At 68.7% G+C, this 445,413-nt stretch carries 408 protein-coding genes, 12 tRNA genes, 1 other RNA gene and 4 pseudogenes (2 of these 425 cut by a window edge); 212 read left to right on the forward strand and 213 right to left on the reverse strand.

Features of this window, described 5'->3' with window-relative positions; genetic code table 11:
* Together ACGHC0_RS08485 and ACGHC0_RS08490 are read right to left on the reverse strand one after the other, a co-directional pair.
* Window positions 1-1,460, reverse strand: the 5' portion of a protein-coding gene (locus ACGHC0_RS08485) for a GMC oxidoreductase (protein WP_368354798.1). Its footprint begins 100 nt before the window's first position; the window shows 1,460 of its 1,560 coding nt (coding positions 1-1,460); it begins with the start codon at window positions 1,458-1,460; its stop codon lies off the left edge, out of view.
* A 180-nt stretch (window positions 1,461-1,640) separates the two neighbouring features.
* On the reverse strand, window positions 1,641-2,597 hold the full coding sequence (locus tag ACGHC0_RS08490) for an HTH-type transcriptional regulator ArgP (RefSeq protein ID WP_415267936.1): 957 nt from the start codon (window positions 2,595-2,597) through the stop codon (window positions 1,641-1,643).
* Between the two features lie 70 nt (window positions 2,598-2,667).
* Between ACGHC0_RS08490 and ACGHC0_RS08495 the strand changes: the two genes are divergently transcribed.
* Window positions 2,668-3,330, forward strand: coding sequence for a LysE/ArgO family amino acid transporter (locus ACGHC0_RS08495; protein ID WP_415267937.1), 663 nt, complete (start codon window positions 2,668-2,670; stop codon window positions 3,328-3,330).
* A 67-nt stretch (window positions 3,331-3,397) separates the two neighbouring features.
* Here ACGHC0_RS08495 and ACGHC0_RS08500 read toward each other — a convergent pair whose 3' ends face one another.
* The 5 genes from ACGHC0_RS08500 to mfd form a co-directional block, all read right to left on the reverse strand.
* Window positions 3,398-4,186: a MetQ/NlpA family ABC transporter substrate-binding protein gene (locus ACGHC0_RS08500; protein WP_415267938.1), complete on the reverse strand. Its 789-nt coding sequence runs from the start codon at window positions 4,184-4,186 to the stop codon at window positions 3,398-3,400.
* A 153-nt stretch (window positions 4,187-4,339) separates the two neighbouring features.
* On the reverse strand, window positions 4,340-5,053 hold the full coding sequence (gene serB / locus ACGHC0_RS08505) for a phosphoserine phosphatase SerB (RefSeq protein WP_415267939.1): 714 nt from the start codon (window positions 5,051-5,053) through the stop codon (window positions 4,340-4,342).
* Window positions 5,054-5,199: 146 nt separating this feature from the next.
* Window positions 5,200-6,171 carry a helix-turn-helix domain-containing protein gene (locus ACGHC0_RS08510; protein ID WP_415267940.1) on the reverse strand — a complete coding sequence of 324 codons (972 nt, stop codon included), beginning with the start codon at window positions 6,169-6,171 and terminating at the stop codon, window positions 5,200-5,202.
* A gap of 190 nt (window positions 6,172-6,361) precedes the next feature.
* Window positions 6,362-7,045: a hypothetical protein gene (locus ACGHC0_RS08515; protein ID WP_415267941.1), complete on the reverse strand. Its 684-nt coding sequence runs from the start codon at window positions 7,043-7,045 to the stop codon at window positions 6,362-6,364.
* 80 nt (window positions 7,046-7,125) lie between these two features.
* Entirely contained in the window at window positions 7,126-10,617 is a 3,492-nt protein-coding gene (gene mfd, locus ACGHC0_RS08520; RefSeq protein ID WP_415267942.1) for a transcription-repair coupling factor, read from the reverse strand.
* A gap of 155 nt (window positions 10,618-10,772) precedes the next feature.
* On the opposite strand from mfd, the gene ispD reads away from it, so the two are divergent.
* Together ispD and ispF are read left to right on the forward strand one after the other, a co-directional pair.
* Entirely contained in the window at window positions 10,773-11,597 is an 825-nt protein-coding gene (gene ispD, locus ACGHC0_RS08525; protein WP_415267943.1) for a 2-C-methyl-D-erythritol 4-phosphate cytidylyltransferase, read from the forward strand.
* A 24-nt stretch (window positions 11,598-11,621) separates the two neighbouring features.
* Entirely contained in the window at window positions 11,622-12,119 is a 498-nt protein-coding gene (ispF, locus tag ACGHC0_RS08530; RefSeq protein ID WP_107172082.1) for a 2-C-methyl-D-erythritol 2,4-cyclodiphosphate synthase, read from the forward strand.
* Here ispF and ACGHC0_RS08535 read toward each other — a convergent pair.
* Window positions 12,100-13,617, reverse strand: a complete 1,518-nt coding sequence (locus ACGHC0_RS08535) for a sensor histidine kinase (protein WP_368354811.1) — start codon at window positions 13,615-13,617, stop codon at window positions 12,100-12,102. The two genes, ispF and ACGHC0_RS08535, sit on opposite strands and share 20 nt — an antisense overlap.
* Before the next feature lie 108 nt (window positions 13,618-13,725).
* Window positions 13,726-14,457: a two-component system response regulator OmpR gene (gene ompR, locus ACGHC0_RS08540; RefSeq protein WP_011794721.1), complete on the reverse strand. Its 732-nt coding sequence runs from the start codon at window positions 14,455-14,457 to the stop codon at window positions 13,726-13,728.
* Window positions 14,458-14,691: 234 nt separating this feature from the next.
* Here ompR and ACGHC0_RS08545 point away from each other — a divergent pair, with 234 nt between their 5' ends.
* Window positions 14,692-15,411, forward strand: a complete 720-nt coding sequence (locus tag ACGHC0_RS08545) for an SIMPL domain-containing protein (protein WP_368354812.1) — start codon at window positions 14,692-14,694, stop codon at window positions 15,409-15,411.
* A 64-nt stretch (window positions 15,412-15,475) separates the two neighbouring features.
* Here ACGHC0_RS08545 and ACGHC0_RS08550 read toward each other — a convergent pair whose 3' ends face one another.
* Complete coding sequence (locus tag ACGHC0_RS08550; protein ID WP_415267944.1) at window positions 15,476-16,261, reverse strand: 3-hydroxybutyrate dehydrogenase; 786 nt, start codon at window positions 16,259-16,261, stop codon at window positions 15,476-15,478.
* Window positions 16,262-16,331: 70 nt separating this feature from the next.
* Here ACGHC0_RS08550 and ACGHC0_RS08555 point away from each other — a divergent pair, with 70 nt between their 5' ends.
* From ACGHC0_RS08555 to ACGHC0_RS08565, 3 genes are all read left to right on the forward strand, one after another.
* Window positions 16,332-17,306, forward strand: a complete 975-nt coding sequence (locus ACGHC0_RS08555) for an alpha/beta fold hydrolase (RefSeq protein WP_415267945.1) — start codon at window positions 16,332-16,334, stop codon at window positions 17,304-17,306.
* Window positions 17,303-19,564, forward strand: a complete 2,262-nt coding sequence (locus tag ACGHC0_RS08560; protein ID WP_415267946.1) for a RelA/SpoT family protein — start codon at window positions 17,303-17,305, stop codon at window positions 19,562-19,564. The genes ACGHC0_RS08555 and ACGHC0_RS08560 overlap by 4 nt, the downstream gene beginning before the upstream one ends.
* Before the next feature lie 78 nt (window positions 19,565-19,642).
* Window positions 19,643-19,719, forward strand: a tRNA-Val gene (locus tag ACGHC0_RS08565).
* 150 nt (window positions 19,720-19,869) lie between these two features.
* Here ACGHC0_RS08565 and ACGHC0_RS08570 read toward each other — a convergent pair.
* The 3 genes from ACGHC0_RS08570 to ACGHC0_RS08580 all read right to left on the reverse strand — a co-directional run bounded on the left by ACGHC0_RS08570 (window position 19,870) and on the right by ACGHC0_RS08580 (window position 24,133).
* Window positions 19,870-20,988 carry a sensor domain-containing diguanylate cyclase gene (locus ACGHC0_RS08570; RefSeq protein ID WP_415267947.1) on the reverse strand — a complete coding sequence of 373 codons (1,119 nt, stop codon included), beginning with the start codon at window positions 20,986-20,988 and terminating at the stop codon, window positions 19,870-19,872.
* A gap of 1,414 nt (window positions 20,989-22,402) precedes the next feature.
* A complete protein-coding gene (locus ACGHC0_RS08575; protein ID WP_415267948.1) occupies window positions 22,403-23,131 on the reverse strand; it encodes a hypothetical protein in 729 nt (242 codons plus the stop codon).
* Window positions 23,132-23,596: 465 nt separating this feature from the next.
* The gene (locus tag ACGHC0_RS08580; protein WP_415267949.1) at window positions 23,597-24,133 is read right to left on the reverse strand and encodes a hypothetical protein; all 537 of its coding nucleotides are present in this window, start codon (window positions 24,131-24,133) and stop codon (window positions 23,597-23,599) included.
* Between the two features lie 188 nt (window positions 24,134-24,321).
* On the opposite strand from ACGHC0_RS08580, the gene ACGHC0_RS08585 reads away from it, so the two are divergent.
* Both ACGHC0_RS08585 and ACGHC0_RS08590 read left to right on the forward strand, forming a co-directional pair.
* Window positions 24,322-25,866: a methyl-accepting chemotaxis protein gene (locus ACGHC0_RS08585; protein ID WP_415267950.1), complete on the forward strand. Its 1,545-nt coding sequence runs from the start codon at window positions 24,322-24,324 to the stop codon at window positions 25,864-25,866.
* Window positions 25,867-26,068: 202 nt separating this feature from the next.
* A complete protein-coding gene (locus tag ACGHC0_RS08590; RefSeq protein ID WP_415267951.1) occupies window positions 26,069-27,772 on the forward strand; it encodes an IPTL-CTERM sorting domain-containing protein in 1,704 nt (567 codons plus the stop codon).
* Window positions 27,773-27,829: 57 nt separating this feature from the next.
* Here ACGHC0_RS08590 and ACGHC0_RS08595 read toward each other — a convergent pair whose 3' ends face one another.
* From ACGHC0_RS08595 to ACGHC0_RS08615, 5 genes are read right to left on the reverse strand one after another with little or no spacing between them, the layout of a single operon-like run.
* Window positions 27,830-28,318: a DUF6644 family protein gene (locus ACGHC0_RS08595; RefSeq protein ID WP_415267952.1), complete on the reverse strand. Its 489-nt coding sequence runs from the start codon at window positions 28,316-28,318 to the stop codon at window positions 27,830-27,832.
* A 33-nt stretch (window positions 28,319-28,351) separates the two neighbouring features.
* Window positions 28,352-28,843, reverse strand: a complete 492-nt coding sequence (locus tag ACGHC0_RS08600) for a DUF6644 family protein (RefSeq protein ID WP_415267953.1) — start codon at window positions 28,841-28,843, stop codon at window positions 28,352-28,354.
* 21 nt (window positions 28,844-28,864) lie between these two features.
* Window positions 28,865-30,370, reverse strand: a complete 1,506-nt coding sequence (locus ACGHC0_RS08605; RefSeq protein WP_415267954.1) for an alpha/beta hydrolase domain-containing protein — start codon at window positions 30,368-30,370, stop codon at window positions 28,865-28,867.
* A gap of 52 nt (window positions 30,371-30,422) precedes the next feature.
* Entirely contained in the window at window positions 30,423-31,190 is a 768-nt protein-coding gene (locus ACGHC0_RS08610) for a hypothetical protein (protein ID WP_415267955.1), read from the reverse strand.
* A 27-nt stretch (window positions 31,191-31,217) separates the two neighbouring features.
* On the reverse strand, window positions 31,218-31,604 hold the full coding sequence (locus tag ACGHC0_RS08615) for a DUF6152 family protein (RefSeq protein ID WP_415267956.1): 387 nt from the start codon (window positions 31,602-31,604) through the stop codon (window positions 31,218-31,220).
* A 206-nt stretch (window positions 31,605-31,810) separates the two neighbouring features.
* Between ACGHC0_RS08615 and ACGHC0_RS08620 the strand changes: the two genes are divergently transcribed.
* Both ACGHC0_RS08620 and ACGHC0_RS08625 read left to right on the forward strand, forming a co-directional pair.
* Complete coding sequence (locus tag ACGHC0_RS08620; RefSeq protein WP_415267957.1) at window positions 31,811-33,121, forward strand: hypothetical protein; 1,311 nt, start codon at window positions 31,811-31,813, stop codon at window positions 33,119-33,121.
* A gap of 10 nt (window positions 33,122-33,131) precedes the next feature.
* The gene (locus ACGHC0_RS08625) at window positions 33,132-34,424 is read left to right on the forward strand and encodes a helix-turn-helix domain-containing protein (protein WP_415267958.1); all 1,293 of its coding nucleotides are present in this window, start codon (window positions 33,132-33,134) and stop codon (window positions 34,422-34,424) included.
* 67 nt (window positions 34,425-34,491) lie between these two features.
* On the opposite strand, the gene ACGHC0_RS08630 is transcribed toward ACGHC0_RS08625, so the two are convergent.
* From ACGHC0_RS08630 to ACGHC0_RS08650, 5 genes are all read right to left on the reverse strand, one after another.
* Window positions 34,492-35,472, reverse strand: coding sequence for a sterol desaturase family protein (locus ACGHC0_RS08630; RefSeq protein ID WP_415267959.1), 981 nt, complete (start codon window positions 35,470-35,472; stop codon window positions 34,492-34,494).
* A gap of 393 nt (window positions 35,473-35,865) precedes the next feature.
* Window positions 35,866-36,345, reverse strand: coding sequence for an OsmC family protein (locus ACGHC0_RS08635; protein WP_415267960.1), 480 nt, complete (start codon window positions 36,343-36,345; stop codon window positions 35,866-35,868).
* Between the two features lie 85 nt (window positions 36,346-36,430).
* Window positions 36,431-37,813, reverse strand: a complete 1,383-nt coding sequence (locus ACGHC0_RS08640) for a tripartite tricarboxylate transporter permease (protein WP_368354832.1) — start codon at window positions 37,811-37,813, stop codon at window positions 36,431-36,433.
* 17 nt (window positions 37,814-37,830) lie between these two features.
* Window positions 37,831-38,268, reverse strand: coding sequence for a hypothetical protein (locus ACGHC0_RS08645; protein ID WP_415267961.1), 438 nt, complete (start codon window positions 38,266-38,268; stop codon window positions 37,831-37,833).
* Between the two features lie 81 nt (window positions 38,269-38,349).
* Entirely contained in the window at window positions 38,350-39,639 is a 1,290-nt protein-coding gene (locus ACGHC0_RS08650; RefSeq protein ID WP_415267962.1) for a hydroxymethylglutaryl-CoA reductase, degradative, read from the reverse strand.
* Between the two features lie 119 nt (window positions 39,640-39,758).
* Between ACGHC0_RS08650 and ACGHC0_RS08655 the strand changes: the two genes are divergently transcribed.
* On the forward strand, window positions 39,759-41,168 hold the full coding sequence (locus tag ACGHC0_RS08655) for a PLP-dependent aminotransferase family protein (RefSeq protein ID WP_415267963.1): 1,410 nt from the start codon (window positions 39,759-39,761) through the stop codon (window positions 41,166-41,168).
* Here ACGHC0_RS08655 and ACGHC0_RS08660 read toward each other — a convergent pair.
* The 6 genes from ACGHC0_RS08660 to ACGHC0_RS08685 form a co-directional block, all read right to left on the reverse strand.
* Window positions 41,165-42,445 (reverse strand): TRAP transporter large permease subunit, encoded by a 1,281-nt coding sequence (locus tag ACGHC0_RS08660; protein WP_415267964.1) that lies wholly within the window; start codon window positions 42,443-42,445, stop codon window positions 41,165-41,167. The genes ACGHC0_RS08655 and ACGHC0_RS08660 overlap by 4 nt on opposite strands.
* Complete coding sequence (locus ACGHC0_RS08665) at window positions 42,442-43,020, reverse strand: TRAP transporter small permease (protein ID WP_415267965.1); 579 nt, start codon at window positions 43,018-43,020, stop codon at window positions 42,442-42,444. The genes ACGHC0_RS08660 and ACGHC0_RS08665 overlap by 4 nt, the downstream gene beginning before the upstream one ends.
* A 51-nt stretch (window positions 43,021-43,071) precedes the next feature.
* Window positions 43,072-43,515: a type II 3-dehydroquinate dehydratase gene (locus tag ACGHC0_RS08670; protein WP_368354838.1), complete on the reverse strand. Its 444-nt coding sequence runs from the start codon at window positions 43,513-43,515 to the stop codon at window positions 43,072-43,074.
* A gap of 11 nt (window positions 43,516-43,526) precedes the next feature.
* Window positions 43,527-44,525, reverse strand: a complete 999-nt coding sequence (locus tag ACGHC0_RS08675; protein ID WP_415267966.1) for a TRAP transporter substrate-binding protein — start codon at window positions 44,523-44,525, stop codon at window positions 43,527-43,529.
* 120 nt (window positions 44,526-44,645) lie between these two features.
* On the reverse strand, window positions 44,646-46,808 hold the full coding sequence (locus ACGHC0_RS08680; protein WP_415267967.1) for a PQQ-binding-like beta-propeller repeat protein: 2,163 nt from the start codon (window positions 46,806-46,808) through the stop codon (window positions 44,646-44,648).
* A 35-nt stretch (window positions 46,809-46,843) separates the two neighbouring features.
* Window positions 46,844-47,821 carry a ThuA domain-containing protein gene (locus tag ACGHC0_RS08685; protein WP_368354841.1) on the reverse strand — a complete coding sequence of 326 codons (978 nt, stop codon included), beginning with the start codon at window positions 47,819-47,821 and terminating at the stop codon, window positions 46,844-46,846.
* Between the two features lie 222 nt (window positions 47,822-48,043).
* On the opposite strand from ACGHC0_RS08685, the gene ACGHC0_RS08690 reads away from it, so the two are divergent.
* On the forward strand, window positions 48,044-48,826 hold the full coding sequence (locus ACGHC0_RS08690) for an IclR family transcriptional regulator (protein ID WP_415267968.1): 783 nt from the start codon (window positions 48,044-48,046) through the stop codon (window positions 48,824-48,826).
* A 4-nt stretch (window positions 48,827-48,830) separates the two neighbouring features.
* On the opposite strand, the gene ACGHC0_RS08695 is transcribed toward ACGHC0_RS08690, so the two are convergent.
* From ACGHC0_RS08695 to ACGHC0_RS08710, 4 genes are all read right to left on the reverse strand, one after another.
* Window positions 48,831-49,322, reverse strand: coding sequence for a hypothetical protein (locus tag ACGHC0_RS08695; protein ID WP_415267969.1), 492 nt, complete (start codon window positions 49,320-49,322; stop codon window positions 48,831-48,833).
* Window positions 49,323-49,461: 139 nt separating this feature from the next.
* Window positions 49,462-49,641 (reverse strand): hypothetical protein, encoded by a 180-nt coding sequence (locus ACGHC0_RS08700; RefSeq protein ID WP_415267970.1) that lies wholly within the window; start codon window positions 49,639-49,641, stop codon window positions 49,462-49,464.
* Between the two features lie 14 nt (window positions 49,642-49,655).
* Window positions 49,656-50,237 (reverse strand): type 1 glutamine amidotransferase domain-containing protein, encoded by a 582-nt coding sequence (locus ACGHC0_RS08705; protein WP_415267971.1) that lies wholly within the window; start codon window positions 50,235-50,237, stop codon window positions 49,656-49,658.
* A gap of 111 nt (window positions 50,238-50,348) precedes the next feature.
* The gene (locus ACGHC0_RS08710; protein WP_415267972.1) at window positions 50,349-50,837 is read right to left on the reverse strand and encodes a surface-adhesin E family protein; all 489 of its coding nucleotides are present in this window, start codon (window positions 50,835-50,837) and stop codon (window positions 50,349-50,351) included.
* Between the two features lie 221 nt (window positions 50,838-51,058).
* Here ACGHC0_RS08710 and phaR point away from each other — a divergent pair, with 221 nt between their 5' ends.
* From phaR to ACGHC0_RS08725, 3 genes are all read left to right on the forward strand, one after another.
* Complete coding sequence (gene phaR / locus ACGHC0_RS08715; RefSeq protein WP_368354847.1) at window positions 51,059-51,598, forward strand: polyhydroxyalkanoate synthesis repressor PhaR; 540 nt, start codon at window positions 51,059-51,061, stop codon at window positions 51,596-51,598.
* Window positions 51,599-51,699: 101 nt separating this feature from the next.
* On the forward strand, window positions 51,700-52,653 hold the full coding sequence (locus tag ACGHC0_RS08720; RefSeq protein WP_415267973.1) for an NAD(P)-dependent oxidoreductase: 954 nt from the start codon (window positions 51,700-51,702) through the stop codon (window positions 52,651-52,653).
* Between the two features lie 22 nt (window positions 52,654-52,675).
* Entirely contained in the window at window positions 52,676-53,161 is a 486-nt protein-coding gene (locus ACGHC0_RS08725) for a RidA family protein (RefSeq protein ID WP_288469438.1), read from the forward strand.
* 123 nt (window positions 53,162-53,284) lie between these two features.
* Here ACGHC0_RS08725 and ACGHC0_RS08730 read toward each other — a convergent pair whose 3' ends face one another.
* From ACGHC0_RS08730 to ACGHC0_RS08755, 6 genes are all read right to left on the reverse strand, one after another.
* Window positions 53,285-54,307 (reverse strand): D-alanine--D-alanine ligase family protein, encoded by a 1,023-nt coding sequence (locus tag ACGHC0_RS08730; RefSeq protein WP_415267974.1) that lies wholly within the window; start codon window positions 54,305-54,307, stop codon window positions 53,285-53,287.
* A 10-nt stretch (window positions 54,308-54,317) separates the two neighbouring features.
* Window positions 54,318-55,460, reverse strand: a complete 1,143-nt coding sequence (locus ACGHC0_RS08735) for a PepSY-associated TM helix domain-containing protein (protein ID WP_415267975.1) — start codon at window positions 55,458-55,460, stop codon at window positions 54,318-54,320.
* A 26-nt stretch (window positions 55,461-55,486) separates the two neighbouring features.
* Complete coding sequence (locus ACGHC0_RS08740) at window positions 55,487-57,931, reverse strand: TonB-dependent siderophore receptor (protein WP_415267976.1); 2,445 nt, start codon at window positions 57,929-57,931, stop codon at window positions 55,487-55,489.
* A gap of 100 nt (window positions 57,932-58,031) precedes the next feature.
* Window positions 58,032-59,000, reverse strand: coding sequence for a FecR domain-containing protein (locus ACGHC0_RS08745; protein ID WP_415267977.1), 969 nt, complete (start codon window positions 58,998-59,000; stop codon window positions 58,032-58,034).
* On the reverse strand, window positions 58,997-59,527 hold the full coding sequence (locus ACGHC0_RS08750; RefSeq protein ID WP_368354853.1) for a sigma-70 family RNA polymerase sigma factor: 531 nt from the start codon (window positions 59,525-59,527) through the stop codon (window positions 58,997-58,999). Before ACGHC0_RS08750 ends, ACGHC0_RS08745 begins: the two co-directional genes overlap by 4 nt.
* A gap of 61 nt (window positions 59,528-59,588) precedes the next feature.
* Window positions 59,589-60,929: a PLP-dependent aminotransferase family protein gene (locus ACGHC0_RS08755; RefSeq protein WP_415267978.1), complete on the reverse strand. Its 1,341-nt coding sequence runs from the start codon at window positions 60,927-60,929 to the stop codon at window positions 59,589-59,591.
* Between the two features lie 97 nt (window positions 60,930-61,026).
* Here ACGHC0_RS08755 and ACGHC0_RS08760 point away from each other — a divergent pair, with 97 nt between their 5' ends.
* From ACGHC0_RS08760 to ACGHC0_RS08780, 5 genes are read left to right on the forward strand one after another with little or no spacing between them, the layout of a single operon-like run.
* The gene (locus ACGHC0_RS08760; RefSeq protein WP_415267979.1) at window positions 61,027-61,512 is read left to right on the forward strand and encodes a PaaI family thioesterase; all 486 of its coding nucleotides are present in this window, start codon (window positions 61,027-61,029) and stop codon (window positions 61,510-61,512) included.
* A gap of 2 nt (window positions 61,513-61,514) precedes the next feature.
* Window positions 61,515-62,345, forward strand: coding sequence for an isocitrate lyase/PEP mutase family protein (locus ACGHC0_RS08765; RefSeq protein ID WP_415267980.1), 831 nt, complete (start codon window positions 61,515-61,517; stop codon window positions 62,343-62,345).
* A gap of 56 nt (window positions 62,346-62,401) precedes the next feature.
* On the forward strand, window positions 62,402-63,211 hold the full coding sequence (gene blaOXA / locus ACGHC0_RS08770; RefSeq protein WP_415268393.1) for a class D beta-lactamase: 810 nt from the start codon (window positions 62,402-62,404) through the stop codon (window positions 63,209-63,211).
* 13 nt (window positions 63,212-63,224) lie between these two features.
* Window positions 63,225-64,151, forward strand: coding sequence for a polysaccharide deacetylase family protein (locus ACGHC0_RS08775; protein ID WP_415267981.1), 927 nt, complete (start codon window positions 63,225-63,227; stop codon window positions 64,149-64,151).
* 21 nt (window positions 64,152-64,172) lie between these two features.
* The gene (locus ACGHC0_RS08780) at window positions 64,173-64,685 is read left to right on the forward strand and encodes an AAA family ATPase (protein WP_288469462.1); all 513 of its coding nucleotides are present in this window, start codon (window positions 64,173-64,175) and stop codon (window positions 64,683-64,685) included.
* On the opposite strand, the gene ACGHC0_RS08785 is transcribed toward ACGHC0_RS08780, so the two are convergent.
* Window positions 64,673-65,062, reverse strand: a complete 390-nt coding sequence (locus ACGHC0_RS08785) for a cupin domain-containing protein (RefSeq protein WP_415267982.1) — start codon at window positions 65,060-65,062, stop codon at window positions 64,673-64,675. The two genes, ACGHC0_RS08780 and ACGHC0_RS08785, sit on opposite strands and share 13 nt — an antisense overlap.
* A 253-nt stretch (window positions 65,063-65,315) precedes the next feature.
* The gene (locus ACGHC0_RS08790; RefSeq protein WP_415267983.1) at window positions 65,316-65,708 is read right to left on the reverse strand and encodes a hypothetical protein; all 393 of its coding nucleotides are present in this window, start codon (window positions 65,706-65,708) and stop codon (window positions 65,316-65,318) included.
* On the opposite strand from ACGHC0_RS08790, the gene ACGHC0_RS08795 reads away from it, so the two are divergent.
* Complete coding sequence (locus ACGHC0_RS08795; protein ID WP_368354864.1) at window positions 65,698-66,423, forward strand: LysR substrate-binding domain-containing protein; 726 nt, start codon at window positions 65,698-65,700, stop codon at window positions 66,421-66,423. The two genes, ACGHC0_RS08790 and ACGHC0_RS08795, sit on opposite strands and share 11 nt — an antisense overlap.
* Window positions 66,424-66,570: 147 nt before the next feature.
* On the opposite strand, the gene rimO is transcribed toward ACGHC0_RS08795, so the two are convergent.
* The 4 genes from rimO to ACGHC0_RS08815 all read right to left on the reverse strand — a co-directional run bounded on the left by rimO (window position 66,571) and on the right by ACGHC0_RS08815 (window position 69,530).
* Entirely contained in the window at window positions 66,571-67,962 is a 1,392-nt protein-coding gene (gene rimO / locus ACGHC0_RS08800) for a 30S ribosomal protein S12 methylthiotransferase RimO (protein ID WP_368354865.1), read from the reverse strand.
* A gap of 83 nt (window positions 67,963-68,045) precedes the next feature.
* Entirely contained in the window at window positions 68,046-68,459 is a 414-nt protein-coding gene (locus tag ACGHC0_RS08805) for a PIN domain-containing protein (RefSeq protein WP_415267984.1), read from the reverse strand.
* A complete protein-coding gene (locus ACGHC0_RS08810) occupies window positions 68,446-68,679 on the reverse strand; it encodes an AbrB/MazE/SpoVT family DNA-binding domain-containing protein (RefSeq protein WP_271451386.1) in 234 nt (77 codons plus the stop codon). Before ACGHC0_RS08810 ends, ACGHC0_RS08805 begins: the two co-directional genes overlap by 14 nt.
* A 116-nt stretch (window positions 68,680-68,795) precedes the next feature.
* Window positions 68,796-69,530 carry a hypothetical protein gene (locus tag ACGHC0_RS08815; protein WP_415267985.1) on the reverse strand — a complete coding sequence of 245 codons (735 nt, stop codon included), beginning with the start codon at window positions 69,528-69,530 and terminating at the stop codon, window positions 68,796-68,798.
* A gap of 421 nt (window positions 69,531-69,951) precedes the next feature.
* Here ACGHC0_RS08815 and ACGHC0_RS08820 point away from each other — a divergent pair, with 421 nt between their 5' ends.
* From ACGHC0_RS08820 to ACGHC0_RS08830, 3 genes are all read left to right on the forward strand, one after another.
* Complete coding sequence (locus ACGHC0_RS08820; RefSeq protein WP_415267986.1) at window positions 69,952-70,182, forward strand: YdeI/OmpD-associated family protein; 231 nt, start codon at window positions 69,952-69,954, stop codon at window positions 70,180-70,182.
* 141 nt (window positions 70,183-70,323) lie between these two features.
* Entirely contained in the window at window positions 70,324-71,646 is a 1,323-nt protein-coding gene (locus ACGHC0_RS08825) for an Nramp family divalent metal transporter (RefSeq protein WP_415267987.1), read from the forward strand.
* Between the two features lie 133 nt (window positions 71,647-71,779).
* Window positions 71,780-73,069 carry an MFS transporter gene (locus tag ACGHC0_RS08830; RefSeq protein WP_013594111.1) on the forward strand — a complete coding sequence of 430 codons (1,290 nt, stop codon included), beginning with the start codon at window positions 71,780-71,782 and terminating at the stop codon, window positions 73,067-73,069.
* A 7-nt stretch (window positions 73,070-73,076) separates the two neighbouring features.
* On the opposite strand, the gene ACGHC0_RS08835 is transcribed toward ACGHC0_RS08830, so the two are convergent.
* On the reverse strand, window positions 73,077-73,616 hold the full coding sequence (locus ACGHC0_RS08835; RefSeq protein WP_368354870.1) for a hypothetical protein: 540 nt from the start codon (window positions 73,614-73,616) through the stop codon (window positions 73,077-73,079).
* Window positions 73,617-73,927: 311 nt separating this feature from the next.
* Here ACGHC0_RS08835 and ACGHC0_RS08840 point away from each other — a divergent pair, with 311 nt between their 5' ends.
* On the forward strand, window positions 73,928-74,878 hold the full coding sequence (locus ACGHC0_RS08840) for an NmrA family NAD(P)-binding protein (protein ID WP_368354871.1): 951 nt from the start codon (window positions 73,928-73,930) through the stop codon (window positions 74,876-74,878).
* On the forward strand, window positions 74,875-75,438 hold the full coding sequence (locus ACGHC0_RS08845; protein WP_415267988.1) for a hypothetical protein: 564 nt from the start codon (window positions 74,875-74,877) through the stop codon (window positions 75,436-75,438). The genes ACGHC0_RS08840 and ACGHC0_RS08845 overlap by 4 nt, the downstream gene beginning before the upstream one ends.
* 36 nt (window positions 75,439-75,474) lie before the next feature.
* Here ACGHC0_RS08845 and ACGHC0_RS08850 read toward each other — a convergent pair whose 3' ends face one another.
* Window positions 75,475-76,335 (reverse strand): DMT family transporter, encoded by an 861-nt coding sequence (locus ACGHC0_RS08850; RefSeq protein WP_415926605.1) that lies wholly within the window; start codon window positions 76,333-76,335, stop codon window positions 75,475-75,477.
* On the opposite strand from ACGHC0_RS08850, the gene ACGHC0_RS08855 reads away from it, so the two are divergent.
* On the forward strand, window positions 76,319-77,074 hold the full coding sequence (locus tag ACGHC0_RS08855; RefSeq protein WP_415267990.1) for a helix-turn-helix domain-containing protein: 756 nt from the start codon (window positions 76,319-76,321) through the stop codon (window positions 77,072-77,074). The genes ACGHC0_RS08850 and ACGHC0_RS08855 overlap by 17 nt on opposite strands.
* A 110-nt stretch (window positions 77,075-77,184) precedes the next feature.
* Here the strand turns inward: ACGHC0_RS08855 and efp are convergent, their stop codons facing one another.
* The 3 genes from efp to ACGHC0_RS08870 form a co-directional block, all read right to left on the reverse strand.
* Window positions 77,185-77,739 (reverse strand): elongation factor P, encoded by a 555-nt coding sequence (efp, locus tag ACGHC0_RS08860; RefSeq protein ID WP_013594116.1) that lies wholly within the window; start codon window positions 77,737-77,739, stop codon window positions 77,185-77,187.
* Between the two features lie 171 nt (window positions 77,740-77,910).
* On the reverse strand, window positions 77,911-79,011 hold the full coding sequence (earP, locus tag ACGHC0_RS08865; RefSeq protein WP_415267991.1) for an elongation factor P maturation arginine rhamnosyltransferase EarP: 1,101 nt from the start codon (window positions 79,009-79,011) through the stop codon (window positions 77,911-77,913).
* Window positions 79,008-79,913 carry a LysR family transcriptional regulator gene (locus ACGHC0_RS08870; protein WP_288536835.1) on the reverse strand — a complete coding sequence of 302 codons (906 nt, stop codon included), beginning with the start codon at window positions 79,911-79,913 and terminating at the stop codon, window positions 79,008-79,010. The genes earP and ACGHC0_RS08870 overlap by 4 nt, the downstream gene beginning before the upstream one ends.
* A 105-nt stretch (window positions 79,914-80,018) precedes the next feature.
* Between ACGHC0_RS08870 and ACGHC0_RS08875 the strand changes: the two genes are divergently transcribed.
* The 24 genes from ACGHC0_RS08875 (at window position 80,019) to ACGHC0_RS08990 (ending at window position 104,896) form a co-directional block, all read left to right on the forward strand.
* Window positions 80,019-81,257: a CaiB/BaiF CoA transferase family protein gene (locus ACGHC0_RS08875; protein WP_415267992.1), complete on the forward strand. Its 1,239-nt coding sequence runs from the start codon at window positions 80,019-80,021 to the stop codon at window positions 81,255-81,257.
* Window positions 81,254-82,234: a hydroxymethylglutaryl-CoA lyase gene (locus ACGHC0_RS08880; protein ID WP_415267993.1), complete on the forward strand. Its 981-nt coding sequence runs from the start codon at window positions 81,254-81,256 to the stop codon at window positions 82,232-82,234. The genes ACGHC0_RS08875 and ACGHC0_RS08880 overlap by 4 nt, the downstream gene beginning before the upstream one ends.
* 84 nt (window positions 82,235-82,318) lie before the next feature.
* The gene (locus ACGHC0_RS08885) at window positions 82,319-83,320 is read left to right on the forward strand and encodes a Bug family tripartite tricarboxylate transporter substrate binding protein (protein ID WP_415267994.1); all 1,002 of its coding nucleotides are present in this window, start codon (window positions 82,319-82,321) and stop codon (window positions 83,318-83,320) included.
* A gap of 51 nt (window positions 83,321-83,371) precedes the next feature.
* A complete protein-coding gene (locus tag ACGHC0_RS08890) occupies window positions 83,372-84,352 on the forward strand; it encodes a Bug family tripartite tricarboxylate transporter substrate binding protein (protein ID WP_415267995.1) in 981 nt (326 codons plus the stop codon).
* 193 nt (window positions 84,353-84,545) lie between these two features.
* A complete protein-coding gene (locus ACGHC0_RS08895; RefSeq protein WP_368354880.1) occupies window positions 84,546-85,511 on the forward strand; it encodes a MurR/RpiR family transcriptional regulator in 966 nt (321 codons plus the stop codon).
* A 76-nt stretch (window positions 85,512-85,587) separates the two neighbouring features.
* Window positions 85,588-86,577, forward strand: a complete 990-nt coding sequence (locus tag ACGHC0_RS08900; protein ID WP_368354881.1) for an isoaspartyl peptidase/L-asparaginase family protein — start codon at window positions 85,588-85,590, stop codon at window positions 86,575-86,577.
* A gap of 53 nt (window positions 86,578-86,630) precedes the next feature.
* Window positions 86,631-88,526, forward strand: a complete 1,896-nt coding sequence (locus ACGHC0_RS08905; protein WP_368354882.1) for a dipeptide ABC transporter ATP-binding protein — start codon at window positions 86,631-86,633, stop codon at window positions 88,524-88,526.
* 26 nt (window positions 88,527-88,552) lie between these two features.
* A complete protein-coding gene (gsiB, locus tag ACGHC0_RS08910) occupies window positions 88,553-90,103 on the forward strand; it encodes a glutathione ABC transporter substrate-binding protein GsiB (RefSeq protein WP_415267996.1) in 1,551 nt (516 codons plus the stop codon).
* 88 nt (window positions 90,104-90,191) lie between these two features.
* On the forward strand, window positions 90,192-91,112 hold the full coding sequence (gene gsiC, locus ACGHC0_RS08915; protein ID WP_415267997.1) for a glutathione ABC transporter permease GsiC: 921 nt from the start codon (window positions 90,192-90,194) through the stop codon (window positions 91,110-91,112).
* Between the two features lie 40 nt (window positions 91,113-91,152).
* Window positions 91,153-92,088: a glutathione ABC transporter permease GsiD gene (gene gsiD / locus ACGHC0_RS08920; protein WP_013594128.1), complete on the forward strand. Its 936-nt coding sequence runs from the start codon at window positions 91,153-91,155 to the stop codon at window positions 92,086-92,088.
* A complete protein-coding gene (locus ACGHC0_RS08925; protein ID WP_415267998.1) occupies window positions 92,085-93,152 on the forward strand; it encodes a P1 family peptidase in 1,068 nt (355 codons plus the stop codon). The genes gsiD and ACGHC0_RS08925 overlap by 4 nt, the downstream gene beginning before the upstream one ends.
* Window positions 93,153-93,212: 60 nt before the next feature.
* Window positions 93,213-94,031 carry a M55 family metallopeptidase gene (locus ACGHC0_RS08930; protein WP_368354886.1) on the forward strand — a complete coding sequence of 273 codons (819 nt, stop codon included), beginning with the start codon at window positions 93,213-93,215 and terminating at the stop codon, window positions 94,029-94,031.
* 272 nt (window positions 94,032-94,303) lie between these two features.
* On the forward strand, window positions 94,304-95,068 hold the full coding sequence (locus ACGHC0_RS08935; protein WP_415267999.1) for an aspartate/glutamate racemase family protein: 765 nt from the start codon (window positions 94,304-94,306) through the stop codon (window positions 95,066-95,068).
* 74 nt (window positions 95,069-95,142) lie between these two features.
* The gene (gene uvrC / locus ACGHC0_RS08940; RefSeq protein WP_415268000.1) at window positions 95,143-97,137 is read left to right on the forward strand and encodes an excinuclease ABC subunit UvrC; all 1,995 of its coding nucleotides are present in this window, start codon (window positions 95,143-95,145) and stop codon (window positions 97,135-97,137) included.
* Window positions 97,138-97,174: 37 nt separating this feature from the next.
* Window positions 97,175-97,741 carry a CDP-diacylglycerol--glycerol-3-phosphate 3-phosphatidyltransferase gene (gene pgsA, locus ACGHC0_RS08945; RefSeq protein ID WP_288475516.1) on the forward strand — a complete coding sequence of 189 codons (567 nt, stop codon included), beginning with the start codon at window positions 97,175-97,177 and terminating at the stop codon, window positions 97,739-97,741.
* Between the two features lie 308 nt (window positions 97,742-98,049).
* Entirely contained in the window at window positions 98,050-98,322 is a 273-nt protein-coding gene (locus tag ACGHC0_RS08950) for an HU family DNA-binding protein (RefSeq protein ID WP_011794801.1), read from the forward strand.
* An 18-nt stretch (window positions 98,323-98,340) separates the two neighbouring features.
* Window positions 98,341-98,416, forward strand: a tRNA-Val gene (locus ACGHC0_RS08955).
* Window positions 98,417-98,476: 60 nt separating this feature from the next.
* Window positions 98,477-100,405, forward strand: coding sequence for a SurA N-terminal domain-containing protein (locus ACGHC0_RS08960; RefSeq protein WP_415268001.1), 1,929 nt, complete (start codon window positions 98,477-98,479; stop codon window positions 100,403-100,405).
* 48 nt (window positions 100,406-100,453) lie between these two features.
* Window positions 100,454-100,529: transfer RNA gene (locus ACGHC0_RS08965), tRNA-His, on the forward strand.
* A 368-nt stretch (window positions 100,530-100,897) separates the two neighbouring features.
* The gene (locus ACGHC0_RS08970) at window positions 100,898-101,335 is read left to right on the forward strand and encodes a type II toxin-antitoxin system RelE/ParE family toxin (protein ID WP_415268002.1); all 438 of its coding nucleotides are present in this window, start codon (window positions 100,898-100,900) and stop codon (window positions 101,333-101,335) included.
* A complete protein-coding gene (locus ACGHC0_RS08975) occupies window positions 101,332-101,772 on the forward strand; it encodes a helix-turn-helix domain-containing protein (protein ID WP_368354892.1) in 441 nt (146 codons plus the stop codon). Before ACGHC0_RS08970 ends, ACGHC0_RS08975 begins: the two co-directional genes overlap by 4 nt.
* Window positions 101,773-102,395: 623 nt before the next feature.
* A complete protein-coding gene (locus ACGHC0_RS08980) occupies window positions 102,396-102,692 on the forward strand; it encodes a hypothetical protein (protein WP_368354894.1) in 297 nt (98 codons plus the stop codon).
* Between the two features lie 425 nt (window positions 102,693-103,117).
* Window positions 103,118-103,939, forward strand: a complete 822-nt coding sequence (locus tag ACGHC0_RS08985; protein ID WP_415268003.1) for a hypothetical protein — start codon at window positions 103,118-103,120, stop codon at window positions 103,937-103,939.
* A gap of 75 nt (window positions 103,940-104,014) precedes the next feature.
* The gene (locus ACGHC0_RS08990; protein ID WP_415268004.1) at window positions 104,015-104,896 is read left to right on the forward strand and encodes an HNH endonuclease; all 882 of its coding nucleotides are present in this window, start codon (window positions 104,015-104,017) and stop codon (window positions 104,894-104,896) included.
* A gap of 172 nt (window positions 104,897-105,068) precedes the next feature.
* Here the strand turns inward: ACGHC0_RS08990 and ACGHC0_RS08995 are convergent, their stop codons facing one another.
* From ACGHC0_RS08995 to ACGHC0_RS09035, 9 genes are all read right to left on the reverse strand, one after another.
* The gene (locus ACGHC0_RS08995; RefSeq protein ID WP_092834114.1) at window positions 105,069-105,473 is read right to left on the reverse strand and encodes a Fur family transcriptional regulator; all 405 of its coding nucleotides are present in this window, start codon (window positions 105,471-105,473) and stop codon (window positions 105,069-105,071) included.
* Window positions 105,474-105,636: 163 nt separating this feature from the next.
* A complete protein-coding gene (locus ACGHC0_RS09000) occupies window positions 105,637-106,569 on the reverse strand; it encodes a sugar kinase (protein WP_415268005.1) in 933 nt (310 codons plus the stop codon).
* An 11-nt stretch (window positions 106,570-106,580) separates the two neighbouring features.
* Entirely contained in the window at window positions 106,581-107,588 is a 1,008-nt protein-coding gene (locus ACGHC0_RS09005) for a threonine ammonia-lyase (RefSeq protein ID WP_415268006.1), read from the reverse strand.
* Entirely contained in the window at window positions 107,585-108,631 is a 1,047-nt protein-coding gene (locus tag ACGHC0_RS09010; RefSeq protein WP_415268007.1) for a succinylglutamate desuccinylase/aspartoacylase family protein, read from the reverse strand. The genes ACGHC0_RS09005 and ACGHC0_RS09010 overlap by 4 nt, the downstream gene beginning before the upstream one ends.
* 4 nt (window positions 108,632-108,635) lie before the next feature.
* Window positions 108,636-109,415: a transporter substrate-binding domain-containing protein gene (locus ACGHC0_RS09015; RefSeq protein ID WP_368354900.1), complete on the reverse strand. Its 780-nt coding sequence runs from the start codon at window positions 109,413-109,415 to the stop codon at window positions 108,636-108,638.
* Window positions 109,416-109,456: 41 nt separating this feature from the next.
* On the reverse strand, window positions 109,457-110,185 hold the full coding sequence (locus ACGHC0_RS09020; RefSeq protein WP_368354901.1) for an amino acid ABC transporter ATP-binding protein: 729 nt from the start codon (window positions 110,183-110,185) through the stop codon (window positions 109,457-109,459).
* A complete protein-coding gene (locus tag ACGHC0_RS09025) occupies window positions 110,166-110,822 on the reverse strand; it encodes an amino acid ABC transporter permease (protein ID WP_415268008.1) in 657 nt (218 codons plus the stop codon). Before ACGHC0_RS09025 ends, ACGHC0_RS09020 begins: the two co-directional genes overlap by 20 nt.
* Before the next feature lies 1 nt (window position 110,823).
* Window positions 110,824-111,489, reverse strand: a complete 666-nt coding sequence (locus ACGHC0_RS09030; protein ID WP_415268009.1) for an amino acid ABC transporter permease — start codon at window positions 111,487-111,489, stop codon at window positions 110,824-110,826.
* 15 nt (window positions 111,490-111,504) lie between these two features.
* Window positions 111,505-111,990 carry a RidA family protein gene (locus ACGHC0_RS09035; RefSeq protein ID WP_368354903.1) on the reverse strand — a complete coding sequence of 162 codons (486 nt, stop codon included), beginning with the start codon at window positions 111,988-111,990 and terminating at the stop codon, window positions 111,505-111,507.
* A gap of 164 nt (window positions 111,991-112,154) precedes the next feature.
* Between ACGHC0_RS09035 and ACGHC0_RS09040 the strand changes: the two genes are divergently transcribed.
* Entirely contained in the window at window positions 112,155-112,916 is a 762-nt protein-coding gene (locus ACGHC0_RS09040; protein WP_368354904.1) for a FadR/GntR family transcriptional regulator, read from the forward strand.
* Between the two features lie 58 nt (window positions 112,917-112,974).
* Here ACGHC0_RS09040 and pcaG read toward each other — a convergent pair whose 3' ends face one another.
* Window positions 112,975-113,583, reverse strand: coding sequence for a protocatechuate 3,4-dioxygenase subunit alpha (gene pcaG / locus ACGHC0_RS09045; RefSeq protein ID WP_415268010.1), 609 nt, complete (start codon window positions 113,581-113,583; stop codon window positions 112,975-112,977).
* Between the two features lie 22 nt (window positions 113,584-113,605).
* Window positions 113,606-114,340: a protocatechuate 3,4-dioxygenase subunit beta gene (gene pcaH / locus ACGHC0_RS09050; protein WP_415268011.1), complete on the reverse strand. Its 735-nt coding sequence runs from the start codon at window positions 114,338-114,340 to the stop codon at window positions 113,606-113,608.
* A 102-nt stretch (window positions 114,341-114,442) separates the two neighbouring features.
* Between pcaH and ACGHC0_RS09055 the strand changes: the two genes are divergently transcribed.
* Complete coding sequence (locus ACGHC0_RS09055; RefSeq protein WP_415268012.1) at window positions 114,443-115,420, forward strand: LysR substrate-binding domain-containing protein; 978 nt, start codon at window positions 114,443-114,445, stop codon at window positions 115,418-115,420.
* 25 nt (window positions 115,421-115,445) lie between these two features.
* Here ACGHC0_RS09055 and ACGHC0_RS09060 read toward each other — a convergent pair whose 3' ends face one another.
* The 4 genes from ACGHC0_RS09060 to ACGHC0_RS09075 are packed head-to-tail and all read right to left on the reverse strand — an operon-like array spanning window position 115,446 to window position 118,245.
* Window positions 115,446-115,913, reverse strand: a complete 468-nt coding sequence (locus tag ACGHC0_RS09060) for a carboxymuconolactone decarboxylase family protein (protein WP_368354908.1) — start codon at window positions 115,911-115,913, stop codon at window positions 115,446-115,448.
* A gap of 32 nt (window positions 115,914-115,945) precedes the next feature.
* Window positions 115,946-117,151 carry a lyase family protein gene (locus ACGHC0_RS09065; protein ID WP_368354909.1) on the reverse strand — a complete coding sequence of 402 codons (1,206 nt, stop codon included), beginning with the start codon at window positions 117,149-117,151 and terminating at the stop codon, window positions 115,946-115,948.
* Between the two features lie 51 nt (window positions 117,152-117,202).
* Window positions 117,203-117,988 (reverse strand): type I methionyl aminopeptidase, encoded by a 786-nt coding sequence (gene map / locus ACGHC0_RS09070; protein ID WP_415268013.1) that lies wholly within the window; start codon window positions 117,986-117,988, stop codon window positions 117,203-117,205.
* Window positions 117,988-118,245, reverse strand: a complete 258-nt coding sequence (locus ACGHC0_RS09075) for a ParD-like family protein (RefSeq protein WP_368354911.1) — start codon at window positions 118,243-118,245, stop codon at window positions 117,988-117,990. The genes map and ACGHC0_RS09075 overlap by 1 nt, the downstream gene beginning before the upstream one ends.
* A 268-nt stretch (window positions 118,246-118,513) precedes the next feature.
* Here ACGHC0_RS09075 and ACGHC0_RS09080 point away from each other — a divergent pair, with 268 nt between their 5' ends.
* The 12 genes from ACGHC0_RS09080 to ACGHC0_RS09135 are packed head-to-tail and all read left to right on the forward strand — an operon-like array spanning window position 118,514 to window position 130,687.
* Window positions 118,514-119,509, forward strand: coding sequence for a Bug family tripartite tricarboxylate transporter substrate binding protein (locus tag ACGHC0_RS09080; RefSeq protein WP_368354912.1), 996 nt, complete (start codon window positions 118,514-118,516; stop codon window positions 119,507-119,509).
* Window positions 119,510-119,554: 45 nt separating this feature from the next.
* Complete coding sequence (locus ACGHC0_RS09085; protein WP_415268014.1) at window positions 119,555-121,135, forward strand: acetolactate synthase large subunit; 1,581 nt, start codon at window positions 119,555-119,557, stop codon at window positions 121,133-121,135.
* Window positions 121,136-121,193: 58 nt separating this feature from the next.
* The gene (locus ACGHC0_RS09090; RefSeq protein WP_368354914.1) at window positions 121,194-121,988 is read left to right on the forward strand and encodes an SDR family NAD(P)-dependent oxidoreductase; all 795 of its coding nucleotides are present in this window, start codon (window positions 121,194-121,196) and stop codon (window positions 121,986-121,988) included.
* 23 nt (window positions 121,989-122,011) lie between these two features.
* On the forward strand, window positions 122,012-123,070 hold the full coding sequence (locus ACGHC0_RS09095) for a WD40/YVTN/BNR-like repeat-containing protein (RefSeq protein ID WP_415268015.1): 1,059 nt from the start codon (window positions 122,012-122,014) through the stop codon (window positions 123,068-123,070).
* Window positions 123,063-123,542 carry a VOC family protein gene (locus ACGHC0_RS09100; RefSeq protein WP_368354916.1) on the forward strand — a complete coding sequence of 160 codons (480 nt, stop codon included), beginning with the start codon at window positions 123,063-123,065 and terminating at the stop codon, window positions 123,540-123,542. The genes ACGHC0_RS09095 and ACGHC0_RS09100 overlap by 8 nt, the downstream gene beginning before the upstream one ends.
* Window positions 123,543-123,598: 56 nt before the next feature.
* Window positions 123,599-124,204, forward strand: a complete 606-nt coding sequence (locus ACGHC0_RS09105) for an amino acid synthesis family protein (RefSeq protein ID WP_368354917.1) — start codon at window positions 123,599-123,601, stop codon at window positions 124,202-124,204.
* 10 nt (window positions 124,205-124,214) lie between these two features.
* A complete protein-coding gene (locus ACGHC0_RS09110) occupies window positions 124,215-125,075 on the forward strand; it encodes an alpha/beta fold hydrolase (protein WP_415268016.1) in 861 nt (286 codons plus the stop codon).
* Between the two features lie 21 nt (window positions 125,076-125,096).
* Window positions 125,097-125,393, forward strand: a complete 297-nt coding sequence (locus ACGHC0_RS09115) for an NIPSNAP family protein (protein WP_368354919.1) — start codon at window positions 125,097-125,099, stop codon at window positions 125,391-125,393.
* 38 nt (window positions 125,394-125,431) lie between these two features.
* Complete coding sequence (locus ACGHC0_RS09120; RefSeq protein ID WP_415268017.1) at window positions 125,432-127,123, forward strand: bifunctional 3-(3-hydroxy-phenyl)propionate/3-hydroxycinnamic acid hydroxylase; 1,692 nt, start codon at window positions 125,432-125,434, stop codon at window positions 127,121-127,123.
* 11 nt (window positions 127,124-127,134) lie between these two features.
* Window positions 127,135-128,556 carry an NAD-dependent succinate-semialdehyde dehydrogenase gene (locus ACGHC0_RS09125; protein WP_415268394.1) on the forward strand — a complete coding sequence of 474 codons (1,422 nt, stop codon included), beginning with the start codon at window positions 127,135-127,137 and terminating at the stop codon, window positions 128,554-128,556.
* A gap of 23 nt (window positions 128,557-128,579) precedes the next feature.
* Window positions 128,580-130,028, forward strand: coding sequence for an NAD-dependent succinate-semialdehyde dehydrogenase (locus ACGHC0_RS09130; RefSeq protein WP_415268018.1), 1,449 nt, complete (start codon window positions 128,580-128,582; stop codon window positions 130,026-130,028).
* Window positions 130,029-130,072: 44 nt separating this feature from the next.
* Window positions 130,073-130,687, forward strand: a complete 615-nt coding sequence (locus tag ACGHC0_RS09135) for a nitroreductase family protein (protein ID WP_415268019.1) — start codon at window positions 130,073-130,075, stop codon at window positions 130,685-130,687.
* An 87-nt stretch (window positions 130,688-130,774) separates the two neighbouring features.
* On the opposite strand, the gene ACGHC0_RS09140 is transcribed toward ACGHC0_RS09135, so the two are convergent.
* The 6 genes from ACGHC0_RS09140 to ACGHC0_RS09165 all read right to left on the reverse strand — a co-directional run bounded on the left by ACGHC0_RS09140 (window position 130,775) and on the right by ACGHC0_RS09165 (window position 139,661).
* Window positions 130,775-131,779 (reverse strand): WD40/YVTN/BNR-like repeat-containing protein, encoded by a 1,005-nt coding sequence (locus tag ACGHC0_RS09140; RefSeq protein ID WP_415268020.1) that lies wholly within the window; start codon window positions 131,777-131,779, stop codon window positions 130,775-130,777.
* A 25-nt stretch (window positions 131,780-131,804) separates the two neighbouring features.
* On the reverse strand, window positions 131,805-134,150 hold the full coding sequence (locus ACGHC0_RS09145; protein WP_415268021.1) for an RND family transporter: 2,346 nt from the start codon (window positions 134,148-134,150) through the stop codon (window positions 131,805-131,807).
* 138 nt (window positions 134,151-134,288) lie between these two features.
* Window positions 134,289-135,941: a DUF1302 domain-containing protein gene (locus tag ACGHC0_RS09150; RefSeq protein WP_415268022.1), complete on the reverse strand. Its 1,653-nt coding sequence runs from the start codon at window positions 135,939-135,941 to the stop codon at window positions 134,289-134,291.
* A gap of 30 nt (window positions 135,942-135,971) precedes the next feature.
* Window positions 135,972-137,375, reverse strand: coding sequence for a DUF1329 domain-containing protein (locus tag ACGHC0_RS09155; protein WP_368354927.1), 1,404 nt, complete (start codon window positions 137,373-137,375; stop codon window positions 135,972-135,974).
* A gap of 109 nt (window positions 137,376-137,484) precedes the next feature.
* On the reverse strand, window positions 137,485-138,156 hold the full coding sequence (locus ACGHC0_RS09160) for a cytochrome b (RefSeq protein WP_368354928.1): 672 nt from the start codon (window positions 138,154-138,156) through the stop codon (window positions 137,485-137,487).
* Between the two features lie 47 nt (window positions 138,157-138,203).
* On the reverse strand, window positions 138,204-139,661 hold the full coding sequence (locus tag ACGHC0_RS09165) for an aldehyde dehydrogenase family protein (protein WP_405045338.1): 1,458 nt from the start codon (window positions 139,659-139,661) through the stop codon (window positions 138,204-138,206).
* 372 nt (window positions 139,662-140,033) lie between these two features.
* Between ACGHC0_RS09165 and ACGHC0_RS09170 the strand changes: the two genes are divergently transcribed.
* The 4 genes from ACGHC0_RS09170 to ACGHC0_RS09185 all read left to right on the forward strand — a co-directional run bounded on the left by ACGHC0_RS09170 (window position 140,034) and on the right by ACGHC0_RS09185 (window position 145,829).
* Window positions 140,034-141,005 (forward strand): helix-turn-helix domain-containing protein, encoded by a 972-nt coding sequence (locus ACGHC0_RS09170; RefSeq protein ID WP_368354930.1) that lies wholly within the window; start codon window positions 140,034-140,036, stop codon window positions 141,003-141,005.
* A gap of 268 nt (window positions 141,006-141,273) precedes the next feature.
* Window positions 141,274-142,746 (forward strand): APC family permease, encoded by a 1,473-nt coding sequence (locus ACGHC0_RS09175; RefSeq protein ID WP_415268023.1) that lies wholly within the window; start codon window positions 141,274-141,276, stop codon window positions 142,744-142,746.
* Between the two features lie 36 nt (window positions 142,747-142,782).
* Window positions 142,783-144,360 carry a methyl-accepting chemotaxis protein gene (locus tag ACGHC0_RS09180; RefSeq protein WP_415268024.1) on the forward strand — a complete coding sequence of 526 codons (1,578 nt, stop codon included), beginning with the start codon at window positions 142,783-142,785 and terminating at the stop codon, window positions 144,358-144,360.
* A gap of 98 nt (window positions 144,361-144,458) precedes the next feature.
* The gene (locus tag ACGHC0_RS09185; protein WP_368354933.1) at window positions 144,459-145,829 is read left to right on the forward strand and encodes an aspartate aminotransferase family protein; all 1,371 of its coding nucleotides are present in this window, start codon (window positions 144,459-144,461) and stop codon (window positions 145,827-145,829) included.
* 87 nt (window positions 145,830-145,916) lie between these two features.
* Here the strand turns inward: ACGHC0_RS09185 and ACGHC0_RS09190 are convergent, their stop codons facing one another.
* Complete coding sequence (locus ACGHC0_RS09190) at window positions 145,917-146,657, reverse strand: IclR family transcriptional regulator (RefSeq protein ID WP_368354934.1); 741 nt, start codon at window positions 146,655-146,657, stop codon at window positions 145,917-145,919.
* Window positions 146,658-147,056: 399 nt separating this feature from the next.
* Here ACGHC0_RS09190 and ACGHC0_RS09195 point away from each other — a divergent pair, with 399 nt between their 5' ends.
* Both ACGHC0_RS09195 and ACGHC0_RS09200 read left to right on the forward strand, forming a co-directional pair.
* On the forward strand, window positions 147,057-147,479 hold the full coding sequence (locus ACGHC0_RS09195) for a hypothetical protein (RefSeq protein WP_368354935.1): 423 nt from the start codon (window positions 147,057-147,059) through the stop codon (window positions 147,477-147,479).
* Between the two features lie 118 nt (window positions 147,480-147,597).
* Window positions 147,598-147,813: a hypothetical protein gene (locus tag ACGHC0_RS09200; protein WP_368354936.1), complete on the forward strand. Its 216-nt coding sequence runs from the start codon at window positions 147,598-147,600 to the stop codon at window positions 147,811-147,813.
* Between the two features lie 18 nt (window positions 147,814-147,831).
* On the opposite strand, the gene ACGHC0_RS09205 is transcribed toward ACGHC0_RS09200, so the two are convergent.
* Window positions 147,832-148,254: a hypothetical protein gene (locus ACGHC0_RS09205; protein WP_368354937.1), complete on the reverse strand. Its 423-nt coding sequence runs from the start codon at window positions 148,252-148,254 to the stop codon at window positions 147,832-147,834.
* 241 nt (window positions 148,255-148,495) lie between these two features.
* Window positions 148,496-148,572: transfer RNA gene (locus ACGHC0_RS09210), tRNA-Arg, on the reverse strand.
* Window positions 148,573-148,757: 185 nt separating this feature from the next.
* On the opposite strand from ACGHC0_RS09210, the gene ybaL reads away from it, so the two are divergent.
* Window positions 148,758-150,515, forward strand: a complete 1,758-nt coding sequence (gene ybaL / locus ACGHC0_RS09215; RefSeq protein WP_368354938.1) for a YbaL family putative K(+) efflux transporter — start codon at window positions 148,758-148,760, stop codon at window positions 150,513-150,515.
* Between the two features lie 55 nt (window positions 150,516-150,570).
* Here ybaL and ACGHC0_RS09220 read toward each other — a convergent pair whose 3' ends face one another.
* Window positions 150,571-152,427, reverse strand: a complete 1,857-nt coding sequence (locus ACGHC0_RS09220) for a M14 family metallocarboxypeptidase (RefSeq protein WP_415268025.1) — start codon at window positions 152,425-152,427, stop codon at window positions 150,571-150,573.
* 209 nt (window positions 152,428-152,636) lie between these two features.
* Window positions 152,637-154,442 (reverse strand): DEAD/DEAH box helicase, encoded by a 1,806-nt coding sequence (locus ACGHC0_RS09225; protein ID WP_415268026.1) that lies wholly within the window; start codon window positions 154,440-154,442, stop codon window positions 152,637-152,639.
* Window positions 154,443-154,808: 366 nt separating this feature from the next.
* On the opposite strand from ACGHC0_RS09225, the gene atpC reads away from it, so the two are divergent.
* From atpC to ACGHC0_RS09240, 3 genes are all read left to right on the forward strand, one after another.
* Window positions 154,809-155,264: an ATP synthase F1 subunit epsilon gene (gene atpC / locus ACGHC0_RS09230; protein WP_415268027.1), complete on the forward strand. Its 456-nt coding sequence runs from the start codon at window positions 154,809-154,811 to the stop codon at window positions 155,262-155,264.
* Window positions 155,265-155,403: 139 nt separating this feature from the next.
* Entirely contained in the window at window positions 155,404-157,065 is a 1,662-nt protein-coding gene (gene ettA, locus ACGHC0_RS09235; RefSeq protein WP_368354942.1) for an energy-dependent translational throttle protein EttA, read from the forward strand.
* Between the two features lie 83 nt (window positions 157,066-157,148).
* The gene (locus ACGHC0_RS09240) at window positions 157,149-159,545 is read left to right on the forward strand and encodes a DUF1631 family protein (RefSeq protein ID WP_415268028.1); all 2,397 of its coding nucleotides are present in this window, start codon (window positions 157,149-157,151) and stop codon (window positions 159,543-159,545) included.
* Between the two features lie 22 nt (window positions 159,546-159,567).
* On the opposite strand, the gene ACGHC0_RS09245 is transcribed toward ACGHC0_RS09240, so the two are convergent.
* The 14 genes and pseudogenes from ACGHC0_RS09245 to ACGHC0_RS09310 form a co-directional block, all read right to left on the reverse strand.
* A complete protein-coding gene (locus ACGHC0_RS09245) occupies window positions 159,568-159,891 on the reverse strand; it encodes a hypothetical protein (protein WP_368354944.1) in 324 nt (107 codons plus the stop codon).
* A gap of 57 nt (window positions 159,892-159,948) precedes the next feature.
* Entirely contained in the window at window positions 159,949-160,278 is a 330-nt protein-coding gene (locus tag ACGHC0_RS09250; RefSeq protein WP_415268029.1) for a hypothetical protein, read from the reverse strand.
* Between the two features lie 118 nt (window positions 160,279-160,396).
* On the reverse strand, window positions 160,397-161,764 hold the full coding sequence (locus ACGHC0_RS09255) for a TAXI family TRAP transporter solute-binding subunit (RefSeq protein WP_415268030.1): 1,368 nt from the start codon (window positions 161,762-161,764) through the stop codon (window positions 160,397-160,399).
* A complete protein-coding gene (locus ACGHC0_RS09260; protein WP_415268031.1) occupies window positions 161,761-162,807 on the reverse strand; it encodes a P1 family peptidase in 1,047 nt (348 codons plus the stop codon). The genes ACGHC0_RS09255 and ACGHC0_RS09260 overlap by 4 nt, the downstream gene beginning before the upstream one ends.
* 98 nt (window positions 162,808-162,905) lie before the next feature.
* A complete protein-coding gene (locus ACGHC0_RS09265) occupies window positions 162,906-163,160 on the reverse strand; it encodes a hypothetical protein (RefSeq protein ID WP_415268032.1) in 255 nt (84 codons plus the stop codon).
* A 251-nt stretch (window positions 163,161-163,411) separates the two neighbouring features.
* Entirely contained in the window at window positions 163,412-163,765 is a 354-nt protein-coding gene (locus tag ACGHC0_RS09270; RefSeq protein ID WP_368354949.1) for a cupin domain-containing protein, read from the reverse strand.
* A gap of 213 nt (window positions 163,766-163,978) precedes the next feature.
* Window positions 163,979-164,293, reverse strand: a complete 315-nt coding sequence (locus tag ACGHC0_RS09275) for a copper-binding protein (RefSeq protein WP_415268395.1) — start codon at window positions 164,291-164,293, stop codon at window positions 163,979-163,981.
* Window positions 164,279-164,779 (reverse strand): annotated as a pseudogene (locus tag ACGHC0_RS09280) (DUF411 domain-containing protein); the annotation flags it as partial. The pseudogene ACGHC0_RS09280 and the gene ACGHC0_RS09275, both read right to left, overlap by 15 nt.
* A gap of 91 nt (window positions 164,780-164,870) precedes the next feature.
* Window positions 164,871-166,316, reverse strand: a complete 1,446-nt coding sequence (locus ACGHC0_RS09285) for a multicopper oxidase family protein (RefSeq protein ID WP_415268033.1) — start codon at window positions 166,314-166,316, stop codon at window positions 164,871-164,873.
* 3 nt (window positions 166,317-166,319) lie between these two features.
* Window positions 166,320-167,804 (reverse strand): TolC family protein, encoded by a 1,485-nt coding sequence (locus ACGHC0_RS09290; protein ID WP_415268034.1) that lies wholly within the window; start codon window positions 167,802-167,804, stop codon window positions 166,320-166,322.
* The gene (locus ACGHC0_RS09295; RefSeq protein ID WP_415268035.1) at window positions 167,801-168,283 is read right to left on the reverse strand and encodes a hypothetical protein; all 483 of its coding nucleotides are present in this window, start codon (window positions 168,281-168,283) and stop codon (window positions 167,801-167,803) included. The genes ACGHC0_RS09290 and ACGHC0_RS09295 overlap by 4 nt, the downstream gene beginning before the upstream one ends.
* Before the next feature lie 110 nt (window positions 168,284-168,393).
* Window positions 168,394-168,819, reverse strand: coding sequence for a hypothetical protein (locus ACGHC0_RS09300; RefSeq protein ID WP_415268036.1), 426 nt, complete (start codon window positions 168,817-168,819; stop codon window positions 168,394-168,396).
* A 34-nt stretch (window positions 168,820-168,853) separates the two neighbouring features.
* Window positions 168,854-169,492, reverse strand: coding sequence for a YitT family protein (locus ACGHC0_RS09305; protein ID WP_368354954.1), 639 nt, complete (start codon window positions 169,490-169,492; stop codon window positions 168,854-168,856).
* Window positions 169,493-169,786: 294 nt separating this feature from the next.
* Complete coding sequence (locus ACGHC0_RS09310; RefSeq protein ID WP_415268037.1) at window positions 169,787-171,907, reverse strand: heavy metal translocating P-type ATPase; 2,121 nt, start codon at window positions 171,905-171,907, stop codon at window positions 169,787-169,789.
* A 94-nt stretch (window positions 171,908-172,001) separates the two neighbouring features.
* Here ACGHC0_RS09310 and ACGHC0_RS09315 point away from each other — a divergent pair, with 94 nt between their 5' ends.
* The 4 genes from ACGHC0_RS09315 to ACGHC0_RS09330 all read left to right on the forward strand — a co-directional run bounded on the left by ACGHC0_RS09315 (window position 172,002) and on the right by ACGHC0_RS09330 (window position 175,097).
* A complete protein-coding gene (locus ACGHC0_RS09315; RefSeq protein ID WP_415268038.1) occupies window positions 172,002-172,466 on the forward strand; it encodes a Cd(II)/Pb(II)-responsive transcriptional regulator in 465 nt (154 codons plus the stop codon).
* Window positions 172,467-172,541: 75 nt separating this feature from the next.
* Window positions 172,542-173,342, forward strand: a complete 801-nt coding sequence (locus ACGHC0_RS09320) for an MlaE family ABC transporter permease (protein WP_415268039.1) — start codon at window positions 172,542-172,544, stop codon at window positions 173,340-173,342.
* Window positions 173,343-173,367: 25 nt separating this feature from the next.
* Entirely contained in the window at window positions 173,368-174,387 is a 1,020-nt protein-coding gene (locus ACGHC0_RS09325; protein ID WP_415268040.1) for an MlaD family protein, read from the forward strand.
* Entirely contained in the window at window positions 174,384-175,097 is a 714-nt protein-coding gene (locus ACGHC0_RS09330; protein ID WP_415268041.1) for a hypothetical protein, read from the forward strand. The genes ACGHC0_RS09325 and ACGHC0_RS09330 overlap by 4 nt, the downstream gene beginning before the upstream one ends.
* 66 nt (window positions 175,098-175,163) lie before the next feature.
* Here the strand turns inward: ACGHC0_RS09330 and ACGHC0_RS09335 are convergent, their stop codons facing one another.
* The 3 genes from ACGHC0_RS09335 to ACGHC0_RS09345 all read right to left on the reverse strand — a co-directional run bounded on the left by ACGHC0_RS09335 (window position 175,164) and on the right by ACGHC0_RS09345 (window position 178,368).
* Window positions 175,164-175,349: a hypothetical protein gene (locus ACGHC0_RS09335; RefSeq protein WP_013594194.1), complete on the reverse strand. Its 186-nt coding sequence runs from the start codon at window positions 175,347-175,349 to the stop codon at window positions 175,164-175,166.
* 167 nt (window positions 175,350-175,516) lie between these two features.
* Complete coding sequence (locus ACGHC0_RS09340) at window positions 175,517-177,055, reverse strand: NAD(P)H-hydrate dehydratase (RefSeq protein ID WP_415268396.1); 1,539 nt, start codon at window positions 177,053-177,055, stop codon at window positions 175,517-175,519.
* A gap of 65 nt (window positions 177,056-177,120) precedes the next feature.
* On the reverse strand, window positions 177,121-178,368 hold the full coding sequence (locus ACGHC0_RS09345) for an FAD-dependent oxidoreductase (RefSeq protein ID WP_415268042.1): 1,248 nt from the start codon (window positions 178,366-178,368) through the stop codon (window positions 177,121-177,123).
* 311 nt (window positions 178,369-178,679) lie between these two features.
* Between ACGHC0_RS09345 and rpsB the strand changes: the two genes are divergently transcribed.
* The 16 genes from rpsB to ACGHC0_RS09425 all read left to right on the forward strand — a co-directional run bounded on the left by rpsB (window position 178,680) and on the right by ACGHC0_RS09425 (window position 193,840).
* Window positions 178,680-179,432: a 30S ribosomal protein S2 gene (gene rpsB, locus ACGHC0_RS09350; RefSeq protein WP_415268043.1), complete on the forward strand. Its 753-nt coding sequence runs from the start codon at window positions 178,680-178,682 to the stop codon at window positions 179,430-179,432.
* Between the two features lie 104 nt (window positions 179,433-179,536).
* The gene (gene tsf / locus ACGHC0_RS09355) at window positions 179,537-180,433 is read left to right on the forward strand and encodes a translation elongation factor Ts (RefSeq protein ID WP_011794954.1); all 897 of its coding nucleotides are present in this window, start codon (window positions 179,537-179,539) and stop codon (window positions 180,431-180,433) included.
* Window positions 180,434-180,483: 50 nt separating this feature from the next.
* The gene (pyrH, locus tag ACGHC0_RS09360) at window positions 180,484-181,206 is read left to right on the forward strand and encodes a UMP kinase (protein ID WP_368354962.1); all 723 of its coding nucleotides are present in this window, start codon (window positions 180,484-180,486) and stop codon (window positions 181,204-181,206) included.
* 70 nt (window positions 181,207-181,276) lie between these two features.
* Window positions 181,277-181,837, forward strand: coding sequence for a ribosome recycling factor (frr, locus tag ACGHC0_RS09365; protein WP_368354963.1), 561 nt, complete (start codon window positions 181,277-181,279; stop codon window positions 181,835-181,837).
* A 25-nt stretch (window positions 181,838-181,862) separates the two neighbouring features.
* A complete protein-coding gene (gene uppS / locus ACGHC0_RS09370) occupies window positions 181,863-182,606 on the forward strand; it encodes a polyprenyl diphosphate synthase (RefSeq protein ID WP_415268044.1) in 744 nt (247 codons plus the stop codon).
* Between the two features lie 10 nt (window positions 182,607-182,616).
* The gene (locus ACGHC0_RS09375) at window positions 182,617-183,471 is read left to right on the forward strand and encodes a phosphatidate cytidylyltransferase (RefSeq protein WP_415268045.1); all 855 of its coding nucleotides are present in this window, start codon (window positions 182,617-182,619) and stop codon (window positions 183,469-183,471) included.
* The gene (gene ispC, locus ACGHC0_RS09380) at window positions 183,468-184,646 is read left to right on the forward strand and encodes a 1-deoxy-D-xylulose-5-phosphate reductoisomerase (RefSeq protein ID WP_415268046.1); all 1,179 of its coding nucleotides are present in this window, start codon (window positions 183,468-183,470) and stop codon (window positions 184,644-184,646) included. The genes ACGHC0_RS09375 and ispC overlap by 4 nt, the downstream gene beginning before the upstream one ends.
* Window positions 184,647-184,679: 33 nt before the next feature.
* Window positions 184,680-186,047, forward strand: coding sequence for an RIP metalloprotease RseP (gene rseP, locus ACGHC0_RS09385; protein ID WP_415268047.1), 1,368 nt, complete (start codon window positions 184,680-184,682; stop codon window positions 186,045-186,047).
* Window positions 186,048-186,090: 43 nt separating this feature from the next.
* Entirely contained in the window at window positions 186,091-188,388 is a 2,298-nt protein-coding gene (gene bamA / locus ACGHC0_RS09390; RefSeq protein ID WP_368354967.1) for an outer membrane protein assembly factor BamA, read from the forward strand.
* Window positions 188,388-188,915: an OmpH family outer membrane protein gene (locus ACGHC0_RS09395; protein WP_013594206.1), complete on the forward strand. Its 528-nt coding sequence runs from the start codon at window positions 188,388-188,390 to the stop codon at window positions 188,913-188,915. The genes bamA and ACGHC0_RS09395 overlap by 1 nt, the downstream gene beginning before the upstream one ends.
* Before the next feature lie 39 nt (window positions 188,916-188,954).
* On the forward strand, window positions 188,955-189,956 hold the full coding sequence (lpxD, locus tag ACGHC0_RS09400; RefSeq protein ID WP_415268048.1) for a UDP-3-O-(3-hydroxymyristoyl)glucosamine N-acyltransferase: 1,002 nt from the start codon (window positions 188,955-188,957) through the stop codon (window positions 189,954-189,956).
* Window positions 189,953-190,393: a 3-hydroxyacyl-ACP dehydratase FabZ gene (fabZ, locus tag ACGHC0_RS09405; protein WP_368354969.1), complete on the forward strand. Its 441-nt coding sequence runs from the start codon at window positions 189,953-189,955 to the stop codon at window positions 190,391-190,393. The genes lpxD and fabZ overlap by 4 nt, the downstream gene beginning before the upstream one ends.
* Window positions 190,394-190,413: 20 nt before the next feature.
* Window positions 190,414-191,202 (forward strand): acyl-ACP--UDP-N-acetylglucosamine O-acyltransferase, encoded by a 789-nt coding sequence (gene lpxA / locus ACGHC0_RS09410; RefSeq protein WP_415268049.1) that lies wholly within the window; start codon window positions 190,414-190,416, stop codon window positions 191,200-191,202.
* 16 nt (window positions 191,203-191,218) lie between these two features.
* Entirely contained in the window at window positions 191,219-192,370 is a 1,152-nt protein-coding gene (lpxB, locus tag ACGHC0_RS09415; protein ID WP_415268050.1) for a lipid-A-disaccharide synthase, read from the forward strand.
* The gene (gene rnhB, locus ACGHC0_RS09420; protein ID WP_368354972.1) at window positions 192,339-193,061 is read left to right on the forward strand and encodes a ribonuclease HII; all 723 of its coding nucleotides are present in this window, start codon (window positions 192,339-192,341) and stop codon (window positions 193,059-193,061) included. The genes lpxB and rnhB overlap by 32 nt, the downstream gene beginning before the upstream one ends.
* Window positions 193,058-193,840, forward strand: a complete 783-nt coding sequence (locus tag ACGHC0_RS09425) for a TrmH family RNA methyltransferase (RefSeq protein WP_415268051.1) — start codon at window positions 193,058-193,060, stop codon at window positions 193,838-193,840. Before rnhB ends, ACGHC0_RS09425 begins: the two co-directional genes overlap by 4 nt.
* Before the next feature lie 34 nt (window positions 193,841-193,874).
* On the opposite strand, the gene ACGHC0_RS09430 is transcribed toward ACGHC0_RS09425, so the two are convergent.
* From ACGHC0_RS09430 to ACGHC0_RS09440, 3 genes are read right to left on the reverse strand one after another with little or no spacing between them, the layout of a single operon-like run.
* On the reverse strand, window positions 193,875-195,008 hold the full coding sequence (locus tag ACGHC0_RS09430; RefSeq protein WP_368354974.1) for a CaiB/BaiF CoA transferase family protein: 1,134 nt from the start codon (window positions 195,006-195,008) through the stop codon (window positions 193,875-193,877).
* Window positions 195,001-195,981: a Bug family tripartite tricarboxylate transporter substrate binding protein gene (locus ACGHC0_RS09435; RefSeq protein WP_415268052.1), complete on the reverse strand. Its 981-nt coding sequence runs from the start codon at window positions 195,979-195,981 to the stop codon at window positions 195,001-195,003. Before ACGHC0_RS09435 ends, ACGHC0_RS09430 begins: the two co-directional genes overlap by 8 nt.
* A 38-nt stretch (window positions 195,982-196,019) precedes the next feature.
* The gene (locus ACGHC0_RS09440; protein ID WP_368354976.1) at window positions 196,020-197,735 is read right to left on the reverse strand and encodes an acyl-CoA dehydrogenase family protein; all 1,716 of its coding nucleotides are present in this window, start codon (window positions 197,733-197,735) and stop codon (window positions 196,020-196,022) included.
* Between the two features lie 102 nt (window positions 197,736-197,837).
* On the opposite strand from ACGHC0_RS09440, the gene ACGHC0_RS09445 reads away from it, so the two are divergent.
* Entirely contained in the window at window positions 197,838-198,761 is a 924-nt protein-coding gene (locus tag ACGHC0_RS09445) for a LysR family transcriptional regulator (RefSeq protein ID WP_368354977.1), read from the forward strand.
* A 38-nt stretch (window positions 198,762-198,799) separates the two neighbouring features.
* Here ACGHC0_RS09445 and ACGHC0_RS09450 read toward each other — a convergent pair.
* The 5 genes from ACGHC0_RS09450 to ACGHC0_RS09470 form a co-directional block, all read right to left on the reverse strand.
* A tRNA-Thr gene (locus ACGHC0_RS09450) sits at window positions 198,800-198,875 on the reverse strand.
* Window positions 198,876-198,886: 11 nt separating this feature from the next.
* On the reverse strand, window positions 198,887-199,894 hold the full coding sequence (locus ACGHC0_RS09455; RefSeq protein ID WP_013594218.1) for a class 1 fructose-bisphosphatase: 1,008 nt from the start codon (window positions 199,892-199,894) through the stop codon (window positions 198,887-198,889).
* A 51-nt stretch (window positions 199,895-199,945) separates the two neighbouring features.
* Window positions 199,946-202,657, reverse strand: coding sequence for an aminopeptidase N (gene pepN, locus ACGHC0_RS09460; RefSeq protein WP_415268397.1), 2,712 nt, complete (start codon window positions 202,655-202,657; stop codon window positions 199,946-199,948).
* A gap of 27 nt (window positions 202,658-202,684) precedes the next feature.
* Window positions 202,685-203,789 (reverse strand): peptide chain release factor 2 gene (gene prfB, locus ACGHC0_RS09465; RefSeq protein WP_096912838.1). Its coding sequence is split into 2 segments (ribosomal slippage): window positions 202,685-203,707 and window positions 203,709-203,789, totalling 1,104 coding nucleotides; the frame shifts between segments, so codons are not numbered across the junction.
* Window positions 203,790-203,914: 125 nt separating this feature from the next.
* Window positions 203,915-204,844, reverse strand: a complete 930-nt coding sequence (locus ACGHC0_RS09470; protein WP_415268053.1) for an alpha/beta fold hydrolase — start codon at window positions 204,842-204,844, stop codon at window positions 203,915-203,917.
* Window positions 204,845-205,000: 156 nt separating this feature from the next.
* On the opposite strand from ACGHC0_RS09470, the gene ACGHC0_RS09475 reads away from it, so the two are divergent.
* From ACGHC0_RS09475 to plsY, 3 genes are read left to right on the forward strand one after another with little or no spacing between them, the layout of a single operon-like run.
* Window positions 205,001-206,062, forward strand: a complete 1,062-nt coding sequence (locus ACGHC0_RS09475; RefSeq protein WP_368354980.1) for an aldo/keto reductase — start codon at window positions 205,001-205,003, stop codon at window positions 206,060-206,062.
* On the forward strand, window positions 206,059-206,562 hold the full coding sequence (gene ybaK, locus ACGHC0_RS09480; RefSeq protein ID WP_415268054.1) for a Cys-tRNA(Pro) deacylase: 504 nt from the start codon (window positions 206,059-206,061) through the stop codon (window positions 206,560-206,562). The genes ACGHC0_RS09475 and ybaK overlap by 4 nt, the downstream gene beginning before the upstream one ends.
* A 55-nt stretch (window positions 206,563-206,617) precedes the next feature.
* A complete protein-coding gene (gene plsY, locus ACGHC0_RS09485) occupies window positions 206,618-207,250 on the forward strand; it encodes a glycerol-3-phosphate 1-O-acyltransferase PlsY (RefSeq protein WP_368354982.1) in 633 nt (210 codons plus the stop codon).
* On the opposite strand, the gene ACGHC0_RS09490 is transcribed toward plsY, so the two are convergent.
* The 3 genes from ACGHC0_RS09490 to ACGHC0_RS09500 form a co-directional block, all read right to left on the reverse strand.
* Window positions 207,251-208,300, reverse strand: coding sequence for an HD-GYP domain-containing protein (locus tag ACGHC0_RS09490; RefSeq protein WP_368354983.1), 1,050 nt, complete (start codon window positions 208,298-208,300; stop codon window positions 207,251-207,253).
* Between the two features lie 4 nt (window positions 208,301-208,304).
* Window positions 208,305-208,949, reverse strand: coding sequence for a retropepsin-like aspartic protease family protein (locus ACGHC0_RS09495; protein ID WP_368355613.1), 645 nt, complete (start codon window positions 208,947-208,949; stop codon window positions 208,305-208,307).
* A 74-nt stretch (window positions 208,950-209,023) separates the two neighbouring features.
* Window positions 209,024-209,509 (reverse strand): YajQ family cyclic di-GMP-binding protein, encoded by a 486-nt coding sequence (locus tag ACGHC0_RS09500; RefSeq protein WP_368354984.1) that lies wholly within the window; start codon window positions 209,507-209,509, stop codon window positions 209,024-209,026.
* A 67-nt stretch (window positions 209,510-209,576) separates the two neighbouring features.
* Here ACGHC0_RS09500 and murB point away from each other — a divergent pair, with 67 nt between their 5' ends.
* The gene (gene murB / locus ACGHC0_RS09505; protein WP_368354985.1) at window positions 209,577-210,650 is read left to right on the forward strand and encodes a UDP-N-acetylmuramate dehydrogenase; all 1,074 of its coding nucleotides are present in this window, start codon (window positions 209,577-209,579) and stop codon (window positions 210,648-210,650) included.
* Between the two features lie 31 nt (window positions 210,651-210,681).
* Here the strand turns inward: murB and ACGHC0_RS09510 are convergent, their stop codons facing one another.
* The gene (locus ACGHC0_RS09510; protein WP_415268055.1) at window positions 210,682-211,578 is read right to left on the reverse strand and encodes an MBL fold metallo-hydrolase; all 897 of its coding nucleotides are present in this window, start codon (window positions 211,576-211,578) and stop codon (window positions 210,682-210,684) included.
* Window positions 211,579-211,685: 107 nt separating this feature from the next.
* Between ACGHC0_RS09510 and ACGHC0_RS09515 the strand changes: the two genes are divergently transcribed.
* Window positions 211,686-212,576: a LysR family transcriptional regulator gene (locus ACGHC0_RS09515; RefSeq protein ID WP_415268056.1), complete on the forward strand. Its 891-nt coding sequence runs from the start codon at window positions 211,686-211,688 to the stop codon at window positions 212,574-212,576.
* Window positions 212,577-212,601: 25 nt separating this feature from the next.
* On the opposite strand, the gene ACGHC0_RS09520 is transcribed toward ACGHC0_RS09515, so the two are convergent.
* The 6 genes from ACGHC0_RS09520 to ACGHC0_RS09545 all read right to left on the reverse strand — a co-directional run bounded on the left by ACGHC0_RS09520 (window position 212,602) and on the right by ACGHC0_RS09545 (window position 217,282).
* Window positions 212,602-213,072: a carboxymuconolactone decarboxylase family protein gene (locus ACGHC0_RS09520; protein ID WP_368354988.1), complete on the reverse strand. Its 471-nt coding sequence runs from the start codon at window positions 213,070-213,072 to the stop codon at window positions 212,602-212,604.
* 96 nt (window positions 213,073-213,168) lie between these two features.
* Window positions 213,169-214,089 (reverse strand): RNA polymerase sigma factor SigJ, encoded by a 921-nt coding sequence (sigJ, locus tag ACGHC0_RS09525; protein ID WP_415268057.1) that lies wholly within the window; start codon window positions 214,087-214,089, stop codon window positions 213,169-213,171.
* 150 nt (window positions 214,090-214,239) lie between these two features.
* Window positions 214,240-215,583 carry an argininosuccinate synthase gene (gene argG, locus ACGHC0_RS09530; protein WP_107132630.1) on the reverse strand — a complete coding sequence of 448 codons (1,344 nt, stop codon included), beginning with the start codon at window positions 215,581-215,583 and terminating at the stop codon, window positions 214,240-214,242.
* A gap of 60 nt (window positions 215,584-215,643) precedes the next feature.
* The gene (locus ACGHC0_RS09535) at window positions 215,644-215,961 is read right to left on the reverse strand and encodes a pyrimidine/purine nucleoside phosphorylase (protein ID WP_368354989.1); all 318 of its coding nucleotides are present in this window, start codon (window positions 215,959-215,961) and stop codon (window positions 215,644-215,646) included.
* Between the two features lie 139 nt (window positions 215,962-216,100).
* A complete protein-coding gene (locus tag ACGHC0_RS09540) occupies window positions 216,101-216,751 on the reverse strand; it encodes a glycine zipper 2TM domain-containing protein (protein ID WP_368354990.1) in 651 nt (216 codons plus the stop codon).
* Between the two features lie 132 nt (window positions 216,752-216,883).
* Window positions 216,884-217,282 (reverse strand): ArsC family reductase, encoded by a 399-nt coding sequence (locus ACGHC0_RS09545; RefSeq protein ID WP_405045341.1) that lies wholly within the window; start codon window positions 217,280-217,282, stop codon window positions 216,884-216,886.
* Window positions 217,283-217,317: 35 nt separating this feature from the next.
* Here ACGHC0_RS09545 and folC point away from each other — a divergent pair, with 35 nt between their 5' ends.
* From folC to ACGHC0_RS09620, 15 genes are all read left to right on the forward strand, one after another.
* A complete protein-coding gene (gene folC, locus ACGHC0_RS09550; protein WP_368354992.1) occupies window positions 217,318-218,643 on the forward strand; it encodes a bifunctional tetrahydrofolate synthase/dihydrofolate synthase in 1,326 nt (441 codons plus the stop codon).
* Between the two features lie 32 nt (window positions 218,644-218,675).
* Window positions 218,676-219,581, forward strand: a complete 906-nt coding sequence (locus ACGHC0_RS09555; protein ID WP_415268058.1) for an SPOR domain-containing protein — start codon at window positions 218,676-218,678, stop codon at window positions 219,579-219,581.
* A gap of 21 nt (window positions 219,582-219,602) precedes the next feature.
* Complete coding sequence (locus ACGHC0_RS09560; protein WP_011794992.1) at window positions 219,603-220,091, forward strand: CvpA family protein; 489 nt, start codon at window positions 219,603-219,605, stop codon at window positions 220,089-220,091.
* A 100-nt stretch (window positions 220,092-220,191) separates the two neighbouring features.
* Window positions 220,192-221,697, forward strand: a complete 1,506-nt coding sequence (gene purF / locus ACGHC0_RS09565; RefSeq protein ID WP_368354994.1) for an amidophosphoribosyltransferase — start codon at window positions 220,192-220,194, stop codon at window positions 221,695-221,697.
* A gap of 15 nt (window positions 221,698-221,712) precedes the next feature.
* Window positions 221,713-222,948: an O-succinylhomoserine sulfhydrylase gene (locus ACGHC0_RS09570; RefSeq protein WP_368354995.1), complete on the forward strand. Its 1,236-nt coding sequence runs from the start codon at window positions 221,713-221,715 to the stop codon at window positions 222,946-222,948.
* Window positions 222,945-224,393, forward strand: a complete 1,449-nt coding sequence (gltX, locus tag ACGHC0_RS09575; protein ID WP_415268059.1) for a glutamate--tRNA ligase — start codon at window positions 222,945-222,947, stop codon at window positions 224,391-224,393. The genes ACGHC0_RS09570 and gltX overlap by 4 nt, the downstream gene beginning before the upstream one ends.
* Before the next feature lie 67 nt (window positions 224,394-224,460).
* A tRNA-Ala gene (locus ACGHC0_RS09580) sits at window positions 224,461-224,536 on the forward strand.
* A gap of 33 nt (window positions 224,537-224,569) precedes the next feature.
* Window positions 224,570-224,645, forward strand: a tRNA-Glu gene (locus tag ACGHC0_RS09585).
* A gap of 52 nt (window positions 224,646-224,697) precedes the next feature.
* A tRNA-Asp gene (locus tag ACGHC0_RS09590) sits at window positions 224,698-224,774 on the forward strand.
* Between the two features lie 74 nt (window positions 224,775-224,848).
* A tRNA-Ala gene (locus ACGHC0_RS09595) sits at window positions 224,849-224,924 on the forward strand.
* Window positions 224,925-224,957: 33 nt separating this feature from the next.
* Window positions 224,958-225,033: transfer RNA gene (locus ACGHC0_RS09600), tRNA-Glu, on the forward strand.
* A gap of 51 nt (window positions 225,034-225,084) precedes the next feature.
* Window positions 225,085-225,161 (forward strand) — tRNA-Asp (locus ACGHC0_RS09605).
* Between the two features lie 94 nt (window positions 225,162-225,255).
* Window positions 225,256-226,467, forward strand: coding sequence for a DUF1624 domain-containing protein (locus ACGHC0_RS09610; protein WP_405045342.1), 1,212 nt, complete (start codon window positions 225,256-225,258; stop codon window positions 226,465-226,467).
* 87 nt (window positions 226,468-226,554) lie between these two features.
* On the forward strand, window positions 226,555-227,775 hold the full coding sequence (locus tag ACGHC0_RS09615) for a multidrug effflux MFS transporter (protein ID WP_415268060.1): 1,221 nt from the start codon (window positions 226,555-226,557) through the stop codon (window positions 227,773-227,775).
* Window positions 227,772-229,277 (forward strand): MFS transporter, encoded by a 1,506-nt coding sequence (locus tag ACGHC0_RS09620; RefSeq protein WP_415268061.1) that lies wholly within the window; start codon window positions 227,772-227,774, stop codon window positions 229,275-229,277. Before ACGHC0_RS09615 ends, ACGHC0_RS09620 begins: the two co-directional genes overlap by 4 nt.
* Window positions 229,278-229,319: 42 nt before the next feature.
* On the opposite strand, the gene ACGHC0_RS09625 is transcribed toward ACGHC0_RS09620, so the two are convergent.
* Complete coding sequence (locus ACGHC0_RS09625; RefSeq protein WP_415268062.1) at window positions 229,320-230,525, reverse strand: DUF72 domain-containing protein; 1,206 nt, start codon at window positions 230,523-230,525, stop codon at window positions 229,320-229,322.
* A 49-nt stretch (window positions 230,526-230,574) separates the two neighbouring features.
* On the reverse strand, window positions 230,575-231,141 hold the full coding sequence (locus ACGHC0_RS09630) for a hypothetical protein (protein WP_415268063.1): 567 nt from the start codon (window positions 231,139-231,141) through the stop codon (window positions 230,575-230,577).
* Window positions 231,142-231,423: 282 nt separating this feature from the next.
* Between ACGHC0_RS09630 and ACGHC0_RS09635 the strand changes: the two genes are divergently transcribed.
* The 3 genes from ACGHC0_RS09635 to ACGHC0_RS09645 are packed head-to-tail and all read left to right on the forward strand — an operon-like array spanning window position 231,424 to window position 235,770.
* Window positions 231,424-233,790: a Tex family protein gene (locus tag ACGHC0_RS09635; RefSeq protein WP_415268064.1), complete on the forward strand. Its 2,367-nt coding sequence runs from the start codon at window positions 231,424-231,426 to the stop codon at window positions 233,788-233,790.
* A 49-nt stretch (window positions 233,791-233,839) separates the two neighbouring features.
* The gene (locus ACGHC0_RS09640; RefSeq protein WP_415268065.1) at window positions 233,840-234,667 is read left to right on the forward strand and encodes an HDOD domain-containing protein; all 828 of its coding nucleotides are present in this window, start codon (window positions 233,840-233,842) and stop codon (window positions 234,665-234,667) included.
* The gene (locus tag ACGHC0_RS09645; protein WP_415268066.1) at window positions 234,664-235,770 is read left to right on the forward strand and encodes a patatin-like phospholipase family protein; all 1,107 of its coding nucleotides are present in this window, start codon (window positions 234,664-234,666) and stop codon (window positions 235,768-235,770) included. The genes ACGHC0_RS09640 and ACGHC0_RS09645 overlap by 4 nt, the downstream gene beginning before the upstream one ends.
* Before the next feature lie 26 nt (window positions 235,771-235,796).
* Here the strand turns inward: ACGHC0_RS09645 and ACGHC0_RS09650 are convergent, their stop codons facing one another.
* Window positions 235,797-236,933 (reverse strand): iron-containing alcohol dehydrogenase, encoded by a 1,137-nt coding sequence (locus ACGHC0_RS09650; protein ID WP_415268067.1) that lies wholly within the window; start codon window positions 236,931-236,933, stop codon window positions 235,797-235,799.
* An 81-nt stretch (window positions 236,934-237,014) separates the two neighbouring features.
* Here ACGHC0_RS09650 and ACGHC0_RS09655 point away from each other — a divergent pair, with 81 nt between their 5' ends.
* The 3 genes from ACGHC0_RS09655 to ACGHC0_RS09665 all read left to right on the forward strand — a co-directional run bounded on the left by ACGHC0_RS09655 (window position 237,015) and on the right by ACGHC0_RS09665 (window position 239,889).
* On the forward strand, window positions 237,015-237,884 hold the full coding sequence (locus tag ACGHC0_RS09655; protein WP_415268068.1) for a 2-keto-4-pentenoate hydratase: 870 nt from the start codon (window positions 237,015-237,017) through the stop codon (window positions 237,882-237,884).
* Window positions 237,885-238,082: 198 nt separating this feature from the next.
* On the forward strand, window positions 238,083-239,039 hold the full coding sequence (locus ACGHC0_RS09660) for an alpha/beta hydrolase (protein WP_415268398.1): 957 nt from the start codon (window positions 238,083-238,085) through the stop codon (window positions 239,037-239,039).
* Complete coding sequence (locus ACGHC0_RS09665; protein WP_415268069.1) at window positions 239,026-239,889, forward strand: YbgC/FadM family acyl-CoA thioesterase; 864 nt, start codon at window positions 239,026-239,028, stop codon at window positions 239,887-239,889. Before ACGHC0_RS09660 ends, ACGHC0_RS09665 begins: the two co-directional genes overlap by 14 nt.
* Window positions 239,890-240,041: 152 nt before the next feature.
* On the opposite strand, the gene ACGHC0_RS09670 is transcribed toward ACGHC0_RS09665, so the two are convergent.
* Window positions 240,042-240,956, reverse strand: a complete 915-nt coding sequence (locus tag ACGHC0_RS09670; RefSeq protein ID WP_415268070.1) for a YgfZ/GcvT domain-containing protein — start codon at window positions 240,954-240,956, stop codon at window positions 240,042-240,044.
* Between the two features lie 47 nt (window positions 240,957-241,003).
* Between ACGHC0_RS09670 and mltG the strand changes: the two genes are divergently transcribed.
* The 6 genes from mltG to ACGHC0_RS09700 all read left to right on the forward strand — a co-directional run bounded on the left by mltG (window position 241,004) and on the right by ACGHC0_RS09700 (window position 245,786).
* Window positions 241,004-242,038, forward strand: coding sequence for an endolytic transglycosylase MltG (gene mltG, locus ACGHC0_RS09675; RefSeq protein ID WP_415268071.1), 1,035 nt, complete (start codon window positions 241,004-241,006; stop codon window positions 242,036-242,038).
* A 40-nt stretch (window positions 242,039-242,078) separates the two neighbouring features.
* The gene (tmk, locus tag ACGHC0_RS09680; RefSeq protein WP_415268072.1) at window positions 242,079-242,744 is read left to right on the forward strand and encodes a dTMP kinase; all 666 of its coding nucleotides are present in this window, start codon (window positions 242,079-242,081) and stop codon (window positions 242,742-242,744) included.
* Window positions 242,741-243,742 carry a DNA polymerase III subunit delta' gene (locus ACGHC0_RS09685; RefSeq protein ID WP_415268073.1) on the forward strand — a complete coding sequence of 334 codons (1,002 nt, stop codon included), beginning with the start codon at window positions 242,741-242,743 and terminating at the stop codon, window positions 243,740-243,742. The genes tmk and ACGHC0_RS09685 overlap by 4 nt, the downstream gene beginning before the upstream one ends.
* A 19-nt stretch (window positions 243,743-243,761) precedes the next feature.
* On the forward strand, window positions 243,762-244,121 hold the full coding sequence (locus tag ACGHC0_RS09690) for a PilZ domain-containing protein (protein WP_013594257.1): 360 nt from the start codon (window positions 243,762-243,764) through the stop codon (window positions 244,119-244,121).
* A gap of 163 nt (window positions 244,122-244,284) precedes the next feature.
* Window positions 244,285-245,094 (forward strand): TatD family hydrolase, encoded by an 810-nt coding sequence (locus ACGHC0_RS09695; protein WP_415268074.1) that lies wholly within the window; start codon window positions 244,285-244,287, stop codon window positions 245,092-245,094.
* A complete protein-coding gene (locus ACGHC0_RS09700) occupies window positions 245,091-245,786 on the forward strand; it encodes an ankyrin repeat domain-containing protein (RefSeq protein WP_368355013.1) in 696 nt (231 codons plus the stop codon). The genes ACGHC0_RS09695 and ACGHC0_RS09700 overlap by 4 nt, the downstream gene beginning before the upstream one ends.
* A gap of 25 nt (window positions 245,787-245,811) precedes the next feature.
* On the opposite strand, the gene msbA is transcribed toward ACGHC0_RS09700, so the two are convergent.
* Window positions 245,812-247,614 (reverse strand): lipid A export permease/ATP-binding protein MsbA, encoded by a 1,803-nt coding sequence (msbA, locus tag ACGHC0_RS09705; protein WP_415268075.1) that lies wholly within the window; start codon window positions 247,612-247,614, stop codon window positions 245,812-245,814.
* Window positions 247,615-247,750: 136 nt separating this feature from the next.
* On the opposite strand from msbA, the gene tolB reads away from it, so the two are divergent.
* The 6 genes from tolB (at window position 247,751) to ACGHC0_RS09735 (ending at window position 252,098) form a co-directional block, all read left to right on the forward strand.
* On the forward strand, window positions 247,751-249,067 hold the full coding sequence (gene tolB / locus ACGHC0_RS09710) for a Tol-Pal system beta propeller repeat protein TolB (RefSeq protein WP_368355015.1): 1,317 nt from the start codon (window positions 247,751-247,753) through the stop codon (window positions 249,065-249,067).
* Window positions 249,068-249,132: 65 nt separating this feature from the next.
* Complete coding sequence (gene pal, locus ACGHC0_RS09715; RefSeq protein ID WP_107132643.1) at window positions 249,133-249,678, forward strand: peptidoglycan-associated lipoprotein Pal; 546 nt, start codon at window positions 249,133-249,135, stop codon at window positions 249,676-249,678.
* On the forward strand, window positions 249,678-250,484 hold the full coding sequence (gene ybgF / locus ACGHC0_RS09720; RefSeq protein ID WP_368355017.1) for a tol-pal system protein YbgF: 807 nt from the start codon (window positions 249,678-249,680) through the stop codon (window positions 250,482-250,484). Before pal ends, ybgF begins: the two co-directional genes overlap by 1 nt.
* Entirely contained in the window at window positions 250,481-251,380 is a 900-nt protein-coding gene (locus ACGHC0_RS09725; RefSeq protein ID WP_415268076.1) for a ThiF family adenylyltransferase, read from the forward strand. The genes ybgF and ACGHC0_RS09725 overlap by 4 nt, the downstream gene beginning before the upstream one ends.
* Window positions 251,381-251,425: 45 nt before the next feature.
* Window positions 251,426-251,501 (forward strand) — tRNA-Lys (locus tag ACGHC0_RS09730).
* 162 nt (window positions 251,502-251,663) lie between these two features.
* Window positions 251,664-252,098, forward strand: coding sequence for a DUF1810 domain-containing protein (locus tag ACGHC0_RS09735; RefSeq protein ID WP_415268077.1), 435 nt, complete (start codon window positions 251,664-251,666; stop codon window positions 252,096-252,098).
* A gap of 86 nt (window positions 252,099-252,184) precedes the next feature.
* On the opposite strand, the gene ACGHC0_RS09740 is transcribed toward ACGHC0_RS09735, so the two are convergent.
* The 4 genes from ACGHC0_RS09740 to ACGHC0_RS09755 form a co-directional block, all read right to left on the reverse strand.
* On the reverse strand, window positions 252,185-253,324 hold the full coding sequence (locus tag ACGHC0_RS09740; RefSeq protein WP_415268399.1) for a branched-chain amino acid ABC transporter substrate-binding protein: 1,140 nt from the start codon (window positions 253,322-253,324) through the stop codon (window positions 252,185-252,187).
* 178 nt (window positions 253,325-253,502) lie between these two features.
* Window positions 253,503-254,441: a bifunctional Delta(1)-pyrroline-2-carboxylate/Delta(1)-piperideine-2-carboxylate reductase gene (gene lhpI, locus ACGHC0_RS09745; RefSeq protein WP_415268078.1), complete on the reverse strand. Its 939-nt coding sequence runs from the start codon at window positions 254,439-254,441 to the stop codon at window positions 253,503-253,505.
* 69 nt (window positions 254,442-254,510) lie between these two features.
* A complete protein-coding gene (locus tag ACGHC0_RS09750) occupies window positions 254,511-254,819 on the reverse strand; it encodes a hypothetical protein (RefSeq protein ID WP_019700497.1) in 309 nt (102 codons plus the stop codon).
* Between the two features lie 83 nt (window positions 254,820-254,902).
* Window positions 254,903-255,769: a DNA/RNA non-specific endonuclease gene (locus ACGHC0_RS09755; protein ID WP_405045343.1), complete on the reverse strand. Its 867-nt coding sequence runs from the start codon at window positions 255,767-255,769 to the stop codon at window positions 254,903-254,905.
* 161 nt (window positions 255,770-255,930) lie between these two features.
* Here ACGHC0_RS09755 and ACGHC0_RS09760 point away from each other — a divergent pair, with 161 nt between their 5' ends.
* The 4 genes from ACGHC0_RS09760 (at window position 255,931) to ACGHC0_RS09775 (ending at window position 258,786) form a co-directional block, all read left to right on the forward strand.
* Entirely contained in the window at window positions 255,931-256,224 is a 294-nt protein-coding gene (locus ACGHC0_RS09760) for a DUF2789 domain-containing protein (protein WP_368355023.1), read from the forward strand.
* A 211-nt stretch (window positions 256,225-256,435) separates the two neighbouring features.
* Window positions 256,436-257,392, forward strand: coding sequence for a phytanoyl-CoA dioxygenase family protein (locus tag ACGHC0_RS09765; RefSeq protein ID WP_368355024.1), 957 nt, complete (start codon window positions 256,436-256,438; stop codon window positions 257,390-257,392).
* A 118-nt stretch (window positions 257,393-257,510) separates the two neighbouring features.
* Entirely contained in the window at window positions 257,511-257,645 is a 135-nt protein-coding gene (locus ACGHC0_RS09770; RefSeq protein ID WP_368355025.1) for a hypothetical protein, read from the forward strand.
* 127 nt (window positions 257,646-257,772) lie between these two features.
* Window positions 257,773-258,786, forward strand: a complete 1,014-nt coding sequence (locus tag ACGHC0_RS09775) for an expansin EXLX1 family cellulose-binding protein (RefSeq protein ID WP_368355026.1) — start codon at window positions 257,773-257,775, stop codon at window positions 258,784-258,786.
* A 54-nt stretch (window positions 258,787-258,840) separates the two neighbouring features.
* Here ACGHC0_RS09775 and ACGHC0_RS09780 read toward each other — a convergent pair whose 3' ends face one another.
* A complete protein-coding gene (locus ACGHC0_RS09780) occupies window positions 258,841-260,433 on the reverse strand; it encodes a diguanylate cyclase (protein ID WP_368355027.1) in 1,593 nt (530 codons plus the stop codon).
* Window positions 260,434-260,471: 38 nt separating this feature from the next.
* Complete coding sequence (locus ACGHC0_RS09785; protein ID WP_368355028.1) at window positions 260,472-261,368, reverse strand: LysR family transcriptional regulator; 897 nt, start codon at window positions 261,366-261,368, stop codon at window positions 260,472-260,474.
* Between the two features lie 128 nt (window positions 261,369-261,496).
* Here ACGHC0_RS09785 and ACGHC0_RS09790 point away from each other — a divergent pair.
* The 13 genes and pseudogenes from ACGHC0_RS09790 to typA form a co-directional block, all read left to right on the forward strand.
* Window positions 261,497-262,540: pseudogene (locus ACGHC0_RS09790) on the forward strand (acyclic terpene utilization AtuA family protein); the annotation flags it as partial.
* 322 nt (window positions 262,541-262,862) lie between these two features.
* Window positions 262,863-263,255: a hypothetical protein gene (locus tag ACGHC0_RS09795; protein WP_368355030.1), complete on the forward strand. Its 393-nt coding sequence runs from the start codon at window positions 262,863-262,865 to the stop codon at window positions 263,253-263,255.
* 52 nt (window positions 263,256-263,307) lie between these two features.
* Window positions 263,308-264,300 (forward strand): Bug family tripartite tricarboxylate transporter substrate binding protein, encoded by a 993-nt coding sequence (locus ACGHC0_RS09800; protein WP_415268079.1) that lies wholly within the window; start codon window positions 263,308-263,310, stop codon window positions 264,298-264,300.
* 168 nt (window positions 264,301-264,468) lie between these two features.
* Window positions 264,469-266,628, forward strand: a complete 2,160-nt coding sequence (locus ACGHC0_RS09805) for an alpha/beta hydrolase domain-containing protein (RefSeq protein WP_415268080.1) — start codon at window positions 264,469-264,471, stop codon at window positions 266,626-266,628.
* Between the two features lie 155 nt (window positions 266,629-266,783).
* Window positions 266,784-267,656: a c-type cytochrome gene (locus ACGHC0_RS09810; protein WP_415268081.1), complete on the forward strand. Its 873-nt coding sequence runs from the start codon at window positions 266,784-266,786 to the stop codon at window positions 267,654-267,656.
* Window positions 267,653-268,975: a c-type cytochrome gene (locus tag ACGHC0_RS09815; RefSeq protein ID WP_415268082.1), complete on the forward strand. Its 1,323-nt coding sequence runs from the start codon at window positions 267,653-267,655 to the stop codon at window positions 268,973-268,975. Before ACGHC0_RS09810 ends, ACGHC0_RS09815 begins: the two co-directional genes overlap by 4 nt.
* A gap of 66 nt (window positions 268,976-269,041) precedes the next feature.
* Complete coding sequence (locus ACGHC0_RS09820; protein ID WP_415268083.1) at window positions 269,042-269,446, forward strand: thioredoxin family protein; 405 nt, start codon at window positions 269,042-269,044, stop codon at window positions 269,444-269,446.
* Between the two features lie 223 nt (window positions 269,447-269,669).
* Entirely contained in the window at window positions 269,670-270,278 is a 609-nt protein-coding gene (gene rimP, locus ACGHC0_RS09825) for a ribosome maturation factor RimP (RefSeq protein WP_368355036.1), read from the forward strand.
* 81 nt (window positions 270,279-270,359) lie between these two features.
* Window positions 270,360-271,844, forward strand: a complete 1,485-nt coding sequence (nusA, locus tag ACGHC0_RS09830; protein ID WP_368355037.1) for a transcription termination factor NusA — start codon at window positions 270,360-270,362, stop codon at window positions 271,842-271,844.
* A 24-nt stretch (window positions 271,845-271,868) separates the two neighbouring features.
* On the forward strand, window positions 271,869-274,700 hold the full coding sequence (infB, locus tag ACGHC0_RS09835; protein ID WP_415268084.1) for a translation initiation factor IF-2: 2,832 nt from the start codon (window positions 271,869-271,871) through the stop codon (window positions 274,698-274,700).
* Window positions 274,701-274,867: 167 nt separating this feature from the next.
* Window positions 274,868-275,245: a 30S ribosome-binding factor RbfA gene (gene rbfA, locus ACGHC0_RS09840; RefSeq protein ID WP_011796441.1), complete on the forward strand. Its 378-nt coding sequence runs from the start codon at window positions 274,868-274,870 to the stop codon at window positions 275,243-275,245.
* A complete protein-coding gene (truB, locus tag ACGHC0_RS09845; RefSeq protein WP_415268085.1) occupies window positions 275,242-276,237 on the forward strand; it encodes a tRNA pseudouridine(55) synthase TruB in 996 nt (331 codons plus the stop codon). Before rbfA ends, truB begins: the two co-directional genes overlap by 4 nt.
* Window positions 276,234-278,060, forward strand: coding sequence for a translational GTPase TypA (typA, locus tag ACGHC0_RS09850; RefSeq protein ID WP_368355040.1), 1,827 nt, complete (start codon window positions 276,234-276,236; stop codon window positions 278,058-278,060). Before truB ends, typA begins: the two co-directional genes overlap by 4 nt.
* A 148-nt stretch (window positions 278,061-278,208) precedes the next feature.
* Here typA and ACGHC0_RS09855 read toward each other — a convergent pair whose 3' ends face one another.
* Window positions 278,209-279,801, reverse strand: coding sequence for a TerC family protein (locus ACGHC0_RS09855; protein ID WP_415268086.1), 1,593 nt, complete (start codon window positions 279,799-279,801; stop codon window positions 278,209-278,211).
* Between the two features lie 243 nt (window positions 279,802-280,044).
* Here ACGHC0_RS09855 and ACGHC0_RS09860 point away from each other — a divergent pair, with 243 nt between their 5' ends.
* Complete coding sequence (locus ACGHC0_RS09860; RefSeq protein WP_415268087.1) at window positions 280,045-281,136, forward strand: enoyl-CoA hydratase/isomerase family protein; 1,092 nt, start codon at window positions 280,045-280,047, stop codon at window positions 281,134-281,136.
* A 1-nt stretch (window position 281,137) separates the two neighbouring features.
* On the opposite strand, the gene ACGHC0_RS09865 is transcribed toward ACGHC0_RS09860, so the two are convergent.
* The 4 genes from ACGHC0_RS09865 to smpB form a co-directional block, all read right to left on the reverse strand.
* Window positions 281,138-282,019, reverse strand: coding sequence for an anti-sigma factor family protein (locus ACGHC0_RS09865; protein ID WP_415268088.1), 882 nt, complete (start codon window positions 282,017-282,019; stop codon window positions 281,138-281,140).
* A 16-nt stretch (window positions 282,020-282,035) separates the two neighbouring features.
* Entirely contained in the window at window positions 282,036-282,536 is a 501-nt protein-coding gene (locus ACGHC0_RS09870; RefSeq protein WP_415268089.1) for an RNA polymerase sigma factor, read from the reverse strand.
* A gap of 21 nt (window positions 282,537-282,557) precedes the next feature.
* Window positions 282,558-282,947: a hypothetical protein gene (locus tag ACGHC0_RS09875; protein ID WP_368355045.1), complete on the reverse strand. Its 390-nt coding sequence runs from the start codon at window positions 282,945-282,947 to the stop codon at window positions 282,558-282,560.
* 105 nt (window positions 282,948-283,052) lie between these two features.
* Window positions 283,053-283,526: an SsrA-binding protein SmpB gene (gene smpB, locus ACGHC0_RS09880; protein WP_013594298.1), complete on the reverse strand. Its 474-nt coding sequence runs from the start codon at window positions 283,524-283,526 to the stop codon at window positions 283,053-283,055.
* Between the two features lie 123 nt (window positions 283,527-283,649).
* On the opposite strand from smpB, the gene ACGHC0_RS09885 reads away from it, so the two are divergent.
* Together ACGHC0_RS09885 and ACGHC0_RS09890 are read left to right on the forward strand one after the other, a co-directional pair.
* Window positions 283,650-284,090 (forward strand): type II toxin-antitoxin system RatA family toxin, encoded by a 441-nt coding sequence (locus tag ACGHC0_RS09885; protein WP_026431883.1) that lies wholly within the window; start codon window positions 283,650-283,652, stop codon window positions 284,088-284,090.
* Entirely contained in the window at window positions 284,083-284,436 is a 354-nt protein-coding gene (locus tag ACGHC0_RS09890) for an RnfH family protein (protein WP_415268090.1), read from the forward strand. Before ACGHC0_RS09885 ends, ACGHC0_RS09890 begins: the two co-directional genes overlap by 8 nt.
* A gap of 88 nt (window positions 284,437-284,524) precedes the next feature.
* On the opposite strand, the gene ACGHC0_RS09895 is transcribed toward ACGHC0_RS09890, so the two are convergent.
* Together ACGHC0_RS09895 and ACGHC0_RS09900 are read right to left on the reverse strand one after the other, a co-directional pair.
* Window positions 284,525-286,156: a hypothetical protein gene (locus ACGHC0_RS09895; protein WP_415268091.1), complete on the reverse strand. Its 1,632-nt coding sequence runs from the start codon at window positions 286,154-286,156 to the stop codon at window positions 284,525-284,527.
* Between the two features lie 359 nt (window positions 286,157-286,515).
* Window positions 286,516-287,028, reverse strand: coding sequence for a DUF4124 domain-containing protein (locus ACGHC0_RS09900; RefSeq protein ID WP_415268092.1), 513 nt, complete (start codon window positions 287,026-287,028; stop codon window positions 286,516-286,518).
* Between the two features lie 107 nt (window positions 287,029-287,135).
* Here ACGHC0_RS09900 and guaB point away from each other — a divergent pair, with 107 nt between their 5' ends.
* The 4 genes from guaB to guaA all read left to right on the forward strand — a co-directional run bounded on the left by guaB (window position 287,136) and on the right by guaA (window position 291,229).
* Window positions 287,136-288,605, forward strand: coding sequence for an IMP dehydrogenase (guaB, locus tag ACGHC0_RS09905; RefSeq protein ID WP_368355049.1), 1,470 nt, complete (start codon window positions 287,136-287,138; stop codon window positions 288,603-288,605).
* A gap of 262 nt (window positions 288,606-288,867) precedes the next feature.
* Window positions 288,868-289,131, forward strand: a complete 264-nt coding sequence (locus ACGHC0_RS09910; protein WP_415268093.1) for a type II toxin-antitoxin system Phd/YefM family antitoxin — start codon at window positions 288,868-288,870, stop codon at window positions 289,129-289,131.
* Window positions 289,128-289,565, forward strand: coding sequence for a type II toxin-antitoxin system VapC family toxin (locus tag ACGHC0_RS09915; protein WP_415268094.1), 438 nt, complete (start codon window positions 289,128-289,130; stop codon window positions 289,563-289,565). The genes ACGHC0_RS09910 and ACGHC0_RS09915 overlap by 4 nt, the downstream gene beginning before the upstream one ends.
* Before the next feature lie 38 nt (window positions 289,566-289,603).
* Complete coding sequence (guaA, locus tag ACGHC0_RS09920) at window positions 289,604-291,229, forward strand: glutamine-hydrolyzing GMP synthase (protein ID WP_368355052.1); 1,626 nt, start codon at window positions 289,604-289,606, stop codon at window positions 291,227-291,229.
* Window positions 291,230-291,571: 342 nt separating this feature from the next.
* Here guaA and ACGHC0_RS09925 read toward each other — a convergent pair whose 3' ends face one another.
* The 4 genes from ACGHC0_RS09925 to ACGHC0_RS09940 are packed head-to-tail and all read right to left on the reverse strand — an operon-like array spanning window position 291,572 to window position 298,500.
* Entirely contained in the window at window positions 291,572-293,326 is a 1,755-nt protein-coding gene (locus ACGHC0_RS09925; protein WP_415268095.1) for an ABC transporter ATP-binding protein, read from the reverse strand.
* Window positions 293,323-295,125, reverse strand: a complete 1,803-nt coding sequence (locus ACGHC0_RS09930; RefSeq protein WP_415268096.1) for an ABC transporter ATP-binding protein — start codon at window positions 295,123-295,125, stop codon at window positions 293,323-293,325. Before ACGHC0_RS09930 ends, ACGHC0_RS09925 begins: the two co-directional genes overlap by 4 nt.
* Entirely contained in the window at window positions 295,122-296,399 is a 1,278-nt protein-coding gene (locus ACGHC0_RS09935; protein WP_415268097.1) for a hypothetical protein, read from the reverse strand. The genes ACGHC0_RS09930 and ACGHC0_RS09935 overlap by 4 nt, the downstream gene beginning before the upstream one ends.
* Before the next feature lie 10 nt (window positions 296,400-296,409).
* The gene (locus ACGHC0_RS09940) at window positions 296,410-298,500 is read right to left on the reverse strand and encodes a TonB-dependent receptor (RefSeq protein WP_415268098.1); all 2,091 of its coding nucleotides are present in this window, start codon (window positions 298,498-298,500) and stop codon (window positions 296,410-296,412) included.
* Between the two features lie 97 nt (window positions 298,501-298,597).
* On the opposite strand from ACGHC0_RS09940, the gene ACGHC0_RS09945 reads away from it, so the two are divergent.
* Window positions 298,598-299,569 (forward strand): helix-turn-helix domain-containing protein, encoded by a 972-nt coding sequence (locus ACGHC0_RS09945; RefSeq protein ID WP_415268099.1) that lies wholly within the window; start codon window positions 298,598-298,600, stop codon window positions 299,567-299,569.
* Window positions 299,570-299,605: 36 nt separating this feature from the next.
* On the opposite strand, the pseudogene ACGHC0_RS09950 reads toward ACGHC0_RS09945, so the two are convergent.
* The 4 genes and pseudogenes from ACGHC0_RS09950 to ACGHC0_RS09965 form a co-directional block, all read right to left on the reverse strand.
* Window positions 299,606-299,761 (reverse strand): annotated as a pseudogene (locus tag ACGHC0_RS09950) (integrase core domain-containing protein); the annotation flags it as partial.
* Window positions 299,762-299,778: 17 nt separating this feature from the next.
* Entirely contained in the window at window positions 299,779-300,996 is a 1,218-nt protein-coding gene (locus ACGHC0_RS09955) for an FAD-dependent monooxygenase (RefSeq protein WP_415268100.1), read from the reverse strand.
* Window positions 300,993-302,261, reverse strand: coding sequence for an MFS transporter (locus ACGHC0_RS09960; protein ID WP_415268101.1), 1,269 nt, complete (start codon window positions 302,259-302,261; stop codon window positions 300,993-300,995). Before ACGHC0_RS09960 ends, ACGHC0_RS09955 begins: the two co-directional genes overlap by 4 nt.
* A gap of 15 nt (window positions 302,262-302,276) precedes the next feature.
* Window positions 302,277-304,415, reverse strand: a complete 2,139-nt coding sequence (locus ACGHC0_RS09965) for a TonB-dependent receptor (protein WP_415268102.1) — start codon at window positions 304,413-304,415, stop codon at window positions 302,277-302,279.
* Window positions 304,416-304,513: 98 nt separating this feature from the next.
* Between ACGHC0_RS09965 and ACGHC0_RS09970 the strand changes: the two genes are divergently transcribed.
* The gene (locus ACGHC0_RS09970; protein WP_415268103.1) at window positions 304,514-305,476 is read left to right on the forward strand and encodes a helix-turn-helix transcriptional regulator; all 963 of its coding nucleotides are present in this window, start codon (window positions 304,514-304,516) and stop codon (window positions 305,474-305,476) included.
* A 503-nt stretch (window positions 305,477-305,979) separates the two neighbouring features.
* On the opposite strand, the gene ACGHC0_RS09975 is transcribed toward ACGHC0_RS09970, so the two are convergent.
* From ACGHC0_RS09975 to ACGHC0_RS10035, 13 genes are all read right to left on the reverse strand, one after another.
* Complete coding sequence (locus tag ACGHC0_RS09975) at window positions 305,980-306,468, reverse strand: class I SAM-dependent methyltransferase (RefSeq protein WP_368355071.1); 489 nt, start codon at window positions 306,466-306,468, stop codon at window positions 305,980-305,982.
* A 180-nt stretch (window positions 306,469-306,648) separates the two neighbouring features.
* On the reverse strand, window positions 306,649-308,304 hold the full coding sequence (locus tag ACGHC0_RS09980) for a PepSY-associated TM helix domain-containing protein (RefSeq protein ID WP_415268104.1): 1,656 nt from the start codon (window positions 308,302-308,304) through the stop codon (window positions 306,649-306,651).
* A 7-nt stretch (window positions 308,305-308,311) separates the two neighbouring features.
* The gene (locus ACGHC0_RS09985) at window positions 308,312-308,605 is read right to left on the reverse strand and encodes a hypothetical protein (RefSeq protein ID WP_368355073.1); all 294 of its coding nucleotides are present in this window, start codon (window positions 308,603-308,605) and stop codon (window positions 308,312-308,314) included.
* Window positions 308,598-308,873 carry a hypothetical protein gene (locus ACGHC0_RS09990; RefSeq protein ID WP_368355074.1) on the reverse strand — a complete coding sequence of 92 codons (276 nt, stop codon included), beginning with the start codon at window positions 308,871-308,873 and terminating at the stop codon, window positions 308,598-308,600. Before ACGHC0_RS09990 ends, ACGHC0_RS09985 begins: the two co-directional genes overlap by 8 nt.
* A 71-nt stretch (window positions 308,874-308,944) precedes the next feature.
* A complete protein-coding gene (locus ACGHC0_RS09995) occupies window positions 308,945-311,353 on the reverse strand; it encodes a TonB-dependent siderophore receptor (protein ID WP_415268105.1) in 2,409 nt (802 codons plus the stop codon).
* Window positions 311,354-311,459: 106 nt separating this feature from the next.
* A complete protein-coding gene (locus ACGHC0_RS10000) occupies window positions 311,460-312,485 on the reverse strand; it encodes a FecR family protein (protein WP_415268106.1) in 1,026 nt (341 codons plus the stop codon).
* 137 nt (window positions 312,486-312,622) lie between these two features.
* Window positions 312,623-313,180 (reverse strand): RNA polymerase sigma factor, encoded by a 558-nt coding sequence (locus ACGHC0_RS10005; RefSeq protein WP_368355077.1) that lies wholly within the window; start codon window positions 313,178-313,180, stop codon window positions 312,623-312,625.
* Window positions 313,181-313,451: 271 nt separating this feature from the next.
* Window positions 313,452-314,921 carry an efflux transporter outer membrane subunit gene (locus ACGHC0_RS10010; RefSeq protein ID WP_415268107.1) on the reverse strand — a complete coding sequence of 490 codons (1,470 nt, stop codon included), beginning with the start codon at window positions 314,919-314,921 and terminating at the stop codon, window positions 313,452-313,454.
* The gene (locus ACGHC0_RS10015; RefSeq protein ID WP_415268108.1) at window positions 314,918-315,832 is read right to left on the reverse strand and encodes an efflux RND transporter periplasmic adaptor subunit; all 915 of its coding nucleotides are present in this window, start codon (window positions 315,830-315,832) and stop codon (window positions 314,918-314,920) included. The genes ACGHC0_RS10010 and ACGHC0_RS10015 overlap by 4 nt, the downstream gene beginning before the upstream one ends.
* A complete protein-coding gene (locus ACGHC0_RS10020) occupies window positions 315,829-316,044 on the reverse strand; it encodes a DUF1656 domain-containing protein (RefSeq protein WP_415268109.1) in 216 nt (71 codons plus the stop codon). Before ACGHC0_RS10020 ends, ACGHC0_RS10015 begins: the two co-directional genes overlap by 4 nt.
* Entirely contained in the window at window positions 316,041-318,227 is a 2,187-nt protein-coding gene (locus tag ACGHC0_RS10025) for an FUSC family protein (RefSeq protein ID WP_415926606.1), read from the reverse strand. The genes ACGHC0_RS10020 and ACGHC0_RS10025 overlap by 4 nt, the downstream gene beginning before the upstream one ends.
* Window position 318,228: 1 nt before the next feature.
* On the reverse strand, window positions 318,229-318,717 hold the full coding sequence (locus tag ACGHC0_RS10030) for a MarR family winged helix-turn-helix transcriptional regulator (RefSeq protein WP_368355082.1): 489 nt from the start codon (window positions 318,715-318,717) through the stop codon (window positions 318,229-318,231).
* A 138-nt stretch (window positions 318,718-318,855) separates the two neighbouring features.
* On the reverse strand, window positions 318,856-319,776 hold the full coding sequence (locus tag ACGHC0_RS10035) for a LysR family transcriptional regulator (RefSeq protein ID WP_415268110.1): 921 nt from the start codon (window positions 319,774-319,776) through the stop codon (window positions 318,856-318,858).
* A 120-nt stretch (window positions 319,777-319,896) separates the two neighbouring features.
* On the opposite strand from ACGHC0_RS10035, the gene ACGHC0_RS10040 reads away from it, so the two are divergent.
* Genes ACGHC0_RS10040 through ACGHC0_RS10050 form a run of 3 tightly spaced genes read left to right on the forward strand, consistent with a single transcriptional unit; the run spans window position 319,897 to window position 323,098 of the window.
* Window positions 319,897-321,090, forward strand: a complete 1,194-nt coding sequence (locus ACGHC0_RS10040; protein ID WP_415268111.1) for a serine hydrolase domain-containing protein — start codon at window positions 319,897-319,899, stop codon at window positions 321,088-321,090.
* Window positions 321,091-321,107: 17 nt separating this feature from the next.
* Window positions 321,108-321,770: an alcohol dehydrogenase catalytic domain-containing protein gene (locus ACGHC0_RS10045; protein ID WP_415268401.1), complete on the forward strand. Its 663-nt coding sequence runs from the start codon at window positions 321,108-321,110 to the stop codon at window positions 321,768-321,770.
* The gene (locus ACGHC0_RS10050; protein ID WP_415268112.1) at window positions 321,767-323,098 is read left to right on the forward strand and encodes an MFS transporter; all 1,332 of its coding nucleotides are present in this window, start codon (window positions 321,767-321,769) and stop codon (window positions 323,096-323,098) included. The genes ACGHC0_RS10045 and ACGHC0_RS10050 overlap by 4 nt, the downstream gene beginning before the upstream one ends.
* On the opposite strand, the gene ACGHC0_RS10055 is transcribed toward ACGHC0_RS10050, so the two are convergent.
* Genes ACGHC0_RS10055 through ACGHC0_RS10065 form a run of 3 tightly spaced genes read right to left on the reverse strand, consistent with a single transcriptional unit; the run spans window position 323,011 to window position 326,073 of the window.
* Window positions 323,011-323,412, reverse strand: a complete 402-nt coding sequence (locus ACGHC0_RS10055; protein WP_415268113.1) for a hypothetical protein — start codon at window positions 323,410-323,412, stop codon at window positions 323,011-323,013. The two genes, ACGHC0_RS10050 and ACGHC0_RS10055, sit on opposite strands and share 88 nt — an antisense overlap.
* On the reverse strand, window positions 323,399-323,860 hold the full coding sequence (locus tag ACGHC0_RS10060) for a hypothetical protein (RefSeq protein ID WP_368355087.1): 462 nt from the start codon (window positions 323,858-323,860) through the stop codon (window positions 323,399-323,401). Before ACGHC0_RS10060 ends, ACGHC0_RS10055 begins: the two co-directional genes overlap by 14 nt.
* 17 nt (window positions 323,861-323,877) lie before the next feature.
* Window positions 323,878-326,073, reverse strand: a complete 2,196-nt coding sequence (locus tag ACGHC0_RS10065; protein WP_415268114.1) for a TonB-dependent siderophore receptor — start codon at window positions 326,071-326,073, stop codon at window positions 323,878-323,880.
* Window positions 326,074-326,519: 446 nt separating this feature from the next.
* Between ACGHC0_RS10065 and ACGHC0_RS10070 the strand changes: the two genes are divergently transcribed.
* The 4 genes from ACGHC0_RS10070 to ACGHC0_RS10085 all read left to right on the forward strand — a co-directional run bounded on the left by ACGHC0_RS10070 (window position 326,520) and on the right by ACGHC0_RS10085 (window position 332,847).
* Window positions 326,520-327,665 carry an efflux RND transporter periplasmic adaptor subunit gene (locus tag ACGHC0_RS10070; RefSeq protein WP_415268115.1) on the forward strand — a complete coding sequence of 382 codons (1,146 nt, stop codon included), beginning with the start codon at window positions 326,520-326,522 and terminating at the stop codon, window positions 327,663-327,665.
* Window positions 327,666-327,676: 11 nt separating this feature from the next.
* Window positions 327,677-330,769, forward strand: coding sequence for an efflux RND transporter permease subunit (locus ACGHC0_RS10075; protein WP_415268116.1), 3,093 nt, complete (start codon window positions 327,677-327,679; stop codon window positions 330,767-330,769).
* A gap of 37 nt (window positions 330,770-330,806) precedes the next feature.
* On the forward strand, window positions 330,807-332,246 hold the full coding sequence (locus tag ACGHC0_RS10080; RefSeq protein ID WP_415268117.1) for an efflux transporter outer membrane subunit: 1,440 nt from the start codon (window positions 330,807-330,809) through the stop codon (window positions 332,244-332,246).
* A 145-nt stretch (window positions 332,247-332,391) separates the two neighbouring features.
* A complete protein-coding gene (locus ACGHC0_RS10085) occupies window positions 332,392-332,847 on the forward strand; it encodes a transcriptional repressor (RefSeq protein ID WP_415268402.1) in 456 nt (151 codons plus the stop codon).
* Here ACGHC0_RS10085 and ACGHC0_RS10090 read toward each other — a convergent pair.
* From ACGHC0_RS10090 to ACGHC0_RS10110, 5 genes are all read right to left on the reverse strand, one after another.
* Window positions 332,819-333,670 carry an AraC family transcriptional regulator gene (locus tag ACGHC0_RS10090; RefSeq protein WP_415268118.1) on the reverse strand — a complete coding sequence of 284 codons (852 nt, stop codon included), beginning with the start codon at window positions 333,668-333,670 and terminating at the stop codon, window positions 332,819-332,821. The two genes, ACGHC0_RS10085 and ACGHC0_RS10090, sit on opposite strands and share 29 nt — an antisense overlap.
* A 131-nt stretch (window positions 333,671-333,801) precedes the next feature.
* Window positions 333,802-334,455, reverse strand: a complete 654-nt coding sequence (gene nfsB, locus ACGHC0_RS10095; protein ID WP_368355094.1) for an oxygen-insensitive NAD(P)H nitroreductase — start codon at window positions 334,453-334,455, stop codon at window positions 333,802-333,804.
* A 51-nt stretch (window positions 334,456-334,506) separates the two neighbouring features.
* A complete protein-coding gene (locus ACGHC0_RS10100; RefSeq protein WP_415268119.1) occupies window positions 334,507-335,247 on the reverse strand; it encodes a DJ-1/PfpI family protein in 741 nt (246 codons plus the stop codon).
* Window positions 335,248-335,279: 32 nt separating this feature from the next.
* A complete protein-coding gene (locus tag ACGHC0_RS10105; protein WP_415268120.1) occupies window positions 335,280-336,293 on the reverse strand; it encodes a zinc-binding alcohol dehydrogenase family protein in 1,014 nt (337 codons plus the stop codon).
* Window positions 336,294-336,477: 184 nt separating this feature from the next.
* A complete protein-coding gene (locus ACGHC0_RS10110) occupies window positions 336,478-337,377 on the reverse strand; it encodes a LysR family transcriptional regulator (RefSeq protein ID WP_368355097.1) in 900 nt (299 codons plus the stop codon).
* Between the two features lie 140 nt (window positions 337,378-337,517).
* On the opposite strand from ACGHC0_RS10110, the gene ACGHC0_RS10115 reads away from it, so the two are divergent.
* Both ACGHC0_RS10115 and ACGHC0_RS10120 read left to right on the forward strand, forming a co-directional pair.
* Window positions 337,518-338,651: an L-dopachrome tautomerase-related protein gene (locus ACGHC0_RS10115; protein WP_368355098.1), complete on the forward strand. Its 1,134-nt coding sequence runs from the start codon at window positions 337,518-337,520 to the stop codon at window positions 338,649-338,651.
* An 86-nt stretch (window positions 338,652-338,737) separates the two neighbouring features.
* Window positions 338,738-339,040, forward strand: coding sequence for a hypothetical protein (locus tag ACGHC0_RS10120; protein ID WP_415268121.1), 303 nt, complete (start codon window positions 338,738-338,740; stop codon window positions 339,038-339,040).
* 11 nt (window positions 339,041-339,051) lie between these two features.
* Here ACGHC0_RS10120 and ACGHC0_RS10125 read toward each other — a convergent pair whose 3' ends face one another.
* Window positions 339,052-339,996: a LysR substrate-binding domain-containing protein gene (locus ACGHC0_RS10125; protein ID WP_415268122.1), complete on the reverse strand. Its 945-nt coding sequence runs from the start codon at window positions 339,994-339,996 to the stop codon at window positions 339,052-339,054.
* 104 nt (window positions 339,997-340,100) lie between these two features.
* Between ACGHC0_RS10125 and ACGHC0_RS10130 the strand changes: the two genes are divergently transcribed.
* Genes ACGHC0_RS10130 through ACGHC0_RS10140 form a run of 3 tightly spaced genes read left to right on the forward strand, consistent with a single transcriptional unit; the run spans window position 340,101 to window position 341,844 of the window.
* A complete protein-coding gene (locus tag ACGHC0_RS10130) occupies window positions 340,101-340,649 on the forward strand; it encodes a sugar ABC transporter (protein WP_368355100.1) in 549 nt (182 codons plus the stop codon).
* Window positions 340,650-340,661: 12 nt separating this feature from the next.
* A complete protein-coding gene (locus ACGHC0_RS10135) occupies window positions 340,662-340,988 on the forward strand; it encodes a hypothetical protein (protein ID WP_368355101.1) in 327 nt (108 codons plus the stop codon).
* A 16-nt stretch (window positions 340,989-341,004) separates the two neighbouring features.
* Window positions 341,005-341,844: an MBL fold metallo-hydrolase gene (locus ACGHC0_RS10140; protein WP_415268123.1), complete on the forward strand. Its 840-nt coding sequence runs from the start codon at window positions 341,005-341,007 to the stop codon at window positions 341,842-341,844.
* A 13-nt stretch (window positions 341,845-341,857) separates the two neighbouring features.
* On the opposite strand, the gene ACGHC0_RS10145 is transcribed toward ACGHC0_RS10140, so the two are convergent.
* On the reverse strand, window positions 341,858-342,103 hold the full coding sequence (locus ACGHC0_RS10145; RefSeq protein WP_415268124.1) for a winged helix-turn-helix transcriptional regulator: 246 nt from the start codon (window positions 342,101-342,103) through the stop codon (window positions 341,858-341,860).
* Window positions 342,104-342,201: 98 nt separating this feature from the next.
* Here ACGHC0_RS10145 and ACGHC0_RS10150 point away from each other — a divergent pair, with 98 nt between their 5' ends.
* Window positions 342,202-343,026 carry a helix-turn-helix domain-containing protein gene (locus ACGHC0_RS10150; RefSeq protein WP_368355104.1) on the forward strand — a complete coding sequence of 275 codons (825 nt, stop codon included), beginning with the start codon at window positions 342,202-342,204 and terminating at the stop codon, window positions 343,024-343,026.
* 81 nt (window positions 343,027-343,107) lie between these two features.
* Window positions 343,108-343,557 carry a VOC family protein gene (locus ACGHC0_RS10155; protein ID WP_368355105.1) on the forward strand — a complete coding sequence of 150 codons (450 nt, stop codon included), beginning with the start codon at window positions 343,108-343,110 and terminating at the stop codon, window positions 343,555-343,557.
* A 19-nt stretch (window positions 343,558-343,576) separates the two neighbouring features.
* On the opposite strand, the gene ACGHC0_RS10160 is transcribed toward ACGHC0_RS10155, so the two are convergent.
* On the reverse strand, window positions 343,577-344,770 hold the full coding sequence (locus ACGHC0_RS10160; protein WP_415268125.1) for an FAD-dependent monooxygenase: 1,194 nt from the start codon (window positions 344,768-344,770) through the stop codon (window positions 343,577-343,579).
* Between the two features lie 96 nt (window positions 344,771-344,866).
* Here ACGHC0_RS10160 and ACGHC0_RS10165 point away from each other — a divergent pair, with 96 nt between their 5' ends.
* The 5 genes from ACGHC0_RS10165 (at window position 344,867) to ACGHC0_RS10185 (ending at window position 353,947) form a co-directional block, all read left to right on the forward strand.
* Window positions 344,867-345,421 (forward strand): TetR family transcriptional regulator, encoded by a 555-nt coding sequence (locus tag ACGHC0_RS10165; RefSeq protein WP_368355107.1) that lies wholly within the window; start codon window positions 344,867-344,869, stop codon window positions 345,419-345,421.
* Window positions 345,422-345,552: 131 nt separating this feature from the next.
* Window positions 345,553-348,075, forward strand: coding sequence for a type VI secretion system Vgr family protein (locus tag ACGHC0_RS10170; protein WP_415268126.1), 2,523 nt, complete (start codon window positions 345,553-345,555; stop codon window positions 348,073-348,075).
* A gap of 31 nt (window positions 348,076-348,106) precedes the next feature.
* Entirely contained in the window at window positions 348,107-348,565 is a 459-nt protein-coding gene (locus ACGHC0_RS10175; protein ID WP_347130183.1) for a DUF1795 domain-containing protein, read from the forward strand.
* A gap of 44 nt (window positions 348,566-348,609) precedes the next feature.
* The gene (locus ACGHC0_RS10180) at window positions 348,610-353,451 is read left to right on the forward strand and encodes an RHS repeat-associated core domain-containing protein (protein ID WP_415268127.1); all 4,842 of its coding nucleotides are present in this window, start codon (window positions 348,610-348,612) and stop codon (window positions 353,449-353,451) included.
* Between the two features lies 1 nt (window position 353,452).
* On the forward strand, window positions 353,453-353,947 hold the full coding sequence (locus tag ACGHC0_RS10185) for a hypothetical protein (RefSeq protein WP_415268128.1): 495 nt from the start codon (window positions 353,453-353,455) through the stop codon (window positions 353,945-353,947).
* 162 nt (window positions 353,948-354,109) lie between these two features.
* On the opposite strand, the gene ACGHC0_RS10190 is transcribed toward ACGHC0_RS10185, so the two are convergent.
* On the reverse strand, window positions 354,110-354,502 hold the full coding sequence (locus ACGHC0_RS10190) for a hypothetical protein (RefSeq protein ID WP_415268129.1): 393 nt from the start codon (window positions 354,500-354,502) through the stop codon (window positions 354,110-354,112).
* A gap of 261 nt (window positions 354,503-354,763) precedes the next feature.
* Between ACGHC0_RS10190 and ACGHC0_RS10195 the strand changes: the two genes are divergently transcribed.
* Entirely contained in the window at window positions 354,764-355,084 is a 321-nt protein-coding gene (locus tag ACGHC0_RS10195) for a hypothetical protein (protein ID WP_415268130.1), read from the forward strand.
* Between the two features lie 320 nt (window positions 355,085-355,404).
* Here ACGHC0_RS10195 and ACGHC0_RS10200 read toward each other — a convergent pair whose 3' ends face one another.
* From ACGHC0_RS10200 to ACGHC0_RS10255, 12 genes are all read right to left on the reverse strand, one after another.
* Window positions 355,405-355,818: a class I SAM-dependent methyltransferase gene (locus ACGHC0_RS10200; protein WP_415268131.1), complete on the reverse strand. Its 414-nt coding sequence runs from the start codon at window positions 355,816-355,818 to the stop codon at window positions 355,405-355,407.
* A gap of 111 nt (window positions 355,819-355,929) precedes the next feature.
* Complete coding sequence (locus ACGHC0_RS10205) at window positions 355,930-356,838, reverse strand: NAD(P)/FAD-dependent oxidoreductase (RefSeq protein WP_415268132.1); 909 nt, start codon at window positions 356,836-356,838, stop codon at window positions 355,930-355,932.
* 2 nt (window positions 356,839-356,840) lie between these two features.
* Window positions 356,841-357,284, reverse strand: a complete 444-nt coding sequence (locus tag ACGHC0_RS10210) for an Rrf2 family transcriptional regulator (protein ID WP_415268133.1) — start codon at window positions 357,282-357,284, stop codon at window positions 356,841-356,843.
* Window positions 357,285-357,358: 74 nt separating this feature from the next.
* Window positions 357,359-358,375 carry a trypsin-like peptidase domain-containing protein gene (locus tag ACGHC0_RS10215; protein ID WP_415268134.1) on the reverse strand — a complete coding sequence of 339 codons (1,017 nt, stop codon included), beginning with the start codon at window positions 358,373-358,375 and terminating at the stop codon, window positions 357,359-357,361.
* A gap of 101 nt (window positions 358,376-358,476) precedes the next feature.
* Window positions 358,477-358,689, reverse strand: a complete 213-nt coding sequence (locus ACGHC0_RS10220; protein WP_368355114.1) for a cold-shock protein — start codon at window positions 358,687-358,689, stop codon at window positions 358,477-358,479.
* A 313-nt stretch (window positions 358,690-359,002) separates the two neighbouring features.
* Window positions 359,003-359,611 carry an NUDIX domain-containing protein gene (locus ACGHC0_RS10225; protein WP_415268135.1) on the reverse strand — a complete coding sequence of 203 codons (609 nt, stop codon included), beginning with the start codon at window positions 359,609-359,611 and terminating at the stop codon, window positions 359,003-359,005.
* Window positions 359,612-359,734: 123 nt separating this feature from the next.
* On the reverse strand, window positions 359,735-359,875 hold the full coding sequence (cydX, locus tag ACGHC0_RS10230) for a cytochrome bd-I oxidase subunit CydX (RefSeq protein ID WP_026433457.1): 141 nt from the start codon (window positions 359,873-359,875) through the stop codon (window positions 359,735-359,737).
* 65 nt (window positions 359,876-359,940) lie between these two features.
* A complete protein-coding gene (cydB, locus tag ACGHC0_RS10235; protein WP_415268136.1) occupies window positions 359,941-361,095 on the reverse strand; it encodes a cytochrome d ubiquinol oxidase subunit II in 1,155 nt (384 codons plus the stop codon).
* Window positions 361,092-362,717: a cytochrome ubiquinol oxidase subunit I gene (locus tag ACGHC0_RS10240; protein WP_415268137.1), complete on the reverse strand. Its 1,626-nt coding sequence runs from the start codon at window positions 362,715-362,717 to the stop codon at window positions 361,092-361,094. Before ACGHC0_RS10240 ends, cydB begins: the two co-directional genes overlap by 4 nt.
* Window positions 362,718-362,754: 37 nt before the next feature.
* Window positions 362,755-364,470: an amino acid ABC transporter ATP-binding/permease protein gene (locus tag ACGHC0_RS10245; RefSeq protein ID WP_415268138.1), complete on the reverse strand. Its 1,716-nt coding sequence runs from the start codon at window positions 364,468-364,470 to the stop codon at window positions 362,755-362,757.
* Window positions 364,467-366,200, reverse strand: coding sequence for a thiol reductant ABC exporter subunit CydD (gene cydD, locus ACGHC0_RS10250; RefSeq protein WP_415268139.1), 1,734 nt, complete (start codon window positions 366,198-366,200; stop codon window positions 364,467-364,469). The genes ACGHC0_RS10245 and cydD overlap by 4 nt, the downstream gene beginning before the upstream one ends.
* 102 nt (window positions 366,201-366,302) lie before the next feature.
* Window positions 366,303-366,683: a DUF2946 domain-containing protein gene (locus ACGHC0_RS10255; RefSeq protein ID WP_415268140.1), complete on the reverse strand. Its 381-nt coding sequence runs from the start codon at window positions 366,681-366,683 to the stop codon at window positions 366,303-366,305.
* Window positions 366,684-366,877: 194 nt separating this feature from the next.
* Here ACGHC0_RS10255 and ACGHC0_RS10260 point away from each other — a divergent pair, with 194 nt between their 5' ends.
* Window positions 366,878-367,432, forward strand: a complete 555-nt coding sequence (locus tag ACGHC0_RS10260; RefSeq protein ID WP_368355121.1) for a GbsR/MarR family transcriptional regulator — start codon at window positions 366,878-366,880, stop codon at window positions 367,430-367,432.
* Between the two features lie 6 nt (window positions 367,433-367,438).
* On the opposite strand, the gene ACGHC0_RS10265 is transcribed toward ACGHC0_RS10260, so the two are convergent.
* A complete protein-coding gene (locus ACGHC0_RS10265; RefSeq protein ID WP_415268141.1) occupies window positions 367,439-367,819 on the reverse strand; it encodes a hypothetical protein in 381 nt (126 codons plus the stop codon).
* Between the two features lie 439 nt (window positions 367,820-368,258).
* Between ACGHC0_RS10265 and ACGHC0_RS10270 the strand changes: the two genes are divergently transcribed.
* A complete protein-coding gene (locus tag ACGHC0_RS10270; protein ID WP_415268142.1) occupies window positions 368,259-370,127 on the forward strand; it encodes an amidohydrolase in 1,869 nt (622 codons plus the stop codon).
* Window positions 370,128-370,188: 61 nt separating this feature from the next.
* Here ACGHC0_RS10270 and ACGHC0_RS10275 read toward each other — a convergent pair whose 3' ends face one another.
* Complete coding sequence (locus ACGHC0_RS10275) at window positions 370,189-371,805, reverse strand: surface layer protein NpdA (RefSeq protein WP_415268143.1); 1,617 nt, start codon at window positions 371,803-371,805, stop codon at window positions 370,189-370,191.
* A gap of 341 nt (window positions 371,806-372,146) precedes the next feature.
* On the opposite strand from ACGHC0_RS10275, the gene ACGHC0_RS10280 reads away from it, so the two are divergent.
* The 3 genes from ACGHC0_RS10280 (at window position 372,147) to ACGHC0_RS10290 (ending at window position 374,452) form a co-directional block, all read left to right on the forward strand.
* Window positions 372,147-372,371 (forward strand): hypothetical protein, encoded by a 225-nt coding sequence (locus ACGHC0_RS10280; protein WP_415268144.1) that lies wholly within the window; start codon window positions 372,147-372,149, stop codon window positions 372,369-372,371.
* 136 nt (window positions 372,372-372,507) lie between these two features.
* Window positions 372,508-373,416 (forward strand): GGDEF domain-containing protein, encoded by a 909-nt coding sequence (locus ACGHC0_RS10285; protein ID WP_415268145.1) that lies wholly within the window; start codon window positions 372,508-372,510, stop codon window positions 373,414-373,416.
* Window positions 373,417-373,636: 220 nt separating this feature from the next.
* Complete coding sequence (locus ACGHC0_RS10290) at window positions 373,637-374,452, forward strand: IclR family transcriptional regulator (RefSeq protein WP_368355127.1); 816 nt, start codon at window positions 373,637-373,639, stop codon at window positions 374,450-374,452.
* A 21-nt stretch (window positions 374,453-374,473) separates the two neighbouring features.
* On the opposite strand, the gene ACGHC0_RS10295 is transcribed toward ACGHC0_RS10290, so the two are convergent.
* The 5 genes from ACGHC0_RS10295 to ACGHC0_RS10315 all read right to left on the reverse strand — a co-directional run bounded on the left by ACGHC0_RS10295 (window position 374,474) and on the right by ACGHC0_RS10315 (window position 379,781).
* On the reverse strand, window positions 374,474-375,466 hold the full coding sequence (locus ACGHC0_RS10295; protein ID WP_368355128.1) for a Bug family tripartite tricarboxylate transporter substrate binding protein: 993 nt from the start codon (window positions 375,464-375,466) through the stop codon (window positions 374,474-374,476).
* 23 nt (window positions 375,467-375,489) lie between these two features.
* Complete coding sequence (locus ACGHC0_RS10300) at window positions 375,490-376,062, reverse strand: tripartite tricarboxylate transporter substrate-binding protein (protein ID WP_415268146.1); 573 nt, start codon at window positions 376,060-376,062, stop codon at window positions 375,490-375,492.
* A 21-nt stretch (window positions 376,063-376,083) separates the two neighbouring features.
* Window positions 376,084-377,055 carry a Bug family tripartite tricarboxylate transporter substrate binding protein gene (locus ACGHC0_RS10305; RefSeq protein ID WP_415268147.1) on the reverse strand — a complete coding sequence of 324 codons (972 nt, stop codon included), beginning with the start codon at window positions 377,053-377,055 and terminating at the stop codon, window positions 376,084-376,086.
* Between the two features lie 49 nt (window positions 377,056-377,104).
* Complete coding sequence (locus ACGHC0_RS10310; protein WP_368355131.1) at window positions 377,105-377,740, reverse strand: glutathione binding-like protein; 636 nt, start codon at window positions 377,738-377,740, stop codon at window positions 377,105-377,107.
* A gap of 253 nt (window positions 377,741-377,993) precedes the next feature.
* Entirely contained in the window at window positions 377,994-379,781 is a 1,788-nt protein-coding gene (locus ACGHC0_RS10315) for a sigma 54-interacting transcriptional regulator (RefSeq protein WP_368355132.1), read from the reverse strand.
* A gap of 250 nt (window positions 379,782-380,031) precedes the next feature.
* Here ACGHC0_RS10315 and ACGHC0_RS10320 point away from each other — a divergent pair, with 250 nt between their 5' ends.
* The 7 genes from ACGHC0_RS10320 to ACGHC0_RS10350 all read left to right on the forward strand — a co-directional run bounded on the left by ACGHC0_RS10320 (window position 380,032) and on the right by ACGHC0_RS10350 (window position 388,403).
* Window positions 380,032-381,513, forward strand: a complete 1,482-nt coding sequence (locus tag ACGHC0_RS10320) for an aldehyde dehydrogenase family protein (protein WP_415268148.1) — start codon at window positions 380,032-380,034, stop codon at window positions 381,511-381,513.
* 31 nt (window positions 381,514-381,544) lie between these two features.
* The gene (locus ACGHC0_RS10325; RefSeq protein ID WP_368355134.1) at window positions 381,545-382,312 is read left to right on the forward strand and encodes a coniferyl-alcohol dehydrogenase; all 768 of its coding nucleotides are present in this window, start codon (window positions 381,545-381,547) and stop codon (window positions 382,310-382,312) included.
* Window positions 382,313-382,415: 103 nt separating this feature from the next.
* Window positions 382,416-384,629 (forward strand): TonB-dependent receptor, encoded by a 2,214-nt coding sequence (locus tag ACGHC0_RS10330; RefSeq protein ID WP_415268149.1) that lies wholly within the window; start codon window positions 382,416-382,418, stop codon window positions 384,627-384,629.
* Window positions 384,630-384,638: 9 nt separating this feature from the next.
* Window positions 384,639-385,418, forward strand: a complete 780-nt coding sequence (locus ACGHC0_RS10335) for an ABC transporter ATP-binding protein (RefSeq protein WP_415268150.1) — start codon at window positions 384,639-384,641, stop codon at window positions 385,416-385,418.
* Window positions 385,415-386,404 carry an ABC transporter substrate-binding protein gene (locus ACGHC0_RS10340; RefSeq protein ID WP_415268151.1) on the forward strand — a complete coding sequence of 330 codons (990 nt, stop codon included), beginning with the start codon at window positions 385,415-385,417 and terminating at the stop codon, window positions 386,402-386,404. The genes ACGHC0_RS10335 and ACGHC0_RS10340 overlap by 4 nt, the downstream gene beginning before the upstream one ends.
* On the forward strand, window positions 386,401-387,432 hold the full coding sequence (locus tag ACGHC0_RS10345; protein ID WP_415268152.1) for a FecCD family ABC transporter permease: 1,032 nt from the start codon (window positions 386,401-386,403) through the stop codon (window positions 387,430-387,432). The genes ACGHC0_RS10340 and ACGHC0_RS10345 overlap by 4 nt, the downstream gene beginning before the upstream one ends.
* A gap of 248 nt (window positions 387,433-387,680) precedes the next feature.
* Entirely contained in the window at window positions 387,681-388,403 is a 723-nt protein-coding gene (locus tag ACGHC0_RS10350) for a DUF2325 domain-containing protein (RefSeq protein WP_415268153.1), read from the forward strand.
* A 24-nt stretch (window positions 388,404-388,427) separates the two neighbouring features.
* On the opposite strand, the gene putA is transcribed toward ACGHC0_RS10350, so the two are convergent.
* Window positions 388,428-392,363 carry a trifunctional transcriptional regulator/proline dehydrogenase/L-glutamate gamma-semialdehyde dehydrogenase gene (gene putA / locus ACGHC0_RS10355; RefSeq protein ID WP_415268154.1) on the reverse strand — a complete coding sequence of 1,312 codons (3,936 nt, stop codon included), beginning with the start codon at window positions 392,361-392,363 and terminating at the stop codon, window positions 388,428-388,430.
* Between putA and ACGHC0_RS10360 the strand changes: the two genes are divergently transcribed.
* The 4 genes from ACGHC0_RS10360 to rlmD all read left to right on the forward strand — a co-directional run bounded on the left by ACGHC0_RS10360 (window position 392,290) and on the right by rlmD (window position 395,511).
* Window positions 392,290-392,784: an Lrp/AsnC ligand binding domain-containing protein gene (locus ACGHC0_RS10360; protein WP_208942330.1), complete on the forward strand. Its 495-nt coding sequence runs from the start codon at window positions 392,290-392,292 to the stop codon at window positions 392,782-392,784. The two genes, putA and ACGHC0_RS10360, sit on opposite strands and share 74 nt — an antisense overlap.
* 99 nt (window positions 392,785-392,883) lie before the next feature.
* Window positions 392,884-393,213 carry a hypothetical protein gene (locus ACGHC0_RS10365; RefSeq protein WP_368355141.1) on the forward strand — a complete coding sequence of 110 codons (330 nt, stop codon included), beginning with the start codon at window positions 392,884-392,886 and terminating at the stop codon, window positions 393,211-393,213.
* Window positions 393,214-393,266: 53 nt separating this feature from the next.
* Window positions 393,267-393,953, forward strand: coding sequence for a secreted signal peptide protein (locus tag ACGHC0_RS10370; RefSeq protein WP_415268155.1), 687 nt, complete (start codon window positions 393,267-393,269; stop codon window positions 393,951-393,953).
* 82 nt (window positions 393,954-394,035) lie between these two features.
* The gene (gene rlmD / locus ACGHC0_RS10375; RefSeq protein WP_415268156.1) at window positions 394,036-395,511 is read left to right on the forward strand and encodes a 23S rRNA (uracil(1939)-C(5))-methyltransferase RlmD; all 1,476 of its coding nucleotides are present in this window, start codon (window positions 394,036-394,038) and stop codon (window positions 395,509-395,511) included.
* Window positions 395,512-395,619: 108 nt separating this feature from the next.
* Here the strand turns inward: rlmD and ACGHC0_RS10380 are convergent, their stop codons facing one another.
* Window positions 395,620-396,033, reverse strand: coding sequence for a hypothetical protein (locus tag ACGHC0_RS10380; protein ID WP_415268157.1), 414 nt, complete (start codon window positions 396,031-396,033; stop codon window positions 395,620-395,622).
* Window positions 396,034-396,161: 128 nt separating this feature from the next.
* Window positions 396,162-396,854 (reverse strand): Bax inhibitor-1/YccA family protein, encoded by a 693-nt coding sequence (locus ACGHC0_RS10385; RefSeq protein ID WP_013594370.1) that lies wholly within the window; start codon window positions 396,852-396,854, stop codon window positions 396,162-396,164.
* Window positions 396,855-397,092: 238 nt separating this feature from the next.
* Between ACGHC0_RS10385 and ACGHC0_RS10390 the strand changes: the two genes are divergently transcribed.
* On the forward strand, window positions 397,093-397,500 hold the full coding sequence (locus ACGHC0_RS10390) for a GlcG/HbpS family heme-binding protein (protein ID WP_208942334.1): 408 nt from the start codon (window positions 397,093-397,095) through the stop codon (window positions 397,498-397,500).
* 189 nt (window positions 397,501-397,689) lie between these two features.
* Here the strand turns inward: ACGHC0_RS10390 and hemP are convergent, their stop codons facing one another.
* The 6 genes from hemP to ACGHC0_RS10420 form a co-directional block, all read right to left on the reverse strand.
* The gene (gene hemP / locus ACGHC0_RS10395; RefSeq protein WP_415268158.1) at window positions 397,690-397,908 is read right to left on the reverse strand and encodes a hemin uptake protein HemP; all 219 of its coding nucleotides are present in this window, start codon (window positions 397,906-397,908) and stop codon (window positions 397,690-397,692) included.
* A 96-nt stretch (window positions 397,909-398,004) separates the two neighbouring features.
* A complete protein-coding gene (locus ACGHC0_RS10400; protein ID WP_368355146.1) occupies window positions 398,005-398,412 on the reverse strand; it encodes an ExbD/TolR family protein in 408 nt (135 codons plus the stop codon).
* A 6-nt stretch (window positions 398,413-398,418) separates the two neighbouring features.
* On the reverse strand, window positions 398,419-399,135 hold the full coding sequence (locus ACGHC0_RS10405) for a MotA/TolQ/ExbB proton channel family protein (protein ID WP_368355147.1): 717 nt from the start codon (window positions 399,133-399,135) through the stop codon (window positions 398,419-398,421).
* 36 nt (window positions 399,136-399,171) lie between these two features.
* Window positions 399,172-399,870, reverse strand: coding sequence for an energy transducer TonB (locus tag ACGHC0_RS10410; protein ID WP_415268159.1), 699 nt, complete (start codon window positions 399,868-399,870; stop codon window positions 399,172-399,174).
* A gap of 123 nt (window positions 399,871-399,993) precedes the next feature.
* Window positions 399,994-400,269, reverse strand: coding sequence for a (2Fe-2S)-binding protein (locus ACGHC0_RS10415; protein ID WP_368355149.1), 276 nt, complete (start codon window positions 400,267-400,269; stop codon window positions 399,994-399,996).
* A 228-nt stretch (window positions 400,270-400,497) separates the two neighbouring features.
* Window positions 400,498-401,076 (reverse strand): phasin family protein, encoded by a 579-nt coding sequence (locus ACGHC0_RS10420; RefSeq protein WP_368355150.1) that lies wholly within the window; start codon window positions 401,074-401,076, stop codon window positions 400,498-400,500.
* Window positions 401,077-401,311: 235 nt separating this feature from the next.
* Here ACGHC0_RS10420 and ACGHC0_RS10425 point away from each other — a divergent pair, with 235 nt between their 5' ends.
* The gene (locus ACGHC0_RS10425) at window positions 401,312-401,797 is read left to right on the forward strand and encodes an acyl-CoA thioesterase (protein WP_415268160.1); all 486 of its coding nucleotides are present in this window, start codon (window positions 401,312-401,314) and stop codon (window positions 401,795-401,797) included.
* Between the two features lie 63 nt (window positions 401,798-401,860).
* On the opposite strand, the gene ggt is transcribed toward ACGHC0_RS10425, so the two are convergent.
* A complete protein-coding gene (gene ggt, locus ACGHC0_RS10430) occupies window positions 401,861-403,870 on the reverse strand; it encodes a gamma-glutamyltransferase (RefSeq protein WP_368355152.1) in 2,010 nt (669 codons plus the stop codon).
* Window positions 403,871-404,160: 290 nt separating this feature from the next.
* On the opposite strand from ggt, the gene pncB reads away from it, so the two are divergent.
* The 5 genes from pncB (at window position 404,161) to ACGHC0_RS10455 (ending at window position 410,480) form a co-directional block, all read left to right on the forward strand.
* Window positions 404,161-405,369, forward strand: coding sequence for a nicotinate phosphoribosyltransferase (gene pncB / locus ACGHC0_RS10435; RefSeq protein WP_368355153.1), 1,209 nt, complete (start codon window positions 404,161-404,163; stop codon window positions 405,367-405,369).
* An 85-nt stretch (window positions 405,370-405,454) separates the two neighbouring features.
* Window positions 405,455-406,435 carry a 2-hydroxyacid dehydrogenase gene (locus ACGHC0_RS10440; protein WP_415268161.1) on the forward strand — a complete coding sequence of 327 codons (981 nt, stop codon included), beginning with the start codon at window positions 405,455-405,457 and terminating at the stop codon, window positions 406,433-406,435.
* Between the two features lie 57 nt (window positions 406,436-406,492).
* Window positions 406,493-407,917 carry a DNA recombination protein RmuC gene (gene rmuC / locus ACGHC0_RS10445; protein ID WP_415268162.1) on the forward strand — a complete coding sequence of 475 codons (1,425 nt, stop codon included), beginning with the start codon at window positions 406,493-406,495 and terminating at the stop codon, window positions 407,915-407,917.
* Between the two features lies 1 nt (window position 407,918).
* Complete coding sequence (locus ACGHC0_RS10450; RefSeq protein ID WP_368355156.1) at window positions 407,919-409,085, forward strand: MFS transporter; 1,167 nt, start codon at window positions 407,919-407,921, stop codon at window positions 409,083-409,085.
* A 351-nt stretch (window positions 409,086-409,436) separates the two neighbouring features.
* Window positions 409,437-410,480, forward strand: coding sequence for a hypothetical protein (locus ACGHC0_RS10455; RefSeq protein ID WP_415268163.1), 1,044 nt, complete (start codon window positions 409,437-409,439; stop codon window positions 410,478-410,480).
* Window positions 410,481-410,525: 45 nt separating this feature from the next.
* Here the strand turns inward: ACGHC0_RS10455 and ACGHC0_RS10460 are convergent, their stop codons facing one another.
* The 6 genes from ACGHC0_RS10460 to ACGHC0_RS10485 form a co-directional block, all read right to left on the reverse strand.
* A complete protein-coding gene (locus tag ACGHC0_RS10460) occupies window positions 410,526-411,389 on the reverse strand; it encodes a TIGR00730 family Rossman fold protein (RefSeq protein ID WP_368355158.1) in 864 nt (287 codons plus the stop codon).
* Window positions 411,390-411,462: 73 nt separating this feature from the next.
* Complete coding sequence (gene crcB, locus ACGHC0_RS10465) at window positions 411,463-411,843, reverse strand: fluoride efflux transporter CrcB (protein ID WP_368355159.1); 381 nt, start codon at window positions 411,841-411,843, stop codon at window positions 411,463-411,465.
* 39 nt (window positions 411,844-411,882) lie between these two features.
* Window positions 411,883-413,196 (reverse strand): TRAP transporter large permease, encoded by a 1,314-nt coding sequence (locus ACGHC0_RS10470; protein WP_368355160.1) that lies wholly within the window; start codon window positions 413,194-413,196, stop codon window positions 411,883-411,885.
* A 57-nt stretch (window positions 413,197-413,253) separates the two neighbouring features.
* Window positions 413,254-413,787 (reverse strand): TRAP transporter small permease, encoded by a 534-nt coding sequence (locus ACGHC0_RS10475; protein WP_368355161.1) that lies wholly within the window; start codon window positions 413,785-413,787, stop codon window positions 413,254-413,256.
* A gap of 7 nt (window positions 413,788-413,794) precedes the next feature.
* On the reverse strand, window positions 413,795-414,796 hold the full coding sequence (locus ACGHC0_RS10480; RefSeq protein ID WP_415268164.1) for a TRAP transporter substrate-binding protein: 1,002 nt from the start codon (window positions 414,794-414,796) through the stop codon (window positions 413,795-413,797).
* Between the two features lie 202 nt (window positions 414,797-414,998).
* Entirely contained in the window at window positions 414,999-416,804 is a 1,806-nt protein-coding gene (locus tag ACGHC0_RS10485) for a peptidase M14 (protein WP_415268165.1), read from the reverse strand.
* 120 nt (window positions 416,805-416,924) lie between these two features.
* On the opposite strand from ACGHC0_RS10485, the gene ACGHC0_RS10490 reads away from it, so the two are divergent.
* The gene (locus ACGHC0_RS10490; RefSeq protein WP_415268166.1) at window positions 416,925-420,587 is read left to right on the forward strand and encodes a hydantoinase B/oxoprolinase family protein; all 3,663 of its coding nucleotides are present in this window, start codon (window positions 416,925-416,927) and stop codon (window positions 420,585-420,587) included.
* A 60-nt stretch (window positions 420,588-420,647) separates the two neighbouring features.
* Here ACGHC0_RS10490 and ACGHC0_RS10495 read toward each other — a convergent pair whose 3' ends face one another.
* The 15 genes from ACGHC0_RS10495 to gyrA form a co-directional block, all read right to left on the reverse strand.
* Window positions 420,648-421,022, reverse strand: coding sequence for a monovalent cation/H(+) antiporter subunit G (locus tag ACGHC0_RS10495; RefSeq protein WP_415268167.1), 375 nt, complete (start codon window positions 421,020-421,022; stop codon window positions 420,648-420,650).
* Window positions 421,019-421,309 carry a K+/H+ antiporter subunit F gene (locus ACGHC0_RS10500; protein WP_107172222.1) on the reverse strand — a complete coding sequence of 97 codons (291 nt, stop codon included), beginning with the start codon at window positions 421,307-421,309 and terminating at the stop codon, window positions 421,019-421,021. The genes ACGHC0_RS10495 and ACGHC0_RS10500 overlap by 4 nt, the downstream gene beginning before the upstream one ends.
* A complete protein-coding gene (locus ACGHC0_RS10505; RefSeq protein ID WP_415268168.1) occupies window positions 421,306-421,800 on the reverse strand; it encodes a Na+/H+ antiporter subunit E in 495 nt (164 codons plus the stop codon). Before ACGHC0_RS10505 ends, ACGHC0_RS10500 begins: the two co-directional genes overlap by 4 nt.
* A complete protein-coding gene (locus ACGHC0_RS10510; RefSeq protein WP_415268403.1) occupies window positions 421,797-423,560 on the reverse strand; it encodes a monovalent cation/H+ antiporter subunit D in 1,764 nt (587 codons plus the stop codon). The genes ACGHC0_RS10505 and ACGHC0_RS10510 overlap by 4 nt, the downstream gene beginning before the upstream one ends.
* 112 nt (window positions 423,561-423,672) lie before the next feature.
* Complete coding sequence (locus ACGHC0_RS10515; RefSeq protein ID WP_208908869.1) at window positions 423,673-424,038, reverse strand: Na+/H+ antiporter subunit C; 366 nt, start codon at window positions 424,036-424,038, stop codon at window positions 423,673-423,675.
* Window positions 424,038-427,058 (reverse strand): monovalent cation/H+ antiporter subunit A, encoded by a 3,021-nt coding sequence (locus ACGHC0_RS10520; RefSeq protein ID WP_415268169.1) that lies wholly within the window; start codon window positions 427,056-427,058, stop codon window positions 424,038-424,040. Before ACGHC0_RS10520 ends, ACGHC0_RS10515 begins: the two co-directional genes overlap by 1 nt.
* Before the next feature lie 111 nt (window positions 427,059-427,169).
* Window positions 427,170-428,327 carry a lipopolysaccharide assembly protein LapB gene (gene lapB, locus ACGHC0_RS10525; protein ID WP_415268170.1) on the reverse strand — a complete coding sequence of 386 codons (1,158 nt, stop codon included), beginning with the start codon at window positions 428,325-428,327 and terminating at the stop codon, window positions 427,170-427,172.
* Window positions 428,317-428,649: a LapA family protein gene (locus ACGHC0_RS10530; RefSeq protein ID WP_368355169.1), complete on the reverse strand. Its 333-nt coding sequence runs from the start codon at window positions 428,647-428,649 to the stop codon at window positions 428,317-428,319. The genes lapB and ACGHC0_RS10530 overlap by 11 nt, the downstream gene beginning before the upstream one ends.
* 82 nt (window positions 428,650-428,731) lie before the next feature.
* The gene (locus ACGHC0_RS10535; RefSeq protein WP_368355170.1) at window positions 428,732-429,061 is read right to left on the reverse strand and encodes an integration host factor subunit beta; all 330 of its coding nucleotides are present in this window, start codon (window positions 429,059-429,061) and stop codon (window positions 428,732-428,734) included.
* 185 nt (window positions 429,062-429,246) lie between these two features.
* Complete coding sequence (gene rpsA / locus ACGHC0_RS10540) at window positions 429,247-430,932, reverse strand: 30S ribosomal protein S1 (RefSeq protein WP_011796350.1); 1,686 nt, start codon at window positions 430,930-430,932, stop codon at window positions 429,247-429,249.
* A gap of 155 nt (window positions 430,933-431,087) precedes the next feature.
* Window positions 431,088-433,127 (reverse strand): bifunctional 3-phosphoshikimate 1-carboxyvinyltransferase/cytidylate kinase, encoded by a 2,040-nt coding sequence (locus tag ACGHC0_RS10545; protein WP_415268171.1) that lies wholly within the window; start codon window positions 433,125-433,127, stop codon window positions 431,088-431,090.
* 13 nt (window positions 433,128-433,140) lie between these two features.
* On the reverse strand, window positions 433,141-434,037 hold the full coding sequence (locus tag ACGHC0_RS10550; protein ID WP_415268172.1) for a prephenate dehydrogenase: 897 nt from the start codon (window positions 434,035-434,037) through the stop codon (window positions 433,141-433,143).
* Window positions 434,034-435,134 carry a prephenate dehydratase gene (pheA, locus tag ACGHC0_RS10555; protein WP_368355172.1) on the reverse strand — a complete coding sequence of 367 codons (1,101 nt, stop codon included), beginning with the start codon at window positions 435,132-435,134 and terminating at the stop codon, window positions 434,034-434,036. The genes ACGHC0_RS10550 and pheA overlap by 4 nt, the downstream gene beginning before the upstream one ends.
* Window positions 435,135-435,182: 48 nt before the next feature.
* Window positions 435,183-436,292 carry a 3-phosphoserine/phosphohydroxythreonine transaminase gene (gene serC, locus ACGHC0_RS10560; RefSeq protein WP_415268173.1) on the reverse strand — a complete coding sequence of 370 codons (1,110 nt, stop codon included), beginning with the start codon at window positions 436,290-436,292 and terminating at the stop codon, window positions 435,183-435,185.
* A 94-nt stretch (window positions 436,293-436,386) separates the two neighbouring features.
* Window positions 436,387-439,041, reverse strand: a complete 2,655-nt coding sequence (gene gyrA / locus ACGHC0_RS10565; RefSeq protein WP_368355174.1) for a DNA gyrase subunit A — start codon at window positions 439,039-439,041, stop codon at window positions 436,387-436,389.
* A 234-nt stretch (window positions 439,042-439,275) separates the two neighbouring features.
* Between gyrA and ompA the strand changes: the two genes are divergently transcribed.
* From ompA to ssrA, 4 genes are all read left to right on the forward strand, one after another.
* Window positions 439,276-439,935, forward strand: a complete 660-nt coding sequence (ompA, locus tag ACGHC0_RS10570; protein WP_013594407.1) for an outer membrane protein OmpA — start codon at window positions 439,276-439,278, stop codon at window positions 439,933-439,935.
* 82 nt (window positions 439,936-440,017) lie between these two features.
* Entirely contained in the window at window positions 440,018-440,734 is a 717-nt protein-coding gene (gene ubiG, locus ACGHC0_RS10575; RefSeq protein ID WP_368355175.1) for a bifunctional 2-polyprenyl-6-hydroxyphenol methylase/3-demethylubiquinol 3-O-methyltransferase UbiG, read from the forward strand.
* Window positions 440,734-441,417, forward strand: coding sequence for a phosphoglycolate phosphatase (gene gph, locus ACGHC0_RS10580; protein WP_415268174.1), 684 nt, complete (start codon window positions 440,734-440,736; stop codon window positions 441,415-441,417). Before ubiG ends, gph begins: the two co-directional genes overlap by 1 nt.
* A 12-nt stretch (window positions 441,418-441,429) precedes the next feature.
* Window positions 441,430-441,808: a transfer-messenger RNA gene (gene ssrA, locus ACGHC0_RS10585) on the forward strand.
* A 113-nt stretch (window positions 441,809-441,921) separates the two neighbouring features.
* Here ssrA and ACGHC0_RS10590 read toward each other — a convergent pair.
* A pseudogene (locus ACGHC0_RS10590) lies at window positions 441,922-442,140 on the reverse strand (integrase); the annotation flags it as partial.
* A 156-nt stretch (window positions 442,141-442,296) separates the two neighbouring features.
* On the opposite strand from ACGHC0_RS10590, the gene ACGHC0_RS10595 reads away from it, so the two are divergent.
* The 3 genes from ACGHC0_RS10595 to ACGHC0_RS10605 form a co-directional block, all read left to right on the forward strand.
* A complete protein-coding gene (locus ACGHC0_RS10595; RefSeq protein WP_415268175.1) occupies window positions 442,297-443,046 on the forward strand; it encodes a hypothetical protein in 750 nt (249 codons plus the stop codon).
* A gap of 1,182 nt (window positions 443,047-444,228) precedes the next feature.
* Window positions 444,229-444,966, forward strand: coding sequence for an SDR family oxidoreductase (locus ACGHC0_RS10600; protein ID WP_415268176.1), 738 nt, complete (start codon window positions 444,229-444,231; stop codon window positions 444,964-444,966).
* Between the two features lie 270 nt (window positions 444,967-445,236).
* Window positions 445,237-445,413, forward strand: the beginning of a protein-coding gene (locus tag ACGHC0_RS10605) for an SGNH/GDSL hydrolase family protein (protein WP_415268177.1). The gene runs 438 nt beyond the window's last position; only the first 177 of its 615 coding nucleotides appear in the window; it begins with the start codon at window positions 445,237-445,239; its stop codon lies off the right edge, out of view.

Genomic DNA, 445,413 nt, shown 5'->3' on the forward strand with positions numbered 1-445,413 from the left:
GTCACATAGAGGTTGTCCACCTCGTGGGCGCGGCAGTCGAGATCCAGCACCGAGGTCGCCGGGTCGGTGCCGAAGCGGCAGGTGCCGGCCTGGTGCGCGGTGCCGGAGAGCGGGATGTCCTTGCCGAGGTAGAGCGAGCGCTCCACCAGCACCGCGGGCCAGCCGATCGCGTCGAGCACCTGCTTGAGCTTGGCCTGCAGGCGCCTGAGCGCCTCCGCATTGGTCTCGCGCACGTCGAGGTGCACCTTGCCGTCCCGGTAGTACACGCGGTTCTCGGGGACCGGCAGGTCCTCGGCCTGCAGCCAGAAGTCCATCGAATGCCGGGCCATTTCCTCGAAGGGCATCTCGGGCAGGTGCTTCATCAGGCCGGGCAACGGTGCCTCCCCCTTGATCTGGTCCGCATGGCTGGTCGCGCACATCTGGATCAGCCCCAGCGGATGTTCCCAGTCGTCGCTGCCGAAGTAGAAGTCGCCGAGCGCGAGCGTCTTCTGGAAGACCGTTTCGTTGACCTCCTTCATCACCGCCATCACGATCGACATCTCGTGGCGCATGTAGTTGCGGCCGACCTGGTCCGAGCCATTGGCGAGGCCGTTCGGGTGGCGGTCGTTCGCCGACCGCAGCAGCAGCAGGGCGGACGACAGCGCGCCGCAGGCCACCACCACCGTGCCGGCGGTGTAGCGCTCTTCCCGGCCGCCGCGCTCGACCACCACCCCCTCCACCCGCCGGCCACTGGCATCCGTCTCCAGGCGCGAGGCATAGGCACCCGTCAGCAGCGTGACATTCGGGTGGTCGCGCAGCATCGGGTCGATGCACATCACCTGCGCGTCGGCCTTGCCATTGAGCAGGCAGGGAAAGCCGTCGAAGTACGAACAGCGCATGCAGGTGCTCGTCGGCGTGGCGAAGCCGTCGTCCTTCTGGTCGAGCAGAATGCCCAGCGGCAGGTGGAAGGGATGCAGGCCGATGCCGCGCAGCTTGTCGTTCAATTGCGCGATCTTGGGCTCGTGCCGCACCGGCGGGAAAGGGTAAGGCGTGGTGCCTGGATCGAGCGGGTCGTCCCCGCGCAGGCCGTGCACGTGGAACAGCGCCTCGGCCTCGTCGTACCAGGGCGCGAAGTCGGCATAGGCCAGCGGCCAGGCCGGCGAGATGCCGCCGTGGTGGCGCACTTCGCCGAAATCGCGCTCGCGCAGCCGCAGCAGCGCGGCACCGTACACCTTCGAATTGCCGCCCACGCAGTAGTGGAGCTGCGGGGCGAAACGGTGCCCGTCCCGGTCGATCCAGGATTCGCGCGCCTGGTAGCGCCCCTCCACGAACACGGCCTGCGCGCTCCAGTTGGCTTCCTCGCGCCGCAGGTAGTCGCCGCGTTCCAGGATCAGGATGCGCTTGCCGGTCGGCGCCAGCCGGTGCGCGAGGCTCGCGCCGCCGGGGCCGCTGCCGATGACGATCAGGTCGTAGTGGGACATCAGGCGGGTTCTTTCATCGCACCGGAAGGGGCTGTGCCTCGTGCGCGGGCACATCGAAGGGGCCGCATTCATGGTAGCCCGGCAGTGGGGCTGGAAATGTGCGCCGTGGCCCCGTTCCTGCCATGCGGTGCGCTTTTGCGGCGGGGTCCTACAGGCCGCTCCCGGCAGTGGTGGCGCCCGCTACTTCTTCCCCGGCCTGCGCGAAGCGCCCGCGCGCCGGGCGCCGCGGCCGGCGCCCAGCCAGTCGTGCGCGGCGGCCATGACGCACTGCGTGAGCCGCTCCAGCCCTGCCTGGGCCGAACGCGGGTGGGCCCAGTAGAGCGCCACGTCCATGCCGGTACCCGGCAGCATCTCCACCAGCGTGCCGTCCGCGAGCTGCCGCTCGATCAGCACCGTGGGGTGCATGCCCCAGCCGATGCCCATCTCGCAGCTGCGCAGGAAGCCCTGGTTGGACGGCAGGAAGTGGCGGGGCGGATGGCGGCGCGAGCCGAGCCCCTGGCGCTGCAGCCACTGGTCCTGCAGGCGGTCGTTGCGGCTGTACACCATCATCGGCGCCTGCGCGATGGTGTCCTGGGTCACCCCGCCCGTGTCCGGCCCGAAATGGCGGCGCACGAAGGCCGGGCTGGCCGCCGCCACGTAGTGCATGGAGCCCAGCGGCCAGGTGTTGCAGCCCGCGATGGCACCTGCGGTGGCCGTCACCGCGGCGATCACCTCGCCCTCGCGCAGCCGCTGCGCGGTGTGTTCCTGGTCGTCGATGCGAACGTCCAGCAGTTCGTTGCCGCCCTCGGCGAAAGCCGCCATCGCATCCATGAACCAGGTGGACAGCGAATCGTCGTTCACCGCCAGCTTGACCGTGGGTGCGGGGGCGTGGGCATCGGGCACCAGCGCGGGATGGGCCCGGCGCAGCTCGTTCTCCAGCAGGGCCACCTGTTCCAGGTGCAGGCACAGCCGGCGTCCGGCCTCGGTGCCCGTGCAGGGCGTGCCGCGCTGCACCAGCACCTGTCCCGCACGCTCTTCCAGCTGCTTGACGCGCTGCGAGACGGCCGAGGGCGTGACGTGCAGGCGCCGCGCCGCACGTTCGAAACTGCCCTCGCGCACCACGGCCGCAAGGGCCTCGAGTCCAGCGTAGTCCAGCATGAAGTAATGCTTAATGATGGTTAGAGTTTTTAAGTTTACATAATTTTTACACCCGCCCAGAATCGACCGCATGTGGGCACTTCTTCCTTCCTCTTCGCTGTTCTCCGGCGGGGCCGCGTCCGCCGCCTGGCTGGCCGGCTTCACGGTCTGCATGTCCCTGATCGTCTCCATCGGCGCGCAGAACGCGTACGTGCTGCGCCAGGCGGTCGCCGGGCGGCACGTGCGGGCCTGCGTGGCCCTGTGCGTGCTGGCCGACGCGGTGCTGATCGGCGCCGGCGTGGCCGGCATGGCGAAGCTGCTGGAGAGCGCCCCGGGCCTGGCGCGCGTGCTGACCCTGGGCGGCGCCGTATTCCTGCTGGCCTACGGGCTGTTCGCATGGCACCGCGCCCTGTTCGGCGCGGGCGCCAGCCTGCGCACCGACGGCGAGCGCACCCGCCAGGGGCTGCTGGGCGTGCTGGGCACCCTGGCCGCGATCACGCTGCTCAACCCGCATGTGTACCTGGACACCGTGGTGCTCGTGGGCTCCATCGGCGCCCGTCAGGAGGGCGGCCTCAAGTGGGTCTTCGTGGCCGGCGCGGCGTCGGCCAGCCTGCTGTGGTTCCTGATGCTCGCCTTCGCAGGGCGCCAGCTGCAGGGCGTGTTCGCCAAGCCGGTGGCCTGGCGCCTGCTGGACGGCCTCACGGGGGCGATCATGCTGACCCTGTCGTTCTGGCTCTGGCAGGGGCTGGAATGAAAAAGGGCGCCGCGGATGCGGCGCCCTGGTCGGGTTGCAGGCGCGCAGGGCGCCGGGGGCCGTGCGATCAGAACGCCGGCACGATCGCGCCCTGGTACTTGTCCTGGATGAACTTCTTCACCTCGGGCGTGTGCAGCGCCTTCACCAGCTTGGCGATCGCGGGATCGTTGGCGCGGTCGGAGCGGGCGGCGATCAGGTTGGCGTAGGGCGAATCGCTGCCTTCGATGAACAGCGCGTCCTTCGTCGGGTTCAGCTTGGCCTCGATCGCGTAGTTGGTGTTGATCAGGGCCAGGTCCACGTCCTGCAGCGCGCGGGGCAGCAGGGCGGCTTCCAGTTCGCGGAACTTGAGCTTCTTCGGGTTCCGGGCGATGTCGATCGGCGTGGCCGTGATGTTCTTCGGGTCCTTGAGCGTGATGAGGCCCTGCTTCTGCAGCAGGATCAGCGCGCGGCCCGCGTTCGACGGGTCATTGGGGATGGCGATGGTGGCGCCGTCCTTGAGCTCGCTCACGGACTTGATCTTCTTCGAATAGGCGCCGAAGGGCTCCACGTGGACCTTGCCGTCCGGCACTGCCACGATGCTGCTCTTGCGGTCCTTGTTGTAGCTGTCCAGGTAGGGCTGGTGCTGGAAGAAGTTGGCGTCGAGCTGCCTGTCTTCCACCGCGGCATTGGGCTGGATGTAATCGCTGAATTCCCGCACCTGCAGGTCCACGCCCTGGGCCTTGAGCTGCGGCTTCACGAAATTCAGGATCTCGGCGTGCGGCACGGCGGAGGCCGCCACCTTGAGGACGGTATCGGCCGCATGCGCGGAAACGGCGAGCGCGGCCAGGGCCAGGGCGGAGAGGGCTTTCTTCAGCATCGGAGCAAGGGCTTTCTTCGGTTGGTGGGGCGCCCCGGCCGCGCCGGGGCTGTCACCCATGGGCCCGGAGTCTAGGTAGTTTCCCGCAGGCCCACCACGTTTTTATTGTCATACCCATATAACGCGGCCGTTGCTTATGCGCGGCTGGCGGTTTCAGCGCAGGACTTCCAGCAGCCGGTCGAGGCCGCCCTCGTTGATCGCCACCCTGGCCTGCGCGCGCACGGCGGGCTTCGCATGGAAGGCCACGGACAGGCCCGCCACGCCCATCATGGGCAGGTCGTTGGCGCCGTCGCCCACCGCGATCGCCTGCGCAGGGTCGATGCCCATCAGCGAGGCCACTTCCAGCAGCGTGCGGCGCTTCTCGGCGCCGTCGCAGATGTCGCCCCAGGGCTGGTCCACCATGCGGCCCGTGAGGCGGCCGTCCTCGATCTCCAGCACGTTGGCGCGCGAGAGGTCGATGCCCAGTCCGGCGCGCACGCGGTCCGAGAAGAACGTGAACCCGCCGGAGACCAGCAGCGTGGTGAGGCCCGCGGCCTTGGCGGCGTCGATGAGTTCCTTCGCGCCGGGGTTGAAGCGCAGGCGCTCGCGGAAGACCTGCTCCATGTGCTCCACGCCCACGCCGCGCAGCAGCGCCACGCGCTGGCGCAGGCTTTCCTTGTAGTCGGTGATCAGGCCCTGCATGGCGGCTTCGGTGATCGCGGCCACCTCGGCCTTGCGCCCGGCGGCATCCGCGATCTCGTCCACGCACTCGATGTTGATCAGCGTGGAGTCCATGTCGAAGGCGATGAGCTGGTAGTCCGACAGGGACAGCGGGGGCTCGATGCCCTGCAGGACGAGGCCGGGGGCGAATTCGGTGGTATTTGTCATTGGTGGGGGTGTAAGACTGCGATCAGAGGCGCAATGGTATCGCTCGTGCTCTGCTGCGTAGCAGCATCTCCCAGGAAATTGGCGAGGCTAACTGCATGGATGCAAAAATCTATAATAGGGCAGAAAGCTCTTCGGGAAGCAGATCATCAAATGCGAAGGTCTAAACCATTTACTTGAAATTCGTGCGCTTCCATTCCTAGCTTTTTCATGATGGCCGGTAGCACTTGGTGAATTAACCTCATGCCACATAGCAGTTCGTTCATGTAAATATCAGGATGCAATCGGTGCGCATTGAAACCCAGGCTTTCCGCTTCAGCTTCATGCCCTAATTCACCATGTGAATCGTAAACCAAGTTCAGTAGTTCAGCCTTGAGAGGGATGCCTGCTCGAAAAGCTTTGTCCTTAACAATAGCAAGCCACTCTTCATAGTTTTTCGTTGTCTGGTACTTGAATTTCTGGAATTGCGGAACGAACTTGCTGTCGACCTCGATCTTCGTTGCTGCTAGTTCCATCAAGCATGACTCGATATTGCAGGCGTCTGTGTTGTACAACTCTAGAGAGTCGTCGTCAATCAAATAGCTGACATACGCCGCATAGAATCCATAAACATCATTGAGTGCACTGTAGATCTTGGTTATGAGCGCCGTGGTAGGGTTGTTGTCTAAGCGTGCCCAGATATCGTTTATGGCGACGATGTCATCCTCCTGGTCAGTGAATTCAAAATTTACATCCAATTCAATTGGAAATTTATTAGGAATATTGAAACCCATCTCCCGTAGGGTGTGGAAAGTATGCCAGCAGAGGTTTGGAGCTTCGTCGGAGAGTGGATATGTGTCGTATCCTGTTTCTGCACTGTCGTTGGCCGACTGCGCCAGAAATCGAATCAGTTTCTCCCATTTTTTTGCGTCTGCCAGCGACCCGGCCAAGAGAACAAATTCCGGATCAAGCTCATCCAAATCCAATAGCAGTTCAAATTTTTTCTGCATGTCTGAAGACATGTACTCGCCTTTTTTCCACTTGCTAATTTGCGCAGGCGACACCTGCAGTCGAGTCGCAAGATCTTTTTGAGTACATGACAACATATGCAGTGCGAGCTCTATCAGTGCAGAACTTCTCATCTTCAGTCCTTCCTGGGATTGTTGTACAGAGCGCATAGTGTAGCGTGGTTTACTAAATTGGAAAAAAATTTAGTAAATTTATGCCGCTGGGTCTTGCTTGGCATTGATCGGCTCTCGCAATGCCTAAGGTGGCACAGGTGGAGGGCTCGTTGTGAACGAGGGATGGGGCTGGCCCCTGCTTCAGTTCACCTCACTCTTTGAGACTTCGCAGGTACAGCCGGTCCGACCATGTCGCCAGCCACTCGGGCCGGAAGGCCACGAACACCGCGCAGAGCATGCCCGTCACCACCGCGTCGCCCCAGGCCATGAGCCAGCGGGCGACCATGGCGAGGCCCGGGTCCACGCCCGGCAGGCCGTGGCCGCTCCAGAGCGCGAGGCCGCCCGCCGCGAACATGCACAGGGCCGTGCCGAGGAAGGCGCGGCCCAGCACATAGATGAAGAGGTGCGTGCCGGCCAGCCGGCGCAGCAGCGCGCCCAGCAGCAGTGCGAAGGTGGCAGGTACCACGCCCTGCCAGGCTGCCAGGCCCAGCGCATCGCCCCATGACAGGGTGGGCGAGAGCAGGGCCGCCACGACCGCCACCGTGACCAGCACGGGCACGGCCAGCGGCCAGCCCACCATCAGCACGACGAGGCAGGCGCCCGACATCTGCAGCTGCAGCGGCATGGCATGCAGCGTGGGCAGTGCCCATATCCAGGGCAGGAACACCAGCGTGGCGAGCAGCGGCGTAAGCAGGGGCGACGCCTGCCGGCCGCCGGATGCGTCCTCGGCCCCCTCCGGTGCGCGGAAGGCGGGCCGGGCCGCCAGCAGGCGCCACGGCCGCGTGGCAGCCGCGGCGGCGAGGGCGATCAGGACGATGGCGGCTTCGAGGGGCATGGGGCATCCGTGGGCGGCTCCGGCAACGGCGCTTCCGGCGCCCCTGCGGTCCGCGGCGGCCATGCCCCGCGCAGTTGGCGTCAGGCCGGAGCGCCCTGCGTGGCCCCCAGGGGCTGGCCCAGGCTGCGCAGCACGTCGCGCACCATCTGCGCCCGGTCCTTCGCTTCCGGCAGTTCGCGCTCGATGCGCAGCTTTTCGTTGCCCGCGAGCTTGATGTGCCTATTCTTCTGGATCAGGTGGATGATCTGCATCGGGTCCACCGGCGGCTGGGGCCGGAACGTGATGTTCGTCACGCCCGGTGCCGCATCCACCTTGATCACCCCGTAGGGCTGCGACAGCACGCGCAGCCGGTGCACGTCGATCAGCGTCTGCGCCTGCGGCGGCAGCTTGCCGAAGCGGTCCACGATCTCTTCGAGCAGGGCGTCGATCTGGTCCGCGGTCTTCGCGGTGGCGAGCTTCTTGTAGAACGACAGCCGCAGGTGCACGTCGCCGCAGTAGTCGTCGGGCAGCAGGGCCGGTGCGTGCAGGTTGATGTCCGTGGTGACCGACAGCGGCGCGAGCAGGTCGGGTTCCTTGCCGGCCTTGAGCGACTTCACGGCCTCGGCCAGCATCTCGTTGTAGAGCTGGAAGCCCACCTCCAGCATGTTGCCGCTCTGGTTCTCGCCCAGCACCTCGCCCGCGCCGCGGATCTCCAGGTCGTGCATGGCGAGGTAGAAGCCCGAGCCCAGCTCCTCCATCTGCTGGATGGCGTCCAGCCGCTGCGCGGCCTGCTTGGTCAGGCCGTCCACGTCCGGCACCATCAGGTAGGCATAGGCCTGGTGGTGGCTGCGGCCCACGCGGCCGCGCAGCTGGTGCAATTGCGCCAGGCCGAACTTGTCGGCGCGGCTCATGATGATGGTGTTGGCCGTGGGCACGTCGATGCCGGTCTCGATGATGGTCGAGCACAGCAGGATGTTGTAGCGCTGCGCCACGAAGTCGCGCATCACCTTCTCCAGCTCGCGCTCGGGCATCTGGCCGTGCGCCACGGCGATGCGGGCCTCGGGCAATATCTCCTCGAGCTTCTGGCGCCGGTTCTCGATCGTCTCGACCTCGTTGTGCAGGAAGTAGCACTGGCCGCCGCGCTTCAGTTCGCGCAGCACCGCCTCGCGGATCACGCCCGTGCCCTCGTTGCGCACGAAGGTCTTGATCGCCAGGCGCCGCTGCGGCGCGGTGGCGATCACCGACAGGTCGCGCAGGCCTTCCAGCGCCATGCCCAGCGTGCGCGGGATGGGCGTGGCGGTGAGCGTGAGCACGTCCACCTCGGCACGCAGCTGCTTCATCTGCTCCTTGTGGCGCACCCCGAAACGGTGCTCCTCGTCGATGATGAGCAGGCCCAGGTTGTGGAACTTCGTCGATTCGGACAGCAGCTTGTGCGTGCCCACCACGATGTCCACCGTGCCGTCGCCGATGCCCTTGATGGCCGCGGTGATCTCCTTGCCCGAGCGGAAGCGCGAGACCTCCGCGATCTTCACAGGCCACTTGGAGAAACGGTCCACCAGCGTCTGGTAGTGCTGCTCGGCCAGCAGCGTGGTCGGCGCGAGGAACGCCACCTGCTTGCCGCCCGTGACCGCCACAAAGGCGGCGCGCAGGGCGACCTCGGTCTTGCCGAAGCCCACGTCGCCGCAGACCAGCCGGTCCATGGGGCGGGGCGAGATCATGTCCTGGATCACCGCGTGGATGGCGGCGTTCTGGTCGGCCGTTTCCTCGAACCCGAAATCGTTGGCGAACTGCTCGTAGTCCTGCGGGCTGTAGCGGAACGCATGGCCCTCGCGCGCCGCGCGGCGGGCGTAGATGTTGAGCAGCTCGGCGGCGGAATCGCGCACCTGCTCGGCAGCCTTGCGCTTGGCCTTCTCCCACTGGCCGCTGCCCAGCTTGTGCAGCGGCGCCTCGTCGGCGGACACGCCCGTGTAGCGGCTGATGAGCTGGAGCTGGCTCACCGGTACGTACAGCACGGCCTTGTCCGCGTATTCGAGGTGCAGGAACTCCTGCATCGCGGGCGTGCCGTCGGGGTTCTTCTGGCCCACGTCCATGTGGATCAGCCCGCGGTAGCGGCCGATGCCGTGCGCGCTGTGCACCACCGGGTCGCCCAGCGTGAGTTCCGAGAGGTCCTTGATCAGCGCCTCGACGTCGCTCACCTGCTCCTGCTTCTTGCGCCGGCGCGTGGTGGCGCCGGCCGCGAACAGTTCGGTCTCGGTGACGAAGTCGATGCCTTCCAGGGTCCAGGCGAAGCCCACTGCAAGCGCGGCGGTGGCGATGCCGACCTTCTCGTCGGCCTGGCCCTGGAACTCGGCCAGCGAATCGAAGGCGGGCGGGTTCAGCTGCGAGGCGCGCAGGAAGTCCAGCAGGCTCTCGCGCCGGCCGTCGCTCTCGGCCAGCAGCAGCACCCGGTGCTGCGTGTTGCGGATGTGGGCATGCAGGCGCGCCAGCGGATCCTCGGCGCCGCGCACCACGGCCAGGTCGCCCAGCTTCTGGAAGTTCGGGTTGTCGGCCACGTCCTCCACCCCCGGCCGCAGCGCGAGCTGCGCATGCGCGTTGGCGCGGGTGTAGAACTGCTCGATGCCCAGGAACAGCGATTCGGGCGGCAGTGCGGGCCGGTCGGGGTCGCCCTGCACCAGGCGGAAGCGCTCCTTCGTGTCCTGCCAGAAACGCTGGAAGGCCGGCTCCAGGTCGCCGTGCAATACCACCGTGGCGTCCTCTCCAAGATAGTCGAACACGGTGGCCGTCTCGTCGAAGAAGAGCGGCAGGTAGTACTCGATGCCGGCGGTGGCCACGCCGTTGCCCATGTCCTTGTAGATGCGGCTTTTCGTGGGGTCGCCCTCCAGCAGCTCGCGCCAGCGGCTGCGGAACTTGGCCCGGGCCGCGTCGTCCATGGGGAACTCGCGGCCGGGCAGCAGGCGCACTTCCGGCACCGGGTAGAGGCTGCGCTGCGTGTCCGGATCGAAGGTGCGGATGGAGTCGATCTCGTCGTCGAACAGGTCCACCCGGTAGGGCACGGGCGAGCCCATGGGAAACAGGTCGATCAGGCCGCCGCGCACCGCGTATTCGCCGGGGCTCACCACCTGCGAGACGTGGCTGTAGCCGGCCAGCGTGAGCTGGGCGCGGAACTTCGCCTCGTCCAGCTTCTGCTTCACCTTGAAGTGGAAGGTGTAGGCCGCCAGGAACGAGGGCGGCGCGACCCGGTAGAGCGCCGTGGTGGCGGGCACCAGCACCACGTCGGCGCCGGTGTCCTTGTCCTTCTGGCTGATGCGCCAGAGCGTGGCCAGGCGTTCGCTGATGAGGTCCTGGTGGGGCGAGAAGGTGTCGTAGGGCAGCGTTTCCCAGTCGGGGAACAGCGCGCAGCGCAGTTCCGGCGCGAAGAACGCCATCTCGTCGATCAGGCGCTGCGCGTCGGTGGCGTCGGCCGTGACGATGGCGATGGTGCGCCGGGCGGCCTTCTCGCGCTCCGCGACGCGCGCGAGCAGCAGGGCGTCCGCGCTGCCCACGGGGCGCGGCATGGTGAAACGTTTGCCGGGGATGAGTTTGGGGAGGTCCATGGGGAAGCGGGGACTGGCTGGGCGCACCGGAGCGCCGCGGGCCGTGCGCGGTGCGGCGCGGCCATGCAGGCATTCTAGGGCGGCGGCCATTCCGGCGGGGCGCCCGGGGCATGCCGGCCGGCCAGGGTGCGCCGCGCTCCTACAATGGCCGCCCCATGAGCGACCTGCTGCCGCCCCGACCGACCCTTTCGCCTCCGGCCACGCCGGGCCGTTTCTGGGCCCTGCTGCCCTGTGCGGGCACGGGCGCCCGCGCCGTGGCGCCGGGCGCCGCGGCCGGCGTGCCCAAGCAGTACCAGGCCGTGGCCGGGCTGCCGCTGGTGCTGCACACCCTGGCGGCATTCGCGGGCGTGCGGCGCCTGATGGGCACGCTGGTGGCCGTGGCGCCCGGCGACGCATTCTTCGACGCCCATCCTTCGGACCTGCATTTCGCCGTCGCCTGCGGCGGCGCCACACGCGCCGACACCGTGCTCGGAGGCCTGCGCGCGCTGCGCGAGCGCGGCGCGGAGGAGGGCGACTGGGTGCTGGTGCACGACGCGGCGCGCTGCCTGGTGACCACGGCGCAGATCGACGCGCTCATCGATGCCTGCGAGCACGACAGCGTGGGCGGCCTGCTGGCCCACAAGCTGGCCGACACGCTCAAGACGGCCAGCGAGGGCCCGGGCGGCGTGCGCGTCGCCTCCACGGTGGACCGCAGCGACAAATGGCTCGCCCAGACCCCGCAGATGTTCCGCCTGGGCACCCTCGAATCCGCGCTCGTGCGGTACGGCGCGCAGGCCACCGACGAGGCCAGCGCCATGGAGGCCATGGGCCTGCACCCGCGCCTCGTTCCGGGCGGCGCGCAGAACTTCAAGGTCACCTATCCGGACGACTTCGCGCTGGCCGAGGCCGTGCTGGCGCAGCGCCTGCTGCCGGCCACCCTGGAACGCTTCGGCGGGCCGCTCGCGCAGGGCGCGCCGCTGCCCGGCAAGACTTTCTTCTGACAGACACACAAGGCGGAACTGCCCATGACGCTTCCCCCATTCCGCATCGGCGAGGGCTGGGACATCCATGCCCTGGTGCCGGGCCGCCGCCTGGTGATCGGCGGCGTGGACATCCCCCACACCATGGGCCTGCTCGGGCATTCCGATGCCGACGTGCTGCTGCACGCCGTGACCGACGCGCTGCTGGGCGCCGCGGGGCTCGGCGACATCGGCAGCCATTTCCCGGACACGGACGAGCGCTTCAAGGGCGCCGATTCCATGGTCCTGCTGGTGGAGGCCGCACGGCGCGTGCGCGAGCGCGGCCACGAGATCGGCAACATCGACAGCACCGTGATCGCGCAGGCCCCGCGCCTCGCGCCGCACATCCCCGCCATGCGCGAAGGCATCGCCCGGTCGCTGGGCCTGCAGCCCGACCAGGTGAACGTGAAGGCCAAGACCGCCGAGCGCATGGGCCCCGTGGGGCAGGGCCTGGCCATGGAGGCGCGCGCGGCCGTGCTGCTGTTCAGGCCTTCGCCGGCTTGACGGGCTTGCCGCCCTTGGCGGCATCGGGTGGCAGCTGGCGCTTGATCTGCGGGCGCTGCAGCCGCTGCTTGGGGTCCTTGCCGGCCGGCAGCTGCGAGGCGCGCTGCAGCTGGATGTGCGCCACCAGGCCGCCGGAGCCGGAATTGGCCAGCGCGAAGATGCCGCCCATGCGCTGCACGGTCTTGTCCACGATGGCGAGGCCCAGGCCCGCGCCCGCGGCCGCCGTGCGCGCGGAGTTGCCGCGGAAGAAGGGCTTGGTCAGGTTGCTCAGCTGGTCGGGCGGCACGCCCGGGCCGTGGTCGCGCACCTTCACCAGCACCCATTTCTCGCGCCCCTTGGCGGCGATCTCCACCGAAGCCGTGCCGCTCTCGGGCGTCTTGCCGTAGCGGCGGGCGTTCTCCAGCAGGTTGGAGATCACGCGCGCCAGCTCCACCTCGTCGGCCAGCACGATCAGGTCTTCCGGCACGCTCATGGAGATCTGCAGTTCGCGGTGGTCCTGCACCGCATACACGCAGGAAGACACCACGCCGTGCAGGTTCACCGGCGTGAGCGTGACGTGGTCCGGCCGCGCGTAGTCCAGGAACTTGTCGATGGTGGCGTCGAGCTGCACGATGTCGGCCACCATGTGCTCGCGGGCCACGTCGTCGATCACGCTCATCTCGGTTTCCAGCCGCAGCCGCGCCAGCGGCGTGCGCAGGTCGTGCGAGATGCCGGCCAGCATCACCGCCCGGTCCTGTTCGAGCTTCGCGAGCTTCTGCGCCATGCGGTTGAAGCCGATGTTCACCTCGCGGATCTCGCTGGTCACCACCTCCTCGTCGAGCTGGCTGGCCGCGAAATCGCCGTCGCGCACGCGGTTGGCGGCGTAGGAGAGCTGCTTGAGCGGCCGGTTGATGAGCCGCGCGATGGCCGCCGCGCCCGCCAGCGACAGGGCACCCGCGGTAATGAGCCAGATCAGCCAGGTCTTGCCGCCCGCCGTGCTCAGGCGCGAGCGGTCCATCAGCAGCCAGTTGGGATCGCCGTTGATGGTGAAGCCCACCCACAGGCCGCTCTCGCCGTTCACGTTGCCGGCCACGATCGTGCCCGGACCGAGGCGCTCGGTGAGCTCTTCGGTCAGGCGCACGCCCAGGGCGGTGTCGTCCACGAGGTCGAAGCGGTCGCTGGGCTCGCGGGGCAGGATGCGCACGCCCTCCTGGTCCGCCATGGTCTTGATGAGCGAGACGCGGGCGATGGCGTCCGCATGCACCAGCGCGGCACGGCTCAGGTTCACGAGGGAGGCGATCTGCTGCGCGGTCTGCAGGGTGCGGGGCTCGAATTCGAGCGCGCGCAGCGTCTGCAGCCAGGCCAGGATGCTGCCCACCAGCAGCAGCGCGAGCAGGAAAAAAGTGCGCCAGAAAAGGTTCAGGCCGACGCGCGTGCGCTGGGACGCGCGCCGGTTCGGCGTCGTCTCCAGGGGCGCGGGGCTGGTGGCGTCCGCGGACGCATCATGGGAGGCGCTCATGTCAGGTCAGGAGAAGAGCCGGGCCGCTGCAGGCCGTGGAAGGGCCGCGGGCACCGGGCTGCACGTGGTGCCGGCCCGGTGCCCGCGCGCGGGGTTGTCGGCCGTGGATCAGCTCGCTCCATCCGGCACGAACACGTAGCCCACGCCCCAGACGGTCTGGATGTAGCGGGGGGCGGCGGCATCCACCTCGACCAGCTTGCGCAGGCGCGAGACCTGCACGTCCAGGCTGCGGTCGAAGGGCTCGAATTCGCGGCCGCGGGCCAGCAGGGCCAGTTTTTCGCGCGACAGCGGCTGGCGCGGGTGGCGCACCAGGGCCTTGAGCATGGCGAATTCGCCGGTGGTGAGGGGCAGTTCCTCGCCGTTCTTCTGCAGGGCGCGCGTGCCCAGGTCGAAGGTGAAGGGGCCGAAGGTCACGACCTCGTTGTCGCCCGAGGGGGCGCCCGGGGCCTCCTGCGGCGGGCGGCGGCGCAGCACGGCGTGGATGCGCGCCAGCAGTTCGCGGGGGTTGAAGGGCTTGCCCAGGTAGTCGTCGGCACCCACCTCCAGACCGACGATGCGGTCCACGTCCTCGCCCTTGGCGGTGAGCATGATGATCGGGGTGCGGTCGTTGGCCGCGCGCAGGCGGCGGCAGATGGAGAGCCCGTCTTCGCCGGGCATCATGAGATCCAGAACGATCAGTTCGACCGTCTCGCGCAGCAGGATGCGGTTGAGCGCCTTGCCGTCTTCCGCCACCATGACTTCGAAGCCTTCCTGGGTCAGATAGCGGCGCAGCAAATCACGGATGCGCGCGTCGTCGTCCACCACGAGGATCTTGTCGGTACGGTTGGTTGTAGAGGCCATGAGTTTCCTGGGTCCTATTTGTAACAGAGCCGATTCTGACCACCTTGCCGCCCGAAGTTCGCGTTTTTCCGGCAGGTCTGACCAAGTGTTACAAATTTTGCGGCGGCTATCAGCAGGGTTGTCCGGGCGACATCTCCAGGGGCCACCGCGTGCGTTACCGTGGACGGCCTGCCCGCATGCGCATGTCCGGCATGCAGGTTTTCACACGATTTTTTCCATACAGGGAGTCCCTTCATGAAATTCCTCGCCCCCCTGGCCGCCGCCTGCGCCATCGCTGCCGTGTCGGGCACGGCGTTTGCCCAGAACGTGGCCGCGCCGGCGCCCCAGAACGTGCTGCAGCTCGCCGCGAGCGGCTCGGTGGATGTCCAGCAGGATCTTCTGGTGCTGACCCTGGCTGCCACGCGCGAGGGCGCGGATGCCGCCACCGTGCAGACGCAACTGCGGCAGGCGCTGGATGCCGGCCTGGCCGAAGCCAAGCGCGCTGCGCAGCCCGAACAGATGGAGGTGCGCACCGGCCAGTTCGGCCTGTACCCGCGCTACGGCAAGGACGGCAAGATCACCGCCTGGCAGGGGCGTGCCGAACTGGTGCTGCAGGGGCGCGATTTCTCGCGCATCACCACCACCGCCGGCCGCATCCAGTCCATGCCCATCAGCCAGATCGCATTCGACCTGTCCAAGGAAGCCCGGGCGCGTGTCCAGGCGGAGGCCCAGACCCGGGCCATCGAGGAGTTCAAGAACCGTGCGGGCGAACTGGCCAAGGGCTTCGGCTTCTCGGGCTACTCGCTGCGTGAGGTCTCGGTCAACAGCGACGAGATGTCGCCCGGGCCGCGCCCGCCCCGCATGATGGCCATGCAGGCCAAGTCGTCCATGATGTCCGCCGACGAGTCCGTGCCGGTCGAGGCCGGCAAGACCCAGGTGGTGGTCCACGTCTCCGGGTCGGTGCAACTGCGCTGACCGGCGCTGACCGGCGCGCCCGTGCCCAGCGGCCTGGCGCGTGCCAGGGGAAGGCGGTCGCGGGCTACTGCGCCGCCCAGCCCCCGTCCATGTTCCAGGCCACGCCGCGCACATTGTTGGCGGCCGGCGAGCAGAAGAACACCGCCAGTTCGCCCAGTTCCTCGGGCGTGGTGAACTGCATCGAGGGCTCCTTCTCGCCCAGCAGCTGGCGCGTGGCCTCCTCGTTCGAGAGGCCGTGTTCGGCGGCCCTGGCGTCCACCTGCTTCTGCACCAGCGGCGTGAGCACCCAGCCCGGGCAGATGGCATTGCAGGTCACGCCCGTGGTGGCGTTCTCCAGCGCCGTCACCTTCGTGAGGCCCACGATGCCGTGCTTGGCGGCCACGTAGGCCGACTTCTGTGCCGATCCCACCAGGCCGTGCACCGAAGCCACGTTGACGATGCGCCCCCAGTTCGCGGCCTGCATGGCCGGCAGCGCGAGGCGCGTGGTGTGGAAGGCACTGCTCAGGTTGATGGCCAGGATCGCGTCCCACTTCTCCACCGGGAAATCCTCCACGCGAGCGACGTGCTGGATGCCGGCGTTGTCCACGAGGATGTCCACGCGGCCGAACTGGGCGGCGGCGTACTTCATCATGTCCTCGATCTCCGGCACGCTGCCCATGTCCGCGCCGTGGTAGGCCACCTGCGCCCCCGCGGCATGCCCGGCCGCCAGCACCTCCGACCTGGGGCCATCCACGTCGCCGAAGCCGTTCAGGACGATGTTCGCCCCTTCGCGCGCCAGGGCCTTGGCGATGCCCAGTCCGATGCCGCTGGTGGAACCCGTCACGAGCGCAGTCTTGCCAGTGAGAAGCATGCCGGTCTCTCCGAATGAATTAGGATGAACGAAGGGCCATTATCGAGCGGCCCAGAGACGATTGCCCCCCATGACAGAGCCTACGCTGAACTACGTACATTGCCCCGGTGCCGCGGCATCCCCCGGGGATGCATCCAGGGAGGGCGAGGGCGGGCACCGCATGGCGTACTGGGAGTGGAACGCCACGGGCGACCCTGCGCACCCCCACGTGGTCGTCTGCGTGCACGGCCTCACGCGGCAGGGCCGCGACTTCGACGTGCTGGCCCGCCGCCTCGCGCGGCATGCCCGCATCGTCTGCCCGGACGTGGCCGGGCGCGGACGCAGCGACTGGCTGGCCGATGCCGCGCACTACCAGATCCCCGTCTATGCGGCCGACATGCTCGCGCTGCTCGGCCACCTGCATGCCCGTGCGCCCGTGCGCGTGCTCGACTGGGTCGGCACCAGCATGGGCGGGCTCATCGGCATGGCCCTGTGCGGGCAGCCGGAGCTGCCGCTGCCCGCGCCGGTGCGCCGGCTGGTGCTCAACGACGTCGGCCCCACCCTGGAATGGGCGGCGCTGCAGCGCATCGGCCAGTACGTGGGCCGCGTGGTGGCGTTCCCCAGCGTGGCGGCCGCGGTCGAGGGGCTGCGTGTCGTGTCCACGGGGTTCGGCCCGCACACCGCAGAGGAGTGGCAGGCGCTGTCCGAACCCCTGCTGCGCCCGCAGCCGGACGGCTCCGTGCGCCTGCACTACGACCCGGCCATCGCCGAGAACTTCCGGCACCTCACGCCCGAGTCCGCGCGTGCCGGCGATGCCCAGCTGTGGCAGCTCTATGACGCGATCCGGGCGCAAACGCTGGTGCTGCGGGGGGCGGAATCCGACCTGCTGCTGCCCGGCACGGCGCAGGCCATGGCGCAGCGCGGTCCGCGCGCGCGGGTGGTCGAATGGGCCGGCGTGGGCCATGCGCCCACCCTCGTGGCCGCCGCCCAGGTCGATGTGGTCGAGCAGTTCCTGTTCGGCACGCCCGCCGCGGACAGCCAGGGCGCGCAGGAGGCCCGCCCATGAGAAGTGTCGCCGCGCCCCAGCAACCGCATGCCCTGGCCAGCCAGGAGGCCGTGCCCCAGCTCATCGCCGCGACCTCGCTGTCGCTGCCCGAGCAGGCCGGCGCCCTGGCGCGCGCCCGGGCGTTCGCCGAGCCGCTGCTCTCCGCCGAAACCCTGGAGACGGGCGAGAACACCTTCGCCCACGCGGAGGCCGTGGCAGCCATCCTCAAGGCCATCGGCAGTTCCGAGGCCATGCAGGCCGCCAGCTACCTCGTGCATGCCTGCTCGCACCTGAACAAGCCCGAGGAGGTCATCGCCAAGGCCTTCGGCCAGAACTTCGCCACGCTCGCCGTCGAAACCACCAAGCTCATGCGCGTGCAGGAGCAGGCGCGCGCGGCCCAGCTCGCCGGCCATGCGGTGGACGACCCCGTCACCCACACCGAGAACGTCCGCAAGATGCTGCTGGCCTTCTCGCGCGACCTGCGCGTGGTCATGCTGCGCCTGGCCTCGCGGCTGCAAACGCTGCGCTTCTACGCGGCCACCAAGCGGCCCGTGTCGCCCGCCATCGCCCGCGAGGCGCTGCAGGTCTTCGCGCCGCTCGCCAACCGCCTGGGCATCTGGCAGATGAAATGGGAGCTGGAGGACCTGTCCTTCCGCTTCCTGGAGCCCGACACCTACAAGCAGATCGCCCGCCTGCTCGACGAGAAGCGCGCCGAGCGCGAGGTGTACATGGAGCAACTGCGCGGCCGGCTCGAATCCGAACTGCGCGCGCGCAGCATCAGCGCCACCGTGCAGGGCCGGCCCAAGCACATCTACAGCATCGTCAAGAAGATGCGCGGCAAGTCGCTCGATTTCGACCAGGTGTTCGACATCCGCGCGCTGCGCGTGGTCGTGCCCACGGTGAAGGACTGCTATGCCGCGCTGTCGTGGGTGCATTCGCATTTCAAGCCGATCGACGCGGAGTTCGACGACTACATCGCCCGCCCCAAGCCCAACGGCTACCAGTCGCTGCACACCGTGGTGCGCGACGAGGCGGGCAAGGCCATCGAGATCCAGATCCGCACCCAGGCCATGCACGACCACGCCGAGCACGGCGTGGCCGCGCACTGGGCCTACAAGGAGGCCGGCACCAAGGGGTATGGCGGCGTGTCCGCCAGCAGCGAATACGACGCCAAGATCGCCGTGCTGCGGCAGCTGCTGGCCTGGGAGCGCGACATGGCCGGCGCGGTGCAGCACCGCGGCCTGTTCGAGGACCGCATCTACGTGCTGACGCCCAGTGCCGAGGTGGTGGAGCTGCCCCAGGGAGCCACTCCGGTGGACTTCGCCTACGCGGTGCACACCAGCGTGGGGCACCGCTGCCGCGGCGCACGCGTGGACGGATCCATGGTCCCGCTCAACACGCCGCTGCACAACGGCCAGACGGTGGAAATCACCACGGTGAAGGAGGGCCGGCCCTCGCGCGACTGGCTCAATCCCGAACTGGGCTACCTCACCAGCCACCGCGCCCGCGCCAAGGTGCGCGCGTGGTTCAATGCCCAGGCCACGCACGAGACCGTGGCCCGCGGCCGCGAGGCCGTGGAAAAGCTGCTGCAGCGCGAAGGCAAGACTGCGATCCGGCTGGAAGACCTGGCGGTGCAGTTGGGCTTCAAGACCGCCGATGCGCTCTTCGAAGTGGTGGGCAAGGACGAGTTCTCCCTGCGCACCATCGAGACCCTGCTGCGCCCGCCCGAGCCCGTGCTGCAGCCCGACGACTACCTGCTGCTCAAGAAGGCGCGCACGAACGAGAGCGCGCCCAAGGGCGGCGTGCTGGTGGTGGGCATCGACTCCCTCATGACCCAGCTGGCCAAGTGCTGCCGCCCCGCGCCGCCGGACCCGATCCGCGGCTTCGTCACGCGCGGCAAGGGCGTGAGCGTGCACCGCGCGGACTGCAGCAACTTCCGCGAGATGGCGGCCCGCAGCGCCGAGCGCGTGATCGACGTCGAATGGGGCAGCGCCGGTGGATCCGGCGGCGGGGCCCAGGGCAGCGGGCAGGGCGGCCATCCTGCCGCCCTCTACCCCGTGGACGTGGCCGTCGAGGCCGCCGACCGCCAGGGCCTGCTGCGCGACATCTCCGAAGTCTTCGCGCGCGAGAAGACCAACGTCATCGGTGTGCAGACCCAGTCGGTGAAGGGCACGGCGTGGATGACGTTCACCGTGGAGGTGTCGGACTCCGGGCGGCTGAACAAGGTGCTGTCGATCGTCGCCGCGGTGCAGGGCGTGCGCTCCGCGCGGCGGCGGTGAGGTGCGTGAAGCGAGAGTTCGCCACTTTGTCCGGCGACCGGTTTTTTGCTGCTATACTCTCGCTTCTCGAATACACACAGGCGCGTAGCTCAGCTGGTTAGAGCACCACCTTGACATGGTGGGGGTCGTTGGTTCGAGTCCAATCGCGCCTACCAATTTTTCCTCCTGAAGTGGACCAGACTTCAGAATCTCGGGGAACTGTTGGGGAACCCTTCAGGTTCCAGTCCCGATCAAGCCGCCTCCTTCAGGCGGCTTTTTCATTTCCGCCTGCATCTGCCCCATCTTCGCCTGAACCGCTCAGGCCTTCAGCGATTGCCTGCGGCACGGGCCTTTCCTTTGCGAATCAGCTTCTCGGCATAGGCCCCTTTATCGGCTCTGGCGAGCAAGTCGACCAGGCTGATGCCGCCGGGAGAGACTTCGTAGCCAAGGGAAACCCCGACCCTCACAGTCGCGGAGCTCAACTGGATGGGCTCGCACAGGGCGTGTTGCAGGCGGGTGCAGACGGAGCGGGCGGCATCAGCATCCGACACGCCCGTGAGAACCACGGCAAACTCGTCACCACCGACTCGTGCCACCAGGTCGTCATCCCGGCATTCGCGCAGCATGCGCTTCGCCGTCACTGTCAGGACTTCGTCGCCGGCCTGATGTCCATGGGTGTCGTTGACGGGCTTGAAGTCGTCCAGGTCAAACGCGATGACCGTCAGAGGTGAGTCCAGGAGTTTCGCGAACCGTTCTTCCAGCGCCCGGCGGTTCAGCAAGCCCGTCAGCGGGTCGCAGTCTGCCTCCTCCCTCAGCGTTTGGATCCGTGTGGTGCTGCGGCGGAAAAGGGCGGTGGCATAGGTAGCGCTCCAGACCAGAAAAACGATGAGCGCTGCGCCGCTGATGCACGCCCCCATGATCAACCGCCTGTACTCGCGTGCCCTCTCCTGTGTCCGGGCCTGCAGGAGGAGACGCTCCACGCCCTCCATCTCCGCCAGCTGCTGCCGCAGGAGTCTGGCCGAGTCCTGGGAAATTCGGGGCGCCAGGCTGGCGAGCAAAGCCTCAGGGCCATCGCGCTCTGCAATGACTGCAGTGCTGTTCATCCACCCCACCATCTCTGCCGTTTCCGCGCGCAACGCCAAAGCCCGGTCACTTTGCCCGGGGTTGTCTTGAACGAGCCCTTCTAGAAGTTCCGCAGTGCGGGCGGCGGTGCTGGCTGCTGCCCGGGCTCGCTCCAGATGAGGAGGGCCTGGAGAAATTGCATAGTCACGCAGTGCCAGACTGCCCCGGAGCAATTCGGTTCGTACCCTGTTTATTTGGTCCAGGACCTCATGGGTGTGTTCGACCCAGTCGCTCGCTTCGTTGAATCTGGTGGCTGTCCAGACCAGCACGGCTGCTGCCGCCACCCCCAGAGCCAGTGCCATCATCTGCACTACCACGAGCATTCGTGCGATGGGCCGAAGCAGTCGAGCGGCAGGTGGGGAATTCGTGGCTGATTGCATGGCGGCCAATGGGGCGCGCAATTGTAGTCAAGCTCTGCTGTTGCACACCAATTAAGAGTGTGCTTGAAGACGGCAACGAGATGCAGTTCTTTTGCTTGATCTTGGAGACGGATCCGAAAGTACAGCCATTCCCGTCCTTCATGGATGCGGACGGGAAGCTCTTTTCAGGTGAGGGCGAGTGAGGTAGTGTGGCTGGATGTGCCCATGTCGCTGATAGCCGGTGGCGATGATGAGGACGGCGAGTAGCAATACTGCCGGTCTGAGCAGGTCATTCGCCGGCTCGCACCAGCCAGTGGCTCATGGGCCGTCCATCCAGCCCTGAGAATCCATGTGGGCTATGGACTGGTCGAGCAAAGTCCTCTCGATCTCCAGCGAAGCTTGACGACCACCCTTGCGATGCGGCTCAATCCGCTGTACAGCTATAAGTCCCGGGGCGGTTGCTAGCGTGTGCTCGAGAGCGGCCCTCTCGGCTGACATTCCATCGTAGACCATGAACTTAGACACGAAGCGTGGACCGATCTTCATTGCGTGCGTGGTAGCGTGCCGTCTGTTAGCGTCTAACTTGAGCGCATGGAATGCCATATCTGTCGTCTAAGGGTGGTTCTGCCGCACCTGTTGCAGAAGCGTGCCTGGGCTTACATATACTTCGACATTAAAGCCGAGGTCAGCAATTGTGGAACATGCCCTCCTTTTCGTCGTTGAAGACACATTACAGATTTCCGGCCGGGGTTGTGTTCTGGTGCCAGGGCCGATTGCAGAGCCTGGCGGCCCTGTTGTTCGGGTCGGTGATCCCATCCGGCTGTTAAAGCCAGACGGTCAGTCCATCGACACCACAGTGCGAGGTGTGGAGATGGTTAATTGGCGACGCCGTCCTGCTGTGCTAACCGCACCAATTCTCCTTCCACTCGAAATCACAAAGCAGCAAGTGCCCCTCGGCACGCAGGTGCTCGCGATCAAGCAGCTACCCAACACTAGAGCTTCCTCGGCTTGCGAAGTGAAGTGTCACAAGCTTACTTATGATGAATACGAGCGGGCTCACGATGCTTACGGTCAATTTAAAGCACAAGGTAGTTCGACGCTGACGTGCCTGCGCTGTGGCACAGGGCACTTCCAATTTGTGGAAAACAACAATAGTGTGGAAATTCGCTGCTATACCCCTAACTGCCTGGTAGAAAGGATACGAGGCATCTAAGTCACCACAGTGCGGACGAGATGGGCGCGACAGACGCTAGCAAAACAACTGCCCCACGGCCCGCCAGCTGAATCGGAAACTGCAGCCGTGTCGAAGAGGACAAGCTTCCACTGGCAATTTCCGGTCCGGCCGATTGATGCTTGGATCGAGGGGGTGGCGTTATTCCTACAGAGATTTATTTTTTTCTTTGTTGTTTTCCTCGAAGCAGGCGTCCTCATTGGTAAAGGCATACTTCAAGGTGACGTAGCCTGCATCAGTGCTATCTGCTGTCACGTTCAATATGATGCTATCGAGATCGTTTGGCAAATCGAGTCCCTTAGGATATTTTTCTGTCTTCCTTCCCCAGGTTGTTGCAAGCACCCGATCCTTTTTTAATAGTCCCATCATCCAGTATTTTGGCTCCGTCCACAAGCTGCCATTTTTGATAAAATCATGGTCCCCAGTGGGTGTTCCATATTTTTCTATCAGCGCTGTTTTTAGGGTTTTGTGGGCCTTCCGTAGTTCGTCTCCGAATTGGCTGGTTTGCACGCTATTCCCCATCGCGGAAATTTTGCAGAGCCCGCTCGAGGCTGAGGTGACAAGGTAGTACTCTACAAAAGACTCATGAGGCTTCGGTGGTCTGGAGGTGAAATATACATTTGAAGCCGGCATTTTGATATCGGGGAGGGCGGCTCTCAGCTGATCACCAGACAAACCCATCTTTAGACCAAAAGGTCCATCCCAAGGGCCTTTATCTATTTTAAGTTCTGGGGTTTTTGCTGTCGGTGGGTTAGCCAAAGGGGCTGATGCAAGTGCCGATGCTTGGCTTTTCTGCGTGTTTGCAGAAGTCGAGCTTTCCTTGCTGCACGCTGCGAGCAGAAGAGAACTTAAAAATGTGATCGCTATTTTGTTCATTCCTCTCTCCTAAAGTTTTTACTGGTTACGGATAGCGCGCTTATCGTTTTTTCAGCAAGCTAGAGTACAGGTCGGGGCTGGTTGAAATTCCTGGATGTTTTAATGCGGGCATGGACGACAGAGAAATCATCTATGCGCTTGGCGGGCCATCGGCAGTTGCCAAGCTGTGCGAATGCACGCCCCAGGCTGTGGTGCAGTGGTCTGGGCGCAACCCCAACCCCAAGACTGGCGCTGAGCGGCACATCCGAAGGCGCGGCTGATGTTCCTGCGTGTCGTGCGGCCTGACGTCTTCGCGGCAGCAGAACGCACGAACGAGATTATCAAGAACGCTTGATGATCGCACAGCCCTGCGGCTTCTATGTGAGATCGCCATCATTCCTTCACTCACCGTTTCGTGGGCACTGGTTGCTACTACCCCCCAGGACCTCGCCCATCACCTCCGTCGTGGGCAGGACCGAACCCTGATCAGCGCTGGCGCCTGCGCCGTCTCAAAAGCCCGGCCGCAAACACGAGCGCTGACGTCCCTGCAATCCCGGCTGCGCCCATCCCTGGCACTCCGATGGTTGACGTGGGAGCGATCGGAGGGAAGAAGTCTGCGGAGATGTATCCCAGGATATCGATGGCTCCGCTGACCCAATGCCCGGTGAAGCAGGCCTGGCCGGCATTGCGGGTAAACGTGATGGAGCCTGGAGAACTGGCAATGGGGCCGCTCAACGAGCGCTTGTCGGCAGAGAGGGTCAGGTCGTAGGTGTCATTGGCAAGGCATCCGCCAGTGGTCGAAATGCCTTGCATGTGTACCCGTCCGGCCTGTGCCATGGCCTGGGTGCCGTTGGTGGTTTCGATGCCTTCGCAAGAGACCCCGGCCGGCGCAATCTGGGACCACCGGATGTTCAGCGACCCGGATACCTCCGCGCACTTGGCGGGATCGTAGGCAACCTGGGCCAGCGTGCTGGCCGTGAAGGCAAGGCCTGCGGCAAGCGCCGCGACGTGTTTGGCGTTCATGGCTTCTTCCCGGAAGCAGGGATTATGGCAAGGGCCGGTCACGGCATTCCGATCGTTTGCCAAGGTCGGGTTCCATTCTCCGGAAGCTGCCAAAACCTAACCCCACCATAGCCACACTCCATCACCAAGTCAGCATCCATTCAGGTGCGCGGTTTCCCAATAGGTACATCACCTCCCGGACCTGCGCCATGAACCTCGACAACCTCCGCATCGGCCTCAAGCTGGCCATCGCCTTTGCCCTCACCACCGCGTTGACCCTCGCCATGGGCCTGGCCGCCTGGACGCAGATGCGCGCCATCCAGGCCGGCGCCGAGGACCTCGCCACCAACTGGCTGCCGAGCGTGCAGGCGATCGGCAACGCCCGCACCGCGGCCAACCGCGTGCGCCGCACCGAGAGCGAACTGTTCCTGCCGGAGCCGAACGAGACCACGGCGAAGCGCCGCGAGGAACTGGCGCACCGCATGGTCCAGTTCGCGGAGTCCGAGCAGGTCTATGCCCCCCTCGTCACCCCGGGCGAGGAGCAGCGCCTGTTCGGCGAGTACCGCGCGGCACGCGATGCCTATGCGAAGGTGCAGGCCCGCCTGCTGGCACTGCCGCCCGATGCGCGGGCCGAAGCGACGCGGGTGTTCTTCGGGGAGTCGGAGCAGGCTTTCGATGCCATGGCCGGCGCCCTGGGCACGCTCGCCGATTTCAACCGGAAGTCCGCGGATATCGCCGAGCAGAATGTGCGCACCGTCTATGGCCGTGCCGTGTGGACGCTGGCGGGCCTCGTGGCGGCGGCGGTGGCCATCGCGGTGGCGTTGGCCTGGTGGATCACCCGCCTGATCACCCGGCCGATCCGCGAGGCCGTGGTGATTGCGCAGGGCGTGGCCTCCGGCGACCTGACCATGTCCATCGTGCCCCAGGGCCGCGACGAGGCGGCCCAGCTCATGCAGGCGCTGGCCGACATGCGCGAAAGCCTGTCGCAGGTGGTCGGCGGGGTGCGTGCCAATGCGGAAAGCGTGGCCACGGCCAGCGCGGAGATCGAGCAGGGCAATATCGACCTGTCCTCGCGCACGGAGGAGCAGGCCTCGGCCCTGGAGCAGACCGCGGCATCGATGGAGCAGCTCGGCTCCACCGTGCGCCAGAACTCCGACAACGCCCGGCAGGCCAGCGCCCTGGCGCAGGATGCCGCATCGGCCGCGGCACGCAGCGGCGAGGCGGTGGGCACGATGGTGGGCACCATGCGCTCCATCGACGAGGCTTCGCGGCGCATTGCCGACATCATCGGCCTGATCGACGGCATCGCCTTCCAGACCAACATCCTCGCGCTGAACGCGGCGGTGGAGGCCGCCCGGGCCGGAGAGCAGGGCCGCGGCTTCGCCGTGGTGGCGGGCGAGGTGCGCAGCCTGGCCCAGCGCAGCGCCGCGGCCGCCAAGGACATCAAGGAGCTGATCGCCACCAGCACCCACCGGGTGCAGGACGGCTCGCAGCAGGCGGAGCAGGCGGGCTCCGCGGTGCAGGCAGCGATGGACCTCATCCAGAAGGTCGCGTCCATCGTCTCGGAAATCAGCATCGCCACGCGCGAGCAGAGCGATGGGGTGGCGCAGGTCGGCGAAGCCGTCACGCAGATGGACCAGGCCACCCAGCAGAATGCCGCGCTGGTGGAGGAAAGCGCGGCGGCGGCCTCCAGCCTCAAGGCGCAGGCCGACCAGCTGGTGGGCGCGGTGTCGGTGTTCCGCCTGCCGGCCTGACGCTTTTTCGGACCAGTCCGTGGAAGGTATCGCAGCCTGGGGTTGAGGCGCTCGCGCAACGCCACCGCCTCCCAAAGGGTCTTGAAACGTCAATCATTGTCAATTGGCGATTACTGAAAGCTATCCGCCGTAAAAGCGTTCCACCGCGATGCATCGCATCCGCCATCGACGTCTTTTATTGCCATCTTTCAGAGAACGCCCAATGAACCAAGACCGCTTCCGCTCCCGTTTCCTCCACCCATCCTGGAAGCTCGCGCTCGCCGTCGTCTCCGCATCGGCCGCGTTCTGGAGCCCCGCGGTCTCCGCACAGACGCTCGGCATGTACCTCTCGGCTCCTGGCCAGCAGGACACGACGCGCACGGGTGCCACGGTCGAACGCTTTCTCGCTGCCGGTCCGATCGGTGCCTCGGGCACCTGGGCCATCGGCGACTACACGGCCACGTCGGGCAACCGCGCTGCAGCGTCGCAATTCGGTGGCGCTGGCGGCACGGGGCAGTACCTCTCGGTAGGGGCCGGCACGATCTCGGTCACGCTGACCGGCAACCGGCAGTACGTGGGCTTCTGGTGGTCCGCGGGGGACGCGACCAACATCATCCGGTTCTACGACACGGACAACAACCTGCTTGCCGAGTTCACCACGGCGTCGCTGGTCACCCTGCTGCAGGGACCCGGCAGCATCACGGCACTGGATGGGCAGCAGTATGCGAAGTCCGCGTACTACGGCAACCCGAACCCCAATTTCGCGGGCATGAACACCCTGGAGCCGTACGGCTACGTGAATCTGCTGCTGCAGGGCACGAGCGTGCGTTTCGGCCGCATCGAGATCCGGGGCACGAACTTCGAGCTGGACAACATCGCCATCGCCGACCCGGTGCCGGTCGATACGTCGTGGGTGGACTATGGCAGCCAGCCCGTGGCGCTGCCGCCGGGGGCCGTCGGGGCCTCCAACGACACCAGCGCCACGCAGATGGGCGAGCCGGTCTCCGGCAATGCCGCGGCGAACGACACGGCGCCGGCGGGCTCGCGCTGGACGAAGACCTCCGATCCGGCGAACGGCTCGGTCGTGATGAACGACGACGGAACCTATACCTACACGCCCGCACCGGGCTTCACCGGTGTCGATTCCTTCGACTACAAGGTGTGCAAGCCGGCGCCGGATACCGACCAATGCGCGAACGCCACGGTCCGGATCACCGTCGGGCTCGACGCCGTGGACGACAGGGCGAGCACCACGCCCAACACGCCCGTCAGCTCCAGCGTGCCGAACAACGACCTGTTCCCGCAGGGCGCCAGCTTCAACGTGTCTTCCTCACCCACGCGGGGCACGGTCACGATGGACCCGGCAACCGGCGCCTACACATACACGCCCAATGCCAACGTGACCGGCACCGACACCTTCCAGTACCGGCTGTGCCTGCCGGCACCCAACGCCACGCAGTGCGACACCGCCACGGTGACGATCACCGTGGACCCCAACACCGCGCCGGTGGCCTCCGCCGTCACGATCGGCGGAGCCCCGCAGCAGGGCGTGCCGCTGACCGGCACCTATACCTACGGCGATGCGCAGAACGATGCGGAGTCGGTCTCGACCTTCCGCTGGGTACGCAGCGCATCCGGTACGTCGCCCGCAGGCGGTTTCACCGTCGGGACCGGCAACACCTATACCCCGACCGCGTCGGACGCGGGCCAGTTCCTGTTCTTCTGCGTGACCCCGCAGGCGCAGACGGGCACCACCCCGGGGGCGGAGGTATGCACCGCGGCGTCCGCGAGCGCCGGTGGCCCCGCGTCTCCCGTGGCGGCGCCGTCGGCCGTGGCGGCCATCCCGACGCTGTCCGAGTGGGGCATGCTGTTCATGTCTTCGCTGCTGGCGCTGTTCGCGATCGGTACGATCCGGCGCCGCGGGTGAAGGCTCCTGCGCGGAACGGGTCCATTCCGGCGATCGGTGCGCTGCAGGATCGTGCCGTCACGTGAAGCCGATCCAGCGGCCGAGAAAGATCACCAGCGTCCACAGGACCAGGGAGCCGAAGCCTGCTGCACGGGCAGCACCGGGCGGCGGCTGCGCGGTGTCCCATTCGCCGATGCGGCGATAGGCTCCCAGGTGGAAGGCGCCCATGTTGAGACCCGCCAGCAGCAGCGCACCTATCTTCCACCAGAAGACGGTGTTTCCCCAGTACGTGACCGCGTTGGAGACGAACATGAGCAGGCCGGTGGTCAGGCAGACCGCAAAGGCGGCCCAGGTGTATGGCAGCAACTCCTGGATCAGGCGGAGCGCGCTGCGGCGATGGGCGGCGAAGCCCAGCAGCCTGAGATCCACGGCGGCGATCGTGCCGAACACCAGGGCAATGCCGATCACGTGCAGGGACTCCAGGGCGGGAAAGGCGGAGCCGGACTCCCTGATCATGGCCGCCAGAGGCGTTCCTTCGATGGCTTGCAGTGTCGATGGCATGTTCATGATGAAGGCCTGAAAGGTCTCGAGGATTGCGGTCTAGATCGTGTAGGCGATCCAGCGACCACAGAAGATCACGGCGCACCACCATGCGATCGACAGGCCGGCGACGAGTCTGGCGCAGAGGCCGCGGCGGAGGGGGGAAAGCGGTTCCTCGGTGCCGCGCAGCAAGGGCCGCCGCACGATGCAGGTCAGGGTGAAGATGCCGAGGACGAGGGCCATCTTCAGCCAGAACGTGGGGTTGACGAGCACGCGGCCGGGCTCGCCGATGGTCATGATCAGCCCCGTGGCGAGCAGGACGATGAGCGCGTTGCGCATCCATGGGGCGTAGCGGCGCAGGATGGCCCGTACGGGTTCGTCCGTGGCCAGCATGCCGGCCAGGCGCAGTTCGGAGATGACGGCGGCGCCGAACAGCACCGCGATGGCCAGTATGTGGATGCTCTGCACGGTGGGCACGATCCAGGGCAGGTCCCGGATCGCCGTGCTCGGCGGGGACTCGTGGAGCCAGGCGATGAAGCGATCGGATGACATGCGGTGGTCCTTGGACGGGGGCTAGAAATCGCCGGGCCTGGCGATCGGACGCAGGGCCTTCGCATCCTCCGGAAGGAGGTAGCCTTCCTGGACCGACAGTGCCTTGGCCGCGTCGAACTGCTGTTCGTAGTTCCTGAAGCTGCCATAGCGTTTGCGAAGCTCCTGCTTCGTGTAGGGCAGCTTGGTGTCGTAGATCAGGCCGCAGCCCGTTTCCTGGTCGGTGAGGTAGGCCGCGCTGGGCACATGAATCCAGGGCGGGCGCACGCCACCCTGCATGTTGCCCGTCGCATCGCGCGCAGCGCCCTTGCCATCGCGCACGATCCGTGGCGCGCTGGGCATGGGCGTGCCTTCGCGTACCCATCGGTCCATGCCGTCCAGCAGGGCCGAGGCGAGCATTTCCACGGGTTCGTCGTACAGCGTGCGGCACCGGGGATCGCCTGCCTTGCCGACATCGGCCGCGAGCTGCTCGGTATGTTCCGTTCCGAGATCGGCCAGGCGCAGGTGCGGCATGCCGGTCACTTCGTAATAGCGAACCCGGGGGCTGTCCGTGTCGGGCGGCAGGTCGATGCCTTCGATCGCGTCGTGCATCATTTCGGATTGCGTGTAGACGGTGACGAAGGGAACGTCCTGCGGCATCCTGCGCGGCATCCGGATGGCGTCGCCGCCTGCCTCGCCGTAGGCCATGCGGCCTGTCATGTAGGCATCGAACAGCGGGCGGCCATCGGGCATGCGCCATTGCTGGTGGCGGCCCTGGTCGAGGTAGTCCATCCAGACCTGTGCCGTGACGGCCCAGCTGTTGACGTACACGCGCCGGACATCGAGCCCCGCGACGGGGCCCTGCGCTGCCGGTGTTTTCAGCAGCAGCGCCAACTGCGCGGCAATGCCCTGGGATTGGGGAACAAACGGGTCGGGGCCACTCCCGCGGGTGAAGCGCTCCGGGTCGTAATAGGTTCCCAGCGGGGCATAGCGGGCATAGTCGTAGCGGCGCATGAACTCGAAGTTCACAATGCGTCCGTACTGGCGGATCGCCGCTGCCTCCGCTGCCGGCGTGTCCGCAATGAACTTGGGATCGACCTTCGGCCTGTTGTTGTTGAGCGTGTATCCGACGTAGGCGTAGCCGCGGCGCAGCAGGTAGTCGCGGGACAGGATCCATCCGGCGCCGCGCTCACCGAACCAGCTGAATGGCTCGATCACCACGGTGCCGTTGAAGCGCGCCGGATCGGCCGGCTTGCGCACGAGCATGCGCGTGGTGTAGGGGGCCTGGAGCAGGGTTTCGCCGGAGGCTGTGATCGCGGGGGCGATGCCTTGCAGGTAGTACTCTTCCTCGACGTAGCCGTGCTGCGCGAGGTCGATGTATTCCGTTCCCGGCCGGTGCGCGGATGACAGGGGGGCTTTGCCGGACGGCGGTACGGCCGTGGCCGTGGGCATGCGGGGCACTTCCGCGAAGGCGCAGGCCATGAAGGCCAGCGACAGCGTGGCGCTCCGCAGTGCCATCCGCGTGGCGTCCCGGGGTGACAGGATGTCCATCGGGAAGGATCTCCTCGCAGAAGATTGGGGTGTGGCGTTCTTCGGCATGGCTTCAGTCACGGCGGAGAGCCGCCCGGCCGTCGCTGTCGATCACGATCTGGTTGTTCTCGCAGACGTATTCCAGAATCCGGTAGTCCGACCGCTTGTATTCGAAGGTGAAGCGGTACGGGGTGTTGAGCACTTCGGGGTTGTCGATCGCGACCTGTACCTCCAGGCGGTCCGGTGCGGTCAGGCGGAACCGTTCGGTGATCTCCATGTCCTTGCCGTGCGGTACGCCATAGAAGTCCACGTCGGTCCTGATGCCGCGCGTGCGAACGACGAGCGTTTCGCCGTCCCAGCGCCCGCGCGAGTGGCCCTGGTACATGGGCTCCAGTTCGGTGTCCGGCGGCATCGGCTCGTTCAGGATGATCCGGCGCACCTGCTGGAGGTACTCGCCCAGGACGACTACCTGCTTCTCGTCGTGGATGATCTCGATGGGGAAGAGCGCCGCCATCATGACCGGCATGCCCTCCGGCAGGCACCTGGCGCTGGTCGTGGCCAGCGGCTTTCCTTCCTCGTTCGCAGCGGCTTGCCGTTTCTTCAGGTCCGCGTACTGGCTGGCATAGGGCTCCTTCATGTCCATCGGCCCGCCCGGCATCACCGGGTCGTCCGGGTTCTTGCCGAACCAGTCGTCGGGAGTCCTTTCCCAGGTGCCGCCGATGTCGGGGCGCGGCGGCGCAGCGCGGCCCGCGCCCGGCGTCGTCGCGACGTATGCGCCGATGGCGCCTGCCAGGATGAGCAGGGCGATCACTGCCGTGCCGAAGCGTCGTGTCGGTTTCATCGCATCGTTCCCACGGGTTGCCTTCGTTCATCCGCCGCCCGTGAGCACTGTGCCGCCCACCTTGATCTCGACGAGCAATCCTCCGGGTTCCCCGTTTTTCAGGGGGTGGAAGGACACCTCGGCGCTGTCGCCGACCTTCACCGAGTCGGCTTTCCAGCCCATCCGCCGGAGGGCATTCACGCTGCCTGTCTCGATCTTGAATGGCTTTGCCGAAGGCGCTGGCGTATCGATGTAGATCGTCACGTGGGGATTGGTCCAGGCGAACCGGCCCACGACGCCCTTGATCGTGATCGTCTTCGATTCGTCGAAGAGTGCGAACGAATGGTGCGCGAAGGCCAGCGTCGGCAAGGCGCTGCAGGCCGTGGCCAGCAGAAGGCATCTTCTGCGCGGCGGGGGTGGGGATGATGGGTTCATGGTCGGTGTCTCTGTCCTTCTCGGTCCAGAGGATAGGAATACGCGTCCGAAAGCCTTAGCCCAAAACGGCAAGCGTTCGAATTCCAGGGAACTCCCTAGGGGGAGCCGGCCGGCAGGGCGCCGATGCCGCGCCTTTGCTGATTTGGGTTACCGCTCTTTCCGCACGCGGCGGAACACTCGCGCGTCACGCAACCAAGGAAACTTCCATGCGCTCGGTCCGCTACGCACCCCTGCTTTCCCTGGCCGCGATCTGTATGGCGGAAGCGCCGTCGGCCCGGGCCTTCGAACTCTACAAAGATGGAGAAACCTATCTGAACGCGGACCTGGTGGCCGGTTATGGATTGTTCGGTGCGCAGCGCAACTACGTCGGCCGTGCCGGCGTTTTTCGATGGCAGGAGGGCTTCGCGAAGTATGGCGTGAGCGGAGCGACGGACCGGACCGGTGCCGGCTCGCTCTACGGATCCTTCAAGCTGCTCAGCTCGGCCTCTTGGGGAGACGGGGATCCCGGAGGGTTCACTACGGGGCGTGAACGCCGCACCGCCGTGGAGGAGGCCTACCTGGGATGGAAGTCGGGAGATCTGTTTCCCCGCCTGGGGATGGATGGGATCGAATTCTCGGCCGGCCGCCAGGTCGTGAAGATGGGTTCCGGCTTCCTCATCACGGACGACGGCGTCAATCCGGGCCGGGGCCTGGACAACGGTCGCTATGACCGTGGCGGTGCCTACTATCTGGGGAGGCGATTGTCATTCGCCCGCACCGCGGTACTGCGGCTGGGGAGCTCGGAGGGCCTGCACGGAAGCGCCGCATGGCTCAAGTCGGACACCCGGCTGCAGGCCAACACCGAAGTGGCCGCCGGCACGATCGACTACACGGGCGCGGCGGGCACCGTCGGACTGACCTATGTCCATGGCCTGGATGTGGACCAGCGGTATGCCATCGTTCCTTCCCGGCTCGAGCGCAAGGGCATGAAGATCTACAGCCTCCGGGCCGAAGGCAATGCCGGTGTCAAGGATGCCGACTTCGCGATCGAGTATGCCCATCAGAAGAAGCACTCGCGCACGGACAGCGCCTGGTATGCCGAGGCCTCCTACACCTTCTCGGCAGTGCCCTGGCAGCCGTCGCTGAGCTTCCGGCACACCCGTTACTCGAAGGAGTTCGACTCCCTGTTCCAGGGGGGCTTCCGCTACCGGTACCAGGGGGAGGTCGCGTCGAACTATGCGTTCTCCTACAACTTCAACATGCGGATCAACGATGTGGCGTTGTCGGTTCGTCCGGGGGAGACGCTCACGGCCACGCTGATGTTCTTCGACTACAGGACGCTGGCCGATCGCAACGTCCTGAATGTGGACGCGCGGGAGCTGGCCCTTTATGTGGACTGGGCCGTCACGGACCACTGGACGCTCTCTCCCATCATCGGTGTCTACAAGCCTCGCAGGTACGACGGAAATGGCGGCAACCAGAGCGGCAGTGCATCGGCGAACCCCTATGTCAAGCTGATGCTGATGGCGACGTTCTGAAGGAGGTGAAATGGACGCACCGCACCGAGCCGGCGAGGAGGGCAGCCTGGCGTCGCATGGCCAGAGGATTCTGCAAAGCGGTGTGCTGGGAAAATCCCCGCAGATCATTCGCCTGTTCGAGTTTCTCCTCGAACGGTCGTTGACGGCCACGGCGCCGAAGGAGATCGAGATCGCGCAGGTCGTGTTCGGCAGATCCAACGACATGGACCTGGCGGCCGATGCGACCGTGAGAGTCCATGTCCACCGCCTTCGAAAGAAGCTGGACGCCCTGCCTGCGGACGAGCGCGGCGAACGTCTCGCGCTGCCGCGTGGCGAGTACCGCCTTGTCGTGGTGCCTTCCGCTGCCGCAGCCCCGGGGGACCCGGAAGACCGCGGAAAATCCCCGGCCCCGGCGCGCCGTGGCTTGCACCGGTGGCTGCATGCTTCCGGTGCTGCGCTCTTCCTCGTGTTCAACGCCGTGTGCTGGATCGGCATCGCGGGGAAATCGACCCGCGATCCGCGCACCGACAGCATTCTCTGGAGCGGCCTGGCGCAGGGCACGGCGCCAGTGCTGGTCGTCTCGGGCAGCTTCTATGTGTTTGGCGAGCGGCAGGCCGGTGCTTCCATCGTCCGCATGGTCGCGGATCCCGATATCGCGTCCGCCGAGGATCTTCATCGATACCAGCAGCATGCGGACGGAGCGGGGCAGAAGGTTTTCGACATGAACACCTACCACCTGCCGATCGGGCTCGCATCGGCCCTGGTTTCGGTCGCCCCCATCGTGGCGGCGACGAAGTCCGGCAATACGGCGCTGGTCAGGGAGGTGACGACCGCACGCTTTACCAACGAGATGCTGGGAAGTCACGACATCGTCTATGTGGGATTGCTCGGCGACCTGAGGGACCTGCAGGAGCCATTCCTCGATATCTCCGGTTTCTCGCTGTCTGCCGGCAGCGATGCGGTCGTGGACAGAAAAAGCGGTGAGCGATTCCAGTCCGATTGGGCCGAGCCCTCCACGGAGAGGATCATGCGCCGCGACTATGCCTACCTCGCCCGCTTCCCCGGGCCTTCGGGAAACCACATCGTGGTGGTCGCCGGCATCAGCGACCCCGCGCTGGTCGAAGCCGCGAAGCTCGCATCCGACCCTGCTGAACTGGACCGCCTGAAGGGCCAGCTGGGCAGCAGCGAGGCCTTCGAGGCGCTGTACGAAGTGCGCACATTCGGTCCATCGAATGTTTCGGGCACACGGCTGATCGCCCGCCCGCTCGATGTCGATCGGATGTGGCACACGAGAAAGGTACCGGCCTCCAAGGCGGGGCCCTGACCGTTACGGGCCCCTGAAGAGGCCCCCGCGCCAGCCCTTCGGCGAGGCCGGGAGTCTGCCGGGCAGGTCAGAGATTGGAGCTCTTGCCGTCGCGCAGATGCTTATACAACGTGATGAAGGGATCGATATAGAACCCCCTCAGGGTCTTGTGCGGATTGGCGTTTCCGTACTCTTCGTCGTTGCATCCCCAGCGCCAGACCTCGTTCTTCTTCGGCAGGTAAAGGGTTCCGAACATCCAGTCCCAGAGCGTCAGTATCACGGCATTGTTCTTGTCCCAATGGTGGGGCTCCATGCTGTGGTGCAGGTTGTGCATGACCGGCGCCAGGATGATCCTGTTCATCCACCCGTACGACACCGGTATGTGGACGTGGGAAAACACGTCGATGACGAAAAAGGCGATGTAAGCCGCCGTGCCGACTGCGGCCGCAGTGCCTGGAAGTATCGTGGTCCCCGTCGCATGAAGCACCAGGCCGGTGAACGCCCCTCCCACGACGGCTGGAATGATGTTGAGCCCGAAGAACTCGACCGGATGCTGGCGGAAGAGTGTCCATGGCGTCAGTGTCTCAGCGGTATGGTGCGGCTTGTGGAGATGCCAGAGGAGAGGGTTCGTATGGCACCAGCGGTGTACCCAGTACCCCACGAAATCAACGCTGAGGAAATACGCCAGGAACTGGACGGAAACCAGCAGCCAGCTCGATTCGATGAGCGTGCTACGGGTGCCGAATTCGGTGTTGAACCAGACTGCCACATGGTCCGCGATGGCGATCCCGCTGATGGCCATGACCCCTACGAGAGGAAATCCCACCAGGAGCAGGAGAATCCCATTCCAGATGTCCACGCGGGACGAGGCGTGTGCATATTGATCCTTGGGAAAGACCGCATTGAAAAGCGATCGCAGGGTCAATGGTTTCTGCCATTTCTGCGAAATGATGAAAATCATCGCGATGACGGTGATGAAAAGGGGAAGGCCCAGGGTCCATAATCCCAGTATTTCCAGGGTCGGTTCGTAGAATGCGATTATCGATTCCCAAATGTCGTGCATGGACATGGAAAGCACCTCACCAAGTGACTGCGCGTTGCGCTGAGTTGATATTGGAGGCCCGGAAGGCCCCGAATTGTCTCCGTCCGTGGAGCATGCATTTCTCCAAAGGAGTTGTGGCTGCTTGCTTCAACGGACTGCGGTGATGATGCGGTGCCGCGCCTTGCGGCACAAGTTGCAGAACGGTTAATTAACGGTACGGGATACGTTCTTGCCCGAGGGAATCGGATGTGGTGGCGCGCGGACTCGTGAATGGTCGTTGCCACGCGGATTCATGGGGCATGTGAATATGTTCGGACGGTAATTCGTGGCGTTCGATGAGTTTTCCCGGTGCACGAACGTTGCTTCGGGCAAGCCTGCGGCCCCGCGGTTTCGCGAAAGGAAACGGCAGATGGATGCGGCTCAGGCTTCGCTGATTTCCAGCACCGGCTGGCAATCGATCCGGGTCCTGACCGAGTTCGCCAGGAAGCACGACGCGTGGGCCTGGTGGTGCAGGGCCTCCAGCTGCTCCGCGGTGGGCGCGTGCATCGCGTCGAAGAGCGTCACCGGCCGCAACTGCACATGGGTCACGGCGATCTGGCCGGCCTCGTTCTTCGCCATGGTGCCGGTGGCCGCGTCGGTGTAGCTGTCGAGGCGAAAGCCGGCGCGGCTGGCGAAATCCATGAACCACAGCATGTGGCAGCTGGAGAGCGAGGCGATGTAGGCCTCTTCGGGATCGACCGCGGCCGCGTCGGAATAGGGCAGCGGCACCACGTGGGGCGAGGACGAGGCCGCCACGGTGGCTCCGCCGTCGAACTGCCATGTATGGGCGCGGTGGTAGCGCCTGTCCAGGAAATCGTCCGTGCCGCGCTGCCAGGCGACGGTGGCGGTGTGTGCTGCCATGGGGCCTTTCTCTATCTCTCTGCAGGGGGTGCAATGGTCCGCCAGTGTAGGGCGAACCATGGCCGCAGGCGCCCCGGGGCAGGCTTCAGAACAGCTTCACCAGCGCCGGCACGCTCAACACCGCCGTGTAGTAGCCCATGAACTGCACACCGGTGTTGAAGCCGAAGTTGCGCGACAGCAGGCCGCCCAGCAGGCCCATGGTCAGGATCACGAGCAGCCCCAGCAACTGGCCTTCCCAGACGCTGATGACGATGATCAGCCCGACGAAGGTGGCGATGATCGCCTCGTGGCTCACGCGGCGCGAGACGAACAGGGCGGCGCGGCGCGCGAAGTTCATGGCGAACGGGTAGGACACCACGGCCGCGAGCAGCACGGCCAGCATGCCGTAGCCCAGGAACTCCCAGTGGTTCAGCAGGTTGTGCAGGTTGTGCGTCTGGCCGGTGGCGGCATCGACGGTGAAGCGCGGCGGTGCGTTGAACAGCGGCGCCGCCGGGCCGGCGGCGACGGGGCTGAGCGGCAGGCCGAAGGCGATGAGCGGGATCAGCGCCTCGGCGATGTAGGTGGCCTCGGTCACGCCGTTGCGCGCACTCAGCACCGTGGTCAGGCGGTGGTAGGCGTGCCTGATGCGCGAACCCACCAGTTCGCCGAGCACCACGGTCATCGCCACCGGGCTGAACACGAAGGTGGCGCTGGAGATGGTGGCGGTGAGCAGCGTCCAGCGGGTCTGCACGCGGTCCATCACCTGGAACGGGTTGGGGAAGTAGCCCGACCAGCCCTTCACGTCCGGTGCGAGGTTGAACTGGCGCACCTGGTCCCGCAGCATGCGCTGGCGGCCGGCCGGCGCGATCACCGTGAACAGGTCGGCGATCAGCGGCCCGATGGCGATGCCCAGGAAGTAGCTGATGCTGAGCTTGACCTCGTATTTGGCGGTGAGCGCCTGCAGCGCGATGATCACCACCACGAAAGGCACCAGCAGCGCCACCGAGGCCCAGCGGCCGGCCGAGAAGTAGGCGATGAGCAGCGCGGCGGCCAGGAAGATCCATGGCGCGGTCTTGGTGATGGTGGCGCCGAACGGCGCCAGCATGACGGCGAACAGCACGGCCAGCGGCACGGCCACGAAGGCCGCGACGATCGCGCCCGAGACCATCTTGCGCAGGGCGATGTGCGGCACGCCGAGCTTGCGCAGCATGTTGGCGTCCTGCAGCAGCGGCGTGGCCAGGGTGTCGCCCGGTATGCCCAGCAGGGCGGTGGGCACGGCGTGCGTCATGTGCTTGGCCACGGCGCCGGCCAGGAAGAAGGTGAAGACGCCGGCGGGCGGCACGCCCAGCAGCACCACCAGCAGCGTGAGCGGTGCGAGCGTGGTGGTTTCGTCGGTGCCGGAAACCAGCCCGATGGCGGCGAACACCACGGCGCCGGCCAGCCCCATGGCGGCAGCGACGGCGATGTCGTTGAGGAGTTGCGGGTCCATGTCGTGCTCCCCTTGACTCAGCGCGGCGCGCGGCCGGCGGCCGCGTTCTGCTCGAACAGGTCGTAGAGCTTCAGCTCCTTGAGCTCCTGCACCACCACGGGCGGCAGGTCGGCCACGGTGCCCAGTCCGCCGGGCTGCGCGGCCAGTTCCTCCAGCACCTCGCGGCGCCAGGCCGGATCGGTGGGGGTGTCCAGTTCGGTCACCTCGCGCTTCGGGGGGAAGGCACGCGCGCAGATCACGCCGGCCGCCACGCAGCCGGCCAGGCCCGCGAGCATGGCATAGGCATGCGCGAGCTGTTTGGATTCGACGACCGTGGCGAGCCAGCGGCTGGCCAGGAAGAAGCCGGCCACGCTGATGCCGATGCCGATCGCGATGGACCAGGCCAGGTGCCGCAGGTCGACGGTGTCGCCCCACACTTCGGCCAGCCGCCAGCCGGCGGGGTCTTGGGTTGTCATGTTTGTCTCCTTGTTATGGGTCGGTGGCGGGGGTGGGTGCCACGCCCCGGCGGCCCCGCCGCCGCCGGGACGCTGCCGGGTTCAAACCTCTGCGCGCAGTTCCTTCAGCACTTCCAGCGCGCGGTCGGTGCGCACGTCGTGTTCGGCGGCCAGGCGCCGGGCCACGGTTTCCACCTCGTCGCCCGTGGCGCCGGCCACCAGCGCGATGTTGCGGGCGTGCAGTGCCATGTGGCCGCGCTGGATGCCTTCGGTGGCCAGGGCGCGCAGGGCGCCCAGGTTCTGTGCCAGGCCCACGGCCGCCGCGATCTCGCCCAGTTCCTGCGCGCTTTTCACGTCCATGATCTTCAGCGCGAGGCGTGCCAGCGGATGGGTCCTGGTGGCGCCGCCCACCAGGCCCACGGGCATGGGCAGCTCGATGGTGCCGACCAGCGCGCCGGTGGTGTCCTTCTCCCAGCGCGTGAGCGAGGTGTAGAGGCCGCTGCGGCTGGCGTAGGCATGGGCGCCGGCTTCCACCGCGCGCCAGTCGTTGCCGGTGGCGACGATGACGGGGTCGATGCCGTTCATGATGCCTTTGTTGTGCGTGGCCGCGCGGTAGGGGTCGATGGCGGCGAAGGTGTAGGCGTCCAGCACGCCTTCGATGATCTCCTCGCCGCTGCGCTCCTTCGTGGCGAGCGTCGCGGCCGTGAGCCGCACGCGGGCGCGCGCGAGCCGCAGGTCCGCCAGGTTGGACAGGATGCGCAGGCGCACCGAGCCGCCGGTGATTTCCTCCACCAGCGGCGCCACGGATTCGGCCATGGTGTTGACGGTGTTGGCACCCATGGCGTCGCGCACGTCCACGACCAGGTGCACGACGATCATCGCGCCGCGCGGCGAATCGGGGAACACGTGCACCTCGATGTCCTTGCAGCCGCCGCCCAGCTGGATCAGCACCTGGTCGCGGCCGTTGGCGCGCTCGATGATGCGATCGCGTGCCTGCAGCACGGCGATGCGGGCGCCGTAGGGATCGGCGATGCCCACGGCCTGCACCTGGGCGCGCATCAGCGGCAGCGTGCTGGAGGTCTGGAAGCCCCCGTCCTCGCGCGCCAGCTTGGCCATGTACGAGGCGGCGGCCACGATGGAGGGCTCTTCCACCGCCATCGGCACCAGCACGTCGCGGCCGTTGATGCGGAAGTTGCCGGCCACGCCCATGGGCAGCTCGAAGGTGCCGAACACGTTCTCGATCATGCCGTCGGCAAGCGGCAGGGGCAGGGCGCCGGGCCCGGCGAGCAGGGCGCGTTCCCCGGCGTCCAGGCCGCAGGCGTCGATGAGGAAGTCGCGGCGCTGCGCGGGCGTGAGGGAGCGGAACTGGGGCAGTCGCGAATCGGCAACCATGGAAGGCGTCTCCTGAAGTCAAGAATCTGGTCGCCGGACTGTAGGCAGACTGTACCCTTCGAGAAAGGTACAGTTTGCGCAAACAGTACCATCGCACTGCAACATGAATGGAGGCCGCCATGGCCCGGACACCGGGGCGCCGCGCGCCCATCGCGGAACAGCTCGCGGACCTGATCGGCCAGCAGATCGACGACGGCGTGTACCGTCCCGGCGACAGGCTGCCCTCGCTGCGCGAGCTGGCGCAGCTGCACCGCTATGCCAAGAACACCGTCGTCGCGGCCTTCGACCTGCTGGTATCGCGCGGCGTGGTGGAGCCGCGCCGGGGCTCGGGGTTTTTCGTGCTGGGACCCGTGCGCCCGGCGCAGCGGGCCGAGGAGGATGCGGGCCTGGGCCGGGCCATGGATATCGTCTGGCTGATGCGCGAGCAGCTCAAGACCGAGCCCGGCGCCGTGGCCGTGAGCGATGGCTTTCCCCCGGTCGAATGGCTGGCCGACATGCGGCTGGACCGCTACCACCAGAAGGTGGTGCGCACGGGGCTGGGTTCGCTGTTCCGCTACGGCAGCCGCTACGGCTATGCGCCGCTGCGCGACAGCCTGGTGCGCAAGCTGGGTGACTTCGGGCTGCATGCCGCGCCGGGGCAATTGGTGCTGACGCACGGCGCCAACGAGGCCATGGACCTGGTGATCCGCTACTTCGTGCCGCCCGGCGCCACGGTGCTGGTGGACGAGCCCGGCTACTACCCGCTGTTCGGCAAGCTCCAGCTGGCGGGCGCGCGCGTGCTCGGCGTGCCGCGTCTGGCCGACGGGCCCGACGTGGCGGCGCTGGAGGCGCTGCTGCAGCAGGAGCGGCCGCGCCTGTTTTTCACGCAGTCACTGGCGCACAACCCCACGGGCTCGGACATCAGCGCCGCCAAGGCCTACAAGGTGCTGCAGCTGGCCGAGCGCCACAACCTGCTGATCGTGGAGGACGATCCGCTGGCGGACTTCAAGCCCACGTCGGCCGTGCGCCTGTCCACCCTCGACCAGCTGGAGCGCACCATCTACATCGGCAGCTTCTCCAAGTCGTTCTCGGCCGCGCTGCGCGTGGGTTTCATCGCCTGCAACGATGCGCTGGCCAGCGACCTGGCCGACCTGAAGGCGCTGATCCACGTGAGCGGATCGGAGTACTGCGAGCGCATGGTGGACGTGATGCTGCGCGAGGGGCACTACGAGCGGCACCTGGTGCGCCTGCGCCAGAAGCTGGGCCAGGCCACGGCGCAGGCCCTGGCCTGGCTGGATGCGCAGGGCTGCGAGGTGTTCGCGCGCAGCGCGCAGAGCCTCTACCTGTGGGTGGCCTTCCCGGGCGTGGCGGATTCGCTGGCATGGGCGGCGCAGTTGCTGGAGCGCCATGTGAGCATGGCCCCGGGAAGGGTCTTCCAGGTGGACCCTTCCCTGGTGTCGCGCTGGTCGCGCTGCAACGTGAGCGCCGTGCTGGACGGGCGGTTCCAGCGGGCGGTGGAGGACGCCCGCCGGGCCGCAGGCGGCAGCTAGCCGCCGAACCACCGGGCCGGCACGGTGACCAGCGCCGGGAACAGAACCATGGCGAACATGATGGCGAATTCCGCCACCATGAATGGCAGCACGCCCCGGGTCACTTCGTCCATCCTCATCTTGCCGACCCCTGCCACGACGTTGAGCACGACGCCCACCGGCGGCGTGATGAGGCCGATGGAATTGTTGATGATGAACATCACGCCGAAATACACGGGGTCGATGCCTGCCGCGTTCACCACGGGCATGAGCACCGGGGTGAGGATGAGGATGGTCGGCGTCATGTCCATCGCCGTGCCCACCGCCATCACCAGCAGCATGATGGCCATCATCAGGAGCATCGGGCTGCCCATGAACGGCTGCAGCAGGCTGACCACCTTCGAGGGCAGGTCCGCCACGGTGATGAGCCAGGCGCTGACCATGGCCGCCGCGATCAGGAACATGACCACTGCGCTGGTCTTGGCCGCATTCACGAAGACCCGGTAGAGCGCCGGGAACGAGAGCTCGCGGTAGATGGCCGTGGCGACGAACAGCGCATAGACCGCCGCGACGACGGCGGCTTCGGTCGGGGTGAATACGCCCATCCGCAGGCCGACCAGGATGATGACGGGGAGCATCAGCGCCCAGCCGGCGGCACGTGCCGCCGCCCAGGTTTCCCGGGCCGATTTCCGCGGCGGGGGGCGGACCTTCTCGTGGCGGACCAGCCAGGCCCAGGTGACCCACAGCGCTCCGCCGATCAGCAGCCCCGGGACGATGGCGGCCAGGAACAGCTTGGAAATGGACACGTTGGCGGCGACGCCGAAGATGACCAGCCCGATGCTCGGCGGAATCACCGGGCCGATGATGCCGGTGGCCGCGATCAGGCCCGACGAACGGGCCTTGTCGTGCCCGGCCGACGTCATCATGGGCAGCAGCAGCGCCGTCAGCGCCGCCGCGTCGGCGACCGCGGAGCCCGACAGCGCCGACAGCAGGCACCCGGCCATGATGGTGACGTAGCCGAGACCTCCCCGGATGTGGCCCACCAGCGCCAGCGCCAGGTCCACGATGCGGCGCGAGAGTCCGCCGGCATTCATGATCTCTCCGGCGAGCATGAAGAAGGGCACGGCCAGGAGCGGGAAGCTGTCGGCCCCTCCGATGAGGTTCTGCGCCAGGATCTGCGAATCGAACAGGTCGAGCTGCCACATCAGCGCCAGGCCGCTGGCCAGCAGCGCGAAGGCGATCGGCATCCCGATGGCCATGGCCAGCAGCAGGGAGCCCAGGAAGATGGCGATGGTCATCGCGGGGTCCTCCCCGCCGGCTTGTCGGCTCCGGCGCGGGCGCCGTCCATGACCTCCGCCAGCGCCGCGGCTTCCTCGGATTCCTGCACGGCGACCAGTTGGTCCTCGTCCAGCCGTCCTGCGAGGAGCTTCAGCAGGTTGGCGGCCAGCAGCAGCGCGGCCCCGGCCCCGAACGCCAGGCTCGCGAAGTACACGATCGCCATCGACGCGCCGGTGACCGGCGCCGACACGTCCCAGTTGATCCGGATCTGGGCGATGCTGCCCTCGCAGAGCAGCCACAGGATGTACAGCATCAGCAGATGCCCCAGCCCGAGGCATATCTTCTTGCCGGCGGGGGGAAGGCGCGAGACGAGGGCATCGACGCCCAGGTGCGCCCGCTCCTTGAGTGCCACGAGGGCGCCGAGGAAGGTGATCCAGATGAAGAGCCACCGGGACACCTCTTCCGAAACCATGATTCCGGAGTTGAACCCGTAGCGCAGCAGCACGTTGCCGAACACCAGCGCCACCATCACGGCCAGGCAGAAGGCGATGAACGCTTCCGTCACCTTGCAGGCAGTATCGATCCACCGACTCATGTTGAAGCCATTTCTCGAAGACGGGCGGCCATATCGCGCCGCCCGCGGCCCTCAGGAGGCCGAGGATTTGACGATGTCATGCAGGCCCCGCAGCGCCGCCAGGTACGAGTGCGGGCCGAGCCCCTGCACCGTCCCCTTCACGGCCGGCGAGATGATGGAGTGGGCGCGCCACGGCTCCCGGGCCGCGATGTTCGACATGTGGACCTCGATGACCGGAAACGGCATGGCCTTGATCGCATCGTGGAGCGGAACGCCGTGCTGCGTCAGGCCTGCCGGGTTCACCAGCGCCCCCTGCGCCGCATCGATGTGCTCGTGCAGGAAGTCGATGAGTTCGCCTTCGTGGTTCGACTGGATGGTCTCCAGCCCGATCCCGAGCTCTCCCGCGAGGGCCAGGAGGCGGTCGTTGATTTCCTGGAGCGTGGTCGTCCCGTAGATGTGCGGTTCCCGGCGGCCGAACAGGTTCAGGTTGGGGCCATGGAGTACGAGTATCTTCATGGGCGATCCCTTCACTTGCGGATGCGACGGAGTTCGTCGTTGTAGAGCTTCACGATGGCCGGGTCGTACTGCGCGGCGAACCTGTCCACGACCGGCTTGACGGCATCGCGCATCCGGGCCTGTTCCTGCGCGCCGACTTCGTTGAACTGGACGCCCTTGGCCTTCAGCTCATCGACCGCCTTCCGGGCCGCGGCGCGGCTGTGCTGGCGCTGTGCGTCGCGCGCTTCGTCGGCGGCCTCCTGCATCCACTTCTGCTCGTCCGGGGTGAGCTGGTCCCAGAACTTCTTGCTCACCAGGATGATGTTGGCGGCATAGACGTGGTTCGTCGCGCTGACGTACTTCTGCACCTCGTAGAACTTGTTGGAAAGAATGACGGAGAAGGGGTTCTCCTGGCCGTCCACCGCCTTCGATTCCAGGGCGCCGTAGAGCTCCGCGAAGGGCATGGGGACGGGATTGGCCCCCAGCGCCTTGAAGGACTCCAGGAACACGGGGTTCGGAATGACGCGGATCTTGAGCCCCTGGAGATCCTCGGGCCGGTTGACCGCGTGCTTGCTGTTCGTCACGTTGCGAAAGCCCAGGTCCCAGAATCCGAGCGCCACCAGCCCCTTGCCCGGCAGCTGCGCCATCAGCGCCTTGCCCAGGGGGCCGTCCAGCAGCGCATCGGCCTGCTCGAAGTCGCTCACCGAGAACGGGAAATCGATCAGCCCGAATTCCTTGACGATGCCTGCCAGCGAGGTGGTGGCAGGGGAATACATCTGCTGCACGCCGCCCTGCAATGCGGATTGCTGCTGGGACTCGTTGCCGAGCTGGTTCGCCGGGAATTCCAGCACCTTCATCTTTCCGCCGCTTTTGGTGGCCAGGGCCTCGGTGAAACGCTTCACGCCGAAGCTCACGGGGTGGTCCGTGTTGTTCAGGTGGCCGAACCGGATCGTGCGCTCTTTCTGCGCAAAGCTCGGTGTGACGACGGCTGCGCACAGAAGGGCAGCCAGGATGGTGCGGAAGTGCTTCATGCAAGTCTCCAGTATGTTCTTCGGGTCGGGAGCATCGTAAGAAAAGTGGAAAAACTTTCCACTATGGAAATCCCTTGATGCCCGCCATGCGTCGCGCGGCAGCGGCCTGCCGCCCAAGGCTCAATACACCACGATTTTTCCGGTGGGCCGCGGGCTGTGGCAGTCGTTGTAGAAATACTCGCCGGGCTTGTCGAACCGGTACTGCGCGGACTGCCCGGGCGCGAGCCTGAGGTTGAACAGGCCCTCGAAGAACTGGGTCGCGCAATGCGTGTTCGCGTTCGTGGCCGGGTTCGTGAAGGTCACCGTCGTGTTGACGGGCACCCGCATCCAGGTCGGCGTCATGGCGTTCACGGCCGTCGATTCCGTGTCTCCCGGGGCGTTGGCCGCGGTCTGTACGCGGCCGAGGAAAACCGTGTGGGGCGTCGGCAGGGCGCTTCCCTCGACGGCGCTGCCCGAGACCGGCCGGCGCACGACCGGCGGCGTCGGCGTCGGTGCCGGAGCTACCGTGCCGCCGACCTTGAAGGCCCACAGGAAATCGCCGCGCGGTGCGTCGCTGTAGGGAATCGACGTGCCGCCCGCGTACACGGCGACGTATTGCTCGCCGTCGATCTCGTAGGTCACGGGGCTCGCGCTGATCGAGGCGCCGGTCTGGAAGCGCCAGAGTTCGTTGCCGTTGTCGGCGTCCAGCGCCAGCAGGTTCCCGTCGGGCTGGCCGATGAACAGCAGGTTGGTCACGGTGGACAGGATGCCGTTGCCGTGCGCGAGGGAATAGGGCATCGGCTTCTTCCAGCGGACCAGGTTGGTGGAAGGGTCCACGGCCACCACCGCTCCCGTCACGTACACGCCGGGTGGCCGCAGGCCGTTGCTCGCTTCGGTGAGGGAGTGCGCGGCGCCGACGTAGCCCATGCCGGTGTAGACCAGGCCGGTCTTCGGGCTGAACGACTGGTGGTTCCAGTTCGCGCCGCCGCCGTGGCCCGGCATCGACAGCACCGGCACATCCCAATGCGGATCGAAGATGCAGCCCCGCGCGTAGTTCGGCACCGCCCGGTTGGGATCGCCCGGGATCGCCGTGCCCAGCGGCTGGTCGACGACGCAGGTTTCCGTCCACGGGCCCTGCCGCGGAAACGGCTGGGTCGGCCATGTCGCCTGCCGGGCATCCTGCTTCACGGGCAGCTCGTCGATGCCCAGGGGCGCGCTGCCGTCCTTGCGGTCCAGGATGTAGTACATGCCCGTCTTGCTGCCGTAGATGACGACCTTGCGCTCCTGCCCGCCGATCCGGACGTCGGCCAGCACCGGGGACATCACGTTGTCCATGTCCCAGATGTCGTGGTGGACCGACTGGAAGTGCCACTTGTACTTGCCCGTGGTCAGGTCCAGCGCGACGATGGAGTTGGCGAACAGGTTGAGGCCCGGCCGCTTCGACCCGTCCTGCGACGATCCACCGCGGACGTTGCCGAAGGTCCAGTACACGAGGTTCAGCTCGGGGTCCACGGCCGGATGGATCCACGGGGTCGCGCCCGTGCGGTATTGCTCCTCGGCGCCGCCCCAGGTGTCGTAGCCGACTTCGCCGGGACCGGGCACGCCCCAGAAGACGCTGATGACCTCGCCGGTGGCCGCGTCCGCCGAGAACGCCGCGCCGCGATTGCCATCGTTCGTGCCGATGTGCAGGCGGCCGTTGTGGTACACGATGGCCACCTTCTGCACGGCGCCCAGGTAGCCGGCATCCGTGGCGGCCGCCGGGTACTGCTTGATCCAGGCGACCTCGCCGGTGTCCTTTTTGAGTGCCACCAGGCGGTTGCCGGCCGCCACCGTGTAGACGAGGCCCAGGTCTTTCGCGACGGCCGCTCCGCGCCGGGTGATGACGCCGTAGGGCGTGGTCCACTTCCATTTCGTGGCCCCGGTCCTGCCATCGACGGCGATCACGTTGCCCAGTGCCGACTCGATGTAGAGCACGCCATCGACGACGACCGTGGTGCTCTGGTTGGTGCCGGTGGCGAGGCCGCCTTCGATGCGGTTCAGCCAGGCGCCGCCCAGGCTGCCGACCGACTTCCTGTCGATCCTGGCCAGTTCCGAATAGTTCTGGTTGCCGAGGTTGCCCCCGACCTTGGGGAAATCCTTGTCGCCGGGCGTGCAGCAGGCCTTCAGGTCCGCGGCCGTGGGGTTCGGCGTCAGCGGCGGGGCCGGCGGCCCGGAGCCGTTGTCGCCTCCGCAGCCGTGGAGCAGAGCGCCGGTCGCCAGGGCGATGGCCGAAAGGCCCAGTGTCATTCGACGGTTCGAAATCATGAGTGTCTCCAATCCAGGGGGATGAGGGGCGGCGCTTACTCTTGGGTGCAGAAGGGGGTCAGGCCCATGGTGGACTTCACGCCCTGCACGACGAGGGTCTGGAACTCCCTGGAGCCCGGGCCGGTCATCTCGGCTGCGAAGGAGTGGGCGTTGTGGCCCAGCGTGGTCAGCCAGGCGCGGCCGCCGTCGTAGTACTGGCACCAGGCGACGGGATGGAAGTCCTTGTGGCCGGGGTGGGGCGCCCCGGAGATCGGGTTGAGCGTGGAGGTATCCACCTTCACCAGGAACTTCACGCGGGTGGGGAAGGGCGCGAGGTTGTACCACTCGTCCTCGAAGCCGATGCGCGCCGGCAGGCCCTGGGTGGACGGGTCCGCGGCCGTGATCTCGATGGTGCCGGTGCGGTTGGGGCCGTGGTTGTAGAAGTTGGCGTTGCCGAGCAAGCCCTCGTAGTAGGGCCAGTTGTATTCACCCCCGAAGGCGTTGTGCAGGCCGACGAAGCCGCCGCCCCGGCGCATGTAGTTGCGCAGCGCGGTGCGGGCAGCGTCGCCGCCCGTCGTCACCGCGCCGTTCCACAGCATGTCGCGGTTCGTGCTCGCGAAGATGACGGTCTTGTAGTTGTTGATGCGGCTGGCCAGGACGGTGACATCCTCGGTCCAGTCCACCGCGATGCCCGCGGCCTCGAGCATCCGCTTCAGGCCGGCCTGCATCAGGTTGTCGGCATTCATTGCCGGATTGAGGCCGGAGGCCATCGGCGTGCCCAGATTCGCATGCCTCGGGCCCGCGGTCCGCGAATAGATCAGGACCCGGTCCGGGGTCCCCGCGAAGGCGTTCCAGTCCGCGTAGCACTTGGGGTTGGTGCCGCGGCATACGTTGTAGTAGGGGTCGAACATGTCCTCCTCGGCCACCGGCTCCTGCGCCACGAGGGGGTCGTCGCTTCCACCGCCGCAACCGGCGACGCCAGCCGTGAGCGCGGCGATGAACAGGCATGACAAGGGAAATGAGCGTGCTCGCAAGATGTGTCTCCTCGAAGGGTTGAAGAACAGGCCCCTGGCGGCGGGGGCATGTCGGGCGCGGTCCACGGGCTGCGCGGCAACCCGGGCCGCTTGACGCAGGTCAGGACAGGCCGGAGCGCATGATGCGCTCGGTGGAAAACATTTCCATCATGGAAATCCCTTCCATTAACAAAATGCGAAGGGCTAGAATTTCGAGGCCAACCGCAACAACGGGAGACAACGATGAGTGGAGTGCTGGAACGGGGATTTCAGGTCGTGGAGCGCCTTGCAGCGCATCCGGAGGGCTGCCAGCTGTCCGCCCTGGCGAGTGAACTCGCCATTCCATTGAGCGCCACCCACCGGCTGCTCACCGAGCTCACCCGGCTCGGCTATGTCCGGCAGACGGCGGGCGACGGGCAGTACGTGCTGACCATCAAGCTGGCCGCGATGGGGCTGTCCTACCTGAGCAATTCCGGCATCGTCGATATCGCCCAGCCGCTGCTCGACGAGATGGCCGCGAAGGCCGGAGACCTTGTCCGCCTGGCCGTCGTCGATGGCGAGGACCTGATATTCGTGGCGAAGGCCCAGGGAGCCACTCGCGGGCTGCGTTATGACCCGGACATGGGGCTGTCCGTGCCTTTGTCCTGCAGCGCGGCCGGCCATGCGTGGTTGTCGTGCATGACGGACGACGAGGCCCTGTCGATGCTCGCCAGGAAAGGGCTGGCCAGTGCGCAGGACCACGGGCCCAACGCGCCCAGGACCATCAAGGACGCGATGAAGTTCGTGAAGCAGGCGCGCCAGCGTGGCTACAGCATGATTTCCGACATGTTCTCACCCGGGATGTCCGCCATGGCCGCGCCCATCCGCGATGCCTCCGGCGTGGCCATCGGCGTGGTGACGGTGGCGGGGCCGCTGGTCCGGCTGACCCCGGAGCGCATGGAGCAGCTGAGCCCGCATCTCCTGCAGACTGCGGACCTGGTCGCGAGGGCGAGCAGCGCCTCGCAGCTTTTCCGCAAGGCTGCCTGACCGCTCAGCAACGTGCCCTGGCCTGGCGGCCGCGGGGGCGCGGCGTGTGCCCTTCGCCGGGTGCCGTTGCCTGGCTGCCGCAGGCCTCTTCGGGGTCTGCGCGGCGAAGCGCCCGCGCGCCCTGGGTCCGGCGCTTGCGGGGCGCGGGCGCCGCGAGCGCGGCCATCTGCCTGCGCTGGGCGATGGCGGCGGCGCGCTGGTCTTCCCATCGCATGCCTGCCGGCACGGTCTCTGTCCGGTCCACCCAGGCGCCATGTTCATGGCAGTGCCGTGGCGTCCAGAACCTGCCGCCGGCCCGCGCGCGGCAGAGATAGACGGTAGTGGTGGTGGCCGCTCCCCGCGCAGGGCCGGAATCGATGACCTGCGGGGCGGTGTCCACCACGCGGCCCCCTTCGCAGGCCTGCGGGCCGTAGGCGTTGCCGCAGCGATAGACCGGCTGGGCGAGGCCCGGCGCGGCCAGGCAGGCCAGCGCGGCGGCAAAAATGGCGTGGCGCATGGCGCGCGCCGCGCGGGCCGGCGGCGCTGGTCGATATGCTGGCCGATACGTTGGCATGGTCCCTCCCTGGATGGGCCCGGTGCACGGGCCTCTTCGAATGGCGGGACGATGATAGGCCGGGGACGGCCGCCGCACCGTTTCAGTCTGTGAGGCCGTCCGGGTGGGTCTCTTTCCGGTCCGGCTCCGCTGCCCCGCCGTGCGAGGGCGGGCGGGGCTTTGTCTCGGTGCTGCGGCGGTCGTCCGTTTCCACGAAGGTGGGGCTGGGGCGGCCAGGGTCCTTGCGGGGCTTGCCGTCGGGGGAGTCGAGCTGGGTCACCATGGTCTGCCTCCCGGTCAGCTGCGGGCTTCGCGTTCCGTGCCGGCGCCCTGCTGGAGCGTCTTCAGGATCTGTTCGTTGAACTGCGGAATGTCGTCGGGCTTGCGGCTGCTGATCCAGCGGCCCTCGACCTGGACGGGCCGGTCCACCCATTGCGCGCCTGCATTGCGCAGGTCGGTGGCGAGGCTCGGCCAGCTGGTCAGCGTCTTGCCCTGTACCAGGCCCGCGTCGATCAGCAGCCAGGCGCCATGGCAGATCACCGCCACGGGCTTTCCGGCGCGGTCGATCGCCTGCACGAAGGCCCGGGCCTTCTCGTCGGTGCGCAGCGCGTCCGCATTCACCACGCCGCCGGGCAGCACGACGGCGTCGAACGCATCGGGCGATGCCTGGTCCAGCGTCTGGTCCACGTCGAAGCGGTCGGCCTTGTCCACGTGGTTGAAGCCCTGGACCTGGCCCGGCTTCGGGGCCACGATCTGCGCGTCGTACCCCGCGCTTTTCAGGGCGTCGCGGGGGCCGGCCAGTTCTGCCTGTTCGAAGCCGTCGGTGACGAGCAGGGCGACGCGGCGGCCCGCGGTGGATGGGTTGGATGAAGATGCCATGGGGAGGAAGCTCCTGTGAAGGGAAAGCTTCCAATCTAGGCACCGGGCGGGCTGGCGCCTGTCGGTCGATGGCGACGATGCCCGTGGGTTTTCGCGGGCCGGCCGTTCCGGCTACCGCTTGCGGCAGGCCGCGCGGACGAGCTTGTCGGCGGGCTCGCCCGGCATGCCCGCGAAAGTCACGGGGGCCTCGTGCTCCTTGAAATCGAGCCGGGCGGTGACCGGGCCCCGCCACAGCGGTTCCTGGTAGTACTGCAGGGACAGGTACCACCCCTTGCGCCGCACGCAGTCGAACACGGCCATGCCCTGGTACGACCGGTAGGGCACGTTGCGGTAGTTGATGCGCATGCCGCTGCGCGACACGCGCAGATCCACGGCGACCTGGTCCTGCCAGTGCTGGGCGGTCGGGTTGATCTGCACCAGATCGCCGTCGGGCACCTCGGGAAAACCGTGGATGGTGAGCCACTCCCCGGCGCGGCTGGCGACCTCCGGGTACCCCGCGGCGCTCGCCGTCGGCGACGGCTGCGCCGGCGCGGGCTGCGCGGATCCTGCGCTGGCGGGCAGCGCGGCGGCGAACAGGGCCATGCACAGGGGTGGGAGCAAGGGGCCTCCGGAAATGAGTGCCGGTGGAAGGAAGAGCTCACCCATCTTAAGGCATGGATGGGGTGCATGCCGCACAGCGGAATGCCGGTGGATGTGATCCCGCCGCCGCGTCAGGGTATTCCTTTGCGGCCCGGTAGCGCCCCGCTCCCTAGAATCGGGTGCACAGCGATAACGAAAAGTTCTGGGGCCCTTCCTGGTTCCAGGTGCGCAAGGAGCCTGCCGTGTCCGAGTCCCCGTCCGAATCCCCATCGCCCCGCGGTCCGCAGCGGGTCATCAAGAAGTATCCGAACCGCCGGCTCTACGACACCTCCACCTCCACCTACATCACGCTGGCGGAGGTCAAGCAGCTCGTCATCGACGGCGAGGAAGTGGCCGTGCGGGACGCCAAGACCGGCGAGGACCTGACCCGCAGCATCCTGCTGCAGATCATCCTGGAAGAGGAGGCCGGCGGCGCACCCATGTTCACCGAGACCGTGCTGGCCAACATCATCCGCTTCTACGGCCACGCCATGCAGGGCTTCATGGGCGCCTACCTGGAGAAGAACGTGCAGATGTTCTCGGACTTCCAGGCGCGCATGGCGGAGCAGTCGCACGGCTTCACGCCGGAAATGTGGACCCAGTTCATGAACCCGCAGTCGCCGCTCTACCAGGGCATGATGGGCCAGTACCGCGACCAGTCGCAGGCCATGTTCACGCAGATGCAGGAGCAGATGCAGAAGCAGACGGAGCAGATGCTGAGCGCCTTCGGGCTGAAGCGCTGAAAGGCCGCCGGAAGGCCCGGCCACGGGAGCCGTCCGGCACGGTGCCGCGGCTGCGGGGAGCGCCTGCCGGCCGCGCTGCGCGGTGACGCGGAAAGCCAACAGTGCCGGTCGTCTGGAACAATGCCCGGGGCACGATGTTGAAGACAGCCATGAACACACCGATCGGATTCATCGGCCTGGGCGTGATGGGAACGCCCATGGCCCTCAACCTGGCGCGCAGCGGCCTGCCGCTCGTCGTCTGGAGCCGCTCCAGCACCCACTACGACACGCTGCGCGCCGCCGGCGCCGAGGTGGCAGAAGACCTGGACGCGCTGTTTGCCCGGTGCGAGACCGTCGTGCTGATGCTGGCCCACGAAGCGGCCATCGACGAGGTCCTCGGCCGGCGCACGCCCCTGTTCGGCCAGCGGGTGGCCGGGCGGCTGATCGTGAACATGAGCACCACCTCGCCCGGGTATTCGCGTTCGCTGGCCGACGAGATCGGCGCGGGCGGCGGGCAGTACGTGGAGGCGCCGGTTTCGGGGTCGCGCAAGCCCGCCGAGGCCGGCCAGCTCGTCGTCATGCTGGCGGGCCCGCCGGAGGCGGTCGAGTCGGTGCGCCACCTTGTCCGGCCGATGTCCCGCGACAGCCTGGTGTGCGGCGACGTACCCGGTGCGCTGACGATGAAGCTCGCGGTGAACCTGTTTCTCATCACCATGGTCACCGGCCTGGCGGAGGCCACGCACTTCGCCGAGCGCCACGGCATCGATCTGGCCCGGTTCGCACAGGCCTTGAATTCCGGTCCGATGGCCAGCGATGTCTCGCGGATCAAGATCGGCAAGCTGGTGGAGCAGGACTTCTCGGTGCAGGCCTCCATCACCGACGTGCTGAAGAACAGCCGCCTGGTGGCGGAGGCGGCGCGCAGCGCGGGAATCGTCTCGCCGCTGCTGGACGCATGCCATGCGCTCTATGGCGAAACCGAGGCACTGGGCCACGGCGGGCTGGACATGGCGGCGGTGATCCATGCGATCGCGCAGCGCACCGCCCAGGCCACCGGCCAGACGCCCACCCCTCCCTGAAGTCCGCCTCCCTGGAGCACCCGTGTCCGCAGACCACCGATTCGAAGAACAGGCCCAGGCGCTGGGCTTTCCCCTGTCCGCGCCGATCAAGATCGGCGGCGACTACACCCCCGCGCTGCGCGACGGCGACCTCATCTACGTCAGCGGCCAGATTCCGCGCGTGGGCGACGACATCGCCGTCGTCGGTGCGGCCGGCTCGGACGTTTCGCTGGACCGGGCCCGTTTCGGCGCGCAGATCAGCACCTTGCGCGCGCTGGCGCTGGCCAGGCAACTTTGCGGGTCGCTGGAGTCCATCGTCGGCGTTCCCCGCGTGAGCGTGTTCATCCGCTCGGCCCCGGATTTCACGCAGCACAGCGAAGTGGCCGATGCGGCTTCGCAGCTCCTGGGAACCGTCCTGGGTCCGCATGCCACCCACACCCGCACGTCCGTGGGCGTCGCCCAGCTGCCCAAGGGGGCGACCGTGGAGCTGGATTTCATCTTCAGGGTCGATTCCCGGTCCGGCCGGTGACCGCCGGGCGCGCCGGGATGGCAGGACCTGTCTAGGACTATCCGACGGCGGCGCTTGCCGCAGCGGACCCACCGCAGGTGGGCCGTGGCTGCGGGCCGGTCCATCACGTCCATGCCCTGTGGGCTAGCGTTGCTCCAATGCCAGCTCGATCAGGCGCGATACCAGTTCGGCGTAGCCCACGCCTGCGGCGCGCCAGAGCTCCGGGTACATGGATGTCCTGGTGAAGCCCGGCATGGTGTTCACTTCGTTCAGGAAGAGCTCGCCGGTGCTGTCGAGGTAGAAGAAATCAACGCGTGCCAGTCCCGCGCAATCCAGTGCGGAAAACGCCTGGATGGCCAGGGCCTGCGCATGGCTGGCGATGGCAGGCGGTACGCTGGCAGGGATGTGCATCGCCGCCTTGCCCGCCGTGTACTTGGTCGCGTAGTCGTAGAACTCGCTGTCGAACGTGAGCTCCCCGACCGGGCTCGCCCGGGGATCATCGTTGCCGAGGATGCCGACCTCGATCTCGCGGGGCTTGCCGGGCGTCGCGGCTTCCACGATCACGCGGCGGTCCAGCTCGAACGCGACGCGCAGCGCTTCCAGCGTCTCGGGTTCGTTGCGTGCCTTGGAAATGCCCACGCTCGACCCGAGATTGGCAGGCTTCACGAAGACGGGGAATCCGAGCGTTGCGAGCCGGCCCAGCACGGCCTCGGGCCCGCTCGCAAACTCGGCCCGCGTGACCAGTCGGTAGGCGACCTGCGGGATCCCGTGCGAGGCGAGCACCGCCTTGGCCATGACCTTGTCCATGCACACGGCGCTTCCGAGAACGCTGGAGCCCACGCAGGGGATGCGCGCGAGTTTCAGCATGCCCTGCACCGTGCCGTCTTCACCATTCGGGCCATGCAGGATGGGGAACACGACGTCGAACCCTTCGGCGGCCTGCGCCTGGTGCAGGACGAGATCGCCCCCGGACGCCGCGCTGCCGTGCTCCAGGGCCTGAAGCGAGTCGGCGGCAGGCAGCCACCGGCCCTCGCGGGAAATGACGATGCTGGTCACGTCGAAGCGGTCCCGGGGCAGCGCCTGCAACACGCTGCGCGCGCTGTGGATGGATACTTCATGTTCGCCGGATTGCCCGCCGGCGAGAACGAGGACACGGGTTTTTCTCATCGGGCAAATTCTAGGTGCGCGCCAGCTTGCGGCGCCGCCGGTCCCGCCAGAGCCAGAGGCCGCTGGCCAGCACGATGATGGTGATGCCATCCAGCAGCTCCCACAGCAGCTTGAGCGGCAGGCCGCCGTAGTCGCCGAAGTGCAGCGGGCGCGACAGCTCCAGCGCGCGCAGGTACCACGGCATGCGGACGATGGCGCTGAACTGCCCGGTGCTCGCATCCACCAGCACGGGCTGCAGCATGCGCGAGGTGAGGGGCGTATCGCCCGCGGCCCAGAGCAGGTAGTGCTGGGCACTGCCGTACTGGCTGCCGGGCATGAGCATGGTGCCCACGCGGGTCCCGGGCAGGGCCTGTTCTGCGATGCGGATGGCGGCGCCGAGCGAGGTCCACTGGCCGGGGGGCGGCGGTCCGCCCTGCGCATGGGCGCCCATCTGCAGTGCGAGCGGCCGTACCTGCGTGGCCGTCCATTCGGCGAACAGCGGTTTGGCGAACTGGTTGAAGGCGCCGGTCACGCCCACCAGCAGCGCCCAGGCCAGCAGCGCGATGCCGAGCAGGTTGTGCAGGTCCAGCCAGACGATGCGCTGGCTGCGCTCGCGGCGCACGGTGCCGAATCGGCGGTTCTTCATGAACGGTGCGTACAGCAGCAGCCCGGAGACATTGGCCAGGATGAAAAGCAGCGCCATGGCGCCCATGAAGATGCCGCCGGCGAGGCCCGCGAACAGGTCGGTGTGCAGCCTGCGCGTGGCCTGCATGAACATGCCGATGCCGAGGGCGCTTTCGCCGGCAGCATTCTCCTGGCCGATGGGCTCGCCGGTGTGGGCGTCATAGCGCAGCTTGTGCACGCTGCCCGCCGGGGCTTGCGGCGACGGCTTCATGCCGATGAGCACGACGGGTGCCTCGCCATCGCGCACCACATACTCGGGCCATTCTCCCGGATGGCGGCGCAGCGCATCGGCCACGATGGCGTCGATGTCCGCGAGGCCCTGCCCGGCCGCCTCCTGCGGCACGGGGTGGAGCCAATCGTCGATCTCGTCCGAGAAGACGAGCGGAAAGCCGGTGATGCACACCAGCAGCATGGCCACCGTGCAGGCCAGGCTGGAGACCTTGTGGACCCAGGCCCAGCGCTGCAGCGCGGTGGAGGTCATCGGCGCCATGTGTTCACCCGTCCGGTCCCGCCGGCTCAGTAGCTGGCACGCAGCGTGACCATGACGTTGCGCGAATCACCCCATACGCTGTAGAAGCGCGAAGGAACGCGGGCGTAGTAGGCCTTGTCGAAGAGGTTGTTCACGTTCATGGTGGCGCTCAGGTGCTGGTTGATGCGGTAGCCCACCTGCGCATCGAACACCGCGTAGCCGCGTTGTGGATCGGCGTCGCGGCTGGTCGTGCTTTGCGCGCGCAGGCCCGCGCCGAGGAACCAGCCACGCAGGGCCTGGTCCTGGAATTCGTAGCGCGTCCACAGCTTCAAGCTGTTGCGCGGTTCCTCGGCCGAGTAGATGGCGCCCTGCTGTGCGGGGTCATCGACGTAGCGGGTGAGCAGGCGCGTGTAACCGGCATGGATGTCCCAGCCCGGGCGGATGCGGCCGGCCACCTCCATTTCCCAGCCGCGGCTGCGCACCTTGCCGCGCGCCACGTAGAAGGTGGGGTGGTCGGGATCGGCCACGGCGCGGTTCTCGTCCTGGACCTGGAAGGCGGCTACCGAGGCGTTCAGCCGCCCGTTCAGGAACACGCCCTTGGCACCCACCTCGTACTGCCTGCCCTCGCGCGGCTTGAGCGCGGCGTTGCCCACGGCCAGCTGCGTCTGCGGCGCGAAAATTTCGGTATAGCTGCCATATACGGAGATGTCCGGCTGCACGGCATAGACCAGGCCGGCCTGGGGCGTGAACCGGGTGCCCACGCCCGGGTCCTTCTGCCAGCCGGCCACGGTGGGCAGGATGTTCTGCGAGCGGCTTTCATAGCGGCTGAGGCGCCCGCCCAGCGTCAGGATGAGTGGATCGGCGAGGTGCGTGCGCCACTGGCCGTAGATGCCGGACTGCTCGGTGCGGCTGTGGGAGCCGAACCTGAACGGGATGGGTTGTTCCGGTACCTGGATGCTGCGCAGGTCCACATCGGGGATCTGCACATTGCCGCTGAGCGAGGTCTGGCTGCGCCAGGCCTGGTTGAAGCCCAGCACCACCTCGTGGTCCATGCCCGCCAGATCGAACCGGCCCGAGATGTGGGCATCGAGGCCGCGCCAGCGCGTGTCGCCGTCCTGCGCCTGGAGGGTGTAGCGGGAGTGGTAGTCGAAGCCCGGGCCGGGGTTCACGTAGCCATAGCGTGAATCGCCGTCCACGCTGCGGTCGAGGTACACCACCCGGGCCTGCCATTGGCTGTTGAAGCGGTGGCCGAGTTCGGCAAAGTATTCCGTGGTGGTGTTGTCGGCCCCGCTCCAGTCGGTGCCGTAGAAGGTGGAACGCGGCAGGCGCACGAACGAGCCGTCGGCGTGGACGCCCACGCCGTAGTCGATGCCGCGGTCCCGCTTTTTCTGCGCAGTGGCGGAGAGGGTGAGCAGCGTGTCCCGGGTGAGGTCGGCTTCGATCACGCCATAGCCCATGAAGCTGCGGTCGCGGCCCTGGTCCAGGAAGGAGCCGTAGCTCTGGCCGGCGAGCACAGCGCGCCCGCGCACGCTGCCGCTGTCATTGAGCGCACGCGAAATATCCAGCTCCGAGCGGCCGCGGCCCCAGGAGCCTGCCGACAGCGTGCCGCCGATGGCGGGCTCCGCCGTGGGACGCTTGCGCACCATGTTCACCGTGCCGGCGGGACTGCCGGCGCCCTGCAGCACGCCGGCTGGGCCGCGCAGCACTTCGATGCGGTCGTACATGGCCAGGTCGAACTGGCTCAGGTACTGCAGGCCGTTGTTGGCGGGAATGCCGTCGTACTGCACATCCGACTGGTACCCGCGCGACTGGAAGTAGGCCGTGCCGTCACCGTAGGGAAACGCCGTCACGCCCACCACCTGGCGCAGCGCGTCTTCCACGGTGACGAGGTTCTGGTCTTCGATCTGCTGGCGTGTGACCACGGAGACCGATGCCGGCACCTCCTTCCACGGCACGGGAATCTTGCTGCCCACGGTCACCTGGCGCGGTGCGTAGCTGCCTGAGCCTTCCGTGGTGGCGCCCGGCTCGGCGGTCTCTTTCACGACGATGGTTCCCAGGGCGGGAGCCGCGTCGCCCTGCGCCGGTGCAGGCTGGGCCATGCGCTGCAGCTGCCATGCACCGCTGGCGCCGCGCACGGCCCGGAGGCCGGTATTGCGCAGCAGCGAGGCCAGGCCTTGCCCGGCACTGAAGCGACCTTGCAGGCCCGGGGTGTCCATGCCCTGCACCAGGGCAGGGTCGAAGCTGAGCGTGAGCCCGGCCTGGCGGCCCAAGGCATAGAGCGCGGCGTCGAGCGGGCCGGCGGGCAGGTCGAATGCATGCTCCGCGTCCTGTGTGGTGTCCTGTGTGGTGTCCTGCGCGGCTGTGGCTGCCGTCTGCGCCGCGGCGTTCAGGCTGGCCAGCGTGCACAGCGCCGCGGCCAGTGCGATGGGGTGGAGGGCCTGCTGCAGGCGGGCGGGGGCGCGGGCTGAGGCCTTGCGCAGTGAGGTGTGCATGGGAAACGTTGCTCCAGGGATTGGCGATGCGCACTGGAAAATCGGCGCTTCATTGCCTTGTCGAAGCAACGCCCGAAAGGGGCCATGCCCATGCAGGGTTTCAGGTGTCTTGCGATTTCGCGGTCAGCGTGACCCAGTACCGGGTGCGTTCGCGGACCGCGATGGGAAGGGATTCGGACAGTGCCCGCAGCGTGCGGTCCGTGTCGTCGAGCTGGAACACGCCAGAGATGCGCAGGTTTGCCACCTCCGGCGCGCAGCCCAGGACGCCGCGCCGGTAGCGGGCGATTTCTGCCGTCAGGTCGGCCAGCCGCATGTCGCGCGCCACCACCACGCCGTCGCGCCAGGCAGCGGCGCTGTCGTCCGCCGCCCGTGGACTGCCCGCACCGCGCGCATCGAAGTCGGCCTGCATTCCGGCGGACAATTCCACCGCCCCGCCAGCATCTGCGTCGGCGGGCCGGATGCGCACGGCATGCTGCAGGACGGCGACGCGCCAGCGTGCGTCCTGCAGCTCCCTCACCAGAAAGCGTGTGCCCAGTGCGCGGACGCGGCCTGCATTCACCACGACGTCCAGCGGCGGCTGGGGCCGGTCGGAATGCGCTGTCTCCACCAGGATTTCACCGGCGACCAGTTCCAGCGCGCGTTCGGCGGCGGTGAAGCGCACGTTCACGGCGCTGCCCGTGTTGAGCCAGATGCGGCTGCCGTCCGCCAGGGTTTCGGTGCGGCGCTCGCCCACGGCGGTTCGGAAATCGGCCGCCCATTCGCGGCCGGCGGTACGCCACATCCACCAGGCGACGGGCGTGGCCAGGGCCATGGTGAGAACGCCGCGCACCGCCTGGCGCCGTGCACGTCCCGCAGCGCCCAGCGTCCGGAGGCCCACGTCCTGGGGCACCTGCCCGAAGAGCATGCGCAGCTCCTGCGCGGCCTGCCAGGCACGCTCGTGGTCGGGACTGCGGTCGCGCCAGAGCTGCAGGGCGCGCAGACGGTCCTCATCCAGCTCGCCCTCGTGCTGCAGCACCATCCAGTGTGCGGCCTCCCGGGCGAGCTGCGACTTGCCTGCGTCCGGGTTCACAGCATCGCCGCGATGCAGTGCGCGAACCCTGACTGCATGTCGCGCTTGACGGTGCGCACGGAGATGCCCATGCGCTGCGCGATCTCGCCGTAGGTCAGGTGTTCCAGCTGCGAGAGCAGGAACACCTCGCGCGCACGCGGCCCCAGTGCGTCCAGCATCCGGTCGATGCGCTGCAGCGCCTGCAGCACCATGTGGTGCTCTTCGGGCGAGCGGGCCAGGGGCTCGGGCTGGTGCGCCAGCGCTTCCAGGTAGGCGCGCTCCAGTGTCTGCCGGCGGAAATGGTCCACCAGCAATCCATGCGCCACCGTGCGCAGGTAGGCCCGGGGCTCGCGCAACCCTTCGGCCGCCACGGTGCCTGGACGCGTGCGCAGGAGCGCCATGAACGCATCCTGCGCGAGATCCGCCGCATGCTGCACATCCCCCAGCTTGCGCTGCAGCAGGGACTGCAGCCACCCGTGGTGGTCGCGGTAGATCTGTTCCACGCCGGGGTGGTCGGCAGCCTGGGAGGAGGGGAGTGCGATGGGCATGGAGGGGTCACCATGGCATGGCGCATGCATGGATGCGAATCGTTCTCATCATAATCGATGGCTAGACGGGGAACTGCTCGATGGTTTCGCGCACCCGCAGCAGAACGGGCCGCAGCTCCTCCAGATCGACCGAGCCGAGTCCCAGCCGCAGTGCATGGGGCGCGTGCCGGGTGGTTGCATACGCTTCGGCCTTCGACACGGCGATGCCCTTCGCGGCCAGGGCGGTGGCGATCCGGTCCATCCGCAGGTCTTCGGGCAGGGACAGCCACAGGAACAGGGATGCCGGATGGCTGGCCAGCTCCATGCCGGCAAAGACGTTCCGGGCGATCGCCTGCCTGCGCCGTGCTTCGCGGCGCAGCCGTTGTTCCTGGCGTGCGACGGTGCCGTCGGCGATCCAGCGCGAGGCCATCGCCGTGACGATGCTCGGCAGGCTCCAGAACGTGGCGCGCACCACGGCCTTGATGCGGCTCGCGCACGACTCGGGAGCGACGATGTAGCCGAACCGCAAACCGCTGGCGAGGCTTTTGGACAGGCTGGAAACATGCACCGTGCGCTCCGGCGCCAGCACGGCGAATGCCGGTGGCGTCTTGCCGCCCGCCAGCCAGGCATACGCGGCGTCCTCGAACAGCCAGCAATCGTGGCGCCGGGCGATGTCCACGATGCGCAGCCGCTGCTCGCCCGTCAGCACCCAGCCGAGCGGGTTGTGGAGCGTGGGCATGGTGTGTATGGCGCGGATACGGCCCGTGGCGCACAGGGCGTCGAGCTCGTCCAGGTCCGGGCCCTGGACCAGGCTGCGCACCGGTTTCAGCACCAGTCGCTGCACCCCGGCCAGCATCTTGAAGCCGGGATAGGTCAGTGCATCGACGACGACCTCGTCGTGTGGCTCGAGCAATGCGCGTGCCGCGACATCCAGCCCCTGCTGCGCGCCGTTGACCAGGAAGAGGCGGCTTTCGTCCACCGGGATGCCGCGTTCCTTCGACAGGTACTCGGCGACGATCCGCCGCTCCTGGCGCCGTCCGCCGGGCGGCTGCTGGCGCAGCAGTGCCGACAGGTCGCCCCCTCCCGCCAGTTCACGCAGCATCCCGCGCAGCAGATCCGCCTGGCCCGGCCAGGTCGGGTGGTTGAACGACAGATCGACCGCCGTGGCGCTCAGCCGCGCTTCGTCGCCGCTGTCCCACTCGCGCTGCAGGGGGCGGTCCCGCACGAAGGTGCCGCGCCCGGTCTCGCCGATCACCAGCCCCATGGCGCGGAGCTGCGCATACACCTTGCTGGCCGAGGCGATGGCGATGCCGTGCCGCGCCGCAAGCTGCCGGTGCGTGGGCAGGGCCGCGCCGGCCGGCAGCCGGCCCTCCCGGATATCGACCGCCAGTTGCTCGGTCAGGTGCGCGACGCGGGAGGTCATGGGTGTGACTAGGACAATTTTTTGATTGTTCCAGTCTACGCGAACACACTGCAGACACCACCGGCTTTCTTCGGAAGGAAGAGCCACAGGAACACATATGACCACCACCACCTCCCGGCTCCCCGTGCTGGAATATCTGCAGCGCCAACTCGATGGCTCCCTGGCCGCAGGAGATGCCACGCACATGCGCTATCCGACGGCGATTTCCCGCTTGCTGGATTTCCGTATCGTCGCCATCGGCCAGGGCGCCGCCACGATCGAACTGATGGCGGATCCGGCGCTGCACGGCAACCAGCAGGGTACCGTGCATGGCGGGCTGCTCTGCGAACTGGCCGATGCCGCCATCGGCACGGCACATTCCACGCTGATGGCGGAGGGCGAGAGCTTCACCAGCATCGACCTGAAGGCCACCTTCCTGCGGCCCGTCTGGCAATCGCGGCTGCTGGCCCGTGCCGGTATCGAGCACCAGGGGCGCACCATCAGCCACTACCGATGCGATATCGAGCGCGACGACGGCAAGCGTGTCGCCAGTATGTCCAGCGCCGTGATGACGCTTCGCGGAACCCATGCACAAGGCCGATAGCCATGACCACCGACACCTCTTCCCGGATGGTGCGGGCAACCCTCTTCCGGGACCTGCATGGCGCAAACGGCGGATTCATCATTCCCAATCCCTGGGATGCCGGCGCCGCGAAGCTGCTCGAACAATGGGGCTTCAAGGCGCTGGCGACGACCAGCGCGGGGTTCTCGTTCTCGCGTGGCCGCCCAGACAACTCGGTGCCGCGCGGCCCGCTGCTGGAGCACCTCGCGCAGATCGCGGCGGCGACCACCCTGCCGGTGAGCGCGGACCTGGAAAACGGCTTCGGCGATTCACCCGAAGAAGTGGCGGCCACCATCCGCATGGCCGCCGCCACGGGCGTGATGGGCGGATCCATCGAGGACACCACGGGCAAGCCCTGGAATCCCCTCTACGACCGGGCGCTGTCGATGGACCGCATCCGCGCCGCCGCGGAGGCCGCACGTTCGCTGCCGTTTCCTTTCACGCTGACGGCGCGGGCGGAGAACTTCTTCATCGGGCAGCGCGACCTGGCCGACACGATCGGCCGCCTGCAGTCCTACCAGGAGGCCGGCGCGGATGTCCTCTACGCGCCGGGGTTGACCCGTGCGGAGGACATCGCCACGGTGCTGCGTGAAGTGGACCGCCCCTTGAATGTGCTGATCGGCTTTTCCGGCATGTCGCTGGGGGCCAGGGACCTGATCGGCATGGGCGTCAAGCGCGTGAGCGTGGGCGGCTCCCTCGCGCGTTCCGCCTGGGGCGCGTTCCTGCGGGCGGCGACCGAACTGCGTGACCACGGTACGGCGGGCTATGCCGAGGACGCGGTGGGCGCAAGCCAGTTGAATCAGCTTCTGGGGTGAGCCGCATCGACCGCCGATCGGGTAACTTCTCTCCTTTTTTTCCGGAAACCAAGAAGATGTGCAGTCGCATCCTCCAGGTCGCTTCGGCGGCAGTGGCCTTCCTTTTTTCCGCGCCTTTCGCGGCCGCCCATGAGCTGTGCACGCTGATCGCGGATGCCGATTCCGGCAAGCTCATTCTGCAGCGCGGCCCTGCCTGCTCCGAGCGCGTGACACCTGCCTCGACTTTCAAGCTCGCCATCAGCCTCATGGGCTACGACACAGGTGTGCTGAAGGATGCCGTAGAGCCTGCCTTGCCGTACCAGGCGGGATATCCGGATTGGGGTGGCCAACCCTGGCGCCGGGACATCACGCCGGCAACGTGGATCAGGGAGTCCGTCTTCTGGTACTCGCAGCAGGTCGTGAAGCGGGTAGGGCAGGAGAAGTTCGCGCAATATGTGAATGCCTTTCAGTATGGCAATGCAGATGTCTCTGCCGTGCCGGTCGATGACCCCGGGCAGAACGGTGTCTGGGTGATGAGTTCCCTGCGCATCTCCACCGAGGAACAGCTTGCGTTCATGCGCAAGATCGTGCTCCGCCAGTTGCCGGTGAGTGCGCATGCCTTCGACATGACCGCACTCATCTCGAGCTACGGCACCCCGATCGACGGCTGGGCCGTGCATGGCAAGACGGGCACCGGATCGCCGGGCAGCGACAACCGCTATGACGCGAGCCGCGCTTATGGCTGGTACGTCGGCTGGGCTACCAAGGGTGCGCGAAGGCTGGCGTTCGCACGCCTGATCCAGGATGAGCAAGCCCTCAAGCCCAACGCAGGCCTGCGTGCGCGCGACGAGCTGCTCCGGCTCCTGCCAGCCGTTGTTGACCGTTGAGGCGGGCATCGCCATGACCGCATTGCGTCGCGCACTCGCCGCGCTTCTCGTTGTCTTCGGCTCGTCCTGCGTCCAGGCGCAGACCTTGGCACTGACGTTCGACGATGGCCTCGACCCTGCGAAAGAGCCTGCAGCCGCGTCGTGGAACCGGCAGATCCTGGAGACACTCCACGATGCAGGCATCACGTCCATGGTGTTTCCGGCACTCGTGCGCACCGGCCGGGCCCGGGGACTGGACCTCATCCGGGACTGGGCGCGTGCAGGCCACGCGGTAGGCAACCACACGTCCCGGCACCGCAGCCTGGGATCGCCCCAAGTGCCGCTCGCGGACTTCATCGGCGATGTCAAGGAGGCCGACGCCGTGCTGAGCCGCCTCCCTGGCTGGACGAAGATGCTGCGCTTCCCGTATCTGAAGGAAGGCAACACGCTTGCCAAGCGGGACGGCATGCGCCTGTGGATGCAGGCCGCAGGCTACCGGGCGGCGCCGGTGTCGATAGACGCGAGCGATTGGTACTACAACCAGGTCTTCGCTGCCTGGCTGGACGAAGGAAATACCGAGAAGGCCGACCGCGTGAAGGCCGCGTACATCGGGCATCTGCTGGACCGCGCGGCCTACTACGACGGCCTGGCCCGGCAGGTCCTCGGCCGCAGCCCCGCACATGTGATGCTGCTGCACACGAACAGGATCAACGCCGCCGCCCTCGAGGAAGTGATCGCGGCATTCCGGGGGCGAGGATGGTCTTTCACCGCCGCCAGGACAGCCTTCGATGACCCGATCTACACTGTGCAGATCGACACCTTGCCGGCGGGCGAGAGCATTGTCTGGGCCAGTGCCAAGGCGGCGCGGGTCCCGGGCCTGCGCTATCCCGCCGAGGACTCGGTCTATGAGGAACCCGGGCTGCTGGCGCTGGGACTGGTGCCGGCGCGCATGCTCCAGTAGTGCATCGGAAAGGTGTTTGACATGTCCCAGGTCCATTTGGTCGAAGGCCCGGTCGGCGCTGGAAAATCCACTTTCAGTGCAGTTCTGGCAGCAAGTCGCAACGGCGTCCACATTCCGCTGGATGCGTGGTTCGTCGCGCTCTACAGCCCCGACCGCCCGGAGGGGGACTTTGTGCCTTGGTATGTCCAGCGCAAGGATCGATTGCTGCGCCTGATATGGAGCCACAGCCGCAAGATACTGGCGTCCGGCCGGGAGGTCGTACTTGAGCTGGGCCTGATTCAACGGTGGCAACGCAATGAGTTCTGCCGAATGATCGCGAACGAGGGGTTTTCGCCTCGCATCCATGTCCTTGATGCCCCTCTCGAAATTCGCAGACAGCGGGTTCGACACAGGAATGAAGAGAAAGGCTCGACGTTTTCGATGGTCGTGCCGGACCATGTGTTTGACATGGCGAGCCGCCTGTGGGAGCCGCCGGACGAACTGGAGTGCGAGGAGTTCGAGGTCCTCTTCGTGGAGGCGTGTCAGCCACCATGAGGTTTCGGCTCCGGTATCACCAGCGGGCCACACCCTTCCTCGGTGACGAACATCACGAGCAGTTCGGCGGGTTCCGCCGCGCTGGGATTCTCCGCGAACAGGTGCAGCGCCATGGCGGGCTCGAACCAGGTCTTCCCGGCGGCATAGGTCTGCGCGGGCGTTCCTGCCACTTGCGACCGGACGGCGCCCTTCACCACGAAGGCGGTGACCGGGCCGGGGTGCCGGTGGGCAGGTGTGTAGGCATGGGGCGGAAAGTCGACCAGCATCGTCGTCACCGATGTGCCCGGCATGTCGGCCAGCGGCTCGCAGGACAGGATCCTGGTCGTCGTCGCTGGCCGGGCACTGTCTCCCGCGCTGCGGGCCGGCGTGCTAAACATTCCCGTTGTTCCGCCGCAGATGTCGGCGAGCCAGGCGGGTATCCCGGCACCGGCCGGTGCCGGGTGGGCGGCATACCAGACACCGGCGGCCGCCATCCATACGCCAGCCTCCGTGCAACACTCTGGAAACAACTTGGGCAGTGTCTGCGCCGCCTGGCACCTGCCGCCGCGGCATGCTACCTCGCCCGGGACGCAAAAGCGCATGCAACCGTGGACGGGGGCCACGGCATTCGCCTTCGCAGGCTGCCCCGCGTCAGGCCGATTGCGCAGCCCAGAGAGTCCAGCGGTCCTTCTCGACGATCCCTCCGTGCGCGGGCAACTGGCTGCGGAGGTAGTCGATCAGGGACTGCAGTTCGCTGTCGCTCAGTTCATGAAGGATGGAGCGGCCAGTTCGTGCGGCCAGGTCCCGCGCCAGCGACTCGAAGCCTTCGTGGCGCTTGCGCGTCTCCCACAGCGGGCGGTGGACGATGCCGGTGAAGCCTTTGGCCTGCATCGCGGCAGCGACGGTGCCGGGCGTGGGCCGGCGTCCGGCCTCGAAGGCGCGCAGCCGGGGAAAGCGATCGAAGAAGTATCCGCGCAGGTGTTCGGCCGATTTGGGCGGGGGGGGCGAACTGTTCCAGCGGACGCCCCGCAGCGTGCGCCTCAACGACGCCGGACGGGTGTTCCTGCAGGACGTGCAGGCCATCCTGGCGGCGACCGACGACGCCGTCGTCCGTGTACGGCATGCCGCACGCGGAGAAGCAGGGCGGCTGGTGGTGGGCTACACGAGTTCGGCGGCGCTGCATCCGCTCGTGCCCCAGGTGCTGCGGGCGTTCCGGAAAAGCCATCCGCAGGTCGCGCTGGACGTGCGCGAGAACGCCACCGACGGCCTGTTCCGGGCGGTCAAAGCCGAAGAGGTGGATGCTGCCTTCGTGCGCGCGCCCGCGGAGCGGTTCGCCCCGCTGCACGCGGTCACCCTGGGCGAAGAAGCCGTGGTGGTCGCGCTGCCCCGTGGCCATCGGCTGGGCAGGGCGACCGGTGCCCTGGCGCTGGAAGCGCTGGCGGCCGAGGATTTCGTGCTCTATCGCAGCCCGGACGGACCCGGCGTGCTGGACGTGTTGTCGGCTGCATGCCGCCGCGCCGGCTTCGCGCCGCGCGCCGTGGCGACCGTGCCGCGCCTTCTGTCGGCCGCTGCCATGGTGGCCGCCGGGCAGGGCATCGCCATCGTGCCGATGGCACTGCAATCCCTGCACCGGGAGAACGTGGTGTACCGGGCACTGGATCCGGCATCCACCTTCACCATTCCGCTCACCCTGATCTGGAGGGAAGCGCCATCGGGCTCTCCGTTGGCACGTTTCGTGGCCTCGGTGAAGGCAGGCTGAGATGCTTGCTCGTGACCAGGGCCGCGCGTGTGACATCTCCTCCGAATCCTGGACCTTTCAAAACTGGAGGCAGGGCGGTGGTCCCGTCGAAGAGAGCGGACGTCTTCCCCAGTGCGGGGAAGGCGCCCAAGGCTACTCAGGGGGGAGTCAGATCGGCCGGGCGACCAGATCGTGGCCCTGCACGCCCACGATCTGCGCGCGCGTGAATTCGCCCACCTTGAGCTGCTTGCTGATCTTCTCGGGCGGCAGCAGGTGCACCACTCCGTCGATCTCGGGCGCATCGGCATAGCTGCGGCCCCGGCCCCCCTTGCGGCCCAGCGCCGGGGCGTGGTCCACCAGCACCTGCATGGTCGCGCCCACGCGGCGCTGCAGGCGGGCGATGGAGACCTCCTCGGCCACGGCCATGAAGCGCGCGCGGCGCTCCTCGCGCACTTCCATCGGCAGCATGCCGGGCAGCTCGTTGGCGACGGCGCCGTCCACGTCGCTGTAGGCGAAGCAGCCGGCCCGGTCGATCTGCGCCTCGCGCAGGAAATCGAGCAAATGCTGGAACTCTTCTTCCGTCTCGCCCGGGAAGCCCGCGATGAAGGTGCTGCGGATCACCAGCTCCGGGCAGGCCTCGCGCCAGCGCTGGATGCGCTCCAGGTTGCGCTCGCCGCTGGCCGGCCGCTTCATGCGCTTGAGCACGTCGGGGTGGCTGTGCTGGAACGGCACGTCCAGGTAGGGCAGGATCCTGCCCGTGGCCATGAACGGGATCACCTCGTCCACGCTGGGGTACGGGTACACGTAGTGCAGGCGCACCCAGGCGCCGTAGGGCTCGGCGATCTCGCCCAGCGTCTGCACCAGCTCCAGCATGCGCGTCTTGACCGGCTTGCCGTCCCAGAAGCCGGTGCGGTATTTCACGTCCACGCCATAGGCGGAGGTGTCCTGGCTGATCACCAGCAGCTCCTTCACGCCGCCCTCGAACAGCGCCTTCGCCTCGCTCAGCACGTCGCCCACGGGGCGCGAGACCAGGTCGCCGCGCATCGAAGGGATGATGCAGAAGGTGCAGCGGTGGTTGCAGCCCTCGCTGATCTTGAGGTACGCATAGTGCCGGGGCGTGAGCTTCACGCCCGCCACGCCGAAACCGCCGGGCACGAGGTCGATGAACGGGTCGTGCGGCTTGGGCAGGTTCTGGTGGACGGCGTCCATCACCTCCTGCGTGGCATGCGGGCCGGTCACGGCCAGCACGCTCGGGTGCATCTCGCGCACCAGGTTGCCGCCGCCCTCGCCCGCCCGCGCGCCCAGGCAGCCGGTGACGATGACCTTGCCGTTCTCGGCCAGCGCCTCGCCGATGGTGTCGAGGCTTTCCTTCACGGCATCGTCGATGAAGCCGCAGGTGTTGACGATGACGAGGTCGGCGCCCTCGAAGGTCTTGGAAGTCTGGTAACCCTCGGCGCTCAGCTGCGTGAGGATGAGTTCGGAATCCGTGAGGGCCTTGGGGCAGCCGAGGCTCACGAACCCGACTTTGGGTGTTTTCGTGGGGGAGAGAACGTCGCTCATCCCCGTATTGTCCCAGTTCCGGCCGGAGGGCGCCCACTTTCGCGCGGATTGCGCCGCCGCTACCACGGCGTCCTCTTTCAGCCTCAGCCGTTGAAAGGATTTTGAATCGACAGGCCTCCCTCGAGGATGAGGCCATGGTGCATGTCTTCGGAATAAAGGGTCTGGCAACCTTCCGCCGCAGCCGCAGCTACGATGCAGGCGTCGTAGAACGACAACTGGTGCCGCTCGGCCAGTTGTCGTGCACGGTCATGCACCTCGACCGTGAGCGGAACCACAGTGCATAACGCTCTGACCAGCGCCAGGAACTGCCCTACCTCGCTCCACCCCATCTTCAGCTTGCGCACGCACACATGGGTAACCTCGTTGAGCACCTGAACGCTGATGACTGGTCGACGCTGCAGCAGCGCCTCGGCGCTGTCCGCCGTCGCTGCATCCTCGGACAGCAGGTAAAGCACTACGTTGCTGTCGAGGAAGACCTTGCCTTTACCCGCGGCCATTGGCCTCGTCCCGGTTGAACTTGAAGTCCGCCGGCAGCTTGCCGCGGAAGGTACGGAGCCGCTCCAGCATGGCCTCCGCTCCGGGCTTCTTGCGCACCGCGAACAGCCGGGGAGCGTCCACGACGATCTCGATATCGTCGCCCTCCCGAAGTTCAAGCGCCTCTACCAGACTTGTCGGCAGACGAACGGCCAGACTGTTGCCCCACTTCGCTACCTGCATGGTTACACCTGGATGATATACATGTGATGGTGTATATCCTAACCCCTTATCGGCGCTTCGCAAGTCCCATCGTCGGCCGCAACGCTCGCCTGCCCGGCACTCGGCGCATCTCAGGCTCAGTCCCGAACCGTCTCGCACAGCCTGCGGTTGAACCAAGTGGACTTGGCGATGGGCAGATAGGTGTCCCAGTCGCTGGGCGGCAGCATGGTGCTCTGCTTGTCCAGTTCCGCCTGGAACGAGGCCTCGTCGCGGCTGCGGCCGGCCATGGTGCCGTCCAGCGCCGCCAGGCACTCCTTCGGCCGGCCCAGACGCAGCAGGGTAATGGCGCGGTCGTTGGCGAAGCGGTCGCGATCAAGCCAGTTGAAGAAGCCGCCGCACTCGCCTTCAAACGCCTTCATGCCGGCCAATGCCTCGGCATAGCGCTTGCCACGATAGTCCTGCAGGTACGCCTCGCGCCGTCGGCTGCTGGCTGCAGGGGTGCAGCCGGCCGGCAGCTTCAGGTAGTCACCGTCGAAGCTGGCGCGCATGCCGCAGTAGCCGCGGCAGCTTTCCCTGGTCAGCGCGGCCACGTTGAACCCGCCCTGCACCGGCGTGAACGCGAGCTTGCAGGGTACGTCGCCGGCGTCCTTCACCTCCGCCTTGTCGCCCTGCAGCGTGCCCGACAGCGTGCAGGTGTGGCCGTTGGCGCCGACCGACAACAGGTCGAATTGCCGAGCCCCGCCCTTGTCGGTGACCCGCATGCTGCCCCAGCCTTTCCTGGTGGCGTACTCGCCGGGCGTCGGGCCGGCCGCCGCCGCGCCGAATGTCACCAGCCACACCAGCATCGCGCTCCATCCGTATCGCCGTGTCATCGTCTGTTCCCGCCTTCGATCAGAGCCAACAAGTGTGCGGCATCGCCGCGGCGATTGAGCCGCCCTTCCAAGTTCCGGAGCCTCCCTACACCGTCTGGCGGTCTTGATAGAGACACGCGTGTACAAGAAGCCGGTGCTCATCCAGATCCCCATCGCGACCGAGACCAGCTTGGGTCCGCCCGGGCGAGCTTTGCCTGCTGCCTCAAGAGATAAATAGGTTGACCTCTGGGCAGCCGAGGCTCACGAACCCGACCTTGGGGGTTTTCGTGGGGGAGAGAACGTCGCTCATCCGCGTATTGTCCCGGTTCCGGCCGGAGGGCGCCGGCCTTCCGCGCGGATTGCGCGGCAGTCGTCGAGGTGCCCTCTCTTCAAGGCCAAGGTCCGAAAGGACGCGTCTATTCGGACCGGCGACCGCATAAAAGTGCAGATCACCGTTCTGAACCGCGGCAGTGTAGAAATTCCAGATGACCTGCTGGCGGCATTGCGGGCCGAAGGTGTGCTGCAGGCTTTCGAGGCTCTGCCCCCTGGAAAGCGCAGTTTTCTGATCCGTCGCATCGATGAAGCCGTCAAGGCGGAGACGCGCGCCAGGAGAGTCCAGGAGGGCGTGGAGGCCGCGCACGAGCGACGAGAGAAGCTGAAGCCCGTGCGGTGAAGCGCAGTGCGGCTTCTTCCGCAAGCCCGAGTCGCCCCAGCGGGCAGTGCGTCTTGCCTGGCCTCCGATGTGGTGAGTCTGCTATCCAAGAGATAGCAACTTTTGCCGCACAGACGCCTGTCGGCTGTCTAAGATCGCAGCATGTTCTTCCCGCTCCCGCGCACCGCCACCGCACCGTTCTGCCCTTCGGAGGTCAAGGGTTCCGTACGCATCGATCCGGGCCTGCCGTTCCACCGGAAGCTGCTGCGCTACGCCGGCCCGGGGCTGCTGGTGTCCGTGGGCTACATGGATCCGGGCAACTGGGCGACGGACATCGAGGCGGGGTCGCGGTTCGGCTACGAGCTGTTGTTCGTGGTGCTTCTGGCCAGCCTGGCGGCGATGCTGCTGCAGGCGCTGTGCGTGCGGCTGGGGCTGGTCGCGCAGAAGGACCTGGCCCAGCTGTGCCGGGAGCGCTACGGGCCCGCGGCCAACCGCTTCCTGTGGGCGGGGGCCGAGCTGGCCATCATCGCCTGCGACCTCGCCGAGGTGCTGGGCGGGGCGCTGGCGCTGCACCTGCTCTTCGGGGTGTCGATTCCCGTGGGCATCGGCATCACCGCGTTCGATACGGTGCTGGTGCTGGGCCTGCAGGGCGCGGGTTTCCGGCGGGTGGAGGCGATCGTGCTGGGGCTGGTGGGCACCATCGCCGGCTGCTTCGCGGTGGAACTGGCATTCGCCCAGCCGCTGTGGTCCGAGGTGGCCATCGGCTTCGCGCCCAGCATGGAGCGGCTGCAGCAGCCGGGCGCGCTGTACTTGGCCATCGGCATCGTGGGCGCCACGGTGATGCCGCACAACCTGTACCTGCATTCCTCGGTGGTGCAGACCCGGCTGGTGGAGGACAGCGATGCCGGCCGCCGCGAGGCGATCCGCTTCTGCACGCTGGACGCGGTGATTTCCCTGTCGCTCGCGCTGCTGGTGAACGCGGCCATCATGGTGCTGGCCGCGAGTGCCTTCCACCGCCATGGCCACCAGGACGTGGCCGACATCGCGGACGCCTACCGCCTGATCGAGCCGCTGGTGGGCAGCGCGCTGGCCGCCACGCTGTTCGGCATCGCGCTGCTCGCGTCGGGCCAGAGTTCCACCTTCACGGGCACGATCGCCGGACAGATCGTGATGGAAGGCTTCCTCCAGCTCAAGATTCCCTGCTGGCAGCGGCGCCTCATCACGCGCGTGCTCGCACTGGTGCCGGCCTTGGTGGGCGTGTGGTGGCTGGGCGACGAGGGCGTGGGGAAGATGCTGGTGCTGAGCCAGGTGGTGCTGAGCTTCCAGCTGCCGTTCGCGATGTGGCCGCTGCTCCGGTTCACGAGCGACCGCACGGTGATGGGGCCGTTCGCCAGCGGCCGGGCGGTGCGCGTTCTGGCCTGGGGCCTGTTCGGCGTGATCTCGGTGGCAAATGTGTGGCTGGTGGGGGCCGTGCTGACGGGGTGAGCGGCGTACGCATTTCCACGTAATGCTTTCGCTGACGGTTGGGCTCTAATTTCGGGGTGTCCACTTCCGGTCGTGCCGCCATCGTCGATGGCGGTGCCTCCCGCCTCCCATGACTCCCTCTACCCATTCCTCCATGGCTTCCGGCAGCGAAGCCGCTCCTTCCGCGCCCGCTTCGTCGAAGCTGGCCACCGTCCTGCGGGTGACGGGCGGCAATTTCATGGAGATGTTCGATTTCTTCCTGTTCGGCTTCTACGCCACGCAGATCTCCAAGGCCTTCTTCCCCGCGGGCAATGAGTTCGCGTCGCTCATGCTGACGTTCATGACCTTCGGCGCGGGCTTCCTGATGCGTCCGCTGGGCGCCGTCTTCCTGGGTGCCTATGTGGACCGCGTGGGCCGCCGCCAGGGGCTGATCGTGACGCTGGCGCTGATGGCGCTGGGCACGCTGCTGATCGCCTGCGTGCCGGGCTACGCCACCATCGGGCTGGCGGCGCCGCTGCTGGTGCTGATCGGGCGCCTGCTGCAGGGCTTCTCGGCCGGCGTGGAACTGGGCGGGGTCTCCGTGTACCTGTCGGAGATGGCGACGCCGGGACGCAAGGGCTTCTACGTGAGCTGGCAGTCGGCCAGCCAGCAGGTGGCGATCATCGTCGCCGCGGCGCTGGGCTACTGGCTCAACGTGACCTTCGTGCCGCAGGAGATCGCCGACTTCTACTGGCGCGTGCCGTTCTTCGTGGGCTGCCTGATCGTGCCGGTGCTGTTCATCATCCGCCGCTCGCTGCAGGAGACCGAGGAATTCAAGGCGCGCAAGCACCGTCCTTCCACCCGCGAGATCTTCCGCTCGATCATGTCCAACTGGGGCCTGGTGATCGCGGGGATGATGATGGTGTCGATGACGACCGTGTCGTTCTACCTCATCACCGTGTACACGCCGACCTTCGGCAAGAGCGTGCTGCACCTGAGCACCACGGACGCGCTGATCGTCACGCTGTGCGTGGCGCTGTCCAACTTCTTCTGGCTGCCGGTGATGGGCGCGCTCTCCGATCGCGTGGGCCGCAAGCCGCTGCTGGTGGCCTTCACCGTGCTGACCATCTTCACCGCCTATCCGGCCCTGAAGTGGCTGGTGGCCGCTCCCGATTTCGCGCGCATGCTGGAGGTGGAACTGTGGCTTTCCTTCCTGTACGCGAGCTACAACGGCGCGATGGTCGTCGCGCTGACCGAGGTGATGCCGGTGGACGTGCGCACGGTGGGCTTCTCGCTGGCCTACAGCCTGGCGACCGCGGTGTTCGGCGGCTTCACGCCGGCCGTCGCCACGGGCCTGATCGAATGGTCGGGCGACAAGGCTGCGCCGGGCTGGTGGATGACGGCCGCCGCGGTCTGCGGCCTGCTGGCCACGCTGCGGCTGTACCGCCGGGCCGCTGGCCGATAGCCCGGCCTCAGTTGGTCGGATAGGCCGTGAGGAGGATCCACTGGCCGCCGACCACCTCGAAATCGAGCTGGACGTTCGAGTACTGCGAGGCCGTCTTGGTGGTGCATCTGCCCTGGCCGTCCGCGGCGGAGCAGTTGAAGCCACCGATCCGGTCCTTCTTGAGCACGCTGTAGACGGTCACCTTCTGCCGCGCGCTGTTGCCCGAGCAATTGACCGCGTTGCCCGTGTATTTCTTCGGATCGAGGTAGTTGTTCCAGAAGCCTTTGTATTCGTCAACGCTGGAGAACAGGGTCTTGGTTGCCTGGCTGCTGCCTTGCGGCGGCGTGGCGCCGAAGATGTGCTGGTTGAGGTGGCCGCCCGCGGCATTGTTGTTGGCCGATACGCCGCTCTGCTGCACGGATGCGATCGCGCGGCACGGCTCGGCCTGCGCGCCTTCCGTGTGCAGCCCTGCGGCGAGAAGCAGCGTGGCGAGCAGGGGCGCGGCGGTGGGCCCGCAGGCGGGGCGCGCAAGGCGCATGGGCGGGGTCCGGTCGGCTGTCATGGTCATGGTGTGTTCTCCCTGGAGAAAGGCTCCGGGGCCATTCTTGGCGGTGTCCGGCGCCGCGCGCTGAAGGGCGGCTGAATCGTTCTGAAAAGCGCTGAACGGCCGCCCGCATTCCTTCGCTGATACACTGGCCCCGTCGAAATGGCAGGCTTGGTCTGGGTAGGCCCAAGCCCTTTCCCCACCCCGGGGAAGGTTCTGTCCGCGCCGAACAGGCGCGGTACCCGACAGTCCCGCGCCGCCGTGCGCCTTGCGGGCCTGCTCGGAGCCATCGGCGTTGATGCGGCTTCCTCGGGCCCTTGCCGAAGGAGCTGTTCATGAATGCATCCCATTCCCCGAGGCCCGTCGTCCTCGTCTATCTGGCCGCCGGCGTACAGGGCAGCGCGGTCGTGCGCGCGGCTTTGGCGCGGGGATTCCGTGTCCGTGCGATGGTGCGCGATCCGGCCCGCGTTCCCGAACATCCATCCGCGGGCGTCGAATGGGTCCGCGCGGATCTCGACGACCTGGCCTCCCTGCGGGAGGCCTGCATCGGCGTGCGGCATGCCGTGGTCCGGATTCCCACCGGCCCCGCCGGTACGATGGCCTCGCAGGCAGGCCGCGCGGCCATCGCGTTGGCCGCTGCGGGCCTGCGCTCGGTGGTGCTCGCGCTTGCGAGCGCGAGCCGGCCCGCTCCATGTGCGGAGCCCGGCTTCGTCGGCAATGCCCTCGTCGAAGAAGCGTTGCGGCGTGCCGGCCTGGCCTTTGCCACGGTGCGTCCCACGATGTACCTCGACAATCTGCTCAAGCCTTCCGCGCGCCAGGAGATCGCCGGGGCCGGCATCTTCGCACCGCCCATCGCATCGTCCCAGCGCATCGCCTGGACGTCGGTGGACGACTGCGCCCGCGCAGCGATCGCATTGCTGGAGCGCGGTGGCACGGGCGACCACCGCATCGCAGGACCGCAGAGCCTTGGCGGCGATGGCCTGGCCGCCTGCATCGCCGCAGGTCTCGGCCGGCCGGTCGCCTACCGCGCACAGTCCATCGACGCGTTCGAACGCGAGGTCGATGCCGCGATGGGCCCGGGGATGGGGCGGCGCATCGCCTCGAAGTTCCGGTATTTCGAGGCCCATCCCGAAGAGGCCGATGCGATCCTCGCCAGGCCATTCACACCTGGCAGGGGGCTGGAAGACTTCGTGCCCACCGACGCGCTGACATGGGTGCGCCTGCACCGGGGCGACTTCCTGGGTGGCGGCACGGGCGGATCGCCAGACCCAATAATGGCCCCATGAGCCTGATCGACCGTTACCTGCCCCACCACCAGTTCGCAGAGGAGCACAGCCGGCACATCCCGGCCCCGCCGGCCCGCGTGCTCGATGTGCTCGGTCGTCCCGAAGTGCTGGACGACCCGATCGCCCGTGGATTGATCGCATTGCGCGAGACGCCCAACCGCCTTGCCGGGCGGCTGGGATTCGCCTCCCGCCTGCAGCACCGTCCCTCCTTCGGCATCGCCAACTTCACGCCCCTCGGGCGCGAGGGCGACCGCGAACTGGCGTATGGGCTGGCGGGCCGCTTCTGGCAATCGGACTACGGGCTGGTCGAGATGCGCGACGCGGCGGCTTTCGAGGCTCTGAGTCCGGCGGGCATCGCGAAGCTGGTGATGAATTTCACGGTGGTTCCGGAAGGCGCCGGGACGCGGCTGACCACACGCACCCGCGTCTGGTGCGGCGATGGCGCGGCACTGCGGCGCTTCCGCCTGTACTGGTTGCTGATCAGGCCGGCGAGCGGCCTGATCCGCCGGCGCCTGCTCCGGCGCGCGCATGACGCGGCGCTGCGGTCTCTTCCTTCCTGACGGCGTTATCGGCCCCCCCTGCAGCCCGGGCCATGCTCAGCGGCGCAGGGATCCGATTCGCCAGCCGAAGTGGGTCCCCGCCACGGCCCACAGGATCGCTACCGCGCCGCTGATCTGCACCGGCCCGAGCCAGTGCCCGAACGCCCAGGCATCGACCAGAATGGCCACGATGGGATAGAGGAACGACAGCACGCCGACTGTGGACGTCGGCAGCTTCTGGATGGCGCTGTAGAGCAGTGTGGACATGAGGCCCGTGTGGATGCCCCCGATCGCGGCCAGCAGGGCCCAGACTGCCGGCGCCGAGGCGCCCGTGGGCAGGGTGGCGAACGGCAGCAGAAGCACGCTGCCCACGATGAGCTGGACCAGCACGATCAGCCGGGCTGGCACATCGTGCAGTTTTTTGGTGACGGCGGCCGCCAGCGCGTAGAAAAATGCGGCTGCCAGCGCGAGCCCGAACCCGGACAGGTAGGCGGACGGCGGCACGCCGGATGTCGTTCCGCCGATGACGATGAGCACCAGCCCGACGAATGCCAGGCCCAGCCACCCTCCTTGTGAAGGTGTCATCCTTTCGCCGAAGAACAGCGCGCCGAGAGCTGCCAGCATGAAAGGCTGGGTGTGGTAGGTGACGGTAGCAATGGCGATGGAAGCATGCGAATAGGCTGCGAAGAGCAGGGCCCAGCTGGCGGCGAGCGCCACGCCACCGAGGGCTGCCATGCCTGCCTGCCGCAGGCCGATGCCACGAATGCCTGTCCGATGTCTGCCGAGGCAGATCCATGCAAGTGCCAGGGCCCCGAATGCGCAGCGCCAGAACACCACCGAAGCCGCCGGCATTCCGGTCAGCAGTACGCACCAGCCTACGGTGCCGGCGATAACCATCGCCGTGGCCATCTGCACCATGCCGGCGGTTCTCGGGTTCATTGGCGGACTCCGTACGGGTCGCACCGGGATCGGTGCCAAATGGAAAAGGGGTATTCGCTCTGTTGTTCGTCAAAGAGAACAATTGGGCGATATGATGGATTTTTGCTGTTCGTTCGTCAAGTCGAACGATTGTTTGATTTGTTGGATGGGAAACATGGCGCCCTTACCCCTGTCATCGCCGATCGACCTGCTGGCCTCCGCCGTCCGGCGTGAACGGGAGCGATTGGGCCTTTCCGTGTCGGAATTGGCCAAGCGCGCCCAGATCGCCAAATCCACCCTGTCGCAGCTGGAAGCCGGCAGCGGCAACCCCAGCCTGGAAACACTCTGGTCGCTGGCGACGGCCCTGGGGGTGCAGGTGACGCGGCTGATCGCCGAGCCCTCGGCCCACGTGCATGTCGTCCGTGCGAACGAAGGCGTGGCGCTGGCGTCCGAGCAGGCGAACTACGCCGCAACGCTCCTGGCAGTGTGTCCCGCCGGTATGCAACGTGATCTTTACCGCTTGGCGGTGCAGCCTGGAGAACCCCGGGCATCGGACAGCCATCTGCCCGGTACGGTCGAGCATGTCGTGCTGTGCAGCGGCCGCGCCCGTGTCGGACCGGCCGACCGGCCGGTGGAGCTGGCCCCGGGGGACTACGCCCGTTATGCGGCTGATGCGAGGCATGTGTTCGAGGCGCTCGAGCCGCACACCACGGCAGTCCTGCTGATCGAACACCCCTGAGCCCTCACGCGCCGGCCCTGGCCGTGCAACGAAAAAGGCACCAGCCATGTGAATGGCAGGTGCCTTTTCAGGGTGAACGAGAGGGGCGCGCCGCGTGGCGCGCAACCTGCTCAGACGCGCTTGCGGTATTCGCCCGTGCGGGTGTCGATTTCGATCTTGTCGCCCTGGTTCACGAACAGGGGCACCGGCACTTCGAAGCCCGTGGCGATCTTGGCGGGCTTGAGCACCTTGCCGGACGTGTCGCCCTTGACGGCGGGCTCGGTCCAGGTGATTTCGCGCTCGACGCTGGTGGGCAGCTCGACCGAGATGGCCTTGCCGTCGTAGAACACCACTTCGACGGACATGCCGTCTTCCAGGTAGTTCAGCGCGTCGCCCATGTTCTCGGCTTCGACTTCGTACTGGTTGTACTCGGAGTCCATGCAGACGTACATCGGATCGGCGAAGTAGGAGTAGGTGCACTCCTTCTTGTCCAGGATCACGTTGTCGATCTTGTCGTCGGCCTTGAACACCACTTCGGTGCCCATGTTGTTCAGCAGGGCCTTGAGCTTCATGCGCACGGTGGCGGCGCCGCGGCCGCCGCGTGCGTATTCGGTCTTCAGGACGATCATCGGGTCCTTGCCGTGCATGATCACGTTGCCGGCGCGGATTTCTTGAGCGATTTTCATAGCAGGTCTGCCTGGGTTGTGGCCGCTCAACGCACCGGAGCGCCCGCCGAAGGCCGGCTGCGAGCGCGGCGGTGCGGCAAGGGCGCCGGGCAGGTTCCGCGGCGGGGGGGATGCGCCGGCCGGCATGCGGAACTACGCGTGCCGCCCCTTTTGGGCGCAAAACCCTGGATTTTAGCTTTTTTCCTGGACGAACCCGAGCAACTGCGTCACGAGGTCGTCCTGCGCGTGCAGGCGGCTGCGTGCCGCCCGCACGCAGTCGCGCCACTCGCCCAGGTGGGCGGCCGTGAGCGGGGGCAGGGCGGCCGGGTCCGCCATGCCGTTCCAGGCGTGGTGGAAATGCCGCAGCGCGGCCGGTGCCTGCAGCCAGTCGAGGAAGGCGTCGAGCTTGGCGTGGTGCGCGCCATCGTCCTGCGGGTAGATGTGCCAGACGAAGGGCTGGCCGGCCCAGAGCGCGCGCACCAGCGAGTCTTCGCCGCGCACGGCGTTCAGGTCGCAGGCCCACAGCATCTCGTCGAATCCGGGCTGCGGGCAATGCGGCAGATAGGTGACCATGGGCCCAGCAGGGGGCGGTGCCTTTCCGGCCGGCTCGCCCGCCAGCGCGGCGCGCACGGCGGCCGTGGCGCGCCCCGGGGTGGCCAGCAGGTGGGAGCGCGGCTGCTCCGAGAGGCGGCGCAGCAGGGCAGGCAGCCCCGCGGGCTCATAGCAGAACAGCGAGACGGCCAGCGCATCCGCGGCCACGCCGTGGCGGAGGCGCCAGGCGGTGCGGTCGAAGGCCGCCTGGCGCGCGGCCAGGTCCGGCTCGCGCAGCAGGCCGCCCGTGCGCGGCGTGAAGCCCGGGTAGAAGAACCAGCGGGTGCGCCCGGCGCCGGGGCCGGAGAAGAGCGGCGAGGGCAGGCAGTGGCTGCGCTCGACATAGGCCTCGGCCGAAAGGTATTCCAGGTTGATCCACACGGGGCGCCGCGCGGCCTGCAGTCCGTCGGCGGCGGGCAGGCGGGAAAGGAAGGCCTCGGGGATGTCGCAGCCGAAGGCCTCGACGAGCACGTCGCCCGGTCCGGCGGACATCGGTCCGGCGGCGGGCCAGGGCAGCACCTGCACGCCCGGTGCGCCTTCCGGGGCCATCCAGGCGAGGGCGGTGGCGTCGTCGGTCCACAGCCGCACGCGGTGGCCCTGCGCGCCGAGCTGGGCCGCGAGGCGCCAGCAGACGCCGATGTCGCCGAAGTTGTCGATGACGCGGCAGAAGAGGTCCCAGGAAAGGGGCGGGGCGGCGGTCATGGCGCGGCCTCCGCGGGCGGCGCCGCACGCAGGTGGTCCACGAGCAGCCGGGCCGCGCTGGAGAGCGCGTCGCCCGCCCGCACGCACAGCGACAGCTGGCGCCGCGCCCAGGGCTCGGCCAGCGCCACGGTGCGCAGCGGCAGCGTGCCCAGGTAGAGCCGGGCGCTGCCGCGCGGCAGCACGCCGACGCCCAGCCCGGCGGACACCATCAGGCAGAGCGCGTCGTAGCTGGTCACCTGGATGCGCAGCCGCAGGGGCCGGCCGGCGTCCGCGGCGGCGCGCGTGAGCAGATTGTTGATGGCACTGCCCGGATGCACGCCGACGAAGTCGCAATGGAGCGCCTCGGCCAGGCGCACGCTGCGGCGCCGCGCCAGGGCGTGGCCCCGCGGCGCCACCAGCACCAGCTCGTCCTCCCGGTAGGGCAGCAGCGCGACGCGGTCGCCGTAGTTGCCGTGGTTGAGGATGCCGATGTCGGCCGCGTTTTCCGCCACGGAACGGGCGATGGCACTGCTGATCTGCTCCTCCAGCCGCACCTGCACCTGGGGGTGGGCCGCCATGAAGCGCTGCAGGTCCCCGGGCAGGAACTGGGTGATGGCCGAGATGTTGGCCACCACACGCACCTGGCCCCGCACCCCGGCGCGGAAGTCGCCCATCTGCGCGGCGATGCCGTCCAGGTCGTTGAGCACGCCGCGCGCCATGTGCAGCAGCGCATAGGCGGCGGCCGTGGGCTCGCTGCCGCGGTTGCTGCGGGCGAACAGGTCCACGCCCAGGGCGTCCTCCAGTTCCGCGAGCCGGCGGCTGGCGGCCGAGGCGGCGATGTGCTCGCGCGCGGCGGCGCGGGCGATGGCGTTCTCTTCCATCACCGCCACGAAGAGGCGCAGGGACACGGGATCGAGTTTCATGGGCGACAGTCTGCCATGCCGTTTTGCGATGGCACCTTCTCGATTGGGCGTTTTGCGGCCGTGCCGGTGCTGGGCATGATGCGCGCCATGCAGGAGACGACATCCATGGAATCAAGGGGCGCGCAGGCATCCGCCCCGTCTGCCACCCCGACGACCCCCGCGGCCCTGGCCGGCGTACGGGTGATCGAGATGGGCCAGCTCATCGCCGGGCCGTTCTGCGGCAAGACCCTGGGCGAATTCGGCGCCGAGGTGGTGAAGATCGAGGCCACCGGCACGGGCGATCCGCTGCGCAACTGGCGCATGCTCAAGGACGGCACGTCGGTCTGGTGGCAGGTGCAGTCGCGCAACAAGCGCTCGGTGGCGCTGGACCTGCGCCTGCCGGAAGGGCAGGACATCGCCCGCCGGCTGATCGCCGAGGCCGACGTGCTGATCGAGAATTTCCGCCCCGGCACGCTGGAAGGCTGGGGCATGTCGCCCGAGGAACTGCACGCGCTCAACCCCGGGCTGGTCATCCTGCGCATCTCGGGCTATGGCCAGACGGGGCCCTACCGCGACCTGCCGGGTTTCGGCGTGATCGGCGAGGCCATGGGCGGCCTGCGGCACCTGACGGGCGAGCCGGGCCGCGTGCCCGTGCGCGTGGGGGTGTCGATCGGCGACACGCTGGCGGCGCTGCACGGCGCCATCGGCGTGCTCACGGCGCTCTACCACCGCAAGGTGAATGGCGGACAGGGGCAGGTGATCGACGTGGCGCTGCACGAGGCGGTGTTCAACGTGATGGAAAGCCTCATTCCCGAATACAGCGCCTTCGGCGCGGTGCGCGACGCCGCGGGCAGCGCGCTGCCGGGCATCGCCCCTTCCAACGCCTACCCCTGCACGGACGGCTGGGTGCTGGTGGCGGGCAATGGCGACAGCATCTTCCGGCGGCTGATGGAGGGTATCGGCCGGCCGGACCTCGCCGCGGCGCCCGATCTTGCGAGCAATGCCGGCCGCGTGGCGCGCGTGCAGGAGATCGACGCCGCGATCGGCGCCTGGACGGCGCAGCGCACCGTGGCCGAGGTGATGGAAACGCTCGCTGCCGCGCGCGTGCCCGCCGGCAAGGTCTATACGGCGCGGGACATCGCGGAAGACCCGCACTACCGCGCCCGCGGCATGCTGCTGCCGCAGGCGACGCGCGACGGCTATACGGTGGAGGTGCCGGGCATCGTGCCCAAGCTCTCGGCCACCCCGGGCACCATCCGCTCCAGCGCGCCCAGGCTGGGCGACGACACCGACGCGGTGCTGCGCGAGGCCGGCCTGAGCGACGCCCAGATCGCGCTGCTGCGCGAGAAGGGGGTGGTGCAATGAATGCGACCAGCACGGTGTGGCGCGGTGCGGGCCACCGCATCCACATGCAGGAAGTGGGCACGCGCGACGGCCTGCAGATGGAGCAGGCCTTCGTGCCCACCGAAGACAAGATCGCGCTGGTGGACGCCTTGTCGGACACGGGACTTTCCAAGATCGAGGTGACGGCCTTCGTGTCGCCCACCGCGATCCCGGCGCTGCGCGACGCGGAGATCGTGATGCGGGAGATCGCGCGCCGCCCGGGCGTGGTCTATGCCGCGCTGGTGCCCAATGTGCGCGGCGCGGAGCGCGCGATCGAGGCGCGCACCGATGAACTCAACCTGGTGATGTCCGCCAGCGAGACGCACAACCTGGCCAACCTGCGCATGACGCGCGCGCAGTCGTTCGCCTCGCTCGCGCGGGTGGTGGCCACGGCGCAGGGCGCGGGCGTAGCGGTGAACGTGTCCCTCTCGTGCGTGTTCGGCTGCCCGATGGAGGGCGACGTGGCCGAGGCCGAGGTGTTCGGCTGGGTACAGCGCTTCGCCGACCTGGGCGTGGGCGGCATCACGCTGTGCGACACCACCGGCATGGCGCACCCTTCGCAGGTGGCGGCGCTGGTGGCCGCGGCGCGCGCCCGCTGGCCTGCGACGGCCTTCACGCTGCACTTCCACAACACGCGCGGCATGGGCCTGGCCAACGTGCTGGCGGCGATCGACGCGGGCGCGGACCGGTTCGACGCCTCGCTGGGCGGGCTGGGCGGCTGCCCCTATGCGCCGGGTGCCTCGGGCAACGTCTGCAGCGAAGAGGTGGTGCATGCGCTGGAGCTCATGGGCTACGACACGGGCGTGGACCTGCCGGCACTGCTCGCGGCCGCGCGGCGGCTGCCTGGGCTCATCGGCCACGACATCCCCGGCCAGCTCGCCAAGGCCGGGCGGCGCCTGGACCTGCACCCGGTGCCCGCGGATTTCGAGGCCATCCGGGAGCGGGCGATGGCGCGCTAGGAACCGACCGAGGCCGCCGCAGCGGCGGCGCCAACGCCAGGCATAACGAACCAGAAAAAGCACTACGACGACAGGAGACACACCATGCCCACGCTTCCCTCCCTTGCCGGCCGCCTGCCGCGCCGCCGCGCGCTGCAGGCGCTCGCCGCCACCCTCTGCACCCCCGTTCCATTCGCCCGGGCGCAGGACGGCTATCCCTCCAAGCCCATCACGCTGATCGTGCCGCAGGCCGCCGGCGGCGCCAACGACGCGATCGCCCGGGTGGTGGCGCAGCGCCTGTCCGAGCAGATGGGCCAGAGCGTGGTGGTGGACAACCGCCCCGGCGCGGGCGGCGCGCTCGCCACCGCGGCCACGGCGCGCGCCAGGCACGACGGCTACACCCTGCTGCTCACGGCCGACAGTGCGCACGTGATCGGGCCGGCGCTCTACCGCAATCCCGGCTTCGATCCGGTGAAGGATTTCGAGCCGGTCGCGCCCGTGGCCACGGCGGGCTACGTGCTGGTCGCGCACCCGTCGTTTCCCGCGAACGACATCGCGGGCCTCATCGCGCTCGCCAAGGCCAGACCCGGGGAATATGCGATCGCCTCGGCAGGCAACGGCACGCTCAACCACCTGATCGGCGAGATGCTGCAGAAGGCCGCGGGCATCCGGCTGCAGCACGTGCCCTACAAGGGCTCTGCCGCCGCGGCGACGGACGTGGCGGGCGGGCAGGTGCCGCTGTCGGTACAGAGCCTGCCTTCCTGCATCGCGTTCATCAAGGCCGGCAAGCTCAAGGTGCTGGGCGTGGTCAACAGCCGCCCCGTGGCCGCGCTGCCCGGCGTGCCGACGATCGGCCAGACGCTGCCGGGCTTCGGCCAGTCGCCCTGGTACGCGCTGTTCGCGCCGGCCGGCACGCCCGCGCCCATCGTCGCGCGCCTGCAGGCCGAGGTGGCCCGCGCGCTGGACCAGAAGGACGTGGTGGACAAGCTGGCCGGCGTGGGCTGCGAGCCGTTCAAGGGCACTTCCGCGCAGCTCGGTGCGCTGGTGCAGGCGGAACTGCCGCAGTGGGCGCGCGTGGTGAAGGAAACCGGCGCCACCGTGGATTGACGGGGCGCGTCGCCACGCAACGAAACAGATAACAACCCAGGAGACATCGACATGCGACATTCCCTCCCACGCCGGCTCGCGCTGGCCGCCCTGGCCGCCTGCGCGGCCCTGCCGCTGGCCGCGGCGGCGCAGGGCAACTACCCCTCCAAGCCGGTCACTCTCGTCGTGCCCACCGCGGCCGGCGGCACCACCGACCTGTCGGCGCGCATGCTGGCACAGGCGCTGGGGCCGGTGCTGGGCCAGTCGGTGGTGGTGGACAACAAGGGCGGTGGCAACGGCAACATCGCGGCCGGCGCGGTCAAGCGCGCGGAGCCGGACGGCTATACGCTGCTCATGCAGTATTCGGGCTACCACGTCATCTCGCCGCTGCTCACGGCGCAGAAGACCTGGGACATGGGCGACTTCCAGCCCGTGGCCAACGTGCTCTCCGCACCGCAGATCATCGTGGTGCGCGACGGCCTGCCCGTGAAGACGCTGGGCGAGCTGATCGCCTATGCGAAGGCGAATCCCGGCAAGCTCAACTACGCCTCGTCGGGCAATGGCTCGCTGCAGCACGTGACGGGCGCGATGCTGGAGCAGCAGGGCGGCGTGAAGATGGTGCACGTGCCCTACAAGGGCACCGGCCCCGCGCTGCAGGACCTGCTGGGCGGGCAGGTGGACCTGACCTTCGGCACGGCGCCGCCCTTCATGCCGCACATCCAGTCGGGCAAGCTGCGCGTGCTGGCCGTCACGGGCAGGGAGCGGCTGCCCAGCCTGCCCAACGTGCCCACCACGGCCGAAGCCGGCTATCCGAAGGTGGACGCCACGTCCTGGTTCGCGCTGTTCGCGCCGGCCGCCACGCCCCGCGCCGTGGTGGACAGGCTGGTGGCCGACGTGCGGACCGTGGTGCAGAACCCCGCGTTCCAGCAGAAGGCGCAGGAGCAGGGCGCCACGGCGGACTACCAGGGACCGCAGCAACTGGGTGCGCGCGTGAAGGCCGACCTCGCCAACTGGGCGCAGGTGGTGAAGGCCGCGAATATCCAGGCGGAATAAAACCTGCGCACCTTGTTTTCAGGGTTTCCCCCATTGCGGCAGCGTGCCGCATTTCAGGGCCTCCATGCACCGCATGGGGGCCTTTTTCTTGCTGCGCCGCACCATGCGGGTGCAGTGGCGAAATCGCTTTGAATGATTGATTTTTTTCTTTAATATGGCGCCGTTGTAAATTTTTTATCAACACCTCCACCCCATGTCCGACCTTCCCGAAACCGCCAGCGAAGCCGTGTCGATCGCGATCCGCATCGGCCGCGCGCGTCCCACGCTGACGCGTTCGCACCAGCAGATGGCGGACTACGTGCTCGCGCATCCGCTGCAGGCGGCCACGATGCCGATCGACGAACTGGCGTCGGCGGTGGGGGTGTCCATCGCCACGGCCAACCGCTTCGCGCGGGCCGTGGGCCTGGATGGGTACCCGATGCTGCGCGCCGAGCTGGTCAAGGGTTTCGAGGCCATGCTGGCGCCCATCGAGAAGATGCGCATCAAGCTGGAAAAGCCAACGTCCATCCGCGACGTGTTCGCGGCTGCGCTGGAAGAAAGCCAGCGCAACATCGCCGCCACGCGCGAGGCGCTGGACCCTGCTGCCTGCGAGGCCGCGGTGCAGGCGCTGCTGGGTGCGCGGCGCATCTACCTGGCGGGCTTCGGTGCGAGCGGCTGGCTGGCCGGCCTGCTGCAGCGCGGGCTGGACGCGTACTGCGACAACGTGCACCTGCTCTCGGGCGTGGGCGGCGCGTCGTACGGCGCGCGCCTGCTGCCGCGCATGGGGGCCGAAGACCTGTTCGTCGCGATCAGCTATCCGCGCTATCTCACCGACACCGTCGTGCTGGCGCAGGGCGCCTTCGAGCGCGGGGTTCCCGTGCTGGCGCTCACCGACGGTGCGCGCTCGCCGCTCGTGCCGTTCGCGCGCGTCTGCCTGTTCGCTCAGACCGAGAACCAGTACGCGGCGAACTCCGAATCCTCGGCGCTGGCGCTGATCGAGGCGCTCACCAGCGCCGTGGCGCACCAGTCCCGCGAGTCCGTGAAGACCGCCGCGCGCATGACCGAGGCGGTGTTGCCGTGGCTTCACGACAGCTCGCACAGCCGGCTCTCGCCGCGATCTTCCGAAGCCGGAATCCGCAAGGCGGAGCTCCGGCCCGTCCCACGGGGCCCCGGGCGCTGAGTCCGCGCGCCCCGCTGCCTTTTTCGCTTCCCGTTCGCCGTCCCGCCCTTCTTTTGCCCTGCCGCCGCCTGCCCGCATGAACGCTTTCCACGCATCCCCTTCGACTCCCGCCGCGCCGGTGATCGCCATCCACGGCGGTGCAGGTACGCTGAGCCGCGCGCACATCAGCCCTGCGCAGGAGCAGGCCTACCACGCTGCGCTGCAGGATGTGCTGCGCGCGGGGCAGGCCGTGCTCGCGCGGGGCGGCAGCGCGGTGGATGCGGTGTGCGAAGCCGTGCGCCTGCTGGAGGAATGCCCGCTGTTCAACGCCGGCCACGGCGCGGTGTTCACCTCCGATGCCACGCATGAACTGGATGCCGCGGTGATGGACGGCGCGAGCCTGGCCGCCGGCGCCGTGGCGGGCGTGGCGCATGTGCGCAACCCGGTGCTGGCCGCCCGTGCGGTGATGCAGCACGGCCAGCACGTGCTCATGGCCGGCGACGGCGCCGAACGCATGGCGCGCGACGCGGGCCTGGCGATGGTGGAGCCATCGCATTTCTCGACGGATGCGCGCCGCGCGCAGCTGGAGGCCGCGCGCGCCAGCCAGCGCGGCGCCGTGCTGGACCACGACGGCGCCGCGGCGCTGGCGGGCCGCGCGCTCGACGAAGACCGCAAGATGGGCACGGTGGGCGCCGTGGCGCTGGACGCGCACGGGCACCTCGCCGCCGCCACCTCCACGGGCGGCATGACCAACAAGCGCCCCGGCCGCGTGGGCGACAGCCCGCTGATCGGCGCGGGCACCTATGCCGACGACCGTACCGCGGCCATTTCCTGCACCGGCCATGGCGAGAGCTTCATCCGCGTGGCGGCCGCACACGATGTGTGCGCGCGCATGGCCTACGGTGGCCTCGGCCTCGCGCAGGCCGCCGATGCCGTGGTGCACGGCGCCCTGGCCGCCATCGGCGGCACCGGCGGCCTGGTCGCCGTGGACCGCCTGGGCAACGTCTGCCTGCCGTTCAACACCGAAGGCATGTACCGCGGCCTGGCCCGCGTGGGCGCATCGCCCGAGACCTTCATCTACCGCTGAGCACCCGGCCTTCGCCTGTACGCCGCCAACGACCGCATTTCCTCCCGGCTCCCATGAAATCCAACGCCCCGACCTCTCCCTCGACCCTCGTCCTGCCCGAGCAGCGCGTGCTGGCCGTGGACGACCTCACCATCCGCTTCGCGAATTCCGAGCGCACGGTGGACGCCGTGCGCAACCTTTCCTTCCACGTGGACCGCGGCGAGACCCTGGCCATCGTGGGCGAATCGGGCTCGGGCAAGTCCGTCACTTCGCTGGCGCTGATGCGGCTCGTGGAGCACGGCGGCGGACGGATCATCGGCGGTTCGGTGGCGTTGCGCCGCCGCAATGGCCAGGTGCTGGACGTGGCCCGCGCGGGCAACGCCGTGATGCGCGACGTGCGCGGCGCCGACGTGGCCATGATCTTCCAGGAGCCGATGACCTCGCTCAACCCGGTGTTCACCGCGGGTGACCAGATCGCCGAATCCATCCGCGTGCACCAGGGCAAGGACCGCGCTGCCGCGCGCGCCGAGGCATTGCGCATGCTGGAACTGGTGCGCATTCCCGAAGCGCGCAACGTGCTGGACCGTTTCCCGCACCAGCTCTCGGGCGGCATGCGCCAGCGCGTGATGATCGCCATGGCGCTGTCGTGCAAGCCGCAGCTGCTGATCGCCGACGAGCCCACCACGGCGCTGGACGTGACCATCCAGGCGCAGATCCTGCAGCTCATCCGGCAATTGCAGGACGAGATGCACATGGGCGTGATCTTCATCACCCACGACATGGGCGTGGTGGCCGAGGTGGCCGACCGCGTGCTGGTGATGTACCGCGGCGACAAGGTGGAAGAGGGCGCCTCGGACCGCATCTTCGCCGCGCCGCAGCATGCCTACACCCGCGCCCTGCTGTCGGCCGTGCCCAAGCTGGGCGCCATGCAGGGCACGGACCTGCCGCGCCATTTCGAACTGCTCGGCGCCGATGGCACGGTCCAGGCGCAGCCGGTGCTCGAATCCACGCCGGCGGACACCCGCCCGGCAGGCGCGCAGCCCATCCTGCGCGTGAAGGACCTGGTGACGCGCTTCGACCTGCGTGCCGGCCTGCTCAACCGCGTGAAGCGCCGCGTGCATGCGGTGGAACGCGTGAGCTTCGACCTCTATCCGGGCGAGACCCTGGCCCTGGTGGGCGAGTCCGGCTGCGGCAAGTCCACCACCGGCCGCTCGCTGCTGCGCCTGGTGGAGAGCCAGAGCGGCGCCATCGAGTTCGGCGGCCGCAACATCCTGGATCTGCCCACCTCCGAGGTGCAGGCGCTGCGCCGCGACATCCAGTTCATTTTCCAGGATCCGTTCGCCTCGCTCGATCCGCGCCTCACCGTGGGCTTCTCGATCATGGAGCCGCTGCTGGTGCACAGGATCGGAACCCGCGAAGAGGCCCAGGCCCGCGTGGACTGGCTGATGGAGAAGGTGGGCCTGCCGCGCGAGCATGCGCAGCGCTATCCGCACGAGTTCTCCGGCGGCCAGCGCCAGCGCATCGCGATCGCACGCGCCCTGGCGCTCAACCCCAAGGTGGTGGTGGCCGACGAATCCGTCTCGGCGCTCGACGTCTCCATCCAGGCGCAGATCGTCAACCTGATGCTGGACCTGCAGCGCGAGCTCGGCGTGGCCTTCCTCTTCATCTCGCACGACATGGCGGTGGTGGAGCGCATCAGCCACCGCGTGGCGGTGATGTTCCTCGGCCAGATCGTGGAGATCGGCCCCCGCCGCGCGATCTTCGAGAACCCGCAGCACGCCTACACGAAGAAGCTCATGGCCGCCGTGCCCATCGCCGATCCGGCGCGCCGCCACCTCAAGCGCGCGCTGCTGGACGGCGACATTCCCAGCCCCATCCGCTCCATCGGCGACGAGCCCGCGGTGCAGCCGCTGGTGGAAGTGGGACCGGGCCATTTCGTGGCGCGCCACCCCATCGCCAACCTGTATTGATGTTCCTTTCCCAACCGGAGTCCACCATGAAGAAGACCCCCGCTTCCCGTCGCGTCGCCGCCAGCCTGCTGGCGCTGGTCGCCCTGTCCGCCACCGGCTCGGCCCTGGCCGCCGGCAACGCCGTGCTGGCCATCTACCAGCAGCCCGAGACGCTGGACCCGTACAACACGAACACGACGATCACCACGGCCGTCACCAAGAGCTTCTACGAAGGCCTGTTCGCGTTCGACAAGGACATGAAGCTCAAGAACGTGCTGGCCGAGAGCTATGAGGTCTCCAAGGACGGCCTGGTGTACACCTTCAAGCTGCGTTCGGGCGTGAAGTTCCACGACGGCACCGACTTCAACGCCGCCGCGGCCAAGGCCAACCTGGACCGCGTGATGGACCCGGCCAACCGCCTGCTGCGCGCCAACCAGTTCAACCGCGTCGCCAAGGTCGAGGCCGTGAACCCGCAGACCCTGCGCATCACGCTCAAGGAGCCCTTCGGCCCCTTCATCAACGCGCTGGGCCACGCCTCGGCCGCGATGATCTCGCCGGCCGCGCTCGCCAAGTGGGGCAACAAGGACATCGCCTTCCACCCCGTGGGCACCGGTCCGTTCGAGTTCGTCGAATGGAAGCAGACCGAAGCCATCGTGGGCAAGAAGTTCGCGAACTACTGGAAGAAGGGCTATCCCAAGGTCGACCAGATCACCTGGAAGCCCGTCACCGAGAACAACACCCGCGCCGCCATGCTGCAGACGGGCGAGGCCGACTTCGCCTTCACGCTGCCCTATGAGCAGGTCGCCACGCTGAAGAAGAGCGACAAGGTGGAAGTGGTGACGGCGCCGTCCATCATCCAGCGCTTCCTGACGTTCAACCTGCTGCAGAAGCCCTTCGACAACCTGAAGGTGCGCGAGGCCATCGGCTACGCCATCAACAAGGAGGCGCTCTCCAAGGTGGCCTTCAACGGCTACGCCTTCCCGGCCCAGGGCTTCGTGCCGCAGGGCGTTGAGTACGCGGTGAAGATGCAGCCGATCCCCTACAACGTCGCTAAAGCCAAGGAGCTGCTGAAGGAGGCCGGCTATCCCAACGGCTTCGAGACGACGCTGTGGAGCGGCTACAACAACACCACCAGCCAGAAGGTGATCCAGTTCCTGCAGCAGCAGCTGCAGCAGGTGGGCATCAAGGTGTCGGTGGAAGCGCTGGAGCCCGGCAAGCGTGCGGAACTGGTCGATGCCTGGCCCGATCCCAAGACCGCCAAGGCACGTCTCTACTACATCGGCTGGTCGTCCTCGACCGGCGAGGCCGACTGGGCGCTGCGCCCGCTGTTCTCGACCGAATCGTGGGCGCCGAAGCTGGCCAACTACGCGTTCTACAGCAACCCCGTCGTGGATGAGTCCATCGCCAAGGCCCTGCTCACCACCGACGGGAGCGAGCGCGCTGCGCTCTACAAGACCGCGCAGGAGCAGCTCGCCAAGGACCTGCCGCGCATCCCGCTGGTGACCGAGGAAGTGCTCTACGCGCACTCCAAGCGCCTCTCCGGCGTCTACGTGATGCCCGACGGCAACATCAACAGCGACGAGATCTCGCTGAAGTAAAGGCATCCGGCATGCCGCCCCCCGCGCGCCGCGGGGGGCTTTTTTCCCGTTCCCGTTTTCCCCTCGCTGCGCACCGCAGCGCCGCATCATGCTGAACTATTTCCTCAAACGACTGCTGGGGCTGCTGCCCACGCTGCTGATCGTGGCGGTACTGGTGTTCCTCTTCGTCCACATGCTGCCGGGCGATCCCGCGCGCCTGGCCGCGGGCGTGGACGCCGACGAAGCCACCGTACAGCTCGTCCGGCAGGAGCTGGGCCTGGACAAGCCCCTGCCCGAGCAGTTCGTGCACTTCTTCTCGCGCATGGTGCAGGGGGATTTCGGCACGTCCATCCGCACCCGCCGCCCGGTGGCGGCCGAGATCGGCGAGCGCTTCATGCCCACGCTGCTGCTCACCGTCGCCGCCATGGCCTGGTCCGTGGTGCTGGGCATGGGCATCGGCATCCTGTCGGCCGTGTACCGCAACCGCTGGCCCGACCGGCTCGGCATGACGCTCGCGGTGTCCGGCATTTCCTTTCCCGCCTTCGCGCTCGGCATGACGCTCATGCAGGTGTTCTCGGTGCAGCTCGGCTGGCTGCCCACCGTGGGCGCCGACAGCTGGAAGCACTACATCCTCCCCTCCATCACGCTGGGCGCCGCGGTGGCCGCCGTGATGGCCCGCTTCACGCGCGCCTCCTTCGTCGAGGTGGTGCAGGAGGACTTCGTGCGCACCGCCCGCGCCAAGGGCCTCAACGAGCGCACCGTGGTGCTCAAGCACTGCCTGCGCAACGCGCTCATCCCGGTCGTCACCATGATGGGCCTGCAGTTCGGCTTCCTGCTGGGCGGTTCCATCGTCGTGGAGGCGGTCTTCAACTGGCCCGGCCTCGGGCGCCTGCTGGTGGACGCCGTGACCATGCGCGACTACCCCGTCATCCAGACCCTGGTGCTGCTTTTCTCGCTGGAGTTCATCCTCATCAACCTGGTGGTGGACATGCTCTACGGCTTCATCAACCCGACCATCCGCTACAAGTGAAGCGCGCGGACCGCAACCCTCCCACGGACGAAGACCCGGTATGACCACGCCCTCCATTCCCACGCCGCCCGACGCAGCCCAGCTCGCGGCGGCCTCGGTGGCCCCCGCCGCCGGCGCCTCCACGGTGCGCACGCCCTGGCGCGAGTTCTGGCGCAAATTCAAGAAGCAGCACGTCGCCGTGGCCGCGCTGGTGTTCGTCGTGCTGCTCGTCGCCGTGGCCGTGCTGGCCCCGGCCATCGTGCCGTTCGACGCGGAGAACTTCTTCGACTACGACCGGATCAACGACGGCCCCTCGGCCATGCACTGGTTCGGCGTCGATCCGCTGGGCCGCGACATCTTCAGCCGCATCCTGATGGGTGCGCGCATCTCGCTGGCCGCGGGCTTCCTCTCGGTGGCGATCGGCTGCCTGATCGGCACCACGCTGGGCCTGCTCGCCGGCTACTACGAAGGCTGGTGGGACCGCATCGTGATGCGCATCTCCGACGTGCTGTTCGCCTTCCCCGGCATCCTGCTGGCGCTGGGCGTGGTCGCCATCCTGGGCAGCAGCATGACCAACGTGGTGGTGGCCGTGGCGGTGTTCAGCGTGCCGGCCTTCGCGCGGCTGGTGCGCGGCAACACGCTGGTGCTCAAGCAGATGACCTACATCGAATCCGCGCGCAGTATCGGCGCCTCGGACTGGACCATCATCGTGCGGCACATCCTGCCGGGCACCATCTCCTCCATCGTCGTGTACTTCACCATGCGCGTGGGCACCTCGATCATCACGGCGGCCAGCCTGTCGTTCCTGGGCATGGGCGCGCAGCCGCCGACGCCGGAGTGGGGCGCCATGCTCAACGAGGCACGTGCCGACATGGTGAACGCGCCGCACGTGGCGCTGTTCCCCAGCCTCGCCATCTTCCTGACGGTGCTGGCCTTCAACCTGCTGGGCGACGGCCTGCGCGACGCGCTGGACCCCAAGATCGACCGGCAGACATGAACGTGCGCGACCCCGCCGCCACGGCACTCCCGCGCATCGGCCTGCTGGACGCGGGCCCCCTGGATGCGATCACGGACGTGGCCGGCGTCACCGTCGGCCATGCCACGCTCGACGACGGCCCGGTGCAGACCGGCGTGACGGTGATCCGTCCCCACGCGCAGGATCCGTACCGCCACAAGGTGCCGGCAGGCGCCGCGGTCATCAACGGATTCGGCAAGAGCATCGGCCTGGTGCAACTGGAAGAGCTGGGCCAGCTCGAGACGCCGGTCGCGCTCACCAACACCTTCTCCGTCGGTGCGCTGGCGCAGGCGCAGATCCGCGACTGCGTGCGCGCCAACCCCGAGACCGGGCGCGCCCTGCCCACCGTCAATCCGCTGGTGCTGGAGTGCAACGACGGCTACCTGAACGACATCCAGCGCATGGCCGTCGGCGAGAGCCACTACCGCGCGGCCTGCGACGGAGCGGGCGCGCAGGTGGCCCAGGGTGCGGTGGGCGCGGGGCGGGGCATGTCCAGCTTCCAGTTCAAGGGCGGCGTGGGCACCGCGTCGCGCCGCGTGCCCCTGCACGGCGGCGGTACCTTCACCGTGGGTGCGCTGGTGCTCGCCAACTACGGCCTGCTGCCGAACCTCGTCTGGGGCGGCGCGCCGATCGGCGCGTCCCTGGCCGCCCGGATCGAGGCCGAGGCGCGTGCCGCCGCGGCCGGGCCCGAGAAGGGCTCGATCATCATGGTGCTGGCCACCGACGCGCCGCTGGAAGCCCGCCAGCTGCGCCGCCTGGCCTGGCGGGCCGCCGCAGGCCTCGCGCGCACGGGCTCGGTCTATGGCCACGGCAGCGGCGACATCGCTCTGGCGTTCTCGACCGCCTACACCCTGCCGCACCTGCCGCAGGAGCCCATGCCGGCCGTGGCGATGGTGCACGAAGCCCTGCTCGACGGCCTGTTCCAGGCCGCGGCCGACAGCGTGGAGCAGGCCATCGTCCACGCGCTCTGGCATGCGGAATCTGTCACCGGCAGGGACGGGCACTACCGCCGCGCGCTGCGCGACGTGCTTTCCCGGGCCGGCTGAAACGGCCGCCCGCAGCCCTCCCGCGCCCAACCCTTCCTTTTCCGCCCAGTGCAGCGTTCCATGAAAATCCTCATCTCCGTCGATATCGAAGGCGTGGCCGGCATCTACCACCCCGAGCAGGTGCGCGCCGGCAACCCGGAATACGAGCGCGCCCGGCGCCTCATGGCCGCGGAGGCGAATGCCGCCATCGCCGGGGCGTTCGACGGCGGCGCCGACGAGGTGTTCGTCAACGATTCGCACGGGGGCTTCCGCAACATGCCGCCGGACCTGCTCGATCCGCGCGCCCAGGCCATCCAGGGCAAGCCGCGCTACCTGAGCATGGTGGCGGGCGTGGAGCTGGGCATGGATGGCGTGTGCTTCATCGGCTACCACGCGAAATCGCGGGCCCACGGCATCCTGGCCCACACCATCAACAGCTTCGCATTCGCCCGCATCTCGCTCAACGGGCGCGAACTGGGCGAGGCCGGCATCTACGGCGCCCTCGCAGGGGCCTATGGCGCACCGGTCATCGCCGCTTCCGGCGACGATGCCTTCATCGCGGAGACGCGGGATCTGTTCCCGCACGCGCAGTTCGTGCAGACCAAGCGCGCCACGGGCGCCAACAGCGGCATCAGCCTGTCGCCCGAAAGCGCCTGCGCCGCCATCCGCGACGGCGTGTCCCGGGCCGCGGCCCGGGCCGGCCAGGCCCGGCCGTTCCGCATCGACGGCCCCGTCACGGTGGACCTGGAGGCACAGTCGGTGGCACTGGCCGACCTGTTCTGCCAGTGGCCCACGCTGGAGCGCACGGCGCCCGACGCGCTGCGGTTCACCGCGCCCGATACCGAATCGGCGGTGCGGATGATCAACGGCCTTTCTGCCATGTCCAGTATGTTGAGATGACACCCCCCTGAGCGGCTGCGCCGCTTCCATGCAGCCGCCGGAGGCGGCAGCCCTTCGGGCACGTCCAAGCCTGCGCAGGCAGGCTCGGAGCCACGGCCCTCAGCCCCTTTCTCGCCATGCCGCGCATGGCGGGCAGGGAGACGACGCCAGTGGCCGGGCGAAGCCCGTTCCACGGCGTCTGCTGGCTTGGCCTGCTCCGCGGCCTTCTGATGGGTGAGGCAGCGCCTGTTGCATGAATTGCGCACCATGCGAGTGATTGTTGGGATGACGAGATGACTGAAACTGCAAACCCGTCCGCTGGCGCCGTGCCCGCGATGACCGTCGGCATCGTGGCCGGCATGGGCCCCGCCGCGGGCGTGGATTTCGCGCGCCTGTTCGTGCGCGCGTCGGAGCAGTGGCTGCGCGACCACGGCCGGCCGGTCCGCGACCAGGCGTTTCCCGAGCACTGGATCGCCCAGGTGCCGGTGGCGGACCGCACGCAGGCATTGCGCGATCCGGCGGCGCCACAGCCGCTCGAGGGGCTGGTGTCGGCGCTGGAGCGGCTGGTTGCGGTGGGCGCCCGCGCGGCGGCCATGTCGTGCAACACGGCGCATGCCTGGCATGCGGCGCTGCAGGAGCGCGTGCCGGGCGTGGAGCTGCTGCACATCGCGCGGGAGACCGCCGCCGAGCTGCAGCGCCGCGGCGTCCGCCGTGCGGCGCTGCTGGCCACGCAGGGCACCTACGGCATGGGCCTGTACGACGAGGCCTTCGCCACGCACGGCGTGGAATGCGTGCTGCCTTCCGCCGAGGCGAAGGACTGGCTCATGGAAGGCATCTACGACGGCGTGAAGGCCGGCGACATGGCCCTGGCGCGCCGCCGTTTCGCCGAGGTGGGGCAGGCGATGCGCGCGCAGCACGGCGACGTGCCGCTCGTCATGGCCTGCACGGAGATCCCGCTGGCGCTGCCCGATGCGCCGGAGGCCGCCGGCTGGACGCTGGTGGATCCGTCGGAGATCCTGGCGACCGCCCTGGTGCGCCGCGCCTACGGCGGCCGCTGACAAAGCCCGGCCGGGCACGGGCCATCGCGCGGCCCCGCCCGGCCCGGCCGTGCGTGCCGGCCACAATACGCACCATGTCCGATGTGCACTCCGATGAACTGCTCGCGCAGGTGGCCTCCCTGCCACCCCTGCCGGGCGTGTACCGCTATTTCGACGCCCAGGGCGGGCTGCTCTACGTGGGCAAGGCCCGCAACCTGAAAAAGCGCGTTTCCAGCTACTTCACCAAGACCCATGGAGGCACGCGCATCGGCCACATGGTGGGCAAGATCGCGCGGCTGGAGACCACCGTGGTGCGCTCCGAGGCCGAGGCGCTGCTGCTGGAAAACAACCTCATCAAGTCGCTGAACCCCCGCTACAACATCCTGTTCCGCGACGACAAGAGCTATCCCTACCTGAAGATCACGGGCGTGGCCGCGCGCGACGGCACCGGCGAGCAACCCGGCCAGCGCTTCCCGCGCGTGGCCTACTACCGCGGCGCCGTGGACAAGCGGCACCGGTATTTCGGCCCCTATCCGGGCGCCTGGGCGGTGAAGGAAACCATCCTGCTGCTGCAGAAGGTGTTCCGGCTGCGTACCTGCGAGGACACCGTCTTCGCCAACCGCACGCGCCCCTGCCTGCTCTACCAGATCAAGCGCTGCTCGGGCCCGTGCGTGGACCTCATCTCTCCCGAGGCCTACGCGCTGGACGTGCGCAACGCCGACGCCATGCTGCGCGGCGAGACCAGGGAATTGCTCGAGGCCCTGGAGGCGCGCATGATGGCGCACTCCGAACGGCTGGAGTTCGAGCAGGCGGCGGACATCCGCAACCAGATCACGGCGCTCTCGCGCGTGCTGCACCAGCAGGCCATCGAGACGGTCTCGGACAAGGACGTGGACATCCTGGCCGTGAAGGTGCTGGGCGGCCGCGCCTGCGTCAACCTTGCCATGGTGCGCGGTGGCCGCCACCTGGGCGACCGGCCGTACTTCCCCGTCCACGTGGAAGACGCGGCCGCGGTGTACCAGCTGGAAGAGGGGGGTGAAGGGGGCGGTGAGGGGACGGACGGCACCGACGGCGCGCCCGCCGCGCCCCACGCCCCGCAGCGTTCGCTGGAAGTTCAGGTGCTGGAGGCCTTCATCGCCCAGCATTACATCGGCGTGCCCGTGCCGCCCGTGCTCGTCACCAGCGAGCCGGTGGACCGCGCGCTGCTGGAGGCGCTCTCGCAGCAGTCCGGCATCCGAGTGGGGGCCGTGCACCAGCCGCGCGAGCAGCGCCGTGCCTGGCTGGACATGGCGCAGAAGAACGCCGACATCCAGCTCGCGCGGCTGCTCTCCGAAGAGGGCTCCCAGCAGGCACGCACACGCGCGTTGGCCGAAGCGCTGGACCTGCCCATGGACGACCTGGAATCGCTCACCATCGAGTGCTTCGACATCTCGCACACGGCGGGCGAGGCCACGCAGGCGTCCTGCGTGGTCTTCCACCACCACCGCATGCAGAGCAGCGAGTACCGGCGCTACAAGATCGAGGGCATCACCGGCGGGGACGATTACGCCGCCATGCGGCAGGTGCTCACGCGGCGCTACAGCAAGGTCGTGGAGGCGCAGCGCGAGGCCGGCGGCGCCGAGCCGGCACCCGGGCAGGCGCGCCTTCCCGACCTCGTCCTGATCGACGGCGGCAAGGGGCAGGTCAGCATGGCGCGCGAAGTGTTCACCGAACTGGGCCTGGAGCTGTCCCGCATCGTCGGCGTGGAGAAGGGCGAGGGCCGCAAGGTCGGGCTGGAGGAACTCGTCTTCGCCGACGGCCGCGAGAAGATCTACCTCGGCCGCGACTCCGCCGCGCTCATGCTGGTGGCCCAGATCCGCGACGAGGCCCACCGTTTCGCCATCACCGGCATGCGCGCCGCGCGCGCCAGGGTGCGCGTGGGCGGCGGACAGCTGGAGGAGATCCCCGGCGTCGGGCCCAAGAAGCGCGCGCGACTGCTGCAGCGCTTCGGCGGGGTGCGGGGCGTGGCGGCGGCCAGCGTGGAGGATCTGGCCACGGTGGACGGCATCTCGCTGGAGCTCGCGCAGGAGATCTACCGGGCGCTGCGCTGAACGGGCGGCTGCCATGGTGGCATGACACAATCGGCCCATGTTCCTGACCATCCCCACCATCATGACCTGGACGCGCATTGTCGCGATACCCTTGATCGTGGGCGTGTTCTACGCGCCGCTGGAGCCGGCCACCCGCAACCTCATCGCCACGGTGATGTTCGTTGTCTTCGCCGCCACCGACTGGCTCGACGGCTACCTGGCGCGCAAGCTGAACCAGACCTCTTCCTTCGGCGCCTTCCTCGATCCCGTCGCCGACAAATTCCTCGTCTGCGCGTCGCTGCTCGTGCTCGTGCACCTGCAGCGTGCGGACGTGTTCGTGGCGCTCATCATCATCGGCCGGGAGATCGCGATCTCCGCCCTGCGCGAATGGATGGCGCAGATCGGCGCTTCCCGCAGCGTGGCGGTGCACATGCTGGGCAAGGTGAAGACCACGGTGCAGATGGTCGCCATCCCGTTCCTGCTCTACGACGGGCGGGTCGGCGCCATCGACACGGGCGTCTGGGGCACGTGGCTGATCTGGCTGGCCGCGGTGCTCACCGTGTGGTCCATGGTCTATTACCTGCAGAAGGCCTTGCCGGAGATCCGCGCACGCGTCAAGCGCTGACCGGGGCAGCCCTGCCGGATGTCAATGGGGGCTTGCGATAGCGCACGCGGCGCCCGTTGCGCAAACCCCGCGCATCGCCTGGAGCCTCTGGAATTGCCGCTAAAATCCACGGCTTCCGCCGTCGCAAAACGGCCCGTTGTATTGACACCCGGAAAGTCGATGGCTTTAATCTGGCACAGCGGCATCTGCCCCATGCCAGCCCCTCTCACGCCCCGTACGAACCCCGCGCACCAGCGGCTGTTCCGGCGCGTGTGAAGGCCAGATTCGCGCCAGACATTTCCTCCACACCCTTTCCCGAGAGGCTTCTTGTGAACAAGTCCGAACTGATTGAGCAAATTGCGACCAATGCCGACATCTCCAAGGCGGCCGCCGCGCGCGCCCTGGAATCCATGATCGAGTCGGTCAAGAAGACCCTGAAGAAGGGCGGCACGGTGTCTCTGGTTGGTTTCGGCACCTTCGCGGTGGGCAAGCGCGCTGCGCGCACAGGCCGCAATCCCCGTACGGGCGATACGATTAAGATCAAGGCTGCTAAAGTTCCGAAGTTCCGCCCCGGCAAGGCATTGAAGGATGCCCTCAACTGAGGCTCGAGGTTCAAGGTGGGGTGCTTAGCTCAGTTGGTAGAGCGGCGCCCTTACAAGGCGTAGGTCGGCGGTTCGACCCCGTCAGCACCCACCACCGATCAAAAGGCGAACGAGAGTTCGCCTTTTCTTTTGTCGCCACTGAAAGATCGAAACCATGTTCGAATCCATCCGCAAGCACTCCAAGGTCGTCATGATCGTGCTGTTCTTGCTGATCATTCCGTCGTTTGTGCTCGTGGGCATCGACCGGAACTACTTCACCAGCAAGAGCGCCGTGGTGGCACGCGTGGATGGCCATGACATCACCCAGGACGACTGGGACAACGCGCACCGGATGGAGACGGACCGCATCCGCGCGCAGTCGCCCTCGGTCGATGCCAAGCTGCTCGATTCGCCCCGCGCGCGCTACGCCACCCTGGAGCGCCTGGTGCGGGACCGCGTGATGCAGGCCGCCGCCGTCAAGATGCACCTGGTCACGAGCGACGCCCAGCTGGCCCGCACGCTGCAGGGCATTCCCGCCATCGCCGCGCTCAAGCGCCCCGATGGCTCGCTGGATGCCGAGGCCTACCGCGCACTCGTGGGCTCCCAGGGCCTCACGCCCGAGGGTTTCGAATCCAACGTGCGCCGCGAGCTCTCCCTCAGCCAGGTGATGGGCGGCGTGATGGGCTCCGCCTTCGCGGCCCAGGAGCCGGCGCGACTCGCGCTGGATTCGCTCTACCAGCGCCGCGAGATCCGCGTCGCCCGCTTCGATGCCAGGGACTTCGCCGCCAAGGTCACGCCCACGGACGACGAACTCCAGGCCTACTACAAGGCCCACGAGGCGCAGTTCCGCCAGCCCGAGCATGCCGACGTGCAGTACGTGGTGCTCGACCTGGACGCCGTGCGTGCCAGCATCACGCTGAGCGAGGATGACCTGCGCACCTACTACAAGGAAAACCTGGAGCGCCTCGCCGGCAAGGAAGAGCGCCGCGCCAGCCACATCCTGATCAACGCCCCCAAGGACGCCCCCGCCGCCGACCGCGAGAAGGCCAGGGCCCGCGCGCAGGCGCTGCTGGAGCAGGTGCGCAAGGCGCCGAACACCTTTGCCGACGTGGCCCGCAAGAATTCGCAGGACACGGGCTCCGCGCCCTCTGGCGGCGACCTCGGCTTCTTCAAGCGCGGCGACATGGTCAAGCCGTTCGAGGACGCGGCCTTCTCGATGAAGAAGGGCGACATCAGCGACCTGGTGGAGAGCGAGTACGGCTACCACATCATCCAGCTCAACGACGTCAAGACGCCGAAGCAGCCGACCTTCGAGGAAGTGCGCACCAAGCTGGAGACGGAAGCCAGACAGCAGCAGGCCCAGCGCAAGTTCGCCGAGCTGGCCGAGGTGTTCTCCAACACCGTGTACGAGCAGGCGGACAGCCTGCAGCCCGTGGCCGACAAGCTCAAGCTGAAGGTGCAGACCGCCAGCGACGTCACGCGCACCCCGCGCCCCGGCGCCCAGGGCCCGCTGGCCAACGGCCGCTTCCTGGAAGCCCTGTTCTCGTCCGACTCCGTGCAGAACAAGCGCAACACCGAGGCCATCGAGACGGCGCCCAGCACCCTCGTGGCCGGCCGCATCGCCGCCTACACGCCGGCTTCCACCCCGTCCTTCGACCAGGTGAAGACCCGCGTGCGTGAACTCTTCGTGGCCGAGCGTTCCGCCGAACTGGCGCGCAAGGAAGGCGAGGCGAAGATGGCCGCCTGGAAGGCCGCTCCGGCCAGCGCCACCGGCCTCGGTGCCCCCGTGACCGTCTCGCGCGACAAGCCCGAAGGCCAGCCCCGCCCCGTGGTGGATGCCGCGCTGCAGGTGAATGCCGACAAGCTGCCCGCCTTCGCCGGCACCCCCCTGGGCGCCCAGGGCTACGCCGTCATCCAGGTGGACCGCATCGTGCCGCGCGACCCCGCGGACCCTGCCGTTGTGCGCCAGCAGCAACAGCAGTACGCCGAAGCCGAGGCCCAGGCCGAAGCCATGGCCTACTACGAACTGCTCAAGGACCGCTTCAAGGTCCAGTTCAAGGTGGCCCGCCCGACGGGCGACGGCACCCCGGCCACGGAAAATTGACGAAGTTCGGCCGGAAAGGGTTTTATCCGGCTATAATTTCAGGCTACGGTGGCTGTAGCTCAGTTGGTAGAGTCCAGGATTGTGATTCCTGTCGTCGTGGGTTCGAGTCCCATCAGCCACCCCAAAAAATGCTAGTAAAAACAAGGACCTTCGGGTCCTTGTTTCGTTTCAGGGGCACGCTGGGGGCGAAGCGGGAATCGCCGACTGTTGTCCTGATGCTTTGGCGGCCTGATCGGACTGCCAGTCTTCGGTGGGTCTTTGCTGCCTCGAAGCAGATCGACTCACTCAAGCATCGCCCGCAGGCACTGCCTCGATACGTCATGCGGGACGCATGTCGCCTTTGACTGCTGCCATCAATGTGTCGCTTCTAGGTAGGGATCCTCTGTCCTAAGTCGAGCAGGCTACGGGCAGGGCCTGTCTTGACAACGCGATCTCTGACAGCCATGCTTTGCATGTGAGATAATTTTAAAGTGATATCACGTTAAAATTATTATGGCGGGAAGATCCAAGAAATCATCTTCGGCGTCCGAACCTGCGGTACCGGCACCCTCGGAGAAGTGGGAAGTCGTCTTTCACGATGAATTCCTGCCGGAGTTCCGCGCGTTCGACTTGGACGTGCGCCGCGAACTGGCTTCAGCTGCCAAGGCCATCGAGCTGGCAGGGCCGAAGACAGGACGGCCTCATGTCGACACGCTCAATGGCTCGAAGCACGACAACATGAAGGAGTTGCGCTTCAAGGCCCACAACGGCTCGGAGATCTGGTGGGCGGCATTCGCCTTCGATCCCCAGCGAAAGGCCTATGTGCTGGTGGCTGGCGACAAGCAGGGGCAGGACGAGGCAGCGTTTTACAAGACCCTGATCAAGACGGCCGACAAGCGGTTTGACGCCCACCTGAAGAAGCTCGCCAAGGCGAAGAAGGAATCACCATGAGCACCACACTGCAAAGCATCATCGAAGAGTTTTCCGCCGAGGATCAGAAGCTCATCCAGAGCAAGGCGAGCGTCCTGGCCGAGGAGATGGTTCGCCACGCGGACTCGCTGGCTGAGGTCCGCTCGGCATTGGTCAAGACCCAGGACGAGGTGGCGCGGGTGCTCAATGTCAAACAGAACGCCGTGGCTCAGCTGGAGAAGCGTTCGGACTTGCTGCTCTCGACGCTGCGCAAGTACGTGGAAGCCATGGGCGGAGAACTGGCCGTGGCTGTCAGAACCGGTGCTGGCACCGTGATCATGCTTGATAGCCTGAGCTCCCTCGCCAAGCCATCGGCGCCGCGTCGTGCGCGCGCATCCGGCGTGGCTCGCAAGTCGGCGGCTCGCCCTGCCAGCAAATCCAAGCTCAAGGTCAAGCACGAAGGAACTGCGGTTGCCTGACGATCGGGCTCGACGGCGGAATGACAGGGGTTGCGTACGCTGCTGCCAATCAGAGCTACCTCAAGACCGCTGCGGTCTATCTACGCCAGGGGTAGACTCATTTCGAGGCGCTGCTGGCTCGCATTCACCAGCACATCGCCGCGATGCGAGCACACCGCAGCTTCACCTGACCCATTCGCGTAGCGGTTGCGCGAACATGAGGACGCTGATGCCCATTGGGCTTGCGCCGTAGAAGCCACCGCGCTTGGCCGCGAATACATCCGCCCTCGGATGCATCGTTGCGAATCCATGCCAACCATGTCGCGACATCTTCGTTTCGAGGCTAGGCAATAGAACCTGTCGCGGCATATCCAGCTGGGTTGAGCCAGGATGCGATACTCCTTGGATGTTGGACGGTGTCGATTTACGCTGATGGCATGACGTATCGAGAAGTGCCGATCGGCGCGGCCCAGCGCGAAATGATTGGCGACCGAGTCGTCATCCAGCTACCGACGCCTATCCTGTCAGCGGAGATGCAGCGATTCTCGCCCACTGCAGCGCTTCTGATCCTGGACGCGCAACATTGCCGCGCGGCCGTCATCGGGGCGCTTTAAGGGGTGCGGGACTACGAGGTTCATCAGCGCGTGCTGGCCGAGCTCTGCATCTACTACGACCTGCAGGAGCGTCTGGTGCGGCTGCTGGAGAGCGCGATGGACGAGTCGCTTTTCGACGTGATCAGCCTGCCCACTGAGCACTTAGGCGCCCAGCTCGCATCCAGGGGTCGCGTTGGCGAGCGACATGGCACGATCTGTACGCGCAAAGCGGGCCGCGCTGGAATTTCTGGAGGGCACGCAGTGACGTGGTCGATGCTCAACGAAGCCGAAGTGGCTGTGTACGAGATAGACGCATATCGTCAGACGGCTCTCGGCCCCACCTCCTAAGCAGGTACTTCTTCGCCTCATGTCGCTCAAGACACAGGCGCAAAGGAGGACAGGGAGGCATACCGCAACTTCTTCGTCGCCTTCGAGCACGCCGCCATCTACTTTGCCATCGAGGTCCTTGGGGGATGGCATTCAGTGATCCGGTTAGTCCAAGCTGCCGGCAGCGTCTCACATTCGCGCGACGCGACTTCTTGAAGGCGTTTGAGGACCATCAGGGGCCTCGCACCTGCGACGTTCGCTTCGTTCACCTGGGCACGCCTTTGCCGCCCGGCCGATCCGCGGACTCCCTCGGTTTCTCCTTCGGCGCGTTGTCACACTCCGTCGTGAGGCGCTGGTCTTGGCCAATCACTCGTTTTCCCCTGGGGCCGATACGGCCAGTTTGCCTTCTTTGCGGTTACAAACTCTATTGGGGCAGCAGGGTGTGGATGCTCGGATTCACACCGAATAAAGCGGCAGGCGCGCCGGGCGCTAGCAGGGGAATTCGCCGCAAGCCTGAGGCAGGGAATGAGGCCGTGGCGATTGGCCGCGACGCGCATAAGGAGGAAATGATGGAAGACCCAGGAAAGCTTTTCGTTGACGAGCGGTTGACGAGGATTTGCGTCTACTGCGGGGCGAGGCCTGATACGAGGGATCATTGCCCCTCGAAGGTTCTGCTGGACGAACCCTATCCGCCTAATCTGCCAGTGGTTGAGGCCTGCTTGGCATGTAACAAGTCCTTCTCGCTGGACGAGCAATACCTAGCGTGCTTTTTGGAGTGTGTCATGTGTGGGTCGACCGATCCGAAGGAACTGCGTCGCGAGAACATCACAAGGATCCTCTCAAAGACGCCGAGGTTGGCCGCGGAAATTCAGTCCACCGTGACCGTCGACGAAAATGGGGGCAAGACTTGGCACCCGGACATGGATCGCGTGCGCAATGTGGTCCTGAAGCTCGCGCGCGGCCATCTCCATTTCGAGCTCAGCGTTCAGGAGCGGGACGATCCCGATGTCTTTGAGATCGCGCCGCTTTCGGTCTTGACGGCCGAGAGCCGCGAGTTCTTCGAGTGCCCTGAGCCGGGGCCCATGGCGGCCTGGCCAGAGCTGGGATCCCGCGCTTTCCTCAGGGCGTTGCCTTTGGGAGGTCATATGCCCGACAACTGGCTGGATGTGCAGGAGGGGCGATATCGCTATTTGATTGGCCAAAGCCACGGGACCTACGCCCATATCGTGATTGGCGAGTATTTGGCTTGCCGGGTTGCGTGGGGTTGACGGCGGTTCGGGAGATGCCTTGAGGGAGGTGGTACTCATGCCTACGGAGCAGCAAAAGGCCGAGAAGGAAAGTCCATGCAGTTCAAAGCCAGTTTCTACGAGACATACAACATGTGCGATGCCGTCAGTGGGCTATTGAAGCATCCACTGGACCACGCGCTGTGGTTGGAAGGATTCCACTGCGACGAGCAATGGGCAGGCTGGCTCGCGCCCTATGAAAAGCGATCGGTGCTGCACTTGTTCATTGGCTTCGTGGTCCAAGGGGTGCACTCGGAGCAAGCTGACGACTTCGACATCGAGAAGCAAAAGTCGATCTATGCGAACTTCAAGGACATCCCGCCCGCGATCGCGGACTTGCAGCCGCACAAGTTGCCTATCGAGCACGCCTTCGAACACCATGGAATCGATCATCAGACCTTCTTCGAGTTCCTGAAGGACGAGGGCAAGAAGTTCGAGTCTGCCGATGCGGACGATATCTACGAATACATGAACGAGATTTGGATATCGGCCGCCTATGGAGAACTGATCGAGCAAACGGTGGACGAAGTCTTCCACGTTCTCTTTCAGAACCGCGAACTCATGATGATGTTCAATGTCTTCGCGTCGAGGATCCTGGAACTTGGCGATTGGGATCTGGCAGAAGACCTTGATCGTTCGCTGTTAACGTCCAGTGGCAAGCTTGCGCGCGTGCGGCCTCCAAGTTGGGCGCGGCGAGCGGTGTTCTTTCGCGACCGCGGGCGTTGCGTGCTGTGCGACACAGATCTCACGGGTCTGCTGAACATTGACAACGTCGAGAACTACGATCACATCGTTCCGCTGTCGAGCTGGGGCTTGAACGACATCACCAATTTGCAGTTGCTATGTGTGCGCTGCAATCAGCATGAGAAGCGCGACGGTGCTCCCGTTACATCCGGGCGGTACCAGTCTTGGTATCCCATGGATGACGGCGATTCTTGAAAATGCCCGCTTCAGCAAACCGATGATCTGCTGCTGCCGTGAATCGACTCTTCCTCATGTCCGTCATTCTCCAAGTTGACGGACTTCGCTTCCATTCGGGTGGTACGGCTATCGGGGAGCACGTCAGCCCCGCGTTCACTCGCGCGGGTCAGTCCTGCGGGACGATGGAACGCTAGGCCGGCCGGCCGAACACCGTCACCACGTACTCGGCCATTTCCAGCCCCCGCGCCTTCGCGATGGCGTGCAGGCGCGCCTCGATCTCCGGGTCGAAGAACTCCTGCACCGACCCGTCCAGCAGGGACACCAGGTGGCCATGGCACTGCTCGTCGTCGCTCAGTTCATAGACGGCCTTGCCGGCCCCCAACTGGCTCTTCTTCAGCAGGCCGGCCTGCTCGAACTGCGACAGCACGCGGTACACCGTCGCCAGGCCGAGGTCGGTGCCGGCGGCGAGCATCTGCCGGTAGATGTCCTCGGCGGACAGATGCCTCTGCGCGCTGCGTTCGAACAGTTCCAGCACCTGCATCCGGGGCAAAGTGGCCTTGAGCCCGATCTGCTTCAACTTGTCCGTGTGCTGCATGCGCGATTCAACCCGTTTCGACGATGGAAGGCCTCCGCACCCGATCCAGTGACGCCGGGCGCGCAGACTCAAAGTTCGATCCTAGCCGAGAACGAGAACGCATCCCATTCCATATATGTCGGGGCCGGGCCTCCGCTCTGCCTGGGGCCGGTACGCGAGCGCTTCACTCCCCGCGGCGCAGGATTTCCTCCATCGCATCCCGGGGGATGATCGCGCCCTGGTGCTGGATCACCGCCGCCGCCATCCGGTTGCCCGCGCGCGCCGACGCTTCCGCGGAGGCCCCGGCGAGGCGCTGCGCGAGGTATGCGCCGGCGAACGAATCGCCCGCGGCGGTGGTGTCCACCACCCGTGCGACGGGAACGGCGGGCACTTCCAGCACCGCGCCTGCGTGCCGCACGAGGGTGGGCAGGGGGCCGCGCTTGAGGACCAGTTCGGGAACCGGCAGCGCCAGGCTGCGGTGCACCGCTTCCTCGTGCGGAAGGCCGTCGTGCAGGGCCTGCTCGTCGTCGATCGTCACCAGCGCGATGTCGGCCACCGCGTAGGCGGATGCGAAGGCCTCCCGCGCCTGCGCGGCGCTGGCCCAGAGACGCGGGCGGTAGTTGTTGTCGAAGACGATCCGGCCGCCGTGGCGCTGCACCTCGGCCGCCAGCGAGAGCAGGCGCTGCCGGCCCTCGGGCGGCAGGATGGCCAGGCTGATGCCGCTGAAGTAGAGTGCGTCCAGTTCCCCGGCCGAGGCTTCGAGCGGCGTGCTGCCGGCGCTGAAATAGGCGGTGGCGGCGCTGTCCTTGCGCCAGTAGGCGAACTGGCGCTCGCCCTGTGCATCGACGCTGATCATGTAGAGGCCGGGGCTGCGGTCGGGCAGGCGGCGCACCAGGCCGGTGTCCAGGCCCTCCGCGTGCCACCGGCTCGCCATGCCATCGCTGAAGGCATCGGTGCCCAGCGCGGTGGCGTAGCACACGGTCAGCTGGTCCCGGCGGCTCGACCGGGCCAGATAGACGGCGGCGTTGAGCGTGTCGCCGCCGAAGGACTGCGCCATCGTGCCGAAGGCCTCGCCGCGCAACTCCAGCATGCATTCGCCGAAGAGGGCGATCTTCATGGGCGCTTCCTTCACGGGCGCGGGAGTCCGTCGATGCCGCTGCCACACAGCACGACCGCGATGCGCTCGTCGTCACGGCGCTCGAAGCGCCTCTGCGTCACCGAGGCGAGGGCGGTGGCCGCGCCGTATTCGATGGCCAGCCCTGTTTCGTTCCACGCGGCCTCCGCGCAGGCCTGCACGTGGGCCTCGTCCACCAGCACGATCTCGTCCACGTAGCGTTCGATGAGGGCGAAGTTCAGCGGTTCGGTGGAGCGGGCTGCGAGGATCGGCACCCGGGTCGATACCTGCTCCAGGGCCACGATCCGCCCCAACTGGCGGCAGGTGGCCAGCGTGGGGCAGCCGGCGGCCTCGACGCCGATGATGCGCAGCGAGGGTTTGGCCAGCTTGGCGGCTTCCGCCACGCCCGCGATCAGGCCGCCGCCGCCGATGGAGACGACCAGGGTTTCGACGTCCGGCCATTCGTCGAGGATTTCAAGCGCCAGCGTGCCCTGTCCCGTGACTACGTCGCGGTCCGCGTAGGGGTGCAGCAGCGCGCCGCCGTCACGGGCGACGGCCTGGCCCGCGGCGTCCCAGCTCTGGTCCCAGAAGTCGCCGTGCACCGTCAGGCGCGCGCCGTACCGCTCGATCCGCTGGCGGGTGAGCGTGGTGCTGGTGTTCATCACGAACACGTTGGCGGGGATGTCCAGCTGCTGCCCCACGTAGGCCACGGCAGCGCCGAAGTTCCCGCCGGAGGCGGTGGCGAGGCCCTGGCCGCGCACGTGTCCGGGCAGGCAGAGTGCACGGTTGAAGGCGCCGCGCGCCTTGAACGACCCGGTCACCTGCAGGTTTTCCGCCTTGAGGCGCAACTGGCTGGCGCCGGCAGGCGTCCAGGGGGCGGCCTGCACCAGCGGCGTGCGCCGCACATACGGCGCGATGCGCTGCTGCGCCGCGCGGTAGTCGGCCAGGGTGGCCGGAGGGTGGGCATCGGCCGCTTCGGCGAAGGAAGCGCGCTCGGCGTGGGCATGGATGGCGGGCTTCAATGCTGTGCTCCTGGTGTGGTGTTGCCGGTGCCGGGAAGGTCTTCCACCAGCACGCAGAGGCTGTTGCCCTGCCGCGCGATGCCGAAGGTCCGCTGCGAGTAGAGCACACCGCCCACCGCGAAGCGGATCTGCCGCGGTTCCTCGCCCGGCTCGCTGAGCCGGTGCAGGCGGCCCGCGACCTCTCCGGCCTCGACCCGGCGGCCCAGGGCGTGCAGGGGTTCGAACCAGCCGTCCCCGGGGCAGAGCAGGTTGCCCCCGGGCGCCATGCGCACGAGGCGGCTGGGCCCGGCGGCCGGCAGGGGGGCCGCGGCCGGCAGCACGCCGAGGCCGTCGAGCACCCGCGCCACGCATTCCCGCGTGCGCTGCACGCCCGTGGGCGAGATGCTGCCGTTGGCGCCCATTTCGGCGGCGATGGCCGCCAGCCCGAGCGCGGCAGCGGCGCCGCAGCTGGTGCGTGGGTCGCCCATGTTGTCGGTGACGACGGTGTAGCGGGCGCCAAACCAGCGCGCCATGGCCTCGGCCTTCTCGCGCGTTTCGGCGCGCAGGGAGGGCGTGACGACGACCTGGGCGCTTTCCTCGATGAAGAGCGAACTGCCGCCGGCATGGAGGTCCACGTAGGCATCGCACTGCGGGAACACCACGTCGTGGATGAAGGCGGCGATCTGTTCGGTGGGCGTGCCGAACGGGTTGCCGGGGAAGACGCGCGCGAGGTTGCGGCCGTCCAGCGGGCTGACGCGCGAGTGCGCGCGCATGGCGGGCGCGTTGGCCGCGGGCATCAGGATCAGGCGGCCGCGCACCTGCGACGGCTGCACGCTGCGGATGAGCTCGTTGATGACGATCGGGCCTTCGTACTCGTCGCCGTGGATGGCCCCCGTGAGGAACACGGTGGGGCCGTCGTGTCCGCCGCGGATCACCGCCAGGGGGATGGTGACGGCGCCCCATGCGTCGTCGTGCGCGGAGTAGGGCAGCCAGGCGCTGCCCACCTGCTTGCCGGGGGCCTGCCAGTCGATGTCGGTGAAAAAGGTGGAGGGACGGGAAGTCATGATGTCAGCGGATGTCTTTCTGTTCGTCCTTGAACCACTTCAGGCGCAGCTTCGCGAGCGTGCCGTCCGCCTGCCTGGCGTCGAGGAATCTGTTGATCTCGGCCAGCAGGGCGGGCTCGCGCGGGGACACGGCGATGTAGGCGGGGCTGGTGCGGATCTTCGCCTTCAGCTCGATGCCGCGGGAGGGGTTTTCGTCCGCGATCTTCTGGGCGATGAAGTTGTTCTCGGCGAACGCCTGGGCCTGGCCGGCCAGGAAGGCGGACAGCGCGGAGGCGGTGTCTTCCAGGCGCAGGATCCGGGCCTTGGGCAGGGCTTCGGTCAGCGAGAGGTCTGGTGTCGAGCCTTTCGCGACCGCGATCTGCACGTCGGCCAGTTGCTGCAGCTCACCGGCCCTGGGCACCGACGGACCGGCATAGACGCCCAGCACGGTGGCCGCATAGGGCTTGGAGAAGGCGACCTGCCTGGCGCGCTCTGGCGAGGAGCCCAGGGCGGCCACCAGCACGTCCACCTTGTTGGAGAGCAGATAGGGGATGCGGTTGGCGCCGGTCACCTGCTGCAATTCGAGTTTCGCCCCCAGCGACTGCGCCAGTTGCTCGGCCAGCTCGACGTCCAGGCCGACGGGCTTGCCGGAGGCGTCGGTGAAGCCCCAGGGCGCGGCGTCGATGGTGACGGCCACGCGCAAGACCTTCTTGCTCTGGATGTCGGCCAGCTTGTCGGCATGGGCCAGGAAGGGGGACAGCGCGAGGACCGCGGCGGCGATCAGGGACTTGCGACGGATGTGCATGGTGGGACTCCTGGAGGGGGGATGGGGATATCGGTCGTCGTCTAGTGGACGTTGGCGATGAACTGGCGGAATTCCGGGGTCTGCGGCGCGCCGAACATCGCCTCGGGCGTGCCGCGCTCCCAGATGCGGCCCTGGTTCATGAAGAGGATTTCGGAGGCGACCTTGCGCGCGAAGGCCATCTCGTGGGTGACGACCATCATCGTCATGCCGCTGCGGGCGAGGTCTTCCATGACGCGCAGCACTTCGCCCACCAGTTCGGGGTCCAGCGCGGACGTGGCCTCGTCGAACAGCATCAGTTCCGGGGACATGGCCAGCGCCCGGGCGATCGCCACGCGCTGCTGCTGGCCGCCGGACAGCTGCGACGGCATGGCGTCCAGCTTGTTGCCGAGCCCCACGCGCTCGAGCATGTCCCGGGCCAGTTCGCGGGCTCCGTCCCGGGGAACGCGGTTCGTCAGGACCGGCGCCAGGGTCACGTTGCGGCAGGCCGAAAGGTGCGGGAAGAGGTTGAAGCTCTGGAACACCATGCCGACGCGCTGGCGCAGCGCGGGCAGGTCGGTGCGGGGGGACTGAACGTCCACGCCGCCTACGGCGATGCGGCCCGCGCTGATGGTCTCCAGCCCGTTCACGCAGCGCAGCAGGGTGCTCTTGCCCGAGCCGCTGCGCCCGACCAGGGCGACGATGTCGCCGCGCCGCACTTCCGTGCTCACGCCGCGCAGGACGTGGTTGCTCCCATAGTGCTTTTCCACCGAATCAATGACCACGAGCGACATGCATGCGTCCTTCGAGATAGAGCGCGTAGCGCGCCAGGGGATAACAGACGGCGAAGTAGCACAGGGCCACCGCGCAGAACACGGGAAGGTGCTGGAGCGTCGATCCGCTCACGATCTGTCCGGCGCGCGTCAGTTCGACCAGGCCGACCAGGGCCGCCAGCGAGGTGTTCTTGATGAGCTGCACGAGATAGCCGATGGTGGGCGGCAGCGCGATGCGGGCGGCCTGGGGCCAGATCACGTGGCGCAGCACCTGCAGCCGCCGCAGCCCCACGCAGGCGGCCGACTCCCACTGCCCTTTGGGCACCGCCTCGATGCTGCCGCGCCAGATGTCGCCCAGGAACGCCCCGGCGGACAGCGAGAAGGCGACGACCGCCGCCAGGAACGCATCCACCTGCCATCCCGTCAGCATGGGGACGCCGAAGTACAGCAGGAACAGCAGCCCCAGCAAGGGGATGCCCTGCACCAGTTCGATGTAGGCCCGTGCGAGCGCGCCCAGCCATGCGGCCCGCGCGGTGCGTGCGCTGGCCACCAGCAGGGCGACCACGGAGCCGATCGCGAAGGAGGCCAGGGCCAGCGCCACCGTCCACCGCATCGCGAACAGGATCATCCCGAAGTCGGCCATGGAAAGTCCGCGCATGTCAGGACTCCTTTCCGAACAGGCGGCGCCGTGCGGCGGCGAGCAGCAGCCGCAGGGCGATCACGGCGAGGAAGTACAGGCCGCAGATGACCGCATACACCTCGAAGCTGCGGAAGGTGCGCGAATCCACGAAGCTGCCCGCGTGGAAGATGTCCTCCACGCCGATCTGGGAGATCAGGCTGGTGCCGATCAGGGTCAGCACCATCTGGCTGGCCATGGCCGGGAACACGTTGCGCAGCGCGGGCACCAGCATGATGTGCCAGAGCACCTGGGGCGTGCGCAACCCCAGCGCGGCGCCCGCTTCGGCGAGTCCCCGGGGCACGGACAGCAGGCCGGAGCGGAAGATTTCCACGAAGTAGGCGCCGGCATAGAGGGACAGCGAGAGCACGCCGGCGACCGGCGCCTCCAGCCGCAGCCCGAGGTGCGGCAGGCCGAAGTAGATGAGGAACAGCTGCACCAGCGCGGGTGTGTTCCGGAAGAACTCCACGTAGACGCGCGTCACCGCCCGCAGGGGGCGGCCGCCATAGGTCAGTGCCAGCGCGCCGCCGAGGCCGAGCGCCACCCCCAGGCCGATGATGGCGGCGGCAAAACCCAGGGTGTGCAGCAGGCCCTGCAGGAGCTGGCCCCAGTAGGGGGCCAGCTGGTCGAATTGGAAGACATAGTCCATGGCCGGGACCGTCTGTCACTCAACCTCGAGGATGGCCTCGATTTCCACTGTCTGGTTGCCGGGCAGCGAGCCCGCGCCGATGGCCGAGCGCGCGCCCCGGCCCGCCGTTTCTCCGAACACCTCGACGAAGAGGTCGGAGCAGCCGTTGATGACCTGGGGGTGCTGTGCGAAGCCCGGCGCGCCGTTGACGAACGCCAGCAGCTTGACCACGCTGCGCACCCGGCCCAGGTCGCCCAGCGCATTGCGCGCGACCGCCAGCAGGTTGAGCCCGGTCAGGCGTGCGTGCGCATAGGCCTGGGCGATGCTGACCCCTTCGCCGACCACGCCGGTGTGCAGGTGCCCGCCCGCCTCGAGGGGGCCCTGGCCGGAGAGATAGAGAAACGGCCCCACGCGCCGCGCGGCGACGAAGTTGGCCACGGGCTGGGGTGGCGGGGGCAGGTGGATGCCCAGGGAGGCCAGGCGCTCTTCCGGCGATGAAGAAGGGACAATGGTCTGGTTCATGGAAAACTCTAAGCAACAACGGTGCCAATTGGTTCTAAAATGGTTGATATGTCGAACCAATTGGCGCTTTATTGGTTCTAGATTAGACCGATTGACCTCGTTTTATATCGGGTACAACCCGAATTGGCACATAAATGGTTGACCATTCGAGCAAAAAAAGGACCATGTCACCGGCGCCAGACGCAGGAGGGGGCGTGTCGCTGTCGGACATCTCGCCGCGCATCGCGGGGCAGGACAAGGCGGCCGCGACGCGCGTGTACCGGGCCATCCTGCAATCCATCCGCGAGGGCGCTCTCCGGGAGGGCGACAAGCTGCCGGACGAACGCACCATGTCCGTGCGTTTCGAGGCCTCGCGCGGGACGGTGCGGCATGCGCTGGCCATGATGGAGCACCAGGGGCTGGTGGTGCGCAAGGTGGGCAGCGGCACCTACCTGAAGGAAAGCGCGGAGCAGGTGCTCAGCGCCACCGACCTGCCGGTGGCCGCGCACCACGAGAACGTGCCGACTTACGCGGAAATCCTGGAAGGGCGCCTGCTGTTCGAACCGGCGATGATGGAGTTGTCCGCACGGCGGGCGGATGAGGAGGATTTCGCCCGCATGCGGCAGCAGCTGGCCGTGGTGCGCGAGGCGGAGCGCTGGCTGGCCTTCAAGGAAGGGATCTACGGCGTCCACCTGGCCATCTTCAGGGCGACGCACAACCGCTTCCTGATCCAGGTCTTCGAGACGGTCATCAATGACCGCCGGGCCGTGGATTACGACGGCCGCACCGGCGTGCACGGGCCCGTGAGCCCGCTGGTGCGGGAGCAGGCGGTGCGCGAGCTGAGCGAGATCGTGGAGGCGCTGGTCCGGCGCGACGGCAAGGCCGCCTCGCGCCTGGCGGAGGAGTATTTCACGCGCATCCTGGGATCGCTCAGCCTGTATGGCTGAGCAGGGCCGGGCGGGCCCGGCTCCACGAGGCAGCCCCGGGCGTGGGGGCTGCCGCGGCCTACAGGTCGAAGAAAACGGTTTCCTGCGCGCCCTGCATGTGGATGTCGAACCGGTACACCACGCTGCCCTCGCCGGCATCCACGCGCTGCGCGATCAGCGTGTGCCGGCGCTCCGCCGGCACGCTGGCCAGGACCGGGTCGGCCGCGTTCGCGGCGGCCTCGTCGCCGAAGTACACGCGCGTGAAAGTGTGCAGCAGCAGGCCGCGCATGGTCACGATCACGTGGATGTGCGGGGCGAGTCCTGGCGCCTCGGGGCCGGGCTTGACGGTATCGAAGCAGTAGCGGTGGCCGGCATCGGTGCCGGTGCCGCAGCGCCCGAAGGCGCGAAAGCCGCGTTCGACCGCCTCGGCGACGGTGGCGGGATAGGTGCCGCTGCCGTCGGCCTGGGCGATCTCCACCAAGGCGTCGGAGACGGGCAGGCCGTCTCCGTCGAGCACGCGCCCTTCGAGGCGGATGCGCTCGCCGTGCGCGCCGTCCAGCGCCAGCACGGCGCCGAAGGGCTGGCCGTGGTCGTAGCCGTACTGCTGCGGCACCAGTCCGTACGCGAAGTAGGGGCCCACGGTCTGGGAAGGCGTCTGCCCGAAGCTGTCTTTCAAACCTTGCATCATGGTCGGTGTCTCCTGCCGCGGGTCAGCCGCGTCCGCTTTCGAACGGGGTCTCCTCCGCGCCGCGCAGCACGATGTCGAAGCGGTAGCCGAGCGCGAAGCCTTCCTCGGTGAGGTCGAGGTCGAAATCCGAGACGAGGCGGCCGCGGGCGTGTTCCGGCGTGCTGTTGACCATGGGGTCGTATCGCATGAGCGGGTCGCCGGGGAAGTACATCTGCGTCACCAAGCGGCTGCCGAAATGCTCCCCGAACAGCGAAAGGTGGATGTGCTGGGGCCGCCATGCGTTGGGATGGTTGCCCCAGGGGTAGGCGCCGGGCTTGATGGTGAGGAAGCGGTAGCGGCCCTCGTCGTCGGTGAGGCAGCGGCCTGCGCCGAGGAAGTTGGGGTCCAGCGGCGCGTCGTGCTGGTCGTTCTTGTGCACGTAGCGGCCGGCGGCATTGGCCTGCCAGATCTCGATCAGGGTGTTGCGCACGGGGCGGCGGCGCTCGTCGAGCACCTGGCCGGCCAGCACCATGCGCTCGCCGATCGGTTCGCCATTGCGCCGGGCGTTGCGGGTCAGGTCGTGGTCGAGCGTGCCGATGCAGGTGTGGTCGTACACCGGCTGGCGCATGTCGCCGAGCCGCGCCTTGAGTGGCACGAGCGGCCGGGTGGGCCCGCGCTTCGCTGTGGAGCGGTAGCCGGGATAGAGGTAGGAGGGATGGCTGGGCCAGTCGCGCGGGGCCAGGGCCGCGTCCGGCGGCGCGCTTGTCTCGGTGGTCATGGTGCGGTGCATCGTGTGGTGGAAACCGACCCCCACTCTAAGGGGGCGCCGTCCATGCTGTAAATTGAAGAATCGTGTTTCTTCAATAACCGAAGGGAATGGATGGCCGTGCACCTTCTTTCTTCCGCGGATGCCGTGTCCCGCGGATTGCAGTTGCGGCACCTGCGCTGCCTGGTGGTGGTGGCGCAGGAACGGCACCTGGCGCGCGCGGCGGCGCGCCTGTCGGTGAGCCAGCCGGCGGTGTCCAAGATCCTGGCCGAACTCGAGGCGCTGGCGGGGGAGCCGCTGGTGGAGCGCGCGGCATCGGGCCGGCGCGGCATCCTCGGGCTGACGGCCGCGGGGGAGCGGCTGCTGGTGCATGCGCGGGCGGCGCTGGATGCGGTGCAGGCAGGTGCCGCGGCGCTGCGGCCCGCCGGCGCGCCACGGGCGGAGCGCCTGCGGCTGGGACTGCTGCCAAGCGCCGCGCGCAGCCTGGTGGCGGACACCCTCGTGCGCCTGCGCGCGCTGCGCCCGGCACTGGTGCTGGAGGTGCGCGCGGCCGCCAACGATGCATTGCTCGACGACCTGCGCGCCGGCGCGGTGGACCTGGTGGTGGGCCGCATGAGCGACCCGCAGCACATGGAAGGCCTCACCTTCGAGTTGCTGCGCATCGAGCCGCTGGTGCTGGTGGTGGCGCAGGGGCATGCGCTGGCGGGCCGGCGGCCGGGGCTCGGGACGCTGCGGCAGCTGCCCTGGGTGGTCTATCCGGAAGGGACCGTGCCGCGCCACCACACGGCGGGGCTGTTCTCGGACCGCGGACTCGCGATGCCCGACGCGCTGCTCGAGACGCTGGACACGGCGCTGGCGCGCAGCCTGGTGCTGGCGTCCGACGCGGTATGGGCCACGCCCCTGGGCGCAGTGGAGGACGATCTGCGCGCTGGCCGGCTGGCGCGGCTGCGCGTGGACACTGGCGGTACCGAAGAGCCCGTCGGCGTGCTGCGCCGCCGCGATGCGCCGGTGCCGGCCGCGGCCGCGGCCGCGGCGCTGGCGGACCTGCTGCGCCGGTCGCCGGCCGGCACGCGGCGGGCGGCAAGGCGCTGAAGCGCGAGGCGCGGCGGGAGGGCCGTCAGCCCTGCGGCTCCGGCGGCGGCAGCAGGCCCTTCTCGCGCAGGATGCCGGTCGCGATCCCGAAGGCATGGTTGGCGACCGGCACGCCGCAGTAGATCGCCGCCATGAGGATGACCTCCTTGATCTCGTCGGGCGTGAGGCGCGACTCGGGCGGGCCGTCGAGCGCCGCGCGCACGTGCAGCGCGAACTCCTCGTAGGCGTGGATGCCCAGCATCATCGACAGCACCATGAAGCGCCGCGTCCGGTCACCGAGCGCCGGCCGTCCCCAGATGTCCTGCCAGGCGTGCCGGGTGATGAGTTCCTGGAACTCGGCATTGAACGGCGTGCGGTTGTGCAGCGAGCGGTCCACCCAGGCATCGCCCAGGATGCGGCGGCGATTGCGCAGGCCGGCATCGAAATCCTCGGCGCGGGTGGTGGACGCGGAGGCGGAGTCCGGAGTCGGGAAGGGGGCTTGCGGAGACGTCATGGCGTTGCAGTCGAAAAGGGGGAACGACGTGGTCAGGCGGCGGGGCCGGAGGGAGCCTCGCGCAGCCGAGCGATCTGTGCGCGCGCCAGCGCGCCGGCACGGGACGCCAGGGCCGGATCGAACCATTCCGCGGCCGTGGCGGCGGGCAGTTGCGCGCGCAGTGCATCCAGGTTGGCGCGCATGCGGGCTGCGTGCACCTCGAGGCCGGGCAGGGCGGATGCGAGCGCGCGCGACGCGCCGTGCGCGCACAGCACCAGCTGCGGCCATTCGGCCAGTTCGGCCTGCCAGTGGCCGAGCGACCGCTCGTGCTCCTGCGGCATCGCGCCCAGCAGCGCCGCCACGGCCTGGGGCGCGCGCTGCGCGGCGGCCAGCGCGGTCATGCAGGCCACGGGATTGCGCTTGTGCGGCATGGCCGAGGAGGTGCCGCGGCCCTTGCCCGTGGGCTCGGACACTTCGCCCACCTCGAACTGTGCCATCAGCGACAGGTCCCGCGCGATCTTGCCCAGCGTGCCGACCAGCAGGCCGATGTCGCAGCCCAGCGCCACCCAGGCGTCGCGCAGGGTGTGCCGCGGCGTGGGCGGCGCGGACAGCCCGAGTTCGGCCGCCATGAGGGCGACGATGGCCGCGCCCTGGCCGCGCAGCTCGGCCTGCGTGCCCACGGCGCCGCCCAGTTGCACCGCCAGGGCGGTGGGGGCGCTCTCGCGCAGGCGCGCCAGGCAGCGCTCCACGGCATCGGCCCAGAGCACGCATTTCCAGCCGAAGCTGGTGACGGAAGCCGGCTGGCCCAGGGTGCGCGCCAGCAGGGGTGTCTCGGCATGCTGCTCCGCCAGCCGCAGCAGTTCACCCCGGATGGCGTGGGCATCCTGCACGATGGCGTCCAGCACCGGGCGGGTCACCAGGGCCATGGCGGTATCGATGACGTCCTGGCTGGTGCTGCCGACATGGGTGGCTGCCACGGCCAGCGGGTCGGACCGGCCGATCGCCTCCTTCAGCGCGGCGATCAGCGGTATCGCGAGGCTGCCGGCATGTCCGCTTTCGCGCACGATCCCGGGCACGTCGAACAGGTCCACCCTGCAGGTGTCGGCCACCGTGCCGGCCAGCGCGGGATCGATGAGCCCCACGCGTGCCTGTGCCCGCGCGAGCGCGGCCTCGAAGCGCAGCATGGCATCCACGAAACTGCGGCCGCCAAAGGATTCGATGGCTTCGGGGGTGGAGAGAAAGCCTTCAAGTACGGTCATCCGGGTCCTCGGGAGCGATGGGGTCTGGTGCGTGCATTTTCGGGCAATCGCTCATGCCCGGCCGCCCGTCCCTTCGGGCCAGCGGGTCAGCACCTCGAAACCGTCCTGCGTCACTGCCACCATGTGTTCCCACTGCGCGGACAGGGACCGGTCCCGCGTGACGACCGTCCAGCCGTCGTCGAGCTGCCGCGTCGCGGCGCGGCCGGCATTCAGCATGGGTTCGATGGTGAAGACCATGCCCGGCTCCAGCCGCAGGCCCTCGCCGCGGTTGCCGTAGTGCAGCACGTCCGGGGCCTCGTGGTAGGCGCGGCCGATGCCGTGGCCGCAATACTCGCGCACGACGCTGAAGCGCTCCCGGCGGGCCACCGATTCGATCGCATGGCCGATGTCGCCCAGGGTCGCGCCGGGCCGCACCTGGCGGATGCCGGCGCACAGGGCCTCGCAGGTGGCCTCGACCAGGCGCCGGGCCTGCGCGCCCGGAGTGCCCACGTAGAACATCCGGCTCGTGTCCCCGAACCATCCGCCATGCTGCACCGCGACATCGATGTTGACGATGTCGCCGTCCTGCAGGACCGTACCGGCCGAGGGGATGCCATGGCAGACCACGTGGTTGACGGAGGTGAGGATGGTTTTCGGATAGCCCAGGTAGCCGACGTTGGCCGGCACGGCGCCCTGCACGCCGACGATGTGCGCGTGGCAGAGGCGGTCCAGTGTTTCCGTGCTCACGCCCGGCACGACATGCGGCCCGATCATGGCCAGCACCTCCGCGGCGAGCCTGCCGGCTTCTCGCGCCCCGTCCAGCTCCTGCGCGGATTTGAGGGATATCGCGCGTGCCATCAGCATGCGCCTCGCGCGACTGCAGGGGCCGCCGGGGACGTGCCCGCACCGGCGGCGGTGGCGATGTCCAGCCCGCCCGCGAGTTCGGCGCGGACCAGCATCTGGCAGATCTGCTGGTGGTCCAGTTCGGGATGCAGCTCGCTCAGCATGCCGATGCGCATCCAGTGCTCCGCCTGCGCATTGATCGAGCGGCTCAGCGCGTTGCCGGCGATGCGCAGGTTGTCGTGCATCCGGTCGGAGATCTTGACGATGCCCATGGCCATCCTTTGTATGAAACGTATATGAATTGTATATGTTTCGTATGTCAATGGCGATTCCGTCGTCCTCACGCACCGCTCGCAGATGGAGGAAATTCCACTTTGCAAGGGATTGTTCTCGATCAAAAATATTGCATGTTTTTGTCTAAACGATAAACTGGCATCAAATCGGTGGATGAATTGCAGTGGCGGGTGTCTCTTTTCTCAGGAGGAAGACCTGCCCGGCCCTTTCGTCCGTGGCGTCAACGTCGGGTGCTGGAGGTGGGTGATGAAAAGGCATTTCTTGCGGCAGGCCTGTGCTGTCTCTGCGGTGTGGCTGTCCGCGTGCATGGCGCCGGGCATGGCGCACGCGCAGGCGGGTGTGGAATGGCCCGCGCGGCCGATCCGCATCGTCGTGCCCTATCCCCCCGGCACGGGTCCCGACGTGATGGCACGCCTGGTGTCCGAGGGCCTCGCCCGGGAACTGAAGGCCCCTTTCGTCGTGGAGAACAAGCCAGGCGCCAACGCCATCATCGGCACGGGCGAAGTGGCCAAGGCGCCGGCCGACGGCCACACCTTCCTGCTGGTGGACCGGCTGACGCTGTCCGTGAACCCGCTGCTCTACAAGCCACTGCCGTTCGATCCCGGGAAGGACTTCGTGTCGGTCAGCAACATTGCCGACGTGGATCTCTACCTGGTGGTGAGCGCGCGCGTGCCGGCCGCTGACTTCCGTTCGTTCATCGATTACGCCAAGGCGCGCCCGGGGCAGGTGCCCTTCGGCACCGGCGGCGTGGGCAGCGTGATGCACCTGAACATGGAACTGCTGCAGGCCGGCACGGGAGTGCAGTTCCTGCACGTGCCCTACAAGGCGCTGGCCGAGGTCATCCCGGCGTTGCTTGGCGGGCAGGTGGACGCGACTTCCGGCGGCGTGGAAGCCCTGCTGCCGCACGTGCGCAAGGGCTCGCTGAAGCTGCTCGCCGTGGGCGCGGACAAGCGCACGCCGGTGGCGCCCGACGTGCCCACCGTCGCCGAGGCCGGAGCCCCGGGCATGCTGCTGTCCACCTCGTATTCGCTGCATGCCCGCGCCGGCACGCCGCCCCAGGTGCTGGCCCGCATGCATGCGGCGCTGGACAAGGTGCTGTCCGCCCCCGCGCTGCGGACCTGGGCGTCCGAACGCGGGCTGCGGGTCGGCGCATCGCGACCGGAAGAGCTCGACGCCCGCATCGCGGCCGACGCCGAACGCATCGGACGGCTGGTGCGCGAGCGGCACATCCAGGTGCAGTAGCCAGGCCGCGCGCGCTTTCCGAATTTCTCCAAAGGACCCAAGACCATGAATCCAGTGACCGGCGCGCACGCGCTGTGGACCGCGCTCGCCTCCGAAGGGGTGGATACCTGCTTCGCCAATCCCGGCACCACCGAACTCGACCTGGTGCGCGCGCTGGAGCACCAGGACGGCATCCGCTGCGTGGTGGGCCTGCAGGAGAACGTGTGCACGGGCGCTGCGGACGGCTACGGCCGCATGAGCGGCCGGCCCGCCGCGACGCTGCTGCACCTGGGGCCCGGCTTCGCCAACGGCATCGCGAACCTGCACAACGCACGGCGTGCGCACACGCCCATCGTCAATGTCATCGGCGACCACACGAGCTGGCACCTGCCCTACGATGCGCCGCTGACCTCGGACATCGAATCGCTGGCGCGGCCGGTATCGGGCTGGGTGCGCCGCATCGGCGGCGTGCAGGAATGCGCGCAGGCGGCGGAGGAAGCGGTGAGCGAGAGCCTGGCTCGGGGCGGGCAGGGCGCCACGCTGATCTTCCCGGCGGACTTCCAGGCCGCGGCGCTGCCGGAGTCCACCGCGGACGCGCCCCAGTCCGCGGAGCGGATATTCGCCCGCTCCGCCACGGAGGGCGCGGCGGACGGCTATGACCCCGGGCAGGCCCTGGCGCGTTTGCGCGTGGCGGGCCGCGTGGTGTTTCTGCTGGGCGGCGGCGGCGAGCACAGCGGCCTGGGCGCGCGTGCCCAACGCGCCGCAGCGCGGCTGTGCGGGCAACTGGGCGCTTCGGCCTATGCCGAGACCTTTCCTGCCCGGTCGGAACGCGGCCAGGGCCTGCCCGCCTTCGACCGGCTGCCGTACTTCCCCGAGCCGGCGCGCGCCGTGCTGGATGAGGCGGACCTCGTGGTACTGGCCGGCGCGTTGCCGCCCATCACGTACTTCGGCTATGCGGGCCATCCGAGCGCGCTCGTGCCGGCGGAGCGGCTGCTGGTGCTGGCAGCGCCGGGCCATGCCGTGGCCGAACGGCTGGAACAGCTGGCGGACGCGCTGGGAGCACCGGCCTACGAAGCGCCCGCGGCGGAGATGCCCTTGCAGCCGGAAGGCGAGCTGACGCCGGCGCGCATCGCGGCGGTGCTGGCGCGCGAGCTGCCGGAGCGCGCCATCGTGTCGGTAGAAGGCGGCACCTGCGGCTATCCGTTCTACGCCGCTTCGGCGGCCGCGCGGCCGCACACCACGCTCACCAACACCGGCGGCGCGATCGGGCAGGGCCTGCCGGTGGCGCTGGGCGCGGCCATCGCCTGCCCGGACCGCCCGGTGGTGGGGCTGCTGTCGGACGGCAGCACGCAATACACCATCCAGGCGCTGTGGTCGCTGGCCCACGAGCAGCTGGACGTGGTGGTGCTGATCGCGGCCAACCACCAGTACGCGATCCTGCGCAACGAACTGCGCCGCGACGGCGGCACGCTGGGCGCGCGCGCCGAGGCGCTGACGGCGCTGGACCACCCCCGCATCGACTGGGTGGGGCTGGCGCAGTCGTACGGCGTACCGGCGGCGCGCGTGTCCACGGCCCAGGCGCTGGCCGGGGAGCTGCGGCGCGCGCTCGGGCGCAAGGGTCCGGCGCTGATCGAGATGGCGCTGTGACGGGGTTCATCGGCCGGGGCGCGTGCCGCGGCCTTCCATCCATCCAAAGGAGTGTGCAATGGATCTGAAACTGAAGGGCAAGGTCGCGGTGGTGACCGGAGGCAGCCTCGGCATCGGCCGGGCCGTGACCGAGGCGCTGGCGGCCGAGGGCGTGCGCGTGGCGATCGTGGCCCGCAGCCAGGGCGCGCTGGAGCAGGCCGCGCGCGAGATCGGCGGGAAGACGGGCGTGGAGATCCTCGCGGCGCCTGCGGACGTGAGCAGCACCGAGCAGGTGGAGGCCATGATGGCCCGCGTGGCGGCGCATTTCGGGCGCATCGACATCCTCGTGAACGGCGCCGCGCATCCGGGCGGGCTGGTGCGCAGCGAGATCGAGAACGCCGATCCGGAAGGCCTGCTGGAGGACATCAACATCAAGGTGGTGGGCTACATGCGCTGCGCCAAGGCCGCGGCGGCGCACATGAGGCAGGGCGGGTTCGGCCGGATCATCAACATCGGCGGCCTCACGGGCCGCGGCAGCAAGCAGCTCTCGGGCATGCGCAACGTGGCGATCTGCCACCTCACCAAGACGCTGTCCGACCAGCTCGGCCCCTCGGGCATCACCGTGAACGTGATCCACCCCGGCGTGGTGGAGACGCCGCACATCCACGAGCTCTACGCCAAGGAGGCGCGCCTGCAGGGCCTGACGCCGGAGCAGGTCGAGGCCAACTACGCCAAGGCCACGCCGATCCGCCGCGTGCTTCAGCCGGAGGAGATCGCCGACGCGGTGCTGTTCCTCGCCTCCGAGCGCGCCGGTGCGATCACCGGCGAATCCATCGCGGTGGACGGCGGCATCACCCGCGGCATCTTCATCTGAACGCATCCAAGGAGGACCCGATCATGCAGGGAACGATTCTCGTGGGAACCGCAGGGCAGGGCATCCTGCGCAGCGCGGACGACGGCGCGAGCTGGCACCGCCTCGGCCTGAAGGAGGCCATCGAATTCGACGGCGTGGTGCGCAGCCTGCTGGTGGACCCGCACGATCCGAACCGGATCTTCGCGGGCGCGGATGCCGGCATCTGCCTGAGCGAGGACGCGGGCGCGCATTTCCGGCGCCTGGAGTCTCCGGCCGACGGCATGCACGTGTGGGCGCTGGCGATCGATCCACGCGACGCGCGCACCATCTATGCGGGCACGGGCGCCCCGTCGCGGGCCGTGATGTTCCGCTCGCTGGACGGCGGCGCGAGCTGGACGCGCCTGCCCATCGAGTTGCCCGAGTTCTGCGCGGGCGTGAACCGCCCCCGCATCCTCGCGATCGCGGTGGACCCGGACGACGGCTCCGTGTGGTTCGGCGTGGAGGAGGGCGGGGCCTGGCAGAGCACGGACCGGGGCGACACCTGGCGGCGCGTGGACGATGCGGACAGCGGCATCGCCAACAGCGACATCCATTGCATCCGCATCCTGCCCGCGGCCGGCGGCCGGCCCAAGACGCACATCATCGCCACGGTCAACTCGGTCTACACGAGCACCGAGGGTCCGGCCGGCCCCTGGGCCGCGGAGAGCTCCGCCGAACGCTTCGACGGCATGTACTACACGCGCATCCTCACGCCGCTGGAGGGCGATCGCGAGGTGCTGCTGGCCGCCATCGGCGACGGCACGCCGGGCACGCGCACTCAGCTCTACCGCTCGCAGGACCGCGGCCGAACCTGGAGCCCGTCGCTGCTGCATGCCGTGCCCAATTCGACGTTCTGGGCGCTGGGCACCCACGCCGCCGATCCCGACCTGGTGTTCGCGGGAACCAAGTACGGCCACCTGTTCCGTTCGATGGACGGGGGCAGGAGCTGGTTCAAGGACTGGCGCGATTTCAGCGAGATCACGGCCGTGGCGTGGACGCCCGTCGCCGCCGCCGTGAAGGCCCACCCGAAGTCCACCCTCGGAGCGAAGCCCCACCATGACTGAAGCCCGAGTCGGGGTGGTGCGCCCCCGCATCCGCCGCACCCACCTGTCGCTGTTCGTGACCGACCCGTTCGCCTCGGCGGCCTGGTACGAGCGCATCCTGGGCATGCAGGAAACCGCCCGGGGCGAGCGCTGGGTGTTCATGAGCTTCGGCCGCAAGCACCACGACATCGCGCTGATCAAGCCCGAGCCGGGGCAGGTGGTGGGAGGCTGTGCGCTGCAGCACTACGGCCTGGAGATCGAGGGCGACATGGACGAACTGCGCCGGCTCTACGGCCAGTTGCTGCGCGCCGGCGTGGAGGTGGTGAAGACCACGGACCACAAGGTGGGCTATGGCCTGTACTTCAACGACCCGGACGGCCACCGCTTCGAGTTCTTTCTGGAGATGGTCCACGACGACGAGGAGGGCAAGCGCGTGCTGCAGGCCCACCACGCGCCCAGCGAGCCGTTCCGGCTGGAGCCTCTATACGACTGACGCGGCCCGCGCCGCCTTCCGTCCTTCCTTCCATTCATTTCCATTCTTTCGACACCATGACCAAGGCTGCCAATTTCAGCGTTTTCCACATCCGCAAGTGGTATCTCCAGATCGAGGACACGCTGGCGGGCGAGACCGGCGCCCCCGCGGACGGCGAACCGCTGCGCAAGATCGTCATCGCCGCGTGCCTCCACAACCCGTTCGCGGGCCGCTACGAGCCGGACCTGTCGTCCTGGATCGATCCGTCCCCGGAGCTGGGCCGCGAGTTCGGCCGGCGCATCCAGGAGGCCGCCGGGGGCCGCGCGATCGAGAGCTACGGCAAGGCGATCGTGGTGGGCATCGACGGCGAGTACGAGCACGGCAACGCGCTGCTCACGAACCCCGCGGCCAATCCCATCCGCGAGGCCATCGGGGGCGGGAAGTCCTGGGTGCCGTCGTCCGGCAAGCGCGGCGGCCCGGGCACGTCCATCGACATCCCGCTCGCGCACAAGGACGCGCTGTACGTGCGCTCGCACTACGACACCGTCACCGCGCAGTTCGCGGACGGTCCCAACCGCGATGAGGTGGTGCTGATCTGGGCCTTCGCCACCCGCGGCCGGCTCAACGCCCGCCTGGGCGGACTGAAGGCCTCGGAAATCCAGGGCCGGGACGGCCTGGTCTGAGGGGGGGGCCATGGAACGGCGCGAACAGGTGATGTCCCTGAGGGGGCTGCGGTTCCACCTCACCGAGTGGGGTGACCCGGCGGCCCGGCCCGTGGTGATGCTGCACGGCATCCGTGGCTATGCCGAGACCTTCGCGGGCCTGGCCGCCGCGTTGCAGCCGGACTTCCGCGTGATCGCCTTCGACCAGCGGGGCCGTGGCCAGACCGACTGGGATCCGGCGGGCGACTACTACACGGACACCTACGTGGCCGACCTGGAGGGCATCGTGGATGCGCTGGGCCTGGCTGCCTTCGACCTGCTGGGCCATTCGATGGGAGGGATGAACGCCATCGTCTATGCGGGCCGGCACCCGGGGCGCGTGCGGCGGCTGGTGATCGAGGATGCCGGCCCGGGGGCCTTCGACGCCAGCGAGGGCGCGACCCGCATCCGCAGGGAGCTGGCCATGACGCCCGCGTCGTTCCCGGACTGGCAGGCGGCGGCGGACTTCATGCGCGCGTTGCGGCCCACGGTGACCGAGGAGGCACGGCTGCAGCGCCTGCAGAGCATGCTCTCGCCGCTGCCGCAGGGCGGCTTCACCTGGCGCTACGACCATGCGGGCATCACCGCGACCCGCCTGCATCCCGATCCCATGCGTGCGGTGGACCTGGAGGCCAGCCTGCGCGCGATCGCGTGCCCCACGCTGGTGGTGCGGGGCGGGCACTCCGACTACCTGCAGCCGGCCATGGCCGAGCGCATGCGCGCGCTGAACCCGCGCGTCGAGGCCATCGAGATCCCGGATGCCGGGCACTACATCCACGACGACCAGCCCGCGCTTTTCGCGCAGGCGGTGGCCGGATTCCTGCGAAGCGCCGCGGCATACGCCCCGGCCTGATTCCCAAAAAGAGAGAGTTCCATGATCCACGAAATCCGGACCTACACCCTGGTGCCTGGCGGCACTCGTGAATACCTGCGCCTGTACAACGAGGCGGGCCGCGAGGTGCAGACCCGCCTGCTGGGCGGGCTGGTGGCGGTGCTCACGCCGGAAAGCGGCGACCTGAACCAGCTCATCTACCACTGGGTCTTCGACAGCTACGACGAGCGCGTGCGCCGTCGCGCGCAGCTGATCGCCGACCCGGCCTTCACCGAATTCCGCAAGTCGGTGCGCCACCTGCTGGTGAGCCAGGACAGCCGGCTGCTCAGCCCGGCCTGAGCGGCCTGGGGCGTGTGTCCACGAAAGGCTGCAAGGCAATGACATTTCCCACTGAAGTCCAGGTCCTCGTCGTCGGCGCGGGACCGGTCGGGGCCACGATCGCGAACCTGCTGGGCGGCTACGGCGTGTCCGTCCTGGCCGTGGACCGCAGTCCGCAGGTGCTCGACTACCCGCGGGCGGTCGGGCTCGACGACGAGGCGCTGCGCACCTTCCAGGCGGCAGGCCTGGCCGAGCGCATGCTGCGCGACATGATCCAGAACGTGCCGATGCGCATGTACACCGCGTCGCGCCGCTGCTTCGCGGAGATCCTGCCCAGCACGCGAGAGTTCGGCTGGTTCCGGCGCAACCTGTTTTCCCAGCCGCTGGGCGAGGCGGTGCTGCGCGAAGGGTTGCAGCGCTTCGCGCACGTGCACCTGCGACTGGAGACGGAACTGCTGGACCTGGAGCAGGACGGGCACGGCGTGACCGCCGTGCTGCGCGACGCGCAAGGCGTGGAGCACCGGGTGCGTGCGCAGTATCTGGTGGGATGCGACGGCGGGCGCAGCCGCGTGCGCGAGGGCATCCTGAAGCTGCCTTTCGAGGGGCGCACCCATCCCGCGAAATGGGTGGTCATCGAGTGCGACCAGGATCCGCTGGACGCGCCCTACACGGCGCTGCATTGCGACCCCGGGCGGCCCTACGTGTGCCTGCGCCTGCCGTACGGCCTGCGGCGCTGGGAGTTCATGCTGTTCCCTGGCGAGGATGGCGAGCAGATGCTGGCCCCGGAAAAGGTGCGCGAACTGCTGGGCCGGCACGTGGCGCATCCCGAGTCGCTGAACGTGATCCGGGCGCGCGTCTACACCCACAACTCGCGGGTCGCGGGATCGTTCGTGGTCGGCCGCGTATGCCTGGCGGGCGACGCGGCGCACATCACCCCGCCATGGATCGGCCAGGGACTGAACGCCGGGCTGCGCGATGCGTTCAACCTGTCGTGGAAGCTTGCCTGGATCCTGCAGGGGCGCCTGCGGCCGGAGCTGCTTTCGAGCTACCACGACGAGCGCCATGCGCATGCCAGGGCGATGATCGACCTCGCGGACCTGTTCGGCGCCATGCTGTCGCAGCGCAACCGTGCCCTGGCCTGGCTGCGCGACCGATTCTTCCTGTCGGTGCGCAACATCCCGCGCGTGCGCGACTACGTGCTGCAGATGAAGTTCAAGCCGATGCCACGCTTCACGCGGGGCATCGTGCAGGACAGTGGGGACGCGCGCCGCGACGAGGCGGTCGGCCGCATGTTCATCCAGCCTGTGGTGGAGTGCGCGCCCGGCCGCCACCAGCGGCTGGACGACGTGGTCGGCCCGCGCTTCGCCGTGCTGAGCTGGTGCGAGGATGCGCTGGCCGGTGCGCCCGAAGGCCTGCTGGCACAACTGGAGCGGCTGGGCTGCGGGCGCTACGTGGCCGTGCGCTCGCGCGGCGCCGCGGCGGATGCCTGCGCGCCGGACCGCGGGGGGCGCATCGAGGACGTGGAGAACACGCTGCATTTCTGGTTCCAGGACCGGGGCGTGGACTGGGTGCTGATCCGTCCCGACCGATTCGTGGCGGCCGCGGGCCGCCGGGGCGATGCGGCAGTGCAACTCGCCGCCTTCTGCGATGCCGTGCTTCCGCCCGGGATGTCCCGGGTGGCCGGGGCGCGGGCGGGCGCCGCTTCGCAGACCATGCTTCACCCCGGGGCAGAGCCGGCCCTGACGGCATGACGGAGTCCGCGATGTACCCCGAGCTTTCCCTGTTCATCGGCGGCTGCTTCCAGGGCGGCGGTGCCGGGCAGCCCGTGCACGACCCGGCCACGCTCGACGTGCTGGGGCACCTGCCCTGGGCCGGGCCCGCCGAGGTCGAGGCGGCGATCGAGGCCGCGCACCGCGCCTTCCCTGCCTGGCGCGACAGCTCGCCCCTGGAGCGCTCCGCCGTGCTGCGCAAGGCCGCCGACCTCGCGCGGGAGCGCGCCCAGGACATCGGGCATGGCATCACGCTGGACAACGGCAAGCCCCTGCCCGAGGCGGTGGCCGAAGTGCTCAATGCCGCGGAGCACCTGGAGTGGCACGCGGAGGAATGCCGGCGCATCTACGGCCGCGTGGTGCCGTCCCGCCATCCGTCGGTGCGGCAGTGGGTGGTGCGCGAACCCGCAGGAGTGGTGGCCGCATTCAGCCCCTGGAACTTTCCGTTCGGGCAGGCGGCCAAGAAACTGGCCGCCGCGCTGGGTGCGGGCTGCACGGTGGTCCTCAAGGGGCCCGAGGAATCGCCCAGCGCCATTGTCGCGCTGGCGCGGCTGTTCCACGACGCGGGGCTGCCCCCGGGCGCGCTCAATCTGGTCTGGGGCGTGCCGGCGGACATCTCCCGCCAACTGATCGAATCGCCGTGCGTGCGGGTGGTGTCGTTCACGGGCTCGGTGCCCGTGGGCAGGCAGATCGCCGCGCTGGCCGGAACCCACCTCAAGCGCACCACGATGGAACTGGGCGGCCATGCCCCCGTGCTGGTGTTCGACGACGCCGACGTGGACCAGGCCGCCGCCGCGCTGGCGCGCATGAAGGTGCGCAACGCCGGGCAGGTGTGCGTGTCGCCCTCGCGCTTTTTCGTGCAATCCGGCATCTACGGCCGCTTTGCGGAGCGCTTCATCGAAGCGCTGGGCGCGGTGAAGATGGGCTCCGGCCTGGAGGAGGGCGTGCAGATGGGGCCGCTCATCCATGCGCGCCGGCTGCAGGCGGTGCAGGGCCTGGTGGACGACGCCGTCGGTGCGGGCGCGAGGGCGTCCACCGGCGGGCAGCGCGTGCGTGGGCGGGGCCATTTCCTGGCGCCTACCGTGCTGCAGGACGTGCCCCCGGGTGCACGCATTCTGCGGGAAGAGCCGTTCGGTCCCCTGGCGGTGCTCGCGCGCTTCGACACCGTGGACGAAGCGTTGCGCCAGGCCAATGCGCTGCCTTTCGGGCTGGCGTCGTACGTCTTCACGCAATCGCTGCCGGTATCCACGCGCGTGGCCCGCGGGCTGGAGGCCGGGATGGTCAACATCAACCATTCCGGCATGGCCCATCCCGAGCTGCCCTTCGGCGGCGTGAAGGACAGCGGCTTCGGAAGCGAGGGCGGCACGGAGTCCTTCGACAGCTTTCTCGTGACCAAGATGGTCACCCAACTCTGAACCGGCCCGGTACGGCCTTCTTTATGCTGAATCTGCAAGATCCTTCCCTGCTGCGCGACCGCTGCTTCGTGGACGGCCGCTGGACCGCCAGCGAGCGCACCCTGGCCGTGGCCGACCCCGCCACCGGCGCCACCGTGGCCCATGTGCCCCGCATGGGCGCTCCGGAAACGCGCGAGGCCATCGAGGCGGCGCACCGCGCGTTGCCCGCGTGGCGCGCGCGCACGGCCGGCGAGCGCGCCGCGCTGCTCGCGCGCTGGCATGCGCTGGTGCTGGCGAACCAGGACGACCTCGCACGCATCATGACCGCGGAGCAGGGCAAGCCCCTGGCCGAGGCGCGCGGCGAGATCGGCTATGCGGCCTCCTTCATCCAGTGGTTCGCCGAGGAGGCGAAGCGGGTCTATGGCGAGACCGTTCCTGCCCCCGTGGCGTCGCAGCGCATCGTCGTGGTCCGGGAGCCCGTGGGCGTGTGTGCCGCCATCACGCCGTGGAATTTCCCGGCTGCGATGATCACCCGCAAGGCCGGGCCGGCCCTGGCGGCCGGCTGCACCATGGTCGTGAAGCCCGCCAGCCAGACGCCGCTCACCGCGCTCGCGCTGGTGGCGCTGGCCGAGCGCGCGGGCATTCCGCCGGGCGTGCTGTCGGTGGTCACCGGACCGGCCCGGGAGGTCGGCACCGAGCTGGCGACGAATCCGCTCGTGCGCAAGCTGAGCTTCACCGGCTCCACCGAAGTGGGCCGGCAGCTGATGCAGCAGACGGCGGCGACCGTGAAGAAGGTATCGATGGAACTGGGCGGGAATGCGCCCTTCATCGTGTTCGACGATGCCGACCTGGACGCCGCGGTGGAGGGCGCGCTGGTCTCGAAGTTCCGCAATGCCGGCCAGACCTGCGTGTGCGCCAACCGGCTCTACGTGCACGCGCGCGTGTACGACGCGTTCGCTCGCAAGCTCGTGGAAGCCCTGCGGGCGCTGCGTGTCGGCCCGGGCGCCGAAGAGGGCGTGCGGATCGGCCCGCTGATCGACGAGGCCGCGGTGCGCAAGGTGGAGGAGCACATCGCGGACGCCGTCGCCGGCGGCGCGCAGGTGGCCCTGGGCGGGCGGCGCCATGCACTGGGTCGCAGCTTCTTCGAGCCGACGGTGCTCACGGGCGTGACGCAGGGCATGCGCGTGGCGCGCGAGGAAACCTTCGGGCCGCTGGCGCCGCTGTTCCGCTTCGAGACCGAGGACGAGGTGGTGGCGATGGCCAACGACACCGAGTTCGGACTGGCGAGCTATTTCTACGCCCGCGATATCGGCCGCGCATGGCGCGTGGCCGAGCGCCTGGAGTACGGCATGGTGGGCGTGAACACGGGAATGATCTCCAACGAGGTGGCTCCGTTCGGCGGCATCAAGCAGTCCGGCCTGGGGCGCGAGGGCTCGCGCCACGGCATGGACGATTACCTCACCCTCAAGTACATCAACATGGCCGGCATCTGATCCGGCCGAGCGCGATCCCTTTCCCCCAGAACCAGGAGTCTTCCATGTCCCAATCCCTCCAGCCCCGGCAGCCCGACCACCCGATCCACAGCGTGTTCACCGACCGGTGGTCGCCCCGCGCCTTCACCGGCGAGTCCATTCCCGAGCCCGCCTTGCTGGCCCTGCTCGAGGCCGCCCGCTGGGCGCCGTCGGCCTACAACGCCCAGCCCTGGCGGTTCATCTACGCCCGGCGCGATACGGCCAACTGGGATCCCATCTTCCAGGGACTGGAGCCCTTCAACCAGGGGTGGGCCCAGCGGGCCGGGGCCCTGGTGGTGATCGCCTCGGCCGAGCAGGCCGTGTTCCCGGGCGAGTCCGCGCCCGCGCCCAACGCCTGGCATGCCTTCGATGCGGGCGCTGCCTGGGCCAGCCTCGCGCTGCAGGCGACGCTGTCGGGCTGGTCGGCGCATGCCATGGCCGGCTTCGATGCCGGCGCCGTGCGGCAGGCCGCATCCGTCCCCGAGGGCCATGCGATCCACGCCGTGGTGGCGATCGGCCGCCGTGGCGACAAGGGCGTGCTGCCCGAGGGACTTCAGTCGCGCGAGTCGCCCAACGGCCGCCTGCCACTCGCGCAACTGGCCTCGGAAGGTCGCTTTCCTGCAGGGGCCTCGGGCGCCTGACGGCCCGAAGGCGGTCTCCCTGCCCGGTCCACGGACTGCCCGTGGTGCCGTGCCCGGCGCCGCGGGCTTTCCTTTGCCTGCGTGGCGTCAGCGGGCGGTGGCGCTCGGCGCGACCGGCCCCTGCCGCGAATAGAACACATCCGGCCGGTCCGGCGTGCCCGCACCGGCCACCACGCTGGTCAGGGCCAGCCGGTCCGGCCGGACTTCGGTGGAGAAGGTGGCGCCGCCGTCGGTGCTGCGCAGCACCAGGCCGTCCAGGCCCGCGCCCACGACAGTGCTGCCCCGGGCCTGCAGCGCGGTGATGGAGGACTGGCTGTGCGTTTCCACGCGCTGCCAGGTGCGGCCGTCGTCGCCGCTGCGGTAGAGGGAGCCGCGCAGCCCGGCGGCCAGCAGCGTGCCGTCCGGCGTGGCCGCTCCGGTCCAGAACGAACCCTGGTACCCCGTGGGCAGGTAGGCCCAGCTCCGGCCCTGGTCGTCCGAACGCAGTACCGTGCCTTTCTCGGCGGCGGCAAAGAGCCGGCCACGGGTGTCCGCGAACAGGCCCAGCAGGTTCAGGTCGGCCTTGCGGGCACCGTCCGGCGGAGGCAGTTCCACCTTGTGCCAGGTCGCGCCCCCATCGTCCGTGGTCAGCACCAGCGACCACAGGCCGACCGCCACGCCGTGTGCGGCGTCGAAGAAGTGCATGGCGAAGAGCGGGCGGTCCTCGTGCAGATCCTCGCGCTGCAGGCTCCAGGTTTCGCCACCGTCCGCGGTGTGCAGGATCACGCCGGCGTGGCCCGCGGCCCAGCCGTTGTGCGCGTCCGCGAAAGCCACGGACGTCAGTGTCACGTCCACGGGCACCGAACGGGCCTGGCGGTGGGTGCGGCCGCCATCGTCGGACAGCAGCACCACGCCGTGGTCGCCGACCGCCACCAGCCGGGAGCCCGCCAGGGCGCTGCCCAGCACCATGGCCTGGGCGACATAGGGAACCTGCCGCGCCGCAGAGATGGCCGGCACGGGAGCGGAGCCCGTGGCGGGCACGGGCTGGGCGAGTACGGCTCCCTGAAGGCACAGGGCCGCAGACAGCAGGAGGGGAGGAATGCTGGGGCGCATGGGGCGGGTCCTGGGAAGGGGCGGATCAGTCGTGCTGCAGCCCGGTGGCCTGCACGGGCTTGCGGCGGGGGAAGAGGCGTTCCAGCCAGACGGCGACCGCCGGCAGGGCCGTCATGGCCATCACCATGTTCACCATGAACATGAAGGCCAGCAGCTTGCCCATGTCCGCCTGGAACTTCAGCTGCGAGAACGACCAGGTCGCCACGCCGACGGCCAGCGTGATGGCCGTGAAGATGGTCGCCGTGCCGACCTCGAGGATGGCGGATTCCACGGCCTTGACGATGCTCTGGCCGTGGGCGAGGTGCATCAGCAGCCGGTTGTAGATGTAGAAGGCGTAGTCCACGCCGATGCCCACCGCCAGCACCATCACCGGCAGCGTGGCCACGGTCAGGCCGATCTCCAGCTCCTTCATGAACCAGTAGCCGATGAAGGTGCCCACGGTGAGCGGCAGGCAGCAGGCCACGACGGCGCGCAGGTCGCGATAGACCGAAAACACCAGCACGATGATGGCGGCATACACGTAGAGCATCATCGGCAACTCGCTCTTTTCCACCTCGTCGTCGATCGCCGCCAGCACGCCGGCGTTGCCCGAGGCGAGGCGGATGGCGATGCCGTCCTGCCTGTCGCTTTCCCGGAAACGCTTCACGGCGTCGATCACGCGCTGGATGGTGGCCGCCTTGTGGTCGGTCAGGAAAAGGTGGACCGCCGTCATGCTGCAGTCCTTGCGCATCATGCCGGGCAGGCGGGCGATCTCGGTGGACAGGGCCGCGTAGTTGCCGGGGTCCAGCGGGATCACCGCCATCTTCGGGTTGCCTTCGTTGTAGCCCTCGTTGTAGAGCCGCAGCTGCCCCGCGTACGATGCCACGGAGAGCACGCCCTCCACCGGCTGCATGGCCCAGGTGAAGCGGTCCTGGTAGAGCCCGACATTGACGTTGCCGCAGCTGTCGGGCGGCGCCTCAAAGACCACGGTCAGCCAGTCCAGGCCTGTGTCGTAGCTGCCTGAGATGGCGACCGCGTCGCGGTTGAAGCGCGAGTCCGCGCGCAGCTCCGGCGCGCCGGGCTGCAGCGTGCCCACCACCCGGTCGCGGCTTTGCCAGACGGCGGCGGCGAAGACCACGGCCGTGGCCGCCAGCACCAGCAGGGCGTTGCGCGGCTCCGCGACGCGGGCGAGCACGCGCAGCCAGCCCGAGCGCCGCTCGCGCTGCACCAGCGCCGCGTCGGCGTAGCGCTTGCCGATGTCGAAATACGAGGCCGCCACCGGCAGCATCACGAGATTGGTGACGATCTTGTAGGCGACCCCCAGCGAGGCGGTGATCGCCAGTTCGCGCACCATCGGTATCGGGATGAGCAGCAGGGTGACGAACGATACGAAGGCGGTCACCAGCGCCAGCGAGCCCGGAATCAGCAGGCCGGTGAAGCTGTCGCGGCAGGCGTCGTAGTTGGAGCGGCCGTGCGATATCTGCCGCACGATGAAGTTGATCTGCTGCACGCCGTGCGATACGCCGATGGCGAACACCAGGAAGGGCACGAGCACGCCGAGCGGATCCAGGCCGAAGCCGATCAGCTTGAGCGTGCCGAACTGCCACACCAGCGAGGTGAGAGAGCACACGATCGGCAGCAGCGTGAAGCGCACCGAGCGGCAGTACCAGTACACCGCCAGTGCCGTCAGCACCAGGGCGACGGCGCAGAACTTCAGTACCGAGCGCGCGCCGTCGGCGATGTCGCCGATCTGCTTGGCGAAGCCGATGATCTGGATCTCGAAATCCGCATCCTCGAACTTCGCGCGGATCCGCTCTTCCAGCAGGTGGTTGTAGGCCACGTAGTCCAGCTTCGTGTTGTCGGCGCCCACCTCCAGCAGCTCGGCGGTGACCATGGCGCTCGTCTCGTCGCGCGAGACCAGCGTCCCCACGAATCCGCCCTGCGAGGCGGCGCGGCGGATGCCGACGATGGAGTCGGGCGTGAGCTGTCCGGGCGTGATGGTGCTGTCGATCAGCGGGTCGGCCCGGAAACCTTCCTCGGTGATCTCGTTGACGAAGCTGTTGGGCGTCCAGACGGAGCGCACGCCCAGCCGCTCGACGTTGGGCAGGTAGCCGACCGCCTGGGTGACCTCGTACACGCGCTGCAGCGCGGCGGGCGTCCAGATGCTGCCGTGCCGTGCCTTCACCACGATGTTCAGCCGGTTGGCGCCGAGCACGTCGTTGCGGTATTCCTTGAAGGTCTCGATGTACTCGTGCCCCACGGGCATCTGCTTCTCGAAGCCCGCGTCCATGCGCAACTGGACCGCGAACCAGGCCATCACTGCGGTGAAGAGCACCAGCGCGGCGAGCAGCGCCGTCCGGTGGCGGAAGACGATCTTTTCGACGCGCTGCACGGCGCGGACGAGGGTGGACCGGGGAGGGCGGGCGGAATCGGGCACGGGCGGCTTTCGGCAGGCAGTCGGGGGCGGAGGTGCGGGAGGGGCGCAGGGCGCATCGGGCGGCACGGCCTGCAGCGCCATGCCGCCCTCGCGTCAGAAGTTCCGCGACAGGGTGAAGCCCAGGTAGTTGCGGTCGCGCAGCGGCTGGTCGAACACCCGCTTGCCGCCGAAGAAGGCCGCGTAGTTGATCGACGCCTGCCACTTGGCGGGGTTCTGCACGAAGCTCACCGTGAGGTTGACCGACTTCGCGCCCTCCATGAGCTGCCCGGCCGCGTTGGGCGTGCGGCCCTTGACGGCCTGGAAGTAGTAGATTTCGGGGATCACCTGCCAGCCGGGGATGACCGTGCCGTCGTACACCCAGCTGAAGTCCAGGTTGTAGCCCCACGCCGTTTTCGAGCCCACGGGCGAGGGCGACGCCCCCGCGTTGAACTCCTGCCCCCAGCCCCAGGAGCCTGCGGAAATCGGGTCGGCGCCGTAGAACTGCTTCAGGTGCGGGTAGCGCACCACCACGGTTTCCGCCATCAGGGTGGCGGTGCTGGCGCCCAGCAGGTCCAGCAGCCACTGGCCGTTGCTGGGCGTGACACTGTAGAGGCCGGTCAGGTGCCACTGGAACTTCTTCTCGTCCACCCAGCAGTTGCCACCCTGGGAGGCGCATCCGGTGGCGGCGGAGTTCAGCGACACCGCGTCGCGCGGCCGGTAGGACAGCTCGGTGCCGACGGACCAGTCGCCCACGGGCATGTTCGCGCTCACGCCGTAAAGCCGGCGGTTCTCCGCGAACGTCCAGCCCGCGCGGCCCGTGCCATTCACGTTGCTGCTGAAATTGGCCCCCTTGTCCTGGTAGTTCAGCACGTAGGCGCCGAGGTTCAGCGAAGTGTCTTCCGGCTGGTAGCGCAGGGCCACGCCCCACTGCCCGCTGTTCTTCGGCTTGGCCTCGACGAGCCCGTAGGTGTCGTGGCCCTTGCCGAGGCCGTTGGCGGTGGACCAGTAGCTGCCCGTGGGAGGCATGTAGTTGCCGTTCCAGTGCGTCTGCACGTAGGCCTCGAAGTTGAGTCCATGGCCCAGTCCGCTGGCGACGCTCACCATCGGCGCGGGCAGCAGCACCTCCTTGAGCTGGGTGCCGGGTTGAGAGGCTCGCATCACGTCCACCGCGTTCGTGCTGTTGATGCCGCCGGACAGGAACAGGCTTTCGCCCCAGTTGATCACCTGGTTGCCGATGCGCACGCGCGCGCGCTGCTCGCCGATGTCGAAGGATTTGCTCACCCACAGGTCCAGCAGGCGTGCCTTGAACCGCAGGTCGCGGCGCGCGTCCGGCGCCAGGCCGTCCCGCAGGCCGGAAGGCGCGCCCGCCGCCAGGTAGCCGGTCGTGTCCGACGCGGTGAAATCCTTGATCCAGTTCACCCGACCGAGAAAGGTGATGTCGGACGGCAGCTTCAGCAGCAGTTCGTGGCTGCCCTTGAGATAGGTGGTGAAGGTATCGCCCTTGGCGTAGTTCAGGTTGCCCTGGTCCCCCAGGGCCGATGTGGGCGCCAGGCACCCCGCAGGGGCGCCGTCGCCGGTGGCGCCGGCGTTGACGAGGGTGCAGGCCGGGTCCTTCATGCGGATACCGGTGCCGACGGTGACCGTCGAGTCGAAGCTTCCGCGGATGTTCTCCGTCTCGAAGGTCATGGCGTCCGCGCCGGTGCCGAGCAGCGCGGCAGCGGCCAGCGCAGTCGTGCGCAGGTGCAGGGAATGCTTGGAGGTCGTCATCCTGTTCTCCTGGATCGGGGCGTGCAGGCCTCAGCGCTCGCTGATGGCGCGGAGGTTGTCGGAGGTGTAGAAGCTGGACTTGAACCGCGGGCCGGTGGGCTCGGTGAACCAGCGGATGTCCTTGCCGACGCCGACCGTATGGGTGTCGAAGACGTAGCGCCCTTCGGCCAGGTTGTTCTGCACCATGGCCATCACGTCGCAGCTGCCGGTCTCGTAAACGGGAATCAGGAAGCCTTCTCGCATCTTGGCCAGCTTGTTCTGGCCGTCGAAGTCATCCATCAGCACCGGGGCCCAGCTGTCCTCGTCGAGATAGATGGTGCGCTTCGGCGCGGAGTGGCGCATGCCGGATTTCACCGTCGCCTCGATCACCCACACGCGGTGCAGTTCGTAGCGCCGATGCGTTTGCGCGATGAAGTCCGGTCTGGCGACGTCCTCGAACCTCGCCTTGAAGTCGAACGCGCCGAACGCGTTGTAGGGCACGTACATTTCCTTCTTGCCGACCAGCTTCCAGTCGAAGCGGTCCAGCGCGCCGTTGAACACCTGGGGCTCGTCCAGCGTGTACTGGTTCTCCATGCCGATCTGCGGCGCGTCATGCGAATAGGTGGGCATGCGCCGCACGCGCCGCTGGCCGGGGAAGTAGTAGAAGGTCTCGTTCTCCGCCTGGTTGATGTACTGCGTGATCGCCAGGGCCTGGCCGGCCAGCGCCGCGGGCGCCACGTAGCCGAAATACACGTAGAACTCCACGGGCGGCAGCGAGGAAAGCTGCGTGGAGCCCTTCGCGCCGGAGGGGATGAACACGGTCTGTTCCGAATCGGCGCGGATCCATTCGGTGCTGCCGCGCCGCGGCGACACCGCGGTGATCGTGCCCTTGTAGTCGATGCCCACGCCGCGGTAGCGCATCTTGGAGTTCCACATCGCCTCCACGCCGGAGGAGGGGATGGGGAACGGGTAGCCGGGCACGGTGGCCTCCTTCAGGCTCCAGCCGTCGTCGTTGAGCTTCGCGGTGCCCAGGTTCTTGCGGGTGTTGGCGGCGACGAAATCCGGCACGCCGCAGGTGCGGTGCGACGGATACACGTCCATCCGGTAGTCCTTGCGCTGCCTGAGCATGGCCAACTGGCCGGCGCTGAGCCTGTCGGCGTACTTGTCCGCGTTGGATGCGTCGATGGTCAGCAGCGGCTTTTCATCCTTGTGCTTCCAGTAGTCCACGCGCAGCTTGCCCCATTCCCAGCCGGCCTGCGGGGCTTCGGCGCCCTGCCATGCGGGAATGGAACCGTCCTTGTTGCCCTCCTTTTCCGCGCCGGACGGCGTGAGCTTGTCCAGTTGGGCGAGGTCGGCCGCCGCGGCAGCAAGGGGGGGCGCGAGCAACTGGGCCGCGAGGACGGCCGCGCAGGTGGCGCGGGAGAGCGGGAAGCGGGGTGGGTTCTCGTGGAACATGGAAATCTCCGTTGATGGCTGTGTTCGATCGGTGATGGCGTGCGGTGGCCTCCGCGGCCGTCCGGGCCGCGGCAGGTGGATGTCTGCAAGGCGCCGCTGTCGGCGAGGGCTAGCGGGGCGCAGGCGGTGGTTGCGCGCCCGCGGCGGGCGGGGATGGCGCGCGCGGGCTGGACGGCAGCATGCGGCGCAGCACCTCGTCGCGCCGGATGAAGTGGTGGACCAGTGCTGCGCCGACATGCAGGGCCACCAGCACCCAGGCCACCCGCTTGCCGAGGAAGCTGTGGACCGCCCACATGGCGTCCTCGAGCTGTAGCGTGGTCAGCCCGAACAGGGAGCGGACCCATTCCGCGAACGCCGTGTCGCGGCAGGCGGGGATGACGAACAGGCCGAAGTTCGTGGGGTCGTACGTGGTCATGTAGCCCGAGACGGGCATCAGTATCAGCAGGGCATACAGCGCCCAGTGCGCCGTGTCCGCCGCCAGCGCTTCCAGGCGCGAAGCCGCGATGTGGCGCGGGGTGGTGCCGAAGACGCGCCACAGCAGCCGCGGCAGCACCAGGAAGCCGATGGTGATGCCCAGCACCCAGTGGATGTTGAGGATCGGCACCACGCGCTGCGCATCGGGCGCCCACCCGAACAGCGGGGGGCGCACGCTCGTCTCGGGATCGACGATCCAGATCACGTAGTAGGCGACTCCGTACGCGGCGATGAAAGCCGCGGCCATCGCCCAGTGCAACAGCATCGAGACTCTGCCGTAGGCATCGAGGGTATTGCGCCAACGCATGGGTGTTCTCTCTTCGCGTAGGGATCGAGGGCTGCGCCGCCGCCTGCTCAGGGCAGAAGGATGGTGATGACCTTCTCTTCGGTATAGGCGATGGCGCCGGACAGCCCGCCCTCGCGCCCGATGCCGCTGGTCTTCACGCCGCCCCATGGAAGGTTCGCCTCCAGCGGACTCCAGCAATTGACCCCCACGGCGCCGACGCGCACCGCTGCCGCGACGCGGTGCGCGCGTGCCAGGTCGTTCGTCCACACCGTGGCCGCGAGGCCGTAGCTGGAGTCGTTGGCCAGCGCGATCGCTTCCTCTTCCGTGTCGAATGGGATCACCGTGCCCACCGGGCCGAAAATCTCCTCCCGGGCGATGGTCATGGCGTTGGTCGCGTTGGCGAAGATCGTGGGCTTCACGAACCAGCCCCTGTCCGGTGCCGAGACACCGCCCGCGAGCAGTTCGGCGCCTTCCTCCAGCCCGATGCGGATGTAGCGGTTGACGCGCTCGAACTGCGCCTTCTTGGCCACCGGCCCCATCTGCACACCCGGCTGGCGCGGATCGCCCACGGCCACGGCATCGGCGGCCTCGGCCAGTGCGGCCGAGAAGCGCTGCGCCAGGCTGCGCTGCACCAGGATGCGGGAGCCTGCCGCGCAAACCTGGCCCTGGTTCACGAACAGGCCCAGTGCGCAGCCGCGCAGCGCCTGCTCGAACGAGGCGTCGCCGAACACGATCTGCGCGCTCTTGCCGCCCAGCTCCAGGGTCACGCGCTTGAAGGACGCCCCTGCGATCTGCTGGATCGCGCGGCCGGCTTCGGGGCTGCCGGTGAAGCTGATCTTGGCGACGTCGGGGTGCTCGCACAGCGCGCGGCCGGCCACTGTGCCATGGCCCGTCACCACGTTGACCACGCCATCGGGGAATCCGGCTTCCTTGCACAGCGCGGCCAGGTGCAGCGCGGACTGGGGTGTCTCTTCCGACGGCTTCACCACCACGGTGCAACCGGCCGCGAGCAGGGCGGCCAGCTTCCAGGTGGTGATCATCAGCGGCGAGTTCCAGGGGACGATGGCGCCCACGACGCCCACCGGCTCGCGCACGGTATAGGAGAGTGTGCGCATGCCCATGTACCCGCTGGTCGGGATGGTGCGTCCTTCGAGCTGGTTCGCCCAGCCCGCCGCTGCGCGCAGATGGGACACGGCATTGGGCACGTCCATCATGCGCGGCTCCATGGGCGAGCGGCCGATGGCCTGCGCGTCCATGTCGGCCAGCAGTTCCGTGTCGCGTTCCACCAGCTCGGCCAGCCGCAGCAGCAGGCGGGCGCGCCGGGCACCCCCGAGGTGGCTCCATGCGCCGCCGTGCAGTTGGGCGTGCGCGGCGGCGACGGCGCGCTGGATGTCCTCGGCGGTACCGCGCGCCGCCGTCGCATATTCCTGTTCGTTCACGGGATCCACCAGCGCCATCCGGCCTCCGTCGGAGGCCTCTGCGGGGGCGCCATTGATGTAGTGCTTCAGGGAGTGGTTCATGGGCATGTGGCGGCGTGTTCTGTAAAGGTGGGAAACACATGTCGCGCAAGAACTTCCTTGCGGAGCTGACGCGCTGTGTGACGGTGCCGGAAGTTTCGGGTTCGACCTTCAGGCCGCGTTAGCCCAAATCAGCAACTGCATGCATCGCAGCGCGGGCTTGCGCAGGGCGGAATGCGCACCGGGCCGGTGCCTTTTTCCCTGCCCGGGTGCATGTTCCGCGCCGGGGCGCGATGGGGGCGTGCGATGCACTGGCAGCGTGCGGATGGCGGGTTTTCCCGGCTGTATGTGGGAATTGACGCTTGCACAATTCTTGCAATGTGGCAGAGCTGCCAGGCCTGCACCCGCGGGCCGCGCCCGCGCAGGAGGTTCCGCCGGACCATGAATCAGTCGATCGATCGGTTTCAAGATATCCATGTGCACGCATCCGCAGTGCGCGAATGGCACCAGACGTACAGCCAGATCACGGCCGGTGCGCTGGAAAGTTCGCTCATCCAGTTGAATAGCGCGCGCTGCCATGTCTTTCGCGAGCACATCAACCAGCGCGTGGTGCAGCATGGCGAGGCGCCCCGCGGCAAGCTGTGCTTCGCCGTGCCCATCGCCATTCCCGGTTCCATCCGCATGCAGGGCCGCGAGGCGGACGACAAAAGCATCTTCGTGCTGCGGGGTGGCGAGGAATTCATGTTCCACATGCCCATGGGCATGGACCTGCTGGCCATCACGTTCGAACAGTCGTTTTTCGACCAGGCCCTCGCGGATACGCCGTGGGAGCAGGAGATCGGCATGCTGCTGCGGCAGCCGGTGATCAAGGTGCCGCAGCAGCGGCTCCAGGAGGCGCGCCGCCGGTTGCTCGCGATTTTCTCGGGGGCCATGGCTTCCGACGACACGGCGGCGCCGCTGCAGGGAGAGCCGTCGCAGGCGCTGGAGCAGGCCATGCTCGAGGAAATGCTGCGGCTCGTCACCGATCCCGCCTGCGACCGGGCCCAGCGCCACGGCAGTTCCACGCACAGTTTCATCGTGGAAAAGTGCCATCGGTTCGCGATGTCCGACGCGGTCAACGTGCCCAGCGTCATGGACTTGTGCGAGCGCCTTCACGTGAGCCGCCGCACGGTGCAGAACAGCTTCCGCACGGTGGCGGAAACCACCCCGCTGAACTATCTGCGCTCGGTGCGCCTCAACGGGGTGCGCCGCAAGCTGATGTCCACCGCTGCCTCGGAGCTGTCCATCGGAGACGCCGCCTCGGCCTGGGGATTCTTCCATCTGAGCCACTTCGCCGCCGAGTACCAGGAGCTGTTCGGCGAGCTGCCGTCGCAGACGCGCCGCGCCGACACCCCGCGCCGGCTGGCGAACTGAACGTTCCCGCAGATCCTGCTCCCCGAGCGCCGGCACCCGTTCTACCGTCGGCGGGAAACGCCGCCGCGTGCTTTCCCTGCCGACCCCTGCTGCCGTGCATCCCGGAAACCGTGCCGCGCGGCGGCCCGCCGAACCGGCTTGCCGATCCGGGATATCGCCCACCGGCCTGCCGTTCTTAGACTGCCGCCTGCTTCGGCCCGGGCCCGGTTTGCGCTCTTCGCGCGGTGGCCGGGCCCCGACATGACACGCCGAGCACGGAGACGAATGTATGGAATGGACAGACCCCCCTGTGACCGGAGCGCAGCACGCCGGTGCGCCACCTTCCACGGGCCTGCGGCGAGCGACGCTCGGTGCGGGAGTCATCACGCTGCTCGTGATCTCCGCCGCCAGCCCGCTGAGCGTGGTGGCCGGGGGCTTCCCGATCGGCATCATGCTGGGCAACGGGGCGGGAACGCCCGCGCTGGTGCTGGTGGCGCTGGCGCTGCTGCTCATGTTCGCGGCGGGCTACACCGCCATGGCCACCTGCGTCACCAGCGCGGGAGGCTTCTATTCGATGGTGGCGCGCGGCCTGGGCGGCCATGCGGGCGGGGCGGTGGCGATGGTGGCCGTCCTCGGATACGTGGTGCTGCAGTTCGGCCTGTACGGGCTGCTGGGCGCCGTCACCTCGGAGGCGATCCATGCGCTGTCCGGGTGGCAACTGCCGTGGTGGTCGTGCGCGCTGGCGGCCATGGCCTCGGTGGCCTACTTCGGCTACCACCAGATCGATTTCTCCGCGAAGATGCTCGCGGGCTTCGTGGTGGCCGAATACGTCGCCGTGCTGTGCCTGGACGTGCTGATCCTCGCGCACGGCGGCTCCGACGGCATCCACCTGCGGTCCTATACGCCGCAGGCCGTCTCCAGCGGCAATCCCTTCATCGGCCTGCTGTTCTGCTTCGCCGCCTTCATCGGCTTCGAGGCGACCACCATCTACAGCGAAGAGGCCAAGGATCCGCGGCGCAGCATTCCTGTCGCCACGTATGCGGCGCTGCTGCTGGTGGGCTGCTTCTACTCGTTTTCGCTGTGGTGCCTCGTGATCGGCGCGGGCAGCGACAAGGTCGTGGCGACTATCTCGGCGCTGGAAGATCCGACGAACTTCCTCTACCTGCTCTCCGACAAGTACGGCGGGCCGCAACTCACCCTGGTGCTGCGCGGCATGTTCATCGTCAGCATCTACGCGGGCCTGATCGCATTCCACAATTCCACGGCGCGCTATTTCTATTCCATGGGCCGCGAGGGCCTGCTGCCAGAAGTGCTGGGTCGCACGCACCCGATGTACAAGAGCCCGCACATCGCCTCGCTGCTGCAGACCGGGCTGTGCGCGGTCGTCGTGATCGGCTTCGCGGTGGCCGGCGCGGACCCGGTGCTCTCGGTGTTCTCCTGGCTCAGCAACCTCGCATCGGTCTGCGTGCTGGCACTGATGGTGTGCACCGCCGCCGCGGTGATCGCGTTCTTCCATGGCCGGCCGCGCGGCTATGGCCGCCTGCGCGTGCTGGTGCTGCCGCTGCTGGCCTGCCTGGGCCTTTGCGCGGTGCTGGCGCTTGCGGTGGCCAACTTCCATGTCCTGACCGGCGCCAGCCCCCGCGCGTCCGTCGTGCTCGTGGGCGCGGTGCCGGTGGCGGCGCTGCTGGGCCTGTGGGCCGCCCGGCGGCTGCGGCGGCGCGAGCCCGGCCGCTTCGCGAACCTGGGCCAGGACCGGGTGTAGCCCGCCGGTCTGCCTGCACGTACCGACATGCGCTGGATGAACGACATGCGGATCGGGGCCCGGCTCGGCCTCGGCTTCGGGGCGGTGATCGCGCTGCTGATGGTCCTCGCGGCCGTGGGCATCGAGCGGATGGCCGCGGTCGCGGCCAATACCGGGCGCATCGTGGACGACCGCTACGCCAGGGTGACCCAGGTGCACGCCATCGAGAACGCCGTGCACGCGCAGGCCATCGCGCTGCGCACGGCACTCATCGCCACCGACCTGGAAGCGGTGCGTGCGGAAATGGACAAGGTCGATGCCGCGGACCGCGCCATCGACGGCGCGATCCGCGCGCTGCAGGACATGCCGGGCACGGCGGAACAGGGGCTGCACGCGCTGGATGGCGTCCTGGAGCTCCGCAAGGCCTACTCCGTGCGCAAGACCGAATTGTCCCGGCTGGTGCTGGCGCAGAGCCTGGACGAAGGCGGGGGGTTCCTGGTGCAGCACATGCTGCCGGCGCAGCAGGCCTACCTGGCCGCCGTCGAACGCCTCGGCAAGGCCCAGGCCGACGGCATGGTGCAGTTCGGCGCCGAGGCCATGCGCACCGCGCGGCTCGCCCAGGCGGCCATGGCGGTCCTGGCCGCCGCGGCACTGGCGCTGGCTGCGGGCATCGCCGTGGTGCTGACGCGCTCGATCACGGGGCCCCTGTCCGAGGCCCTGGCGCTGGCCTCTACGGTGGCGCGGGGCGACCTCAGCGTGCGCACGGAGACACGGCGCGGCGATGAGGCGGGCCAGTTGCTGGGGGCGCTGCAGCGCATGGCCGAAAGCCTCTCGGGCATCGTCCGCCAGGTGCGCGAGAGCAGCGAATCCATCGCGACCGGTGCATCGCAGATCGCCTCGGGCAATCTGGATCTGTCGCGCCGCACCGAGGAGCAATCGTCCAGCCTGCGGCAGACCGCTGCCGCCATGGACCAGGTCTCCGCGGTGTCCGGCCAGAACGCGCGGGTGGCGGGCGAGACCGCCGCGCTCGTGGAGGAGGCTCGCATCGCCGCGCAGCAGGGCGGTGCGGCCGTGCGCGAGGTGGTCGCCGTGATGGGCGAGATCGCGGCCGGTGCGCGCAGCATCGCCGACATCACGGGCGTGATCGACGGCATTGCGCGGCAGACCAACATCCTCGCGCTGAATGCGGCGGTGGAGGGTGCCCGCGCCGCGGAGCATGGCCGCGGCTTCGCCGTCGTGGCGGCGGAGGTCCGCGCGCTGGCACTGCGCGCCACCGCCGCTGCCCGGGACATCAAGGAACTGGTGCAGGCCAGCGCGCTCCAGGTGGACGAGGGGGCGCGGCTCGTGCAGGGCGCGGGCGACACGATGGAGGCGGTCGTGCGCCATGTCGCGGGCATCGCGCAGCGGGCCGCCGGCATCGACGACGCCAGCCGCGCGCAGAACCGGGACATCGTCCGTGTCGCGGAAGCCATGGGTTCGATCGACCGTGCGACACAGCAGAACGCCGCGCTCGTGGAGGAGGCCGCCGCCGCCGCGGGCAGCCTCAGCGACCAGTCCGCCCGCCTCGCCAGCGTTGTCCGCTCCTTCACGCTGGAACGCGAAACACGCTGCGTTCCGGTTGCCGATTCAGGCTAACCCGCCTTCCGCAGCTTGCATGACCATCGCCTGGCGCTCCACGGTGTGCGGCGCATACGCCGCACGCCATCCCGCAGATACGCAACAAGGTATGTTTTATGACTGAAGCTGAACTGGAAGCCCTGAACTTTGCCGACGCCCCGAAAATGGTGTCCACCGCCTTTCCCGGCCCGAAGGCGGCCGAAGCGCTGGCCCTGTCCGCGCGCACGGAATCGATGGCGCGTGGCGGCGGCCGCATGCCCATGGTGATGGACCGCGCTTTCGGCGTGACCTTCAAGGACCCCGACGGCAACGTCTTCGTGGACCTGTCCGCCGGTGTCGGCGTGAGCAGCGTGGGCCGCTGCCATCCGGAGGTCGTGAAGACCATGCAGCGGCAGGCCGGCGACCTGATGCATGCCATGGAAGTGAACAACACGCGGCGCACCGAACTGGCGGCGAAGATCTCCGAAATCGCGCCCGAAGGCCTGCGGGGCGACTGCATCACCTTCTTCACGCAAAGCGGCAGCGACGCGCTGGAAGCGGCCGTGAAATTCGCCCGGCGCGTCACCGGCCGCCACCAGATCATCGCCTTCCACGGCGGCTACCACGGCATCTGGCAGGCTTCCAACGCGCTCACCACGGGCACGGCCTACCGCAAGGGCTACGGCCCTTTCATGGGCGGCGTGATCCATGCACCCTATCCCTATGCCTACCGTTTCCCCTTCGACACCACGCACAAGAGCGCCGAGCAGATCGCGGGCGAGTACATCGACTACCTGCTCAACACCCCGTACACCGCCGCCGACGACGTCGCCGCGGTGATCGTCGAGCCCGTGCAGGGCGAAGGCGGCTACGTGCCCCCGGCGCCGGAATTCCTGCAGCTGCTGCGCAAGGCCTGCGACCGCAGCGGCGCGTTGCTCATCGTGGACGAGGTGCAGTGCGGCGCGGGCCGCACCGGCAAGATGTGGGCCGTGGAGCACTCCGGCGTGAAGCCCGACATGCTGACCTTCGGCAAGGGCATGGGCGGCGACGTGCCCATGGCCGGCCTGGTCATGCGCTCGGACCTCGCCGCGAAGATCCCGGACGGTTCCGCTCCCAACACCTTCGCGGCCAACGCCCTTTCCGCCGCCGTGGCGCTCACCAACATCCGCCTGCTCCAGGACCCGGAGCTGAACCTGATCCAGCGGGCCCACGACGTGGGCCTGGAGGCGCAGGAGTACATCCGGGGCTTCAACAGCCCCTACGTGGGCGAAGTGCGCGGACGCGGGCTGATGATCGGCATCGAACTGGTCGAGGACCAGGCCACGAGGACGCCGCTGACCGGCGAGAAGCTGGGCCGTCTCATGGGCTACGTGCTGAGCCACGGGGTGCTGATGGTGCCCTGCGGCCGCTACACCAACGTGATGCGCGTGATGCCGTCCCTGACCGTGCCGCGTTCGCTCCTGTTCAAGGCGCTGGACGTCTTCGGCCGCGGGCTGGCGTCGCTCTGACCACCGTGCCGGCCGCCGGTTCTTCTCCCGGCCTGGTGGGGAGGGGGCTGGCGGCCATGGCCGCAGCCGTGGTGCAGCCGCTGCGCTTCACTGCCGGGCGATGCGCTCGGTCAGCTCGGCCGCGGCCTCGGTGACGAGCCTGCACAGGAATCCTTCCTGGAAGGCCCTGAAGCGCTCGCTGCGCCCCACCAGCGTGATGCTGCCCAGCACGCGCTGCTTCTCGTCGAACACCGGCGCCGCGATGCCGATGCGCTCCGGATGCAGTTCCCCTTCGCTGATGCAGTAGCCCTGCTTGCGGATCGCCAGCAGGCTCTTGGAGAAGTCCTTCCACTGCAGGCCCACGTGCTCCAGCTCCGGCCCGGCCGCATGGGCGTCGTAGATGCGGCGGATCTGCCGCGGCGACAGATAGGCCAGCACCACCCGGGCCGTCGCGCTGTGGAACAGGTCGATGGGCTTGCCGCGCCCGCTGTCCGCCGGGGCCGCATCGCTGCCGCGCTGCAGCAGCACGTTGATCACCACGTCGCCATACAGCTCGCTGATCAGTGCGTCCAGCTGGGTTTCCTTCACCAGCCGGTCGATCAGGTCGCGGCTGCGTACCAGCATCGGATCGTAGTCGGTCATCTGCCGCTCCAGCGCGATGATCCGGGGCCCCAGCGCATACCCCCGGGGCAGCCGCACCAGCAGTCCCACGTCGCCGAGTTCGCGCAGGTAGCGGTAGGCGCTCGCAGGCGTGTAGTCCAGTTCCCGGCAGATGGTATCGACGTCGATCACCGGCTGGTCCGGACGAAAGAGATCGAGCACGGCGAGCATTCGGCGCAGGCTGTTCATGGTTCTTCGAAAGATGGAAACGGTGCCGGCGCCGTGCCCGGAGGGCACGGGCCGTGCGGCGGATCGGACCTGCACGGCACCGGAAGGCTGCCGCGGCCCTGCGGCCGGACGCTCCTGGCGTTCCGTCGCCGCGGCGGCTGCAGAGGTGCCCGAGCCGCCCGACAGGCTGCATGTATGTTACGGCAGAACTCCGGGGCCGCTGGTTGCCGCGCACGCAGAGATTCACGGCACCGCGCATGCAGGAGGCCGCGCCGCCGCGATTCCTACAAACGGCCGAGCCTGCGAGGGAGGAAGCTGGTTTCCAGGCCCTGCAGGCCGCAGCGATCGCTGCAAATGCCGCGCTCCCATCCGGACGCGCACGGCCTGCAGTCCTCCACCACGACACAAGGAGAGTCTTTCATGAACAGGAATCCACAGATGCGCAAGACGCTGCAGTACTGCGCCGGTGCGCTGATCTCGGGCGCGATGCTGATCGGCGCCCCGCTGGCGCAGGCACAGACGTCGGGCGGGTCTTCCGGCGGTGCCATGGGCGGCAGCGCCGTCGATGCCCCGTCCCCCCGGGCCAGCGGCGCCACCAAGCGCTCCAGCGCCCATCCGGATGGCCGCAGCTCCGGCGGTATGCATTCCGGCAGCGGCTCCGGAAGCTCCGGCACCGGAACCGGCTCGGGCGGCAGCGGCGGCACGCCGGGAAGCAGCGGTGCAGGCAGCAATGGCTCGGGAGGTTCAGGGACGGGAACGGGTAGCGGTGCCGGTGGCTCCAGCGGCGGCGGCACTGGAGGCAGCGGCGGCAGTGGCGGTGCCGGAGGCGCGAGCGGCCGTTGAGCAGGGCACTCAGACGGGGGCGGGCGCGGCTCCTACAGCGCCTGCCTCGTCCGTCCCACCCCGCGCACGTCTTGCCAGGAGCCCAATAGGGGCTCAGAATCCAAGAAGGAGGTGCCGCATGTCCGCCGTCCACAGCCCGGGAGGCTCCGCCTTCTCGATCGCCGAAGTCGCGCGCGCGCGCCAGATGGGACAGCGCGACCTGCCGCGTTGGCAGACCCAGCTCGGCGACTTCGAACCCTGCCCCGATGTCGAGGACATTCCCGACAGCCGCCAGGCCGCGCAATCCCAGTTCTCGGACGAAGATGTTCCCCGCCACCGGCAGTGGCTGGGTTGAGCCAGGGGTTGATGGGCTTCAGCGGCGCAGCCTGCACGCTGCCCGCACCAGCCGGTCGGCCTGGTCCGGTATGGCCTTGAACGTGACGGGCGCTTCTCCCTGCCGGAACGTCCGGTTCGCGGCCACCGCGCCCGTCCAACCCGGCTGCGTGTAGAAACGCATGCGGGTGTACCAAGCATCCCGCCGAGCGCAATCGACCACCACCATGCTCTCATGGCCGCGGTACTGTCCCCCGCCATAGGCTTCGCGCAGGGTGTCGCGGGTAACGCGCACCTCCACGCTGATCATGTCGCCTTCGAGGTGCGTGACCGACTCCGGGCGGATCTGTATGAGGTCCCTCTCGAGCAGCGCCGGATCTCCGTACACGGTGAACCATCCGCCATCCGCAGTGGAAGTCAGGGAAAGGGTGGCCAGCAGGATGCCGGCGATCAGAGCGTGCATGGATGGGGCGCCAGAGTTGCGCCATTGTCATCAATCAGCGCATTACCTCCTTTATGCCATGGACTTGCCGTCATGCAAGGGTGCGGGGTGACCATTCGGGCTGGTTCCCAACCCGCACAGCCGCCGGACCGAGAGTGGCCACGGCACCGGCCGAGACCCCGCATCTCCCAAGAATAGGGGCGCCCTTCCGATACGGACTGTGAGGGCCGGTAAGTTGCTTGTCGGTATGCGTGGAAGGCCTTGGCCTGCCCGGAGGGACTCGAACCCCCGACCTATTGCTTAGAAGGCAATTGCTCTATCCAGTTGAGCTACGGGCAGATGTGGGAAGGGAGCAGGCAGCCGCGGCCCTTCCGAGGCCCGTGATCATACCTGCGAGCCGCGTGGCCCCCGGGGTCTCGAGGGCATCGCCGCCGGGGCGCTTTGCGGTTATAACGGAATGCAACGACACCATTTTCGCCGCCCCTCCCGCGCGCTGAGCGCTGCCAAAGCCCATCCTTTGACACATGCCCCATAGCGTCGCCCTCATCCATACGATCGCCGTCGGCCTCGGCCTGGCGCTGCTGCTGGGTTTCCTGGCGACGCGGGTGCGCCTGCCCGCCCTGGTGGGCTACCTGCTGGCCGGTGTGGCGATCGGGCCCTATACGCCCGGTTTCGTGGCCGACGGGGCCATGGCCAGCCAGTTGGCCGAGATCGGCGTCATGCTGCTGATGTTCGGCGTGGGTCTGCACTTCTCGCTGGGCGACCTCCTGGCCGTGCGCAAGATCGCGCTGCCCGGCGCCATCGTGCAAATGGCCGTGGCCACGCTGCTGGGCATGGGCCTGGCCACCTGGTGGGGCTGGGGCCTGGGCGGCGCGCTGGTTTTCGGCCTGGCCCTGTCGGTGGCCAGCACGGTGGTGCTGCTGCGGGCGCTGGAAACGCTCGGCATCCTCGACTCCTACACGGGCCGCATCGCGGTCGGGTGGCTGGTGGTGGAGGACCTCGCCATGGTGCTGGTCCTGGTGCTGCTGCCGCCCCTGGCGGGTTGGCTCGGCGGCACGCCGGAGGGCGCGGCCGAGGCTGCGGCCCATCCGCCGCTCTGGAAGACCGTGGGCTGGACGCTGGCGCAGGTGGGCGGCTTCGTGGCCGTGATGCTGCTCGTGGGGCGCCGGCTCTTTCCCTGGATGCTGTGGCAGGTGGCGCGCACGGGATCGCGCGAGCTTTTCACGCTGTGCGTGGTGGCGGCGGCCGTGGGCATCGCCTTCGGCTCGGCCGCGCTGTTCGGGGTGTCGTTCGCGCTGGGCGCGTTCTTCGCGGGCATGGTGATGCGCGAGTCGGAATTCGCCCACCGCGCCGCGCAGGAATCGCTGCCGCTGCGCGATGCCTTCGCCGTGCTGTTCTTCGTCTCCGTGGGCATGCTGTTCGATCCACGCGTGCTGCTCGAGCGCCCCCTGCAGGTGCTCGCCGTGGTGGCGATCATCATCTTCGGCAAGACCTTCGCGGCGGCCGCGCTGGTGCTGGCCTTCCGCTATCCGCTCAACACCGCGCTGACCGTGTCGGCCAGCCTGGCGCAGATCGGCGAGTTCTCGTTCATCCTCGTGGGCCTGGGTGCATCGCTGGGGCTGCTGCCGCCGGAAGGCGCGAGCCTGGTGCTGGCGGGCGCGCTGTTTTCCATCGCCCTCAACCCCATCCTGTTCCGCGCCATCGCGCCGCTGCAGGACTGGCTGCGTGCGCGTTCCGCCTGGGCGCGGCAACTGGAACTGCGCGATGATCCGCTGGCGGAACTGCCCGAGACCACGCACCAGCGCTACCTGGCCCGGCAGGTGGTGCTGGTCGGCTACGGCCGGGTGGGGCGCCGCATCGCCGCAGCGCTGGCGGCGCGCGACATCCCCTTCGTGGTGGCCGAGCAGAACCGGGAACTGGTCGAGTGGCTGCGCGCCCAGGGCATGGCCGCCGTTGCCGGCGACGCCGTGGAGCCGGCCGTGCTGATCCAGGCGCATATCGCGCGGGCCCACATGCTGGTGATCGCCACGCCGGACACGCTGGACGTGCGGCAGATCGTCGCCACCGCCCGCACCCTCAATCCTGCCATCGAGACCGTCGTGCGCACCCACAACGAGGAAGAGGCGCAGTTGCTCGAAAGCGAGGGCGTGGGCAAGGTCTTCCTGGGCGAGGAGGCGCTGGCCGTGGCCATGACCACCCACGTGGTGGCCGTGGCAGCCGCGCAGGAACGCCACGGCGCCACCGTGCCGGGCGCGCTGGACGAGCGGCACGCATCCGTCTGACCCGTCGGGGCCCGCCGGGCGGTGCGCGGGCGCCGCAGGGGCGCCGCGGCGCAGGTCAGTCCGGCTCCTCGAACACCAGCGTCGGCGTGGTCATCACCCGTGCCATGTCGCCCAGCGAGCCGATGAGCCGGTTCGCGAAATAGCTGTTCTGGGTGTCGGGCTCCAGGGCGGCGACCGCGAGGTTCGCCAGGGGCTGGTTGAGCGGCACGTAGTAGCTGCCGGCGGGGGCGTCGATGGCGGTGCGCACGGTTTCCACCTTCACGCGCAGCGTGTCCGCCGCGCCGGCCACGGTGCCGCGCACGTCTTCCCGCGGCGCGGTGTCGCGCGCGGTCTCTCGGTAGGTGTCGGCCAGCAGCGATCCCTGCTCGGCCACGCGCATCACCTGCACGCCCATCATCTTCAGGTGGTCCACCGCCTCGCCGGCCGAGGGGCCGAGCCAGTAGCCGCAGGGGCGCGGGCGGCTGGTGAGGGTGCGCAGGTCGAGCGACGAGTTCCATTCCACGCGCACGGTCTTGTCGGCACCGGTCTGCGGGTCGAGCATCAGCAGGTCGCGCTGCGTCATGGTCGGGCCCGCATCCACGGCGACCTCGCCGCGGCAGGCCTGCGCGACCGTGTCGCGCGCGACGAACGAGCGCACCTGCTCCAGGTTGGCGGCGCGCTCGGCGGTGCTGCGCAGGGCGCTGGTCAGCGCCGTCACCTGGGTATGCACCCGGCGCTGGATGTGCGTGCGGCCGATGCCCACGCCGCGCGTTTCCACCAGCAGGCTGACCGCGTTCTTGAGGCCGTTCACGTTGCGGCCGGTATCCGGCCGGGTGCCGCCCATGGAGACGCGCATGTCCGCCGGATCGGTGGAGGTGGTGTAGTACCAGTCGCTGGTCAGCCCCTGGCCCTGCAGGGCGGCCGCCATGGGCTGGTAGTACCACTCGCGCGAGGCCTTGGTGAGGAATTCCGGCACGTTGGCAGTGGTGGCGTATTGCATCAGCGCGTCGTAGCGCTGGATGCCGCCGAACTTCTGCAGGAAGCGGCCGACCACGGTGTACTCGTGTGCATCGACGATGGCGATGGGGCGGTAGTCCCGTACCAGCCGGGCCAGCCCCTGCGCCTCGGGCGTGGTGAGCAGCAGGTGGTCGCGGTTCATGTCGGTGCCGTTGGCGGTCACGCGGGTGCCGGCTTCCGCACCGTCGGGGTTGGCGCGCGGCACGACGACGACGTTGATGCGGTCGAGCAGCGGCTCCAGCAGGCCCTGGGTGAGTTCGCGCGCGATCACCAGCAGGGCTTCCGAGCCTGCGGGTTCGTCGCCGTGCTGCTGGCCGATCAGCACCACGGTGGGCCGGCCGCTGGCGTCCAGGTCCTGCAGCGAAGTGCCGGCTCCACGCGTGGCCACGAGTGCCTCGAGCGGAACGCCGCGCTGCGAGCGGCCCCACTCGATCGCCGCCGTCTTCGTCGCGCTGCCCGCCTGGGGGGCGAGGCTGTGCAGCCACTGCGAGGCCTCTGCGTTGGTGGTGAAGGCCCGGCGGCCGTCGGCCAGGCCGGGCGTGTCGTAGCGCACCGATGGATCGGGGAACCGTGCCGCGACGGCGGCGGAATAGGGCAGGGCTTCGGCCGGGGCGGCGGCGGAAGGGGGGGCCGCGCCTTCCGGCTGCGGCACGACCGGGGTTTCGACGATCGGCGTGGTGACCACTTCCGCGCGCGTGGTGCCCAGCGGCGGGGGTACGGCGCGCGCCGGGGCCGGGCGCGCCTGCGCGGTGGAGGGCAGGGGCGTCGGCGCGCTCGCAGGCCAGGGGGGCAGCGGCGTGCTGCTGCAGCCCGCCGCCAGCACAGCGATGGCCAGGACCAGGGGGGCGAGCGCGCGGGGCGGCAGGCCGGGGGCGGCGGTCCTGGAGGGGCGGGGGGCGTCGAATGGCTGGTTCATGGTCGATCGGGCCGCGTGCGGCCGGGTAAGGCAGGCGGGGCCGATGTTACCCGGCGCCGCGGCCGGGCCGTGTCGGTGGCAGTCCCGTGTGCCGGGGCATTCGGGCCGAGACGGCGGAAACGAAACGGCGCGGCACGGAACGGTCCGGAGACCGCCCGTGCCGCGCCGTGGGCACCTGGCGCCGCCCTGGGAAGGGCGTGCGCGGAGATTCAGCGTCCGTAGCCGCCACCGCCGCCACGCGGGCCGCGGTTGCCGCCGCGGCCACCGCCGTAGCCGCCACCACCACCACCGCCGCCGCCATAGCCACCGCCGCCGCCGCCACCGCTGCGGAAGCCGCCGCCGCCGCGCCGGCCGCTGGACATGCTGTCCACGCTGGTGCGCATCGGGTCGGGCTGGCCGCCGCCGCTGCCGTGGCGCGTGGGGCCCAGGTGCGTGCCGAGCTGCGTGCCCAGGTGGGCGTTCTCGCGCCGCGGCTGCAGGTCGTCGGAGCGGTGTCCGCCTTCGCCACGCGGGGGGCGGCTGCCGCGCCCGCCGCCATTGCCGCCGCCACCGTTGCCGGAGCGCGGATGGCCGCCGTTGCCGGGATGCGCCGCGCGCGGGCCGTTGCCCTGGCCCTGGCCTTGTTGCGCGCCGCCGCGGCCGCGCTGAGGCTTCTGGCCACCGTTGCCGCCGCCTTCGCCCTGGCCTTGCGCGCCGCGGCCGCCGGACTTGCCGCCGCCGCTGCGTTCACCCTGGGTGGCCTTGTTGGTGCGGATGCGTTCCATCATCTCGCTGCGCGCGGCCTTGGCGGCCGCCTGCATGACCTCGCGGCTCGGCGGCTTGCCCGCGCCGCCCCAGATGGTCTGGCGGCCCATGGCGATCGGCTCCGCCTTCTCACCTTCCTCCGGGCCGAAGCCCTCGAGGACCTGCACCGGGATCTCCTGCTTGGTGAAGCGCTCGATCTCCATCATGAAGCCTTCCTCGTCCATGCAGACCAGGCTCACGGCCTCGCCGCTGGCGCCCGCGCGGCCGGTGCGGCCGATGCGGTGGACATAGTCCTCGGGAACGTTGGGGATCTCGTAGTTGACGACGTGCGGCAGCTCGTCGATGTCGATGCCGCGCGCGGCGATGTCGGTGGCCACCAGGGCACGGATGTCGCCACTCTTGAAGCCGGCCAGGGCCTGGGTGCGGGCGCTCTGGCTCTTGTTGCCGTGCAGCGCCATGGCCGTCACGCCGTTCTTGGTGAGGAATTCGGCCACGTTGTTGGCGCCGAACTTGGTGCGGGTGAAGACCAGCACCTGGCTCCAGTTGTGCTGCTGGATGATGTGCAGTAGCACCTGCTTCTTCTTGCCGCGGCCCACGGGGTGGATCACCTGGGTGATGCGCTGCACGGTGGTGTTGCGCGGAGTGACCTGGATGCTCTGCGGGTTCTTGAGCAGCGTGCCGGCCAGTTCGCGGATCTCGTCGCTGAAGGTGGCCGAGAACAGCAGGCTCTGCTTGTCGCGGGGCACCAGGGCCAGCACCTTCTTCACGTCGTGGATGAAGCCCATGTCCAGCATGCGGTCGGCTTCGTCCAGCACCAGGATCTCGACCTTGGAGAGGTCCAGGAAGCCCTGCTGCTGCAGGTCCAGCAGGCGGCCTGGGGTGGCCACCAGGATGTCCACGCCGCGCTTGATGCGGTCGATCTGCGGGTTCATGCCCACGCCGCCGAAGATCACGGTGGACTTCACGTCCAGGTGCTTGGCATAGGCGCGGAGGTTTTCCTCGACCTGCGCGGCCAGTTCACGCGTGGGGGTGAGCACCAGGGCGCGGATGCCGCCGGCGGGCCGGGCGGTGCCGCCCTGCGTGAGGCGGTGCAGCATCGGCAGCGTGAAGGCCGCCGTCTTGCCGGTACCGGTCTGGGCTCCGGCGAGGAGGTCGTGCCCTGCGAGCACGGCGGGGATGGCCTGGGCCTGGATGGGGGTGGGGGTCTCGTAGCCCTGCTCGTGCACGGCTTTCAGAATGGCCGGGGCCAGATTCAGTTCGTCAAAAGTCATTCAAGGAAGCGCCCTCTCCGGGCGCGGGAGGCATCGGCCTGTCGCAGGACCCGGGGGAAGGGGCTGCGTCCAGTCAAGGCAGATGGGATTCACGAATGGGAGCCGGAATACCGCGCGGCGGCTTCCTCGTCCCCAGCAGACTGCTGAGGCCGCCGGTTCCTGGTGCCGGCGGCTGAGACGCTATTGTGGCACGAGATCGCACCATACCGTGCGCAGGGACACACTGCAGGCGTGGCCGTTCGCCTCGCCGGACTTTCCCGGGCTTAGACTGGCGGCCTGTCATCCATGTTGCGGTGGCCGGGCCGCCATCGGGATTTACCCGGTGCGCGGCCATGGCCACCACGCCAGCCCGCGGACCCGCCCCCCATGCCTTCATCGCCATCGCCATCGCCCGCCGCAGTGCCGGACGGCGCCCTGCAACTCGAAATCGCCCACATGGAAGGCCTGGTCTGGTCCGGCCCGGTGCGCGTGGTGGGCCTGCCGGGCGCGGAGGGCGCCTTCGGCGTGCTGCACGGCCACACGCCGCTGCTCACGCGGCTGCGCGCGGGCTTCGTGCACATCGAGACCCCGGCCGGGGAGCGCATCGAGGTGTATGTCTCCGGCGGCTATGTGGAGATCCAGCCCGCGCGGGTCACGGTGCTCGCCGACACCGCCGTGCGCAATGCCGACCTCGACGCCGCGCGTGCCGAGGCCGCGAGGCAGGCGGCCTCCAGCCTGCTCGGCGGGGAACTGGCCCACATCGACCATGCCCTGCTGCACGCCGAGATCGCGCGCGCCGCGGCCCAGTGGACGCACGAGGCGCGCAAGCTCTCCGGGCGCTAGCAGCCGCCCTCCCGCCGGGCCCGCCATCCTGCCCGGCGCAAAGCATCCGATAATCGTGGGCAAAGCCTCCGCCGCGCGGCCTGCGCCGGCCGCCTCCCGCCCGGGCGGAGCCGCCCCCCATTCCAAGGAAAGAAAGCCAATGGCCCAGTACGTTTATTCGATGAACCGCGTCAGCAAGACCGTGCCCCCGAAGCGGCAGATCTTGAAGGACATCTCCCTGTCGTTCTTCCCCGGTGCCAAGATCGGCGTGCTGGGCCTGAACGGCTCGGGCAAGTCCACGCTGCTGAAGATCATGGCCGGCGTGGACAAGGAGATCGAGGGCGAGGCCATCCCGATGCCGGGCCTGAAGATCGGTTACCTGCCGCAGGAGCCCCAGCTCAACCCCGACCACACGGTGCGCGAGAGCGTGGAGGAGGCCATGGGCGAGGTGTTCGCTGCCAAGGCCAAGCTCGAGGAGGTGTATGCCGCCTATGCCGAGCCCGACGCCGATTTCGACGCGCTGGCCGCCGAGCAGGCCCGCCTGGAAGCCATCATCGCCACGGCCGGCACCGACTCCGAGCACCAGCTGGAGATCGCCGCCGACGCACTGCGCCTGCCGCCCTGGGAGGCCACCGTGGGCGTGCTCTCCGGCGGTGAAAAACGCCGCATCGCGCTGTGCCGCCTGCTGCTGTCCAAGCCCGACATGCTGCTGCTCGACGAACCCACCAACCACCTGGATGCCGAATCCGTCGACTGGCTGGAGCAGTTCCTGCACCGTTTCCCCGGCACCGTGGTGGCCATCACCCACGACCGCTACTTCCTCGACAACGCGGCCGAGTGGATCCTGGAACTCGACCGTGGCCACGGCATTCCGTACAAGGGCAACTACAGCACCTGGCTCGACCAGAAGCAGGCCCGCCTCGAATCCGAGCAGAAGGGCGAGGAAGCCCGCGCCAAGGCCCTGAAGAAGGAACTGGAGTGGGTGCGCCAGAACGCCAAGGGCCGCCAGGCCAAGTCCAAGGCGCGTATCGCCCGCTTCGAGGAACTGAGCGATTTCGAATACCAGAAGCGCAACGAAACGCAGGAAATCTTCATTCCCGTGGCCGACCGCCTGGGCACGCAGGTCATCGAGTTCAAGAACGTCACCAAGTCGTTCGGCGACCGCGTGCTGATCGACAACCTGTCGATGAACATCCCGGCCGGCGCCATCGTCGGCATCATCGGCCCGAACGGGGCCGGCAAGTCCACGCTGTTCAAGCTGATCGCCGGACGCGAGCAGCCCGACAGCGGCGAAGTGGTGATCGGCTCCACCGTGAAGATGGCCTACGTGGACCAGAACCGCGATGCGCTGTCCGACGAGAAGACCGTCTGGGAAGACATCTCGGGCGGCCTGGACATCATCAACATCGGCAAGTTCCAGATGGCGAGCCGCGCCTACGCGGGCCGCTTCAACTTCAACGGGGGCGACCAGCAGAAGAAGGTCGGCAGCCTGTCGGGCGGCGAGCGCGGCCGGCTGCACCTGGCCAAGACGCTGATCGCGGGCGGCAACGTGCTGCTGCTCGATGAACCCTCGAACGACCTGGACGTGGAAACCCTGCGCGCCCTGGAAGACGCGCTGCTGGAATACGCGGGCACCGTGCTGGTCATCAGCCACGACCGCTGGTTCCTCGACCGCATCGCCACCCACATCCTGGCCGCCGAAGGCGACAGCCAGTGGGTGTTCTTCGACGGCAACTACCAGGAGTACGAGGCCGACAAGAAGAAGCGCCTGGGCGAAGAGGGCGCCAAGCCCAAGCGCATGCGCTACAAGGCGCTCAAGTGAGCGACGGACGGCTCCACCCCGTCCGCTAGCTCCGTCCTTTTCCCTGCCGCGAACCCCACCGCGCCGAAACACGCCGCCGCGCCATGCCCGCCATCGCTCCCACCGCCCGGTCGGCTTTCCGTGCCTGCGTCGTGGCGGCCATCCGCGACGGCGAGGCGATGATGGAGGCGCTGGTGGCGCACGCGCGCGATGCCCTCGAGGCAGAAGCGCCGCTGGCACGCGAGCCCCGGCGGCGTGATGCGCTGGAAGGCGCCCGCGCGCTGCTGGCGCAGCATGCGCCCGCGCTGGTGCGGGGCTTTCCCATGGCCCTGCTGGAGATCTTCGCGGGCGCCGATGCGGACGCCCGGGCAAGGCCTTCCGAGCCCGCGGCGCTGGACTTCGGCGAGCTGTCCCTGATGGACGAGGCCGAAGTCATGGCGCAGGTGGAGCTGTCGCGCGCCCAGCAGGTGGCCCTGCATGCCACCGAGGCCGTGCTGGCGGAACTGGACGCGCTGGTGAGCGCGGCCCAGGGCCTGCCCAGCGTGCAACCCGACCGCAATCCGCTGCGCCCCGAGAACTACATCCGTGCCCTGCAGCAGGTGGTGGGAGCCACGGGGGTGTCGCCCGATGTGCGGACCCTCTGGATGGCACCGCTGTGCAATGCGCTGGGCACCCAGCTCCAGGCCGCCTACCGCAGCGCCGCGACCCGGCTTCGCGAGGACGGCGTGCAGCCCGTGGGCTATGCGGTCGCGGGCCATGCCGCGGGGCGGGGCGCCGCCGCCGGGCGCTGGCAGGGGCCGGCGGCCGTCCAGGCGGGCGGCGGGCAGGGCGGTGGCTGGGGCACGGGATACGGCCCCGTCCCCGGCCTGGGTGATGTGCACTCCGCGCAGGGCGGCTGGCGTGGGGCGGTGACTGGCTGGAGCGGCATGGCGGGTACGCCGCTGCCGCCCTCCCAGCCGGCAGCCCTGGCGCCGGAAGCCGAGGAAGCCCTGCTCACCGTCGCCATGCTCCGGCAGATGCTGGCCCAGCCGATGGGGCCGCTGGCGGCACCGGTGGCCGCGGGGGTGCCCGCGCACCTGGCGCTGGCGGCGCACCCGGGTGGACTGGACGGCCTGCCGGTGGCCGGACTGCCGCTGGCCAGCCCTCCGGAGGGAGGTCTCGCCGCCGCTGCGGCCGAAGCCATGGAGGACATTGCCGAGCTCGAGCGCATCGTGGGCCGCCTGTCCGGCAGCCTGCCCGCGCCGCTCGCCGCCGTCGCGCCAGCGTCGGCGCATCCGGGCATGGCAGCGGCCGCCATCGCCCCGCCGGCAGCCGGCCCGGCCGGCGCTCCCGCTCGTTCCCGCTCGCGCGCCGCCAGCGAGGTGGTGAGCCGCATGATGGACAACATCGCGCAGGACGACCGCCTGCTGCCGCCGGTGCAGCGCTCGCTGCAGAACCTGCGCCCGGCGCTGCAGCGCCTGGTACGGCACGATCCGCGCTTTTTCACCGACGAGCGGCATCCCGCGCGCCGCCTGCTGGACGCGCTCACCCAGCGGGCGCTGTCCTTCGATTCCGAGGACGTGCAGGATTTCAGCGGCTTCGCGCGCCTCATGGAGCGGGCCGTGGAAAGCGTGACCTCGGGCGACACCCGCAGCGCCGACACCTTCGCTGCCGCCCTGGCAGGGCTGGAAGCGGGCTGGTCCGAGCAGGACCGGCGCCGCCGAGAGCAGGAGGAGTCCGCGCGTGCCGTGGCGCAGGAGCTCACGCGGCGCGAGGCCCTGTCGCGGCGCGTGTCGCAGGACATCCGGGCGCTGGCGCGCACCGAGGACGTGCCGCCCGACATCGTGGATTTCGCCGCGGGCCCCTGGGCCGACGTGGTGGCGCGCGCCCAGGCGGACCGGCCCGGCGAGGACGACCCCGGCGGCTACCTCGCGATCGTGCCCGAACTGTTCTGGCTCGCCCAGCCCGAACTCGCAGCCCGCACGCCCGAGCGCCTGGCCCCTGCCGTCACGCGCATCCTGGGCGTCCTGCGCGGCGGCCTGGACAGCGTGGGGCACGACGATGGCATGACGGGTGTCGTCCTGGAGCGGGTCGCGACCCTGCACCAGGCGGCCGCCGAACGGGCCGCCGCCCGATCGGGAGAGGCCGTGGACTCCGGTATGCCGCAGACCGGCAACTCCCTGCTGGAGCCTGAAGAAGCCGGCGGGAACGCGGCAGGGGATGCCCCCGAGCCCACCGACGGGGCGAACGCCTCCGGCAGCGAGCTCTCCATCGGCACCTGGGTGGAACTCACCACGAATCACCGCGCGGTGCATACGCAGCTCACCTGGGCCAGTCCGCACCACACGCTGTTTTTGTTCACGGCGCCCGACGGCAGCACGCAGTCCATGACGCGGCGCGTGCGGGACAAGCTCATGGCCGAGGGCGCCCTGAAAGTGCTGCCGGGGCCGCCCGCCAGGGCGAAGCCGAAGTCCCGGGGCGTGCCGGGGAGCGGCCCCTCGCAGGCGCGCAAGCCGCGGTGAGCGGCGGCGGGCGCGGCCCCGCTCAGCCTACCGAGGTCAGCGCGAGATGGTTGGAGAGCGTGGTGCCGCTGATGGTGTAGTGCGCCGTCACGGGCGAGCCCTTGCGGTAGGTGAACACCTGGTTCGCTTCGTTGTCGTTTCCCCAGACGACGAACGCGTACAGCTCGACCAGGGCGCCGTCCGGCACCCCGTGGTCGCCCGGGTCGGCGGTGCGCGTCTGCCCCAGCGGAAAGGAGTCCGTGCCGTCGCGGTGGATCTTGTTGCCCTTGTCGTCCCAGTACACGAACTGCAGCTTGACGACGAAGCCGCCCTGGTTGCGCAGCGAGAAGTGGCCGATGGTTTGCATGGAAATGGCTCCGGAAACGGTGGATTAGCTTCGGTGGGTCGGTCGCGGGGCCGGCGTTCAGCCGCCGGACAGGCCCGTGAAGCCGAGCTGGTTGTCGAGCGTGGTGCCGCTGATCGTGAAATCCGCGGTCCAGGCGTTGCCCTTGCTGTAGATGAACAACTGTTCCGCGACGTTGTCGCGCCCCCAGACCACGAAGGCATAGACCGTGACCGGCGATCCGTCCGGTACGCCGTGGTCGCCCGGGTCCGCCGTGCGGCTCTGGCCGATCGGAAAGCTGCCGGTGCCGTCCACGTGGTGCTTTTCCCCCTTGCTGTCGATGTACTGGAACTGCAGCTTCACGGCAAAGCCGCCCTGGTTGCTCAGCGAGAATTTCCCTATCTGTTGCATGTGACGGTCCCTCCTTTGGTGGCGGCGAGATGCCGCGCCGGAAATATCCGGCACTTCACGGAGGCAGGCAACTTAAGCGATCTGAAATCTGCTGAACGCGGCCGTGCGCCGCCTCGCGTCAGGCCGGGGCGGCCGGCGCGCCGGCCACCTTCTGCCGCACGATCTGGATGTGGTGCCGCAGCGCGTAGAGCTCGTCCGCGTACGACAGCGGCACGCTCACCTTCTCGACCTGGGCTTCCAGCCGGGCCAGTTGCGCCAGCAGTTCCTGCGGCGGCAGGCCCCCGGTCTCGAACTGGTCCTCGATCTCGCGCAGCCGGCCGTACCAGCGGAACACGCGCGAGCGCACCCGGAACTGGTAGAGCGGCGGCACGATGCGCGATAGCGGCAGCATGGCCGCCAGCAGCACGCCCAGCACCAGCCACATGCGCTCGACCAGGTTGGCGATCCAGAACGGCAGATAGCGCTGCAGCAGCGGCGGCGAGCCGTTGATCGCGCGCTCGCCCTCGGCGGCGATCGGCAGTTCACTGTGGCGCGTATTCGGAAAGTCGCGCGCCCGGTTGAACCAGCCCGCGCCGCCGTGCAGCGTCTGTGCGCTCTGCGCGAACAGCTGCAGCAGCGCCGGGTGCGTGCCCTCGCGCGCCAGCAGCGAGGTGGTGGAGGCCACCAGGCGCACATCGGAGGAAGGCACGTTGCCCGCGAGGTCCACCACGCCGCGCGGCAGCGTGACGGGCGTGAGGAAGGGGAAGCGCCGGGCATAGGCTTCGTTCTGAGGGAAGTCCATGAGCCGCACGCCGGGCGTCTGCAGCAGCATCTGCACCATCAGCGATTCGGGCGCGGAGGCGAACACCAGCGCGTCCAGCCGGCCCGCCAGGAAGTCCACCGTGGCGGGCGTCTGGCCCAGTTGCGTGCGGTGCACCCGGGCCGGATCCACCCGGTTGGCCTCCAGCAGCGTGTCCATGAGCGTCGGCACGCCACTGCCCGGCGTGCCCACGTTCACCCGCAGGCCGCGCAGCTGCGCCAGGCTGGTGAGGCGGCCATTGGCGGACACGCGCCGTGCCGCGTCGTCCCGGTAGAACAGCCAGATCGGTTCCACGAACAGGCTGCCCAGCGACTCCAGGTTTTCGGAGTCCTCCGGGCGCAGTTCGCCCGTGCCGCCCTGCACGAAGGCCAGGTCCGCGCGGCCCTCGCGCAACAGCTGCAGGTTGGCCGAGGAGCCTTCGCTTTCGAGCAGCACCACATCGATGCCGTCCACCGCCAGGGCCTTGCGGTAGCGCTGGCCGAATTCGGCGTAGGCGCTCTGCGCGGGGCCGGTGGCCAGGGTGACGCGGCGCGGCGGGTTGGGCTGCAGCCACCAGTAGGCCAGCGCCACCAGCCCCACGGCCAGGAAGGCGAGCGGGCCCGCCGAGAGCAGCAGGTCGCGCACGTTCAGCAGGGCCGTGCGCACGCGCCGTGCGGCGGTGCGCGACCGGGCAGCGAGCATGTTCATGGCCAGGTCGCTCCCCAGGGGGCCGTGCCGCCCAGCTCCGCCGCGCCGGGCAGGTGCAGGCCCAGCGGCGTGGTGAACGACCGCGCCGCGAGCACCGCGCGCAGCGTGGCGCGTGCCGTGACCTCGGCTGCCAGGGTGGACAGCACCATCATGCCCGGCGAACGGCCCGCCAGGCCCGTGCCCAGCGCGAAGAGCGTGTCGCCGTCCGACAGCGTGTGCACGGGGTTGATGGCGCGCGCCAGCCCGTCGTGTGCGCACACCGCCAGCCGCCGCGCCTGGGCCTTGGTGATGGCAGCATCGGTCGCCACCACGCCGATCGTGGTGTTGGTGCCCGCGAGCAGTGTGTTCGGCACATCTCCGGCCAGCAGCGCGCGGCGCGTGTCGCGCAGCCGCAGCCCGTCGGACGTGCGGGCGCCGGCCACCGGATGGCCGGACTCCGGGTCCACCACGTCGCCGGCCGCATTGCAGGCCACCAGCGCGCCCACGGTCACGCCCAGTACCGTGATCGACGCGGTGCCGATGCCTCCCTTCATGGCGTATTCCATGCCGAAGAGCTTGCCCACCGAGGCGCCCGCCCCGGCGCCCACGTTCCCTTCGGCCGGGTCCGCACGCGATGCGGCGGCGCAGGCCGCGTAGCCGGCAGCAGCGTCGGGGCGGATGCGCGCGTCGCCCACGGGCAGGTCGAACAGCACGGCGGCGGGTACCAGCGGAATGCGGGCCACGCCCACGTCCAGGCCGATGCCGCGCTCTTCCAGCCAGCGCACCGCGCCGCCCGCCGCATCCAGCCCGAACGCGCTGCCGCCGGACAGCATCACGGCATGGATGCGATCGACCAGGTGCGTGGGCTCCAGCAGGTCGGTCTCGCGCGTGCCGGGCGCGGCGCCGCGCACGTCCACGCCGCCCACCGCGCCCTCCCGGGCGATGACCACGCTGCAGCCCGTGGGCCGGCGGGTGTCGGTGCTGTGGCCGACCTCGATGCCGGCGACGCGGGTGATGGAGCCGGCGTCGCCGGCCGGGCCAGGGGAATGCGAGAACTGGGACATGGGAAGAAGGGCCGGATCACCGGCATGCCGCGGAGGGCGCCACCATAGCGCAAGCGCAGGCTACCTTGAAGCGCGCCGGCGGCGCGCCCGGGCGCATGTCACCGCGGCCGGTTGCGCTCCCCGTCCTGGCATGCCGAGAACAATGCGCCCAGCGTCAGGTGTTCTGAGCACATCGCCTCGAGATCCACGCCGTAGCGGCCGCGGGCCTCGAGCGCCAGGGCTTCGAGTTCCATCGCATCCACCGCGATGCCGCCCTGGCGCGGATAGCGCGCGGTATAGATCCCCAGGATGCGGTCTTCCGGGGCGAATCGCAGCCGTTCGCCGGCATGCAGAAGAAAGCTGCCTGCGAACATGGCCAGGAAACGGCGGATGTCTTCCTTGCCTGCATTCGGAAATGCGCGCCTCCAGGCACGGCCCTGGCAGGGGCGGTGGCGGAGCGGCCCGGGGGCCCGTCTTCCGGCCCGCGAGATCCACAGCGCGCCTGCTGCCCTCAGGGCAGTCAATGCTTGCATGAACGTGAGGACGGAAGGCATGGGACGGGCTTGCACACCCGCCCAGGGACACAAGGGGCAGATTGCGGTGCAATCGTACCCGCGGACAGTCGTCAGGCCATGATCCACACCTTGCGTACCGTCTCGATGGTGCGCCAGGTGCCCACGTAGCCCGGCTTCATGATGAAGCAGTCGCCCGCTTTGAAGATCTTCGGCTCATGCCCGCGTTCGGTGATTTCCACCACGCCGGAGAGGATCAGGCAGAACTCCCAGGTCTCGCCCTTGATGGAGTGGTTGAGCCCCGGGGTGGCCTCCCAGACGCCTGCGCGGACGGCGCCGTTCTTGGCGCTGTCGATGTCCCAGTTGCGGCAGACGATGTCGCCCTCGATCACGCGCTCGGCGGGCGGGCGGTATTCCGGGGCTTCGCCGAGCTTGTCGAAGGGGAAGGTCACGAGCAAATCAGACATGGCGCGGTCCTGCAGGGAGGAAGAGAAAAGAAAAAACCCGTTGGGGCGATGCTCCGATGCTAGGCGGGGAGGGCGCCGGGAAGGTGCCGAAAACGCCCGCGCCGGCAGCGGCAAATGCGCTTTTGCAGCGGGTTCGCCAGCGCAATCTGCCGCACCCATCGGTGGATGCGGCCCCGGGCTGGGTAGGCGGCAGGCCGGAGCGCGCCCGTGTGCTCAGGGGCCGGCGGGTTCGATGCGGCTCGCGACGAAGCCGCCGGTATCGCGTTCCGCGAGGAAGCGCACCCGTGCTCCCGGCACCTGGGCTGTCGCAGGAGGCACCTCGCGCACGCGGAACACCATGGTCATGGGCGGCATGTCCAGGTTCCGCAGTTCACCGTGCCGCAGCGTGATGCGGCGGGTGGCGGCGTCCCAGCGCACGACTTCGCCCTCGCTCAGGTCCGGCGCCGGCTGCGCGCTTCCGGGGTTTGCGGCGGCACCATGGTCCGCATGGCCGGCAGCGGCCGCCTGCGCGGGATAGCTGGTGAACACACGTGCGCTGCCGTCACGGGCGACCAGCAGCACATCGTAGGCATCGCGGCGGCCACCGTAGAAAGCCCCGTCCATGCCCGGCGATCCCACTGGCATGCCCGGCACGGCCAGGCCCAGGGCCCGGGGCTTGTCACGCAGCAGGCGCTGCACATCGGCGGCGGGCACGTGGCCTTCGACCAGGTAGCCGCCGACGAGGGCGGTGTGGCAGGAGCCGAGCTTCTGCGGCAGGCCGAGCTTTTCGCGCACGGCGGCGTTGCCCGTGTCGTGCACGGTCGCTTTGAAGCCGTTGGCCTGCATGTGGTCCACCCAGTCCTTGCAGCAGCCGCAGTTCGGGTCTTTCCAGACTTCGATGGCGAGGGGCGCGGTGCTGGCAGCACGGGCGCGCAAGGGCAGGGCGGCGGCAACGGCTGCGGCGGTTGTGGCGCAGAGCGCGGTGCCCAGCCAGGCGCGGCGGGTCGCGCCGGGCGTGGTGCGGGTGAAGTGCATGGCGATGTGCTTCATGGCGGGTGTCCTTTGCGTGCGGAGCACGCGGCAGTGATGGAGTGGAAATCAGTAGTGCTGCGGGATGGCAGGGCGATCAGTGGTCGTGTCCATGGCCCTGCTGGCCTCCATGGCCGTGGCCCGGCTTGCGCACGCGGGCTGCGCCGTCGCCGGCACCCGCACCCGCATCCGCTGCCGGTGCGCCCGAGGCCCGTGGCGCGGGCGGCAGTGCGTCTGCGCCGCCCTGCCATTCATGCGCTCGTGTCCCGGGAGGCTGCACGTAGTCCCCCGGGTCGCGGAAATCCCTCGCGGCGAGGCCCTCGCGCACCTTGAGCACGCTGAACATGCCGCCCATTTCCAGCGGCCCGAAGGGGCCGGTGCCGGTCATCATCGGCAGGGTGTTCTCGGGCAGGGGCATCTCCATCGCACCCATGTCGGCCATGCCGCGCTCGCCCATCACCATGTAGTCGGGCACGATCTTCTGGATCCTGGCCACCAGGCCGCGGTGGTCCACGCCGATCATGGTCGGCACGTCGTGGCCCATGGCGCCCATGGTGTGGTGGCTCTTGTGGCAGTGCACGGCCCAGTCTCCGGGCTCGTCGGCCATGAACTCGATCTGCCGCATCTGGCCCACCGCGATATCGGTGGTCACCTCGGGCCAGCGCGCGGACGGGGGCACTGCGCCGCCGTCGGTGCCCGTCACTTCGAACTCGTGGCCATGCACGTGGATGGGGTGGTTGGTCATGGTGAGGTTGCCGATGCGCAGGCGCACGCGGTCGCCGCGCCGCGCCACGAAGGGATCGATGCCCGGGAACACGCGGCTGTTCCACGACCACACGTTGAAGTCCGTCATCTCGTTGATGCGCGGCGTCCGGCTGCCCGGCTCCACCGCGAAGGAACCGAGCAGGAAGGCGTAGTCGCGGTCGGCGGTGGCGATGCGCGGGTGCCGGCCGCGCGCGTCCAGGCGCGGGTGCGTGATCCACAGGCCCATCAGGCCCATGGCCATCTGCACCATTTCGTCGGCATGCGGGTGGTACATGAAGGTGCCGGGGCGGCGCGCGGTGAACTCGTACACGAAGGTCTTGCCCGCGGGAATCGCCGGCTGGTTGAGGCCGGAGACGCCGTCCATGCCGTTGGGCAGCCGCTGGCCGTGCCAGTGCACGCTGGTGTGCTCGGGCAGGCGGTTGGTGACGAAGATGCGCACGCGGTCACCCTCGACCACCTCGATCGTGGGTCCGGGGCTCTGGCCGTTGTAGCCCCAGAGGTTGACCTGGAAGCCGGGCGCGAACTCCCGCACCACGGGCTCGGCGACGAGGTGGAATTCCTTGACGCCGTCATTCATGCGCCAGGGCAGGCTCCAGCCGTTGAGGGTGACGACCGGGTGGAAGGGCTGGCCGGTGGGCGGTGGCGGCGGCACCTGGGTGCCGGCGCCCGCGGGCGCGGCGGCCTCGGGCAGGGATGCAAGGGCCGCGCGGCCCACCGAGGCGGCGGAGAGTGCGGCCACGGCCGTGGCGGCGCCGCCGAAGAAGTGTCTGCGTTGCATGGGTCAGTGGCCCGCGCCGGCCGGGGCCGCGCTGGACGAAGTGGAGGAGGACATGACGGAGGCGGAGGCCGCTGCGGCTGCGGCGGGCTGCGCGCCGGGCGAGGCGACCATGAGCGCAAACTGCAGGTCGGTGTCCGCGAGCCAGAAGTCGCGCCGCGCGGCGACGGCGTCGGCCACGGCCTGGGTGGTCTGCCGGGCCTGGGCGAGCAGGTCCCAGACGCTGGCGAGCATGCCGTTGTAGCGCAGCAGGGTCTCGTCCTGGATCTGCCGCTGCAGCGGCACGACGTGGCGCTCCTGCTCCTGCGCCAGCTCCCAGGCGGTGCGGTAGCCGCGCCATTGCATGCGCACTTCGGCACGGGCCTGCAGCGCGGTCTGCTGGAGCTGGGCTGCGCTCTCCTGCACGAGCCCCCGGGCACGGGCACTGGCAGCGCCACCCCAGTCGAAGAGCGGCAATGGCAGTTCCAGCTCCCAGCCGCGCTTGACTTCGGAGTGACCGTCGCCGCGCTCGGTGGTGGTGTCGCGCCGGTAGCCGATGCCGATGTCGCCGAAGAGCTGGCCGGCGCGGGCGACGCCCTGCTGGCCGGCCACGCGGTCCAGCCCGATGCGGGCCGCGCGCACATCCAGCCGTTCGCGCAGCGCGCGCTGCTCCAGCGCAACTGCGGCCATTGGCGCGGCGGGCAGGTCCGGCAGGCGTGGCGGCAGGGTGATCGCCTCGGCCGAGGTGCCCCAGAGGCCGAGGGCCAGCGCCAGCGCCTCGCGTTCCGTGTCTGCCGCGAGCCGTGCCCGTGCCAGCCGGGCACGCACGTCGGCCAACACAGCCTGCTCGCGCGCGGCCTGCAGCCGGCTCCAGTTGCCCACGCTGGCCATGCGGCGCGCCAGTTCGGCGCCGGCCTCGGCAGCATCGTGCATGCGCTCGTGGGCGGCGAGGGTTTCCTGCGCGGCGACGGCGCGCAGCCAGGCGCGGCGGGCATCGCTGGCGACGCGCGCGGCATCGGCCGCGGCGGCGAGCGTGTCCTGCTCCCGCAGGCTGCCGGCCCAGCGGCTGCGCCAGGGCAGGGCGATCAGGTCCACGAGGCTGAAGGTGATCGATCGTTCGATCTCGCGCTCGTGCGCGGTTGCGAGCCGCCCCAGGCCCAGCACCGGATTGGGCGGCGTGAGTGCCTGCACGCGCTCGGCGTCCTGCACGCCCAGGCGCGCCAGGCGGGCCTGGAGGCCGGGGTGGCGCAGCAGGGCGATGCGCACGGCGGCGTCCTGCGTGAGCGGCGCAGCCAGCCAACCGGCCACGGCTTCATCGGCGGCGCGTTGCGCTGCGGGATCGGTGGGGCGCAGGGCGGCGTGGTCGGCGCCGGCCGTGCGGCCCTGCAAGGTGGCCTGCACATCGCCGCGCAGCCCGTCGGGCGAGACGCTGGCGCAGCCTGCCAGCAGGAATGCGGCGGCCAGGGCCGGCCAGCGCGTCGGGCGAAGGCAAGGCATCGGTGTTGCGGTCATGGCTGGTGCCCTCCGGCGGGCGTGCCGTCATGGCCGTGGTAGTGCATGGCCGGGGCAGGCTCGGCGACCGCAGGTGGGGCCGTGGTGGGCATGGCCGAGGTATGCGCGGCGTGGTCCGGCGCCATGGTGGCGGTGGAGGCCTCTGCCGCGGAGCGGCGCCCCTGGCGTGCCTCCCAGGCTGCGATGTCGGCATGGCCGCGCGGGAAGGCGGCGACGGCTGCATGGGCATCGCGCCAGTCCCCCGGTGCGGTGTCCGCAGGCCAGGGTGGCAGCGCCGCGTGGCGCGGTGGCGTGGCGGGCGCATCCGGCAGCGCGGCATCGCCCTGGGCGGCAGCGGCCGGCGGGAAAGGCGGTTGCGCCTGCGCCGGCACGGTGGCGGGCACGATCAGCGCCGCGACGAGCGCGCAGCGGCGGAAGAACGAACGATGGAGACGGGAAGAAAAACGTCGGGAACGGGCGCGGGGCCCCGGGGTGTGCATGGAAAGTCTCTCCTGGGCTCGGAAGCGAAAGCGGAACGCGGCCGCGCCACCGTGCGCCAGGTTCTCCCGGAAGGGCACGGGCGGGGCGGACGCACTTCGGGCGTCGAGGCTCAGGAAATGGGTGGCTTGGTGGCCTGCGCGGGCAGGGCGCTCGCGAAGCGGACGGCTGCGGGCACGCGCAGGCCGCCGCCGTGGGAAACCGCGCCCGGGGCGGGCGCGGGAGGTGCCATCACCACCGTATGGCAGATCTCGCAATCGGCGCAGGCCGCATGCGCCGCGTGGTCGCCGGATGCGGCACCGCAGGCCGCGGTGGGCAGCCGGGCATGGGCTGTGACCTCGCCATGGCAGCTGGGTGTGCTCGTGATGGAGCCTGGAGATGCAGCGCCGTGCCCGCCATGGGCTGCATGCTCCGCGTGCGCCGAAACCGTACTGCCGGTATGTACAACGCCCGCCATCTGCGCGGCCATGGCCGGGCCCACGAGCCCGCGCAGGGCCATGAGCACGATCAACGCGAAGAAGACGAGGCGGCGGCGCATGGCCAGGATGATACGGCGTGCCTGGCGGGCGCGGTCACACGGCCATGTAGCGGCCGGGGCGATGGTTCATGGCCAGCACCAGGTTGAGCGCGACGGCGCCCACGATGGACCAGAGCACCCGTCCCGGCTCGACGGTGAACAGCGCCAGCAGCACGATCGCGCAGTCCACGGCCATCTGCACCTTGCCGGCGCGCCAGCCGTGGCGGTCCTGCAGGTAGAGCGCGAGAATGCCGACGCCGCCCAGGCTGCAGCGGTGGCGGAACAGCACGAGAAAACCCGTGCCCACGATGAGCCCGCCCGCCACGGCCGCGTAGAGCGGCTGCAGCGCCGACAGCTGCAAAAAGCGCGACTGTGCCTCGGTCATCAGCGAGAGCAGCAGCACCGCGATGAAGGTCTTCAGGGTGAACGCGCGCCCCATCTTGCGCCACGCCAGCCAGTAGAAAGGCAGGTTCAGCAGGAAGAACCACTTGCCGAAGCCGATGCCCGTGGCGTAGTGCAGCAAAAAGGCGATGCCCGCCGTGCCGCCCGTGAGCAGCCCCGCGCTGGTGAAGAAGGCCACCCCGACCGAGATCAGCAGCACGCCCGTGAACACGGCCAGGGTGTCTTCGGTGGCGCTGTGCGGGACCATGGCGGGAGCAGGGGCGGCAGAAGGAGGGCTCAGGGTCTGGCTCATGGGTGGCTAAAACGGAGGGGAGGCTGGCTGTACGAATGGGGCCCCGACGCCATGGCTCTGCGCGCCTGCATGGCATGCCCTGGCGGGCGGAAAGGTCTGCGATTGCAGCACGTGGCCGTGTCCGGCGGCTTGCGGTGCATCAAGCCGTTTTCCGCAGACAGGCGGGGTCCATGAATTCTAGGGTAAACCCTGAATCCATGGGGCCGCGCTGCGATGGGGCATGGGGCGTTCCCGGTCATGCCCGCTCCATGCAAGAACCGTACCCCTTTTCGCCAGTTGGCGGCGCCCCGCGGCTCAGCGTGCCGCTCCTCCCACGCCGCGCAGCATGCGCAGCCCGTTGGCCACCACCAGCAGGCTGGCGCCCATGTCGGCAAACACCGCCATCCACATGGTCGCCTGCCCCGCGAGCGCCAGGCCGAAGAACACCACCTTGATGCCCAGCGCCAGGGCGATGTTCTGCCACAGCACCGCGTGCGTGCGGTGCGAGAGGCGCACGGTCTCGGCCACGCGGCGCAGGTCGTCGTTCATGATGACGACGTCGGCGGTTTCCATCGCCACGTCGGTGCCGGCCGCACCCATGGCGAAGCCGATGTCGGCGCGCGCCAGCGCGGGCGCATCGTTGATGCCGTCCCCGGCCATGGCGGTCATGCCGTGCTTCTGCTGCAATGCGGCGATGGCCGAGAGCTTCTGCTCGGGCAGCAGGCCCGCCTGCACCTCCGAAATGCCTGCTTCCCGCGCGGCTGCCCGGGCCGCCGCCGCGTGGTCGCCCGTCAGCATGACCGGCACGATGCCCAGGGCGCGCAGGTCGGCCACGGCTTCCACCGCCTGCGGCCGCAGGGTGTCGGCCACGGCGAACAGCGCCCGCACGCCCTGGGCGTCGCCCAGCAGCGTCACGCTGCGGCCTTCGGATTCATGGGCCGCAGCGGCGGCCTCCACCGCGTCCGTCCACAGGCCGCGCTCCTGCGCCAGCCGCCGGTTGCCCAGGAACCAGGTCGCGCCGTGGATGCGGCCTTCCACGCCGCGGCCGGGCAGGGCGGTGAAGTCCTGCACTTCCGGCAGGTCGGCCGGCGCATCGCCGATGCCGGCCGCGATCGCCCTGGAGACCGGATGGTCCGAGCGCCCTGCCAGCGCGGCGGCCACGTCGGCGGCACCGTCCCCGCCGAAGCGTTCGCTGCCCACCAGCACGGGCCGGCCCGCCGTCACCGTGCCCGTCTTGTCGAAGGCCACGGCGCGCACGCCGCGGGCCCGCTCCAGCCACTGGCCGCCCTTGATCAGGATGCCGCGCCGCGCGCCCGCCGCGAGCCCGCTCACCACAGTCACCGGGGTGGCGATGACCAGTGCGCACGGGCAGGCGATCACCAGCAGCACGAGGGCTCGGTACAGGGCGTCCAGCCAGGCCCAGCCCAGCGCCAGGGGGGCACCCAACGCCACCATGGCCGCGAGCGCGAACACCGTGGGCGTGTAGATGGCGGCGAAGCGGTCCACGAAGCGCTGCATGGGCGCGCGCGAGCCCTGCGCCTCCTCCACCGCATGGATGATGCGGTCCAGCGTGGTGTTCCCGGCAGCGGCCGTGACGCGGAACTGGAGCTCGGATTGCGCATTGAGCGTGCCGGCATACAGCCCGTCGCCGGGCGCCTTGTCCACGGCCAGGCTTTCACCGGTCACGCTGGATTCGTCCACCGCTCCGCGGCCTTCCAGCACCACGCCGTCCAGCGGCACGCGCGCGCCGGGGCGCAGGCGCAGCACGCTGCCCACCGGCACCTCGGCCGCGGGCACCGTGCGCCAGCGGCCGTCCTCGCCGCGCAGTTCGGCCTGCTCGGGGCTCAGCGCCAGCAGCGCGCCGATGGCGTCCCGCGCGCGGCCCACGGCGCGGTCCTCGATGCGCTCGGCCAGGGCGTAGAGGGCCATCACCATGGCGGCCTCCGGCCACTGGCCGATCAGGAAGGCGCCCGTCACGGCCACGGCCATGAGCGCCGAAATGTCCAGGCGGCCACGCGCCAGCGAGCGCAGGCCGCTGCGGTACACGCCCAGCCCGGCCAGCAGGATGGCAACGGCCGCCACGGCCATGCCGGCGGCCTGCCAGGGCAGGGCGTCGGGAGCGAGCAGGTGCAGCAGCTCCGCGGCGGTCGCGGCGACCAGCGAGGCGCCGAGCCGGCCCCAGCCGGGCAGCATGCCATGGTCATGGTCGTGCCCATGGCTTCCGGCTGCCGCGCTGTCCGGGCCATGCGCATGGCCGTGGCCGCCGTCCCCATGGTCGTGGTCGCCATGCGATACCGCGGGCGACGGTGCGGGGGCCGCAGCTGCCCGGGGCGGCGCCCCGCATGCGCTGCCGCATCCGCAGGCCAGATCGATGCGTGCCTTGCCTCCCGGGGCGGCAGCCGCCGGAGAGCGGTCGGTGGAAGCCGTGCTTGCCATGGTGTGTTGTCCTTGCTTGGGGTGAATTCCGACAGGGGTCCGCAGCCGGACCGTGCCATCATTGGAAACCTTCAAGCCGCTTCAAGGTCAAGCCGTGTCCGCCGCAAGCCCCCACCACCGTATCGGCGATGCCGCCCGCCTCTCCGGCGTGCCCACCGCCAACATCCGTTACTACGAGAAGGAAGGGCTGCTGCCCGCCCAGGCCCGCGCCGACAACCGCTACCGCCTCTACAGTGAAGACGAAATCCACCGCCTGCGGTTCATCCGCCTGTGCCGCGCCATGGACATGTCGCTGGACGAAGTGCGCACGCTGCTCTCGCTCGGCCGGGGGGCGGACACCGCCGCGGACCATGCGGCCTGCGCCACGGTGGACGAGCACCTGCTGCACGTGCGCACCCGCCTGCGGGAGCTGCAGGCGCTGGAGGCCCAGCTGCTGTCGCTGCGTGGACGCTGTGACGGCACCGACGGCAGCCGCTGCCACGTGATCGAGGCCCTCCATGACCGTGCCGATGCCGATCCCCTGCCGCTGCCCGATCCGCCGGCGCGCCGGCATGTGTGACCGCCTTCCGCCGATGCGCGTGCAGCCGCCTCCGACCGGAATCCCGTCCGCCCGCTGCCTGGCCAGGGGGGCCGCATGAGCGCCGGAACAGGCACGCTGCCCCCATGGACCGACCGGCTGTGGCGCGCCGCGCGCGGCTGGGCGCTGGCCTGGTGGCGCATCGTCTACCTGGGCGCGGTGGTGGCGGTGCTGATGCTGTCGCCGTCCAGCTACGGGCGGTCCACCCGCGTGCGCCTGGCGCGCCACATGTACATCGACACGGCGCCCCTGCTGCTGGGCTTCACCGCGCTGGTGGCACTCATCTGCCTGGTGGTCACGCACATCGTCGTCGTCACCGCGCGCAGCTACGGCCTGTCGCACTATGCGCTGCAGATGGTGGTGCGGGTGCTCGTGCTGGAGCTGATCCCGCTCACGGCGGCGCTGTTCGTGGCGCTGCGCACCACGATCCCGGGCGGCACCCAGCTGGCCCTCATGCGCCAGTCGGGCCACTGGGATGCGCTGCGCGCGCGGGGCGCCGACCCTGTCCGCGTGGAACTTCTGCCGCGCGTCGTGGCCGGCATCTACGCCAGCATCACGCTCGCCGCGCTGTCGTGCGTGGTGGCCCTCGTCATGGCCTACCTGGGCGTCTATGGGGCGAGCACGGCGGGCGTGCCCGCCTACACCCGCATGTTCGGCCAGGTGTTCACGCCGCCCGTCACCCTGCTGTTCGCGCTCAAGACCCTGCTGTTCAGCCTGGCTGTCGCGCTCATTCCCATGGCCGCGGGCCTACATGCCACGGGCGACCCGCGCGCCCGCTCCGAACTCGGCGGCTTCGCACGCATGTTCGCGGTGCTGCTGCTGATCGAGATCGCCTCGCTCATGGGCAACTATTACTGACCGACGTTTTCCCGGACCGTTTCCGATGCACGACCACCATTCCCCGCCGCCGCAGCAACCCCCTGCCGGGGCGCCCGCCTCCGAACCGGCGGAGGCATTGCTGCGCCCCGTGGCCCACCTGGAGCGCAAGGCCGCCGCGCTGCTGCTCTTCACCCTGGCGCTGATCATCGGCTCGGGCGTGTACCTGCTCTACGCGCGCGGCGTGTTCGAGCCCACGCAGCAACTGGTACTCACCGCCGATGACTCCGAGGGCGTGGTCGCCGGTATGGACATGACGTTCTCGGGCTTCCCCATCGGCCGGGTTCGCCGCACCGAACTCGCCGAGGACGGCGACGTGCGCATCCTGATCGACGTGCCGCGCAAGGACGCGCACTGGCTGCGGGAATCCAGCGTGTTCACGCTGGTGCGCGGCATCGTGGGCGGCACCACGATCAAGGCCTACAGCGGCATCCTGACCGATCCGCCGCTGCCCGACGGCGCGGTGCGTCCGGTGCTGCGCGGCGACGCCACGGCCGAGATCCCGCAGCTGATGTCGGCCGCGCGCGAACTGCTGTCCAACCTGCAGGCCCTCACCGCACAGGATGCCGCCCTGGGCGGTACGCTCGCCAACGTGCGCACCCTCACCGAGCGGCTGAACGCGCCCGGCGGCGCCCTCGGCGTACTGATGGGCAGCGAGGCCGAAGCGCGCAAGATCGCCACCACGCTGGACCGCACCAACCAGCTGCTGGCGCGCATCGACGGCATGGCGGCCAAGGCGGACCGCCAGGTCTTCGGCACGGCCGGCGAGGCGGGCCTCGTGACCGATGTGCGCGCCACCGTGGTGCAGCTCAATGGCCTGCTCGCGGACACCCGCCAGAGCCTGGCCAAGGTGGACGCCGTGCTGGCCGAAGCCCAGGCCATCGGGGCCAATGCCCGCGAGGCCACCACCGACCTCGGCGCCCTGCGCGCCGATGTCGAAAGCAACCTGCGCAAGGTCGAGAGCCTGGTCAACGAGATCCAGCGCAAATGGCCCTTCGCGCGCGACACCCGGATCCAGCTGCCATGAGTCCCGTACCCGCGTTCTGCCGGCCTGACCGGCCCTGCCTGTCCAGCCGCCCCGGCGTGCTTCTGTCCGCCGTGCTGGCTGCCGCGCTGGCCGCCGGCTGCGCCCAGCGTCCCCCTGCACCCGAATGGGAGGTGAATGCCCGTGGCGCCGCCGACCGGGCCACGCAGGCCTACCTGTCCGGCAACGACCGCGTCGCAGCGCAGGAATGGCGACGCGCCCGCGAGGAGACGGCCCGTACCGCGCGGCCCGACCTGCTGGCCCGGGTCGTGCTGCTGGAGTGCGCCACGCGGGTCGCCAGCCTGGCGCAGGTGGGGTGCCCCGATTTCGCGCCTCTGCGCAGCGGCGCGGCCGACGCCGAGCGCGCGTATGCGGACTATCTGGAAGGCCGTGCCGGTGGGGCGGAGGCTGGGCTTCTGCCGCCCGCCCAGCGGGCCACTCTGACCGGAGGGGCTCCGGCGCTGGCCGGTGTGGAGGACCCGCTGGCACGGCTGCTGGCCGCCGCGGTACTGCACGTACGGGGACAGGGCGGCCCGGAAGTGCCGCAACACGCCATCGAGGCCGCGTCGTCCCAGGGATGGCGCAGGCCGCTGATGGCATGGCTGCTGCTGGCAGAGAGGGACGCCCGGGCCGTGGGAGACACCCCGCGTGCGGACCATCTGCGGCAGAGGCTGGATGTGCTCGAACAGGGAGGCTCTGGAGGAGCGCGGTAACACGCTGTCCGGCGGCTCCCGGTCAGCCAGGAACCGGGAAGGCCCGGGTGGTGCCAAGCGCCTCGCTCAAGGGGAGGAAATCGGATCGCCCGGCAGGAACTGTTCCAGATCCTGCGGGATGCGCACCAGGGAATCCGCCGCCTGGACGGCTTCGTCGGGGACGAGGTTCATCGCCGTGGCGGCCACCGCCAGCAATACCGTGGTGGTGAACGCGATGAACGCGCGGGGGCCGGTGTAGCGGTTGCGTTGCATGGCTGTCTCCTTGGGACGGAAGGGTGGTCGGGCGGGTAATGGGTGGTGTTGATGCCATTACATGCCGGCCGGCCGCCCGCGTCTGTCGGACACGTCCTCGCGGACGTGTGCTGCAACGGGAGTTACCCTTGGTTTCGCCGTGCGGGATGCCGTGTAGGACGGCAGGGTCATCCGCCTGCCGCCGGGACCAGCCGGCGGACGAGGGCGGAGGCCGTGAGCGTATTGCCCGGCGGCCACTGGTCGGCTGCCCGTCCATGGGCATAACAGGCGGCGGTGGCCGCCTCGAACGCTGCATCGCTGCCTTCGGTCCGGCCCGCCCACAGCGCTGCCAGGAACCCCGCCAGCACGTCCCCGGTGCCCCCCGTGGCCAGGCGCCCGTTGCCCGTGGGATTGATGTGCGGCGGCCGGTCCGGCGCGGCCACCACGCTGCCGGAACCCTTCAGCACGACGGCGCACCGGAAGCGCTCGGCCAGTGCCCGGGCAGCACCCAGCCGGTCGGCCTGCACGGCGGCCGTGTCGCTGCCCAGCAGCCGCGCGGCTTCCAGGGGGTGGGGGGTGAGCACGGTGGGCAGGGGGCCATGGCGCTGGTCGCGCCCGCGCAACTGCGCTGCCAGGCTGGCATCCCGGGCCACGGCGTTCAGCCCGTCCGCATCCAGCACCAGCCGGGGCGCCTCGGCCAGCACGCGCGGCAGCACCTCCCGCACCGCCTCGCCGCCGCCGCAGCCGCAGGCCACCGTAGCGCCGCCGAGTTCGAGGGCGTCGAAGCGGCGCAGCATGCATTCCGGCTGCAGCGGGTCCACGGGCAGGGTGTCCGTCCCGCCAGCGTCCAGCAGCGCCACGACCACCCTCCCCGCGCCGCCGTGCAGTGCGGCGGAGGCCGCCAGCAGCGCGGCCCCGGTCATGCCCTGGCCCCGGGCACCGATGGCCTCGCCGCCCACCACCGCCACATCGCCGTGGCTGCCCTTGTGGGAGGCATGGGCCCGCCGCACGGGCTCGCCAGGACCGGCCAGCCACGCCGACGGAGGCTGGGACGACGCGTCCACGCCCAGGTCGTCCCACCAGACGGTACCTGTGGCATCCCGGCCCTGGCCCGTGAACCATCCGGGCTTGAGGGTCAGCAGCCCCAGCGTGTGCCGCGTGCCCGGGCGCGCGTGCACCGGCGGCGCGAGGCCGGGAAGGTACTGGCCCGTATCGGCCTGCAGGCCCGAGGGACCGTCCACGCAGAGGAGGGGGGCGCCGCTGTCCTGCAGCGCGCGCAGCAGCGCGGCCAGCTCCGGCGAGGGCGCACTGGAGCGGGCGGCCGCCCCGATGCCCAGCAGGGCATCGATGCACAGATCGTCCGGCCCGAGCTCCGCGGGTGCATGGTCGATGAAGGGCACTTGCGCGCCCCGGGCGCGCTCCCAGGCCCGGCGTGCGTCGGCGGGGGCGGCATCCGGCCGGCCCAGCCAGGTCACCTGCACCCGCACGCCGCGGCGCGCCAGCTGCGCCGCCGCTTCGAGCCCGTCGCCGCCGTTGTTGCCGCCGCCGCACGCGATCCACACCTGCCGCGCGTGCGGCGCCACCGCCAGCGCCAGGCGCGCTACCGCCAGCCCCGCGCGCTCCATCAGCGCGCCGGCCGGCAGCGATCCCAGCGCGGCCTGCTCTATGCGGCGGGTCGCCGGGACGTCGAACAGCGGATGGGGACGGTCGGGTGCGATGCGGATCATGGACATGCGGCAGGCTTTCCTTCGGGAAGGCCATTGTGGACCGCTCGCGGTCCGTCCCGCACCGGTCAGAACCTGCGCAGGCCGAAGGGCTGCAGGTCCGTCTCGGGCACCCGCTGGGCGACCAGGTCGGCCACCGCGCGGGCGCTGCCGCAGGCCAGGGCCCAGCCGCACGCGCCGTGCCCGGCGTTGATCCAGACTCCCGGCACCCCGGCGGCGCCGACCACCGGCAGCCCGTCCGGAAGCATGGGCCGCGCCCCGCGCCAGGTCTGTACCTGCGGCGATGACCACTGTGCGCCGCCGGGGAACCAGCCCGAGGCCGCGTTGTAGAGCGTCTGCAGGGTGGGGGCGTGGGGCGTGGCGCCGCCGGGGCCCAGTTCCGCGCCGCCGGCCACCCGCACCCGCTGTCCCTGCCGGGTGACGGTGATGCGGTGCAGGGGGTCGATCACCGTGCCCTGCGGGGCGTGGGTGTCCTCGCGCACAGGTGCGCTCAGGGTGTAGCCGTGCAGCGCCGCCAGCGGCATCGAAGGGCCGGTGCCCCGCAGCAGGGCGGCGGCCGACACGCCCGCGCACACCACCACCGCGTCGAAACGGCGCGCGTCGCGTTCGCCGGCCAGCCGCACGCCGGCCGGGCCGCCCTGCAGCGCTTCCACGCGCGACTGGAACAGGAACTGCACGCCGCGCTCCTGGGCTGCGTAGCGCAGCATCTGGGCGAAGAGGCGGCAATTGCCGGATTCGCCGTCCGGCAGATGCAGCGCGCCCGCCAGTTCGTTGTCCGATGCCAGTCCGGGTTCGATGAGGCGGGCGGTATCGGCATCCACGTCGAGCACGTTCAGCCCGGTTTCCCGCAGGATGCGTGCGGCCGGCTGCACGCGGTCCAGGTCGGCGGGCGCGCGCAGCAGCACCAGCACGCCGCGGCTGCTCTCCGGGTCCAGCTCGAGGGCCTGCGCCACCTGCCGCATGCGGATGTGGCTGTAGTGTCCGAACCGGGCCAGCGCGGCGACGGAGGATTCGGCCATGCCCCCGCGCGCCGCCCGGCGGCGGCGCCACAGCCAGCGCAGGTCGGCGAGCCCGGCCCCCTGGGCCAGGCGGACGGAGGCGTGGCGGCCCAGCAGCCTCTGCCGCGCGGGGCCGCCGACGGCCGGCAATGCCCAGGGAATCAGGGCGGCGGGGGCGAGCAGCCCTGCGTTGGCGAAGCTGGCCTCTTCGGCGGCGGCGCCGCGCTGCTCGAAGACGGTGACGGCGTGTCCGTCGCAGGCCAGTTCATAAGCGGTGGCGGTGCCGACGATTCCGGCACCGACGATGGCGATGTGCATGGTGGGTGGGGGCCGCCTCCGGTAGGCCGGGGCGGACCCGCTTCTGGGGTTCTGGAAGGGCCGCGGGACGCCGACCGCCCCGCCGCGGGAGAGCGGCGGCGGGAAGTGCCTGCGACCCGGTATGCTAGAATCTCGGGGTTTTGCTGTGAGGGGCGCCTCTTTTGTCGGGGGCGTCAGCATCGGCGGAACATTCGAGCCAACGCAAACGCGAACCGGCCCTATCAAGGTGCCGCCCCAGTCGAGTCGATCTTTCGATCGTTGCCGGGCGGTTAGCGGGGCCGGATTTTAGACCCAACCTTTGGAGAATACCCATGTCCGTCACCATGCGCGAAATGCTGGAAGCCGGTGTCCACTTCGGCCACCAGACCCGCTTCTGGAACCCCAAGATGGCCCCGTTCATCTTCGGCCATCGCAACAAGATCCACATCATCAACCTGGAAAAGTCGCTGCCGATGTTCCAGGAGGCGCAGAAGTTCGCCAAGCAGCTCACGGCCAACCGCGGCACCATCCTGATGGTCGGCACGAAGCGCCAGGCCCGCGAGATCCTGGCCACCGAGGCGCAGCGCGCCGGCGTGCCCTACGTCGACCAGCGCTGGCTGGGCGGCATGCTGACCAACTTCAAGACCGTCAAGACCTCCATCAAGCGCCTGAAGGACATGAAGGCCCAGCAGGAAGCCGGCCTGGAGTCCATGAGCAAGAAGGAACAGCTCACGTTCACCCGCGAGATCGAGAAGCTCGAGAAGGACATCGGCGGCATCCAGGACATGAACGCCCTGCCGGACGCCATCTTCATCATCGACGTGGGCTTCCACAAGATCGCCGTCGCCGAAGCCAAGAAGCTGGGCATCCCGCTGATCGGCGTGGTGGACTCCAACCACTCCCCTGAAGGCATCGACTACGTGATCCCCGGCAACGACGACTCGGCCAAGGCCGTGGCGCTGTACGCCCGCGGCATCGCCGACGCGATCATCGAAGGCCGTGCCAACGCCGTGAACGATGTGGTCAAGGCCGCCGCTCCCGAAGGCTCGGACGAATTCGTGGAAGTGGAAGAATCCGCTGCCTGAAGGCCCGGCCGCGCGACCTGTCGCGAATGAAAGAGGGGCTCCTGGTTAGCCCCCTTTTTTTTAGCCTTGAATCCTGTAACGAACTGAAATCTGGAGAATTACCGATGGCTGCAATTACCGCTAGCATGGTTGCCGAACTGCGCGCGAAGACCGACGCTCCCATGATGGAGTGCAAGAAGGCCCTGACGGAAGCCGACGGCGACCTGGCCAAGGCCGAGGAACTGCTGCGCGTCAAGCTGGGCACGAAGGCTGGCAAGGCTGCCGCCCGCATCACCGCCGAAGGCGTGGTCGCCAGCTTCATCGAGGGCACGACCGGCGCCCTGATCGAAGTGAACAGCGAAACCGACTTCGTGAGCAAGAACGACAGCTTCATCGCCCTGGCCAAGGCCGCGGCCGAACTGGTCGCCAAGCACAACCCCGCCGACGTGGAAGCCCTGGGCGCGCTGCCCTACAGCCAGGAAAGCTTCGGCCCCACGCTGGAAGAAGTGCGCAAGGGCCTGATCGGCAAGATCGGCGAGAACATGTCCTTCCGCCGCTTCAAGCGCTTCTCCGGCTCCAAGCTGGCTTCCTACCTGCACGGCACCCGCATCGGCGTGGTGGTGGAGTTCGACGGCGACGAAACCGCCGCCAAGGACGTCGCCATGCACATCGCCGCCATGAAGCCCGTGGCCCTGACCAGCGCCGACGTGCCCGCCGAGCTGATCGAGAAGGAGCGTACCGTCGCTGCCGCCAAGGCCGCCGAATCCGGCAAGCCTGCCGACATCGCCGCCAAGATGGTGGAAGGCTCGGTGCAGAAGTACCTCAAGGAAGTCTCGCTGTTCGACCAGGTCTTCGTGAAGGCCGCAGACGGCAAGCAGACCGTGGGCCAGATGCTCAAGGCCGCCAACACCACCGTGAAGGGCTTCACGCTCTACGTCGTGGGCGAAGGCATCGAGAAGAAGGTGGACGACTTCGCGGCCGAAGTGGCCGCGCAAGTGGCCGCCGCCAAGGCTGCAGCCTGATCCCTGGTCCCGTACAGTTCCCCGATTCCACCACCCGAAGAGAAACGCCCATGTCCCTCGCCGCTCCAGCCCACAAGCGCATTCTGCTCAAGTTGTCTGGAGAGGCTCTCATGGGTGACGACGCCTTCGGCATCAACCGCGCCACCATCGTCCGGATGGTCGAGGAGATCGCCGAGGTCACGCGCATGGGCGTGCAGGTCGCGGTGGTGATCGGGGGCGGGAACATCTTCCGCGGCGTCGCGGGAGGCTCCGTCGGCATGGACCGCGCCACCGCCGACTACATGGGCATGCTGGCCACGGTCATGAACGCCCTCGCGCTCGCCGACGCCATGGACAAGCAGGGCCTCATCGCCCGCGTGATGTCGGCCATCGGCATCGAGCAGGTGGTGGAGCCGTACGTGCGGCCCAAGGCGCTGCAGTACCTGGAAGAGGGCAAGGTCGTGGTGTTCGCCGCCGGCACCGGCAACCCCTTCTTCACGACGGATACCGCCGCGGCCCTGCGCGGTGCCGAGATCGGCGCCGAGGTGGTGCTCAAGGCGACCAAGGTGGACGGCGTGTACACCGCCGATCCCAAGAAGGACCCGACGGCGACGCGCTACACCAAGCTCACCTTCGACGAGGCCATGTCCCGCAACCTGGGCATCCTGGATGCCACGGCGTTCGCGCTCTGCCGCGACCAGAAGCTGCCCATCCGCGTCTTCTCGATCGTGAAGCACGGCGCACTCAAGCGCGTGGTGATGGGCGAGGACGAAGGAACGCTGGTGTACGCTTGACGCCCGACTGCACCGCGCCCTCGGCGGCTTGGCGCCGCCCCGGGCGACGGATGCGCGCACAGGAGAACACATGACGATTGCCGACATCAAGAAAAACACCGAAGCCAGGATGGACCAGTCCATCGTGGCTTTCAAGAACAACCTCGCCAAGATCCGCACCGGCCGTGCGAATCCGGCGTTGCTCGACTCCGTCCAGGTCGAGTACTACGGCTCCATGGTGCCACTGTCGCAGGTGGCGAACGTGTCGCTGATCGATGCGCGCACCATCAGCGTCCAGCCCTGGGAGAAGGGCATGGGCGCCAAGATCGAGAAGGCCATCCGCGAAAGCGAACTGGGCCTGAACCCCGCCTCCATGGGCGACCTCATCCGCGTGCCGATGCCGCCGATGAGCGAGGAGCGCCGCAAGGAGATGACCAAGCTCGCGCGCAACGAAGGCGAGGGCGCCAAGGTGGCCGTGCGCAACCTGCGCCGCGACGCCAACGAATCGGTCAAGAAGCTCGTGAAGGACAAGCTCGCTTCCGAGGACGAGCAGAAGCGCGCCGAAGCCGACATCCAGAAGGTGACCGACAAGCACATCGCCGAGATCGATGCGCTCGTGGCCGCCAAGGAACAGGAAATCATGGCGGTCTGATCGGCCCGTTGCACGGGTTCGATCGATGCCTTCCATGTCCACTGCCTCGCCAGCCAACCCCCACCACATTGCCATCGTCATGGATGGCAATGGCCGGTGGGCCACGCGCCGGTTCCTGCCGCGGCTGGCAGGCCACAAGCAGGGCGTGGAGGCGCTCAAGCGCTGCGCCCGCGACTGCGTGGAGCGCGGCGTGGCCGTGCTGACCGTGTTCGCCTTCTCGTCCGAGAACTGGAACCGCCCCGCCGAGGAGGTGTCCGGTCTCATGGACCTGCTGGCCAAGGCCCTCGCGCGCGAGGTGCCGCAACTGCAGAAGGATGGCGTGCGCCTGCATTTCGTGGGCGAGAAGTCCACGCTGTCCGAGAAGGTCCGCGCCGGCCTGGCGCAGGCCGAGGCCGCCACGGCCCACAACCAGCGCCTCGTGCTGAACGTGTGCTTCAACTACGGCGGGCGCTGGGACATCGCCCAGGCGGCCTCCGCGCTCGCGGCACGCGGCGAGCCCATCACCGAGGCCAGCCTCCACACCGCCATGGGCCTGGCCCACGTGCCGGATCCCGACCTCGTGATCCGCACGGGCGGCGAGATGCGCATCAGCAATTTCCTGCTGTGGCAGTGCGCGTATTCCGAGCTGTATTTCAGTGACCGCCTCTGGCCCGATTTCGACGGTGCCGCCCTGGACCAGGCCATCGCCGCCTACGGGGCGCGGGAGCGCCGCTTCGGCAAGACATCCGAGCAATTGCTGGCCTCCCCGACCTCGTCGGCGTGTGCCTGAAGGGGTTCCCATGCTGGTGACGCGCATCCTCACGGCCATCGTTCTGCTGGCCATCCTGCTGCCGGCGCTCTTCGCCGGCTCGGTCGTGCCCTTCGCGGCCGTGGTGCTGGTGCTCATGGCCGCCGCCGGCTGGGAGTGGGGCCGGCTGCAGGGGCTGGGCCAGCCGGCGTCCCTGGCGGTGGGTGCGGCCTGCGTGCTGCTCTGCGCCGCCAGTTGGGCGGGCGGCTGGACGGAGCGACCGCTGCCCTGGCTCTGGGCCGCCGCGGGAGCCGGCTGGGTGCTCTGCGGCGCCTGGCTGCTGCGCCACGGCGTGGAGGGCTGGCCGCGCATTCCGCATCCGGTGCGCCTGGCCGGCGGGGTGCTGGCCCTCTGGCTGGCCTGGCTGGCTGCCGTGCAGGCGCGCACCATCGGCATCAATTTCCTGCTGTCCGTGCTCGTGCTGGTCTGGGTCGCGGACATCTTCGCCTACTTTGCCGGCCGGGCATTCGGCCTGCGCTTCACGCGTTCCAGGCTGGCGCCGTCCATCAGTCCCGGCAAGAGCTGGGAAGGTGTCTGGGGCGGCATGGCCGGCGTGATCGTGCTCGCCGCGGCCTGGGCGGCAGCCGATGCTGCCTCGCAGGCCCTGGTCCCGAGCTTCTACACGCGGCTCGCCGCCAAGGGCTGGTGGCTGCTGGTCATCGGCGCGGTGTTCATGGCCTGCATGAGCGTGGTGGGCGATCTCGTCGAATCGCTGGTCAAGCGCAGCGCCGGCGCCAAGGACAGCAGCCGGCTGCTGCCCGGCCACGGCGGCGTGCTCGACCGCGTGGACGCGCTGCTGCCCACGCTGCCCCTGGCCATGATGCTCACCCATTTCGCTGCCCCATGAAACAACGCCTTACCGTCCTGGGTTCCACCGGCTCCATCGGAACCAGCACCCTGGACGTGGTCGCGCGCCACCCCGGCTGCTACGAGATCTTCGCGCTGAGCGCCGCCACGCAGGTGGATGCCATGGCGGCGCAGTGCCTGCGCTTTGGTCCGCGCTACGCGGTCATGGCGAGTCCGGAACATGCCCGCGCGCTGCGGGAAGCATTGGCTGCGCAGGGCTCGTCCACCGAGGTGATGGACACCCCCGATGCCCTGCAGGCGATTTCGGCGCACCCCGAGGTGGACGTGGTCATGGCGGCCATCGTCGGCGCCGCCGGGCTCGCTCCCTGCCTGGCTGCCGCGCGCGCGGGCAAGCGCCTGCTGCTGGCGAACAAGGAAGCACTGGTCGTGGGGGGCGAGGTGTTCATGTCCGCCGTGCGCGAAGGCGGCGCCACGCTGCTGCCCATCGACAGCGAGCATTCCGCCATTTTCCAGTGCCTGCCCGAGGATGTGTCCTCCTGGCCGCGGCGCGTGGACCACATCCTGCTCACCGCGTCCGGCGGCCCGTTCCGCACCCGCGAGCCCGCCACCCTGCGCGACGTGACGCCCGAGCAGGCCTGCGCCCATCCCAACTTCTCCATGGGGCGCAAGATCTCGGTGGATTCCGCGACCATGATGAACAAGGCGCTGGAAGTGATCGAGGCGCGCTGGCTGTTCAACTTGGCGCCGGAGCAGATCCAGGTGGTCATCCATCCGCAGCAGATCATCCATTCGATGGTGCAGTTCAAGGATGCTTCCGTGCTGGCCCAGCTGGGCACTCCCGACATGCGCGTGCCGATCGCCTGCGGCCTCGCCTGGCCCGAGCGCATCGAGAGCGGTACGCCCCGGCTCGATTTCCGCAGCCTGGCCGCCCTGACCTTCGAGGAGGCCGACGCCACGCGCTTTCCCGGGCTGCACCTGTCGTGGCAGGCCCTGCGCGCCGCGCCGGGCACCACCGCGGTGCTCAATGCGGCCAACGAGGTGGCGGTGGCGTCGTTCCTGGAGCGCCGCATCCGTTTCGACCAGATCCACCGGCTGAATCTTGCAACTCTGGAGGCGGTATCGCCCTCCAACCCGGACTCGCTGGGCGCATTGCTCGACCTCGACGCCCAGGCGCGCTCGGTCGCGCGGCACCGGGCAGAGCGGCTCGCGGCCTGACCGCCGCGTTCCTCCACCGTACGGGAGTGCCCCATGCTTCTCACCATCGTCGCCTTCGTCGTCGCCCTGGGCCTGCTCATCGCGGTCCATGAGTACGGGCACTACCGCGTGGCCGTGGCGTGCGGCGTCAAGGTCCTGCGTTTCTCCGTGGGCTTCGGCAAGCCGCTGCTGCGCTGGCAGCCGCGCGGATCCTCCACCGAATTCGTGATCGGCGCCTTCCCGCTCGGGGGCTACGTGCGCATGCTCGACGAGCGCGAGGCGCCGGTGGACCCTGCCGAGCGCCACCTCGCCTTCAACAACCAGCCCCTGCGCGCGCGCGCGGCCATCGTCGCCGCCGGCCCGATCGCCAACCTTCTGCTGGCCGTGGTGCTCTATGCGGTGGTCAACTGGATCGGTGTGCAGGAGCCGCGCGCCATCCTCGCCAGCCCCGCCGCCGGCTCCGTGGCCTACGACGCCGGACTGCGCGGAGGCGAACTGGTGGTGGGGGCCGCCATCGGTGCCGACGAGCTGGAGCCGGTCCGTTCCTTCGAGGACCTGCGCTGGGCGCTCACGCGCGGTGCCCTCGACGGCCAGGACGTGCGGCTGCAGGTCGAATCCGATCCGGGCGCGCCGCGCCGGGAACTGGTGCTGGAGCTGCACGACTTCGACGCGCGCGAGGCAGATGCGCAGCTGTTCCGCAAGATCGGCGTGCTGGGCCCGTGGACCCGCCCGGTCATCGGCGAAGTCGTCGCCGGCGGCGCCGCGCAGCGTGCCGGCCTGCGCGAAGGGGACACGGTGCTGCAGGTGGGTGCCACGCCCGTGGTGGACGGCCAGCAGCTGCGCGAGTTGATCCGCGCCTCCGTGCGCGACGGCAAGGCCGCCATGCAGACCTGGCGCATCGACCGGGCAGGGCGCGCGGTCGATCTGCAGGTGACGCCCGACGTGGTGCGCCAGGATGGCGCGGCGCCCGCGGGTCGCATCGGCGCGTACGTGGGCGCCCAGCCCGCGATGGTCACCGTGCGCCACGGCCCGCTCGAAGGCCTCTGGAAGGGCGTGACACGTACCTGGGAGGTCTCCGCGCTCACGCTGCGCATGATGGGCCGCATGGTGGTCGGCGAAGCCTCGCTCAAGAACCTGAGCGGGCCGCTCACCATCGCCGACTACGCGGGCCGTTCGGCCAGCCTCGGATTCACCCAGTACCTCGTGTTCCTGGCCCTCATCAGCGTGAGCCTGGGGGTGCTGAACCTGCTGCCGCTGCCGGTCCTCGATGGGGGTCACCTGATGTATTATCTTTGGGAAGGCGTGACCGGCAGGGGCGTGTCCGACGCCTGGATGGAGCGATTGCAGAGGGGCGGCGTCGCATTGCTCCTCGTGATGATGTCCATCGCCCTCTTCAACGACGTCACCCGGCTTTTTGGCTAAACCTACCGCCGCATGAATCCGCCATGTCGGCACCAGTTCACTCATGAAAAAACACATCAACCGCCTGGGCGTGCGTACGGCATGCGCCGTTGCCGCCATGGTCTTCGTCGCGCAGGCTGCCTGGGCCCTTGAACCGTTCAAGGTCCAGGACATCCGGGTGGAAGGCCTGCAGCGCGTGGAGCCGGGCACGGTGTTCGCCTCCATGCCGCTGCGCGTGGGCGACGACTACAACGACGAGAAGGGCGCGGCCGCCATCCGCTCGCTCTTCGCGCTGGGCCTGTTCAAGGACGTGCGCCTGGAGGCCAGCGGCAACGTGCTCGTGGTGGTCGTGGAGGAGCGCCCGACCATCGCCGACGTCGATTTCGCAGGCACCAAGGAGTTCGACAAGGACACCCTCAAGAAGGCCATGCGGGACGTGGGCCTGACCGAAGGGCGGCCCTACGACAAGGCCCTGACCGACCGGGCCGAGCAGGAACTCAAGCGCCAGTACATCAACAAGAGCCTGTACGGCGCCGAGGTGGTGACCACGGTGACGCCCATCGAGCGCAACCGCGTCAACCTCACCTTCACGGTGACCGAGGGCGAGCCCGCCAAGATCAAGGACATCCACATCAACGGCGCGCAGGCCTTCAGCGAATCCACGCTCAAGGGCCTGTTCGACCAGGACACCGGCGGCTGGCTGAGCTGGTACACCAAGTCCGACCGCTATTCCCGCACCAAGCTCAATGCCGACCTGGAGACGCTGCGCTCCTACTACCTCGCGCGTGGCTACCTCGAGTTCCGCATCGACTCCACCCAGGTGGCGGTGTCGCCGGACAAGCAGGACATCAGCATCACGATCAACATCACCGAAGGCCAGCGCTACGTGGTCTCCGGCGTGAAGCTGGAAGGCAACTACCTGGACCGCGACGACGAGTTCAAGTCGCTCATCACCATCCAGCCCGGCGAGCCCTACAACGCCGACAAGGTCACCGAGACCACCAAGGCGTTCACCGACCACTTCGGCAACTTCGGTTTCGCCTTCGCCCGCGTCGAGGCCGTGCCCGAGATCGACCGCGAGAACAACCGCGTGGCCCTCGTGCTGCGTGCCGAGCCCTCGCGCCGCGCCTACGTGCGCCGCATCGTGGTGAGCGGCAACAACCGCACCCGCGACGAAGTGATCCGGCGCGAATTCCGCCAGTACGAGGCGTCCTGGTACGACGGCGACAAGATCCGCCTTTCGCGCGACCGCGTGGACCGCCTGGGCTACTTCACCGAGGTGAACGTCGAGACCCAGGAGGTCTCGGGCTCGCCCGACCAGGTCGACCTGGTGGTGAACGTGGCCGAGAAGCCCACCGGCTCCCTGCAGCTGGGCGCGGGCTTCTCGAGCGCCGAGAAGGTGTCGCTGTCGTTCAGCATCAAGCAGGAGAACGTGTTCGGCTCGGGCAACTACCTGGGCGTGGACGTGAACACCAGCAAGTACCGCCGCACGCTGGTGCTCAGCACCACCAACCCGTACTTCACCCCGGACGGCATCTCCCGCACGCTGGACCTCTACTACCGCACCGACAAGCCCTACCAGGACCAGGGCGGCAACTACCAGCTCATCACCGCCGGCACGAGCGTGCGCTTCGGCATCCCGTTCAGCGAGACCGACACCGTGTTCTTCGGCGGCGGGGTGGAGAACACGCGCATCAAGCTGGGCACGAACATTCCCGCGGCCTACCTTTCCTACGCCAACACGTACGGCACCAGCAGCATGGCCCTTCCCCTGACCGTGGGCTGGTCGCGCGACGACCGCGACAGTGCCCTGGCGCCGAATTCGGGCCGCTACCAGCGCCTGAACTCCGACTGGTCGGTGGCGGGCGATGCGCGCTACGTGCGGGCCAACTACCAGTTCCAGCAGTACGTGCCGCTGAACAAGAAGTTCACCCTGGCATTCAACTCCGAGCTGGGCTGGGGCAAGGGCCTGAACGGCCGGCCCTACCCGGTGTTCAAGAACTTCTACTCCGGCGGCCTCGGCTCGGTGCGCGGCTTCGACCAGGGCACCCTGGGCCCGCGCGACGTCACCGGCGCCTCCCTGGGCGGCCCGAAGAAGGTCACGCTCAACGCCGAATTCATCGCACCGTTCCCCGGTGCGGGCAACGACCGTACGCTGCGCGTGTTCACGTTCGTGGACGCCGGCAACGTTTACGGCGAAGACGAGAAGGTCACCTTCAGCGACATGCGTGTCTCTGCAGGCCTGGGCCTGAGCTGGATTTCCCCGCTCGGTCCGCTTCGCCTCGCTTTCGCGCAACCGGTGCGCAAGTTCGCCGGCGATAAAATCCAGAAATTGCAATTCCAGATCGGAACGTCTTTCTAATGAAATCCCTTTCCCGCCATATTCCCCTGGTCCTTCTGCTCGGCGCGCTCGGCGCGGCCGTGCCCGCGCAGGCACAGGAGTTCAAGGCCGGTTTCGTGAACACCGACCGCATCTTCCGCGAAGCCAGCACGGCCAAGGCCGCACAGGCCAAGCTGGAGCAGGAATTCTCCAAGCGCGAGAAGGACCTCGTCGACCAGGGCGCTGCGCTCAAGGCCGCCACCGAGAAGTTCGAGCGCGAGGCCCCCACCATGGCCGAGAGCCAGCGCACGGCCCGCCAGCGCCAGCTGGCCGACCAGGACCGCGACTTCCAGCGCAAGCGCCGCGAATTCCAGGACGACCTGGCCGCGCGCAAGAACGAAGAACTGGGCCAGGTGCTGGAGCGCGCCAACCGCGCCGTCAAGCAGGTGGCCGAGGCCGAGAAGTACGACGTCATCCTGCAGGAAGCCGTCTACATCAACCCCAAGCACGACATCACCGACAAGGTGATCAAGGCGCTGAATGCAGGCGCGGGCGCCAGTGCGAAGTGATCGCAGCGGCAGCCGGTCGGCGCGCGCGGGGCATGCCGCGTGAGCGTGCGTCTCAGGCAGATTGTTGAGGCGCTGGGCGGAACGATCGAAGGGGGCGACGGCAACGTCGAGATTCTTCGCATCGCCCCGCTCGACTCGGCGGAACCGGGCGACCTGGCTTTCCTGAGCAATCCGCGCTATCGGCAACAACTGGCCGCCTCCCGGGCGGCCTGTGTCATTGTGGCGCCCGCGATGCGCGAGGAAGCGCTGGCGCGCGGCGCGTGCATCGTGGCGGATGATCCGTACGCCTATTTCGCGCGGGCGACGCAGCTCTGGAAGCGCCTGCATGGCCGCACGCCCGCGGCAGGCGTCCATCCGTCCGCAGTGGTGGATCCGGACGCCTTCGTCGATCCCTCGGCGCGCATCGGCCCGCTCTGCGTGGTCGAGCGCGGCGCGCACATCGGCGCGGGCACGGTGCTGACCTCGCGCATCACGGTGGGCGAGGGCTGCCGCATCGGCGAGCGCTGCCTGCTGCACCCGGGCGTGGTGATCGGGGCGGACGGCTTCGGCTTCGCGCCCGACGGCGGCGCCTGGACCAAGATCGAGCAGCTCGGGGCGGTGCGCATCGGCGACGACGTGGAGATCGGCGCCAACACCTGCATCGACCGCGGCGCGCTGGACGACACCGTCATCGAGGATGGCGTCAAGCTCGACAACCTCGTGCAGATCGGCCACAACGTCCGCATCGGGCGGCACACGGCCGTGGCCGGCTGCACCGGCGTGTCCGGCAGCACGCGCATCGGCGCGCACTGCATGATCGGCGGCGCCGCCATGATCCTGGGGCACCTGGAGATCGCCGACGGCGTTCAGGTGTCTCCGGGCACGGCCATCACGCGGTCCGTCCTGCGGCCCGGGCTCTACTCCGGCATGTTTCCCTTCGACGAAAATGCGAAGTGGGAAAAGAACGCGGCCACGCTGCGCCAGCTCCACGGGCTGCGCGCGCGCATCATGGCCCTCGAAGAACAGATACGAAAAGACGGTCCCACCGCACACATCCAATGATGGACATCCACCAAATCCTCAAGCTCCTGCCGCACCGCTATCCCTTCCTGCTGGTGGACCGCGTCGTCGAACTCGAAAGGGGCCAGCGCATCCAGGCGATCAAGAACGTCACGATCAACGAGCCGTTCTTCACGGGGCATTTCCCGAGCCGCCCGGTGATGCCCGGCGTGCTGATGCTCGAGGCGCTCGCGCAGGCGGCAGGCCTGCTGTCCTTCGACATGATGGGCGAGGCCCCGGGCGACGACAAGGTGTTCTATTTCGTCGGCATCGACGGCGCGCGCTTCAAGCGGCCCGTGGAGCCGGGCGACCAGCTCATCCTCGACGTCAAGCTCGACCGCATCAAGGGCGGCATCTACAAGTTCGCCGGCGTGGCGCGCGTGGGCGACAGCACCGCGTGCGAAGCCGAGATCATGTGCACCATGCGGACCGTCGCCTGATGGGCTGAGGGCGCGGGCACATGAGCAGCATCCATTCCACGGCCATCGTCGATCCGGGCGCCGAGCTGGACAGCTCGGTCACCGTCGGCCCCTATGCGGTCATCGGCCCCAAGGTGCGCATCGGGGCCGGGACCCGTGTCGGGCCGCACTGCGTGATCGAGGGCCGCACGACGATCGGGCGCGACAACCAGATCTTCCAGTTCGCCTCGCTCGGCGCGGTCCCCCAGGACAAGAAATATGCCGGGGAAGACACGTGCCTGGAGATCGGCGACCGCAACACGATCCGCGAGTTCTGCACCTTCAACCTCGGCGTGCCGGGCGCGGGGGGCATCACGCGCGTGGGCGACGACAACTGGATCATGGCCTACTGCCACATCGCGCACGACTGCCTGGTGGGCAACCACACCACGCTCTCGAACAACACCACGCTGGCCGGCCATGTCGAACTGGGCGACTGGGTGACCGTCGGCGGGCTGGTGGGCATCCACCAGTTCGTGAAGATCGGCGCGCATGCGATGGTCGGCTTCGCCTCGGCGGTGTCGCAGGACGTGCCGCCTTTCATGCTGGTCGATGGCAATCCGATGGGCGTGCGCGGCTTCAACATCGTCGGCCTGAAGCGCCGCGGCTTCTCCGCGGACCGCCTCGCCGCGGTCAAGCAGATGCATCGCCTGCTGTACCGCCAGGGGCTGACCCTGGAGGCGGCCGCCAGGGCGATCGAGGAGCTTCCGGCCGCGCACCCCGAGGCCGCGGGCGACATCGCCCTGCTGCGCGATTTCATCGCTTCCTCGACACGCGGCATCGCGCGCTGAAGAGGAGCGCACAGCCATGCAAGACGCCCCGCGCATCGCGATGGTGGCCGGCGAGACGTCCGGCGACCTGCTCGCCGGCCTGCTCCTGGACGGCCTGCATGCGCAGTGGCCGGCGGTGTCCGCGCAGGGTATCGGCGGGCCGCAGATGGAGCGCCGGGGTTTCCATTGCCTGTGGCCGAGCGAGCGCCTCGCGGTGCATGGCTACAGCGTCGAACTGGCGCGCCGCCTCTGGGGCATCGTGCGCATCCGCCAGCAATTGCGCAGCCGCCTGCTGGCGGAGCGGCCCGACCTGTTCATCGGCGTCGATGCCCCGGATTTCAACCTGGGCCTGGAGGCCGACCTGCGCGCTGCCGGCATCAGGACCGTGCATTTCGTCTGCCCCTCCATCTGGGCCTGGCGCGCGGAACGCGTCCACAAGATCCGCCGCAGCGCCGACCATGTGCTGTGCATCTTCCCTTTCGAGCCCGGGCTGCTGGCGCGCCATGGCATCGATGCGACCTACGTGGGCCATCCGCTGGCGCAGGTCATTCCGATGGAACCCGACCGCCTCGCGGCCCGCGCGCAGCTGGGACTGGGGGCGGACGACGAGGTGCTGGCCATCCTGCCCGGCAGCCGTTCCGCGGAAGTCGCCTATATCGCCCGGCCGTTCTTCCAGGCGGCGGCGCTGCTGCGACAGGCGCGGCCCGGCCTGAAGATGGTGGTGCCGGCAGTGCCGGCGCTGCGCGCGCGCATCGAGCAGATCGCCGCCGAGTGCGGCATGCGCGATGCTCTGCAGATCACGGCCGGCCAGTCCCACGCCGTGCTGGCGGCCTGCGACTGCACGCTGATCGCCAGCGGGACCGCGACGCTGGAGGCCGCGCTGTTCAAGCGGCCCATGGTCATCGCCTACCACATGCACCCCATCAGCTGGCGCCTGATGCGCCGCAAGCAACTGCAGCCCTGGGTGGGGCTGCCCAACATCCTGTGCGGCGACTTCGTGGTGCCCGAGCTGCTGCAGGACGCAGCCACGCCGCAGGCCCTGGCCACGGCCGTGATGCAGTGGCTGGACGCACCTGCCGGCCAGCGCGACGCGCTGGCGCGGCGCTTCACCGCGCTGCACGAGGAACTGCGCCGCGATACCCCGAGATTGGCCGCCGATGCGATCCAGAAAATCCTTGCCGCGCGTTGAGCAGGCCCATCTGCCATGGCATCCGCCGGGGCTCGTCGCGGGCGTGGACGAGGCGGGCCGCGGACCGCTGGCCGGACCCGTGGTCGCCGCGGCCGTCATCCTGGACGAACTGCAGCCCATCGAAGGCCTGGCGGACTCCAAGACCCTCACCGCCGCCCGCCGCGAGGCGCTGTTCGACGAGATCCGCGCCAAGGCGCTGTGCTGCAGCGTGGCCGAGGCCTCGGTGGAAGAGATCGATACGCTGAACATCCTGCAGGCCACCATGCTGGCGATGCGCCGCGCCGTGGCCGGCCTGCGGCTCAAGCCGGTGCGCGTGCTCGTGGACGGCAACCGCCTGCCGCCGCTCGATGTACCCGCCGAGGCCATCGTCAAGGGCGACGCGCTGGTGCAGGCCATCTCGGCTGCTTCCATCCTGGCCAAGGTCACGCGCGACCGCTGGTGCGCGCAACTGCACCAGGCCTATCCACACTACGGTTTCGCCTCGCACAAGGGCTACGGCACGGCGGAGCACATGGCGGCCCTGCAGGCCCATGGCGCATGCCCGGAACACCGCCGCTCCTTCGCACCGGTCGCGGCAGCGGTGCAGCGCACCGTGGTCATGCAGGCCACCGCCACCATCGTGACCACCGTGGAAACCACCGTGTCCGTGCGCCCTGCGGTGCCCCGGCCCGCGGAAGGGCTGCACGCATGACCACCGGGCCGACCTTCATCCAGTCGCGCGACAACACCTTCGTGAAGGACCTGCGGCGGCTGGCGCAGGACAGCGGCGCCTACCGCCGCCAGGGCCGCGTCTGGCTCGAGGGCGACCATCTCTGCCGTGCCGCACTGGAGCGCGGCGTGCAGCCGGCCATCGGCGTCTATGCCGAATCCGCCTGGCCGGAGTGGGAGCGTGCATGGGGAGGCGCCGCCGCACGCAACGTGGTGCTCGCCGATGCGCTCTGGGCCGACGTGAGCGGCCTCGAGTCGCCGGCGCGCATGGGCTTCGTGGTGCCCGCGCCCGAGGCGCCGGTGCTGCAGGCCGGCCTGCCGACCGTGGTGCTGGACCGGCTGCAGGACGCCGGAAACGTGGGGTCCATCCTGCGCAGCGCCTCGGCTTTCGGCTTCCGCCAGGTGGCCGCCCTGAAAGGCACGGCGGGCCTCTGGAGCCCCAAGGTGCTGCGGGCGGGCATGGGCGCGCACTTCGCGCTGCACCTGGTGGAGGGGCTGGCGGTGGACGACATCGACGCGCTGGACCTGCCGCTGCTGGCCACGAGTTCGCACGGCGGCGACCTGCTGCACCGCGCGCGCCTGCCCTGGCCCTGCGGCTGGATCCTGGGCCATGAAGGGCAAGGCGTGTCGGAGGCACTGCAGCAGCGTGCCACGCACCTGATCCGTATCGCGCAGCCGGGGGGCGAGGAATCGCTCAACGTGGGCGCGGCGGCGGCCATCTGCCTGCACGCGAGCGCGGCGCACGCGGATTCCTTAGAATAAGGCCGATCGTCCTGCTGGCGGCAGGGGCGACGCGCTATGCATCGCGGGGCAGGAAAGCATCTCCCGCCGTGAGCGGCGGATGCCGGTAGGTGGCCGGGGTCCGGCCCAACGCCACCGGACTTCCCAGGCCGCGGTAACCGGAATCCATCTCGACCACCATCTTCCGGTGCGCGGTGTGCGGATGCTCCAGCGCCGCGTCCACGTTCAGCACGGGAGCCGCCGGCACGCCGGCGGCCATCAGCCGTTCTACCAGCGGGGCGGCCTGCAGGGCTTGCGTCGCGTCCTCCAGCAGGGGCTTCAGTTCCGAGCGGTGGCGCGACCGGTCCCCCGCCCGCGCGAAGCGCGGATCGTCCGCCAGCTCCGGACGGCCTATGCAGCGGCAGAAGGCCGCGAACTGGCGGTCGTTGCCCACCGTGACGAAGACCGGCTCGCTGGCGGTGCGCAGCGTATCGTACGGATAGATGTTGGGATGGGCATTGCCGCTGCGGCCCGGTACGCGTCCATCCATGAACCAGTTCGCCGCATGCGGATGCAGCAGCGAGAGGCCGCTGTCGTAGAGTGCCGCCTCCACGAGCTGGCCCCGGCCGCTGCGCTGGCGCTCCTGCAGGGCGAGCAGCACGCCGATGACGGCATGCAGCCCCGTCACCATGTCCACCACCGGCAGGCCGACGCGCAGCGCGCCGCCGCCCGATTCGCCGTTGACGCTCATGATGCCGGCCATGGCCTGCACCGCTGCGTCGTAGCCCGGCAGTCCGCCCAGCGGGCCGTCGCTGCCGAAGCCGCTCACGCGGCACCAGACCAGGCGCGGAAACCGCCGCGACAGCTCGCCATATCCGATGCCCCAGCGCTCCATCGTGCCGGACTTGAAATTCTCCACGAGCACGTCGGCCTGTGCGGCCAGCTCGAGCAGGCGGCCCCGGCCTTCCTCGCTCGACAGATCGAGGTGCTGCACCCGCTTGTTGCGGTTCAGTCCCATGTAGTACGACGCCACGCCGCCCTGGAACGGCGGGCCCCAGGTGCGCGTATCGTCTCCCTCGGGCGGCTCCACCTTGAGCACGTCGGCACCGTGGTCGCCCAGGATCTGGCCGCAGTACGGCCCGCCGAGGATGCGCGAGAGATCGAGCACCCGGATGCCGGCCAGTGCGCCGGTGCCTGCTGTATCAGTCAAGGCGGACTCCCGACTGGTGGACCACCTGCGCCCACTTGGCCGTCTCGTCGGCGATGAAGCGCCCCAGCGCCTGCGGGCGTGTATCGGCTGCGGCTTCCAGCCCCTGCGAGGCGAACAGCGTCTTGACCTTGGCGGTGGAGAGGGCTTCGGCGAATGCCTTGTTGAGGAGGGCGATGCGGTCGGCCGGCGTACCTGCGGGAGCCACCACGCCGAAGAACACGCTGACGTCGTAGCCCGGATAGCCCTGTTCGGCCACCGTGGGTACGTCGGGCAGGGCCTGCGAGCGCTTCGAGGTCGTCACCCCCAGCGCGCGCAATTTGCCGGCTTTCACGTAGGGCTGGGCAGTCAGCACGTCGGTGAAGCTCATGGCGACCTGGCCCCCCAGCAAATCATTGAGCGCGGGTCCGGTGCCCTTGTAGGGTATGTGCAGGAAGTCGGTGCCCGCCACGGAGTTGAACAGCACCCCCGCCAGGTGCGACGATGCGCCGCTGCCCGAGGAGGCGTACGCCAGCTTGCCCGGGTGGGCGCGGCCGTAGGCCACGAGCTCCTGCACGTTGCGCGCCGGCACGCTGGGGTGCACCACCAGGATGTTGGGCAGGTAGCCCACCCGGATCACGGGCGCATAGCTCTTGACCGGGTCGTACCCGGGTCTGGCGTAGAGGCTGGCATTGATGGCCAGCGGGCCCGACGTGCCGAACATGAGCGTGTAGCCGTCGGGTTCCGCCCGCGCGACGTATTCGGCGCCGATGTTGCCGTTGGCCCCGGCGCGGTTCTCCACGATCATGGGCTGGCCGATACGGTCCTTGATCTCCGCGGCCAGGGTGCGCGCCATGGCATCGGTCGGCCCGCCGGGCGGGTAGGGGATCACCAGGGTGATCGGCTTGGCCGGGAAGGCGTCCGCAGCGACCGCGGGCGCCAGGAAAGAGGCCGCCAGCAGGGCGCAGGCGGCGGACATCAGGGTGCGTTTCTTCATCTTGCCTTGTCTCCGTTGTGGTTGTGGTGGCGGATGGCTCAGGCCGTCGCGGCGGCCTCCCGTGCCGTGCCGCTGCGGTCCTGCCATTCGGCTGGCGGCACGTCGGGCCGCAGCGGATCGCGCGGCAGCACGCGGTGCCACAGCGCCATCCGGGCCCAGTGCATCCGCGCTGCCGAGCCGGTCCTGGCCGCCTCCCAGGCCATGGCGATGGCGCTGGTGCAGTGGTAGAGCGCGGACGCGGCCTGGCGGGCCAGCACCTCGCCGCCGTCGTCCTGCAGCGCGGCTTCGGCCAGTGCGCAGGCGCGCTTGAAGCTGTGGGCCAGGGCGGCGGCGAAGGCCGGGGGCAGTGCGGCATCCTCCAGCAGCGCGGCGTTGTGGGCGGACAGCACGGGCAGCGAGCCTTCGCGGCGGATGGCGCGCAGAACGTCCAGCGCGACGATGTTGCTCGTGCCTTCCCAGATCGATCCCAGGTGCGCGTCGCGCACCAGGCGCGCGTCGCTGAACTCCTCGATGTAGCCGCAGCCGCCGCGCACTTCCATCGCATCTCCGGTCACCTTGCGCGCGTCGCGGCACGCTCGGAACTTGATGAGCGGCGTGAGGATGCGCAGCAGGGCATAGGCATCCTTCTCGCCCGCGTCCGAGCGTGCGAGCGCACGGGCGGTCTGGAACACCATGGTCCGGGCCTGCTCCGCCGGCACGCGCAGCTTGTCGAGCTGGCGGCGCATGAGCGGCATGTCCTGCAGTGCACGGCCGAAGGCACGGCGCTCGGATGCGACGAATTCGGCTTCGGAGACCGCCCGCCGCATCAGCCCCGCGGCGCGCACGCCGTTGGACAGGCGCGAGTTGTTCACCATATCGGCCATCTGCACGAAGCCCCGGCCCTCCTCGCCCACGAGATGGGCCACCGCGCCCGCGAGCTGGATCTCGCCGCTGGCCATGGAGCGCGTGCCCAGCTTGTCTTTCAACCGGACGATGCGGTAATGGTTGAGGCTCCCGTCCTCCAGGCGGCGCGGCAGCAGGAAGAGCGAGACCCCCTTCAGGCCCTCCGGTGCCCCGTCGATGCGGGCCAGCACCATCGCGAACCCGGCGTCGGGGTTCGAGCAGAACCACTTGTCTCCGGTGAGGCGCCAGCTGCCGTCCGCGGCGGGCGTGGCCCGCGTGGCGGTGGCGGCGATGTCGGAGCCGGCACCCTGTTCGGTCATGAACATGGCGCCCTGCGCCAGTTCGTCGAAATCGAGCGACGTGAGGGCCGGCAGATAGCGGGCCAGCAGTTCCGGGCTGCCGAACCTGCGCAGCGTGCGCGTCAGCGAGTCGGTCATGGAGACCGGGCAGCACAGGCCGAACTCGGCCTGCACGAAGAGATAGGTCAGGACGTACTTGACCAGCGCCGGCATGGGGCCCTGCCAGCCCAGCGTTTCCTCGCGGTGGGACATGGCCCCGAGGCCGAACTCGCTGAGCGCCAGCCGTTCCATCTCCACGTAGGCCGGATGCTTGACGATGCGCTGGACGTCGAGGCCGGTGCGCGTCCGGTGCTCGAGCACCGGGGGATTCCGGTCGGCGGTGCCGGCCAGGTCGTCCAGCAGGCCCCCCGCGAGACCGCCCAGCCGCTCGAAGTGCGGCCGCATGTGGGTATAGAGCGCGTCCGGCAGATAGAGCGCCAGCAGGGAGTGCAGTTCGGTGTCGGTGTCGAACAGATTGCGGCCGTGGCCATCCGGAACCGGATGGGAATCGGCCGCCCGGAAAGGCTGCGGCATCGTGGTGTCTCCTTGTCGATTCCCCATTCTTCGCCGCGTGGTCATTCGTGTCTAATATCGATTGGGTCTTGCGCCATTCGAAACTCCTATCGCCACACCGCCATGGAACTGAGGCACCTGCGCTACTTCGCGGTACTCGCGGACGAACTGCACTTCGGGCGCGCCGCAGCCCGGTTGAACATGTCGCAGCCACCGCTCTCGGTGGCCATCCGGCAGCTGGAGGAGCGCGTCGGGGCGCAACTCTTCGAACGGACCCCCAAGGAGGTGCGCCTCACCCCTGCCGGCCGGGCCCTCAAGGCATCCGCGCGGCGGGTGCTGGCGCAAGCGGAGGAGGCGTTATCCGAAGCGCGCGGCGTGGCTGCGGGGCTCGCAGGCCGGCTGCGCATCGGCTTCGTGGGCGCCATGCTGTACCGCGGACTGCCTCAGGCGCTGGGTGTTTTCCAGCAGCGCCATCCGGGCGTGCGTGTTTCGCTGCAGGAATTGAACTCCGGTGAACAGATCGGCGAACTGCTGCACGACCGGCTGGACCTGGGTTTCGTCCATACGAGCCGCATGCCGGCGACGCTGCAGCAGCGCCTGCTGGTGACCGAGCCCTTCATGTGCTGCCTGCCTGCGGGGCATCGACTGGCGCGCAGGAAGGTCATCGATCTGCGCGATCTCGCGGGCGAGCCCTTCGTCCTGTTCGCGCGCGCAGTCTCGCCCGACTACCATGCGCGCATCCTGTCGATCTGCGCGAGCGCGGGCTTCCAGCCGGAAATAGGGCACGAGGTGCGGCACTGGCTCGCGGTGGTCTCCCTGGTCTCGCAGGGCCTCGGCGTCGCCCTGGTGCCGCAGGCCATGGAGCATTCACGCCTGCCAGGAGCGGTGTTCCGGCCGGTGGGTCCTGCCGTGGCCCAGTCCGAGGCCTACGCCGTATGGCCCGCGGCACCGGAGAATCCGTTGGTCGGCGATCTGATGGCGATCCTCCTGGCCGGTGGGCCGGCAGGCTCCAGCGGGCGCCGGGAGCACGCTGGCAGTGCTCCATGAAAAAACCCCTGACTCTTGCGAATCAGGGGTTTTTTGTTTGGTGCCGGAGAGATGAATCGAACACCCGACCTTCTCATTACGAATGAGCTGCTCTACCGACTGAGCTACACCGGCGAAGAATTGAATTATATACCGGAATGGTAGCGTGTCACGCGTTCCACTTCATTTTTTGATCCGAGGATCACGCTGACGCGTTCGTGCAACTGCTTCGGCTGGATGTCCAGGATGCGTTCCTTGCCGTTGGTCGCCGCACCGCCGGCCTGCTCGATCAGCCAGGACATCGGGTTGGCCTCGTACATCAGGCGCAGCTTGCCCGGCTTGTTCGGCTCGCGCTTGTCCCAGGGGTAGAGGAAGATGCCGCCGCGCGTGAGGATGCGGTGCACGTCCGCCACCATGCTGGCGATCCAGCGCATGTTGAAGTCCTTCTCGCGCGGGCCTTCCGTGCCGGCCAGGCATTCGTCGATGTAGCGCTTCACCGGGGCATCCCAGTGGCGCATGTTGCTCATGTTGATCGCGAATTCCTTGGTATCGGCGGGAATCTTCACGTTCTCTTCCACCAGCACGAACGAGCCTTGCTCGCGGTCGAGCGTGAACATCGCCACGCCGTCGCCCACCGTGAGCACCAGCGTGGTCTGCGGGCCGTAGATGCAGTAGCCGGCGGCCACCTGGCTGGAGCCGGCCTGCAGGAAGTCCTCGGTGGTCACGCCGGGGTGGCCCTCGGGCTTCTTCAGCACGCTGAAGATGGTGCCGATGCTCACGTTCACGTCGATGTTGGAGGAGCCGTCGAGGGGATCGAAGAGCAGCAGGTACTCGCCCTGGGGGTAGCGGTTGGGCACCACGTAGATGCTGTCCATCTCTTCCGACGCCATGGCGGCCAGGTGGCCGCCCCATTCGTTGGCCTCGATGAGCACTTCGTTGGCGATGATGTCCAGCTTCTTCTGGATCTCGCCCTGCACGTTCTCGCTGGAGGCCGAGCCCAGCACGCCGCCGAGGGCGCCCTTGTTCACGGCGTGGCTGATGTGCTTGCAGGCGCGGGCCACCACCTCCAGCAGCAGGCGCAGCTGCGAGGGGATGAGGCCATCGACGCGCTGCTGCTCGACGAGGTAGCGGGTGAGGCTGATGCGTTGTGCCATGTTCGGTGGATCTCTCGTTTCTCTTTCGAAAGGGATGTCCGGCCTGCCGGATCAGTCGGCGAGCGCGCGGCCGACCACCTCGCGCACGTCGTTGGACAGGTCGGGCTTCGCCGCCACGCGGGCGATGGCGTCGCGCGCGGCCGTCCGGTAGGGTTCGGCGAGCTTGCTCCAGCGGTCGAGGGCGCGCGCGAGGCGGGCTGCCACCTGCGGGTTCAGCGTGTCGAGCTCGATCACGCGGTCGGCCCAGAAGGCGTAGCCGGCGGCGTCCTGGCGATGGAAGGCCCCGGGGTTGGCGCTGCAATAGCTGAAGATCAGGCTGCGCGCGCGGTTCGGGTTCTTGAGGCTGAAGTCCGGGTGCTTCATCAGTTCCTTCACGGCGGGCAGCACGTCGCCGCCGCGGTCCGGAGCACCGGCCTGCAGCGCGAACCACTTGTCCAGCACCAGCGCCTCGTCCTTGAACATCGCATGGAAGCGCGCCAGGGCCTGCGCGGCGAGCGGCTGGCCGCTGGCCACCAGGGCGGCCAGCGCGTTGAAGCGGTCGGTCATGTTGCCCGCATCCTTGAAGCGCTGGTAGGCCCTGCCCGGCCAGACGGTGTCGCCCGTGCGGCGCGCTGCCAGGCACAGCATCGACAGCGCCATGCCGGCCAGCGCGCGGCGGCCGGAGGACGTGGCATCGGGCCGGTAGCCGCCGGTGTCGTGGTGCTGCTCCCATGTCCATTCCCAGTCGGGCTGCAGGGCCACGGCGAGCTGCTGGCGCATGGCCTCGCGCACGGCGTGCACGCGCTGCGGATCGACCACGTCGAGCTGCTCGGCGATATAGCCTTCGGAGGGCAGGGCGAGCACCAGTTCCTTGAAGGCGGCGTCCAGCGCGGGATGGCGCAGCACATCGCGCATCGCGGCGACGAAGCTCGCCGGCAGCAGTTCCCGCTGCAGCGCGCCGTCGGCAGGCACGTCCAGCGACGTGTCGCCGATGGCCTGGATGGCGATGCGCAGCGCGAGGCGCTGGCCGGCCTCCCAGCGGTTGAACGGATCGGTGTCGTGGGCGAGCAGCGTGAGCAGTTGCGCGTCGGTGGCCTCGATGTCCAGCAGCACCGGGGCGCTGAAGCCGCGCAGCAGCGACGGCACCGGCTCCGACGGCACGTTCACGAAGGTATAGGTGTGGGCGGGCTCGGTGAGCACCACGGTGCGGTCCGGGGCGCCGGCCCCGGCCTCGCCTTCGAGCTGCAGGGGCAGGGCGGCGCCGTCGGCGCCGAGCAGTCCCAGCGCCACGGGGATCACCATCGGTTCCTTCACGGGCTGGCCGGGCGTGGGCGCGATGCCCTGTTCCAGCGTGAGCGTGTAGGTGCGGGCGCCGGCGTCGTAGGCGCCGCGGGCGCGCACGCGCGGCGTCCCGGCCTGGGCGTACCAGCGCTTGAACTGCGGCAGCAGGCGGGCCAGTTCGCTGCCCGGGTTGGCGTCGGCGATGGCCTGCGCGAAATCGTCGCAGGTCACGGCCTGGCCGTCATGGCGCTCGAAGTAGAGCTTCATGCCCGCGGCGAAACCGTCGCGGCCGACCAGCGTGTGCATCATGCGCACGACCTCGGCCCCCTTCTCGTAGATGGTGACGGTGTAGAAGTTGTTGATCTCGACGTAGCTGTCCGGGCGCACGGGGTGCGCCATCGGGCCGGCGTCCTCGGGGAACTGCACGGTGCGCAGCACGCGCACGTCCTCGATGCGCTTGACGGCGCGCGCCGACGGGCTGCCCGAGAGGTCCTGGCTGAATTCCTGGTCGCGGAAAACCGTGAGGCCTTCCTTGAGCGACAGCTGGAACCAGTCGCGGCAGGTGACGCGGTTGCCGGTCCAGTTGTGGAAATACTCGTGGCCCACCACCGATTCGATGTTCGCGAAATCGGCATCGGTGGCCGTGGACTGGCTCGCCAGCACGTACTTCGTGTTGAAGATGTTCAGGCCCTTGTTCTCCATCGCGCCCATGTTGAAGTCGCTGGTGGCGACGATCATGAAGCGTTCGAGGTCGAGCGGCAGGCCGAAGCGCGCCTCGTCCCAGGCGATGCTGGCCATGAGCGAATTCATCGCGTGCTCGGTCTTTTCCAGGTCGCCCGGGCGCACGAAGATCTGCAGCAGGTGGTCGTTGCCGGAGCGTGCGCGGATGCGCTGCTCGCGCGCCACCAGCTTGCCCGCGACCAGCGCGAACAGGTAGCAGGGCTTCTTGTGCGGATCGACCCACTTGGCGAAGTGCCGGCCGTCGTCCAGCGCGCCCTGGTCCACCAGGTTGCCGTTGGACAGCAGCACCGGATATTCGGCCCTGTCGGCGCGCAGCGTGACGGTGTAGCTCGCCATCACGTCCGGACGGTCGAGGAAGTAGGTGATGCGGCGGAAGCCCTCGGCCTCGCACTGCGTGAAGAACGTGCCCTGGCTCACGTAGAGGCCCGAGAGCTGGGTGTTCTTCACGGGCGCGCAGGTGGTGAAGATCTCCAGGTCGAACGGCTCGTGGCCCTCGGGCAGGTTCTCCAGCACGAGCTGGGCGCCTTCGAGCTTGAAGGACGTGCCCGCCCCGTTGACCAGCACCCGTGCGAGGTTCAGATCCTCGCCGTCCAGGCGCAGGGGGCCCGGCGGAACGTCGGCGTTGCGGCGCACGCGCAGGCGGCTGAGCACCCGGGTCTTGGCGGGGTCCAGGTCGAACGTGAGGTCCACGCTGTCGATCCAGAACGCGGGGGCGGTGTAGTCGGCACGGTGGATGGCCGTGGCGGCCTGTCCTTCTCTCATCATGGCTTGGCTGCTTTCCGGGCGTGGTCAGACGCCCTGCTTGAGGGAGGCTTCGATGAACACGTCGAGGTCGCCGTCCAGCACCTTCTGGGTGGCGGAGACTTCGACATTGGTGCGCAGGTCCTTGATGCGGCTGTTGTCGAGCACGTAGCTGCGGATCTGGTGGCCCCAGCCCACGTCGGTCTTCGTGTCTTCCAGCTTCTGCTGCTCTTCCATGCGCTTGCGCATCTCGAAGTCGTAGAGGCGCGAGCGCAGGCGCTGCCAGGCGACATCGCGGTTGCTGTGCTGGCTGCGGCCATCCTGGCACTGCACGACGATGCCGGTCGGGATGTGCGTCAGGCGCACGGCCGAATCGGTCTTGTTGATGTGCTGGCCGCCCGCGCCCGAGGCGCGGAAGGTGTCCGTGCGCACGTCGGCCGGGTTGATGTTGATCTCGATCGAGTCGTCGATCTCGGGATAGACGAACAGCGAGGCGAAGCTCGTGTGGCGGCCACCGGACGAATCGAACGGGCTCTTGCGGACCAGGCGGTGCACGCCGGTCTCGGTGCGCAGCAGGCCGTAGGCGTACTCGCCCTCGATCTTGATCGTGGCGCTCTTGATGCCGGCCACGTCGCCCGGGGTCTCGTCTTCCACCGTGGCCTTGAAGCCCTTGCGCTCGGCGTACTTGAGGTACTGGCGCAGCAGCATGCCGGCCCAGTCGCAGGCTTCGGTGCCACCGGCGCCGGCCTGGATGTCGACGAAGCAGTTCAGCGGGTCGGCCTCGTTGCTGAACATGCGGCGGAACTCCAGTTCCTCGATCAGCGGGCGCAGCTTGCCGGCCTCGGCCTCGATGGTGAGCAGGCCGGCCTCGTCGCCTTCTTCCTTGCTCATCTCATACAGCTCGGCGTTGTCCGCCAGCTCGCGCGTGAGCTTGTCGAGCGTGACGACGACGGCGGAGAGGGACTTCTGTTCCTTGCCCAGTTCCTGGGCCTTCTTCGGGTCGTTCCAGACGGAGGGGTCCTCCAGCGAGGCGTTTACCGTGCGCAGGCGTTCGAACTTGGCATCGAAGTCAAAGATACCTCCGTAACTCTTGCGTGCGCTGCGAGAGGTCTTCGAGGGTGGTGCCGATGAGGTTGATGCGTTCTGCGTCCATGGTGCTGTCCTGTCCTGCGGTTCGTTGGTGTAACCGCCGATTTTCTCATGGGCGCGGGACCGGGCCTCTCCAATGTCCCTTCGCGCCCCCGCGCTGCGCACCACGGGGCGGGGCCGGGCAGGGTGTCAGGCCTGCAGGAAGTCCTTGATGAGCCGCGCCACCACGGTCGGCTGGTCGTGGTGCAGCATGTGGCCGGCGTCCTGCACCACCGCGGTGCGGCAGTCGCGCACGTGCTTCAGCCGCCGGTGGTACTCATCCAGCGAATAACGGCCCTTCCACCACTGGGCCATGCTGTCGTCGCTGGCCTCTACCGCGAGCACCGGGGCAGTGATGCCCGCATAAAGCGCCAGCGCTTCTTCGACGCGGTAGAGCTGAGGATTGACCACCTTGTGCGCGGCGTCGCCCAGGATGCGCCAATGGCCCTGGGCATCCGGCTGCGCCCACTCTCGTGCCAGCCATTCGGCCTTGTCGCGGCCCAGGCGGGGGTTGGTCTTCATGAGCCGGCCCGCAACGGCTTCCGCGTTCTCGTAGGCCTTCAGATCCATGCCGCCGGCATCGAGCGTGCGCAGTTCTTCCAGCCACTGCGCATACCGCGCGGGCGCCTGGGCTGGCTCGGTCACCGGCAGGCCGAAACCTTCGAGGTTGACCAGCCGGCGGATGCGGGCGGGTCGCACGCCCGCATAAGACATCGCGATGTTGCCGCCCATGCTGTGGCCGACGAGGTCCACCGGGCCGCCGGGTGCATAGTGGTCCAGCAGCCGGTCCAGGTCGGCGAGGTAGTCGGCGAAGGCGTAGTGGTCGCAGCGCGCGGGCGGCATGCTGTGCCCGAAACCGCGCCAGTCGGGCGCGATGATGCGCCGCGCGCCCGCGAAGTCCGCGCCGAAGGCATCGACCACGAACTGGTAGGACGCACCCACGTCCATCCAGCCGTGCACCATCACGAGGGGCGGTGCTTCGGCCGCGCCGCCGCCGGCGGGCTCCCAGACACGGATGTGGTAGTCGAGGGTGCGGATGGGCAGGCGTTCGCTGCGCGAGGCTCGAAGGGGCTGGTACATCCGCAGATTATTTTCCACGGCGCGACGGCGCGGCAGTCAAGGGTGGGACAAGCGAGGGGCAGGGGGTGGTGCAGAGGGAGGGGGGGAGGCCTGCGCCGGGCACGGAAATCCCTTATTCTCGTCAGCCTCTTTTTTCCGTTCCGCAGGTTGCCATCCATGCAAAAAGTCACGTTGGGCGCGAGCGCGCTCCAGGTCTCTCCCATCTGCCTCGGGACCATGACCTTCGGCGAACAGGTGGGCGAAGCCGATGCCCATGCCATCCTCGACCGCTCTCTGGCGGCCGGCATCGACTTCATCGATACGGCCGAGATGTACGCCGTGCCCGCACGTGCCGAAACCTACGGCGCGACCGAATCCATCATCGGCCGCTGGTTCGCGAAGAACCCGGGCGCCCGCGGCAAGGTCGTGCTCGCCACCAAGGTGGCGGGCCCCTCGCGCGGCATGCCCTGGGTGCGCGAGGGCAAGGGGATGACGGCGGCCGACATCCAGGCCTCCTGCGAAGGCAGCCTGCGCCGCCTGCAGACCGACGTGATCGATCTCTACCAGATCCACTGGCCCGAGCGCCACGTGGCTGCCTTCGGCACCATGTACTACGACCCGCAGAAGGAAACCTCTGCGACGCCCATCCGCGAGCAGCTCGAAGCCCTCGCGAAGCTGGTACAGGCCGGCAAGGTGCGCTACGTGGGCCTGTCCAACGAGACACCCTACGGCGTGCACGAATTCGTGCGGCTGGCCGAGGCGCACGGCCTGCCGCGGGTGGCGACGGTGCAGAACCCGTACTGCCTGATCAACCGCACCTGGGACAACGCGATGGACGAGAGCTGCCATCGCCTGGGCGTATCGCTGCTGGCCTATTCGCCGCTGGGCTTCGGCCTGCTGACCGGCAAGTACGACCAGCACGCGCCGACCGACCCGGGCGCGCCGCAGGGCGCCCGCATCGCCCGCTACGAGTCGGTGCGCAAGCAGCGCTGGGGCCGGCCCGAGGCGCTGGCTGCCGCGCGCCGCTACAACCAGCTGGCCCGCGACAACGGCCTGACACCGACGCAGATGGCGCTGGCCTTCTGCTACCGCAACTGGCGGGTGGCCAGCACCATCATCGGCGTGACCTCCCTGGCCCAGCTGGAAGAGGACATCGCCGCCTGGAACACGCAGCTGTCGCCCGAACTGCTGGCGGCCATCGACGCGATCCGCTGGGACATCCGGGACCCGGCGCTGTGAGCCGCAAGGACCGGGCCGGCGTCCACGTCAGCGAAACGCCGGCCACGCAGTTCCTGCGCCGCCACGGCGTGGCGTTCACCGAGCATCCCTACGAGTACGTGGAACATGGCGGCACGGCCGAGTCGGCGCGCCAGCTGGGGCTGGACGAGCACATGGTCGTCAAGACGCTGGTGATGCAGGACCAGGACGCCCGGCCGCTGATCGTGCTCATGCACGGCGACCGCAAGGTGTCCACCAAGAACCTGGCGCGCCAGATCGGCGCCAAGTCGGTGGAGCCGTGCAAGCCCGAGGTGGCGAACCGCCACAGCGGCTACCTCGTCGGCGGCACCTCGCCCTTCGGCACGCGGCGCGAGATGCCGGTGTACATCGAGGAGACCATCCTGGCGCTCCCGCGCATCGCGATCAACGGGGGGCGCCGGGGCTTCCTGGTGCAGCTCGATCCCGCCGTCTGCGTGCAGAGCCTGGGCGCCCGGACCGTGCAGTGCGCGCTGGCAGAATAGCCGGCCCGTGCGCGGCGGCCGACGCCGCGCCCCGCTCCACCACAAGGACACGATCTTGACCGCCGTCTATTCCCTCCTGGCCACGCTCGCCGCCTACCTGCTGGGCTCGCTCTCCTTCGCCGTCATCGTGAGCCGCGCGATGGGGCTCAGCGATCCACGCACCTACGGGAGCAAGAACCCGGGCGCCACCAACGTGCTGCGCTCGGGCAGCAAGGCGGCCGCGGTGGTGACGCTGCTGTTCGACGCGCTCAAGGGCTGGCTGCCGGTGGTGCTGGCCCAGGCGTTCGGCCCGCGCTACGGGCTGGGGGACGGCACGGTCGCGCTCGTGGGGCTGGCCGCCTTCCTGGGCCATCTCTGGCCTGTGTTCTTCCGCTTCGAGGGGGGCAAGGGCGTCGCCACGGCCCTGGGCGTGCTGATGGGCGTGAGCGTCTGGCTGGGCCTGGCCACGCTGCTCACCTGGATCATCATCGCGTTCTTCTTCCGGTATTCTTCGCTGGCCTCGCTGGTCGCGGCGGCCTTCGCGCCGCTCTACTACGTGCTCGGCGGCGGCGTGGCCTGGTATGCCGAGCCGCCGGTGGGCGTGGCCATCACCGCCATGTCGGCGCTGCTCGTCTGGCGCCACCGCGAGAACATCCGCCGCCTCGTCGCCGGCACCGAATCGCGCCTGGGCCGCAAGGGCAAGTCCTGATCAGCGGGGGGCGCCGGGCGCGCCCACCAGCCCGGCGATGCCGCGGTACTGGCGGGCCGCATAGAGTCCCAGGCGCACCAGCAGGCGGTGGTCCAGTTCCACCTGCACGGCCGAGCGCGCCAGGGCCGACTGGATGCGCGGGCGCCCCGTGGCCGTCTGGTGCAGCGCGGGCTGGCGCCTCTGCTCTCCCTGGCGGTCGATCACGCTGGCCACCAGCGGTGAATTGATCTTCTCGCTGCGGCGCAGCACCAGCGCGGTCTCGCCATTGTCCAGCCGCACGAAGGTACCCGGCGGGCACAGCCCGACGGATCGCACGAGCGCATACGTGACCTCGTCCCGGCGCTCGTCGTCGTGGCCCACGATGGCGCGCACCGAATCCGTGGCACTGCGCCCCGCCCGGGACTTGCGGGGGCTGATCATGGCCGCGTAGCGGTCGATCGTGCCCAGGATGCGGGTGAGCCGCCGCGCCGCCGGCAGGGTGGCCAGCGCGCGCGCATCGCCCTCGGCGAGTGGCGCATGGTGGTGCCCCACCACTTCGAGCCACAGCGTGTCGCCGATGCCCAGCTGCTCCAGCAGGACCCGGCTGCGCCGGGGATGTTCGTCGATGGATCTCTGCTGGGCGGACGAAGGGCGCTCCCGCTGGTTGGCCAGTTCGTCCTGCAGTGCTGTCATCCCGATGTTCATCGTCATGGCCGCGCGCACCAGGCTGTCGCGTTCGGCGGGCGGCAGTTGCAGCTCGTGCGCGAGGATGTGGCAGAGCGTGCCGCAGACCAGCGCGTGCGAGGCGCTGTAGCCCACGCTGGAGGTGGCCGCGAGCTGGAACATCAGGTAGAGCGCCGCGTCCGTGTCGTGTGCGACGAGGTCCTGCAGCCAGGCGTCGCACTGGCGCATCTTGGCGGCGAAGCCCACCACGCTGCCGGGCCGCGAGAGAAGGACGGACAGCGCGGATTCCAGGTCGGACCACAGGCCGAGCAGGTCTTCGTATTCGCTGTCGGGGCCCTCCGCATGCAGCGCCGCGGGGCGGGATGACGAAGGCGGCGGAAAAGGCATGGCCCTAGTGCCGCTTTTCCAGCACCAGCCGGTCGCCCGACCGGTTCATCTGGAATTCATTGAGGGCGCTGTTGCCCAGCAGCACGTAGGGCATGCCCTGCGGCGTGACGATGGCGTCCACGCCGAATAGCTCCACGTCGCCCAGCCGGAGGGAGTCGAGCCGCAGGCGCCAGCCGCGGGCCGTGCCGTTGGCGGTGCCTATCGCCACGGGCTGGCCGCCGCGGTAGTCCAGGCCCAGTCGATCGGCATCGGGCTGGCCGATGGCCACCGTGCTCGCGCCCGTGTCCACGAGGTACTGCATGCTGCGGCCATTGACCGTGCCGGTGCCCATGAAATGCCCGCGGCCGTCGGCGATGAGCACCACGGTGCGTCCCGTGCCCGCGCCCCGGCTGCCGACACTCACCGGCGCCTCGCCCAGCCGGACGGTGCGGCGTCCGGCGGAAGTTTCCAGCACGGCATCGTCGCCGCCGACGGACACCACCTTCACGCCGCCGATCGATTCGCCCGCGGCCAGCGCGCGGGGCGCTCCGCCATCCACCACCAGCAGCGCCTTGGCGCCCAGGATGCCCGTGAGCGCGATCGACTGGGACGCGGCCGGCAGCGGCGCGAGCCATGCCAGCGCGCAGGCGACGGCGCACGCGCGCACCATGCGCGGCGCCAGGGCCTGGTCGGGGACGTCGGGCAGGGGGGGCACGGCGGGGTGGACAGGCGGCGGGCGGCCCGTCAGTCGCGGAAGTTGTCGAAGGACAGCGGCACGTCGGTGATGTCCTTGCGGATCAGCGCCATCACGGCCTGCAGGTCGTCGCGCTTGGCGCCGGTGACGCGAACTTTCTCTTCCTGGATCGCGGCCTGCACCTTGATCTTGCTCTCCTTGACGAGCTTCTGGATCTTCTTGGCCAGCTCGCTCTCGATGCCGTTGCGCACCTTGATGACCTGCTTGACCTTGTCGCCGCCGATCTTCTGCACGTCGCCCTTGTCGAGGAAGCGGACGTCCACGTTGCGCTTGGTCAGCTTGTTGCGCAGGATGTCCTCGACCTGCTGCAGCTGGAAATCGGCATCGCCGAAGAGGGTGATTTCCTTGTCCTTGATCTCGATGGCGGCGGAGGTGCCCTTGAAATCGAAGCGGGTGCCGATTTCCTTGGCCGAGTTCTCCACGGCGTTCTTCACTTCCACGAGGTTGGCTTCACAGACGGTATCAAAAGAAGGCATGGCTTCGCTCTCGGTATCTCGGGTGGGGGGCCTCGCCCGGCAAGGCCCAAATGCGACAATCCGGTGGATGTTAGTCGAGAAAAACGTCCCCCTGCAGGCCTGCAACACCTTCGGCATCGTGGCGCGCGCCCATACGCTGGTGCGCGCGCGCTCGGCCGACGACGTGCGGGCGCTGCTCGCCGATCCGCAGCTCGGCGCCGGCCCGCTGTTCGTGCTGGGCGGGGGCAGCAACATCGTGCTCACGGGCGACGTCAAGCCCGTCGTGCTCAAGATGGAGATCCCGGGCATCCGCCTGGTCGAGGAAACCCCGCGCGCCTGGATCGTGGAGGCCGGCGCGGGCGTGCGCTGGCACGACGCGGTCGCCTGGACGCTGGAGCACGGTTTTCCGGGACTGGAGAACCTGGCCCTCATCCCCGGCACCGTGGGGGCTGCCCCGGTGCAGAACATCGGCGCGTATGGCGTCGAGCTGCAGGACCGTTTCGACTCGCTGGACGCCATCGACCTCGCCACCGGCCGCTCGTTCTCGCTGGAATCGGCACAGTGCGCCTTCGGCTACCGCGACTCCGTCTTCAAGCACGCGCCTGCCGGCAACGGGGCCGACACCGGCCTGCCCCGGGGGATGGGCCTGGCGGGCCGGGCGGTCATCACCCATGTCCGCTTCCGCCTGCCCAGGCCCTGGAGGCCCGAACTGGGCTACCTGGACCTGGAGCGCAAGCGCCAGGAGGCGGGCGTGGAGCAGCCCACGGCCCGCCAGATCTTCGACTGGGTGTGCGAGGTGCGCCGCGCCAAGCTGCCCGACCCGGCCGTGCTCGGCAATGCCGGCAGTTTCTTCAAGAACCCTACCGTGACGCCGGAGCAGTGCTCGGACATCATCGCGCGCGACCCGAAGATCGTGCACTACCCGATGCCGGACGGCACCATCAAGCTCGCGGCCGGCTGGCTCATCGATGCCTGCGGCTGGAAGGGCAAGACCGTCGGCAAGGCCGGCGTGTACGAAAAGCAGGCCCTGGTGCTGGTCAACCGCGGCCGCGGTGGCGACAGCGTGACGGGCGGCGAGGTGATGACGCTGGCCAGGGCCATCCAGACGAGCGTCTACGAGCGCTTCGGCATCCGGCTCGAACCCGAGCCGGTGGTGGTCTGAGCGGCCGCGCTGCGCGAACCCGCCGGGCCGCTTACCAGGCCATCTCGCCCTTGAGCACCTTGGCGCCCAGTTCGAGCGACGACGCCTCGCCGAGCTGCGGATAGGCCTCCCGCATCGCGCGCACCACGCCCGCGCTGTCCGGGGACTGCTGCAGTGCGGATTCGAACTTCACCAGGTAGCCGCGCGTGAAATCGATCGTGCCGGCATCCAGCGGCGTGCCGGGGGCCATGTGGCCGGGCACGACGGTGCGCGGCTGCAGCGCCTTCATCTCGTCGAGCTGCGCGATCCAGGCCTGGCGCTCGGCGGGCTTCTGCGTATCGGCAGTCCACACGTGCATGTTGCCGAACACGGCCACGTTGCCCAGGATGGCGTGCAGCGAAGGCACCCATACATACGGACGGTGTGCCAGCGGGCCGGTCGTGCCGCGGATCTCGATCGCCTCGCCGTCCACCGTGAGCCGGTCTCCTGCGAGGGCTTCGGGCACGATCGGCTGCGCGGGCGCGTTGGCGCCCATCTTGGGGCCCCAGAACGCCACCTTGGCGGGCAGTTTGGCGGCGATCCTCTCGCGCACCGCCGGCGTGGCGACCACCCTCGCTTGCGGGAAGATCGCCTTCAGCACTTCCGCGCCGAAGTAGTAATCCGGGTCGGCGTTGCTCACGAGGACCGTGGTCAGTGTCTTGCCGCTGTCGAGCACGTTGGCGGCGATGCGGTACGCATCGGCGCGCGTGAAGCCTGCGTCGATCACGACGGCCTCCTTCGGCCCCGTGACCAGGGCCGAGTTCACGAGGAAGCTCGTGGCCGGTGCGTTGACCACCTGGAGCGCCAGTGGCTGCGCGGCCGGCGACGCGGAAGAAAACACGGCCAGCGTGGCGGCGAGCACGGTGGTGCGAAGGGACGGGGAATGGGCGTGTGCGTTCAAGGAAGTCATGGTGTCGTCATCTGAAGAAGTCGCTACAGCAGTCGACTGTATGTTCTTGGATCGATCGAATAAACCCTGCAGAATGCCCATATTTGTTGCCTGGATCGATCGAATCGATGGACCGACTCACTGCCATGCAGGTGTTCGCCGACGTGGCCTCCACCGGCAGCTTCACTGCCACCGCCGAGCGGCTGGACATGTCGCGCGCGATGGTCACGCGCTACGTCGCAGCGATGGAGCGCTGGCTCGGCGCGCGGCTGCTGCAGCGCACGACCCGCCGGGTCACGCTCACCGACGCGGGCGAGCAGTGCCTGCGGCGCTGCCTGCAGATGCTCGACATTGCCGCCGAGGTGGTGGACGAGACCGCACCGTCCGACGGCACGCTGCGCGGCCAGTTGCGCCTGGCCTGCAGCGTCTCGTTCGGCGCGGCGCAGCTCGCGGCGGCCCTGGGCGATTTCCTGGCGCTGCACCCCCACCTCAAGGTCGATCTGGACGCGGGCGAAGGCACGGTGAACCTGGTCGCATCGCGCATCGATCTGGCGATCCGCATCGGCAGCGATCCGGACCCGGCCCTGATCGCGCGGCCGCTCGCCGCGTGCGAATCGGTGCTGGTGGCCGCACCCGGCTACCTGCGGCACGCGGGGCGTCCCGCGCATCCGTCCGAACTGGCCGCCCATGCCTGCCTCGGGCATGCCACCTATGGCCGCAGCCGGTGGCGTTTCTCGTCGGGCGGCGAGTCGGTGGAAGTGCCCGTGACGACGCGCCTGACCGCCAACGACGCGGTGGTGCTGCTGGCCGCCGCCGAGGCCGGCGCAGGCATCGCGCTGCAGCCCGCCTATCTTGCGCGCCCGCGCATCGCTGCCAATGCGCTGGAAGCGCTGCTGCCGCAGTGGCAGCCGCCCGTGCTCACGGTCTATGCGCTCTATCCCTCGCGCCGCCACCTGCCGGCGGCCGTGCGGGCGCTGCTGGATTTCCTGGCCGAGCGCTTCGCAGGGGCGCGCTGGTAGACGCTGCGGCCGCATCCGAAAAGGCTCAGGGCACCGCGTGCCCTGCCGGCGGCGCGCGGAACGCGACCATGAGCCGGTTCCAGCCATTGATGGCGACGATGGCCATCGACAGCTCCACGATCTCCGCCTCGGTGAACTGGGCACGTACTTCGTCGTAGACGCTGTCGGGCACCTGCGAAGAGGCCACCAGCGTGAGCGCCTCCGTCCAGGCGAGGGCGGCGCACTCGCGGGCATCGAACACGCCGGACTCCCGCCAGGCGGCCAGCAGGTGCAGCCGGCGGTCGCTCTCGCCGTGCTCGCGCGCCACGCGGGCGTGCATGTCGATGCAGAAGGCGCAGCCGTTGATCTGCGAGGCACGCATCTTCACCAGTTCGTGCAGCTGCACGGGCAGCTTGCCGGCGTTCACGTGCTTCTGCAGCGCGAACATCGCCTGGTAGCTGGCAGGATGGCGGCGCGGCAGGTCGATGCGCGGGGCGTGGGAGGTGGTCGTGGTCATGAATGGCCTTTCGTCGAGAAGTACAGGTGGAATGGGATGGAGCGGACGCAGGGCCAATGCGCGTGTGGCACGAGTGCCGCCCGGCCCGCGGGTCGGTCAAAGGCCGCGCAGCTTGTCCGGGTTGAGGACCGAATAGATCGCGCGGATGCGCGCGCCGTCGGTCTCGAAGGCCATGACCGACTGCACGGCGCCGCTGTCCGCTTCGCGCACGATCAGGCCGGGTGCGCCATTGACCTCGGCCGCTTCGATGGGTTGCCCCGCCAGGTAGCGGCGCCAGATGCCCGCGGCCAGCCGGGCGAGCGCGCGCGGGCCGTGCAGCACCCTGCTGGCCGCGCGCACGCGGCCGCCGCCGTCGGATGTCCACTGCGCCTCCTCCGAAAACAACGCGAGCAGCTCGGCATGGCTCTGCGTGCGCATGGCTTCCAGAAAGCGCGCGACCAGTGCTCGGCCCGCTTCGGGCGTGGCGGAAAAGCGGGTCCTGCGGGAGCGCACCTGGATGCGGGCGCGGTGCACCAGCTGCCGGCAGGCGGCCTCGCTGCGGCCGAGCACGTGCGCCACTTCGCCGTAGTCGCTGTCGAACACGTCGTGCAGCAGGAAGGCTGCGCGTTCGTCGGGCGTCAGTTGCTCCAGCACCACGAGCAGGGCGATGGACAGGTCGCCCGCCAGTTCCGCGCGCGCATCGGCGGGCGGCGCGGCCTCGGCGCCCAGCCAGGGCTCCGGCAGCCACGGCCCGCGGTAGGCCTCGCGCTCGGCGCGCGCCGAGCGCAGCCGATCCACGCACAGGCGCGTGGTGGTGGCGACGAGCCAGGCCTCCGCCGCCTGGACGCGCTCGGCGGGCGTGGCCTGCCAGCGCAGCCAGACGTCCTGCACGGCGTCCTCGGCGTCGGCGCGCGAGCCCAGCATCCGGTAGGCGATCGCGCCCAGCCGCGCGCGGTGGTGCTGGAACACGGCGGCATGGCCGTCCTGGGCGGAGCCCTGCGTGGACATCGGCGGAATCGGGAAAAAATCGGTGGTCATGCCCTCAAGACGAATGGCGAGCCCGGTTTGTGACGGGCAACCGTGCCGGCCGGTGCTCACGGGCGAAAAAAAGCCGCCCGGCCTGGCGGCGGGGCGGCTTCATGCGGGAGGGCATGCACCACCGCAGGGATGGCACAGCGCTGCCTTCGCTTACTTCCGGTCGCTGTCGTCGCCCAGTTGCGCCAGCGCGGCATTGCCGCCCAGCGACAGCAGGCCCGCCTGCGCATAGACGCCGAGCTTGTCGCGCGTGTCCACGATGTCCAGGTTGCGCATGGTCAGCTGGCCGATGCGGTCGGCGGGGCTGAACGGAGCGTCTTCCACCTTCTCCATCGACAGGCGCTCGGGCGCGTACGTCAGGTTGGGCGATTCGGTGTTCAGGATGGAGTAGTCGTTGCCGCGGCGCAGCTCGAGCGTCACGGTGCCGGTGACGGCGCGCGCCACCCAGCGCTGGGCGGTCTCCCGCAGCATGATGGCCTGCGGGTCGAACCAGCGGCCCTGGTAGAGCAGGCGGCCGAGCTTCAGGCCGTTCATGCGGTACTGCTCGATCGTGTCCTCGTTGTGGATGCCGCTCACCAGGCGCTCGTAGGCGATGTGCAGCAGCGCCAGGCCGGGGGCCTCGTAGATGCCGCGGCTCTTGGCCTCGATGATGCGGTTTTCGATCTGGTCGCACATGCCCAGGCCATGCCGGCCGCCGATGCGGTTGGCTTCCAGGAACAACTCCACCGGGTCGTTGAACTCGACACCGTTCAGGGCCACGGGCTGGCCTTCCTCGAAGCGCACCGAGACTTCCTCGGCCTTGACGACCACGTCGTCCTTCCAGAAAGCGACGCCCATGATCGGGTTCACGATGCGGATGCCGCTGTTCAGGAACTCCAGGTCCTTGGCCTCGTGCGTGGCGCCCAGCATGTTGGAGTCGGTGGAGTAGGCCTTCTCGGCGCTCATCTTGTAGCCGAAGCCTTCCTTCGTCATGAAGGCCGACATCTCGGCACGGCCGCCCAGCTCGTCGATGAAGAGCTGGTCGAGCCAGGGCTTGTAGATCTTGAGCGACGGGTTGGTCAGCAGGCCGTAGCGGTAGAAGCGCTCGATGTCGTTGCCCTTGAAGGTCGAGCCGTCGCCCCAGATGTGGACGTCGTCTTCCTTCATGGCGGCCACCAGCATCGTGCCCGTGACGGCGCGGCCCAGCGGCGTGGTGTTGAAGTAGGTGGCGCCGGCGGTGCGCACGTGGAAGGCACCGGCCTGCAGGGCGGCGATGCCTTCATGGGCGAGTTGCGTGCGGCAATCGACCAGGCGGGCCTTTTCGGCGCCGTATTCCATGGCCTTGCGCGGGATGGCGTCGTAGTCGGGCTCGTCGGGCTGGCCCAGGTTGGCGGTGTAGGCGTAGGGCAGGGCGCCCTTGTTCTTCATCCAGCGCAGGGCCGCGCTGGTATCGAGGCCGCCGGAGAAGGCGATGCCGACCTTCTGGCCGGCGGGGAGGTTCTGGAGGATGGTCGCCATGGAAATCTCGGGTCTTGTCGGGTGCGTCGGTGCGTCAGCGGAAACGGGCTCGGCCGCGGCTCAGCCGAAGTGGCAGATGTAGTGGTAGGCCTCGGCCACGCGGATCTGGAACTTCGAGTTGCCGGGCACGCTGAACTTCTCGCCCTCCCCGGACTTCACCCAGGCATCGGTGCCGTCCAGCTGGTACTCGCAGGCACCGCCCACGCATTCCATGATCTCCGGCGCGCCCGTGTTGAAGGTGAGGGTGGCGGGCAGGATCACGCCGACCGACTTCTTCGTGCCGTCGGGGAAGGTGATGCCGTGGCTCACGCACTTGCCGTCGAAGTACACGTTGGCTCGGGTGGTGACGGACACGCCGTCGATCTTTTCGGTCGTCATGGATGCGCTGCTCTTTGGGAAAAGGGGAGGATGGAGGGCGAAAGCCGAAGATTCTAGAGCGTCCGCGGCCGCGTCCATTCCGGGCGCGGGCATGAAAAAGGAGCCCGAAGGCTCCTCGTCGCGGCGGGGCGCGGCGCGTTCAGCGCCAGTACGGGTCGCCCGGAGGGCCGTAGGGCCGCCCGTAGGCGTCGCGGTACTCGATCACCGTGGCGGCCGGCGGCGTCACGTACGCGGGCGGGCCGGGCTGCGTGGACACCACCACGCCGGGCTGCACATAGGTCGTCGTGGTGCTGCCGTACACCGGAGCGCGCGGTGCGCTCGCCAGGGGCTGCACGCTCAGCGGGATCCAGGCGCCCGGATCGTGCTGGGTGCGCGTGGTGTACTGCCGGCCTGCATATTCATACAGCACGTCGTAGCCCACGACCCGGTTCTCGTAATGCGTCTGGTTGGTGCAGCGCGTGACGTTCTGGTACTCGGGGCGGCTGCCCTCGATGTTGTTGCCCAGTATCGCGCCGCCGATCAGGCCCAGGGCGGTGGCGGCGACCCGGCCGCCGCCATGTCCGATGGCATTGCCGGCGGCACCGCCGGCGACCGCGCCCAGCACGGCGCCGGCCCCCGTGGGACGGGATTCGGAATAGATGGTCTCGTTGCCGCACACCTGCTGCGGGATGGCGACCTGCTGGGTGACCGGCGTGGCGGAGAGCACCCGGCCCTGTTCCTGGGCGCTCGCGTTCGTGGCTGCGGCGGCCGCCAGGGCGGCGAGGGCGGTCCAGACGATGGTCTTTTTCATGGAGAAGCTCCTTTCGGTCGGCATACAACGCTCCGGCCTGCAGAAAAGTTTAGGCGCCGGCCGTGAAGCCGCCGGAGGGGGCACGTAAAACTCCGTAAAGTTCGGTGTCTTTCCGGTGGAGCGGTTGCCGTGTCACTGCTTGGAGGCGGCCGCGAGCCGTTCGTTCCATCGGGCATCCTGGAAGCCCACCGTCACCTCGCCGCCGGCTTCGCCCGCCCATTCCACCACTGGCCGCTTGATGGCGCTGGGCTGCGCCTGCAGCAGCGTGGCGGCGCTGGCCGCGTCGCGCACTGCGGCCTGGGCCTGCGGGTCCAGCTTGCGCCAGGTGGTGCCCTGGCGGTTCACCAGGGGCTCCCAGCCCAGCGACGCCATCCAGGCGGCGAGGCGCTCCGCAGGAACGCCCTGTTTCCTGAAGTCGTGGAAGCGGTACTCGACGCCGTGCTCCGTGAGCCACGTGCGTGCCTTCTTGACCGTGTCGCAGTTGGGAATGCCATAGACGATGGGGGTGGGGGTACTCATGCGCCCGATCATCCTGCAACGCCGCCTCGGCGACAATCGCCGGCTCTATGCACACCACTTTCGACACCCTGGACGGCTGGCTGGCCCATTGCGAACGCATCCACCCGAAAACCATCGACATGGGCCTGGAGCGGGTGGGCGAGGTGGCGCGCCGGCTCGGGCTGCACTTTGCCTGTCCCGTCATCACGGTGGCCGGCACGAACGGCAAGGGTTCCACCTGCGCCATGCTGGAGGCGGTGGCGCTGCAGTCGGGCTATCGCACCGGTGTCTATACCTCGCCGCACCTCGTGAAGTTCGAGGAGCGCTGTCGCATCCGGGGCGAGAGCGTCGGGGCGGACGACCTGGTCCCGCACTTCGCGGCCGTGGAGGCGGCGAGAACGCAGGACGGCGCGGAAGTGTCCCTGTCCTACTTCGAATTCACCACGCTCGCCATCCTGCGCCTCATGAGCCAGGCGGGCCTGGACGTCGCCATCCTGGAGGTGGGCCTGGGCGGCCGGCTCGACGCGACCAATATCGTGGACACCGACTGCGCGGTCATCACCAGCATCGACATCGACCACACGGAATTCCTGGGGCCGGACCGCGAATCCATCGGCCGGGAGAAGGCCGGCATCATGCGGCCGGGCCGTCCCGCCATCGTCAGCGACCCCATGGCACCGCAAAGCGTGCTGGACCACGCGCGCGCCCTCGGGGCCGACCTGTGGCAGTTCGGCCAGGATTTCAATTTTTCCGGCGACAAGCAGCAGTGGGCCTGGGCAGGGCGGGGCCGTCGCTATGCCGGGCTGGCCTACCCGGCGCTGCGGGGGGCCAACCAGCTGGTCAATGCTTCCGGCGTGCTGGCCGCCCTGGAGGCGCTGCGCGACCGGCTGCCGATCACGGCCCAGGCCGTGCGCACCGGCTTGGCCATGGTGGAGCTGCCGGGGCGCTTCCAGATCGTCCCGGGCCAGCCCACCCTGGTGCTCGACGTGGCCCACAACCCGCATTCGGTGGCGGCGCTCACTGCCAACCTGGACGCGATGGGCTTTTTCCCGACCACGCACGCGGTGTTCGGCGCCATGGCCGACAAGGACCTCGCTCCCATGCTGGCCCGCATCGGCCCGCTGGTGGACCGCTGGTACTTCACCGACCTGCCGACGCCGCGCGCCGAAACCGCCGCTGCCCTGCAGCAGAAGTGGAATGCCCTGCAGATCGTCGCGGGCGGGCGCCGCGAAGTGCGCACCAGCCTGCACCCGGACCCGTGGCAGGCGCTGCAGGCGGCCGTGGCTGCAGCGGAGCCGACTGATAGAATCGTGGTCTTTGGCTCCTTCTATACGGTCGGCGGTGTGCTGCACCACGGAACGCCCCGCCTGCAGGCCAAGCACCTGGGCACTTGAGCATCCGACAGCGCACTCCCCGCACTGCATCCATGGCATTTTTCAAGTTTCGTTGGCCCGGCCGCAAGGAGCAGCCCGAGCAGCCCGCAAAGCCCGCCAAGCGGTCGCGCGGAGGCGCCGCCCAGGCCGCGGAAAGCATCGAGGCGATGCGGCGGCGTGCCCGCCATCGCCTGATCGGTGCGGCCGTCCTCGTGCTGGCCGGCATCGTGGGCTTCCCGATGCTGTTCGACACCCAGCCGCGGCCCATCCCCGTGGACATCCCGATCGACATTCCCGACCGCAACAAGGTGGCGCCCCTGGTCGTGCCCGAGGCGGCCCAGGCGGCGTCCGCTCCGGCGGCCGCGGGCACCGCCGCGAAGCCCCCTGCAGCCCCCCCGGCCACGGCGGGCCTGTCCGATGGCGAGGAAGTGATCCAGCCGTCGCGCAGCGCCGCTGCGCAGGCGCCCCAGGCACCCGCTCCGGCACCGGCTCCTGCTGCGGCACCGCGGCAGGAAACCCACCATGCCGACAGCCGTGCCGCGGCCTCGAAACCCGAAGCCAAGCCGGCGAAGCCCGCCCACGAAACCCGGTCCGAGACCAAACCCGCAGTGGCCGAGGCACGCCCGGCCGCGCCCGCTCCTGCTGCCGCTCCCCGCGACGACGCGGCGCGTGCCCGTGCGCTGCTCGAAGGCCGCGAGGGGTCTGCGGCCGCGCCCAAGGGTGATGACGGCGCGCGCCTGATCGTGCAGGTCGGCGCTTTCGCAGATGGCGACAAGGCCCGCGAAGTGCGGCAGTCGCTCGAGCGAGCAGGGCTCAAGACCTATACCCAGGTGGTGGATACCAAGGACGGCAAGCGCACGCGGGTGCGGGTCGGGCCTTTCGCCAGCAAGGCGGAGGCGGACAAGGCCGCGGCGCGCATCAAGGGCCTGGGCCTCTCGGCCTCGGTGCTTGCGCTGTAGCCCGCGTGGAGCGGGGGCGGCATGGCGGCGCTGGACTGGATCTTCGTGGCGGCGCTGCTGGCCTCCCTGCTCCTGGGGGCTTGGCGCGGGCTGGTGTACGAGGTGTTGTCGCTGGCGGGCTGGGTGGTCGCGTTTTTCGTGGCCCAGTGGTGGGCTGCCGATGCGGCGGCGCTGCTGCCGATCTCGGAATCGGCCGGCTCCATCCGCCATGCGGCGGGCTTCCTGCTGGTTTTCGTGGGCACGGTGTTCGCTTGCGGGTTCGTCGCATGGCTGGCCAAGAAGCTGATCGAGGCGATCGGCCTGCGGCCGGCGGACCGGACGCTCGGCGCGGCGTTCGGCCTGCTGCGCGGCCTGGTGCTGCTGCTGGCCGCCACGCTCGTGGCCCTGTGGACGCCGATCCACGAGGCGGCATGGTGGAAAGAGTCCGCAACGGTCCCCATATGGACCGGGATGCTGGCGGTGCTGAAGCCGGCGCTGCCGGAAACGCTCGGGCGGCACCTGCCCGGGTGACGGTGTTTGTTTCGTGCGCGGCGGCCATCCCTGCAAAGGACGCCGCGGCGGGTTTTTGGGATATCGCGGGCCAGGCCCGCATCTGGATGGAACGCTAACTATGTGTGGAATCGTCGGTGTGGTCAGCACGGCTCCCGTCAACCAGCTGATCTATGACGCCTTGCTGCTGCTGCAGCACCGGGGGCAGGATGCCGCGGGCATCGTCACGCAGCAGGAACGCAAGTTCTTCATGCACAAGGCCAAGGGCATGGTCCGCGACGTGTTCCGCACCCGCAACATGCGCGCGCTGCCCGGCACGGTGGGCCTGGGGCAGGTGCGCTATCCCACGGCAGGCAACGCCTACAGCGAGGAAGAGGCCCAGCCCTTCTACGTGAATGCCCCGTTCGGCATCGTGCTGGTGCACAACGGCAACCTCACCAATGCCCAGTCGCTGCGGGCCGAGCTGTTCTCCACCGACCACCGCCACACCAACACGGAGAGCGATTCCGAGGTGCTGCTCAACGTGTTCGCGCACGAGCTCGAGCGCGCCACGCGCGGCGTGCCGCTGCAGGTCGAGGACGTCTTCAACGCGGTGGCCGCCGTGCACCGGCGCGTGAAGGGCTCCTATGCCGTGATCGCGCTGATCGCGGGCCATGGCCTGCTGGCTTTCCGCGATCCCCACGGCATCCGCCCGCTGTGCATCGGCCGCAGCGCGGACGGCACGGTGATGGTGGGCAGCGAATCGGTGGCGCTGGAAGGCACCAACCATGTCTTCGAGCGCGACGTGCAGCCCGGCGAGGCCGTGTTCATCACGCCCGACGGCACCGTGCACGCCCGCCAGTGCGCGCAGGCGCCGCAACTCAATCCGTGCATCTTCGAGTTCGTGTACCTCGCGCGGCCCGACTCCGTGCTGGACGGCATCTCCGTCTACCAGGCGCGCCTGAACCTCGGCGAGGCCCTGGCCAAGCGCGTGGTCTCCACGGTGCCGCCCAACGAGATCGACGTGATCATCCCGATCCCCGAGTCCAGCCGCCCGAGCGCCACGCAGCTCGCGCACCTGCTCGGCATCCCGTACCGCGAGGGCTTTGTGAAGAACCGCTACGTCGGCCGCACCTTCATCATGCCGGGGCAGGGCGTGCGCAAGAAGTCCGTGCGCCAGAAGCTCAACGTGATCGCCAGCGAATTCAAGGGCCGCAACGTGCTGCTGGTGGATGACTCCATCGTGCGCGGCACGACCTCGCGCGAGATCGTGCAGATGGCCCGCGACGCCGGTGCGCGCAAGGTGTACCTCGCCAGCGCCGCGCCGCCGGTGCGCTATCCCAACGTGTACGGCATCGACATGCCCACCAGCAACGAGCTGGTCGCGCATGGCCGCACGGTGGAGGAAGTGCGCCAGGCCATCGGCTGCGACGCGCTGATCTACCAGGACGTGAACGCCATGAAGAAGGCCGTGGGCTCGCTCAACGGCGGCATCGAGGGCTTCGACGCCTCGTGCTTCGACGGCGTGTACGTCACGGGCGACATCACTGCGCAGGACATCGCGCGCCTGAACGAAGGCCGCGTCGGCAAGGAAGAACAGGAAGAGGACACCTCCCGCCTGGCCCTGCCGAACGCCCAGGACGCCTGAGGGAGACACGACGCCATGGCCCACGACAGAACGAACGGCACCGGGGGACTTCCGGAAGGCCTGCACCCCGACACGCTCGCCGTGCGGGAATCCATCCCGCGCAGCCAGTACGGGGAGCATTCCGAAGCGCTCTACCTGAGCAGCAGCTTCGTTCAGCCCGATGCGCAGACCGCCGCGCTGCGCTTCGCGGGCGAGGAGGACGGCTACACCTACACGCGAACGGCAAATCCCACGGTGACGGCCTTCGAGCGGCGGCTGGCCGCCATGGAGGGCACCGAGACGGCGATCGGCACGGCCACCGGCATGTCTGCCATCCTGCTCATGTGCCTGGCGCTGCTCAAGACGGGCGACCACGTGGTGTGCTCGCAGTCGATGTTCGGCTCCACCATCAAGCTGATCGGCGGCGAGCTCTCGCGTTTCGGTGTCGAGACCACCTTCGTGCCGCAGACGGATGCCGCCGCCTGGAAGGCCGCGCTGCGCCCCGCGACGCGCCTGATGTTCGCCGAGACGCCCACCAATCCGCTCACCGACCTGTGCGACATCGCAGCGCTGTCGGCGATCGCGCGCGAGGCCGGCGTGCTGCTGGCCGTGGACAACTGCTTCGCTTCGCCCGCCCTGCAGCAGCCTGCCAAGTGGGGCGCCGACCTCGTCATCCATTCCGGCACCAAGTTCCTCGATGGCCAGGGCCGCGTCATGGCCGGCGCCGTGTGCGGCCCGCGCTCGCTCATCGACGACAAGCTCGGCCCCATGATCCGCAGCGCGGGCATGAACCTGTCGCCCTTCAACGCCTGGGTGGTGCTCAAGGGGCTGGAGACACTGTCCATCCGCGTCCGTGCCCAGGCCGACAATGCCCTGCGCCTGGCCACGTGGCTCCAGGCGCACCCCGGCGTGGCGCGCGTCCATTACCCGGGCCTCGCCTCGCATCCCCAGCATGCACTGGCGATGCGCCAGCAATCCGGCCTGGGCGGCGCGGTGCTCTCCTTCGACGTGAAGTCGCAGGGCGATGCCGATGCGGCACGCCGCAGCGCCTTCCACGTGATCGACAGCACCCGCGTGTGCAGCATCACCGCCAACCTGGGCGACGTGAAGACCACCGTCACCCATCCCGCGAGCACCTCGCACGGGCGCCTGACCGAGGCGCAGCGCCAGGCGGCCGGCATCGGCCAGGGGCTGATCCGCGTGGCCGTGGGCCTGGAACACATCGAAGACCTGAAGGCCGACCTCGCGCGCGGCCTGGATACCCTGCAATGAGCCAAAGCCTTTCCCCTGCTTCTTCTTCCTCTTCTTCGGGCGGCGCGCAGCAGCGCGTGCGCACCCGTTTCGCGCCGTCGCCCACGGGTTTCATCCACCTGGGCAACATCCGCTCGGCGCTCTACCCGTGGGCATTCGCGCGCGCCACGGGCGGCGACTTCATCCTGCGCATCGAGGACACCGACCTCGAGCGTTCGAGCCAGGCCGCGGTCGACGTCATCCTGGAAGGCATGCAGTGGCTGGGCATGGACCCGGACGAAGGCCCGTTCTACCAGATGCAGCGCATGGACCGGTACAAGGAAGTGCTGGCGCAGATGCAGGCGCAGGGCCTGGTCTACCCGTGCTACATGAGCGTGGCGGAACTCGACGCGCTGCGCGAGCGCCAGATGCAGGCCAGGCAGAAGCCGCGCTACGACGGCACGTGGCGCCCGGAAGAGGGCAAGACGCTGCCGCCGGTGCCCGAGGGCGTGCAGCCGGTGCTGCGCTTCCGCAACCCCGTCGGCGGCTCGGTGGCCTGGGAAGACAAGGTCAAGGGCCGCATCGAGATCCAGAACGACGAACTCGACGACCTCGTCATCGCGCGCCCGGACGGAACGCCCACGTACAACTTCTGCGTGGTGGTGGACGACATCGACATGGCCATCACCCACGTGATCCGCGGCGACGACCACGTGAACAACACGCCGCGCCAGATCAACATCTTCCGCGCGCTCGGCAAGGAGCCGCCGGTGTATGCCCACCTGCCCACCGTGCTCAACGAGCAGGGCGAGAAGATGAGCAAGCGCAACGGCGCCAAGCCCGTCACGCAGTACCGCGACGAAGGCTACCTGCCCGAGGCGATGGTGAACTACCTCGCGCGCCTGGGCTGGAGCCATGGCGACGACGAGATCTTCTCGCGCGAGCAGTTCCTGGAATGGTTCGACCTGGACCACCTGGGCCGCAGCGCGGCGCAGTTCGACGAGGCCAAGCTGCGCTGGGTGAACGCCCAGCACCTGAAGGCCACTTCCGACGAGCGCCTGGCCGGATTGGTGGCCCCACGCCTCGCGGCCCGCGGCATTGCGCAGGCCGATCTGGAGGACGGGCGGCTGCCGCGCATCTGCGCGCTCTTCAAGGACCGCTGCGACACGCTGGTGGCGCTGGCCGACTGGGCCCACGTGTTCTATGGTGAGGTGACGCCCAATGAAGAGGAGCGCGCCAAGCACGTGGTGGATGCCGTGAAACCCGCGATCGCCGCGCTCTCGGACGCGCTCGCGCAGTGCGCCTGGGACAAGGCCAGCATCGCCGCCGCCTTCAAGGAAGTGCTGGCCGTGCAGGGCCTCAAGATGCCGCAGCTGGCGATGCCGGTGCGCGTGCTCACCGTGGGCACGGCGCACACGCCGTCGGTCGACGCGGTGCTCGAACTGCTCGGACGCGAAAAAATTGCAGCGAGATTGCGAACGGCCTGAAAACCTGTCTATAATTCAAGGCTCAGGAGATGACGACGATAAATAACAATATCGACGGCATCGAAGTGGGGGTATAGCTCAGCTGGGAGAGCGCTTGCATGGCATGCAAGAGGTCAGCAGTTCGATCCTGCTTACCTCCACCAATTCTGAGTTGAGAACGGAAGTTCCCAGGTTTTGACCCTATCGTCTAGAGGCCTAGGACATCACCCTTTCACGGTGAGTACCGGGGTTCGAATCCCCGTAGGGTCGCCAAGTTCGTGGCACTTGGCTTGCATGAAGTTGCAAGCAAAACAGCCGCCTGCCAGGAGTGGTAGTTCAGTTGGTTAGAATACCGGCCTGTCACGCCGGGGGTCGCGGGTTCGAGTCCCGTCCACTCCGCCAGATTCAAAGCCTTTGCAGGTGGTTCGCGCAAAGGTCGATATTTTTGGTGATGCCGCAAGGCCTTGCCGGAATACGGGGGTATAGCTCAGCTGGGAGAGCGCTTGCATGGCATGCAAGAGGTCAGCAGTTCGATCCTGCTTACCTCCACCAAACTTTTTTTGAGAACGGAAGTTCCCAGGTTTTGACCCTATCGTCTAGAGGCCTAGGACATCACCCTTTCACGGTGAGTACCGGGGTTCGAATCCCCGTAGGGTCGCCAAGTTCACGGCACTTGGCCTGCACGAGAATGCAGGTGAAACGCTGTCTGCCAGGAGTGGTAGTTCAGTTGGTTAGAATACCGGCCTGTCACGCCGGGGGTCGCGGGTTCGAGTCCCGTCCACTCCGCCAGTCAACCGGGTCGGCCTGTGCCGCGCCTGAATGAATAGAAGCCGCAGCGAGCCATCGTTGCGGCTTTTTTCTTGTTCCTGACCCGTCCTGCCCAGTGTCGCTCACGTCCGCTCCTCCGCTGTCCTCCGCGCCATCCGACGCGCGCCTGGCCTCCGCCGCATCGGCCACGTCCCGGCTGGTGTCCATCGATGCATTGCGCGGCCTGGTGATCGTGTTCATGCTGCTCGACCACGTGCGCGAGACGTTCTTCATGCACCACCAGGTCACGGATCCCATGGTGTTGGCGGACACGTCGCCGGCCCTGTTCTTCAACCGCGTCCTGGCACACCTGTGTGCGCCGGTTTTCATCTTTCTCGCAGGGCTGTCCGCCTTCCTCTACGGCAGCCGCCAGCCGGACGGACGCCGGGCTGCCACGGTGTTCCTCGTGCAGCGCGGGCTCTTCCTGGTGGCGCTGGAACTCACGGTGGTGAATTTCGCATGGACCTTCCAATGGCCGCCGCAGGTGATCTATCTGCAGGTCATCTGGGTGATCGGCCTGAGCATGCTGGCGCTGGCCTTGCTGCTATGGCTGCCGCGCGGCGTGCTCGTGGCGGTGGGGCTGTTGCTGGTGGCAGGCCACAACCTGCTCGACGGCGTGCATTTTCCCGCAGGGCACGTGTTGCACGTGCCGTGGTCCATCCTGCATGACCGGGGGTGGCTCGCCGTGGGCGACGGCCTGCGGATGCGCACGTCCTATCCGCTGCTGCCCTGGATCGGCGTGATCGCGCTGGGGTATGCCGCCGGCCCCTGGTTCACCGCCGGGGCAGACGCGGGGCAGCGCCGCCGCCGTCTGGTGGCCTGGTCGATGGGTGCGCTGGCGCTGTTCGCCGCGCTGCGGTGGCTGAACGCCTATGGCGACCATCCCCGGGCCGTGGGGGCCACGCCGCTGGAGACCGTGATGGGCTTCCTGAACGTGACGAAGTACCCGCCCTCGCTGCTCTTCGTGGCGCTGACCCTGGGGCTCGGCCTGGCACTGCTCGCCGCCTTCGAGCGCGTGCCGGCGCGGTCGGGGTGGCTGCGGGTGCTGGTGGCCTTCGGGGCCGCGCCCATGTTCTTCTATGTGCTGCACCTGTACGTGCTGAAGGTGCTCTACCTCGGCGCGCTGGGAATCTGGGGGCCCAACCAGGGACGCTATTTCGGTTTCGACGCGGTGTGGCAGGTGTGGCTCTGCACGGCCGTGCTGGCCGCGCTGCTCTACGGGCCGGTGCGTGCGTTCGGGGCCTTCAAGGCGCGGCGAAAAGACCTGGCCTGGCTGCGGTTCCTGTAGAGCCGGCCACGCTTTCCGCACAGGGGCATTCGCGCGCGCGCTTCGGCGGGGGCCGGCGCGGGGCTTTGCTCCTGGCGACAATGCGGGATGCCTTTTTCGCCTTTCCTGCGCATGGCCCTGGTACTGGGCCTGCTTTCCGCCATCGGCCCCTTCGCGATCGACATGTACCTGCCTGCGCTGCCCGAGATCGGGCATGGCCTGGGTGCGCCCGTGGGCGCGGTGCAGTGGAGCCTGACGGCCTTCTTCCTCTCGCTCGGCGTGGGCCAGTTGCTCTACGGCCCGCTGTCGGACATGGCCGGGCGCAAGCCGCCGCTCTATTTCGGGCTGGTGCTGTTCACCGTGGCGAGCGTCGGCTGCGCGCTGGCGACCACCATCGAGACCCTGCTCGTGCTGCGCTTCCTGCAGGGACTGGGTGCGGCCGCGGGCATGGTGGTGCCGCGCGCCGTGGTGCGGGACCTGCACACGGGCCACGAGGCCGCACGGCTGATGTCGCTGCTGATGCTGGTGTTCAGCGTGTCGCCATTGCTGGCGCCGCTCGCCGGCAGCGGCGTGATCGCTCTCGCGGGCTGGCGTGGCGTGTTCTGGGCGGTGGCGATCGCCGCGCTGGCCGGACTGCTGCTGGTGCGCTTCGCGCTCGCCGAGACCCGGCCCGCCGCGGACAGGACGCAAAGTACCCTGGGCAGTGCGCTGCGGGGCTACGGCCTGCTGCTGCGCGACCCGCATTACCTGGGCCTGGTGTTCATCGGCGGCTGCGCGATGGCGGGCTTCTTCGTGTACCTGGCGGGCTCGCCCTTCGTGCTCATCAACCACTACGGGCTCACCCCCACGCAGTACAGCCTGGCGTTCTCGTTCAATGCCGCGGCGTTTTTCGTCATGGCGCAGTTCAACGGCATGCTGGCCGCCCGCTTCGGGCTGGAGCCGATCGTGAAGGTGGCGGCCACCGCCTCGTCCGCGGTGATGGCCGTGATGCTCGGCTACTACCTGCTGGGCGGTGACCGGCTCGCGGTGCTGGTCGGGCTGTACTTCATGGCGAGCGCACTCATGGGGCTGGTGATTCCCACGACCTCGGTGCTGGCGCTGGAGGAGCACGGCGCGATCGCCGGCACGGCCTCTGCGCTGATGGGCACGCTGCAGATGCTCACGGGTGCCGTGGCGATGGGGCTGGTGGGGCTGTTCGCCGACGGCCGGCCGCTGCCGATGGTCGCGGGGATGGCGACCGGGGCGTTTCTCGGCACGGCGCTGTGCTGGACCACGCTGGGCCGCGCCCGCGTGGCGCCCGGCCGGGGCCGCCGGGGAGCCCGGGCATGAGCGGCGCGACAACTGGCACGGCTCCCGGCGCGGGGCAGGGCAGCGCCGCGGAAGCCGCAGCGTCGCGGCCTGCAGGCGTGGCCGACGGGCTGGAGCCTCCAGAGCGCGGGAGGGCGATGCTGGTGATCATCCTCGGCATCGCCGTCGCGGTGCTGGACGGCAGCATCATGAACCTCGCGCTGCCCACCATCGCCCGGGAACTGCAGGCCGGCGCGCCACAGGCCATCTGGGTGGTGAACGCCTACCAGATCGCCACGCTCGGCATGCTGCTGCCGCTAGCCGCGCTCGGGGAGCGCATCGGCTACCGGCGGGTGTACCTGCTGGGCATGGGCCTGTTCGCGGTGTCGTCCCTGGGCGCCATGCTGGCGTCGTCGCTGGAGGTGCTGATCGCGGCGCGGGCCGTGCAGGGCCTGGGTGCGGCGGGCATCATGAGCGTGAACGCGGCGCTGGTGCGCATGATCTATCCGCGCGCGCGGCTGGGGCAGGGGCTGGCGCTCAATTCGCTGGTCGTCGCGGCCTCGTCGGTGGCGGGGCCCTCGGTGGCGGCCGCCATCCTCTCGGTGTCGTCCTGGCCGATGTTGTTCGCGATCAACCTCCCGCTGGGGGTGGCGACGCTCTGGCTCGGACGGCGCGCGCTGCCCTTCAATCCACCGCCGCCGCAGGGGGTGAAGGCGGGTGCGCGGTTTTCCGTGCTCGACGTCGGGCTCAACATGCTGATGTTCGCGCTGGTGTTCATCGGCGGCGACCAGTTGGGCGTGCAGGGCGGGACGGGCGGACTGTCCCTGGGCCCTGTGCTGATGCTGGTGGCGGGACTGGTTGTCGGGGCGATGTACCTGCGCAGGCAGGTGCGGGCCGATCGCCGCGGCGAGACGCCGCTGTTCCCGGTGGACCTGCTGCGCATCCCGGTGTTTTCCCTGTCGATGGGTGCTTCGGTCGCCGCCTTCTGCGCGCAGATGCTGGCGTTCCTGGCGCTGCCGTTCCTGCTGCTGGAGGCGCACGGCCGCTCGCATGCCGAGGCCGGCCTGCTCATCACCCCCTGGCCGCTGGCCATCGTGGCCGTCGCGCCGCTCGCAGGGCGCCTGATCGGCCGGGTATCGGATGGCCTCCTGGGCGGCATCGGCATGGCCATGCTGGCACTGGGGCTGGCGGCGCTGGCCGGGATGCCGCAGGATGCGGGCGCGCTTGGCGTGGTGTGGCGCATGGCGCTGTGCGGGGTGGGCTTCGCGCTGTTCCAGTCGCCCAATAACCACACCATCGTCACGTCCGCGCCGCTGCAGCGTTCGGGTGCCGCCGGCGGCATGCTGAGCACCGCCCGGCTCACGGGCCAGACGCTGGGCGCCGTGCTGCTCGCGGTGATCTTCGCGATCCAGGGCACGCATGGCGGCCATGCGGAAACGGTGGCATTCTGGCTCGCCGCGGGCAGTGCCGTCGTGGCAGGCGTATGCAGCGTGCTGCGCCTGGGGCCGGCGAGGGCAGCCGGAGGACGGGGCGCAGGTCACTGATGGTGCGCTTGGCGGGTGAGGCCGCCGCTGTACCGCACGCCGTCAGATCGCGGAAGCGTTGCCGGATCCGTTGCCAGCGTTGTCACCGGATTCCGGTCCGGCGCCTGCGTTCCGGTTCGCGTCGCTTTGCGTGCCGGCATCGGAAGGCGAACGATAGCCCTGCAACGCGGCGACCTCGCCCGCCAGCGTGCGGATGGTGATCGGCGCACAGCCCTCGGCATGGTTGCTGATCGCGACGAACGCGTTCTGCCCCCTGCCGGTGATGCCCGCCAGCGTGCGCGCCAGCAGCGCATGCACCTCCGGCGCGGGATGGACGATGCGGTCGAACGGGCTGTAGAGCGCTTCGGCCTCTTCATAGCCGTAGGCGCCGTGCACCGGGTTGAGGTTCCAGCGGCAGACCAGCGGGCCCGGCCAGAGCCTGCGCAGCAACCGCAATTGCTCTTCGAGCGGCGGCATCTTGGCGTGCAGCCCCAGGCAGTAGGTCGCGCGGGCTGAGAGCAGGGCTTCGGCGAACAGCGGCTCGTATTCCGGCGACAGCCACTCGGGATCGCGCACTTCCACGGCCAGCACGCCGTCCGGCGCGGTGGGCGCGAGCGGCGGCATGGCGCGCAGCAGTGCGCCGATGCGGGCGATGGTGCCTTCGAGGCGATGGAGCTGCGCTGGCGGCAACGGGCTCAGCTGGAACACCAGCGCCCCGATCTTGGCCCCCAGGCCTTCCAGCGCGGGCGCCACGAACTCCTGCAGCGCCAGCGCAGGATCGAGAAACGCCGGGTTCGGCGCACGCCCCCGGCCGTCCTCGGCGCGCACCAGTGCATCGGTGACGAGGCTGGGCGCCTTCACGATGAAGCGGAAGTCGTCGGGCACCTGCGAGGCATAGCCCGCATACTGGCTCACGGTCAGGGGCTTGTAGAAACCGCGGTCGATGCTCACGGTGCGCATCAGCGGATGCCGCGCATAGGCGGCCAGGCCCTGGCGCGCCAGCGTGGATTCGGAGTGCTCGCCTTCCCAGACCAGGCCTTTCCAGCCAGGGTAGCTCCAGGAGGAGCCGCCGAGCCGCAGCTGCGGGGGCAGGGCGGCGGCCAGGGCCAGCAGTTCTGGGGTGGGTTCGATGGGGTGGACGCCGCCGCCCGTCCTGGGCGGGCGGCGGGGACTGGCGGGTGCTTCCTCTGTTGCTGCGGACGGGGCCGCTGCCGGCGCAGGTGCCGGCGGGGGAGGAAGCTCGTCGTCGCCGAAGAGGGACTCTTGCATGGGTGGAGTCTGCCGGAAGCACCGGCGCGGTTCGAAACGGGATCGGTGGCTATCGGGGCGGCGCGGCTGCACCGCGGTCCGCCATGGCGGGACCGCTGGCCCCGATGGTGCCATCCTTCACGGAGTCGATGACGAAGCGGTCGCGCGACCAGCGATAGGTGATGGTTCTGCGGATCTTCGGCGCGCCGCCTTCTGCGCTCTCTCCGTACCGGACGAACCAGCGGGTGAGCCGTCTGCGCTGCACTTCGAGCCGCGGGGTGCGGCGCTGGCCTTCGTAGAGGTCGGCGCCCTGGTAGCCCGTGTCGTCGATCGGCAGGGAGGCCAGCCTGCCGTCGGGCAGCCTGCGGAACACCTCGGTGATGTCCGCACCGCCGTTGCCCATCGCGCAAGTGGTGGCCTCCACGACGGCCTGCTCGTCGCCTTGGCCGAGCAGGTCCGCGTAGCGCACCGCGATGTGCCGTATCGGATCCCGGTCGCAGAACTCTTCGATGAGCTGCGCCCCCAGCCCGTCGCGCGCGAGCAGGTAGGCGCTGACGTCCACCTTGCGGATCGCGTCCGCATGCGGGCGGGAATGGTCACGGGCCCGTGCGGATGCCTGCGGCTGGGCATATGCCATGGTGGCGGCAAGGAGCAGGACAGCCGTTGCTGCGGCATGCCGCCTGCACGGTTGTACGGGGCGGGGCGCAGTGCAGGTTTGGCTGGGCGGCGGAGTGGGCAGGGGCATGCAGGCAGCGGCGATGGAGACGCGCCCATTGTCCTGGCAGGTCCGATGGGGGCCTCGTTGCAGTTGTCACGAAGTGTGGAGGACGCCGACGGCACCGGGGCTGCGCGCCGGGTGTCTGCGGCCGCTATGGCACACTCGCCCGCTTCGAGTTTTCATCGTTCGTTCGCAAGGGATATGCAGCAGATCATCCGGCAACTGGCCACGGAAATCAGGGTGGGGGAACAGCAGGTCCGTGCGGCCGTGGATCTGCTGGACGGCGGGGCGACGGTGCCCTTCATCGCGCGCTACCGCAAGGAGGCCACGGGTGGCCTGGACGATGTGCAGCTGCGCGAACTGGAGGCGCGGCTCGCCTACCTGCGCGAGCTGGAGGACCGCCGTGCCGCGGTGCTCAAGGCCATCGACGAGCAGGGCAAGCTGACCGATGCGCTGCGGGCCGCCATCGCCGCCGCGCCCACCAAGCAGGAACTGGAAGACATCTACCTGCCCTACAAGCAGAAGCGCCGTACCAAAGGGCAGATCGCGAAGGAGTTCGGCATCGAGCCGCTGGCCGACCGGCTGTTCGCGGACCCGACGCTCGACCCGGCCGTGGAGGCGCAGGCTTTCCTGCGTCCGCCCGAGGTGCTGGACGACGGCAAGCCGGGCGCCGATTTCTCCACCGTGGGGGCGGTCCTGGACGGCGTGCGCGACATCCTTTCCGAACGCTGGGCCGAAGATGCCACCCTGGTGCAATCGATGCGGGAATGGCTCTGGACCGAAGGCCTGCTGCGCAGCAAGAAGGTGGAGTCGAAGAACGAGGCCGATCCGGAGGTGGCGAAGTTCCGCGACTATTTCGACTACGACGAACCCATCGGCCGCGTGCCGTCGCACCGCGCGCTGGCCGTGTTCCGCGGGCGGGCGCTGGAGATCCTGGAGGCCAAGCTCGTGCTGCCCGTGGAGCCCGAGCCCGGCAAGCCGAGCATTGCCGAGGGCCGCATCGCGCTGCACCTGGGCTGGAGCCATGCGGGCCGGCCGGCCGACGACCTGATACGCAAGTGCGTGGCCTGGACCTGGCGCGTGAAGCTCAGCCTGTCCACGGAGCGCGACCTGTTCTCGCGCCTGCGCGAGGAGGCCGAGAAGGTGGCGATCAAGGTCTTCTCGGACAACCTGCGCGACCTGCTGCTGGCCGCACCCGCGGGCCCGCGGGCGGTGATGGGCCTGGACCCGGGCATCCGCACCGGCGTGAAGGTGGCGGTGGTGGATGCCACCGGCAAGCTGGTGGAGACGGCCACGGTCTATCCGCACGAGCCGCGCCGCGACTGGGACGGCTCGCTGCACACGCTGGCGCGCCTCGTGCAGAAGCACGGCGTGCAGCTGGTGGCCATCGGCAACGGGACCGCGAGCCGCGAGACCGACAAGCTGGCGGCGGACCTGCTCAAGCTGGTGGCCAAGGCCGACCTCGGTTTCGAGAAGGTGGTGGTGAGCGAGGCGGGTGCCTCCGTCTATTCCGCCAGCGAGTACGCCAGCCAGGAAATGCCGGACGTGGACGTGAGCCTGCGCGGCGCGGCGAGCATCGCCCGCCGGCTGCAGGACCCGCTGGCCGAGCTGGTGAAGATCGACCCGAAGAGCATCGGCGTGGGCCAGTACCAGCACGACGTGAACCAGAGCGAACTGGCGCGCACGCTGGACGCGGTCGTCGAGGATTGCGTGAACTCCGTGGGCGTGGACCTGAACACCGCGAGCGCGCCGCTGCTCTCGCGCGTGTCCGGCCTGTCGGGCAGCGTGGCCAAGGCCGTGGTGCGCTGGCGCGAGGCCAACGGCGCCTTCCGCAGCCGGCGCCAGCTCATGGAAGTGGCGGGCCTGGGCGCGAAGACGTTCGAGCAGTCTGCCGGCTTCCTGCGCATCCGCGGCGGCGACAACCCGCTGGACATGACGGGCGTCCACCCGGAAACCTATCCGGTGGTGGAGCGCATCCTCGCGCACACGGCCAAGCCGGTGAACGAGGTCATGGGCCGCGCCGACATGCTCAAGCAGCTCAAGCCCGAACTGTTCGCCAACGAGAAGTTCGGCGTGATCACGGTCCGGGACATCCTCGCCGAACTCGAAAAGCCCGGCCGCGATCCGCGCCCGGACTTCAAGGTGGCACGCTTCAACGATGGCGTGGAGGACATCGCCGACCTGAAGGAGGGCATGGTGCTCGAGGGCACCGTGAGCAACGTCGCGCAGTTCGGCGCTTTCGTGGACCTGGGCGTGCACCAGGACGGCCTGGTCCACGTGAGCCAGCTCAGCCACAAGTTCGTGCAGGACGCGCGCGAGATCGTGAAGACCGGCGACATCGTGAAGGTGAAGGTGCTCGAGGTGGACCCGGTGCGCAAGCGCATCAGCCTGACCATGAAGCTCGATGCCGCACCGGCGCGCCGCGACCAGGATGGCCGCGGCCCGCGCGAGAACCGCTTCGAGGGCGCGGGTCGCGGCTATGCCCAGCCCGCGCGCCGCGCGGCCGACCCGGCTCCCCCGTCGGCCATGGCGTCGGCCTTCGCGAAACTGCAGGGTCACAAACGGTAAGAGACGTTTGCAGGCGTGGATAATGGGGCGACCGCCCCGCACCCACGCCATGGAACTCAACGCCCTGCTGGAAATCCCCGTGGCGCTGCCGAGCCATCCGCGCGCGGTGGCGCTGCTGATGGCCGAACTGTCGCACGCCGAGCCGAGCCTGCGGCGGCTGACGCAGATCTTCGGCACCGATCCGTCGCTCGCCGCACGCCTGCTCGAGCTGGCCAACGGGCCGGAGTTCGACATGCCGCGCGCGGTCTGCGGCGTGCCGGAAGCACTGGCCCTGGTCGGCATTCCCCAGGTGCGTGCGCTGGTGGGCTCCGCCTCGCTGGGCACCACCTCGCGCTCGGTGCCTGGCGTGAACCTGCAGCAGTTCTGGCGCTACAGCCTCCACACGGCCAAGATGGCGCGCTCGCTCGCGGGCGTGGTCCGGCACAACCCCATGGCGGGCTACACGGCAGGCCTTCTGCACGGGCTGGGCGAACTGCTCATCCACCTGGGTCACCCGGAACGGCTGGCTTCGGTGGATTGCGTGGTCGGAACCTTCGATCCCCGCCGCGCCGTCCTGGAGCACCGCCTGCTGGGCTACGGCTTCGGTGCCGTGAGCGCGGCAATGGCCCGGCGCTGGCAGCTGCCGCAGGTGGTGGTCGATGCCTTGCAGTACCAGCACGCACCCTTCGAAAACAGCGTCTATGAACCGCTGGCCGGCGTGCTGCACCTCGCCGCCTGGCGTGCCTGGGCCCGCGAAGCCGGCTGGGGGGACAAGGAGCTGGCCGTGTCCTTTCCGGCGGAAGTCGGCCTGCCGCTGGGCCTGGACATCGACATGGTGCTGCAGCAGGACCCGATCGACTGGACGGCGCCCGTGGATGCGGGCGCCTACCTGGTGTGACGGCACCCCGGTCCGCTTCCGGGCGCGCGCTGCGCATCCATGCCGGCCCGGCGGCGCTGCGGCACATCGCGCGGGAGGGGTTGTCGCCCGCGGATGTGGCGGTGGTGCCCGCCGCGGCCGGAGGACCCAAGGGGCTGGTGCTGGGGCCGATGGACCGTTTTCTTTTCGGCGACTGGCTCGCGCAGGGCTCGCAGCCCATCCACCTGGTCGGCGCGTCGATCGGCGCCTGGCGCATGGCCACGGCCTGCCTCGGGAGGCCGGTGGAGGCGTACGAGCGGCTGGAGCAGGCCTATATCCACCAGGCCTACGACCTTCCGCAGGGCCGCCAGCGGCCCGATCCGGCGCATGTAAGCGAGCGGTTCGGCCAGAACCTGCAGGCCTTCTACGGCGGGCGCGTGGAGGAGGTGCTGTCGCACCCGCGCTACCGGCTGCACATCGTGGCGTCCCGCGGGCGGCATCTGCTCGCACGGGAGCACGGCGTGGCGACGCCGCTGGGCTATCTGGGCGCCTTCGCGTCGAATGCCGTGCACCGGCGCGCGCTGGGACTGTGGCTGGAGCGGGTGGTGTTCTCGTCGCCTGGAGGGGACGGTGCTCCGGCCCCGTTGCCGTTCGAGGGGCGCGACTATCCCACGCGCCAGGTGGCGCTGGATGGCGGCAATTTCCTGCCGGCCCTGCAGGCGAGTTGCTCGATTCCGTTCGTTCTGCAGGCCGTGCACGACATTCCCGGCGCGCCGCGCGGTGCGTACTGGGACGGAGGCATCACCGACTACCACCTGCACCTGCGCTATGCAGGCCTGGTGCTGTACCCGCACTTCCAGCAGCAGGTGGTGCCGGGATGGCTCGACAAGGGGCTGCGCTGGCGACACCGCGCCACCCGGGCGCTCGACGCCATGGTGCTGCTCTCGCCCGATCCGGCCTGGGTGCGCGAAGCGCTGCCCGACGGCAAGCTGCCCGACCGCCAGGACTTCCTGCGCTACGGGACCGACACGGCCGCCCGGGCGCGCGCCTGGAGCGCTGCGGTGGCGGCCAGCCGACAGTTGGCCGACGAGTTCGCGCAATGGCTCGCCCGGGGCTGTCCCCCGGATGCCGTGGAGCCGCTGTAGGCCGGGCTCTACCGGGGCTGCTCCGGCTACATCGACGCTTCCAGCATGGCCCGGTAGTCGTCCACGCTGGCCTCGCGCGGATTGGTCTTGTGGCAGTGGTCGGCCATGGCGCCGCGAATCACGCCGTCCCACACATCTTCTCCGACCCCCATGGCTGCCAGCCCGGTCGGCAACCCCAGGCGCGCGCTCATGTCGCGGATCGCATCGGGAATGTCGTCCGCACTGGCCAGGCCCATGGCCTGGGCCATGCGCTCCAGCCGGCGGTCACGGCGCACGGCCTCTTCCTGCGCATTGAAGCGCACCACCGCGGGCAGGAACACGGCATTCAGCGTACCGTGGTGCAGGCGCGGGTTGATGCCGCCCAGGCTGTGGCTGAGCGAGTGCACGCAGCCCAGCCCCTTCTGGAAGGCCATGGCGCCCTGCATGCTCGCGCTCATCATGTGCAGCCGCGCATCGCGGTCCTGCCCGTCGCGCGTGGCGCGCTCGATGTGGGCCCAGCCGCGGGCCAGGCCGTCGAGCGCGATGCCGTCGGCCGGCGGGTTGAAGGCGGAGGACATGAAGGTTTCCATGCAGTGCGCGATCGCGTCCATGCCCGTTGCCGCCGTCAGGTGGGGTGGCAGGCCCAGCGTCAGGGCCGGATCGCAGATGGCGGCCTTGGGCACCAGGTGCCAGGAGTGGAAGCCGAGCTTGCGGTGGTCGTCCACGATGAGGATGGCGCCGCGCGCCACCTCGCTGCCCGTGCCCGCCGTGGTGGGCACGGCGATCAGGGGCGCCACCCGCTCCGTGATGCGGGGCGAGCCGCCCTCGATGGTCGCGTAGTGGGTAAGGGGCCCGTCGTGCGTGGCGGCGATGGCGATGCCCTTGGCGCAGTCGATGGCCGAGCCGCCGCCGACGGCGATCAGGCCGTCGCAGCCATGGGCGCGGTAGATCTCCACGGCCGCGCGCACGGCGGCTTCGGTGGGGTTGGCGGGCGTCTGGTCGAACACTGCCACCGGCAGGCCGGCGAGCGCGTCCAGCGCGGGCTGCAGCACGCCGGCGGCCTTGACGCCGGGATCGGTGACCACGAGCGGGCGCGTGATGCCCGCGCGCGCGCATTCCTGGGCAAGCAGCCGCACTGCGCCGAATTCGATCTGGATCTGGGTGATGTAGTGGATGAGGGCCATGGTGGTGATGGGGGTTGCCAGGATGCGCGCCCTGGCGCATTGGTGGTCTGATCACGCCAATCTACAACCCCGGAGCTTTCCATGCCCCTGCAGCAAACCCTCATCGCGGCGCTGGCCGCCGTCGCCTGCGTTACAGGAGCGCGGGCCGCGTGCCTGGACGATGCGCAGGTGGCCGATCTCGCGGCGCACTACATGGCCCGCACGCCCGCGGCCAATCCGCCGCCCATGGACGCTGCCGATGCCGCCTGCACCCGCGGCAAGTTCAATGCGCTGCTGGAGCAGCGCCTGGGCCGGCCCGTCGGCTACAAGGCCGGCCTCACCAACCCGGCGGTACAGCAGCGCTTCCGCACGGACCAGCCCGTCTGGGGCCGCCTCTATCCAGGCATGGTGCTGCCCTCCGGCAGTACCGTGGATGCGGCCTTCGGTGCACGGCCACTCTATGAGGCCGACATGCTGGTCCGCGTGAAGAGCGCGGCCGTCAACCATGCGCGCACGCCGCTGGAGGTGCTGGACGCCATCGACCAGGTGATTCCCTTCATCGAACTGCCCGACCTGCTGGTGCAGGTGCCGCCCCAGCTCGACGGGGCGGGCGTGGCGGCGATCAACGTGGGCGCGCGCCTGGGCGTGGCCGGCACGCCCATTGCCGTGCCGGCGCTACGGGCCGAGCGCTACGCCATGCTCGACGCCCTGACTGCGATGACGGTCACGCTCACGGATGGCTCGGGCGCCAGGCTCGGTGGCGGCCGCGGCAGCGACATCCTGGGCCATCCGCTGCAGGCCGTGGTGTGGCTGGCCGGGGCGCTGCAGAAGGAGGATACCGTGCTGAAGCCGGGCGATCTCGTCAGCCTGGGCTCGTTCTCCGCCTTGCTGTCGCCGCGGCCGGGCCTCGCGGTGACGGCCACGTTCGCCGGACTGCCGGGCGCCGCGCCCGTGGAAGTGCGTTTCAAATAGAAGGGAAGGAGGGGTCGAGGCTGGGCCCTGGGTCCCGGTCGCGCAGGGCACTGCGGCCGTCACCGGTTTCGGGGATGATCGGCGGATGCGCCGCAGTGCGTGTTCCCTGTCCGTCCCCGATCCGTGATGCCCGTGACCGCTCCACCTCTTTCGCCGCCTCCGAATTCCTCCCCCCACGCGCACCGCCTCACGCCGCAGATGCGCAGCGTGATCGACCGCATGCACCGCGCACGCCGTCCGCCGCTGGAAACCCTGTCCGTGCAGGAGGCCCGTGCCGCCTACGAACTGGGCGCGGGCGTGCTCGAGATTCCCAGGCCCGCGCTGCCGCGGGTGGAGCCGCTGCGCATCCTGGCGCGCGACGGCCACGCGCTGCCGGCACGCCTGTACGCGCCGCATGCGGAGGGTGGCGCCTTGCCGGTGCTGCTCTACCTGCATGGTGGCGGCTTCACCGTGGGCAGCATCGACACGCACGACACGCTGTGCCGCGAACTGGCACGCCGCGCCGGCTGCATGGTCGTGTCGCTGGGCTACCGGCTCGCGCCGGAGCACCGGTTCCCCACGGCGGTGGAGGACACCTGGGATGCACTCGCCTGGCTGGCCGCGGAGGGCCGCAGCATCGGTGCCGACCCCTCGCGCATCGCGGTGGGCGGCGACAGCGCCGGCGGCACGCTGGCTGCCGTGGCGGCCCTGCAGGCGCGCGATGCGGGCCTGCCGCTGGCGTTGCAACTGCTGATCTACCCAGGCTGCACGGCGCACCAGGACACGCCCTCGCATGCGCTCTACGCGCACGGGTTCGTGCTGGAGGAGCCGGCCATCACCTGGTTCTTCAGCCACTATGTCACCCATGCCCAGCGCGACGACTGGCGCTTCGCCCCGCTGCATGCGCCCGACGTGGACGGCGTGGCGCCCGCATGGGTCGGCCTGGCCGAATGCGATCCGCTCGTGGACGAAGGCATTGCCTACGCCGACAGGCTGCGGGCCGCAGGCATCGCCGTGGACCTGGAGATCTACCGCGGCGTCACCCACGAATTCATCAAGATGGGGCGTGCCATTCCCGAGGCGCGCACCGCCCACGGCCATGCCGCCGCAGCCCTGCGCGCGGCCTTCGGCCTGCCCGAGTCACTGGCCGAGGAGATGCCCGATGCGACGCGCTGATTTCCGCTGTACCGAACGCCTGCGCGTGCGCTGGGCCGAGGTGGACATGCAGAAGATCGTCTTCAATGGCCACTACCTGATGTACATCGACACCGCCATGTCCGCCTACTGGCGGGCCCTGGCCATGCCCTACGAGGAAGGAATGCGCGCGCTCGGCGGCGAGCTCTACGTGAAGAAGGCCACGCTCGAATACCACGGCTCCGCGCGGCTGGACGACATGCTCGACGTGGGCCTGCGTTGCGCGCGCATCGGCAACAGCTCGCTGCGCTTCGAGGCCGGCATCTTCGCGGGCGACCGCCTGCTGGTGTCGGGCGAGCTGGTCTATGTGTTCGCCGACCCGGCCACCCAGACCTCCCGGCCGGTCCCCGCCGCACTGCGCGCGCTCATCGAGGCACATGAAGCCGGCCACGAGGTGGTGGAGCTGCGCACGGGCGACTGGGCCACGCTGGGGCCGGATGCGATGCGCCTGCGCATGGCCGTATTCGTGGAAGAGCAGGGCATCGATCCGGCACTGGAGGCTGATGCCCTGGACGCGGGCGCGGTGCATGTGGTGGCCTATAACCGCATCGGGCTGCCCGTGGCCACCGGCCGGCTGCTGCAGCCGGCGCCGGGCGAGGCACGCATCGGCCGCATGGCCGTGGACCGCGCGGTGCGCGGGCAGCGGTGGGGCAGGGCGGTGCTGGATGCACTGGTCGAGGCCGCGCGGGCGCGGGGCGACAGGCGGGTCACGCTGCATGCGCAGTGCACCGCCGAGAACTTCTACCGGCGCGCGGGCTTCGAGGTGGAAGGCGAGCGCTATGAAGAGGCGGGTCTTCCGCATGTGAATATGGGCATCCCCCTGAGCGGCTGACGCCGCTTTCCCCTTCTCTCGCGCTGGCGCGCGGGAAGGGGGACGACGCCGGTGGCCGGGCGGAGCCCGTTCCACGGCGTCTGCTGGCCTGGCCTGCTCCGCGGCCCTCTGACCGGAAAGGCCGCGGGCACATCCAGGCGGCCCGGCAATGCTCAGATGTCTTCGAGCAGCGCGTAGGGCAGGTCACCCAGGGCGAGGGGCACGCCTTCCGGGCCGCCCACGCGCAGCGCCTCACCGGTGGAGGCCACCTGCAGGGCCACCAGCGCATCGAAGCCGCCGCCCGGTGCCGCGGCGGCCTGGACCACCGTGCCGCAGGGCTGCTCGGCATCGCTGGCGGCGAACACCTCGGCACCCACGGCGATCGCCTCGGGGGCATGCGCCAGGTAGGTGCGGCGCTTGAGCGTGCCGCGGAACTGGCTGCGCGCCACCACCTCCTGGCCGGGATAGCAGCCCTTCTTGAAATTCACGCCACCCACCGATTCGTAGTTGAGCATCTGCGGCACGAACAATTCGACCAGGGGCGCCGTCAGCGTGGCCACGCCGCTCTGCACTTCGCCCCATTCCCAGAGGCCGGGCGCCAGGGCCGGGCCGGACGGGGCAGGCTGGCCCGCGGGTTGCGCCAGCAGGGCACGCGGCTGCCCGGCGCCGGGATGGAGGTGCACCACGGTGCCCAGCGGGGTGTCCTGCCGGCTCCAGGGCGGCAGGGCCTCGCCCGCCACCGCGGCGACGGCATCGCCGGCCAGGCCCCAGAGCGCGAAGTCGGCCGTGGCATCGCTGAGGCGCGCCTTGGCGCGCAGCACGAACATCGACAGGCGCTTGAGCACCGTGGCGAGCACGTCGCGGCTGCAGACCAGCAGGACCTCGGCATCGCCCGCGCGCCAGCCGATGAAGCTGGCCTGCATGCGGCCCTTGGCCGAGAGGAAGGCTGCCAGCCGCGCCTGCCCGGGCGGCAGCAGCAGGAAGTCCTGCGTGAGCTGGCCGTGGAGGAATTGCGCGGCGTCTTCTCCTTGCACGCGGATCACGCCGAGCCCGTTGAGGGGGGCCAGGCCATTCAGGGGGGACGTCATGGGTGAATTATCATGCCCGGCTCTTTCCCCTCTCTGCATTCCGGTCCGTGCGCCGTTTCTTCCTTTTCATCTTGCTGGTGGCCTTCGCGGCCGCCGGCCTGGGCTTCTGGTGGCTCCACCATCCGTTGCCGCAGCGAGCGGCCGCGGGCGCCGCCACGGCCGGGGGCGCCCCCGGCGTGCTGGAGCTCGAGATCGAGCCCGGCACCACGCCGCGCGGTGTCGCCGTGGCCGCCGTGGAGGCCGGCGTGGACACCGATCCGCGCCTGCTCTATGCGTGGTTCCGCCTGTCGGGCAAGGACCGGCTGATCAAGGCAGGCAACTATGAGATCCCGCCGGGCACCACCCCCTTCGGCCTGCTGCAGAAACTCGTGCGCGGCGAGGAGGCACTGCGCGCCGTCACGCTCGTGGAGGGCTGGACCTTCCGCCAGTTCCGCGCCGCACTGGACCGCGACGAAGCGCTGCGCCACGACACTCAGGGCCTGGCCGACGCCGCCGTCATGGAGCGCCTGGGCCGCGCCGGGGTGCCGCCGGAAGGGCGCTTCTTTCCCGATACCTACACCTTCGCCAAGGGTACGAGCGATCTCGCGGTGATGCGGCGGGCCCTGCGCGCCATGGACCGCAGGCTGGAAGCCGCATGGGCGCAGCGCTCCGCCGACCTGCCGCTCAAGAGCGCGGACGAGGCCCTCATCCTCGCGAGCATCGTCGAGAAGGAAACCGGCCGCGCCTCCGACCGCGGCCAGATCGCCGGCGTCTTCGTCAACCGCCTGAAGGCGGGCATGCTGCTGCAGACCGATCCCACGGTCATCTACGGCATGGGCGAAAAGTTCGACGGCAACCTGCGCCGCCGCGACCTGCTGGCCGATACGCCGTGGAACACCTACACCCGCGCCGGCCTGCCGCCCACGCCCATTTCGATGCCGGGCAAGGCCTCGCTCATCGCCGCCGTGCAGCCCGAGCGCACGCAGGCCCTCTATTTCGTGGCGCGGGGCGACGGCACCAGCCACTTCAGCCCCACGCTCGACGAACACAACCGCGCGGTGAACCGCTATCAGCGCGGCCAGCCGGCGCCGCAGGGGCAGTAAGCTGCACCGGCAGCGCACGCACCACAAAGGTCTTTCTTCCATGCAGCGACGGGGTTGGTTCATCACATTCGAGGGCATCGACGGGGCGGGCAAGTCCTCCCACATCGAGGTCGTGGCCGAGGCGCTGCGCCGCGAAGGCCGCACGGTCACCGTGACCCGCGAGCCCGGGGGAACGCCCCTGGCCGAGACCCTGCGTTCGCTGCTGCTGAACGAGGCCATGGACGCGCTCACCGAGTCGCTGGTCGTCTTCGCCGGCCGCCGCGACCACCTGCGCTCGGTGATCGCGCCTGCCCTCGTGCGCGGCGAGGTCGTGCTGTGCGACCGCTTCACCGACGCCACGTTCGCCTACCAGGGGGCGGGGCGGGGCTTCGACCGGGCCGTGCTCGCCCAGCTCGAGCGCATCACCCAGTCGGGCCTGCAGGAAGGCTCCGATGCCGTCCTCCATCCCCACCTGACCCTCTGGTTCGACCTGGCACCGGACGTGGCCGCAGCGCGGCTCGAAGGCGCGCGCGCGCCGGACCGGTTCGAGGCGCAGCCCGTGGAGTTCTTCCGCCGCGTGGCGCAGGGCTATGCCGACCGGGCGGCGGCCGACCCCGGCCGCTTCGCGCGGCTCGATGCCGACCAGCCGCGCGAGGCAGTGCGTGCCCGGCTCATGGACATCCTCCGCGGGCATGGCGTGCTGGATGCGGCGCAGGAGGGCGCATGAGCGCGGCCGCCGTGTCTCCCTGGATCGCTGCCCAGCGCCGCAGGCTGCTGGCCCAGCGCGGCCATGCCTGGCTGCTCAGCGGCCCCTCCGGGCTGGGCCAGTACACGCTCGCGCTCGAACTGGTACGCGCCTGGCTCTGCGAGGCGCCGACCGAGGACGGCGCATGCGGGCACTGCGGCAGCTGCCATGCCATCGAGGTGCGCACCCATGCCGACCTGTGCGTGCTCATGCCCGAAACCGACATGATCGAGCGCGGGTGGCCACTGCCGGAGAAGGCGCAGGCCGAGATCGACGACAAGAAGCGCAAGGCCAGCCGCGAGATCCGGGTCGAGGCGATGCGCGACGCGGTGCAGTTCGCGCAGCGCACTTCGGCGCGCGGACGCGGCAAGGCCGTGCTCGTCTATCCGGCCGAGCAGATGAACACCGTCACGGCCAACGCCCTGCTCAAGACGCTGGAGGAGCCCGTGGGCGACGTGCGCTTCGTGCTGGCGAGCGAGGCCGCGCACCAGCTGCTGCCCACCATCCGCAGCCGCTGCCTGGGCCACACGATGCAGTGGCCCGGCGAGGAAGAATCACTGGCCTGGCTTGCGGGGCAGGGCGTCGCGGCCGATGCCGCGGCATCCCTGCTGCGGGCGGCCGGAGGCCGGCCCGAGGATGCCCTGGCCTTCGCCCAGGGAGGGCGCAGCCCCCAGGCCTGGTCGCAGATCCCGCGCGCCGTGGCCCGCGGCGACGCGACGGCGCTGTCGGACCTGTCGCCCGCCGATGCCGTGGACGCGCTGCAGAAGCTCTGCCACGACCTGCTCGCCCGGCGCGTGGGCGCTGCGCCACGCTACTTCGCAGAGGCCGACCTGCCTTCGCCGCCCGGCGTCGGCCCGCTCACCCGCTGGGCCCGCGCGCTCGCGAAGGAGGCCCGCACCGCGGACCATCCCTTCAACCCGGGATTGATGCTGGAGTCGCTTGTTGCCCAGGCGCGAAACGCCCTAAACTCCCGCCATTGAACGACCGGCCCGCCCCCACATGAGTACCCCTCCCAGCGCCCCCCGTCCCAGCGTCATGCAGCTGGCCATCAAGGAAAAGGCGGCACTCTACGCGGCGTACATCCCGTTCTTCTCCGAAGGCGGCATCTTCGTGCCGACCCAGCGTGAATACCGCCTGGGCGACGACGTGTACGTGCTGCTCACGCTGCCGGAAGACACCCAGCGCTATCCCGTGGCCGGCCGCGTGGCCTGGGTGACGCCGGCGCGCGCCGCCGGCAACCGCACGCAGGGCATCGGCATCCAGTTTCCCAAGGACGACAAGTCCCGCGTGCTCAAGGCCCGCATCGAGGAGATCCTGGGCACGGCCCTGGCCTCCGAGCGGCCCACCCAGACCATCTGAGCCGGTCCGCCGCGTCCACGCCGCCCTGGGACGCAACGGGCCGGTGCGCCCTCGCGACCGCTCCGCTGCCCGAGGGCCGGCGTCCTTTCCCCGGCCGGAACCCGGCCGTGCCGCCGTTCTCCTACGGCCGTGGCGCCCGGCGCCGCCTAACATTCCTGCTGCCATGTTCACCGATTCGCACTGCCACCTGAGCTTTCCCGAACTGTCCGCGCAACTGCCCGCCATCCGCCAGGCCATGGACGAGGCGCGTGTCACCCGCGCGCTGTGCATCTGCACCACCATGGAGGAGTTCGGCGACGTGCATGCGCTCGCGCTCGCCCACGACAACTTCTGGAGCACGGTGGGCGTGCACCCCGACAACGAGGGCGTCACCGAGCCGTCGGTGCAGGACCTGCTGGACCGCGCCGCGCTGCCCCGGGTCATCGCCATCGGCGAGACGGGGCTGGACTACTACGGCATGGAAGACCGCAAGGGCGGCCGCAGCATCGCCGACCTGGAGTGGCAGCGCGAGCGCTTCCGCACCCACATCCGCGCGGCACGGGCCTGCGGCAAGCCGCTGGTGATCCATACCCGCAGCGCTTCCGACGACACCCTCGCCATCCTCCGGGAAGAGGGCGAGGACGGCGCGGGCAACCGCGCGGGCGGCGTCTTCCACTGCTTCACCGAGACGGCCGAGGTGGCGCGCGCGGCGCTGGACCTCGGCTACTACATCTCGTTCTCGGGCATCCTCACCTTCAAGAATGCCCAGCCGCTGCGCGACGTGGCGGCCTTCGTGCCGCTCGACCGCATGCTCATCGAGACCGACAGCCCCTACCTCGCGCCCGTGCCCTACCGGGGCAAGACCAACAACCCGTCCTACGTGCCCTTCGTGGCGCAGCAGATCGCGGCGCTTAGGGGCATGCAGGCCGAGGCCGTGGGCGAGGCCACGAGCCGGAATTTCGACACGCTCTTTTTCCGAAAGGATGCTCCATGACGCAGCTTCGCCACCTGTCGCGGCGCCTGTTCGTCTCCGCCGCTGCGCTGGCCGGCGCGGGCCTGTGTGCCGCCTGCGCGCACGCAGGCGCCTATGACGATTTCTTCACCGCCATCGTGCGCGACCAGGGCGACGACATCACCGCGCTCGTGCGGCGCGGGTTCGATCCCAACACGCGCAACCCGAAGGGCGACGTCGGCCTCACGCTGGCCCTGCAGCAGGGCTCGATGCGGGCGTTCGACGCGCTCATGGCCGCGCCCGGCATCAAGGTGGAAACGCGCAACTCCAAGGACGAAAGCCCGCTCATGATCGCCTGCCTGCGCGGGCAGGTCGCCGCCGTGCGCGCGCTCATCGCCAAGGATGGCGACGTCAACAAGACCGGCTGGACCCCGCTGCACTATGCCGCTTCCGGCACCACCGACCAGCAGCTGGAAATCACCCGCCTGCTCATCGACCAGAGCGCCTACATCGACGCCGAGTCCCCCAACGGCACCACGCCGCTCATGATGGCCGTGAGCTATGGCCGGGCCGACGTGGCGCGCTTCCTGGTGGAGCAGGGCGCGGACCCCACCATCAAGAACCAGCTCGGCCTCACCGCCGCGGACTTCGCCCGGCGCGCTGCGCGGCAGGACATGGTGGACCTCGTCGCGCAGGCCCTGCAGCGCCGCCAGCCCAACCGCGGCAAGTGGTGACCGGGTAGCGGGTGGAGGCCGTCCCTCAGCCGCCCGCGAGGGCGGAGCCCTTCAGGCGCGCATAGAGCCCGCCGCGCGCCTGCAGTTCGGCATCCGTGCCCTGTTCCACGATGCGGCCGCGCTCCATCACCACCACCCGGTCGGCATGCTCGATGGTGGAGAGACGGTGCGCGATCACCAGCGTGGTGCGCCCGCGCATGAGGCGCTGCAGGGCATCCTGCACCAGCCGCTCGGATTCGGTGTCGAGGGCCGAGGTGGCCTCGTCCAGGATCAGGATCGGCGCATCCTTGTAGAGTGCCCGCGCGATCGCCAGGCGCTGGCGCTGGCCGCCGGAGAGCTGAACGGCGTTGTGGCCCACCAGCGTGTGCATGCCCTGGGGCATCGACGCCACGTGCGCCGACAGGTTGGCCGCTTCCAGGCAGGCCTGCACGCGTGCCTCGTCCACGTCCGCGCCCAGGGCCACGTTGGCCGCCACGGTGTCGTTGAACATCACCACGTCCTGGCTCACCATGGCGAACTGCGAGCGCAGCGCGGACAGGTTCCATTCCTCCAGGGGCCGGCCGTCGAGCAGCACGCGTCCCTCGGTGGGCTGCAGGAAGCGCGGCAGCAGGTTCACCAGCGTGGTCTTGCCGGCGCCCGAGGGACCCACCAGCGCGACGACCTCGCCGGGCCGCACCGACAGGTGCAGCCGGTCCAGCGCGGGCGCCTGCTCGGCACCGAAAGCCACCGTCACGCCCTCGAGCTCCAGCGCTCCCTGTGCCCGCTCCTTCGGCGCGTGCTGGCCGCCCGACTCGGCCGGTGCGCTCTCCAGCAGTACCAGGCCGCGCTCCAGCGCGGCGACGCCGCGCGTCAGCGGGTTGGCCACGTCCGCCAGCCGGCGGATGGGCGCGATCAGCATCAGCATCGCCGCCATGAAGGCCGCGAAGCCGCCCACGGTCACTTCCCGCGTCTGTCCGATGTGGCTCTGCCAGAGCGCCACGCAGATCACGGCCGACAGCGCCGCCGCGGCCAGCAATTGCGTCAGCGGGGTCATCGCGGCCGAGGCGATCGTGGCCTTGATCGCCAGGCGCCGCAGGCTCTGGCTGAGCACCCCGAAACGCCGCGCCTGCCCGGGCTGGGCGCTGTGCAGCCGCACCATGCGGTGGGCCAGCACGTTTTCCTCCACCACGTAGGCGAGCTGGTCCGTCGCCTCCTGGCTGCTCTTGGTGATCTGGTAGAGGCGGCGCGACAGCGTCTTCATGATCCAGGCCACGCCGGGCACCAGGAACGCGACGATGAGCGTCAGCTGCCAGTTCAGGTAGAGCAGGTACACCAGCAGCGCCACCAGCGTGAAGCCATCGCGCGAAATGCCCAGCAGCGCCTGCACCAGCTGCGTGGCGCCGTTCTGCACTTCGTACACCACCGTGTTCGACAGGGTGCTCGCCGACTGGCGGGAAAACAGCGCCATCTCCGCCGACAGCAGGCGCTCGAACAGCGTCTCGCGCAGCTTCAGCATGCCTTCGTTGGCGATGCGGGCCAGGGCGTACTGCCCGCCGAACTGCGCGAGACCGCGTATGAAGAACACCCCCATGACGGCCACCGGCACCAGCCAGAGCTTGAGCGAGCCTTCCGTGAAGCCCTGGTCGAGCAAGGGCTTGAGCAGCGCGGGGATCAGCGGCTCGGTCACCGCGGCCACCACGGTGGCCAGCACCGCCAGCGACCAGGCGAGGCGCTGTCCCCCGAAGTACGAGGACATGCGCCGCAGGCGCGCGAACAGGGAAGGGGGGGCGGATGCGGGAGCCGCGGCGGTGTCCGTCGCGGGGGATCCCTGGGGGGCGGAGGCTTGCATGAAGGGCGGATTCTACGTAGGACCGCGCCGGCAACTTGCACAGTTTGTCACAGGGCTGTCCGCCCTGTGTGTAACATTCGGCCCCTGACCTTTCCGGTTTCCCTCCGGCGAATGGCCCGGTATCCCAACGCTGTCAATGACTTCAGACCGCCCATCCCATCCCCTCGCCGCGGCCCTGCCGCACGCCACGCGCCGCCACGCCATCGTGGCCCTCGCCTCCGCAGCCTCCTTTCCCGCCTTCGCGCAGTTCCGCGTAGAGATCACCGGCGTGGGCCTGACCCAGCTGCCGACCGCCATCGCGCCGTTCCGCGGCGAAGAAAGCGCGCCGCAGAAGATCTCCGCCATTGTGCAGGCCGACCTGGAGCGCAGCGGCCAGTTTCGCGCCGTGGACGCCTCCGGTCCGCAACTGGACGAAAACTCCCGCCCCGATGTCGCCCTCTGGAAGCAGAAGGGCGCCGATTCGCTCACCACCGGCAGCATCACGCGCCTGCCCGACGGCCGCTACGATGTGCGCTTCCGCCTCTGGGAGACGGTGCGCGGCGAAGACAAGGGCGGCCAGAGCTTCGTGGTCACGCAGGCCGACCTGCGGCTCGTCGCCCACCGCATCGCCGACTACGTGTACGAGAAGCTCACCGGCCAGCGCGGCATCTTCTCGACCCGCATCGCCTACGTCACCAAGGCCGGCAGCCGCTACAGCCTGTGGGTGGCGGACGCCGACGGCGAGAACGCCCAGTCGGCGCTCTCCAGTCCCGAGCCCATCATCTCGCCGGCCTGGTCGCCCTCCGGCACGCAGCTCGCCTACGTGTCGTTCGAGTCGCGCAAGCCCGTGGTGTATGTGCACGACGTCTCGACCGGCCGGCGCCGCCTGATCGCCAACTTCCGCGGCTCCAACAGCGCGCCCGCCTGGTCGCCGGACGGCCGTACGCTCGCCGTCACCCTCAGCCGCGACGGCAGCTCCCAGCTCTACACGATCGACGCCAACGGCGGCGAGCCGCGCCGTCTGATGCAGAGTTCGGGCATCGACACCGAGCCCACCTATTCCAGCGACGGCCGCAGCATCTATTTCGTGAGCGACCGCGGTGGCGCCCCGCAGATCTACCGCGTGCCCGCCACGGGTGGAAGCGCCGAGCGCGTCACCTTCACGGGCACCTACAACATTTCTCCGAGCATCAGCCCCGACGGCAAGTGGTTGGCCTACATCTCCCGTGTGGGAGGGGCTTTCAAACTGCACGTCATGGATCTGACGTCCGGCAGCGTGACCGCCATCACCGACACCACGGCCGATGAGAGCCCGAGCTTCGCGCCCAATGGCAAACTCATCGTCTATGCGACCCAGCAGCAGGGCCGCGAAGCGCTGATGACCACCACGCTGGACGGCAAGATCAAGGCCCGCCTGGCGGGCCAGAGCGGCGATATCCGTGAGCCGGACTGGGGTCCGTTCCAGAAACAATAATTTGAATCTTTTTCGTTTTTCAGACTCGACAGTAACGCCTTATCCGGACTAGGAGAACCATCCCAATGATCAATCTTCCCTTCAAACGCATTTCCCTGGCCCTCACCGTCGCCGCCCTCATGGCCGGTTGCAGCTCCGGCGTGAAGCTGGAGGATGTGCCCGTCGAGAACAAGGGCGCGACCTCCACGGCCCCCAACGGTGCCAATGCCAACGGAAATTCCCAGAGCGGCGTCGCTCCCGTGGACCTGAACCAGTCGGCGCGCGACGCTGCCGGCCCGGTCGGCGTGGCCCGCATCGTGTACTTCGACTTCGACAGCTACGTCGTGAAGCCCGAGTACCAGTCGCTCATCGAGCAGCACGCCAGGTTCATCAAGGCCAGCCAGGGCCGCAAGGTCATGATCGAAGGCCACACCGACGACCGCGGCGGCCGCGAATACAACCTGGCCCTGGGCCAGAAGCGTGCCGAGGCCGTGCGCCGCGCGCTGGGCCTGCTGGGCGTGCCCGACGCCCAGATGGAAGCCGTGAGCTTCGGCAAGGAAAAGCCCGCGGTGCAAGGCAACACGGAAGACGCCTTCTCGCAGAACCGCCGCGTTGAACTGTCCTACCGTTGATGGCCATCTCCACCGTGCAGCAGCGGACGCGTGAGCGCGTCCGCAAGGCGGCGGCGCTCGCCGCGCTGTCGCTGGCGGCCGGCTTCGGTGCCACGGCCAGCCATGCCGCGCTCTTCGAGGACGACGAGGCCCGCCGCGCCATCCTCGAATTGCGCCAGCGCGTCGATGCGCTCCAGCAGCAACTGGGCGGCGACCAGCGCCGCAGTTCGGACGAGACGTCCCAGATGCGCCGCAGCCTCATCGACCTGCAATCGCAGATCGAAACCCTGCGCTCCGAGCAGGCCAGCCTGCGCGGCCAGAACGAGCAGCTGCAGCGCGACGTGGCCGACCTGCAACGCCGGCAGAAGGACATCGCCCAGGGCGTGGACGAACGCCTCAAGCAGTTCGAACCCGCCAAGGTGACCATGGACGGCCAGGAATTCCAGGCCGATCCCACGGAAAAGCGCGACTTCGAAGCCGCTCTGGCCGTGTTCCGCTCGGGCAAGTTCCCCGATGCCGTGTCCGCCTTCGGCAACTTCCTGCGCCAGTATCCCCGCAGCGGCTACGTGCCCTCGGCCCGGTTCTGGCTGGGCAACGCCCAGTACGCCACGCGCGACTACAAGGAAGCGATCAACAACTTCAAGGCCCTGCTGGCCGCGTCGCCCGACCATGCGCGCGCACCGGAAGCCGCCCTGTCGATCGCCAACTGCCAGATCGAGCTGAAGGACACGCGCGCCGCGCGCAAGACGCTGGAAGACCTGCTGCGCGCCTATCCGCAGTCCGAAGCCGCTGCCGCGGCCAAGGAACGCCTCGCGCGGCTCAAGTGAGCACGCCGGTGCAGCAGCATGCGCAGGGGGCGGCGCTGGAGACGGCCCGGCCCTCTGCATTCCCTTCCTCGGGCCCTGGCCCGGGAGCGCAAGATCTCTTCCCCCTCGACGCCGACCTGCGCCGCCGCTTCGGCGGGCTGGAGCGCCTCTACGGCGTGGAGGGCGCCGCCCGCATCCGTGCGGCCCATGTGGCCGTGGTCGGCGTGGGCGGTGTCGGCTCCTGGGCCGTCGAGGCCCTGGCCCGCAGCGGGGTGGGGCGGCTCACGCTCATCGATCTCGACAACGTGGCGGAATCCAACGTGAACCGCCAGATCCATGCCCTGTCCACCACCGTGGGGCAGGCCAAGGTGGAAGCCATGCGCGACCGCATCGCGCTCATCCACCCGGGCTGCGATGTCCGCTGCATCGAGGAATTCGTCGAGCCCGGCAACTGGCCCGGCATCCTTCCCGAGGGCGTGGACGCGGTCATCGATGCCTGCGACCAGGTCCACGCCAAGGCGGCCATGGCCGCCTGGGCGCTAAGGCTGCGCCATGGCCACCACCGCTTCATCAGCGTGGGCGCGGCCGGCGGCAAGCGCCTGGCCCACAAGGTGGACATCGACGATCTCTCCCGGACCACGCACGATCCCTTGCTCGCGCAGCTGCGCTACCGCCTGCGCAAGCAGCACGGCGCCGCGCGCGAGGGGCGCCGGATCGGCATCACCTGCGTGTTCAGCCGCGAAGCCGTGGCGCCTCCGCATGCCTCGTGCGCGGTGGATGCCGGCGCCGATGGCACCCTGAACTGCCACGGCTACGGATCGGTGGTGTCGGTCACCGCCACCTTCGGCCAGTGTGCCGCGGGCTGGGTGCTCGACCGGCTCGCCGAATCTGGTTCGGGCCCCAAAGTGGCGCTATAATTTGAGTCTTTGCTGTTGCGGCTTCCGGGCCGTGGCAGCAATGTTGGGACGTTAGCTCAGTTGGTAGAGCAGCGGACTTTTAATCCGTTGGTCACAAGTTCGAATCTTGTACGTCCTACCAAAAATCAGGAAACCCTGCTATGCAAAACGTAGCAGGGTTTTTTATTTTCCGAAGGCTGGCGGTCTGACAGGCCGTGTCCGAATGGCTCTTGTCCAAAGCAAGGCTTGCCTGGCATCGCGTTCCACGGGCCGCTTTTTTGGGGTGCGCTTCTAGAATGGGCCGATGCCCACGTCCGTCCTCCTTGACCGCTTCATCGATGCCCAGGAACCTGTCTGGGACCGGGTACTGTCTGAACTGAACGCCGGGAAAAAGCGCTCCCACTGGATGTGGTTCATCTTCCCCCAGATCCAGGGCCTGGGCCACAGCGACATGGCGCAACGCTACGCCATCCAGAGCCGCGCGGAGGCCGCGGCCTACCTGGAGCATCCCGTGCTCGGCGAGCGCCTGTGCGAAGCCTGCCGCGTCCTGCTCGGCCTGGATCACGGCCTGTCCGCCCATGGGATCTTCGGTTCCCCCGACGACATCAAGCTCCGCTCCAGCATGACGCTGTTCGCCGAAGTCGCAGAACCGGGCAGCTGTTTCGATGCCGTGCTGGCCCGGTACTTCGATGGCGTGAAGGATGCGCGCACGCTGGAGTTGCTGGGTTCGATGGCCTGACGCCTGACGCCTGACGCCGCAGCGGCATTACTGCCGAAAGGTTTGCTCCAGGCCCCGGCCCCGGGTGGAGCCGGGGCCCATCCTGGTCACAGGCTCTTCAGCGGCACCACGTCCTTGCCCTTGAAGGTGTACACCGTCACCGCCGACGACTTCAGGTCGTGTTTCGCGTCGTACGAGAACTCGCCGGTCACGCCGGCATATTTGCCGTTGGCGATCGCCTGCGCGATCTTCTTCGTGTCGGTGGTGGACTGGGCAGTCTCCATGGCATTGGCCAGCAGGTGCATGCCGTCGTAGAAGGCGGCGGCATAGGTGAGCGGGTCGCGCTTGTATTCGGCGCGGTAGCGCTCGGCGAACTTCTGGCCCTTGTCGCTCTTGTCCAGCATCGAGCCGCCCTGGGTGCAATAGACGTTCAGGTCATCGGTGAGCTGGGCCAGGTTGGCGGTTTCGGTGGAACAGATGCCATCGCCCCCGAGCAGGGGGCCGGTGATGCCGAGAGCGCGCATCTGCTTGAGCAGCGGGCCGCCCTGGGGCGAGTAGCCGCCGTAGAACACGGCCTCGGCCTTGGCGCCGCGGATGTTGGTCAGGATGGCGCTGAAATCCGTGGCCTTGTCGGTGGTGAATTCGGTGGCGACCACCTGCAGGCCCAGGCGCCTGGCCTGCGCCGTGAATTCGCGCGCGACGCCCTGGCCGTAGGCGGTGCGGTCGTCGATCACGGCCACCGTCTTGAGCTTCAGGTCCTGCGCCGCGTAGGTGGCCATCTTGGTGCCCAGCTGGTTGTCGCTGGCGCCGATGCGGAACAGCGTGCCGTAGCCGAGTTCCGTGATCTTCGGGTTGGAGGCCACGGTGAGCGTGAGGATGTCCGAGTCGTTCAGCACCCGGGCGGCCGGCACCGTGACGCCCGAGTTGTAGGGGCCGAGCACGAAGCGGATCTTCTTGTCGGCCAGGGTCTGGGCGACCTGCACGCCCTGCTTGGGGTCGGCCACGTCGTCGTTGATGTCCAGCTCGAACACCACGGGCTTGCCGGCCACCTTGACGCCCTTGGCGTTCAGTTCCTTGATGGCGAGCAGCGCGCCGTCGCGGTTGTTTCCTCCGTTGGCCGCCTGCGGGCCCGTGACGGGGCTCATGAAGCCGATGCGGACACGTTCCTGTGCCCGGGCATGGGCAACCGCGCAGGCCAGTCCCAGGGCCATGGCGGTCAGGCGGAAAATCTTTCGGGTCTTGCTCAGTGGCATGTTGTTCCTTGTGATGCAGGGATGGGGCACGGCGATCGGATGGGCCTGGTGCCCCGGCAGGCCGGAAGGGGCCGCTTGGCTCGTGGCTGGGCGTCCCGGCAAAAACCCCCGATTGTGCGCACGCTTTCGGTGCGCTCTGGCGCAGTGCCCGCAGAAAACGAGGTGGTGCAGATCACACGGCGATGCCGAGCGACCGGATGGCGACCCGCGCGGCCGCGAGATCCCAGGCGGCCGTGCCCACGCTCTTGAAGACCGCCGGACGGCTGCGGTCGGGCCCGGCCATGATCAGCGACGCGAGCGGATGGACGCTGCTCCAGTCCACCTGTGCGCGGATCAGGTCGCCAGCCTCGTGCCGGGCGCCCGCCGGGTCGTCGGCGTACAGGTCGCTGCCCTGCAGGGTGGTGGCGCCGATCTCGGCCATGCCGGGCCTGAAGGCGCCGACGCCGATCACCACGCGCCCGGCGCGGGCGGGCTCGTCGTAGATGGGGGCTGTGGCGGTGGTGAGCGCGATGACCGCATCGACCGCGTCCGGAATGGCCCCGGTGCAGGGCTGGACGGCGGAGGGCGCTGCGGCCTGCGTGCAGAAAGCCTGCGCCGCCACGGCGGTCCGGCCACGAACGAGCACCTTGCAGGCGGGGTGCAGCTCCCGTATGGCCTGGAGGTGGTGCCGGGCCTGCACGCCCGTGCCGATGAGCAGTACCTGCCGTGGTGCCTGCCCCAGCAGCCGGCCCAGCGCCACCATCGAGACGGCCGCCGTGCGGCGGCCCGTGAGTTCCGGGCCATGGAGCTGGCACAGCGGCCGGCCGGACGGCGCATCGCACACCGTGACGATGCCGTGCAGTGTCGGCAACTCCCGGGCGGCGTTGCCCGGCTGCACGGTGACCAGCTTGTGGATGCCGAGGTCGTGCGCCACCGCCGGCATGCTGAGCAACACGCCGCCCTGGCCCAGCGGCAGCGCGAGGCGTTCCGGGCTGGCGATCTCACCGCGGTGGAATTCGACGGCGGCGGCCTCGATGGCCGGCACCAGCGTAGCGAATGGCAGGGCATGGGCCGTGGCTGCCTGGTCGCAGGCGTGCAAGGCCGCGGCCTGCGCGGGAAGTGCGGAGGTCATGTCGTGGCTCCGGTAGGGATGGGAAGGAGCCCGGCATTGTCCTCCCGCAGGCTGGCAGCCCGAAGGCCGTCAGGCCAGCCGCACCTCGAAATACGCTCCTTCCGACTCCCCCAGGCCCTGCATGCCGGCGGTGCGCGCGGCCGCCGCCGCGCGGGCCCATCGGTTGATGGTGGCCATCGGGTCCGTGCCTTCGGGGGCCTCGTCGCCGTCCTGCAGGCACTGCACTGCGGCGAGCGATCCGGCCACGCCTTCCGGGCCGCCGAGCTGGCGCTCCAGCACCCGGGCGTAGCGGGCCTCTGCGGCGGTGCGCTCGCGCTGCGGCAGTTCGGGGAAATCGCACAGGGCGACGGTGTAGGCGAGGGTGGCGGTTTCGGGCATGCCTTTTCTCCTGAAGTAGCAATGACTGTATGAATATACAGCCATTGAAGGGCAGGTGGGAAGGGGGCGTTTCCGGAGATGCGTCAATGCGCGGGCGCCGGGGAGGGCAGCAGCCGCATGCCGGTGCGGCGCTCCACCTCCTGCAGGGTGATGGGCGGGCCTGCAGTGGCGCCGGGCGCATTCTGCTGCCAGTGCGCCCACGAGCGACCGGTCTCGGCGTCGTACACCAGCTTGAACAGGTGTGATGGCACGGCCACTTGTCCGGCGCCGATGGTCCTGGCTCCGGGCTCGAAGACGGGGCCGGTGATGACATACACGTCGCCGCGCGCGCGCAGTGCATAGCGGCGCGTGTCCTCTTCGATCCGTGACCAGGGGCCGCTGTTCTGCTTCGGGTCCTGCGGCACCATGTTGGCGAGGCTGAAGGACTGCGCCATGGCTTCGGGCGTGCCCATGTCGCCCGCGGGCGCCATGTGGCCGCGGGCATAGCCCGAGCCGCGGTAGTCCTCGAGTTCGGCGCGCTCGCCGCGCGGCAGCCGCGCGTCCGCGTAGAAGTGGTCGGTGCGGTGCTGCTGCCGGGCCTGCTGCAGGATCTGGCGGTTGAGCCGCTCGGCCACATACACGGGGGTGCGCGTGTTGCCGCTGTGCAGCACCGCGAAGGCGTCGAAGCACAGCTCGCGCAGCCGGGGCGCATCGGGGGTGAGGGGCGGCACGCCGCCGGCGAAGTGCTGGCGGCACTCCGTGAACTGGCCGGCGCGCGTGGGCTGGGCGGCGTTGCCGGGCCAGGGGCCCTGCGTGGGGTGGATGCCGCAGCTCGTGACCTGCAGGCCCACGACCGCGCAGCTGAACAGGGAGACCAGCAGCCGGCGCATGCGGCCGGAGGACCGGTGCAGGAGGGTGATGGACGGGGAGCGGGAGGATTTCTTTCTGCGCGGTTGCTTCTGCTGGACCATCCTCCGATTAGAACCCGCGCCGGTGCCCTGCCAGGGCTTGCGCACGCAACAGATGCTGCCGGCCGTGTCCGCCCTGACCGGCCAACGCTGCGTTGTCTGACGTGCCGGCCTGCCGGCACGCCCTAAGGTCGGTGCATCGATAGCACACCAGGAGCCTTCCCATGATCACCACCGAACCGACGATGACCAACCTGTTCCTGCAACTGGGCCTGGAGGAAGACCCGGACGCCATCACCCGCTTCATCCATACCCACCAGCTCGGTGCCGGGGTGCAGGTGGCCGATGCGCCCTTCTGGAACGATGCGCAGCGCCAGTTCCTGGCGGAGCAGCTCAAGGCCGACGCGCCCTGGGCCATGGTGGTGGACCAGTTCAACGAAGCGCTGCATGCCGATGCGGTGGAGCGGCGCACCGAAGCGGAAGTGCCGGGCAGCGCCGAGGCCGTGCCCGCGCGCTGATCGCCATCCCGCCGGAGAACCCGGCCCGTCCCCCTTCCGTGTGCCCTGCATCTGGAGAGAATGTGCAGGCAATTTTGCGGGCGAGAGGCGCGGAGGGACGATGAGGGATGGTGGAGACGGTCCAGGCGGCAAGGAATCGGCGGATCCCGTCGGCAGCGCACATGCGGCCGGATGGCAGGGCATCGCTGCCCTCGAAGGCGCGTGGTCGCGCATGGCGCTGGCGCGACGGGGGCGTGCGCAAGAGGTGCCGATGCGGCAGTGGCGCGAGGACCACTGGGTGCTGCATGCCCTGGGCATCGGGATCGAGCCGTTCCATGCGTGGTTCGGCCGGAACGACGCAGCGGACTTCCATGACTTTGCGCGGTGGCTGCAGGAAACGGCGGGGGACCCGCCCACGGACCGGGTGGCACGGCTGGAGGCCGCACTGGCAGGGCTGCCTCCACCGCCCGAAGCTCGGCAGTTGATTGCCGAGGTGGATCGCATGGAGCCGGTGCTGTCCGAGGACGACCTGGCCTCCTGGGAGGCGCAGGGCTATGTGGTGCTGCACGACGCCATACCTCCGGACGATACCGCTGCCGCGGCCGGGGCCATCTGGACGTTTCTCGGCGCGCGGCCGGAGGATCCCGCCAGCTGGTATCCCTTCAACGACCACGGCATCATGGTGCAGCTATTCCAGCACGAGGCCCTGGAGCGCAACCGGCGCAACCTGCGCATCCACAAGGCGTTCGCCCAGCTGTGGGGCACGGCGGACCTGTGGTGCACCACCGACCGCGTGGGGTTCAATGCCCCGGAAACGCCTTCCCACCGGTTCCGCGGCCCGCACCTGCACTGGGACGTCAGCCTGCGGATGCCGGTGCCTTTCGGCACGCAGGGCATCCTGTACCTGGCGGACACCCGGGCGGAACAGGGGGCGTTCACCCTCGTGCCCGGATTCCACCACCGGCTCGGGGCATGGCTGGACGGTCTGCCCGGGGGGCCGGCATCCGCCCGCATGCAGGACCTCCAGGCGCTGGGCGCGATGCCCATCGCCGGGCGCGCCGGCGATCTCATCATCTGGCACCACGCCCTGCCGCACGGCAGCCGGCCGAACACCGAAGACCGGCCCCGCCTGGTGCAGTACCTCAACTTCTTTCCGGCCGATGCGCCGGCGCAGGACGAGTGGATCTGAGCGGCGTGCGGCGGGTCGGGACATTGCGCGACCCGTGCGCATGGCCTTGTCCGACGCGGGGCGCGAGGCGCGACGGGTTACCTTGGGATCCTCACAAACCGTCGATGGAGAAGATCCCATGAACGCACCACGCAACTCGGCTGGCGCCGTCCCCACGTCCTCGAGCCGCAACCGGTTCGCCAGTGCCCGCACCCTGTGGGTCGCCGGCATCGCTTTGGCGGTGATTCTCTTCGCATTCATGATTCCCTGGTGAGTACCGGCCGGGTACAACCGGCATGGGAGGCCCGGGCAGGGCGGAGCGCGATGACCGCTCCGTCCTCCGGGCCGACGGCGGACGCTGGCGATGGTCGCCAGGCGCCGCACCATGTCGGGAGGGACCCATGTCGAAATCTCTGTTTTCCGTATTCGGCCCGCGCTGCGCGCGGGCTTTGGGCTGGCTGGCGCTGGCTGTCGCGCTGCCGGTGGCCGCGCAAGGCACTCCGGGGGAGACCTATACCGGGCGCGGCACGTTCTATGGCTACGATGGCGGCGGCAATTGCAGCCTGCCGTTTCCGGAGCATGTGTTGACCGTCGCCATCAATGATTCCGACTACCAGGGCTCGCAGGCGTGCGGGGCCTACCTCGAGGTGCTGAACCCCGCGACGTCGAAGAAGGTGGTGGTGCGCGTGGACAACCGCTGCCCCGACTGCCCGCCGCACGGGCTGGATCTGGCGATCCCGGCTTTCGCGCAGATCGCCCCGATGGAAGCGGGCATCGTCTCGCTGCGCTGGCGCTATGTGTCGGGGCCCGATGCGCAGGCGTCCGTGGTTTTCAAGGAAGGCTCGAGCGCTTCGTGGAGCGCCCTGCAGGTGCGCAACCAGCGCAATGCGGTGGCATCGCTCGCCTATCGCACGAGCGGTTCGGGCGGTACCTATGTGCCGCTGGAGCGGCAGATGTACAACTACTTCCTCGCGCCGGGCGGCATGGGACCGGGGCCGTTCGACCTGAAAATCACCGATGTGTTCGGCCAGGTGCTGGAGGTGTCCGGCGTGCCGCTGAGCGTGGGGCCCGAGCTGCCGCTGGGCGTGCAGTTCCCCTCGGTGCTGCCCGCAGCCGGTTCGGCCTGGTCCGTACCGGATTCCACGCCGCCGGCGCCCGCCACCGGCCCGGTCACCTATGCCACCAGTGTCAACAGCGACTGGGGCCAGGGCTATTGCCTGAATGTGACCGTGACCAATCCCAATGCCGGTCCGGTGGACTGGGCCGTGCGCATTCCCGTGGCGGGAACGGTCTATAACGCCTGGGACTCCCAGGTGACCCAGACGGGCAACGAGCTTCTTGCCCAGGGTGCGGCCTGGAACCGCACCCTGCAGGCCGGTGCCAGCGTGCAGTTCGGCTTCTGCGCCAACCGCTGAGCGTTGTCCGGCCCCGGCCTGTTTCCGGGCCGCGGTCCTTCCTTCCGGCGGGTGTCAATGCCCCGCGCCGGATCGGGGGGTGGCGGGCTGCTGTCCGCCCGCCACCACGATCCGGTCGCGGCCCTGCTGTTTGGCTTCGTAGAGGGCCGTGTCGGCGCGGCCCAGCAGTTCTTCCGGCGTTTCAGGTGCGAGCCCCGGGCAGCAGGCGACGCCCCCGCTCACGGTGACGTGGCCGGAGGGGCTGCCGGGGTGCGGCAGGCGCAGGGCGATGACCGCGGAGCGGGCGGCCTGGGCCACCTGCAGGGCGCCCGGCGCATCGGTTTCCGGCAGGACGATGGCGAACTCCTCGCCGCCATAACGGGCGATGAAGTCCCCGGGCCGGCGGATCGATCCCGCCAGCGCGTGCGCCACACGGCGCAGGCATTCGTCCCCCTCCAGGTGCCCCAGGGCGTCGTTGTAGCGCTTGAAGAAATCGACGTCGAACATCACCACCGAAACAGGCCGCTGGTAGCGCCGGCACTGCGCCATCACTTCGCGGATGCGCCGGTCGTAGGCCCGCCGGTTGTGCACTCCGGTGAGTCCGTCGTGCTCTGCCATGTGCTCCATGCGCGCGTGCGCCTCGACCAGCGCCTCGTGAGTCGTGCGCAGCCGGAGGTCGGCATCCCGCCGCAATTTCACGGTGCGGATCAGGTAGACCCCCGCAGGGCCGATCACGGCGAGCAGGAGCAGGATGCCTGCGAACTGCACGGCCGTGGCCCTGCGCCACTCCGCGAGGATCTCATCCTCGGACAGCGCCACGGCCGCAGCGAGCGGGACATTGCGCGCGTACTCGAAACTGACGAGGCGCACCACGCCGTCGATGGGCGACGGCATGACGGAGATGCCCGATCGGGAGCTGAGGAATTGCTGCAGCTGCGAAACCGGCAGCATGCGCCCGAGGTCTTCCACGCGGAAGGGCTCGCGCGTCAGCACGGTGCCGTCGGTCCGCAGCAGCGCGATGGCGCCCTTGTGTCCCACGTCGAAGCCCTGCAGCACCTGCTGCACGTGCCGGACGCGCAGGGTGGCGAGCACCACGCCCGCGAACCCGCCCTGGGCATCGTTGATGCGGCGGGACAGCGGGATGACCCATTCCCCCGTCGTCCGGCTCTTCAGGGGCTTGCTGACGTAGGTCAGGGTGCTGGGATTGTCGCGGTGGTGGACGAAGTATTCGCGGTCGGAATTGTTGGCTGCCGGAGGCGGTATCGGCAGACTGTGCACGAGCCATTCACCGTTTTTGCCGAAGACGAACAGCCCATGCAGGTGTTCCGCCAGGGACACCTGGTTGACCAGCACGGGCTGCAGCGTGTCCAGTTGCGCGGGCGACAGGTCGTCGCGCTCCAGTTCGTACTGGATGGAAACCAGCGCGCGACCCACCTCCGTGGCAAGGCCGTCCATCTGCTGCGCCACGGCCCGGGACAGGTTCTTGGCGAAGACCTGTGCCTGCTGCCATTCGGCCTGCTGGGCCCGCCAGGCCAGCCACACGTTCGAGCCGATGAGCAGCAAGGCCACCAGGACGACGAAGCCGACGGCGAGTGGCAGGGAGCGGTCCGGGCCGGATCCCTGCGGTGGAGCGGAAGGCAACGACGGTTCCGGAGGGGCGGTGGACATGGATGGGCGGGGCGCTGCTGGGCTGTGGCTGGCTATTCTCACACTGCCGGGCGACATTCCATCACCCTGCGATAGAGCTCCCGGGCGGCGACGGACAACTCCCGGTCGCGGCGGCGCACCAGGAAGATCTGGCGCGTCAGCGCCGGCAGCGACAGCGGCCGCGTCACGAGGCCGGGCTGCGAGAAATGGAAGAGCGTGAGCGTGGGCACCACGCTGATGCCGATGCCCGCCCGCACCATGCCCATGACGGTGGCGAGCTGTTCCACCTCCATCAGCGTGTTCATGGCATGGGGATGGATGGCAGCCTCCAGGTACTGCCGTACGCTGCTGGTGCGCGCGAGGTGCACGAACGGCCAGGGCGCGAGGTCCTGCACCTGCAGGCCGCCGCGGCGACGGCGTTTCGCGAGCGGGTGGTCGGCGCGGCATACGAGATGGAAGCCGTCGCTGCAGAACGCTTCGGCCTGCAGGGAGGGGGTGTCTGCTCGGATGGCTGCCAGTGCGAAGTCCGCCCGGCCCGATGCCACGCGTTCGATGCAGGGCTCGGACAGCACGTCGGCGATGTCGAGCTCGATCCGGGGATGGTCGGCCCGGAACCCGGCCAGGATCCCGGGCAGCCAGCCGGCTGCCAGCGAGGGCAGCAGCGCCAGGGACACCCGGCCGCGCCGCAATTGAGCCGCATCGCGCGCCAGGCCGATCGCGCTGTCGATCTCCGCGCGCAGGCGCCGCGCGGACTCCAGGAACTGCAGGCCCTCCGGGGTCAGCTCCACATGGCGCGTGCTGCGGTCGAACAGGCGCAGCCCGAGGCCTTCCTCCAGCGAGCGCACGAGGGCGCTGAACGCCGGCTGCGAAAGATGGCACAGGCCCGCCGCCCGCGTGAAACTGCGCTCCTGCGCCAGTGCCAGGAACGCATCGATGTGGCGGCTGGAAAGATGCATGGGACGGGGCAGGGCGGCGTGGCGGATGCGGCCGGTGGATTGATCGGAAAAACGGATGAATCCATCTTAACAATCTATTTCACGAAACAAGTCGCGGCGCCTACATTGGGTCCAGGAGACCACAACGCATGGCGAATGGAGACATCTTGCGCATCGGCTGCGCGGCCGGCTTTTCGGGCGACCGCACCGATGCCGCGCTGCCCGTGGTGCGGGCACTGATCGGCAGTGGCGGCCCGGCCGTGCTCATCTTCGAGACGCTCGCGGAGCGCACGCTGGCCCTCGCGCAACTGGCCCGCAGGACGGACCCGCAGGCCGGTTTCGAAACGCTGCTCGACGAGTTGCTGCGCCCGGTGCTCGCGCTCTGCCTGGAGCACGGGATCCGCATCGTGAGCAATTTCGGCGCCGCGAATCCGGAAGGTGCCGCGCGCCGCATCCACCAGCTGGCCGCTGAACTCGGCCTGCGGCGCCCGCGCGTGGCCGTGGTGCACGGCGACGACCTGAGCGGTCCAGGCCACCAGCCGCTGCTGTCCGGCGCCCTGGGCGCCGCGCTGCCCGCCGAGCCGGTGGTGAGCGCCAATGCCTATATCGGCGCGGAGCCGATCGCCGGGGCGCTGCGCGAGGGGGCCGATATCGTGGTGTGCGGGCGGGTGGCGGATCCTTCGCTCGTCGTCGGGCCCGCCTTGGCGCATTTCGGCTGGAGGCTCGACGACTGGGACCGCCTGGCCCGCGCCACCATGGCCGGGCATCTGCTGGAATGCGGCGCGCAGGTCACCGGCGGATACTTCGCCGACCCGGGCTACAAGGACGTGCCCGGCATGGCGCAATTGGGCTATCCCATCGCCGAGATCGATGCCGACGGCCACTGCACGCTGTCCAAGCCGGAGGGCACGGGCGGGCGCATCGACGAGCGCACGGTGAAGGAGCAACTGCTGTACGAACTGCACGATCCGGCCGCCTATCTCACCCCCGACGTGGTGGCGGACATCACCGCCGCGACGGTGCGCGAGATCGCTCCGGGCCGCGTGCGGCTCGAGGGCGTGCGCGGGCACCCGCGCCCCGCGGCCCTGAAGGTGAACGTGTGCTTCGAGGCTGGCTGGTTCGCCGAGGGCGAGATCTCCTACGCCGGCCCCCGGGCCGAGGCGCGGGCGCGGCTGGCGGGCGAGACACTGCGCGAGCGCCTGGCCGGCGTCGCGCCGCTGCGCCTGGACCTGATCGGCGTGACCAGCGTGTTCGGGGACGACACCAGCCGCTGGCTGGACGAGGCGCTCCCGGGGGACGCCCGCGACGTGCGGCTGCGCGCAGCGCTGCAGCACCGCGACCATGCGGCGGCCCGGCAACTGGTGCGGGAGGTCACGGCCCTGTACTGCTGCGGCCCGGCGGGCGGTGGCGGCGTGCGCACCGCCATGCGGCCGCGCCTGGGCATGGTGTCGTGCCTGGTGCCGCGCGAGTCGGTGCCGGCCGGTCACCGGTTCATGGATTGAAAGGACGGACGCGATGGATCTTCCGCATTCGGCCGCCGAGGCGGCCTCCGGCGAGCACATCGCCGTGCCGCTCTACCGGCTCGCGCACGGGCGCACGGGCGACAAGGGCAACCGCTCGAACATCAGTGTGATCGCCTGGCATCCGGCGCTCTGGGACGTGCTGGTGGAGCAGGTGACCGAAGACGCCGTAGCGCGCCGGTTCGAGCAGCGCCAACCGAGCCGCGTGCGCCGCTACCTGCTGCCGCAGCTGCACGCGATGAACTTCGTGATCGACGACGTGCTCGACGGCGGCGTGAACGATTCCCTCAATCTCGACAGCCACGGCAAGGCGCTCGCCTACCTGCTGCTGGACCTGCCCCTGCAGGTGCCCGCCGCGCTCGCGCAGCACCTGGCCGGCCCGCCCTGACGGCGGAGCGCCCGCACCTTCCCACATAAATCCACAAGGAGACAACGCCACCATGAACCATTCCGCCTTCCGCCTGTCGCGCCGCCGCGCGGCCCTGGCAGCCGCCTTCGCCCTGTTCGGCCCTGCCGCATCCGTCACGGCCCAGCCGGCCGCCTATCCGTCCAAGCCGCTCACCTTCGTGGTGCCGTTCGCCGCCGGCAGCGCCACCGACCAGCTCGCGCGCGCCCTGGGGCAGGCGACCACCACCGATACGAAGCAGCCCGTGGTGGTGGACAACAAGGCCGGCGCGAGCGGCATGATCGCCGCCCAGGCGGTGGCCAAGGCGCCGCCGGACGGCTACATGGTGCTCATCACGACGAACACCACCCACGCGGCCAACGAGCATCTGTACCGCAAGCTGCCTTATGACCCGGTGAAGGATTTCGTGCCCGTCACGGGCCTGGGCAAGGGCGGGCAGGTGCTGGTGGTGAATGCCGGTGCACCCTACCGCAGCGTGGCCGACCTGCTGGCCGCCGCGAAGAAGAACCCGGGCAAGCTGAGCTTCGGCAGCGGCAGCTCTTCCAGCCGCATGGCCGGGGAAATGCTCAAGCAACTGGCCGGCGTGGACATCCTGCACGTGCCCTACAAGAGCAATCCGCTCGCCATCACCGACCTGCTGGGCGGGCAGATCGACATGATGATCACCGACACCTCCACCGGCGTGCCGCAGATCAAGTCGGGCAAGCTGCGCGCGCTGGGCTACTCCACGCAGAAGCGCAGCGCGCAGCTGCCGGACGTGCCGACCCTGGAGGAGGCGGGCGTCAAGGGCTACGACATGGGCTACTGGTTCGCGGCGTACGTGCCTGCCGGAACACCGGCACCCGTGGTGTCGCGGCTGAACGAGCTGTTGACCGCCGCCACGCAGAGCGCCGCGGCGAAGTCGTTCTACGACACCGCCGGCTCAGAGCCCTGGACCACCACGTCGGCCGAGCTGGCCCGCTTCCAGGCGGCCGAGACGCAGAAGTGGGGCAAGGTGATCAAGGCCGCCGGCATCGATCCGGAATAGGCCCCGCACCCACCTGATGTGCCGGGCTGGCCGCCCGGCAGTCCGCACAGGGCGCTTCGTGCCCGGATCGCATGGCGTCGCGCATCGCCAGGGGCGGTCGCGCCCCGCAGTCCGGCGTTCCTGGTGGCGGCTTGCGCATTCCACAACGACAACACTGGAGACATCGCCATGCATTTTCCTCAAGCCATATCCCGGCGCGCCCGCCCGCGGCGCCCATTCCCCGCGGCCGCCGCCGCGGCGTTCGCGGCCACCGCGCTGCTGGCCGCATGTGGCGGCGGCGGTTCATCGACGCTGGCGGACGGCGCACCGAAGCTGCGCCTCACCATCGCTGCCACGGAAGACTTTCCGGGCAGCTACGGCAGCGTGGGCGCGTATGAAAAAGTGTCGGGCACGGTGCAGGGCGAACTCGATCCGGCGGACCCGCGCAACGCGGTCATCCAGGACCTGCAGCTCGCTCCGCGCAACAGCCGCGGCATGGTGGAGTACAGCGCCGACTTCGTGTTGCTCAAGCCCAAGGACATGTCCAGGGCCGGCGGCGTTCTGCGCTACGACGCGCCCAACCGCGGCAACATCCTTACGCTGCCCAACCCGGCGGCCGTGCCGGGCGATGCGGTGTATTTCGAGCGGGGCTACACCTTCCTCTATTCCGCATGGCAGGGCGACGTGCCCAAGACCTCTCCCGCGCGGCTCACCGCCACCGTGCCCGTGGCCCGCAACGCCGACGGTAGCAGCATCACCGGCCCGTACCGCACGGAGCTGGTGCCCACCGCCGCGGCCGCGGCCATGGCGCTGCCCGGAGGCGTCTTCAACGGCACCATGATTCCCTACGAGCCCGCGGCACTGGACAACACGCAGCCGGGCTATTCGCTCACGCGCCGCCGCAACGAGACGGATCCGCGCGAAGCCATACCGGCCGCGGACTGGAAGTTCGCCGCCTGCGATACCGGGGCCAACCCCTTCCCCGGCACGCCCAGCCCCGCCAGCGTCTGCCTGCGCGGCGGGTTCGATCCGCAGTATCTGTACGAACTGGTCTATGTGGCCAAGGACCCGAAGGTCATGGGCGTGGGGCTTGCCGCATTGCGCGACACCGTGGGCTTCTTCCGCGGCAGGGCCGCCGATGCGGATGGCCGGGCCAATCCGCTGGCGGGCCGCATCACGCACGTGATCGGACAGGGCACGTCCCAGTCGGGCAATGCCATGAAGACCTTCCTGCACCTGGGTTTCAACCAGCGGCTGGACGGCGGCATGGTGTTCGACGGCATCTACGCCCATGTCGCCGCGCGGCAGACCAATGTCAACACCCGCTTCGCCGTGCCCGGCGGCGGTGGCGGCTTGCGCACCGACCACACGGCCTTCGGGCAGACGGCGCCGCGCGGACTGGCGGCGGATTACGTGGATGCGGTGAGCGGCCGCGGGGGCGGGGTGATGCGCCGCTGCAGCGCGACCGGTACCTGCCCGCGTTTCTTCCTGGGCCTGTCGGGCACCGAGTTCTGGCAACTGCAGGGCTCGCCCGTGCTCACCGATGCGCAGGGCCGGCGCGACATCGCCCAGCCTGCCAATGCGCGCATCTACTACTACGCGAGCACGCAGCACGGCGGGGCTGGCGGGGTGGAAAGCATCAGCTACGCGCCATCGCGCACCGTCTATCCCGCCGGCACCGTGGTGCATTTCAACGACACCTTCCGGGCCCTGTTCCTCGCGCTGGAGGACTGGGTGGTGCGCGGCACCGAGCCGCCGGCCAGCCAGGTGCCCCGCATCGCGGACGGCACGCTGGTGCGCCCGGACCAGGTCGCCTATCCGGCCATGAAGGGGCTGACCTGGAGCACGGGCGGCGTGCAGGCCCCGATTCCGGAGTTCCGCTACCAGGCGCGCTACAACGGCTTCACCCTGCTGGACTTCGGGCCGCAATATGTGCCGCAGGACGAGTCGGGCATCGCCACGGTCCTGCCTCCGCGGGTGGTGGGGCGTGACTACGCCATCCTGGTGCCGCAGGTGGATCCGGCGACCGGGCTGGCGCGCGCCGGCATCCAGAGCGTGGAGGCCCTGGCGCCGCTGGGCACGAGCATCGAGTTCAACGAGGTGGCCACGCCCGGCATCGTCGATCTCGCGAACCTCACCGGCAGCTTCATCCCGTTCCACAAGACACGCGCTGCGCGCCTGGCCGCGGGCGACGGGCGGCCGTCGCTGGAAGAGCTGTACGGCTCGCAGGCGGGATACGTGGCCGCCGTGTCCCGCGCCGCCGACGGGCTGGTGGCGCAGCGCCTGCTGCTGCGCCGCGACGCCGACGCGATCGTGGCCAAGGCGCGCGCGGCCAACATCCTGCCCTGAGCCGCCGCCGGCGCCCTGGACGCTTGCGCGTCCGGGGCGGATCCCGGCGTGGAGTGCGTCGGTGTGACGTGGCGGGCTGTACGTGCCGGCCGGGGGTGCGTAGAGTGGCGGGGCAGGGCGCCCCGCCCGTACGACGAACGAAGAGACAAATCCCCATGCCGCCCATACCCCCAGGCCCGCCCTGGCATGCATTCCTTTCTTTCCTGCTGCACCGTTGCACGGCCCGGCTCCGGCCCGGCGAGGCGGCGATGGTCCGCCGGGCCGGACGGGTGGGCAAGGCAGGGCGGTGGGCGGCGGCAGTGACGATGGCTGCGATGGTGGGCGCCACCAGCCCTGCCACGGCACAAGCACCCGTCGAGGCCCAGGTGCCTGCCACGCCGGCGCCGGCCGCCGGCATGGCCGACCGGGTCATCGCCTGCACGGCCTGCCACGGCCGGGAAGGGCGGGCGACCCAGCAGGGCTACTTTCCGCGCATCGCCGGCAAACCCGCGGGCTACCTGTACCACCAGCTCCTGAACTTCCGCGACGGGCGCCGGAGCTATCCGCAGATGTCCTACCTGCTCGAGCACATGACGGACGACTATCTGCGCGAGATTGCACAACATTTCTCCGCGCTGGACCTTCCCTACGCCGCGCCGCCTCCGCCCCAGGCTCCCCCGGCGACACTGGAGCAGGGCCGCCGGCTGGTGCGCGAGGGTGATGCCGCCCGCGGCATACCCGCCTGCGTCCAATGCCACGGCGGCGCCATGACCGGCGTGCAGCCGGCCATTCCCGCGCTCGTCGGCCTGCCGCGCGACTATCTCAACAGCCAGATCGGCGCCTGGCAGACCGGCCAGCGCCGTTCGCAGGCGCCCGATTGCATGGCCCGCGTGGCACGGCAGCTCACCTCCGAGGACGTGAGCGCCATCTCGGCCTGGCTCGCCGCCCAGCCGGTGGCCGGCAGCGGCAAGCCCGCGGACGCACCCGCCGGCCCGTTGCCCATGCCTTGCGGCGGCGTGGATGTGTCCGTGCGGGGGAGCACGCCATGAGCGGGCCGCCACCGCGCGCACGGGGCTTCTGGCGGCGCTGGCCTGCGCGCGCAGGTATGGCCTTGCTGGCCGGCCTGGCCGCCTGCGCGGTGCTCGTGGCCATGCTCAACCGCTGGGGCGAAGCCCCGCTGCCGCAGGACGACGGCCCGCCCGGGCCCGCCACGCCGCAGGCCATCTCACGGGGCGAATACCTGGCCCGGGCCGGCAACTGCATGGCCTGCCATACCGAGCCGGGCGGCGCCCCGTTCGCGGGCGGCCGTGGCATCGAGACGCCGTTCGGCACGGTCTACAGCACCAACCTCACGCCCGACCCCGACACCGGGCTGGGCCGCTGGTCGGATGCCGCCTTCTGGCGCGCCCTGCACCACGGCCGTTCGCGGGACGGGCGGCTGCTCTATCCGGCGTTCCCGTATCCCAGCTACACGCACGTGACGCGGGAGGATGCCGACGCGATCCACGCCTACCTGCGCAGCCTGCCGCCGGTGCGCCAGGCCGCGCGCCCGCACGCGCTCGGTTTTCCCTATGGCACCCAGGCCGCGCTCGCCGTGTGGCGGGCGCTGTTCTTCCGGCCGGGGGGGCTCGCTCCCGAGCCGGACAGGCCGGCCGACTGGAACCGTGGCCGCTACCTCGTGCAGGGCCTGGGGCATTGCGCGGCCTGCCACAGCCCGCGCAATGCCCTGGGCGCCACGCGCGATGCCGGTGCCCTGCGCGGCGGGCTCATCCCCGTGCAGAACTGGTATGCGCCGGCCCTGGACACGGTGCACGAGGCCGGCGTGGCCGACTGGCCCGTGGACGAGGTGGTCGCCCTGCTGCGCGACGGGACCGCACCGCGCGGCACGGTGACCGGACCGATGGCCGAGGTGGTCTTCCGCAGCACGCAGTACCTGGCCGACGCGGACCTGCGCGCCATCGCGGCCTACCTGCGTGCGCTGCCCGCGCCGGAAGGTCTCGCGCCCGCGGCATCGCCGCCGCCGTCCCGGCCCGTGATGGAGCAGGGCGGAGCGGTCTATGCCCGCCACTGCGCACAGTGCCACGGCGATGGCGGGCAGGGCCGACCGGGGGCGTTCCCTCCACTGGCCGGCAACCGCGCGGTGCAGCTCGAATCGCCGGTGAACGTGGTGCGTACCATCCTCCAGGGCGGCTATCCTCCGGTGACGCCCGGCAATCCGCGGCCGCACGGCATGCCGCCCTTCACGCAGGTGCTGGGCGACGACGACGTGGGCGCCGTGGCCACCTTCGTACGCAACGCCTGGGGCAACCGGGCGCCCGGGGTGGGTACCATCGACGTGTACCGCGCACGGGGGCGCCGGGGACGCTGAGGCGGCATCCTTCCTTCCCGCCCTCGATCCCTTGCGCCCGTTTTTCCAAGACTGTTGAAAAAATCCATGCCGGACACCATTTCTCCACCAGCACCGCTTTCCGCCGGCGGCCCCCCCGCCGCCCCGGGCTGGTGGGTGGTCTGCCTGTGCGCTGCCTGGTGCGGCGTATGCCGTGAGTACGGCGCCGTTTTCGAGGCCCTGCGTGCCGCCCATACGGATGTCCGATTCGAATGGGTGGACGTGGAGGACGAGGAGGACCTGGCCGGCGACCTCGATGTGGAAACTTTCCCCACCGTGCTCGTGGCCGACGGCACCCATGCGCGCTTCCTCGGCCCCGTGCTGCCCCAGTCCGGCGTGCTGGCGCGCATGCTCGCCGCCCTGCAGCAGGAGGGGGCTGCGCCTCCCGTGGACGCCCAGGCCCAGGCGGTGTTCGAGCGCATCCGCCAGGCGCGTGCCGGAGCGCCAGGCTGACGCGGCGCAGCCACATTTGTGGCGCGCCTGCAATGCAAATTGCATGCCGCCGGCTTGGCAAAGCCACGCGCAGCAGGCTACAATAAGGGCTTCACGGCCAAACGGGCGGGTCCCCACCGCCCGTTTTTTTTGGCCGTTCGCTTTCTTCGAGCTCGAAGCTGTCGGGGAGATTCCTCGGCGGTTATCGGGTTTTTTGCACTTCTGGAACAGAACTGAACGACACGTGGCATTGCAGCAGATCGTCGAACAAACCGTCGCAGGCCTGGGTTATGACCTGGTGGAGATCGAACGCTCCGCCGGCGGACTGCTGCGCATCACCATCGATCTGCCCTGGCAGCCGCCCGTGGAAGGCGCCGCCTCCGATGCCGCCGCTCCGGCCGGCCCCGAGGCTTTCGTGACGGTCGAGGATTGCGAGAAGGTCACGCGCCAGCTGCAATTCGCGCTGGAGGTCGATGGCGTGGACTACAAGCGCCTGGAGGTCTCCTCGCCGGGCATCGACCGCCCGCTGCGCCATGAACAGGATTTCCAGCGCTTCGCCGGCGAGGTGATCGACATCACGCTCAAGGCTCCCATCGGCGATGCCGCCGCAGGCCAGGTCAACGCCAACCGCAAGAAATTCCGCGGCACGCTCGAGCGCACCGAGGCCGGAGGCTGGCAGATCGTCTGGAGCGACGAGCCTCCCCCGAAGCCGGGCCAGAAGGTCAGCAAGAAGCGGGTGCCCGCGCCGCTGCAGGCCCTGGGCTTCACGCTCGACGAGCTGCGCGATGCCCGGCTGGCGCCGATCGTGGATTTCAAGGGGCGCGGGCCGAAAGGCGGGCCGGCCCCGGACTGAATCGGGCCGCAGCGGATTCGAAGCAAGGGCCGCCGCGCAGGGCGCGGGCCTTCAAGGGATTGAAAAATAGGAGAGTCGTCGATGAATCGCGAACTGTTGATGTTGGTTGAAGCCATTTCGCGCGAGAAGAACGTGGAGCGCGACGTGGTGTTCGGCGCCGTGGAACTGGCGCTGGCCCAGGCCACCAAGAAGCTCTACCCGGGCGAGGTGGACATCCGCGTGGCGATCGACCGCGACAGCGGCAACTACGAGACTTTCCGCCGCTGGCTCGTCGTGCCCGACGACGCCGGCCTGCAGAACCCGGATGCCGAGGAACTGCTGATGGATGCGCAGGAGCGCATCGCCGACATCGAGGTCGGCGAGTACATCGAGGAAGGCATCGAGTCGGTGCCCATCGGCCGCATCGGCGCCATGGCCGCCAAGCAGGTCATCCTGCAGAAGATCCGCGACGCCGAACGCGAGATGCTGCTCAACGACTTCATGTCGCGCGGCGAGAAGATCTTCACCGGCACCGTCAAGCGCATGGACAAGGGCGACATCATCGTCGAGTCCGGCCGCGTCGAAGGCCGCCTGCGCCGCAGCGAGATGATCCCCAAGGAAAACCTGCGCAACGGCGACCGCGTGCGGGCGATGATCATGGAGGTGGACCTCACGCTGCGTGGCGCGCCCATCATCCTCTCGCGCTCCGCGCCCGAGTTCATGATCGAGCTGTTCCGCAACGAGGTGCCCGAGATCGAGCAGGGCCTGCTGGAGATCAAGAGCTGCGCCCGCGACCCCGGCAGCCGCGCCAAGATCGCGGTGCTGTCGCACGACAAGCGCGTGGACCCCATCGGCACCTGCGTCGGCGTACGCGGCACGCGCGTCAATGCCGTGACCAACGAACTGGCCGGCGAACGCGTGGACATCGTGCTCTGGTCCGAGGATCCGGCGCAGTTCGTGATCGGCGCGCTGGCACCGGCCAACGTGTCCTCCATCGTGGTCGATGAGGAAAAGCACGCCATGGACGTGGTGGTGGACGAGGAGAACCTCGCGATCGCCATCGGCCGCGGCGGCCAGAACGTGCGCCTCGCTTCCGACCTGACGGGCTGGAAGATCAACATCATGGACGCGGCCGAGTCCGCCCAGAAGCAGGCCGACGAGACCGACGCGTCCCGCCGCCTGTTCATGGAAAAGCTCGACGTGGACGAGGAAATCGCCAACATCCTCATCGAGGAAGGCTTCGCCAGCCTCGAGGAAGTGGCCTACGTGCCGCTGCAGGAGATGCTCGAGATCGAGAGCTTCGACGAGGACACGGTGAACGAACTGCGCGCCCGCGCCAAGGATGCCCTCCTGACCATGGAGATCGCCCGCGAGGAAAGCGTGGAAGGTGTCTCGCAGAACCTGCGGGACCTGGACGGGATGACGTCCGAGCTCATCGGCAAGCTGGCCGAGGGCGGCGTCCACACCCGTGATGATCTGGCCGACCTGGCCATCGACGAACTGACCGCCCTGACCGGCCAGTCTGAGGAAGAAGCCAAGGCCTTGATCATGAAGGCGCGCGAACACTGGTTCGCGGGGCAAGAGTAAGGTCAGGGGAGGTACGAACCGAATATGTCCAGTAACACTGTCGCCGAGTTCGCCAGCGAACTCAAGAAATCGCCGGAAACCCTGCTCGACCAGCTCAAGTCCGCTGGCGTGTCCAAGGCTACCCCGTCCGATGCCCTGACCGAATCGGACAAGCAGAAGCTGCTCGCTTTCCTGCAGGCCAGCCACGGCACCGCCACGGCCGACCGCAAGAAGATCACGCTGACCAAGAAGTCCACCAGCGAGATCAAGCAGGCCGATGCCACGGGCAAGGCGCGCACCATCCAGGTGGAGGTGCGCAAGAAGCGCACCTTCATCAAGCGCGATGACGCGGCCGAGGGCGAAGGCCAGGGCGCCGCGTCCGAGGCGTCCGTACCGTCCGCGGAGGACCAGGATCTGGCCCGCCGCGAGGAGGAAGCACGCCACCAGGCCGAGCTGATCCGCCACCAGGAGGAAGAGCTGAACGCCGCGCGCCGCGAGCGTGAGGAGCGTGAGCGCCGCGAGCGCGAAGCCGAGGAGCGTGCAGCCGCCTACGCCGCCCAGCAGGCCGAGAAGAAGGCCCAGGAGTCCGCCGTGCGCGAAGAGGCCTCTCGCGAGGCCGCCGCCGAGGCCGCTGCGCGCAATGCCGCCCAGGCCGAGGCGCGCGCCAAGGCCGAAGCCGAATCCAAGGCCCGTGCGGCCGAGGAGACCGCGCGCGCCGCCGACCTGGACGAGCGCCGCCGCAAGGCCCTGGCCGAAGCCGAGGCGATCCGCGCCATGATGGCCGCGCCCAAGAAGGTGCTGGTCGCCAAGAAGCCCGAGGAGCCGAAGCCGGCTCCGAAGCCCGCTGCCGCGGCCGACGCCAAGAAGGGCACGCTGCACAAGCCCGCGGCCACGCCGGGCGCGCGGCCCGCTGCCGGCGCGCCGGCTGGCGGTGGCAAGGAAGTGAAGTCCGCCAAGCTCTCCTCGAGCTGGGCCGGCGATCCTGCCAAGAAGAAGGAAATCAAGACCCGCGGCGACGCCAGCGGCGGCGTGGGCCGCAACAACTGGCGCAGCGGCCCGCGCGGCCGGCGCAACGACCGCGACGAGCATTCGCACCAGGCTGCCGCTCCCGCCGAGGCGCGCATCATCGAAGTGCACGTGCCCGAGACCATCACCGTGGCCGAGCTGGCGCACAAGATGTCGATCAAGGCGTCCGAGGTCATCAAGTCGCTGATGAAGATGGGCCAGATGGTCACCATCAACCAGCCGCTGGACCAGGACACGGCCATGATCGTGGTCGAGGAAATGGGCCACAAGGCCGTCGTGGCCGCGCTGGACGATCCGGAAGCATTCACCGACGAGGACGTGTCCGGCCAGCAGGCCGAGGCGCTGCCGCGCGCTCCCGTGGTCACCGTCATGGGCCACGTGGACCACGGCAAGACCTCGCTGCTGGACTACATCCGCCGCGCCAAGGTGGCGGCGGGCGAGGCCGGCGGCATCACGCAGCACATCGGCGCCTACCACGTCGAGACGCCGCGCGGCATCGTCACGTTCCTGGACACTCCGGGCCACGAGGCCTTCACGGCCATGCGTGCCCGCGGCGCCCAGGCGACCGACATCGTCATCCTGGTGGTGGCGGCCGACGACGGTGTCATGCCGCAGACCAAGGAAGCCATCAAGCACGCGAAGGCGGCCGGCGTTCCCATCGTCGTGGCCATCACCAAGGCCGACAAGCCCGATGCCAACCCCGACCGCGTCAAGCAGGAACTGGTGGCCCAGGAAGTCGTGCCCGAAGAGTACGGTGGCGAGTCGCCGTTCGTGCCCGTGTCGTCCAAGACCGGCATGGGCATCGACGACCTGCTCGAGCAGGTGCTGCTGCAGGCCGAAGTGCTGGAACTCAAGGCGCCCGTCGAAGCCATGGCCAAGGGCCTGGTCATCGAAGCGCAGCTGGACAAGGGCCGCGGCCCCGTGGCCACGGTGCTGGTGCAGTCCGGCACGCTGAAGGTGGGCGACGTGGTGCTGGCGGGCCAGACCTCCGGCCGCGTGCGTGCCATGCTGGACGAGAACGGCAAGGCGACCAAGTCCGCGGGTCCTTCCATCCCGGTGGAGATCCAGGGCCTGTCCGACGTGCCGCAGGCCGGCGACGAGTTCATGGTGCTCTCCGACGAGCGCCGTGCCCGCGAGATCGCGACCTACCGCGCCGGCAAGTTCCGCAACACCAAGCTGGCCAAGCAGCAGGCTGCGAAGCTGGAGAACGTGTTCGCCGACATGACGGCGGGCGAGGTGAAGAACCTGCCCATCATCATCAAGGCCGACGTGCAGGGTTCGCAGGAAGCGCTGGCCGCCTCGCTGCTCAAGCTCTCGACCGACGAGATCCGCGTGCAGCTCGTGTATGCGGGCGTGGGCGGCATCAGCGAGTCCGACGTCAACCTGGCCATCGCCTCCAAGGCGATCGTGATCGGCTTCAACGTGCGTGCCGATGCCGGCGCGCGCAAGACGGCCGAGGCCAACGACGTGGACCTGCACTACTACAACATCATCTACGACGCGGTGGACGAGCTGAAGGCGGCCATGTCCGGCATGCTGGCGCCCGAACAGCGCGAAGAGGAAATCGGTACCGCCGAGATCCGCACGGTGTTCGTGGCCTCGAAGATCGGCACGGTGGCCGGCTCCTATGTCACGTCGGGCCAGGTCACGCGCAACTGCCGCTTCCGCCTGCTGCGCGACAACGTGGTCATCTACACGGGCGAAGTCGAGTCGGTGCGCCGCCTCAAGGACGACGTCAAGGAAGTCAAGGAAGGCTTCGAGTGCGGTATCAAGCTCAAGAACTACAGCGACATCAAGGAAGGTGATCAGCTGGAGTTCTTCGAGATCAAGGAAATCGCAAGGACCTTGTGATGCACCCCCTGAGTCGCTTCGCGCCTTCCCCCTCCAGGGAGACGACGCCGGTGGCCTGGCAAAGCCAGTTCCACGGCGTCCGCTGGCATGGCCTGCTCCGCGGCCCCTCGAGGGTTGGGGGCGGGGTGCTGGCGGGGTGCGATGATTCTGCGGAGTTCTGAGAACCTATGGCAGCCAAGAAATCCTCCACGCCCAACCGCGGCTTCAAGGTCGCGGACCAGATCCAGCGCGATCTGACCGAGCTGATCCGCGAGTTGAAGGACCCGCGCATCGGCATGGTCACGCTGCAGGCCGTGGAAGTGACGCCCGATTACGCGCACGCCAAGGTGTTCTTCAGCGTGCTCGTGGGCGACGCCGACGCGACGCAGGACGCGCTGAACCAGGCTGCGGGGTTCCTCCGCAACGGCCTGTTCAAGCGCCTGCACATCCATACCGTGCCGACGCTGCACTTCATGTTCGACCGCACCACCGAGCGCGCGTCGGACATGAACGCACTGATCGCGCGCGCCGTGGCTTCCCGTTCCAAAGACGACGACGAAGCATGACCGCACGCGCTCCCCGCATCCGGGTGCAGCGGCGCCCGGTGCACGGAGTGCTGCTGCTCGACAAGCCCCTGGGCCTTTCCAGCAACGACGCGTTGCAGAAGGCCAAGTGGCTGCTGCGCGCTGAAAAAGCCGGGCATACGGGCACCCTCGATCCACTCGCCAGCGGCGTGCTGCCGCTGTGCTTCGGCGCGGCCACCAAGTTCAGCCAGCTGCAGCTCGACGCGCCCAAGACCTATGAGGCCGTGGCCCGGCTGGGTGTGACCACCACCACCGGCGATGCCGAGGGGGAGGTCACCGGGCGCCGCGAGGTGGACCCGGCGCAGCTTGCTCCCGAGCGTCTGGCGGCCGTGCAACGGCAGTTCACCGGCCCGATCCGCCAGGTGCCGCCGATGCACAGCGCCCTCAAGAAGGACGGCAAGGCGCTCTACGAATACGCCCGCGCAGGCATCGCCGTCGAGCGCGAGGCGCGCGACGTGGTCATCCATGCGCTGGAGCTGTCGCTGGCCGAAGACCAGGGCGTACCCGCCGTGCGCATGGTCGTGACCTGCAGCAAGGGCACCTACATCCGCACGCTGGGCGAGGACGTGGGCGCCGCACTGGGCTGCGGTGCGCACCTCACCTTCCTGCGCCGCATCGATACGGGCGGGCTGGGCGTGGAACGCTGCGTCACGCTCGCCGCGCTCGAAGCCATGGACGAGGCCGGGCGGATGGCCTGCGTGCAGCCGGTGGAAACGCTGCTCGCGGGGCATGCGGCTGTCACGCTGGACCATGACAATACGGCGCGATTCCTCTCCGGCATGCGCCGCCGCGGCCCCTGGCCCGACGCGCCCGCCGTGGCCGTGTTCGGCCACGATCCCCGCGCCCTGCTGGGCGTCGGCCGGGTGGCGGCCGGCGAACTCATCCCCGAGCGTCTCCTGAGCCCCCAGGAGATCGCACAGATTCTGGAAAGCACGCCGCGGGCAGAGCGCGGCACATTGGAACCCACTCTATGAGCAAACAAATCCGCAACATCGCCATCATCGCGCACGTTGACCATGGCAAGACCACCATGGTGGACCAGCTGCTGCGCCAGTCCGGCACCTTCGCCGACCACGAGAAGGTCGTCGATACCGTGATGGACAACAACGCGATCGAAAAAGAGCGTGGCATCACCATCCTGGCCAAGAACTGCGCCGTGAGCTGGGAAGGCACGCACATCAACATCGTGGACACCCCGGGCCACGCGGACTTCGGCGGCGAAGTGGAGCGTGCCCTCTCGATGGTGGACAGCGTGGTGCTGCTGATCGACGCGCAGGAAGGCCCCATGCCCCAGACGCGCTTCGTGACCAAGAAGGCCCTGGCCCTCGGCCTGCGCCCCATCCTGGTGGTGAACAAGGTGGACAAGCCGGGCGCCAACCCCGACAAGGTCGTGAACGCCGCGTTCGACCTGTTCGACAAGCTGGGCGCCACCGACGAGCAGCTCGACTTCCCCGTGGTGTACGCTTCGGGCATCAACGGCTGGTCGTCGCTGGAAGAGGGCGCTCCGGGCGAGCAGTGGGGCCCCGACATGTCGGCCCTGTTCAACACCATCCTGAAGCACGTGCCCCCGAACTCGGGTGACCCGGCCGCCCCGCTGCAGCTGCAGATCTCGGCGCTGGACTTCTCCACCTTCGTGGGCCGCATCGGCGTGGGCCGCATCAGCCAGGGCACGCTCAAGCCCGGCCAGGACGTGCTGGTCATGGAAGGCCCCGATGGCAAGAGCATCAAGGGCCGCGTGAACCAGGTGCTGACCTTCCAGGGCCTGGACCGCATGCAGACTCCGCTGGCCGGCCCCGGCGATATCGTGCTGATCAACGGCATCGAGGACATCGGCATCGGCGTGACCGTGACCGACCCGGCCAATCCCGCGCCGCTGCCCATGCTGAAGGTGGACGAGCCCACGCTGACCATGAACTTCTGCGTGAACACCTCGCCGCTGGCAGGCCGCGAAGGCAAGTTCGTGACGAGCCGCCAGCTCTGGGACCGCCTGCAGAAGGAACTGCAGCACAACGTGGCCCTGCGCGTGAAGGAAACCGACGAGGAAGGCATCTTCGAAGTGATGGGCCGGGGCGAACTGCACCTGACCATCCTGCTGGAGAACATGCGCCGCGAAGGCTATGAACTGGCCGTCTCCAAGCCGCGCGTGGTGTTCAAGGACATCGACGGCGTGAAGCACGAGCCGATCGAACTGGTGACGGCCGACATCGAGGAAGGCCACCAGGGCGGCGTGATGCAGGCCCTCGGCGAGCGCAAGGGCGAGCTGGTCAACATGGAGTCGGACGGCCGCGGCCGCGTGCGCCTGGAATACCGCATTCCGGCGCGGGGCCTGATCGGCTTCACCAACGAGTTCCTGAACCTGACCCGCGGTTCGGGCCTGATCTCCAACATCTTCGACAGCTACGAGCCGCACAAGGGCGACATCGGCGGCCGCAAGAACGGCGTTCTGATCTCCATGGACGACGGTGAAATCTTCACCTACGCCCTGGGCAAGCTGGACGACCGCGGCCGCATGTTCGTGAAGGCGAACGATCCGGTGTACGAAGGCATGATCGTCGGCATCCACAGCCGCGACAACGACCTCGTCGTGAACGCCACGCGCACCAAGCAGCTGACCAACTTCCGCGTCTCCGGCAAGGAAGATGCGATCAAGATCACGCCCCCGATCGACCTGACGCTGGAATACGGCGTGGAGTTCATCGAGGACGACGAGCTGGTCGAGATTACGCCCAAGAGCATCCGCCTGCGCAAGCGCCACCTGACGGAAAACGAGCGCAAGCGCGCAGCCCGCGGCATGTGATCGGGGCCCCTGCCCGGGGCCTTGGCTTCACGCATGAAACGACGCGCCCTGCGGGGCGCGTTTTTCATTTCCGGAGCCGCCTGGAGCGCAGTGCCGCCGCTGCAGTGGCGTGGCCGGGATGGTGCGAACCTGTGGTGAGGGCGGGGCCTCAGGCGCCTGTGGGCGGCGATGCCGCGCCGGCAGCGGCCGGATCGGCGCTGTCGTCGCGGCGTACGTCCACGCGGGCGATGCGCCGCCCCTGCACGGCCACCACTTCGAAGCGCAGGCCGTGCAGCACCGTGGCGCGGCCGGGCAGGGGCAGCTCCCCGAAAGTCTCCAGCAGCAGCCCGGCCAGCGTGCTGGCATCGTGCGCGCTGTGCGCGAGCCGCTCCACCCGTACCGCGCGCGCGAGCGTGTGCAGGTCCACCAGGCCGTCCGCCAGCCAGTGGTCCGGTCCCACGGGCTGTACCAGCAGGTCTTCGCCCGCGTCGGGGAATTCGCCGGCTATGGCCTCCAGCACGTCCATGGGCGTGACCAGGCCGAGGATGGTGCCGTATTCATCGCTGACCAGGGCCAGGTGGTTGCGCGAGCGGCGCAGGTTCTCCATCAGCCGCAGGATGCTCACCGTTTCCGGCACGATCAGCGGCGGCTGCAGGCTCCGCTGCCGGTCGATGGTGCCGTGCGCGATCAGGTCGGCCATGAGGTCCTTGGCGCGGCCCACGCCGATCACCGCGTCCAGCCCGCCCCGGTCGCAGACCGGGAACAGCCCGTGCGGCTGCGCCTGCAGCTGCCGGTAGAGCGATGGCTTGTCCTGGCTGATGTCGATCCAGTCCACATCCGCGCGAGGGGTCATGATGGAGGGCACGGAGCGTTCGGCCAGCGAGAGCACGCCCCGCACCATGCTGCGCTCCTCCTGGCGGAAAGCGCCCCTGAGCGCTGCTTCCGCGCTGGCGGCGGCCGAATTGCCGCCGGATGCGCCCGCATCCTGTCCGCCCAGCAGGCGCAGCACCGTGCGTGCCGTGCGCTCGCGCAGCGGCAACCGCGCGGCATGGCGCGCGATATTGCGCAGCCGCCACTGGTTGAAGAACTCGATGAGGATGGAAAAGCCGATCGCCGCGTACAGGTAGCCCTTGGGCAGGTGGAAGCCCATGCCCTCCGACACCAGGCTGAGCCCGATCATGAGCAGGAAGCTCAGGCACAGCACCACCACCGTGGGATGGCGGTTGACGAAGGCCGTGAGCGCCCGGGAGGCCACCATCATGATCCCCATGGCGATCACCACGGCGGCCATCATCACCGGCAGGTGCTGCACCATGCCCACCGCGGTGATGATCGAGTCGAGCGAGAACACCGCGTCCAGCGCCACGATCTGCACCAGCACGACCCCGAAGGCCGCGTGTTCCCGGCGCTCCGGCCCGGCCGCATCCACGCCTTCCAGGCGCTCGTGCAGTTCGGTCGTGGCTTTCCACAGCAGGAAGATGCCGCCGGCCAGCAGGATGATGTCCCGCCACGACAGCGACAGCCAGCCCCATTCGAGAACCGGCGTGGTGAGGCGCACCAGGTGCGCGATGGCGGCCAGCAGGCACAGCCGCAGCACGAGCGCGAGGGACAGGCCGACCAGCCGGGCGCGGTCGCGCTGGTCCGGCGGCAGCTTGTCGGCCAGGATGGCGATGAAGACGAGGTTGTCGATGCCGAGGACGATCTCCAGCACCACCAGCGTCGCCAGGCCCGCCCAGGCCGAAGGGTCGCTCAGCCATTCCACGGCAGGTCTCCCTGCGGGCAGGTGCGCTGCGCCGCCTGGACCGCCACGCTGCAGCGCTCAGAGGCGCGCGGCATGCGGGGCGGCGTGATGGAAGGGGAGGGCCGAGGTGCCGCGGCGGGATGGGGCATGCCGGAACATTCTAGGCAGCGCTCCAGGCAGGTCCTGTAGGAGACCGGGCACACCGCTCGGCGTGCGGCACAATTTCCGGCACGTTCCAACACCGGATTCCAAGGAGACTATCGAATGGATGCAACGCAACGCGACGTGCTGGCCGAGGTGCGCGGACAGGTGGGCTTCATCACGCTGAACCGCCCGCGCGCGCTCAACGCCCTGTCGCTGGGCATGGTGCGCGACCTCATGGAGGCGCTGCTGCGCTGGCAGACGGACCCGGCCGTGCTCGCCGTGGCGATCCGCGGCACGAACAAGGAGGGCGCCTTCGGCGCGTTCTGCGCGGGCGGGGACATCCGGTTCCTGCACCAGGCCGGCAGCACCGGCAACCCGCAGCTGGAAGACTTCTTCACCGAGGAATACGCCCTCAACCACCTGATCCACACCTTCGGCAAGCCCTACATCGCCTTCATGGACGGCATCGTCATGGGCGGCGGCATGGGCATCAGCCAGGGAGGCAGCCTGCGCATCGTCACGGAGCGCACGAAGATGGCGATGCCCGAGACGGCCATCGGCCTGTTCCCGGACGTGGGCGGCGGCTACTTCCTGTCGCGCTGCCCCGGCCGCACGGGCGAATGGCTGGCGCTCACCGGCGACACCATCGGCGCGGGCGATGCGGTCGCGCTGGGCTTGGCCGATGGCTGCATGCCCGCCGAAGCCCAGCACGGCGTGTGGGACGGGCTGGCCACGCAGCGCTTCGACGATGGCGCCGCGATCGAACGCTGGGTGGCCACGCATTTCGCCCCGTCCGCGCCCGCTGCCGCGGCCGACCGCGCGCGCATCGACGCGGCCTTCGGCCAGGAGAGCGTGGCGGCCATTATCGCGGCGCTGGAGGCCGACGGCAGCGACTGGGCACGCGCCACGGTGGCCACGCTGCGCAAGCGGTCGCCGCTGATGTTGCATGTGGTGCTGGAGCAGATCCGGCGCGCCCGTGGGATGGACCTGGCCGCCGACCTGCGCATGGAGCGCGACATGGTGCGGCACTGCTTCTACCTGCGGCCCGGCCAGAGCGAGACCGTGGAAGGCATCCGCGCGCTCGCGGTGGACAAGGACCATGCCCCGCGCTGGAATCCCGCGCGCATCGAGGACGTCACGCCCGCGATGTGGCAGCCGTTCTTCGACAGCCCCTGGCCCGCGCATTCCCATCCGCTGGCCGGCCTGCGGTGAATCACAGCTGCGGATGGACGGCCGTCGCGATGGCCAGCAGCGCATCGCGCGGCAGCGGCCCGCTCAGCGCGTAGCCGAAACCGTCCTCCACCCAGTAGAAGCTGGGCACGGGTCCGTCGCCTTCGTAGCGGAACGCGGTTTCCGCGGGGGCCGCGGGCAGCGCGCCGAGGTACAGCGTAACGCGCTGCCCCGCGGCGTTCTGGTACATGAACTGCGCGCGGGCCCCGCTGGCGCCGCCCGGGCCCGCATCGCCCGGCAGCAGGCGGCCGCCCACCAGTTCGTAGCCCTGGGGCTGCAGGTCCGGAATGTGCAGCGGCCGGCCCAGCCGCCGGGAGAGCCACTGCACCAGGTGTTCCTGCTGTGCCGCGCCCACCTCCACCGGATGGCGCTGTTCGGGCTGGTACACCGCATGGGCCGCGGCGGCCTGCAGCGCGAAACGCTGGGTGGGCAGCAAGGGTGGTGCGGAGCGGGCCAGCGTGGCGGCAGCCGGATCGGCGGTGCCGAGCGTGCCGTGCAGCGTCCATCCCAGCCCGAAGGCGAGCGCGAGCGATGCCGCCAGCCCGGCCATGCGCCAGGCCTGTGCCGATCGCATGCGGCGGTTGCGGAAGTCCTGTGCCACCTGGGCGAGCGGCGGTGGCACCGGCGCCTGTTCCCAGTCCGCATGCAGCCCGCGCAACTGCGCGCGCTGCGCTTCCCAGGCCCGCACGCTGTCCCGGGCCGCAGGGTCGTCGGCCAGCTGCCGGCGCAGCGCTTGCGCTGCCTCGTGCGGAAGCCGGCCGTCCACCAGCGCATGCAGGTGGTCGTCGTCCGGGCCGGTGCCCGGGTCGCCGGACGGTGTCCCCTGCGGAGCGCCGTCGGGGTAAGGGGTGCGCGGGTCGGTCATGGCCTGCGGTCCATCGTCATTTCAGCCGCCGCAGCCGCGGCGCTCCGGGCGCGCGGGCCTGCGGCTCCATCAGTTCGCGCAGCCGCTGCCGGGCGCGCGAGAGGCGCGACATCACCGTGCCCACCGGCACGTCCAGCACCTTCGCGGCAGCGGCGTAATCCATGTCTTCGAGCGTCACCAGCAGCAGCACCGCGCGCTGGTCGGCGGGCAGGCGCTGCAGGCAGCGGTCCAGGTCCAGCGCGTCGTCCGTGCGCGCGGGCGGCGCCTGCAGGTGGTCCTGCACCGACTCCAGGTCGAGCGGCGGCTGGGCCGGCACCGCCCGAAGCTGGTTCAGGTACACGCGGTGCATGAGCGCGAACAGCCAGGCGCGCAGGTCGCTGCCCGGGCGCCACAGCAGCCATTTGCGGCAGGCGCGCTCGAGCGTGTCCTGCACCAGGTCGTCCGCCGCCCAGGCATTGCCCGTCAGCGCCCGCGCATAGCGCCGCAGGCCCGGCAGGTGCGGCGCGATGTCGTCCATGCGGGCGGCTTCGGTGGCGCGTCAGGGCTTGGCGGTACGCCACACCTGGTTCACGCCGTCGCCCGTGCGGTCGCCGGGCTGGGTGTCCTTGACCCAGTAGTAGAGCGGCTTGCCCTTGTAGGCCAGTTGCTTGGCGCCGTCATCGCGCTCCACCACGCTGAATTCGCCCGTGGGCGTGTCGCTGCCGGCCAGCAGCGGCGGCCAGTTCTTCGCGCAGGGACCGTTGCAGACCGACTTGCCGCCGCCGGCCGGGTCGCGGTCGAAGGTGTAGAGCGTCATGCCGTTCGGGCCCACGAGGGCGCCGTTCTTCTCGGCAACGCCGCCGGGCATGCGGGACGACGACATGGAGGCGCAGCCGGCAAGCGCCAGGGCCAGGGCGGAAGCGGCCAAGAGGGTGGAGATTCGGGTCATCGGTATTGCTCCTGTAGGCAGGGCCGGCGACATGCCGGCCCGCAACGGAGTAAACACCGGACCCGTGGGATTTATTCCGCGCTGCCCGAAAAAAATTCCGCCGCCTCAGCGGTGGCGGCTCTTCATCGCGCGCTCCACCTCGCGCTTGCCCTCGCGCTCCTTGATGGTGTCGCGCTTGTCGTGCTCGGCCTTGCCCTTGGCGAGCGCGATCTCGCACTTGGCGCGGCCGTTGGTCCAGTGCAGGTTCAGCGGGACCAGCGTGTAGCCCTTCTGCTCCACTTTGCCGATCAGGCGCTTGATCTCGTCCTTGTGCAGCAGCAGCTTCTTGGTGCGCACCGCGTCCGGGCTCACGTGGGTCGAGGCCGTCTTCAGGGGATTGATCTGGCAGCCGATCAGGTAGAGCTCGCCTTCGCGGATCACCACGTAGCCGTCGGTGAGCTGCACCTTGCCTTCGCGCAGGGCCTTGACCTCCCAGCCGTGCAGCACCATGCCCGCCTCGTGGCGTTCCTCGAAGAAATAGTTGAAGGCCGCCTTCTTGTTGTCGGCGATGCGGGACAGGGTCTCGGGTTTCTTGGCCATGGGGAATCAGATGCGGCACATGGAGGCGTTTGAAAGCCCTCCCTACAATCGGACGATCGGCCGTGCGCTTATCCGGGGATTCTAGTGCTCCGTCCCGCCACGGCCCGCCATGCCCGTCCTCCCATGAAAAACGTCAACAAGTCCGTCCTGATCTGGTACAGCCCCGAAGAGATGTTCGCCCTCGTCACCGATGTGGCGAAGTACCCGGAATTCCTGCCTTGGTGCGACAGCGCGCGGGTGCTGGAGCAGGACGAGCACGGCATGACCGCCGAGGTGGGCATCGCCTTCAGCGGCCTGCGCAAGTCCTTCGTCACGCGCAACCAGCACGAGCCCGGCCGGCGCGTGCAGATGCGGCTCGTGAAGGGGCCTTTCTCGCAGCTCGACGGCGACTGGCGCTTCCATCCCGTGGGCGACGGCAGCCAGCGCGCCTGCAAGGTGGAGCTGCAGCTCAACTACGGTTTCGACAACATCGCCCTGGCCGCACTGGTGGGCCCGGTGTTCGACCGCATCGCGGGCAGCATGGTGGATGCGTTCATCCAGCGCGCGGAGCAGGTCTATGGCTGAGACCGGCGCCGCTGCCGCCACCGGCGCGGGCCGTGTGGCGGTGACCATCGCGTGGTCGCCCGGGCCGCGCGAGGTGCGGGAGGCGGCGATCGAGTTGCCTGCCGGCGCCACGGTGCGCGATGCGCTCGCGGCCTGCGGCGGCCCCGAGGATGGATCGGACACCTGCGGCATCTGGGGCCGCCCCGTGGCGCTGGACCGTGTGCTGCAGGATGGGGACCGCGTGGAGTGGTATCGCCCGCTGCGGGTCGATCCCAAGAAGGCGCGGCGCGAGCGCTTCGCGCGCCAGGGGGCACGGGCTACGGGGCTGTTCGCCGCGCGCCGCCCGGGTGCGAAGGCCGGTTATTGAGATCCCTGAACGGGGGCCGGTGGCTGGGTTTTCTGCACCGCCTCATGGTATTCATGACGGACCCTCCGTACACAAGCGGTTGACTGGATCAGTCGATATTGCTTCCTGTTTTGGGACGCTGGCCCAACCCTGCGGGCGTGCCATTTTTGTCGAGAACTTGAATGGCGAACCCCCTTTTCCATCTGTCGAGATTATATTTGTCGACGGTGCGGGACATGGCAGCTACCCCTCGAATCTCTGGCGTCGCATCGAATGTGATGGCCTTAAAGGTGCTGCTGTCGTCACGGATGATATAGATTTTACAGAATACAGTTCCGTTGTACTCCAGGTAGGGATTGATTTTCCCTTCCGTGTAGTTGCAGCTTGCATATTTGCCCTTGGCCTCATTTCCCTCCACCCTGTCCAGGACTATGGTCCAATCCCAGTCATCAAATGCTCCAAAGCTCCACTCCCCCAGGAGTGCCTCTGGATTTTTCTTTCCATAACCAAACTGGAATTTCTCGATCGCCAGCCAGTCTTCGCCTGGGAACTTCACCCAGCCTGTCAAAGTGGAGTCGAAGGCCAATTCCACTTTTCCGGAATCAGCCGCTTCGTGCCCAGTCAATGGCGGGCCGCCGAAATAACGCCCCCCCGCATAGCGTTTGAGTTGGGCGACGACGTTGGAGGTGCCGTATTTCATTTTTCCCACCGCGAGATGGAAGGTCGGGTCTCCATTGCTTTCGTAGTTGAATACCTGCATGACCAGCACCTCATTCTGCACGTCGATGGCCATGCCGCGCCCTGGTGTTCCATTCAGCTCCTGGCTTATCACCCATGTTCCCGGCTCGGGGACATATACATCGATTCCATTCTCGTATAAAACCCCTCTGTAGTCGGTGAGTCTGTCGTCGCGGATGTTTGCCATCCTGTAAGAAGTGAAGTTCGAGGTGTTGAAGCTTGAATATTTGCTTCCGCGCAGGGTGTTGCGCCTGCCCGGTGCATCCTGCCGGGTGATGAAGCCCTCGAGGCCATTCAGTGTTCTGTGTATTTCAAATACTGCCTTTTCAGGAGGTACGCTGTCGAAGGTGGCATCGCATCGCATCCATCCCTCTGCTTCCATGGCCGAACAGGGGGTAGGGGAGAGAATGGTGGATTCATACGCGTGACTGCTGATCACCTGCAGAGATTCCTTGTTTCCGTTGCTGGGGTCCCTATATATCTCAATTTTCCGCATAGGTATGAGTGGATACCTTTCATCAAACTCCGCAACTATCCAGCTTTCCCGGAAGTTCGGCTTGATCAAGGCACCTTGCGGCGCCTCGTCGAACTTGAGGCGGGACATGGCGACCTCGGGTTCGCCCGGAAACTGGATGAAACCTGATGTAGAGCTTTCGAAGCGGATGCGGACATCGCCAGGGGATTGCTGCTCCCGGGCTGTGCGCTCGCCACTTCCGAAGAATCGACCACCCCTGTATTGCTTCAGTGGGGCCTGGAATTGCATTCCATCCAGCGGGCCGGAAGCCAGGTGAAAGGTAGGTTGTCCCGTGGCGGTGTAGTTGTAGACCTGCATCACCAGTTGCTGGTTCTGTATGTCGATGGCCATACCCCTCCCAGGTTTGCCATTCGACTCGGAATCCACGATCCAGGTACCGCTCTGGATGAAAACCGGTGTCGCAGACGCGCCCATTGCGCTGGCGCAAAGAACAAGAATGCCGCAGAAAGCGTTGATAAGAAACTTCATGGGTGGTGCTGGCGTGATTCAGCCGCGCATGCTCGGCCAGGAATCGACTGTATCATCTTGTGACAAGAAAGATGACCGACTTTCGGATCGCCAGCAAATGCGGTCGCAACCCGTCGTGGCTTGCGTGGTCGCTCGCCGTTGTTTCAACGCCCCTACGCCCTCAGGACGCCGGGCTGTGGAAATCCAGCCTCACCGTTTCGGGTTACGTCGTTTTGGCGCTCGTGTACGACCGCCGTGGCTTGGTCATGAAGCGAGGTTGGTGGGACGCGCATCACCTTCACGCGTAGCCATGCGGCAGCGGGCGATGCCGGTGACGGTGCTGTCAATGGCGCCAGACGGCTTCTGCCGCCTGTTTCCAATCAACGCGCGCAGTCGGAGGCGATCGCCGCTTCCGCACGCCGCATCTCCGCGGCGCGGGTCGTATCGTCCATGAAGGACCGTTCGCCCTGGGCGTTCACTTGGCTCACGAGCTGGCCCGACGACAGCATGGCCTGTTGCTGGCGCGCGCGCTGGCAGTTCTCGGCACGGGCCTTGGCCTGGCGTTCCTCGTCGGCCTTCTTGCGGGCGGCCTCGGCCGCGTCCGCCTGTGCCTTGCGTTGCTGCAGCTCCGGGTCGGATGCCGGCAGCCGCGGCGCCGCCGCGGCGGATGCCGGCGTGCCGGGCGCATCGGCTGCGGCATTGGCCGCCTGCGCGCGGGGCGGGGGCGGGGCGCCCCCCGGCTGCTTCAGGATGTTCTTCGCGGGCACGTCGGTCGGGGGCGGGCGGTCGCTGAACACCTTGCGGCCGTCCTTGTCGATCCATTGCCATTGCGCCGAAGCCCCCAGCGCCCAGGAGCAGGCGCAGGCGAGCACGAGAAGCCGGTGGAGTTTCATGCGGGCAGTGTAGCGCCCGGCCTCCGGCCGCGCCATCGCGCCGGCAAGACCCGGCGCGGCAGGGGATGCGGCCCGGCGGGTACAATCGTTTTTTTGGAGCGAATCTCATGCGCCTTCTAGGAAAAGCGCTCACCTTCGACGATGTGTTGCTGGTGCCGGCGTACTCCCAGGTCCTGCCCAAGGACACGTCCCTCGCGACGCGACTCTCCCGCAATATCTCCCTGAACCTTCCCCTCGTGTCCGCCGCCATGGACACCGTCACCGAGGCGCGCCTGGCCATCGCCATCGCGCAGGAGGGCGGCATCGGCATCGTGCACAAGAACCTCACGGCGCAGGAGCAGGCGGCCCACGTCGCCAAGGTCAAGCGCTATGAATCCGGCGTGGTGCGCGACCCCGTCGTCATCACCCCCGACCATACGGTGCTGCAGGTGCTGCAGCTGTCCGAGCAGCTCGGCATCTCGGGCTTCCCGGTGTGCGACGCGGGCAAGGTGGTCGGCATCGTCACCGGCCGCGACCTGCGCTTCGAGACCCGCTACGACGTCAAGGTGCGCGACATCATGACGCCGCGCGAGAAGCTCATCACGGTGAAGGAGGGCGCCACCGCCTCCGAGGCCAAGGCGCTGCTCAACAAGCACAAGCTCGAGCGCCTGCTCGTCATCAACGACGCCTTCGAGCTCAAGGGCCTGATCACCGTCAAGGACATCACCAAGCAGACCAGCTTCCCCAACGCGGCGCGCGACAGCAATGGCCGCCTGCGCGTGGGTGCGGCCGTCGGCGTGGGCGAGGGCACCGAGGAGCGCGTCGAGGCGCTGGTGAAGGCCGGCGTCGATGCGATCGTGGTGGACACGGCCCACGGCCACAGCAAGGGCGTGATTGACCGCGTGCGCTGGGTCAAGCAGAACTACCCGCAGGTGGACGTGATCGGCGGCAACATCGCCACCGGCGCGGCGGCGCTCGCGCTGGTCGAGGCCGGCGCGGACGGCGTCAAGGTCGGCATCGGCCCCGGCTCCATCTGCACCACCCGCATCGTCGCGGGCGTGGGCGTGCCGCAGATCATGGCCATCGACAGCGTGGCCACGGCCCTGCAGGGCACGGGCGTGCCGCTGATCGCCGACGGCGGCATCCGCTATTCGGGCGACATCGCCAAGGCGCTGGCCGCAGGCGCGAGCACCGTCATGATGGGCGGCATGTTCGCCGGCACCGAAGAGGCGCCGGGCGAGGTCATCCTGTTCCAGGGCCGCAGCTACAAGAGCTACCGCGGCATGGGCTCCATCGGCGCCATGCAGCAGGGCTCGGCCGACCGCTACTTCCAGGAATCCAGCACCGGCAACCCGAACGCCGACAAGCTGGTGCCCGAGGGCATCGAAGGCCGCGTGCCCTACAAGGGCTCCATGGTCTCGATCGTGTTCCAGATGGCCGGCGGCGTGCGTGCCTCCATGGGCTATTGCGGCTGCGCCACCATCGAGGAGATGAACAACAAGGCGGAGTTCGTCGAGATCACCACGGCCGGCATTCGCGAGAGCCACGTGCACGACGTGCAGATCACGAAGGAAGCGCCGAACTACAGAGCTGATTGACGGCGTACAACCCCCTGAGGCGCTTGCGCGCCTTCCCCCTTCTCTCGAACGGCTGCGCCGTTCGGGAAGGGGGACGCAGCCGGTGCGGCGGGGCGGCCCTTGCACGGCTGCCCGCGCGTTGGGCCGCTGTGGCGTTGCTTGCCATGACGAAACTGGCGCTCAGGGTCATTCTGGTCTGATTGTCATTTTCTGGTCGGTTTGGTAAAGTCTGGTCTGAATTTTTGTTCAGGCCAGACTTTTCTTTTTCTGGAACCCTTTGCGCATGCAGACCGTCGGCATCTATGAAGCCAAGACCCGCTTTTCCGCGCTCATCGAGGCGGTGGAGCAGGGCGAGGAGGTGCGCATCACCCGCCATGGCAAGGAGGTGGTGCGCATGTTGCCGGTGCGGCGCCGGCCGGTGATCACGGACGAGCAGATTGCGCGCGAGCTGGGGCAGATCGATGCGCTGCATGCCAGCATCCGTGCAGCGACCCAGGATACGGCGGCGCCAGTCTTGCGTCGCAGCGGACGGAGCACCGCCGCATGACCACCGCCTTCGTGCTCGATGCCTCCGTGACCGCCGCCTGGCTGCTGCCCGATGCGGCGAGCGAGCACACGCGGCGTCTCTACGCCCGCATCCGGCGCGACGAGGTCGAGCCCCAGGCACCCAATCTCTGGCAGTGGGAGTGCGGCAACCTGATCGCGAGCGGCGTGCATGCCGGCCGCATTCCTGCAGGCTCCGTCGAAGGGCTCTGGGCCGTGCTCGAGGCCATCCGCCACCGCGTGGAACTGCACGAGCTGGCGCCGGCGCAGCACAAGGCCGTGCTCGATGTCGCGCTGGACACCGGCCTGCCGGTCTATGACGCCGCCTATCTCTGGCTTGCGCGCTCGCTGCGCCTGCCGCTGGCCACGTTCGATGCGGCCCAGGCCGAGGCCGCCGCGCGGACCGGCGTGGCACTGCTCGACCTCTCCACTTTCTGATTCCTCGCTTCCCCCGCTCTTACCGACCCCCGACCACCATGCAACACCAGAAGATCCTCATCCTCGACTTCGGCTCCCAGGTCACCCAGCTCATCGCGCGCCGCGTGCGCGAGGCCCATGTGTACTGCGAGGTGCATCCCTGCGACGTGAGCGACGCCTGGGTCCGCGAGTACGCCGCCGACGGCGCGCTCAAGGGCGTGATCCTCTCGGGCAGCCACGCCAGCGTGTACGAGGAGACCACGGACCGCGCGCCGCAGGCCGTGTTCGAACTGGGCGTGCCCGTGCTGGGCATCTGCTACGGCATGCAGACCATGGCACAGCAGCTCGGCGGCAAGGTCGAGGGTGGCCACAAGCGCGAGTTCGGCTATGCCGAAGTGCGCGCCCACGGCCACACTGCGCTGCTCAAGGACATCGCCGACTTCACCACGGCCGAAGGCCACGGCATGCTCAAGGTCTGGATGAGCCACGGCGACAAGGTGGCCGAGATGCCGCCCGGCTTCAAGCTCATGGCCTCCACCCCCAGCTGCCCCATCGCCGGCATGGCCGACGAGGCGCGCCGTTTCTACGCCGTGCAGTTCCATCCCGAGGTGACCCACACCGTGCAGGGCCGGGCGATGCTCGACCGCTTCGTGCTCGGCATCTGCGGCGTGCAGCCGGACTGGGTCATGAAGGACCACATCGCCGAGGCCGTCGAATCCATCCGTGCCCAGGTGGGCGATGAGGAAGTCATCCTCGGCCTGTCCGGCGGCGTGGATTCCAGCGTGGCCGCCGCGCTGATCCACCGCGCCATCGGCGACCAGCTCACCTGCGTGTTCGTCGATCACGGCCTGCTGCGCCTGAACGAGGGCGACATGGTGATGGACATGTTCGTGGGCAAGCTGCACGCCAAGGTCGTGCGCGTGGATGCCAGCGAACTCTTCCTGCGCGAACTGGCCGGCGTGAGCGACCCCGAGCAGAAGCGCAAGATCATCGGCCGCCTGTTCGTAGACGTCTTCAAGGCCGAGGCCGCCAAGCTCACCGCCTCGGGCGCGTCGAAGAAGGAGAAGGGCGCCACCTTCCTGGCCCAGGGCACCATCTACCCCGACGTGATCGAATCCGGCGGCGCCAAGAGCAAGAAGGCCGTCACCATCAAGAGCCACCACAACGTCGGCGGCCTGCCCGAACAGCTGGGCCTGAAGCTGCTGGAGCCACTGCGCGACCTGTTCAAGGACGAAGTGCGCGAACTCGGCGTGGCCCTGGGCCTGCCGCACGACATGGTCTATCGCCATCCCTTCCCCGGCCCCGGCCTGGGCGTGCGCATCCTGGGCGAGGTGAAGAAGGAATACGCCGACCTGCTGCGCCGCGCCGACGCGATCTTCATCGAGGAACTGCGCAACCACGTGGACGCCGGGACCGGCAAGACCTGGTACGACCTCACCAGCCAGGCCTTCACCGTCTTCCTGCCCGTGAAGAGCGTCGGCGTGATGGGCGACGGCCGCACGTACGACTACGTCGTCGCCCTGCGTGCCGTGCAGACCAGCGATTTCATGACCGCCGACTGGGCCGAGCTGCCGTACGCGCTGCTCAAGAAGGTGTCGGGAAGGATCATCAATGAAGTGCGCGGGATCAACCGGGTGACGTACGACGTGTCGAGCAAGCCGCCGGCGACGATCGAGTGGGAGTGAAATCAGGTCCTTCGGGGACTGTCGCCAGCTATCGAAAAATCGCCGCAACTTGTTGATCTGAAAGGAAACAGGTCGCGGCTTCTATCGGTGGCTATCGCCGGCCAGCACGACAGGTTGGCGGTAGCGCTGGCGGTACGAACCGTAGGTCGGATCAAGACCCTCCCGTTTACTATTGAGCCCAAACCGGTCTTTGACGGCAAAACGCTCCCCGAGTACTTGCAGCAACTGCAGTTCATCGCGGAAATCAGCAGTTGCCTTCGCAGGAGCCGGGGCATGGCCTCCCCGGCAATGCCGGTCCGCGCTGTCCGGGGTGTGCATCAAGCCGCCGATGTGCGCGCCGTTTCATTTGACGCGCTGGACTCGCCAGCGCGCAGCGCGTTCTTGGCAATTCCACAGCCGGGCATAGAGCCCGCTTTGCGCCAACAGTTCGTCGTGTTGTCCCTGTTCGACCAGTCGGCCGCTATCGAGTACCAGGATCTGGTTGGCCGAACGCACGGTAGGCAACCGGTGCGCGATGACCACCACGGTGCGGTCTTTTGCCAGCGCCGAAAGCGCCTGCTGGATCTCCGCTGCCGACGAGGCATCGACGCTGGCCGTTGCTTCGTCCAGCAGAAGGATGGGCGCATCCATGAGCAGCGCGCGCGCGATGCTGATGCGCTGGCGCTCGCCGCCCGAGAGTCGGGCGCCGTTCTCGCCCACCGGCGTGTCGTAGCCCTGCGGTAACCTTGAGATGAAATCGTGCGCACCGGCCTGGCGGGCGGCGGCCTCGGCCTCCAGGCGTGTGGCCTCGGGGCGCCCGAGACGGATGTTGTCCAGTACGTTGCCCGAGAACAGCACCACGTCCTGGAACACCATCGCCACCTGCCGGTGCAGCGCCTCGCTGCCGATGGCGCGCAGGTCCTGCCCGCCGATGCGGATGGCGCCGCGCTCCACGTCCCACAGCCGCGCGATCAGGTGCACCAGCGTGCTCTTGCCGGCGCCGCTGGGGCCGACCACGGCGGTGACGCTGCCGGCCGGCAGGGTGCAGGAGATGCCGCGCAGCACCGGCGCGCCAGGCTGGTGGCTGAAGTGCACGTCGTCGAGCACGATCTCGTGCCCGGCCGGCACGGCCGGCTGCGCGGGCTCCGGCAGGCAGGGCTCGGCCAGCAGCGCGCGCAGCCGCTGCAGTGCGTGGCGCGCGTAGCGCAACTCCAGGAAAGCCACCCCCACCTCGAACAGCTGCCGGTACACCGGCAGCGCCAGCACCGCGAACAGCAGCAGCGTGGCGCCGTCCAGGCTCCGTCCCAGGCGCTGGGCGCCGGCCCAGACTGCCAGCGCGAAGCCGGCCTCCACCGCGAAGCCGAAGGCCACGATCAGCGGCGTGGGCCACAACTCGATGGCCAACGCGCGGCGGCGCATGGCATCGAGCGCGCGGGCCAGCCGCTCGAACACCAGGCCGCCGCTGTGCCCGCCGAAGGCGCGCACCACGGCGATGCCCTGCACGTAGTCCAGCACCTCCGCCTGGCCCTGCGCGTTGGCCGCATGCACCTGCACTGCCAGCCGGCCGAGCACCCACTGCGCGAAGGCGAGCACGGCAAAGGCCAGCGGCAGCGTGGCGGCCACCAGCAGGCCCAGCCGCCAGTCCACCGCGATCAGCAGCGCCGAGACCAGCAGCGGCACCAGCAGCCCGCCGAAGAACACGCCCAGGAAGTGGGCCCAGATGTCCTCCACCACCTGCAGGTCGCTCACCAGCGCGCCGGCGATGGCCCCGCTGCGCTGGCCCCCGAACCAGCCCAGCGGCAGCTGGCGCAGGTGGTCGGCCAGGCGCAGCCGGGCCTGGCCCATGGTGGCGTAGGCCCCGGCGAAGGTGGCCGGCATGGCCTGCCGTGCGCAGGCGATGCGCGCGGCCAGGCAGGCCAGCAGGCCGAGCGCCGCGGCGGCGGTCTGCGCGGTGGGCACCGGCCCCTGCAGCAGCGTGTGCAGCAGCCACCACAGCAGACCGTAGGGCAGCGCGGCGAACACCGCCTCGGCGGCGGCCCAGGCCAGCCCCTGGCGCAAGCGCAGGTCGGCATGGCCGCCGGCCAGTTCGCGGCCGGCCAGCATCAGGTCGCGCATCATGGCCGATCCTCCTGCGACGTGGGGCGGCCGACGAGCTGCCAGTCGCCGGCCTGCTGCTGATCGTCCCACAGGCGGCGGTACAGCGGGCAGTCCGCCAGCAGGGCGTCGTGCCGGCCCTGGCCGGCCACGCAGCCGGCCTGCAGCACCACGATGTGGTCGGCGGCGGCCACGGTCTGCAGCCGGTGCGCGATCATCAGCACCGTGCGGCCCTGGCAGGCCTCGGCCAGCGCCTGCTGGATCAGCCATTCGTTCTCGGCGTCGGCGTGCGCGGTGGCCTCGTCCAGCAGCAGGATGGGCGCATCCTTGAGCAGGGCGCGGGCGATGGACAGGCGCTGGCGCTCGCCGCCCGACAGGCGCGCGCCGCGCTCGCCCAGCGGCGTGTCCCAGCCCTGCGGCAGGCGCTCGATGAAGTCTAGCGCGCGGGCGGCTCGCGCGGCGGCGCGCAGCGCGGCGTCGTCGGCGTCGGGGCGGGCGATGCGCAGGTTGTCGCGCACGGTGCCGTGGAAGAGCAGCACGTCCTGGAACACGATGGCGATGCGGGACAGCAGTTCGTCGGGCGGCCAGTCGCGCACGTCGCGGCCGGCGACGCGCACGCAGCCGGCGCTGGCGTCGAACAGCCGGGGCACCAGCCGCGCCACCGTGCTCTTGCCCGAGCCGGAGGGGCCGACCAGCGCCGTCAGGCCGCCGGCCGGGGCGGTGAAGCCGAGATCGGCCAGGGCCGGGGCGTCGTCCGCATCGCAGCCCTCGTAGGCGAAATGCACGGCCTCGAACGCGATACCGTGGGGTGCGTCGCGGGGGGGCAGGCCGGTCGCGCCTGACGGCTCGGCCGGCGCAGGCGCTGCCAGTATGGTGCTGATGCGCGCCAGCGCCTCGGCCCGCCGTGCCTGCTCGCCGAAGGCGAAGGTCAGCCGCAGCAGCGGCTGCAGCACGGCCGGGGCCACCAGCAGGAATAGCAGCACGGTGGCCGTATCGACCTCGCCGCGCGCGTGCAGCCACGCGGCGAGCGGCGCCACCACCACCAGGTTGGCCGTCAGCAGGCCGACGAACACGGCCCAGCCGGCGGCTGAACTGGCGGCGTAGCGCTCCACCCAGCGCACCGCGCTCTGGACGGCCTGCGCGAAGTCGCCGAAGGCCCGTGCCGACAGGCCGAATACCTTGACCACCGGCATGCCGCGCAGGTACTCGACGATGCGCCCGGCGATGCGGGTCTGCACCTCGTGCCACTCATGCATGCGCGCCGCCGAGCCGCGCAGCATGCGCACCTGGAACAGCAGCGCCACCGGCAACGGCGCGAGCGAGGCCAGCGCCAGCCTCCAGTCGGCCGCGAACAGCAGCGCCAGCGCAGCCAGCGGCACGGTGGCGGCGGCGGCCGCGTCCGGCAGCATGTGGGCCAGGAAGCCCTCCATGGCCTGGGTGTCGTCGATCACCGTCTTGCGCAGCACGCCGCTGCCCTGGCGTGCGAAGAAACCCATCGGCACCCGCAGCAGCCGCCGGGCCAGCGCCAGCCGCAGCCGGTAAAGCACGGCGAACGCGCCCCAGTGGGCGCAGCCGTGCGACAGCGCCATCAGCAGCCAGCGCGCCAGCACCAGGCCCAGCACTTGGAGGGCCAGTGTGCGGATCTGCGCCACGTCGGCCTGCGGCGCGGCCAGTTCCAGCGCCATGCGGTAGAGCATCCAGAACGGCGCCAGCGACAGCGCCGCCGAGGCGACGGCCAGCAGCGCGGCGGCACCCAGCGAGAGGGGCGCCATGCGCACCAGCGCGCCGAAGCCGAGGGCGGGGGACGGTGGTGCGGCTTTCATCCGGCCGCCTTCTGCTGCAGCTGCAGCCGCGCCAGCGCCAGCGCCATCAGTCCCAGCACCACGAAGCCGGTGCCCCATGCCGCCGCGAAGGCCGGCCCGTAGCCCCAGCGCGCGCCCAGCCCGCCGATGGCGCCGGCCGCCAGCGCGTTGGCCAGGCTCTCGCAACACTGCATGGCGGTGTAGTCGGTGCCGGGGCGCTCGGGCGAGGCCCAGTTCATGAACAGCGCCCAGATCGCCACGTACAGCGTGCCGGCCGCCAGCGCTTCGAGGCCGAAGGCCAGCGCCAGCAACTGCAGGGCGCGCACGTCGGCCGCCTCCAGTGCCCAGGTCGCGCCCAGCAGGGCGGTGGCCAGCAGCGCGCTGGCCAATACCGCGCGCCGGTTGCCGAGCCGGCGCACCAGCGGGATGCCCAGCAGCACGCCGCCGGCGGCCGTGGCCAGCAGCCGCAGCGTCTGCAGGCCGCCGACCTGTGCCAGGCTCAGGCCCCGGTCCACCAGCCAGGGCTGGGCCAGCGTCTCCACTGCCGTGCTGGCGAACTTGAACACCAGTGCCAGCAGCAGCGCCCAGCCCAGGTCGGCATGGCGGCGCAGGTCGCGCAGGCGGGCGGGCGTGGCCGAGGGCGGCCTTGCCGTTTCCGCGGCGGCCACCGGCACGGCGAGCCAGCGCCGGTCGAGCGCCAGCGGCAGGTACAGCAGCGCCAGCAGTGCGGCCAGCCCCAACATGGCGCCGGCCCAGTCGATGCGCTCCACCACCGCCAGCAGCCCGCCGCCGCCCACCAGCATGCCGGTGATGAAGGCGGCCACCTGGATCGCGTTGGCCGGCCCCGCCGCGCGGCCCTGCAGCCGTGCCACGGCGTAGGCGTTGGTGGCAATGTCCTGCGTGGCCGCCAGGGTGTTGAGCAGCAGCACGCCGGCCAGCGCCGCGTGCAGCTGCTGCCCGGGCGGGAAGGGCACCAGCGCCAGCGTGGCCAGCACGATCAGTGCCTGCGTCACGCCGACCACGCGGCCGTGGCCCCAGCGCGCGCAGGCGTTGTCGATGGGCGCGGCCCACAGGAACTTGAGCGCCCAGGGCAGGAAGGCCAGACCGATCAGGCCCACGTCCTCCACGCCGTGGCCGCCCCGCCGGATCAGCGCGCCCAGGGCGTAGAAGGCCAGGCCCGAGGGGAGGCCCTGGGCAGCGTACATCAGCGCGAGCGCGCGGTACTCGGCCGTCCGCACCGGGGGTGTTGGCGCGCTGCCCGGTGTGGCCGCGGTCGCGGAGTGCGATGCCGTCATCGGACCGCCCTCAAAAGTCCGCCGCCACGCGCACGCCCACCGTGCGCGGCGCGCCGGCGACCACGCTGCCCGCGTTCAGCGCGCGCACCAGGTATCTGGCGTCGCCGAGGTTCTTGCCGTACAGGCCCAGCGTCCAGCGCCCGGTGCGGTAGCTCAGGTGCGCATCGACCAGCGTGTAGGCGGGGTTGGCGACGCTGCTGTCCGGGTAGAGCGCCGAGCGGCCGATGCGCTTGAGCGAGAGCCCGGTCTCCCAGCCGGCGACGGGCTTCCATTGCACGGCCACGCCATAGCTGCTGCGTGGCGTGTTCGGGAACTGCTGCCCGGCGTAGTCCACGCCGCCCTTGGCGTAGCTGTCGTACTGCGCCTCCACCCAGCCCGCGAAGGCGCTGAACTCCAGGCCACGCGCGGGCCGCAGCGCAGCATTCAGTTCCACGCCCTGGCTGTGCGAGCGGCCGGCGTTGCCCACCAGGCTGGCGCCGCCGGCGCCGATCACCACCACCTGCTGGTCGCGCAACTGGGTGCGGAACACCGTGGCGCCCATGTCCCAGCGGTTGCCGGCGCCGCGCATGCGCCAGCCCAGCTCCAGGTGGTTACCGTATTCCGGCGCATAGGGCGTGGCGGCCGAGGCGGGGTCGTAGGCGTAGAGGTTGAAGCCCGAGGCCTTGTAGCCGCGCGCCAGCGTGGCCCAGGCGAACTGTTGTTCGGCCGGCTGCCACTCCAGCGTCAGGCGCGGCAGCAGCACGGTGTCGCGGGTCTTCACGGCGTCCACGCGATCGGTGCTGGCGTAGGGGGTGTCGGGCACGCCGTCGCCATCGCTGTCGTAGTAGCCGCTCTGCGCGCTGGTCCAGTCCATGCGGCGCCGGTCGTGCTCCAGCCGCAGCGCGCCGGCCAGGCGCCACTGTGGTGCGAAGCGCCAGCCCAGTTCGCCGAGCACCGCGGCCGTGCCGCCCTCCACGTCGGCCGTGGTCGCCGAGCGCATGTAGCCGGGAATCTCGAACAGGTAGGGCGAGGACTTGCGCACGCGCGAGGCATAGGCGCCGGTGAGCCAGTCGATGCCGCCGGTGTCGGCCGGCGCGCTGTTCAGGCGCGCCTCGGCGCTGAACTGGCGCGTGCGGTTGTCGAAGCCCGAGGGGCCGCCGAACAGCGACTGCGGCATCCAGAAGTTCCACTGCGCCTCGGTACCGCCCAGGGTCACGGCCAGCCGGCGGCCGTCGTCGAGGCGACGGGTGTACTCGCCGGTGAGCAGGGTGTAGGCCACGTCGTTGCGGCCGGCATCGCTGGAGACCGATGCATGCGCGCGGGCCAGCGCCGGGGTGACGAAGAAGTCGTTGCCGCCGTCGCGGGTGGCGCGGTGCAGGCCGAACCGCCATTCGCCGCCGGCATCGTCGACGTGCAGCAGTTTCAGGCGCGCAAAGCGGCTGCGCCAGCCGGCCGTGTCGTCACGGCCCAGGGCCTTGTTGTGGACGTAGCCGTCGGCATCTTCGGTGCCCACGGCCAGGCGCACGGCGGTGCGCTCGGCCAGCGGCAAGTCCAGCGCGGCCGACGTCCGCCAGCGCTTGCCGCTGCTGTACTCGACCTGCGCGCCGCCGCCGAAGACGAAGCCCGGGTCGCGCGTGCGGATCGCCACCAGCCCGCCCATGCTGTTCTGGCCGTACAGCGTGCTCTGCGGGCCACGCAGCAGTTCGATGCGCTCCAGGTCGAACAGCGTGCCCAGCGCACTGCCCACCACCGCCATGCCGTCGATCAGCACGCTGGTGCTCAGGCTGTCGGACTCGTCGTCCGAGAAGCCCAGGCCGCGCACCGTGAGCGTGGGCGTGCTGCCGGTGAAGTCGGTGAAGTAGACGTTCCCCAGTTGCTGGGCCACGTCCGCCAGCGACTGCAGGCCCTGGCGCTCCAGCGCGTCGCCGTCGATCAGGCCGGCGCTGGCCGGCGTCTCGAACAGGGAGCGCTCCTGCTTGGTGGCCGTGACCACGACCGGCGACAAGGTCACCGCGGGCGGGACGGTCGCGGTTTGCTGTGCATGGACAGTAGAAGCGAAAGCACCCGTCACGAAGGCGAGGATCAGGCTGGCGGCAAGCGGGTTCAGGTTGGGACAGGGCATGTCGAGCTCGGAAAATGGCTGTGTTTTAATGTTAGTAATTCTCATTTGCATTGAATGCCCGAAGCGGGAGCATCGATACCCGAAAAAGGAGTTTTTTATGCACGGCATCCCTGTGGTGGATGTGGCGGGTTACCTGCCGCCCGACCTGATGCACCGGCCCGACCTGTGGCCGGCCGGGCCGCAGCGCAGCGGCGCCTATGCCAATGGACGTGGACTGGCGGCCTTCGCCAGCCGCAGCGAGTACGCGGTGCCCACCACCATCACGGTGACGGACTCGGAGCGCCGGCTGCATCTGTCGGTGTGGCTGCGCGACGGGATGTCGGTGGATGCCGAAGGCCGCCGCTTCCAGGTGGCGGGCCGGCAGACCGTCGCCGGCTTCATGCCCGGGGCGCGCTGGAGGACCTCTTTCCAGGGGGCCGTGCACCACGTGGGCCTGCTGCTGGCGCCCGACTGCCTGGCGGCTCTGGCGGGGGAGCAGGGCGAGGACTTTTTCGACGCCCTGCAGCGCGACGGCTGCATGCGCATCCGCCCCGGCGACACCGACACGCTGCGCGTGGCCCGCGAGCTGGAGTCCGTGCTGCTCGACCCGGCCAGCCTGCGGCTGATGCGCGAAGCCAAGAGCCTGGAACTGCTGGGCTGCCTGCTGCTGGCTGGCCAGCGCCACGCGCAGGCCGGGCTGGGACCGCTGGTGCGCGAGCGCCTGCATGTGGCGCGCGAGCGGCTGCTGCGCGACCTGGCCGAGCCGCCCACGCTGGTGCAACTGGCGGCTGAATCCGGGCTCAACACCTTCGCGCTCAAACGAGGATTCAAAGCCTTGTTCGGCATGCCTGCGTACGCGCTCTATCAGCGTGAACGCATGCGGCGGGCGTGGGAGCTGATCGCTTCAGGCAGGATGACCGCCAGCGAGGTGGGCGGAGAACTGGGCTACGGCAACCTCAGTCATTTCGGGGCGGCGTTCCGGCGAGCGCATGGGATGCTGCCTGGTGAAGTCCGGCGCCAGGTGCTGGCTCAGGGTTCGAGCCCAAAGATATCTTTGAACGGCGATATCGATCGAATGTCACCGCAGTAGCCAGGGCCGGGCCTTCCCGGCGAAGGCGTGCCGCGCCACCGCGGCCTTCGCCTCTGCCTTCGATCGGAAGCTGCGACGCTCGATCAGCTCACACTCGAGCGTGGCGAAGAAGCTCTCGGCCATGGCGTTGTCGTATGCGTCACCCACACTGCCCATCGACGGGCGCACGCCCATCTCTGCACAGCGTTCTCCCGCCTGTCGATTGACCATCAAGGCTGGCGAAGCGCTTCCATGGCCTCTGCCTCGGACTTCAGGCCATTGAGGAAAACGCGCCGCAAGAGGGCGTTCGGCATGGTGCGCAGCGCTAGATTGCGCAGGTGAAAGGCCAGCGGCGTGGCCGGCACGAACGCTGGCGCCAGCTTGCGGCTGCGTTGCTGCAGCCGCGCGACGGTGGGCCGCAGGCGCTGGTCCTGGCGGGCGAACGCCACAGCGAGCTGCTGACCGGAAGGACCTGCGCCTCGACCGGCGGCGCGTTCCAGTTCCTCCGCCAGGATGCTGGCCGACGCCAGCGCCAGACCCGCGCCCTGGCCCGAGATCAGTGACAGGCTGTGCGCGGAGTCGCCCAGCAGCACCACGCGTCCGCTGTGCCAGCGCGGCAGTTCGACGACTGCGAGATCGTCGATCACGACATCGGCCTGCGGCTCGACGGCATCGAGCACCGCTCGGACCACGTCATGGCTGTTCTGGACGAGGTCGCGCAGCACATCGAGCCGTGCCTGCGGCGCAACGAAGCCCTGCTCGGCACTCCGCCAAACGTGCAGTGCCGCCAGCCGGCCCGAAGCGAGGGTGTAGTACTCCGACTGCAGACCGGGTTCGGCATAGGAAAGAAAGCTCTCCTTCAACCGCAGCGTGTCGGGCACGTCGTAGGCGGCGTAGCGGTAGCCGAGTGGCCGAAGGCATTGCACATCGGGCGCGAAGGCCTGTGCACGGAGTGCAGAGTGCACTCCATCGGCGGCGACCAGCAGATCCGCGTCGAGATTGCTGCCGTCGGACAGCTGGATCGCGATCCCGGACTCTGCATTGTCGAACGCTGCGACCGTTGTACCGAAGCTGAGCTCGATCTGGTCGCGGATCTCTTCGTGCAGGATGCGCACGAGCTCGGTCCGGCGCAATGTGATCCAGTCCATTTCGCTCAGCAGGGCGCGGTAGTCCATCCGCAGGATCTCGCGCCCCGCCCGGTTCCGGTACACGTGTATCCCCATGTCGGGATAGGCTACTTTCTTCAGCCGCGGCACGAGTCCCATCTTCCGGACTGTGGCCAGGCCAGGGCCCGAAAGCCCCATCATGTGACCGCCATCGCGCAGATGCGCAGCGCGTTCGACGATGCGCACGCGCCAGCCGGCGTGGCTGAGCCACCAGGCGGCGGCCAGGCCGGCCACGCCGGCGCCGGCGATCAGGGCAAAGGGTTGCTTCTGCGAAGACATCATGGGGCGTGTGTTGGGGCGGAGGGGGGGGCGAGTGCATTCGTGCGGGAAGTCCACAGGTGCACCGTGTACAGGGTTGCAAGCGCCGACAGTGCCGTAGCCACGGCGAAGCACGCGCCGTAGCCCCAGCGGTGCGCCATCAAGCCCCCGGCCATGCCTGCGGATGCGGCGATCAGGGCATCGGCGCATTGGAACAAGGTGAAGTCCACGCCGGCTTGCCGTGGTGAAGCCCAGCCCATCAGCAGCGAGTAGATGGCGACGAAGGCGCAAGCCATGGCCGCGAGCTTGAGCCCGAGGAGTGTGGCCAGCAGTTCCACCGAGGCAGTGTGTGCCGCCAGCATCAGGGCCAGCAGCACGGCGGTCTCCAGGGCAACGGCCACCGCCACCGCTCGGCAGGCACCTGTGCGCCGCACCAGCAGTCCACCACCCAACGTACCCGCCAAGCCGCAGCCGACGCCCAGCACGCCATTGAGCAGGCCCACGAGCGCGACGCTTGCGCCCCGGTCGATCAGCAATGGGGTGAGCATGCCTGCTGCCAGGCGAACGCCAGCACCGCAGATCAGCGTCAACAGCAGGCCGCGCCTGACCTGGGCATCACCGAAGGCATGCCGCAGCGCGGGTCGGTGGCCGAGTTCGGCGCCGGCCGGGCGCGGTGCCTCGCCGACCGCCAGCAGTGGCAGCGTCAGCAGTGCCGCGAGCAAGCCCGCGGACGCAAGTGCCGCCGGCCAGCCGGAGACCTGGGCCATCAGGAGGAACGCGCTACCGCCGATCGCGATGCCCAGGTAGCTGCCGCCGACCTGCGCCACGTTGCCCCAGCCGCGCTGATGGGCCGCCAACTGGTCGACGGCGAAGCCGTCGCAGGCGATGTCCATCGTCGCCGCGAGGAAGGCGGCGATCAGCAGTGCCACCATCAGCCACACCGAGTCCAGCCGCAGTCCGTGGCTACCCCGCACAGAGAGGGCGCCGAACAGCGCCGTGGTCAGCAGCACCGCGGCGAGCAGCCACTGGCCAGCCAGGATCAACGGGCGTGAGCGACGTTCAGGCCGATCTACCGGCAGCCGCCACCGCTCCACCATCGGCGCCCACAGGAACTTCAATGCCCAAGGCAGCATGAACAGCGAAGCCATGCCGATCCATTGCAGGGAGACGCCGGCCGCGCGCAGGAGGGCGGGCACCGACATCATCGCGATGCCCGTCACCATGCTCTGCGTGACGTAGATGCCTCCGATGGCGGCCAGCAGAGGCTCCAGCCGCGATTTGGCTCGCATGGACGAGCACATCGATCAGAGATCCCAGGTGAGCGTCAGGCCCACGGTCCGCCCGGTGGCCACCTGGGCGAAGTTGCCGAGCGGACCGCCCGAGAAGCCGTAGGTCCGGTACTTCGTATCGGTGAGGTTGTGGGCGTATAGCGCGAACTCGAGGCTCGGCCTGACGCGCCAGGCGATCGTTGCGTTGACCGCGGTGTACGCCGGCTGCCGCAGCTGGTTGGCGATGTCGAAATACTGCGCGCCGACACGTTGAATCGTCACCTGGGGACGCAGCGTTCCGATGGCGGTGGACAGACGTCCCTTGATACTGGCTGTCAGGCCATATGGCGGCGCGAAGGGCACATCGTTGCCCTGGCAACTTGCGCACGATGCGTCCACGTAGCGGCGGAAGGTTGCATGGTTGGCAAAGCCGGACAGGCCCAGCGTCCAGGCCGGGGAGGCGTCCCACTCCGCCTCCAGTTCCAGCCCGGTCGAGTGGGTGTTGCCGACGTTGCGAAGGCTCTGGTAGCCGACGCTGTTGACGCTGTAGAGCTGCGCGTCCTTGACGTCGATGCGGTACAGCGCTGCGGAAGCCCGCAGGGACTGTTCGGTGAAACGGGTCCCGATCTCGGTGCTGGTGGAGCGTTCCTTCTGGAAAGCCTGCGCATCCGCCGGGCTGGAGGGCGCCAGGTTGAAGCCGCCGGGCTTGTAGCCCTGCGATACGTTGGCGTAAAGGCGCCATGCTGGTGTCAGTCGATAGCCTGCGGACACTCGTCCCAGCACGTGATCGCCGTCGGTGTCTGCATTGCCGGAGAACGCCCGCGGCGTGAAGGTCGCGAAGTCCAGCGCGCTGCCATCGAACCGAGTGCGTGCCTTGTCGCGTGAGGCGCGCAGACCCGCCGACAAGTCGAGCGCGCGTGTGGCATGCCAGGTCACATCACCATAGGCCGCGAGCGCCTTGCTCTGGTTGCTGGAGGCTGTGGTGAGGGCATTCGCGACGATGGGTGTCTTGAGGTCGTTGATGTAAGTGCGCGACTGATCGACGTCCTGCCGGTACAGGCCGAACACCGCGTCCCAGGCGCGGCCGGGCGCATTCGTGGAAAGCCGCAGTTCCTGCACGTTCTGCCGCCAGTGCTCTGGATGCTGTGAAAAGTACGGGCCTATCGGGAACGCGCGCTGGATGTCCGCGCGCTGCCACGCAGTGAGGGCGCTCAGCCGCCATTGGCCGAAGTCGTAGCGGCCCGTGAACGACTGGCTGTCGCCGCACCGCCGCTGGTGGAAGTCGGCAAACGCGGCTGGCATGCCCTGCATCACAAAGGCGCTGCGGCTCGAGGGGTCATCGAAGGGAACGTAGGCGTCCTGGCTCGCGGTCGTGCAATCCCTGCCGATGGCCAGCGCAGCCTCCCAGGGTGCGCCTGTGGGCGCGAGCCGCAGACGCGCCGTGCCGGCCGTCGACCGAGTCCCGCCTTGGTGGTCAGCGCCGGTCGTATCGTTGCGCAGATCGCCAGGCGCGTTGATGCGTGCCACGGAGACGGAGCCATACAACAGGCCCCGGACCAACGGACCGGCGGCTTCCGCTTCGGCCTGGTAGCCGTTCCGGCTGGAGACGCCGGTCCGCAGCCGGGCCCGCGTGATGTTGTCCGGTGGCAGCGTCACGATGTTGAGAACGCCGCCTTCCGCACTCTTGCCGTAGAGCGTGCCTTGCGGTCCCTTGAGCAATTCCACGCGGTCGACGCCCAGCAACGTCTGGGTCGAAAAGATCGGTAGTTGCGGCACCCCATCGACATAGACCGTCAGTGCCGGATTGTAGAAGTCCTGTGCCGAGGTGACGCCCCGCACGCTGATGACCGGAAACAGCAGCGAGCCGCTCTGCAGCATTTGCACCCCGGGCAGCGCGCGGGCGAGATCGAGCGTGTTGGTGGCCTGCGTGTCGTCGAGCGCCTGGCGATCGACGATGACCGCTGCCCCATTGAGGCTGTCCAGCGACTGGTCGCGTTTGCTGGCGGTAACGGTCACGGTCGGCTGGGTGGCTGGTGGGGCCCCGGTGGTCGAAACCTGCGCCACAGCCGCCGCGCACGCTGCCAGGGAGAGGGCCGCGGTGGTTGTTCGTTTGGCTGTCCGGGCGAGAGGATGTGGCAGTAGTGGCGCCGCGGCGCCCGGAGGAGCAATGGACATAGGAGGGCAGTGTTTTAGAATAAATGAGAATTATTCCTATCCAAGGAAGCGGCGCTAACGGATTCACGTCCCGATTAGCGATTTCGAGGAGAAATTTCATGAAGGTGGGTACCGGCGCCATCGAGTGGCACCGCGATGGCGAACTGAGCCTGAGCGGGCACCATCTGCTCCCGAGCGTTCGCATTCCTGCGGAGTGGGCGCGTATGGTCCGCATGCACGATCTGGACGAGGGCGCCACCATCGGCTGCTGGAGCGGTCGGCCTTCAGTCGGTCTGGACATCACGGCCGAGGGGCCGGCAATGTTCTGCATCGGCGTCTTGCTGGAGGGGCAGGCCAGCATGGCGCTCGACGGTGGCCCGCCGCTGCACCTGCACTCGGGCATGGCGGTGGTCCAGACCGCGGACCGGCCTTCGGCCGGCCGCTTTGTCATGCAGGGCGGCATGTCCAGTCGGCTGGTGGACATCCGTTTCACGCTCGACGGGCTGCGTCAAGCCGGCGGGCGGCCTCTGCTGGCTCTACAGGGACAGTTCCTGCAGGACTGCAGCCTGCCGGCGGCGCAGACGCTCATGGGCGGGTTCCCGGCGCCGGCATCGCTGCTGCGCGTGGCGACCGACATCCTGACCTGCGACTTCTCGGACAAGACCGTGCGTTCGCTCTACCTGCGCGCCAAGGCGCTGGAAGCGCTCGCGATCGTTCTGCAGACGGTCGGACCCACTTCGCCCCTGTCCACGATGTCACGCGAACGGCCGCGTCTGCTGCAGGCCAAGCGGCTTCTGGATGAACGCTTCGAGGAAGAATGGACGCTCGATCGCCTCGCCCGCGAGGTGGGACTTGGCGAAAAGAAGCTGCAGGCGGGATTCAAGGCGATGGCAGGGCGTTCCGTCCACGACCACCTGCGCGAAGTGCGCCTGTCGGCGGCGGCAGCGATGTTGGCAGCCGGCACGAGCGTGACCGACACTGCGGCCGCGGTCGGGTTTGCCAGCCTGAGCCATTTCAGCAAATCCTTCAGGGAATCGCGGGGGGTGCTGCCGCGCGAATGGTTGAAGGCGCGCCGCCATTGATCCACGGAGTCCGTGCCTGGAGCGATGGGACTGCGCACCGGGACGTCGCTCCCCGCGGCAGATGTCGCGTGGTGCTGCGGCCAATGGACATCCTGTGACGTGGTCGCCAGCCGACGTCTCGGCGGCACGGGGGCGCCACGCTCATGCCGACGTCTGCCTGCCTGATGGACCCGATGATCTGTTCGTCCGTGTACCTGCTCTCGTGGAGGCTACGGCGACCAAAATGAAGCCTGTGTGCGGCCCACGGAGCAACGGCATCGCCGAGAGCTTCGTGAATACGGGGGGCAAAGCGGGGCGACTGGCATTGGCTCGCGGCTCGCTGGCACGGCACCGGGCTGGTCATGTCTTGCGAAATGCAAACATCGAGGTTTCGTAGGGGAGGCGGACTGAGGGCTTCCCCCTCAGTTCAGGAGTCCGTTCGATCAGCGCACGCACCTGGCGCTCCACTCGTGCGCGTTGTTGAGATGGCAACGCAGCGATGAAGCTGATGGAAAGGGTGCGATTTACGATGACTTGCTCTGCGGATCCGATGTGTTCGTTGTGCGCATGCTGTTCTCCGATTCGTCCCTGCCGTTCCAGATCGATCCCGGCACCCCGCCCGGCACGAGAACCCGGTGCATTTCCTCCAGGGCGGCAGCGGTGGCGAACCCATGGAATGCCTGCGCACAGACAACGGCGTTCACCGAGCGGTCTGGCAGAGGAATGGCCTCTGCGGATCCCTCGAGTGCGAGCACGTCGGGAAACGCTTCTTTGAGTTCGCGACGCATGGCCTCGATGGGTTCCACTGCGATGATTTTCCCGCGGCATTCAAATTCAAGAAGGCAGGGAATGAACTTGCCCGTTCCCGCTCCGACTTCCAAGGTCGTGCGGCCCGGCTCCACGCCCACCGTGTCCCTGAGCCAGGCCACGGCTTCGCCAGGGTAGCCAGGGCGACCGCCAGCGTAGATCTTTGCTGCTGATTCATATCCAGTGGCGGAGTTGTGAACAGACATAAATCGTCCCTGTGAATACAGGACCGGTGCTCGTCGGCGGAATCGCCGCGGTCTTTGGACAGAAAGCCGAGTCCGAGCATGCCTGCCCGCGCATTCGACACACTGTGGGCGTGCCGTGCGGCTACGGTGTCCGCTTGAGCGATGCCTCGTGTGCGCGCACGGCTCTTCGAAAGCGGATGCTCATGGTGATTCGGAGAAGCAGCGCGATGGCTTGGAGGGTGGGAGGGCTGTACTTTGCTTGCGTATTGACCAGATGGTGTCGGCAGGGCCGTTCGTGAGCCGGTATCTTGTGACAATCGCCATGCTTGCAAAGCACATCGCGCCTGCCAGGGCGGTCACATCGACGCCTATCGTTGCCGCGCTGCCATGGGCCCACAGGCCTGGCGACGGAAGAAGCAGCGCCGCCAGCGTAGTCAACGGAATCGCGAGCGTTGCGACCGCGCACAGCCAGAGCAGATGCACCGCCGAACGCGCGGCGCCTGAGGCGAAGGCCCAGGCGACCGCGCCGAAGAAGACGGCGTAGTAAATCAGGGCATGCCAATGACCGAGATCGGCCACGTGGCCGTACAGCCACTTGGCGGCGACGACGGTGGCCGATATGCCCGCGACGCAACCCAGGCAGGCCCCTACCGTGGCACTGCCTAGCAGTCGGGAGGCAAGTGGTTGCTCGACTTCGCCGATCTCGCGGGCTCTCTTGCGCCGGCTCTCGATCCACAGCAGGTTGCCCGAATAGAAAAGCCAGGCGCCGGACAACCCAAGGAGGAAGTAAGTCCATTTGATCGTTGTTCCACCATATTCCCCGGTATGCAGGGCGAGGATCGTTGTTCCGACCCGCCGATCGAGATCTTGGACCGATGCACGGTTATCTCTGATGAGCGCGCCAGTGACGGCGCTGAGGATGACGCCTCCGAAGATGGTGTCCCCGACGTAGCCGCGATCGGCTCCGGCGAATTTGACGGCAGCGGCCTTGTCTCCGAAGTTCGTGAAGGTCATGAGTTTGGGCTCAAAGCCGGGCGCCAGAGCGTTCAGGTGCTGGAGCAGTTGCGCGGGCGGCATCATGACGCCCGCCTCGCCGGCGGGCTCCGGTGTCAGCCATCGTTGGAAATCGCGTTTCATCAGGATTTGCTGCTTGCCGCCGAAGATCACGCTCTCCTGGGCGGACCAGAGTGGTCCGCCGAACCCCCACGCCGTGGCAGTGACGGCGATCACGAGGTGGAAAGGCAGCGCTGTTATTCCGACGATGTTGTGCGCGTCCAACCACATTCGCTTGAGGTTGCGGCCGACGCGCAGTGCCAGGAAGTCTTTGGCGAGAGACGGCATCAGTACGATCACCCCTGCGATCAGCGCCACGCCGTAAAGCAGTGAGATCATGCCCATAAGGTGCGATCCCCAAGGCTCTGGAATCCCGACGCGCATGTGGATGTTGTTGATGAACTCCGCCAGTTCAGACGGCTCCTCGGGCTTTGCCAGCAGCGTGCCGTCGGGCTCCAGCGTTGCCCACCAGTGCACGTGACCGTGCGGCTGGCCTTCTTCATGTGGCGCGTCCTCTTTCCAGGTCACCCGCGCGGGCTCGTTCTCGTGCCCGCGCAAGTGCAGCGTCATGCCTTCCTCCCGCACTTCAGGATGGGCGGCGGCCACCAGTTCCAAAAGGCGGGGGGCATCGTCCAGGGAAACCGCGGCCACCCCTGCGGCGGGCGGCGAGGCCCAGCGAGCAATCGGCTCCTGGAACATGGTGAGCGCACCCGCATAGAAGGCAATGAACAGCGCGAAGCCGCAGATGATGCCGATCCAGGTATGGACGGTCTTGTAGAGTTTGACGATGTCGGCGCGGATCATGATGCCTTCACGCGAAGAAATGGAAACGACACGCGAACAGCGCCGCGAAGGCGAGCAGGTTGGCCGTTCCGAGCCAGCCCCAAGCGGCAGCCCCGCTGCGAAATAGGAAGCAGAAGCCGAACACGGCGATCCAGACGAAGGCTTCGAGGTGGCGCATCAGCGAGTAACGACCACCTGGAGCCTCTATGCCACCTGGGCCTAGATAGGCGTAGAGGCCGACCAGCGAGAGCGCCAAGCCCAGACCGAGGATGGCGCCGGCGCTGGCTTTGCCCCACCAGTCGGGACGAATAGCTTTAGCCACGCCAGCTCCTCCGCCAGACGCCGCGAATCGCGGCGGTGTAGGGGAAGGCCAACAGACAGACCATTGCCACATGCAGCGTCACGAATAGGCCGGACAGCGGGCGTAGCGCGACGATCCACAGCGACAGGCCGGTGGCCAGCAGCAGGCAAGCGGCAGCCAGGAGCAGCCGAATGGACAGCACGCGCTCAAGCCATTTCTGGTTGGGACTGGCCAGGTAGAGGCAGGCGGAACCCAAGGCTGTGGACACGATGGCGGAAAGGACAAGCATTGCTCGGGCAACTCCCTGCTATCAGCAAAATGGCGCCATCGCTTGTCGGCATGCGCTGGCGCCTGCTTTGATCAGAAATCGATGGCAGCCGACAGGCGGAAAGTACGCGGCGCGCCCAGGACCACGGAGCCGGAGAGAGCGGCGCCGACGCCTTGCCAGTAGTTCTTGTTGAACAGGTTTTCGACGTTGGCGCGGAATACGACTCCCTTGCCGCCCAGCCGGGCCGCATAGCGCGCTCCCACATCAAACACCGTCCATGACGGAATCTTCAACACATTGGCGTTGTCGACGTACTGGGCGCTGGTGTAAGTCACTCGGCCATTGAGCGCGAGGCCAAGCAAGCCTGGCACGTCCCAGTCAGTGCCTAACTTGACGGTCCAGCGCGGGGCGCCGGGCGCCTGGTTGCCGGCGTTCAGCCCGCCCTGCGTTCTGGTCTGCTTGCCCTGCAGATAGGTCACCCCACCGAGCGCGCGCAGGCCGCGCGTCAACTCGCCGAAGGTCGCCCATTCGATGCCGCGATTGCGCTGCTCCCCGTCCAGGCGCGCCGTGGGTGGCGTGGTGCTGTTGTCGGCAATCACGCTCGGCCTGGCGATCTGGAACAAGCTGATCGTGTTGGTGTAGCTGCCCGTTTGCAGCTTCGCACCGATCTCGCTTTGCTTCGTCTTGTAGGGAGGAAAGACTTCGCTCGCGTTTGCGAAAGCCGGGCCTACGACCGTGCCCGCAGACAGCCCCTCGATGTGGTTGGCGTAGAGCGAAAGAGTGCCGGTCGGCTTGAGCACCAGTCCAACCATGGGCGACCAGACGCCTTCGTCGTAGGCGGAACTCACGACGCCTTTAGCAAAGGCCGTGTCCTTCACATTCTGCCGCCGCACGCCCATCGTCAGCAGCACGCGGTCGTCCATGAAGCCGAGCGTGTCGGCTAGTGCGACTCCGCTGAGTGTTCTTTCATCGCTCTTTGGTAGAGGGTTCGGCGTGGTCTGCCAAGACACGATGGGCGCGGGCATATAGATGTTGGACGGCCGAGCAACGCCGAAATTCCTGTAGGAGTACTCGTCCTGCTTTAGATACGAGGCACTCAGGGACACCGCATGACTGACCTCACCGGTCTGGAAGCGGCCCCGCAGGCCCGCCTGGGCAGTTTTGCTCTTGAGGTCCGATGGCCAGGCCGTGATGCTCAGGCTTCCTGCGCCATTGGCTTGAGTCGTCATGTTTCCCGACCACATCGCCGGGATGTCGTCGTGCGACACACCCAGCTTGGCGTAGGCAGTCCAACGGTCGTTGAAGTCGTATTCGCCGCCAAGGATGAGCGCGCTGGTCGTTGATTTGCTCTCACGGGCATTCGGAAGCATGTTGGTGCTGCCGTCGGGGGCATCAGGCAGCGAAGTCAGGCCGGAGGCGGCGTAGGCGATCAGTGGTCCCCCGCCATGCATTTTTTGCTGAAAGCGATAGCTGTCCAGCGTCAGGCGCACCCGGTCGCCGCGATAGTCCAGTGCGAGGGCACCGGCGTAGCTCTCTCTCTTCTGATCGTCGATATAGCCCTCGCCGTTCTTGTAGCTGCCGTTGAAGCGCACGCCCCATTCGCCATTGGCGCCAAAGCGGCGGCCGGCGTCCAGGTGGCTCGTCCACAAGGCATCCGACTCCATGCCCAGCGTCAGGCGCGTCAAGGGGTTGTCGCGTGCCCGCTTGGGAACCAGGTTGACGGTGCCGCCCACAGTGCCGGCGGGCGACATGCCGTTGAGCAGCGCGTTCGGGCCTTTGAGCACTTCCACCCTCTCGATGAACTCGGCGGGAAAAGCACCCCACCACGGCATCATCCCGGACACGCCGTCATACGTGGATGAATTGGTATTGGCGGTGAATCCTCGAACAATGAAATTTCCTGGATTCGAGATGGCCGATGACTGGGAAATAGTGACCGAAGGGTCGTTCTTCAGAACATCCGCGAGCGTGGCGGCCTGCTGGTTGTCGATCAGCTCGGAGGTGTAGTTGGTGGTGTTGAAGGGCGCATCCATCACGTCCACGTTGCCCAGGATGCCAAGCCGCCCACCGCGTGCGACTTGCCCGCCGGCATACGCTTCGGGCAGGCCGTCGCCGCGTTCGGCCTTGCCCGTCACCGTCACGGGCGCCAGCGTCGCCAGGCCGCCATCGAAGGGCGGAGCCGCCTTGATGACGACGGCACTGGCTTCCCATGCGGCGATCAATCCGCTGCCGGAGAGCAGGCGGTTCAGCGCCTGGTTCGGGGTCAGCGTGCCTGAGACGGCCGGGGCGGTCTTGCCTGTCACCAAGCCTTGCGGTGCGATGAGCTGGATGCGGGTCTGTCGCGCCCAGCCATTGAGCGCGTCTGCGAGCGGCTGGGGCGGGATGCTGATCGGCACCGGCGCATCGGGCTGCGCAGCACCCTGCGCACCAACGGCGCTAGCCCCCAATGCAAAGGCAATGGCCAAGGCAAGGGGGGCCGGCCGAAAGTTCTGGCGACTCATGAAGGTCCTCTTGGTAGTGAATGCGAATGCTTCCTACTAATGAAGACGCGCGAGTTGCCAGAAATACGGTAATGAATTTCAGATTTTTTTGTCCGCCCGCGTGCCCTTAACGTGCGGGCACTATTTCAGTGACGCCTTCCGCGTCCCGCAGCTGCACCGGCAGGGCATTCGGCAGCACGCGTCGCAGTGTCATCGCGTCGCGCGGGTCGAAGGTGCCCGACAGGCGCAGAGCGGCGATGGCGGGGTCGCGCACCGCGAGACCCGTGTCGCCGTAGCGCTCCAGTTCGGCCAGGGCCTGTACCAGCGGGGTATTCACGAAGCTGACGCGGTTGTCACGCCAGGGCGCGATACCGTCGCCAGGCACTGCCCCCACGGTGCCCAGGGCACCCATGGAATCCACCTCGATTTGCTGGCCGGCGGTGAGGTCCACCGTAGCGGGCAGGCCGGCTGACGCGCCATCCCTGCGGGCCACCAGCACCTGGCCTCGCTCCACGGCCACCTGCACCCCTTGACTGCCCGGCAGGCGGGGCGTATGTCGCACTGAGAACTTGGTTCCAACCACGGTAACGTCCACCGGGCCGGCCAGCACGTGGAATGGGCGTTCGGTATCGGCCTGCACGCTGAACACGACTTGGCCATCCTGGAGCCTCACTTCGCGCCGCATGCGGTAGTAGGTGACCTCCAGCCGGGTGGCGGTGTCCAAACGCAGGCGGCTGCCGTCGGGCAACGCCACCTCGGTCTGCTGGCCGCGCTGGGTGGAGAAGGCCTGGGCGAACACGGGCTGGGCCTGCAAGTGGTTCCAGGCCACCAGCCCGGCGCCGCCAACAAGGATTGCGAGGGACGCCACAGCCAGAGCGGGCGCGAAGACGCTGCGGCGGGAGACGCCTTGCGGAGCCACCCCCCCATGGGCACGGTTTTGCCGGGCGTCCTCCTCCCGTACCTTGTCGCGCTCGAGGTTGCGGCGCAATTGAGCCACATCGGCGGCGGAAATTCCGTCGAAGGCCCTCCAGTGCGATTCCCACTGCGCATAGCGCTGGCGGTGGATGGCATCGGCGTCCAGCCACGCCTGGAACTCGGTTTCGTCCCGGGCGCTCCAGCCGTCGCGCTGGCGACGGATGAACCAGTCAAGCACGTCCTGGCGCAAGCCAGAGGCGTCTTCTGGTGGTGGTGGCCGAGGAATCATGGAAAAAGCTTCTCTTCTTATGTAGACGCACCAACGGCGTCAAATACGGTATCTGAACGGGGGCCGCGCAAGAAATTTTCCTGGCTTCATGGATCGGAGCGCTTTTTCCGGCCCCGGACCGGCGAGGGCTGCGCGCCGCTGCCTTCGTGTTCGTCAAGGCGGCGCCAGCAGGCCTGCATGGCGATCTTCAACTGCATTTCGACAGTACGGGGGGAGATACCCATCCGCTCGGCGATCTCGGCGTAGGACAGGCCGTCGAACTTGTAGAGGATGAAGGCTTCGCGACAGCGCGGAGGGAGCTTGTCGATGACGGCAATGACGGCCGCCAAGTTCTCGCGCGTGGACAAGATGGCATCGGGCTGCTGGGACGGCGGGCCGGGCAGGTCGTCGAGGCCTGCTTCCTGGTCGTCCAGAGAGGCGGCCATGCCCGAGTCGACCCGTACGTCCGCGCGGCGGTGCTGATCGATCATGAGATTGCGGGCCGTGCGATACAGCAGCGCGCGCGGGTCATGTACGGGCTGGCCTGACTGCTGCACCGCCAGTACGCGGGCGTAGCTTTCCTGCGTCAGATCAGCCGCGGTGTCGCGGTCTTTCACGGCGCGAGAAAGAAAACCCAGCAGTTCTCGGTAGTAGCGCTCAAGCACGGATTGGCCTTGCCAGAAGGAAACGACGTATTCCCCTCAGCAGATGGGCGTCGGACTGTGGCGGCGGCTGAGCTTTGGCGCGCGGCTAGATGGGAACTCTTCGCATTATCCCCGATCTGGCTGAACACGTTCTGAGGAGGCGAAGAGCAGGGTGTTCCAGGGCACTTTCGAGCGCGCTAAGCCTTTAACGATGCGGGTTCCAGGGCTTGTTGACGATCGAGCAGGAGGAATTTTCGATCACAAGCTTCGATGCGCGACCTGCGATCCGACCTCATTCCCATCCACCACCCAGCGCCATGAACACGGCCACCTGCTCCTGCGCCACCCGGGCCTGCGCGGCTGCGAGGCTGGCTTCCGCCGTGGCCAGCGAACGCTGGGCGTCCAGCGTATCGAGGTACGCGCTGCGGCCGCCCACGTAGAGGCGCTGCGCCTGCTGCGCCACCTGGGCGCTATCGTCCCGGGCGCGCGTCAGGGCCTCCACGCTGACCAGTTCCTGCCGGTAGGCCGACAGCGCGGTTTCCGTTTCGCGCAGTGCCTGCAGCACGGTGCCGTCGAAGCTCGCGAGGGCCATGCGGGCGGAGGCCTCGGCACCGGCGATGCGGGCGCGGGCGGCACCCGTGTTGGGCAGGCTCCAGCGGATCAGGGGCCCGATGTTCCAGGAGAACGTGTCCCGGCCCAGGAAGTCGGAGGCCGGCCCGGCCGAGCTGGCCGACAGGCCCAGCGACACCTTGGGATAGAGCTGGGCGGTGGCCACGCCGATGCGGGCCGTGGCGGCGGCCAGTTGCCGCTCGCTGCGCCGGAGGTCGGGCCGCCTGCGCAGCAGCGCGGCCCCGTCGCCCACCGGCAGCGCGCCGGCCACCTGCGGCACGGTGGCGCACTGCTGCACCTCGGCCGGCAGCGCACCCGGCGTGCGGCCCAGCCAGGCCGCCAGCTGGTACAGCGCTGCCTGGCGCTGCGCCCGCAGTGCGGGGGGCGATGCTTCCAACTGGGCGAGCAGCGAGCGCGAGCGTGCCAGGTCGGTGGCGCCGGCGCGGCCCGCGTCATGCAGCCGCTGCACCACGCCCAGTTGCTCCTTCTGCAGGGCGACGGAGGATTCGGCCACCTTCAATTGCCGGCCCGTGCCGCAGGCGATGGCATAGGCGCGTGCGGTGCCCGCCGCCACGTTCACGCGGGCCAGGTCGACCGCGGCAGCCGCCGCCGCGGAGTCGGCCTGCGCCGCTTCGGCCGCGCGCCGCAGTTCGCCCACCACATCGACCTGGTAGGAAAGGCCCGCGTCCACGCTGTACGCGAACTGGTTGGACGGGCTGACGCCGGGTGCCAGTTCCGACAGGCCCGAGACGTGGCCGTAGCCCGGACCGCCGGACAACGACAGTTGCGGCTGTTCGGCGGCACGCACCTGGGCCAGTGCCGCCTGCTGCAGTTCCAGGTTGGCGGCGGCGACGCGCAGATCGGTGTTGTGCGCCAGCGCCTCCTGCACCAGGGCATCGAGCGCCGGGTCGCGGAACAGGTGCCACCAGCGCGGCGGCAGGGGCTCTGCGGAGACGGCGGCATCGGCGCCGGCCGCCTGCGCCTCCTGGAAGGGCCGGGCCGCGGCCGGATCGCGCACGGCCGCCTCGGCCGGTACATGGTAGTCGGGCCCGACGGACATGCTGCTGCAGCCGGCCAGGAGCAGGGTAGCGAACAGGGGCGCGGCCCGCCGGGCGAGTCCGGCAGCACGGGAGAGGGCGGGGCGGCGTGTCATGTCCGGCCTTCCCGGGCCACCACTTCGACCAGCACGGTCTGGCCGGACACGAGGCCGGCTGCGTCCGGCTGTGCATCCAGTTGCACCCGCACCGGCACCCGCTGCGCCAGGCGGACCCAGTTGAAGGTGGGGCTGACGCTGGGCAGCAGGTTGGCGCCGGTGGAGCGGTCGCGATCGGCGATGCCGGCGGCGATGCTCTGTACCGTGCCGGCCAGCGGCACCCGGCTGCCCATGGGCGTCACCCGCACGGCATCGCCAGGATGGATGCGGGCGAGCTTGGTCTCCTCGAAATAGCCTTCGACGTAGAAGGAGCCGCGATCGACGATCGCCATGGCGCCGCGGCCGGCGGCGGCGTAGGCGCCCGCGCGCAGGTCCAGGTTGGTGACCCAGCCGTCCACCGGTGCGCGCACCGTGGCGCGCTGCAGGTTGAGTTCGGCCGTGCGCAGATCGACCTCGGCCCGGGCCAGCGCGGCGGCGGCGGCTTCCACCCGGGCCCGTGTCTGTTCGCGCGCCTCGCGCGGCACCAGGTCCGACAGGCTGTCGTTGCGGGCGTCCTCGCGGCGCGCCTGCGCCAGCGTGGCCCGGGCCGACTGCACTCCGGCGCGCGCCTGCTGCACGGCGAGCGAGAAGCGCGCCGGGTCGATCTCGAACAGCACCTGGCCCGCCTTGACGGCCTGGTTGTCCTGCACCTGCACGGCATGCACCAGGCCCGAGACGTCGGGCGCCACCTGCACGACGTTGGCGCGCACGCGGCCGTCGCGGGTCCAGGGCGCGAGTTCGTAGTGGTCCCACAGGCGCAGGGCGGCCCAGGCGGCCAGGGCCACCATGCCCAGCGTCAGCAGTACCCGGGCCAGTTGCGCCGCGAAGGCGCGGGCTCGCGTCGCGATCGTTTGGGTCGTTGTCGAAGTCATGAGAAGAATCCTCCCGGTGCGGTGAGCCGGGTGAGCAGGAACAGGATCAGCACATAGAGCGCCGTGTCGAACAGGGGCGCATGCCATACCCAGCGGTAGAGACCCAGGCTGCCCAGCAGCCGGCGCGCGCCCCAGCACAGGGGCCAGGCCAGCACGGCCAGCAGCAGCAGCCAGGGCACGTACACGCCATAGAACGTGGCTTCGCCGGTCATGCCAGGGCCTCCTGCGCGGGATGGGGGGCGGCCGGCCAGGGCCGCGAGGGAAACAGGTTGCGGCGCAGGCCGACCAGGGCGGCGAGCACGCGGCGGCGCTCGTCGTCGGTGCCGGTGCCCGCGCCACTGGCCGGGGAGGCCTGCGGGGCAGGCGCCGGCGGCAGCAGTGCCTGCACTGCCTCGTCGATGCGCTCCGCGAGCAGCGGTTGCGCCTGTGCGGCCTGCTCGGTGGTGGAGCTTGCCGGATGTTCGCGGAACAGGCGTGCCACCTGGGCCAGGATGTCCGGCCCGAGGCGGCCCGGCAGCAGCGCTGCATGGCGGTGCAGCGCGTGGAGGTCGGTGCCGATGCGCAGGTCCACCAGCGCGTCGTCGGCATTCACGCCCGCCACCGTGCCGCCGGCCTGGGCGATGCGCGGTGCCAGCAGCCCGATGCGATCGAGCACGCGGGCCGCGTGCAGGCGGGCCTGGGCGGCGTCGGCTTGGCGCGGCAGCGCTCCCAGTTCGCGCCAGGTGCGGCGCTGGATGCGGCGGGCGCTCCACTCGGCGCTCACCGACCGCATCAGCGCCGTGACCACCGCGGCCGCCGCCCCGCCCAGCACCTGGCCGACCGAGCTGTTGACGAAGCTGGCGAAGTCCGCCTGGCCGGTGTCGTGCAGCGAGAGCGTGCCGATCACGCCTGACAGCAGCAGCCCCATGGCCATCAGCGTGTTGGCGGGCCGCGCCATATAGGCGCCCAGCACCAGGAAGACCGGCGCGCAGACCACGGCCAGCGTGGGCAGGTCCACCACCAGCGGCATCAGCACCAGCACATAGAGCGCGCCCAGGGGCAGCGACAGCAGCAGCGCCTTCAGGAAGGAGTAGATGGCCGGCACGGGATCGTCCATGCCGGCGAAGAAGGAGCAGAAGACCGCCGCCATCATGGGCATGGCCGCGCCGCCTGACCAGCCGCTGAGGATCCAGAAGGCCGAGCACAGGCAGATCGCCAGCGCCGCCGCCACCGCCGACCAGGCGGCCATCCCCACGTCGCTATGCAGAACGTTGCGCGCGGCGGGCACTGCGGTCCGGTGGCCGGGCGGCGTCAGCGGCTGCGGGCGGCCGGCCAGGCCGGCGTCGATGCGTTCCCGCAGCTGCACGCAGGCGGCCCAGGCGTCGATCAGCTCTTCCAGGCGCACGGCCAGGCCCGTGCGCAGCGCAAGGATCCAGCCGTCCGCGGGCTGCGGTGCGCAATCCGCCAGCGCACGGGCTGCCATGCGCAGTTCGGCCGCGTCCTCGGCGGCCAGCGGCATGCCGGGCCGGCCCGGCCCCGCCCGGCCGCTGTCGGCCAGCCGGGCCAGCACCCGGCCCACAGTGCGTTCCACGTCTGCCGGCAGGCGGCCATCGGCATCGCGCAGGGCGCGCAGCCGGTCGTCCACGGCCGAGGCGAAGGGTGTGAGCGCCGCGACTTCATGCTGCAGCGCGCGGATGGCTTCCGCCGTCCACTTCAGGTGGCTGGTGTCGAAGGGTACGTGCGTTGCCATCACGCGCAGTTGGGAGATGTCGCCCGCCAGCTTGCGCCGGGCGGCCTGCTGCGCCGGCGCGGCGGACCGGCCGTCGTCGGAGGGAGCGGGCGGCTGCAGCATGGCGCGCAGCCACGCACCGGCATCGGCCCATGTGCGGTCCATCATGCCGACCAGCGTCGGGACCATGCTCGCCGGCCACACCAGGCTGTGCACCAGCCCGGCGCAGACGATGCCGATGCCGATCTCCTGCACGCGGGCCGAGGCCGTCTCGAAGATGCCGGTGGGTGCATTCACGGCCGGAAACCCGATCAGCGCCGCCGAGTAGCCGGCCAGCATGAACAGGTAGGAGCGCGGCGTGCGGTCCAGCAGCGAGACGAACAGGCACAGCGCTACCCACAGGGCCAGCGCCAGCGTGAGCAGCTCGGGCGCATCGACCATCGCCGGCACCATCAGCAGCGTGGCGGCGCAGCCCAGCAGCGTGCCGCCCAGGCGGAATGCGGCCTTGGACCGCACGGCGCCGGCCAGCGGGTTGGCCACGATGTAGGTGGTCATCAGCGCCCAGAAGGGCCGCGGCAGGCCGGCCCAGCTCGCAACCGCCATGGCCAGCATGGCGGCGGCGAAGCATTTCGCGGAAAAGAGCATCTCGGCCGGGCTGAAGCGCGGCAGCAGGCGGGGCATTTGCATGTCAGCCTTCCGTGGCAGCTCCGCCGCGGTCGGCCTTGCCCAGGCGCGTCCAGAGCGTTCCGAAGACGCGCAGGCAGGCGCGCACGTCCTCCGCCGGGATGTCCTGGAACAGCTCGGTGCGCAGGCCGTTCAGGGCTTCCTCGATGCGGGCGAGGATCGCTTTGCCGGCCTCGGTCAGGTGCAGGGTGCGCGCGCGGCGGTCGGCCGGGTCTTCCCGGCGTTCGACCAGGCCGGCGGCGACCAGCTGGTCCAGCGTGCGGATCAGCGTCGGCCCTTCGATGCCGAGCAGGTCGGCGATCACGCCCTGGCGGGTGCCGTCGCCATGCCGGCCGATGGTCAGCACGGCCCAGCCGGCCGCCTGCGACACGCCCAGGGGCGCGACCGCCCGGTCGGCCGCAGCGCGGTAGGCGCGCTGCAACAGGCCGAGCGAAAAGGTGAGGTGTCGCAGTTCCGCCGGATCGGCAGGGGCGGTGTGTGGGGCATCGGACATGGCAAAAGTTTAGATAGCTAGCTATCTTTTTGCCGTGAACTGCAGGCTTAACCCTCCGTCTGTCCCGGGATTTGCCGGTGCCTGCGGGCCTCTGCGCTGCAGCCGCTCCTGGCAGGTTCCTGCCTTTGGAACGCATCGTCATGTCCGGGCCGTTCGGTGTCGCTCGCCGCGGTGCTCCGGAAACACCCGCGCGCACAGGAAATCGACCAGCGCCCGGACCTTGGGCGAGGGGTGCTTGCTCGCAGGCCACAGCACGTGGAAAACTCCGCTGCGCTCCACATGCTCCGCCAGGACCGGCGTGAGCCGGCCGTCGGCCAACGGCTCCCGGACGGCGAAGTCCGGCAGGTAGGCGATCCCCAGCCCTTGCAGTGCAAAACAGACGCGGGTCTCGATGTTGTTGCAGATCATCGAGGTGGGCAACTGAACCTCGGGCTCGCCGGGCGTTTGCCGCAGTGCCCAGGTCTCCAGCTTGCCGCTGTTGGGAAAGCGGTAGTGCAGGCAGGCATGCTGGCGCAGATCGGCAGGCGTTGCGGGTGTACCGCGGCGCGCCAGGTAATCGGGCGATGCCACCAGACGCATCTGGAATGTGCCGAGACGGCGGGCCGACAGGCGCGAGTCGGCCGGCTCGCCCGTGCGCACCACGGCATCGAAGCCTTCCTCGACCACTTCGACCATCCGGTCGGTGAAGTCCAGGTCCAGCTCGATCTCGGGGTACTCGCGCATGAACTCGCCCAGTACCGGCAGCACCAGCGAGCTGACCAGCGGCAGGCTCACGCGCAGGCGTCCGCGTGGTGCGGCGGTGGCTTGCGACAGTTCCAGTTCTGCCGCTTCGATCTCGGCCAGGATGCGGCGGCTGCGCTCCAGGAACAGCGCGCCCTCCGCCGTGAGGGTGACACTGCGTGTGCTGCGGTGGAACAGGCGCACCCTTAGTTTTTCCTCCAGCCGCGCCACGCTCTTGCCGACGGCAGAGGCCGACACGCCCATCAGCCGGCCGGCAGCGACGAAGCTGCGCGTCTCGGCCACCTGCACGAAAACCGTGAAGCCATTCAGGCTGTCCATGCTCGGCGCTCCTGGTGATTGCGGACATTTCGTTCCGGATATCAAGGAACTGTAGCCTGCTTTTTCTCGAATCGATGTCTTCCTATCGTCGAGGCAATGTCCATCACCGAGGTATTTGCCATGACGAGTCACCCATTCCCCGCGCGCCAGGGGCGGGCCCCCGCGCGCCTTTCCGACCGTATCCAGGCGGTCGTGCAGCAGGCATTGGACGACCGGCGCCTGGTCGGGGCCGTCGTGCTGGTCGCGCGCGATGGTGAACCGGTCCACCAGCAGGCTGCGGGTCTTGCCGACCGAGAAAGCGCGCACGCCATGACCCTGGAGACGGTCTTCCGGCTGGCCTCGGTCAGCAAGCCCATCGTTTCCGCCGCTGCACTGGCGCTGGTGGCGAAGGGGCGGCTCGACCTGGATGCGGGCATCGAGCGCTGGCTGCCTGGGTTCCGGCCCCGGTTGGCCGATGGACGTGAGGCGCGCATCTCGGCCCGGCAATTGCTCAGCCATACGGCAGGGCTCGGCTACCGCTTCCTGGAGGCCGGCGAGGACGGTTCCTACGCGCGCGCAGGCGTCTCGGACGGCATGGACGCATCCGGCATCGGCCTGGCCGAGAACCTGCACCGTCTCTCCAGCGTGCCGCTGCTGTACGAACCGGGCACGGGCTGGGGATACTCATTGGCAACCGACGTGCTGGGCGCGCTGATCGAGCGCATCCACGGCACGCCGCTGGACGAGGCGGTGGGCCACCTGGTCACGGGGCCGCTGGGCATGGCCGATACCGGCTTCGTTGCCCGCGATGCACGGCGCGTGGCCACTGCCTACGTCAACGGCGCTCCGCAGCCCCACCGGCTGGCCGAAGGGGAGACCGTTGCGGTGTTCGACGGCACTGTCGGCATCGCCTACAGCCCGGCCCGCATTTTCGATGCGCAGGCTTTTCCGTCAGGAGGCGCCGGCATGGCGGGCACGGCCGGCGACTTCCTGCGCCTGCTCGAAACCCTGCGGCAGGGCGGCGGCACGCTGCTGCCCGGGGAACTGGTCGAGGAAATGGGACGCGACCAGACCGGCGGCCTCGAGCTGGCTGCCGCACCGGGCTTCGGCTTCGGCCTGGGCTTCTCGGTGCTGCGAGATCCTGGCCTGGCCGCGTCGCCGGAATCGGCAGGCACCTGGCGCTGGGGCGGCGCCTATGGCCACTCGTGGTTCGTGGACCGGGTGCAGGGCTTGAGCGTGGTCGCCTTCACCAACACGCTGTACGAAGGCATGTCCGGCCGTTTCGTCACCGACTTGCGCGATGCCGTGTATGGCGCGCAGGAGGTTCGGCCATGACAGCGATGCCCGCACGGATGGCCTCCATCGCGTTTCGTCGCGGTTCCACGCTGGCCGATCCTGACTGCCTGACCGATGTCGATGCCGAGCGCCCGGAGCCGGGACCGCATGACCTGCTGGTGGCAGTCCGCGCAGTCTCGGTCAATCCGGTGGACACGAAGATCCGCGCAGGCCTCGTGGATGCGCCGGATTCCGTTCGTTCCCTGGGGTGGGATGCCGCAGGGGTCGTCGAGGCGGTCGGTGACGCGGTCACGCTGTTCCAGCCGGGGCAGAAGGTGTACTACGCGGGCTCTTTCGACCGCAGCGGCAGCAATGATCTGCACGAACTGGCGGAACTGATCGCGCCGCAGGGCCGGCTGGCGATCATCGACGACCACGACACGCTGGATGCGGCGCCGTTCAAGGCAAAGAGCGTGTCGCTGCATTGGGAGATGGTGTTCACCCGTCCGCTCTACCGCACTCCGGACATGATCGCGCAGCATCGCATCCTCGATGAAGTGGCGGCGCTGGTGGACGCGGGCGTGCTGCGCTCGACGGTCAGCCGGGTACTGCATCCCCTGGACGCAGCACGCCTGATCGAAGCCCATCGGCTGGTGGAGCTCGGGGGCGTCGCGGGCAAGGTGGTCGTGGCCCGTTCCATGGACGACACGGCGCAGCCTGCGCTGCAGGAGGCACGATGAGCGCCGCATCCCGTGACCGCCTTCCGCTGGCTTCGCTGCTGGCACTGGCCATGTCGGCCTTCATCACCATCCTGACCGAAGCGCTGCCGGCCGGTCTGCTGTCGCAGATGGCGCAGGACCTGTCGGTGTCCGAGGCGTGGGCCGGCCAGACCGTCACCATCTATGCCATCGGCTCGCTGGTGGCAGCGATTCCGCTGACCGCCGCCACGCAGGGCGTGCGCCGCCGCCCATTGATGCTGGCGGCCATCGCGGGCTTCGTGGTCGCGAATGCCGTGACGACGTTGTCCGGCAGCTACGTGCTGACCATGGTGGCTCGCTTCATCGCGGGCGTGTCGGCCGGGCTGCTGTGGGCGCTTCTGGCGGGCCATGCAGCGCGCATGGTGCCGGAGCACCAGAAGGGCCGGGCCATCGCCGTTGCGATGGTGGGCACGCCACTGGCGCTGTCGCTGGGCGTGCCGGCTGGTACCTTCCTGGGCAGCCTGGCGGGCTGGCGGACGTGCTTCGGCATCATGAGCGCATTGGCGCTGGTACTCATGGCGTGGGTGCGCGTGCAGGTGCCGGACTTCGCCGGACAGACGGCGGGCGAGCGGGCATCGTTGCGGCAGGTGTTCACGCTGCCGGGCGTGGCTCCGGTGCTGTTCTTGGTGCTCGCCTTCGTGCTGGCCCACAACATCCTCTATACCTACATCGCACCGTTCCTGGCGGCGGCGGACATGGCCGAGCGAACGGATCTGGTGCTGCTGGTATTCGGTGCCACGTCGCTGATGGGCATCTGGATCGTCGGCATGCTGATCGATCGCCATCTGCGCGCGCTGACGCTCGCCAGCACGGTGGTGTTCGGACTCGCTGCGCTGGCACTCGGTGTGGCGGGCGACTCGCCCGGCGTGGTGTATGCAGCGGTGGCCGGCTGGGGGCTGGCCTTCGGAGGCGCGGCGACACTGTTCCAGACGGCGCTGGTCCGGACGGCAGGAGATGCGGCGGACATGGCCCAGTCCATGCTGGTCACCGCATGGAACACGGCCATTGCCGGCGGTGGCATCGTCGGAGGCTTGCTGCTCGAACGCTTCGGCGCCCGCGCGTTCGCGCCGGCTTTGGTGGTGTTGCTGGCGGCGGCGCTGGGAACTGCGTGGGCGACGAGGTTCACCGGTGGGGGGGCCGGGTGCACCGCGAGGCCGCGACCCGTCCGCCAGGACCTGCAGCAGGTCGCTGGCAAGAGAGGTCTCGGCAGCGCTCCGGGCCTTCAGCGAGATGACTCCTCGTTCGCTGACAGCAGTTCTGTCGCCATCTCGATGGCCTGCTCATGCGAAGACGCCAGAAGGAGGGGGTAGCCCCAGAATTTGGCAAAGACCACCGAGAAGGCCTTGAAGGCCAGACGCTTTGCCTGGTTGGGTTCGATCAGGATCATGGCCAGGACCAGCCTGCGCAGTGCGTCCTTGTGCTTTTTCATCCAGAGCGTGGTGCGTTTCCTGTCCCCGGGCGTGTGCTCATGGTCTTCCGAGGGAGCGGTATCGCTGAGGATCACGAAGGGCTCGCCGCGCTGCAGATTGGCCTCGAATTCGTCGAAGTCCTTCTGATTGTCGTGCCCGGGTTCCTGTGAAAGATTCATCCAGACCAGGGGAAAGTTCGAGCTATTCATGGACATGGCCCACTCCCTTACTTTTGAGATGGCGCCAGGTGGCCGCAATGGCGAACACACCGGGCAGGGTGATGAAGAACACTGCCGAGAAGGCAACATACCAACCGTCGCGCAACCCGTCGGAAACTCCCCCGAGCGTGTTCAGCACGACGAGCAGGCCGCCGAGGACGAGGGTGATCCACCGGGCCCTCCGGGTTCCGGCCAGCGCGAGAAGCACCGTGACGATCCAGCAACCATAGAAGGCGGGAAATATCCACAGCACGCCGGGCTCGAACGTGATCGCCGGTGTCGCTCCGTGGGCCCTCGCGAAGTCGTTGACGTAGAAGAACAACTGGAAGGCGACAAAAAGCACGGCACCCATGGCGGTCGTCAGCCAGGACAGGGCGACCTTGTCCGGGCGTTGCATGTCCAGGAGCGCGGCAGTGCGTGGCTGGGCGGGGGAATGGCGGGGCATAGAGGTTTTCTCCATCGTCAATACCTGTAGTCCAGCGTCACCATCACGTTGCGCGGCGCGCCATAGCTGACCGTGTCGAAGTCGCCCTTCTGCAGGGCGTACTTCCTGTCGAACACGTTGTTGATGTTCACCGCCACGTTGGTCTTTTTCGTGATGGCGTAACGTGCCACCAGGGAGACCAGGGCGTAGGAACGCTGCTCCCCGCCCAGCGAGCTGGTGCCGGCGTTCGGCGCCTCATAGATGCGGCTCTGCCATTTGGCGCCTCCGCCCAGAGTCAGCCTGCTCCACTCTCCCGGCAACCGGTAGGTGGTGAAGAACTGGGCCGTGGTGCGCGGCAGCTGCGAGTTCAGCCGGACGCCAGCGCCGTCTTTCGCCGTGAAATGGGCGATACCTGCATAGACGTTCCAGCCACGCGCCAGCTCGCCTTGCAGGTCCAGCTCGATCCCGCGCGACTTCGTCCCGTCGGCGCCCTGGTAGGCCTGTGCTCCACCTGGCGTATAGGTGCCTGCGACGATCTGCGCCGCGTTGTCCAGCCCGGTCTCGAACACCGCGACCGACGCGTTCAGTCGCCTGTCGAGGTACTGGCCCTTCAGGCCGACTTCCCTGGTTTTTCCCTTGGACGGCGTGAGCACATTGCCGTTGCTGTCCCGGTAATCGGTCTGCGGATTGAAGATGCCCGTGTAGCTGGCGTAGGCGGAGTAGGTGCTGTCGATGTCGTAGACCAGGCCGGCATACGGGGTGAATTCACCGGTCTTCTTGTAATGCAGCGGGTTGCCACCGGCGCCGTCGTCGACTTCGTAGTTGCTGAAGCGGCCGCCGACGACGAGTTTCAGCGGGTCGGCCAGCGACAGCCGGGCAGCGCTGTAGATGCCGCTCTGCCGGATGCGGGTGTTGGTCGTCATCCAGGTCATGGCCCCGAAATCGGGCCGTGGATAGGCAGGGCGCAGGTCATAGACATTGACCGGCACGACGCCTGGATAGAAGGGCGCGATATCCTGCTGGCCGGCCGTGCGGCGCGAACTCGTCGCCCCCACCACCAGCTCATGCCGGCGGCCCAGCAGTTCGAAGGGGCCGCTCGCCATCGCGTCGAAGCTGTTCTGGCGGCTGCGGCCTTCCGACGCCAGCGCCACCGGATACGCTCCATAGGGATAAGTGCCCAGCCCCGTGGATCGGTCGGGGCGGCCGATCAGGCCGAGCAGTTCGGCATCGTATGCGGTGCGGTATTGGTTCGCGACGGCCCGCAGGTTCCATCCGCCAGCGAAGCGGTGCTCGATTTCGGCAAACGACGTCTTGAGGGTGTTGTCCCAACGGCTCCAGTCCTGCGCGTAGGTGCTGGAGCGCGGATACTCCGCCTGCGTGCCGTCGCTGAACCACAGCGGCATGCCGCCCCAGGTGGCGCCTTTCGGCGTGATGTCCTGGTAGTCGTAGCCCAGGCTCACCTTCGTGTCCGGGGTCAGATCCGCCTCGACGATGCCGTAGAACGACTTCCTCTGCGGCCGGTACCCGTCGATGTAGGAGTGGCCGTCCTGGTACGTTCCCACCACGCGCGCGCGGATGCGGCCATCCTGGGTCAACGGTGTAGAAACGTCGGCCATTCCCCGGTAGGTGTCCCAGCTCCCCGCACCGATCGAGGCGGAGGCCGAGAATTCACGGGTCGGCCGCTTGCGCACCAGGTTGATGGCGGCGGAGGGATTGCCGGTACCGGTCAGCAAGCCGGAGGCGCCGCGTACGACCTCCACACGGTCGTAGAACGCCGTATCGAGAGAACCGATGCCGCTGCCGTTGACAATGTTGCCGACCACGGTAGGGATGCCGTCGTACTGCACGTTGTTGATCAGCAGGCCACGCGAATAGAAGCTCGTGCGCTCGCTGTCGGACTGGTACGAGGCGATGCCCGTGGTGTTTTCCAGCACGCCCTGCACCGAATTCAGTTGCTGGTCGTCCATGCGCTGGCGCGTGACCACCGTGACCGACTGCGGTGTTTCCCGCAGCGAAAGCGGCAGGCGCGTGGCCGCTGCCGTTTCGCCCGTCGTGTAGGAGCCTGTAGCTTCGGTCGTCGCCGGATCCTCACGGGCCGTGATATTGACGGCCGGCAGGGTCTTCGCGTCACGCGGCGCTGTTTCCTCGAACTCGTTGTGTCCCTGCACCGGTTCGGCAGCTGATACGCCCTGCGTGCTGACGAAGATGGCTGCCGCGACCGCCGAGCCGAGCACGCTGCGGCGAGCGGGCCTGTGCCCACGCGGCGAAGGAAGGACGGCAGCGCGCATACCGATTTGCCACTGGAGCTCTCCAGCATCCGTGAGATCGCACATCAAATAAAACTCATTAGCGTTTGGATGGGCTATTTCACAATGGACCGGGATTGGCTTGATGGCGAATTCAGGCCAGATTGTTATTCAATCAGGTCATTTGCATTGGCATGGCGGGTTTGGCCGTAATGAAAAATATCCTGACCTGATTTCGCAATGGGGTTGGAGGCGCCCCTGGGTAGGCTCCGCGTCGTGGTTTGCCGTGTTTCGGGCCGAGCGTGTCTCGCCGGCCGGGCAAGCGCCGGTTCTTATCGAGGAAATCCCCCTATGTATTCACTTTGCCTCCGCGCGATGGTCCGGCACACCCGGCGGCGCGCATCCCTCACCCCGGTCGTGAAGGGACGCTGCGCATGAGCCCCACTGCCACTTCCCGTACCCGGCCCATTGCCATCGGCGTCGTCGGCCTCGTCGTGGTCTGCGGCCTGCTGTATGCCTGGCGCACCGCCCGCAGCGGTGATGCGGGACACCATGCCATGCCGCCGCTGCCGGTTTCGACGATCCGCGCCGAACCTCGCAGCGTGGCAGAGGAACTGCAGGCCGTCGGCGATCTGCAAGCCGTACGCGAAGTGTTGCTGGCCCCCGATACGCCGGGGCGGGTGACCGCGATCCATTTCGACGCCGGCCAGACCGTGAAGGAGGGTGCGGTGCTGGTACAGCTCTATGACGCTCCCGAACAGGCGGATCGTGCTGCCGCGGTGGCCAGGGCCGATTTCGCCCAGGTCCAATTGCGGCGCTCGCAGGAACTGGCCCCCACCGGCGCGGAACCGCGCGAATTGTTCGAACAGCGCAAGGCGGAGGCCGCCCAGGCCGCGGCGGCCGTCCGGCAACTGGACGCCCGGATCCAGCAGAAAAGCATACGTGCGCCATTCTCCGGCCAGGTCGGCATACGGCGCATCAATCCCGGGCAGTACCTCAACGCCGGCGATGCGATCGCCACGCTGACCCAGCTCGATCCGCTCTATGTGAACTTCACGCTTCCCCAGCAGGACTTGCCCAGGCTGAGGCCGGGCGCGCCGGTGCAGGTCAGCGTGGACGCCGCGCCCGGCAAGGTGTTCACCGGCAGGATCAGCAGCATCGAACCACGCATCCATGGCGAGACCCGCAACGTGGCCGTGCAGGCGCTGTTGCCCAACGCCGGCGGGCTGCTGAAGTCGGGGATGTACGCGACAACGCGGCTGGCGCTGCCTGCCGCCGCCGATGCCATCACATTGCCGCTGACGGCGATCCAGACATCCGCTTCCGGCGACAGCGTGGTGCTGGTGCGGGATGCCGATGCGCAGGGAGTCGGCAAGGCGGTCACCGTGCCCGTGGTCACCGGCCGCCGGCTCGGCGAAGAAGTTCTCGTGACGCAGGGCGTGAAGGCTGGCGACGTCGTGGTGACGGCCGGCCAGAACCGGCTGCCGCCCGGTGCCGTGGTGACGATCCGTCCGCCCGCGGCAGTTGCCGCGACGCCGCCCGCCGATCCGGCGGCCACCTCCGCCGCTGGCGCACGGTAGAGGAACACGCCGTGCATTTCACCGACATCTTCATCCGCCGGCCCATTCTGGCGCTGGTCGTAAGCCTGTTGATCCTTCTGCTGGGCGCTACCGCCGTCTTCATGCTGCCGGTGAGGCAGTACCCCTATCTGGAAAACGCCACCATCACGGTCAGTACCGCGCTTCCGGGTGCGACCCTGGACGTGATGCAGGGTTTCGTCACCACGCCCATCGCGCAGTCCATCGCCACGGCCAGCGGCATCGAATACCTCAGTTCGACGACCAAGCAGGGCAAGAGCGAGATCAAGGCGCGCCTGGTACTCAACGCCAACGCCGATCGAGCGATGACGGAAGTCCTCGCCAAGGTGCAGCAAGTGAAGTACCAGTTGCCTGCGGGCGTCACCGATCCCGTCATCAGCAAGTTCACCGAAGGTGGAACCGCGGTGCAATTCGTCGCCTTCTACAGCAAGACCCTCTCGATCCCGCAGGTGACGGATTTCGCGTCCCGGGTGGCTCAGCCGCTCTTCACCGGTATTCCCGGCGTGGCTTCGGCCGACATTTACGGAGGCCAGTCGCTGGCCATGCGGATCTGGATCGACCCGGTTCGGCTGGCTGCGCATGGGTTGTCGGCAGGCGATATCGCGTCTGCACTGCGTGCCAACAATGTGCAGGCAGCGCCCGGCCAGCTCAAGAGTTCGCTCACGGTGACCAACATCAGTGCCGCCACCGATCTGCGCGGGGTCGAGGACTTCCGCCAGATGGTCGTCAAGTCCAGCCCCGGAGGCGGCGTGGTGCGGCTGTCGGATGTCGCCACGATGGAGGTCGGTGGCCAGAACTACAACAACGTGTCATTTGCTACAGGCGTGCCTGCGATCTTTGTTGCCATCCAGCCGACGCCTGATGGAAATCCCCTGCAGATCGTCAGACAGGTCAACGAACTGTTGCCCAGGATCCGCGCGATGGCGCCGCCAGGGCTCACCGTGGCCCCCAACTACGACGTGGCACGGTTCGTCAACACCTCCATCGAGGAGGTGAAGCACACGCTGGTCGAAGCCGTCGCGATCGTGATCGTGGTGATCTTCCTGTTCCTCGGCACCTTCCGCGTCGTCATCATCCCGGTGGTCACCATTCCGCTGTCGCTGGTCGGCACGGCGGCGCTGATGCTGGCCTGCGGCTTCTCGATCAACCTGCTGACACTGCTGGCGATGGTGCTGGCGATCGGCCTGGTGGTGGACGACGCCATCGTCGTGGTGGAGAACATCCATCGCCACATCGAGGAAGGGCTGACTCCCGTGCGTGCGGCACTGCTCGGCGCCCGTGAAATCGTCGGGCCGGTGATCGCCATGACCATCACGCTGGCCGCGGTCTACGCGCCCATCGGCATGATGGGCGGGCTGACCGGTGCGCTGTTCAAGGAGTTCGCCTTCACGCTGGCCGGTTCGGTGCTCGTCTCCGGGGTCGTCGCTCTGACGCTCTCGCCGGTGATGAGTTCGATGCTGCTCAGTTCCAGGCAGAGCGAGGGATGGCTGGCAAAGCGGGTCGAACACCATATGGGCAACCTGACCTCGCTCTACGGGCGCCTGCTGGCCCACACCCTGGCCGCGCGCGGCGCGGTGCTGCTGGTCGGTGCGGTCGTGCTGGCCGCTATCGTGGTGCTGTTCAACGGTACCCGGCACGAACTGGCACCGACCGAAGACCAGGGGGCCATCATTGTCGTCACCAAGGCGCCGCAGTATGCCGACGCAGGCTACACCGCACGCTATGCCCAACAGATCGAGAAGCTGTTCGAGTCGATTCCGGAATTCGACAGCAGCTTCATGAACATCGGCGATGCAGCCGGAGGCCAGAACATGATGTTCGGCGGCGCCATCTTGAAGGATTGGTCGCAGCGCAAGCGATCGGCTACCGAAATCCAGGGCCAGATTCAGGCCGCTGGCGGCGCCATCGATGGCCAGACGCTGACGGCTGTGCAGTTGCCGCCGCTACCGGGGTCCTCCGGAGGCCTGCCGGTGCAGATGGTGCTGCGCTCGCCCGACGACTTCAAGACGCTGTACGAGACCGGCGAGAAGATCAAGATGGCGGCCTACGCCAGCGGTTTGTTCCTCTATGTGCAGAACAACCTGTCCTATGACAGCCAGCAGGCACAGGTCACCATCGACAACGCGAAGGCCGGCGAGATGGGGGTCACCATGCAGTCGATCGCCGACACCCTGGCCGTGCTGGTCGGGGAGAACTACGTCAACCGCTTCAACTTCCACGACCGATCCTACGACGTCATCCCGCAGGTGCGCGGCAGCGAACGCATGACGCCGGACGACCTCGGACGCTTCTACGTCAAGGCGACCTCCGGTGCGCTGGTACCGCTTTCGACTGTGACCCGCGTCGAGATGCGGCCGCAGGCGAACCAACTCACCCAGTTCGGCCAGATGAACTCGGCCACGCTGGAAATGCTGCCGGCGCCCGGCGTGAGCATGGGCGAAGCGGTCGCGTTCCTGCAATCGCAGCCACTGCCATCCGGCACCAGCGTGGACTGGCTCAGCGACAGCCGCCAGTTCGTGCAGGAAGGCAACCGCCTGCTGGTGTCGTTCTGCTTCGCGCTGGTGGTCATCTTCCTGGTGCTGGCTGCGCAGTTCGAGAGCCTGCGTGATCCGCTGGTGATCCTCGTGACGGTGCCGCTGGCGGTCTGCGGCGCGCTGGTTCCGCTGTGGCTGGGTTACGCGACGCTCAACATCTACACCCAGATCGGACTGGTCACGCTGATCGGGCTGATCTCCAAGCACGGCATCCTGATGGTCACTTTCGCCAACCATATCCAGCACCATGAAAACCTGAGCCGTATCGAGGCGATCGAGAAGGCGGCAGCGGTGCGCATGCGGCCCGTGCTGATGACGACGGCGGCGATGGTCGCGGGGCTGGTGCCCCTGCTGTTCGCGGACGGTGCGGGTTCGGCCAGCCGCTTCTCCATCGGCATCGTGGTGGTGATGGGCATGCTGGTCGGCACCTTCTTCACGCTGTTCGTGCTGCCCACCATCTACAGCTTCATCGCCAAGGACCACCGCGCAGCGGCGGAAAGTCCCCGCGCCCGTGAGCTCGCCACCGCGGAGGCCCCCGATGTCGCGCTGTGAACCGACCCCTGCCATGCCTGCTTTTTCGCGTGCACCCATGGCGTTGCCCGGCCGCGCGGCCTGGCTGGTACTCGTCGCCGCCATCGTCAGTGCAGGCTGCGCCAGCGGCCCTGACTACCATCCTCCGGCCACGCCCGAAGCCGCGGCAGGCGCCTTCGTCAGCCAGCCGGCCGATGCGGATGCTGCCGCACCGCTGCCACCGGACTGGTGGAAGCTGTACGACGATCCCGCGCTCGGCCCTCTGGTACGGGAAGCGCTGTCGGCGAATACCGATCTTCGCGTGGCGCTGGCCAACCTCGACCGTGCACGGGCCATCTACGCGGAGGCGCGCAGTGGCCTGCTCCCCTCGACCAGCCTGTCCGCCGGAGCGGGCTACGGCCGGGACCAGACCACGTGGACGGGAGCCGGCCGGGCGCCCGCGCAATGGAGCTACCGGGGCGGACTCGACATTGCGTATGAAGTCGACCTGTTCGGCCGGGTCGGCCGCGATATCGAGGCTGCGCGCGACGATGCCGGTGCCATCGCTGCCGCCCACGACGCCGCGAGGGTCGTCGTCGCCGCCGAGACGACGAGGGCCTATGTGGACGCCTGCAGCTACGGCGAATCCATCGACGTCGCGCGCTCGTCCGTTGAACTGGCCCGGCAGAGCCTGGACCTGGTCAGCCGGCAGGCACATGCCGGCTCGGCGTCGCGCCTGGACGTGGAGCGTGCCGGCGTCACGCTGGCCCGGGCCAGGGCCGCCTTGCCGCCGCTGCAGGGCCAGCGGGATGCCGCGTTGTTCGAGCTGGCCGCGCTGATGGGCCGCACACCCTCCCAAGTGCCCGAATCAGCGCGCACCTGCACCAGGGCGCCGGAGATCGCGCAGGCGCTGCCGATCGGCGACGGCACCGCGCTGCTGCGTCGCCGCCCGGACGTGCGCCGGGCCGAGCGCCAACTGGCAGCGGACACCGCACGTGTCGGCGTGGCCGTGGCCGACCTCTATCCGCGCATCATGCTGGGTGCGTCGGGGAACTATCTGCGCAACGACTCGCTGACAGGCAGTCGCGCCTGGTCGTTTTCCCTGGGGCCACTGATCTCCTGGAGCTTTCCCAACACGATGGCCGCACGCAGCCGTGTCACGCAGGCCAGGGCGCAAGCCGAAGCGTCGTTGGCCAGCTTCGATGGCGCGGTGCTGAATGCGCTGAAGGAGTCCGAGCAATCGTTGAGTGCCTACGGCGCTGCGATGCAGCAGCGCGGTGCGCTGATCGAGGCGCGCGACCGGTCCGAGAAAGCCTTCGAGCTGGCGAATCAGCGCTACCGCGCCGGGTCGGTCAGCTATCTCGACGTGCTCGTGGCGCAAGCCAGCCTGATCGACGCGAAGTCCCAGGTGGCCGCAGCCGACCAGCGCGTGGGTTCCACGCGGGTCAGAGTGTTCAAGGCGCTGGGGGGCGGATGGGATCCGGCAGCGCAGGAATATGGATATGAAACCATGCGATGAACCCTCCCGGGACGTGGATGTGATCGCATCATTCGGCAGCAGCGGTCTGCCGGCAGGCAGACAGAAGATGAAGCACACTGCAGAACCCCCGACCGAGGCGGAAACGCCGGTGTAGTTCCAGGAACGGCGCCTGGCGGCGCACAAGCTGCGGCCGACGATCGCGCGTGCCGGTGTCTTGAACGTGCTGGACAAAGCGGCGCCGGGTTGCCTCGATGCCAACCACATGTATCGCGTGCTCTGCAGGCAGTTCGACAACCTCACGCCGGGAGCGATCTACAAGGCGCTGAACGACCTGTGGAACGCCGGTTTGCTGCTTCGCACGGAAGGGGCGCGGGGGCGCGCGCTCTATGCCCTCAAGCCGGAAGCGCTGAGCGCCGTCCACGTCACGCTACGGTGCCAGTGCGGCGCGCGGCTGGTTTTCATCGAGGACCTCATGCTGCGTGAACACCTGGAGTCTGTGACCTGCGAGGAGGGCTTCGCTCTCGGCGAGGAGCCGGTCTTCACCATCACCACGACGTGCGCGAAATGCCGGCAGCGTCCCAGGGAAGCACGGGAGGCGGTGCCTGGCCCGGTCACGGCGGGATTGCGTCGGAAAGCATGATGCCGGGCACGGGCGCAGGCTCGGCGCCGTTCCTGCGGTCCGAGAGATAACGTGCCGGAGACTTGCCCACCGCCTTGCGGAACATGGTGACGAACCCGCTGGCGTTTTCGTACCCCAGCTCCCATGCCACCGTCTGCACGCTTTCGCCCCTGGTCAGGCGTTGAAGCGCCAGGATCACGTGCAGTTGCCGGCGCCAGCGCCCGAAGCCCATTCCAATTTCCTGCAGCAGCAGGCGGCTCATGCTTCGCTCGCTCATGCCGATGCGGATGGCCCATTCGGCCTTCGAGGTCTTGTCCGTGGGGTCGGCCAGCATCATCTCCGCGAGGCGGCGCAAGCGGGGATCGCGCGGCATGGGAAGGTGCAGGTCCTCCACCGGAGCTTCCACCAACTCGTCGAGCAACGCTGCGATCAGCCGATCCTCCCGGCCTCCCGGCGCGTACAGCTCAGGAAAGCCGGCCGCCTTCAAAAGCAGCTCGCGCAGCAATGGCGATACCGCAATCGTGCAGCAGGCCTTCGGAAGATCGGCCGCGGCGTCAGGTTCGACGAACAGGCAATGGCATTCCGTTTCACCCGACCCCCGCGCCGCGTGGGGCAGGTCTCCGGGAATCCATATGGCGCACTGCGGCGGCACGATCCAGACGCCGTCTTCGATTTCGCAACGGAGGATGCCGCGAACGGAGTAGATCAGCTGTGCCTTGCGGTGCCGATGCCTCGCGTTTTCCCAGTCCTTCGCTACCGACGTGGCGCTCAGGGCCACGACGGGGCGAGGGACGCTGTCGACATCCAGCGGCGCGGTCATGTCCGTGATGGCAAAGATCGACATGGCGCGTGGTGGGGAGCGGGTTGCAGTGGGAGTGTTGGCTTGCCTGAAAAATATTATGGGAAAACTTTGCAATCGAGTCCAGCCATTGCGTGGTGACCGGATGGGTGACCGGCCGAAAGCCGGTGCGGGATTCAAATATCCGTGAACACCACATCGGCCCCGAGCCGGGACTTCGGCAGCGACCTGTTGAAGTCGCCGTCGCCGCTGTAGCCGAGCGCGACCAGCACGATGCTGGTGAAGCCCTTCGCGCGCAGTCCGAGTTCCTCGTCGAGCACCTTCGCGTCGAAGCCTTCCATGGGGCAGGCATCCACATCGCATGTCGCAGCGCCGAGCAGCAGGGTCCCCAGTGCGAGATAGACCTGCTTTTCCATCCAATGCTGGGCATCCTTGAGCTCATAGCGGTGCGTATCGACGTATCCCTGGCGCGAGTTCCGCTGCGCGTTTCGCGCATCCGCGCTGACGAAGCGGCCGTCGCCGTCCTCCTGCGAGAGCAGGGCGGCGAGGTGGCTGTCGTCGATGGACGTCCGCGCGCACAGGACGAACACATGGGAGGCCTTGAGGATCTTCGGCTCGTTGTAGGCGAACCGGCCTTGCGCCGCCCTGGCGATGCGGGCCCTGGCTGCGTCGCTGGACGCAACCACGAAGTGCCAGGGCTGGGAGTTGACCGAGGAGGGGCTGAAGCGGATCAGCTCGCGCAGTTCGGCGATGACCTCGTCAGGCACCTTGCGCGCGGGGTCGAATGCCTTCGTCGAGTAGCGTTTCCTGGCGTGGTTTGCAATGTTCATGGTGGTTTCCTTCAGTGCGTATCAAGGTACTGCCGGGCGCGATCGGGGGCATCAACTGCGGCCGGGCATCGGCGCGCCCACGGCTTCGCGGATGGCGGCGGGTGCCGTCGACCAGGAGCCCGCATGGAAGGGAGGCTTCGGGTCGTACTGGATCTTCAGCTGGGCCTTCATTGCTTCCGCCTCCCCGAGCAGATGGCCGATGAGCGCGAGCGTCATGTCCAGGCCTGCCGAGACGCCTGCGGAAGTCCAGTACTTGTCGTTGACCACCCAGCGCTCGTCGACATAGGTGGCGCCCTGGTCGCCCAGCATGTTCTGCAGCGCCCAGTGCGTGGTGGCCGGACGGCCGCGCAGGAGTCCGGCGCGCGCCAGGATGAGTGCGCCGGTGCAGACGCTCGCGGTGATCCGGGACGTGGCATCGACGCGCCGGACCCAGCCCATGACCTCGGCATCGTTGGAGACGTCGCGCACTCCCATGCCGCCGCCCGGGACGAGCAGGACGTCGGTCCGGTCGATGTCCCGGATCAGCGCATTCGCCTGGTAGACCACCATGCCGCTGTCGCTGCGGTAGAAATCCCGCGTCTTCGCCGCCAGCACCAGGTCGATCCCTGGCACCCGATGGAGTAGCTCGTAGGGGCCGACCCAGTCGAGCATCGTGGTGCCCGGGTACAGAAGGATGACCACTTTCAGCGGTGCCATCGTCTTCGCCGGCGCGGATGCCGCGGCGATCGCCAGGGGAGCGGCGAGCAACGCTCCAAGCCCGAACAGCCCGCGCCGGCGGACGTGATTTCGCATTGCATCGTGTTCCATGGGTTCTCCGGGCCGGCTCAGAATCCTTCGAGCACGATCTTGCCGCGCGCCCGGTTCGTCTCGAGCCATTCGTGCGCGCGCCGCAGGTTGGCCACATTCACCGTGCCGAAATTTCCGGCGAGCGTGGTGCGCAGCACACCGGCATCGATCAGCGACGCCACGCGGGTCAGCAGTTCATGCTGGCGGACCTGGTCCGGCGTCGAGAACATCGAGCGCGTGAACATGAACTCCCAATGCAGCGACACGCTCTTGGTCTTGAACTTGCGGAAGTCCAGGAGGCCGGGATCGTCGATGAGTGCGACATGGCCCTGCGGGTTGATCGACGCGACGATTTCATCGAAATGGTGGTCCGTCTGGTTCAGGCTCGCGATGTAGTCGACACCGGAGAAGCCGATGCGCCGGAGTTCTTCGGACAGCGGCCGGGTGTGGTCGATCACGTGGTGCGCGCCCAGGTCGCCGACCCATCGGGCGGTTTCGGGACGCGAGGCGGTGCCGATGACGGTGAGGCCCGTGAGCTGGCGCGCGAGTTGCACGAGGATCGAGCCCACGCCGCCGGCAGCGCCGACCACGAGCAGCGTGGCGCCCTGGGCTGTTGCGCCTTCCTGGATGCCGAGGCGATCGAACAGCAGCTCCCAGGCGGTGATGGTCGTCAGGGGCAGGGCGGCCGCCGCCGCGAAATCCAGGGTCTGCGGCATCCGCCCGGCAATGCGCTCATCGACGAGGTGCAGCTCGCTGTTGGTGCCGGGTCGCTTCAACGACCCGGCGTACCACACCCTGTCGCCGGGCTGGAAGAGCGTGACGCTCCTGCCCACCGCGCGCACCACGCCCGCCGCGTCCCAGCCGATCACCTTGGGCTGGCCGGCTTCGGGCGCGACGCCCGCCCGGATCTTCACATCGACCGGGTTGACCGATACCGCGCGCACTTCGACCAGCAGGTCGTGCTCGCCAGGGACAGGGTCGGGCAGTGTCAGATCGACCAGCGCGTCGGCATCGCTGATCGGCAAATTGCGGTAGTAGCCAATGGCTTTCATGGTTGCACTCCGGGCTCAGGACAGGATCGGATCGGCGCGCGGCCGCGGCGGCAAGTTGCGCTGCGGACCGGGCCCGACGGGTGCAATGATCGGTCCGCACGGCATCCTGTAAAAGACGCTGCGGGCAAATTCAGTTTCAAATTCTTGTTGAAAATCGGCCCTGGCTGCAGCCTCCGCGTCCGCCTCATGCGAGGTAGCCGCCGATCCGTTGCACGAGGAAATCGCGCAGCGCATTGACCGTCGGCGAGAGCATGGCCCTGTGGGCGCAGACCAGGTGAAGCGGCGCGCGCTCCCCTTCGAATTCCGGCAGGGCTGCTTCGAGGCGGCCTGCGCGCAGGTCGTCCAGCACATCCAGCCGGGACTTGTAGGCGACGCCGAGCCCTGCAACCGCCCAGCGCCGCACCAGTTCGCCGTCGTCGCTGCTGCGGTCGCCCTGCACGGCCACCACTTCCGGCCCGCCGCCGCCGAAGAAGGTCCAGCGGTCGTGCAGCGCATCGCTCAGCGCAAAGCGCAGGCAGTTGTGCCGGGCCAGGTCGGCCGGTGCCGCGGGACGGCCATGGCGCAGGAAATAGCCGGGTGCAGCGCACAGGACCCGCCGGTTGTCGGGCGCGAGCGGCAGCGCGACCAGCGAGGAATCCTCGGACACGCTGTAGCGGATCGCCACGCTGACGGGGGCGCGGATCATGTCGGTGATCTGGTCGCCGATGCGGATCTGCAGCGAGACGCTCGGGTACCGGGCCTGGAATTCGTCCAGCCATTGCAGCAGCACGTTGCGGCCCAGATCGGAAGGCACCGACAGCGAGACCGCGCCGCCGATCATCCTGCGGCCCTGCGCCACCGCGTTGCGTCCCGCCTCGACCTGCTCCAGCACATTCCGTGCGTACTGCAGGTAGCGTTCGCCGTCCGGCGTCAGCCGAAGGCTGCGCGTCGAGCGCGCGAGCAGGCGGGTGCCGAGTTCCGTCTCCAGCCGCTTCAGCCCCACGCTGGCGACCGCCGGCGTGAGGTCCAGCTGGCGGGCCGCCGCCGACAGGCTGCCGTGGTCCGCCGCGGACACGAATATCCGCACATCTTCCAGTCTGATCATCCAGGCCTTTCCAGCAGGTTGTGGCGACGATTTTCAAAATTATCGCAAGACTGCTTGCCCCGGCGGGCGCTGTTTCCGGGCGGGCGGCCTCACCACAATCCGGCCGGAGTTCCATTCGCAACTTCCTGCTGGAGAAAACCGTGCCGTTGCCCTTCGCCAAACACCGATCCGTCCTTCTCGTCGCCGCAGTCCTCGCAGGCGCCGCTCCCATCGCCCATCCCGTCGCCGCATCGGCGGCGACGGCACATCCTGCGCAGCCCGTCGCCGTGCGCGAGAGCCGGCAAATGCCGTGGAATGCCGTGGCGATCGACGGGCGAGGGCGCTTCATCGTCAGCTCGCCACGCTGGACGGGCAACACCGGCCCCGCGGTGGCCATCGCGCAGGAGGACGGCTCGCTCGCACCCTACCCGGATGCCGGCTGGAACCGCTGGAAGCCGGGCAGCGCGGCGGCGCGCGCGTTCGTCAGCGTCAACGCGATCCACAAGGACGCGCGCGGCGACCTCTGGATCGTCGATACCGGCACGCCGGAGTTCGGTGGCACGCCGGTGGCCGGGGGCGCGAAGGTCGTCCATGTCGATCCCCGCAACGACACCGTCGTCCGCGTCTATACGTTCCCGAAAGACGTGATCCGCGAACACTCGTACGTCGATGACATCCGCATCAACGGCAGGCACGCGTACCTGACCGATGCCGGCGAAGGCGCGGTGATCGTGCTGGATCTGGACAGCGGCAGCGCGCGGCGCCGCTTCGATGGCGCACCGTTCGTGCGCGCCCGTGCCGGCGACAAGATCATCGTGAACGGCAAGGTGCTCGCCGGCAACGACGGCAAGCCGCTGCAGGTGAATGCCGATCCGCTGGAGCTGAGCCCGGACGGCCGCACCCTGTACTTCGGCCCGCTGGCCGGGCCGCTGTCGCAGGTGGAGACACGCCATCTGGACGACGACACCCTCAGCGACGAGGCACTCGCGCGGCATGTGAGCCCGTGGTTCGACAACCCGCCGATCGGCGGCACGGCGATGGGCGCCGATGGCAGCCTGTACTACACGCCGCTGGCCGACAACTCGCTGATGCGGCGTGCGCCGGACGGCACGGTGTCGCTCATCGCCCGCGACGGCAACCTGCGCTGGGTCGATGCGCCATTCCTGGATGGCCAGGGCCACATCTACCTGCCGGTCCCGCAGATCGATGGCGCGCCGGCATTCAACCAGGGGACATCGACCATCCGCTTCCCCGTGAAGCTCTACCGGGTCGATCTGCCGGCAGGCCAGCGCTAGCCGGGCCCTGCGCACCGCGGTCCTTCCTCCGTCAGCCGGGCGCCGCCGCGTGAACCGGCGGCCCCCATTTCGAGCGTCCATCATCCATGGCCCACCATCCCTTGCAAGTCCGTCTCCTGACGATCGATCTCTCCTTTCATCGCGCGGCGTCCGGCGTGGTCCGTTCCATCCTGGCCCGCCATGGCGTGGAAGTGACGGAAACGGTCGCGCCCCACGGCCTGATGGACCGTCTGCCCGCCGAGGCGGCAGCCGCATTGCGCAGCACGTACCTGGGCAACGAAGAAGTATCCCGGCTGGATTACCTCGTTGCGCGGGACGGAGCGGAGCCTTTGGATGCCGCTCGTACCTGGCGCCCGGTGCGGGCCAATGAAAAGGAGAGTGCGCGGTAGCGTTCTGGGTGTCAGGCTCCGCGTGCGCTTGCCGGTGCCCGGCTCTGCGGGGCAGGCGTCGGGCAGCAGGCGGCCGGGGCCGCTTCTTCGAGCAGCCATCGCGCGAAGGCCTGGACGGGTTCCGCGCACAGCGTGACGGGGCCGGGCAGCACGAGGCAGAACGTCTTCGATACTGTCCTGCCCTCGGGCCAGGGTGCGACGAGGCGGCCCTGCGTGAGTTCGGCCTCGACATAGAGGCGCGGCACCAGGGCCACGCCCAGGCCCGCCAGCGCGGCCTCGATCAGCATGGCGTGCAGGTCGTAGCGGGCCCCGGTGGCCGGCCTGGCGATCGCCGTGCCGGTGTCTTGCGCATAGCGCTGCCAGGCCTCGGGATTCTGGCGCCGGTGCAGCCGCGGCAGCCGGTCCAGCGAGGGTGCCGGCCCCTGGCCGTCCAGCATCCGCGGATGGCACACGGGCACCAGCGTTTCCTGCAGCAGCGGGCAGGTGTGCGCGCCGCTCCATGCAGGGTGCTCGAAATGGATGCACGCATCAAAGCCGCTGCCGGCGAGCACGAACGGTTCCATCCGCTCGGACAGATGCACGGTGATGTGCGGGTGCCGGCGCTGGAAGCCGGCCAGCCGGGGAATCAGCCAGTGCGTCGCGAACGTGGGAAGGACGGCGATGTCGAGGCTGGCGCCGCCTTCCGGCTGGCCCATCAGGTACTGGCTCTCGCGGTCGAGCTGCTCCAGCATCTGCCGGACCTGGCTTGCATAACGCTCCCCGTTGGGCAGGAGCCGCACGCGGTTCCCGATGCGCTCGAACAGGGCGACGTCCAGGAAGGATTCCAGCCGCGCGATCTGCCGGCTGATCGCGCCCTCGGTCAGCGACAACTCGTCCGCCGCGCGGGCGAAGCTGCCATGGCGGGCCGCAGCCTCGAAGGCCTGGAGGGCGGAACTGCTCGGGATTTTCTTGCGCATGCGGTCAGCTTGATGTTTGATCAAGGAAGTGTGCCGAATAATCGTTTTACCCGCCACTTTTTCGCCAATACCATGCATGAACATCAACTTGCATGGGACTATCCATGATCTACACGGTGGAATGCAGCTTTACGGATCCTGGGGGCGAAGGCGCCTGGAATGAGTTCTACAGCCTGGACAAGTTGCCGGCCCTGATTTCGGTGCGAGGGTTCCACACCTCCCAGCGCTTCAAGGCCCTGCGCCCGGGATGCCCGACTTACCTGGCCCTGCACACGATCGACGGCATCGATGTGCTGCGGGGCGAGGAATACCGGAGGAAGGGCGGCGGCGATTTCGCCCGCTGGCAGGCGAACATCACCGATTGGCATCGCAATCTCTATGCAGGACCGGACCGTGCGCCGGCGATCGAAGGCGATGCCTGCCTGCTGCTGAGTTCGGACGGGCCCGATCCCCTCGTGCGTTGCGGCCCGGTTCCGCAGGCCCTGCAGGCGGTCGCGCTGGACCGGTCGCCGGAGCGCCGTTGGCTGGCGACGGCCCGGATGTCCGATGTGCTCGCCTGGACGGGGGCCGCTTCGTGGCCGGAAGGTGTCCACGCCTATGCACCCATGACTGCCCAGCTCACTCCCGCCCGTGCGGCCGTTGCGGCCAACTGACGGAGTGCCTCCATGCCGAACATCACGCTGTTCATTCCGGCTGCTGCGATGCCGTCGGACGAGGCCGTCGCGGACCTGTCCGATCGCTGCGCGTTGCTGTGCACGGGCTTGCTCCGGGCGGCCCTCGCCAATGTGCATGTGGCCTGCGTCGCGGTCCACCATGGGCGCGGGCATCCCGTCTTCGCCGATGTCCGCTACCGGCTGGAGCCGTTTCGTACGACCGCTGTCATGGAGGCGTTCATGCAAGGTCTGGAAGAAGCCATCCTGCACACCCTCCGGCTGATCCCCCGCATCCGCTGCTTCGGCTATGCGGCGCCGAACCTGCATGCGCGCAACTGACGTGGAGGCAGGACGCATGCCGGCGAACCCCGTGTTTCCCTGCCAGCAGGTGGGCGATTTTTCCATCACGGCCCTCGGTGACGGCTACCTGGCTGCCAGCCTGGACCTGCTCTCCGACATCGATCCGGCAGAGGCGGCCCGCATGCAGGCGGCGCGCCGGCAGGAACCGTCGGCGGTCCACATCAATACCTACCTGATCCGTGGCCGTGGCCGCACGCTGCTGATCGATGCCGGTGCGGGAGGATTCAAAGGATGGGGCGGCCAGTTGCCGCAGCGCCTGGCGCTGGCGGGCGTGGCGCCGTCGATGATCGACACCGTGCTCCTGACCCATGCGCATCCGGACCACGTCGGTGGCCTGGTCGAAGCGTCCGGTGCCCCGGCATTCCCGAACGCGGAACTGGTGGTGCACCGGGCGGAGCTCGGCTTCTGGCAGGACGACGGCCACCTGAGCCGCGCCAGCGAGCGGGCGCGCGGCAACTTCCTGGTGGCGCGACGGGCCTTCGACGCCTACCGGGCTGCGCTGCGACCCATCGACGCCGGAGAAGTCCTTCCGGGAATAGAGGCCGTGCCATTGCCAGGCCATACCGCAGGGCATACCGGCTACCGGTTCGACTCCGGCGACCGCAGCCTGCTCGTGTGGGGCGACATCGTCCATTTTCCGCACATCCAGGTCGCCCGGCCGGAGGTGTCGATCGCGTTCGACCAGGATCCGGTACGTTCTGCCAGCACGCGCGCGCGCTTGCTGGATCTCGTCAGTGCAGAGCGGATGATGGTCGCCGGCATGCATCTGGGCGAGCCGGGCTTCGCGCGCATCGAGCGGACTGGCGCTGCCTACGAGATCGATTACCAACCTTGAGATGGCGGGCAACTTACATGGCCGAGCAGATGTTGCCGATCGCGCCGCTGCCGGCCCGCGCGAAGCGCTCCACGCAGCTGGCGAGCTTTCCGCCATGCTGCCGGGCCCGGCGGATCAGGGTTTCGAACGGCTGCTGCAGCGTGCGTCCCAGCGGGGTGATCGAATATTCCACCGCCACAGGTGAGGTTGCCATCACCTTCCGGTGGATCAGGCCGGCCCTGGGCCAGTAGCTCGCCCACGCTTCTTGAACTCCCAGCAATGCTGGCGGATCTGGTCCGGCGTCGAGTACATGTAGCGCGTGAACGGGCGGTTTCCCGGTGGGGCGGTGTCGATCATGGTGAGGCGTAACATCGCGTCATGGCCTCCCTGCACCGGCATCCCGCACCCGCATTGCGCAGCTTGGTGGCATCCGTCTGGGCGCACGATCCCACACCGGTGTTGGGGCGGTCGCACGCGCGCGAACATGTGCTGCCGACCGGTGCCACCCATCTTGCCGTGCGCATCGGTGGCGGACCGTTGAGGGTGTTCGACCATGCGGCCGACCTGCGCGGCCACTGCCTGGGCCATGCGGTGGTGGGCGGCGCACGCACGGCGTACCACGTGCGCGATATCGCACAACCCGCGATCTCGGTCGGCGCGATGCTGCGTCCTGGCGCTGCCGCCGTGCTGCTCGGTGCGCCCGAATCCGCGCTGGCCGGGCACCATACGCCGCTGGAACTGCTGCTGCCTGCCGGCGAGGTCGACGCGTTGCTGGCACTCCTGCATGCGTGCGCCGATGCGCCGGCGCGGCTGTCGGTGTTCGAGCGCTGGCTGGCCGACCGCGCTGCTGGCCGGCTGCCGCTGCTGCATCCGGCGCTGCGGGTGGTCCTTCAGCGGTCCTGGCACCCGGACGCGTGCGTGGAAGACATGGTGCGCGCCAGCGGGCTCAGCCACCGGCACTGCATCGCCGTGTTCCGGCAGGCGACCGGACTCGCGCCGAATGCGTGGTTGCGTTTGCAGCGCTTCTCGCATGCGCTGGAACTGGCCGGCGATCCGTCGCTGGGCTGGGCCGATATCGCGGCTGCCAGCGGTTTCGCGGACCAGGCGCATCTGGCCAATACCTTCCGCCACATGGCAGGCGTCACGCCGTCCGCATGGCGCCAGGCGGCCTACCCCGCCGCGCCGCGGCATGTGCCGCGCTGAGCGCAGCGCAGGTCAAATGCCTGCAAGACGGCGTGGGGAAGGGCATCCAGAATGGGCGCACACACCACATGAGGAACTGCCATGGCGATCCACGAACTCTATGCCTACCTGTGCGTGCGCGACGCCGCCGCAGCGATGGATTTCTACGCCCGCGCCTTCGGCGCGTGCGAACTGTTCCGCCTCACCGAGCCGGACGGACGCATCGGCCATGCCGAGGTGGATCTCGGCGGCCACACGCTGATGCTGTCGGAGGAGTATCCGGACATGGGAGTGCGCAGCCCGGAGCACCTCGGCGCCACGCCGGTCACGCTGCACCTGCATGTGGACGATGCCGATGCGCTGGTGGCGCGCGCCGTCGCCGAGGGCGGCACGCTCGAGCGCGGCATGCAGGACCATTTCTACGGCGAGCGCTCCGGCACCGTCCGCGATCCGTTCGGCCATCGCTGGCTGATCGGCCATGCGATCGAGTCGGTGACTCCCCAGGAGATGCAGCGGCGTTACACGGCGTTGTTCGATGCGCCGAAGGCGTGAGGACGCGGCGCCCGGTGGACTAACGGTCCAGTTCCGCCAATCGCCTGGCCAGTTTTCTCTGCAGGGCCGGAACGCGGCCCATCAGGCCGAGCAGTGAACCGCGGGCCATGCGGCCCAGGGGCGAGGACACCGTGGCGATACGTGTCATGGCGTCGGTCATGCGGACCACGCCGCGCGCGATCCTGTGGCGGTGCCGGGCCCAGGCGTCGAGCCCGCGGGTATCGTCGTCGCGCAGGGCCTGATGCAGGGGGGCTGCCAGGGCCACGGCGTCCTGAATGCCCGTGTTCATCCCCTGGCCCCCGGCAGGGCTGTGCACGTGGGCAGCGTCGCCACAGAGCAGCACGCGCCCGTGGCGGACCTGCGCGGCCACGCGGTGCTGCAGCTGGAAGCTGGAGCTCCAGGGCATTTCCTTCACGCGCCGGCCGGGCGACGGGAGGCCGCGTGCGGCGAGCAATGCCTCCACTGCGTCCAGGGTGGGAGGGCTTGCCGGGCCGGCCACTGCCGCGACCACGCGATAGCGATCCTCCGGTTCTCCCTGCGCTGCCGGAAGCGGCGCCACCACCATCAGGCCTTCCGGGGAAAAGAACAGGCTGACTTCGGTGCGCTGCAGCGGCCACGCCATTCGCAGGTCGGCCAGCATGAAGGTCTCGGCATAGTTTCCGCCCACGAAATCGATGCCGGCCTGCTGCCTCACCACGCTGTCGGCTCCGTCGCACCCCACGATCCATCGCGCCTGCGCCTGCTGCACGCTGCCATCCGGCCGGGCCAGTTCGGCGCTGACGCGATCGCCCGTCTCCGTGAACGACAGCAGCCGCGCGGGGCGCCACACGCTGCCGCGCCCATCGCCGATGCGGCCCGCCAGGATCGCTTCGGTGATGTTCTGCGGGCACATCAGGGCATAGGGGTAGCGGGATGGCAGGCCCTCGAAACCGATGTGGAGGAGCACCTTGTCGGCTTCGCGCACGCGGAAATCCGTGGCCTGCATGCCGGCAGAGAGCAGGTCAGGCACGACACCCAGGGGTTCGAGCACTTCCAGGGTGCGGGCATGGATGACGGCCGCACGCGAGGTGTTGAGCCCGGCTGCATGCCGGTCGACCAGCAGCGAAGCGACTCCGAGCCGGTCCAGGGCCAGCCGCAATGCCATGCCCGTCGGACCAGCCCCAACGATGAGCACTTCCGTGACAACCGGTCCATCGGGTGCTGCTGCGTCCATGGCGATCTCCAAAGTAAACGGTTGTTTTCATTCTGCGCTCGATGGCCCCGGGGGTAAACTGGTGTTTACCAATCCCTGCTCCTGGAAGGCACGCCGTTGACCCGCTCGCAAGCCACGAAAGACCGCATCCTCGACGCCGCACGGACGCTGTTCGCGTCGCAAGGGTATGACGGCACCACGGTGCGCGAGGTCGCGGCGCTCGCGCAGTCCAACCCCGCGCTGGTCATCCGGTACTACGGCAGCAAGGAGGCGCTCTTCCTGGCGGCAGCCGAGTTCGACCTGCAGTTGCCGGACCTGGCTGGCGTTTCCAGGGACGGGCTGGGCGAGCGGCTCGCTGCGCACTTCTTCATGGTCTGGGAAGACAGCCCTTCGGGGCGCCAACTGGTCGCGCTGCTGAGGGCGGCTGCGACGCATGCGGATGCCAGGGCCCGGATGCAGGACATTTTCGAGCGGCAGTTGCGGGCGGCCGTACGCAGGCTGGCGGCGTCCGCTGCCGAGGCGGACGTGCGCGCGGCGCTCATCGCCTCCCAGATGCTCGGGTTCGCGCTCGTGCGTTACGTGCTGGAGTTTTCTGCCAGGGGGATGAGTCGGCAGAGGGCTGTGAGGGCACTGGGTGCGACCCTGCAGCGGTACCTGGTCGAGCCGATTTGAGAGTGCTGCCTGCCTACATTTGTAAACAAATTAACCCATCTGCAGGATATTCAACCCATTGTCCATGGGCCTATGATTTCGGCCGTTTCTGACTCGTCCGTGCAGCCGCTCATGGCGCGCGGCCATGCACCATGACACGCCGCGTCACCATACAGACGCCCCTGGGAGAGCAGCTGCAGTTCCGGCAGTTGCAGGGGCGAGAAGAACTGAGCCAGGTTTTCAGCCTGGACATCGACCTGCTGAGCGAGGACAAAAGCATTGACCCGAAGGCGCTGCTGGGCAAGAGCGCCACGGTGGTGGTGGAGACCGAAGGCGGCGGCCGGCGCTACCTCGACGGGATCGTCACGCGCTTCGGTACGCAGGGGCAGGACCACCGCTTCTACGCCTACCGCCTGCGGCTGCAGCCTTGGGTTTGGCTGGCCTCGCGCAAGAGCGATTTCCGGATATTCCAGAACAAGAGCGTGCCGCAGATCATCGAAGAGGTGCTGGGCGCTTACGGATATCCGATGGAAAAGAAACTCAGCCGCAGCTACCGCACGTGGGAATACTGCGTGCAATATGACGAGAGCGACCTGCAGTTCGTCTCGCGGCTGATGGAGCACGAGGGCATCTATTACTACCACCAGCATGCGCAGGGCCAGCACACCCTGACACTGGCCGACGACATCGTGGCCTCGCACCAGCCGCTGCCCGGGGCGGCCACGATTCCCTTCCATCCGCCGGAGAAGTCGGCCACGGCGGACCGCGAGAACATCCACGCGTGGGAGCTGCACGAGGAGATCCACTCGGGCCGCTTCTACAACGACGACTACGACTTCAAGAAACCCAAGGCGGATCTGGCGAACATGCGGCAGATGCCGCCGGGGCACAGCCACGACGCCTACGAGACCTACGAGTGGCCCGGGGGCTACACGGAGTTCGACGACGGCGAGGCGTATGCACGGGTGCGGCTGCAGGAGAACCTGAGCGGTCGCAGCACGGTGCGCGGCGAATCGCGCCACCGCTCCCTGGCCACGGGCTACCTCTTCACGCTGGAGAACTACCCGCGCGGGGACCAGAACCAGCAGTACCTGATCACCGGCCTGCAGTACCACTTCAAGGAGAACCCGCGGGTGAGCGCGGCGAACCCGGGGCAGAAAGGGACGGTGCAGGAAGAGGGCTCGTTCCAGCGGTTCACGTTGCAGGCGCAGCCCACGAGCCTGCCGTACACGCCGGCACGGGTCAGTCCCAAGCCCAGGACCACGGGGCCGCAGACCGCGGTGGTGGTGGGCCCGCCGGGCGAGGAGATCTGGCCGGACCAGTACGGGCGGGTGAAGGTGCAGTTCCACTGGGACCGGCAGGGCAAGTTCGACGAGCAGTCCAGCTGCTGGATCCGGGTGTCGCACGGCTGGGCGGGGCAGAACTACGGGAGCATCTACCTGCCGCGCATAGGGCAGGAAGTGATCGTGGACTTTTTGTCCGGAGACCCGGACCAGCCGATCATCACGGGGCGGGTGTACAACGCGGACCAGATGCCGCCGTGGAAGCTGCCGGAGCACAAGACGCAGTCGGGCACGCTCACGCGCTGGAGCAAGGGAGGGGGCGGGGCGAGCATGCTGCGCTTCGAGGACCAGAAGGGGATAGAGCACCTGGAGCTGTCGAACACGTACGGCAACACGTACCTGAACATGGGGTACCTGATGCACCAGGGCACGGGGTCGCAGCGGGGGTATGGCTTCGAGCTGCGCACGGACCTGTGGGGCTCGATCCGGGCGGACAAGGGTTTGCTCATCACCACCTATCCGCAGGACTTCACGTCCATGGTGGCCAACTTCAACCCGGACGGCTTCGACCAGCTGGGCGCGGGCCTGTCCGGCACGGCATCGCTCATGCAGCAGGCCAGCCAGGCGGCGCAGACGCTGGACGCGAACCTCGGTGCACTCAACTCGCTCAAGACCTCGCACATGATGGAACTGGGAGCGGGCATCGCGGCCATGACCGGCGCGCAGGCGGCATCGGCATCGCTGTCCAAGGCGGCTGCCGCGCTGTCGGCCTTCCAGGGCGGCGGTGGTGCGCCGGAAGCGGCCCTGCCGTCCGACACCGATCCGGCCATGCCCCAGTCGCAGGCGCTGCGCGAACTCTCGCGCGACATCACGCAGCCCATCGTCTCCATCGTGAGCCCGCAGGGCCACACGATGGTCAGCCCCAAGCCGATCGTCATCAGCTCGGGCCAGAGCGCGTCGATGCACGCCACGCAGCACATCACGGTCTCCAGCGGCGCGCAGCTCACGCAGCTCGCCAAGGCCGGCATGCTGACGCACGTCTCCGAAGGCGGGCAGCGCACCACGGTGGGCGCGGGCGACATCGCCACCGATGCGCAGACGGGCAACCTCAACCTCACCGCCCAGCAGAACGCGACCCTGGCCTCGCGCACGGACACCGCCACCGTCGTGGGCCAGCAGAACGTCAACCTGCAGGCCACCGAGGACTCGGTGCTCGTCAAGGCCGGCCAGCACATCCGCCTGCAGGCGGGCGCGACGATCACGCTCACCGCGGGCGAGGGCGCCTCCATCACCCTCACCAGCGACGGCAAGGTGGAGATCCGCGGCAAGAACGGGCTCATCGAGCTCAAGGACGTGCTCAGCGTGCTGGGCAAGCCCGTCAACATCAACTGACCCTCCCGCGGCCTTGGCCGCGGAACGATCCATGCAGTACCACATCCAGGAAGCCACCTTCGACCTGCCCGAGGGCAGCTTCATCGACCGCAGCGTGAACGTGCTGGTCTTTGGTGATCCCGCGCTGCCTTTCAGCGTGGTCATCACGCGCGACTATTTCGACGAGGGCGGAAGCGTCGAGCAACTGCTGCGCGAGCAGGTCAAGGCGCTGTCCACGTCGGGCAAGCAGTTCAAGGAGCTGGAATTCGGCACGACCCATCTTCCGTTGAATGCGCCGGCGGGCGCACCTTCTTCCGGCGGGGCGCACAACGCTGCTGGTGCCTACGTCACCTATACCAGGCAGGGCCACCCCATCCACCAGAAGGTGGTGCTCGCGGAGATGCCGGGACGCAAGGCACTGGTGGTGACCGGCACGTATGCCGGCCCCTGGAAGGAGGAGCACGTCGCCCACTGGGCCTCGGTCCTGCACAGCCTGCGCCTGCGCGCGTGAGGTCACTCGTTTCTTTCCCACCATCGCTTTGAACGCAACACGCCATGCCCAAGGCCGCCCGACTGCACGATCCGATCGCCCACACCTATGCACGCGAAGGGCACGCTGCCGGCGCGGCCGCAGCGGTCGGCATCGAATTCGGGGCCGCGGTGGCGATCGGCGCCGTGGTGGGGACAATCGCCTGTCCGGGCCTCGGCACGGCCGCCGGGATTGCGATCGGCTTAGGTGTTGCCGTGGCGTCGTTCGTCGTGGCGCATGCGTTCTCGCTGGTGGGCGACTTCGTTCAGTCGTTCGGCGAGGCCTTCGGGCGAAGTTTTACCTCCGACTGCGGCACGCTCACAGCGACCGGGTCGACCTCGGTTTTCATCAACGGCAAGCCGGCGATCCGGACCGGGCTGGATGTGGCCACATGCGACAAGCACAGCATGCCCACCAGCCTGGTCATCTTCGGCAGCGAGAACGTCTTCATCGACAGCTACCGCGCCGCGCGTGAAGGCGACTGCGTGGACTGCGAGGCCAAGATCAGCAAGGGCTCGGAGGACGTCTTCATCGGCGGCGAGTCCGTGCCTGTCGCGAATTTCCGCGAGCGCGAAGTGCCGGATTCGGACCGCGAATTCGCCAGCAAGGCACGATTCTGGGCGGGCATCCTCGGCGGCGCCGCCGGCGCGCTGAAGGCCGGCGTCAAGTGTTTCGGGATGGCCGTGCTCACCGGCGTGGTGGGTGCGAAGGTGATGGGCGAGATCCTGCCGTCCTTCGACGGTGGCCACTCTGCCGCGACCGGCGCCGGCGACAGTGCAGGCACAGCCCTCGGTAATTTCCTGCAAGGCAAGCCGGTGCACGTGGTGACCGGCGCCAAAGTGCTGCTGGGCGACGACGACACCGACTTCAGCCTGCCCGGGGCGCTGCCCATCGCATGGCGCCGCACCTATGCATCCTGCGATGCGCGAACGGGCGTGCTGGGCACGGGCTGGAGCCTGCCTTTCAGCGTGGAACTGGTCTTCGAGGCCGGCAAGGCGCACTTCATCGATGAGGCCGGCCGCGACATCCCCTTCGACGACCTGCCGCCCGGCGGCCAGATGTTCAGCGTGCCGGAAGGCGTGCAACTGAGCCGCGGGGAGGGCGGCGCCTACTTCATCGGCATGCCTGCGCTGGGCTGGATCTACTGCTTCGGCCAGCGCGCCGGCAGCAGCGATGGCGAACGCCTCGGGTTGCAGCAATGGGCGGATTTCCACGGCAACACCATCGACTTCCATCGCGATGCCGATGGCGTGGTGCGGCATGTGACCGACAGCGCGGGCCACCGGCTCGCGCTGCGCTATGCGCAGGCCGGCGGGCTGCGCCTCGTGCGCGTGGACCTCACGGCGGGCGGCCCGGCTGGCACGCTGGTCGAATACCGCTACGACGCCCATGGCCAGCTCGCCCAGGTCATCGACCGCCTGGGCCGCTGCGTGCGGCGCTTCACCTGGGAGGGGGCCACCCTCGTCGCGCAGACCTTCGCGAGCGGGCTGGTGGCCCGCTACCGGTGGGACCGGCCCGCGCCCGAAGGCCGCGTGGTGCAGCACTGGCTGGAGGACGCTGCCCCGGGCATGCCCGCCACCGCCTGGACCTTCGAATACGACCTGCCCGGCGAACGGCCCGGCGATCGGCGCACGCGCGTCACGGACCACCTCGGACGGGTGCAGCTCTTCGACCACGATGCGGACCAGAACGTCACGCGCATCGAGGATCCGCTGGGGCAGGTGCAGCGCATGGAGTGGAACGACCTGTGGCAACTGCTGGCCTGGACGCGCGCGGACGGCAGCCGGTTCACCTTCACCTATGACCGCCTGGGCAACCTGACCGGCGCCACCGACCCGCTGGGGCAGACCGCCCGGCTGGACTGGCACGAACGCCTGCAGCGCGTGCGCGCGGCCACCGCCGTGGACGGCACCCGCTGGCACTACACCTACGACGACCGCGGCAACCGCACGGAGGTGCTGGGGCCGCCGCTGGACCCGGGTACGCCGCCGCACATCCCGGGTGATGAGAGCCAGACGCGCTGGCGCGAAACCACGCTGCACGACCCCCGTGGCCTGCCCGTGGTCACCATCGACGCGCACGGTGGACGCCAGCAATGGGCCTGGGACGAGCGCGCCCTGCTGGTGCGCCACACCGATTGCTCGGGCAAGACCACGCGCTTCGAGTACGACGCCAACGGGTTCCTGAGAGCAAGCACGGATGCGCTGGGGCAGACCACGCGGTACGTGCATGACGCGCTCGGCCGGCTGCTGAGCATGACGCTGGCCGATGGGGCAGCACGCAGCTACACCTATGACGACGCGAACCGCCTGGTCGCTTCGGGGAATTCCAGCCACCACCTCGCGCGCTACCACTACGACATCCACGGCAAGCTGCTGGCACTGCAGCGGCCCGATGGCAGCACGATCCACCTGGGCTACGACGCAGCGCACCGCCTCGCGAGCCTCGTCGGCGAGAACGGCGCCACGTACCGCTTTGCCTACGACACGGCCAACCGGATGGTGCAGGAGTCGCGGCCGGACGGGAGCCGACGGTCATTCGAACACGATGCGCTGGGGCGCGTGGTGGCGCTGCGGGAAGACCCGGGCGAGGACGACGTGATCGAGCACGCGATACCGGGCCATGTGCCAGCCGCACCGATCCAGACGGTGTATGACCGTGATGCCATCGGCCGGCTCGTGGAAAAGCGTGTGCAGGCCGCGGCCCGGGAGGGCGTCGTGCAGCGCTTCGCTTACGACAGGATGGGGCGGGTGGTGCGGGCGCAAATGCTTGACGCCGCTGGCCGGTCACCCCACCACACGCTGACCTTCGGCTACAGCCCGCTGGGAGATCTCACCCTGGAGACTGCCGAGGATGCGGTCGCTGGTACGCACACCGTGCTGCGCCACACGCACGACCCGCTGGGCAACCGTCTCGCCACCGAGCTGCCGGACGGGCGCGTGCTGCGCCACCTGCACTACGGCAGCGGCCATGTCCACCAGATCAGCCTGGACGGCGTCGTGGTGGCCGACATCGAGCGCGACGACCTGCACCGCGAGGTGCTGCGCACGCAGGGGCGCTGGGCGAGCCGCTGGGCCTACGACCCGCTGGGCCGCCGGCGGGCGCAGTGGACCCAGTCAGCGAGCCTGCGGGTGGGCGCGGGCTGGGCGGGACAGATGCCGGATGCATCGGCCGCGTCGGGCATGGGAGTGCCGTCGGACGGGCTGCGCAAGCAATGGGACTATGACGCCTCGGGCGAACTGGTGCGCACGCGCCACAGCCGCAATGGAGAGACCCTCTACCGCTATGACCCGGCCGGCCACGTCCTGTCCGCCACGCTGCAGGCCGCAGGGGCCGTGGGCGGTGCGTCTCCGGCCCTGCAGCAGGCGCTGCACGAGGTCTTCCACTACGACCCGGCCGGCAACCGGCTCGATGCGCCCGTGCCGCAAGGCGCCGAGGGCAGCCGGGGCTGGGTGCGCCACAACCGGGTGAAGGTGCTGCAGGACAAGCGCTACGACTACGACGGTTTCGGCCGGCTGGTGCGCAAGCGCATCGGCGCGCACACCGAACTGCACTGCCGCTACGACGCGCTGCACCGCATGACCCATGCCTCGGTGATCCGCGCGGGCCGCGATGGCGAACCCATCCGGCAGGTCTTCCGCTACCGGTACGACGCCCTGGGCCGGCGGATCGCCAAGGAGGACGATTTCGGCCAGACGCGGTTCGTATGGGAAGGCCTGCGGCTGCTGCAGGAAAGCCGCGGCACGCAGACCAGCACCTATGTGTACGAAGCGGCCAGCTACCGGCCGCTTGCGCGCATCGATGGTGCCGGTCCGTTGGAGCCGGAGCATCCGGTCTCCGCTCTGGCGCTGGTGGGAGAAGACCCGCGAGGTCGTCCGGCCATGGGCAAGGTCCGTTCCATCCCGGTCACCAACGGGGACGCGAGCGACGCGCACCATGCGGTGGCCGGGCCGGTGGGGGCGACGGCGCGCTATCTGGCTGAGCTGGGCGCGGAGCCCAAGGGAGCGGTAGAGAAGTCGGCCAGCGTGCGGATGCCGGAGCCAGACTCGGCGCAACAGACCGCCTCCGCATCTGCGCCTTCCGCGCGCATCTACTACTTCCACCTGCAGCCCAATGGATTGCCTGAGGAAATGAGCGATCGCAACGGGCAACTCGTATGGCGGGCGCAGTACCGCGTATGGGGCAGTGCGGTTACCGAGGAATGGCAGGTGTTCGATGCCGCAGGTCGCGCCGTGGATGCGTCGATGGCGGAGACGGGTATCCAGACACAAGCGGGCGCGTCACCCATGCCCCAGAACCTGCGCATGCAGGGGCAGTATCTGGACCGGGAGACAGGGCTGCACTACAACACCTTCCGGTACTATGACCCGGACGTGGGCGCGTTCACGACGCCGGACCCGATCGGGCTGGCGGGTGGAGTGAATCTGCACCGATATGCCCCGAATCCGGTTTCTTGGATTGATCCGCTTGGATGGAATCCTGTATGCCGGATGAGCCAAACACCTCACGAAACTGCCAGCAGTCTGCCATTAGTGCGCCCTGGTACATCTGCTTGGCAAAAGGCTGTGGACGCTCTCCAGCAAGGAGGTAAAGGGGATATACGAGTTAGCACGGCAGCAGAAGCCAAGGCATTGCTTCAAGAGGCTCGCGGGGGTATGGATCGCAGAAAAATGTACTCCAATGATGGAGATTATTCAAAGGGATATCAGGTGCATAAACCGCAGCCAGGTACCAATCGAAGTGGCGATCGTTTATCCGCCAAAGAAAGATGGCAGCGCGGAGAGGCAGATGTAGGCAACGATCTTCCACACATCAAATGGAAAGACCAGAGCGGGCGCGACCAAGGACATATATTTTTCGAGGACTAGAATGATCGGCACAACCATACCTGGCGAAAAAATCGATTCGGCTGTTTCCAGTCGAATACATCGGATATTTCTTTATAAAATATTCCGCGCCCATCATGCTTATAAGAAAGAATATTTCGACAGACAAAAAGGACGATTTTCGGAGAAGAAGATATGGCAATTCTCTTACGCAGGTCCCTATGATCCCGGAGAGGATTTGGAGATCATTAGTACAAACAGGGAGATATTAAAGGCACCGTTCTTTCATGAAAAAGGACGAGTAATCTGGATTGAAGGCGGGCGAAGTAATAAAAGAGTTCTTCATGATATGTTTTGCGCTACAGCCAAGGAAATAATGGACTACTTTCTCGATGCCAAGAGGGCATGTAACTATAGTAGTGGGTTGGTTTACATATTTAATGAATCCATGGGTTGGGCAATAAGAATTCGCTCTTCCTTGAGGGTAAATGCCGTTGATGATGCAGATTATATATATCAAGTCTATAGAAAGAAGTGAATTTTTTTACAAAAATCTATAGTCTGTTGATTTGTTAAATATGACGGTTCCAACCGGTTTTGCTGAAGCAATCTATTGGTGCGAGGTGCGCAGCGTGAGCAGTTCGTACAGCATGCACAAGCATACGGCCGACGATAAGTCGCAGCCTGCGGCGCGCATCTACTACTTCCATTTGCAGCCTAACAGGTTGCCCAGAAAATGAGCGACCGTAACGATCACTTGGTGTGGCGGGCGCGGCACCGGGTGTGAGGCAGCACGGTGGAGGAGGAATGGCAGGCGTTTGATGGTGTGGGGCGGCCAGGCGAGGCACGAAACCAAGCCGCGACCGGATAACAGCGCCTTGCCTATGGCCCAGAACCTGCGCTTGCAGTGGCAGTAGATGGGCCGGAGACCGGGCTGCACTAGAACACCTTCCGTTACTACGACCTCGACATTGCGGCCTTCACCACGCCCGATAACAGATGTTGCCGATTTGAATGATGATGTGGATTTTTGATTACTGAAGCCGGAATATTGACGGGAAAGTTTTTTGTGGCAGTTTTCTATGGCGGGCAAGTATGTTGTTGTGGTTGACCTTGAAGGAGCGCAGGATAGCTGTATCGTCTGAAGAAATTTGGTGAGGCCGCTGAAGTTGCTGGGTTTCTATGTCTTTTCCTATGAAGAACTCTTTGGTTATTTTCGGATGTTGGCCTGATTTAAGATAATATTATTTCCAAATAAATTGAATATGATTGGTGATTTTGTGGTCTAATGCGCATGCGGTCTGTTTGGAGGGTTTTGCCCCCGGTAAAGGTGGCCGCATGGGAGTGGGTAATAATGACTTATGAATACACTGTTAAACTCCATCATTCCGATGGTGAAAAAGCAATTGATTCAATGAAAAAGGCGGTGATATTGCATCATGCACGCTGCTTTTACGATGGTTGTGGAAAATTCCTAATCAAAGATCCCGAGCTGCCCAATTCATGGAGCTACGATATATCCGTAGAAAGCCAGAGTCAAGAACTGTATTTATCAATTGTGGGTTGGAGTGATAATTTGTATAGAATTTTTAAATCAGCTCTGAAAGATATAAGGTATGTAATTGTTGACGATGATGATGAAGAGATTTCATTGGAAAAAGTCTTCAGAAAGTAATCCGGCGGTCTCAAGTCGACTTCCTATGCCATAACCAGATTGGCAAGACAGTCTCTCCAGAACTAATTGGTAAAGTCATCATTTAAGCATTCAACGGGGCAGTGAAGAGGACGCCAGCTATCGCCTATGGGGTGGCCCGTAGCTACATCTATGGCATTGGGAGATTCGAGCCACCTCTCACGGGCTACCGCTATGACGCGCATGGCAAATTGCTGGCGATTCTTCTAGGATTAAGGAATCGGATCTTCATCCCTTGGTCGGAGACATCTCGTAGTTTGGCCCGAGGGCCTCAACAGTCAGGCTGCGGCCAGCGATGTTCTTCAGGCCGCAGCGCTCCCGGCATGCGCCACCCACCCCTTGAAGGTGAACGCGCCATAGAACAGCTCGATGTCCACGAATCCCGCCTCACGGAGCAGATCGGCGTCCTGCTGCGGGGACAGCACCGGCAGTCGTTGCCTGAATGCCGCAATGCCGCCTTCGGCCTGTGCTGTGGGCACCCCAGATGCTGCAGCGAATGCCGCATTGCGTGCGAGCCAGCGGTCCCCTGCAGGAGCTTCGCTGTCAAAGCTGTGGTGCGCGACGACCAGGGGAGCTCCGGGTTTCAGTCGTGCGCGCAGTTGCTGCAAGGTCCGCAGGCGCTCGGCTGCCGGCAGGAAATGGAGCGTCAGCAGGCAGGTCGCGCCGTCGAAAGGGCCTTCCGGCGCACTGTCGATATAGCCTTCGTGCAGGTGCACGCGCGGCGCGAGCGGGCCGAGCGTCGTGCATGCCGGGCACGATCCGCACGGTCCTCGCGGCGTAGCCCGATACGGCCGCAGGATCGGAGAACGGGATCATCGCGTGCGGTCTTATGCCGGCTGCGGTGCGAGGGTCTCGGGCCACACCAGCGAACGATGGACCTGTGCGCCTGCCATGGCGCCATGGCCCACGGCCAGGGACAGCGAATGGGGGATTCTCGCCACGTCGCCACAGGCGAACACCCCGGCCACCGATGTCTTGTTCTCGGCATCGGTGCGGATTTGCATGCCCATCGGTGTCTCTTCCAGCGCGCAGCCCATGGCTTCGGCGAGCGGACTGGAAGGGGCCGTGCGCGTCGCCGTGAACAGTCCGGCGAAGCGCAGCTGCCGTCCGTCGGCCATTACCACGTCGGCATGTCCTTCGATCCTGTCGATGGGGGCTTCCTCGATGGCCACGCCCCGTCGGGCGAGGGCGGAGCGGGACGCGTCGGTCAGGTCCAGTGCGCGGTTGACGAGCAGGGTCACGTCGCCCCAGCCGGTGAGCAGTTCGGCCTGGTGGACGGACATCGGGCTGGCGCCGACGATGCCGATGCGGCCCTGGCCGAGTTCGTAGCCATGGCAGTACGGGCAATGGAAGACGGCCGTGCCCCAGCGCTCGGCAAGGCCTGCGACGGCGGGAAGCTGGTCGGCCACGCCGGTGGCCAGCAGGATGCGGCGGGCATGGTGCGAGCCGCCGTCGGACGTGGTGACCGTGAATGCATCTGCGGACCCCGTGACGGCCGCGGCTTGCCCTTCCAGCCAGCTCAGTGATGGATAGGCGGCGAGCTGGCGGCGCGCATTCGCCGCGATGTCCTCCGGGGGGACGCCGTCCTGGCCCAGGAATCCGTGCGAATGGCTGGCGAAGCGGTTGCGGCGCCGGCCCGCGTCGATCACCAGCACGGATCGGCGCGCCCGTACCAGTTGCAGGGCGGCAGCCATCCCTGCATAGCTTCCGCCGACGATGACAGTGTCATATCGCATGGTCAACTCCTGGTGCGCCGTGCTGCCGCATGCCTGCGCGCGAAGTCGGCGGCGAGGTCGGCGAGGGTGATTTCCGAAAACCGCTTCAGCAGCAGCGCCTCGGCTTCCGCGAACGTGCTTTCCAGTGCCGCGTTCACCGCTTGCTCCACCAGGCATTCCGGCGATTCGTTGCGGTTGCCGATGGCGAACATGGCGGGCTCGCCCAGTGCTTCGTGCAGCTGGCGCAGGGTGACGGTGCCCAGGTCCGCGTGGATGCTCCAGCCGCCCGCGTGGCCTTTGTCCGACGTGACGATGCCTGCTTCCCGCAGGTACCCCATGGTGCGCCGGACGACGACGGGGTTGGTGCCCAGGCATTGGGCGAGGGCGTCGGAGGTCATGCGGCCCTCGTGCTCGGCCATGTGCAGCAGCGCATGCAGTACGGAGGACAGGCGGCTGTCGCGTTTCATGTAACTAATGATGTTGCATTGCGGGCGACGTGTCAAGGCGGGGTGCCGAGCCCGCGCTCGTCCCGGCCTTCCGTCTACGCCGGCCGGGTCAGAAGCATCAGGATATCCGCGTACCAGGCGCAATTGAGCCCGAGCGACTCGTCCCTGGCCAGGTCGCGGGTGAGCATGTCCATGCGCGTGGAATGCACTCCGAGCAACTGCCAGTTCGCCAGCGAGGCTCCGTCTGCCCGCCCGCCGCTCCTGCGCCGCAGGACAGGCGCGCCGCTGCTGCCACTGTGCGTCCTGGCGTCGGTCAGAAAGCAGCCTTGTTGCTGGAAGCGCACGCCATAGGCCGAAGCGATCGATGCGCCCCGGGCCACGGCGAGGTGGTGAACGGTGTCGTGAAACCCCAAAGGAAATCCGACGATCGCCAGGTTGTCTCCCATGGCCACTTCCTCGCCTGCGGGGTCCAGGTGGGATGGGTCGAAGGCTTGCAGCACCGCGTCTCCCGGAAGGCGGCCGGTGTGGATTTCTATGGCGGCGATGTCCACCGGCCCGCCCGTGTCGGTGGCCTGCCGCCACAGCGCGATACCGTGGCCATAGAGCGGTATCGAGAAGGTCGCGTGCAGGGTCAGATTGCGTGCGTCGGTATGCAATCCGATTTCGATGCGGTCCGGGAAGTGGCTGCTGGGCTCGTCGGAAAAGACATGCCGGTTCGTTACCAGGAACAGCAGGCCGTCGCGGCGGAAGAAGAAGCCGCTGGCACCCGTCAGCAACCGGGTTCCGGAGTACGTGCGGATGTGTGTCGTGGCCAGAAGAATGGCTTCGACGGCCTGGCGGGGCGGAATGCTTGCCGCGGTCGTTGCGGCCGACGCAAGCATGGCATGCGTTCTGGCGATGTCCCGTTCGAAGGCGGCCAGCACGTGGTCCGACACAGGGGTGTTCAGAATGACGGTCCGTGCAGCTTCGGCACGCGCCTCGAAAGACCGCGCCAACGTGCCGAGGGTGGCGGGGGGCAGTGCATCCGCGAACGACGGAAGCAACGCGTCCAATGCGATCAGGCTCCCCTTGAGTTCGCAGATGCGCTCGGTGGCCTCCTGCAGATTCTTCATGGCGATGATGCCTTCCAGAAAGGAAAAAGCGCGGACGAGCCGCGCTTTTGAATGGGATGGCCTGAAAGCAGGTTGGCCGGGCCTGGTCGGCCCATGGCCTTTCAGCTCACGACCCGGATGTTGGAGGCTTGCGGACCCTTGGCACCCTGGGTGACTTCGAACTGCACATGCTGGTTCTCGGCCAGCGTCTTGAAGCCGCCGCCCTGGATTTCACGGAAGTGGGCAAAGAGATCCTTGCTGCCGTCGTCGGGGGCGATGAAGCCGAAGCCCTTGCCTTCGTTGAACCATTTCACGATGCCGGTTTGTGTGGTCATGTCGATTTCCTTTCGAGATTGCCGGAAGCCAAAAACGCATCCGGCGAAGAGACGCCAAGAAAATCACCAAGGGAGGTTCGACACAGCCGCCGGAAAAACCGGGAGAAGCGGAAAAAAACCGATGCAATGAAGGCCTTGCACATATCAACGAGCCCATGGTACGCCCATTGCCGACCGCGTGCCGGTTTCTCGAATTTATATTTTCCGGTCCGGGTTGTCCGCTGGCGTCCGGTGCTTGCAGGCAGGGCCCGCGTGTCGGCGCAGAGGCCGTAGCCTGGCGCCCACGCGCGGCGAGGGCGACCGGCCATCGCACTCAGCCGGGATTGCCGCCATGTCCTGCCTGGGGAAAGAGGTGCAGCGCGGCGTATTGCAGCAGCATGATCGTCTTGCCGTCGCGTATCGACCCGGATTCGATCATGGCCAGCGCGTCGGCGATACCGAGCTCCAGCACGGCAATGTCCTCGCCTTCGTCTGCGATGCCGCCGCCCGATGACTGCCTGTCTCCGGGCTGGTATTCACCGACGAAGAAATGCAGGCGCTCGGTCACCGATCCGGGGCTCATGAACGCATCGAACACCTGGCGCACCTCGCGTACGCGGAAACCCGTTTCCTCTTCCACTTCGGCGCGGATGCGGTCTTCGGGCGCGGCGTCGTCGAGTAGGCCCGCAGGCGTTTCGATCAGCAGGTCGTCGTGGCTGTTCACGAACGCCGGATAGCGGAACTGCCGGGTGAGGATGACGGTGCGGCGCTGCAGGTCGTAGAGGAGGATCGTCGCCCCGTTGCCTCGGTCGTAGGTTTCGCGCGACTGGCGCTGCCAGCTGCCGTCGCTGCGCTGGAAGGAGAACGTGGTCTTCTTCAGGACGTACCAGTCGTCCGAGAGGGTGGTGACGTCTTCGATGCGGATACGGTGGGCGATGCTCAATGGTGTCTCCTGCCACCTGGCGAGGCGGTGTCCCGGCAGTCTATCCACTGGACGCGGATGCCCGCCGGGACGGTGCCGGGCAGGGCAGGGCAGGGCACCGTCTCTGCCCGTGGCGGCGCGCGGCTAGGTGCCCGGCTGCCGGCCGGGCCCGTGTCCCGAGGCCCGCTGCAGGGCCTGGTCATCCATGAGTTCGTACCACATCGCGTTCAGTACGGCGAAGGCGGCGGCCAGGAGCAGGCCGAGTATCCAGGCGAAGTACCACATGGTGTTGTCCTTTCAGCATTCAGTCATTGATGGATCGGTTCGTTCATCCGGGGAGGGCGGGGCGGTCAGTAGGCGTGGTCGCCGTGGGTGATGTCGTGCGCGCGCACCTTGCCCCACATCACGCGGTACACCCAGCTGGTGTAGGCCAGGATCAGCGGGACGAAGATGACCGCGCACACCAGCATGATGAAGAGCGTCAGGTGGCTGGACGAGGCGTCCCACACCATGAGCGACGAGCGCGGGTCCAGCGAGGACGGCACGATGAACGGGAACATCGAGGCACCCACGCTCAGCACGATGCCGGCTACGGACAGGCCGCTGAAGACGACCGTGATGCCCTCCCACCGGGCGCGCAGGCCGGCGAGTGCCAGGAACGCGCCGGCGAAGCCCAGCGCGGGTGCCAGCATCGTCCATGGATGGCGCGCGTAGTTGGCGAACCAGCCGCCGGCCACGCCCGAGGCCACGGTCTTGGCCAGGGGGTTGGAAGGGCCGTCGGCCACGTGGGCGCTGGTGAGCTGGTAGCCACCCACCAGCTTCCACAGCAGCACGCCGGCCAGCGCGTAGAGCGCGATGGTGGCGATGGCGGCCGCGGTGGCGAAGCGGCGCGAGCGATCGGCCACGGGGCCTTCGGTCTTGAGCGCCAGCCAGGCGCCGCCGTGCATGGCCAGCATGGCCACGGAGACCAGCCCGGCCAGCAGCGCGAACGGGTTCAGCAGGCCGGGGAAGCTGCCTTCATAGACCATGCGCATGTCCCCCGTGAAGCGGAAGGGCACGCCCTGCAGCACGTTGCCCAGGGCCACGCCGAAGATCAGCGCGGGCACGAAGCCGCCGATGAACAGCGCCCAGTCCCAGGTCCCGCGCCATGCGGCGCCCTCGCGCTTGCTGCGGTACTTGAAGCCCACGGGCCGCAGGATCAGCGCGAACAGCGTGGCGAACATCGCCAGGTAGAAGCCCGAGAACGACATCGCGTAGATGTGCGGCCAGGCGGCGAAGATGGCGCCGCCGCCCAGGATCAGCCAGACCTGGTTGCCTTCCCACACGGGGCCGACGGTGTTGATGACCACGCGGCGCTCCAGGTCGGTGCGAGCCACGAAGGGCAGCAGCGTGCCCACGCCCAGGTCGAAGCCGTCGGTGACGGCGAAGCCCACCAGCAGCACGCCCAGCAGCAGCCACCAGATGACGCGCAGGGTGTCGTAGTCGAGAAGGGTGTGAAGAATCATGCTGCGTCTCCGGCGGGTTCGAAGGTGGTGGGTTGCGACGTGCCGGGGGGCACGGCGCCGATCAGCGGCGCGTCGGCGCCGTGCGAGAGGGGCGTTTCCGGTTCCGGCCCCTTGCGGATGGCCTTGAGCATGAGCTTCATCTCCACCACGATCAGCGCGGTGTAGAGGGCGGCGAAGCCCAGCAGCGTGAACAGCACGGTGCCCGCGCCCAGTTCGGACACGGCCACGGCCGTGGGCAGCACGCCTTCCACGGCCCAGGGCTGGCGGCCCAGCTCGGCCACGATCCAGCCGCACTCGGCGGCGATCCAGGGCAGGGGGATGGACCACACGGCCAGCTTCAGCAGCCAGGGATGGGCATCGAGCCGGCGACGGGCCGAGAGCCAGAAGAAGACGGCGTTGAGCACGATGAAGAACATGCCCAGTCCCACCATCACCCGGAACGACCAGTAGAGCGGCGCGACCTGCGGCACCGTGTCCCAGGCGGCCTGGGCGATCTGCGCCTCGGTGGCCTGGCGCGGGTCGTCCACGTAGCGCTTGAGGAGCAGGGCGTAGCCCAGCCGGCGGCCGTGCAGCTCGAACACCATGCGGGCATGGTTCGGGATGGCCGCGTCCGAGCCGGCGGCGCGGATCTGCTGCAGCGCGTCGTAGGCCTGGATGCCGTCGCGGATGTTGCCCTCGGCCTGCTTGACCAGATCGTTGATGCCGGGGATCTGCGTATCCAGCGATCGCGTGCCGATGAGACCCATCACCCAGGGGATGTGCACCGCGTAGTGCGTCTTGCGCGCTTCCTGGTCGGGCCAGCCGATGGCGGTGAACGATGCCGGCGCGGGCTCGGTGTCCCACATGGCCTCGACCGCCGCGAGCTTCATCTTCTGGTGTTCGCTGGTGGCATAGCCGCTCTCGTCGCCCAGCACCACCACCGACAGCGAGGCAGCCAGGCCGAACGAGGCGGCCACGGTCATCGAGCGCCTGGCCAGCTCCACGTGCCGGCCCCGGCGCAGGTACCAGGCCGAAACGCCCAGCACGAAGAGCGCCGCGATCGTGTAGCCCGCCGATACGGTGTGCACGAACTTGGCTTGCGCCACCGGGTTGAACACCACGTCGTAGAAGCTGTCCACTTCCATGCGCAGGGTCTGCGGGTTGAGCTTCGCACCCACGGGGTTCTGCATCCAGCCATTGGCGATCAGGATCCACAGGGCCGAGAAGTTGGTGCCCAGTGCGACCAGCCAGGTCACCACGCAATGCGCCACCTTGGACATGCGCTCCCAGCCGAAGAAGAACATGCCGACGAAGGTCGCCTCCAGGAAGAAGGCCATCAGCCCTTCGATGGCCAGCGGCGCGCCGAAGACGTCGCCCACGTAGTGGCTGTAGTAGCTCCAGTTCATGCCGAACTGGAACTCCATGACGATCCCGGTGGACACGCCCAGCGCGAAGTTGATGCCGAACAGCACGCCCCAGAACTTGGTCATCTGGCGCCAGACGGTGCGGCCGGTCATCACGTAGACCGTCTCCATGATGGCCAGCAGCACGGCCAGCCCGATCGTGAGCGGCACGAAAAGAAAGTGGTAGAGCGCGGTCATCGCGAACTGCAGTCGCGACAGGCCGACGACGTCGAGGTCCATGGTGGAAATCCTTTCTTGGAGGGAAAACAGCGTTGAATCAGTGGGCGCGCAATGCCCGCAGCGCGGCGTCGAACGACGGCGTGCCGCGCTGGTGCTGCGCGGCGATGCGTCCGTGCACGATCACCACGAGCCGGTCGGCGAGGCAGGCCTCGCGGCGCAGGTGCGTGGCGATCAGGAGGGTCTTTTGCGCGGCATGCCGGTCCAGCCGGGCGAGCACGTCGCAGGCCGTCGGGCCGTCCAGGCCTTCGGTGGGTTCGTCCAGCAGCCAGAAGCCGGACGGATGCAGCAGCAGCCGCGCCAGGGCGAGGCGGCGCGCCTGCCCGCCCGACAGGCCCAGCCCGCCTTCGCCGAGGCGGGTGTCCAGGCCGTGTTCCAGCTGCTGGACGTCGCCGGCCAGGCCGCTGGCCTGCAGCGCCGTCCAGAGCCGGTCGTCGGTGGCAGCGGGGTCGGCCAGCCGCAGGTTGTCGCGGATGCTGTCCTGGAACAGTTCGGTCCTCTGGGTGAGCCAGGTGCAGGGTCGTGCCTGCACGGTGCCCGCGCGCGCGGGCAGTTCGCCCGCGACCAGCGACAGCAGCGTGGATTTGCCTGCGCCGCTCGCACCCACCACGGCCACCCGTTCGCCGGGGGCCAGGCGCAGGTCGATGCCGCGCAATACCGGCGCGCCGGTGGCCGCGCCGCCGGCCTCGACGCCCGCGAGGCAGGCGGCGGCTTCGATGCCGGAGGCCGCATGGCGGGGACGCGGCGCGCGCTGCTCCGTGGCCGGCCCGGCCCATCGGGGAGCCAGGCGGCGCGCGGCCAGCATGCTGCGGCCGGCCTCCAGTGCGCCCCGGCGCAATGCCTGGAAGGGCTCCAGCGCGGCGAGCGCCGTCAGCAGGGCCAGCGCCGCGAGCGGTGCGCCCAGCGCTCCTGCCCCCGCCAGTGCGCCGGCCGCGAGCAGGACACCGGCCACTCCCAGGTGCCCGGACACGGCATGGAACCATCCGCAGCGGGTGTCGATGCGATGGAGTTCGTCGTCGGCGCCTGCGAGGCGGGCGTCGGTCCGTGCGATGTCCTGGCACTGCGCCGGCAACTGCCCGGTCATGGCCAGTTCGGTCTGGCCTGCGACGAGGTCGATGGCCTGCGCGCGCAGCCGCTCCATGCCCAGGGCACGGCGCAGCGCGGCGGCACGCGCCCGGCGGGCCGCGAGGAGGGCCGCGCCGCCGGCGCACCCCATCAGCCAGGCGAAGGCTGCGGCGCCCAGGCGTGCATCCAGGGCGCCCAGTACGCCGGCCGCCAGCAGCGCCGCGCCGAAGGCGGCGGCGGCGGGCACCAGCACGCGCAGGTAGATGGATTCCAGCGCGTCGATGTCCTGTGTGAGCCGAAAGAGCAGGCGTGCCGGACGGCGCAGCAGCGCCTGCGCAGCCTGCGGACGGGCCCAGCCCCGCAGCAGGCGCTCGCGCAGCGCGGCCAGCACGGCCAGGGTGGCATCGTGGGTCACGATGCGCTCGGCGTACCGGCCCGCGGTGCGCCCCAGCGCCAGCAGGCGGATGCCGGCGCTGGGCATGAACACATTGAATGCCGCGGCGGCACCGCTGGCCAGGCCAGCGAGCGCGGTCGCCGTGATGAACCAGCCGGAGAGGCCGAGCAGGGCCATGCCTGCCAGCACCGTGGCGCACGACAGCGCCGCACCGAGCAGCATCCGGCGGCCGCCTGCCTCCATGAAAAGGCGCAGCACCGCGGCCAGCGCATGGCGGGACCGGGCGTGGGCGTTCATGCGGCCCTCCGGTGCGTGCACGCGGTGTCGATGCATCCGATGTCGATGACGCGGCCGATGCGGGCCGCCAGAGCCCTGTCGTGCGTCGCGACGATGAGCGTGCGGCCGTGTGCCATGCGCGCCAGGAAGTCGGCCACGGCCAGGGCGGTCCCGTAGTCCAGGTGCGCGGTCGGCTCGTCGAGCAGCCACAGGTCGGCCTGCGGCGTCGCGGCAGCGCGGGCCAGAGCCAGCCGGACTGTTTCTCCACCGGACAGCCCCGCTCCGCCTTCCCCCAGCGGGGTTTCCGGCGGCAGGGGGGCTCCCCGCTCCAGGCCGGCACGGCGCAGTGCGGCGGCGACATCGCTGCGCGAGATGTCCTGCCGGTGCAACGCGACGTTGTCATGCAGGGAGCTCGCGAAGACGTGCGGCTTCTGCCCCACCCAGGCCATGCGCCGGCGCAGGGCGGCGGCACTGCCGCCGTCCAGCGGGATGCCATCGATGCGCACCGTCCCGCCGCCCGCCGGGACCAGCCCGGCGATGAGCGACAGCAGGGTGGACTTGCCTGCCCCGCTGGCACCGACGAGCGCCACGTGCTCACCCGCGCCGATGTGCAGGTGCGCTGCTTCGAAGACGGTATTGCCGCCGGGATGCGCGAAGCCCAGCCCTTCGATGTCCACGGCCGGCGGAGGCGGCGCCGCGCTGCCCGGTGCTGCGGCGCAAGCATCCAGTGCGCCGGGCAGGGGCAGGCGCGCGCCGCGCAGTGCGGCGAGCGCCTGCAGCGCGGCCCGGCCAGCGGCCCGGTCGTGCCAGGCGGCCGACAGGTCGCGCAGCGGTTCGAAAAATGCCGGTGCCAGCAGCAGGATGAACAGCCCCTGTCCCAGTCCCAGCGGCCGGCCCCAGGTGCCCACGCCGATCTGGCCCAGCAGGTGGAAGCCGACATACACCGCCACGAAGGCCACCGCGAGCGCCGAGAACAACTCCAGCGAGGCCGAAGACAGGAACGCAATGCGCAGCACGCGCATGGTGCGCCGCCGGAGGTCCTCGGCCGAGGCGCGCAGGCGCAGGGCCGTGGCATCCACCGCGCCCAGCGCGCGCAGGGTGCTCAGGCCGCGCAGTCGATCGAGCAGGAAGCCGTTCATTCCTCCGAGCGCCTGCAACTGTTCCGCGCTGGCCGCCTGGGCACGCCAGCCGATCAGCGCCATGGCTGCCGGAATCAGCGGTGCGGCGGCGACCAGGATCAGTGCGGCAGCCCAGGACACGCCCGCGACGGCCAATGCGATCGCGGCCGGCACGGCCATCACGCGCCAGCGCGCGGGCTCGTAGCGCAGCAGCCACGGCAGCAGGGCGTCGGCCTGCTCGGCGACGGCGCTGGCGGCCAGGCCGGAGGCGGGCCGCCCGCGGTCCAGCGGCGAACTGCCGGCCAGCGCGGCACAGGCCTGACCGCGCAACTGGCTGATGTAGCGCCGCGACGCAGCGAAGATTCTCCGGGCACCCCAGGCTTCGCTGGTGGCGCGCGCGGCACCCAGTGCCGCGTAGGCCGCCGCAGGCCAGGCCACGTCGTGCCAGCCGCCGCCGGTGGCCAGGCGATGCACGGCCCAGGCCAGCAGGGCCGCCTGGGGCAGCCACAGCAGGGACGCCGCGGCGATGCAGGCTGCGCCGGCCCGGTATCCGGGGGGCGGATCGAAGCGTGGAGGCGGCGGCTCCGCGGGCGCTTCGGCCGTGGGCGTGCCTGCCGCTGCAGGATGGGGCATGGAAATTCTCCAGAAAGGCAATCGCGGAGGGCGGCGCGCAGGCCGGCCTGCCCGTTGCCGGTGGCGGCGGGCAGCGGCTGGCGGACCGCGGAGGAGGGGGCGTCAGTAAAGGCGCGGGGGCGCGCGGCTGGGGTGCGCGGACCAGACCGCCACCAGCCGGGGCGGCAACGGCAGGCACGTCGCAGGCATGCCACGCGCGGCGGTGCCGGCAACGACCGGCGTGCCGGGCGCGCACGCGATGGCGGGCACGTCCTGCGGCAGCCGGCAGAAGGGACAATCCATGCCCGAAGGCAGTGCGTGGTCGGCGGGCAGGCCTTGCGTGTCCGCCGCCATCAGGCGGGGGCCCTGCGAGGTGCAGACCTCGATCCAGGTCTTTCCGGCCGGGGCGGCCAGCATGCTGCTCCACGCCGGCATGAGGCCCCCCCACAGGATGGCCACGATGGCCAGCCAGAGGAAAAGGGAGCGCGGACGGTGCCGGGACATAAGGGTGGGGCGTCGGCTTCGCAGCTGTGCTGCAAAGGGTTCCAAAAATTCAGAAATCTCTGAAATTCTAGGTGCCGCTGCGAGCCGCGTCACTGGAAAGTCTTGATCCCGGGCAAGAACAGGGCTTACGTTTGATGCAGGACAAGAGTCCGTGTGATAATGAAACTTTCTGAATTTTCGAAAATTTCAATAAATTGACGCCACTCGTTCATACCTTCGTCAGCCACTTCGGCGAAATGGGCAGCCGCTGGGGCATCAATCGCACGGTGGGGCAGATCTACGCCCTGTTGTTCGTCACGGAACGGCAGCTCCACGCGGACGACATCGGCGAGCAACTCGGCATTTCCCGCTCGAACGTCAGCATCGGGCTCAAGGAGCTGCAGTCGTGGGGACTGGTGCGGCAGAGCCGCATTCCGGGGGACCGGCGCGAATATTTCTCTTCCCTGGGCGATGTGTGGGAGATCTTCCGCGTCGTGGCGGCCGAGCGCCGCCGCCGCGAGATCGCCCCCACGCTGTCCGTGCTGCGCGAGTCGCTCATGGCCGGCACGACATCGCCCGAGGATGCCTTCGCGCAGCAGCGTATGCGCGAAATGCACGACCTGGTGGACCTGGCCAACAACTGGTTCGACGATCTGCAGCGGTTGTCGCCCGAATCCATGGCGCAGTTGATGAAGATGGGCTCCAAGGTCCAGAAGCTGCTCAAGGCGAAGGACCGGCTGCTGGGGCCGTCCAAGGGCCGCGACGGCTGACGGGCTTCAGTGGAAAACGAAACCCTGGTTGGTGATTTCGATGGTCAGGCTCCCTCCGTTGTCTCCGGAGATGGCGAAATCTTTGGACAGACCGGCCATGCCGCTACCGCCGGCGCAGCCGGGCGCCCGCATGGCGATCATGGTGTACATACCGTTGGTGTTGGTGAAGATATCCGGCCCGAGAACCGATTGTCCCAGCAGCAAAGAGTAGCAACCGCTTAATTTGGGCCCCCGCACCAAGAGGGACTTGGCCGCCGGGACGCGGTTGATGAGGTTTGTATGCAGTACCTGCTGTGCGTTTGCCGGGGCAGGGACTGCCGCTGCGAGGGAGAGCATGGAGTACGCCAGGATGGCGCAGATTTTTCCGAGGCGGGGAAAGTTTTTCATCGATTCAGATGCTTATAGAGGAAGGTTGGACGAAGAGGGGCGGCAATAGCCTAGCTTTGAGGCGATATTGCAATAACTGAGCTTCGAAAATTACGCTCGGCAGCTATTGGAAATTTATGTGTTTCATAAATTCTGGGATGGCAAGTAGAGCCTGAGCGGCTGCCTGCAGGCGGATCTGCCCGCTTTGCGGACCCCGCAGGCCGGCCGACTTCTACCGTTGCACGCGCCGCGGGCTGGCGTGCCTGCTCGGCGATCACGATAGTCGCGGGCTTCCTGATGGTGGCATCTGCGTACCGGCCGGCCATGCCAGTGGCTCCGGCACAGTGGGGCGAGCGCATGGCGCTGAACGTGTAATGCGGTGTAGCCGCACTCCGCCTTCCACAGGGCGTGCGTGCGGTATCGTGAACACAACCAACCATGACCGGAGGGAGAAAACACCATGTCCGATAGCGTTTCATTCGGCTGCGCCTGCTGCAGCCCCCGCATGCTGCCTGCGTACCGGCACGACGATGCGGAATGGCAATCCCTGCTCGCGGATGTCGCTGCGCAGGATGGGGCGCGCGGGGCGCCGCAGGCCGTGATCTTCCACGGCGGACACATCCATCCGGATCCGGAGCATCCGGGCAGTAAGGTCGAGGCGATCGGCATCGCCAACGGCAAGGTCATCGTGAGCGGCAGGCTGCACGACGTGCGCAAGGCGATGACCGTGTTCGAACCGCTGGAGCGGCCGCTGTCGGGCGAGCAGACGCTGCTGCCCGGCCTGATCGACGCGCATGCCCACACGCTGACCAGCGCGCTCATCATCGACTGGACGGACCTGTCGCCGTTCGACGGGCAGAACCTGGACACGCACTACGACATCCAGCTGATCGAGAAGCGGCTGCGTGCCGCGGTGAAGGATGCGCAGCAGGCGACGCCGCCGAAGCCCTGGGTGATGGGCTTCGGCGTGGACCCGTCGCTGATGAAGGTCTGGACGGACATCGATGCGAAGTTCCTCGACGGCATCAGCACCGAGGTCAAGATGTTCCTGCTCAATGCATCGGGCCACATCAGCTATGCAAACACGCCCGCGCTGCAGGCGGCGAAGCTCGACAAGGATTTTCCGGACGGCGTGCTCACAGAGCAGCAGTCCGCCGCGATGCTGGTGGCCATGCCGCAGCCGGGCGCGGAGCAGATGCTCGATGGCCTGAAGCGCGTCTTCCAGCAGGCGAACCAGCGCGGCATCACGACGGTGTTCGAGGCGAGCGTCGGGCTGTTGAACGGGCCGAAGGAAGTGACCATGCTCAAGGCCCTGGCGCAGACACCGGCCATGACCGTGCGCATGGGCGGTGCGCTGTACGGCAACAGCAACGACCTGATGACCTGGGTGAACTGCTACCAGCCGGAGCTGTCGAGCGACGGCAACAGCCTGTTCACGATACGCGCGCTGAAGCTGATTTCCGACGGCTCCAACCAGGGCCTGACCGGATTCCAGAGCCGGCCTTACCAGTGCTGCAACGAGCATTCGGTGCCCGGCGTCGGTGCCTGGGGCCTGTTCAATTTCGATCCGGCGCGCAAGCTGGCGGACGTGATGGCCGTGGTGGCCGCCGCGGGCTGGCCCATCCTCACGCACGCCAACGGCGACGAGGCCATCACCAATGTGCTGGCCGCCTACCAGATGGCCCTGAGCAAGGTGCCGCCCCCGGCGCCGACCGAGGTGCCCGCGGCGTCCCTGCCGCAGGCGCCGTCCTGGGCACGGCAGCGGCACCGCATCGAGCATGCCTCGCTGCTGCACGACGACACCATCGGCCTGATGCGGCGCATGGAAATCTCGCCGAGCTTCCTGATCGGCCACGTGGGCTACTGGGGCAAGGCCTTCCAGGACACGATCCTCGGCAAGGACCGCTCCCTGCTGCTGGACCGCTGCGCCTCCGCCCTGCAGGCCGGCCTGCGGATCAGCCTGCACAGCGACCATTTCGTGACGCCGCTCGGGCCCCTGCGCTGCATGGAGCAGGCGGTCGGGCGCGTGATGGAGGCCACCGTGAAACACCCGGCCCACGGCGCTTCGGCGCATGGCGAAGGCAAGGTGCTGAATGCGCCGGAGTGCCTGGACGTGGCCCAGGCGCTGCGCGCCGTGACCATCGACGCCGCCTGGCAGTGCCACCTTGACCACCAGGTCGGCTCGCTGCTGCCGGGCAAGCAGGCGGACCTCGTCATCCTGGCGAAGAACCCGCTGCAGTGGTCGGCACCCCACGCCGCCGGCATGCGCGACATCGGGGTGCTGGAGACCTGGGTGAACGGCAGCAGGGTGTTCGCCGCCGGGCACTGACGCCTGGAGCCTGCGGCCCGCGCCGATGGATGGTCGGGCGGCAGTGCTCTGTCGGGCGCTCTCAGGGCGTCTTGAAGAGGTGGGGGTAGCTCATGCCGTAGTTGGCGGCGATGCCGGGCGTGGCGTTGGGGTTGCTCAGCTTCATGAACGATGCGCCGATGATCGGCAGGCCCTGGGCATCTGGCACCAGGATGCTGGCCCATCCGCTGGTGAAATCGCCGTATATGTATTGCTGGTTGATCGAAGACGCCAGTGCGCTCTTTTGACCGAAGCTCAATACCGAGACGGCGCCGCAGCTTTCGTACTGGACGTTCGTTGGAGGTACAGAGTGGTCGGCCATTATCGATAGGCGGCTGAAAGCCAACATGCCCCAGCTCCTGGACAGGCTGCAGACGCCCTGGCCGACCTGGGTGTTGCCCGCATGGAAATATTGGGGCCCCGAACCGACGGGCGGAACGACGGAATACACCCGCTGACTTGCCGTATCCGACTGGCTGTAATCCTTTGCGACGCTGTATCGCTTGGTGGGGGTGGCCACTACCCAGTCCGTGAGCGCCGAAATCGATGGGTCGAGGACGAATTGGTTCCTGACCTCGCGCGCCGCCATCAGCCGGGAGAGATCGCCGGCAGTCCGGCGCGCGTTCTCTGCGGAAGCCGGCAGGTACATGGGGGTGGAGAGGTCTGGCAGGTCGTTGAACCTGGCTGCCAGCACGGGTGCGGCCGTGGGCTGTGCGGTACTGCCCTGGGCATCCTTGTAGCGGTAGGCCAGCCCCGCGGACACGAGCAGCGGGTCGGCTGTATAGAGCTCGGGCTGTCCCACCACCCCGTCCGTGGGCGGGAACAGCATGTAGTTGCCGCGCGCGGGCTGGCCGGCGATGTCGATGGCCTGGATGGCGGTGGCCGTGCCGGAGAACGTGGTGGAGCCCGGCACGTCGATGATGTACCACGTGGCCGAGACCTGTCCCGTCGGGGTGGCGAGCCCGCGGGAGGCGGCGGCGGCTTCGCCGCTGATGTCGTCCAGCAGGAGCGTGTTGAGGGTTCCGTAGCGCTCGGTGCAGGGCTGGACGCCATTCACTGCTTTGATCAACGTGAACAGGGTCGAGTTGCTGGCCCCGTCGTCGCCATACGCGCGGGCTCCAGGGACGTCGGCCATCACGATGGCTTCGATGGCACCTTCCCGGGTCTGGGCGGCCTTGGTGGATCCGCTCCCCGCGGGGTCCAGGCGGTCCGTGGAGAAGGGCTGAGGCACGTTCCGGGACAGTTGGGGCAACGTGCAGGTGGTGTCGTCCGTGGTCAGTTGCGCTGTGCCGTCGGCACCGGCCGTCACCGCCCCTGTCCAGATGTCGCCGGGCCCCAGCAGCACATGCATGCTCAGCAGCCGGTCGCCGTTGTTGGCGCCGCGGAAGCGCACGTTCACCACCTTGCCGTTGTCCCGGTCCATGTTCACCAGGTGCAGCACGGACATCTGGCCGTTCTGCGCGGTGAAGTAGGGCACCAGCAGGGCATGGCCCGTCTTGCCTTCCACCACCCGGGTGGCGACGGCATTGGTATAGCCCAGCTGCGCGCCGGAGGGCGTGGCGCCGGTTCCGGCGATGACGCCCGCATGGGCTGCGCCGGCGACGGCCAGCGTGCCCAGCAGGGCAGCGGCAGCCCTGGAAACGGGACGGATTCTTTTCATGGTTTCTCCTTGCATGGGTGGTGCCTCCGGGCAGCGGCGTGCCGGCGCAGGCCTGTGGCCTGGCATGCAGCATGTAATGGCTGCCGCGGACGGGCGGGCAAAAATGGCCGAGGTGGCAGGACGCTGAAAGCGCACCTGCATGGGCTTGATGGGGCCTTCTCCCTGGTGCCTGGCTGTTTGTATCTCCGGGCGAGGCCGTGGCAGTCCCCCCCCTGGGTCGGTCTAGCGTAACACCTGGTTTCGTTTCTCCGCGCAATCAGCCCGGGTTGTTTACTTTCCGTTGCATGCGACGAATGCCGAGGTGCGAAGCTTTCCGCTCCACAGAACCCAAGGAGATTCCAATGCACCATACCGATACGCAAGGCCGGATGACCAAGGCACTGTCGCAGCACGCAGCACTGGCTTGTCGGAGCGCCGTGGTGGCTGCCTGCATGCTTCTGGCATGGCCCGCTATGGCGGCGGATTCGTGCTGCCCTTCGGGCGGCAATGGCCAGCCCGCGTCTGGCGAGCCGGGCGGTGGGGCGCCGCAGGCCATCGGGTCTGCCAGCAGCGGGCAGGAGATCTAGGTCATCTCGCAAGCCATCCCGCCGCGCCAACTGCTCCAGTCCGGCGCCGGGGAGCCGCCGGCGCATGCGCGAAGGCCCCGCGGCTATCATCCACCGCATGGCCGAGCTCACCGATGACCGAACGACGAGTGCGTCCTTGCTCGAATTGAACGCCCGGCTCGCGCTCTATTCGATCGACGCCATCGCCGACATGATCATCTGGACCGACCGAGACGGCCGGTACGTCACGGTCAACCGGGCGGCGCAGCAACTGCTCGGGTACACGCCCGAGGAGTTCCGCGGCCTCCGTGTGTGCGACGTGGATCCCCTGTTCAGCGAGGAGCGCTGGCGCAGCCATTGGGCGGACCTGGAGCGCCTGGGGTCGGTGACGCTCGAGACGGTCAATACCCGCAAGGACGGCACCAGCGTCCCCATCGAGGTCACCGCCAGCCTGGTGGTTTTCGATGGCGCCCTGCTCAATTGCTCGGTGGTGCGCGACATTACGGAGCGCCGCCGCAGCGAGGCGGAGCGCCAGGCGCTCAGCGAGCGCATCTACCAGTTGAGCATCACCGACAGCCTGACGGGCATCGCGAACCGGCGCCGGTTCGACGAAATGCTGGGCAGCGAATGCGCGCGCCATGTCCGCAGCGGCGAGCCGCTGTGCGTCGTCCTGATCGACATCGACCACTTCAAGGCCTTCAACGACCATTACGGCCATCCGAGCGGGGACAGTTGCCTGCAGCGCGTCGCCGCCGCGATCGATACCCGCATGCGGTGGCCCTCCGATCTGGCGGCGCGCTATGGCGGGGAGGAGTTCGCCTGCATCCTGCCCGGCACCGGCCTGGACGAAGCATCGGAGATGGCCGAGGGCCTGCGCCGCGCGATCGAGGCGCTGGCCGTTCCCCACGCCGTGGCGGCGTCCGGCCGGGTGACGGCCAGCGTGGGCGCGGTGTGCAGCCGGCATGCCGCGCAGCAGATGCCGGATCGCCTGCTCGAGGCGGCGGACGCCTTGCTCTACCGCGCGAAGCGGGAAGGGCGCAACCGGATCGCGGTCGCGTACCTCTGAGTGATGCTGCAGGCGTGCTCCTGCGATCCGCGCCCGTCCTCCGGCCATCCGCGCTTCGCTAACATGCGGGTCTGGTCGTCGCATTCGAGGGAGGCACAGTTTCATGGCGCAGACAGCGGGGCGCACGTCGCCGCAGGAAAGGGGCCGCCACAAGGGCAGAAGCGTGAGCGCCAGGACGGATGCCGTACCGCCGGCTGCCGGCCGTGTTCGCAGGCCAGCCGTGGCGGAGTCCGTCACCGGGCCCGAAGAGGTGGCCGACGGCGGCACGGGATCGGACGGCGCAGTGCGCTCTTCCGAGTCGAGCCTGTCGCGCCTGCTCGCGACGCTGGGGCTGTTCTCCACGGCCAGGCCGTCGATGATGGCCGACGAGATCGCCGCCGAGCTGGGTGTGCCCAAGAGCACGGCCTACCGGTACATCCAGGAGCTCACGAAGGTCGGGCTGCTGGTGCGGCTGGACCGCAGCATCACGCTCGGCCCCCGCATCATCGAACTGGACCGCTGCATCCGGGAGTCCGATCCGGTGATCCGCGCCGCGGTGCCCCCGATGCGGGAACTGGCGGAGCAGACCGGGCTGGATGTTTTCCTGTCCAAGCTGTATGGCCATTCCATCATCACGGTACACACGGAATCCCACGATCCGCAGCCGCGGCTGCGCTATGGGCGGGGCCGCCCGGTTCCCGTGATGCAGGGGGCCAGTTCCAAGGCGCTGGTGGCGTTCCTGCCGGCCGCGCGGCTGCGCCGGCTGCACCAGGAACTGGCCGGCGAATCCGGCGAGGTGCCCTCCTGGGAGGTGTTCTACGAGATGGCGCAGCGCATACGGCGCGACGGCTACTGCCGCACGTCGGGCGAACTGAACGAAGGCCGGACCGGGGTGTCGGCACCGGTCTTCGGGCGAGGGCGGCTGGTGGTGGCGAGCGTCACGGCGCTGGGCAGCGATGCGCGGATGGCGCTTTTCAAGGAGGAGGCGATCGCCGAGCTGGTGCAGCGCACGGCCCACAGGGTCAGCGTGCGCCTTTCGGCCGACGGGCACCTGTAGCAGGAGGCGTCCAGCGGCCGATCACAGGACGATGTTCGCGCGCCGGACGATCGGAGCGGCGCGCGACAGCGAGCGGCGCCAGATCCCTGCCGCCTCCTCCGGCGTGCTCAGCACCGGCTCCAGTCCCAGCGCCACCATGCGGGCCTGCACCTCGGGCTGGGCGACGATGTCGCGCAGCGCCTTCGCGAGCGCCGTGATCGCCGGCGCGGGCGTGCCGTTGGCGGCGAACACCGCGAACCAGCCGGCATTGCCCATGTCGCGCACCCCCAGCTCCTCGAAGGTGGGTACCGATGGCAGCGAGCGCACGCGCCGCTCCCCCGTGACGGCCAGCGGACGCACCGCGCCGGAAGCCACCATGCCCTCGATGGCGGCCACGGTGAGGAACACTGCGTCCACCTGTCCGCCCAGCAGGTCCGTCAGGGCCGGGGCAGAGCCCTTGTAGGGAACGTGCAGCAGTTCCACGCCCGCCGACTCCGCCAGGGTCTCCCCCATCACATGGGCGGACGAGCCGGCACCGAAGCTGCCGTAGCTCAGGCGGCCCGCCTTCGCGCGGCGCAGGAAGTCCGGCAGGTCCTGCGCCGCGCTGGCGGCGCGCACGGCCAGTACCAGCGGTGCGTTGGCGAGCACGCTCACGATGGAGAAACTGTCCTGCATCGACTTGCCCGGCGCCACGGGCTGACGGGATGCCAGGGCCGCGATCACGTGGGTGGAGTTGCTGCCGAACATGAGGGTATGGCCGTCCGCGGGTTGCTGGAGCACGCTGCGCGCGGCGATCAGACCGTTCGCCCCTGGCCGGTTGTCGATGACCACGGCAACACCCAGCGGGGCCTGGAGCTTCTGCGCGATCAGCCGGGCAATGGTGTCGGTGCCGCCACCCGCGGCGAAGGGCACGACGAGGCTGACCGGCCGGTCCGGCCATGGCGCAGCCCGCGCGGGGACTCCGTGCGCGGTGACCAGGGCGGCCAGGATGCCGAGGGTTCCGCGGCGGGAAAGGCGGGAGGAAGGAGATGGCATGGGGGATTCCGGCGGGTGAAGGGTCATTCGGGACGGATCTGCCGTTCCCTGACGATGCGGGCATAGGTGGCGCGGCCATCTGCGATCCGCGCGGTCATTTCGCCGGGCATGCTGTAGGCCGGGGTGAAGCCCTGCGGGCCGAACGCCCGTGCCACGGGGCCGGACGCCAGCGCGGCGCGCATGGCCGTGTTGAGGCGGGCCACGATGTCCGGTGGTGTTCCGGCCGGCGCCAGCAGGCCGAAGAAGCCCAGGATCGTCAGTTCGGGCAGGCCGGCCTCGGCGGCGGTGGGGGTATCGGGCAGTGCCGGATCGTGCTGGTCGCCGGTGGTGAAGAGCGGGACGAACTGCCCGGCGCGCAGGGCGGCCGTGAGGCTGCTACCGCTGCCCCACAGCAGGGTGTAGCCGTCCGGCCGGGCCTGCGCCGCGGCCTTGGTTCCGATGCGTCCGCCTGCGCCGGAGCGGTTTTCGACGATCACGGGCTGCCCGAGCTGTGCGCCCAGCGCCTGGGCCACCGCCCGGGCCGATACGTCGGTGGACCCTCCGGGCTCGAGGGACACGACGGCAGAGCGCACGGCGGGAAAGAGTCGGCGGATCATGGCGGTGCCTCGGGTGGTGTATCAGTCCAGCGACAGGCTGGCCTGGCGGGCCACGCGCCGCCATTTCTCCAGTTCCGCCTGCAACTTGCGGGTGAATTGCGCGCCGTCAGTGGCGGTCACGGCCACGCCGCGCGCATCCAGCCGGGCCTGCATGTCGGGCGCGTGGATCACCTTGTCCAGCGCCGAGGCCAGTGTCTTCACGATGTCGGCAGGGGTGCCCGCGGGAGCGAACATGCCCATCCATCCCTCGGCGGCCACCGTGCCGTAGCCCAGTTCCTGGAGTGTGGGCAGATCGGGCAGGGACGCCAGCCGCCGGGGGGATGGCGTGGCCAGCGCGCGGAGCTTGCCGGCCTTCAGCTGCGGCAGCACCACGGCGGCGGTATCGAAGGTGAAGTCCACGTCGCCCGCCAGCAGCGAAGCCATCGCCTGCTGGCTGCCCTGGAACGGCACGTGGGTGGCCTGCGCGCCGGTCGCATGGAGGAACAGCTCTCCTACCAGGTGGTTGGTCGATCCCATGCCGAAGGAGGCGTAATTGAGCTGGCCGGGCCGTGCCTTTGCCGCAGCCACGAGATCGGGCAGAGTCCGGATCGCCGATGTCGCCGGCACGGCGAGCACGAACCCCACGCTGCCCACCTCGGCGATCGGCTCGAAATCCCGCAGCAGCTCGTAGGGCGCCGTCTTGCGGGTGACGGGGTTGATCAGCAGTTCGGCGCCGGTGCCGAAGAGCAGGGTATAGCCGTCCGGCCTGGCGCGGGCCACCGACTGCGCTCCGATCACGCCGCCGGCGCCCGCCCGGTTTTCGACGACCATGGCCTGGCCCAGTTCCACCGACAGTCTCTCTGCAATGAGCCGCGCCGCTCCGTCGGTGCCCCCGCCCGGTGGGAATGCCACCACCATCCGGATCGTGGTGTCGGGGTACCCGCCGGCCAGGGTGGGCGCAGGGGTCGCGGCGGCCAGGCAGGCGAGAAGCAGCAAGCGGCGGAGCGGGCGCATGGTGTCGGTCCTGTGGATCAAGGGGGCCAGGTGTATGCGGAGCGGTGGTTCAGCGTGCAGCCGCCGCCCGTTCCCGTTCGCCCTGGGCCGCTGCTGCGGCCTCGGCCGCCATGACGGCGGGCCGGCCTCCGCAGCGGGCCAGGTAGGCCTCCAGGCGGGGCCAGCCGCCGGTGTCGATGGCGTGGGCTCGCGTCCACATCGCGATCGTGTAGCAATGCGCATCGGCCAGAGTGAAGGTGCTGCCGGTGAGGTAGTCGTGCCCGTCGAGCTGGCTGTCCAGCCACCCCAGTCTGGCCTGCAGATAGCCGCGCGCGATTGCCTGGTATTCCGGCGGCGTCACGGCCTTGAACAGCGGCATGAAGCCGCCCTTGTGCAGGTCCGCGGCGACAAAGCTCATCCACTCCAGCACCCGGTAGCGCGCCAGCCCGGCCGCGGGCAGCAGCGTATTGCCGGGGCACTGGTCCGCCAGGTACTGCGTGATGACGCAGCCCTCGCTCAGGTGCTGGCCGTCGGGCAGTTCAAGCGCAGGCACCGTGCCCTTGGAGTTGATGCGCAGGTAGTCGGTGCCGTCCTGCAGCCGCTTCGTCTTCATGTTCACCCACTCCAGATCGAGTGGCAGCTGGAGCTCGCGCGCGACGATGTCCACTGCGAGCGAGCACCCCCTCACTTCGTGATAAAGCTTCATGGCAGGCAACCCTTTTGGCAGATTAAAAATTGCTGAATTACTGCTATGCGATAAATGTGCCAATCAATGGATGCGAAGAATACTGGTGTAAACACCGAAGAAATGGACGATACGCACGGTGAAGGTGCATGCAGGCACGCTGGGCATGCCGTGCAGCGGGCCTCGCGGCTGATCGCTCCAAGGTGGTGATTTTTCTGTATTGCGGGAAAAGACGGCTCGCCAGCGCCGCGCGGGCAGGCAGGGCCCTGCGGATTCAGCGCCGCTGGCGGCCCACGGCCAGGCCGTGCCGCCGGGCGCGGTACAGCAGCGTCGCCCGTGTGATGCCGAGCAGCCGCGCCGCAGCTGCGGCATTGCCTCCGGTCCTCCGCAGGGCATCGGACATGAGCGCGGCCTCGGCGGCGTCCAGCGTGCCGGCGGCGGACGTGGCGTCCGGCTCCCCGACGGCCTTCCATCCTTCGGCCAGCCGGCTGCCGTCCCCGAGGGACAGCACGCCCGTGGGCAGCGTCTCCCCGCCCCGGAAGAGGTGGTGCACGTCGATGGCCTCGCCGTCGTTCACCATGATGACGGCGCGCTCGACCAGGTTCTGCAGTTCGCGGATGTTGCCGGGGTAGCCGTAGTGGAGCAGGGCCTTCACCGCGCGTTGAGTGAAGCCGGGCGCATCGCGTCCGTGGCGCTCGCGGTAATGGGCGAGGAAGTGCTGCATCAGCAGCGGAATGTCGTCGCGCCGCTCGCGCAGCGGCGGCAGGTGGATGGGAAACACGTTGAGCCGGTAGAACAGGTCGGCGCGGAACTGCCCCGCGCGCACGGCCTCGCGCAGATCCACGTTGGTGGCTGCGGCGACGCGCACGTCCACCTTCAGCGTGCGGGTGCCGCCCACGCGCTCGATCTCGCCCTCCTGAAGCGCGCGCAGCAGCTTGCCCTGGGCCGCCAGCCCCAGGGTGCCGATCTCGTCCAGGAACAGGGTGCCGCCATCCGCCCGCTCGAAGCGCCCGGGCCGCGAGGCGCCCGCGCCCGTGTACGCGCCGCGCTCCACGCCGAAAAGCTCGGCCTCGACCAGCGTGTCCGGAATGGCGGCGCAGTTCAGGGCCACGAACGGGCGCTGCGCACGGCCGCCTTCGCGGTGCAGGGCCCGCGCGAACATCTCCTTGCCGACGCCGGATTCGCCGGTGAACAGCACGGTGGCCTGGGTGGGGGCCACGCGGCGCACCATGTGGAAGGCCGCATTGAAGGCGGAGGAGGCCCCGATCAGGGTACCGCCCCCAGGCCCCGCGTGTGCCGCCGCAGCGCTGGCGGGCGGACGCCACGCCGGGGCAGGCGCGCCCGGTGCCGTCGGCGCGGCGCCGCCCAGTTGCAGGTGGCGCAGGTCGTCCTGCACGTCGCCGCCCCAGCGCTCGAGCGTGCGGCCCACCACGCGGCAATGGGCATCGCCCGCCGAGCGGCACTGGATCTCCCGGAACAGGATCAGCCGGCCGAACAGCGTGCTGACGTAGCCGGTCGCATAACCGGTCTGCATCCAGCAGGCCGGCGAGCCGGTGACGCCGTAGGCCGCGATGTGCTCGTCGTCCTCGCTGGCGTTGTGCCAGAGGAATTCGCCGTCGTAATCGCCGGTGTCCGCGTCGTAGCGCACATGCACCACCTCCACCTGGACCACACCCTCCAGCGAATGCAAGCGCGTGCCTGCGACCGCGGCCACCGCCGGATCGGCATCCGGCCACTGACGCCGCACCAGTTCGGCATCGCGCACGCCCGAAAGGTAGCCGGTGCGCGTGAGCAGGCCCCTGGCCGCGTCCAGGCCGATGCTCTCGATGAGTTCCCGCCGCAGCGATCCCAGCGCCTGGGCATGCATCAGCACCATGCGCTGGTCCTGCAGCCAGATGCGGCCGTCGCCGGGCGAGAAGAACAGGCACTCGCTCAGGTCGGCCACGGTGGGATGGCTGTCGGCATCGACCTCGCGCAGATCGAAGCGCCAGCCACCGGAGGTGGACCGCCGGCCGGCCGTTCCGGCCAGTTCCGCGAGCGAGATGCGGGCGGGGCGGGGCATCTTTTTTTGTCTGTCTGCATTCATTTTCGACATCCGGAAATGCGTGCCAGCATAACTTTGGAGATGCCAAAAGGTGCATCGACCGATGCCGGCCATGCATCAGGGAAACCACCGAGATTCCCTCGCGGCCGATGCCGCCGCCCACCCCGCCCACGCTTGCGGCGGGCGGCGCTGGTATGCGCATTGCGCTGTCGGTGGCGGCGCGGGCGGTTCCGCCGCGCGCCTTTTTCCATCTTCAGAGGAGACAGACATGGGTTCATCCGAACACGCGCACCTGGCCTGGGCCCGGCCGGAGTGCTGGGACGGCGCGGCCTTCGACGGCGGCTGGTCCACCCGGCTCGCCGGGCGCCAGGAGGTCATCGAGCCGGCCACCGGCCGGCCGCTGTGGGGGACGGGGATCGCGGACGCCGCCGACATGCAGGCTGCCATCGGCCGCGCCCACGCCGCGCAGCCGGCCTGGGCCGCCACCGGGCCGCGCGAGCGCGCCGCCATCCTTTTCGCCGCCGCCGGCCTGTTCGAGCGGCACCTCGATGAACTGGCCCTGGCCGTGGCCCGCGAAACCGGCGGCATCCTGCCCAAGGGCCAGCTCGAGGCGCGCGAGGCGGCCACCCTGTGCCGGATCGCCGGAGGCATGCCCCTGCAGGCGCAGGGGCAGGTGCTGCCGTCCACGCCCGGCCGGTTGTCGATCGCGCGGCGCGTGCCGCACGGCGTGGTGGGCGTGATCTCGCCTTTCAACTTCCCGCTGGTGCTGGGGCTGCGGTCGGTGGCGCCGGCGCTGGCGCTTGGCAATGCGGTGGTCCTCAAGCCCGACCCGCGCACCCCGGCCGCCGGCGGCTACCTGCTGGCCCGCGTGTTCGAGGAAGCGGGCCTGCCCGCCGGCCTGCTGCAGGTGCTGCCCGGGCATGCCGAAGCCGGCGAGGCACTGGTGGCCGATCCGCGCGTGCCCATGATCGCCTTCACCGGCTCGCCTTCGGTGGGCCGGCGCATCGGCGAACTGGCGGGGCGCCATCTCAAGAAGGTGTCGCTGGAGCTGGGCGGGGCGAACAACCTGGTGATCCTGGAGGATGCGGACCTGGACGCCGCCGCGAGCGCGGCAGCCTTCGGTGCCTGGTTCCACCAGGGCCAGATCTGCATGGCCGCCAATCGCGTGCTGGTGCACGCCTCGATCGCGCCGGCCATCCGGGAGCGCCTCGTGGCCAAGGCCCGGCACCTGCCGGTGGGCGACGGCGCCGGTGGGCAGGTGGCTCTCGGGCCGATGATCGACGCCCGGCAACTGGCGCGATTCGATGCCATCGTGCAGGACACCGTGCGGCAGGGCGCCACGCTGGAGGCTGGCGGCACGCACGACGGCCTGTGCTATCGCCCCACGGTGCTCTCGGGTGTGCGGCCCGGCATGCGCAGCTTCGACGAAGAACCCTTCGGGCCGCTGGTGAACCTCGTCACCTTCCAGACCGACGACGATGCCGTGACCCTGGCCAACCACAGCGAAGGCGGCCTGGCCGCGGCGGTGATCGGCCGCGACGTGGCGCGCGCCATGGCGCTGGCCCAGCGGCTCCATGCCGGCATGGTGCACGTCAACGACCAGACGGTGAATGACGAATGCACCAATCCCTTCGGCGGCCCGGGCCTGGGCGGCAACGGCAGTTCGGTCGGCGGGCCCGCGGACATCGACGAATACACCCGCTGGCAGTGGATGACCGTGAAGGCCGCGCCGCCGGCCTTCCCGTTCTGAAGACAACGACAACCACCAGGAGACAGACACCATGCAATTCCACGGCAAAACCATCGTCATCACGGGCGTGAGTTCCGGCATCGGCAGCGACACCGCCAAGCTGCTGCGCGGGCAGGGCGCCCGCGTCATCGGCATCGACCGCAACGATCCGGCGCTCACGCTGGACGGGTTCGTGAAGGCCGACCTGTCGGCGCCGGAGGCCATCGACGCCGCCGTGGCACGGCTGCCCGGCCGCATCGATGCGCTGTGCAACATCGCGGGGGTGCCGGGCACCGCGCCCGCGGACCTCGTGGCGCGGATCAACTACCTGGGGCTGCGGCACCTCACGCAGGCGCTGCTGCCCCGCATGCCCGAGGGCGGCAGCGTGGTGAACGTGGCCTCCATCCTGGGGGCCGAGTGGCCGCAGCGGCTGGAGCCGCACCGTGCGCTCGCGGCCACCCCGGACTTCGCTGCGGGGCAGGCCTGGCTGGCGGAGCACCCCGTGCCCCAGGAAACCTGCTACCAGTACTTCAAGGAGGCGCTGATCGTCTGGACGCTGACGCAATCGCAGGCCATCTTCATGGGGCGCGGCGTGCGCATGAACTGCGTGGCGCCCGGCCCGGTGATGACGCCCATCCTGGGCGACTTCGTGCGGATGCTCGGCGACGAGCGTGTGCGCAAGGATGCCCACCGCATGAAGCGGCCCGCCTTCAGCGACGAAGTGGCGGCCGTGATCGGTTTCCTGTGCAGCGACGCGGCGCGCTGGGTGAGCGGCGTCACACTGCCCGTGGACGGCGGGCTGGCATCGACCTACGTCTGACGCCGCGCGAGCAGGGCATTATTTTTGTTAATGCAACACGATTGCGTTAACATCGGCGACAGCGGCACCATGGTGCGTGCCCGCGCTTCGCCGACAATATTCCATGCCTCTCTCTTCCGTCTCCGGGCCCCGCGCGTGGGCTGTCCTGCTGGGTACCGTGCCCGTGGCTGCCATGGCGCAGTCGTCCGCTTCCGGGCCGTCGCCCACCCAGTTGCCGCCGGTGGAGGTGCGCGAGCGCGCAGAAACGCCGCGCCTCGCCCAGCCTGCCGCCGCGGCGTCGCGCCTGGGGCTGACCGTGCGCGAGACGCCGGCCTCCATCGACGTGGTGCCCCGCGAGATGCTCGCCGAGCGCGGGCTGCGCACGGTGTCCGAGGCCGCGCAGGCGGCCGTGGGCGTGCTGGCGGGGGATTTCCCTGCGGAGCCTGCCGCGTTCTCCATGCGCGGCTTCGCCAACAGCCAGATCAACACCCTCTACAACGGCATCAAGATCGGTCCGCCGAACATGACCTCGCGCGTCATGGGCACGGCGAATCTCGAGCGCGTGGAGTTCCTGAAGGGGCCCGCGTCGCTGATGTCGGGCGAGGGCGCGGCCGGCGGCGCGGTGAACTTCGTCACGCGTGCCCCGCACCGCGGCCCGGTCGAGACCGAGGTGACCGCCGCGGCGGGATCCTTCGGCGAGCGGCGCCTGTCCTTCGGCACCGGCGGCACCACGGCCTGGAAGGACGTGGACTTCCGCCTCGACGCGAGCGGTTCCGACAACGACGGCTACGTGCGGGACACGGGCCAGCGCCTGTGGCACCTGTCGGGCGGCCTGGACTGGTACCTGCAGCCGGGGCTCAAGCTGTTCGTCGCGGCGGAAGTGCAGCGCGACCGCGGCCATCCGTACTGGGGCACGCCGCTGGTCTCCGCGGCTGCGCCGGGCATCCAGCCGCAGCGGGGCGTCGTGTCCGGGACCTACACCTCGGGTTTCAACGGCAGCGTGCTCTCGCCGGTGGCCATCGACGGCCGCACGCTGCGCACCAACTACAACGTGCTGGACAATCGCAACGAAGCGCGCGAGACCTGGCTGCGCACGGGCGTGGACTGGCGCATCGACGCCGCGTGGACGCTGCGCAGCCAGTTCTACCGCTACACCGCCACGCGCTCGTGGCTGAACAACGAGGTGCTCGCGTTCAATACCGGCACCGGCCTGGTGGACCGCGAGCGTTTCTTCGTGGCGCAGGACCAGACCACGACCGGCAACAAGACCGAGCTGCAGTGGGACGGTCGCCTGGCCGGCCGGGAGAACCGCTTCGTCGCCGCGCTGGAGCTGAGCGATACCGACCTGGACCGGCCCGGCGCCGCCAACTTTCCCGGCGACAGCGTGTCGCTGCTGTCGCCCGACCGCGGCTTCTACGGTCCGCTGGTGCAGCAGCGGCAGACCACGCAGTTGCGCAATGCGGCGATCGCGCTGGAGGACCGGCTGCGCATCACGCCCGCCGTGGCCCTCATTGGAGGCCTGCGGCACGAATCCATCGAACTCGATCGCACCTCCACCGACGCGGCGGGCGCAGCGCGCCGCGGCTTTCCCTACGGCAAGACCTGGCACCCGACCACCGGTCGGCTGGGCCTGACCTGGGAGCCCGCGGCGGGCACCATGCTCTATGCCCAGGCCGCGACCGGCGCCGACGTGGCCGCCAACAACATCTTCCTGCTCGGACCCGCCCAGCCGCTGGAGCTCACCCGGGCGCGCAACGCCGAGGTGGGGATCAAGCAAGGCTTCTGGCAGGACCGCGGCGAATGGACGCTGGCCCTCTACGACGCCGAGCGCCGCAATGTCTATGCGGGGCAGGGCGGCCAGTCGCTGGCGCGCGCCGGTGCGCTGCATTCCCGCGGCGCGGAGCTCTCCCTGGCCCTGCGGCCCGCGGCCGCCTGGAGCGTCTGGACGCAGCTGGCCTTCAACCGCGCGCGCTACGATGATTTCGTGCTGGCCAACGGCACGTCCTTCTCCGGCAACACCCCGCCCAACACGCCGAAGGTGATGGCCAGCGTGGGCGCGGCCTACCGCTTCACCGCGGGCCTGCCGATGCAGGTCTCGGCCTCGCTGCGTCACGTGGGCGAGCGCTTCCACAGCGACGCCAACACGGTCCGCCTGTCGGCCTACCGCGTGATCGATGCCGCCTGGAGCGTGGACGTGGCCCCGGGCACCCAGCTCACCCTGCGGGGCCGCAACCTGGCCAACAAGGTCTATGCCGCCTGGGCGGATCCGTTCTACCCGGACCAGATCCTGCTCGGCGCGCCGCGCAGTTTCGAGCTGTCCCTGCGCTGGACGCTCTGATCGCGGGCAATGGACATGGTCGTGGCATTGCAGGCCGAAGGCCTCGGATGGAAATCGCCTCGCGGCGACTGGCTGCTGCAGGACGTGGGCCTGGAAGCCGGGCGTGGCGAGTGCGTGGCGCTGGTCGGGCCCAACGGCGCGGGCAAGAGCACGCTCATGAAGCTGCTCGCAGGCCGCATGGCGCCCTCCGCGGGGACGGTGCGCTGGGGTGGCCGGGACATGGCCGGCTGGCCGGCGGGCGAACGGGCGCGCAGCGTGGCGGTGCTGGGCCAGGACGATGTGGCGCAGGGCAGGCTCCGGGCCCGGGACTACGTGGCGCTCGGCCGCCTGCCGCACGAGGGCCGCATGGCGGCCGCCGACCATGCCCGCGCCGTGGACGATGCGATGCGCACCTGCGGCGTGCATGCCCTGGCGGAGCGCCCGCTGGGCAGCCTGTCGGGCGGGGAGCGCCAGCGCATGCACCTGGCCCGTGCGCTGGCCCAGGCCCCGGAACTCCTGCTGCTCGACGAACCCACCAACCACCTCGATCTGGCGGCGCGCGCGGACGTGCTGTCGCTGGTCCGCGGCCTCGGCATCACCGTGGTGGCCGTGCTGCATGAACTGGCACTGGTGCCGGCGTTCGCCGACCGGACCTGGGTGCTGCAGGCCGGCCGCCTCGTCGCCGAGGGGCCGCCCGCCCGGGCACTGGGCGCGGAATGCGTGGCGAAGGTGTTCGGGATGGAGCTGGTGCACACGCAGCACCCCCGGCATGGCGGCACGCTGTGGTCGTTCGAACGCGAGGCCGCATGACCGTCCGGGGGAGAAGAATCGCTGCCCTGGCGCTCTCCATGGCGCTGGCGCAAGTGGCCGCGGCGGCGGATGCTCCCCCGCCGGATGCCGGCTCCGCGTTCCCCGTGACGGTGTCCAACTGCGGGGAGCCGCTGCGCATCGAAAGGCCTCCGCGCCGGCTGGTCGTGCACGACATCAACATGACCGAAATGGCGCTCGCCCTCGGCCTGCGCCCGGCGCTGGTCGGCGTGACGGGCATCACCGGCTGGTACAAGCAGCCCGGCGAGGCGCTGCTGCGCACGCTGGACGGAGTGCCCGAACTGGCGCCCAAGTACCCCACGATGGAGACGCTGGTGGCGGCGCGGCCGGACCTGTTTTTCGCGGGCTGGTACTACGGCATGCAGCCCGGCGGCGAAGTGACCCCCGCCACGCTCGCGCGGCGCGGCATCCAGACGCTGGTGCTCACCGAAAGCTGCGCGCAGAACCAGGCGGACAAGCCCCGTGCGACCATGGACCTGCTCTATGGCGACGTTCTGCGCCTGGGCCAGGTGTTCGGCCGCACCGCGCAGGCGCAGCGCCTCGTGGAAGGCTGGCGCGCGCGCGTGGCCGCGGCCAACCGTCCCGCGCTGGGGCGCCGGCCCGGCGTCTTCGTCTATGACTCCGGCGAGGACAAGCCCTTCACCGCCGGCCGCGCCGCCATGCCCACCGCGCTCATCGATGCCGCGGGCGGGCGCAACGTGCTGGACGACCTGCCCATGAGCTGGGGCAGCGCCGCCTGGGAGGCCGTGGCGCAGCGCAACCCGCAGTTCGTGATCCTGCTGGACTACCAGAACGGGCAGGGGCCGGACCATCTGGAACGCGTGCTGCGGGAGCATCCCGCCATGCGCCTCACGGATGCCGTGCGGGAAGGGCGCTTCATCGTGCTGCGCTATGCCGAGCTCACGCCCGGGCCGGCCAACATCGGGGCGATCGAAAAGATCGCGCGGGTACTGCGGGGCGTGCGGTGAACGCGCCGGGAACCGCGCATCCGGCGCGCTCGCGGCGCTGGATGCCCGGCCTGCTGGGGCTGGCGCTCGCGGCGCTGGCCCTGCTGTCGCTCAAGTCCGGCGGGGTGGATGTCGGCTGGCAGGACGTGTTTTCCGCCCTGGGTGCCAGCGCGGCTGACGGCACGGGCGCCATGGCGCAGGCCATCGTGCGGGATCTGCGCCTGCCGCGCGTGCTGCTCTCCATGGCCGTGGGCGCGGCGCTCGCCCTCGTGGGCAGCCTGCTGCAGACGACGACGCGCAACGACCTGGCCGACCCGTTCCTCTTCGGGCTGTCGTCCGGGGCATCTGCCGGCGCCGTCGCCGTCATCACCCTGGCCGGGAGCGCGCTGGGCATGTGGACGCTGCCGCTGGCCACCTTCGCGGGGGCCCTGGTCGCCGCCGGGGCCGTGCTGCTGATCGTGCAGGGGGGCCAGGGCCAGGGGCCCGCGCGGATCGTGCTGGCCGGTGTGTCGGTGTCGTTTCTCTTCGGGGCACTGACCCACGCGCTGATTTTCGCGGGAGACCAGCGCGCAGCCCATTCCGTCGTGTTCTGGTCTCTGGGCGGGCTGGGCCTCGCCCGCTGGGACAACCTCTGGCTGGCCGGTGCGGGACTGCTGGCCCCGGCACTGTTCATCGCACGGCGCCACCGGGCGCTCGATGCGCTGCTGGCGGGGGACGACACCGCCCACAGCCTGGGTGTGGAACCGCAGCGGCTGCGCCGCCAGGCCTTCGTGGTGGCGGCCTTCGCCACCGCCTGCTGCGTGGCGCTCACGGGCCTCATCGGATTCGTCGGACTCATGGTGCCCCATCTGGCACGCCGCATGGCCGGGCCGCTGCACCGCGCATCCTCCATGGCGGCCGCGGCCCTGGGCGCCGCGCTGCTGCTGGCCAGCGACCTTGTCGCCCGGTCGCTGCTGGGCGCGCAGGAACTGCCCGTGGGCATCGTGACTTCGGGGCTGGGGGCGTGTTTCGTGATCGTGCTGCTGCGGCGCGGCAGCAGCACCATGTGAGCCTCGACAGGGCATCGCAAAAAAAGCCTGGCTACGCGGGCAAACCGTTGGCTGGCAAAAACGACCCTTGGGACCTGGTGAAGGTCCGGAGTCGCCCCACGATGAAACCTGTCTGGGCGGCTGCCACACAGTGCGGTGGGGCAGCGATTGACGGCAGTGTAGCATTAAATGAGAATGCTTATCAATACATTCTTTTGCCGGATGGTCATTGCCATGGCCGCCGGCCATGCCTTCTGGAGGGACGTTGCATGGAAGGTTTTCCTGGACCGGTGCTGGATGAGCATCGAGCGCTGCTGGCGGAGTACGGGCGGGCGCAGCAGCGCTGCAGCCGGGACCTGGCGGAGCAGGCGCGGCAGATCGAGGCACTGCAGGCCGAAGTGGTGAGGCTGCGTGCGCGCGCGCTCGTGGCGGAAACCGCGCTGGCGTATGCACAGGAGGATCGGCGATGCCAGGAGGACGCACTGCCGGGCCTGGGCCGCCGCCGGGCCCTGGCCCGGCAGGTGGAGGGACTCACGCAGCGGCTGCAGGGCCTGATGCGGGAAGTGCTGCACTGGCAGTGGCGCGCGGCCGCGCGGGCCGGTGCGACCCATGCCGCCGGAGCGGGGAAGGGCGCGGCCTCGCGGTCGGTACCGGACGGCCCGGCTCCGCAGGCCGTGGTGTGCATTGCGCGCGGGCCCGGTGGAGCGCTGGTGGCCCAGCCTTTCGGCCCGGGGCAGTCTCCCGCCCCGGGCGATGCCGGAGAGGCCGTCACGGCTTCCTGCCTGCCCGGCGATGCGGCGGCCTTCGAGGCCAGCCTGCGGGCCGCGGATTTCGTGATCTGCCAGACCGGCTGCGTGGGCCACGATGATTACTGGCGCGTGCAGGACCACTGCCGCCGCACCGGCAAGCCCTGCGTGCTGGTGGACCAGCCGCAGGTGGTGCATGTCATGAGGGGCCTGTCGCGGCCGGCTCCGGCCGTGGCCGAAGGCTGAGACCGCCCGGGGCCGGCCGCCGGCTCACTCCATGGTCATGAGGCTGGCATTGCCGCCGGCCGCCGCGGTGTTGATGCTGACCGCGCGCTCCAGGACCAGGCGTTCGAGCGGCACGGCGGCATCGCCGGGCGCATGGCCCGCGACGCCCACGATCGGCCCCGGCCGCGCGGCCATGGCCTGGCACACCTCCCGCAGCGATGCCTCGGTGCCATGGTGCAGCACGGCATCCACGGCCACCGCGGGCGCACGCCAGTCCGCCACGAGCACGATGCGTTCCTGCACCATGGCCGGCAGGCCGGAGCGCAGCGTGGCTGCGGCCGACGGCCAGACGGCGTGCCCGTCCACGGCCAGCACGGCGGCCAGCTGCACCAGCCGGTCCGCATCTGCATCGGCCAGGCAAAGGACGCGCTCACGCGGTGCCACGCCGTACTGATTGCGTTCCCCCGTGGGGCCGGGCAGCGTGCGCAGGCTGCCGGCCGGCGTGTTCTGCGCGAACTGGCGGCAGGCCGACTCCAGCGCGTCCTGGCCGGCGCCGCGCGCCCAGTCCTCCAGTGCCCGCAGCGGCGCGGGGGCTGCGGGTGCAGCGCTTTCACCGGTGCCCGGGGCGGCCGTCGCGTCGATGGCTGCACGCGCAGCGCCGCCGGGCGCCTGGGCCACCAGCCGGAGCAGGTACAGCGGGCCGCCCGCCTTCGGCCCCGTGCCCGACAGGCCTTCGCCGCCGAAGGGCTGCACGCCGACCACCGCGCCCACCATGTTCCGGTTCACGTAGAGATTGCCCGCGCGGGCGCGGCGCAGCACGCGTTCCACCGTTTCGTCGATGCGCGTGTGCAGGCCCTGGGTGAGTCCGTAGCCGGTTCCCGCGATGCGGTCCAGCAGCGTGTCCAGTCCGCTGCGCGGATAGCGCACCACGTGCAGGACCGGGCCGAAGACCTCGCGCTCCAGCTCCGACAGGTCCTGCAACTCGATCAGCGTGGGCGGCACGTAGGTGCCCTCGGCTGCGGCCTGCGGTGGCATCGGCACCTGGTGCACCGCGCGCCCACGCTCGCGCAGGGCCGCCACGTGGCGCAGGATGCCGTCACGCGCTTCGGCGTCGATCACGGGGCCCACGTCCGTGGCGAGCTGGTCCGGCCGGCCGATGCGCAGTTCCGCCATGGCGCCGCGCAGCATCTCCAGCACGCGGTCTGCCACGTCGTCCTGCAGGCACAGCACGCGCAGCGCGGAGCAGCGCTGGCCGGCGCTGTCGAAGGCCGAGGCGACGGCATCGGCCACCACCTGCTCTGCCAGGGCAGAGGAGTCCACGATCATCGCGTTCTGGCCGCCTGTCTCGGCGATCAGCGGCACCGGCCTGCCGGTGGCGTCCAGCCGGCCCGCCACGCTGCGCTGCAGGATGCGGGCCACGTCGGTGGAGCCGGTGAACAGCACGCCCATCACGCGCCCGTCGCCCACCAGCCGGGCACCCACGGTCTCGCCCTGGCCGGGCAGCAACTGCACGGCCGCGCGCGGCACGCCGGCGCCGTGCAGGATGCGCACCGCCTCGGCCGCCACCAGCGGCGTCTGCTCGGCGGGCTTGGCCAGCACCACGTTGCCGGCGGCGAGCGCGGCCGCCACCTGCCCCATGAAGATGGCGAGCGGGAAGTTCCAGGGGCTGATGCACACCACGGGGCCGAGCGGCGTCCATGCGTCTTTGCCAGTTTCCTTGCCGAACAGCGTTTCCACCTGGGCCGCATAGAAGCGCAGGAAGTCCACCGCCTCGCGCACCTCCGCCACGGCGTTCGCGCAGGTCTTGCCCGCCTCGCGCGCCAGCAGCGACAGCAGGGCGGGCGTGCGCTGCTCCAGTGCGTCGGCGGCGCGGCGCAGCGCGGCGGCACGTTCCACGGGAGGCGTCGCGGCCCAGGCGGGGGCCGCTGCCTGCGCCCACTGCAGCGCCTGGTCCACGTCGCCTGCGCCCGCCTCCTGCACCATGCCCACCACGTCCGCGTGCCAGGCAGGGTTGCGCACCGGCAGGCGAGGGCCTTCCTGCACCGGCCCGGCGAGCAGCGGCACAGCCTCCCAGTCCTGGTGGGCATGGCGCTGCAGGGCATCGGACAGTGGCGCGAGGACCGCTTCGCTCGCGAGGTCCAGCCCTGCGGAATTGCGGCGCGCAGGGCCATACAGCGCGGGCGGCAGCGGAATGCGCGGGTTCACCTGGCCCGGGACAGGTTCCGCAGCCACCGCCGCCACCGGGTCGGCCACCAGGGTGTCCAGCGGCAGGGTGGCGTCGGCCACGCGGTTCACGAACGAGGTGTTGGCGCCGTTTTCCAGCAGCCGGCGCACCAGGTAGGCCAGCAGCGTCTCGTGCGTGCCGACGGGAGCATAGACCCGGCAGGGGCGGCCCAGCCCCGCAGCGCCCACGACCTGCTCGTACAGCGGCTCGCCCATCCCGTGCAGGCACTGGAATTCGTACTGGCCCGGCGTGTAGCGCTCGGGGCCGGCCAGCTCGTGGATCGCGGCCAGCGTGTGCGCGTTGTGCGTGGCGAATTGCGGATAGACGGCGTCCGGCGCCGCGAGCAGCCGGCGCGCGCAGGCGATGTAGGACACGTCGGTGTGCACCTTGCGCGTATAGACCGGGTAGTCCTCCAGCCCGTCCACCTGGGCCCGCTTGATCTCGCTGTCCCAGTAGGCGCCCTTGACCAGCCGCACCATCAGGCGGTGGCCGGTGCGGCGTGCGAGATCGATCACGTGGTCGATCACGAACGGGCAGCGCTTCTGGTAGGCCTGGATCACGAAACCGATCCCGTTCCAGCCGGCAAGCGATGGGGCCGCGCACAGCGCTTCGAGCAGGTCCAGCGAAATCTCCAGCCGGTCGGCTTCCTCGGCATCGATGTTCAGCCCGATGTCGTAGCCGCGTGCCAGTTCCGCCAGACCCAGCACGCGGGGGAGCAGTTCCTGCATCACCCGGCCGTGCTGGGCCCGGCTGTAGCGCGGATGCAGGGCCGACAGCTTGATGGAAATGCCGGGACCCTCGTACACGCCGCGGCCCGCGGACGCCTTGCCGATGGCATGGATCGCGTCCACGTACGACTGCAGGTAACGCTCGGCATCGGCCGCGGTGAGCGCGGCTTCGCCCAGCATGTCGTAGGAGTAGCGGAAGCCCTGGGCCTCACGCGGTCGGGCGTTGGCCAGCGCCTGGGCGATGGTCTCGCCCGTCACGAACTGCTCGCCCATCATGCGCATGGCCACATCCACGCCCTTGCGCACCAGGGGTTCGCCACCGCGCGCCGTGATGCGGCGCAGCGCTGCGCCCAGCCCCTGCTCGCTGTGCGTGGCCACGAGCCTGCCGGTGAGCAGCAGGCCCCATGTGGCCGCGTTCACGAACAGCGAAGGGCTCTTGCCCAGGTGCGACTCCCAGTCGCCGCCACCGATCTTGTCGCGGATCAGCGCGTCGCGCGTGGCGCTGTCGGGAATGCGCAGCAGGGCTTCGGCCAGGCACATCAGCGCCACGCCCTCCTGCGAGGAGAGCGCGAACTCCTGCAGCAGGCCCTGCACCCAGCCGGCCCGGCCGCCCGCGCCCTTGCGCTCGCGCAGGCCTCCGGCCAGCCGCAGTGCCAGGGCATGCACGCGCTGCGCCGCGGCACCTTCGATGCGCGCTTCTTCCAGCAACGGCGCGACGGCCTCCGGCTCGGGAATGCGGCAGGCCGCGGTGATGGCATCGCGCAGCGGCGCGGACCCGGCAGCGGGCCGCGGCGCGAAGGCCGAGAAAGGCTGGGTATGCAGGGAAGGGTGCGGGGCGTTCATGGCGGAATGGTCCGAGGGCGGGACAACGGTGGTGGAATGCCTGCGATCATCTCGCCGAGACGATTGAATTAATGCGCAAAAATACCGATCATCAACGAATGTTTCACTAAGGATGGGGTGTGGTGTGGATGAAATCGACAGGGTGGATCGCAGGATCCTGGCAATCCTGCAGGACGATGGCCGCATCTCCAACCTCAAGCTCGCCGAGCGGGTCGCCCTGTCGCCCACGGCCGTGCTCGCACGGGTGCAGCGGCTCACGCGCGAGGGCTACATCCTCGGCTACGAGGCCCGGCTCAACCCGCAGAAGCTCGGCGCAGGCATGCTCGTGTTCGTCGAGGTGCTGCTGGACCGCACCACGCCCAATGTGTTCGACCAGTTCAAGGCCGCCGTGCAGGTCCATCCCGCCATCATGGAGTGCCACATGGTGGCGGGTGGCTTCGACTACCTGCTCAAGACCCGGCAGGCCGACATGAACGCCTACCGCCAATTTGCCGGAGAGGTGCTGTGGCAATTGCCGGGCGTGCGCGAAACGCGCACCTATGCGGTGATGGAGGAGGTCAAGCACTCCTTCCATCTCGCGCTGGACGAGCGCGCCGTGCGCTCCTGACCCGGCGGGCGGAGCGTGCATGCCGCAAAGTCCGCAATAATTGGTTCCGCGCCACCCGGTTCCGGCCCGTCCCGCCATACCCATCCAGGAGCTTCGCCGATGCCCGCCTGCCGTTCCGCCCTGTTCGCCGCCGCCGCGCTGTCCGCGGGCCTGTGGAGTGCCTCGGCCTCTGCCGCGTGCTACGTGGTCTATTCCTCCAGCCAGCAGGTGATCTACCGGTCGCAGACGCCCCCGGTGGACCTGGCGCAGCAGATCCACCAGACCCTGCCGCGTGTCGCGCCGGGGTCCACCCTGGTCTTCTCGCTGGACAGCAGCGATTGCCAGATCGAGTTCAACCGCCTTCCCGCCAGTGCCTCGGTGCCCGGCTCGCGCGTGGGCCTGCCGCCGTCCGATCCCGTGCCGCGGCTGGTGCGCCCCGCTCGCAGCTGACTGCCGGGCGTCCACGTCCCCTTTTTTGGTCGCGGTCCACGAAGGAGCGCCCGATGCTTCCCAAGCCTTCCGCTTTCGCCGGCCTGCTGTGCGCCGTGGTCTTCCTGGGCGCTGCGCACGCGGCTCCCGCGCCGAATGGCGCACAGGAAGGCGCCGCGTGCAGCAGGGCCCTCCGGCAGGCTTTCTCGGCGCAGGACCAGGCCGCCACGCTTCCCGCCCCATGCCGGCGCCTCGGCCCGGTGGCGCTGGGCATGCGCCAGCAGGACGTGGTGGCCGCGCTCGGAAAGCCGGACGCCACCCGGCACGGTGCGGCCCGGCCGGATACCGTCGCCGTGTACCTGTACCCACGTGGACTGAACGAGCGACTCGCCAGCCATCCACTGCCCGCCGGCTCGCTGGAGCATGGAGAGCTGGCCATCCGTTTCCGCGATGGCCGCGCGGTCAACATCATCGCCTTCGGGCCGCACGGCGAACTGCCCGGTTTCGGCCTTCCAGGACTGGCATTGGGGGAGGATGCGGGCGCGATGCTCCAGGCGGTCGGAGGACATCCGCAGTGGAATGCCGGCCGCGACTATGTCCAGTTCGCTGCGATGCCGCTGGGCCTGGAGGTGGATCCGGACACGTCCGCGGTGGTCGGGCTCGACATCGCGGCCACGAAACAGGACCTGGAGCATTTTGCGCTGCCGCCACTGCGCCTGGACAAGGACGGGCGCAGCGGCCTGGTCAGCGGCATCCACTGAGCGGGCGCGCCGCCGCCCGCACCATGGCCGCGGGCGTGGACCGGAGCAAGGCAGGGCGCGGCCGGCCTGAGACAATCGGGGGATGAGCGACCCCACAGAACATCCCGCGACCCCCCAGGACCCTTCCTCTTCCGCGCCGCCCCCGGGGCGAACCGACCTCCCGCCCGGCTGGCTGGAAGTCACCTCCATGGACATGGACGCCCAGGGCGTGGCCCGCAGGCCCGACGGCAAGGTCGTCTTCATCGACGGTGCGCTGCCCTTCGAATGGGTGAGCGCCAACACCCACCGCAAGAAGAACAACTGGGAGCAGGCGAGCCTTACCGCCATCCACCGCGAGTCCCCGCAGCGCGTGCGCCCGGGCTGTCCCCATTTCGGGCTGCATGCCGGCGCCTGCGGTGGCTGCAAGATGCAGCACCTGCACGTCGGCGCCCAGGTGGCCGTCAAGCAGCGCGTGCTGGAAGACAACCTCTGGCACCTGGGCAAGGTGAAGGCGGAAACCGTGCTGCGGCCCATCGAGGGGCCCGCCTGGGGTTACCGCTACCGCGCGCGCCTGGCCGTGCGGCACGTCGCCAAGAAAGGCAAGGTGCTGGTGGGCTTCCACGAGCGCAAGAGCCGCTACATCGCCGACATGGAAGTCTGCCCCGTGCTGCCGCCCCATGTGAGTGCCCTGCTGGTGCCCATGCGCGCACTGATCGCATCCATGGACGCGCGCGACACCTGCCCGCAGATCGAACTGGCCTGCGGCGATGACGTCACCGCGCTGGTGCTGCGCCACCTGGAGCCGCTGTCCGAGGCCGACATGGGCCGGCTGCGTGCCTTCGCCGCCGCGCATGGCGTGCAATGGTGGCTGCAGCCCAAGGGCCCGGACACCGTGCACCTGCTGGACGAGGGCGGCCCGCAGCTGAACTACGCGCTGCCGGACTTCGGCATCACCATGCCTTTCAAGCCCACGGATTTCACGCAGGTCAACCCGCACATCAACCGCGTGCTGGTCACGCGCGCCCTGCGCCTGCTGGATGCGGGGCGTGCCGACCGGGTGATCGACTGGTTCTGCGGCCTGGGCAACTTCACGCTGCCCATCGCCACGCAGGCCCGCGAGGTCGTCGGCATCGAGGGCAGCGAGGCGCTCGTCGCCCGCTCGCGGGAGAACTACCGCAAGAACCAGGACGGCCGGCCGCAGGGGCAGGCGCTGGCCCCCACCACCTTCGTGGCGCGCAACCTGTTCGAGATGACGCCCGACATGCTCATCGCCGACGGCGTGGCCGACAAGTGGCTGGTCGATCCGCCGCGCGAGGGGGCCTTCGCGCTCGCCAAGGCCCTGGCCGACATCCACCAGGCGCGCATCGGTGCGGAAGAGGCCCCGCCGCTGCCCGCTTCGGCCGCGGGCTGGACGCCGCCGCAGCGCATCGTCTACGTGAGCTGCAACCCGGCCACGCTGGCCCGCGACGCGGGCCTGCTGGTGCACCAGGCGGGTTATCGCTGCGTGGCGGCCGGCGTGGTGAACATGTTTCCCCACACGGCGCACGTCGAGAGCATGGCGGTGTTCGAACGCGCCTGACATCGGCAAGGGGTTCCGGAAGCCGGGCCGCCGTTGCCTGGACGACCCGCGGGCCCGGGCCTGCGGGCTGGCGGAGCAGGCCCGTCGGCCTGCAGGGTGAAGCCGGCTTCAGCTCCGGCTGCGGCCCGATCCGCCTTCGCGGGTTTCGTCGGCGCGGCCTTCCTCGGCGCGGCGGGCCGGGGTGGCCGGGGGCTTTTCCAGGTTGCCCAGTACCGAGGGTGCGCCCTCCAGCTTGTTCTCGCGCATGTACTGGTCCATTTCCTTCCAGCCGGCGAACACCTGGGCCTTCGGGGCCTTGGGGTTGAGGGTGAAGCAGTCCTCCAGGCCCCGCAGGGCGTGGCGGCAGGCGCCGCCGATGGCTTTGGCCTCGGCTTCCTTCTGCACCGCGCGTGGATCGGGCCCCAGCCCGGGAATGTCGCAGGCCGACAGCAGCAGCGGCGCCGCCGCGCACGCCACGAGCCAGGAGAGCCGGCGGCCAGGCGAGCGACGGGCGGAGGGGAGGGCTGTGCGGCGGTGTGGCATCTTCCTGTCATTATCGGCCGCTGCGCCGGATCATTGAGACCTGTGTGCGCCCACCCTGAGGAAAAGCAAAAGGCCTCCGTTGAGGAGGCCTTTTTTGTCGGAAGCGGGGCAACCTGCCCCGGTGAGCGTCAGTCGCGCTCGCCGCCCATGATGCCCAGCAGGGCCAGCAGGCTCTGGAACACGTTGAACAGGTCCAGGTACAGCGCCAGCGTGGCGCTGATGTAGTTGGTCTCTCCGCCGTCGATGATCTGCTTCAGGTCATACAGCATGTAGGCGCTGAAGATGCCGATGGCCGCCACCGAGATGGCCATCATGCCGGCCGAGGACCCCACGAACACGTTGATGACCGAGCCCACCAGCAGGACCATGGCGCCCACGAAGAGCCACTTGCCCATGCCGGAGAGGTCGCGCTTGATCACGGTGGCCAGGCTGGCCATGACCAGGAAGACGCCCGCCGTGCCGGCGAAGGCCGTCATGACCAGGTCGGTGCCGTTCTTGAAGCCCAGCACCATGCCGATCAGGCGCGAGAGCATGAGGCCCATAAAGAACGTGAAGCCCAGCAGCACCGGCACGCCGGCCGCCGAGTTCTTGGTCTTCTCGATGGCGAACATGAAGCCGAAGGCGCCGCCCAGGAAGACGATCAGGCCCACGCCGCCCCGCAGGGACTGTGTGATGCCGGTGGCCACGCCCAGCCAGGCGCCCAGCACAGTGGGCACCATGCTCAGTGCGAGCAGCCAGTAGGTATTGCGCAGCACGCGCTGCCGCTGCTCCTGCGAGACGCCGTAGCCCGCAGAGCCCAGAACGGTGACTTGATCATTCATCTTCTCTTGCTCCCTTTGCCTGTTGAGGCCTGCGAAGTGCAGACCGGCAAATTCTAGGTGGTGGCTTTCAACCCGCTTTCAAATAACCTTTGCCACTCCCGACCTTTTGGGATGCAGTGTTTTGCCGTGGACAGCCCGGTGGCGGCCGGTGCGGGCGATATCCTCGGCACGTTCCGTACCGGCCGGACGCGGCTGCGGCCTGCCGTTCCTCCATCCGTTTTCCATTCCACTGGATCCCATGAAGACCAAACCCGAGCTCGAATTCGCCGACGTCAAGAAAATCGCTGCCGCCGCGGAGGCCGAAGCCCTGCGCAACGGCTGGGCAGTGACCATCGCCATCGTGGACGACGGCGGCCACCTGCTGTCGCTGCAGCGCCTGGACGGCGCCGCGCCCCTGTCTTCCCACATCGCCCCCGGCAAGGCCCGCACGGCCGCGCTGGGCCGCCGCGAGAGCAAGGTGTACGAGGACATCATCAACGGCGGCCGCACCGCCTTCCTGACGGCCCCGTTCATCGACGGCATGCTCGAGGGCGGCGTGCCGATCCTGAAGGACGGCCAGTGCCTGGGCGCCGTGGGCGTGAGCGGCGTCAAATCCAGCGAGGATGCGCAGATCGCCCGCGCCGGCATCGCGGCCATCGGTCTCTGATCGGGCCTGTGCCGGCGCCTGCATCGCCAGGGTGCAGGCCGCGGGCAAAGAAAAACCGGCCTCGGGAGGCCGGTTTTTTCTTTGGGAGGCGCAGTGGGAAAAAAAGCCTGGCTACGCGGGCGAACCGTTGGCTGGCGAATACGACCCGGCGGACCGGCAGGCGGTCCGGGAGTCGCCCCACGATGAAACCTATTTGGTGAGGATCAGCTTGCCGAGCTTGGTGGCCTGCAGGCGGTAGATGGAGCCGTTGTGGAAGATCGCCACGGTTTTCTGCCCCTTGAGCAGTTCGCTGCTGTCCACCGCGGGGGCCGAAGACGCCGTGCGCCCGTGGGCCTCGGCCTGCCGGTCGGGGCCCGGGGCGCCGAAGAAGGCTGCGGAAGGGGACAGGGCGGTCAGGCTGGCGTGCATGGGGTGGATCCTCGGTGCGTTGGCAATGAATTAATGATAACCATTCTCAATTGAGCGTCAAGGCCAGGCCCGGCTTTATTGCAAGTATTTGTTGCCTCACTGCGGATCGGTGACGAAGCCGATCTTGCGCACGCCTGCGCGCTGCGCCGCCGCCATGGCCTGCGCCACGCGCTCGTAGCGCACGCTCTTGTCGCCGCGGATGTGCAGGTCGGGCTGCGGATCCTTGGCGGCCTCGGCCTTCAGGCGCGGCTCCAGTTCGTCGTCGCTGATGTCGGTCTCGTTCCAGTGGTACTTCCCGTCGGCGGTGACGCTCAGGCGGATGGTTTCGGGCTTGACGTTCTCGCGCTCGGCAGAGGCGCGCGGCAGGTCCACGGGCACGGCATGCTTCATGACCGGCACGGTGATGATGAAGATGATGAGCAGCACCAGCATGACGTCCACCAGGGGCGTCATGTTGATCTCGTTCATCACCTCGTCGGCGTCGTCCTGGGTTCCGAATGCCATGGCGCGTCAGCCTTTCTTGATGGGCAGGACCTTGCCCTGATCGGAAGGGGCGCTGACGCGGGCGCCGGTCACGAAGTAGGCATGCAGGTCGTGCGCGAAACTGTTGAGGCCGTTCAGGATGGACTTGTTGCCCCGCACCAGCGCGTTGTAGCCCAGCACCGCGGGAATGGCGACCGCCAGGCCCAGCGCGGTCATGATGAGCGCTTCGCCGATCGGGCCGGCCACCTTGTCGATGGTGGACTGGCCCGAGGTGCCGATCGCCACGAGGGCGTGGTAGATGCCCCAGACGGTGCCGAACAGGCCGATGAACGGCGCCGTGGAGCCGACCGATGCCAGGATGGCGAGGCCCGACTGCAGGCGGGCGGTGAATTCGTCGATGCAGTTGCGCAGGCTGCGCGTGATCCAGTCGCTGACATCCAGGCTGTCGTGCAGGTGCGCCTTGGTGTTGCGGTGGTGGGCGGTGGCTTCGCGGCCCTCGAGCGCGAGGTGCCGGAACGGGTTCGACGGATCGTTGCCCAGCTTGTCCATGCCGGCGGCGAAGTCTTCGCTGTGCCAGAAGTCGCGTGCCGCGCGGGCGTGTTTCTTGAACTTGATGATGTCCAGCGCCTTGATGAGGATGACGATCCACGAGGCGAGCGACATGCCGAGCAGCAGCACGGCGACGGCCCGGGTGACGAAATCACCCTGGATCCAGACGTTGGCAATGCCGAAATGCGATTCCATGAGAACTCCTGAAGCTGAAAGAGATATTCGAGACGTTTAATCGAGGACGAAATTGAACGGAACCAGGTTCCACATGGTTTCGGGGACACCGTTGCGCTTGCCGGGCACGAACTTGTAGCGCATCACCGTTTCCATTGCCAACCGGTCCAGCCGGTCGTAACCGCTGGATTTGTTGAGCTCCACTTTTTGCGGAAGGCCGTCCGCGCCGATCAATACGCGCACGACCACCTTGCCCTGCTCGCCCAGCCGGCGGCTGATCGCCGGGTAGGACGGCTTGGGGTTGTTCAGGTACGCCGCATCGCTGGACGGCAGGTCGATCTTCGGGGGCGCGGGCGGTGCCGGCGGGGCCGGTGGCGGTGCGGGCGGAGCCTGGGGCGCCGCGATCGGCGGCGCAGGCGGCTGCGGCTCGGTGATGCCGACCGGAGCACTCGGCGCCGGCGTGGGGTCCGGGATGGCCACGGGCATGGGCGCGGGACGCGGGGCCGGCGTGCGCGGCGCGGGCTTGGGTGGGGGAGGGGCCGGCTTCGGGGGCGGAGGGGCCGGTGGCGTCGGAGGTGCGGGGGGCGTGATGAACTCGCTCAGCACTTCCGCGGGAACGATGATCTCGGCCGCCTTGCGCACCAGGCCGGATTGCAGGGCCCAGAGGCCCGCGACATGGAGCAATACGACCGAACCTGCGATCACCGCATTGCGGCTCACGCCCCCGGGGGAGCCATAGCGATCAAACTGGGACATAGGAAAGGGTATTTGCCTGCGCAGTGAAGGAAAGGCCGGTGCGGGCGCACCGTGCAGGGCAGAGGCAAAGAGGAGGAGTTGCTTACTTGCGGAAGATCCACCACATGGATCCCACGACGAGGATCAGGCTGCCAGCGAGGATGAAGAGGAGGTCCATGCCTTGCTTTCCAGAATGGAGGAGCCGAGCTGGATGGTCTGCGGCGCGATCTCTTCCTTGTGCAGGGCCGCCACCGAATGCTTGGTGCCGCAACGGGCGACGACGTCGCGTGCGCAGGACTCGCAGCGGCCGCACTGGGTGGCCACGCCGAGTTCGAACTGGATCTCGTCGAAGCTCAACCCCGCATGCGCGTGGCGTGCGATTTCCCGGTCAGAAACCCGGCGGCATACACAAACGATCATGGGGCTGCAGTCTTGGCTGGTGTGGACGACGAATGCATTATAAATGCGAATTCATCGCATTTGCAATCATTCGAGTCCGGCGCCGCGAGAATGTTCCCGATCCGTGCCGCACGCCTGAGGCCTCGCTGCGGGCGGGCAAAAAAAAGCCCGGCGGGCGCCGGGCTTTGAAATGGATCCAGGAACGTGGCGTTCGAGAGGATCCAAGGAGACAACGGGTAGGCCAGCGGCTCAGCGCTTGCGCATGGCGGCCGAGGTGGCTGCTGCTGCGGCGTTGGTTGCGTTGGTGGCATTGGCGGTGGCCGTGTTGGTCACTGCGTTGAAGTTGGCTTCTGCCGCGTCGCTGGCCTGCTTGACGGCCTTCTGGACGGTTTCGAAAGCATTGTTGGCGGCGGACACGGCGCTCTTGAACACGGCCACACCGGTTTCGGTGCCGGCGGGAGCATTGCGGGCGGCGGTATCCACCAGGTTGCTGAAGTTGCGCTGGATCTCGGCGGCCTGGGCTTCGAAGGCACGGCCGAATTCGGCGGTGGTGCCGGAAGCGATTTCGTAAAGGTGGCGGTTGTAGGCGGCGGTCTTCTCGGCCAGGGGCTGGAAGAAGGCGGCTTGCAGCGAGAGGAGTTCCTGGGCGTCCTTGACCGACAGCAGGGCCTGCGTGTGGGTGGCGGCTTCGCTCAGGGTGGCGCGCGAGGCGGTCACGTTCAGTTCGACCAGCTTCTCGACGCCTTCGAAGGCCTTGTTCGTGAGACCGAACAGGGTGTCCAGGTGGGCCTTCTGGGAAGCGATGAGTTGCTCGGGGGTCAGCGACATGTGTATCTCCTCTGAAAACAGTCCGGGTTCGGACATAAGCCAAGTGGATGGAACCGCGCTACGCCAAGTTCATGTTGCAGTGCAGCATGGGACGAATTCTAGAGGCTTTGCCCCGCGGCGCAAGCCTTTTTGCTGCACTGCAGCATGTTTAGAGTCGTTCCTCCAAAACCTGCAGGTCCATGCCGCGTGGCCGGGAGACAGCGGCTGGGGAAAGCGGCTGGCAGAATGGACCGCCATGACCACTGCCAAGCCTTCGGCCGCCCCGCCGGCGCCGCGGCGCGCGCCCGAAGCGCGTGACCGCTATCCCGTGTTCCGCAGCATCACCACGCGCTGGGCGGACAACGACATTTACGGGCACGTCAACAACGTCGTCTATTACAGCTGGTTCGACACCGCCGTGAACGCCTACCTGATCGAACAGGGTGCGCTCGACATCCATGGGGGGGACACCATCGGGCTGGTGGTGGAGACGCAGTGCAATTACTTCGCGCCGCTGGCGTTCCCGCAGACCATCGAGGCGGGTATTCGTGTCGCGCGCCTGGGATCGAGCAGCGTGCGGTACGAGGTGGGGCTGTTCGCCCGTGGCGAGCCGCTCTCGGCCGCCGCGGGCCACTTCGTGCATGTGTATGTGGGCCGGGAGGACCGCCGGCCGCGGACGCTGCCGGAGGCGCTGCGCCGGGCGCTGGAGCCGCTGAGCCAGGACACCGGCGCGGCCCGCTGAGGCGAACTGCGCCGGCGGTCGCTGCATCCGGCACCGGCATCGCCGGCACCGGATGCCGGTGCGTCAGGGCTTGAAGGTGTCGCCCAGCACCACGCCTTCGCGCCGCGGATCGGCGCCGCCCTGGAGCACGCTGGCGCCGTTGCGGTTCACCCGCAGGATCGTGGCCGTGCCGCTCGACTGGGCCGAGGTCGAGACCGTATGGCCCAGCGCGCGCAGGCCGGTGACCAGGGGATCATCGTTGCCGTTGTTCGCCGTGTTGACGTTGGGGTGCTCGCCGCCCACCGAGGTGGTGGCGCTGTTGCTGGCGCCGAAGTCCACGAGCGAGGTGGCCTGCTGGGCATCCAGGCCCCAGTCGAGCGCGCCGACCACGGTCTTCACCACGTACTGGATGATGGTGCCGCCGCCGGGCGAGCCCGTGCCCATCACGAAGTCGCCCATGCTGCCGTCGGCCGCCTTGCGGAACACCAGGGTCGGCGCCATCGAACTGCGCGGGCGCTTGCCGGGCTCCACGCGGTTGGCGACCGGCGCGCCGGAAGCATCGGTGGGCGTGGCGGCGAAGTCCGTGAGCTGGTTGTTGAGCAGGAAGCCCTGGGTCATGTGGAAGGAGCCCATGCTGGCCTCGACCGTGGTGGTCATGACCACGGCGTTGCCGTCCTTGTCCACGATGGTGAAGTGCGTGGTGCCCCGTTCCTCGAGCGGCACGACGCCGGCCGCGCCGGTACCGAAGTCGCCCGCCGTGGCGGTACCCATGCTGCGGGTGGTGCTGATCAGGCCGGCGCGCGTGCGCAGGTACGACTTGTCGAGCATGCGCGAGGGAGAGCCGCCCGGCAGGGGCACGAAGTCGGTGTCCGCCACGTACTTGTCGCGGTCGGCATAGGCCAGGCGTTCGGCCTCGCTGACCAGGTGCACGCCCATCACCGAGGGCTTGCCGCCTTCGAGGTCGATGGCCGTGGGCTTGTACTGCGAGAGATCGAAGTTCTCCAGGATGCCGAGCGCGGAGGCCACGGCGATGCCGCCGGAGGAGGGGGGCGACATGCCGCACACCCAGTAGTCGCGGTAGGTGGTGCAGACCGGGTCGCGGCGCTTGGCGCGGTAGTCCGCCAGGTCGCTCAGCTGCGTCAGGCCCGGCGTGATGGCGACAGCCGGCGAGCCGCCGCTGGTGGCCTGGATCTTCGCGACGATGCCCTGGGCGATCGGGCCCGTGTAGAAGGCATCGGCGCCGTTGCGGGCGATGGCGGACAGCGTGTCGGCGTAGGCGGTGTTCTTCAGCACCGTGCCGAGCGCCTTGGGCGTTCCGTCGGCATTGAAGAAGTAGGCCACGGCTTCCGCGTCGCGTGCCAGGCCGGAGGCGGAGCCGGAGATGGCCGCGGCCATGCGGCCGCCGATGGGGAAGCCGCCTCGCGCCAGTTGCTCTGCCGGCTGGAACAGGTCGCCCCAGGCGAGACGCCCGTGGTCGCGGTGGGCCAGTTCGAGCATGCGGACTGCGCCGGGCGTGCCGATTGAGCGTCCGCTGGCGCGCGCACCGCCCGGCTGCGGCGCGGTGCGGTCGGCGTCGCTGACCCAGCGCAGGTAGTTGGCGGTCGCGGCCGCTGGCGCGGTCTCGCGGCCATCGTAGGCCTGGACCTTTTTCTGGGCCGCGTCGTAGTGCAGCATGAAGGCGCCGCCTCCGAGGCCGGAGGATTGCGGCTCCACCAGCCCGAGCACCATCTGCACGGCGACGGCGGCGTCCACGGCCGAACCGCCTTTCTTCAGCACTTCGCACCCGGCACGCGATGCATACGGATTGGCCGTGGTCACCATGTACTGCTTCGCATAGACGGCGGTCTTGCCGACGCGGTAGCCGGAGGCCGGCTCGGGAGCGGCCGGATCGCCCGGCAGGCCCGAACCGACCGTGACCAGGCCGTTGTCGCTCGTCACGGCGCAGGCATTGTCCTGGCTGGGCACGAGGGCCGTTCCGCCGTTGCCGCTGCCGCCGCAGCCCGAGAGGGCCAGCAGCGCAGCGGCCAGCGCCGCGGTAAGGCCCCGGGCGGAGGGCGGGGAAGATGGTGAGTGAGGCTTGCCGAGGCTGTGCATCCGGAATCGCTTTCTTGTTGGTGGAGGATGTGGAAGAGGTGCGCGGAAAGCCGGGAGTCTCCCCCTCCCGGGGCGCCCCGCAAGCATAGGCGGTTCGTGTGGGTTGCGGGAGCTCGAAGGCCGCCGGCCCGCATCGTGGAACTGCACAGCCGGCGCGGGCGGGCAGGGCCGGGCCTCGGTGCCGGGGCGCGCACGCGACGGCGCGCTTGGTGACACAATGCACGGCGCGCCTGCAGCTTTCCCTTCCGCGCCCCGGCCCCCCTGCCGGGCCGCGCGCCGATGCCTCTTCCATGATCATCACCAGCCTGCTCGATACCGACCTGTACAAGTTCACCATGATGCAGGTGGTGCTGCACCAGTTTCCGGGAGCGCAGGTGGAATACCGCTTCCGGTGCCGCAACCCCGGCGTGCAGCTCGCGCCCTATGCGGCCGAGATCCGCGACGAGATCCGCTCGCTCTGCAGCCTGCAGTTCCAGGACGCGGAGTTGATGTACCTGCGCTCGCTGCGCTTCGTGAAAAGCGATTTCGTGGACTTCCTGGGGCTGTTCCGCCTCAACGAGAAATACATCACCGTCACGCCGCTGGCCTCGGGGGAGATCGATATCCGGATCGCCGGGCCGTGGCTGCACACCATCCTGTTCGAGATCCCGGTGCTGGCGATCGTGAACGAGGTGTACTTCCGCAATACGCAGAAGGTGCCGGATTTCCCCGAGGGTCGCCGGCGGCTGGACACGAAGATCACCCAGCTGCAGGCGGACGGGCTGGGGCCACTGAAGATCGCTGACTACGGCACCCGGCGGCGCTTCAGCCGCGCGTGGCACGAGGAAGTGCTGCGCGTGCTGCTGGCCCGCCTGGGCACGGGTGACTGCCGCACCGATGGGCGGGCAGGGCCCGGGCAGTTCGCGGGCACGAGCAACGTGCTCTATGCGATGAAGCTCGGGGTCACGCCGCTCGGCACCATGGCGCACGAATACCTGCAGGCCTGCCAGGCGCTGGGCCCGCGGCTGCGCGACAGCCAGATCTACGGCTTCGAGATGTGGGCGCGCGAATACCGCGGCGACCTGGGCATCGCGCTGTCCGACGTCTACGGCATGAGCGCCTTCCTGCGCGACTTCGACCTGTATTTCTGCAAGCTGTTCGATGGCGCGCGGCACGACAGCGGCGACCCGTTCGCCTGGGGCGAGCGGCTGCTGGAGCACTATCGCCGCAACCGCGTCGATCCGCTCACCAAGACGCTGATCTTCAGCGATGCGCTCACGGTGCCGCGCACGATCGAGCTGTTCCGGCAATTCCACGGCCGCTGCCAGCTGGCCTTCGGGATCGGCACCAACCTGACCAACGACCTGGGCTGCGAGCCGCTGCAGATCGTCATCAAGATGACGCGCTGCAACGGGCAGCCCGTCGCCAAGCTGTCCGACACGCCCGGCAAGGGCATGTGCGATGACGAGAAATACCTCGCCTATCTGCGCCAGGTGTTCGAGATTCCCGCTCCGGCCTGAAATCGAACGGCGCGCGTCGCCCGCCGCCCGCCGCCCGCCGCAGGCGTTTCGGCATTGTCCTTTTTTCACCAGGAACCCACGCTCCATGACACGACCCCGCATCCTCGTCGCCCGCGCCATCTTCCCGGACGTGGTGGACCGCCTCGCCCGGCATTTCGACGTCGAGGCCAATCCCGAGGATGCGATCTGGAGCCCCGAGGAACTGGCCCGGCGCCTGGCCGACAAGGATGGCGCGCTGACCACCGGCAGCCAGCGCATCGACGCGGCCCTCGTCGCAGCCTGCCCGCGCCTGCGCATCGTGGCCAACATGGCCGTGGGCTACAACAACTTCGACGTGGATGCGCTCACCGCCGCGGGCGTGCAGGCCACGAACACGCCCGACGTGCTGACGGAAACCACGGCGGATTTCGGCTTCGCGCTGCTGATGGCCACGGCCCGGCGCGTGACCGAGAGCGAGATCTACCTGCGCGAAGGCCGCTGGAGCAAGTGGAGCTACGACATGTTCGCGGGCTCGGACGTGCACGGCTCCACGCTGGGCATCCTGGGCATGGGGCGCATCGGACAGGGCATCGCGCGGCGCGGCGCACACGGCTTCGGCATGAACGTGATCTACCACAACCGCTCGCGCCTCTCGCCGGAACTCGAGGCCGATTGCAAGGCCCGGTATGTGTCCAAGGAGGAACTGCTGCGCGAGGCGGACCACCTCGTGCTCGTGCTGCCCTACACGCCCGAATCGCACCATGCCATCGGCGCGGCCGAACTCGCGCAGATGAAGCCCACGGCCAACCTCGTCAACATCGCGCGCGGCGGCATCGTGGATGACGCCGCGCTGGCGCAGGCGCTGCGCGAGCGGCGCATCGCCGCCGCAGGCCTGGACGTGTTCGAGGGCGAGCCGAAGGTGCACCCGGACCTGCTGGCGGTGCCCAACGTGGTGCTCACCCCGCACATCGCCAGCGCCACGGTGCCGACCCGGCGTGCCATGGCCAACCTCGCGGCGGACAACCTGATCGCGTTCTTCGATGGGCGTGGTGCGCTCACGCCCGTGAACACGCCCCGACCCCGCTGAGGGGCCGCCCCGCCGGACCCCGGGGCCGGCAGTTGACAACGAAACGTCTGGATTGGCATGTCGATTGAATGGCTGGTGGTGTTCGCGTTGCTCACGCTCATCACCGTGCTCCTGGGAGTGCTGCTGCTGCGCAGTCCCCGACCCGAGCTTCCCCCCGAATGGGCCATGCGCCTGCAGCGCCTGGAGCAGGTGGCCCAGGCCACCCAGCTGGCCGTGGCGAAGAACGATGGCGCGCTGGAAGGCATGGCCCAGCAGCTGCGCGGCTTCACCCAGGCGACGCACACGCACCTGGAGGGCCAGCGGGAGGTGCTGGACGAACGGCTCGCACAGGCGGTGCACGATGCCCGCTCGGGGCGCACGGAACTGCGCGAGGGCTTCGACGCCTTCGAGGCCCGGCTGGGGCAGCGGATGGCCCAGGCGCAGGCCGATGCCGCCGTGGCCCGCCGCGAACTGGCGGAAGCCCTGGGCGCCTTCCGCGCCGAGCTGACGCAGACGTCGGAGTCGCTGCGCGCCGCGCTGCACGAGCGCCTCGCCGCCATCCAGTCGGACAACGCGGCCCGCCTGGAGGAGATGCGCCGCACCGTGGACGAGAAGCTGCACGCCACGCTGGAGCAGCGGCTGGGCGAGTCGTTCAGGATGGTGAGCGACCGGCTCGAGCAGGTGCACCGCGGCCTCGGGGAGATGCAGACGCTGGCCGCCAGCGTGGGTGATCTCAAGCGCGTGATGACCAATGTGAAGACGCGCGGCACCTGGGGCGAACTGCAGCTGGGGGCGATCATCGAGAACGTGCTGGCGCCGGAGCAGTACGCACGCAATGTGAAGACGGTGCCGGGCAGCGACGAACTGGTGGAGTTCGCCATCCGCCTGCCGGGGCGCGGGCAGGAGGAGCCGGTCTGGCTGCCCATCGATGCCAAGTTCCCGGTGGAGTCCTACCAGCGCCTGCTGGACGCGCACGACGCGGCGGACAAGGCGGCCGTACTCGCGGCGGGCAATGCGCTGGAGGCCGCGGTGCGCTTCGAGGCGCGCAAGATCGCCGCCAAGTACGTGTCGCCGCCGCACACCACGGATTTCGCGGTGCTGTACCTGCCCACCGAAGGGCTGTTCGCCGAGGTGGTCCGCCGGCCGGGCCTGGTGGAGGCGCTGCAGGGCGAATGCCGCGTGATGGTGGCCGGGCCGGCGAACCTCGCGGCGATGCTCAGCAGCCTGCAGATGGGTTTCAAGACGCTGGCGATCGAGAAGCGGTCTTCCGAGGTGTGGGGGCTGCTGGGCGCGGTGAAGACGGAGTTCGCCAAGTTCGGCGACGTGGTGGAGGCCACGCGCAAGTCGATCGACGCCGCGGCCAAGCGCTTCGACGAGGTGGGCGTGCGCACGCGTGCCATCCAGCGGCGGCTGCGGGACGTGCAGGAGCTGCCCGCAGGCGAGGCCGGTGCCGCTCCGGCCGTGGAAGCGCCGGCCGGCGATCGCCCGGAGGCGCCGGCCTGAGATGGACACCGCGCTCGCTCGGCTGATCGCCGGACAGATATGCATCCATGCCAGCATGACGGGCATGCGCCTGGCGGCCCCGCTGCTGGCCCTGCGCGAGGGCTACAGCGCCGCGGCGGTCGGAGCCCTGCTGGCGCTGTTCGCGCTCACCCAGGTGTTCCTGTCGCTGCCCGCGGGCCGGTATGCCGACCGCCACGGCCTGAAGCGGCCGGTGGGTTGGGCGGTGAGCGTGGCCAGCACGGGCGCGGCCGGCGCGCTCGTCTGGCCGTCCTTTCCCATGCTCTGCCTGGCCGCGCTGCTGACCGGTGGCGCTTCCGGCGCGGCCATGATCGCGCTGCAACGCCATGTCGGGCGCGCCGCGCACGGTTCCGAGCAATTGCGGCGTGTGTTCAGCTGGCTGGCCATCGGCCCTGCCGTGTCCAACTTCGTGGGGCCGTTCTTCACCGGCCTGCTGATCGACCATGCAGGGCCGGTGCCGGGCAGCACGGAGGGCTATCGCGCGGCCTTCGCGCTCACGGCGCTGCTGCCGGTGGCGACATGGTTCTGGGTCCGTGCGACGGTGGAGCTGCCGCCCATCCCCGCGGCGGAAGGCGGCCCGCGCCGCCGTGCGTGGGACCTGCTGGGCGACGCGGGCTTCCGCCGCCTGCTGCTGGTGAACTGGCTGCTGTCGTCCTGCTGGGACGTGCATACCTTCGTGGTGCCGCTGCTGGGGCACGAGCGGGGGCTGTCCGCGTCGGTCATCGGCTCCATCCTGGGCGCGTTCGCCATTGCCGCGGCGGCCATCCGCGTGCTCATGCCGCTCGTGGCAGCGCGCCTGAAGGAGGCCACCGTGGTGATGTGGGCCATGGTGACGACAGCCTGCCTTTTCGCCGTCTATCCGCTGCTGCCCACCGCATGGGCGCTCGGCCTGTGCTCGGTGCTGCTGGGCTTCGCGCTGGGCTCCGTGCAGCCCATGATCATGAGCATGCTGCACCAGATCACGCCCCACCACCGCCATGGTGAGGCGCTGGGCCTGCGCCTGATGGCGATCAACGCATCCAGCGTGGCGATGCCCGTGCTGTTCGGTTCGGCCGGTGCGCTGATCGGCGTGGCCGGGCTGTTCTGGGTGGTGGGGGGCGTCGTGGGGCTGGGGTCGAGGGTGGCTGCCCGTCTGGAGCGCAGGGCCTGATCCCGCATACCGGCAGAGGCGCGATTTGCCACGGGCTTCGCATGAAAGTGTTTGCTTTCGCGCGGCAGGCCGGCCCTGGATGCCGGGATGGCTAGATTGGCGGACTCGCATACATGCAAGGAAACCACCATGGTCGGCCCTGTCTCGGTACAAGGAGCGGATCGGAGGCGTACGTCCAGCCGTGAACCGGCCGGAGAACGCAACCAGCTCGCGCGAGCGAACAACTCTTCGACGCACTCCGGGCGAGATGCTCGCTTCGGCTCTCTGCCTGCCCGGTCCCCCGGCGCAAACGCGGGACGGGCTTCAACCGCGGGAAGCATGGCACCTCGGCGCGGCCCGCCAGACGCCGTCGTGGATCCGAACGAGCTTCCGGCGCAGAATCCACCCAGTTCACTGGCCGTCCGGGTGGCAGGCGTGGCCGTCGGTACGTTGAAACAGTCCTGGAAGGCCTATGTGGGAGTGGCCGCAGTCGCTGCAGGCTATGGCGCATGGAGGCAATCTGCGGGTACCATGCAGCAACAGGCCCAGCCCTATCCCGTGGTGGATCTGCCCACCGTTCTACAGGCCAGGCAGGAGGTACTTCAAAAGCATGGTGCGTACATACCGTCCAGCAGTGCGTGCCATGCCATCGAGCCACGCGTCACCCTGGACCTGCCGCCGGGTTATCGCGGACTGACCCAACGCAGGGCGGGAAAATCTGCCGAAGTGCGCATAAGGGAGGGCTTGCCCCGCGACGTGGGGCTCCACACGTCAAGGCACGAATATCTGCACTGCTTTTCCCATCCGGAACTGCACAAGGCGCTTGCGGGCAGCCCCCACAGCCACTCGGTCGAAGAAGCGCTCACCGAGTTCTATGCCGATCAGTTCGACGGCCATCCGGATACGCAGACCTTTGCCGACCTTGCGCTGGCGAACGGGAAGACCGGTGTCGCTGCTGCTGCCGAAATTGAGCGAATGATCGGGAAGAACACTCTGCAACGGGCCTTTTTCAAGGGCGATGCCAAGGCGATCGAGAAGTTGAGCGACGCTCTGGTGAAGGTATGGCCCAGGCAGGTCTCTGTCATGGCGTGGCTCGGCATCATCCGCGTTGAGCAGCAGGCGCGCAAGCGGCAGGCGCTGGCCGAGTGCTTCCTGGGCGCCAGCCTGCTGTTCTCGAAGCGCTTTCCCGATGAAGGGGAGTTGCTTGCGGCTCCATCGCGCTTCCTCCCGGTCGACAGTTTTTCCAGCATATCCCACACGCAGGCCGAGGTGCTGCGGCAGCAGGCGGAGGCGGCCCGGGCCAAATATGGCGAGGCTTTTGACCAGGCGTTCTGCAACTTCGTGGGGAGCCGGCAGCGTGCTGCGATGGACAGCATCGCTGAAGGACTCGCATCCGCCTGGAAGCCGGTGCTCTGACCACTCGCCCCTGCCTGCCTCGGGGCGGTGGTCGCTTTCTGTTGCTCAGAGCTTGTAGAACGCCTTGATGAACCCCCAGGCCTCTTCCGGATCGTCCGTGTAGTGAAAAAGGTTCAGGTCGGCCGCCGAGATTGTTCCCTGCTCCACCAGTGCCTCGAAATTCACCACGCTCTTCCAGAACTCGGTGCCGAACAGCACGATCGGCACCGGCTTGGCCTTGCCTGTCTGCACCAGCGTGAGCACCTCGAACAGCTCGTCGAGCGTGCCGAATCCGCCGGGGAAGGCCACCAGTGCCTTCGCGCGCATCATGAAGTGCATCTTGCGCAGCGCGAAGTAGTGGAACTTGAAGGACAGCGACGGCGAGATGTAGCGGTTGCCGCTCTGCTCGTGCGGCAGGGCGATGTTGAGGCCCACGTTGAGCGCTCCGGCTTCGTGCGCGCCGCGGTTGGCCGCCTCCATGATGCCCGGGCCGCCGCCAGTGCAGATGTAGATGCGGTCGGAGGGGGGAAGCTGCTGGCTGTAATTCGCCACGACGCCGGCGAAGCGGCGCGCGAGGTCGTAGTAGCGGGCGTTGCGCACGGCCAGCTGCGCGCGCGCGATGCGCGAGGCGTCCCCGCTGGCCTCGGCATCGGCCAGTTGCTGTGCGGCGTCTTCTGGCGCCAGGAAGCGCGCGCTGCCGTACACCACCACGGTGTTCTCGATGCCCTGGGCGGTCTGGCCGAGGTCGGGCTTGAGCATCTCGAGCTGGAAGCGGATGCCGCGCGTCTCGCGGCGCAGCATGAATTCGGGGTCCGCGAAGGCGAGCCGGTAGGCATCCGCATGCAGGGGATTGCCGCTCACGGCGTGGTTGTGCAGCTCGGCCCAGGCGTTGGCCAGCCGGCTTTCGTTGAGTTCGGTATTGGATTCCATGGAAGCGATGGTGCGAAAGGAAGGATGGCACGGACGTGGCCATGCCGGGAGACAGTGGCAAGTGTGCGACAAATCACCGTGCCAGCCACCACAAGGCCGAGCGCATGCCGGCCCAGGTGAGGGCCAGCGAGCCGCCCAGGTGCAGCGCGATGGTGCCGAACGCCAGCCCGAAGCGCTGCTGCATGAGCATGGCGACTACTTCGCCGGAGAAGCTGGAGAACGTGGTGAGCGTTCCCAGGAAGCCGGTGATCACCAGCAGGCGCCATGCGGGATCGATGTCGGGGCGGCTGGTGAACACCGCGAGCGCGATGCCGATGCAGTAGCCCCCGATGAGGTTCACGGCCAGCGTCCCCCAGGGGATCAGCCCGCCCGGGTTGAGCCAGAGCGCGAACCCCCAGCGCATCAGGGCGCCGATGCAGGCAGCCAGGCAGATGACGGCGATGTTGAGCAGCATGCCCCCGAGTATGTCAGGACGCGCGGGCGCCCGGCAGGCTCACCCCCCGTCCTTGCCCATCACCAGGTCCGGCAGCACCGTGACGATCTGCGGGAAGAGGGTGATGAGCGCGATGCAGGCGACCAGGCACACGAAGAACGGAATGGCCGCCCGGGCGATGGTGTTGCTGTCCTTGCCCGTCATGTTCTGCAGCACGAAGAGATTGAATCCCACCGGCGGCGTGACCTCGGCGATCTCCACCAGCAGCACGATGAAGATGCCGAACCACACCAGGTCGAAGCCGGCCTTCTGGATCATCGGCAGCACCACCGCGCTGGTGAGCACGATCATGCTGATGCCGTCGAGCGCCGTGCCCAGCACCAGGTACACCACCGTGAGCACCGCGATCAGGGCATAGGGCGGCAGGTGCATGGATTCGACCCACTCCGCCAGCTCGCGCGGTATGCCGGTGAAGGCCATGGTCTTGGTGAGGAAGGCTGCGCCCGCCAGGATGAACATGATCATGCAGCTGGTGCGCGTCGCGCCCATCAGCCCTTCCGAGAAATTCCGCCATGTCAGCGACCGGCTCCAGAGCGCCAGGCCCAGCGATCCCGCCACGCCGAAGGCCGCACACTCGGTGGCCGTGGCATAGCCTGCCACCAGCACCCAGACGATGAACACGATCAGCACCGTGACGGGAATCAGATGGCCCGACTGCCGGATCTTCTGGCGCAGCGTGGTGGGCGGGTCGGCCGCCGGGACCCGGTCGGGATGCCGCAGGCTCCACCAGCCGATGTAGCCCGAAAAGAGCAGCATGAGCAGCAGCCCCGGCAGGAAGCCGGCCAGGAAGATGCGGATGATGGAGGCATCGGCGGCCACCGCATACACTACCATGGTGATGGAGGGCGGTATGAGGATGCCCAGCGTGCCGGCCGTGGCCAGGGAGCCGAGTGCCAGGCGCTCGTCGTAGCCGCGCCGCAGCAATTCCGGCAGGGCGACCTTGCTGATGGTGGCGCAGGTGGCGGCCGAGGATCCCGACACCGAGCCGAAGATGCCGCAGCCCAGGATGGTGGTGTGCATCAGCCGGCCCGGTACCCGGTTGAGCCAGGGCCGCAAGCCTTCGAACATCTCCTCGCTCAGCCGCGTGCGGAACAGGATCTCTCCCATCCAGATGAAGAGGGGCAGGGCGGCCAGTTCCCAGCTCGCGTTGCTCTCCCAGAAGGCGGAGAACAGGTTCTTGCCGGGCTGGGTGCTGGTGAAGAAGGCCTGCCCGACCCAGCCGCAGATGGCCAGGGTCATCGCGATCCAGACGCCGCCCGCGAGCAGCACGATCATCAGCAGCAACAGGATGCCGCCCACCATCAGGATGTCCATGGCACTGGTCTTTCTGCTGCGCACGGCGCAGCCGGGATGCTCGGTAACGGTGGCGCCTCAGATGTCGGCGGAGAAGTCCCCGCGTGCGTGGCGCTCCTCGACCGCGCGCACGAAGCTCGGCGTGCCGCCGCGCAGCACGATCAGGAATTCGTCCAGCACCGCCACGAGCAGCAGCACCGAGCCGATGGCGAAGCTCAGCTGGGGAATCCACATCGGCAGCGGCAGCAGGCCCTGGGCCACGTCGTTGAATTCCCAGCTCTCGTAGGTGAACAGGCAGGCGGACCAGGCGAGGTAGGCCGTCGCCACCGTGCCGATGGCGAGCGCCGCCAGCTCCAGGGCGCGGCGCGGGCGCGGGGACAGCTTTTCCAGCAGCAGGGTGACGCGCACGAAATCCCCGTGCTTGAAGGCATGGGCCATGGCGAAGAAGGCGGCGGCCGCGCAGAGCCAGGCGACCACGTCGTTCAGCGCGCCGGTGCGCACGCCCGCCTCGCGCAGGATGCTCTGGGCGATCATGAGCGCGCAGATCAGTGCGACACAGGCGGCGCCCAGAGCGCCTGCCGCGAGGTACAGCCGGTCGAGGAAGCGACGCACGGCCGCCTCACTTCGCCGCGGCGGCCGGCGCGGACTTGCGGTAGGCCGCGATGATGGCTTCGCCGTCGGGGCCTGCCTTGCGCAGCCAGTCGGTCAGCATCACGTCGCCCACCTGGCGCAGGTCGGCGGTGAGCTTGGCCGGCGGCGGCAGGATCTTCATGCCCTTGTCGGCCAGGGCTTTCTTGTACCACTCGTTCTTGTCCGCGCTCACCTTCCAGCCGCGCGCCTCGGCCTCCGCGGCGGCCTTGAGCAGCGCGTCCTGCGCGGGCTTGTCGAGCGCATCGAAGGCCTTGCGCGACACGATGACGGCGTTCTTCGGCAGCCATGCCTGCGTGTCGTAGAAATACTTGATGCTCTCGTAGAGCTTGCTGTCGTAGCCGGTGGAGCCGGAGGTCATCATGGACTCCACCGCGCCCGTGGCCATCGCCTGCGAGAGTTCCGCGGCCTGGATGGTCACCGGCTGCGCGCCGATGAGCTCGGCTATTTTTGCCGTTGCAGGGCTGTACGCGCGCCACTTGATGCCGCGCAGGTCCGCCACGGATGCGATTTCCTTTTTGCTGTAGATGCCCTGCGGCGGCCAGGCCACCGTGTAGAGCAGGCGCAACCCCTGCGCGCCCAGCAGGCGCTCCAGCACGGGCTTCTGGGCTTCGTACAGGCGGCGGGATTCGGCGTAGGAGGTGGCGAGGAAGGGAATGCCGTCCACGCCGAAGACGGGGTTCTCGTTCTCGAAGTTGGGCAACAGGATCTCGCCCGCGGGCGCCTGGCCGCCCTGGACCGCGCGCTTGATCTCGTTGGCCTTGAAGAGCGAAGCGTTCGCATGCACCGTGATGCGCAGCTTGCCGCCGGTCCCGGCTTCCACGTCCTTGGCGAACTGCATCAGGTTCTCGGTGTGGAAGTTGGTGGCCGGATACGCGGCCGCGAGGTCCCAGCGGACCTGCGCGGCGGATGGCGTTGCGGAAAGGACGCCGGCCAGGGCGAGGGCGAGAAGAGGAACGGCTCTGCGCTGCATAGGTGCTCCGGAAGGAAAGGTCATCCAGGAAAGGCTGTGCGGCCCGGTACCGCGCGAACGCCGACACAGGCCGCCAGGGGCGCATCGAATGTAAGCGGGGCACCAGGGAAGGGCATCTCGGGTGCGACCCGGATGCCCCCTTCATCGCCCTGGTGCTATGCATGTCCCGTGCCAGGCCTCCTTGCGTCCCGGCAGGTGGCCATCAGGCGCCGGCCATGATGTCCTGCCAGGCCCGTTCCGCCGCCAGCACCGCCGCGCATTGCACCGTATGGGCGAAGCGGAAGTCCTCCCCATGGATGGTCTCGTCGGGAAACTCCGTGATGAGCGTGACGGGGGCACCGCGCTGCACCTCCGACTGCACGCAGGCGGTGCCGTCGATGAGTTCGAACGGCAGCGGGCCCGCGTGGCGCTGGTACAGGGCGATCTGCCGGGCATTGAATTCCGGCAGCCCGGGCACCCGCAGCAGCTCGGCGGCCACGCGTTCCAGCAAGGCCCTGCCGCGGGATTCCCAGCCGGTATGGTGGCGCAGGATGAGGAAGAACCCCTTGGGAATGGTCCACAGATCGAAGCCGCGGGGCACGTAGCCGTTGAGCGGCCGGGTCCATTCGTGGGATGGGTAGCCATGCAGATTGAGGTGCAGCTGTGCGCCGGAGAGCGCCAGGCCCTGTTCGAGGGCCTCCCGTTCGAACCATGGAGCACTCTCGCGGTACTCGACGTCGTCGCCCAGGGCGGTGTAGCGTGCGGCGTGGTGCATGTGGTTCGGGTGCTGGGCCCCCAGCTCCCGGTGCAGTGCATAGCCGTCGGGATTCTTCAGCGGGATCAGCGCGAAGTGCGCACCCGGCTGCGCCTTCAGTGCCCAGGCCGCCCGCAGCGCGCCGACCACGCCGGATGTCTCGTTCGCGTGCTGTCCGCCGCTCACGAGCACGGGAGCGCGATTGCCGTGCAGGTAGCGTCCCCAGACACCACGGCCCTGGCGCGAGTGCGCGCCGAAGGTCTCGCCGCCCAGTTGCTCCAGTTCCCGGGCGATGCGCGCGGGCGCAGGGGCCTTGTCCAGGGCCTCCAGCGGTTGACCGGCACCCGCGTCCTCCCATGCGCAAGCGTCCTGCGCGGCGGTGTCGAAAGGCCGGACCTCCACGCGCATCCGGGGCGGTGCCCCGGGCCCGCATGCCCGGACGTCGGGCACGAGCTGCCCCGGCTGCAGCAGGCGGTTGCCCTGCGGCCGGCCCGCGTGGCGCTGGAAGAGTTCGAGCATCCCGAAGTACAGGTCCTCGTGCATCGCCTCCAAGGTGCTGATGCATTCGTGGGGTACGTCCAGCGGGCACTCGTAGCCGGGCAGGTCCACGCGCAGGTCCAGCCGCTCGAAATAGGGCTCCTGCTTCGGCCACGGATGGGATTGCACGGCCTCGACCGCGCGCCAGAACAGGCTTTCGAATTCCGTAGCCTGGCTTGCGTCCAGCAGGTCGCCCGCGCCTTCCGAGCGGCCTGCACGCAGCCAGCCGGTGGGACTGAGCTGTGGCACGCCCAGCACATCCGGGCGCAACTGGTTCGGCGCGAACACCCGGTGCGTTTGCGTCGCCCCGCCGGCGAAGGTCAGGACCACCTCGTAATGCAGATCGCTGCCGCCGGCCTCGAAGGAGATTTCGCACCCTGGAACCAGGGCGCCCAGCGGATAGGCCTCCAGCAGAAAACGCTGAGTGCCTGCACCGGGATGGACCGGATAACGCACCAGGGCGGCCACCGGGGGCTCGCCGGAGGGGCTGGCGGGTAGCTCCTCGATGAACCAGTGCACGAGCGGCTTGTAGGCGCTGCGCAGCCGCGCATGCACGCCGGCGGCGGCGAGCCGCCCTTCGGCCGCACGCCGTGCCTCCGGGCCTTCGAAAAGCCAGCCTTCCACGAAGCGGCCCCGCCAGTCCGGCGCGGTGAGTCGCGCGAGCCAGTCATCAAGCGTGCGCGGCTCGGTCGCATCGAGGAGGAGCGTTCGGGAAACGGCAGGGGCGGCAGTATGCATGGATGGAAAGAGGGGATGGAACGGGGCAGGGCCGGGCATGATCCCTGCGGGCACCTACATTATGGAAACCGGAGGCCGCGAATGCACGTGCCGCCGGGCGGAATCTGTACGAGGAGCACCATGGCAGGAAACAGCTGGCAATTCTGGGTGGACCGCGGAGGCACCTTCACCGACATCGTCGGGCGCGGGCCCGACGGCACGCTGGCCACGCACAAGCTATTGTCGGAGAACCCGGAGCACTACCGCGATGCGGCCGTGGCGGGCATCCGCCACCTGCTGGGGCTGCCGCCCGGCGCGCCGGTCACGCCCGACCGCGTGGAGTGCGTGAAGATGGGCACCACGGTGGCCACCAACGCGCTGCTGGAGCGCAAGGGCGAGCCCACGCTGCTGGTCACCACGCGCGGCTTCCGCGATGCGCTGCGCGTCGCCTACCAGCACCGGCCGCGCCTGTTCGACCGGCACATCGTGCTGCCCGAGCTGCTCTACGAACGCGTCATCGAGGCGCAGGAGCGCGTGGGTGCACGGGGCGAGGTCGAGCAGCAGCTGGACGAAGCGCACCTGCGCGAGCGCCTCTGGGCGGCGCATGACGCGGGGCTGCGCAGCGTGGCCATCGTGTTCATGCACGGCTGGCGCTTCACCGCGCACGAGGCCGCGGCGGCACGGCTGGCGCGCGAGGCCGGCTTCACGCAGGTGAGCACCTCGCATGCCACCAGCCCGCTGATGAAGTTCGTCAGCCGCGGCGACACCACCGTGGTGGACGCCTACCTGTCGCCCATCCTCCGGCGCTACGTGGAGCAGGTCGCGGCCGAGATGCCGGGCGTACCCCTGTATTTCATGCAGTCGTCCGGCGGACTCTCCGACGCGCGCCGCTTCCAGGGCAAGGACGCGATCCTCTCGGGCCCTGCCGGCGGCATCGTGGGCATGGCCCGCACCGCCGTGGCGGCCGGATTCGACAGGGTGATCGGGTTCGACATGGGGGGCACATCCACCGACGTGAGCCATTTCGCGGGAGAGTTCGAGCGCGAGTTCGAGACGCAGGTGGCCGGCGTGCGCATGCGCGCACCCATGATGGGCATCCATACCGTGGCCTCGGGAGGCGGCTCGTTGCTGGACTACGACGGCGCGCGCTTCCGCGTGGGCCCCGAGAGCGCCGGCGCGCATCCGGGCCCGGCATGCTACCGGCGCGGCGGCCCGCTGGCAGTGACCGATGCCAACGTCATGGTGGGCAAGATCCAGCCCGCGCACTTCCCGCAGGTGTTCGGGCCCGCCGGCAATGAAGCGCTCGATGCGGCCGTGGTGCGCGAGCGCTTCGGCGAGTGGGCCGCCCGTACGGGGCGGCCGCCCGAGGAGGTGGCACACGGCTTCATCCGGATCGCGGTTCAGCAGATGGCCAACGCCATCAAGAAGATCTCGGTCGCGCGCGGCTACGACATCACCGCATACACGCTGCAGTGTTTCGGTGGGGCGGGAGGGCAGCATGCATGCCTGGTGGCCGATGCGCTGGGCATGCAGCGCGTCTTCGTGCATCCGCTGGCCGGCGTGCTGTCGGCCTATGGCATGGGCCTGGCGGACCAGAGCGTGATCCGCGAGCAGGCGCTGGAAGTACCGCTGGACCCGCAGCAGTGGCCGGCAGTGGAAGCGGCCCTGGTGTTGCTGGCTGGCCGCGCGCAGGAGGAATTGCACGCCCAGGGGCCGGGGGCGCAGGCGGGAGCAGCCTGCGTGCTGCGCAGGATGCACGTGCGCTATGCCGGATCCGACACCGCGCTGGCCGTCCCCTTCGGCAGCCCTGCGGAAGTCCGGGCCGCGTTCGAGGCCGCCTACCGGCAGCGTTTCGCCTTCCTCATGGCGGGCCGGGCGATGGTGGTGGAGGCCGTGTCGGTGGAGGCCATCGCGCCGGGCGACGCGCCGGCCGAGAGCCTGCACCCGCTCCATCCGCCACGCGAGGTGCCGCGCCGGAGCACGGTGCGCGTCTATACCGAGGGCGCGGACGGCGACACTCGCTGGCACGAGGCGGCGCTGGTCGTGCGCGACGACATGCGCCCGGGTGACGTGCTGCAGGGCCCGGCCATCATCGCGGAGCGCACCTCCACGACCGTCGTGGAGCCCGGCTGGGAAGCCCGCCTCACCGCGCAGGACCATCTCGTGCTGGAGCGCCGCCTGCCCCGCGCGGAGCGCCATGCGGCCGGCACGACGGTGGACCCGGTGCTGCTGGAGGTCTTCAACAACCTGTTCATGAACATCGCCGAGCAGATGGGGCTGCAGCTGCAGAACACCGCCCATTCGGTCAACATCAAGGAGCGGCTGGACTTCTCCTGCGCGCTGTTCGATGCCGAAGGCCAGCTCATCGCCAACGCGCCCCACATGCCCGTGCACCTGGGCAGCATGGGCGAAAGCATCCGCACGGTGATCGCGCGCAACGCCGGCCGCATGCGGCCCGGCGACGTGTACGTGCTGAACGACCCCTACCATGGCGGCACGCACCTGCCTGACATCACCGTGATCACGCCCGTGTACCTGGAGGAGGGGGCGGATGCGGAAACCGCCCGCCCCTCCTTCTACGTGGGCAGCCGGGGCCACCACGCGGACGTGGGTGGTGCCACGCCGGGCTCGATGCCGCCCTTTTCCACGCGCATCGAGGAAGAGGGCGTGCAGATCGACAACGTCAAGCTGGTGGAGGACGGCGTGCTGCGCGAGTCCGGGATGCTCGCCCTGTTGTCCGGCGGCGAGTACCCGGCCCGCAACCCCCAGCAGAACCTCGCCGACCTGAAGGCGCAGATCGCCGCCAACGAGAAGGGCGCGCAGGAACTGCGCAGGATGGTCGCGCAATTCGGTCTGCCCGTCGTGCAGGCCTACATGGGCCACGTTCAGGACAACGCGGAGGAGTCCGTGCGGCGGGCCATCGCCCGGCTGGCCGCGCGCGTTCCCGAGGGTGCCTACACGCTGGCCCTCGACAACGGCGCATGCATCCGGGTCGCGATACGCATCGATGCCGCGCAGCGCAGTGCGGTGATCGACTTCACCGGCACTTCGCCGCAGCAGCCCAACAACTTCAACGCGCCCACCGCGGTGTGCATGGCCGCGGTGCTGTATGTCTTCCGCTGTCTGGTGGACGACGACATTCCCCTGAACGCGGGCTGCCTCAAGCCGCTGCAGGTCATCATCCCGCCGGGCTCCATGCTGAACCCGCTGCCTCCGGCCGCGGTGGTGGCCGGCAACGTCGAGACATCCACATGCATCACCAATGCCTTGCTGGGCGCCCTGGGCGTATCGGCGGGCAGCCAGTGCACCATGAACAACTTCACCTTCGGCGACGAGCGGTTCCAGTACTACGAAACCGTTGCCGGAGGCAGCGGTGCGGGCGGGCTCTTCGATGGCGCGGGTGCGTTGGCAGGGGGCTTTCACGGAACCAGCGTGGTACAGACCCACATGACCAATTCGCGGCTCACCGATCCGGAAGTGCTGGAGTTCCGCTTTCCCGTGCGGCTGGAGAGCTTCGCACTGCGGCCCGGCTCGGGCGGCGCCGGACGGTGGCGCGGAGGCGACGGCGGGGTGCGCCGCATCCGCTTCCTGGAGCCGATGACGGCCAGCATCCTTTCCAACGGGCGCAAGGCCGGGGCCTTCGGCATGGCCGGGGGCGCGGCCGGGCAACCGGGCGTGAACCGGGTCGTGCGGGCGGATGGCCGCGTGGAGGCGCTGGACCATATCGGCCAGGCGGAAATGCGGGCGGGCGACGTGTTCGAGATCCTCACGCCCGGTGGCGGAGGGTTCGGCGGCACGACCTGATGGCGGCCGAGGCGTGAGCGGCCTCGCACGGGGCCCTGCACGGGCCGCTGCGTGCGGCCGTCAGGAGTCGCGCTGGGACGCGGTGGCGTCCGTCCGGCGGCTGAGGCTGGGCGGCACGTCCCGGCCTGCGCGCCGGGCGCGGAACAGTGCGGCGCGCATGAGGAAGATGGTGGTCACCGGCACCGTGACCGCGACGAACAGCGCGATCAACAGCGGATGCAGGGCCAGGCCGTGGCCCGCGACCGAGAAGTACAGCAGCGTGCCGTGCATGATGCACCAGCAGCCGATGGTGGCGATGATCGAAGGCGCATGCACGCGCTCGAAATAGGTCTTGAGCCGCAGCAGGCTGAGTGAACCCAGCATCGCGATGGCGGCCCCGAAGAGCACGAGCGCGGCCACGGCGATCTCGGCCCAGAGCGGGATCGCCTGCGTCATTCGATCACCTCGCCGCGCAGCAGGAACTTCGCCATGGCCGTGGAACTGGCAAACCCCAGCAGGGCGATGAGCAGCGCCGCCTCGAAATAGTTGGTGCTGCCGTAATAGATGCCCAGCACCAGCATCGCCAGCATGCCGCTCTGGTACATGCAGTCCAGCGCCAGCACCCGGTCCTGCGCCGAGGGGCCCTTGAGGATGCGAACGAGCGCGAACACGATCGCCAGCGCGAGCATGGCCAGCGCGAGGGGCAGGGCCCAGGAGAGCACGGGGCTGGTGGTCATCGTCATGATTCGAAGATCTCCATCAGGGGGCGTTCGTAGCGCTGCTTGATGTGGCCGATCACGGCCTCGTGGCTGTCGAGCTCCAGCACGTGCAGCATCAGCACGGAGCGGTCCAGGGACAGCTCGGCCCATGAGGTGCCGGGCGTGATGCAGACGATCACCGCCAGCACGGCCAGGCCGTTCGCGTCGCGCAGGTCCAGGGGAATCTGCACGAAGCCGGAGGGGTGCTTGCGCTGCGACTTGAACAGGAGGAAGCGCACCACGTTCAGGTTGGAGAGCGAGGTATCCACCATCACCGACAGCGCCAGGCGAAGGATCGCGCCGGGACGGCGCACGCGCACCGGCACCGGACGCAGGCCGCGCGTGAGCAGCGGGATCGCCACGCCGACGATGGCCGCAAGGATCAGGTGGCCCGCGCTCGTCGAGTGGTTGAGCAGCAGCCACATGCCGGCCAGCGCGGCAGACAGCAGCGGTGCGGGAAAGAGGCGCTTCATCATGGCATGGCCTTGGTTTCGACCAGGGGTAGCGCCGCGGCGCCGGCCGCCGGAGGGCCCGCGAGCGCAGGCGCGGGGGGAAGCCTCCTTACGGTGGCGCCCGTGCCTTCGGGCGTGGCGGGCCCCGGCTTCGGCCGCGCCGACATCACCGCATCGATGTAGCCTCCGGGTGCATGCAACGCGTTCGCCGTCGCCTGCGTGAAGTCCATGACCCGGCCGGCCTGCAGCGTCAGGCCCACGCAGCAGGCCAGCAGCAGGGCGATCGGAATGCCTTCGAGCACGCGCAGTTGCGGGGCGGGGCGGTCGTGCGTGGTCCAGAAATGCCGCATGCCCGTGCGGGTGAGTGCGAGCAGTGCCATGAGGCCGGTGGCGATCAGCATGCCGAACAGCAACCAGCCGACCGAAGAGGCCCGCATGCCGGCCGACGTGCCGATCCCCAGGGGATTGAGCAGCGCCGTGAGCATCGCGAACTTGCCGACGAAGCCCGACAGCGGCGGAAGGCCTGCGATCACCAGCGTGCACACGAGGAAGGACAGGCCCAGGAAGGCCGCCGCCGCCGGGATGACACGGCCGACCAGCACCATCTCCTGTTCGTCCAGGTTCAGGCGCTGGGCGGGCACCAGTTCGGGGGTGAGGAACGGAGCATCGTCGTCCAGCTCGTGGGGCGCGAGCGTGGCGCCGTCGTTGCGCCAGCGGTCGATCAGGTCGGTGAGCAGGAAGAGGGCGCTGATGGCCAGCGTGGAGCTGGGCAGGTAGAAGAGCAGGCCCGCCGTGAGCAGGTTCTGCCCGAAACCCGCGGCCGCCAGCAGCGTGCCCGACGACAGGATGGCGGCATAGCCGGCCAGCACGCCGATGCGCTGCGATCCCAGCATGCCGATCGCGCCGAACGCCATGGTCACGAGACCTCCGCCGATCAGCCACAGGCTGCCGAACATCGCGGACGGGCCGGCCTCGGCGCCGAACATCAGCGTCCACAGGCGCAGGATGGTGTAGACGCCCACCTTCGTCATCAGCGCGAAAAGCGCCCCGGCCGGCGCGCTCGCTGCGCTGTAGGCCGGTGCGAGCCAGAAGTTCAGCGGCCACACCGCCGCCTTGATGAGGAAGGCCGTGGCCAGGATGCCGGCGGCCGCGTGCAGCAGGCCGCGGTCGGCGTCGGCCACGTGCGGGATGGTCTGCGCGAGGTCCGCCATGTTGAGCGTGCCCGTGATGCCATAGAGCATCGACACGCCGATCAGGAACAGCGAGGACGCCGCGAGATTGATGGCGATGTAGTGCAACCCCGCCTGCACCCGCGTGCGGCCGGAGCCGTGCAGCAGCAGCCCGTACGACGCCGCCAGCATGATCTCGAAGAACACGAACAGGTTGAAGAGGTCCGCCGTGAGGAAGGCGCCCGCCAGTCCCATGAGCTGGAACTGGAACAGCGGGTGGAAGTGCACGCCCGCACGGTGCCAGCGCGCCGCGGCGAAGACGATGGAGCACAGCGCGACGAAGCCCGTGAGCACGAGCATGAGCGCCGACAGCCGGTCCAGCGCGAGCACGATGCCGAAGGGCGCGGGCCAGTTGCCCGGCAGGTACACGCCCATCGTGACGGGCTTGCCCCCCAGATGGGTCCAGAAGAGCAGCGCCAGCGCGATGCACAGGCCGGCCAGCGTGGACAGCAGGTTCATGCCCAGCTTGAGCCGCTGGCGCTCCTCGCGCAGCAGCAGCATCAGCGCCGCGGTCAGCAGCGGCAGCATGATGGGAGCGAGCATCAGATGCGGCATCGCGGCCGACATCCAGTGCGAGAACTGTGCCTGCACGGCCGCGTTCACCGGCAGCTCCTGGCTGCGGTGCAGCGGTGTTCCACGCGGCGGCGGGGGGCGATGGGCGCGCCGGTCATGGCATCTCCTGCACGTCGCGCGAGTTCGATCCGTCCACGTGGTCGGTGCCCGACATGCCGCGCGAGGCGAGCAGCACCACCAGGAACAGCGCCGTCATGGCGAAGCCGATCACGATGGCCGTCAGTACCAGCGCCTGCGGCATCGGATCCGCGTAGTGCAGCAGGTCTTTCGGCACGCCTTCGACCAGCACCGGCTCCTTGCCCACGGCCAGGCCCAGCCGGCCCATGCTGAAGATGAACAGGTTCACGGCATACGACAGCAGCGCCAGCCCCATGATGACCTGGTAGGTACGGGGGCGCAGCACCAGCCACACGCCCGAGCCCGTCAGCACGCCGATCGCGACGGCCAGAACGATTTCCATCAGGGGTTCCCTCCCGGTGCCGTGGCGGCGGCTCCGCCGCGGGCGCCCTCCAGCGCCACCGGCAGCCTGCTCCCGGCGGCATGGGCTGCCTGCGCGGACTGCGCCGATTCTTCCGCCTCGCGCTCTTCCGCGAGGCGTGCGTGGTAGCGGTGGCCGCGCACCGACTGGTGGGCGATGGCCGTCAGCATGAGCAGCGTGGCGCCCACCACGAGCGAGAACACGCCGATGTCGAAGAAGAGGGCGCTGGCCACATGGATCTCGCCCACCACCGGCAGGTGCAGGTGGGCGGTATGGCTGGTGAGGAAGGGGTAGCCGAAGAAGAGCGCGCCCGCGCCCGTGCCCAGGGCGAACAGCAGCCCGGTGGCGATCCAGCGGCGCGGGTACAGGGACAGGTGGGCCTCGACCCACTGCGTGCCCGAGATGATGTACTGCATCAGCAGGCCGACGGAGAGCACGAGGCCTGCCACGAAGCCTCCGCCGGGCTGGTTGTGCCCGCGCATGAACATGTAGAACGAGACCAGCAGCGTGAACGGCAGCAGCAGCCGCACCAGTACGGCCGGCACCATCAGGTAGCCCACGGCGGTGTCGGTCGCATGGCGCGGGTTCAGCAGGTCGGTCTGCAGGTCGGCAGGCATGTTGCGCTGCTGCTCCGGCAGGTCCATGGCCTCGCGCGCGGGGCGGAAGCGCCGCAGCAGCGCATACACCGTGAGTGCCACGATGCCCAGCACCACGATCTCGCCGAAGGTGTCGAAGCCGCGGAAATCGACCAGCATCACGTTCACCACGTTGGTCCCCCCGCCTTCGGACTGCGCGCGTTCCAGGAAGAAGGTGGATGTGCTCTCGGGGAACGGCCGGCTCATCATTACGTAGGCCAGCCAGCCCAGCCCGCCGCCTGCCAGCAGCGAGATCACCAGGTCGCGCGCGCGGCGCAGCCTCGGCAGGCCGACGGCGGGCGCCACCTCCCGCAGCCGCTCGTCCCGCCGCGGCAGCCAGCGCAGGCCCAGCAGCACGAGCACCGTGGTGACGACCTCCACCACGATCTGCGTCAGCGCGAGGTCGGGCGCGGAAAACCACAGGAAGGTGATGCAGGTGCACAGCCCCGCGCCGCCCAGCAGCGTGAGCGCGGCCAGCCGGTGGTACTTCGCCTGCCAGGCCGCGGCCACGGCGCAGACCGAACCGACGATCCAGACCGCCACGAAGGCCGGCGACAGCGGCAGCGTGCCGCGGTCGCCCAGCTGCAGGCCGCGGGACCACAGCGGCAATGCCCCCGCCACCAGCGCCGCGCAGACCAGCCACAGCATCTGCCACTGCAGCCGGGGCGTGCCGAGCATGCGCCGGCCGCGGTAGCCGGCCAGCGTGAGTAGCGTGAGCAGCACCTCGAAAATGCGCTTGCCGCTCACGCGGTAGATGAGCGGGGGGGCGTCGATCCGGCCCGCCTCGCGCTGGCGGCGCAGCAGCAGATAGAGCGCGGCGCCGCCCGCGAGCGCGACCAGGCTCATCACGAAAGGCGTATTGAAGCCATGCCAGATCGCGAGGCTGTACTCGGGCAGGTCGCCGCCCACCACCGGCAGGGCCGCGGCCGCCAGGTAGCGGCCCACCGACCAGGCCGGGAAGATGCCGACCACCAGGCAGGCCAGCACCAGCAGTTCGACGGGCACGCGCATCCAGTGCGGCGGCTCGTGCGGTTCGCGGGGCAGGTCCTGCGCCTTCGGGCCCCAGAAGACGTCCACCGTGAAGCGCAGTGAGTAGGCCACGCTGAACACCCCGGCGATCGTGGCCGCCACGGGCAGCGCGGTGGCCACGAACGGCGAGGCTTCGAGGAACACGGTCTCGGCGAAGAACATTTCCTTCGAGAGAAAGCCGTTGAGCAGCGGTACGCCGGCCATCGCCGCGCTCGCCACCGTGGCCAGGGTGGAGGTGACCGGCATCATGCGCCGCAGGCCCGACAGGCGCCGGATGTCGCGCGTGCCGCTTTCGTGGTCGATGATTCCGGCTGCCATGAACAGCGACGCCTTGAACGTGGCGTGGTTCATGATGTGGAAGACGGCGGCCACGGCCGCCAGCGGGCTGTTGAGGCCCAGCAGCAGGGTGATGAGCCCCAGGTGCGAGATGGTGGAATAGGCCAGCAGCCCCTTGAGGTCATGCTGGAACATGGCCGCATAGCCCCCCACCAGCAGCGTGAGCAATCCGGCACCGCCCACGATCCAGAACCACGGCTCGGTGCCGCCCATCACGGGCCACGTGCGCGCCAGCAGGAATACGCCGGCCTTCACCATGGTGGCGGAATGCAGGTAGGCCGACACGGGCGTGGGCGCCGCCATGGCATGAGGCAGCCAGAAATGGAAGGGGAACTGCGCGCTCTTGGTCAGCGCACCCAGCAGCACCAGTACCAATGCGGTCAGGTAGAGGGGGTGGCCCCGGACCAGGTCGCCTGCCGCCAGCACCCGGTCCAGATCGTAGCTGCCCACGATGTGTCCCAGAACCAGCACGCCCGCCAGCAGGCACAGCCCGCCCGTGCCCGTGACGGTGAGCGCCATGCGCGCACCGCTGCGCGCATCCTTGCGGTGGTGCCAGTAGCCGATCAGCAGGAAGGAAAAGAGGCTGGTCAGCTCCCAGAAGAACACCAGCTGTACCAGGTTGCCCGAGAGCACCACGCCGCTCATGGCACCCATGAAGGCCAGGAAGAACGAGAAGAACCGCGGCACCGGATCGGCGGCCGACATGTAGTAGCGCGCATACAGCACCACCAGCGAACCGATGCCCAGCACAAGCATGCAGAACATCCAGGCGAACCCGTCCATGCGCAGCACGAGGTTCAGGCCCAGCGAGGGCAGCCAGGCGAACTCCTGCCGCACCACGCCGCCTGCCGCCACCTCCGGAAAATACAGCGCCGCCTGCACCGCGCAGAACAGTGCCACCGCGCCGGCGAGCGTCGATTCGGCATTGCGCGCGTTAGCGGGCAGCAGCGCCGCGAGCACGCTGCCGACGAATGGCAGGAGGACGAGGAGGATCAGGGGCATGTGCGGACCATTCTACGGGTAAGGTCCGCGCGCGCCGCTATGAAAACCCGAGCAGGCTACGGTGAATCGGCGCACCCCTCGAAGGGGGCGACCTGGACGGCGGACACGCTTTCAGAGCTCCTCGACGCGCCGGGCCGGATAGCTGTCCCAGCTCTGGCAGCCGGGGCATTGCCAGAAATGCTGCCGCGCCTCGAATCCGCAGGCCGCGCAGCGGTAGCGCGTGAGCGGCTTCGCGGCCTGGTCGAGCGCCCGCTGCACCTGGGGGTGGACGTCCTCGTGTTCGAGCTTCTCCTGCGACAGCCACTTGGCGGCGGCGACCAGCGAGGGCTCCTTGTCCAGATGGCGCACATACCAGTCGCGCGGCGGTCGCGCGGGATCGCCCGCGGCCGTTTCCATGGCCACGATCGCATCGAGCACGTCCAGCGAGGGCGCGCGGGCATAGTGCTCCTGCAGCAGATGCAGCACGTCGCCCTGGCGCCCGGTCGCGGCCGCCAGTTCGATCAGCAGCGGCGCGGCCAGCGGCAGCGCGCTGGGCGACTGCCGCGCCAGTTCCTGGAGCGTGGCCAGGGCCGCTTCGGCGTGGCCGCGGCGCTGCTGCAGCCGCGCGAGTTCGATGCGCGGCCGCGGCGCATCCGGCGCGGCGGCCCGCGCTTCCTCGAACTGCGCCTGCGCCGCATCCAGGTCGCCCTGGGCGGCGTGCGCCAGCGCCTGCTCGCACAGATAGTGGGCCTGGCGGGCGCTGAAATCACCCTGGTGGGAGCCATGCATCTTGCGCGCGATCGCCGTGGCCTGCGGCCAGTCCCGCGAACGTTCGTAGATGGCCAGCAACGCCATGCGGGCCTGCCCCTCGAAGGGCGTGCCTTCCAGCCGCTGCAGCGCATCTTCGGCACGGTCCAGCAGGCCGGCCTTGAGGAAGTCCAGCGCGAGTGCGTGCTGGGCGCGTTCGCGATCGGCCCGGCCCAGGTCGCCGCGGGACAGCAGGTGCTCGTGCACGCGCACCGCGCGGTTGTATTCACCGCGCCGGCGAAAGAGATTGCCGAGCGCGAAATGCAGTTCCGACGTGTCCGGGTCGTTCTGTACCGCCTCGATGAACGCGTCGATCGCCTGGTCCTGCTGCTCGTTGAGCAGGTAGTTCAGCCCCTTGAAGTAGGCCTTGGGCGCCCGGCGGTTCTCCTGGCGCAGCTGGCGCAGGTCGAAGCGGGACGCGAGCCAGCCCAGCACGAACGCCAGCGGGAGCCCCAGCAGGAGCCAGCTCAGGTCAAATTCCATGGATGGGCGGCTGCTGCTGCAGATCGGTCACGGGAGCGGCACTGCCTGCCGAGGGGGCGGACGCAGGCGCGGAAGCGGGCGAGGGCGGCAGTGCGGCCTCGGCGCGGCGCGCGGCACGCAGGTGCTTCCACCAGCGGGGCACCATGCCCAGCACGCCGACGGCGACACCCAGGGCGAAGGCGGACAGCACCACCAGCACCAGCGGCGCGGTCCAGCGCGTGCCGAAGAAGAAATGCACCGTCGCGTCCTGCTGGTTGTTCAGCGCGAAGGCGAAGAGGGTGAAAAAAATGGCTGCCTTGAGCAGCCACAGTAAATACTTCATGCCATGCGTCTCCTCGATGGTGGGAGGATTCTACGGTCAGGCCCGCCCCCCGCGCGTGCGCCGGGGATGGTAGGCGCGCTCGTCAGGCGGCATCGGACGGGTCGGCCGCGGCGCCGATGCCCATCTCGGCGGTGCGGCGGTCCACGGCTTCGCGCAGGGCCTTGCCCGGCTTGAAATGCGGAACGCGCTTCTCGGGGATGTGCACGGCCTCGCCGCTGCGGGGATTGCGTCCCATGCGCGGCGGGCGGCGGTTGACCGAAAAGCTGCCGAACCCGCGCACCTCGATGCGGTGGCCGCGCACCAGCGCATCGCCCACTGCATCCAGGATGGTCTTGACGGCGGCTTCGGCATCGCGTTGCGTGAGCTGGCCGAAGCGGGCGGCAAGTTCTTCGACGAGGTCTGATCGGGTCATGGGGTCCGGTCTGTGGCGCCAGGGATCGGCGAACAAAGTGGTCCATGCCGGAGGCGGCGTTTGCACGCGGCGCAGGGCATGGGGCTGGAATGCGCACTTGGAAAAAAGCGGCGGGCGCACGAGGCGCCCGCCGCTTGCGGCCGTGCAGGCACGGCCTTTCTCAGCCTTGCGGGCTCAGGTTCCGATTATTTGTCGGAGTTGTCCAGCTTGGCGCGCAGCAGGGCGCCCAGGCTGGTCGTGCCGGCGCTTTCGCGGGCCGATTGCTGCGACAGGGATGCCATGGCGCCTTGCTCGTCGGCCATGTCCTTGGCCTTGATCGACAGCTGGATGTTGCGGGTCTTGCGATCCACGTTCACCACCACGGCCGTGACTTCGTCGCCTTCCTTCAGCACGTTGCGGGCATCTTCCACGCGGTCGCGGGAGATTTCCGAAGCGCGCAGGTAGCCCACGATGTCTTCGCCCAGGTCGATCTCGGCGCCACGGGCGTCGACGGTCTTGACCTTGCCGGTCACCGTCTGGCCCTTGTCGTTCACCGTCACGAAGGTCGTGAACGGGTCGCCGTCGAGCTGCTTGATGCCCAGGGAGATGCGCTCGCGGTCCACGTCCACGGCCAGCACGATCGCCTCGACTTCCTGGCCCTTCTTGTAGTTGCGCACGGCGGCTTCGCCGGGCTCGTTCCAGGACAGGTCGGACAGGTGCACCAGGCCGTCGATGCCGGCAGCCAGGCCCACGAACACGCCGAAGTCGGTGATCGACTTGATCGGGCCCTTGACGCGGTCGCCGCGCTTGGTGTTCTGCGCGAACTCCTGCCACGGGTTGGCCTTGCACTGCTTCATGCCCAGGCTGATGCGGCGCTTGTCTTCGTCGATCTCGAGGACCATGACTTCGACTTCGTCACCCAGCGACACGAGCTTGGACGGAGCGATGTTCTTGTTCGTCCAGTCCATTTCGGAAACGTGCACCAGGCCTTCGATGCCGGGCTCGAGTTCCACGAACGCACCGTAGTCGGCGATGTTCGTGACCTTGCCGAACAGGCGCGTGCCCGAGGGGTAGCGGCGCGACACGCCCAGCCAGGGATCGTCGCCCATCTGCTTCAGGCCCAGGGAGACGCGGTTCTTCTCGGTGTCGAACTTGAGGATCTTGGCGGTGATTTCCTGGCCGGCCTGCACCACCTCGGAGGGGTGGCGGACACGGCGCCATGCCATGTCGGTGATGTGCAGCAGGCCGTCGATGCCGCCCAGGTCCACGAACGCACCGTATTCGGTGATGTTCTTGACCACGCCCTGAACGATGGAGCCTTCCTTCAGGGTTTCCATCAGCTTGGCGCGCTCTTCGCCCATGGAGGCTTCCACCACGGCGCGGCGGCTCAGCACCACGTTGTTGCGCTTGCGGTCGAGCTTGATGACCTTGAATTCCATGGTCTTGTTCTCGTACGGCGTCAGATCCTTGATCGGACGCGTATCGATCAGCGAACCGGGCAGGAAGGCGCGGATGCCGTTGACCAGGACGGTGAGGCCGCCCTTGACCTTGCCGCTGGTCGTGCCGGTGACGAACTCGCCGGATTCCAGGGCCTTTTCCAGCGCCAGCCAGGAGGCCAGGCGCTTGGCGGTGTCGCGCGACAGGATCGTGTCGCCGTAACCGTTCTCGATCGAGCCGATGGCGACGGAGACGAAATCTCCCACCTGGACTTCGACCTCGCCCTTGTCGTTCTTGAATTCCTCGAGGGGCACGTAGGCTTCGGACTTGAGGCCTGCGTTCACCACGACGAAGTTGTGCTCGACGCGCACGACTTCGGCGGTGATGACTTCGCCCGGGCGCATTTCGGTGCGCTGCAGGGATTCTTCAAAAAGGGCGGCAAAAGATTCAGACATGTATTTCCTAGGTCCGCGGGCGCGTTTCCGCCGGCACCATTGCCGGCGTTTCTATCGTTGCCTGCGGAAGGTTGTGTGGCGGGTGGCCACGGTTGGGTTGAACACATCGCAAGGCCGTGCGCTGCAGGCGCGGTAGGAGGCCTTGCGGGCCCGGTTCAGCCCTGCGCGGGGTGCGCGAAGGGCTGTCGCTGCTGCCACCAGGCAAGCACCTGCTCGACGGCCTCTTCGACCGAGAGCAGGGAGTTGTCCAGCACCAGCGCATCCTGCGCAGGCTTCAGGGGCGCGACCGGCCGGGTGCTGTCCCGGACGTCGCGCGCCTCGAGATCTGCGCGAAGATCATCGATATTAGCGGAAATTCCCTTTGAAATCAACTGTTTATGGCGCCGCTCCGCCCGGCAGGCCGCACTGGCCGTGAGATAGACCTTCAACGCCGCGCCCGGGAAGATCACGGTGCCCATGTCGCGGCCGTCCGCGACCAGTCCCGGCAGGCGCCGGAAGCTGTGCTGCAGCGCCACCAGGGCCTCGCGCACCGGCGGCAGGGCCGAGACGCGGGAAGCGTTCATGCCGGCCTCCTCGGTGCGGATGGCATCCGTCACGTCGTCCCCGCCCAGCCAGATGCGGCCGGACTCGAACCGTACCGGCAGGGTGCGTGCCAGGGCCGCGATCCGGTCCTGGTGGGCCGCGTCGATGGACAGCCCGGCACGCAGCGCCGCCAGCGCCGTGATGCGGTACATCGCGCCCGAGTCCAGGAAGCGGTAGCCCAGCCGCTGCGCCACCGCTGCCGCCACCGTGCCCTTGCCCGATGCCGTCGGGCCGTCGATGCAGATCACGGGAACGTGCTCCACGGGTGTTCCCGCAACCGAGAAGAGGGCCTCGAAATAGTCCGGGAAGGTCTTGGCCACGCACTTCGGATCCTCGATGCGCACCGGCAGCTTCGCCGGGTTGAACGCCGCCAGCGAAAAGCACATCGCAATGCGGTGGTCGTCGTAGGTGTGGATGCTCGCCGCATGCCAGCCGGCCGGCGAGGCCGGCGGGGTGATGCGCAGGAAGTCCGGGCCTTCCTCGACGGTGGCGCCCAGGCGCCGGCATCCCTGCGCCATGGCCGCGATGCGATCCGTTTCCTTGACGCGCCAGCTCGCGATGTTGCGCAGCGTGGTCGTGCCCTGCGCATACAGCGCCATCACGGCCAGTGTCATGGCCGCATCGGGAATGTGGTTGCAGTCGAGATCGACCGCCCGCAGCGGCCAGGCGCCGCGGCGCACTTCGAGCCAGTTCGGGCCGCCCGTGACCTCCGCGCCCATGGCATGGGCCGCCTCGGCGAAGCGGATGTCCCCCTGGATCGAATCCAGGCCCACGCCGAGGATGCGCAGCGGTTCCTGGCCGGGCGCCGGGGCCGCCAGGGCACCCAGGGCGATGAAATAGCTGGCCGAGGAGGCGTCGGCCTCGACATGGATGGTGCCCGGGGAGCGGTAGCGGCTTCCGGCCGGTATGGTGAAGCGCTGCCAGTCGTCGTGCCGCACCGGGATGCCGAAACGCTCCAGCAGCTGCAGCGTGATGTGGATGTAGGGGCGCGATATCAGTTCGCCCACCACCTCGATCACCACGTCCTTCTCGCGTGCCACCAGGGGCAGGGCCATCAGCAGGGCGGTGAGGAACTGGCTGGACACGTCGCCGCGCACCCGCACGGGAGCGTCCAGCGCCAGCGGCGGGACGCCGCCCGCATGCGCGATGCGCAGCGGCGGGAAGCCGGGATTGCCCAGGTAGCTGATGTGGCAGCCGAGCTGCAGCAGGGCCTCCACGAGGTCGCCGATCGGGCGCTCGTGCATGCGCGGAACGCCGGAGAGCTCGAACTCGCCGCCCAGCAGGGCCAGCGCCGCCGTCAGCGGCCGCATGGCCGTGCCCGCGTTGCCGAGGAAGAGCTTCGCGGGCGAGCGCGCCGGGGCCGTGCCCAGGCCGGTGATGCGCACCGTGCCCTGTGCGGCGGCGCTTTCATCGACGCCGCAGCCGATCTCCCGCAGCGCATCCAGCATCACGCGCGTGTCGTCGGAAGCCAGCAGGTCGTGGACTTCCGTTGTCCCCTCGCTCAGGGCAGCCAGCAGCAGGACCCGGTTGGAAATGCTCTTGGAGCCCGGCAGCCGTACGGCACCTCCGGCGGTGTCCAGGGGGGGGAGATCGAGAAACGCGGTGCTGTACATCGGCTGCGGGAATCTAGGAGGCGCGGCGGGCGCCCATGCGCCAGTGGGCGCGGGTTTCGCTGGCCAGCGTGATGAGGTCTTCGAGTGCCTGGCCGTCGCCCTGCTGCATCGCCTGCTCCAGCTGCTGGAGCGCCTGCGCGAAGTGCCGCGACTGGGCGAGCAGTTCGGTGCGGTTGGCCAGCAGGATGTCGCGCCAGATCTTCGGATCGCTGGCCGCGATCCGCGTGAAATCCCGGAAACCCGGACCGGCGAGCGAGAGGAACACATCCCCCTCGGACTGCGCGTTGATGCTGTTGATCATCGCGAACGCGAGCAGGTGCGGCAGATGGCTCACGGCGGCGAAGGCCGCGTCGTGCGACTCCGGCGACATGCTGCGCACGCGGCAGCCCAGGGCGCTCCACACGGCCTCGGCCTTGCCGAGCTGGTCGGTGAGCGTGCGCTCGGTCGGCGTGAGGATCACCTGCCGCCCCGCGTAGAGGTCCGCCTGCGCGTGCTCGACGCCGGAGGATTCGCTGCCGGTGATTGGATGGGCCGGCACGAAGGAGCCGAACTGGTCGCGCAGGGCGCCGCGCGCCGCCTGCACCACATCGGCCTTGGTCGAGCCCACGTCCATGACCAGCATCCGGGGAGTGACCAGGTGCTTGATCGCCTTGAGCGTGGATTCCGTCGCCGCCACCGGCACGGCCAGCAGCACGATGTCCGCGCCCGCGACCGCGAGCAGGGCGGAGGGGGCCTCGACGTCGATCACCCCGAGCTGGCGCGCCCGGTCGGTGGTGGAGGGCGACTTGCTGTAGCCGACCACGCGCTTGACGAGCCCGGCCTTCTTCATCGCCAGCGCGAACGATCCGCCCATCAGCCCGCAGCCCAGCAGGCCGAGCTGCTCGAAAACCGGAGTGCCTGCTTCCGTCACGGCGCCACCGGATAGGCGCCGAGCACCTTGTAGAACGCGCAGAGCGAGCGCAACTCCTCCAGGGCGCTGGCCACGTGGGGCTGGCTGGGGTGGCCGTCGAGGTCGATGTAGAAGTAGTATTCCCACTGGCCCGTGCGCGCGGGGCGCGACTCGAAGCGGGTCATGGAAACGCCGTGCGTCTTGAGCGGCACCAGCAGGTCGTGCACCGCACCGGGGCGGTTGGGCACTGACACCACGAGGCTGGTGCAATCCTTGCCGGAGGCCGGCGGCGTCTGCAGCGTGTGCGGCAGGCAGATGATGGCGAAGCGGGTGCGGTTGTAGGCATCGTCCTGGATGGCGTGCGACACCAGGTGCAGGCCGAACTGCGCGCCGGCTCGCTCGCTCGCGATGCCTGCCCAGGCCGGATTCCCCGCCGCCAGCCGCGCGCCCTCGGCGTTGCTGGACACCGGACGGCGCTCTGCGTGCGGCAGGTGCTTCGACAGCCAGGCCTGGCATTGCGCCAGCGCCTGGGGGTGGGCCAGCACCGCCTCGATGCCCTCCAGCGAATTGGACAGGCGCAGCAGGTTGTGGCGCACCAGCAGGCTCACCTCGCCCACCACGTGGCAGGGCGTGTGCAGGAACAGGTCGAGCGAGCGCGTGACCACGCCTTCCACCGAGTTCTCAACGCCCACCACGCCATACTGGGCGCTGCCTGCCGCCGTGGCATGGAACACCTCGTCGAAGTTGGCGCAGTACATGAGGTCGGCGGCACCGCCGAAGAACTCCACGGCCGCCTGCTCGCAGAACGTGCCGGCGGGGCCCAGCACCGCCACGCGCTGGGGCGACTCCAGGGCCAGGCAGGCGGACATGATCTCGCGCCAGATCGCCGCCACATGGGCGCCCTTGAGCGGGCCCGGGTTGGCGGTCTGGATCTTCTCGATCACCTGCGCGACGCGGTCGGGCCGGAAGAAGGGCGAGCCTTCGCGCTTCTTGACCTCGCCGACGCGCTCGGCCACCAGCGCGCGCTGGTTCAGGAGGGTCAGGAGCTGCTGGTCGATGTTGTCGATCTGCACCCGCAGGCTGGCGAGATCGGGGGACGCTTGTGGGGATTGGGACATGGATCGGTCGGGCTGCGGGCAGCGGGCGATAGGGCGCGCCGCGCCGTTTCAGGCGCTGCGCTGTTCGAATTCTTGCATGTAGGCGACGAGCGCCTCCACACCGGCCAGCGGCATGGCGTTGTAGAGGCTCGCACGCATGCCGCCCACCGACTTGTGGCCCTTGAGCTGCAGCAGACCCCGCTCCCTGGCACCTGCCAGGAAGGCCTCGTTGCGCGTTTCGTCGCGCAGGAAGAAGGGGATGTTCATGCGCGACCGCGCGTTCGGCGACACCTTGTTCACGTAGAACTGCGACTGGTCGATGAAGTTGTAGAGCAGGCGGGCCTTGGCGATGTTGCGCTGCTCCATGGCCGCGATGCCGGAGAGCTCGCCCTCGCGCTGGCGCTTGAGCCACTGGAAGGTCAGGCCTGCGATGTAGATGCCCCAGGTGGGAGGGGTGTTGAACATCGACTGGTTATCCGCAACCACCTTGTAGTCGAAGGCGCTCGGGCAGGCCGGCAGCGCGTGGCCCAGCAGGTCCTCGCGCACCACCACCAGCGTGAGGCCGGCGGGGCCGAGGTTCTTCTGCGCCCCGCCGAACGCCAGGCCCACGCGCGACCAGTCCACCGGGCGCGAGGCCACGTGCGACGAGAAGTCGATCACCAGCGGCGCATCGCTGCCCAGTGCGCGCAGGTCCGGCAGTTCGTGGAACTCGATGCCATGGATCGTCTCGTTGCTGCACAGGTGCAGGTAGCTCGCGCCGCGGCTCAGCTGCCAGCTCGCCGGGTCGGGCAGGGTGGTGAAACCGCTGTCTTCCGCCGATGCCGCCACGTGGACCTCGGAGGCGTACTTGCGCGCTTCCTTGAGCGACTTCTGGCTCCAGCTGCCCGTCACCACCATGTCCACCGTCGCGGCGCGCGAAAGGTTCAGCGGCACGATCGCGTTCTCGGCCAGGCCGCCGCCCTGCATGAACAGGATCCTGAAATTCTGCGGAACGGCGAGCAATTCGCGCAGGTCCGCCTCGGCCTGCTCATAGATCGAGATGAACTCCTTGCCCCGGTGGCTCATCTCCATCACGCCCATGCCGCTGCCATGCCAGTCCAGCATTTCGGAAGCGGCCTGCTGGAGGACTTCGGCAGGAATGGCGGCGGGGCCGGCGGAAAAGTTGTACGGGCGGTTCATCGGTTCAAGCAGTCAGGGGCCATGCCGTTCCGTACGGCTGGCCGGTGGAGGAAGCATCCCGGCGCACCTGCGCTTTCGCGGGCGCGCCGTACCGTCATTCGGTCGCGGATCCGTCCGCGTCCGGTGCGGCGGAAGGGGGCGCGTCGTCGTCCGCGGCCGGCGGGTTCGCGTCGTTCTCGACGATGCGCTGCAGCCCGCTCAGCTTCGCGCCTTCGTCCAGCGCGATCAGCGTCACGCCCTGCGTCGCGCGGCCCAGCTCGCGGATCTCCGCCACGCGCGTGCGCACCAGCACGCCCTTGTCGGTGATCAGCATGATCTCGTCTTCCGCATGGACCAGGGTGGCGGCGACGACCTTGCCGTTGCGCTCGCTCTGCTGGATGGCGATCATCCCCTTGGTCCCGCGTCCGTGGCGGGTGTATTCGACGATGCTGGTGCGCTTGCCGTAGCCGTTCTCGGTGGCGGTGAGCACGCTCTGCGTCTCGTCCTCCGCCACCAGCATGGCGATCACGCTCTGGCCGTCCTCCAGCATCATGCCGCGCACGCCGCGCGCCGCGCGGCCCAGCGGCCGCACGTCGTTCTCGTCGAAGCGCACGGCCTTGCCGCCGTCGGAGAAGAGCATCACGTCGTGCTGGCCGTCGGTGAGCGCTGCCCCGATGAGGTAGTCGCCGTCGTCCAGGTTCACCGCGATGATGCCGCCCTTGCGCGGGTTGCTGAACTCGTCCAGCGCCGTCTTCTTCACCGTGCCCATGCTGGTCGCCATGAAGACGAAGCGATCGGCGGGGAAGGTGCGCATGTCGCCGGTCAGCGGCAGTACCACGTTGATCTTCTCGCCCTCCTGCAGGGGGAACATGTTCACGATCGGCCGGCCGCGCGAGCCGCGCGAGCCCGCCGGCACTTCCCAGACCTTGAGCCAGTACAGCCGGCCGCGGTTGGAGAAGCACAGGATGTAGTCGTGCGTGTTGGCGATGAAGAGCTGGTCGATCCAGTCGTCTTCCTTGGTCGCCGTGGCCTGCTTGCCGCGCCCGCCGCGCTTCTGCGCGCGGTACTCGGACAGCGGCTGGCTTTTGATGTAGCCGGTGTGCGAGAGGGTCACCACCATGTCGGTGGGCGTGATGAGGTCCTCGGTGGAGAGGTCCTGCGCGCTGTGCTCGACCAGGGTGCGGCGCATGCCGAGCTTGTGCTGGCCGAACTCCTGCTTGATCGCGGTGAGCTCGTCGCCGATGATGACCGAGACGCGCTCGGGCTTGGCCAGGATGTCCAGCAGGTCCTCGATGACCGCCATGATGTCCTTGTACTCGGCGACGATCTTGTCCTGCTCCAGGCCCGTCAGGCGCTGCAGGCGCATCTGCAGGATTTCCTGGGCCTGCGTTTCGGAGAGCCGGTACAGGCCGTCCTGGCCCATGCCGTATTCGCGCTCCAGGCCCTCGGGGCGATAGTCGTCGGCGTTCACGACGCCGCCGTCCGCGCGGGTGCGCGTGAGCATCTCGCGCACCAGCTGGCTGTCCCAGGCACGGTTCATGAGCTCGGTCTTGGCGATCGGCGGCGTGGGCGATTCGCGGATGATGCGGATGAACTCGTCGATGTTGGCCAGCGCCACGGCCAGGCCTTCCAGCACGTGGCCGCGCTCCCGGGCCTTGCGCAGTTCGAACACCGTGCGCCGCGTGACCACCTCGCGGCGGTGCTGCAGGAACACGACGATCAGGTCCCGCAGGTTGCACAGGCGCGGCTGGCCGTCCACCAGCGCCACCATGTTGATGCCGAAGGTGTCCTGCAGCTGCGTCTGCTTGTAGAGGTTGTTCAGCACCACCTCGGGCACTTCGCCGCGCTTGAGCTCGATCACCAGGCGCATGCCCGACTTGTCGGACTCGTCCTGGATGTGGCTGATGCCCTCGATCTTCTTCTCGTGCACCAATTCGGCCATGCGCTCCTGCAGCGTCTTCTTGTTTACCTGGTAGGGCAGCTCGTCGACGATGATGGCCTGGCGCTGGCCGCGGTCGATGTCCTCGAAGTGGCAGCGCGCGCGCATGACCACCTTGCCGCGGCCGGTGCGGTAGCCTTCCTTCACGCCGTTGATGCCGTAGATGATGCCCGCGGTGGGAAAGTCCGGCGCGGGGATGATCTCCATGATCTCGTCCACCGTGGCATCCGGGTGGCGCAGCACGTGCAGGCAGGCATCCACCACCTCGTTGAGGTTGTGCGGCGGAATGTTCGTCGCCATGCCCACCGCGATGCCGGCCGAGCCGTTCACGAGCAGGTTGGGCAGCTTGCTGGGCAGTACCAGCGGCTCCTTCTCGCTGCCGTCGTAGTTGGGTCCGAAATCGACGGTTTCCTTGTCGATGTCGGCCAGCATCTCGTGGGCGATCTTCGACAGGCGGATTTCCGTGTACCGCATGGCGGCCGCACCGTCGCCGTCCACGGAGCCGAAGTTGCCCTGGCCGTCCACCAGCATGTGCCGCAGCGAGAAGTCCTGCGCCATCCGCACGATCGTGTCGTACACGGCGCTGTCGCCGTGGGGGTGGTACTTGCCGATGACGTCCCCGACGATACGGGCCGACTTCTTATAAGGGCGGTTCCAGTCGTTATTGAGTTCGTGCATCGCGAACAGGACGCGGCGATGCACCGGCTTGAGGCCATCCCGCGCATCCGGCAACGCGCGGCCGACGATCACGCTCATCGCGTAATCGAGATAACTGCGCCGCATCTCCTCTTCGAGGCTGATGGGCAGGGTTTCTTTGGCGAACTGGGTCATGGGATCGGGGATGCGGGATCAGGGCGGCGGAGGTCGGACATTCTAGGCGCAACGCCTTGTCGCAAGTGCGCAACAGATCGGGGGGTAAAGCGCTTTTGTCCTACGGTTGAGGGTTGGGGGGCGGTCACTTTGCCTTGTTACGTATGGCACAATCAATTCAGCGTTTTTGGTGATGGTCACTGACGACGTCCATATTCGCAGCGCGGCTGCGGCTTTTTCCCCAAGAGGAGAACCATGAAGAAACTGAACAAAGTGGCGATGTTGTTGGCCTCTGCCGTGCTGGCTACCTCGGCTGGTGCCCAAGTCAAGGCCGCTGACGGCGGCAAGGTGATCGACAACTGGCAAAACGGCACCGGCGAGCTGGTGTGGAAGAACGGCACGAACGAACTGTGCTGGCGCGATGCCAACTGGACGCCCGCCACCGCCGCAGCAGGCTGCGACGGCGCCCTGGTGGCCCAGGCTCCGGCACCGGCTCCTGCCGCTGCTCCGGCACCTGCCGCTCCCGCTGCACCCACCCCCGCACCTGCAGCCCCCGTGGCCAACAAGGTGACCTACGCCGCCGACGCTTTCTTCGACTTCGACAAGTCCGTGCTGAAGCCCGAAGGCAAGGCCAAGCTGGACGACCTGGTCTCCAAGGTCAAGAACGTGAACCTGGAAGTCATCATCGCCGTGGGTCACACCGACTCCATCGGTACCGATGCCTACAACCAGAAGCTGTCCGTGCGCCGCGCCGAAGCCGTGAAGGCCTACCTCGTGTCCAAGGGCATCGAGAAGAACCGCGTGTACACCGAAGGCAAGGGCGAGAAGCAGCCTATCGCCGACAACAAGACCAAGGAAGGCCGCGCGAAGAACCGCCGCGTGGAAATCGAAGTGGTTGGCACCCGCGCCAACTGATTTCGGTCAGTTTCCCTTCCCTGAAAGCCCCGGTCTCCGGGGCTTTTTTTATGCCCGCGGCAATTGCGGGCACAATTTGCCAATGAGCTCCTCCACTGCCAACGTCGATCCGGCCGAACTGGCCAAATTCTCCGAACTGGCCCACCGCTGGTGGGATCTCGAAAGCGAATTCCGGCCCCTGCACGAGATCAATCCGCTGCGGCTGGGCTGGATCGATGGCCTGGCCCCCTTGCAGGGACAGCGGGTGCTGGACGTCGGCTGCGGCGGCGGCATCCTGGCCGATGCCATGGCCCGCAGGGGCGCGACGGTGACGGGCATCGATCTCGCCACCAGGTCGCTGAAGGTGGCCCAGCTCCATGCGCTGGAGGCCGGCACGCCCAATATCCAGTACCGCGAGGTCAGCGTCGAGGCGCTGGCGGAAGAGTCTCCGGCATCGTTCGACACCGTGACCTGCATGGAGATGCTGGAGCACGTCCCCGATCCGGCATCGGTGGTGCAGGCATGCGCCCGGCTGGTCAAGCCTGGCGGGTGGGTGTTTTTCTCGACCATCAACCGCAACGCGAAAGCGTTTCTCCTGGCCATCGTGGGCGCTGAATATGTGCTGGGCATGCTGCCACGTGGAACGCATGAATATGCAAAGCTGATCAAGCCCAGTGAACTGGCCACGGCATGCCGCGCGGCGCGGCTCGATGTCCTGCAGACCCGCGGCATGGAATACAACCCCCTCACGCGCCGCTATGCATTGAGCGGGGATACCAGCGTCAATTACCTCATGGCATGCCGCCGGGCGGAGGCGTGATGGCGGACATGCCTCCCTTCCCCTCGCGTGTGAGCGCGGTGCTGTTCGACCTCGACGGCACCCTGGTGGACAGCGCGCCGGATCTCGCCGCGGCCGCCGACAAGATCCGCACGGACCGTGGCCTGCCCTCCCTGCCCCTGGCAGATTACCGGCCCATGGCGGGCGCGGGTGCGCGCGGAATGCTCGCCGTGGCGCTCGGCATGGCGCCCGACCACCCCGATTTCCCGGCTTTGCGGGAAGAGTTCTTCGCCAACTACGAAGCCTGCATCCATGACCGCACGACCGTGTTCGACGGCGTGGAGGCGCTCGTGGAGCGGCTGGCCCGGGCGCGCGTTCCGTGGGGCGTGGTCACCAACAAGGCTGCGCGCTTTTCCGTGCCGCTGACGGAGGCGATCCCCATGTTCCGCACGTCCGGTGCGCTGGTCAGCGGCGACACCACGCCCCATGCCAAGCCCCATCCCGCGCCGCTGCTGGAAGCGGCTGCCCGGCTCGGCGTCGCTCCCGGGGAGTGCATCTACGTAGGCGACGACGAGCGCGACATCCTCGCGGGGAACGCGGCCGGCATGGGCACGGTCGCCGCACTGTACGGCTACCTGGGCAACCACAAGGAGCCGGCGCTCTGGGGAGCGCATTGCTCGATTAAATTTCCCCTGGACCTCTTGCAATGGCTCCCGGCAGCCTAAAATGGAGGGTCTGGGGCTGCCCTGGTTTCGACGTGGGTTCGGAATCGGTGTGGTGCATGTCGAGCTTGAGTGGCGCTCGTAAATCTGCATTCAACAAACCAACTGCAAACGACGAACGTTTCGCACTCGCCGCTTAAACACCGGTGAGCCTTGCAACAGCACGCTGACGGGCTGGGCAAGGGGGCCGCAAGGCCTCCCGGCTGCAAGGTTATTCACGTCAGCTGGCCTCCTGCCGGGTACCTTGGCATGGGGCGAGATCCAAGGGTGCTGGCCTTCCTTGCAGCGTGCGACTGCGCGGCTTGGAAGGTGAGATCCAAAACAGACCGCTAAACATGTAGATCTGCCCGAAGAAGGCTTGCGGACGCGGGTTCAATTCCCGCCAGCTCCACCACACAGGACACCGCCACACACTGGAAACCCCAGCGTGTGGCGGTTTTTTTATGCCCTGTGGGGTCTGGTGGTGTCCCGAAATTCGCACCGATTTCGCACCGAATTCGCACCGATCTAAGACCCACCTACCACGCGCAACTCCGGCGCCGGCATCTGGTAGTCCTCGCGGATGAACTTGCCGTAGGTGCGGAAGACCATCTGCACGTCCTCGTGCCCGAGCTGGGCGGCCACGTACCAGGGGTTGTGGCCGGCCGTCAGCAGCGTGGAGGCGTAGGTGTGGCGAACCTGGCAGGGGTTCCAGTAGTCGATCACCAACCTCAGCAGCCAGCGCGAGAGCGACTGCGGATAGCAGTTGGTCAAATATCACTCCGAACTTTCTACTTCCTGACAACTGGGGAGGAAATGTCTATCACTGTGCCAATTTCGATGACAAATAATTTTCCAAAAATGGAACGAATCGAATAGTCTTGTGAAAATAAAGGAGAAGTTATGAAGTTTAGAAAATTGGCAATGGCTGTTGCTTTTGGTGGGGTCGCATTCGTCTCTAGCGCACAAGCTGCTGGCTATTTTGGAGCGCCGAACAAGAGGACTGTGGAGGGGTGGGCATGCAACCCCAGTCTGCCTAATTATCAAGGGTGGTTACACTTTTACCGGGATGACGGGAAAGTCCTTGGCGCAGCCCAAGCCAACATTCAGAGGGAAGAAGCGGTCGGTGCGGCTTGTGGAGACGGAGGTGCGCACGGATTTCAAGGGGCCCTGGACTACCCTTCTGAATATCTCGATAACAAGTGGCATACAGTTCGTGCCTATTTTCTGAATCCAGATGGTTCTAATTTTGAACTTCAAAATTCCGTTGAGGTTCTTTTCGATGGTGGACCGCAGCCCTATGTGTTCACTTACCAAACCACTCCTGCATGCGTGAATCCGAGTCCTTACTTTTCAATACCTGGTTGGTTGTTGTACAGCAGCCCTCAAAGCTTCGAAGCTTGTGGCACTGCATATATTAACCCTTTGACCTTTGTATACGTCGGCGATCCCGCTATTCCAGTAGGAACGGAAACTGAATTTTGCGCCGACAACGTTTCTGTCACCAAGTTGCCGTCTAACTGGCAGGTCATTGGCAACGGAACTAATGGAGTTTGTTTGAAGCACGCCGATTGGTCTCAGCTTCCACCCAATCCTCCAGTCTTCGGAAACTTTACATATTACCAAAGACTGAAAATTCGGAAGGTTCAATAACTTTCGTCATGCAAACGGCGATAGGGCGGCAGTAGTGAAATGGCACGGTGCACGCACCATTGCGCGCCTGTTACTGGGGCGCACTGGCTTGGAGGAATTTGCTGTCAGCCAGACAGTGCTGCAACTGGAATCCACGCTACCCCGCTGGTGTTCGCAGGCTGCGCGGGCGCGCCGCGTATGGAGATCATGGGGTTGCGGGTGCGCGTGCTTGTGGAGTGTCGCAAGCCTGTGCCGGCCCGGCTGGCTATGCTCCCGGAGGTACTAGGCTCCCTGTCCGGGAGTGGCTGACCGATGACCGCGCCGCGGATCGCCCGGCGATCCTCGTCAAGGGGCTACGTGCTGAGCCGGGCCGAGGACAGGTTTTTGCGGGTAGGCGTTGGCATGCGCCGACCAATGCGCCTTGACAGCTTGAACGAGGTTCTTGTAGATATTGGGCTTGATTGATTTTCAGCTGCGTGACGCCTGTTGGATCCAAATTCCTCCTTGGAACATCCCTGGAGGAGCTGCAGAGGTGGAGCCGTCAGCGCGGAAATGCGGGTCTGCCCGGGGGGACTCGACCCCCTGGCCACGGTTACAAAAAATGGAACGAATTGCCGGTGTTTGGCGTTTCGCCGAGGGGCGGAAATTCGCACCGATTTCGCACGGATGACCCAGACTCCGCGTAAATGCGCGGTCGGACGCGGGTTCGGTTCCCGCCAGCTACACCACACAAAGGCACCGCCACACACCGGACATCCCGGCATGTGGCGTTTTTTTAACCTTGCAGGATCCGGTGGTGCGCAGGAAATCGCACCGAATTCGCACCGATCCGCGAGGGACTCACCACGCACAACTCCAGAGCGGGCCTGGGTCCTCGCGGATGGATTTTCCGTAGATGCGAATACCAGCTGCATGTCTTCGTGGCCGGGTGGGGGACGCTTTCGGCGGTGTCGATGTGCAGGCCGGTCTGGAATCGAAGGGAATCAGCCCATCGTCGATGGAGCCGGTGAAGCGCCGCTGGGCGATTTCGCGCGCTGTGCTGACAGAGATCGCTGCAACGCGAAAGATATAAAGGATTTCGCCTGCCCGGAGGGCTCGCACTGCGCCAGTTCCCGTGCCCCAGCGAAAGCCGAACGGTTCGAGCGACCTGGACAGACCGGCGCGGAACGGCCACAGGCGAATCACGCAACCATGGGAGAGTCAATGGAAAGATTCAACGGAAAACGCATCCTGATCACGGGGGGGGCCAGTGGAATAGGCTTGGCTGGAGCCCGGCGCATCGTGGCGGAAGGAGGCAAGGTCCTCGTGACGGGAATGACTGAAAGCCGCCTGGAATCCGCACGGGCAGTTCTGGGGCCGGGCGCACTGGTGTTCAGGAACGATGCAGCTGAACCCACTGCCAAAGCGATTGCCGACACTGTCTCTTCCGCCGGCCCGCTGGACGGCCTCTGGCTCAATGCAGCCTACGCAAGCCTGAGTGCTCCCGAGGAGATTGACGCCGCAGAATTCGATCGCATGATGGCTACGAATGTGCGAGGGCCCATGCTTCAATTGGCCGCTCTCTCGCCCTATCTTTCGCCGGGTGCCTCGGTCGTGGTCACCTCGTCCAGCTCCACGTACGAGGGGGCGGCGGCAACCGGTCTCTACGCTGCCACCAAGGGAGCCGTCATCGCGATGGCTCGGTCGTGGGCTTCGGCGCTGGCGCCACGGGGTATTCGTGTCAATACGCTGGTGCCAGGTCCAGTCGATACAAATTTCAGAAGCTTCCTCCCGGATGAGGCCCGTGACGGCTTCGAGAAATTCGTGATAGATCAAGTTCCGTTGGGGCGGGCGGGCACGCCAGACGAGGCAGCAGCGGTTGCTCTCTTTCTCCTCTCATCAGAAGCCTCATTTGTGACGGGAAGCCAGTACGCCGTCGATGGCGGGCTTGTAATGCACTAGCCAGGTCCTTGATTCAAGCGGGCGTGCGAATGGCTGAAATACGTGTCTGGCCACCGTGTTTTGCCATTGGCTGCCCCGCAAATTCAGACCCTCGGCGGCATTGGGGTGCTGGTGCAGATTTTCATCCACGGAGCCTCTGCACCTCGCCATCCTCGTGCCCACGGCGGTGGCGACATATCGCCTGGCGGCTTCACTGTATATTGGTGCAACCGGCCGACGGGCTTCGGACCAGGCCATCGGCAAAATGGCTCTAAGCCAACTCCCTTCATCTTGATTGCAGTCCTGGTCGACTGCATGAGGACGTTCATGGGCAAATTAGACGACCTCCTGTGCCGCGTGTTCGGTTACCGCTGTCCGCTGACGGTCGAACTCAACGGAGACAGCCTGCTGCACGGCTATGGTGTCCCGGTCACCCCTGTGCAGCGCATCCAGGCAGCCCGGCCGCGG

This window comes from Acidovorax sacchari (assembly GCF_042847045.1).
In the GTDB taxonomy this organism is placed as follows: domain Bacteria; phylum Pseudomonadota; class Gammaproteobacteria; order Burkholderiales; family Burkholderiaceae_C; genus Paracidovorax; species Paracidovorax sacchari.

What these genes read in the sequence shown, in the direction of transcription:
- ACGHC0_RS09185 (WP_368354933.1), top strand. Translation starts at nt 144,459, where the DNA reads ATGACTGAAGCTGAACTGGAAGCCCTGAACTTTGCCGACGCCCCGAAA.
- ACGHC0_RS10325 (WP_368355134.1), top strand. Translation starts at nt 381,545, where the DNA reads ATGCAATTCCACGGCAAAACCATCGTCATCACGGGCGTGAGTTCCGGC.
- ACGHC0_RS09965 (WP_415268102.1), bottom strand. Translation starts at nt 304,415, where the DNA reads ATGTCCATTGCTCCTCCGGGCGCCGCGGCGCCACTACTGCCACATCCT.
- ACGHC0_RS09470 (WP_415268053.1), bottom strand. Translation starts at nt 204,844, where the DNA reads ATGTACCAGCCCCTTCGAGCCTCGCGCAGCGAACGCCTGCCCATCCGC.
- ACGHC0_RS08890 (WP_415267995.1), top strand. Translation starts at nt 83,372, where the DNA reads ATGCGACATTCCCTCCCACGCCGGCTCGCGCTGGCCGCCCTGGCCGCC.
- ACGHC0_RS09445 (WP_368354977.1), top strand. Translation starts at nt 197,838, where the DNA reads ATGGAACTGAGGCACCTGCGCTACTTCGCGGTACTCGCGGACGAACTG.
- ACGHC0_RS09955 (WP_415268100.1), bottom strand. Translation starts at nt 300,996, where the DNA reads ATGATGTCTTCGCAGAAGCAACCCTTTGCCCTGATCGCCGGCGCCGGC.
- ACGHC0_RS10175 (WP_347130183.1), top strand. Translation starts at nt 348,107, where the DNA reads ATGCAGTACCACATCCAGGAAGCCACCTTCGACCTGCCCGAGGGCAGC.
- ACGHC0_RS09065 (WP_368354909.1), bottom strand. Translation starts at nt 117,151, where the DNA reads ATGACCGTACTTGAAGGCTTTCTCTCCACCCCCGAAGCCATCGAATCC.
- ACGHC0_RS08705 (WP_415267971.1), bottom strand. Translation starts at nt 50,237, where the DNA reads ATGGCATCTTCATCCAACCCATCCACCGCGGGCCGCCGCGTCGCCCTG.
- ACGHC0_RS10505 (WP_415268168.1), bottom strand. Translation starts at nt 421,800, where the DNA reads ATGATGAAGCGCCTCTTTCCCGCACCGCTGCTGTCTGCCGCGCTGGCC.
- ACGHC0_RS08690 (WP_415267968.1), top strand. Translation starts at nt 48,044, where the DNA reads ATGAGTGGAGTGCTGGAACGGGGATTTCAGGTCGTGGAGCGCCTTGCA.
- ACGHC0_RS10020 (WP_415268109.1), bottom strand. Translation starts at nt 316,044, where the DNA reads ATGACCGGCGAAGCCACGTTCTATGGCGTGTACGTGCCCTGGCTGCTG.
- ACGHC0_RS10350 (WP_415268153.1), top strand. Translation starts at nt 387,681, where the DNA reads ATGGAAGGTTTTCCTGGACCGGTGCTGGATGAGCATCGAGCGCTGCTG.
- ACGHC0_RS09500 (WP_368354984.1), bottom strand. Translation starts at nt 209,509, where the DNA reads ATGCCTTCTTTTGATACCGTCTGTGAAGCCAACCTCGTGGAAGTGAAG.
- ACGHC0_RS09925 (WP_415268095.1), bottom strand. Translation starts at nt 293,326, where the DNA reads ATGATGCGCGACCTGATGCTGGCCGGCCGCGAACTGGCCGGCGGCCAT.
- pepN (WP_415268397.1), bottom strand. Translation starts at nt 202,657, where the DNA reads ATGAGAGAAGGACAGGCCGCCACGGCCATCCACCGTGCCGACTACACC.
- ACGHC0_RS09655 (WP_415268068.1), top strand. Translation starts at nt 237,015, where the DNA reads ATGCCCCTGCAGCAAACCCTCATCGCGGCGCTGGCCGCCGTCGCCTGC.
- ACGHC0_RS09780 (WP_368355027.1), bottom strand. Translation starts at nt 260,433, where the DNA reads ATGTCCACCGCCCCTCCGGAACCGTCGTTGCCTTCCGCTCCACCGCAG.
- ACGHC0_RS10370 (WP_415268155.1), top strand. Translation starts at nt 393,267, where the DNA reads ATGCTTCCCAAGCCTTCCGCTTTCGCCGGCCTGCTGTGCGCCGTGGTC.
- ACGHC0_RS09735 (WP_415268077.1), top strand. Translation starts at nt 251,664, where the DNA reads ATGCCCACGTCCGTCCTCCTTGACCGCTTCATCGATGCCCAGGAACCT.
- ACGHC0_RS08735 (WP_415267975.1), bottom strand. Translation starts at nt 55,460, where the DNA reads ATGGCGCCGATGACCTCCACCGCGCTGCAGCGCTGGGCCTGGGTCCAC.
- ACGHC0_RS09785 (WP_368355028.1), bottom strand. Translation starts at nt 261,368, where the DNA reads ATGCATCTTTCCAGCCGCCACATCGATGCGTTCCTGGCACTGGCGCAG.
- ACGHC0_RS09510 (WP_415268055.1), bottom strand. Translation starts at nt 211,578, where the DNA reads ATGACTTCCTTGAACGCACACGCCCATTCCCCGTCCCTTCGCACCACC.
- uppS (WP_415268044.1), top strand. Translation starts at nt 181,863, where the DNA reads ATGCCTTCCATGTCCACTGCCTCGCCAGCCAACCCCCACCACATTGCC.
- ACGHC0_RS08935 (WP_415267999.1), top strand. Translation starts at nt 94,304, where the DNA reads ATGACTGAAACTGCAAACCCGTCCGCTGGCGCCGTGCCCGCGATGACC.
- ACGHC0_RS10510 (WP_415268403.1), bottom strand. Translation starts at nt 423,560, where the DNA reads ATGCCGCATCTGATGCTCGCTCCCATCATGCTGCCGCTGCTGACCGCG.
- ACGHC0_RS09150 (WP_415268022.1), bottom strand. Translation starts at nt 135,941, where the DNA reads ATGACGACCTCCAAGCATTCCCTGCACCTGCGCACGACTGCGCTGGCC.
- ACGHC0_RS08670 (WP_368354838.1), bottom strand. Translation starts at nt 43,515, where the DNA reads ATGAAGATACTCGTACTCCATGGCCCCAACCTGAACCTGTTCGGCCGC.
- ACGHC0_RS09560 (WP_011794992.1), top strand. Translation starts at nt 219,603, where the DNA reads ATGGCGGCGCTGGACTGGATCTTCGTGGCGGCGCTGCTGGCCTCCCTG.
- ACGHC0_RS09110 (WP_415268016.1), top strand. Translation starts at nt 124,215, where the DNA reads ATGGAACGGCGCGAACAGGTGATGTCCCTGAGGGGGCTGCGGTTCCAC.
- ACGHC0_RS08740 (WP_415267976.1), bottom strand. Translation starts at nt 57,931, where the DNA reads ATGCACACCTCACTGCGCAAGGCCTCAGCCCGCGCCCCCGCCCGCCTG.
- ACGHC0_RS08595 (WP_415267952.1), bottom strand. Translation starts at nt 28,318, where the DNA reads ATGAACATGCCATCGACACTGCAAGCCATCGAAGGAACGCCTCTGGCG.
- purF (WP_368354994.1), top strand. Translation starts at nt 220,192, where the DNA reads ATGTGTGGAATCGTCGGTGTGGTCAGCACGGCTCCCGTCAACCAGCTG.
- ACGHC0_RS09515 (WP_415268056.1), top strand. Translation starts at nt 211,686, where the DNA reads ATGGACCGACTCACTGCCATGCAGGTGTTCGCCGACGTGGCCTCCACC.
- ACGHC0_RS08695 (WP_415267969.1), bottom strand. Translation starts at nt 49,322, where the DNA reads ATGCGCCACGCCATTTTTGCCGCCGCGCTGGCCTGCCTGGCCGCGCCG.
- ACGHC0_RS09540 (WP_368354990.1), bottom strand. Translation starts at nt 216,751, where the DNA reads ATGAAAAAGACCATCGTCTGGACCGCCCTCGCCGCCCTGGCGGCCGCC.
- ACGHC0_RS09895 (WP_415268091.1), bottom strand. Translation starts at nt 286,156, where the DNA reads ATGAAGTTTCTTATCAACGCTTTCTGCGGCATTCTTGTTCTTTGCGCC.
- ACGHC0_RS10515 (WP_208908869.1), bottom strand. Translation starts at nt 424,038, where the DNA reads ATGGAAATCGTTCTGGCCGTCGCGATCGGCGTGCTGACGGGCTCGGGC.
- hemP (WP_415268158.1), bottom strand. Translation starts at nt 397,908, where the DNA reads ATGCACGCCAGCCTGACCGCCCTGTCCCCTTCCGCAGCCTTCTTCGGC.
- ACGHC0_RS09805 (WP_415268080.1), top strand. Translation starts at nt 264,469, where the DNA reads ATGCATTTTCCTCAAGCCATATCCCGGCGCGCCCGCCCGCGGCGCCCA.
- folC (WP_368354992.1), top strand. Translation starts at nt 217,318, where the DNA reads ATGCACACCACTTTCGACACCCTGGACGGCTGGCTGGCCCATTGCGAA.
- ACGHC0_RS10170 (WP_415268126.1), top strand. Translation starts at nt 345,553, where the DNA reads ATGACACGCCGCGTCACCATACAGACGCCCCTGGGAGAGCAGCTGCAG.
- ACGHC0_RS09660 (WP_415268398.1), top strand. Translation starts at nt 238,083, where the DNA reads ATGCGCAGCGTGATCGACCGCATGCACCGCGCACGCCGTCCGCCGCTG.
- ACGHC0_RS10160 (WP_415268125.1), bottom strand. Translation starts at nt 344,770, where the DNA reads ATGGACGCAGCAGCACCCGATGGACCGGTTGTCACGGAAGTGCTCATC.
- ACGHC0_RS08605 (WP_415267954.1), bottom strand. Translation starts at nt 30,370, where the DNA reads ATGGACATCCTGTCACCCCGGGACGCCACGCGGATGGCACTGCGGAGC.
- ACGHC0_RS09105 (WP_368354917.1), top strand. Translation starts at nt 123,599, where the DNA reads ATGACCAAGGCTGCCAATTTCAGCGTTTTCCACATCCGCAAGTGGTAT.
- rpsB (WP_415268043.1), top strand. Translation starts at nt 178,680, where the DNA reads ATGTCCGTCACCATGCGCGAAATGCTGGAAGCCGGTGTCCACTTCGGC.
- ACGHC0_RS10530 (WP_368355169.1), bottom strand. Translation starts at nt 428,649, where the DNA reads ATGAAGTATTTACTGTGGCTGCTCAAGGCAGCCATTTTTTTCACCCTC.
- pheA (WP_368355172.1), bottom strand. Translation starts at nt 435,134, where the DNA reads ATGTCCCAATCCCCACAAGCGTCCCCCGATCTCGCCAGCCTGCGGGTG.
- ACGHC0_RS10485 (WP_415268165.1), bottom strand. Translation starts at nt 416,804, where the DNA reads ATGCATACTGCCGCCCCTGCCGTTTCCCGAACGCTCCTCCTCGATGCG.
- ACGHC0_RS08545 (WP_368354812.1), top strand. Translation starts at nt 14,692, where the DNA reads ATGAAATTCCTCGCCCCCCTGGCCGCCGCCTGCGCCATCGCTGCCGTG.
- ACGHC0_RS10080 (WP_415268117.1), top strand. Translation starts at nt 330,807, where the DNA reads ATGGCGTTGCCCGGCCGCGCGGCCTGGCTGGTACTCGTCGCCGCCATC.
- ACGHC0_RS08840 (WP_368354871.1), top strand. Translation starts at nt 73,928, where the DNA reads ATGAATGCATCCCATTCCCCGAGGCCCGTCGTCCTCGTCTATCTGGCC.
- ACGHC0_RS09020 (WP_368354901.1), bottom strand. Translation starts at nt 110,185, where the DNA reads ATGTCGCTCGTGGTCATTGATTCGGTGGAAAAGCACTATGGGAGCAAC.
- ACGHC0_RS09200 (WP_368354936.1), top strand. Translation starts at nt 147,598, where the DNA reads ATGTCCGCCGTCCACAGCCCGGGAGGCTCCGCCTTCTCGATCGCCGAA.
- ACGHC0_RS09330 (WP_415268041.1), top strand. Translation starts at nt 174,384, where the DNA reads ATGAGTCCCGTACCCGCGTTCTGCCGGCCTGACCGGCCCTGCCTGTCC.
- ACGHC0_RS08885 (WP_415267994.1), top strand. Translation starts at nt 82,319, where the DNA reads ATGCCCACGCTTCCCTCCCTTGCCGGCCGCCTGCCGCGCCGCCGCGCG.
- serB (WP_415267939.1), bottom strand. Translation starts at nt 5,053, where the DNA reads ATGACAAATACCACCGAATTCGCCCCCGGCCTCGTCCTGCAGGGCATC.
- ACGHC0_RS10405 (WP_368355147.1), bottom strand. Translation starts at nt 399,135, where the DNA reads ATGGAATCGCATTTCGGCATTGCCAACGTCTGGATCCAGGGTGATTTC.
- ACGHC0_RS09205 (WP_368354937.1), bottom strand. Translation starts at nt 148,254, where the DNA reads ATGCACGCTCTGATCGCCGGCATCCTGCTGGCCACCCTTTCCCTGACT.
- ACGHC0_RS10270 (WP_415268142.1), top strand. Translation starts at nt 368,259, where the DNA reads ATGTCCGATAGCGTTTCATTCGGCTGCGCCTGCTGCAGCCCCCGCATG.
- ACGHC0_RS09910 (WP_415268093.1), top strand. Translation starts at nt 288,868, where the DNA reads ATGCAGACCGTCGGCATCTATGAAGCCAAGACCCGCTTTTCCGCGCTC.
- ACGHC0_RS09945 (WP_415268099.1), top strand. Translation starts at nt 298,598, where the DNA reads ATGCACGGCATCCCTGTGGTGGATGTGGCGGGTTACCTGCCGCCCGAC.
- ACGHC0_RS08590 (WP_415267951.1), top strand. Translation starts at nt 26,069, where the DNA reads ATGAACCAAGACCGCTTCCGCTCCCGTTTCCTCCACCCATCCTGGAAG.
- ACGHC0_RS10025 (WP_415926606.1), bottom strand. Translation starts at nt 318,227, where the DNA reads ATGCAAATGCCCCGCCTGCTGCCGCGCTTCAGCCCGGCCGAGATGCTC.
- ACGHC0_RS08615 (WP_415267956.1), bottom strand. Translation starts at nt 31,604, where the DNA reads ATGAACCCATCATCCCCACCCCCGCCGCGCAGAAGATGCCTTCTGCTG.
- ACGHC0_RS10255 (WP_415268140.1), bottom strand. Translation starts at nt 366,683, where the DNA reads ATGTCCCGGCACCGTCCGCGCTCCCTTTTCCTCTGGCTGGCCATCGTG.
- infB (WP_415268084.1), top strand. Translation starts at nt 271,869, where the DNA reads ATGTCCAGTAACACTGTCGCCGAGTTCGCCAGCGAACTCAAGAAATCG.
- ACGHC0_RS09295 (WP_415268035.1), bottom strand. Translation starts at nt 168,283, where the DNA reads ATGCACACCCCGGGGCCCCGCGCCCGTTCCCGACGTTTTTCTTCCCGT.
- ACGHC0_RS09940 (WP_415268098.1), bottom strand. Translation starts at nt 298,500, where the DNA reads ATGCCCTGTCCCAACCTGAACCCGCTTGCCGCCAGCCTGATCCTCGCC.
- ACGHC0_RS08990 (WP_415268004.1), top strand. Translation starts at nt 104,015, where the DNA reads ATGCAGTTCAAAGCCAGTTTCTACGAGACATACAACATGTGCGATGCC.
- ACGHC0_RS09240 (WP_415268028.1), top strand. Translation starts at nt 157,149, where the DNA reads ATGCCCGCCATCGCTCCCACCGCCCGGTCGGCTTTCCGTGCCTGCGTC.
- ACGHC0_RS09100 (WP_368354916.1), top strand. Translation starts at nt 123,063, where the DNA reads ATGACTGAAGCCCGAGTCGGGGTGGTGCGCCCCCGCATCCGCCGCACC.
- ACGHC0_RS10545 (WP_415268171.1), bottom strand. Translation starts at nt 433,127, where the DNA reads ATGTACAGCACCGCGTTTCTCGATCTCCCCCCCCTGGACACCGCCGGA.
- ACGHC0_RS09900 (WP_415268092.1), bottom strand. Translation starts at nt 287,028, where the DNA reads ATGAAACTCCACCGGCTTCTCGTGCTCGCCTGCGCCTGCTCCTGGGCG.
- ACGHC0_RS08640 (WP_368354832.1), bottom strand. Translation starts at nt 37,813, where the DNA reads ATGGACCCGCAACTCCTCAACGACATCGCCGTCGCTGCCGCCATGGGG.
- ACGHC0_RS10030 (WP_368355082.1), bottom strand. Translation starts at nt 318,717, where the DNA reads ATGTCCGATGCCCCACACACCGCCCCTGCCGATCCGGCGGAACTGCGA.
- guaB (WP_368355049.1), top strand. Translation starts at nt 287,136, where the DNA reads ATGCGCCTTCTAGGAAAAGCGCTCACCTTCGACGATGTGTTGCTGGTG.
- ACGHC0_RS09130 (WP_415268018.1), top strand. Translation starts at nt 128,580, where the DNA reads ATGCTGAATCTGCAAGATCCTTCCCTGCTGCGCGACCGCTGCTTCGTG.
- cydD (WP_415268139.1), bottom strand. Translation starts at nt 366,200, where the DNA reads ATGCCCCATCCTGCAGCGGCAGGCACGCCCACGGCCGAAGCGCCCGCG.
- ACGHC0_RS08905 (WP_368354882.1), top strand. Translation starts at nt 86,631, where the DNA reads ATGAAATCCAACGCCCCGACCTCTCCCTCGACCCTCGTCCTGCCCGAG.
- ACGHC0_RS10140 (WP_415268123.1), top strand. Translation starts at nt 341,005, where the DNA reads ATGCCGGCGAACCCCGTGTTTCCCTGCCAGCAGGTGGGCGATTTTTCC.
- ACGHC0_RS09545 (WP_405045341.1), bottom strand. Translation starts at nt 217,282, where the DNA reads ATGATCGGGCGCATGAGTACCCCCACCCCCATCGTCTATGGCATTCCC.
- ACGHC0_RS08870 (WP_288536835.1), bottom strand. Translation starts at nt 79,913, where the DNA reads ATGAAACTCGATCCCGTGTCCCTGCGCCTCTTCGTGGCGGTGATGGAA.
- ACGHC0_RS10470 (WP_368355160.1), bottom strand. Translation starts at nt 413,196, where the DNA reads ATGGACATCCTGATGGTGGGCGGCATCCTGTTGCTGCTGATGATCGTG.
- ACGHC0_RS08620 (WP_415267957.1), top strand. Translation starts at nt 31,811, where the DNA reads ATGCGCTCGGTCCGCTACGCACCCCTGCTTTCCCTGGCCGCGATCTGT.
- crcB (WP_368355159.1), bottom strand. Translation starts at nt 411,843, where the DNA reads ATGCTGCTCAACATCGCCGTCATCTGCCTGGCTGCCTGCATCGGCGCC.
- ACGHC0_RS08880 (WP_415267993.1), top strand. Translation starts at nt 81,254, where the DNA reads ATGAATGCGACCAGCACGGTGTGGCGCGGTGCGGGCCACCGCATCCAC.
- ACGHC0_RS09170 (WP_368354930.1), top strand. Translation starts at nt 140,034, where the DNA reads ATGAATCAGTCGATCGATCGGTTTCAAGATATCCATGTGCACGCATCC.
- ACGHC0_RS09615 (WP_415268060.1), top strand. Translation starts at nt 226,555, where the DNA reads ATGCCTTTTTCGCCTTTCCTGCGCATGGCCCTGGTACTGGGCCTGCTT.
- ACGHC0_RS10340 (WP_415268151.1), top strand. Translation starts at nt 385,415, where the DNA reads ATGACCGTCCGGGGGAGAAGAATCGCTGCCCTGGCGCTCTCCATGGCG.
- ACGHC0_RS09980 (WP_415268104.1), bottom strand. Translation starts at nt 308,304, where the DNA reads ATGATCCGCGCCGACATCGTCAAACTCTACAAGACCGTCCATACCTGG.
- ACGHC0_RS10440 (WP_415268161.1), top strand. Translation starts at nt 405,455, where the DNA reads ATGACACGACCCCGCATCCTCGTCGCCCGCGCCATCTTCCCGGACGTG.
- ACGHC0_RS08580 (WP_415267949.1), bottom strand. Translation starts at nt 24,133, where the DNA reads ATGAACGCCAAACACGTCGCGGCGCTTGCCGCAGGCCTTGCCTTCACG.
- ACGHC0_RS10220 (WP_368355114.1), bottom strand. Translation starts at nt 358,689, where the DNA reads ATGACCACACAAACCGGCATCGTGAAATGGTTCAACGAAGGCAAGGGC.
- nfsB (WP_368355094.1), bottom strand. Translation starts at nt 334,455, where the DNA reads ATGAACATTGCAAACCACGCCAGGAAACGCTACTCGACGAAGGCATTC.
- ACGHC0_RS09060 (WP_368354908.1), bottom strand. Translation starts at nt 115,913, where the DNA reads ATGACGTCTCCGCAAGCCCCCTTCCCGACTCCGGACTCCGCCTCCGCG.
- ACGHC0_RS08555 (WP_415267945.1), top strand. Translation starts at nt 16,332, where the DNA reads ATGACAGAGCCTACGCTGAACTACGTACATTGCCCCGGTGCCGCGGCA.
- rseP (WP_415268047.1), top strand. Translation starts at nt 184,680, where the DNA reads ATGCTTCTCACCATCGTCGCCTTCGTCGTCGCCCTGGGCCTGCTCATC.
- ACGHC0_RS09300 (WP_415268036.1), bottom strand. Translation starts at nt 168,819, where the DNA reads ATGCGCCGCCGCCTCGTCTTCTTCGCGTTGATCGTGCTCATGGCCCTG.
- fabZ (WP_368354969.1), top strand. Translation starts at nt 189,953, where the DNA reads ATGATGGACATCCACCAAATCCTCAAGCTCCTGCCGCACCGCTATCCC.
- guaA (WP_368355052.1), top strand. Translation starts at nt 289,604, where the DNA reads ATGCAACACCAGAAGATCCTCATCCTCGACTTCGGCTCCCAGGTCACC.
- pgsA (WP_288475516.1), top strand. Translation starts at nt 97,175, where the DNA reads ATGTTCCTGACCATCCCCACCATCATGACCTGGACGCGCATTGTCGCG.
- ACGHC0_RS09340 (WP_415268396.1), bottom strand. Translation starts at nt 177,055, where the DNA reads ATGATCCGCATCGCACCCGACCGTCCCCATCCGCTGTTCGACGTCCCG.
- ACGHC0_RS09670 (WP_415268070.1), bottom strand. Translation starts at nt 240,956, where the DNA reads ATGACGTCCCCCCTGAATGGCCTGGCCCCCCTCAACGGGCTCGGCGTG.
- tsf (WP_011794954.1), top strand. Translation starts at nt 179,537, where the DNA reads ATGGCTGCAATTACCGCTAGCATGGTTGCCGAACTGCGCGCGAAGACC.
- ACGHC0_RS10320 (WP_415268148.1), top strand. Translation starts at nt 380,032, where the DNA reads ATGGGTTCATCCGAACACGCGCACCTGGCCTGGGCCCGGCCGGAGTGC.
- ACGHC0_RS09775 (WP_368355026.1), top strand. Translation starts at nt 257,773, where the DNA reads ATGTCGAAATCTCTGTTTTCCGTATTCGGCCCGCGCTGCGCGCGGGCT.
- ACGHC0_RS09455 (WP_013594218.1), bottom strand. Translation starts at nt 199,894, where the DNA reads ATGGCACAACGCATCAGCCTCACCCGCTACCTCGTCGAGCAGCAGCGC.
- ACGHC0_RS09035 (WP_368354903.1), bottom strand. Translation starts at nt 111,990, where the DNA reads ATGAACCAGACCATTGTCCCTTCTTCATCGCCGGAAGAGCGCCTGGCC.
- msbA (WP_415268075.1), bottom strand. Translation starts at nt 247,614, where the DNA reads ATGCAAGCCTCCGCCCCCCAGGGATCCCCCGCGACGGACACCGCCGCG.
- ACGHC0_RS09115 (WP_368354919.1), top strand. Translation starts at nt 125,097, where the DNA reads ATGATCCACGAAATCCGGACCTACACCCTGGTGCCTGGCGGCACTCGT.
- ACGHC0_RS08700 (WP_415267970.1), bottom strand. Translation starts at nt 49,641, where the DNA reads ATGGTGACCCAGCTCGACTCCCCCGACGGCAAGCCCCGCAAGGACCCT.
- ACGHC0_RS10410 (WP_415268159.1), bottom strand. Translation starts at nt 399,870, where the DNA reads ATGTCCCAGTTTGATCGCTATGGCTCCCCCGGGGGCGTGAGCCGCAAT.
- ACGHC0_RS09995 (WP_415268105.1), bottom strand. Translation starts at nt 311,353, where the DNA reads ATGAGTCGCCAGAACTTTCGGCCGGCCCCCCTTGCCTTGGCCATTGCC.
- ACGHC0_RS09770 (WP_368355025.1), top strand. Translation starts at nt 257,511, where the DNA reads ATGAACGCACCACGCAACTCGGCTGGCGCCGTCCCCACGTCCTCGAGC.
- ACGHC0_RS10360 (WP_208942330.1), top strand. Translation starts at nt 392,290, where the DNA reads ATGGGGTGTGGTGTGGATGAAATCGACAGGGTGGATCGCAGGATCCTG.
- ACGHC0_RS10180 (WP_415268127.1), top strand. Translation starts at nt 348,610, where the DNA reads ATGCCCAAGGCCGCCCGACTGCACGATCCGATCGCCCACACCTATGCA.
- blaOXA (WP_415268393.1), top strand. Translation starts at nt 62,402, where the DNA reads ATGTGCAGTCGCATCCTCCAGGTCGCTTCGGCGGCAGTGGCCTTCCTT.
- ACGHC0_RS09155 (WP_368354927.1), bottom strand. Translation starts at nt 137,375, where the DNA reads ATGTTCCACGAGAACCCACCCCGCTTCCCGCTCTCCCGCGCCACCTGC.
- pncB (WP_368355153.1), top strand. Translation starts at nt 404,161, where the DNA reads ATGATCATCACCAGCCTGCTCGATACCGACCTGTACAAGTTCACCATG.
- ACGHC0_RS08655 (WP_415267963.1), top strand. Translation starts at nt 39,759, where the DNA reads ATGGCCCGGACACCGGGGCGCCGCGCGCCCATCGCGGAACAGCTCGCG.
- ACGHC0_RS10015 (WP_415268108.1), bottom strand. Translation starts at nt 315,832, where the DNA reads ATGACTTCGACAACGACCCAAACGATCGCGACGCGAGCCCGCGCCTTC.
- ACGHC0_RS08610 (WP_415267955.1), bottom strand. Translation starts at nt 31,190, where the DNA reads ATGAAACCGACACGACGCTTCGGCACGGCAGTGATCGCCCTGCTCATC.
- ACGHC0_RS10070 (WP_415268115.1), top strand. Translation starts at nt 326,520, where the DNA reads ATGAGCCCCACTGCCACTTCCCGTACCCGGCCCATTGCCATCGGCGTC.
- ACGHC0_RS09000 (WP_415268005.1), bottom strand. Translation starts at nt 106,569, where the DNA reads ATGAAGATCGCCCTCTTCGGCGAATGCATGCTGGAGTTGCGCGGCGAG.
- ACGHC0_RS09620 (WP_415268061.1), top strand. Translation starts at nt 227,772, where the DNA reads ATGAGCGGCGCGACAACTGGCACGGCTCCCGGCGCGGGGCAGGGCAGC.
- lhpI (WP_415268078.1), bottom strand. Translation starts at nt 254,441, where the DNA reads ATGACCTCCGCACTTCCCGCGCAGGCCGCGGCCTTGCACGCCTGCGAC.
- ACGHC0_RS08900 (WP_368354881.1), top strand. Translation starts at nt 85,588, where the DNA reads ATGAACGCTTTCCACGCATCCCCTTCGACTCCCGCCGCGCCGGTGATC.
- ACGHC0_RS09055 (WP_415268012.1), top strand. Translation starts at nt 114,443, where the DNA reads ATGGCCGTGCACCTTCTTTCTTCCGCGGATGCCGTGTCCCGCGGATTG.
- ACGHC0_RS08825 (WP_415267987.1), top strand. Translation starts at nt 70,324, where the DNA reads ATGTTCTTCCCGCTCCCGCGCACCGCCACCGCACCGTTCTGCCCTTCG.
- ACGHC0_RS09555 (WP_415268058.1), top strand. Translation starts at nt 218,676, where the DNA reads ATGGCATTTTTCAAGTTTCGTTGGCCCGGCCGCAAGGAGCAGCCCGAG.
- pcaG (WP_415268010.1), bottom strand. Translation starts at nt 113,583, where the DNA reads ATGATGCAAGGTTTGAAAGACAGCTTCGGGCAGACGCCTTCCCAGACC.
- ACGHC0_RS10460 (WP_368355158.1), bottom strand. Translation starts at nt 411,389, where the DNA reads ATGGAATCCAATACCGAACTCAACGAAAGCCGGCTGGCCAACGCCTGG.
- ACGHC0_RS10275 (WP_415268143.1), bottom strand. Translation starts at nt 371,805, where the DNA reads ATGAAAAGAATCCGTCCCGTTTCCAGGGCTGCCGCTGCCCTGCTGGGC.
- ACGHC0_RS10185 (WP_415268128.1), top strand. Translation starts at nt 353,453, where the DNA reads ATGATCGGCACAACCATACCTGGCGAAAAAATCGATTCGGCTGTTTCC.
- ybaL (WP_368354938.1), top strand. Translation starts at nt 148,758, where the DNA reads ATGCCCCATAGCGTCGCCCTCATCCATACGATCGCCGTCGGCCTCGGC.
- gsiD (WP_013594128.1), top strand. Translation starts at nt 91,153, where the DNA reads ATGACCACGCCCTCCATTCCCACGCCGCCCGACGCAGCCCAGCTCGCG.
- ACGHC0_RS09310 (WP_415268037.1), bottom strand. Translation starts at nt 171,907, where the DNA reads ATGGCAAGCACGGCTTCCACCGACCGCTCTCCGGCGGCTGCCGCCCCG.
- ACGHC0_RS09265 (WP_415268032.1), bottom strand. Translation starts at nt 163,160, where the DNA reads ATGTTCGCAGGCAGCTTTCTTCTGCATGCCGGCGAACGGCTGCGATTC.
- ACGHC0_RS09375 (WP_415268045.1), top strand. Translation starts at nt 182,617, where the DNA reads ATGCTGGTGACGCGCATCCTCACGGCCATCGTTCTGCTGGCCATCCTG.
- ACGHC0_RS10450 (WP_368355156.1), top strand. Translation starts at nt 407,919, where the DNA reads ATGGACACCGCGCTCGCTCGGCTGATCGCCGGACAGATATGCATCCAT.
- ACGHC0_RS10035 (WP_415268110.1), bottom strand. Translation starts at nt 319,776, where the DNA reads ATGGACAGCCTGAATGGCTTCACGGTTTTCGTGCAGGTGGCCGAGACG.
- ACGHC0_RS10480 (WP_415268164.1), bottom strand. Translation starts at nt 414,796, where the DNA reads ATGCAGCGCAGAGCCGTTCCTCTTCTCGCCCTCGCCCTGGCCGGCGTC.
- ACGHC0_RS09970 (WP_415268103.1), top strand. Translation starts at nt 304,514, where the DNA reads ATGAAGGTGGGTACCGGCGCCATCGAGTGGCACCGCGATGGCGAACTG.
- ACGHC0_RS08815 (WP_415267985.1), bottom strand. Translation starts at nt 69,530, where the DNA reads ATGACACGGCGATACGGATGGAGCGCGATGCTGGTGTGGCTGGTGACA.
- ACGHC0_RS10045 (WP_415268401.1), top strand. Translation starts at nt 321,108, where the DNA reads ATGGCCTCCATCGCGTTTCGTCGCGGTTCCACGCTGGCCGATCCTGAC.
- ACGHC0_RS10595 (WP_415268175.1), top strand. Translation starts at nt 442,297, where the DNA reads ATGAAGTTTAGAAAATTGGCAATGGCTGTTGCTTTTGGTGGGGTCGCA.
- ACGHC0_RS10520 (WP_415268169.1), bottom strand. Translation starts at nt 427,058, where the DNA reads ATGCCCCTGATCCTCCTCGTCCTCCTGCCATTCGTCGGCAGCGTGCTC.
- ACGHC0_RS09040 (WP_368354904.1), top strand. Translation starts at nt 112,155, where the DNA reads ATGTCACCGGCGCCAGACGCAGGAGGGGGCGTGTCGCTGTCGGACATC.
- ACGHC0_RS10310 (WP_368355131.1), bottom strand. Translation starts at nt 377,740, where the DNA reads ATGAAGCTTTATCACGAAGTGAGGGGGTGCTCGCTCGCAGTGGACATC.
- uvrC (WP_415268000.1), top strand. Translation starts at nt 95,143, where the DNA reads ATGTCCGATGTGCACTCCGATGAACTGCTCGCGCAGGTGGCCTCCCTG.
- ACGHC0_RS09175 (WP_415268023.1), top strand. Translation starts at nt 141,274, where the DNA reads ATGGAATGGACAGACCCCCCTGTGACCGGAGCGCAGCACGCCGGTGCG.
- ACGHC0_RS10120 (WP_415268121.1), top strand. Translation starts at nt 338,738, where the DNA reads ATGGCCCACCATCCCTTGCAAGTCCGTCTCCTGACGATCGATCTCTCC.
- ACGHC0_RS09810 (WP_415268081.1), top strand. Translation starts at nt 266,784, where the DNA reads ATGCCGCCCATACCCCCAGGCCCGCCCTGGCATGCATTCCTTTCTTTC.
- bamA (WP_368354967.1), top strand. Translation starts at nt 186,091, where the DNA reads ATGAAAAAACACATCAACCGCCTGGGCGTGCGTACGGCATGCGCCGTT.
- pyrH (WP_368354962.1), top strand. Translation starts at nt 180,484, where the DNA reads ATGTCCCTCGCCGCTCCAGCCCACAAGCGCATTCTGCTCAAGTTGTCT.
- ACGHC0_RS09570 (WP_368354995.1), top strand. Translation starts at nt 221,713, where the DNA reads ATGGCCCACGACAGAACGAACGGCACCGGGGGACTTCCGGAAGGCCTG.
- ACGHC0_RS09535 (WP_368354989.1), bottom strand. Translation starts at nt 215,961, where the DNA reads ATGACGACCGAAAAGATCGACGGCGTGTCCGTCACCACCCGAGCCAAC.
- typA (WP_368355040.1), top strand. Translation starts at nt 276,234, where the DNA reads ATGAGCAAACAAATCCGCAACATCGCCATCATCGCGCACGTTGACCAT.
- ACGHC0_RS10100 (WP_415268119.1), bottom strand. Translation starts at nt 335,247, where the DNA reads ATGCGAAATCACGTCCGCCGGCGCGGGCTGTTCGGGCTTGGAGCGTTG.
- ACGHC0_RS08625 (WP_415267958.1), top strand. Translation starts at nt 33,132, where the DNA reads ATGGACGCACCGCACCGAGCCGGCGAGGAGGGCAGCCTGGCGTCGCAT.
- rimO (WP_368354865.1), bottom strand. Translation starts at nt 67,962, where the DNA reads ATGAGCGACGTTCTCTCCCCCACGAAAACACCCAAAGTCGGGTTCGTG.
- ACGHC0_RS09990 (WP_368355074.1), bottom strand. Translation starts at nt 308,873, where the DNA reads ATGCTTGTCCTTTCCGCCATCGTGTCCACAGCCTTGGGTTCCGCCTGC.
- ACGHC0_RS10245 (WP_415268138.1), bottom strand. Translation starts at nt 364,470, where the DNA reads ATGAACGCCCACGCCCGGTCCCGCCATGCGCTGGCCGCGGTGCTGCGC.
- ACGHC0_RS09755 (WP_405045343.1), bottom strand. Translation starts at nt 255,769, where the DNA reads ATGGTCCAGCAGAAGCAACCGCGCAGAAAGAAATCCTCCCGCTCCCCG.
- gltX (WP_415268059.1), top strand. Translation starts at nt 222,945, where the DNA reads ATGAGCCAAAGCCTTTCCCCTGCTTCTTCTTCCTCTTCTTCGGGCGGC.
- ACGHC0_RS08660 (WP_415267964.1), bottom strand. Translation starts at nt 42,445, where the DNA reads ATGACCATCGCCATCTTCCTGGGCTCCCTGCTGCTGGCCATGGCCATC.
- ACGHC0_RS09190 (WP_368354934.1), bottom strand. Translation starts at nt 146,657, where the DNA reads ATGAACAGCCTGCGCCGAATGCTCGCCGTGCTCGATCTCTTTCGTCCG.
- ACGHC0_RS10415 (WP_368355149.1), bottom strand. Translation starts at nt 400,269, where the DNA reads ATGATCGTTTGTGTATGCCGCCGGGTTTCTGACCGGGAAATCGCACGC.
- ACGHC0_RS09335 (WP_013594194.1), bottom strand. Translation starts at nt 175,349, where the DNA reads ATGCAACGCAACCGCTACACCGGCCCCCGCGCGTTCATCGCGTTCACC.
- ACGHC0_RS08550 (WP_415267944.1), bottom strand. Translation starts at nt 16,261, where the DNA reads ATGCTTCTCACTGGCAAGACTGCGCTCGTGACGGGTTCCACCAGCGGC.
- frr (WP_368354963.1), top strand. Translation starts at nt 181,277, where the DNA reads ATGACGATTGCCGACATCAAGAAAAACACCGAAGCCAGGATGGACCAG.
- ACGHC0_RS08975 (WP_368354892.1), top strand. Translation starts at nt 101,332, where the DNA reads ATGAGCACCACACTGCAAAGCATCATCGAAGAGTTTTCCGCCGAGGAT.
- rnhB (WP_368354972.1), top strand. Translation starts at nt 192,339, where the DNA reads ATGCGATCCAGAAAATCCTTGCCGCGCGTTGAGCAGGCCCATCTGCCA.
- ACGHC0_RS10390 (WP_208942334.1), top strand. Translation starts at nt 397,093, where the DNA reads ATGAAGACCAAACCCGAGCTCGAATTCGCCGACGTCAAGAAAATCGCT.
- ACGHC0_RS10535 (WP_368355170.1), bottom strand. Translation starts at nt 429,061, where the DNA reads ATGACCCGATCAGACCTCGTCGAAGAACTTGCCGCCCGCTTCGGCCAG.
- gsiC (WP_415267997.1), top strand. Translation starts at nt 90,192, where the DNA reads ATGCTGAACTATTTCCTCAAACGACTGCTGGGGCTGCTGCCCACGCTG.
- ACGHC0_RS10380 (WP_415268157.1), bottom strand. Translation starts at nt 396,033, where the DNA reads ATGCCACACCGCCGCACAGCCCTCCCCTCCGCCCGTCGCTCGCCTGGC.
- ACGHC0_RS08510 (WP_415267940.1), bottom strand. Translation starts at nt 6,171, where the DNA reads ATGAGAAGTTCTGCACTGATAGAGCTCGCACTGCATATGTTGTCATGT.
- ACGHC0_RS10105 (WP_415268120.1), bottom strand. Translation starts at nt 336,293, where the DNA reads ATGAAAGCCATTGGCTACTACCGCAATTTGCCGATCAGCGATGCCGAC.
- ACGHC0_RS09870 (WP_415268089.1), bottom strand. Translation starts at nt 282,536, where the DNA reads ATGGACGACATCGCGCCGCACCTGCCGGGCCTGCGGCGCTATGCGCGG.
- ACGHC0_RS09135 (WP_415268019.1), top strand. Translation starts at nt 130,073, where the DNA reads ATGTCCCAATCCCTCCAGCCCCGGCAGCCCGACCACCCGATCCACAGC.
- ACGHC0_RS10090 (WP_415268118.1), bottom strand. Translation starts at nt 333,670, where the DNA reads ATGTCGATCTTTGCCATCACGGACATGACCGCGCCGCTGGATGTCGAC.
- ACGHC0_RS09630 (WP_415268063.1), bottom strand. Translation starts at nt 231,141, where the DNA reads ATGGCATATGCCCAGCCGCAGGCATCCGCACGGGCCCGTGACCATTCC.
- ACGHC0_RS10060 (WP_368355087.1), bottom strand. Translation starts at nt 323,860, where the DNA reads ATGCCCCGCCATTCCCCCGCCCAGCCACGCACTGCCGCGCTCCTGGAC.
- ACGHC0_RS10335 (WP_415268150.1), top strand. Translation starts at nt 384,639, where the DNA reads ATGGACATGGTCGTGGCATTGCAGGCCGAAGGCCTCGGATGGAAATCG.
- ACGHC0_RS10315 (WP_368355132.1), bottom strand. Translation starts at nt 379,781, where the DNA reads ATGCCCCGCCCCGCCCGCATCTCGCTCGCGGAACTGGCCGGAACGGCC.
- sigJ (WP_415268057.1), bottom strand. Translation starts at nt 214,089, where the DNA reads ATGACCACCGATTTTTTCCCGATTCCGCCGATGTCCACGCAGGGCTCC.
- ACGHC0_RS10155 (WP_368355105.1), top strand. Translation starts at nt 343,108, where the DNA reads ATGGCGATCCACGAACTCTATGCCTACCTGTGCGTGCGCGACGCCGCC.
- ACGHC0_RS10300 (WP_415268146.1), bottom strand. Translation starts at nt 376,062, where the DNA reads ATGATCCGCCGACTCTTTCCCGCCGTGCGCTCTGCCGTCGTGTCCCTC.
- ACGHC0_RS10280 (WP_415268144.1), top strand. Translation starts at nt 372,147, where the DNA reads ATGCACCATACCGATACGCAAGGCCGGATGACCAAGGCACTGTCGCAG.
- ACGHC0_RS09915 (WP_415268094.1), top strand. Translation starts at nt 289,128, where the DNA reads ATGACCACCGCCTTCGTGCTCGATGCCTCCGTGACCGCCGCCTGGCTG.
- ACGHC0_RS08515 (WP_415267941.1), bottom strand. Translation starts at nt 7,045, where the DNA reads ATGCCCCTCGAAGCCGCCATCGTCCTGATCGCCCTCGCCGCCGCGGCT.
- ACGHC0_RS09650 (WP_415268067.1), bottom strand. Translation starts at nt 236,933, where the DNA reads ATGGCCCTCATCCACTACATCACCCAGATCCAGATCGAATTCGGCGCA.
- ACGHC0_RS09220 (WP_415268025.1), bottom strand. Translation starts at nt 152,427, where the DNA reads ATGAACCAGCCATTCGACGCCCCCCGCCCCTCCAGGACCGCCGCCCCC.
- ACGHC0_RS09025 (WP_415268008.1), bottom strand. Translation starts at nt 110,822, where the DNA reads ATGCGCGGACTTTCCATGGCCGACTTCGGGATGATCCTGTTCGCGATG.
- murB (WP_368354985.1), top strand. Translation starts at nt 209,577, where the DNA reads ATGTTAGTCGAGAAAAACGTCCCCCTGCAGGCCTGCAACACCTTCGGC.
- ispF (WP_107172082.1), top strand. Translation starts at nt 11,622, where the DNA reads ATGACGCTTCCCCCATTCCGCATCGGCGAGGGCTGGGACATCCATGCC.
- ACGHC0_RS09635 (WP_415268064.1), top strand. Translation starts at nt 231,424, where the DNA reads ATGCAGCAGATCATCCGGCAACTGGCCACGGAAATCAGGGTGGGGGAA.
- ACGHC0_RS09930 (WP_415268096.1), bottom strand. Translation starts at nt 295,125, where the DNA reads ATGAAAGCCGCACCACCGTCCCCCGCCCTCGGCTTCGGCGCGCTGGTG.
- ompA (WP_013594407.1), top strand. Translation starts at nt 439,276, where the DNA reads ATGAAGAAACTGAACAAAGTGGCGATGTTGTTGGCCTCTGCCGTGCTG.
- nusA (WP_368355037.1), top strand. Translation starts at nt 270,360, where the DNA reads ATGAATCGCGAACTGTTGATGTTGGTTGAAGCCATTTCGCGCGAGAAG.
- gph (WP_415268174.1), top strand. Translation starts at nt 440,734, where the DNA reads ATGGCGGACATGCCTCCCTTCCCCTCGCGTGTGAGCGCGGTGCTGTTC.
- ubiG (WP_368355175.1), top strand. Translation starts at nt 440,018, where the DNA reads ATGAGCTCCTCCACTGCCAACGTCGATCCGGCCGAACTGGCCAAATTC.
- ACGHC0_RS09080 (WP_368354912.1), top strand. Translation starts at nt 118,514, where the DNA reads ATGAAAAGGCATTTCTTGCGGCAGGCCTGTGCTGTCTCTGCGGTGTGG.
- ACGHC0_RS09140 (WP_415268020.1), bottom strand. Translation starts at nt 131,779, where the DNA reads ATGCGCCCCAGCATTCCTCCCCTCCTGCTGTCTGCGGCCCTGTGCCTT.
- ACGHC0_RS09625 (WP_415268062.1), bottom strand. Translation starts at nt 230,525, where the DNA reads ATGCAAGAGTCCCTCTTCGGCGACGACGAGCTTCCTCCCCCGCCGGCA.
- ACGHC0_RS09245 (WP_368354944.1), bottom strand. Translation starts at nt 159,891, where the DNA reads ATGCAAACCATCGGCCACTTCTCGCTGCGCAACCAGGGCGGCTTCGTC.
- ACGHC0_RS08960 (WP_415268001.1), top strand. Translation starts at nt 98,477, where the DNA reads ATGTTCGAATCCATCCGCAAGCACTCCAAGGTCGTCATGATCGTGCTG.
- pal (WP_107132643.1), top strand. Translation starts at nt 249,133, where the DNA reads ATGATCAATCTTCCCTTCAAACGCATTTCCCTGGCCCTCACCGTCGCC.
- ACGHC0_RS08535 (WP_368354811.1), bottom strand. Translation starts at nt 13,617, where the DNA reads ATGAGCGCCTCCCATGATGCGTCCGCGGACGCCACCAGCCCCGCGCCC.
- ACGHC0_RS10195 (WP_415268130.1), top strand. Translation starts at nt 354,764, where the DNA reads ATGACTTATGAATACACTGTTAAACTCCATCATTCCGATGGTGAAAAA.
- ispD (WP_415267943.1), top strand. Translation starts at nt 10,773, where the DNA reads ATGAGCGACCTGCTGCCGCCCCGACCGACCCTTTCGCCTCCGGCCACG.
- ACGHC0_RS08995 (WP_092834114.1), bottom strand. Translation starts at nt 105,473, where the DNA reads ATGCAGCACACGGACAAGTTGAAGCAGATCGGGCTCAAGGCCACTTTG.
- ACGHC0_RS09320 (WP_415268039.1), top strand. Translation starts at nt 172,542, where the DNA reads ATGAGCGCCGGAACAGGCACGCTGCCCCCATGGACCGACCGGCTGTGG.
- ACGHC0_RS09860 (WP_415268087.1), top strand. Translation starts at nt 280,045, where the DNA reads ATGGATGCAACGCAACGCGACGTGCTGGCCGAGGTGCGCGGACAGGTG.
- ACGHC0_RS10295 (WP_368355128.1), bottom strand. Translation starts at nt 375,466, where the DNA reads ATGCCATCTCCTTCCTCCCGCCTTTCCCGCCGCGGAACCCTCGGCATC.
- ACGHC0_RS08925 (WP_415267998.1), top strand. Translation starts at nt 92,085, where the DNA reads ATGAACGTGCGCGACCCCGCCGCCACGGCACTCCCGCGCATCGGCCTG.
- ACGHC0_RS08805 (WP_415267984.1), bottom strand. Translation starts at nt 68,459, where the DNA reads ATGGCCGCGGGTAAAGGCAAGGTCTTCCTCGACAGCAACGTAGTGCTT.
- ACGHC0_RS09435 (WP_415268052.1), bottom strand. Translation starts at nt 195,981, where the DNA reads ATGAAGAAACGCACCCTGATGTCCGCCGCCTGCGCCCTGCTGGCGGCC.
- ACGHC0_RS08665 (WP_415267965.1), bottom strand. Translation starts at nt 43,020, where the DNA reads ATGAGTCGGTGGATCGATACTGCCTGCAAGGTGACGGAAGCGTTCATC.
- ACGHC0_RS08630 (WP_415267959.1), bottom strand. Translation starts at nt 35,472, where the DNA reads ATGTCCATGCACGACATTTGGGAATCGATAATCGCATTCTACGAACCG.
- map (WP_415268013.1), bottom strand. Translation starts at nt 117,988, where the DNA reads ATGGCACGCGCGATATCCCTCAAATCCGCGCAGGAGCTGGACGGGGCG.
- ACGHC0_RS09160 (WP_368354928.1), bottom strand. Translation starts at nt 138,156, where the DNA reads ATGCGTTGGCGCAATACCCTCGATGCCTACGGCAGAGTCTCGATGCTG.
- ACGHC0_RS09120 (WP_415268017.1), top strand. Translation starts at nt 125,432, where the DNA reads ATGACATTTCCCACTGAAGTCCAGGTCCTCGTCGTCGGCGCGGGACCG.
- ACGHC0_RS09475 (WP_368354980.1), top strand. Translation starts at nt 205,001, where the DNA reads ATGCAAAAAGTCACGTTGGGCGCGAGCGCGCTCCAGGTCTCTCCCATC.
- ACGHC0_RS08785 (WP_415267982.1), bottom strand. Translation starts at nt 65,062, where the DNA reads ATGTTTAGCACGCCGGCCCGCAGCGCGGGAGACAGTGCCCGGCCAGCG.
- ACGHC0_RS10040 (WP_415268111.1), top strand. Translation starts at nt 319,897, where the DNA reads ATGACGAGTCACCCATTCCCCGCGCGCCAGGGGCGGGCCCCCGCGCGC.
- ACGHC0_RS09270 (WP_368354949.1), bottom strand. Translation starts at nt 163,765, where the DNA reads ATGTCTGATTTGCTCGTGACCTTCCCCTTCGACAAGCTCGGCGAAGCC.
- ACGHC0_RS09195 (WP_368354935.1), top strand. Translation starts at nt 147,057, where the DNA reads ATGAACAGGAATCCACAGATGCGCAAGACGCTGCAGTACTGCGCCGGT.
- ispC (WP_415268046.1), top strand. Translation starts at nt 183,468, where the DNA reads ATGAAACAACGCCTTACCGTCCTGGGTTCCACCGGCTCCATCGGAACC.
- lpxB (WP_415268050.1), top strand. Translation starts at nt 191,219, where the DNA reads ATGCAAGACGCCCCGCGCATCGCGATGGTGGCCGGCGAGACGTCCGGC.
- tmk (WP_415268072.1), top strand. Translation starts at nt 242,079, where the DNA reads ATGCAGCGACGGGGTTGGTTCATCACATTCGAGGGCATCGACGGGGCG.
- ACGHC0_RS09010 (WP_415268007.1), bottom strand. Translation starts at nt 108,631, where the DNA reads ATGACTTCCCGTCCCTCCACCTTTTTCACCGACATCGACTGGCAGGCC.
- ACGHC0_RS09890 (WP_415268090.1), top strand. Translation starts at nt 284,083, where the DNA reads ATGGCTGAGACCGGCGCCGCTGCCGCCACCGGCGCGGGCCGTGTGGCG.
- rlmD (WP_415268156.1), top strand. Translation starts at nt 394,036, where the DNA reads ATGAGCGACCCCACAGAACATCCCGCGACCCCCCAGGACCCTTCCTCT.
- ACGHC0_RS10135 (WP_368355101.1), top strand. Translation starts at nt 340,662, where the DNA reads ATGCCGAACATCACGCTGTTCATTCCGGCTGCTGCGATGCCGTCGGAC.
- earP (WP_415267991.1), bottom strand. Translation starts at nt 79,011, where the DNA reads ATGACCGCCGCCCCGCCCCTTTCCTGGGACCTCTTCTGCCGCGTCATC.
- ACGHC0_RS08970 (WP_415268002.1), top strand. Translation starts at nt 100,898, where the DNA reads ATGGCGGGAAGATCCAAGAAATCATCTTCGGCGTCCGAACCTGCGGTA.
- ACGHC0_RS08650 (WP_415267962.1), bottom strand. Translation starts at nt 39,639, where the DNA reads ATGGTTGCCGATTCGCGACTGCCCCAGTTCCGCTCCCTCACGCCCGCG.
- ACGHC0_RS10420 (WP_368355150.1), bottom strand. Translation starts at nt 401,076, where the DNA reads ATGTCGCTGACCCCCGAGCAACTCATCGCTTCCCAGAAGGCCCACCTG.
- ACGHC0_RS08570 (WP_415267947.1), bottom strand. Translation starts at nt 20,988, where the DNA reads ATGCTCGTGGTAGTGCAGATGATGGCACTGGCTCTGGGGGTGGCGGCA.
- ACGHC0_RS09815 (WP_415268082.1), top strand. Translation starts at nt 267,653, where the DNA reads ATGAGCGGGCCGCCACCGCGCGCACGGGGCTTCTGGCGGCGCTGGCCT.
- ettA (WP_368354942.1), top strand. Translation starts at nt 155,404, where the DNA reads ATGGCCCAGTACGTTTATTCGATGAACCGCGTCAGCAAGACCGTGCCC.
- ACGHC0_RS09255 (WP_415268030.1), bottom strand. Translation starts at nt 161,764, where the DNA reads ATGAACATGCTCGCTGCCCGGTCGCGCACCGCCGCACGGCGCGTGCGC.
- ACGHC0_RS10150 (WP_368355104.1), top strand. Translation starts at nt 342,202, where the DNA reads ATGGCCTCCCTGCACCGGCATCCCGCACCCGCATTGCGCAGCTTGGTG.
- ACGHC0_RS09495 (WP_368355613.1), bottom strand. Translation starts at nt 208,949, where the DNA reads ATGGTGCGCGCGTGCGCCGTCGCCTGCGCGCTGGCATGGCTCGCGCCG.
- ACGHC0_RS08755 (WP_415267978.1), bottom strand. Translation starts at nt 60,929, where the DNA reads ATGACCTCCCGCGTCGCGCACCTGACCGAGCAACTGGCGGTCGATATC.
- ACGHC0_RS09765 (WP_368355024.1), top strand. Translation starts at nt 256,436, where the DNA reads ATGGCGCTGGCGCGACGGGGGCGTGCGCAAGAGGTGCCGATGCGGCAG.
- ACGHC0_RS10265 (WP_415268141.1), bottom strand. Translation starts at nt 367,819, where the DNA reads ATGAAAAACTTTCCCCGCCTCGGAAAAATCTGCGCCATCCTGGCGTAC.
- ACGHC0_RS09875 (WP_368355045.1), bottom strand. Translation starts at nt 282,947, where the DNA reads ATGACCCGAATCTCCACCCTCTTGGCCGCTTCCGCCCTGGCCCTGGCG.
- serC (WP_415268173.1), bottom strand. Translation starts at nt 436,292, where the DNA reads ATGAACCGCCCGTACAACTTTTCCGCCGGCCCCGCCGCCATTCCTGCC.
- ybgF (WP_368355017.1), top strand. Translation starts at nt 249,678, where the DNA reads ATGGCCATCTCCACCGTGCAGCAGCGGACGCGTGAGCGCGTCCGCAAG.
- ACGHC0_RS09975 (WP_368355071.1), bottom strand. Translation starts at nt 306,468, where the DNA reads ATGTCTGTTCACAACTCCGCCACTGGATATGAATCAGCAGCAAAGATC.
- ACGHC0_RS09800 (WP_415268079.1), top strand. Translation starts at nt 263,308, where the DNA reads ATGAACCATTCCGCCTTCCGCCTGTCGCGCCGCCGCGCGGCCCTGGCA.
- ACGHC0_RS08750 (WP_368354853.1), bottom strand. Translation starts at nt 59,527, where the DNA reads ATGCCCATCGCACTCCCCTCCTCCCAGGCTGCCGACCACCCCGGCGTG.
- ACGHC0_RS09180 (WP_415268024.1), top strand. Translation starts at nt 142,783, where the DNA reads ATGAACGACATGCGGATCGGGGCCCGGCTCGGCCTCGGCTTCGGGGCG.
- ACGHC0_RS09520 (WP_368354988.1), bottom strand. Translation starts at nt 213,072, where the DNA reads ATGACCACGACCACCTCCCACGCCCCGCGCATCGACCTGCCGCGCCGC.
- ACGHC0_RS08875 (WP_415267992.1), top strand. Translation starts at nt 80,019, where the DNA reads ATGGAATCAAGGGGCGCGCAGGCATCCGCCCCGTCTGCCACCCCGACG.
- ACGHC0_RS09490 (WP_368354983.1), bottom strand. Translation starts at nt 208,300, where the DNA reads ATGCCTTTTCCGCCGCCTTCGTCATCCCGCCCCGCGGCGCTGCATGCG.
- ACGHC0_RS10205 (WP_415268132.1), bottom strand. Translation starts at nt 356,838, where the DNA reads ATGCGATATGACACTGTCATCGTCGGCGGAAGCTATGCAGGGATGGCT.
- ACGHC0_RS08675 (WP_415267966.1), bottom strand. Translation starts at nt 44,525, where the DNA reads ATGAAGCACTTCCGCACCATCCTGGCTGCCCTTCTGTGCGCAGCCGTC.
- tolB (WP_368355015.1), top strand. Translation starts at nt 247,751, where the DNA reads ATGACTTCAGACCGCCCATCCCATCCCCTCGCCGCGGCCCTGCCGCAC.
- ACGHC0_RS10330 (WP_415268149.1), top strand. Translation starts at nt 382,416, where the DNA reads ATGCCTCTCTCTTCCGTCTCCGGGCCCCGCGCGTGGGCTGTCCTGCTG.
- ACGHC0_RS08635 (WP_415267960.1), bottom strand. Translation starts at nt 36,345, where the DNA reads ATGGCAGCACACACCGCCACCGTCGCCTGGCAGCGCGGCACGGACGAT.
- ACGHC0_RS08765 (WP_415267980.1), top strand. Translation starts at nt 61,515, where the DNA reads ATGACCACCGACACCTCTTCCCGGATGGTGCGGGCAACCCTCTTCCGG.
- ACGHC0_RS10050 (WP_415268112.1), top strand. Translation starts at nt 321,767, where the DNA reads ATGAGCGCCGCATCCCGTGACCGCCTTCCGCTGGCTTCGCTGCTGGCA.
- ACGHC0_RS09075 (WP_368354911.1), bottom strand. Translation starts at nt 118,245, where the DNA reads ATGGGCATCGTCAAGATCTCCGACCGGATGCACGACAACCTGCGCATC.
- smpB (WP_013594298.1), bottom strand. Translation starts at nt 283,526, where the DNA reads ATGGCCAAGAAACCCGAGACCCTGTCCCGCATCGCCGACAACAAGAAG.
- ACGHC0_RS09935 (WP_415268097.1), bottom strand. Translation starts at nt 296,399, where the DNA reads ATGACGGCATCGCACTCCGCGACCGCGGCCACACCGGGCAGCGCGCCA.
- ACGHC0_RS09165 (WP_405045338.1), bottom strand. Translation starts at nt 139,661, where the DNA reads ATGCCCATGAACCACTCCCTGAAGCACTACATCAATGGCGCCCCCGCA.
- lpxA (WP_415268049.1), top strand. Translation starts at nt 190,414, where the DNA reads ATGAGCAGCATCCATTCCACGGCCATCGTCGATCCGGGCGCCGAGCTG.
- lapB (WP_415268170.1), bottom strand. Translation starts at nt 428,327, where the DNA reads ATGGAATTTGACCTGAGCTGGCTCCTGCTGGGGCTCCCGCTGGCGTTC.
- truB (WP_415268085.1), top strand. Translation starts at nt 275,242, where the DNA reads ATGACCGCACGCGCTCCCCGCATCCGGGTGCAGCGGCGCCCGGTGCAC.
- ggt (WP_368355152.1), bottom strand. Translation starts at nt 403,870, where the DNA reads ATGCACAGCCTCGGCAAGCCTCACTCACCATCTTCCCCGCCCTCCGCC.
- gsiB (WP_415267996.1), top strand. Translation starts at nt 88,553, where the DNA reads ATGAAGAAGACCCCCGCTTCCCGTCGCGTCGCCGCCAGCCTGCTGGCG.
- ACGHC0_RS08680 (WP_415267967.1), bottom strand. Translation starts at nt 46,808, where the DNA reads ATGATTTCGAACCGTCGAATGACACTGGGCCTTTCGGCCATCGCCCTG.
- ACGHC0_RS08575 (WP_415267948.1), bottom strand. Translation starts at nt 23,131, where the DNA reads ATGAACAAAATAGCGATCACATTTTTAAGTTCTCTTCTGCTCGCAGCG.
- ACGHC0_RS09260 (WP_415268031.1), bottom strand. Translation starts at nt 162,807, where the DNA reads ATGTCCCAGTTCTCGCATTCCCCTGGCCCGGCCGGCGACGCCGGCTCC.
- ACGHC0_RS09795 (WP_368355030.1), top strand. Translation starts at nt 262,863, where the DNA reads ATGGATCTTCCGCATTCGGCCGCCGAGGCGGCCTCCGGCGAGCACATC.
- ACGHC0_RS08835 (WP_368354870.1), bottom strand. Translation starts at nt 73,616, where the DNA reads ATGACCATGACAGCCGACCGGACCCCGCCCATGCGCCTTGCGCGCCCC.
- ACGHC0_RS09225 (WP_415268026.1), bottom strand. Translation starts at nt 154,442, where the DNA reads ATGACTTTTGACGAACTGAATCTGGCCCCGGCCATTCTGAAAGCCGTG.
- ACGHC0_RS10055 (WP_415268113.1), bottom strand. Translation starts at nt 323,412, where the DNA reads ATGTCCATGAATAGCTCGAACTTTCCCCTGGTCTGGATGAATCTTTCA.
- gyrA (WP_368355174.1), bottom strand. Translation starts at nt 439,041, where the DNA reads ATGACCCAGTTCGCCAAAGAAACCCTGCCCATCAGCCTCGAAGAGGAG.
- ACGHC0_RS09750 (WP_019700497.1), bottom strand. Translation starts at nt 254,819, where the DNA reads ATGCCCGAAACCGCCACCCTCGCCTACACCGTCGCCCTGTGCGATTTC.
- ACGHC0_RS09285 (WP_415268033.1), bottom strand. Translation starts at nt 166,316, where the DNA reads ATGCAACGCAGACACTTCTTCGGCGGCGCCGCCACGGCCGTGGCCGCA.
- argG (WP_107132630.1), bottom strand. Translation starts at nt 215,583, where the DNA reads ATGGCGACCATCCTCCAGAACCTCCCCGCCGGCCAGAAGGTCGGCATC.
- ACGHC0_RS09325 (WP_415268040.1), top strand. Translation starts at nt 173,368, where the DNA reads ATGCACGACCACCATTCCCCGCCGCCGCAGCAACCCCCTGCCGGGGCG.
- ACGHC0_RS08600 (WP_415267953.1), bottom strand. Translation starts at nt 28,843, where the DNA reads ATGTCATCCGATCGCTTCATCGCCTGGCTCCACGAGTCCCCGCCGAGC.
- ACGHC0_RS09700 (WP_368355013.1), top strand. Translation starts at nt 245,091, where the DNA reads ATGACGCAGCTTCGCCACCTGTCGCGGCGCCTGTTCGTCTCCGCCGCT.
- ACGHC0_RS08490 (WP_415267936.1), bottom strand. Translation starts at nt 2,597, where the DNA reads ATGCTGGACTACGCTGGACTCGAGGCCCTTGCGGCCGTGGTGCGCGAG.
- ACGHC0_RS10210 (WP_415268133.1), bottom strand. Translation starts at nt 357,284, where the DNA reads ATGAAACGCGACAGCCGCCTGTCCTCCGTACTGCATGCGCTGCTGCAC.
- ACGHC0_RS10240 (WP_415268137.1), bottom strand. Translation starts at nt 362,717, where the DNA reads ATGGACCTCGACGTCGTCGGCCTGTCGCGACTGCAGTTCGCGATGACC.
- ACGHC0_RS08560 (WP_415267946.1), top strand. Translation starts at nt 17,303, where the DNA reads ATGAGAAGTGTCGCCGCGCCCCAGCAACCGCATGCCCTGGCCAGCCAG.
- cydB (WP_415268136.1), bottom strand. Translation starts at nt 361,095, where the DNA reads ATGATTCTTCACACCCTTCTCGACTACGACACCCTGCGCGTCATCTGG.
- ACGHC0_RS09250 (WP_415268029.1), bottom strand. Translation starts at nt 160,278, where the DNA reads ATGCAACAGATAGGGAAATTCTCGCTGAGCAACCAGGGCGGCTTTGCC.
- ACGHC0_RS09885 (WP_026431883.1), top strand. Translation starts at nt 283,650, where the DNA reads ATGAAAAACGTCAACAAGTCCGTCCTGATCTGGTACAGCCCCGAAGAG.
- ACGHC0_RS09760 (WP_368355023.1), top strand. Translation starts at nt 255,931, where the DNA reads ATGATCACCACCGAACCGACGATGACCAACCTGTTCCTGCAACTGGGC.
- ACGHC0_RS09305 (WP_368354954.1), bottom strand. Translation starts at nt 169,492, where the DNA reads ATGAGCCAGACCCTGAGCCCTCCTTCTGCCGCCCCTGCTCCCGCCATG.
- ACGHC0_RS09665 (WP_415268069.1), top strand. Translation starts at nt 239,026, where the DNA reads ATGCGACGCGCTGATTTCCGCTGTACCGAACGCCTGCGCGTGCGCTGG.
- ACGHC0_RS09345 (WP_415268042.1), bottom strand. Translation starts at nt 178,368, where the DNA reads ATGCACATCGCCATCGTCGGTGCCGGAATCGTCGGCACCGCCACCGCT.
- ACGHC0_RS08730 (WP_415267974.1), bottom strand. Translation starts at nt 54,307, where the DNA reads ATGAGAAAAACCCGTGTCCTCGTTCTCGCCGGCGGGCAATCCGGCGAA.
- ACGHC0_RS10490 (WP_415268166.1), top strand. Translation starts at nt 416,925, where the DNA reads ATGGCAGGAAACAGCTGGCAATTCTGGGTGGACCGCGGAGGCACCTTC.
- ACGHC0_RS10500 (WP_107172222.1), bottom strand. Translation starts at nt 421,309, where the DNA reads ATGACGATGACCACCAGCCCCGTGCTCTCCTGGGCCCTGCCCCTCGCG.
- ACGHC0_RS09820 (WP_415268083.1), top strand. Translation starts at nt 269,042, where the DNA reads ATGCCGGACACCATTTCTCCACCAGCACCGCTTTCCGCCGGCGGCCCC.
- ACGHC0_RS08930 (WP_368354886.1), top strand. Translation starts at nt 93,213, where the DNA reads ATGAAAATCCTCATCTCCGTCGATATCGAAGGCGTGGCCGGCATCTAC.
- rmuC (WP_415268162.1), top strand. Translation starts at nt 406,493, where the DNA reads ATGTCGATTGAATGGCTGGTGGTGTTCGCGTTGCTCACGCTCATCACC.
- ACGHC0_RS08760 (WP_415267979.1), top strand. Translation starts at nt 61,027, where the DNA reads ATGACCACCACCACCTCCCGGCTCCCCGTGCTGGAATATCTGCAGCGC.
- ACGHC0_RS09685 (WP_415268073.1), top strand. Translation starts at nt 242,741, where the DNA reads ATGAGCGCGGCCGCCGTGTCTCCCTGGATCGCTGCCCAGCGCCGCAGG.
- ACGHC0_RS08850 (WP_415926605.1), bottom strand. Translation starts at nt 76,335, where the DNA reads ATGGTGCAGATGGCCACGGCGATGGTTATCGCCGGCACCGTAGGCTGG.
- ACGHC0_RS10600 (WP_415268176.1), top strand. Translation starts at nt 444,229, where the DNA reads ATGGAAAGATTCAACGGAAAACGCATCCTGATCACGGGGGGGGCCAGT.
- ACGHC0_RS08500 (WP_415267938.1), bottom strand. Translation starts at nt 4,186, where the DNA reads ATGCTGAAGAAAGCCCTCTCCGCCCTGGCCCTGGCCGCGCTCGCCGTT.
- ACGHC0_RS10130 (WP_368355100.1), top strand. Translation starts at nt 340,101, where the DNA reads ATGATCTACACGGTGGAATGCAGCTTTACGGATCCTGGGGGCGAAGGC.
- ACGHC0_RS09960 (WP_415268101.1), bottom strand. Translation starts at nt 302,261, where the DNA reads ATGCGAGCCAAATCGCGGCTGGAGCCTCTGCTGGCCGCCATCGGAGGC.
- ACGHC0_RS10365 (WP_368355141.1), top strand. Translation starts at nt 392,884, where the DNA reads ATGCCCGCCTGCCGTTCCGCCCTGTTCGCCGCCGCCGCGCTGTCCGCG.
- ACGHC0_RS09125 (WP_415268394.1), top strand. Translation starts at nt 127,135, where the DNA reads ATGTACCCCGAGCTTTCCCTGTTCATCGGCGGCTGCTTCCAGGGCGGC.
- ACGHC0_RS09095 (WP_415268015.1), top strand. Translation starts at nt 122,012, where the DNA reads ATGCAGGGAACGATTCTCGTGGGAACCGCAGGGCAGGGCATCCTGCGC.
- ACGHC0_RS09695 (WP_415268074.1), top strand. Translation starts at nt 244,285, where the DNA reads ATGTTCACCGATTCGCACTGCCACCTGAGCTTTCCCGAACTGTCCGCG.
- ACGHC0_RS09015 (WP_368354900.1), bottom strand. Translation starts at nt 109,415, where the DNA reads ATGCACATCCGTCGCAAGTCCCTGATCGCCGCCGCGGTCCTCGCGCTG.
- mfd (WP_415267942.1), bottom strand. Translation starts at nt 10,617, where the DNA reads ATGGACCTCCCCAAACTCATCCCCGGCAAACGTTTCACCATGCCGCGC.
- putA (WP_415268154.1), bottom strand. Translation starts at nt 392,363, where the DNA reads ATGCGGCCATCGTCCTGCAGGATTGCCAGGATCCTGCGATCCACCCTG.
- cydX (WP_026433457.1), bottom strand. Translation starts at nt 359,875, where the DNA reads ATGTGGTACTTCGCCTGGATACTCGGCCTGCTCCTGGCCGCCGCCTTC.
- ACGHC0_RS08985 (WP_415268003.1), top strand. Translation starts at nt 103,118, where the DNA reads ATGCTCGGATTCACACCGAATAAAGCGGCAGGCGCGCCGGGCGCTAGC.
- pcaH (WP_415268011.1), bottom strand. Translation starts at nt 114,340, where the DNA reads ATGACCACCGAGACAAGCGCGCCGCCGGACGCGGCCCTGGCCCCGCGC.
- ACGHC0_RS10305 (WP_415268147.1), bottom strand. Translation starts at nt 377,055, where the DNA reads ATGCGCCCGCTCCGCCGCTTGCTGCTTCTCGCCTGCCTGGCCGCCGCG.
- ACGHC0_RS10400 (WP_368355146.1), bottom strand. Translation starts at nt 398,412, where the DNA reads ATGGCATTCGGAACCCAGGACGACGCCGACGAGGTGATGAACGAGATC.
- ACGHC0_RS08775 (WP_415267981.1), top strand. Translation starts at nt 63,225, where the DNA reads ATGACCGCATTGCGTCGCGCACTCGCCGCGCTTCTCGTTGTCTTCGGC.
- ACGHC0_RS08895 (WP_368354880.1), top strand. Translation starts at nt 84,546, where the DNA reads ATGTCCGACCTTCCCGAAACCGCCAGCGAAGCCGTGTCGATCGCGATC.
- ACGHC0_RS10215 (WP_415268134.1), bottom strand. Translation starts at nt 358,375, where the DNA reads ATGAAGAATCTGCAGGAGGCCACCGAGCGCATCTGCGAACTCAAGGGG.
- ACGHC0_RS08645 (WP_415267961.1), bottom strand. Translation starts at nt 38,268, where the DNA reads ATGACAACCCAAGACCCCGCCGGCTGGCGGCTGGCCGAAGTGTGGGGC.
- ACGHC0_RS10385 (WP_013594370.1), bottom strand. Translation starts at nt 396,854, where the DNA reads ATGAATGATCAAGTCACCGTTCTGGGCTCTGCGGGCTACGGCGTCTCG.
- rbfA (WP_011796441.1), top strand. Translation starts at nt 274,868, where the DNA reads ATGGCAGCCAAGAAATCCTCCACGCCCAACCGCGGCTTCAAGGTCGCG.
- rpsA (WP_011796350.1), bottom strand. Translation starts at nt 430,932, where the DNA reads ATGTCTGAATCTTTTGCCGCCCTTTTTGAAGAATCCCTGCAGCGCACC.
- ACGHC0_RS09090 (WP_368354914.1), top strand. Translation starts at nt 121,194, where the DNA reads ATGGATCTGAAACTGAAGGGCAAGGTCGCGGTGGTGACCGGAGGCAGC.
- ACGHC0_RS09030 (WP_415268009.1), bottom strand. Translation starts at nt 111,489, where the DNA reads ATGGACTATGTCTTCCAATTCGACCAGCTGGCCCCCTACTGGGGCCAG.
- ACGHC0_RS10125 (WP_415268122.1), bottom strand. Translation starts at nt 339,996, where the DNA reads ATGCGCAAGAAAATCCCGAGCAGTTCCGCCCTCCAGGCCTTCGAGGCT.
- ACGHC0_RS10425 (WP_415268160.1), top strand. Translation starts at nt 401,312, where the DNA reads ATGACCACTGCCAAGCCTTCGGCCGCCCCGCCGGCGCCGCGGCGCGCG.
- ACGHC0_RS09395 (WP_013594206.1), top strand. Translation starts at nt 188,388, where the DNA reads ATGAAATCCCTTTCCCGCCATATTCCCCTGGTCCTTCTGCTCGGCGCG.
- ACGHC0_RS09085 (WP_415268014.1), top strand. Translation starts at nt 119,555, where the DNA reads ATGAATCCAGTGACCGGCGCGCACGCGCTGTGGACCGCGCTCGCCTCC.
- ACGHC0_RS08810 (WP_271451386.1), bottom strand. Translation starts at nt 68,679, where the DNA reads ATGCAGGTAGCGAAGTGGGGCAACAGTCTGGCCGTTCGTCTGCCGACA.
- ACGHC0_RS09640 (WP_415268065.1), top strand. Translation starts at nt 233,840, where the DNA reads ATGGAACTCAACGCCCTGCTGGAAATCCCCGTGGCGCTGCCGAGCCAT.
- ACGHC0_RS08780 (WP_288469462.1), top strand. Translation starts at nt 64,173, where the DNA reads ATGTCCCAGGTCCATTTGGTCGAAGGCCCGGTCGGCGCTGGAAAATCC.
- ompR (WP_011794721.1), bottom strand. Translation starts at nt 14,457, where the DNA reads ATGGCCTCTACAACCAACCGTACCGACAAGATCCTCGTGGTGGACGAC.
- atpC (WP_415268027.1), top strand. Translation starts at nt 154,809, where the DNA reads ATGCCTTCATCGCCATCGCCATCGCCCGCCGCAGTGCCGGACGGCGCC.
- ACGHC0_RS10495 (WP_415268167.1), bottom strand. Translation starts at nt 421,022, where the DNA reads ATGACGCAGGCGATCCCGCTCTGGGCCGAGATCGCCGTGGCCGCGCTC.
- ACGHC0_RS08585 (WP_415267950.1), top strand. Translation starts at nt 24,322, where the DNA reads ATGAACCTCGACAACCTCCGCATCGGCCTCAAGCTGGCCATCGCCTTT.
- efp (WP_013594116.1), bottom strand. Translation starts at nt 77,739, where the DNA reads ATGAAAATCGCTCAAGAAATCCGCGCCGGCAACGTGATCATGCACGGC.
- ACGHC0_RS08830 (WP_013594111.1), top strand. Translation starts at nt 71,780, where the DNA reads ATGGCTTCCGGCAGCGAAGCCGCTCCTTCCGCGCCCGCTTCGTCGAAG.
- ACGHC0_RS09690 (WP_013594257.1), top strand. Translation starts at nt 243,762, where the DNA reads ATGAGTACCCCTCCCAGCGCCCCCCGTCCCAGCGTCATGCAGCTGGCC.
- ACGHC0_RS10010 (WP_415268107.1), bottom strand. Translation starts at nt 314,921, where the DNA reads ATGACACGCCGCCCCGCCCTCTCCCGTGCTGCCGGACTCGCCCGGCGG.
- ACGHC0_RS08495 (WP_415267937.1), top strand. Translation starts at nt 2,668, where the DNA reads ATGTGGGCACTTCTTCCTTCCTCTTCGCTGTTCTCCGGCGGGGCCGCG.
- ACGHC0_RS09425 (WP_415268051.1), top strand. Translation starts at nt 193,058, where the DNA reads ATGACCACCGGGCCGACCTTCATCCAGTCGCGCGACAACACCTTCGTG.
- ACGHC0_RS08845 (WP_415267988.1), top strand. Translation starts at nt 74,875, where the DNA reads ATGAGCCTGATCGACCGTTACCTGCCCCACCACCAGTTCGCAGAGGAG.
- ACGHC0_RS09440 (WP_368354976.1), bottom strand. Translation starts at nt 197,735, where the DNA reads ATGCCGCAGCCTTTCCGGGCGGCCGATTCCCATCCGGTTCCGGATGGC.
- ACGHC0_RS10110 (WP_368355097.1), bottom strand. Translation starts at nt 337,377, where the DNA reads ATGATCAGACTGGAAGATGTGCGGATATTCGTGTCCGCGGCGGACCAC.
- ACGHC0_RS09865 (WP_415268088.1), bottom strand. Translation starts at nt 282,019, where the DNA reads ATGACCGACCCGCGCACCCCTTACCCCGACGGCGCTCCGCAGGGGACA.
- ACGHC0_RS09290 (WP_415268034.1), bottom strand. Translation starts at nt 167,804, where the DNA reads ATGACCGCAACACCGATGCCTTGCCTTCGCCCGACGCGCTGGCCGGCC.